Origin of the sequence: Caballeronia sp. GAWG2-1 (genome assembly GCF_023631405.1) — a bacterium.
In the GTDB taxonomy this organism is placed as follows: domain Bacteria; phylum Pseudomonadota; class Gammaproteobacteria; order Burkholderiales; family Burkholderiaceae; genus Caballeronia.
On record NZ_JALQDD010000013.1, the window covers coordinates 1 to 350,160 of the forward strand.

Below are 350,160 nucleotides of genomic sequence, written 5' to 3' on the forward strand. Positions count from 1 at the left end.
AACCTTCCTCTAATACTGTGTGAGACTTGATAACTTTCGCTAAACGTCCCAACCCCGAAAGGTCAGAACCGCTCGCGCCATCAAGTGCCCACACTTATCGGCTGTTAGTTTTTAAAGAGCACATTCGCCAAGACTTCCCGCCAAGCGCACCGAGCATTTTGCTCAGCACCGCTTCGTCTTGCGTCGCTGCATCTGCAGCAGAGAAACGAGATTATGTACGTCGTTTCAGTTACTGTCAACAAGAATTTGAAGCTTTCTTTTCTTGCCCGCCGCGCTTCGGAGCGAATACCACCTTTGCCCGCCTCGCCTACTGAAACCACCTCCCGCTTCCTTCGCGTTCATCGAATCGCGAAGGAACGGAATTCTAGTTGCGCGGCGTGCAATCCGCAAGTAGCCGAAACGAAAAAATTGACGGGCGAAGATCCACCGCCCAAACGATCCACTTCAAAGCCCGTGTTCAACGTTTCGAACGTCACTCTAGCTACCATTCAGATGAGCAGTAACGGCGCCACCTAAGCGACTACAATTAAAGGTTTTCTGCCCCAACTAACTCGTATCCCTATGCGCTCGCGAATTGCAAAACGTATTCCTCCGGACGCTGACAAGCTCGTCAGTCTCTCGCTCGCGCTGTTCGCGTCGGGCAGCCGCGTCGAAGACCGCTTCTGGGAAGTGCGTCTCGATGCCCTTATCGCCAAACTCGTGCGTAACGGCAATCAAACAACGCTCGACGCTGCCTTAGATCATCTCCAGCAGAATCATCCCGATGCCTACGGTGCGCTTGCCGATATGGCCGAGACGCATAGCGAGTCTTTTGCCATCGACATTGAGGGCGTCGCGCACGAAGCGCTCCTGATTGCCGCGCCGGTGCTCGCCTGGACGCGCTATTCCATCCCGTCGGGTGCGCTCAAGTCCGAGACGATCGACGCCATGCGTACGCAGCTGCAGGCGCACGTGCTTGCGGCGGGTGCGCGCGTCGCATTCGCGCCGTATCTGTACAGCATCGATCAATTGCCGCGTCATCACGTGGACACGGCTCGGCTAGCCCAGCAATTGACGCAGACCGCCTTGGGCGCGGCGGCAGTCCGGCTGAATCTAGCTGATCTGCCGGAGACCTCGCCAATTCTCGCCGACCCGCGCTTCCTGTTGGCCATCGCGATCGTTCCTGCAGGCGCGGCTTTCTTCCGCTGGCAAGAAGACGAAACGGGCGGTCGTACCGAACGCGGTCAGTGCCTGGAGCAATGGATGGCGCAAGGTGGGCCAAACTTCGCTGCCATCCTGCCGGGTTGTGAGATCGAATGCCTGCTTCCAGACGCCTATTACTCAGCCTGCCGCGATGCAGACGAGCAAGTCCGCCCTCACACGGTGCGCACGGCGGTGCGTTATCTGTTCGATACGCTCGGCACCGCGCCGCAGGAATTGCGCGCAGTCATCGCGGGCTTTGGCGAGCGCCGAATCGACGAGTATCGAGTCGGCTTCACGCGTCGCGGCAGTAACGATGTGATCTACGGTGTCGTATGGCCGTTATACGGCCGCGAGAACGGCGAGCTGGACATGGAAGAGGACATCGTCGAACTGGAAGGCGCAAACGGTCCGGTCGAAGAAATCGTCGAGCTATTGAAGAAAGCTGGAGTGTCCGACGTGCGCCGCCACGCAGGCCGCTTCGAACCCGAATTTTGCGACGACTGCGGCGTGCCGCTTTACGCAGATCCGCTCGGTGAGATCGTACATGCCGAGATGCCTGAAGACGCCGAACCTGCGCAACCCCACTTTCATTGACTGGCGTCATAAGACTAAGTGCCTAAGGCAATTAAAAAACCCCGCTTTTGCGGGGTTTTTTGCGCAATTCTGCCTATGCCGTTTGGCTAGGGGGAAAAATCGGCCGAAGTTTGTCAATATGGACCCGTGCCGACGCGCTTGTCGGCAGCAAGTCCCGGCGCGCAGGCGTCGGCGTATTGATTCGAGGTATAAGCATGAAAATTACGATCATGGGTGCTGACGGCGAACGTCGTGCAGGCCTTAAAACATTGCTGCGCCGTATCGCGCGTCACGCGCAGTTCAACGAAGTAATCGACTGGCGACAGGCCGGGGTGGCCTTGAGACAAGCCAGATCCAGCCTGATTGTCGTCGACTGGGAGCCTCATCTGCGAGCGGGCGATCTGCAGACGCTGCTCGAAGAGGCACGAGGCATTCCCACCGCCGTAGTGGTCGACCGACCCACGGTCGCTCAGGTTTATATGCTGATGGGCATCGGCGCGATGGGCGTCATTCCACGCACGCTCGATCCCGTTCTCATCGTCAGGGCGCTCGACATGGTGCTCATCGGCGGTCATTACGTGCCGCCCGATGTGATCGATCCGGCGCTGAGTCAGGAGTCGCTCATCATTCGTACGCCGCTCAGCGCGGCCATTCGGCGGCGGCTGCGTCATCTGCCCGCGCTGTCGCCACGGCAGCAGCAGATCATGCGTTGCGTACACATGGGCAGCACCAACAAGATGATCGCGAAGACGTTGGGTATCAGCGAAGGCACTGTCAAGATCCACCTTGCGAGCATCTTTCAGCAACTGGGCGCCACGAACCGTGCCGCTGCCGTTGCCATCTATAACGGCGTGCAAACCGCGCATCTCGAGATTCTTCGCAGCAGCGAATGCGAAGCGCCGGAGCGCGCAGTGCCGGGACAAGCGAACGTGGTGCCATTGCGCCGAAGACGCGCGCTGTATCCGTCACTCACGGAAAGCGACGCGTCGTCACTGCCAATGGCCGCCCAGCCCGAGGCGACGTTCTAGCAACAAAGGACGCGTTTGGGTTCGTCGTTTGCACGCACGAATCACGCGCAACGAGTAATATGCAAGGCATGGGGTTCTTTTACACACCGCTCCCGCTTTGGCTTACCGTCGGCGGCTGGATAGTCGCCGCGGGATTGCTCGCGCTCGTACTGTTGCAGCGTCCTTTCAGCAGATTGCAGGACGCCACGCTACAGCACGTGTGGCTTGGCATCATCGTCGCGGTGACGGTGTTGTGGGCGTGCAATGCATGGTTCGACGACGGACCCGTCATCCACTTGCTGGGCGCGACCTTGATGGTCACCTTGTTCGACTGGCGGCTGGCGCTCATCGGCACGGCTGCCACCACCGGTCTCGCGGCCGTCGTGCTCGACGCATCCTGGCTCTCGGTCGCGGTCACCTATATGTTGTTCGGCGCGCTGCCTGTTGCGGTATCAACGTTCCTGCAACGGCTATCCAATGCGTGGCTGCCGCGCAATCTGTTTACGTTCATCATCGGGCACGGCTTCGTGAGTTCCGCGGCAGCGGTTGCCGCGGCATGCGGTGCGACGGTGCTCTTCGAGATGGCGCTCACCGGCGGACCGGTCACCGTGCCCGCTGCATTCATGCGCGGCTCGCTATTGCTGGTTGTTGGCGAAGCGCTCTTTACCGGCCTGCTCACCATTTTGATCTCGGTGTATAAGCCAGCCTGGATCACCACTTACGACGTGCGCCGCTATCGCCTTGATCGCGGACCTCGCGTCTGAGGCACCGCAAGCCGAATTGCACGCGAGCAAAAACGCAATCAAAGTGCGATAAGATGGAACTCCTTCCCCGCACGCGGCATCTTACTTGCCCGTGTCTTCTTAGCACCAGACTTGATGGAAAGTAACCACGCACCGCGCCGGCTTTTGCGGCTCGTCGGCCGGTTGGCGGTATGCGCATCGATTGCATGCGCGGCAGTATCCGCCTTAGCCGACTCGCTCGACGAGCGCAACGAATTGATTCACCACTTCGTCACCGACTTCCACGCCAATCCGCTCGTCGCGGATTGCGCGGCACACGGCAACTTCATCGCCAGCACTTCGGCGGCGTTCGATCACGTAGAGTTTCCGCCTGCTGTCTTCGACCAATCGCGCTCGACCATCGAACCGTGGAACGATTCGTTCGACGAGAAGAAGCAGCGTATCAAGGTGGACAACGTCGTGACAGTCGAGGGCGAAGGCGTCTCGAAGAGCGGTGAGAGCGATGTCACGCCGCTCAAGTTTCGTTGTGGCTACGTAGGCAGTCAAATGCTCGCCTTCGGCTGGAACGATCCGGTTCCGCCACTACGCCCCCGCGCCGAACCGTCGTCCGCACGCGGCACGAAGGGCAAGCATGGCGCGAAAACAAAAGGTGCGTCTGCGGGCAAAAGCAAGAGCTCGGGCAAGTCGACGAAGAAGTCGGCCAAGAAGCACTAGCTAGCCAGCCAGGAAGCACGGCAAACAAAAAAGGCGCGGCACCTGAAGGTGTCGCGCCTTTTTGCGTCATCGGAAACGCTCTGGGATAGATCAGGCCGGATACGTCTGCAACTGCCAAAGAATCGCCTGCAACATCGCCGCACCAAGCGCCGAACTCCGCTCGCCACTCCAGCCCACACGCTCATCCGGCAAATTCGCGTTGTCCTTGAACGGCATCTCCAGCGTCAGCGAGAGACACTTGTACTCGTTGCCGATGTACTTCGACGCGAGCTTGAGCGCATCCGTCTGATACTTGCTCGACTCGTAGCCGTGCACGTCCTGAAAGTCCGGGCTTGCCTGCTTGAAGAATTCGATGAACGCCTTCTGCTCTTCCGCCTGCTTGCCGGTGAAGCCCGGCAGCATCTCCGAGCCCGCGACGAACACGTAAGGAATGGCTTCGTCGCCATGGATGTCGAAGAACATGTCGCAGCCGATATCGCGGATGGCATCACGCACCACGAGCACCTCGGGACTGCGCGCGGCATCCGGCTCCATCCATTCGCGGTTCAGGTTCGCGCCGGCCGCGTTGGTGCGCAGATTGCCGAGCACGCTGCCATCCGGATTCATGTTCGGGACGATATGAAACACCGCGCGATCCAGTACCGCGCGCGCGGTCGGGTCACCCGCCCAGTCGCCCCAGCCCGCGAGCCGCTTGACGAGGCCCTCGACGAACCATTCCGCCATCGTTTCGCCCGGATGCTGGCGCGCGATGATCCACACGTTCTTCTTGGGCTTGGCACTCGTGCCATCGGCGAGACCGAGCGAAAGCAAGGACATTGGTCGGCCTTGCACCGTGCTGCCAAGTTCGGTCAACGTGGCGTGCGGCATCTGCTGCACGGCGCCAAGGAATTCCGCGTGACGCTCGTCGCTATACGGCTCGAAATACGCGTAATGGATGCGATCGAAATCGGGGGTATGGTCGATCTTCAACACGCCGCCCACGTACTCCGTCTCCACGCGAAACCAGTTCACGCGATCGTAGCTCGCCACCGCCTGATAGTCGCGCCAGCCTTCCGGAAACGCGCATTGCGCCGCATTCTCGAAGCTCATCACGAGACGCTCGCCACGCGCACCCGAGACGCGGAAATAAAACCACTGCGCGAAATCGGCGTGAGAATCCGGACGCACGCGCAAACGAATATCGGACGGGTTGGTCGCGTCGACGACTTCGATTGCGCCCGCATCGAAATGACTTGAAATTGAAATGCTCATGATGAATTCCTTGATGCAGACACTTTAATCCGCGACGCGGCGGCGAAAAACATAAGTCGTATCGTTCGATGCCTTCGCGTCGAACGCATACCCGTCACTGTCGAAGTCCTTGAGCCCTTCCGGCTCGTCGATGCGGTTCTTCACCGCATAGCGCGCCATCAAACCGCGCGCGCGTTTCGCATGAAAACTGATGATCTTGTAGCGTCCGCCCTTCCAGTCCTCGAACACGGGCGCGACCACCGGCACGTCGAGAAGCCGCGGCTTCACCGACTTGAAGTATTCCCCCGACGCACAATTCACGAGCACGCGCGCGCCGCGCTGCTTCCTGAATTGCTCGTTGAGCGCGGCCGTGATGCGCTCGCCCCAGAACGCGTAAAGATCCTTGCCGCGTGCGTTCGGAAACTTGGTGCCCATCTCAAGGCGATACGGCTGCAATAGGTCGAGTGGTCGCAAGAGCCCATAAAGCCCGGACAAAACACGCACATGATTCTGCGCGTAGTCGAGATCGGCCGAAGACAGCGTCTTCGCGGCGAAGCCTTCGTAGACATCGCCATTGAAGGCGAGCACGGCCTGCTTCGAATTGGTCTCGTCGAAACGCCTCGACCATTCGGCATAACGCTGGAAGTTGAGCGACGCGAGCTGGTCCGAGATGCCCATCATTCCGCCGATCTGTTGCGGCGAAAGATGACGCAGACCCTTGATGAGCTCGGCGGCGTCATCGACGAACTCGGGCAGCGTGTGCTTGCGGATATGCGGCGGCGTCTCGTAGTCGAGCGATTTGGCAGGCGATAGAACGATTATCATGGAGGCTCGCCGTCAAACGAGCGGCGATCATAGGCATAAACCCCCAATTGTATCGAATGGAAAATTCCGCCGCGCTGCCCGTGCAAGCGCCCACGCCCGCCTCCGCCTTACGCGTGGTGCTCGATTCCAACGTGTGGATCGACATCCTCGTATTCGACGATCCCGCCACGCGCCCGATTCGCGCCGCGCTCGAAGCAGGCACGCTCGAAGCGCTGATCGATCCGCGGTGTCTCACCGAACTCACGCGTGTGCTCGACTATCCGCAGTTCGTGCGCTTGAACGTCGACAAGGAAGCGGCGCTTGCCATCGTCGCGCGGCTTTCGACCTTGATCGCGCCGCGCACGCAGGAAGGCGAACGGCCGCTGCCCAAGTGCCGCGACCGCGACGACCAGAAGTTCCTCGAACTCGCTCAGGCTTCTCGCGCGGACTGGCTCGTCTCGAAGGATCGCGCGGTGCTGAAGCTCGCGAAGCGCGTCGCGCGGGATTTTGCGTTTCGTATCGGCGAACCCAAACCTTTCGTCACCGCATTCGAGGCACGATTCGAGGCACCGCAGGCCACGTCCGCGCACATTGCAAGCGCTGTTTAGAAGAGCAACCCTACCCGTCAGCACACGTCCACGCCATGAACGCCACGCACGAACTGCCACAGACCCCGCCCGAGCTGTCCTTTCCGTCGCGTCTGCCCAATGTCGGCACGACCATCTTCACGGTGATGAGCGCGCTCGCCGCACAGAAGGGCGCGGTGAATCTCGGTCAGGGTTTCCCCGATTTCAACTGCGACCCGCGCGTCGTGGATGCCGTCGCCAACGCCATGCGCGACGGCCACAACCAATATCCGCCGATGGCGGGCGCCGCGCCCTTGCGTCAGGCCATCGCGCGCAAGATCGACGCGCTCTACGGCCGCGCCTACGACGCCGACCGCGAGATCACCGTGACCGCCGGCGCGACGCAGGCCCTGCTCACGGCGGTGCTGTGCTGCGTGCATCCGGGCGATGAAGTCATCGTCATCGAGCCGACGTACGACAGCTACGTGCCGTCCATCGAGCTCGCGGGCGGCAAGCCCGTGTTCGTCGCGCTCGAAGCGCCCGACTACGCGCTGCCCTTCGACAAGATCGCCGCCGCGATCACGCCGAAGACGCGCCTTCTGATGATCAACACGCCGCACAATCCGACCGGGCGCGTCTGGCGCGCGGCGGACATGAAGAAGCTCGAAGAGATCGTGCGCGATACCAACGTGCTGATCCTCTCCGACGAAGTCTACGAACACATGGTCTACGACGGCGCGCCGCACGAAAGCGTCTCGCGCTACCCGGAACTGGCCAAGCGCAGCTTCGTCGTGTCGAGCTTCGGCAAGACCTTCCATGTGACAGGCTGGAAAGTGGGCTACGTCGCCGCGCCCGCCGCGCTGACCGCCGAATTCCGCAAGGTGCATCAGTTCAACGTGTTCACGGTGAACACACCCATGCAGGTCGGCCTCGCGCATTATCTCGAAGACCCGAAGCCGTATCTCGAACTGCCCGCGTTCTATCAGAAGAAGCGCGACTTTTTCCGCGCGGGTCTCGCCGATTCCCGCTTCAAGCTCCTGCCTTGCGACGGCACCTATTTTCAGTGCGTCGATTATTCGGCGATCAGCGACATGCCCGAAGCCGACTTCTCGCAATGGCTCACGAGCGAGATCGGCGTCGCGGCCATTCCGGTGTCGGCGTTTTATCACGAGAGTCACGAATCCGGCGTCGTGCGGTTCTGCTTCGCCAAGAAGGAAGAAACGCTGGCGCTCGCCTTGCAAAGGCTCTCGAAACTCTGAGCGGGGCGCGGCGAATTCAATCACGTAGAGGAGACATCCGCATCATGAGTTCGCAGGAATACGCAATCGGAACGCTTGGAATCGTCGGCAGCGGCGCGATGGGTCGCGGTATCGCGCAGATCGCGGCGCTCGCCGGACTCACCGTGCGTCTCTTCGATGCCAATCCCGTCGCGCTTGCCGCCGCGCGCGAGTATCTGTCCGAAACGCTATCGAAGCTCGCCGCCAAGGGCAAGATCAGAGAAGCCGATGCGCACGCCGCGCTCGCCAACGTGCACGACGCACAGGACGCGAGCGAACTCGCGGATTGCGACGTCATCGTGGAAGCGATCGTCGAAAATCTCGACATCAAGCGCGAACTGTTCCGTGAACTCGAAGCCGTGGTGAGCGCGCGCTGCATTCTCGCGTCGAACACTTCGTCACTGTCGATCACCGCAATCGCGGCGGGCTGCTCGAAACCGGAACGCGTCGCGGGCTTCCACTTTTTCAATCCCGTGCCGTTGATGCGCGTGGTCGAAGTCATCGACGGGCTACGTGGCGATCCGCGCGCGGGCGATTCACTCATGGAACTCGCGCGCCGCATGGGTCACACGCCGGTGCGCGCGAAGGACATGCCGGGCTTCATCGTGAATCACGCGGGACGCGGCATGAACACCGAAGGCCTGCGCGTGGCGAGCGAAGGCGTGGCGAGTTTCGCGGACATCGACCGCATCATGCGCGAGCAGGCGGGCTTTCGCCTCGGGCCGTTCGAATTGCTCGATCTCACCGCGCTGGATGTCTCGCATCCGGTGATGGAGTCGATCTATCACCAGTTCTATGAAGAGCCGCGCTTCAGGCCTTCGCCGATCACGGGCACGCGGCTCGCGGGCGGGCTGATCGGGCGCAAGACGGGCGAAGGTTTCTATCGATATGCCGATGGCAAACAAATCGCGCCGTCCGAAGCCGAAGCGCCTACCCGCTTGCCCAAGCGCGTGTGGGTCAGTCGGGCGTCGCAAAGCGCTTATGAAGCGGTGCGCGCGTTGCTTCCCGCATCGGTCGAACTCGATACCGACGCAACGCCCGCTTCGGATTCCTTGATCGTGGTCACGCCGCTCGGCTTCGATGCGACCACCGCCGCCGTCGCTGAAAAGCTTGACGCCACGCGCGTCGTCGCCATCGACACACTCTTTCCCTTCGATACCGCCGCGCGCCGCACCATCATGACGACGCCCGCGACCACGCCCGCCATGCGCGACGCGGCGCACGCGCTCTTCGCCGCCGATGGCGTGCCCGTCAGCGTCATCCGCGACTCGACCGGTTTTGTCGCGCAACGCGTGGTGGCAACCATCGTGAACATTGGCTGCGATATCGCGCAGCAAGGCATTGCGACGCCGACCGACATCGATCTCGCCGTGATGCTCGGCCTCGGCTATCCGCGCGGACCGCTCGCACTCGGCGACGCGCTCGGCGCCGCGACCATCCTCACGATCTTGCAGAACATCCACGGCGTGCTCGGCGACCCACGCTACCGGCCTTCGCCCTGGCTCGCACGCCGCGCGAGGCTCGGACTTTCGCTTACCCATATCGAGGAGCTCAGATGAGCGCCGAACTGCTGACCTACCGCCCTGCCGGGAGCGACACCACGCTCGTGCTCAAGCTGTCGAATCCGGGCGCGCGCAACGCCCTGCATCCGGATATGTATGCGGCCGGCATCGAGGCGCTCAGCACGGCCGAGCGCGACACGTCGGTGCGCACCATCGTGCTGACGGGCGCGGACAACTTCTTCTGCTCGGGCGGCAACCTGAACAGGCTGCTCGAAAATCGCGCGAAGGATGAGTCGGTGCAGGCCGAGAGCATCGACTTGCTGGGCGAATGGATCAGCGCGTTGCGGGCATCGACCAAGCCGATCATCGCGGCCGTGGAGGGTGCCGCGGCCGGCGCGGGATTTTCGCTTGCGCTCGCGTGCGATCTGATCGTCTCCGCCGACGACGCGCGCTTCGTCATGTCGTATGCGCGCGTCGGCCTCACGCCCGATGGCGGCGCTTCGTGGTTCCTCGCGCGCGCCTTGCCGCGCACGCTCGCCAGCGAAGTCCTGCTCGAAGCGAAGCCGATCGGCGCGGCGCGTCTGTATGAAGTGGGCGTGGTCAACCGGCTGACGAAGAAAGGCATCGCGCTCGATGCCGCCATCGCCTGGGCCGACGATCTCGGCAGCGTGTCGCCGAAAGCACTCGCACGCATCAAGTCGCTCATCAACGCGGCGGACGTGCAGCCGCTCGCCGCGCATCTCGACATGGAACGCGACAGCTTCGTCGACGCCCTGCATCACGGTGACGCGCTCGAAGGCATTACCGCGTTCCTCGAAAAGCGTCAGCCGACTTACCGCTGAGATGGCTCAATACCAGTTGCCCAAACGCCGCCGCATCTATCTGATGCGCCATGGCGACGTCACGTATTTCGACGACAGCGGCCGCGCAATCGACCCGGAAAGCGTGCCGCTCAACGAACGCGGCCGCGAGGAAGCAAGCGCGGCTGGACGCGTGTTTGCCGCGCAGAACATTCGCTTTGACCGCGTGATCGTGAGCGGCTTGCCGCGCACGCGCGAAACGGCGCAGCGCGTGCTCGCCGAAACGCATCAGCCAATCGAGCCGGAAGTTTGGCCGGAGTGGCAGGAGATACGCGGCGGGCGGCTCGCGAGTCTCACGACGCAGGATATCGAGCGCGCTTTTCTTTCCGTGTTCGATGGCGTGGTGCCCGAAGAGACGCGCTTTCTGGGCGGCGAAAGCATTGGCGAGCTGCTCGATCGCGCGCTGCCCGCCATGACGAAGCTGCGCGGCGATGCCTCATGGGACACGGTGCTGCTCGTGCTGCACGGCGGCGTGAATCGCGCGTTGCTGTCGCATGCGATCACGGCCGGCGGGCGCGCGTTCTTCGGACATCTGTCGCAGGCGACGGGCTGCATCAACGCGCTCGATGTCGGCGACAAACCCGGCGACTGGGTCGTGCATGCAATCAATCATTCGCCGCCCTCGCCGCTTCATGCCGACGTGCGTCACACGACGATGGAACTGCTGTACGCGCAGTTTCTGCGCTTCAAGGCCGACGAGATGGACTGAAGCGCGACGTCCTGGCGCACCACAAAAATATGGGAGGAGACGATGCCAGACAACGAAACCGATTTCGCAGCGTTCGAAGGAACGCGTCCGGTGCACGAGAGCCAGCGCTTCGATAGCGACGCGCTCGCCGCGTGGCTTGCCGCGCACGTCGAAGGATTCAGCGGCCCGCTCAAGCTGGAGCAGTTCGCGGGCGGCCAGTCGAACCCGACCTTCAAACTCGTCACGCCCACGCGCGCTTATGTCATGCGCTCGAAGCCCGGGCCGGCCGCGAAGCTCTTGCCATCGGCGCATGCAATCGAGCGTGAATATCGCGTGATGCACGCACTCGCCGCCACGGATGTCCCCGTCGCGCGCATGCTCGCGCTGTGCGAGGACGAGAGCGTGATCGGCCGCGCGTTCTATGTCATGGATTTTGTGGAAGGCCGCGTCTTGTGGGACCCGTCGCTGCCCGGCATGTCGGCCGACGAACGCGCCGCGATTTATGGCGAAACCAATCGCGTGATCGCCGCGCTTCATACCGTCGATGTAGCAGCGGTCGGACTCGCCACCTACGGCAAGCCTGGCAACTACTTCGAGCGGCAAATCGGACGCTGGAGCAAGCAGTACGTCGCGTCGCAAACCGAATCCATCGACGCAATGGACCGCCTGATCGAATGGTTGCCGCGGCATATCCCGCAAGTCGAGGCACGCGTGAGCATCGTGCATGGCGACTTCCGGCTCGACAACCTGATCTTTCATCCGAACGAGCCGCGCGTGCTTGCCGTGCTCGACTGGGAACTCTCCACGCTCGGCAATCCGCTCGCCGACTTCGCGTATCACTGCATGGCTTGGCATGTCGATCCATCGCAGTTTCGCGGTATCGCGGGACTCGACTGGACCGCGCTCGGCATTCCCGACGAAGCCGCCTACGTCGCACGCTATTGCGAACGCACGGGCTTTGCGATCGAAGGCGACTGGAACTTTTACCTTGCCTACAACATGTTCCGCATCGCCGCGATTCTGCAAGGCATCATGAAGCGTGTGGTCGATGGCACCGCCGCGAGCGCGCAAGCCGCCGATGCGGGCCGGCGCGCGCGGCCGATGGCCGAACTTGCCTGGCACTACGCCCAGAAAGTCGGCCACTGAAGACGGAAAAGAGGAGACGAGCGATGAATTTCGACTACACAGAGAAGGTGCACGCGCTGCGCGAGAAGCTGCTCGCCTTCTTCGACGCGCATATCTATCCGAACGAACACGCCTTCGCCGAGGAGATCGCAGCCAATCGCGCGGCGGGCAACGCATGGGTGCCGACGCGGCTGATCGAAAACCTCAAGGACCACGCACGTCGCGAAGGACTGTGGAATCTGTTTCTGCCGGCATCGGCGCGTGGCGCGGGTCTCACGAATCTCGAATACGCGCCGCTCTGCGAAATCATGGGTCGCGTACCGTGGGCGCCCGAAGTCTTCAACTGCAATGCGCCCGATACCGGCAACATGGAGACCATCGAACGCTATGGCACCGACGCGCAAAAGGCGCAGTGGCTCGAACCGCTTCTGCGCGGCGAGATTCGTTCGGCGTTTCTGATGACCGAGCCGGAAGTGGCGTCGTCGGATGCGACGAACATCCGTTGCAGCATCACGCGCGATGGCGACGATTACGTCGTCGATGGCCACAAGTGGTGGTCATCCGGTGCGGGCGATCCGCGCTGCAAGGTGTATATCGTGATGGGCAAGACCGATCCTGATGCGCCACGCCACGCGCAACAATCGATGATCCTCGTGCCTGCCGATGCAGCGGGCATCACGGTGCGTCGGCCGCTCAATGTTTTCGGCTACGACGACGCGCCGCACGGCCACATGGAGATTACGCTCGAGCAAGTGCGCGTGCCGGCCGCCAACTTATTGCTCGGCGCCGGACGCGGCTTCGAGATCGCGCAAGGGCGGCTCGGGCCGGGGCGCATTCATCATTGCATGCGGCTCATCGGTCTCGCCGAACGCGCGCTCGAACTGATGACGAAGCGCACGCTGTCGCGCGTGGCGTTCGGCAAGCCGATTGCGCGACAAGGCGTGACGCAAGAGCGCATCGCCGAGGCGCGCATCATGATCGAACAGGCGCGTCTGCTCACGCTCAAAGCTGCCTACATGATGGACACCGTCGGCAATAAGGGCGCGCGCGGCGAGATCGCGATGATCAAGGTCGTGGCGCCGAACATCGCGTGTCAGGTCATCGACTGGGCGATACAGGCGCACGGCGCGGCCGGCATCTGCGACGACTTTCCGCTCGCTTATGCGTATGCTTCGGCGCGCACGCTGCGGCTCGCGGATGGGCCGGACGAAGTGCATCGCAATGCCATCGCGAAGCTCGAGTTCGAGCGGTATTCGGAAGCGCGCGATTGAGCGAGGAAGACGGCCTAGCCGCGCCCTTTAGCTCGCTTGCGAACCCGCGTTGCGCAACCCGAACAGCGCCGCCGAATCCACCGTCAGCACCAGTTCGCCATCCTGGTTATGCGCTTCCCAGCGCGTGGCGACGATACCGCGATCCGGCTTGCTCTTCGACACGCGCTTGTCCAGCACGCGCACCGTAAGCCGCACCGAATCGTCGACGCGCACCGGCTTGATCCAGCGGATATTGTCGAGACCGGGCGAACCCATCGAGGTCGAATCGGCGAGCATGTCGCGCACGAGAATGCCCATCATCGCGGAACAGGTGTTCCAGCCGCTCGCAACGAGACCGCCGAAATGCGACGCCTTGCCCGCTTCCTCCGACAGATGGAACGGCTGCGGATCGTAACGCTTCGCGAACTCGATGATCTCATCGCGCGTGAACGTGTGGGCGGAGAGCGTCACCGCATCACCGACTTCGAAATCTTCATAGGCGTAGGTCATTCAAGCTCCTTCCAGGTCATGAAACGCGGGCTGCGACGCAAAACGCGCGAGGTGGTAGTCCACGTCGCCGAGCGTCGTCTCGATGATCGACAGCCGTTTGAACCAGTGCGCGGCGGGCATCTCGTTGGTCACGCCCATGCCGCCGTGCAACTGCACCGCCTGTTGCCCGACAAAGCGCGCCGCCTGACCGACACGCGCCTTCGCAGCGGAAATGGCCTGCGTGCGCGTGGCCGCGTCGTCGCTGGCGTAACGCGCAGCGGCAAGATACGTGATGGAGCGTGCCTGCTCGGTGTGAATCAGCATGTCCACCATGCGATGCTGCAGCACTTGAAACCGCGCGATGGGCGCACCGAACTGCTTGCGCTCCTTCGTGTAGTCGACGGTCGCGCGATCGAGCGCATCGAGCGCGCCGAGGGCTTCGGCGCAAAGCAAAAGCGTGGCGTAATCGGCGATCTTCGCGAACGTGGCCGCACCACCGTTCAAACGCGTGGCTTGCGTGTTCCTGAAGACGAGCGTCGCGGCGCGCTGACCGTCGATCGTGCGGTAGTCGGTGACATCGACGTTGGCGGCATCGCGCGGCACCAGAAAGAGCGCAACTTCATCGCCGAGACGCGCGGGCACGATCCAGTAATCGGCCTGCGCGCCGTGCTGCACGACCGACTTCCTGCCGTCGAGCGTATGGCGTTCGCCTTGCTTGCTCGCCGTAGTGCGAAGATCGAAGAGATCGTAGCGCGCGTGCGGCTCGTTGAACGCCACCGCCATCCTGAGTTCGCCACGTCCGGCGCGCTCGAGCAATTCGCCCTGTTCCGCCGATGCCGCGAGCCGCAACGCTTCGATGCCGACCGCCGTCGCCCAATAAGGCTCGACGACGAGCGCGCGCCCGAGCTCTTGCATCACGACGAGCATATCGACGGGCCCACCATCGAAACCGCCTTGCGCTTCGGGAACGGGCAGCGCCAGCAAGCCGAGTTCGCCGAACGCGTTCCAGTGCCGTGCATCGACACCCGCTTGCGACATGACGATCTTCTGCCGCGCGTCGAACGAATATTCGCGGTCGAGATAGCGGCGCAGTGCATCGCGAAACTGCTGCTGTTCATCGGTGAAATCGAAGTCCATGCGCGCTCCTCAAAGGCCCAGAATCATCTGCGCGATGATGTTCTTTTGAATCTCGTTCGAGCCGCCATAGATCGACGTCTTGCGAAAGTTGAAGTAGTACGCGGCAAGCGGCGCGGCATCGTCGTCGCCGGTCTGGCTCGCGTCGCGCTCGCCTTCGAGGTACGCGGGATCGAAGCCGGCCGCTTGCGGTCCGGCCGCTTCGAACATGAGTTCGGTCAGCGCCTGCTGCACTTCCGTGCCTTTGATCTTCAGCATCGATGCTTCGGGCCCCGGACCTTTTGCATCCGACTCGCTTGCGATCACGCGCTGCACCGTCGCTTCGAGGGCCATCAGTTCTATCTCGAGCGCGGCGACTTTCGCGGCGAACAAGGGATCGTGCAAAAGCGGCTGGCCGCGGCTCGTGCGTTCGAGTGCAAGCCGCTTGAGAAAGCGCAGTTCACGCTTCGATTGCCCCACGCGCGCAATGCCCGTTCGCTCGTGCCCCAGCAAATACTTCGCATACGTCCAGCCGCGATTCTCCTCGCCGACGAGATTGGCGGCCGGCACCTTCACGTCGTCGAAAAAGACTTCGTTGACTTCGTGATCTTCGTCGAGCGTGATGATCGGCCGCACGGTGATGCCCGGCGTTTTCATATCGATCAGAAGGAACGAAATGCCCTCCTGTTTCTTGGCCTCGGGATCGGTACGCACGAGGCAGAACATCATGTCGGCATGTTGCGCGAGCGTGGTCCACGTTTTCTGACCATTGACGATGTAGTGATCGCCCTGTCGCTCGGCGCGCGTGCGCAACGAAGCGAGATCGGAACCGGAGCCGGGCTCGGAATAGCCCTGACACCACCAGTCGGAGCCATCGAGAATGCGCGGCAGATAGCGAGCCTTTTGCGCGTCGCTGCCATATTTCATGAGTACGGGCGCGACCATCGATACGCCGAATGGCAGGACCATCGGTGCGCCCGCGCGCGCGGATTCTTCGTCCCAGATATGACGCTGCGTGGCGTTCCAGCCGGGACCGCCATACTGCTTCGGCCACGCGACCGCCGACCAGCCGCGCTCGCCGAGCAGCTTGTGCCAGTTCGCGAAGTCTTCGCGAGTCAGACGCTTGTGATTGAGAACCTTGTCGCGCAGTGCGCGCGGCAGGCTGGCTTCGAGCCAGTTACGGATGTCGGCGCGAAAGGCTTCGTCCGCAGGGGAATGATCGAGATTCATGCGCTGTGTCTCCTGTGTAGCCGACCACATGAGACACCGCTGACTTACTGCAGCGGCTCTTTCAGTGCGGCCGGAACGGGCAACGGCAATACGTCGATCCCTTCTTCCAGCAAGGCATGCGTTTCTTCGGGCGTCGTCACGCCGCGGATATTGCGCGCGGGCGCTTCATCGTAATGAATGCGCCGTGCTTCCTCGGCAAAACGATCGCCCACGTTCTCGGTCTTCTCGATCAACTCGCGCATGAACTGAAGCGCGCGCGCCTGAACGCCCGCCGCATCCGGCGATGGTTCCGTCGGTACCGCGCGGTCGTTGCGCGTCGTCGAAAGATTCAGACGCGGCGCCGATGGCATGCGGCTCACATCCGTCTCCGAACAGACCGGACACGCAACCAGCTTGCGCAACAGTTGCGATTCGAACTCTTCGGCAGAAGCGAACCAGCCTTCAAACCGATGTTCATGCGAGCACTTTAAATCGAGGACCTTCATGCTGATGGGGACTTCCGGGAAGTTTATCTCAAAACTATCGATTGTGAACGGTCGTTCGTAAAGACTGATCTTTTGATTGCTCGACCGGTGATCGATTCTAGCGGTTCGAGGGTACGGGCGCTTGGCTCACCCATAACGCGAAATGTGGCAGTCTGGCACTGCGCCGAAAACGAACAAGCCCCAAGATCGAATGATCTTGGGGCAAGCGATACGTCTTCAGCGGTTCAACGGATGACGACTACGCCTTCGATTCTCCCAACGCCCACTCTCCCGAGCGCACCTTCTCCAGCCAGAACGCGCCGATGATCGTCTTAACATCGCTGATCGTGCCGTCCTTCACCCACTGCATGAGTTGCGCCGGCTCCGCGATAAACGTCTCGAGAAATTCGCCTTCATCGAGCCGGGCATCGCCAGCGGTGAGACCGCGCGCGAGATAGAGATCGATGAACTCGGTCGAATAGGAGATCACGGGGTGGATACGCGTCAGAAAAATCCACTCGCTCGCGGTATAGCCCGTCTCTTCCAGCAGTTCACGCTTCGCGCATGTCAGCTCGTCTTCGTTGGGATCGAGCTTGCCGGCGGGAAATTCGAGCAGCACCTTTCCCACCGGATACCGATACTGCCGTTCCAGCAAGACGCGACCATCGTCGAATTCCGGCAGGATCATCATCGCGCCCGGATGCTCGACGAATTCGCGCGTGGCGTGCTTGCCGTCGGGCAATTCCACGGTATCGCGCTTGAGCGTCAAAAATTTGCCTTCGTGAAGCGTGACGCTTTCGACCTTCTTCTCGATTAGGCCGTCGTCGTTACCGAAGTTCGCGGTGGAAGAAGCGTTATGATCTGCCATCTTGAGCCCTATGCCAAATCGCCAAAAGCCGCCGACAGCAACCAGCCGTCAGCGGCGTTTGACAAGATACTGATACGTGAAGCCCGGAAACGCGAACACCACGAAGAGACTGAAGGTAATGGCATAAAACTGCCATTCCTGATCGAAGCGGTTGCCGGCGCGCGCTTCGAGCATGAAGCCGAGCGCGCCAACCGCGAAGTAAAGAACGAGCAACTCGCCGATTCGAATCCAAACGCCCTTCTTCGCCGTCTTGCTCCCATCCGCATGAAGCTTGAGCGGCACGACGGCAAAAAGGCGCTGATTCAGGAACGGCAAGTTGGCGCCGACGAGCGCCAACAGCACGATAAACCATCCCGCTGCCGACATTACAGCGGCAGCGTATGCGTGATCGCTTGCAGGCAAGCCGTCATCAGCGGGCCGGGCACGAGACCGAGCACCAACACGGCCAGACCGTTGAACGCCAGCAAGGAGCGATTGAGGCTGCCGGCAACGATCGGCGACGCATCTTGCGGCGCGTCGAAGTACATCAGCTTCACGATACGCAGGTAGTAGAACGCACCGACCAGCGATGTCAGGACGGCCAGCACGGCGAGCCACGTCAGACCGGCGTTCATCGTCGCTTCGAGCACGGCGAGCTTCGCGTAGAAACCGACCGTCGGCGGAATGCCGGCAAGCGAGAACATCATGATCATCATGACGAACGCGAACACCGGGCTGCGCTGATTCAAACCCTTGAAGTCGTCGATCATCTCGGCTTCGAAGTCGCGGCGCGCAAGCAGCATGACCACGCCGAAGGTGCCAAGCGTCGTGACGAGGTAGATGATGCTATAGAACATTGCCGAGCTGTAGGCGCCCGCCGCGCCCGTTACCTTGCCGTCCACCACGCCAGCCAGCAGGCCGAGAAGCACGAAGCCCATGTTGGAGATGGCCGAGTACGCGAGCATCCGCTTGATGTTCTTCTGCACGATACCCGTGACGTTGCCAACGATCAGCGACAGCGCGGCGAGAATCACGAGCATCTCTTGCCAGTCGACCGCGAAAGGCAGCAGACCCATCACCAAGAAGCGCAAGCCCCACGCGAAGGCCGCGACCTTCGGGCCGCCGCCGGTGAGCAAGGTCATTGCGGTCGGTGCGCCTTGATAGACGTCCGGCACCCACATATGGAACGGCACCGCGCCCATCTTGAACGCCACGCCCGCCACGACGAAGATGATGCCGAACAACAGCACCGCATCGTTGATGCGGCCCGAAGCCACCGCCTTGAAGACTTCACCCAGTTCCAGCGAGCCGGTCGCGCCATAAAGCATGGAAATGCCGTAGAGCAGGAAGCCGGAAGCGAGCGCGCCGAGGACGTAATACTTCATCGCCGATTCGTTCGCCTGCGGCGAATCCTTGCGCAGCGCGATGACCGCATACAGCGACAGCGACATCAGTTCGAGGCCGAGGTACAGCGTGAGGAAGTTGTTGCCCGAAATCATCACGCACTGGCCGAGCAGCGAAAAGAGGCCAAGCAGGAAGAAGTCGCCGCGAAACAGACCGCGGTCTTCCAGATAGCGCCGCGAATAGATGACCGACACCGCGTAGCCCAGACACACCACCGCTTTCATGGCGCTCGCGAACGGATCGACGACATACATGCGCGTGAAGAAGTAATGCGGCGTCGGGTCGAGTGCTGTGAACGCGAACCACACGCCGACCACGAGGGTCGACACGAGCGCGATCAGATACGTGACACGACGGCTTGGCACGCCGAAGATCGTGTCGTTCAACCAGGCGATGACGACTGCGGCCATCAGGACCGCGTCGGGCAACAGCACACTCATAGGGGCGTTTTGCATGATCTTTTAATTCCTCCGCACGGCGTTACTGATCCAGCGGCAGCTTGGACTGCGCGACGTGGGAGAGCAGGTTTGCCACCGATTCGTGCATCACGTCGGTGAAGGGCTTCGGATGCAGGCCCATGTACAGCGTGAACGCTGCGAGCACCACCAGCATGAACATTTCGCGCTTGTTGATGTCCTTCAGCTTCGCGACATGATCGTTCGCCACGGCGCCGAAGTACACGCGCTTGTACATCCACAGCGTATAGGCCGCGCCGAGAATCAGCGTGAACGTGGCCAGGAAACCGATCCAGAAGTTGAACTTCACGGCGGCCAGAATCACCATGAACTCGCCGACGAAACCCGAGGTGCCCGGCAGGCCGCAGTTGGCCATGGCGAACAACATGGAGAACGCCGCGAACTTCGGCATGGTATTGACGACACCGCCGTAATCCGCGATCTGGCGCGAGTGGACGCGGTCGTACAGCACGCCGATGGAAAGGAACATCGCGCCCGAGACGAAGCCGTGCGAGATCATCTGGATGATCGCGCCTTCCACGCCAAGCTGGCTGAAGATGAAGAAGCCAAGCGTGACGAAGCCCATGTGCGCAATCGACGAATACGCCACCAGCTTCTTCATGTCCGCCTGAACGAGCGCGACGAGACCGATGTAGATCACCGCGATCAGCGACAGCGTGATGACCACGGGCGCGAGAAAGTGGCTTGCGTCCGGCGCGATGGGCAGCGAAAAGCGCAGGAAACCGTACGCGCCGAGCTTCAGCATGATCGCGGCAAGCACGACCGAGCCGCCCGTCGGTGCTTCCACGTGAGCGTCGGGCAGCCAGGTGTGGACGGGCCACATCGGCACCTTGACGGCGAACGCGAGGAAGAACGCTATGAACAGCAGCACCTGCGGCGTCATGCCGATCTTCGCGGCTTGCCACGTGGCGAGGTCGAACGTGTGCGTCTGCGTGTACAGGTACAGCAGCGCGATCAGCATCAGAAGCGAGCCGGCCAGCGTGTACAGGAAGAACTTGAACGCCGCATACACACGGTTCGGACCGCCCCACACGCCGATGATGATGTACATCGGGATGAGCGTGGCTTCGAAGAACACGTAGAACAACAGGCCGTCGGCGGTCGAGAACACGCCGATCATGATGCCCGAGAGAATCAGGAACGCGGCCAGGTACTGCGAGACGCGCTCGGTGATCACTTCCCATGCGGCGATCACCACGATCACCGTGATGAGCGCGGTCAGCACGACAAACCACATCGAGATGCCGTCCACGCCCAGGTGATACGTGATGTTGAAGCGTTCGATCCAGTTCGCCTGCTCGACGAACTGCAACGCGGCCGTCGACGTATCGAAGCCGGTGATGAGAGGGATCGTCACGATCAGCCCGAGCACCGAGCCGATCAATGCGACCCAGCGCGCGGGCGCCGGGTTGTGGTCGTTACCTATAGCCAGGACCAGGACGCCGAATACGATCGGCAGCCAAATCGCGACACTGAGAATCGGAAAAGAGTGCATAGGGTCCCTCGCCTTATTTGCCGCCGAGCGTTACAAACAGGGTCAAGAGCCCCAACATGCCGATAATCATGGCGAACGCGTAGTGATAGATGTAACCGGATTGAAGGAAGCGGATCACACCGGCGAACCAGCCGACGAACCGCGCACTGCCGTTGACGATGCCGTCGATGACGACCACATCGCCCTCTTTCCACAGCCCCCGGCCAATGGCGACCGCGCCCTTGGCGAAGACCACTTCGTTGATCTTGTCGAAGTAGTACTTGTTGTCGAGGAGCGTATAGATCGGGCCGGACGCCTTCTTGATGACAGCGGGCAGATCCGGACGCTTGATATACAGGAACCACGCGACGATCACGCCGAAAGCCGCGATCCACACCGGTCCCGGCGTGATGATGCCGTGCAGCGCCATGGCCATCCAGCCGTGGAACTCCGTGGCCATTTCCTTCAGGCCTTCGTGGTTTTCGGCGATGTAGATCACCTTGTCGAAGATCACGCCGTGCGAGAAGAAGTCGCCGTAGACCATCGGACCGATACCGATCGCGCCGATGATGATCGACGGAATAGCCAGCAGCACGAGCGGCAGCCACACCACCCACGGGGTTTCGTGCGGCACGTGCGCGTGGCCGTGGTCATCATGGCCGTGCCCGTGGTCGTCGTGACCATGGCCGTGCGAATCGTGACCGTGGCCATGTGCTTCAGCTTGACCCATCGGCGAATCGGGATGCTTCGGACCGCGGAAACGCTCCGGACCGTGGAACACCATGAAGTACATGCGGAACGAGTACAGCGACGTGACGAACACGCTTGCGACCACCGCGAAGTACGCAAAGCCGGAGCCCGCCAAGTGCGAGGCCTTGGCCGCTTCGATGATCGAATCTTTCGAGTAGAAGCCGGAGAAGAACGGCGTGCCGATCAGCGCGAGCGAACCGATCAGCGACGTGATCCAGGTGATCGGCATGTACTTGCGCAGACCGCCCATGTTGCGCATGTCCTGGTCGTGGTGCATGCCGATGATTACCGAACCCGCGCCGAGGAACAGCAACGCCTTGAAGAACGCGTGCGTGGCAAGGTGGAACACGGCGACCGGATAAGCCGACACGCCGAGCGCGACCGTCATGTAACCGAGCTGCGATAGCGTGGAGTAAGCCACCACGCGCTTGATGTCGTTCTGCACGACGCCGAGAAAGCCCATGAACAACGCGGTGATCGCACCGATGACCGTGACGAACGACAGCGCCGCATCCGAATGCTCGAAGAGCGGCGACATGCGCGTCACCATGAAGATACCGGCCGTTACCATGGTTGCCGCGTGGATCAGCGCGGAGATCGGCGTCGGGCCTTCCATCGAGTCGGGCAGCCACACATGCAGCGGAAACTGCGCGGACTTACCCATCGCGCCGATGAAGAGGCAAATGCACGATACCGTCAGCAAGCCCCATTGCGTGCCGGGAAAGGTCATGGTCGCGAGCTTGTCGCTTTGCGCGAACACGTCGCCGTAGTTCAGCGAGCCGCCGAACGCCAGCAACAGGCCGATGCCCAGCAGAAAACCGAAGTCGCCCACGCGGTTCACGATAAACGCCTTCATGTTGGCGTAGATAGCGGTTTCACGCGTGAAGTAGAAGCCGATCAGCAAGTACGACACGAGACCCACGGCTTCCCAGCCGAAGAACAGCTGCAGGAAGTTGTTCGCCATGACGAGCATCAGCATGGAAAACGTGAAGAGCGAGATGTATGAGAAGAACCGCTCGTAACCGACTTCTTCATCCGCCATGTAGCCGATGGTGTAGATGTGCACCATCAGCGAGACGAAGGTCACGATGACCATCATCATCGCGGTGAGCGAGTCGACCAGGAAGCCGACTTCCATCTTGAGCGAACCGACCGTCATCCATTCGTAGACGGTGGCGTTGTAGCTCGCGCCGTTCAGCACGTCGAAGAAGACCATCGCGGACAGCACGAAGGAGATCGCGACGCCGAGAATCGTCACGCTGTGCGCGCCCTTGCGCCCTATCGTCTTTCCCAGCAGCCCCGCGATCAGCGAACCGGCAAGCGGCGCCAGCGGAACCGCAAGCAGGACGTTTTCATTGAGTGTCATGGACATAACAGCCTAGCCTGAAATTAACCTTTGAGCTGATCGAGGTCCTCGACGTTGATCGTGTCGAGGCTGCGGAACAGGGTCACGAGAATCGCGAGACCGATTGCCGCTTCAGCAGCAGCCACGGTCAGCACGAAGAACACGAAGATCTGGCCGTGTATGTCGCCCAGATAATGCGAGAACGCGACGAAATTGGTGTTCACCGCGAGCAGCATCAGCTCGATGGCCATCAAGATGATGATGACGTTGCGGCGGTTCAGGAAGATGCCGACGATGCTGATCGCAAAGAGGATCGCACCGAGCACGAGGTAATGGGCAAGACTCAACATTTCGATATTCTCCTTCGCGCTCAGCCCTTGTTGTCGACCGTTCCCGCACCGATGTTGCCGGTCACGGGCGGTTCCGTCGCGGCGTCGGGCGCCTCTGTCTCGGACTTCATCTTGACGATACGCACGCGGTCCTGGGCGCGCACCTTGACCTGCTGGCTGACGGTCTGCGTCTTCTTGTCCTTCTTGTCGCGAATCGTGAGCGAGATCGCCGCGATGATGGCGACCAGCAGCACGAGACCGGCGATTTCGAACGCGAAGATGTAGTCCGTGTAGATGATCTTGCCGATGAGCTGCGTGTTCGGCATCACCGCCGCGCCGCTGACAGCCGCGCCGACGACCGGCGTGGTCGTCGCGCCGAAACCGTGCCACAGGATCAGCGCCGTTTCCACCACGATGATCGCGCCCACGATGCTCGCGAGCGGCACGAAGCGTCTGAAGTCGCGTCGCAGTACGTCGATGTTGATGTCGAGCATCATCACGACGAAGAGGAACAACACCATCACGGCGCCCACGTAGACGAGAACCAGCAGGATCGCGAGGAATTCGGCCTGCAGCAGCATCCAGATCGCGGCGGCGTTGAAGAACGCGAGCACGAGAAAGAGCGCGGATGACACCGGGTTGCGCGAAGTGATCACCTTCAGCGCCGACACGGTCAGGAGCAGCGCGAAGATATAGAACAGTACGGTTGTGAATTCCATGATTACCGGTTCATCGTTAGGCCATCAAGAGGCATGGTGTATCGGCGCTTCGGCTCGCTCTCTCCGTGCGACGGACAAAGCGCGGCCGGGGAAGATCAGCCACGAAGCACGGTCACTAAGCGCGCCGCATTGTGCCAGACAGCAACAACAAAAACGCAACGACATGTCGAGGACCGGAGCGCGCGAACGTGGTTTCTGTTTCTCTCGCGCGGCGCTCCAGGCTCGGCTTCGCATCAACGATAAGGCGCGTCTGCCGCCTTCGATGCGGCGATTTCCGTCTCGTAACGATCGCCCACCGCAAGCAGCATGTCCTTCGTGAAGTACAGGTCGCCGCGCTTCTCGCCGTGATATTCGAGGATGTGCGTCTCGACGATCGAGTCGACCGGGCAGCTTTCTTCGCAGAAGCCGCAGAAGATGCACTTGGTCAGGTCGATGTCGTAACGCGTCGTGCGGCGCGTATTGTCAGCACGCGTTTCCGATTCGATCGTAATGGCGAGCGCCGGGCATACTGCCTCGCACAGCTTGCAGGCAATGCAGCGCTCTTCACCGTTTTCATAGCGGCGCAGTGCATGCAGGCCACGAAAACGCGGAGAAATAGGCGTCTTCTCTTCCGGGAACTGCACCGTGATCTTGCGCTGGAACGTGTAGCGTCCCGTCAGCGCCAGACCCTTGAGCAGCTCGGTCAGGAAGAAGGTCTTAAAAAAGCTCTGTATTGCGTTCATGATATTTGTCCGCTCTTGTCTCTTTGCGCGCCGTTACTTCCAGATGTTGAGCGGCGACATGATCCAGAAGCCGACCACGACGACCCACACCACCGACACCGGCAGGAACACTTTCCAGCCAAGACGCATGATCTGGTCGTAGCGGTAACGCGGGAAAGTCGCGCGCGCCCAGATGAAGACCGACAGCAGGAGGAAGACCTTGAAAACGAACCAGAACACGCCCGGGATGAACGACAGGAAGCCGAACGGTGCGTCCCAGCCGCCGAGGAACAGCGTCGTGGCGATCGCCGAGATCACGATCATGTTGATGTACTCGGCGAGGAAGAACAGCGCGAACGCCATGCCGGAGTAATCGATCATGTGACCGGCGACGATTTCCGATTCGCCTTCCACCACGTCGAACGGATGGCGGTTCGTTTCGGCGATGCCCGAGATGAAATACACGACGAACATTGGCAGAAGCGGCAGCCAGTTCCACGACAGGAAGTTGACGCCGAAGCCCGCGAAAATGCCGCGCTGCTGCGAGGTGACGATATCCGACATGTTCAGCGTGCCCGCGACCATCAGGACGACGACCAGCGCGAAGCCCATCGAGATTTCGTAGGACACCATCTGCGCCGCCGCGCGCATGGCGCCGAGGAACGCGTACTTCGAGTTCGACGCCCAGCCCGCGAGAATCACGCCGTACACGCCGATGGACGAGATCGCCATGACATACAGCAGACCGGCGTTGATGTCGCCGAGCACGGCCTTGGCCTGGAACGGAATGACCGCCCACACGGCGAACGCCGGGACCACCGTCATGATCGGCGCGATCACGTAGATCCACTTGCTTGCTTGCGTCGGCTGAATGACTTCCTTGAGCAACAGCTTCAGCACGTCCGCAATTGGCTGCAAGAGACCTGCCGGGCCGACGCGGTTCGGGCCGAGACGCACGTGCATCCAGCCGATGAGCTTGCGTTCCCAGAGAATCAGGTACGCGACGCACAGCAGGATCACTACCGCGACCACGACAATGCGCACCAGCGCCCACACCGTTGGCCATGCGACGCCCAGAATTTGCGTGCCGCCCGCGTTGATCGTATCGAACAAGCCCATTTACGCCTTCTCCACTACCAGTTCGCCGAACAGGCCGCCAAGCGCGGCGCCGGCTGACGTGCCCGCCGATACGCGGACCACCGATTCCGCCAGATTCGCATCGCGAACCGCGGGCAGCACCACCGACAGATTGCCTTGCTTGACGCGCACTGCTTCGCCGTCTTTCAGGCCGAGCTGGTCGAAAAGCGCGGTCGGCAGACCCGCCATGTTCGCGTCGCGGGCCGCGGCCGTCAGATGCAGCGACGGGGCGCGGCGCACCAGTGCGTCGGCGTGATAGATCGGCACGTCGGCAAGACGCTGGAAGCCGCCGTTCGCCGTGACATTCGACGCCGCGCGCTTGGCCGCGACCGTCGTCTCGTTCGACAAACGCGCGCTCAACTCACCCGTGCCGAGTGCGGCGATACGCACTTCTTCGGCCGTGTCGTAATCGAAGCCCGACAGACCGAGCAACGTGCCGAGCACCCGCAGAACCTTCCAGCCCGGACGCGTGTCGCCCAGCGCGCGCACGACGCCGTTGAACGACTGAGCCGTGCCTTCCGCGTTGACGAAGGTGCCCGACGTTTCCGTGAACGGCGCGATGGGCAGCAACACGTCCGCGTAGTCGAGGCCGTGCTTGAACGACGACATCACCACGACCATTTCCGCCTGCTTCAATGCGGCGATGGCTTGTGCGGGGTTGGCCGTATCGAATTCCGGTTCTGCATTGAGCAGCACGTAGCCCTTGCGCGGCTGTTCGAACACTTCGCGCGCGTTGAGACCGCCTTCGCCCGGCAGGACGTCGACCAGATGCGCGCCCACTGAATTCGCGCCTTCGGTCAGGAAGCCAAGCGTGGCGCCCGTGCTGTTCGCGATCCATTGCGCCGCCGCGTGAATCTGCGCGAAATCGGGATGCTGAACCGCGAGGTTGCCGAGCAGCACGACGCGCTTGTCGCCCGCCGAGAGCGATGCCGCGACATCTTTCGCCGCCGCCGATACTTCGCGTCCGGCAAACGCTTCAGGCAGTTCCGAGCCACGCGCTTCGGCCACCGCGGCTGCGATGCCCGCGAGCTGGTCGAGCCAAGCCGACGGCGCCGCCACCAGGCGATGCGCGGTCGGGATCAGCGAGTCGTCGTTGCTTGCGTTGAGAAGCGTGAGCATGGCGCCATTCTTCGCCGCCTGACGCAGACGCGCGGCCAGCAACGGGTGATCGCGACGCAGGAACGAACCGATGACGAACGCGGTATCGACATTCGACAGATCCGCGATAGGCACGCCGAGCCAGGGTGCGCCGACGCCCAGGGGCGCCGAGAAGTCGTTCTGACGCAGACGGAAATCGACGTTGGGCGTACCCACGCCTTCCGCGAATTGCTTCAGCAGGAAAAGTTCTTCGACCGTTGCATGCGGCGTGGCCAGCGCAGCGATGGCGTTCGCGCCGTGGTCCGCCTTGATACCCTTGATGCCCTTCGCCACGTATTCGAGCGCGGTTTGCCAGTCGGTTTCGATCCAGTTGCCGCCTTGCTTGAGCATTGGCGTGCTCAGGCGCTCGTCGCCGTTCAGACCTTCGTAGGAGAAGCGATCCTTGTCTGAAATCCAGCATTCGTTGATGGCTTCGTTTTCCATCGGTAGAACGCGCATGACGCGATTGTTCTTCACCTGGACGACGAGGTTCGCGCCAACGGAATCGTGCGGGCTCACCGACTTGCGGCGCGACAGTTCCCACGTACGCGCGCTATAGCGGAACGGCTTGCTCGTGAGCGCGCCGACCGGGCACAGATCGATCATGTTGCCGGACAGTTCGGAGTCGACCGTCTTGCCGACGAACGAGGTGATTTCCGAATGCTCGCCACGGCCCAGCATGCCAAGCTCCATCACACCGGCCACTTCCTGGCCAAAGCGCACGCAACGCGTACAGTGGATGCAGCGCGTCATCTCTTCCATGGAGATGAGCGGGCCGACGTTCTTGTGGAACACCACGCGCTTTTCTTCGCTATAGCGCGATTGCGACTTGCCGTAACCGACGGCCAGATCCTGCAACTGGCACTCGCCGCCCTGATCGCAAATAGGGCAATCCAGCGGGTGGTTGATCAGCAGGAACTCCATCACCGACTGCTGCGCCTTCACGGCCTTGTCGGAGGTGGTACGCACGATCATGCCGTTGGATACGGGCGTGGCGCACGCGGGAACGGCCTTCGGCATCTTTTCGACTTCGACGAGGCACATCCGGCAGTTCGCCGCGATCGACAGCTTCTTGTGATAGCAGAAGTGAGGAATGTACGTATCGACCTTATGCGCAGCCTGGATCACCATGCTGCCTTCAGGAACCTCGACCGTCTTGCCGTCAATTTCTAGTTCAACCATGATGGATAAAGATCCTCAACCTCTGTCGCGCATCTGATTGCGCGTCTGATTACGCGGTAAGCGCTTCGGACGCCGCATGATGCGCGTGCCCGCCGACGAGACAATGCTTGTGCTCGACGTGATATTCGAATTCGTTCCAGAAGTGCTTGAGCATGCCGCGCACGGGCATGGCCGCCGCATCGCCGAGCGCGCAAATCGTGCGGCCCATGATGTTTTCGGCAACCGAGTTCAAGAGATCCAGATCTTCCTTGCGGCCAAGTCCGTGCTCGATACGATGCACCACGCGATACAGCCAGCCCGTGCCTTCGCGGCAAGGCGTGCACTGACCGCACGACTCTTCGTAGTAGAAGTACGACAGACGCAGCAGCGAACGCACCATGCAGCGCGTTTCGTTCATGACGATGACCGCGCCCGAGCCGAGCATGGAGCCCGCCTTGGCGATGGAATCGTAGTCCATGTCCGTTGCGAGCATCATCTCGCCCGGCACGACCGGCGCCGACGAACCGCCTGGAATGACCGCCTTGATCGACTCGCCGCGTACACCGCCGGCCAGTTCCATCAGCGTGGCGAACGGCGTGCCGAGCGGCACTTCATAGTTGCCAGGACGATTCACGTCACCCGACACCGAGAAGATCTTCGTGCCGCCGTTATTCGGCTTGCCGATCTCGAGGTAATTCTGCGGGCCGATTTCCAACAGGAACGGCACGGCCGCGAACGTCTCGGTGTTGTTGATGGTGGTCGGCTTGCCGTACACGCCGAAGCTCGCCGGGAACGGCGGCTTGAAGCGCGGCTGGCCTTTCTTGCCTTCCAGCGATTCCAGCAGCGCGGTTTCTTCACCGCAGATATACGCGCCATAGCCATGATGCGCGTACAACTCGAACGAAAAGCCCGTGCCCAGGATGTTCGCGCCGAGATAACCGGCCGCGCGCGCCTCTTCGAGCGCCGCTTCGAACACGCGATAAACCTCGAAGATCTCGCCGTGAATGTAGTTGTAGCCCACGGTGATGCCCATTGCGTACGCGCCGATGGCCATGCCCTCGATCAGCGAATGCGGGTTCCAGCGCAGGATGTCGCGATCCTTGAACGTGCCCGGTTCGCCTTCGTCCGAATTGCAGACGAGATACTTCTGCCCCGGGAACTGACGCGGCATGAAGCTCCACTTGAGGCCGGTCGGAAAACCCGCGCCGCCGCGGCCGCGCAGACCCGACGCCTTGACGTCGGCGATCACTTGCTCGGGCGGAATCTTTTCTTCGAGAATGCGCCGCAACTGCTTGTAACCGCCGCGCGCAACGTAATCTTCGAGATGCCAGTTCTCGCCGTTGAGGCCAGCGAGGATCAGCGGCTTGATGTGACGATCGTGGAGTGACGTCATTTCGAAAGTTCCTCGATCAACTGGTCGATCTTCTCGTGGCTCAGGAAGCTGCACATGCGGTGATTGTTCACCAGCACGACGGGTGCGTCGCCGCACGCGCCAAAGCATTCGCCTTCTTTCAGCGTGAACTTGCCGTCCGGCGTGGTTTCGCCGAAGTCGATGCCAAGCTTCTGCTTGAGATACTGAGCAGCACTATCCGAGCCACCGTCCGGGCCAAGCTGGCAAGGCAGGTTCGTGCAAAGCGTGATCTTGTGCTTGCCGACCGGCGCGAGGTTATACATGGTGTAGAACGTCGCGACTTCCTGCACGGCGACCGGCGGCATGCTGAGATAGCTCGCCACGAACTGCATGAGTTCCGGCGAGAGCCACCCGTGCTCTTCCTGAGCGACAGCCAGCGCTGCCATCACCGCGGATTGCTTTTGCTCCGCGGGATATTTCGCGACCGCGCGATCGATTTCTTTCAGGCCTTCAGCTGAGATCATTTTCAGACACGACTCTTTCAATTCCTACCGAACGAAAACCTGCCGCGCCCTTCTTGTTGCGGCAGACCTGGCGTCCTGCGGTTTGCTGTTATTGCTGCTGCGCTGTTCGCTTGGGCGTCGAGCGAGAACCAATACGAACGGCTATCAGCGATCGATTTCGCCGAACACGATGTCTTGCGTGCCGATGATCGTCACGGCATCCGCGATCATGTGGCCGCGCGCCATTTCGTCGAGCGACGCGAGATGCGCGTAGCCCGGAGCGCGAATCTTGAGGCGATAAGGCTTGTTCGCGCCGTCCGAAATCAGATAGATGCCGAACTCGCCCTTCGGATGCTCGACGGCGGCATAAGTCTCGCCTTCGGGCACGTGGAAGCCTTCGGTGAAGAGCTTGAAGTGGTGAATCAGCTCTTCCATGTTGCTCTTCATGCCGACGCGCGAAGGCGGCGCAACCTTGTGATTATCGACCATCACCGGGCCCGGATTCTTGCGCAGCCAGGCAATGCACTGTTTGGCGATACGCACGGACTGACGCATTTCCTCGACGCGCACCAGATAGCGGTCGTAGCAGTCGCCGTTCACGCCAACCGGGATGTCGAAGTCGAGTTGGTCATACACCTCGTACGGCTGCTTCTTGCGCAGATCCCATTCGATGCCCGAGCCACGCAGCATTGCACCGGAAAGACCCATCTGCAACGCGCGCTCAGGACTCACCACGCCGATGCCGACAAGCCGCTGCTTCCAGATACGGTTGTCGGTGAGCAGCGTTTCGTACTCGTCGACACAGTGCGGGAAGCGATTGAAGAAGTCTTCGATGAAGTCGAGCAGCGAACCTTGACGGTTCTCGTTCATCCGGTCGAGCGCCTTCGCATTGCGAATTTTGGACGCCTTGTATTGCGGCATTGCGTCAGGCAGATCGCGATAAACGCCACCCGGACGATAGTAAGCCGCGTGCATGCGCGCGCCCGACACCGCCTCGTAGACGTCCATCAGATCTTCGCGCTCGCGAAACGCATAGAGGAACACCGCCATGGCGCCGACGTCGAGCGCGTGCGATCCGATCCACATCAGGTGGTTCAGCACGCGCGTGATTTCGTCGAACAGCACGCGGATGTACTTCGCGCGGATCGGCACGTCGATACCGAGCAGCTTTTCGATGGCGAGCACATAGCCGTGCTCGTTGACCATCATCGACACGTAGTCCAGGCGGTCCATGTACGGAACCGACTGAATGAAGGTCTTGGTTTCCGCCAACTTTTCGGTCGCGCGATGCAAGAGGCCGATGTGTGGATCGGCGCGCTGGATGACTTCGCCGTCGAGTTCCAGCACGAGACGCAGCACACCGTGCGCTGCAGGGTGTTGCGGGCCGAAGTTCAGCGTGTAGTTCTTGATCTCTGCCATGGCGTTCTCTTAATGTTTCAGACCGCCGTAGCGATCTTCGCGAATCACGCGCGGCGTGATCTCGCGCGGTTCGATCGTCACTGGCTGATACACGACGCGCTTCTCTTCCGGGTCGTAGCGCATTTCCACGTAGCCGGAGATCGGGAAGTCCTTGCGGAACGGATGGCCGATGAAGCCATAATCCGTGAGAATGCGGCGCAGGTCGGGATGGCCTTCGAACACGATGCCGTACAGGTCGAACGCTTCGCGCTCGTACCAATTTGTCGACGACCAGATGTCGACCACCGACGGCACGATGGGCACTTCGTCGTCCGGTGCGAACACGCGCACGCGCACGCGCCAGTTGTTCGCGATGGACAGAAGATGCAGCACAGCGGCAAAACGCGGGCCGTCGTAGACGCCGTCGCCGAAGGTCGAATAGTCGACGCCGCACAGGTCCATGCACTGCTCGAAGCCGAGCGAGCGATCGTCACGCAGCCGGGTCGCGACTTCGATGTAGTCGGCCGCTTTCACGACCACCGTTACCTGACCCAGCGACTCGGTGACTTGGAGACGGTCGCCAAACGCCGCCTCGAGGTTCGCTTTGAGGGTCTCGAGTTTGCTTGCCATAATTGGGGAGGCTCAGGCCTTTATTGACGCGCGATGGTGTTGGTCCGGCGAATCTTCGCCTGCAACTGGATCACGCCGTAGACCAGCGCTTCGGCGGTCGGAGGACAGCCGGGCACGTAGACGTCGACCGGAACGATACGGTCGCAGCCGCGCACGACGGAATACGAATAGTGATAGTACCCGCCGCCGTTCGCGCACGAACCCATGGAGATGACCCAGCGCGGCTCGGCCATCTGGTCGTACACCTTACGAAGCGCGGGCGCCATCTTATTGCACAGCGTGCCTGCCACGATCATGACGTCGGACTGACGCGGGCTCGGGCGAAACACCACGCCGAAGCGATCCAGGTCGTAGCGCGCCGCGCCCGCATGCATCATCTCGACCGCACAGCAGGCGAGACCGAACGTCATCGGCCAAAGAGAGCCGGTGCGCGTCCAGTTGATCAGCTTGTCAGCCGTGGTGGTGACAAAGCCTTCCTTCAAGACCCCTTCGATACTCATTTGTTTTCCACTCCAGATGAGCTGCCAGCCATAGCCGCCCATGAATCCGGTGATCTAACTTTCATTCCCAGTCGAGTCCGCCCTTTCTCCAGATGTAGGCGAAGCCGAGCAAAAATTCGAGCAGAAAAATCATCATGGCCATGAAGCCCGGCCACCCGATATCGCGCAGGGCAACACCCCACGGAAACAGGAACGCCGTCTCAAGGTCGAAGATGATGAAAAGAATCGCGACGAGATAGTAACGCACATCGAACTTCATACGCGCGTCTTCGAAGGCTTCGAAGCCGCATTCGTACGGTGCGTTCTTTTCGGTGTCGGGTCTGTTGGGACCGAGAACTTTGCCGATGCTGACCAACGCTATACCCAGACCGAGGCCGACTACGATAAACAAGAAGACGGGGTAATAGGGTGCGAGGTTCAAGGCTATCCTCAGATCGGTAGATGTGGTCTGTGACTGTCTGGGTGCTGCTGCCGGCGCAAATGCACGGCGGAGAATTCACTTCGGACCGCTTGGTAACTCTTCGGCACCATGCTTATCACAACGATAAGTCAATGTGAAACCGTAAGGGTACTCCAGAAGTGACAATGCCAGCCGAAGCGATGCATGCGGCTGGCATTTGGATAACTTTTTGGTGCCGACGGCGAGACTCGAACTCGCACAGCTTTCGCCACTACCCCCTCAAGATAGCGTGTCTACCAATTTCACCACGTCGGCACTGTACTGCAATCCGGGAAAACAACTTCTTAATTGCCGCGAATCGCTACAAGACTTGAATTATAACTAGGTCTCACGAATTGTTCAACGCACAAAACACGAATAACGCGAAAATTTGTTCTGGGCGTTTCTTGAACAACCCGGCCGAGGAAGTCCGAGATTTACTTCGGCACGTCGGAACCCGGCGCGCTCGACGCAGGCGCGGCGGATGCTGGCGCAGTCGCGGCGGCAGGCGCCGAACCCGACTTTGCCGCAGCAGGCGCGGAAGCCGTGGGCGCAGACATTGCACCGCCAAGAACGCCTGCGGAAACCTGCGGCTTGTAGCTGCCAATGTAGGTCAGCGCAAGCGTCGTCACGAAGAAGACTGCGGCAAGCACGGCGGTCGTGCGTGATAGGAAGTTAGCGGAACCGGTCGCGCCAAACAGACTGCCCGATGCCCCACTTCCGAACGCCGCACCCATGTCCGCACCCTTGCCATGCTGCAACAGCACAAGCCCGATTACGCCAAGCGCCGACAACAACTGGACGACGATAATCAAAGTCTTCAAATACAGCATTTCAACTCACCTGGATCTTGATGTTTCCGTGACACTCATGTGCCGCGATTTGCTTCTTCGTCTGCCTGACGCTTCGGCCGTTTACTGAATCTCGGCCAACGCCGCCTGGCAAATCGCAAGAAAATCTTCCGACTTCAAGGACGCGCCGCCAATCAGCCCGCCGTCGATGTCCTGTTGCCCGAACAATTCCTGCGCGTTCTCGGGCTTCACGCTGCCGCCATACAACAGCGGCACGTTCGCCACCGACGCACCCTTCTCCGCCAGCTTCGCACGCACGAACGCGTGAACATCCTGCGCTTGCTGCGCCGTGGCGCTCTTGCCCGTGCCGATGGCCCACACCGGCTCGTACGCCACCACGATGCTCGCTGCCTGTTCCTCGGTCAACGCGAGCAACACGGCTTCGAGCTGCGTGCCGACGACTTCTTCCGTCGAGCCTGCTTCGCGCTGTTCGAGCGTCTCGCCGACGCACACAATGGGCGTCAGGCCTGCGTCGATTGCACGCAGCGCCTTGGCCGCCACGAGTTCCGGGCTTTCGCGATGATACGCGCGCCGCTCGGAATGCCCGACGATTGCATATGTCACACCGAAATCGGCGGCCATTTCCGCCGCGACTTCTCCGGTGAACGCGCCCTTCTCATGCGCGGACACATCCTGAACGCCCCAGCGCACGACCGAGCCGCTCAAAAGCGCCTGCGATTGCGCGAGGTACGGACATGGAACGCATACGCCCACACCCACGCTCTTCTGCAAGGCCGACGCCCCAACGGCGACCTCGCTCAGCAAAGCCGCGTTCTCTTTGATGCGGCCATGCATCTTCCAGTTGCCCACCACCAGTTTCGCTCGTTGTCTGGACATTGTCTCGTCACTCGACGGCGGTGGAATGACACCGCCATGCGTGGCGGCCTTTGAAGATCACCGGGGCGAACCCGATCGTTCATCAATCGTTCACCCGGAGGTTCAAAGACCACTCTGTTATAGGAATGTTTGAACCCTCTGCGCGTATTTCGAAAAAGCGAACTGCCAACTGCTTGCAAAACAGGCGATTTTACTGTGATACGGCGAAACCGGTCAAACCGCCAGAACCGCAACGCGCAACAATCAAGGGCAATCAGGCGTCCTCGCGCCAGTCGAGCATGATTTTGCCGACGTGCGTGCTGCTTTCCATCAACGTGTGTGCGGCTGCGGCTTCGCTTGCCGGGAACACCTGATGAATCACCGGCTTGATACGCCCCGCCTCGATCTCCGGCCAGACTTGCTCTTTCAACTTAGCGGCAATCTTCGCCTTGAACGCCACCGGACGCGGCCGCAGGGTCGATCCGGTGATGACCAGCCGACGCCGCAGCACGTCATTGAGATTGATCTCCGCTTTTGCGCCGCCAAGCAGCGCGATCACGCAGATACGCCCGCCATCCGCAAGCGACTTCAGTTCGCGCGGGAGATAATCGCCCGCGACCATGTCGAGAATGACGTCGACTCCACGATCGTTCGTGAGCGAACGCACCACTTCGACGAAATCTTCCGTCTTGTAGTTGATCGCGCGCTCCGCGCCGAGTGCTTCGCAGGCGCGGCACTTTTCGTCGCTGCCGGCCGTGGCGAACACGCGAAAGCCGAGCGCCTTCGCAATCTGTATGGCCGTCACGCCGATACCGCTCGATCCGCCCTGCACGAGCAGCGTCTCCTCGTCGCCGTTTTCGCCCGAACCGAGATGCGCGCGCTCGAAGACATTGCTCCACACGGTGAAGAACGTTTCCGGCAGCGAAGCCGCTTCGATGTCCGTCAATCCAGCCGGAACCGGCAAACATTGTTCGAGCGGCGCAACCGCGTATTCCGCGTAACCGCCGCCCGCGAGCAGCGCGCAGACGCGATCGCCCTTCTTGAGGCCGAACGGATTATGTTTAGGATCGAAGTCGCCATCGACGATCTCGCCCGCCACTTCGAGCCCCGGCAAATCCGACGCGCCCGGCGGCGGCGCATACGCGCCCTTGCGCTGAAATACATCGGGCCGGTTGACGCCGGAAGCGCTCACCTTGATGAGCACTTCGCACTTGCCCGGCTCGGGCTTCGGGCGCTCGCCCAGCTTCAGCACTTCGGGTGCACCAAACTCAGTGATTTCGATGGCCTTCATTGCTTCTCCCAGACAGTCAGTCGTGTGGCAAGCGCGTTGACTTGGCGAACCAGATGGCACTGTGCCGCGCGGGCAACACGCGCTCCACAGTGCCATCGGGTCCGGCGATGCATCGGACAAAGCGTCGCCCGCTGCACCTCATACAAGAAAACGGCCGGCTCGCAGATGCGGCCGGCCGTCGACACATTACCGCATTACTGCTGCGGCTGCGTCGGTTCGGCTTGTTGCGCGGCTTCGTTCAGAAGCGCCTTGGCCGACAGACGCACGCGACCCTTCTCGTCCGTCTGGATGACCTTGACCTTCACGATCTGGCCTTCCTTCAGGTAGTCGTTGATGTCCTTCACACGCTCGTTGACGATTTCCGAGATGTGCAGGAGACCATCCTTGCCCGGCAGGATATTCACGATCGCGCCGAAGTCCAACAGCTTGAGCACCGGACCTTCGTACACTTGGCCCACTTCCACTTCGGCCGTGATGTTCTCGATACGCTTCTTCGCCTCGGCCATGCCTTCCGAGCTCGTGCTCGCAATGGTCACGACGCCGTCGTCGGAAATGTCGATGGTCGTGCCGGTCTCTTCCGTCAGCGCGCGGATCACCGAACCGCCCTTGCCGATCACGTCGCGAATCTTCTCCGGATTGATCTTGATGGTGATCATGCGCGGCGCGTAGTCCGACAGCTCCGTGTTTGTGGTCGGCACCGCGGCGGTCATCTTGCCGAGGATATGCATGCGGCCTTCCTTCGCCTGCGCGAGCGCGACCTGCATGATTTCCTTGGTGATGCCCTGAATCTTGATGTCCATTTGCAGCGCCGTCACGCCTTGCGCGGTGCCGGCCACCTTGAAGTCCATGTCGCCGAGGTGATCTTCGTCGCCGAGGATGTCGGTCAGAACCGCGAACTTGTTGTCTTCGAGGATCAGGCCCATGGCAATGCCGGCCACGTGCGCCTTCATCGGCACGCCGGCGTCCATCAGCGCGAGGCAACCGCCGCAGACCGAAGCCATCGACGAAGAGCCGTTCGATTCCGTGATTTCCGACACGACGCGGATGGAATAGCCGAATTCGTCGGCGTTCGGCAGGCACGCGACCAGCGCGCGCTTGGCGAGACGGCCGTGACCGATTTCACGGCGCTTCGGCGAACCGACGCGGCCCGTTTCGCCCGTCGCGAACGGCGGCATGTTGTAGTGAAGCATGAAGCGCTCGCGGTATTCGCCTTCGAGCGCGTCGATGTTCTGCTCGTCGCCCTTCGTGCCGAGCGTGGCGACGACCAGCGCCTGCGTCTCGCCGCGCGTGAAGAGCGCCGAGCCATGGGTGCGCGGCAGAACGCCGGTGCGGATTTCGATCGGACGCACGGTGCGCGTGTCGCGACCGTCGATACGCGGTTCGCCGTTCAAAATCTGCGAACGGACGATCTTCGCTTCGATGTCGAACAACACGTTGCCGATGGTCGCCGCATCCGCCGCTGCCGTGCCCGAAGCAGCCGCGTCCGCTGCGAGCTTCGCCGAGGTCGCCGCGAAAACTTCCTTCAGCTTGGCCGAACGCGCTTGCTTGTTGCGCAGTTGATAAGCCGCTTCCAGTTCCGGCTTGGCGATTTCCGTGACGCGCGAGATGAGCGCTTCGTTCTTCGGGGCCGGCTGCCAGTCCCATTCCGGCTTGCCGCCGTCGCGCACCAGTTCATGGATTGCGTCGATGGCGATTTGCATCTGCTCGTGGCCGAACACGACCGCGCCGAGCATGACTTCCTCGGACAACTGCTGCGCTTCCGATTCCACCATCAGCACCGCGCGTTCCGTACCGGCGACCACGAGGTCGAGCGCCGATTCCTTCATTTGCGGACGCGTCGGGTTCAGCACATATTCGTTGTTTATGTAGGCGACGCGCGCGGCGCCGACCGGGCCGTTGAACGGCAGACCGGACACGGCGAGCGCTGCCGACGCGCCGATCAGCGCGGGAATGTCGGCGGGAACGTCCGGGTTCAGCGACAGGACGTGGATCACGACCTGCACTTCGTTATAGAAGCCTTCCGGAAAGAGCGGGCGCAGCGGACGGTCGATCAGGCGCGAGATGAGCGTCTCGCCTTCGGACGGACGGCCTTCGCGGCGGAAGAAGCCACCCGGGATCTTGCCGGCGGCGTAGGTCTTTTCGAGGTAATCGACGGTCAGCGGGAAGAAATCCTGACCCGGCTTGGCGGTCTTTGCGCCGACGACAGTGGCGAGCACGACGGTATCTTCGACATCGACGATCACCGCGCCGCTTGCCTGACGAGCGATTTCACCCGTTTCCAGGCGGACGTTATGCTGTCCCCACTTGAATTCCTTGACGATCTTATTGAACATTGCGACTCCTTCTACGTTGCGCCACGCCGGATCGGTGGACGTTTGCCCACCGGACGGCGCTGGCTAGGCGGTACCGAGCCGCGCTTGAGAGGTGTGTTATGCCATTCCAGCGCGACGCGCGCATTGAGTGTTCGTACCGCGCTGGAATGACACAAAGCTCCGCCGCGAGGCTGCACCGAGTGTCTGTCCGGATGAAGCATCCGGGGTAAAGCATGTGAACTACTTGCCGATTATCAGCATTCGACGAACCCAATGATGAGAAATCGACCGAGCGCTGACCGGGCAAATGATCAGGCGAGCGGATCGCGCAAAAACAAAATGCCTGTATCAGCGAACTGACACAGGCACTTCGTTAGAACGCTGGCCGCAAAGCCACGTTTGGGCGCAATTACTTACGCAGACCCAGTTTTTCGATCAGCGAGCGGTAACGGTCCGCGTCCTTGCCCTTCAGGTAGTCGAGCAGCTTGCGGCGACGGCTCACCATGCGCAGCAAACCGCGGCGGCTGTGGTGGTCCTTCGTGTGGGCCTTGAAGTGGACGGTCAGTTCGTTGATGCGGCTCGTGAGCAGAGCGACTTGCACTTCGGGGGAGCCAGTGTCGTTGGCGCCGCGCGCGTATTCGGCGACGACGTCGGACTTCTTGATTTCTGCTGCGGACATTTGCTTTTCCTTTAAAACAGACAGGCGGTCACGGAAGAAAGGCCGTGCCGTGGTTTGTTCACGATAGTTTCGCTTCTTCTAGACTCTTGGTTGTCAGACTGTTTTCGACAGCCGGATCGAGTCAAAAAAGCGAAGCGCAGAGTATAGCATAGGGCGAAGTCCGAAAGACGGGCAACTAGCGCGCCGGACGCGCCATCTGGCACGTCGACGGCTGGACGGTCTTTTCCGCCGGCACCGCGAGCAGCGTCCGAAAGCCATAGCCCGAGCCTTCGTTATCGAACCGGATGCCCGCCGTGCTCGCCTTGTCCATCTCCATGACATACAGGGGCTGGATCAATTGATGATCTTCCGCGCGCATGGTCGATGCGTGGAATCCTTCGCCATCGAACTTCATGCCTTCGAGCGCGCGGGCCACGGCGTAAGGGTCCGCGCTGCCGGCGCGCGTCATCGCGGCGGCGAGCATCTCGATCATCAGCGGCATGCGCAGCACGAGGTAATCGTCCGATGCCGCCGGATAGCGCGCGCGGAAATCGCGGTAATACGCGTCCGATAACGCGCCGCCCGCATTCGGATGCCAGTCGGCGACCGCGATCACGCGCTTTACGCCGGCGTCACCCAGCGCGGCCGGTGCGCCGAGACTGTTGCCGTAGAACGTATAGAACTTCGTGTCGAGCCCCTGCTCGCGCGCCGCCTTGACGAGCAGCGTGAGATCGTTGCCCCAATTTCCGGTGATGACCGCGTCGGCCCCGCTCGCGCGAATCTTCGCGATATACGGCGCGAAATCCTTCACGCGGCCGATCGGATGAAACTCGTCGCCCGCAATCGCGATATCCGGCCTGCGTTCTTTGAGCGCACGCTGCGCTTCGCGGCTGACGTCATGGCCGAAGCTGTAATCCTGATTCAGCAGATAGACCTTTTTGACCGCGCGATCGTTCTTCAGCGCGTCCGCGAGCGCGTCCATGCGCATGCCGGCGTGGGCATCGAAGCGAAAATGCCAGAAACTACACGCGGCGTTGGTCAGGGCGGGATCGTCGGCGGAGTAGTTGAGGAACACCACGCGATGCTCGGGCTCGCGCCCGTTCTGCTTGTCGATGGCCGTCACCAGCGCGGCCGCCACCGCCGAACTGTTGCCCTGCATGACGAAGCCGATCCTGTCGTCGATCGCCGCGCGCAACTGTACGAGGCTCGCCTCGCTGCTGCCTTTGCCATCGAGCACGACGAGTCGCAGCGGGTGCATGCCGTCGGCGAGCTTCACGCCGCCCTTCGCATTCACGCGCTCCACGCCGAAGCGCAAGTTGCGCTCGACCGCCGCGCCTGCGTTGGCGAAAGGTCCGGACATGCCCTCGATCATCGCGAGCTCGATGGGCGGCAAGTCAGCGGCGCTTACGTGCGCCATGAAAGACGACATCGCGCAGGCCAGCGCGGCCCGTTGCAGCCATCGCGCGGCTCGTTTGCTTGCGGATTCGCTCACCGTCAGCCCTTCCAGTCGAAGAAAGGGCGGATCATAGGACGGCTATGGCTCGCGGTGCAAGTGCGGCGATTACGCGAGCGCCCTCTTCGCGTCGATGAGAGGCATCGCGCTTTTGTCCCGATGGCATGTCAAAATCGAACGCGAACGATCCAGGCTTTGGCGACGATCGTCGAAACGATGAATGCGACAACGCGCGGCGCGCTGGAATCCTCGAGGCGCCAAGAACGTTAACACTGTCGCGACACAGAATGTGTGGAGGCCTTCATGCTGAACTCTTTCAACCGGCTGCGCGGCACGCTCGCTTGCGTGGGTGCCGCGCTCATGCTCACGGCTTGCGCGCAGCCCTGGCAAAACTTTCAGACGGGCGCGGATTCATCCACGCTCACCGCGCGCTTGGGCCCGCCACGCGAAGTCTACGATTTGCCCAACGGCGGCAAGCGCCTGATGTGGCCGACTCAACCGCTCGGTGAAGTCACGACCGCCGCCGATGTCGATGCTTCCGGCAAGATCGTCAGCGTGCGGCAAGTGCTCGACGAGAACGAGTTCTACAAGGCGCAGATCGGCACATGGACCAAGACGGACGTGCTCGTGAATTTCGGCCGTCCGGTGGAGACGTCGTACTTCCCGCTGATGAAGCGCGAAGTCTGGACGTATCGCTACATGGAGGCGAACGTCTGGTACATGATGTACAACTTCTATTTCGATGAACAGGGCATCGTGCGTCTCACGCAAAAAACGCCAGATCCGCTGCACGATCCCGACCGCCGCAACGCCTTTTGAAGTACTCAAAATGACGAAGGCCTCGCTAATCGCGAGGTCTTTCGTTTCGAGCTACATCAAGCCGCGATCAAAGCTGCGGGTTGAGCTTTTCGACCTTCGAATGCAGCTTGTTCAACGCGGCGATATAAGCCTTCGCCGACGCCGCGATGATGTCCGGGTCCGTGCCCACGCCATTCACGATCCGCCCGCTCTTCGAAAGACGCACCGTGACTTCGCCCTGTGCCTGCGTGCCGGTCGTGATTGCATTGACCGAATACAGCACCAGTTCCGCGCCGCTATCCACCTTCGATTCGATCGCGTGCAACGTCGCATCGACCGGACCGTTGCCGCGCGCTTCGCCCGTCACTTCCGCGCCTTCGACCGCGAACACCACTTGTGCTTGCGGTTGCTCGCCGGTCTCCGAATGCTGCTTCATCGACACGAAGCGGAAGTGTTCCTTCGCCTGCGCTTCCGCCGATTCCTCCGAAACGATCTGCATGATGTCTTCGTCGAAAATTTCGGCCTTGCGGTCGGCGAGTTCCTTGAAGCGCGCGAACGCGGCGTTCACGTCGGCCTCGGATTCGAGTTGCACGCCGAGTTCTTCCAGACGCTGCTTGAACGCGTTACGGCCTGACAACTTGCCGAGCACGATCTTGTTCGCCGCCCAGCCCACGTCTTCCGCGCGCATGATTTCGTACGTGTCGCGCGCCTTCAGGACGCCGTCCTGGTGGATGCCCGACGCGTGTGCAAACGCGTTTGCGCCGACCACTGCCTTGTTCGGCTGCACGACGAAGCCGGTGATCTGCGAAACGAGCTTCGACGTGGGCACGATCTGCGTCGTATCGATACCGACATCGAGCCCGAAGTAGTCCTTGCGCGTCTTGATCGCCATCACGATTTCTTCGAGCGACGTATTGCCCGCGCGTTCGCCGAGTCCGTTCATCGTGCACTCGACCTGACGCGCGCCGCCGATCTGCACGCCCGCCAGCGAATTGGCGACGGCCATGCCGAGGTCATCGTGACAATGCACGGAGAAGACCGCCTTGTCCGAATTCGGGATGCGCTCGCGCAGCGTCTTCACGAGATTGCCGTACAACTCGGGCACGCCGTAACCGACCGTATCCGCGATATTGATGGTGCGCGCGCCTTCGTCGATCACCGCTTCGAGCACGCGGCAAAGAAAGTCGATGTCCGAACGGCTGCCGTCTTCCGGCGAGAACTCGACGTCGTCCGTGAACTTGCGCGCGAAACGCACCGCAAGACGCGACTGCTCGTACACCTGTTCCGGCGTCATGCGCAGCTTCTTTTCCATATGCAGCGCGGACGTTGCGATGAACGTATGGATGCGAAACTGGCTCGCGGGTTTCAAGGCGTCGGCGGCGCGCTGGATGTCCTTGTCGTTCGCGCGGGCGAGCGAGCAGACCGTGCTGTCCTTGATCATCGAGGCGATCGTGTGGATGGCGTCGAAGTCTCCGTTCGAGCTGGCCGCGAAGCCCGCTTCGATCACATCGACCTTCATGCGCTCCAGTTGCCGCGCGATACGGATTTTTTCTTCCTTCGTCATGGACGCGCCGGGGGACTGCTCGCCATCGCGCAAGGTCGTATCGAAGATGATCAACTTGTCTGCTGCCATATTGGACTCCAGTGGGGAGAATTATCGACTGTTGGAATTATCGCGTTGAAGCGAAAGACAAAAGGGAATTCGGGTGTTCGCGCCACCGCTGGCGTCGAAAACCTTGAACGAGCAGACGGGAGGCGAGAAGAATCAGCGCGGTAGGCGCGCTAGTAGCGATAGTGCGCGTAGCGACGCACCAGCCGAATAAAGCGAGGGGGAGAACGAGAAAAAGTTCATTCGAAAACTATAACGGCTTTTAGGAACGCGTGCAATCGGGCTTTCCGATCGAACCGATTGACTTTTACCTGCCGCTAGTCATGCAAAACAGCGCGTAGGAAAACAAAAAGCCTGCATTCCGTTGGGAAGCAGGCTTTCGTAGATTCAGACGGCGTACAACTACGGCTTAGTAACCGCCGATACTCGCGCTCACGCGCTGACGCAATTCGCTACCGTCGGTGAACTGCACGTTGTCGATGCGGCGCGCGCCCTGGAAGCGCTGCTCCCAGTAACCGCTTTCCATGTCGTCAACGCGGATCGTGCTGCCGGTGGACGGCGAATGCACGAACTTGTTGTCGCCAATATAGATGCCGACATGCGAAAACGAACGGCGCATGGTGTTGAAGAACACGAGATCGCCTGGCTTGAGATCCGACACGCGGACCTTCTCGCCGACACGGCTCATTTCCTCGGCGCGGCGCGGCAAGGTCATGCCGAGCGTGTCCTGGAAGACGTATCGCACGAAGCCGCTGCAATCGAGGCCGGAATCCGGTGTATTGCCACCCCAGCGATAACGCACGCCAATCATATTGAGTGCGCCGACGACCACGTCGCCCGCCTTGCTGGCAACGCCAGAAAGAAACGAGCGTGCGCCGCCAGGAGCGCTGGCGGTGTCTGCCGTGGCGGCGACTGGGCTGATCTGAGAGGAATTCGAAGCGTTGCCGTTGCTGGCAACTTGGCTACTTTGGCTATTACTGCTGACTTCGTCGGCGAACGCGCCGGAAGTTGTTGTCATCAGAAGGCCGATCAACATGCCTGCGGCTGCCCGCGCGCATGTCTGAGTCAATGTCAATGGCTGCATCGGTCGGTAGGTTTTACAATTAAAGACTGAAAAATCAGGGAGATACGAGAAAGTTTGGAAGGATACTAGCCACAAATTATTTAACTGTCAAAAGAAATAGGAAAATACAATTGAGACGAGCACCCAATTGATGAAAAAGAAAGATTTTTAGGATTCCAGCGCTGCCCTCAGTAGCTTTCGTGTGTATTCCTCTGAAGGGTTCGAAAAAATCTTCTCTACTTCTCCCGCTTCCACGACAATTCCGTTTCTCATCACGGCCACGCGATGCGCCATTGCGCCGATCACTTCAAGGTCGTGGCTAATGAAAACATAACCGAGATTGTGCTTCTTCTGAATCTCGGCGAGCAGCGTCAGAACTTGCTGCTGGATAGAAACGTCTAGTGCACTCGTCGGTTCGTCGAGAATCAGAATGCTGGGTTCGAGCACCAATGCCCGCGCAATTGCGATGCGTTGCCGTTGTCCGCCGGAAAACTCGTGCGGATAACGCGTAAGCGCCGTCCGATCCATCCCCACCTCACGCAGCACGGCAATGACCTTGTCGCGCCGCGCCGGCGCCTTCAGTTCCGGCCGATGCAACGCAAGCCCCTCCCCGACGATTCGTTCCACCGTTTGACGAGGCGAAAGCGAGCTGAACGGGTCCTGAAACACCACTTGCAGATTCGACCGCAGCACGGTTTTTTCGCGTCCGCGAAAATCGCCGAGCGCGCGCCCCTGGAACTGCACCGCGCCGTTCGAGACGCGCTGCAAGCCGAGCAACGCCATGGCCAGCGTGGATTTGCCCGATCCCGATTCCCCGACGATGCCAAGCGTCTCGCCTTGCCGCACGGAAACGCTCACGTCGTCGACGGCTTTGAAGCGGCCGCGCCTGAACCAGCCGTTGATGCCTGGCAGTTTCGTCGCATAGTCGACCGACAGGTTTTTCGCGTCGAGCAAGACCGGCGCGATGGGCAGCACGGGCAGGACGTGGCGCTTCGGTTTGCTTTCGAGCAATCGCTGCGTGTACGGGTGCTGCGGCGAGGTGAAAATCTGCTCCACCGGCCCGCTTTCCACCAGAAGACCCTTCTCCATCACCGCGACGCGCTCCGCGAAGCGCCGCACGAGATTCAGATCGTGGGTGATCAGCAGCACGGCCATGCCGCGCTTCTCGGCTTCGTCACGCTGCAGTTCCAGCAGGAGATCGACGATCTGCGCGCGGATGGTCACGTCGAGCGCGGTGGTCGGCTCATCCGCGAGCAGAAGGCGCGGCCGGCACGCGAGCGCCATCGCGATCATCACGCGCTGACGCTGCCCGCCCGACAACTGATGCGGATAGCTGTCCACACGCCGTTCGGGCTCGGTGATGCCGGTACGCGCCAGCAACGCGATGGCACGCTGACGCCCCTCGCGCGGCGTCGCGCCGTCGTGCAACTGAATGGTCTCGCCGATCTGGTCGCCGACCGTGTAGAGCGGATTGAGCGCGGTCATCGGCTCCTGAAAGATCATCGCGATGTCGGAGCCGCGCAGGCCGCGCATCGCGTGCTCGCTCTTCGACAGCAACTCCTCGCCGTTGAAGCGAATGGAGCCGCTGAGTTCGGCATCGCGCACGAGGCGCAGGATCGCCAGTGCGGTCACGCTCTTGCCCGATCCCGATTCGCCGACGAGCGCCACGCGTTCGCCCGCGCGAATGTCAAGGCTCACGCCGTCGACCGCGACGGTATCGCCGAAACGCACGCGCAGGTCGTCGATCGCCAATAACGGTTCGCTCATGCTCGCGCTCACTTCGCGCCTCCGGCCTTCACCGCATCCGCAATCCGCGTGTCGAGCGCGTTGCGCAAGGCGTCGCCCATGAAAGTCAGAAGCAACAGGGTCGCTACCAGCACGCCGAAGGTGGACAGCGAAATCCACCACGCGTCGAGATTGGCCTTGCCTTGCGCGAGCAATTCACCAAGCGACGGCGTCGGCGACGGCACGCCCAAGCCGAGAAAATCGAGACTCGTGAGCGCGAGAATCGCTCCGCTCATGCGAAATGGCAGAAATGTGATGACGGGCGTCAGGCTATTGGGCAGCACATGCCGCCAGATGATCTGCCAGTTGGACAAACCCATCGCGCGCGCGGCGCGTACGTAGTCTTGCGTGCGGTTGCGCAGAAACTCCGCGCGCACGTAGTCCGAGAGCCCGATCCAGCCGAACAGCGACAGCAGGATGACCAGCAAGACGAGGCTCGGCTCGAAGATCGACGCGAAGATGATCAGCAGATAAAGCTCCGGCAACGCACTCCAGATTTCGATCAGCCGTTGCCCGGCGATGTCTGTCCGGCCGCCGAAGTAGCCCTGCACCGCGCCCGCCACCACGCCGAGCACCGTGCCGATGGCCGTCAGCACGAGCGCGAACAGCACCGATACGCGAAAGCCGTAGACGAGCCGTGCGAACACATCGCGCCCGCGGTCGTCGGTGCCGAGCCAGTTCTCGCGCGACGGCGGCGCGGGATTCGAGCCCTTCGAGAAGTAATTGAGCGTGTCGTAGTAATAGTGATTCGGCGGATAAACCGCGAAATTGCCCGGCGCGCTGAAGCGGTCGCGCACGAACGGGTCGAGATAATCGGCGGGCGTCGGATAGTCGCCGCCGAACGTCGTTTCCGCGTAGGTCTGCACGATCGGAAAATACAAGTGTCCCTGGTAGCGCACGACGAGCGGCTTGTCGTTCGACCAAAGCGGGCCGGCCAGGCTGATCGCGAACGCCACGACAAACACGATCAGACTCCAGTAGCCGAGCTTGTGCTGCCTGAAACGCATCCACACCCGCCGCGAAGGCGATGGCGAAACCGGCTCGCGCAAGGGCTGCGCATCGGCGGCGCCGCGTGAGGATCGTGAAGAAGCGGCTCGGTTCATCAGCGCTCCAGTTGCTCGAATTGAATGCGCGGATCGACCCAGACGTAGCAGAGGTCGGAGATGAGCTTGGTCGCAAGCCCGATCAGCGTGAAGAGATAGAGCGTGCCTAGCACGACGGGATAGTCGCGCCGCACCACGGATTCGTACGAGAGCAGCCCGAGTCCGTCGAGCGAGAACAGCGTTTCGATCAGCAGACTGCCCGTGAAGAATGCGCCGATAAACGCTGCGGGAAAGCCGACGATCAGCGGCAAGAGCGCATTGCGGAACACGTGCTTCCAAAGCACGCGTCTTTCGGAAAGGCCCTTCGCGCGCGCGGTGAGCACGTATTGCTTGCGGATTTCGTCGAGAAACGCGTTCTTGGTCAGCATGGTGACGATGGCGAAGCTGCCGACCACCGACGCCACCACCGGCAAGGTGATGTGCCAAAGATAATCGACGATCTTGCCGCCGAGCGAGAGCGTGGCCCAGTTATCCGAAGTGAGATTGCGCAACGGGAAAAGCTGCCAGAACGAGCCGCCGCCGAACAGCACGAGCAGCAGCACGCCGAGCACGAAGCCGGGAATCGCGAAACCGATCAGCACGATGAGACTCGTCGCCACGTCGAAGCGCGAGCCGTTTCTCACCGCCTTCGCTATCCCGAGCGGCACCGATATCAGATAAGTGATGAAAAACGTCCATACGCCGATGCTGATCGACACCGGCAGTTTCGACACGATCAGCGACCAGACGCTCTGATGCCGGAAGTAACTGTCGCCGAGATCGAAGCGCGCGAACTTGCCGAGCATCAGCCAGTAACGCTGCAAAGGCGGCTTGTCGAAGCCGTAGAGCGCCTTGAGTTGCGCGACCTGCTGGGCATCCACGCCAGTATGCGTGCGCAGCCCGAAGCCGCCGCCTTCCGCGTTGCCGCGCCGCAGATCGTGCACCGCCTGCTCGACAGGCCCGCCCGGCACGAACTGAATCACGACGAAGGTCAGCGTGAGCACGCCGATGAGCGTCGGGATCATCAACAGAATGCGTTTGAGTATGTAGCTCCACATGGCGCGCGGTCCTGTTATTTCGACGCGGCGGCTTTCGCCCACCACGCCGACACTACCCACTCTTCCGCCGTGTAGTAGAGCGGCAAGGTCGCGGGGTACTGAAGCGTATTGCGATACGCCACCCGATGCGTCGCCGAATACCAATGCGGCACCACGTAATAGCCATTCATCAGCACGCGATCGAGCGCGTGAGTGGCATCGACGAGTTGTTCGCGCGTCTGTGCGCCCACCACTTTTTGCAGAATCGCGTCGACCGCCTTCGACTTCACGCCGGCGAGATTGTCGGAGCCTTGCTCGTCGGCGGACTTGCTGCCGAAGCGCGAGACTTGCTCCGTGCCGGGAATCTGCACGTCGGGCATGCGCACGCTCGTGACGTCGAAATCGAACGCGTCGAGCCGTTTTTGGATCAGCGCGTAGTCGACAGTGCGAAAGTTCATCGTGATGCCGAGCTTTTGCAAATTGCGCCCGAACGCGGCGGCGACCGGTTCCATGGAGGCGCCGCCGCCCGTATCGTCGAGAATCTCGAACACGAAGGGCTCGCCCTTCGCATTGCGCAGCGCGCCATCGCGATACGTCCAGCCCGCCTCGGCGAGCAATCCGCGCGCCTTGATGAGGTTGGCGCGCAGCGATCCGGGCGGGTCGGTGTCGGGCTGACGCGGCATCTCGCCGAACACGGACGCATCGAGGTCCTTTTTGAGCGGATCGAGAATGGCGAGTTCGCCGTCGCTCGGCTTGCCCTTCGCCTGCAAGTCCGTATTGACGAAGAAGCTGTCGATGCGCCTGTACTGATTAAAGAACAGTTGCCGGTTGAGCCACTCGAAGTCGAGCGCGAGATCGAGCGCCTGACGCACGCGCACGTCCTTGAAGAGCGGCCGGCGCGTGTTCATGAAAAAGCCCTGCATGCCGGTGCCGTTATGCTGCGGGAATTCGCGCTTGATGAGTTCGCCGCTGTCGAAGCGCTTGCCGATATCGCGCCGCACCCAGCTTCGCGCAACGTATTCGACGAGCACGTCGTACTCGCCCGCCTTGAAGGCTTCGAGCCGCGCGACCGGGTCCGAATACAGCTTGTAGTGAATCTGCGCGAAATTGAACAAGCCCACGCGCACCGGCAACGCCGCGCCCCAGTAGTTCGGGTTGCGCTTGTACGAGATGGTGCGGCCGTTGTCGTATTGGTCGATCAAATACGCGCCGCTGCCGATCGGCTTCTGAAACGCGAGTTGATCGAACGGAATACGCGTGCCGTCGGGCTTCACTCCCCATTTGCGCGAAAACACGGGGATGCCGCCCGCGAGCAACGGCATCTCGCGCGTCGCGGTCTTGAATTCGAAGCGAATGGTCGATGCATCCACCACGACCGCGCGCGCGATCTGCCCGAAGTACACGGAGAACTGCGGCGCGGCGAGCGGGCTTTTCAGCGTCTCGAACGAGAACTTGACGTCCTCGGCGGTAACGGGATCGCCATTCGAGAAATGCGCTTTCGGGTTGATGTGGAACGTGGTGGACAGGCCATCGGGTGCGACGGCGATGTCGTCGGCAAGCAAGCCATAACCGGTCGATACTTCATCGAGACTGCCGGTGGTCAGGCTTTCGAACATCAGCGAGAGCCCCGGCGCGGGATTACCGCGCAAGGTGAACGGATTGAATTTGTCGAAGCTCGTCAGGCGGTTCGGATTGGCGAGTACGAGCGTGCCGTCGCGCGGCGCGTCGGGATTGACGTAATCGAAGTGACTGAAGCCGGCCGGATATTTCGGCTCGCCGTACTGTGCGTAGGCGTGCGCCGCCTCGGCCTGGTTCGCGCCCGAGACGATCGATCCGGCCAGCGCGAGCGCAATGGCCATGCGCCATGCGCGGGTTGGGCGGATCGTCGTGCGAGTCGTCATAAGCTCCTTGGGCGCCGGGTATCGCGCAATCGACGTTCGGGTCGGGCAGGCCATTGCGATGTGAGAGAATTCTACCCAAATCAAAAGCCGTGCGACCGTGGGTCAATTGCGCCGCACGCGCTTGAGGCTCACGCGGCGCGGGCAGATGCGGCTCGTTCGCCACCGTGCGCGACATTGACTTCAAAGGAGCATTCATGGGCTTTCTCGCTGGAAAACGAATTCTGCTGACGGGCTTGCTGTCGAACCGTTCGATTGCCTACGGCATCGCACAGGCCTGCAAGCGCGAAGGCGCGGAGCTGGCGTTCACCTATGTCGGCGAGCGTTTCAAGGATCGCATCACCGAATTCGCAACCGAATTCGAAAGCGATCTGATCTTTCCGTGCGATGTCGCGAACGACGCCGACATCGACGCACTCTTCGCGTCGCTCAAGGAACGCTGGGATTCGCTCGACGGTCTCGTGCATTCCATCGGCTTCGCGCCGCGTGAAGCGATCGCGGGCGACTTCCTCGACGGCATGACGCGCGAAAACTTCCGTATCGCGCACGACATTTCGGCGTACAGCTTTCCGGCGCTCGCCAAGGCGGCCAAGTCGATGCTGTCGGACAGTTCGTCGCTGCTCACGTTGAGCTACCTCGGCGCCGAGCGCGCGATTCCCAACTACAACACGATGGGTCTTGCCAAGGCATCGCTCGAAGCAAGCGTGCGCTATCTCGCGGCTTCGATGGGCAACAACGGCGTGCGCGTGAACGGCATCTCGGCCGGCCCCATCAAGACGCTCGCGGCCAGCGGCATCAAAGGCTTCGGCAAGATTCTCGATTTCGTCGAAAACAACGCGCCGCTCAAGCGCAACGTGACGATCGAACAAGTGGGTAACGTGGCGGCGTTCCTGCTGTCGGATCTCGCGGCCGGCGTGAGCGCGGAAATCGTGCACGTCGATGCGGGATTCAATGCGGTGGTCGGCGGTATGGCGGGCGTGACGGAATAACGCCTGCGGCGCTCGATCATGTGCAAAGGGCTGCTCTCTTGCTAGAGCGGCCCTTTTGTTTTGTGCGTCTGGGTTTTTGCGAATGGCGGCGTCGTGACAGCCGCTTATACAGCGCCATGCATGCGGGCGTGATCTTCGTGAACCTCGCCTCCGGGGACGTTGGCTTTGTGAAGAACGCCTTTGACAGCGTCGTCTAAAGACCCGCTATATCTGCCGACTCGGCAGCCAGACTGGACCAGCGCGTTCAATGCCTGCCATGCGGACCACCATGTCCGTTGCCATGACCATTGCCGTGTCCGTACCCGTTACCGTGTCCGTGTTGCGGCCCGCGATTGTAGCCATGCCCGTAACCGTGGCCGTGATAACGGTTCCAGTCGTTCCGGTTCCAGTAACGGCGCCCATCCCAATACCGGTTTCCATACCAGCCGATGACCACGGGCGGACGCGCATAAACCGGAGCCGGCTGGTAAATCACAGGCGGCGGAGGCGGCGCGTACACAGGCGCGGGTGCAACGTACACCGGCGCGGGGATGCCGACGTTCACGCCTACGTGTACATCGGCGTGCGCGGTGCCACTTATCGCTGACGCGGTCACGATCAACATGCCGCCCAGCACTCGCCCCATGACATTCACTTTCATCGCGTGGTCCTCGTTTTGTTTTGATTGGCTTGCGACAAAATATAACGGACGCCTTTCAGCGCAATATTTCAGCTTTGTAAGTTCTTCCCATGACGTGGCTCTCGTCAGGAGAAACCTTACCTTTTGTTACACGCTGCCGCGCGGCGACAAATAAAAAGCCACCCTTCGACCGGGTGGCTTTCTCTTAGCGCGACGTTCGCTCAATGGTCGTGATGACCGTGATCGTGATGATCGTAGTCGCGGCCGCCGTATCCGTGACCGCCGTGACCGTGGTTCCACTCGTCGCGGTTCCAATAGCGATGGCCATCCCAGTACTGGTCGCCATGCCATCCGATCACGATAGCCGGTTGCGCATAAACCGGCGGAGGCGGCGGCGCATAGACCACGGGCGGAGGCGGAGGCGCATAGACCGGCGCCGGCGCAACATATACGGGCGCGGGCACGCCGAGATTGATGCCGACGGAAACGCCCGCCATTGCCGCGCCGGACAGCGTCATACCACCGATGACGAACGCTCCTGCGAGCGCGGATGTCCTCAATACCTTGTTCATGTGAAGCCCACCTCGATGGGATGTTTGTTGTGTTGAGTGGACTATATCGAACGAACGCCTTTGCTTGTGTGCCACTTGGTAACGTCCCATTACCAATGCCTACCAGGCAAATGATTACGGAGAGTAAGGATCATGCACGCCGCGCGCCAATGAGAAACGGCGGCTCGTGAAAGCCGCCGTCAGGGACCGTGCAACGGGCACTAATTGGGCAGTTCCTGTCCGCGCGTTTCAGGCGCGAGCGGAATCACCGCGAGGCCGATGAGAAACGCGATACCCGTGAGCGCGATCGGCACGCCGAGCGTCTTCATATGCAGCACCATCGCGCCGATGCCGAAGTTCACAATCGCGCCGAAGAAGCGTCCCACCGACGTGCAGAATGCGAACGCCGTCGCCCGGACGCGCGTTTCGAACTGTTCCGGCAGCCACAGGCTGAAGAGCGCGAAGTTGCCGCCGAAGAAGCCGAGCACGACGAGCAGCGCAATGAACGGCACGAGCCCGTTCGGCAGATAGAACGCCCAGCCGAACGACAGGGCAATGGAAGCCGCCATGCCAACGAAATACACCGCGAGCGTCTTGCGCCGGCCGATGCGCTCTGCCATCGGCGGCAAGGCGAGACAGCCGATGATCGTGCCGATGGACAGCAAGCCCGTCGCGATCGACGCCATGCGCGCGGCTTCGGGCTTGCTCATGCCGGCCTTCGTCGCAAGCTGAATGACTGCCGACGGTTCATACACCGCGCCGGCCCACAGACCGATGATCGCCACGGTCAGCAGCACCGCCGCGACGATCGTGCGCTTGCGATACTGCGGCGAGAAGATCGTGCGCAACGAACCGTGCTGCTTGACGGCAGGCGCGCTCGTCGCTTCGGCACGCTGCCACTTGTCGGTTTCCTTCACGCGCAAGAGCACGAGAATCGATACGACGACCGGGAACAGTCCAACTAGAAACATCGCGCGCCAGCCGAATGCCGCGCCGATCGTGTAGTTGAGCGCGGCCGCCAGAAAGAAGCCCGCGTAATAGCCGGTTTGCAGATAACCCGCGCCCATCTTGCGACGATCTTCCGGCCATGCCTCGGCGACGTAGGTTCCGGCAAGCGCCCACTCCCCGCCTATGCCGACGCCCGCAAAGAAGCGATAAATGCCCAACTCCCAAACCGAATGCGATGTCGCGGCCAGCCCCGTGAAAATCGCGAACGTGAAAATGGTCGCGGCGAGCACCTTGGTGCGCCCGAAGCGATCGGCGAGCGGTCCCCAGATGAACGACAGTCCCCATCCGACCAGAAAGAGCGCGAAGAGTATGGAGCCTGCAAGACCGACGTTCGCGGGCGTGGCCGCGTAGCCTGAACGCGGCAGCAGTTCGGTGAGCGCGGGCGCAAGCACGAGCGCGTAGATGAACGAATCCATTCCATCGAGCGTCCAGCCGGCCCACGCACCCCAGAAGCCGGTGATCTGCGAGCGGTTGAGCGGGGTTTTGATCGGGCGCGAGGCGCGTAACTCTCGGTCCACCGTGGTTGGCATGGCCATGTCTCCGGAAAAGAATGATCGATACACGCGCGCTCTCGATTCTTGTCAGCCGCTCCCAGCTTAGGGAAAGCACCTTCTGTGAAGTCGCGCATCGTTTTATATATAATATTTGAACATTGACACGCGGCAAGTCCGCACTTACACCTAGCCATGCCGACAGATCTCTCCACTTCCGATGCAGCGCAGCCACTTGCATCGTTTCGTCACGCACAGTTCGAACCGCGCCAGAGCACGTCGCGCTTCATCGCGGATGCGTTGCGCACGGCTATCGTCGAGGGTGCGTTGCTGCCGGGCGAACCGCTGCGCCAGGACGCCATCGCACGGCAGTTTTCGGTGAGCGCGATTCCGGTGCGCGAAGCGTTCCGGCAGCTCGAAAGCGAAGGCTGGGTGACCATCGAGCCGAATCGTGGCGCGGCCGTCAGCCTGCAATCGGCCGACGAGGCGCGCGAGATCTACGAGATACGCGCGTCGCTCGAAAGCTTGGCGATCGGCATCGCGCTCGAACATCACACGGCGCAAACGCTCGCCGAATCGCAACGTCTGCTCGAAGCGGCGGAAAGCGAGCCGGACCCGGCGCTCTACGTCGTGCGCAACGAGCAGTTCCATATGAGCCTTTACGCGCCCGCGGACCGGCCGCGTCTGATGGAGCTGATCGGCCAGATGCATCGGCGCGGCGAACGTTATTTGCGGCTGAAGCTCGGCTTGCCGATTCACAAGGATTCGTCGGATGCGGAGCATCGCGCGATTCTTGCCGCGCTCGTCGCCCGCGATATCGAACAGGCGCAAACGCTCGTCGCGCGTCATCTGCTTGCGACAGGCGATTTGATCCACCGCTTTCTCGCCGATGCGCAAGCGCTTGCCGCGGCGAGCCATGTCAAGAAGAAGCGCCGCCCGCGCGCCGCGCCCGCAACGGCTTCTGCAACCTCTTTGAAGGAGGATCGATGAACTCGTCCCCGACGCCTGCCACGTCGCCCGCGCGCGACACGAGCCCGCAAACCCGGCAGTGGAACACGCGCGCGCAGGAAAAAGCGCGCCGCCTCAAGCTGATCGAACCGTGGCTCGACGGCTCGGTGCTCGCGACCGACCGTATCGTCGATGCCTTGCACGCGCTGATCGTCACGGGCGACCGCGTGGCGCTCGAAGGCAACAACCAGAAACAGGCCGACTTCCTCTCGCGCGCCTTCGCCAGACTCGATCCCGAACGCGTGCACGACGTTCATCTGCTGATTTCGAGCATCAGCCGCCCGGACCATCTCGCGCTGTTCGAACAGGGCATCGCGCGCAAGGTCGATTTCGCGTTCGCCGGTCCGCAAAGTCTGCGCGTCGCGCAACTGCTCGAAGACGGACAACTCGAGATCGGCGCGATCTATACGTATATCGAACTGTATGCGCGCATGTTCATCGACCTCACGCCGCAGGTGGCGCTCGTGTGCGCGGTGCAGGCAGACCGGCACGGCAATCTCTACACGGGCGCGAACACCGAAGACACGCCTACCATCGTCGAGGCCACCGCGTTCAGACATGGCATCGTGATCGCGCAGGTCAACGAGATCGTCGATGAACTGCCGCGCGTCGATATCCCCGGTTCGTGGATCGATGTCGTCGTGAAGGCAGACCGCCCGTTCGCCGTCGAGCCGCTCTTCACGCGCGATCCGCGGCATATCGGCGAGTTGCAGATTCTCATGGCGATGATGACCATTCGCGGCATCTACGACCGCTACGGCGTGACGTCGCTGAATCACGGCATCGGTTTCGATACGGCGGCCATCGAACTTCTGCTGCCGACATATGGCGAATCGCTCGGGCTGAAGGGAAAGATCTGCACGCACTGGGCGCTCAATCCGCATCCGACCTTGATCCCCGCGATCGAAAGCGGCTGGGTGCAGAGCGTGCACTGCTTCGGCAGCGAGGTCGGCATGGAGGACTACATCACGGCGCGGCCGGACGTGTTCTTCACCGGCCGCGATGGCAGCCTGCGTTCTAACCGCGTGTTCTGCCAGTTGGCAGGGCAATACGGCGTCGATCTCTTCATCGGTTCGACCCTGCAGATGGACGCCGACGCCAACTCGTCCACCGTCACGCTCGGGCGGCTGGCGGGTTTCGGCGGCGCGCCCAACATGGGCCACGATCCACGCGGCCGCCGTCATTCGAGCGAGGCGTGGCTCAAGCTGCTGAAAAACGACGGCCCGAACCCGGCCATCGCGCGCGGTCACAAGCTCGTCGTGCAGACCGCCGAGACGTACAAGAAAGGCGGCGAGCCGACCATCGTCGATGCATTGGATGCCATCGCCGTCGGTGAAAAAAGCAACATGCCGATCGCGCCTGTCATGATCTACGGCGACGATGTCACGCACGTCGTGACGGAAGAAGGCATCGCGTATCTGCATGCGGCCGAAGGCGTCGATGAGCGCCGCGCCGCGCTTGCCGCCGTGGCGGGCGTCACGCCCATCGGCGTGCGCGCGGATGCGAAGAAGACGGCGGAGTTGAGAAGGCGCGGCATCGTCGCATTGCCGGAAGACCTCGGCGTGCGGCGCGGCGAAGCGAAGCGTTCGCTGCTCGCGGCACGCAGTATCGACGACCTGGTGGCGTGGTCGGGCGGTCTGTATGCGCCGCCTGCGCGCTTCAGAAGCTGGTGAGCGCGATGAATTCGTGTATGTCTGACCGTGAAGACAAAGCGTCGAGCCTTTGCGTGGTTGCCGACATTCCCGCTGGCGTGTGTTCGTGGAACGCAGAGGCGCGGCTCGATGACGCCACGCATGCGAACCCGTCGAATTCGCGTGCCGTCGCAGCGCACGCCAATACCGGAGCCGCTGCCCGCCCGAGCATGGGCCATGCGATGCAAACGGCGCTAGCGTCGCGCGAAGCCACTCGGTTCGCCCACTTGCAGCCGATCGCGCCCGATGCCATCGCGACCCGCGCCGTGGCCGCGCTCATCGACGAAGCGTGTCTCACACCGAAACCCGCATTGGTAGACCGGCGCGGCAGCGGCGCGCATCGCGATTTGTCGCTCGACATCATGTTGCGCTCGGCAAAAGCGTTGCACCCCACGTTTGTCGCCATCGCTCGCGCGTCGGCCGATCTCGACCCGTCGCAGACGTTACGCGAACAGCTTGCACGCATTGGCCGCGAAGGCGAGATTGCGATGATGCGCGCGACCGCCGGCAGCAACGCGCATCGCGGTGCGATCTGGATCGTCGGCTTGCTGTGCGCCGGCGCGACAATGCATGCGCCCGACGACAGCGCGGCGATCTGCGCAAGCGCGGCACGCATCGCGCGCTTCAAGGATCGTTACGCGCCCGCGTCGGCACAAACGAGTCACGGCGCGCGCGTGTCGACGCGATACCGTGTGGCGGGCGCGCGCGGCGAAGCGTGCGATGGCTTTCCGCATGCGCTCGAAATCGGGCTGCCCGCGCTCGATGCAGCCCGTCGCCGCAATCTCGATGAAAACGACGCGCGCCTCGAAGCGCTCGTCGCGATCATGGCGTCGCTCGACGATACCTGTCTCCTGCATCGCGGCGGCATGACGGCGCTGCGGGTCGCGCAACACGGCGCGCGTCGTGTGCTCGACGCAGGCGGCGTTGCATCGGCGAGCGGCAAGACAGCGCTTCACGAACTCGACCGCGAACTGCTCGCGCTCGATGCATCGCCTGGCGGCGCCGCCGACTTGCTTGCGGCGACGCTCTTTCTCGACAGTCTCAGGCGCTTGCATTGATTCGCAACGCGCGCATCGAAGAGGAACGATGATGGAAAACATCCGATACGAATACCCCGCCACCCGCCCCGTGCCGCGTCGCGCGCACGTCGGCGTGGTCGGCTCGGGCGATCTCGAAGTGCTGCTCTCGCCATCGGCGACAGCGAATGCGGAAGTGGTGATCCGCACGAGCGTCGACGGCTACGAGCATGTCTGGAAGAGTGTGCTCGACCGTTTTTTTCAGCGATACGACGGCGCCGCGAAACTCGAACTCAACGACTTCGGCGCGACGCCCGGCGTGGTCATGCTGCGCCTGAATGAAGCCGTCGAAGCCAGCGAGGGCACGCCATGAACGCTCACGACACCTTTCTCGCGCGTCACAGCTTCATCGAGATGACCGCGCGCGAACGCGCCCGCGCCCTGCTCGATGCCGGCACCTTTCGCGAACTGCTCGGCCCCTTCGACCGGCTCGAATCGCCGTGGCTTGCCATGCAGAACGTCGTCTGCCAGTCCGACGACGGCGCGGTGATCGCGCGCGGCATGCTCGATGGCGAACCCGCCGTGATCGCGGCGATCGAACCCGCGTTTCAGGGCGGCAGCATCGGCGAAGTCTCGGGCGCGAAGATCGCGGCCGCGCTCGAAATGGCGCTCGGCGAATTCGAAGCGGGCCGCGCGATCCGTCCCGTCGTACTGTTCGAAACGGGCGGCGTGCGTCTGCAGGAGGCGAACCTCGGGCTTGCGGCCATCGCCGAGATTCAGGCGGCGATCGTCGCGTTGCGGCGGCACGTGCCGGTGGTCGGCGTGATCGGCGGCATGGTCGGCTGCTTCGGCGGCATGTCGCTCGCGGCGGCGCTCTGCACCGAACTCGTGATGACGCGGCAGGCGCGCCTTGGCATGAACGGGCCGGAAGTGATCGAACAGGAAGCGGGCATCGAGGAGCTCGATTCGAACGACCGGCGCCTCATCTGGTCGATGATTGGCGGAGAAGAACGCGCGGCGGTCGGCCTCGTCGATGCGCTCGTCGAAGACGATACCGCGCAAGTACGCGACGCGGTGCTGGCGGCGTTCGCGCGCGGCGTGCCGACGCGTCATCGCACCGAGGATGTGGACGGTTTCATCGAGCGTCTGGCGCGCGTGAACCCGGACGCCATCGATCCCGAAACGCTGCGCACGCTCTGGAGTGCATCACGATGAACACGACAACTCTCTCGCGCGGCGAACGCTGGATCGACGCGCTGACTTCGCCTGCGTCCGGCGCGCAAGCCGGTCCGATTCGCGCGCGTGGCGGGCTTTTGAACGGCGAGCACGCGCATTTTCTCGCCGTCGTGCCCGATCCGGACAACCGCTTTCCACGCGCCCGCGACAACGTCGTCGGCCTCGAACAGGGATGGCTGTTGGCGCGCGCGGTGCGCGAGGTTATCGACGCGGATCGCGAGCGTGACGTGAAGCGTCCGATTGTCGCCGTCGTCGATGTCAAAAGTCAGGCTTATGGCCGGCGCGAGGAACTGCTCGGCGTGCATCTTGCCTGCGCCGCTGCCGTCGATGCTTATGCGAGCGCGCGTCTTGCGGGTCATCCGGTGATTGCGTTGATCGTCGGGCCGGCCATGTCGGGCGCGTATTTGGCGCACGGTTATCAGGCGAACCGGATCGTCGCGCTCGATTCACCCGGCACCGCCGTGCATGCAATGGGTCGCGAAGCAGCCGCGCGCGTCACGCGGCGCAGCGTGGAAAGTCTGGATGCGCTCGGCGACACCGTCTTGCCGATGTCGTACAAGATGAGCGCTTATGCAAAGCTCGGATTGCTGCATGAACTGATCGAAGGCGTCGATGCGGATGCGCCCTCGGCGGCCGAGATCGAGCGCGTGAAGGCATCGCTTGCGGCGGCCGTGAACGATGCGCGCGGTGCTTTGCGTGATCTGTCGAGCCGGCTTGGTTCTGCCGATGCGAAGCGCACGCGGGCTGCGTCGGTCGAGGTGCGCAAGCGGATGCGTGAGCAGTGGGATGAAGCTTGAGTCGGGGCGGTGCCCCATGCGGCTTGGCGCATCGAGAATGGCTTGTCACGCACCGATGAAGCAGCTGTCACCGACGATAAGCTCCGCTTCGACGCAACATGCAAGAGGCCTTTGTGCGGCCCGTTTGCCGCGCATCGTTCAATACGGTCGCGCGATTCGTGACTGCGCGTACCCAGCGAGCGTCACCGATGAGAACAATGATGAACGCCAGGCAGCATGAGATGCGGCCACATGACCTGCTGAAGATCGACACGCTGTCGTCATCGGCCGGAGGCGGCGCGGATGTCGCGGCCTCGCTTCTCTTCGCGCCCAACGTGCCGTCCTGGGTCGCCACCTCGCTCGCGCACTCACCCTTCGTCGTCGTCCGCCGTGCGCCGCGCCTGGGCGACGCAATTCCCATCGGCGTACGCGGTTCGACGCGCGGCGAGCGCTTCGGCGCGTGGATCGATCCACGATCGATCGCGTCTGCGTTGTCTCCCGAAGCCTTGCTCGAACGCACGCCCGATTCGCACCGCGCACACTTGCCCGCGTTCGCGCTTCTGCGGGCAATCTCGTCTTCGATCCAGGCAACGGGACTCGCCTGGGGCCCCGCCGGCAGCACAGGCTTCGAACTCGCGAGCGGTACACCCACGGTCACACCGGAAAGCGATCTCGACATCGTGATTCGCGTGCCCTCGCCGCTTTCGCGCGATGCAGCCGCCGCGCTTCTCGACACACTGTCGCGAACCGCGCGGGAGATCGGCACGCGCATCGACGTGCAGATCGAAACGCCGGAAGCCGCCTTCTCGCTCGCGGAATTCGCGCGCGCGAATCTACGCGTGATGCTGCGTCACGCCGACGGGCCGCGACTCGTCGCCGATCCGTGGGCAGCCGCATGATCGCGTATCTCTTTCCGGGACAGGGTGCGCAGACGCCAGGCTTTTTGCATCGGCTGGGCGGCGAGCAACCGCATCCGGTCATCGGGCAGACGCTCGCCGAAGCATCCGACATCCTCGGCGAAAACATCCTGCAACTCGATGACGCCACCGCGCTTGAGTCGACCGTCGCGGTGCAAGTCACGTTACTGGCGGCAGGCGTGGCGGCGGCGCGCGCGCTCGCGGCCGAAGGTATCGAGCCGGAAGCCGTCGCGGGTTTGTCGGTCGGCGCGTATGGCGCGGCGGTGGCGAGCGGCGCCGTTGCGTTCGACGATGCCCTGCGCCTCGTTCGCCTGCGCGCGACGCTCATGCAGAACGCGTATCCGCACGGCTACGGCATGCTGGCGGTGCTCGGCCTGAACGAACGAGAGATTGCACGCGTGATCGCCGACGGTCACGCCGATGCCTATGTCGGTAATCTGAACGCGCCGCGTCAAATCGTCGTATCCGGCAGCGATGATGCGCTCGAAGCCGTGAGCCGCCTCGCGCTCGAACGCGGTGCGCGCAAGGCCGAACGGTTAGCGGTGAGCGTGCCTTCGCATTGCGTGCTGCTCGAAGACGCGGCCACGCAATTGATCGAAGCTGCCGCGAAAGTCCGCTTCGATGCGCCACGCGTTCCATATGTCGGCAATCGCGGCGCACGCGTGCTGCGTCGCGCCGATGCCGTGCGCGACGACCTCGCGACCAACTTGCGCTATCCGGTGCGGTGGCACGAATCGACCATCGCGCTGTTCGAACTCGGCGCAAATGTCTTCGTCGAAATGCCGCCCGGCCACACGCTGACGCAACTCGCAAGCGACGCCCTGCCCGATGCGCAGGCGCTATCCATGGACGCCGCGTCCACTCATCCGACCGCCGCTCGCGTACGCGCGGCAAACCAGCGCGCCGCAGATTGATCCGCTTTTTTCGCACTTTTCCGACAGCGAATTGTCAACGACCGTAAGCAAAATCAGAATGTTCCGCTAGCTTTTTGTTCGACGGACATCGACGATGCCGCTCCGTGCGCGAAGCATCGCGTCACGGACGCCCCAAAAACAATTCTAGGAAGACCGAAACATGAAATTCATCCGCTTGGCGCTCGCGGCGCCCGCTCTGTGCGCGCTCATCTCCTGCAGCAGCATGAACGCACTCAATCCCGACACGCTGTTGCAGTCTGGCCAGCTCGCATCGCAAGCCTTCACGCTGAGTGACGCCGATGTGCGCACGCTCTCCGACAAATCGTGCGCGGACCTGGACAAGGAAAACAAGATTGCGCCGGCGTCGAGTCAATACACGCAGCGTCTGAACCGCATCTCGAAGCAACTGGGCGACAACATCAATGGCGTGCCGGTCAACTACAAGGTCTACGTCACGAAGGATGTCAACGCCTGGGCGATGGCCAACGGTTGCGTGCGCGTGTACAGCGGCCTCATGGACGCAATGAACGACGACGAAGTGCGCGGCGTGGTGGGCCACGAAATGGGTCACGTGGCGCTCGGCCACACCAAGAAGGCGATGCAGCTCGCTTATGCGACCTCGGCCGTGCGCTCGGCGGCGGCATCGACGGGCGGCGCGGTGGCGAATCTGTCGGCATCGCAACTGGGCGACTTGTCCGAGAAGTTCGTCCAGGCGCAATTCTCGCAATCGCAAGAAAGCGCCGCCGACGATTACTCGTTCGACATGCAGAAAAAGAAGGGATACAGCCCGGCCGGCCTCGTGACGGCGTTCCAGAAGCTCGCGACGATCGACGGCGGCAAGTCGAGCATGATGGATTCGCACCCGTCGTCGCCTTCGCGCGCGAAGCACATTCAGGATCGGATTGCGTCGGGCAAGTAAGGACGGGGCAAAAAAAAGCGCGAGCAGCGGTTGCTCGCGCTTTCCATTCCGATTCGTGACGATCAGAAGTAGTAATGCACGCCGACGGTCAGACTGTCGTTACGACGATGGCCGCCGTCGCAGTGCGCCGTGTCGGCCGTGTATTCGCCAGCGACACTCCATTGCTTCGCGAACTTATACTCGACGCCCGCGCCATAGTGCAAGCGCGTGTCCGGCCAGGTGCCAGTGAAGCCCACGCGCGCGTAGGGCATGATGTTGCCGTCGATAGGCATGCCGACTTTTACGTCGATGCCGCCGTCCTTCTTGGTCGTCGAACCGGCGTGAAGATCAGCGAATCCTTCGACGCCGACTACGAACTGGTTGACATCGACGTTATAACCTGCCGTCAGGCCCGGAAAGAACGTCGTGTGCGTCGATTCCTCGAAATCGTGTCCGGTTGCATCGGAGAAATTCAAGCCGAGCTTCGCGCCGACGAAGGGGCCGGCAAATTCGCTAGCGTGCGCGCTAGCGATACCGAGCAGCGAGACGAAAATCGGCGCCGCTACCTTTTTGATACTTACCATGAGTGAGCCAACCGTGAGAAAGGCGTCGCCAGAACACGCAAATCGAATTCAGGCAAGAAAATAATCGAGACAGCGCAGGCTGTCTTGCAATTGACTGCTTCCAAACAATCAACGCGCAAGATTAGTTTCCGATTGTTAACTCGGATAGCGGACTTGTCTTAAAGGTTGGGCTCGGCGGCGTAGGGTGTGACATGCGTCATGTGTTGCCTGGCCGATGACGCCGATGAGACCGGCACGCCTCATGGGAAAGTGGCGGCGATTGATGGTAGTACCGGCGGATGAGTGAACTTGCCGCCTACTTCCCGCGCAGAATGTCCCAAATTGCGATACTTCCCAAAAGCAAAACGACGATCAGCGCCGCCGTTCCAAGCACGTTAAAAATCACATTCACGATCAACTTCGTCGCCTCCAGACACTGCCTGTTTTTTTGAATGGTTCGAGTAAGTATTCGCTATTTTTGCACGCCAGCCGTTTGAACCATCGAAGATGGGAGCCGACTCTCGTACATGATCGTGCGTCGCTCGTTCTTTATTGCGTGTGGAAGACCTCGACCGGGCAGAGAGTTTCTCCTGAACCATCCTGATATTGCAATCTGCCATTCGGTCGGTGTGTGACGCGTGGCACGTCCGAGACATGGCTGGCGTGCTCCGCAAAGTTTCTAAGCTCGGACCCTGAGCACGCCATCTCCACAAAGTTGCATTCCAAAAGACATCGATAGACTCGCTCCGATGATAAGATCGTTAGTCTTCTTTAGCTTTCGAACGCGTCGTTTTCGTCAGAGCCGATTTTCTTCAACTTGGCTCGCTCGTGTCGTTCATCGTGCGAAACCATCCGCCATTACGCGAACGCGATTACATAGCCCACAAGCGTGACTTCAGACTGCATACCTATGCGATCGTCTTGATGTCCCGTGGTCAAACTCGCAGCGTCCTTAAAGACTCGTCACTTCTCTGATCGTCAACAGTGCGACATCCCCTCGTTAGCTCATCCAATTGGAGCATCACTTAAATGAAAATCACGCTATTGGTGAGTTCCATGGGAAGCGGCGGCGCGGAAAGGGTCGCGGCCACGCTCGTGAATGCCTGGAGTGAGCGCGGTGACGATGTCACGCTGATCGCTACATATAGCGGTAAGGGTGATTGCTTTTACAAGATCTCCGAGAACGTTCGCTTCATCTATCTGACTGACCGTGCAGGGAGTCAAGGCGGCAAGTTATCGAGCTTCGTTCAGCGGCAGCGGGCTTTGCGCTCGCTCATCCGGGAGAACCGTCCCGACGTCGTGATTTCCTTTTTAACCAATGTCAACGTAGCCGCAATTCTTGCAACATTAGGCTTGGGCATTCCGGTTATCGCTTGTGAGCATAACGATCCATCTCGCGACGGACGATCCGCGTTATGGAAACTGCTTACTCGTCTGACTTACCCGCATGCCAGCGCGATAACGGTGCTCACCGAAAATGTCGTCGCGCCGTTCAAGACAATGGTGCCCGGCATGCGACATATTGCTGTCGTCCCAAATCCGCTGCCTGACGAATTATTCCAGCAGTCGGCGCCGTCTATCGAAACCGGCGCGCACATGCGCCTCGTTTCGCTCGGACGATTGCATCCGCAAAAGAACTATCGCCTTTTGATCGACGCATTCTCGTCCATTGCGAATGCGTGCCCAGAATGGGATCTGTGGATATGGGGTGAAGGCGCCGAACGCGCATCGCTCGAAGCGGAGATCGAAAGGCAAGGTATGACCCAGCGCATCTTTCTTCCGGGTGTCACCGAAAATCCATGGACGGAGATTCTGCGCTCGCAGGCATTCGTCATGTCATCCCGCTTCGAAGGATTCGGCCTCGCGCTCGCCGAGAGTATGGCTTTAGGCGTTCCCGCCGTAGCTGTCGATTGTCTCAGTGGTCCGCGCTACATCACGCGCGACGGGCAGGACGCGCTGCTTGTGCCAGTCGCCAATCCGCAAGCGTTAGCCGCTGCAATTCAAAGGATGCTCACCGATGACACGCTGCGTGCCGAACTGAGTCGCAAAGGTGCAAAGTCCGTTCGCGAGCGATATTCAACGAATACGATTCTTCGCGTGTGGGACGAGTTGTTCACGCGCGTTGGCGTGGACACCGACGATGCCGCGGCGCGCCGACCCATCCATGAAAACGACATGACAGATTACGACTCACACGAATCGCAAGGCGCCTACGACTCGACGCGCCGTTGATATCGCCTAATGAAGAAAATAGCTGTAGACATCAGCCTGATAATTCTTGAGGGCATCTGCCGACAGGGCTAGAAGAATCAGCGCAGTCCACCATATCACGAACGCGTTCCTGAATCGAATTTGCGAAATCACGTACGGCAGCAGTAACGCTATGCAATACCACACGCGTCCCTTCCCGAACGGAAACAGCACATACGCAAAGACCAAATAAGCCATGAGCGCAACGTGCATCGTGCATAGCTCCGTCCATACCTTGTCCTTCGCTGTGCCCTTCTCTTTCCATTGCGTATAAAGCACAATGACAGAAGCCGTTGCATAGACGATCAACAGGATGAGCAGCCGGATAGTGAAATCGTCCTGGTAGTCCGCATATTCCTCGACTCGCCTGCCGCCGAAATTATTGAAAAGATAGCCCGCCGCGGCGGCGAGTACGAACGCCGTCAAACTCGAAACGATCAACGCTCGCCATTTTCGATCTCCGCACGCTCGAATGGAGAGCAATAGCAACGCGGGTATCGCGAAGGTCGTATGAACGAAGCTCGCGAGCACCCATCCGAGGACGGGCCGCTGATAGCGCAGCGTGATAAGCATCGCTATGCCGAATGCCAAACCTTGACGGATTTGAAACAGTCCGACCGTAGCCAAGGCTACCGGAACGACCGCCCAAAGAAGCAGCCCTAGTAGCGGTCGCCGGACTTCTAAAAGCGCCGCAATGACAAGTGCGTTCGCCAATACGACGGTCACTCTTACACCAATATCGGGTGTTACGCCGAACGCATTCAATACGATCAACCAGGTACGCCAGCCGAATTCCTCCGTCACCGTGCTGATGACAAAACTGAGCGTTGAAGTGCGTGTCTGATAAAGATTGACGAACCAGTCCCACGTTGTCTGGCTGAAGTACTCCAGGTAATTGTCCTGATCGAGCAGCATCGTACGATCACCTACCGCAACCACCACCAGCAACAGAATCGCTATCAGGATGAATAGCCAGCCGCCAGGAGTATTCAGGTAGGCTCGCGCCTGAGTTTTGCGACGGGGAACTGCTGGACTCGGCGCTTGAGTCATTCTGGCTTTCATCGAAATTCTTTTAGGTCGGATAATGCGCTCGGCGCCGGCTTGCTGCCTTGCGAGGTTGTCGTCGGCGAAGTGCGCCGATTATCGAATAGTCTTCAAGTCCGTTACTACGATCTGCGGTCCGCGCTTGTCGTAATCGTGGCTTTCGACGGAAAGAAGCTTTGGCTTGATCCAGGTCGCCGATCGATTGACGATTCGTCCTTTCACAATTGAACCTTTGGTATCGAGACCTGAAACGCTAAAGGCGGCGATCTTCGCGGATTCATCGCGCTGACCGCTGATATCGATCTGCACGTCCTTGGACTCGACACCGGCAATCTTCAAGAGATAGACGAGGATGCCGATCTTGCAGTTTCGCGTGACAGGATTGACGATCCTGATGTTCTCCAGCACGTCACGATTCGAATTGGGCTCGATATCCAGACCCGCCGACGGCGCCGTTCCACCGATGTTCTCCCACAGACCGCCTTCAATGAAAACGTTCCTTCCGCTAATGATGGATATTCCCTGTCGACGACAGTTATTCGCGTGATGGTCGATCACGTGAATATCCTGAGGCGGCATGCTGGTCGGCTGATAACTGTTCGCCAGGTATATGCCGTCGCCCCAGCAACCCACCGTAGTTGCCGATTTGATTGTGATTTTTGAACTACCTGCTATCGAAATGCCCATGCCGTAGCCTTCCGAATGCGTTTTGGGCTGCGCCGAATTCAACTCACGACTGCCGTCCAGTGTCGCGTTATCCAGCACAACGTCGATCACGTCCCACATGCGCAACATTTGATACGAAGGCGTGTCATGCGCAAGCAACTTGATCGAGGCGCCCGGTTCGAAGCGAACGCGCGAGCCGCTCCGCAGACTCAGTCCTTGCGTGTCGATGCGGCACTGTCCGCCAATGAGTAACGTCTTGCCAACTGAGCGATCGATCGCATCTTGAAGACGCGACGTGTCATTGCTCACGCCATCGCTCACGACGCCGAAGACACTCGCATGCACGACGTCGTCTTCATTCGATATCTTAGCCGCCGCCGACCGACACGCAAGCCCATGCGCCAGAGGCATCGACGCTATGACTTTGAGCGCAACTCTTCTGCTTATCATGATCGTTCTCAAGCGTTCTGCGTTGTTCCATACACCGCAACGGTCCGCTCGATCACGATCCTTTCGTCGAACTCTGCGAGCGCGCGAACGCGCGCATTGGCACCGATCGTTTCGCGCAACACCGGGTCGTCATGCAGACGCGCGATTGCATCTGTCAGCGCGACGCCGTCCTTCACCAGAACGCGCAAGCCATCGACGCCATCTTGACTCACGACCTCGCGACAACCCGGCGCGTCCGTCGTCACCAGCGCGATGCCGCATGCTGCGGCTTCGATCATCGCCTTTGGCAATCCTTCTCTATAACTGGGCAACACCATGATGTCGATGTCGCGTAGCAACGCCGGCATGTCACCGACATGACCGAGCCAAGTCAGCGTGCCCTCCTCGACCCAGGCCTCAACCGTTTTTGTCGGCACCGAAGCAGGATTGCCCTCGTCGGGATCGCCGGCGAGCAGGAATTCGAACGAGCGCTGGCTGTTTCGCAGCGCGCGCGCCGCTTCCACGTATTCCGCGATGCCTTTGTCCCACAGCAGGCGCGCAGCCAGCAAAACGCGAATCGGTCGTGGCGTGCCGCTCGTGTCCTTCGCGCGTTGGGCGAACTTCTGTACGTTCACGCCCGATCCGGGAATGAGGTGGATGCAAGACTTGTCGACGATCCCGGCGTTGATGAACATCGCGACATCGTCCGGATTCTGGAGAATCAGCGATGCGCCGCGGCCATTCAACGTCGCGCGCATCAATGTTCTGACTAACGGCCGCAAGACGCGCGCCTTCAGCGAATCGTTCGTAAACACGAAGCCGAGACCCGCCACAGCGTTGACGCGCTGCCTGACGCGCGCGAGACGCGCCGCAAGCGAACCGTACACCGCGCATTTAATGGTGAAGCCATGCACGACATCCGGCCGCTCTTTGCGGAACAGGCGGCATAGATGCAAGACCAGCAAGAGTTCCCGCAAGGGGTTCAGACTGCGTCGTTGCATCGGCACGGGAAGCCAGCGGAACCCGGCGTCCTCTAACTCCGCGACATAAGGCCCCGGCGGCGACATGAGCAACACCGACCAGCCATTGTCCCGAAGATACTTCGCGAGCGACAAACGAAAATTGAAAAGGTACCAATCCGTATTGGCAAAGAGAACGACTTTTTTCATGACCTACCGACCTAACTCACGTCGAAACTTGAACCGCCAGTACAAATAAAGCGCTGATCCGAATGGCAGATTCAACAGCACCTGCAAGCGATGCCCGGACGCCATCGCGATCTGGTACACGGAACGTCGCGCCAAAAACTCGTAAGCAATGAGCCGCCACGTCATCACGATCCGCGTGCGCATGTTGACCGGCGGCGCGATTGCCCAGCGAATGCCGTGTGCGGACCCGACCGGGCACAGGACCGTCAGCGCCGCGCCGCCTCGCGTCAGACCATCGGACAGATACTCGCAAACATAGAAGCCGATGTTCACGTGCAGCATCCGATACCGCCGCCCGATCATTCCCCATACGGCGGACTCCATCATGAAGCGCTCGCCTTCGACTTCCGGAAAGGGAAACTGCTTCAAGATGTCTGCGCGCCAGACTTCGGCCTTGTCGCCACGCACGCCGCGATTGATGCGCATATCGATGTATGTCGCCAACTCGCGGTCCGGCTCGAAACGGTCACCGATCACGCGTCCATCCGCGCGCAGTCTCAGAAAGCTCATGCCGCATACGTCGGGAATGGTTCGACACGACGACCAGTTTTCGCGAATCGTCGCGATGGCATCGAGCGTGAGCGTGTCATCGCTATCGACCGTGATGATCAATTCGCCCTTCGCAAGTGCGAAGCCCCGATTCAGCGCGGTATGCTTCCCGCCGTTCGGTTTCTGAATGTAGCGCAGCGGCCAATCGACCTGGTCAGCCCAGCGCTCGCAAAGCGCGCGCGTGTTGTCGACGCTGCCATCATCGACGACTATCCATTCGAAATCTCTGTCGCTTTGCTTTTCGAGGCTGGCGAACAAGCTTGGCAACTGAGCCGCACGGTTATAGCTGGCGGTAATAACAGAGATGAACGTCATCGAGAAAACTTGACACTGCGTGGCATGCGGGTGAGGCGATTCCAAGTCGGCGATCGCGTCAGACAAGGCATCGGCGAGAAATCAGGCTCCATGCTCTTGCTCCATGTCCTCTTCCTCGTTCTCGTGGATGGAGAAAAGATAGAGAACGAACACGACGCCGGCCATGACAGCAGTGCCTACAGGAAGCGCGGCCAAACCGAGCATTGGTGTGAAGGCGAAGTTGGCCGCGACCTTGGCGACGAAGCCTGCGCATGTGATGAACGCGATCGACCGATAGCGCCCTTCGCTGGCTGCCATCTGCATCAACACTAATGTGGCAAATGCTGGCGCTAATTGCAGCGTGAACCAGCGAAGCAAGACCGCGACATGTTCAGTATCGACCGCCGTGAAGGCGCCTCGTTGAAACAGCACACGCACGATCAAAGGCGCGGCGAACGAAGCGACACATGCCGCCACGGCGCCGATTCCGAACATGACGTAGGCCCATTTGATCGCCATGGATCGAGCGCGCTCGCGTTCGCCATTACGGATAGTCTGCGTCAACACGGGCAACGTCGCCCTTCCGATTGCCGATGCACCGAGACCCATCAGCAACGCAATCAGCCGATTGGCATAACCAAGCGTGGCGACCGCTCCAGCGCCTTCACGGGTCGCCATGTATTGATCGATAGGCACGATACAAGCAAGGATGGCCTGACTGATGAGCATGACGCCGATCGAATGCGCCATGGCCCGCCACTGCGGCGAACTGAATCCGAAGCGAATGGGAGCGCGGACCTTATCCGCACGCCTTGCGAACATCGACAACAAATAGACTTGCAGCGCGAGTCCGAGCGTAACCGCCATGTAAAGCGGCTTGATCGACGAACCGGTACTGAGGATCACCACCAAAAAGAGCACTGCAGCCGGCACGGCTTCGAGCAACGTGTTGATATGCCGCTCGCGTGCCTGCAAGCGCGCGGCATCGATACACATGAGCAAGGTAAGCGGCACGAGCGGCGACATGCCGACGATAAATTGCATCGCGAGCGATCTCGTATGCTCCGGCAGCGGTCCACCCACATAGGCGATCACCACGGGCGATGCGAAAACGAGCACGTTGGCGATGGCAAGACCGACGAGCCACGCCAAGCCACGCAATTCGCCGATGAAGTTGGCGAGCGTGTCGGTGTCGTCGTTGCGCATGCGCACGAGCACGGGAATCAGCACGGTACTGAGCACCGTGACGAGCATGGAAGGTATCCATGTGGCGAGCGTGAAGGACAACTGGTAGGCATCGACGATACCGCTCACGCCATAGCGATACGCGATCGCCATTTCCTTGAAGGCGCCGGCACTCTTGCCCATCAGCACGAAGAGTGACACCCATGCGGCGCCCTTCGCTATCCTGCGATGATCCGGATGCGCGTTCGCAAGCTTGGCCCGAAGCTTGGATGCCAGTCCGAAGCTCATGTCCGCTTCTCTCTGCGATGCCGCGGAACGACCTTGCCCGCGCGCGCGGCGACTTCGCGCCAGGTCGACTCATACGCTTGCTGCATCCGCTCGAGACCGAAGTTACTCACAATGCGAGTGCGCGCGCGTTCCCTGCGCGCTTTACCTTCAGTCGTGCGGTTCATTGCAATTGCTGCACCAAGCGCCTTTGAAAGCGCGACCGAATGACCAGGCGGGACGACCCATCCTTCGCTACCGACTATCGTGGCAACGTCGCCTACATCGGTATTCACGCTCAACGTGCCGCAAGCCATCGCCTCGGCGACCACGTTCGGGAACGCTTCGCCAGCGCTCGGCAGCACGTGGATATCGAGCGCGTTCATGACGCCTGGGATATCGTCCGACGGTCCCGCCAGAAGCACGCGTTCGCGCAAACCGACAGCATCGAGCGATGCGAGAAGATCGGCGTTCGCGGATGTCATGTCGGCGCCGACGAGCACCAGCTTGAAAGCGACGCCATTATCGGCGAGCATCGCTGCGGCGCGAAACAGGTTCGGATGGTCTTTCTGAGGATTCCAACGCGCGACGCATCCGATAAGCGGTATATCGTCCGAGACTTGCCAGAGCTGTCGTTGCGCGGCCCTCACATGAGGATCCGGCGAGAAGCGTTCGATGTCGTAGCCGTTCGGGATCCACGAGAACTTGCTGCCGTCATAGCCGATCTGTTGATGCGCGGCCTGGCCTCGTTTCGAGCAGCACACGATGCGGTCCGGCACGAAGCGCGAGAGCAATCCGCACATCTTCGCGATCCGGACCGTCATGCGTGTGTTTTTGTCGGAGTCGAGATTCGCGTGGTGAACCGCCCAGCAAATCGGCTTGAAGCGCGTCAGATAGGCAAGCACGCCGCCGATGAGATCAGCGTGATACATCCAGGTCTGCACGACGTCCGGGCCGAACGCGCACATGACCGACCAGAGACGAAGCAACGCGCGCGGCGTGATTCGGCCTCTCGAACAATTCAGCGCTTCGACTTCGATGCCTTGTTCGAGCAACTTCGCCGTGTAGTACCCTTCTCCGCGCATACAGACCACGCGATGCTCGATGCCGCTCGTGCGCCCGTGCGACACAACCTGGAACAACACCGCCTCGGCACCACCGCGATCGAGGCTGCTGATGATATGCAGAACCTTCATCGCGATGTATTACCGTTGCTCGCATCGGAAGATTGGACGTGGTCTCGCTGCGTCTTCGTCGACGCGATATACCACGGCACGGCGGTCCGAATGCCTTCGTCGAGCCGCACGCCGTCGGCATATCCAAGCATCGACTTCGCCTTCTCTATACTGGCCTGCGAATGACGTACGTCCCCTGCGCGAAACGCGCGGTATGTCGGCGGCCGATCGTATCGAATGCCGTATTCTCCAAGCGTGTCACGCAGCAAGCCGAACAACTCGTTCAACGTCGTGCGGTCTCCGAGTGCGACGTTGAAGACCTGTCCGCGCACATCATCGCTCGCCGTTGCTGCGAGCAGATTGACCTGTACCGCGTTATCGACGAAGCAGAAGTCGCGGCTCGTCTCGCCGTCGCCATTGATCTGCACGTCTTCGCCGCTCATCATCGTGGCGATCCAGCGCGGAATGACCGCCGCATACGCGCCGTTCGGGTCCTGGCGTTTGCCAAAGACGTTGAAGTAGCGCAAGCCCGTCGCCTTGAAGCCGTAGCAGCGCGCGAAGACTTCTGCATAGAGCTCATTCACATACTTCGTGACGGCGTAAGGCGAAAGCGGACGTCCGATATTCGCTTCCTCTTTGGGAAGCACCGGATGATCGCCGTATGTCGAACTGGACGCCGCGTAGGTGAAGCTGGATACGCCTGCATCGCGCGCGGCGACCAGCATGTTGAGGAAGCCACCGATGTTCACCTGATCGGTCGCGACCGGATCGTTCAGCGAACGCGGCACCGATCCCAAGGCGGCCTGATGCAGCACATGCTTCACGCCAGCGACAGCGGTCTCGCAATCTCGCGCATTGCGGATATCGCCTTCTATCAGCGTGAAGCGTGACCATTGCTCCGGCAACACCGAGGTCGCCACTTCGTCGAGATTGCGCCGATGACCGGTCGCGAAGTTATCGAGCCCGACGACTTCCTGATTCAGCCTGAGCAGCGTCTCGACGAGATTCGAACCGATGAATCCCGCCGCGCCCGTGACCAGCCATCGCACTGGATTCGCTCGCAACGCTTCGCAGATAACCTGATAGCGATTCATCGTGAGTATCCTTACAGGCGCAGATCCGAACCATCGGCCGGCAAGACATATTTGAGGTCATAAAGAAGGTGCTCCTTCTTGCCGAAATCGCGCATGCCCTTTCCGAGCGTGACGAACTGCTCGTGAGCGACCGCGATAACGATCGCGTCATAAGCACCCGCCTCAGGCGACTCGACGAGATCGATGCCGTATTCGTCCTTGACCTCGTGCACAAGCGCCCACGGATCGCAGACATCGACATGCGCCTGATACTCTGCAAGCTCGCTGACGATGTCGATGACACGCGTGTTGCGAATATCCGGGCAGTTTTCCTTGAACGTGAGACCGAGAATGAGCACGCGCGCATCGGCGATAGCAATGCGCTTCTGCGCCAGCGCCTTGACGAGTTGCGCGACGACATACTGCCCCATGTTGTCGTTGAGGCGACGACCCGCGAGAATGATCTCCGGGTGATATCCGATCTCTTCGGCCTTATGCGTCAGATAGTAAGGATCGACGCCGATGCAGTGACCACCGACCAGACCCGGCTTGAACGGCAGGAAGTTCCACTTCGTACCCGCCGCGCGCAGCACGGACTCGGTATCGATATTCATGCGATTGAAGATGATCGCGAGTTCGTTGATCAACGCGATATTCACGTCACGCTGCGTGTTTTCGATGACCTTCGCGGCTTCGGCCACGCGGATGCTCTCCGCCATGTGCGTTCCCGCCGTGATGATCTCGCGATAAACGGCATCGACCTTGCGCGCGGTTTGCGGCGTCGAACCGGACGTCACCTTGCGAATGTCCACTACGCGATGCGTCTTGTCGCCGGGATTGATGCGCTCGGGACTGTAGCCGACGAAGAAGTCGACGTTCATCTTGAGACCAGAGACGCGCTCGAGCACGGGCACGCAGACTTCTTCGGTGGCGCCCGGATAGACCGTCGATTCGAACACGACGATGTCGTTTTTCTTCAGCACCTTGCCGACGGTCTGGCTTGCCGAAATGAGCGCGCCGAGGTCGGGCCGGTTGTACGCGTCGATTGGCGTCGGCACCGTGACGATGAAGAAGTTGCACTTGGCAAGATCCGCCGCATCGGCGCTGAAACTAAGCTGACTTGCGCGGGCGAGTTCCTCGGTACTTACTTCGAGCGTCGAATCGATACCCTGCTTCAGCGCATCGATACGCGTCGTGTTGATATCGAAGCCGACTACGGGACGCCCGCGACCAAACTCGACGGCAAGAGGCAAACCTACATAGCCCAGACCGATGATTGCAATACGGAGATTTTCTAACATTTCGTTTAACCAACCTTCAGTGTTTCTCGATGCTTTGCTTGAAACATCGACGCCGAATTCGTCACGGCGTGCTTTTAGCGAGTGCTGCGATCAGGAGCGGTCCTGGTAGTAACCGTCTCCGGTATAGCGATAGCTTTGGTATCGGCCGCCGTAGCCATAGATTCTTCCGCGCGGCTTGATTGCGTTGAACAGCAAGCCGGTGACTTGCGTGCCGGTCTGCGTCAGACGCTTGATGGATTCGCTGACCTCTCCGCCGCGGGTCACGCCAGAGCGCGTGACGAGGAAGACGCTGCCCGCCGAGCCAACGATGGTTTCCGCGTCGGAAACGACGAGTACTGGCGGCGCGTCGACGATGACGACGTCATAGGCACGGGATGCTGCCGAAATGAAATCGCCCCAGTTTTTATGCGAGAGCACTTCCGCAGGGTTCTGCGGATAATTGCCCGACGAGACGAAATCGAGATTGGGAAGAACGTCCCGATGCACGACAGAATCGACCGACCTGGCTTCGGATATCGCGTCGGACAGCCCGGCATCGCGCCCCAGACCGAAGTACCGGTTGAGATAACCCTTGCGCATGTCCGCATCGATGAGCAACACGCGGGCGCCGCTCGACGCCAGCACCGTCGCGAAGTTGACGGACACGAACGACTTGCCGATTCCCGGTGTCGGACCCGCGATCAACACGACGTTATTTTTTCCACCCGATGCGACGAACTTGAACGCGGTCCGAAGACTGCGCAGGCTCTCCACGGCTGGATCGTTCGGATACAGATTCGCGAGCACCAGCGGGCGCGAACCGTCGCTTCGCAGGTTACGGATGAGTTCGGCCTGCTTGTCGCTAACGGGAATCGTGGCGTAGACGCTGAGACCGGTGTGCTCTTCCAGCGAGATCGGATCGGTGACGCCCGTGAACAAGCGGTCCTTCATGAGAGCGAGTAAGGTTCCGAGGAACAGACCGGCGATCGCCGCTGCGGCCATGACGATCAGCTTGCGCGGCTTGACCGGGCGCTCGGGAATATCGGCGGTATCGACGATCCGCACATTGCCGATCTTGCCCGCCTTCACCAGACGCAACTGCTCGACGTTGCTGCGCATGGCGACATACAGGTCCGTCGAAACACGCACATCCCGCTGAAGCTTGAGCATGTCCTGCTCGGTCAGCGGCATCTGGCGAATCTGCGCGGCGATGCTATCGATCTGCTTCTGGTTCGTCGCAATTTGTTCGTCGATAGCCAGCAACGACGGATGCATCGGACCGAAACGCGTCGCCAAGTCCTGGCGCTTTTGCTTCATCGCGATGAGGCGTGTTTCCGCGTCGGCCGATTGCTGCAAGCTGACCTTGCCGGCCTCGGACAAGTCCACGATCGTGTGACTGTTTTGATATTCGCTCAACTTCGCTTCAGCGTCTTCGAGTTGCTGCTTCATGACGGGAAGCTGAGCGTCGAGGAACGAGATGGAATGTTCCGCTTGAGCCGCTTTGCGGTCGGCATTCTGCTTGACGTATTGGCGGCCGAGTTCATTCAGCGTGTCGCTCAGAAGCACGGGGTCCGTGCTTTCGAGCGTCGCGGAAATCACGCCCGAGTGCTTGCCCTGCTCGATGATTTGCAGCGACTTGATGAGGTCATCGGTCGTGAGTTGGCTCGAACGAGATTTCAGGACGAAGCTGGCGCCCGGTCTTCCGGACAGCTTGGTGACCTTCAGGGTGAGCGCGCCGAAGCTCGAGTTGAACTTCTCTTCGGTGCCGATAGAACCCGTCACTGGAGATTCCAGTCCGTAACCGCTCAGGCTGTACCGGCTGTCCTTTAGCACTGTCAGGTCGTAGCTACGTCCCTGAAGCTTGCGGGGAACCTCGAAGGCGGCAAGCTCGATCGATTCGCTGCCCCAATCGAAACCGCCCCAACCGAATACCCCAGGATTCGACAGTCCGTCGTTGTGAGATGCCATCCATTTACCGAACACGGGAAAATAGCGTGGCTTCGCTTCGACATTAAGTTTCAGCGCGTCGACCGTTCCGGACGCGACGAGCCGCGAACCGAGAATCTGGATTTCGCCATCCGCTGACGATTTGACATCGAACATGGCGGAAACATCGCTAAGTAGGTTCTTAGCGCTGGCCGCATCGGAAGAATCTTCGACGGCTACCAGAATGCGTGAGCTATAAACCGGCGTCGCGAGAAACGCATACATTGCGCCGACGATCACGAATAGCGCAGCGACAATGGCAATCAGCTTTCTGTGATCCAACAGGGCGTCCAGCAACTCGACGATACTTAGTTGATCGCTGCTCTCGCCATGCAACATAACCGGTAGATTCTCTTGTCTCATAACTTCCAACGCGTTGATTCAATTCGCCCGACCCAGTCCGAAAGTCCTCTTTCGATCAAGTCAAAACAGTCTTCGAAAACATTCCGTTCTTTTCGGTATGGGTCCGGTACTTCAAAGTCACTGAATTGACCTAGCCTGAAGACGCGACCTTTTACAAACGGATATCGCTTTTCCAGATAGCGCTTTTGCTGCTCCTGCATTACGAGGATCAACTCGGCGCGCTTGCAGTCGAAGCCGCTCAACTGCGCGCCACGATGAGACGAGATGTCGATGCCGTGATCCTTCATCACGCCTTGTGCGTATGGATCAGCCGGCTGTCCGGCAAGCGCGCTGATTCCGGCGGACCAGACTTCCAGCGACGGCACTTTCGACTGCAACCAACCCGCTGCCATCGGACTGCGGCAGATATTTCCCTCGCACACGAGGAGAACGGAGTCGATCATCCCGAGACTCCTGTGCGATCGTTCATGCGAGTCGTGCGTGAGGACATGATCAATAGCCCGCGACCTGGCGCCCGATGTTCGCGCCTTGCGCGCTCGGCAAGAGCAGATTGACAATGCGGTTCCAGCGAGCAAGACCAGTGGCGTCCACATAGACGACATCCTTTGGCTGCAGCTCGAAGTGCTCCGCGAGCGCCAGTGCCACCGGCGACGTGCTGTCGAGATGAAAGACCTGCGGCGCGGCCGGGTCTTCGGTCGGACGTACGACGTAAACTCCTGCCGCTTCGGCCGTCGAAGGATTCACGCCGGCAGCCGAGGCCAGTGCGTCATTCAAGGTAAGCCGACCGTCGTGCATCGACAGCGTCATCGGGCGCATTACTTCGCCGGTGACGAACACCTGGTTATAGGTCTGCGGCAAGACACGGACGACATCGCGGTCTTTCAGGAAGATCATCGATGCATCGAGTTTCTGTTCCGCGAGTTGCGGCAAGCTAATCTGGAAGGTCCGGCCGTTACGCAAGATCTGAATCCGGCTCGTGTCGCCCACGCCGGCGGTGACGCCATTGGCCTCGCTGAGCGCTTCCGACAGGGACATCGGGACATTCGTGATCGGCTTGATGCCAGGCTGATTGACTTGGCCCTCCACGAACACGCGCTGACTGCGATAGGCGACTACGCTTACCGTCAGTTGCGGATTTCTCAGATAAGGCGTGAGAAGGCGCTTCAACGTCGCTTGTAATTGAGCGACGGTTCCGCCAGAAGCCTTCACTTTTCCAACATATGGAAACTGAATGTCGCCGTTATCCCCGACGACGAAGCCGGGGACCGTCTGTGTGCTGAGACCCGGCCCATTGGGCAGCGTGCCGGCTGTATCGCCGATGCTGTAGGTCAGATTTGGAACGACCAGTTCGGGGTGATCCCAAACGATGATGGAAAGCACATCGGCCGGCCCGATGACGTAATGATTGGGATAGCCGATGAGCTGGCGATAATCGCCTTGGGACGTGGCATCGCGCTCAGCCTTTTGCTGCCTGACCAGTTGCGGCGTGATGGTCGCGATGTCGGGTGTTGAGGCTGGGTCGGAAGAGTCGACTGGTGCTTTGGGATCGAGTCGCATGCCGGGGGCAAGCGCGCATGCGCCAAGCAGGGCGGGCAGCATTGCGATAGCGAGAGCCAACTTGAGACGGCCGGAAAATTTCAAATCAACCATTGCTTGCGGGTGTTCAATTCAATTCGGTTCAAACACTGGCTTGACGCTGAATCGGCGTCGGCCTTAGTCCGTGTTCTCAATCAAAATTTCAGGGTTAAAACAGAGACGGTTTTATTGTTCAGCGTGCACGACAATAGGTTGCTCCTTGACAGGCGCTGGCCGAAGCCAAGCCGGCACGTGAAATCTCACGATTGCGGCATACAACCAGACATAGGTGGCAATAAAGAGGAGTGCCGACGCGCCGAGAAGAACTGGAGATTCTGAAAACAAGGTTGCCGGAACGACCGCGCAAAGCGTCAGCGTCCACAGATAAGGAGATGTCCGGGAATTTCTGAGACTTAAGGCGCGTGAATCGCATCGATTCAATTCTCCGCCAAGCACGCGACGATAAACCAGTGTATGCAAATGAACCGCATCAGGCGCACCGGCAGGCAAACCGCGCACGAGTTTTCTTCGGTAGATCGAGAAGACGGTTTCGAAGACTGGGTAGATCGTTACCAGTATTGCGTAAAGCGGCGAAATGCTGGGATTGCGCATCGTGAGCAAGATCAGCAACTCGGCGATTAGAAAACCGATGAAGTACGCGCCGCCGTCTCCGAGAAAGACTCGAGAGATCGGAAAATTCCAGGCAAGAAAACCGGTAATCGCACCAATCAGCGTCAACGAGACAATAACAATTGTCGAGTCGCCCACATGAAACGCCACTAGGCCGATCGACGCCAAAATGATGATCGCAACAACGGATGCAAGCCCATTCAAACCATCGATGATGTTAATCGCATGCACCACGCCAGATACTGAAAATACTGTCAGAGCAATCGCGATGGGCGAGAAAACAAGCACTGCATCGACATAAGAAAAGTTCACCCGTGTAACCACCGCCCGCAGCGCGAAGCAAGCAAGCAGTGCCGCAATCATGGACGCGATCAAACGCGTTCTCGGGCTGATTTTTTTGGTCAGATCCTCCGCGAAACCTGACAGGAACGCAGGCAAGGAACAGCCAAGCAAAATTAGAGCTTCGCTACTGTTACGCGAAGGATTCAGAAAGGCATTCAAGAGTAACGAAGCAGCGACTGCGACGATGACGCCCGCGCCACCGATTCGTGGCACCGCAACCGCATGGACTTTTTGAATCCCATTCAGATCGCGGTCCATTGAGAAGGAACCATGCCAGCGCTCGAAGCGAACAATGAACAGTACCGAAACAAAGGAGACCAGAAGCGCGATCAACACAACCAACATCGAAATCACCACCAAGTCCTCAACCTAAAAATCGAAAGCCTTTCTGCGCAAGATCAAAATAAGCGTGAATATTGGCTTCTTCTTTCCTGCTAAACATGCGAGACAGTCCGCTTGTTAATGTTTTCATTATCACCGCTTTCAGGCCCTAATGACCTATCAACTTCTAAAGCACTTTGTTTCACGCTGACCTTTCAAGGCGCTCCGCCATTTCCAGTAACGGCCTTTGAATTTATATCAACGGACGAGCCGCAAGCGTTATTGGGAAATGTCTTAAGAGGATGAATCATAGGGTGGCGGCTGCCAAATCGCCGTTACTAAAATTCACGGGCTTTGATGTAAATGCTAACAACGAGCAAGTGTACTAGCAGTTGTAAAAAGTCTGGCAGCGATCAGGACATAAACTGTGCAATTTCATCGCATTCTTAGGCTTAATCGACGTACGCGTAAGCTCTTTTACAGACATGTCTTAGTCTTCCAAGAAATTCCGAGACAAAATGTGTAAACCGTTAGGATAATTCCGTTTGTATCGAGGGATAACCATCGATTTTCGGAGAGACGTGCGAAAGAAAGCGAGATGGCTCGATCCGGATGAGAGTTCCGGCTTCACGCGTTTTAGAGGTTGGAGTTCTGCGCGGCGAACGTTTCGCGCGCTTACTGTTCGTGCGCGGCGGCTAAGGATTCCGATAGCGCCGCCGGAACATACTGCGATCAACGTGCGGATCGACTGGTGCGTGTGCGCGTTTTCGATGTTTGGCATCGCGATCCCCTCATGCCAGACGCGCGATTGCTCGAATTCAAGACGCAGGCAACGCCGCGCCTGAAAAAGAGGGAGACAGTTCCGCGCGAGCACTGCTCTGGCAAGCGACACAGCGAATCGCCATGCATGGCTGCTAGAACTTATCCACGCAAGCCAAGTTGAATCTCACGCGACCGGGCCCGATCACCGCCCAAAAACAAAAAGCCCCGCAAGTTTTTAACCTTGCGGGGCTTTTCTACTACTACTGGCGGAGACGGAGGGATTCGAACCCTCGATCCAGTTTTTAGCCAGATGCTCCCTTAGCAGGGGAGTGCCTTCGACCACTCGGCCACGTCTCCCAAACTGTTCGTCGCACCGGGAGTGCAGTGCAACGAGATCGAGATAATAGCGTGTTCGCTCGCGCCGGTCAAATTCGCATAACGATTTTTTCCAATCGATTACGCATCGGCTCATGGCTTACGCGAACCGCAACAGTGCATGAGCCCTCGAACCCGTCGCAACGCTCAACGCCACACTCAAACAAGACTCAAGCAACACTCAAGCGCGATCGAGCTCGAACGCCTTATGCAGCGCGCGCACCGCGAGTTCGGTGTACTTCTCGTCGATCAGCACGGAGATCTTGATTTCGGAAGTCGAGATCATCTGGATGTTGATGCCCTCTTCCGACAACGTGCGGAACATGGTGCTCGCGATACCCACGTGCGAACGCATGCCGACACCCACCACCGACACTTTCGACACCTTCGGGTCGCCCAGCACGGTCTCGGCCTGCACGTGGCCCTTCACTTGGCCATTCAGGATCTCGAGCGCGCGCTGATAGTCGCCGCGGCCCACCGTGAACGTGAAGTCAGTCTTGCCGTTCACGCTCTGGTTCTGAATGATCATGTCGATGTCGATGTTCGCATCGGCGACCGGTCCGAGAATTTGATACGCGACGCCCGGCTTGTCCGGCACGCCCATCACGGCGATGCGCGCTTCGTCGCGCTGAAACGCGATGCCAGAAATCACTGCTTTTTCCATGTTCTCGTCTTCTTCAAAAGTAATCAGGGTGCCCGAGTGCATTTCCTTTTCGAGCGGCATAAGCGGGTCGGTCAGGCTCGAAAGCACACGCGTCTTCACCTGATACTTGCCGGCAAATTCCACCGAACGGATCTGCAGCACCTTCGAGCCCAGGCTCGCCATCTCCAGCATCTCTTCGAAAGTCACGCGGTCGAGCCGGCGCGCTTCTTCGACGACGCGCGGATCGGTCGTATAGACGCCGTCGACATCGGTATAGATCAGGCACTCGTCGGCCTTGAGCGCCGCGGCGATCGCGACCGCCGAGGTGTCCGAGCCGCCGCGCCCGAGCGTGGCAATGTGACCTTCCGGATCGACGCCCTGGAAGCCCGTGATCACCACGACCTTGCCCGCATCGAGATCCTTGAGCACGCGCTCGCCGTCGATTTCGCTGATGCGCGCCTTGGTGAACGCGCTGTCCGTCTTGATCGGCACTTGCCAGCCGGCGTAGCTCACGGCTTCGAGGCCTTCGGCGTGCAGCGCGATGGCGAGCAAGCCCACGCTGACCTGTTCGCCGGTGGAGGCGATCATGTCGAGTTCGCGCGGGTCCGGATTGGGCGTGATGTCTTTCGCAAGGCCGAGCAGGCGGTTGGTTTCGCCGGACATCGCCGAGGGCACGACGACCAGCTTGTGGCCTGCCTTGTGCCATTTGGCGACGCGCTTGGCGACGTTCTTGATGCGCTCGACCGAGCCCATCGAAGTACCGCCGTATTTGTGTACGATGAGTGCCATTGTCGTTTTGAACTGGAAGGAAAACCGCGCTTCATGCGCTCGTTGCAATGCGCTTTAAGCGTTGTGGCCGATCACTTCGGGGATGATTTGAAGCTGGCGACGCGACGCGTTGGCGCATATGCCGCCGCGTGCTTGGGGTACCGGATTGCAATACCAGGCAGCAGTTGCGTTAGCCAATCGCGCATGAAAGTCGCGCGGTTGGTACGCAGCGATTCGCGCGATGGCTGGCGATTTAACGTTGAATATCACGTCTTTTGGACGGAGATGACGAGCAAAACGCCAAGCGGACAAACGAGCTACGGTACCGGATCGAAGCCGAAATTACAAGATGAAGCGGCTGGGCGTCTATTTTAACGGGTTTGCGGCGGACCATCCCGAAAAGAGGCATGCGCAAGTTGCTGCCCTCCTGTACTGGAAACTCGTTGCCAGCCGGACACCGCAGCCCTCAGGCGATCAACAAATCCGGCCGCCAGACCAACCGCCGCCACGGCCCCTTCGCGTTTTCGACTTCGCGATTCACGCCGACGAGCGGCACGAACATCAGCAACGCGCCGATGAAGATGAGCGGCACATCGCGCTTCCACGCTGGCACGCCGCGCTCCTGGAAGAGATTCTTGAGCGTGCGGCTAGGTGCATCGGATGCAACGCGCAAACGCTCGCCGCCCGCGCGTGAACGCGCGCTCAACGGCGCGGCGCGCAACACGCTTTCGGCGATGACGTCATCGCCCGGTTCGGCGGCAGGCTCGAACACCAGCGACCCGCGCCACTGCGGCAAGCGCCAGACTTCCTCGCCCTGCCAGCGCAGTTCGACCAACGCTCTCGCTTGACTCGGACCGTCGTCGAGATCGGGTGCATCGGCGCTGTCGGCCTTCTCCCAGAACAACGCATTGCGATAAACCCGCAGCGCGTGTCCCACATGATCGATACGAAGCGCGTGCCCGTCGCGCGCGTCGGCGGCTGCGTGCAGTTGACGCAGAATGTCCGCGACACGCGCGGTGGATGCCGCCTGCAAGCCGCGATCTCGCATCCAATAACGCAGCAGATTGGTCGCGCGTTCGTCGTCGAGTGCGAGCAGCGCATCGAGCGCGAGCGCGCCTTCTTCCGCGTGCCGCGCCTTTTTCATGTCGATGCCCGCCAGCTCGTCGAGCAAGCGTTGCGCCGAAGCGGCATGCGACGCCGTGCGCGCGAGCGCATCGCGAAAGCCGGGGAAATGCACGGCGAGCACCGGCAGCACGTCATGCCGCAGCGCGTTGCGCGCATAACGCGTGTCGGCGTTGGATTCGTCCTCGATCCAGCTCAGGTCGCGCTCATGCGCGTATTGCTCGAGTTGCGCGCGCAGCAGCCGCAACAACGGACGCAGACGCAGCACCTCGCTTGCGTGAAGACGCTGCGGCGCCATCGCCGCGAGGCCCGCGACGCCCGCGCCGCGCAGCAATTGCAGCAGCACGGTTTCGGCCTGATCGTCGGCGTGATGCGCGATCAGAAGCGCCGCCGCGCCTTGCTCGTCGCAGAGATCGTCGAGCGCGCGATAACGCGCATCGCGCGCGGCGGCTTCGAGACTCTCGCCGCCCATGCGGACGACATCGACATGACGCGACGCATAACGTACATCGAGCGAGGCAGCCAGCGCCTCGCAATGCGATACCCACGCATCCGCGTTAGGACTCAGGCCGTGATGGATATGCAACGCGATCACGCGCGATGCGCCGAAGCAGCGCACGGCGGCATCGAGAAGAACCGTGGAGTCGAGACCGCCGCTGAGCGCGACGGCCAGCAGCGAGTCGGCGGGCAGCGCCGCCTCCGACAAAGCGCCGCGCAACGCCTCGATAACGAGGCGGCCGGCCGGGGTTTCAGTGTCGAAGTTCGCCATGAGGAACGCGGATCACGCGCCCGGCAGCGTTTCCTTGAACTTGCCGTACGCCATCAGCTTGTCGAAGCGGCGCTCGCGCAGATCCTGCACGCTCATGCCCTGGAACTGGCGCAGGGAATCGGCAAGTGCGCGACGCAAAAGCGCCGCCATGCCCTTGGGGTCGCGATGCGCGCCGCCGAGCGGTTCGTTCACGATCTTGTCGATGAGACCCAGCGCCTTCAACCGATGCGCCGTGAGCCCGAGCGCTTCCGCGGCTTCCGGCGCCTTGGCCGCGCTCTTCCATAAGATCGACGCGCAGCCTTCCGGCGAGATGACCGAGTACGTGGAGAATTGCAGCATCATGACGGTGTCGGCCACGGCGATGGCAAGCGCGCCGCCCGAACCGCCCTCGCCGATGATCGTCGTGATGATCGGCGTCTTCAACTCCGCCATGACGTAGAGATTGCGCCCGATGGCTTCCGACTGCCCGCGTTCCTCCGCGCCAATGCCGGGATACGCGCCGGGTGTATCGACGAAAGTGAAGATGGGCAGATTGAACTTCTCGGCGAGACGCATGAGGCGCTCGGCCTTGCGATACCCTTCCGGGCGCGGCATGCCGAAGTTGCGCAACGCGCGCTCCTTGGTGTCGCGACCCTTCTGATGGCCGATCACCATGCACGGCTGGCCATTGAAACGCGCAAAACCGCCGACGATGGCGAGATCGTCCGCATAGGAACGATCGCCATGCAATTCATGGAAGTCCGTGAACAGCTCGTTCACGTAGTCGAGCGTGTACGGACGCTGCGGGTGCCGCGCGATTTGCGATACCTGCCACGGCGACAGATTCGCGTACAGATCTTTGGTGAGCTGCTGGCTCTTTTTCGACAGCCGCTCGATTTCTTCCGAAATATCGACAGCGGAATCGTCCTGAACGAAGCGGAGTTCTTCGATCTTCGCTTCGAGTTCAGCGATCGGCTGCTCGAAATCCAGAAACGTGGTCTTCATGTGTTCGAGTCCTAGAACATCGGGCAGGGCGTATTTTAACCGCGTCCGTCCCTGATAAATGCGCGCGGGAACTATCGATTATAAATCAACGATAGTTCGCCAATCTTTTAGTCGGTTCTTAATGGTCCGCGGGAATCGGATTGAGACTGCGCCACATGTACCACGTTGCAACCGTGCGCCACGGCTCCCAGTTAGCAGCTACTTCGCGCGCTTCACTGCGCGTGACAGGTTCGCCGCTGAAGTAGTTGACGCTGATCGCCTGAATCAGACCGAGGTCGTCGAGCGGCAAAACGTCCGGGCGCGCCAGGTTGAAGATGAGGAACATCTCCGCCGTCCACCGGCCGATACCGCGAATCTGCGTGAGTTCGGCGATCACGGCTTCGTCGTCCATCGACGCCCAGGTATCCACGTGCAACGCGCCCGATACGAAGTGCTGCGCGAGATCGAGAATGTACTCCGTCTTGCGTTTGGACAAGCCGCACGCCTGAAGCTTCTCCGGGCCGAGCTTGATGAAACGCGCCGGCACGACATCCGGACAAGCGCCCTTCACGCGCTCCCAAATGGCTTGCGCGGCCTTCACCGAAATCTGCTGGCCAGCAACCGAACGCGCGAGCGTCGAGAAGGGATCGCCCAGATTCACGAGATGCATCTGGCCGAACTTCGGAATGAGTTTCTTGAGGATGCGGTCGCGCTTCATCAGGTCGGCGCACGCTTTGTCCCAGTAATCGGGACGCACGACTTCGCGCGTGAGTCCGCCGATCTGCACGGGCACCTCGGCATCCGCCGTGACGACGCGCGACTTGCGCACGACTTCACCGCGCTCCTTGTCGGCGACGAGCGCTTGCGCGTTCGTGGCATCGCCGGCATGCGCGCGTCCGTTCGCCTTGACGGGCGACGCTTCCGCTTCCTCGCTGCGCGTTTTCGTCACGCGCGCGGCTGCGCGGATCGCTTTCGTGTCCGTCTTTGCATCCGCTTTTACGTCCTCACGGCTTACGCCGTTCAGACGCGTGCCGTCGCTACGTTTGAGTGCCGCGCGCTTGACTGCCTTCTGAGCCGAAGCTCGTGCACCATCACTCTTGAGCGTGCTTGTCGTCGCTTGCTCGCCGCGCGTTCGCTTCGTCGCGGGCGATGCATTCCTGACAGACGCGGGTCGCTTGACCGGCGTCTTCCTGGCCGTTGCCATCGTGCCTCCTGCCTGGTGAGTCGATCAGAGGGTATGAAGGGCTGCGTTCACACGCGGCGCCATTCGGTCGACCCACCCGGTTTGTCTTCAAGCGCAATACCGGCTTCGAGCAATTCGGCCCGAATACGGTCTGCTTCGGCATAGTTCCTTGCCTGCTTCGCGGCAACGCGTTCGGCGATCTTCGCTTCGATCTCTTGCGGCGCGAGGCCTTCGGTCGAAGCCGCGCCGCCTGCTTGCTGCAGGAAAGCGCGCGGCTCACGGCCGAGCAGACCCAGCACGCCGGCGAGACCCTTGAGCTGGCGCGCGAGAGAAGTGTCGCGTGTGCGGTTCACTTCGCTCGCGAGATCGAACAGCACCGAAACCGCCACGGGCGTGTTGAAGTCGTCGTTCATCGCAGACTGGAAACGCTGCGCGTTCGCCTCGTTCCAGTCAAGTTGCCGATTGTCCGGCTCGACATCTTTCAACGCCGTATAGAGGCGAGTCAATGCGTTCTTGGCATCGTCGATATGCACGTCGCTGTAGTTCAGCGGCGACCGATAGTGTGCCCGTGCAATAAAGAAACGCACCACTTCGGCATCAAATTTTTCAAGGACTTCGCGAATGGTGAAGAAGTTGCCAAGCGACTTCGACATCTTCTCGTTGTCGATCTGCACATAGCCGTTGTGCATCCAGTAGTTCACGAACGTCTGCCCGGTCGCGCCTTCGCTCTGCGCGATCTCGTTCTCGTGGTGCGGGAACTGCAAGTCCTGGCCGCCGCCATGAATGTCGAACCGGTCGCCAAGCAAGCTGCAGCCCATGGCCGAACACTCGATGTGCCAGCCTGGACGCCCGCGTCCCCACTTCGAGTCCCAGCCCGAGTCCTGTGGCTCGCCGGCCTTTGCCTGCTTCCACAACACGAAGTCGAGCGGATCTTCCTTCGCGTCGTTGGTGGCGACGCGCTCGCCCGCGCGCAAGTCTTCGATGGACTTGCCCGACAGCTTGCCGTAGTCAGCGAACTTGCGCACGGCGTAGTTCACGTCGCCGTCTTTCGCGTGATAGGCATAGCCGTTCGCCTGCAATGCATCGATCATGCCGAGCATCTGCGCAATGAAGTCGGTTGCGCGCGGCTCGAGGTCCGGACGCGCGACGCCGAGCGCATCGGCATCTTCGTGCATGGCCGCGATGAAGCGCGTGGTGAGCGCCTTGATGGGCTCGCCGTTGTCCACCGCGCGACGAATGATCTTGTCGTCGATGTCCGTGATGTTGCGCACGTACGTGACTTTATAGCCGAGCGTGCGCAGCCAGCGCTGCACGATGTCGAACACCACCATCACGCGCGCATGGCCGATGTGACAATAGTCATACACCGTCATTCCGCAGACGTACATGCGTACCTCGCCAGCGCGAAGCGGCGTGAAGGATTGCTTGTCACGCGCGAGCGTGTTGTAGATGCGCAGCGAATTCATAAAGAGACAGTGCGTGAACCCGGAACATTCGTGCATGGCATTGCATGCGGCGTGTCGATGCGGGCTTTACGGCCAAGGCGCACTCGCGAAAGCGACACGACGGTCATGCGACCAGAACGAAGACGGCCACGAGTGGCTGAAAAGGAAAGTCCAACAAGAAAGTCCAACGAGTCCGATGCCTCGCAACGCTGCTTCGATACACCGGGCAACACATGCACTTGCAAAGGATAGCTGCAAGCAGCCGGCGCGTGCGCGAAACGTACGGACCTTTTGTTAGAATGGGTCGGAGTATAACACCGGGGCCTGTGCCCATGAAGTGCCCGGCGTGCCGCGCGACGGACTTCGCGCGTGACGCTCGAGCCATGCCCGAGGCCTTTTGCGGCGGGCTTGTCGGCCAAGTTGCCGCATGCTTCGCTGACTTGCTTCGACACCTGGTTGTCCGCTTGCCGGCCGCTTGCCGGCCGCTCATCCATCAAGCCCGGTTATGATCCCTTCGCTGCCTCATTCCTTGAATCGATTCCAAGTGACTCACGCTCGCGCGCGCATGCCTTCGCACCTCTTCTCTCTTTCCCGCAACATCGCGAGGAACACGCTCATGCGTGCCGGCGCGATCGCGGTCATCGGCATGGCGGCTTCGGTCGGCATCTCGACCACGGCGTTCGCGCAGCTCGCGAAATCCACCACCGACGGCACGCCGCAGATCGACTCGACCATCGCCGGACAAGACTGGAACGCCGCGCTCAAGCAACTCGATGCGCGCATCGCCACCAATCCGACCGACGTACAGGCGAAGTTCAAGCGCGGCACCGTGCTTGCGCGCCTGAATCGCGACGACGACGCCATCGTGGCCTTCACCGAACTCACGCAGGCGTATCCCGAACTGCCCGAGCCGTATAACAACCTCGCCGCGCTCTACGCCAAGAAAGGCCGCTACGAAGAAGCGCGCGCCGCGCTCGAAACGGCGGTCAAGGCGAACCCGGGCTACGCGCTCGCATACGACAATCTCGGCGATCTTTATCTGCGGCTCGCGAGCGAATCGTACAAACGCGCGCAATCGCTCGGCTCGACGAGTCCGCTCACGCGTCAGCGCGTGACGGCCATTCAGAACATCATCACGCCGCCGCCGGTTCGTCGCGGCGTTGCGGCGAATGGAGCCTCGGGCACGCGCGCCACTGCGGCGCCGCAATCGCCATCGGGTGAATGGGCGCCCGCGCAAGGCTCGGGCAGCACCGACAGCGGCACCGGCCTGTCGACCATGCCCTCACCCGATTCGTACTCGCCGTACGGCGGCGCAACCGGGCCGTTCCCGACCGCGCCTTACGTCGCGCCGCAGACGCAGCCTTGAGACACGCGACCACGGCGCGGCGTCGGACAAGGCTAATTGGCGCACTCGCGCGTGCAGGCGGTAAGCTGTCGGTCGGCCGCGATTGCGGCTGCTTATCTGCATTCGTTTGCATCATCACCCGAGGACCGATCCTTCATGAAATTGCTGATGTTGGGGCTTACCAGCGCTGCCCTGATCGCTACCGCGCCCGCCTACGCACAGGCGGCGCAATCCGCAACGGGCGCGCATCCGACCGTGCTGTTCCATACCTCGCAAGGTGACTTCAAGGTCGAGCTGTATCCGGAGAAGGCGCCGAAGACGGTCGCGAACTTCCTGGACTATGTGAAGTCCGGTCAATACTCGGGCACGATCTTTCATCGCGTGATTCCGGGTTTCATGATCCAGGGCGGCGGCTATAGCACGAGTTTCGCCGAGAAGCCCACGCGCGCGCCCATCGCGCTCGAAAGCAAGAACGGCCTGAAGAACACGACGGGCACGCTCGCCATGGCGCGCACCAGCGACCCGAATTCCGCCACGGCGCAGTTCTTCATCAATACGGTCGATAATGCAGGACTCGACTTCCCGAATCCCGACGGCAACGGTTATGCCGTGTTCGGCAAGATCGTCTCGGGCATGGATGTCGTGAAGAAGATCGAAGCGAGCCCGACCACCACGCGTGGCCCGATGCAAGACGTGCCGCAAAAGCCGACCGTGATCGAGTCGGCTACCGTGGTCTCGCAATAAACGCACAACCCGGCAGCGTTCGTTCGGTGAACGCCGCCCATCGTCAATCATCAACATACCGGAGAAATCATCATGGTCGAACTGCATACGAACCACGGCGTCATCAAGATCGAACTGGACGCTGAAAAGGCGCCGAAGTCGGTTGAGAACTTCCTCAACTACGTGAAGAAGGGTCATTACGACAACACCGTGTTCCACCGTGTAATCGACGGCTTCATGATTCAGGGCGGCGGCTTCGAGCCGGGCATGAAGCAAAAGCCGACCGATGCCCCCATCGACAACGAAGCCAACAACGGCCTCACGAACGACAACGGCACGGTTGCCATGGCGCGCACGAACGACCCGCATTCGGCAACCGCGCAGTTCTTCATCAACGTGAAGGACAACGACTTCCTGAACCATTCGTCGCCGACGCCGCAGGGCTGGGGCTACACCGTGTTCGGCCGCGTGGTCGAAGGTCTCGACGTGGTGGAGAAGATCAAGAAGGTCAAGACCGGCTCGAAGGGCTTTCATCAGGACGTGCCGGTGGACGACGTCGTGATCGAAAAGGCCGTGGTGGTCTGAACACGGCACGCATGATCGACACGAAGTCTTTCAGGCAAGAGGTCGCGCAAAAAGCAGCGGGCGCAGCGCACGACGCGCGCCCGCTGTTTTTCATTTCCGACCTGCACTTGAGCGAGGCGATTCCGAAGACGGTCGCCGCGTTCGAGCATTTCATCGAAGTCACGGCGAGCGGCGCGGACTCGGTTTTCATCCTCGGCGACTTGTTCGAATTTTGGGTCGGCGACGATATCCTGGATGAGGCCGTCGCCGACGAGCGCGCCCGCTTCGCGCGCCGCATGACGAAGCTTTTGCATACGCTCACCGAGCGCGGCATCGCGTTATATGTCATGCATGGCAATCGCGATTTTCTGCTCGGCAAGCGCTTCATGAAGGAAGCCGGCGCACTTCCGTTGCCCGATCCGTTCACCATGACCGCGTTCGGCACGCGCATCGTCCTCGCGCATGGCGACGCGCTCTGCACCGCCGATCCCGGTTATCAGCGCTTTCGGCGCTTTGCGCGCAATCCGTTCGCACAGCGCGCGTTTCTCGCGTTGCCGCTGAAGACGCGGCTCGGCATCGGGCAGCGCATGCGCACGAACAGCGAGGGCGCGCGCATGCAGGGCGAATCGCCGAAATACGACGTGACGCGCAAGGCGGTGTCGGAGCTTTTCATCCGCAGCCGCACGCATACGATGATCCACGGACATACGCATCGTCCGGCGATGCATCGGGAAGTGGAAGGCGCGCGCTGGGTGTTGCCGGATTGGGAACTGGATATGGATGAACCGCGCGGCGGGTATCTGCGGATCGACGAGGAAGGGATTCGCGCGCTGCCGTTGTAGTTCTGGTGCATGACTCTTGGGTTCGCCACGCAGCCGTTGCCGTGCGAGCGCGAAATTCGAACTGCACTCACGCTTTCACGCGCCGCAACGGCACAAAAAATTACCGCTGCGCGAGTTCGCTTTCCACCTTCCCTTCCATCGACGCGCACAAGCGCTTCAAGTCCACGAGCCCCGCTCCGCCGGCACCATTGAGCGCTTCCACGCGCGCGCCCAGACGTTCGAGCGCGGCGACGATTTCATCGACACGCTGCGTTTGCGTCGATGCGTGATCGATCAAACCGTGAATGGCCAGCGACACCGGATCGTCCGCGTTCGGCGTGATGCCGTAAGCGCAAAAGCCTTCACGCGCGGTTTCCTTTGGCCGCTGCACCGCCGGCATCACGATGCGCGCCGGATTGCCCACCGCCGTGCCGCCCGCCGGAACCGGCTTCACGACGACCGCGTTCGAACCGATCTTCGCCCCCGCGCCGACCGTAAAGCCGCCGAGCACCTTCGCGCCCGCGCCGACGATCACGCCGCGCCCCAGCGTGGGATGCCGTTTCGCGCCGCGCGTGAGCGACGTGCCGCCAAGCGTCACGCCCTGATAGATCGTGCAGTCGTCGCCAATCTCGGCCGTCTCGCCGATCACCACGCCCATGCCGTGATCGATGAACACGCGCCTGCCGAGCGTCGCGCCCGGATGAATCTCGATGCCGGTGAGAAAGCGCGCCATCTGCGAGACGAAACGCGCGAGCCAGCGCCACTGCGCGCGCCAGCAAGCATGCGCGAAACGATGCAGCACGATGGCATGCAGGCCGGGATAGCACGTCACGACTTCAACGGCGCTGCGAGCGGCGGGATCGCGCTCACGGATGGCGGCGATATCTTCGCGAAGTCGTTGGAACATGTCGTGATCTCGATGGGGTCAGGCGCGAAGCCCAAATGACCGCGCGCGCAAAGCTTATATTTTTGGCGATTGTAGAGTCACTCGGACGAACTCTGCACGATTGTCCCCGCTGCAAGCACGGTTGCTTGCAGCCACATCGCGTTCAGGGTTTTTTGACGCGCGCGAGAATATGTTTGGCGATGCCGCGCAGGATATTCACTTCCTCGTGTTCGAGTCCCGAGCGCGCGAAGAGCCGCCGCACCCGCGACATCAGCTTCTTCGGATTGGCGGGATCCAGAAAGTCGAGCGCGACGAGCGCTTCTTCGAAATGCGCGTACATGCCTTCGATCTCATCGCTCGATGCACCCGCGACGTGCGCGGCCGGCTCGACGAGCGTGAGTTCGGACGCGGGCTCCTGAAACGCGACGCGCAATTCGTAGGCGAGGACCTGCACCGCCTGCGCCAGATTGAGCGAGCTATACGCCGGATTCGCCGGGATATGGGCAAGCGCGCTGCAACGCTCGACATCCGCGTTGGACAAGCCCGTGCGCTCGTTGCCGAACACGAGCGCGATGTCGCCATGCCGCACGAGTTCGTGCGCGCGTTCGGCGAGTGCGCGTGGCGGCATCTGCGGCGGACCGTACTCGCGCATGCGCGCCGTGAGCGCGACGGACCAGCGCACGCCGACGAGCGCATCGGCGAGCGTATCGACGACATGGGCGCTCGCGAGCACGTCGTCGGCGCCGCTTGCCATCGCGATGGCTTCGGGTTCGTTCTTGACGTCGGCCACTCGCGGCGCGACCAGCACGAGGCGCGCGAAGCCCATGGTCTTGAGCGCGCGCGCCGCCGCGCCGACATTGCCAGGATGACTCGGCTCGACGAGGATGAAACGGGTCGACGTGAAGCCGCCCGCGGGCGCGATGAATTGGTTGGTGTCCAAGGATGAATGGTGCTTTGCGTGTTGCTGAATGGTTCGTGCGCGTCGGTATTGCGTCTCGTCGCGCATCAATGGCGTACGGGTACACACAGTCCGCTATGTTAGCGATTGTCGGCGATGTTGGCGGCTTTTTGGTTCGCGCGCGCGGCCAAAAGGCGCGTTTCGGGTAAAATAGCGCGCTTGCGTTTCGCCTCTTCAACTTTGCCTGGCGCCGCGCCCCGCTCTTATCCAATTCGTCTTTCGTCGACAAAGTCGTTGTCGCTCATTTAATTCGCCTGCTCGCGGTTCTTGCCCGTGCACGGCGGTCAAAGGATTTCGCTCATGCATCCGATGCTCAATATCGCTGTCAAGGCCGCGCGCCGCGCCGGACAGATCATCAACCGCGCATCGCTGGACCTGGACCGTATCCAGATCAGCAAGAAGCAGCACAACGACTTCGTGACGGAAGTCGACAAGGCGTCCGAAGCCGCCATCATCGAGACGCTGCACACCGCTTATCCCGATCACTCCATTCTTGCCGAAGAATCCGGCAAGGACGATCGCGACTCCGAGTTCCAGTGGATCATCGACCCGCTCGACGGCACCACGAACTTTATCCACGGTTTCCAGTATTACTGCGTGTCGATCGCGCTCGTGCACAAGGGCATCGTGACGCAGTCCGTAATCTACGACCCGACGCGTAACGACCTCTTCACGGCATCGCGCGGCCGTGGCGCGTATCTGAACGAGCGTCGCATTCGCGTGGGCAAGCTGGATCGTCTTTCGGATGCGCTCATCGGCACGGGCTTTCCGTTCCGTGACGGCCAGGGCCTGAACGGCTATATGCGCCTTTTCAGCGAAATGACCTTGTCGTGCGCGGGCCTGCGTCGTCCGGGCGCGGCGGCGCTCGATCTCGCCAATGTCGCGGCGGGCCGTCTCGACGGCTTCTTCGAGCAAGGCATTCATCCGTGGGACGTGGCTGCGGGCAGTCTGCTCGTCACGGAGGCGGGCGGTCTCGTCGGCAACTACACGGGCGAATCGGATTTCCTGTTCCAGAACGAGATCGTCGCGGCCAATCCGAAGGTGTACGCGCAGATGATCAAGGTGCTCGATCCGCATTCGCGCACGCGGTTGACGGGAGAGTAAGGGGCGTTTGGGTCGGCGGGCACGCGCGAGCGGCCCGCCTAGCGTTTTCCTCGTTCTTCGATCGCCACGCTGCATCACTTCCTGCATCGAATCCGCCGCTCCGATACAGTGCAATCTTTCGCACACGCGGCAAGGTTCAAGCGCCACAGCACGCTCCTTGGCTGTCCGTTTCCCCCGAACACACCCCGGCGCGCGCCGCACGACGCGCGCCAACTCTCGTTTTGCCATGAAAAAAGGCTTCTACACGATCATTGCCGCGCAGTTCGTCTCGTCGCTGGCGGACAACGCGCTTTTGATCGCCGCGATCGCCATGCTTGCCGTCGTGCAATCGGCGCCGTGGGTCACGCCGTTGCTTCAGATCTTCTTCACGGTGTCGTATGTGGTGCTCGCGCCTTTCGTCGGTGCATTCGCCGATGCCCTGCAAAAGCGCCACGTGATGTTCATCTCCAATGCGCTCAAAGCCGCGGGCTGCGCGCTGATGATCGCGGGCGTGCATCCGATGATTGCATACGGCGTGGTCGGCCTCGGCGCGGCCGCTTATTCGCCCGCGAAGTACGGCATCCTGACCGAACTGCTGCCGCCGCAAAAGCTCATCGCGGCGAACGCGTGGCTCGAATCGGCGACGGTCGGATCGACCATCCTCGGCACGGTGATCGGCGGCGCGCTCGTGAGCCAAGTCGTGGCGCGCTGGGTCGAGAACGCGCACGTGCCGTTGATGCACACTGCCGCGCACGCCGCGATGTTCACGGTCATGCTGATCTACGCGTCGGCGGCCGCGATCAACGCGTTCATTCCCGATACCGGCGCGCGCTACCCGAATTTGCTGAACCAGCCGACGCGTCTCGTCGGCGACTTCTCGCACAGTTTCAAGGTGCTCTGGACCGACAAGCTCGCGCAGATCGCGCTCTGGGTCACGACGCTCCTGTGGGGCGCGGCCGTTACGCTGCAACTGCTCGTGCTCAAGTGGGCCGACGCCAATCTCGGCCTCTCGCTTTCCAAAGCGGCCGTGTTGCAGGGCGTGACGGGCGTGGGCATTGCACTAGGCGCGGCGGCGGCATCGGCATGGATCGTCTTGCGGCAGTCGCTCAAGGTTCTGCCGGTGGGCGTGCTGATCGGCGCGGTATCGGTGGCCATGGCCTTCTACAACAAGGACATGTTCCCCGCCAATGCAGGTGTGCATATCGGGCCGCTCTTCGCGCCCGCTTATATTCTGATGGCGTATCCGCTGATGATCGCGCTCGGCGGCCTCGCGGGCTTTTTCATCGTGCCGATGAACGCGATTCTTCAGCACCGGGGCGCCACGCTTTTGTCCGCCGGCGCGTCCATCGCCGTGCAGAACTTCAATCAGAACATCGCCGTGCTAGCCATGCTCGGCTCCTACGCGCTGCTCCTCACGATCAAGGTTCCGGTGCAATGGATCATCGTGATATTCGGCGTGTTCGTCGGCGTGATGATGGCGCTCGCCATGCGCCGCCATTCGCAAAACGAACGCGATGTGGATCTCGGCGCGCTCGTCGAGGAATGAGGCTTGCTACCGAGTGTATCCTGGGTTCGTACCAGGCCGCGAAGCCCAGTGGCCTGTGCAATCGGTCGCGGGCAACCGCGAAAAATCTGGTAGACAGAGCATCAGACGCGGCACGCTGCAATACATGCGGGTTTGCGTCGTGCGACTCTTTTCGGCACGTCAATAAGGAGCAAGGAAATGGGATTGTTCACACGTTCGACGCTCGACAGCAAAATCAATGGCGCAGCCAACGTGGGCCAGCGCGCCGTGCGCGGTGCGAGCGATGCGGTCGATTCGGCCAGCAGCCAGTTGCGCAGTTTGCTCGATGACCTCGAAAGCTCGATCCAGAGCGGCAAGGATATCGACGGCGACAAGTTGCGCCGTGACTTGCAATCGAAGCTCAAGACCGCTCGTTCGCAAATCGACGGCGCGAGTACGGCACTGACAGGCAAGCTCGGCGATGCCGCAGGCTACGCCGACGAATTCGTGCACGACAAGCCGTGGCATACGCTGGGCGCGGTGGCGGGTCTCGCGCTGCTGGTCGGATTTCTGGCCGGACGCGCATGAGGATCAGCGCTTTTAGCGTTGCGTGGTTCTGACGAAGGCGCCGGCGAGTCCGGCGCCTTCGTTCTTTCATCGGCTACTGGAGCACGTACTCGACCCTAGCCCGTTCGGCCGACTCCTCTCGCACGTGCCCGACAGGTTAAACTCATGCCCTATCAGTTGGCGCGCGGCTGAACGCACGCTGCGCCCGGCGTCTTTGCACTTACCGCACGCAAGATGGGCAATCAAACGGCAACTCCCGAACCTTTCTCCAATGCAGCGGCCGCGCTTCCGGCGGATATCGCGCAGCACACTCCCATGATGCAGCAGTACTTGCGCATCAAGTCGGAGCACCCCGGCACGCTCGTCTTTTATCGTATGGGCGACTTCTACGAGCTCTTTTTCGACGATGCCGAGAAAGCCGCGCGCCTGCTCGACCTCACGCTCACGCAACGCGGCACGTCGAACGGCAATCCAATCCGCATGGCGGGCGTGCCGCATCACGCATGCGAGCAATATCTCGCCAAGCTGGTGAAGCTCGGCGAATCGGTGGCGATCTGCGAGCAAATCGGCGACCCGGCGACATCGAAAGGTCCGGTCGAACGCAAGGTCATGCGCGTGGTCACGCCCGGCACGCTGACCGACGCGGCGCTCCTCGCCGATAAAAGCGACGTCTATCTGCTTGCGCTCTGCCCCATGCATAACCGGCGCGGCGTGGTGACGAGCGTCGGCCTCGCGTGGCTCAATCTCGCGAGCGGCGCGCTGCGGCTCGCGGAAGTCGCGCCCGAGCAAGTGAGCACGGCGCTCGAACGCATCCGTCCGGCGGAAACGCTTATCGCGGATACCGTCACCGACACGCGCGCTTCCTTCGGCGTGACGAATCTCACGGCGACCACGCGCGTGCCCGCATGGCATTTCGACGTTAGCTCCGGCACCAAGCGTCTCGGCGAACAACTGGATGTAGCGAGCCTCGACGGCTTCGGCGCGCAGACCCTCACCTGCGCGTGCGGCGCGGCGGGTGCGCTGCTCATCTACGCGGCCGCCACGCAAGGCCAGCAGTTGCGCCACGTGCGCAGCCTGAAGGTGGAATACGAGTCGGAGTACATCGGGCTCGATCCTTCCACGCGCCGCAATCTCGAACTCACCGAGACGTTGCGCGGCACGGAATCGCCCACACTGTTCTCGCTTCTCGATACCTGCTGCACGACCATGGGCAGCCGTCTGTTGCGTCATTGGCTGCATCATCCGCCGCGCGATACGTCGATTGCGCAGGCGCGTCAGCATGCCATCGGCGCATTGCTCGATGCGCCCGCCGCGAGCGGTCTCGACGCGCTGCGAAGCACGTTGCGCAAGATCTCGGACATCGAACGCATCACGGGGCGTCTTGCGCTGTTGTCGGCGCGTCCGCGCGATCTGTCGAGCCTGCGCGATACCTTCGCCGCCCTGCCCGATCTGCGCGCCTTGGTGGCAGCCGTGCCCGCGCAGACGGCGGCGCTCGTGCGCATTGGCGGAGCGCTCGAACCGCCGCGCGAGTGTCTCGATTTGCTCACGGCCGCGATCGCGCCCGAGCCTGCCGCGCTGATCCGGGACGGCGGCGTGATCGCGCGCGGCTACGACACGGACCTCGACGAGTTGCGCGACATTTCGGAGAACTGCGATCAGTTCCTGATCGATCTCGAAACCCGCGAACGCGCGCGTACGGGCATCACCAATTTGCGCGTCGAGTTCAACAAGGTGCATGGCTTCTATATTGAAGTCACGCGCGGACAGACTGACAAGGTGCCCGACGACTACCGGCGCCGGCAGACGCTCAAGAACGCCGAGCGCTACATCACGCCCGAACTCAAGACTTTCGAGGACAAAGCGCTTTCGGCGCAAGAGCGGGCGCTCGCGCGTGAACGCTTGCTTTACGACGCGCTCTTGCAAAATCTGCTGCCATTCATTGCAGATTGTCAGCGCGTCGCGGCAGCGCTCGCCGAACTGGATCTGCTCGGCGCTTTCGCCGAACGCGCGCATGCGCTCGACTGGGTCGCGCCCGAGTTCGCCGCAGGTGCGGGCATCGATATCGAACAAGGGCGGCATCCCGTGGTCGAGGCGCAGGTCGAGCAATTCATCGCCAACGACTGTTGCCTGTCGCAAGAGCGCAAGCTCTTGCTCATCACCGGTCCGAACATGGGCGGCAAGTCCACCTTCATGCGGCAAACGGCGTTGATCGCGCTCATGGCTCACGTCGGCAGCTACGTGCCGGCGAAGCGAGCACGCTTCGGCGCGCTGGACCGCATCTTCACGCGAATCGGTGCGGCGGACGATCTCGCGGGCGGGCGCTCGACGTTCATGGTGGAGATGACCGAAGCGGCCGCCATTCTCAACGACGCGAGCGCATCCAGCCTCGTGCTGATGGATGAAATCGGGCGCGGCACGTCCACGTTCGATGGCCTCGCGCTGGCATGGGCCATCGCGCGCCATCTGCTCACGCATAACGGCTGCTACACGCTCTTCGCCACGCACTACTTCGAGCTCACGCAACTGCCCACGGAGTTTACGCAGGCGGCCAACGTGCATCTTTCGGCCGTCGAGCACGATCATGGCATCGTGTTCCTGCATTCGGTCAATGAAGGTCCGGCCAATCAGAGTTATGGTCTGCAAGTCGCGCAACTGGCTGGCGTGCCGTCCGCGGTGATCCGCGTGGCGCGCAAGCATCTCGCGCATCTGGAGCAGCAGTCCATCGGCCAGCCGACGCCGCAATACGATCTCTTCGCGAGCCCGGCTTACCGCTATGAAGACGAGCCGGAAGCATCGCCGGTTCACGCGCCGCCCGAGCATCCCGCACTCGACAAGCTGCGTTCACTCGATCCGAACGAGTTGCGTCCGCGCGATGCGCTCGAACTGCTGTTCGAATTGCACGACATGGCGAAGTCCGCGGCGGATGACGCGCGTTGAGCGCCTCTCGGCGGGCAATCTAATGCGCGCGTTCTGCGCGGCGGCACTGCTTGGTGCCGCGCTCACGCACGCCCACGCTCAAGGCGAAGACAACGGGCCGCTGACCTTCGCCGTCATTGCCGATTCTCTTTCGCGTCCCGCCGACGAAGCGCCCGTGCGGCAAATGCTCGATGCCATCGGCCGCGATCGGAATCTGGCGTTCATCGTCTATGACGGAAATCTGAAGGGACCGGCCGAAGCATGCCGCGACAGCGTGTATCAGTCGCGTCACGATCTTCTCGATGCATCGCGCACGCCGCTCATCATGCTGCTCGGCGAACACGACTGGGCCGATTGCGGCTCGGCGCGCTCAGGCTCATACGATCCGGTCGAACGGCTCGATTTCGTGCGTCAGCAATTTTTTGGCGATGCAGGCTCACTCGGACAGAACCCGCTCACGCTCGCACGCGAAAGCGATGTCGCGCGCTTTCGCTCATTCCGCGAGATCGTGCGTTGGCAAGCGAATGGCGTCGCGTTCATCGGACTCAATGCGCCGAGCCCGAACAATCACTACCTGACGGCCGGCGGGCGCAACGGCGAGTTCGAGGATCGCGCGGTGGCGACCACGTTCTGGCTCGAACATGCGGCGGAATCGGCGCGACGTTCGGGCATGCGCGCGCTCGTCGTGCTCATGCAGGGCGATCCGGATTTCGCGCGCTATGAAAAGCGCGATCGTTTCGCATGGCTGCGCTTTTCGCGCACGAACCCGGTACGCGACGGCTTTCTCGAACTGAAGCGCAGCCTCGTGAAAGCGGCGGAGACGTTTCGCGGACCGGTGATCGTCATTCATGGCGGCGACGCCAGCGAGCCGAGCGGCTTTCATATCGATCAGCCCTTGCACAACGACAAGGGATTGGTGGTGACGAATCTCACGCGGGTTGCCATTGCGTTGAAGAAACCGCAGACGCAGTGGCTCGAAGTTCAGAGCGATGCTTCTTGGCATCCGCCATTCCGGCTGCGCGTGCGCAACGTGAGCGATGTCCGTAAGCGCGACAGCAGCGATCAGCAAAACGAAGCACCTGCGCAATCGAGCGGTTCGTCTGCACCACTGGGTGCGTCTTCTTATGCGGCGCCCATCGTGCCGCCAACCACGCCGCCCGCCTTGCCGCGCGATGACCTCCCCGCTCCGTTGCCCGCGCCACCTTCCTTACCGCAGCCGCCTGCATCGGACCTGCCACCGGTCTTTACGCCGCAATCCATGCCGCCATTGTTTCCATTGCCGGCATCGGGCGTACAGAACGGTGCAGCGCCTCAAGGCTCGAACGAAAGCAATCGATATTAAAAAAAAAGCGCAGCAAGCGCTGCGCTTTTCGGACTGCATCAAACAAGATGATCAGTGCAGCGTGGGGCCCGCGTCTTTCGGCGGCTCTTCGTCATCGTCTTCGTCGTCGGCCACTTGAAGGCCGTCCGCGCCATGCGCGTGCTGATGCACGATTTCGTCTTCCGTGGCCGTGCGCACTTCCTGCACCGACAATGCGAAGCGCAACGCCATGCCTGCGAGCGGATGATTGCCGTCGAGCACGACCTTGTCTTCGGCAACGTCGGTCACCGTATAAATGAGCGAGTCGAGTTCGTCGTCGGCGTCTTCGGGCGTGCCTTCGAACTGCATGCCCACTTCGAGCGGTTCGGGGAAACGGCTGCGTTCCTCGATCTTCACGAGTTCAGGGTCATACTCGCCGAATGCATCTTGCGGCTCCAGTTGAATGGACGTTTCATAGCCGGGTTCGCGACCATCGAGCGCTTCCTCGATCTTGGGGAACGTGCCATCATAGCCGCCGTGCAGATAGACCATCGGCTCGTCGCTTTCCTCGATCAGATTGCCTTGTGCATCCGATAGCTTGTAAGCGACCAGAACGACAGTGTCTTTCGCAATTTTCATTGGATCCTCCAAGATACAAGCCTCGATTATACGATGCCCAAGCGGCCACCTGAAGCAACACCCATCCCCGATTCCAGCCTGCGTCCCAACATGCACAAGCCTGGCGCACCGTTACCCGACGAGCCTACGCCTCTGTTGGGCAACCGCACGCCGCGACAGTTCATGCGGCGTTACTGGCAGAAGAAGCCGCTCCTGATTCGCCAGGCGTTCCCCGGCATGAAGGCACCGCTGTCGCGCGACGAACTCTTCGAACTCGCCGATCTCGACGACGTCGAATCGCGCCTCATCACGCATTTTCGCAATACGTGGAACATGGAGCACGGACCGTTCGCATCCGACGAACTGCCGGCCATCAAGAAGCGCGAATGGACGCTGCTCGTGCAAGGCGTGAACCTGCATGACGATCGCGCCGCCGCGTTGATGAACTGCTTTCGCTTCATCCCCGATGCGCGTCTGGACGATCTCATGATCTCCTATGCGACGGATGGCGGCGGCGTTGGCCCGCACTTCGACTCTTACGATGTGTTCCTGCTTCAAGTGCATGGCAAGCGCCGCTGGCGCTTCGGCGCACAGCGCGATCTCTCGCTAAAACCCGACATGCCGTTGAAAGTTTTACAGCACTTCGAGCCTGAGGAAGAATGGGTGCTGGAGCCGGGAGACATGCTGTATCTGCCGCCTCATATCGCGCATGACGGGATCGCCGAGGGCGAGTGCATGACTTGCTCTATCGGCTTTCGCGCGCCTTCCACGCGAGAACTCACGGCGCAGTTCCTCTATCACCTAGCCGAACGCATGGGCGATACACCAGCGAACGCAAAAGCGCAGGCGCGCTATCGCGATCCGCAACAGGAGCCGGTTACGAAACCCGCGCTTTTGCCGCAGCTTCTGCTCGACCGGGTTGGCTCGATCCTTGCGGATATCAAATGGACCGAAAAGGATATCGCGGCGTTTTTAGGCAGTTATTTGAGTGAGCCGAAAGCGAATGTCGTTTTTGATCCGCCGGAGCGTGCGCTTAATCAGCAAAAGTTTGTAGAGCGCGCGAAGAAGGCAGGTTTAACGCTCGACCGTAAGACTATTCTGCTCTATGACAAGACGTCTTATTTTGTTAATGGCGAGGCCGAAGCGTTAACTGCAAGGGCTAAAAAGTGGCTTCCCGAACTGGCCGATGCACGTTGCCTTGAAGGGAAACGCTTTGTAACACTTACAGATGATTCTTCAATGACATCGATGCTGCACGAATGGTATTGTGCGGGCTGGATTAAGTTGGACTCTTTGATCTGAATTGCTTGACAGCCAATGTGCCGCCAAGTATTTGCGGAACTAATTGTTTTGCTGTCCCGCAATATGAAAATTTGTATGAGAAAGACAACGTATCGGCCCCCGATTTATCGACGGTCGCGTCGAAAGTGCCTATAATTTCCGGCCAAGCCGTAGGATGTCTCACAACAAAAAAATATTGTGGGGCTCCACAGCGGCCCAGGTCGGTGTTGGAGCACACATTACCGGTACTTTGCGCTGTTGCTTACCTTTAACCATAAAAGGACGTGATCATGAAGAAATCCCTCCTCGTAGCATCCCTGTTGGCTGCTGTTGCTCTTGCTGCATGCAACAAGTCTAGCGATTCGGCTGCTCCGAGCGCTGCAAGCGATACGTCGGCTGCTTCGGCACCGGCGGCTGCTGCTTCGGACGCAAACGCTGCAGCATCGAGCGCTTCGGCCGCTGCAAGCGACGCAGCTTCGGCTGCTGGCGCAGCATCGGACGCTGCCGCTTCGTCGGCTGCCCCGGCTTCGGGCGCAAGCCAGTAAGGTTGAGTCCTTACTTAGTGCGGGCTGCTTCATCGCAGCTTGCATGCAAAAAAACCGGCTTTTGGGCCGGTTTTTTTGTGTCTGCGTTTTCTGTGCGAGTTGCTTAGATGATCAAAGCGCGAGCCAATCGAACCCTTCGGTCTGCGTTGCAACGACGACATCCACCGCCGACGCACCCACTACGCTAGCGAGCGCAGCCTGCGCCAGATGCGGCAGATTGTTTTGCTGACTGAGATGCGCGGCAACCAGATGACGCAACTTCGAACGGTCGAGCGCCGCGAGAATCGCAGCAGCGGCGTCATTATTCAGGTGTCCGTGCGTTCCGCCGATGCGCGCCTTCAACGAAGCCGGATAGCGGCTTCCCGCGAGCATGTCGATATCGTGATTGGACTCGAGCACAAGCGCATCGCACCCGCTCAACACGTTCAGAATGTGCGGCGTCGACACACCCACGTCGGTTAGCACGCCGAGACGGCTTGCGCCGTCCGAAAACACGTACTGCAAGGGCTCTCGTGCGTCGTGCGGCACCGTGTAAGGCAAGAGGCTGATATCGCCGATGGCGACGCTCTCATCGCCCCACAACACGTTGAGCTGTACGTTCGCTTCGTCGGCGCCGCATGCGCGCGCCGTGCCCCAACTCATATGCAATGGAATGGACCACTTGCGCGCAAGCGTCAGCGCGCTGCCGATATGATCCGTGTGTTCATGCGTGATGACGATGGCATCGAGCTCGTCCGCGCGGCAGCCGAGCCGCGCGAGCCGGCGCTCGGCTTCCTTCGCGGAGAACCCGCAGTCGAGCAGCACGCGCGTGGTGGTCGTGCCGCTCGTCGCCTCGACGAGCAATGCATTGCCTTCGCTACCGCTGCCGAGGCTCGCAAATCTCACAATGTGTCCATGTCGATACGCGAATATTCAGTTCAACTGCGCGTGCAGCAAGGACACGATACGCTGCGCATCAGATGAATTGTCCGGCTGGCCGTTGGCGTCGACCACGGCGATCTGGGTAAGCGTATCCGCCTTCGGCTTCACGTTGACGAAGAACTGACGTGTAGGCATGGGCGTGTTGCTCGAAAACAGCTTGCCGAAGAAACCTTCCTTCTTCAGCTCCGCCATGGAGTCCGAATAATGCACGTAGTAGAGACCCTTCGCGCGGTCGCGATTGTCCACCGTGAAGTTGGTGCGATCGAGCGCGAGGCCCACGCGCAGCCACGCGCGATCGAACGGTTCCGCCAGATCGAGTGTCGAGCCGCCCGCGGCTGAATCGACCGCGACTTTCGCGCCCGCCGGACGCGCCTGCGTCACGAGCTTCTTGCCCTGGTCTTCGGTCAGGCCGAACTTCTGCATGATCTTCACGAGAATCGCGGCTTCGAGCGCCGGATTGCGCGGACGCGTTTCCCAGCGCGACGAAGTCTTGTCCTGACCCGTCAGCACTTCTTCCATCGCGCTATGCGTGACGTTGATGTCGGTCGAGCCGTCCGCCGCGCGATCCACTTGCGTGCGGAACATGTCGCGCGTACCCGACGAATATGCGAAGTCGATCAGCTTGCCGACGCTCTTTCTGAACCAGTCGTCCGGAATGTTCGCGCGATTCTCGGCCCAGTCGGTCGCCATGATGCCGGTCTGCGGCGAGTCGGTCTTGAGCGTAAAGCCGTTCTCCGTCCAGAACTCCTGCAGTTGCGGCCAGACTTGGTCGGGCACACGGCCGTCGACGACGAGCCAGCGGCGGTCGCCATCGCTTTCCACGTGCATGCCGTACGGATCTTGCGCTGTCGGCACGCCGAGCGTGGTGTTGCCGGCCGGCGTGACCGAACGCGCGGCGGTGCCGCCGAGCGTGTTTTCCTTGGGCGGCGCGGCGTAACGCTGGCTGATGTCGGCGGTGGAAAGATCGGACGGCACGGCCAACGCGGGCGCGGTCTCAGCAGCCTTGTAGTTGACGCGGTCCGGCGCGAGCCAGTCGTTGAGCGTATCGCAGCCGGCAAGCGCGAAGACGGCGCTGACGCCGAGTGACAACACGCTCAGGCGTTTGGCTTGAGTAAGAAGAGCGGAACGGTTCATGAGGTCCTTCTTTGCTGCTGATGACGCATTGCCTCGCGTCGTTCCCGCGTTATTCGTGCGGGCCGACGGGGCCAATGAACGGCGGTTGATGACTGATGAAGTGGCTCATTTCGATCACTTGTGGCGGTGCTGGCGTCTCGATGATTTCGATAAGGTCGCCCGCCGCGCCCGATCAGGCGAGCAGCCCGGTTTCGCGCAACGCGTCGCGCACCACGTCGTGGTAGCGCTCGTCGAGCGGCGTGAGCGGCAGACGAATGCCGCCTTCCATGCGGCCGAGCGCTTGCAGCGCCCACTTGGCCGGAATCGGATTCGCTTCGCAGAAGAGTTGCTTGTGCAGCGACAGCAAGCCGAGATGGATACGGCGTGCGGTGATGGCGTCGCCTTCGAGCGCGGCGCGGCACAACTGGCTCATGGCCTTCGGCGCGACGTTGGCCGTCACCGAGATGTTGCCGTGGCCGCCGAGCAGCATCAGCGCGATGGCGGTGGGATCGTCGCCGCTATAGATCGAGAAATGCGCCGGCGCGTGCTTGATGAGATGCGCCGCACGATCGATATTGCCGGTGGCTTCCTTCACGCCGATGATGCCCGGCACTTCGGCAAGACGCAGGATGGTCTCGTTGCTCATGTCGGCCACGGTGCGGCCCGGCACGTTGTAGAGAATCACCGGCAGGTCGACGGCTTCCGCAATCGCGCGGAAGTGGCGGTACATGCCCTCTTGCGTCGGCTTGTTGTAATACGGAACGACTTGTAGCGTGGCATCGGCGCCGACCTTTCTGGCCTGCTTCGACAGCTCGATGGCCTCTGCCGTCGAATTGCCGCCCGCGCCCGCGATGATCGGGAAGCGCTTGGCCGTATGCTCGACGGCCGTCTGCACCATCAGCACGTGTTCTTCCACCGACAAGGTGGCGGACTCGCCGCTCGTTCCGACTACGACCAGTCCATTCGAGCCTTCCGCGACGTGCCAGTCGATCAGCTTTCGAAACGCCGGCAAATCGAGACTACCGTCCTCGTGCATCGGTGTGACGATGGCAGGAATGCTGCCGCGGATCTGGATGCCGCCAAGTGTTCCGTTTGTCATGAAACTCTATGAATTTAATCGAAAATTTAGTCGCAAAAAGCGCGATACCGCGATTGTAGCGGATTAGCCGGTCAATTCGTAACGTGGCCAACCCGAGGGTGTGTTACCGGTTGTGTCCTCAATCGCGCCGGCTTTTGCGGGCTCTGGAACGAGTACAGCGCAGATTCGTTGCACGAAGGCAGGATGCGGAGCATCGACGAAACCGTCTTCATACGCGATCACGCGCAGACGGCCGCGCACGGCTTCGAGCAACTCGCCAGGTTCGAGCAGAAACGCAGGATTGGACGGTTTACCGACGGTTTGGTTGCCGGCCGCGAAGGTTTCGTAGATAAGCGCGCCGCCCGGCGCGAGCGCATGAATCAGATGCGTGAAAAGCGGACGATGCAGGTAGCGCGTAACGACGACCGCCCCGAACGTCCGGCCGCCAGCCAGCGGCCACGGCGCGCCTTCGAGATCGGCGCACAACGTCGCGATGTCGGGAAGCGCGGACATGGAGGCGAGTGCATCGGCGTCACGGTCGACGGCCAGTACCGCGTGCCCGCGCGCCGCGAGCCAGCGCGCGTGGCGGCCGCTTCCGGATGCGACATCGAGTACCGAAGCGCCGGGCGCAATGAGATGCGCCCAGCGCGTGACCCAACCGCTCGGCGTGCCAGCGTCCATCAGTTGTAGGACAGGCCCATTGCCTCGCGTACGTCGCGCATGGTTTCGACGGCGAACTTGCGTGCCTTGTCGCAACCGTCCGCGACGATGGCGCGCAACAGCGAAGGATCGTCCATGTACTTCTGCGCGCGTTCGAGCATGGGCTGCTGCTCGCGCAAGATGCCTTCGATCACCGGTTGCTTGCAGTCGAGGCAACCGATTCCCGCGCTGCGGCAGCCCTTTTGCACCCACTCGTGCGTGGCTTCGTCGGTATAGACCTGATGCAGTTGCCAGACCGGGCACTTGTCCGGATCGCCCGGATCGGTGCGTCGCACGCGAGCCGGATCGGTCGGCATGGTGCGCACTTTCTTCGCGATGGTCTCGGCGTCCTCACGCAAGCCGATGGTGTTGCCATACGACTTCGACATCTTCTGGCCGTCGAGACCCGGCATGCGCGACGCTTCCGTCAACATCACTTGCGGCTCGACGAGAATCAGCTTGCGCGCGCCTTCCAGATAGCCGAACAGGCGCTCGCGATCGCTCATCGACAGGCTCTGCGATTCCTGCAGCATCGCGCGGGCTTGTTCGAGCGCTTCGTCATCGCCTTCCTGTTGATACGCCACGCGCAATTCGTGATACAGCTTCGCGCGCTTGCCGCCCAACTTCTTCGCGGCTTCGAGCGCCTTCTCCTCGAAATCCGGTTCCTTGCCGTACAGGTAGTTGAAGCGACGCGCGATCTCGCGCGTCATCTCCACGTGCGGCACCTGATCTTCGCCGACCGGCACGAGCGAGGCGCGATACAGCAGAATGTCCGCCGCCATCAGCACCGGATAGCCGAGAAAGCCGTAAGTGGAGAGATCTTTCTCGCGCAGCTTTTCGATCTGTTCCTTGTAGGTCGGCACGCGTTCCAGCCAGCCGAGCGGCGTGCCCATGCCGAGCAGAAGCGACAGTTCCGCATGCTCCGGCACGCGGCTCTGAATGAAGAGCGTGGCCTGCGCCGGGTCGATACCCGACGCGAGCCAGTCGATCAGCACTTCCCAGACGTTTTTCTCGATGACCTCGGGCGTCTCGTAGTGCGTCGTGAGCGCGTGCCAGTCGACCACGGCGAAGAAGCACGGGTATTCGGACTGTAGCCGCACCCAGTTTTTCAGCACGCCGTGATAGTGGCCGAGATGCAGCGAGCCGGTCGGCCGCATGCCGGAGAAGATACGGTCAGGGAACATGGTTTTATGGGAATAGTGAAGCGAAGGGATTCAGTATGGCCGATACCGCCGCATAACCGACGCCGACGAGCGGACTCAGCCAGTAGCGTGTGAGCACGCCCGTCACGACCAGCGCCATCACGATGAAGAAACCGTAAGGTTCGAGCTTCGAAAACGCGATCGACGCGCGTACCGGCAATAGCGCCATGAGCACGCGGCCGCCATCGAGCGGCGGCAGCGGAAAGAGATTGAGCACGCCGAGCACGAGATTCACGCCGACGCCAGCGGCCGCCATGCGCGTGAAGAACGGTTCGTCGACATTGAAAGCCGCAAGCAGCACCGCGATCACGCCCCACAGGAGCGCCTGCACGAAGTTGCTGCCGGGACCCGCCGCTGCGACCCAGAGGCTGCCCCAGCGCGGATTGCGCAGATTGCCGAAGGCCACCGGCACCGGTTTCGCGTAGCCGAACATGAACGCGCCGCTCGTCACGAAATACAGCACGATGGGAATCACGATAGTGCCGATGGGATCGATATGCCGCATCGGGTTCATCGAGACACGGCCGAGCACGTAGGCCGTGTTGTCGCCGAGCAGACGCGCGGCGTAGCCATGCGCGGCCTCGTGCAGGGTGATCGCGAAGATCACCGGGAGCGCGTAGACCGCGATGGTTTGTATCAGGGAAGCATCCATAGGGCGGTATTGTATCAAGCAGGCAGGCGAGAGCAGACGAAGGCGGCGCGATGCCAAGCGCCGCGCCGGCGGTTTGTGCAGGATTTAAGCGCGTGGACGAAAAACTTACGCGGCGAGACCGAACGGTTCCAGACTACCGCGTCCCGCGCGCACGAGCACGGGTTCGCCGCCGGAAAGATCGATGACCGTCGAGGGTTCGGCCGGGCAAGCGCCTGCATCGATCACGAGTTCGATCTGCTTTTCGAGCCGTTCGCGGATCTCCTCCGCGTCGTTGAGCGGTTCCGTGTCGGGCGGCAGGATCAGCGTGGAGCCGAGTAACGGCTGCCCCAACGCTTCGAGCAGCGCCAGCGTGATGGCGTGATCCGGCACGCGCAGCCCGATTGTCTTGCGCGACGGATGCGACAACCTGCGCGGCACTTCCTTGGTCGCCTGCAGCACGAACACATAAGGGCCCGGCGTCACGGACTTGATGAGCCGGTACTGCGTGTTGTCGACCATTGCGAAATTCGACAGCTCCGAGAGATCGCGCACGAGCAGCGACAGCAACTGCTTGTCGTCGATCCCACGAATCCGGCGCAGACGCTCGACCGCCGTCTTGTCGTCGAGATGGCAGGCAAGCGCATAGCTCGAATCGGTCGGCAGCGCGACGATCCCGCCATCGCGAATGATCTGCACGGCCTGATTGATGAGCCGCGGCTGCGGATTGTCGGGGTGAATCCGAAAAAATTGAGACATGACGATGCCTTCTTGTTCGCTCGTGCCCGCAACGCCACGCGAGCGCCCAGGCGTGCCGCGCGTACGGAAAATTCGGATGACGCAGGGAGCACGAGCCGTGCGGACGCCTTACAGCCAACGCTCCCAAACCGGCGTGAGATCGTCCGGCAACGGCGGCAACTGACCGAGATCGACGCGCCCTTCCCCCGCGCCGTGGAAGTCGGAACCGCGCGAGGCTTCGAAGCCGTAACGACGCGCGACATCCGCATATTCGCGATACTGATCCGGCGTGTGGCTGCCGGTGACGACCTCGATGGCGCGGCCGCCGAGCTGGATGAATTCGTCGAAGAGCGCGGCGAATTCGAGCGGGCTGTAATCGTAACGCCCCGGATGCGCGATGATCGGCTCGCCGCCCGCGTTGCGAATCCATTTCACCGTGTCGGCGAGTTTCGCCCAGCAGTGGCCGACATAACCCGGCTTGCCCTCGCCGAGATAGCGCGCGAACACGTCGGACGTGGTCTTGGCGTAGCCTTCTTCCACCAGGAAGCGCGCGAAATGTACGCGCGAAATCATGTCGGGGTCCTCGGCATGGCGCAGCGCGCCTTCGTGCGCGTTCGGAATACCGACTGCCGCCAACGCTTCGCCGATAGCCACGCCGCGTGCCGCGCGGCCGTTACGCGTGGCTTCGAGCCCGCGCTGCAGTTCCGCGTTGTCCGGATCGACATTCATGCCGACGATGTGAACCGTGCGCCCCGCCCACGTCACCGAAATCTCGACGCCCGGCAAATAGCCCATGCCGAGCGCCTCGGCCGTCTCGCGCGCTTCGCGCTGGCCGCCAAGCTGATCGTGATCGGTGAGCGACCATAATCCGACGCCGCCGGCATGCGCGCGCGCCGCGACCTGCGCAGGCGCGTACTGGCCGTCGGAGACGGTGGAATGGCAGTGCAAATCGGCGTTGATCGTCGGCTTCATGATTTTTAACATTTTACTGTAACGGCATGACGTGCTGGTGATGCCGTTGCGCCTGGCCGCGCGTTAGCGTGCACATTCACGCGCAGAACGCTTCGATGAGCGCGGCGACTCGCTCGGGCTGATCGTGATGAACCATATGCCCCGCTTCATCGATGATTTCCTCGCGCCAGTCGGCAAACGCCTCGAAGCGCGTCTTGAACTCGGCAATCGGCATTTTTCCGGCGAACCCCGCGAGCGTGGGCGAATCCTTCGCCTCGACGTGCAGCACGGGCGCCTGGACCCGCTTCCAGACCGCCGACACCTCATCGAGCCGATACAACGTAGGACCACGCAGCTTGTGTGCCGGGTCGGCGAGCAAATGAAATTGCCCGTCGGCTTCCTGCCGTGACCAGTGCTGCGCGAGAAAGCGCGCGCGTGCAGGCGCCAAGCGCGGATTGGTGCGGATCAGCCGATCGGCGACTTCATCGAGCGTCGCATAGCTGCGCAGTTGTGGCGGCGCGCGCAGGTCGTCGAGCCATGTAGCGATACGTCCGGGCGCCTGCGCCGGATGCGCCGCGGGCAGCCCAAAGCCTTCGAGATCGACGACGCGGCGTACCCGCTCCGGCCGCACGCCCGCATAGAGCAGCGCGAAGTTCGCGCCCATGCTGTGGCCGATCAGGTTCACTTTGCCGACGGGATCGAAATGGTCGATGAGCGCTTCGAGGTCCGCGAGATAGTCCGGAAAATAGTAATGGCCGCCGCCCTTCTCGGCCACCGGCCAGTCCGACAGCCCGAAACCGCGTGCGTCGGGCGCGAGCACTTGCCAGTCGCCCTTTAGCGCATCGACGACGAACTGGAACGATGCCGCGACGTCCATCCAGCCGTGCAGCATGAAAAGCATGGGCGCGTCGGGCGAGCCCCAGCGGCGCACGTGCAGACGCACGCCGCGCGCATCGACGAATTCGGAGCGCGATTCTTTCATGGTCGGTGTCGCATTCGAAAAAGATGATCGTTCGATTATAGCGACGGGTTCTCGTCCAGCCCGGCGAGCGCGCGCAGCTCGGCCTCGTCGAAGCCCGCGTCGCGACGCGCCTCGAAGTTGAACGGGCCACGCAATTTCGGCGCGTGATACTGCTTCGCAAGACGCTCGTAAGTGGGATGCGGTTCGAGACTCGCCGCGTCGCAGAGAAAACGGAACCAGTGGTTGCCAATCAGCACATGACCGATTTCATCGCGCAGGATTACATCGAGAATCGCTGCCGACGCTTCGTCGCCCGCCTGCGCGAGACGCTTGCGAATGGGCGGCGAGGCATCGAGACCGCGCGCTTCGAGTGTGCGCGGCACGAGCGCCATGCGCGCCAGCACGTCGGCGCGGGTGCGCTCGGCCATTTCCCACAAGCCGTCGTGAGCGGGAAAATCGCCGTAGACGTGGCCGAATTGCGCAAGACGCGCGGTTAGCAGCGAGAAGTGATGCGCCTCCTCCGCCGCGACCTTCAGCCAGTCGATGTAGAACGCCGTGGGCATCGAAGGAAAGCGCCACACGGCATCGAGCGCCAGATTGATCGCGTTGAATTCGATGTGCGCAAGCGCGTGCAGCAGCACCGCGCGCCCCGCGTCGGATTGCATGCTGCGGCGCTTGAGCGATGACGGCTCGACGAGTTCCGGCGCCTCGGGACGGCCGGGCAAGTCGTCCGGTTCGTCGAGCGCGACCTCCGGGTCGATGCGCGCCGCACCGCTCAGCGCGCGCTCGTACAGCGTGCGGGCGTCGCGCGCTTTCGTCACCGGATCGCGCTCGCGGAGAATGGCGAGCGCCGCGCGGCGCATGCAGGCATCGTCGGTGAAGGAAGTCGGAACGTTTTGCATGATGCTCGGTTAAGCGAAAGACGCCAGGAAGCGAATGCGGCCGGCGCGAAGGACGTTTCAGCGCAACCGGCTAAAATGGTAATCCCGGCGCACGCACGACACGCCGAAAGCAATAATCCGCGCGGTCAACCAATTGGACAAGGCGCGAAACGACATACGACAAAGGCGCGCATTGTAGCCCTCGCGCAACCCGACGCGGCAACGAGCGCATCCCACCCTTCGAAGACAACGCCCAGGAGACACAGTGGCCATCTACAAACTCGGCGACGACGCCCCCACCATCCACGAAAGCGTCTTTCTCGCGGATACCGCGACGATCATCGGTCAGGTGACGCTCGAGGAAAATGCCAGCGTGTGGTTCGGCGCGACGCTGCGCGGCGACAACGAACCGATCGTCGTCGGTCACGGCAGCAACGTGCAGGAAGGCGCGGTGCTGCACGCGGACCCGGGCTTTCCTCTGACGATCGAAAACCACGTGACCGTCGGACATCAGGCCATGCTGCACGGTTGCACCGTAAAGGAAGGCTCGCTGATCGGAATTCAGGCGGTGGTCTTGAATGGTGCGGTAATCGGCCGCAACTGTCTGATTGGCGCGGGCGCCATCGTCACCGAAGGCAAGGTTTTTCCGGATAACACGCTGATTCTCGGCGCACCCGCCAAAGCGGTGCGGGAGATCGGCGAAGCGGATATAGCCCGCATGCGCGGAGCCACGGCGAGCTACGCGGACCGGCGCGAATTCTACAAGGCGCAGCTCGTGCGCATCGGTTGAGCGGCTCATCCGCTTATCGAAGACGGCGCGTCTCGCCTCATCACCCAAGGAAGAGTTGTGAACGACCAGTTGCAAAAATTCATGTTCAATGCGGCGCCCGTGCGCGGCGAGATCGTCTCGCTGCGCAATACGTGGCAAGAAGTGCTCGCGCGCCGTTCTTATCCGCAAGCCGTGCGCAATGTGCTCGGCGAGATGATGGCCGCGTGCGCGCTTCTGTCGGCGAACCTCAAGTTCGACGGCACGCTCATCATGCAGATATATGGCGACGGCCCCGTGAAAATGCTGGTCGTGCAGTGCAATTCGAATCTGTCGCTGCGCGCCACGGCCAAACTTTCCGATGACGCGAACGAACAGCAGCTCGACGGCGACATGTTGCTTGCCGATTTGCTCAACCGCAATGGCCAGGGGCGCTGCGTCATCACGCTTGACCCGAACGACAAGAGGCCAGGACAGCAGCCGTATCAGGGCATCGTGCCGTTGTCGGGCGAGCACGGGCCGCTCACGTCGATGTCGGAAGTGCTCGAACACTACATGCATCACTCCGAGCAGCTGGACACGCGCATCTGGCTCGCGGCCAACACCGACCGCGCCGTCGGCGTGCTGCTGCAGAAGCTGCCGGGCGATGGCGGAATCGTGCCGCATCCGGGCGAACACGACGCCGATACTTGGCAGCGCGTGTGTCATCTCGGCAGCACGCTTTCCGCCGAGGAATTGCTGAAGGAAGAGCCCGAGACGGTGTTCCGGCGACTTTTCTGGCAAGAGAACGTGCAGCACTTCGAGCCTGCGCCCGCGCGCTTCCAGTGCAGCTGCTCGCGCGAAAAGGTCGGCGGCATGCTGAAGATGCTCGGCCGCGAAGAGGTGGACAGCGTTATTAAGGAGCGCGGCAGCGTCGAGGTTCACTGCGAGTTCTGCAATCAACGCTACGAGTTCGACCCGGTGGACGTTGCGCAACTTTTTGTCGCAAAAGAGCTCTCACAAGGGGTGAGCCCGGCGCCCGGTCAGCGGCACTGAGCCTTGCGGCGCCTGGGTTTGCGCGGGATTGGCGAGGGCATCTGCCGATCCGGCGCGGCTTTTGCATCGGTTGATGCATCAAGCTTGCCGCACGGTATGATTTTCACCCCGCAGAACTCAGTACCGGCCCGCTGGAGGTCGCAAATGAAAACCGCAACGCTCAACTGGAAACTTTCGTCGTGCCTCTTGGGCTTGGCGCTCGTCGCTGGCTGCACGATGGACCCGCCCGGCCCTTCGCCAATCTACAGCCGCTTGCCCAACACGCCGCTGCCCCCGCAAGAGACGCTCACGCCCGAGCAGCAGATGGCGCGCTATAACGCCATCGACAAACAGGCGCTGAACGAATCGCAGAAGGCTGCGAGCATAGGCAACGACGCCAAGATGATGTCCAATTACTACACGCCCCCCGTCACGGTCTACGGCGGCTATTCCAGCGGCGGCTGGGGTGGCGGTCCTTACTGGGGCTCGGGAATAGGCATCGGCACCGGCTATTCCTGGTAACGGCGAATCCCGCGCAAACCAGGCGCACATGAAAAATGGCGCGGTCGAAATATCGACTGCGCCATTTTTTTGTCCTGCCGGGAAAAACGAAAAGCCGCTCAGTTAGCCGCGCCCTGCTTCTTCTTCGCCTCGGCGGCCTTTTCCTTCTGCATTTTCTTGTCCGCGTCGCGCATTTCCTGCTTCGAGCGCGAAACCGGATTCGGCACCACGCGCAACGGCGCCGCCGAGACTTGCCCGCGCGTCGAACCGTTCATGCCGGGCACGTTCGCCGAGTTGACAGGCGCGTTGGAGTTCGGCGCGACGAATTGCACGAACACCTCGCTGTCCTTCACCATGCCCATCTCATAGCGCGCGCGCTCTTCGACAGCCGCGGTGCCGCTTTGCAGATCCTGCACTTCACCCTGAACGCGCTCGTTGCGCAGCTTCAGATTCGTGTTCTTGTCGCTTTGCTGCGCGAGCTGCTGCTGCAATTCATGCACGCGAAGCCAGCCGCCGTGTCCCCACCACAACGGGTATTGGATCAGCGCCAGTAACAGGACCAGAACGACAGTTACGAGCCGCATTCGAGTAGCCGAAATAAGCGCCGCCCGGCAACCTCTATTGACGTCGAGGCCGTGGGCGGCGGGCTGAAAATAAGACTAACGTTCTTATCGACTAAAGCGGCAAAAGCTTTAGCGGAGGTTATAGAACGCCGACTTGCCGGGGTAGCTTGCGATATCGCCGAGGTCTTCCTCGATACGCAGCAACTGGTTGTACTTCGAGATGCGATCGCTGCGCGACAGCGAGCCGGTCTTGATCTGGCCGGCGTTCAGACCGACGGCGATATCCGCGATGGTCGAATCTTCCGTCTCGCCCGAACGGTGCGAGATGACCGCCGTGTACGACGCGCGCTTCGCCATTTCGATCGCCGCGAAGGTTTCGGTGAGCGTGCCGATCTGGTTGATCTTGATGAGGATCGAGTTGGCGATACCCTTGTCGATGCCTTCCTTCAGGATGCGCGTGTTGGTGACGAAGAGGTCGTCGCCGACGAGCTGAATCTTCTTGCCGAGGCGATCGGTCAGCGTCTTCCAGCCGTCCCAGTCGCTTTCGTGCATGCCGTCTTCAATGGAGACGATCGGGAACTTGTCGGCGAGCGTTGCCAGATAGTCCGAAAATTCGCCGGACGACAGTTGCAGACCTTCGCCGGCCAACTGGTATTTGCCGTCGTGGTAGAACTCACTTGCCGCGCAGTCGAGCGCGAGCAGCACGTCTTCACCGGCGCGATACCCCGCTTTTTCGATAGCCTGCAGGACGGTCGAGAGACACTCGTCGTTGCTGCCGAAGTTCGGCGCAAAGCCGCCTTCGTCGCCCACTGCCGTGCTCATGCCGCGATCGGCCAGAATCTTCTTCAACGCGTGGAACACTTCGGCGCCGCAACGCAGGGCTTCGCGAAAGGTCGGCTGGCTTACCGGCACGATCATGAATTCCTGGATGTCCAGGCTGTTGTTCGCGTGCGCGCCGCCGTTGACGATGTTCATCATCGGCACCGGCAGTTGCATGGCGCCCGAGCCGCCGAAGTAGCGATACAGCGGCAGTCCCGCTTCCTCGGCTGCGGCCTTCGCAACCGCCATGGAAACGGCGAGCATTGCGTTCGCGCCGAGTCGCGACTTGTTTTCGGTGCCGTCGAGTTCGAGCAGCGTCTTGTCGAGGAATGCCTGCTCCGAGGCGTCGAGACCCATGATGGCTTCGGAGATCTCGGTGTTGATGTGTTCGACTGCCTTCAGGACGCCCTTGCCGCCATAGCGGCCGGCTTCGCCGTCGCGTAGTTCGATGGCTTCGCGCGAGCCCGTCGATGCACCCGACGGCACCGCTGCGCGGCCCATCGTGCCCGACTCGAGCAATACGTCGCATTCGACGGTCGGATTGCCTCGCGAATCGAGAATCTCGCGGCCGATGATATCTACGATAGCACTCATGGTTTCCTCAAATTGACGATGAATTCTGTCAGTCACAGCGATGCTTCGCGCGTCCAGGTTCGCGCGCGACGGCTTCGCTTGAGACACCTTCCACGGCCATCAGGTTCATTCCGTGGCGCTTGCCCGCGTGTTGCCACGCGAGCCTGGCGCCAGCGACGATCGAACCGTCTGGCACTGTCGAAATCGATGGTCCGCACATGAAACCGGCTGCATGCGTTTTGCTGCGGCCGCGGCGCGTTTGACAAGCCCTCGTGCCGCCAGGCCTTGCACGCCCATCTCCTCTTATGTTGTCACTCCGCGTGACTATTTTTAAGACACGGACGCCGTGAAGGCGACGCCCGCTTTCCTGCCTGAAGCGATTTGACGATCAGCTGAAGTCGTTTTCGAGAAACGGACCGCTCTTGACCGCGCGATCCAGCGCGACGAGCGTTTCGAGCAACGCTTCCATGCGATGCAGCGGCACCGCGTTTGGGCCGTCCGACTTTGCGCACGCGGGATCGGGATGCGTCTCCATGAAAAGCCCGGACACGCCCACGGCCACCGCCGCGCGCGCCAACACCGGCACGAACTCACGCTGGCCGCCCGAACTCGTGCCTTGCCCGCCCGGCAACTGCACCGAATGAGTTGCGTCGAACACGATAGGCGCGTTGGTCTCGCGCATGATGGCGAGCGAGCGCATATCGGACACGAGGTTGTTATAGCCGAACGACACGCCGCGCTCGCACGCCATGAAGCGGTCTTCCGAAAGACCGGCTTCACGCGCCGCGTCGCGCGCCTTGTCGATCACGTTCTTCATGTCGTGCGGCGCGAGGAACTGGCCTTTCTTGATGTTGACCGGTTTGCCCGAACGCGCGCACGCATGGATGAAGTCGGTCTGACGGCACAGGAACGCAGGCGTCTGCAGCACGTCCACGACCGATGCCACCGCTTCGATCTCGTGCTCGGCGTGCACGTCCGTCAGGACCGGCAAGCCGAGTTGCTTCTTCACTTCGCCAAGAATACGCAAGCCTTCATCCATGCCAAGGCCGCGAAACGACTTGCCCGAGCTGCGGTTCGCCTTGTCGTAGGACGACTTGTAGATGAACGGCACGCCAAGCTTGTCGGTGATTTCCTTGAGACGCCCGGCGACGTCGATAGTCATCTGCTCCGACTCCACCACGCAGGTTCCTGCGATAAGGAAGAACGGCTTGTCGAGTCCCGCTTCGAAGTGACACAGCTTCATGCTTGCGCTCCTGCCGTGGCCGCGGTCTGCGTGGTGCTCGCGCCGCCAGCCGTGAGACTATGCGCGCGCGCCGCTTCGACGAATGCCTTGAAGAGCGGATGCCCGTCGCGCGGCGTGGACGTGAATTCCGGGTGGAACTGGACGCCGACGAACCACGGATGCTGTGCCTGCGGCAACTCCATCATTTCGGGCAGATCCTCGCTCGGCGTACGGGCGCTGATGATAAGCCCGCCGGCTTCGAGCTGGGGCACGAAACGGTTATTGACCTCATAACGGTGACGATGACGCTCGTTCACATCCGTGCCGTAAATACGCTCGGCCATCGTACCGGGCTTGATCGGGCACTTTTGTGAACCAAGACGCATGGTGCCGCCGAGATCCGATTCCTCGCTGCGCTTTTCGACGCGGCCCGCACGGTCGTACCACTCGGTGATGAGCGCGACGACAGGATTGGTCGTGTCGGCATTGAACTCGGTGCTGTTGGCATCGGCGAGACCGGCGACGTCGCGCGCGAACTCGATGACCGCGAGCTGCATGCCGAGACAGATGCCGAGATACGGCGTCTTCGACTCGCGCGCATAGCGGATTGCCTTGATCTTGCCTTCCGTGCCGCGACGCCCGAAACCGCCCGGCACCAGCACGGCGTCGAGATGCTTGAGACCGTCCGCGCCTTCGGCTTCGATCTGCTCGGAGTCGATATATTCGATGTTGACCTTGGTCGACGTATGAATGGCGGCGTGACGCAGCGCTTCGATCAGCGACTTGTACGACTCCGTCAGTTCGACGTACTTGCCCACCATGCCGATGGTCACTTCGTTCTTCGGATGCTCGAGTTTTTCGACGAGATCCGACCACATTTTCAGGTTGGCCGGCGGCGGCGAGAGCTTCAACTCGTTGCAGACGATTTCGTCGAGGCCCTGATCGTTCAGCATCTGCGGAATCTTGTAGATGCTGTCGACGTCCCACACCGAGATGACCGCTTCCTCATGCACGTTCGAGAAGAGCGAGATCTTCTGGCGCTCGTCGTCCGGGATCGGGCGGTCGGCGCGGCAAAGAAGCACGTTCGGATAGATACCGATTTCACGCAGCTTCTGCACGCTGTGCTGCGTGGGCTTGGTCTTCAGCTCGCCCGCGGTGGCGATGAACGGAACCAGCGTGAGGTGGATGAAGCACGCGCTGTTGCGGCCCATGCGCAGGCTCATCTGACGCGCGGCTTCGAGGAACGGCAGCGATTCGATGTCGCCCACCGTGCCGCCCACTTCGACGATTGCCACGTCAGGCTGCCCGCATGTCGCCGCGGCGGCACCGCGTTCGACGAAAGCCTGAATCTCGTTGGTGATGTGCGGAATGACCTGCACCGTCTTGCCGAGATACTCGCCGCGACGTTCCTTGCGGATCACCGATTCGTAGATCTGGCCCGTGGTGAAGTTGTTGGCCTTGCGCATCTTCGTGCTGATGAAGCGCTCGTAATGGCCGAGGTCGAGATCGGTCTCGGCGCCGTCTTCGGTCACGAACACTTCCCCGTGCTGGAACGGGCTCATCGTGCCGGGGTCGACGTTGATGTAGGGATCGAGCTTGAGGAGGGTGACTTTCAGACCGCGCGATTCGAGGATCGCGGCGAGGGAGGCGGCGGCAATACCCTTGCCAAGGGAAGAAACTACGCCGCCGGTGACGAATACATATTTGGTCATCGCTAGATGCTCGCGGGAAAAACGGATTATACCGTAAAGGCACGCGCCCACCCAGAGGATCGGCGGCGCAAATGCCCTGCATCGGTGCGCGCCTCGGCGATGTTCGCGATGTCTGTCGCGGGCGGTGCGAACGCCCGTTTCAGGACAAACATACGACATGCGCCGCACCGCGCGATACGTGCATGCGCGCGGACGATGTCCTGAGAACGGCGCCTCGTTCAGCGATTCATCCAGTAGCGCAAGTGAGTCTGCCGGAAGCGTTCGAGCACGATCTCTTGCCCGAAGTCGATCCGCGCCGCGCCGTCTTCATCGCTTCGCGACAGCGCGATCTCGCGCAACTGATAGCGCGCATAAACGGTCGGGTTCGGATGATGAAAACGGTTGAGATAACCCATCTGAAATATCGCGGCGAGCGGCTTCACGGAGTCGAGAAACGGTTCGGTCGATGACGTGCGGCTGCCGTGATGCGGCGCGATCAGCACGTCCGCGTGCAACGCCGCGCGATCTCGCGCGATGAGCGTGCGTTCGTCGCCTGCCTCGATATCGGCGGTGAAAAGCGCGCTGCGGCCTTCCGCGTTCGTCACCTTCATCACGCAACCTTGATGATTCGGCTTGCCGGTAAGCGGCCCGGCATCCGGCCAGAGCATGCTGAAGTCCACGCCGTCCCACGTCCAGTGCTGACCTGCCGCGCAGCGCAGCCTCTCGGCCCCGCGCGCGCGTGCAAGCGACCAGAGCAGGTCGCTTGCGGGCAGCGACGCGAGCAGTTGCTCGACCGCGATGCCTTGCAGCACCGCGGGCGCGCCGCCTGCGTGGTCCGAATCGGAGTGACTGATGACGAGCGTATCGAGCGAGCGGATGCCCGCCGCGAGCAGATACGGCGCGACGATACGTTCGCCAGCGTGCGTCGATTCGGGGCCGGGACCGGCATCGAAAACGAGCGTATGACGACGGGTTTCGACGACGAGCGACGAGCCTTGCCCGATGTCGAGCGCGGTCACGCGAAACTCGCCATGCGGCGTCACGTGATTCGCGGATGCAAGAAGCGGCAGCCACGTGAGCGGCGCGGCAAAGCGCAACGGCCAGCCGCGCGGCGCGAGCGCCCACGCGACGCCCACGCAAGCGGCGGCGAGCGCAAACGTGCCGGGTTGCGGCAAGTGCCAGAGCGGTGAATTCGTCGTGGCCGCGAGGCGGGCGAGCGCATCGATCATCATGCTCAACGATGCGTGCGCGAAATGGAGCGCGGGGGCGTCGAACGGCGCGGGAAGGATCAGTCCCGCGAGCGTCGCGGGCGTCACGAGCACGCTGACCCAGGGAATCGCGAACAAGTTGGCCAACGGGCCGATGAGCGGTATCTGCGAGAACCAGTAGATGGTCAGAGGCGCGAGCGCGAGTGTCACGGCGTATTGCACGCGCAAGCTCGACAAGGCGTGACAACGTCCATTCGATGCGGCACGGCGGCAAGCTCCGGTGAGCTTTTGGAAAGCACCGGGGCTTGGGCTGATCACGCGCCGTGCCTCTTCGAGCGGCGTGGTATGTGCCGGGAACGCGATCGGCACGCGAGCGCTGTCGTTACTCTCGTCACGCACGAGCGCGGCGGGCTGGCCGCGCGCCGCTTTCGAGCTCGTCCTTAAATTCGCTCGCTGCCGGCCAGCGTCGGGATCCGGCGGCTCCCGCGCCTCCATCTCCCGCGCGATCGCCTCTGCATCTTCCACCACCCTCACCGCTTGCCGCCCCACCGACGCGATGCCATGCAGAATCGCCGCGACCGCGCCGAACGAAAGCCAAAATCCGGGTGACGTCACGGCCCACGGATCGGCAAGCAGCACGAACGCGAGCGCCCAGCAGAACACCAGCGAAGAAGCCGGCCTTCGCCCGCCGATAAATCCGATGCCGAACACGACCAGCATCCACAGCACGCGTTGCGCGGGCACGTTGAAACCGGCGAGCGCCGCATAGCAGGAAGCGAAGATTGCCGCGCCCAAGGCCGCGATTTTCGGCGCGGATACCCACAGCGGCGCCGCCATGCCACGCAGCCGCATGCGCTTCCATGCGAAGCCGCACAACCACGCCGCGAGCCCCGCCACGAAGCCGATATGCAGCCCCGAAATCGCAACGAGATGGCTCGTGCCGGTCGCGCGCATGATGGCCCAGTCGCTATCGCTTACCGATGACTGCGCGCCCACCGCCAACGCCACGATGATCCCCCGATGGGGCGCATCGGCGAGCACGGTCTCGATGCGCCCGCGCAAACGCGCACGCATGCGCTCTATCGCGAGCAGCGGCCCGCGCGCATCGACACGCAAACGCCGTGGCGCCCGCACGTTCGACACCGCGCCCGTTGCGCGAATATTGCGTTCGAGCAAAGCGACTTCGCTGTCGCGCAGCCCGAAGTTCGCGTTGCCGTGCGCACGCTTCAAACGCGCGTAAAGCGTCCAGCGCTGACCCGGCACGAGCGTCGGCGGCGCGTTGGCGTGGCCTCGCTCGGCGGGTATCCACAGCAATCTGACGATGCGCGGAAAGTCTCGCAACCCCGCGCCATTCGATTCGACTTCGAACAGAAACCGCACGCCGTCCGTCTGAGCCTCGGGCAGACCGCGCACGAAGCCGGTCAACGCGATATCGCGTTGTTCGTAAGCAACCGGCAGATGCGCCCGTAGTCGCACGTCGGCACGCAACGCGGCATAGGCGAAACCGAATGCGAACGCGGCCAGGACGAATGCCAAACGCCGCCGGGGCCCACGCGCGCCGATGCCGCAAAGGCACAGCGAAGCGCAGAACCACGCCAACCACGACGGCAATTGCGCCTGCTGTTGTAACCACCAGACGCCCGCCGCGAAACCGAGCAATATCGCGCGCACCTATCCTCACCCACACGTTCGATCGAAGCGAACGCATCCGCATCGGAAAACCGAGTCATCCGAAGCAATGCGAAACATGCGAACGATTATGCAGAGGCAAGCGCGAGCCGGGGCAATGCGCGATGCGCGTTAGCCGTTGTGCCGATGGCAAGCGCGTTTTCATCGATGCCGCGCAACTCGGCCAGCACCTTCGCGATACCCGGAACCTGGTCCGGCGAATTGCGCCCCTTGTAGCGCCAGGAAGGCGCGATATCGGGCGAATCGGTTTCGAGAACGATGGCTTCGAGCGGCAAGTCGCTGGCCAGACGGCGGATCTGTCGCGCGCGCTCGAACGTCAGATTGCCGCCGAAACCGAGATGCATGCCTTGCGCGATGAACGCCTCGGCTTGCTGAAAACTGCCGTTGAACGCATGCGCGATTCCGCATCGGATGGCATGCACGCGCAAGCCCTTCAGCACCTTGTCCTGCGACTTGCGTACATGGCAGATCACCGCGAGATCGAACTCGCGCGCGAGCTTGAGTTGCTCGTTGTAGAAAAACTGCTGGCGCGCGTCGTCGAGCGTGGGCACGAAGTAATCCAGCCCGATTTCGCCGATGCCGACGAACAACGGATCGTCGAGACTCGCCTCGATCTTCTCGCGCATAACGCGCAGATCGTCCTCCCGCGCGCCCGGCGTGAAAAGCGGATGGATGCCGAGCGCGTACGCCCCGCCCGCGATGCCATGCGCCAGATCGCGCACGGTGTCGAAGTTGCCGCGATCCACGCCCGGAATCACGATGCGCGACACGCCCGCGCCGAGCGCGGCATCCGCGACGGCGGCGCGGTCCGCGTCGAACTCCGAGGCATCGAGATGGCAGTGCGTATCGATCCACATGGCGTCCTCCGCGGCGCGCGTGATTACACCGGCACAGACGGCTCTTCGTGCAGCACGCCGTCGCGCAGGCGCATGATGCGGTCGCATCGCGCCGCCAGATCGGGGTCGTGCGTGACGATCACGAAGCTCGTCGAAAGCGTCTGCGACAGTTCCAGCATCAGATTGAAGACCGTGTCGGCGGTGCCGCCGTCGAGATTGCCGGTCGGTTCATCGGCGAGCACGCACGCCGGATGCGTGACGAGCGCCCGCGCAATGGCCACGCGCTGGCGCTCGCCGCCCGACAGTTCGCCCGGCCGATGCTTCGCGCGATGCCCGATGCCCACGCGCTCCAGCATGACCATCGCTTCGCGGCGCGCCTCGTCTTCCGGCATGCGGCGAATGCGCAGCGGCATCGCCACGTTATCGAGCGCGGTGAATTCCGGCAGCAGATGATGGAACTGATACACGAAGCCAAGCGCGCGATTGCGCAACTCGTTGCGCTCCTTTTCCTTCAACTGCGTGAACGGCTTGCCGAGCAGCGAGACCTTGCCCGCGCTCGGTTCGTCGAGGCCGCCGAGCACATGCAGCAAGGTGCTCTTGCCCGATCCCGACGCGCCCACGATGGCGAGCTTCTCGCCGCGCCGCACTTCCAGTTGCGCGTTGTCGAGCACCTGCACGTTGAAGCCGCCCTGCACGAAAGTCTTCGAGATGGAAGACGCGTGCAACACGATATCGTTCTGGTTCAAGTCACTCATAGCGCAGCGCCTCCGCCGGACGAACCTTGGAACCGCGCCAGCTCGGATACAGCGTAGCCAGCGACGACAACAGGAACGCGATGACGCCGATCTTCATGACATCGCCCGGGACGAGTTCGGACGGCAGTTCGCTGATGAAATAAACCGAAGGCGGCAGAAACTGCACGTTGAAGAGATGCTCGATCATCGGCACGAGCCACGGAATGCTCCATGCGACGAGACATCCGAACGTCACGCCGAGCGCCGTACCGATGAAGCCGATCGTCACGCCCTGCACCACGAAGATCTTCATGATGGATCCTGGCTGCGCGCCGAGCGTGCGCAGGATGGCGATATCAGCTTGCTTGTCGGTGACGGTCATCACGAGCGACGAGACAAGATTGAACGCCGCCACCGCGATGATCAGCGTGAGAATGATGAACATCATCCGCTTTTCGATCTGCACGGCGGAGAACCACGTCTTGTTCTGCTGCGTCCAGTCGCGAATATACAAGTCGCCCGAGAGCGTGTGCGCGAGTTGCCGCGCGACTTCGGGCGCGCGCTGCATGTCCTTCAGCCGCAGCCGCACGCCGGTTGGCGCAGGCAGGCGGAATAGCGCCTCGGCATCGCGAATGGAGATGAGCGCGAGCGTCGAATCGTATTCGTAGTGGCCCGACTCGAAGATGCCGACCACCGTGAATTGCTTGAGTCGAGGCATCATGCCGGCAGGCGTGATCGTGCCTTCGGGCGCGACGAGTGTGATCTTGTCGCCGGTCATCACGCCGAGATTGGTCGCGAGATCGCGTCCGAGCACGATGCCGAATTCGCCCGGCCTCAAGTCCGCGAGCGCGCCCGAGCGCATTTCCTTGCCGATGTCCGACACTTCCGGTTCCAGCGACGGCTCCACGCCACGCAACGCCACGCCGCTCACCGCGCCTTGACGCGTGAGCAGCGCCTGGGCTTCGACATAGGGCGCCGCGCCGAGCACTTCCGGATTGCGGCGCGCTTCCTGCGCGGTCACTTGCCAGTTGGGCATGGAACCGGTCGGCGAGAAGATCTCCACGTGCGCGAGCACGGAGAGCATGCGGTCGCGCACCTCTTTCTGGAAGCCGTTCATGACCGAGAGCACGACGATCAGCGCGGCGACACCGAGCGCGATGCCCGCCATCGACACGAGCGCGATGAAGGAGATGAAGCCGTTGCCTGTGGTGCGTTTGCTGGCGCGCGTGTAGCGCCAGCCTATCTGCCATTCATACGGGAGTTTCAAGCGAATCCTTTCTTCTACGGTTGCTGCGTTGCCGTCGTTTTGCTTGCGGCTTCGGTTTTGCGCTTCTCTCTTGATTACGCACATGCGCGACTAGCGGATGCAGCGCGACGCGAGCGCGAAATTGGCGAAAGTTTGCCATATTAGGACAATTCAAAGGCGCGGCGCAGGTCCGATCGATGTCCGGCGACGAAGAAATCGCTTCTTCCAGGCCGATGGCGAGCACCGATGCCGCGTGCGCCTTTGCCCTACAATGCCGACCATCATGCCCGTTTCCGACCTCCATCTTCTGCTCCCCTTCGCGCTGCCTGCCGCAGCAGACGCCGCCACCGCGCTACACGGGCTGCAAAGCGCGGCGCTCGACAAACTCCTCGCGCGCGCGACGCTGGAAGAACGGGTGATCGGCGAAGACTTTCAGCGCACGCTGCCGCACGAGCGCTGGATTGCGCAACGTTTCGATGCCGCCGCGCCAAACTCCGACGAAGCGCCGCTCGCACCCTACATGCTCCTCGCCGATGGCGGCACACCCGGCGATGCGCTCTGGGCGTGTATCGAGCCGGTTCACGTGCGCATCGCGCACGACCATCTCGTGCTCATCGATCCGGCCACGCTCGGCGTGCGCACGGAAGAAGCCCGCACGCTCTTCGATACGGCGCGGCCCGTGATCGAAGACCTCGGCATCACGCTGCAAGCGCCCACGCCGTTGCGCTGGTATGTGTCGGGCGGCGCGCTGGGCGCGCTCGCGGGCGCGTCGCCGTTGCGCGCGACGGGACGCAACATCGAAATCTGGTTGCCGCACGAAGCCCGCACGGGCGAACGTTCGCGCGCTTGGATGAAGTTGCAGAACGAAATCCAGATGGCGTGGTTCGAACATCCGGTCAACGAAGAACGCGAGTCGCGCGGCCTGCCTGCGATCAACTCCATCTGGCTGCACGGACAAGGCACGCTGCGTCCGGTCAAGAGCCCGTTCGCCCGCATCATGTCCGACGCCGCCGCCACACGCGGTCTCGCGCTCGCCTCGAACATCGCGCCCGAAGCGCCAGCCGACTCTTTCGCCGCGCTCGCCAACGGGCGAGAAGCGCAAGAAGGCACGACGCTCGTCGAACTCGATCCGTTCTCGGCGCCGTTCATCGAACAGGACTGGGCGCGCTGGAACGACTCGTTGCAGGCGCTCGAAACCGCGTGGTTCGCGCCCGCGCTCGACGCGCTCGCGAACGGCACGCTCAAGAAACTCGGTATCACGCTCTGCGGCGATACAGGCTCGGTGACGCTCGGCGTCACGCGCTCGGACTTGCGCAAGTTCTGGCGACGCCGGCCGATCGCGGCGCTTTTCATCGAATAGGTCACTGACAGCATGACGCGTATCGTTACCCGCGCCGCCTCCCCCGCCGATGCCGAAGCCCTCGCGCGCCACGGTCTGCACCCGGTCATCGCGAGGCTGTATGCGTCGCGCGGCGTCACGTCGCCCGACGAAATCGAAACCGAGTTCAAGCGCCTGCACGCGCCCGTCGGCCTGAAGGGTTGCGATGCCGCCGCCGTCGTTCTCGCCGATGCGCTCGCAGCGAACAAGCGCATGCTCGTCGTCGCCGATTACGACTGCGACGGCGCGACCGCCTGCGCCGTCGCCGTGCGCGGGCTGCGCATGTTCGGCGCGGACATCGATTATCTGGTTCCGAACCGCTTCGAATATGGCTACGGGCTCACGCCGGAGATCGTCGAACTGGCGGCGCGTTCGCCACGCGGCGTACCCGATCTTCTGATCACGGTCGATAACGGCATTGCCAGCGTGGATGGCGTCGCGGCCGCCAATGCGCTCGGCATGGAAGTCGTCGTCACCGACCATCACTTGCCCGGCGACGAGTTGCCCGCCGCGCGCGCGATCGTCAATCCGAATCAGCCGGGCTGCGCGTTTCCGAGCAAATGCATCGCGGGCGTGGGCGTGATGTTCTACGTGCTGCTCGCGCTGCGCGCCGAACTGCGGCGTCGCGACACCTATGGCGATGGCCGCCCCGAACCGCGTCTCGACGGCCTGCTCGATCTGGTCGCGCTCGGCACCGTCGCGGATGTCGTGAAGCTCGACGCCAACAATCGCATTCTCGTCGCGCAGGGTTTGAAGCGGATTCGCTCGGGCCGCATGCAGCCGGGCATCGCCGCGCTTTTCCGGGCCGCGAGCCGCGATGCGCGCACCGCTTCCGGCTTCGATCTGGGCTTCGCGCTCGGACCGCGTCTGAACGCGGCGGGACGGCTGTCGGACATGTCGCTCGGCATCGAATGCCTGACGACCGACGATATCGGCCGCGCGTGGGAACTCGCGCAACAACTCGACGGCATGAACCGCGAGCGCCGCGAGATCGAAGCGGGCATGCAGCAGCAGGCGCTCGCCGAATTGCAGACGCTCGACCCCGGCGAGCGCGCCACGCTCACGCTCTACGACGCGAGCTGGCATCAGGGCGTGATCGGCATCGTCGCGGGGCGGCTGAAGGAGCGGTTTCATCGGCCGTCGTTCACCTTCGCGCACGCCGACGACAGCGGCGTGCTCTGCAAAGGCTCCGGCCGCTCGATTCCGGGCTTTCATCTGCGCGACGCCGTCGATCTCATTTCGAAGCGCGAACCCGGTCTCATCCACAAATTCGGCGGTCACGCGATGGCGGCGGGCCTCACGCTCGCCACCGCAGACATTCCGCGCTTCACGGCCGCGTTCGAGGCCATCGGACGCGAATGGCTGACGGCCGACGCGCTTTCACGCACCATCGAAACCGATGGCGAACTGGAGGACGCGTATTTCACGCCGCAATTCGTCGAATTGATCGATGCAGCCGTGTGGGGACAAGGCTTTCCGGCGCCCACGTTCTCCGGCGAGTTCGAGGTCGCGTCGCAGGCGCTCGTCAAGGACAAGCATCTGAAGCTACAACTTCTGCGCGGGCGCCAGCGCTTCAACGCGATCTGGTTCAACCATGTCGACCCGCTCCCGGCGCGCGCGACGGTCGCTTACCGGCTCGTCAGCGATTCGTGGAACGGCGTGGCGCGCGTGCAGCTGATCGTCGAACACGCGGGCTGAAAACCCGCCGGAACGGCCCGCTCGAAGCGGGAAAACCCGGTCGATCGGCTATAATTGCACCTTTTTACGAAGCCGAAGATCGACAATGGAAGCGGAACGTCTCAACGCGATCGAAAGCCTTCTGGCCGACCTGCGCCGTCGCGCGGGCGAGCTACGGGGGTATCTTTGACTACGACGCCAAGTCAGCGCGTCTAGCCGAAGTCAACAAAGAACTCGAAGACCCGAACGTCTGGAACGACTCGAAGAACGCGCAAGCGCTCGGTCGTGAGAAGAAGCTGCTGGACGGCGTGGTGTCGAAACTCACCGCGCTCGACAACGACCTGCGCGACGCCAGCGATCTCTTCGAGATGGCGCACGAGGAAGGCGACGAAGAAACGCTCGTCGCCTGCGAAACCGACGCGGAAGCACTGCGAGTGCGCGTCGAGGACACGGAATTTCGCCGGATGTTCTCGAACCCGGCCGACCCGAACAATTGCTTCATCGACATCCAGGCGGGCGCGGGCGGCACCGAGGCGTGCGACTGGGCGTCCATGCTGCTGCGCCAGTATCTTCGCTATTGCGAACGCAAGGGCTTCAAGACCGAAGTGCTCGAGGAATCCGAAGGCGACGTCGCCGGCATCAAGAGCGCGACCATCAAGGTAGAAGGCGAATACGCCTACGGCTATCTGCGTACCGAGACGGGCATTCACCGCCTCGTGCGCAAATCGCCGTTCGACTCGTCGGGCGGGCGGCATACGTCGTTCTCGTCCGTGTTCGTGTATCCGGAAATCGACGATTCGATCGAGATCGAAATCAATCCCGCCGATATCCGCACGGACACGTATCGCGCTTCGGGCGCGGGTGGCCAGCACATCAACAAGACCGACTCCGCGGTGCGTCTCACGCACGCGCCGACCGGCATCGTCGTGCAGTGCCAGAACGACCGCTCGCAGCACCGCAACCGCGCGGAAGCCATGCAGATGCTGAAGGCGCGTCTCTACGAATTCGAGATGCGCAAGCGCCAGGCCGAACAGGACAAGCTCGAATCGAGCAAGACCGATGTGGGCTGGGGCCATCAGATCCGCTCCTACGTGCTCGACCAGAGCCGCGTGAAGGACCTGCGCACCAGCGTGGAAATGAGCAACACGCGCGCCGTGCTCGACGGCGACCTCGACGACTTCATCAGCGCGAGCCTGAAACAGGGCGTTTGAGTTTCGCGGCGCGGATCCCGGCTTTCGGTATCCGCGCTTTCGTTTGGCCCTCGCCGCGCCGCATCCCACCGTATCGAAAGCTACACATCATGACCGAACCGACTCAAGCGGGCGCCGCGCCCGAACTGGAAGAAAACCAGATCATCGGCGAGCGTCGCGACAAATTGCGCGCGCTGCGCGAGCAAGGCGTCGCTTATCCGAACGACTTCCGTCCGACGCATCAGGCCGCCGCGCTGCAAGGCGAATTCGCCAATACCGACAAGGAAGCACTCGAAGCCAATCCCCTGCCCGTAGCGCTTGCCGGCCGCATGATGCTCAAGCGCGTGATGGGCAAGGCCAGCTTCGCGACGGTCCAGGACGGCAGCGGCCAGATCCAGTTCTTTATCACGCCCGCCGACGTCGGCGCCGAGACTTACGACGCCTTCAAGAAGTGGGACCTGGGCGATATCGTCGCCGCGCGCGGCGTCCTGTTTCGCACGAACAAGGGCGAACTGTCGGTGCGCTGCACGGAACTGCGCCTGCTTTCGAAGGCGCTGCGTCCGCTGCCCGACAAGTTTCACGGTCTCGCCGATCAGGAAATGCGCTATCGCCAGCGTTATGTCGATCTGATCGTCACGCCGGAGTCGCGCAAGACCTTCATGGCGCGGACCAAGGCGGTCACGTCCATTCGCAATTTCATGGCGCAGGCGAGCTTCATGGAAGTCGAAACGCCAATGCTGCATCCCATTCCGGGCGGCGCGGCGGCCAAGCCTTTCGTTACGCATCACAACGCGCTCGACATGCAGATGTTCCTGCGCATCGCGCCGGAACTGTATCTGAAGCGTCTGATCGTCGGCGGCTTCGAGCGTGTGTTCGAGATCAATCGTAATTTCCGGAACGAAGGCGTGTCGCCGCGACACAACCCGGAATTTACGATGATGGAGTTCTACGCCGCATACACGGATTATCACTGGCTCATGGACTTCGTCGAGCAACTGATCCGCCAGGCGGCAATCGACTCGCTCGGCACCGCGAGCATCACGTATCAGGGCCGCGAACTCGATTTTTCGAAGCCGTTTCATCGGCTGACGATCAATCAGGCTATTCAAAAATACGCGCCGCAATACACCGACGCGCAACTCGGCGACGCCGCGTTCCTGCGCACGGAATTGAAAAAGTTCGGCGTTGATACGACGCAACCGGCGTTTTTGAATGCGGGCATTGGCGCATTGCAATTGGCGCTTTTCGAAGAGACGGCCGAATCGCAACTGTGGGAGCCGACATATATCGTCGATTATCCAATCGAAGTGTCGCCGCTCGCGCGTGAGTCGGACAGCGTGGCGGGCATTACGGAGCGCTTCGAGTTGTTCATCACGGGCCGCGAGATCGCCAACGGCTTCTCCGAATTGAACGATCCGGAAGATCAGGCCGCGCGCTTTCAAAAGCAAGTCGATCAGAAAGACGCGGGCGACGAAGAAGCCATGTTTTTCGATGCCGACTATATTCGCGCGCTCGAATACGGCATGCCGCCGACAGGCGGCTGCGGAATCGGCATCGACCGGCTGGTGATGTTGCTGACCGACAGCCCGAGCATCCGCGACGTAATTTTGTTCCCGCATCTGCGTCGCGAGGACTGAGCTGAGTGGCGCTGACAGTGATGTCAGCGCTGTCTTGCAGCGCTTCTGATCAATGCCCCATCAACACGGCGGCAATCTGCGCGAACAGAATTTTCAGAATGGTCATCGACGGGAAAATCATGGCATAGCCGATATCCGGTTTATCGGTTGGCGTCACGCGATTGGCAAACGCGAGAATGGCGGGATTTCCCGTAGCGCCGCTGAGAACGCCAATGGTGGTATCGAACGGCAGCTTGAAAATAACCAAGCAGAAAAACGCCGTCACGAGCACTAACGCAATTAGAATCACCGCGCCGTAAAGCAGGAGCGAAACACCCGTCGCCCCTACTTCGGCAAAGAATTTCGGTCCGGAAGCAATCCCGACCTGCGCCAGAAAAATGGTCAACCCGAAGTTCCGCAGAACCAGATTCGCCGACAATGGCACGCTCCAGATAAATGGCCCCGAGCGACGAATCTTCCCGAGATAAAGCGCGGTCAGCAGCAGCGCCGCAAGCCCGAGCGTCAGTTTTCCCACGCCGGGCACGGGAATCGGAATCATGCCGATGAGCAAGCCAATCGCGGCGCCAACGCCAATCGAGATGAAGCTGAGTTCGGCCGTCCCTTTGATCGAGTCGCCGAACAGTTTGCGAACCGCTTTGGCATGCGTCCGATTCACCAGCAACCCGACCCTGTCTCCGGATTCCAGAATCAGATCGACGTGAGGCAACATGTCGGCGTCGCCTCTGCGCACATGAGCAATCGAGCAGACGACGCCATCGGGAAATCGAATGTCCCCAATGCGCTGCCCGGTCATGACCCGGCTCGATACGAACACGCGCAGGTAATCCAGATCTTCCCGATGCCGCGTGATTCTGCCCGGCTGAACCTCGCCGATGAGTGTGGCCGCCTCCTCCAGCGCGGCCGGCTCCAATGCCGTTGCCAGCAGGACATCGCCGGTTTGCAGAACGAAATCCGCGGTCGGCAGCCGGTTGCGATGCGCGCGGCGAACAGCGGCAATGGTCACGCCGTCCGGCAACTCCGCATGAAGTTCGACTGCGCTGAGACCGACGAGCGCGGGATTTTGCAGGGCGATCTCCGCCGTCTCGATGTTGCTTTCGGGCGGCGCCTCGATCTTCACTTTGAGCAACGCGCCGAGGGCGTAGATCATCAGTATCGGACCGGCGACGCCGAATGGATAAGTCACGCTGTAGCCCACGGCGGCGCCATCGCTATGCAAGGTTGAGATCACGGCTTGCAACGTCGCCGTACTGGTTCCCGAGCCCGCGAACAAGCCGAGCGTTTCGTCGAGCCTGAGACCGAACGCCGGCACCAGCGCGAGCGACACGAAGCCCGCCGCGACGACGCCAAGCGCCGCTGCCGCGTTGGCCCGCAATCCGTCCGCACTCGTCAGTCCCTTGAAGAAATGCGCGCCGTACTGAATGCCGATGCCGTACAGAAACAGCAACAAGCCGAGCGTGCCGAGCAGCGCGGGCGGCAAGGCTTTCGGCGCGAATCCGCCGATTGCCAAGCCGACGAAAAGCACGGCCCCCGATCCGAGCGAGACGCCTTTGAGGCTAATCTCGCCGATCACATAGCCGAGCGCGATCGTGAGGAACAACGTGAAGAGCGGCTGAGCTTCGAGCAGCGTCCTGATTGCGTTCATAACGTCCTCTTGTCGATGTCAGCCGCGCCACGCATCGTCTTTCCGCTGGCAATGCGCCCGCCGACGTTCAGCTTCCCAGCAGCCTTAACGCGTGACGGGCAATCATCAATTCTTCGTTCGTCGGGATGACACAGACATCGACTGCGCTCGTCGAATCGTCGATGCGCCGTTCGTGGCGTGCATTGGCCGCGTCGTCGAGCGATACGCCGAGCCATGCCGCCGCGCGCCCCACGCGCTCGCGCACGGGCGCCGCACGTTCGCCGATGCCGCCGGTGAACACGAGCGCATCGAGCCCGCCGAGCGCGGCCGCAAGCGAGCCGAGTTCGCGCGAGATTCGATAGCAAAACAGATCGACCGCTTCGGCGGCAGCGGGGGCATCGCTCGCGAGCAGCGTGCGCATATCGCTGGAAATACCCGACACGCCGAGCAGACCGGAGCGCTTGTAGAGCAGCGTCTCGATGGCATGGGCGTCCATGCGCGCTTCCTGCATCATCCATAGCAGCACGCCGGGATCGATGCTCCCGCAGCGCGTGCCCATGACGAGCCCTTCGACGGCCGTGAAGCCCATCGTATTGGCGACGCTCTTGCCTCGATCGAGCGCCGTCATGCTCGCGCCGTTGCCAAGATGAAGCACCACGCTCTTGCCATTGGCGGCCTTTGCGCTGTATTGCGGCAGAACGCTCGCGATGTACTCGTACGACAGCCCGTGAAACCCGTAGCGCCGCACGCCGCGTTGCGTGATCTCGGGCGGCAGCGCGAAGCGCGTTGCCGCTGCGGGCTGCGTATGGTGGAAGGCCGTATCGAAACATGCGATTTGTGGCACCTGCGGATTGCGCGCTCGTATCGCGCGGATCGCTGCGAGGTTATGCGGCTGATGAAGCGGTGCGAGCGGAACGAGCGCTTCCAGTTGCGCGAGCACGTCCGTATCGACGCGCACCGGCGCTGCAAATCGTTCACCGCCATGCACCACACGATGACCCACGGCAAGCAGTTTCGCGCCGGAAGAGCGTTCACGCAGCCAGTTCAGCAAGAACGTGATCGCATTGTCGTGCCCGAGTTGTTCGCCTTCGGGCCAATGCTTTTCGTCGATGAGTTCGCCGTTCGGCCGCCTGGCCTCGAAGTACGGCTTGCCGTAGATCTCTTCGAGCTTGCCGCCGGCGACAGGATCGAGGCTGCCTTCCATCTTGACGTATGCATGAAACTTGATGCTGGACGACCCCGCGTTGATGACTAGAACGACGTCCATACATCCCTCTAGACGATCGCGGCCGAAGGATTCTCGCGCCGCGCGAGCGCCACGAGCGAGGCCACCGCGCATGATGCGAGCCGCGTCATGATCGAATCCGCACGGCTCGTCAGGATGATCGGCACCTTCGCGCCCAGCACGATGCCCGCTGCATCCGCGCCAGCGAGAAACGACAGGCTTTTTGCCAGCAGGTTTCCGGATTCGAGGTCCGGCACGACGAGCACGTTCGCGCGCCCCGCCACCGGTGATTCGATCCCCTTGATCCTTGCGGCTTCCTCGCTGATTGCGTTGTCGAGCGCGAGCGGGCCGTCGAGAATGCCGCCCGTGATCTGCTGGCGATCGGCCATCTTGCAGAGCGCGGCGGCATCTAGCGTCGAGGGCACCTTCGAATTCACGGTTTCCATCGCGGAAAGAATCGCTACCCGCGTCTCGGCAATGCGCAACGCGTGAGCGAGATCGATGGCGTTCTGCACGATGTCGCGCTTCTGGTCGAGCGTCGGTGAGATGTTGACGGCGGCATCGGTGATGATCAGGGCATTTTCGCGGCCGGGAACATCCATCACGAAACAGTGGCTCACGCGCCGCCCGGTGCGCAAGCCGTTACGCGTGACCACCGCGCCCATCAGTTCGTCGGTGTGCAGCGAGCCTTTCATCAGCGCTTCCGCGCGCCCTTCATGCACGAGTTGCACCGCGACTTCCGCCGCCGCGTGGCTGTGCGGAACGTCGATGATGGGTAGATCGCCGAGATCGAGATTGCACTCGCTGGCGACCGCTTCGAGTTTGCTGCGCGAGGCCACGAGAATCGGCGCGACGAGCCCGAGCCGCGCCGCTTCGATGATGGAAGACAGAGAGTCGTGGTCGCATGGGTGAGCGACCGCGGTCGGCAGCGGCGGCAAAGTGCTGGCGAAAGCGAGCAGCCGCTCGTATTTTTCGCGTTTGAATTCCATTTCATGCCCTCGATTGGCGTGAACTGCTGGCGCTTGGCGATGCACGATGAGTCGAGCACCGGCATCGATGCGCGTCGTGTGACTGCTTCGCGCCGCTGCCACGTTCGATCGCGCTGCCGCTTCTCGCCGTGCCGGATCGTGGCCACGGAGCGTCTCTCTGTGCGGGTCTCGTAATCAACGGGAGGCATCGATCCTCGCGTCTGCCTTCGCGCGGCTGGGTCAGCATACGCTGCGCGAATTCGCCGGAACACACTCGGTTAGAGAACGGCCGACGCGCATCTCTGAAACGATCAGCATGGCGAATAAACGCGAAACGGCATCGACGATTGGTTATGTCGATGGGGCTTCTTGCGTCGTTGTGTTGCAAGCGATTTAGCGTTTTGCCGGGCGGTTACGGCAATGGCATTCCACGCGTTACGCGAAGACTTTCTCTTTGTGTGAGGCGCAACGCGGGAACAAGAGACCGTTCAAGAAGTGGCGGCGCCTACGCGCGAGGAGCGCCCCGCTGACGATCAGCTAATTTCCAGCCGTTTTTGCCCGAGGCATCATCTTTTTGTAACTACTGGTAAAGGTTGAGCGGGTGTTCATAGCGTCAAATCGCCTTCGGACAGGGCGGATCACGTTTGGCATTATTTGTGCTTTACACTTTGTGCCTAGCGGCCGAGCATTTGTTACAACCGCTTAAGCACGAAATCCGGGTTTCCCCGAGAATCGTATTGCACAGACGGCATCGGCAGTATGCCGCTTATAGTCAGCGCATCTGCGCTTCCAAAGCCTCGGTACGGAGGTCCAAAAATGGATAACGGGAACAGTAAATTTACGCCGGCCACTTCGCCCTCGACAGGCAATGGTCAACCGCCACAACGGCGTCTGCATCCGCTCATCGCCACGGCGGCGGGCGCGGTGATCGTCGCGAGTCTCGTGGCCACGGCTGCGATGACGGGAATCTTCCCGCGCGCATCGAGCAATTCGGCGGATACAGCGCAGACACAGGCGGCAGCCGTCGCGCAGCAGCAACCCAGCGCTGCGCAACAAGCCGCACAGCAGCAAGCGGCGCAACAAGCACAACAGCAGGCAGCGCAGCAACAAGCCGCTCAACAGCAAGCCGCGGAACAAGCCGCGCAGCAACGGGCGGCCCAGCAGCAAGCTCAGCAACAGCCGCCTGTTCAGCAACCGTCGTATGCACAACAGCCTCCCGCGCATCCGGCTTATTGCTCGACCTGCGGGACGGTTGAAGCGATCTCCGCCGTTCGTCAGGAAGGACACGGTACCGGCATCGGTGCGGTGGGCGGCGCGGTGGCGGGTGGCGTCGTCGGCAACCAGTTCGGCCGTGGTGGCGGACGTACCGCAATGACGCTCCTGGGCGCGCTTGGCGGCGGTCTGGCAGGAAATTCGGTCGAGAAACACGTTCGCAGCGAGACGGACTATTCGGTGCGCGTGCGGATGGAAAACGGCAAGACGCGCTACTTCACGTATAAGCAGCAACCGCCGTTCGGCGAAGGTCAACGCGTACGGGTGCAGAACGGCACGTTAGTGGCGGGTTGAGCCGTCCGCGAACACCTGCACTAGTCGCGTCGACTCGCGACAATATCCGCGCGCGCTGTTTGTCCTTGGACACTGTCGGCAAGCAAAAAGGCGGCGATCTTTCAAATCGCCGCCTTTTCTTTTTCTCACGATGACAGTGATGCCCCTCAACCATCCCGCTGCGAGCTACGCGCCGGGTTCGGCCGCCCGCGTATCGCCATATAGCCCCACCAGACGTAGCCCGAAAAGCCGTACAGAACGAAGAGGCAAAACAGCATGACCGGCGGATCGGACGACACCAACACGAACGCCACCACGACGAGCAACACGCCCGCGAATGGCACGCGATACCGCACATCCAGCGCCTTGCCGCTGTAGAACGGCGCGTTCGATACCATCGTCACGCCCGCATAGACAGTAAGTGCAAAGGCCACCCACGGCAGCCACACGAGCTTGAGCGGCACGCGGTTATCGGTCGCGAGCCACACGAAGCCCGCGATCAACGCAGCCGCGGCCGGACTCGGCAAGCCCTGGAAATAGCGCTTGTCGACCACGCCCACGTTCGTGTTAAAGCGCGCAAGCCGCAACGCCGCGCCGGAGCAATACACGAACGCCGCGAGCCAGCCCCAGCGGCCGAGATCCTTCAAAACCCATTCATACATGACAAGCGCCGGCGCGACCCCGAACGACACCATGTCCGAGAGACTGTCGAACTGCTCGCCGAACGCGCTCTGCGTGTGCGTCATGCGCGCGACGCGTCCGTCCATGCCATCGAGCACCATCGCGACGAAAATGGCGATGGCCGCGATCTCGAAGCGAACGTTCATCGCCTGGACGACAGCGAAGAAGCCGCAAAAGAGCGCCGCCGTGGTGAACGCGTTAGGCAGGAGATAAATGCCGCGTTTGCGCAAGAACTGCTGCCGTTTGGCGCGCCGCGTTTCCACGGCGCCGACGTCCTGCGCGGCCTTGTTGCGCCGGAAGGCGCGCGGAGTCGCGCCGTTCATACGGTTACGGCGCGGTTTGAATGCCGCCATCGAAACCCCCCGGCGTTATTCCGCGAACTCGGCGAGGATCGTCGACGATGCGGACACTTTCTCGCCAATCGAGACACGCGGACGGCTACCAATCGGCAGATACACGTCGACGCGCGAACCGAAACGAATGAAGCCATAGCGCTGACCGCGCGTGAGCGGCTCGCCCACATGCACATAGCAGAGAATACGTCGCGCGATGAGGCCCGCGATCTGCACCGACGTCACGGTATGACCGCTCGCCGTCTGCAGGACGATGGCATTGCGCTCGTTCTCCGTCGATGCCTTCTCGACCGCCGCATTCAGATAAGCGCCCGGGAAGTACTGAACCTTGCTGATGGCGCCATCGACCGGCGAACGCTGCGAATGCACGTTGAAAACGTTCATGAACACGCTGATCTTGAGCGCCTCACGGCCCGCATACGGATCATGCGCGGTTTCGACCGCGACGATGCGCCCGTCGGCCGGACACAGCACGGCGTTGGCCTGCGCGGGAATGGGACGCGGCGGGTCGCGAAAAAACTGGACGACGAAGATCACGATCAGCCAGAAAATCCAGGCGAAGCCGAAGCCGCCGAGCGCCTGCACGAGAATCGCAACGACGGCCGCGATGGCGATGAACGGCCAGCCTTCGCGGGCAATGATCGGATGAGGATAGTTCATGAACTAGTTCGATGTTTTATTAAAACCGTAGGATAGCAAAAGCCGCCCGGAGCACAGGGCATCCGGACGGCTTTAGTTTCAGCAAGAAACGTGCTGCAAACATCGATCTCCACGCATGCGGAGAAAATGGCGCAAGCAGCAGGCCCCTCGGAAACGCGGTCTATCTCCGCGCAAACGGAGAAGGGGCAAGTTACGAACCCCTCGAAGCAAGACTTAGTTCTTCGACTGATCGACCAGCTTGTTCTTCGCGATCCACGGCATCATGGCGCGCAGCTTCTCGCCGACCTGCTCGATCTGATGCTCGGCCGTCAGACGGCGACGCGATTGCAGCGTCGGCGCGCCAGCGCGGTTTTCGATGATGAAGCTCTTCGCGTATTCGCCGGTCTGGATGTCTTTCAGCACGGCCTTCATCGCCTTCTTCGTCTCTTCCGTGACGATGCGCGGACCCGTTACGTACTCGCCATACTCGGCGTTGTTCGAGATCGAGTAGTTCATGTTGGCGATACCGCCTTCATAGATCAGGTCGACGATCAGCTTCAGCTCGTGCAGGCACTCGAAGTACGCCATTTCCGGCGCGTAGCCCGCTTCCACCAGCGTTTCGAAGCCAGCCTTGATCAGGTCCACCGTGCCGCCGCACAGCACGGCCTGCTCGCCGAACAGGTCGGTTTCGGTTTCTTCGCGGAAGTTCGTTTCGATGATGCCGGCACGTCCGCCGCCGTTGGCCGCCGCATACGACAGCGCCACGTCGCGGGCCGAACCCGACTTGTCTTGTGCCACCGCGATCAGGTGCGGCACACCGCCGCCTTGCTGATACGTATTGCGCACGGTGTGGCCCGGCGCCTTCGGCGCGATCATGATGACGTCCAGATCCGCGCGCGGGATCACCTGGCCGTAATGCACGTTGAAGCCGTGCGCGAACGCCAGCGCCGCGCCTTCCTTGGCATTGGCGTGGACTTCGTTCTTGTAGACTTCGGCGATTTGCTCGTCGGGCAGCAGCATCATGACGACATCCGCGCCCTTCACGGCTTCGGCCACTTCCTTGACCTTCAGGCCCGCGTTCTCGGCCTTGCTCCACGAAGCACCGCCTTTACGCAGGCCGACCGTCACGTTCACGCCGCTTTCCTTCAGGTTCAGCGCGTGCGCATGGCCTTGCGAGCCATAACCGATGATGGTGACTTGCTTGCCCTTGATGAGGGAGAGGTCGGCGTCTTTGTCGTAGAAAACTTTCATGGTGGTTCCTTGAGGTCTGTCTCCGCGCAGGCAGAGAAAACTAGTCGAAATGAGTGTAGGTTTAAACCTTCAGAATGCGCTCGCCCCGGCCGATGCCGGAACTGCCCGTGCGAACCGTTTCCAGAATGGCCGTGGCGTCGAGCCCCTGAATGAACGCGTCGAGTTTGTCGGATGCGCCTGTCAGTTCCATCGTGTAGGTCTTTTCGGTCACGTCGATGATGCGGCCGCGGAAGATATCCGCCATGCGCTTCATCTCTTCGCGTTCCTTGCCGACAGCTCTTACCTTGATGAGCATCAGCTCGCGCTCGATGTGGGCGCCCTCTGTCAGGTCGACCACTTTCACCACCTCGATCAGGCGGTTCAGGTGCTTCGTGATCTGTTCGATCACGTCGTCCGAGCCAATCGAGACGATGGTCAGCCGCGACAGCGAACTGTCTTCGGTCGGCGCCACCGTCAGCGTTTCAATGTTGTAGCCGCGCGCGGAAAAGAGCCCGACGACACGCGATAACGCGCCCGGTTCGTTTTCCAGCAGTACGGAGATGATGTGTTTCATGTCTTTTCCCGAGGTTTATCCAGTTGGCGTCTGCTTCGAAAAACCCGTGCGCGGCGCTCGTCCTTTGTGAAGACGGGTGCGCCCGGGCCTCGCGAGTCAAAGCCGCGTTATAGATCTTCCGAGCCGAGCAGCATTTCCGTGATGCCCTTGCCTGCTTGCACCATGGGAAATACGTTTTCGGTGGGATCGGTCTGGAAGTCGAGAAATACGGTGCGATCTTTCAGGCGCAGCGCTTCCTTCAGCGCCGGCTCGACGTCCGCGGTCTTTTCGACGCGAATGCCGACATGCCCATACGCTTCGGCGAGCTTCACGAAATCAGGCAGCGCGTCCATGTAGGAACTGGAATAGCGCTTCTTGTATTCGATCTGCTGCCACTGGCGCACCATGCCGAGATAGCGGTTGTTGAGCGAGATGATCTTGACGGGCGTGTTGTACTGCTTGCACGTCGAGAGCTCCTGAATGCACATCTGGATGGAGCCTTCGCCCGTGATGCAGACCACTTCCTCGTCGGGAAAGGCCATCTTCACGCCCATGGCTGCCGGCAAGCCGAAGCCCATGGTGCCGAGACCGCCTGAGTTGATCCAGCGGCGCGGCTTGTTGAACGGATAGAACTGCGCGGCCCACATCTGATGCTGGCCGACATCCGAACAGACGAAGGCGTTGCCGTCGGTCAGTTCATGCAGCTTCTGGACAACATATTGCGGCTTGATGATCTCGCTTTTGCGGTCGTAAGCGAGGCAGTCTTTCGAGCGCCAGCCTTCGATCTGGTCCCACCACGACTTGAGCGCCTGCGTGTCAGGGCCGTGTTCCGCCGTCTGCAACTGCTCGATCAACTCCTTCAGCACTTCCTTCACGTCGCCGACGATGGGAATGTCCACCTTCACGCGCTTGGAAATGGACGAAGGATCGATGTCGATGTGGATGATCTTGCGCGGCGACGATGCGAAGTGCGCCGGGTCGCCGATCACGCGGTCGTCGAAGCGCGCGCCAATGGCGATCAGCACGTCGCAGTTCTGCATGGCCATGTTGGCTTCGTACGTGCCATGCATGCCGAGCATGCCGAGGAATTTCTTGTCGCTCGCGCGGTAACCGCCCAGACCCATCAGCGTGTTGGTGACCGGATAGTCCAGCAAATCGGCGAATTGGTTCAGTTCGCGCGATGCATCCGCGAGAATGATGCCGCCGCCGGTATAGATATACGGGCGCTTGGCCGAAAGCAGCAGTTGCACCGCCTTGCGGATCTGGCCGGAGTGGCCCTTCGTCACCGGGTTATACGAACGCAGCGACACGCTCTTCAGCGGTTCGTACTTGCACGGCGCCTTCGACACGTCCTTCGGAATGTCGATCAGCACCGGACCGGGGCGACCCGTGCGAGCAATGTAGAACGCTTTCTTGACGGTGGCGGCGAGATCGCGCACGTCCTTCACGAGGAAGTTGTGCTTGACGCAGGGCCGCGTGATGCCGACGGTGTCGCACTCCTGGAACGCGTCGAGGCCGATGGCCGCGGTCGGAACCTGCCCGCTGATGATGACGAGCGGAATGGAATCCATATAGGCCGTGGCAATTCCCGTCACCGCATTGGTGACGCCGGGGCCGGAAGTCACGAGGCACACGCCCACGTTGCCGGTCGAGCGCGCATAGGCGTCGGCGGCGTGTACGGCGGCCTGTTCGTGGCGCACGAGAATGTGCTGGATCTGGTCCTGCTTGTACAGCTCGTCGTAGATGTAGAGTACCGAGCCGCCGGGATAGCCCCAAATGAACTCGACCTTCTCGTCAGCGAGCGCGCGCATGAGCACGGTGCCGCCGATGGAGTCAGCTTCGTGAGGGGGAGTCGTATCCGACGTGGAGAATTCCGCGCTGGGCATGTTCATTCATCACCTTTCGAATTTTCGGCAAAAAATTGATCGGGTGCTCTCTGCCGGGCTTGTGGCTCGGGTTCAAGCGGCGCGTCTTGAATTGACTGGCGTGCTTCTTGGGCTCGCCTCAAAGCAGACATTTCACTTTATGATGCGAGTCGGAAAATGTAGCCCGGCGCGCGCAACGGGTCAAGAAAAAAGTTTCGGAAATCTCCGATCCGACGCTTTTCGGAAAAAGCTCAGATTTAGCACAACGTTTGACGCTTGGAGCAGCGAGTACGTAAATCGGGCAACAAATCGTCCCAAATCCTCCCGGCGTGGCGAAAATTTGCTAGCATCCGCAGGTTTTCCTAGAACCCACGATCCCTTTCGACGCAAATTCGTTGCGCCGGGCTCCCAACGGATGGCATCAGACAAGGAACTTGCCGATTTCCTGGCGGGCGTCGAACGACGCGCGTTCAAACAGACCGTGTACACCGTCCGCGACGACGACGCGGCGCTGGACATCGTGCAGGACGCCATGATCAAACTGGCGGAAAAATACGGTGACAAGCCGCCTTCCGAGCTTCCGCTGCTTTTCCAGCGTATCCTCCAGAATGCGACGCACGACTATTTCCGTCGCCAGAAGGTGCGGAACACGTGGGTCAGCCTCTTTTCGTCCTTCGGAAACGCGGACGACGACGAGTTCGACCCGCTCGAATCCTTCGAATCACAAGACGGCGCACTTGGCAGCGAGAGCAGCGAGAACAAACTGGAACGCGAACAGGTACTCAACCTGATCGACGCGGAAATCCAGAAATTGCCGGCACGTCAACGAGAAGCCTTTCTCATGCGTTACTGGGAAGATATGGATGTCGCAGAGACGGCCGCCGCCATGGGCTGCTCCGAGGGCAGCGTCAAAACGCATTGTTCACGCGCCACGCACGCCCTCGCGCACGCCCTGAAAGCCAAAGGGATCACGCTATGAGTTCCGTTCTTGATTCAAAGGAAAACGAGTTCGCGCTGAAGGTAGTTCGCGCGCTGGACGAAAGTACATCGACTATTCCGGCCGCCGCGGTCGACCGGCTCGCCGAGGCGCGCCGGGCTGCCATCGCGCGCAAGAAGCCGGAGAAGGTCGCCCTGACCGCGCCCGCGTTCACGCCGGCTTTGGCCGGAGCAGGCGCGAGCCTCTCGGCGGGCGGCGCGGGTCACGACGGCTCCGAGACGCAAGGGCCGAAGGGCCTGTTCGCGCGGCTCGGCGGCTTCGGCCTCGTGTGGCCGGTGTGCGCGCTGGCTATCGGTCTGGCTGGCATCGCTTACTGGGAAGATCAGGAGCGCCGTGCCGAACTCGCCGACATCGACGCGGCCATGCTCTCCGACAGCTTGCCGCTCGACGCCTATCTCGACCACGGCTTCAACGCATATTTGACGCGTAATCACTAACGCGTATTGTCGAATCTTTCAACTGACATCAAACCTGGCGGGGAGTTTTCGGGTGAGTTACAAGCGCGGTCTCGCGATTGTCTTTAGTTGCGCGATTGCGAGTCTGGTCGCATTCGCCGCGACTTATCCGCGCTTTTACCCGGCCACCGCCGCCTTGCTCTCGACCGCCACCGCGCCCAACGGCGCAAGTTCGGGCGCCGATTCCGGCCTTTCGCTTTCGCCGCTCTCTTCCGGCAGTCCGCTCTCGTGGAATCGTCTCACCGAAGCGCAGCACGTCGCGCTCGCGCCGTTCTCCACGCAATGGGATTCCTTCAGCGAAGAGCGCAAGCAAAAGTGGCTGAAGATCGCATCGCGCTATCACCGCATGTCGCCTGAGGCGCAAAAGCGTCTGCATCAGCGCATGGAGGAATGGACGCGCATGACGCCGGACCAGCGCAAAGTCGCGCGCGAGAACTATCAGGTTTCAAAGTCCGTCGCGCCGGAGAATCGCGAAAAGGCGTGGGATGCTTACCAGAAGCTTTCCGAAGAGCAGAAGAAAAAGCTCGCCGCCACCGAGCGCACGCGCCGTCCCACGGTCGTCAGCGCGCCGCCGACCGGCAAGAGCGAAGTGAAGGACATCAACCGGCTCGTGGCCGCACGCGAGCAAGGCCACGGCGCGGGACATGCCGAAGGCGGCTCCGGTGCGCCGGCTGCATCGCCTTCTTCCACCTCAACCGCCACGCCCGCGATTCCCAACGCCGCGAGCGTCGTGCCGGCAACGCCGATTCCCGTCTCCCCGCAGCAAGCGCCTTCCATGTACAACGGCTCATGAGCGCGTCCGCTTCCACCACCACGCCTCTCTCGCCGCTTTACGCGCCCACGCTGCGCCGCCGGCTCGCGACGATGGTCTACGAAGGCGTCATCCTGTTCGGCGTGGTGTTCATCTCCGGATATTTGTTCAGCACGCTCACTCAGCAGAAAAACGGCCTTACGCATCACAACTGGCTGATGACGTGGATCGGTCTCGTGCTCGCCGCGTATTTCGTGTGGTTCTGGACGCACGGCGGCCAGACGCTGCCAATGAAAACCTGGCGCCTCAAATTGGTCGATGCCCACGGTGAGCCCGTCACGCCTGGCCGGGCGCTCGCGCGCTACGCGCTCGCGTGGCTGTGGTTCCTGCCGCCGCTCGCGCTGCATCCGCTGCTCGGGCTCGCCGTGCCGCAGACGCTCGCCGTGTTCGCGGCCTGGATCGCGCTGTGGGCGGCCGCCGTCCGGCTCGATCCGGCGCGGCAGTTTCTACATGATCGCCTGGCTGGCACGCGCATCATCACGGCGCCGACTCCCTACAAGTAATAAGAACTTCTCGTGACTGTCACGGCTCGGTCACGGCCGCATGGCGCAATGCGCATATCGAAACCCGATACGCGAGCCCATGACCTTCCACTCGACCGTCACGCAGGCAATCGAAGCGTCTTCCGCTTATCGTTTTCGGAGCGCCGATCTGCGCGGCGCGACGCATGAAGCCGCCCTGCCGCTGCCGGCGAACCCGGGCGTCGACGACGACAGCGAATCCTCCAGTGCGCGTCAACGCTATCGCGCGATCTGGCTGTCGGACATCCATTTGGGCTCCGGCGGCTGCCAGGCGCCCTATCTGCTCGATTTTCTGCGCCACAACGAGTCGGAGTATCTGTATCTCGTCGGCGACATCATCGATGGCTGGCAACTGAAGAAAGGCTGGTTCTGGCCGCAGGCGCACAACGACGTCATTCAGAAAATCTTGCGCAAGGCGCGCAAGGGCACGCAAGTCGTCTATATCCCCGGCAATCACGACGAAGCCGCGCGCCAGTACTGCGATCTCGCGTTCGGCGACATCCACGTGCGCGGCGAAGCCTTCCATACGACGCTCGCGGGCAAGCGTCTTTGGATCGTGCACGGCGATCTCTTCGACGGCGTGATCCAGCACGCGAAATGGCTCGCCTATCTCGGCGACACCGCCTACACGATGATCCTGCTGCTCAACCGCTGGTTCAATCGCGTGCGCACGAAGCTCGGCTTCGACTACTGGTCGCTCTCGCAGTATCTCAAGCATCAGGTCAAAAACGCGGTCAACTTCATTTCGCAGTTCGAACGGGTCATGACCGACGAAGCCCGCCGCCGCGGCTGCGATGGCGTAGTGTGCGGGCATATCCACAAGGCCGAGATACGCGATATCGACGGCATTCTCTATTGCAACGACGGCGACTGGGTGGAGAGCCTCTCCGCGCTCGTCGAGACCCAAGACGGCGAACTGAAGATCGTCTACTGGACCGTCATGCACTCCCCGGAAGCGCAACCGAACCGCGTGCGCGCCACCGTCTGAACCGCATCCTCACCCGAGCCGAAATCCGATGAAAATCATGATCGTCACCGATGCATGGGAGCCGCAGGTCAATGGCGTCGTGCGCACGCTTACGCAGACGAGCCGCGAACTCACGAGCCTCGGGCATCGCGTGGAATTGCTCACGCCGCTCGAGTTCAAAACCATTCCGTGTCCGACTTATCCCGAGATTCGCCTATCATTAATGCCGGGCCGGCACGTGGCGAAGCGTATCGACGAATTCGCGCCGGACGCGCTGCATATCGCGACCGAAGGCCCGCTCGGCATGTCGGCGCGTGCCTATGCGCTGCGTCACAAACTGCCGTTCACGACCGCTTATCACACGCGTTTTCCCGAGTACGTGAAAGCGCGCTTCGGTATTCCGCTCGCCATGACTTATCGGTTTCTGCACTGGTTTCATCGGCATTCGCAGGCGGTGATGGCGCCTACTCCGGTCGTCAAGCATGACCTGGAACAGTACGGCTTCACCAACGTCGTGCTGTGGACGCGTGGCGTCGATCTGGACATCTTTCATCCGATGGACTCTAAGGTGCTCAACACCGCGCGGCCCATCTTTCTGTATGTCGGGCGCGTGGCCGTGGAAAAGAACGTGGAAGCGTTTCTGAAGCTCGATCTGCCCGGCTCGAAGTGGGTCGCGGGCGAAGGACCGGCGCTCGCGGAACTGAAGTCGCGCTATACGAACGTCAACTATCTCGGCGTGCTCTCGCAGACGGAACTGGCGAAGGTCTACGCCGCCGCCGATGTCTTCGTGTTCCCGAGCCGCACCGATACCTTCGGCCTCGTGCTGCTCGAAGCGATGGCCTGCGGCACGCCGGTCGCCGCGTATCCGGTCACGGGTCCCATCGACGTGCTAGGTGAACACGGTCCCGGCGCGCTCCATGAAGATCTGCACGAAGCCTGTCTGCAAGCGCTCAAGATCGAACGCGCCGATGCCCGCGCGTGGGCCGAGCGCTTCTCGTGGCGCGCGGCCTCCGAACAGTTCGCCTCGCATTTGCGCCAGGTCGAACCACGCGCGCCGAGCACCGACCGGGCGGCCGCATGACGCGAAAGAGGCTCGCCGAGCAACGCGCCGAAGCTCACGCCCGTGCGGCGCCTCGTCCGCTCGAGTCCAAGCGCGATGGCGACGTCGAAGCCAATGAGGAAAACGAACCGCTAGGTCCCGACGATCCGCTCGCGCCGCTGCCCTTCAACCCGTATAAGGGGAATCGCGGCTTCACGCGCGTCTGGCACGCGATGAAGAACTCGCTCAACGGTTTTCGCGTCGCCATTCGCGAGGAAAGCGCGTTTCGTCAGGAACTCACGCTCGCCGCGATTCTTCTGCCGTGCAGTCTTTTCGTGCCGGTGGCGCCCGTCGAGCGCGCGGCGCTGATCGCATCCGTGCTGCTCGTGCTGATCGTCGAATTGCTCAATTCGAGCGTGGAAGCGGCTATCGACCGCATCTCGCTCGAACGTCACGAACTCTCGAAGCGCGCGAAGGATTTCGGCAGCGCGGCCGTGATGGTCGCGCTCGGCGTTTGCCTCATTACGTGGGCGTTGATTCTCTGGCCGGTCGTGTCGAATTGGCTCGCTCGTATCCCATAAAAGATGAATGTCACCTGAAACGCAGCACTGTCGCGCCGAACGACCGGTTTATAATCGTCCGACATTCTCAAAAATAGCAACGGAAACCGGTCGCGCGAACGTTTTGGAGTTTCGAGCGCCGCCACCGGAAGCCAAGGTCGGACGACATGGAAGCCAAACCTCCCCGCCGTACCCGCGAACGGATTCTCGAGCTGTCGCTGAAGTTGTTCAACGATATCGGCGAGCCGAACGTCACCACCACGACGATCGCCGAGGAAATGGAAATTAGTCCAGGTAATCTGTACTACCATTTCCGGAACAAAGACGACATCATCAACAGCATCTTCGCGCAGTTCGAGCAGCAGATTCAGAAGCGCCTGAAGTTCCCGGACGATCATCGTCCGACCATAGATGAAATGTGGTCGTACTTACAGTACATGGCCGATTTCCTGTGGGCGTATCGCTTTCTCTATCGCGATCTGAACGATCTGCTCGCGCGCAATCGCACGCTCGAAACGCACTTCAAGCAGATCATCACGCACAAGGTGCGCTTTGCCAGCCAGCTATGCGAAGCGCTCGTCGCCGATCAAGAAATGGTCGCGACGCCTGCGGAGATCGAAGTCATCGCGACCAACATGGGCGTGATCTCGACCTACTGGCTTTCGTACCAGTACGTCATGAACCCGCGCAAGTACAACGATCAGGAAGCGATCCGCACGGAGTTGCATCAGGCGAGTCTGCATATCATTTCGATCATGGCGCCGTATCTTCGCGGACGATCGCGCCAGCTCTTCGACGACCTCGTGTCCGGTAAACTGCCGAAGCGCCAGTACGCCGACTTCCTGCCGCCGCGCGAGGAAGCGCCGTCGGGCGCGCCGAAGAACGTAACACCGAAGGATTCCCGATAATGAAGGCTGTTTGTGTCTATTGCGGCTCCGCCAGCGGAGCCCGCCCTGTGTATGCCGAGGCGGCCAAGGCGTTCGGCCGCGCGCTCGTCGAGGCCGACCTCTCGCTCGTGTATGGCGGCGGCCGCGTCGGTTTGATGGGCCTGATCGCCGATGAAGTGCTCGCCGCCGGCGGACGCGCAATCGGCGTCATTCCAGAGTTGCTGCTTGCGAAGGAAGTGGGCCATACGGACCTCACGGAACTGATCGTCGTGCCCGACATGCACGAGCGCAAGAAGCGCATGGCCGATCTCGCGGACGCGTTCGTCGCGATGCCCGGTGGCGTCGGCACTTTCGAGGAATTTTTCGAAGTGTTCACGTGGGCGCAGCTTGGTTATCATCAGAAGCCTGTTGGCCTGCTGGACGTGAACGGCTATTACGACCCGCTCATGGCCATGTTGCGCCATACCGTCGACGAAGGCTTCATGCGCGAGCAGTATCTAGAGCTCATACAGATTGCGCGCGAGCCCGGCGAGATGATCACGAAGCTGCAGCACTACACGCCGCGCACGCTCGACAAGTGGAACGAAAAGCGCGACGCGGTTTGATCCATCCCTAACGGTCGACACGATGTCCAAAGTCATCCTGATTACGGGCGCGAGCCGCGGCATCGGCCGCTCGGCAGCGCTGCTCGCGGGCGCGCGCGGCTGGTCGGTCGGCGTGAACTATGCGAATAACGCCAGTGCCGCCGATGAAACCGTCGCCGCGGTGCAAGCCGCTGGCGGCAAGGCGATCGCCATTCAGGGCGACGTGTGCGAAGAGGCGGCGATCGTCGCGATGTTCGATGCCACCGAGAAGGCGTTCGGCAAGCTCGATGGCGTGGTGAATAACGCGGGCATCGTCGCGCCCGGCTCCATGCTCGCGGACATGGATATCGAGCGCATGAAACGTATTTTCGATACCAATGTGCTCGGCGCGTTTCTTTGCGCTCGTGAAGCGGCGCGGCGGCTTTCCACTTCGCGTGGTGGCAAGGGCGGGTCGCTCGTGAATGTTTCTTCGGCGGCCGCCAGATTAGGCGGCCCGGGGGAGTATGTCGATTATGCGGCTTCCAAAGGGGCTATCGATACACTCACCATCGGGCTTTCCAAAGAGCTCGGGCGCGAAGGGGTGAGGGTCAATGCCATTCGGCCAGGTCTCATCGAGACCGAGATTCACGCTAGTGGTGGTAAGCCCGATCGGGCTCAGGTGCTGGGTGGGCAGACGCCTATCGGGCGCGCCGGGTCCGCCGATGAAGTCGGTGAGGCTATCGTCTGGCTGCTCTCCGATGCCGCTTCTTATGTCACCGGGGCTTTGATCGATGTCGCCGGTGGGCGGTGAGTGCTTTCTTTTTTTCTTTTGCTGCGTTTTGTTCAGTAGCCGCCTCCCCGGCGGAGGGGTAACTTTCTTTGCTGCTGCAAAGAAAGTCACCAAAGAAAGCAGCTTAGGAACCGGCTTCTGAAGCACAACTGGTTCCCCGCTATTTACCACAAACCCTTTGAGCACTTCCCCTTTCTCACGCTCGTAGTCGTTCGCAGCTCATGATTCTCTTCGAGCGCTTGCCCCGCAATGGGCCGTTGTCTGCGAATTCTTTTGTCACCTCTCCGCAGTTGATGACCTTCTTTGCGGCCCGCTGATCGAAGCCTTGTCTTTGCGCGGTTCTACTCGAGCACTCACATTGACTACCGGTCTTAATGCTCTTCGGACCTCCTAGCCACGCCTTTCTGACTCGCTGCGCGCAATCATCGGGTTCGCCTCCCTCTAAAAGCCGCCGCGTGTCATCAGCCACGTTTCTTCGTCCTTCGTCGTCGGCCTGCCCAAAATTCGGTTGCGATGCGGAAAGCGCCCGAATCGTTCGATGACTTCCGCATGCTTCATCGCCGATTCATGGAAGCTCGTCACGCCCTCTTCTTGCTCTAATTTCCCAAACAATTCAACCGCGCGAAGCTGGCTCTCCATCCTCTCGTCATGCTCGAATGGCATATACGCAAACGCACGATGGTATGCATCGGCCAAGCGCAAATCATCGCCGGAATCGACCAGCGCTTTCGCCAACGCCAACGCACGCTCGTCGCCCGCAAACGCGCGCGGCGTATGCCGATAACAATTGCGCGAAAACTGGTCGAGCAGCACGATCAGCGCAAGCGCACCCGAAGGCGTGCGCTCCCATTCACGCAAACCGCCCGACAGCGCTTCTTCGAGCACCGCGCCGAAGCGCTCGCTGATCTGCGCATCGAAGGCAGGCTTCTTTTTCCACCACAGCTTGCGTTCCGTCCCGGCCTCAGGCGAGCCGACCGCGCCGAACCAGAATTCGAGTATCGCGCTCGCGCGCGAATCGAGTGCTTCCGCTCGCGCGTTCAAACCAGCTCCAGCACCAGTCGCCGCGTGCGCGCGCTCTTCTTCTCCAGCTTTGCAATCCGCAAGCCGCCGATCTCGCCCGTATTACGCACATGCGTGCCGCCGCATGGCTGCAAATCCACGTTTTCGATGCGCAACAGGCGCACGCGGCCAAGGCCCATCGGCGGCTTTACGCTCATCGTGCGGACGAGTTCAGGGCGCGCGGTCATCTCGTCGTCGGTGATCCATTCGGTATTCACGTCGTGCGCGCCGCCGATCAGTTCCGCCAGACGCGCTTCCACGCGCTCACGTTCGATAGGCTCGACCGTCGCGAAGTCGAGGCGCGCATAGTCTCTCGTGATGCTGCATCCATCCACCGGATACGGCAGTACCGCGCACATCAAATGACTCGCCGTATGCAGCCGCATATGCCGATACCGCCGCTCCCAGTCGATCTCCGCGCTCACTCTGTCGCCAACCTTCAAAAGCGAAAGCGCTTCTTCCTGGCCGGGCGCGGGCACATGCACGGCGTCGTCGGGCGTGGCGCCTTCGAACTTCGCCTTGCGCGTGTCGGCGATGACGATCTTCGTGCCGTCGGCAAGCGTCAGCGTGCCCGCATCGCCGGCCTGGCCGCCGCCGAGCGGATAAAACACGGTTTGATCGAGGTGGATGCCCATTTCGTCGATAGCCGTGACGCTCGCCTCGCACTGCGTGCGATAAGCGTCCTCGCGAAAGAGTGCACGTGTGCTCATGTCTTGTCCTTGCAATGTTTCGTGGGGCGGCTAAAAGCCGTTCCGCAGATCATGCCGCACGCGCCGCTGCCTTGGACCGATACAAAAGCGCGCGAATCAGCCGGGCCGGTTGCGCATCCAGTCGGCGGTATCGAAGAAAGAGGTGAGTAGGCGCTCGCGCAAAGGCTCGTCGAGGCCGATGTCCTGCATCGCCCACGCCATGCAGCGCAACCATTGATCGCGCTCGGCCGTTGCAATGGCGAACGGCATATGCCGCGCCCGCAAACGCGGATGGCCGAAGCGGCTGATGTAGTGATCCGGTCCGCCCATCCAGCCGCACAGGAACCAGAAGGTCTTGTCGCGGGAGTTGTCGAGTGTCGGCGGATGCAGCGCGCGCAAGCCCGCGAATTCAGGTTCGAGGTCCATCAGATCGTAAAAGCGATCGACCATCGCGCGCAGACGTTCCTCGCCGCCGATCAGTTCGAACGGCGTGGGCTTTTGGACTTCATCGTCGGAAGGTTGGGAATTGACTTCGCTCATTGCTTTTGGACAACAGAAAACTCAGGCGTCGCGCAGCGATTGCAAGGCCGGACGCGCCAGCACGCGCCGCAGACTCATCCAGCCGCCGAGCGCCGCGCAAGCAACGCCCGCGACGATGCCAACCGGCACGAGCCACGGGTTGAACTCGATATGAAACTCGAACACGCGCGATGCAAGCACGTAACCGATGCCCTGCGCACCGAGCGCCGCCATCAGGCCGGACAACGCGCCGACCGCGACAAACTCGGCGACCTGCACCGAACGAATCTGCCGATGCGATGCGCCCAAAGCCCGCAATAGCGCCGACTCGCGCATGCGTTCGTCGCGCGTGCCGGCAAGCGCCGCATAAAGCACCAGCACGCCGGCCGCGAGCGTGAAGATGAACAGGAACTGCACCGCGCCGATCACCTGGTCGAGCGTGCGCTGAATCTGCGCGAGGATCGGCGCGGTATCGATGGCGGTCACGTTCGGATAGGCGGCGACGAGGCCGTCGATGGTGCGCGCCTGTTCCGGCGGCAGATGAAAACTCGTGATGAACGTCGCGGGAAGGTCGGCCAGCGTCTCGGGCGGCATCAGCACGAAAAAGTTGACCTTGAACGAATTCCAGTCGACCTTGCGCACGCTCGTCACCGGTGCCTCGACCGGCATGCCGGCGACATCGAAACGCAGCGTGTCGCCCATCTTCACGCGAATAGTTTTCGCGATGCCCTCTTCTATCGACACCGCCGGCTGCGCGTTCTTGCCGAACCACGTGCCCTGCGTCACGCGGTTATCGCCCGGCAATTCGGTGGTGTAGGAGAGATTGAATTCGCGATCGACGAGCCGTTTTGCATCCGGCTTGTCGTAGCTGTCCGGATTCACCGCCTTGCCATTGATGGCGACGAGACGCGCGCGCACCATCGGCGAGAGCGCGGCATCGGGTTGGCCATGCCCATGCAGATACGCGAGCACGCCTTCGCGCTGATCCGGCTGGATGTCGATGAGAAACTCGTTGGGCGCATCCGGCGGCGTGGCGGCGCGCCAGCCCTTGATGAGGTCGTCGCGCGTCATCGCTATCAGCAACAAACACATGAGGCCGATGCCGAGCGCCGTGATCTGCAACGCGCTGGCGCCGCTGCGCCGTTCGAGCGACGCCAGCGCATAACGCCAGCCCACGCCCGCGCGGCTCTTTTCCCGCCGCACGAAGCGCGCCGCCGCCCACAACGCCGCGCGCGCGATCACGCCGAAGATCAGGAGGCCGGCCGCGAATCCGCCCGCGACGATGCCGCCGAGCTTCAACTCGCCCGCCGCGACGATGAGCAACGCCGCGAACAGCACGACGCCGACGCCGTAGGCCGCATAAGCGACGCGGTTTGCATCGCCGAGTTCACGGCGGATCACATGCACAGGCGGCACGCGCGTTAGTGGCAAAAGCGGCGGCAGGGCAAAGCCGAGCAGCAGCACGAGGCCCATCGCGATGCCTTGCAGCGCGGGCCAGACGGAGGGCTGCGGCAAATCGACATCGACGAGCGAGCCCAGCCAGTTCAGCAGCACGAGATGGCCGCCGAAACCGAGCACGACGCCAAGCGCGCTGCCGATCACGCCGATCGCCAGGAATTCGTTCAGAAACAACGCGCGCAGCGTGCGCTGACTGACGCCCAGGCAACGCATGGTGGCGCAGCCGTCGAGATGCCGCCGCGCAAAACGATGCGCGGCCATGGCGATGGCTACCGCCGCGAGCATCGCCGTCAGCAGCGAAACGAGCGTGAGAAAGTGGCTCGCGCGATCGATGGTCTGCCGCACTTGCGGCTGCCCGTCCGACAGCGATTCGAGTCCGACGCCGCGCAATTTGCCGCCGTCGGTCTTATCGCGGGCGAATTGCGCGAAGCGCTCGATCTGCGCATCCGGTCCCGCGACCAGCAAGCGGTAAGTCACGCGGCTGCCGTAGCCGAGCAATCCCGTGGCGGCGATTTCATCGGCGCGCATCATGAGGCGCGGCGAGAAGTTGACGAAGGAAAAGCCGCGATCCATCTCGCGCGTGATGATGCCCGCCACCTTGAACGTGCGCGTGCCGACCTTCACCGTGCCGCCGGGCTGCGTTTTCAGCGCATCGAGCAGGGACGCATCGACCCAGACGGTGCCGGGCGCGGGAATGCCGTTGACGGGCGCGTCGGGCTTGCCGGGCGCGGACGCGATACGCAGCGCGCCACGCAGCGGATAACCTTGCGTCACGCCCTTGATCGCCGCGAGCCGCGAGGCGGGCTGCGCCGCGGTCGAGCTGATCATGCTCGGGAAGATCGTGGTCCCGGCGGTTTCGAGGCCGAGCGACCTGGCTTGGTCGGTGAACATCGCATCGACGGGATGATCCGAGCGCACGACGAAGTCCGCCGCGATCATCTGACGGCCGTCGCGCACGAGCCCTTGACGCATGCGGTCGGAGAGAAAACCGACGCTCGACAGCGCCGCCACCGCCAGCACCAGCGCGAGCAGCAGCATGGTGAGCTCGCCCGCGCGCCAGTCGCGCGCGGTCATGCGCCACGCCTGACGCGCGGTCTGCAGAAAATCGAGCCGGACAGGAGGATGCGTGCGGTCGGCTTTGAGCGTGGCCTTGGAGGGAGTGGAGTCGTTGCGCGCCGCGGTGCTCAATCGTGCTTGCTCCGCAGGCTCGTGATCGACGTTTGCGGCGCGCCGCTGCCGGGCAGCATGTGCTTGGCCATGCGCGATATGCCGCCGTGCACGCCGCGCACGAGGCGCGGCAGCGCCCAACCGGCGATGACCAGGAACGCAATCAGCATGACGAGGAACAGCACCGGCACGAAGAGCGCGAGCGTGATGCCGAGCAGCACGCCGATGTCTTCCGTCGCGGATGCCGCCCAGTTCGACACCGGTTCGGGCGAGAGATTGATCAGCGCGCGCGTGCCCGCCTTGGCGAAATGCGAGGCGCCGGCAAGCGTTCCGCCCGCCAGCGCCGCGATGGTGAGCATGGCCGGATCGGCATGACCGAGCGTGCCGGCGGCAAGCACGGCGCCCGCCGGAATGCGGATGAACGTGTGAATGGCGTCCCACAGCGAATCGAGCGCGGGAATCTTGTCAGCGAGAAATTCGACGACGGCGAGCACCGCCGCCACGCCGATCACCCACGGCGAACCGAGCACCGCGAGCGAATCAGGGAGATGGATGAGACCGATGCGTTCAAACAGACCCGCGATGAAGACCGTGAGATACAGGCGCAACCCGCTCGCCCATGACAGGCCCGCAGCGAGCGAAAGTGACTCAAGCATTGCCGCCTCCTTGGTGCGCCAGCAACCCGGCCAACCGTGTGCGCCGGTCTGAACGTCGCTTCTTTCCGGCCCGGATGCCGGAAGAAGCCGCCCATATCAACGAGGATATCGAAAAAAGCCTCGTGACGCAGGCGGAAAGATAAAACGGTGCGGCTCGCCGAGTGATGTTATCTGCAATCGGAGATTGCTGAAAATCGGAAATGCCTTCAGACCATTATATCCATGCAAAAGGAAGCGGTGCAGCAATGCATCCGGCGAATGCCGCCCGAAGTGCGCTGCCGCTCGCACCGGCGACCATTGCGGCGGCGCCGGTGCAACAGCGCGTCATTGCCCGGACGAGAGCTTGAGTCCGATGAGCCCCGCGACGATCAGCGCCGCGCTGCCGATACGCGCCGCCGTCAACGCCTCGCCCAGAAACACGATGCCGAAAATAAACGCGCCGACCGCGCCGATTCCCGTCCAAACAGCGTAAGCGGTGCCGAGCGGCAACTGGCGCATGGCCATGGCAAGCAAGACGAAGCTGCCGATGGCCGTCACCAGCGTGAACACCGACGGCCAAAGCCGCGTAAAGCCTTCCGATGACTTGAGCCCGGCGGCCCATGCCACTTCGAGCAAACCGGCGATAAAAAGAAGAATCCAGGACATGAGGTGACTTCCTCGAAGGAACGGGGCCGTCCCCGGTAACAAGAAGCGCGCGCGGTCGTCCACGCGGCGAAAGCAGACCGTAATTATACCGATTTGGTGCAGCAAGGCTTTTCGCTCCTCGTGCCGAGCGATGTAAAACCGTGTATTAATGGAGCGCGCGCCACCAGTGTGCGACCGTGCACCCTTCGCCCCGCCCTTTACAGAAACACAAAAGGAGCGCTCATGGATGTCGATTCGGTCCTGCTTTCACGTTTCCAGTTCGCCTGGGTCGTCGCGTTCCACATACTGCTGCCCGCGTTCACGGTCGGCCTGTCGTGCTTCATCGCGACGCTCGAATTCAACTGGTGGATCACCAAGCGCGATGTCTACCGGCGCCTGTCCGCGTTCTGGCTGAAAATTTTCGCGGTGTCGTTCGGCATGGGCGTGGTGTCGGGCATCGTCATGCCGTTTCAGTTCGGCACCAACTGGAGCCGTTTCTCTGACGCCACCGCCAATGTCGTCGGCCCGCTGATGGGCTACGAAGTGCTGACGGCGTTCTTCCTCGAATCGGCGTTTCTCGGCGTACTCCTGTTCGGACGCAAGCTTGTGCCGCAATGGGCGCACGTCATGTCCGCGATTTTCGTCGCGGCGGGCACGGTCATCTCGTCGTTCTGGATTCTCGCCGTCAATAGCTGGATGCAGACGCCGCAAGGGCATCGCATGTTGCCGGACGGCCGCTTCGAAGTGGTGAGCTTCTTCGACGTGATCTTCACGCCGTCGTTTCCGTACCGGCTTGGGCATACGGTGAGCGCGTTCCTCGTCACGACGGGCTTCGTCATTCTCGGCGTCGGCGCCATGTATCTGCGGCAAAAACGCGCTGTCGAGGAAAGTCGCGTGATGCTCAAGATGTCGCTGATCTTTCTTATCATCATGGTGCCGATCCAGATGGTGATCGGCGATTCGCACGGTCTGAACACGCTCAAATATCAGCCCGCCAAGCTCGCGGCGATGGAAGGTCTGTGGGAAACCGGCTCGCGCGTGCCCGCGAATCTCTTCTCCATTCCCGACGAAAAGGAAGAGCGCAACCGCTTCGAGATTTCGATTCCCGTGCTCGGCAGCCTTTACCTCACGCACGATCCGAACGGAGTCGTGCGCGGGCTGAAGGACTTTCCGCGCGAAGACCGCCCGCCTGTCGCCGTGGTGTTTTTCGCCTTTCACATCATGGTCGGGATCGCGCTTCTGATGTTCGCGCTCGTGCTGTCGGGCATCGTGCTGTTCGCGCGCGGCAAGCTGGAGCAAAGCACGCGCTGGCTGCGTTGCGCGACGTTCGCCATGCCGCTCGGCTTCATCGCGGTGATCGCGGGCTGGACCACCACCGAAGCGGGCCGTCAGCCGTGGACCGTGTATGGCATCCTGCGCACGCGCGATTCCGTCACGCCCTCGCTCACCACCGCCGACGTCGGCCTGTCCTGGGCGCTCTACATGCTGGCTTATCTCGTGATCTTCGGCGCGGGCTTCGTGCTGTTGCGGCGGCTCGTGCGCATCGGCCCGACCGACGCGTCGCGTGACCATGAGAACGAATCGCTCGATACGAAGACGCGCGCGGCGCGGCCGCTGTCGGCCGTATCGGCGGTCACGGCAGGCGGCGACGGCGGCGCGCGCACGGCGAATCGCGACGACGTCGTCCCGCCGCATCGCCCATAACAAGTCAACAGGAGACCGCGATGCTCGATCTCGTGCCTTTGTGGGCCGCCATCCTCGCGCTGGCCGTGTTCATGTACGTGCTGCTCGACGGCTTCGATCTGGGCGTCGGCATGCTGTTCCTGCTGCGCCGCGATCCCGACGAACGCAACTTGATGATCCACTCCGTCGCGCCGGTGTGGGACTTCAACGAAACCTGGCTGATCCTCGGCGGCGGCGGCTTGTTCGCGGTGTTCCCGCTGGCCTTCGCGATCATCGTGCCGGCGGTCTACTTTCCGATTCTCTTCATGCTGCTCGGGCTGATCTTTCGCGGCGTCGCGTTCGAATTCCGCGAGGTCGAGGGCGCGCGCCGATGGCTGTGGGATGGCGCGTTCGGCTACGGCTCGCTCGTCGCGACCTTCGCGCAAGGCACGGTGCTCGGCATGTTCATCCAGGGCTTTCCGATCCACGGCCGGCAGTACGCCGGGACGAGCTGGAACTGGGTGGCGCCGTTTCCGCTGCTCGTCGGCGTCGGGCTGATCTTCGGCTATGCGTTGCAGGGCTCGACCTGGCTGGTGCTCAAGACCGAAGGCGAGTTGCAGGCGTGGGGTCGCAAGATGGCGCGTCATGCGCTGCTCGGCGTGATCGCGTTCATCTTGCTGATCAGCCTGTGGACACCGCTGAAAGATGCGCGCATCGCGGCGCGCTGGTTCGGCTTTCCGCAGAGCTTCGCGTTCACGCCCGTGCCGGTGTTGACCGCGCTCCTTGCGTGGACGTTGTGGTCGAGCTTGCAAAAAGGCCGCGAAGTGCTGCCCTTTCTGTGCTCCGTGGGCCTCTTCTTCCTCGCGTTCACCGGGCTCGTGATCAGCTTGTGGCCGTTCATTGCGCCGCCTTCGGTGACGCTGTGGGACGCATCGGCCGCACCGTTATCGCATCAGTTTCTGCTGATCGGCACGATGTTCTTGCTGCCTGTCATCATCATCTACGTGATCTGGTCTTACTGGGTGTTTCGCGGCAAGGTGCGCGGCGATCTCGGCTATCACACGCAATAGCCGCTTGGTCATGACTAAAGCTTCTGGCGCGTGGCGAGCGTGAGGATGCGCGTCCACTTGCGAGCATTGGCTGTATCGTTGATGGGCAGACGCCATTCGGGATGTTTCGAATCCGCGACGGTGAGGACGACCGCGTTGCCCTGCTCCTCGCGCGCGCCGCGCAGATCGGCAAAGATATAGCTGCCCGTCGCTTCGCCCACGCGCACTTCCAGGAGCCGCTTGCCCGCGGCGAGCCGCAAGCCGCCCCAGTCGCGTTTGAGTTCGTGAGTCCAGTCGCCGCCAGCCGAGCGCGGAATGTTCGCCGCGACTTCACGGCGCCGCGCGAGCCAGTAAGCGACGCCCGCCGCGATTGCCGCGGCCGCCACCACCGCCACGCCGACTGCGACAGCAAGCCCGAAGTGCGCGTGCAGCGCGTTGAACGACCAGACCGCGCCATAGATGAGCGCGACGAGAACCGCGAGTGCGACAACGATCGGCATCTGACTTCACACCTTGTTCTTTGAACGACGAATACGGAAATGACAAGCTCATTGCGCCTTGTGTTTTGCGTTCCAGTCACGCAAGGCCTGCAAGGTATTCGCGACATGCTGATCCGGCGAAAGGCTCGTGTATTCGTAGATCACCTTGCCGTCCGGCGCGATCACGTAGGACACGCGATTGGCCATCGAACTCTTCATGGGCAGCGAAGCGTCATAGGAGCGGATGATCTTCGAGTCTTCATCCGCCGCGACCGGGAACTTGCTGCGGCACTCGCTCACGGAAAACTTCTTGAGCGTGTCGATGTTGTCGTGCGACACGCCGATCACGGTGGCGCCCTGCGCCTTGTATTGATCGACCGCCTCGGCGAATTCGTGCGCTTCGATCGTGCAGCCCTTGGTGAACGCCGCCGGATAGAAGTACAGGACGACGGGGCCTTTCTTGAGCGCGTCGGCAAGCGAGTACTGATACACATCGCCGCCAAGCGATGCCTGGGCGACGAACGACGGCGCGGCGTCGCCCGGTTTGAGCGTGGCGCTCGCGGCAGTCGAATACACCACGGCCACGCAAGCCGCGGTTGCGGCGGCCAGGCCGGCGACGGTCGCCAGAATCTTTTTCTTCATATGCACTCCGCTTGAGGGCAGCAAAAATGTCGCGAGACGAGCGGCAAGCGCCTCAGCCTTGCGCCTCATCCTGATCCAGCCGGCTCTCGGTGAACCACGCCGCCGCTTCGACCTGCATTTGCGAGAGCGTGGCGGGCGTGAGTTCCGCGAGCGCGGGATCGGCCAGCCGGCTTGCATCGATCGCGGCGGCATCGCCCTGTTCGGCCGCTTTCGCGATGGCCAGCAGCGCACCGAGCGCGCCCTCGCCTTCGAGGATCGCCGAGCGGATCTCCGCCGTGAGGTGAAGCTTATCGACAATTTCTTCCGGCTGCATGCCGAGCACGACATGCACGAGCGAAAAGATGCCCGTCATGAAGGCGGCATCGGCAAAAGGCTCGTCATCCGGGCGCAGCACGCCGGCCGCGAGTTCCATGAAGCGCGCGCGCGTGCCGACGAGTTGGAGGAGCGGGTCCGAGCGCCACGGCAGACCGCTGCCGTCCGCGTAGAGCAGCAGTTGGGTCCAGCGCATCAACTGACGTGTGCCTGTCGACGCGATGGCCTCGCGCAACGACGACACGCGCCGTCCGCGCGCATGCGCGCTGGAATTGGCCAGACGCAGCAGTTGCACGACGATGTCCGGATTGCGCTTGAGTTCGGTCTCGAGCTCGCGCAAGGCCGGGTCGCCGCCAAGCACGGCGAGCAACCGCAGCAGCGCACCGCGCGCCGGACTCGCGCGCCTTGCCGAGAGCACTTGCGGCCGTGCGAAGAAATAGCCCTGAAAGAAGTCGAAACCCAGGCGCTTGGCTTCCTTGAAGTCGTCGAGCGTCTCGACCTTCTCGGCGACCAGCAACTTGCCGCGCGTCTTGAGCGTCGTGGCGAGCTTCGGCAAGTGCGCGCGGTCGGTGGACAGAAGATCGATCTTGACGATATCCACGGATGGCAGCGCGGCAAGGAGCGCGTCGTCCAGACGGATGACATCGTCGAGAGCCAGGCGAAAGCCTGCGTTACGCAACTGGCCGCAGCGCCGGAAGATGGACTCGTCGAACTCGATGCTCTCCAGCAATTCGAGCACGAAGCGCTCGGGCTGCATGATGTGGACGATGTCGTCGAAGAGCAATTCGCGGCTCATGTTGACGTAACCGGGATGATCGCCCAGCACGGCCGACACGCCGATCTCGCCGACCGTGCGCGCCACCACGTGCGCGGTGGCCTGCACGTCGTCCGCTATGCGGGCGCGATTGTCGGGGCTGTCGCGAAACAGCAATTCGTAGGCAGCCAGCGCGCCGTCGCCGTCGAGAATGGGTTGACGGCCGACATAGACACTGTGTTCGCGCCGGGAGGGCGCAGGCTTTAGCGGGGAATCGGCCATGACGGGAAGCTCGGAAGTGCCCAGCACGCTGCCTCGCAAACGAGGCGAGCCGGCAATCTATGGTGGGTCATGGGATTGAACAACTCAAGCGAATTTTCCGGTCGACGGTCAACGGTCTTGCAAGCGGACATCGCCGCCGGCACTGCAGGTGCCATCGAAGGTGCCATCGAAGGTGCGATTGAAGGTGGCATGATACGCAAGTTTTGTACGACAAATAACCTCGACGCGTCTGGCCATACAGCGCGGCACCGTCGCTCCAGCTAAAGAAACCGTCCCATGGGCCGATAACTCGCCTGATAGAACGTGTCGCGCGTGTGCCGGCACGTACCCGACGAGAGCGTCCGCAAGACGTTTTCGAGCGCCGCAGTGTCCCCTCGCCGTTGCTTATTCGGCCGCGGAACACCGGCGCCACGCACCACTCGACCACAACATGCAAGCGAATCGGATCACCGCCTCCCGCCGCGCACCGTGGCGCATCGTTCGCGATGCGCTCGGCCGCGCATGGCGAAGCGCCGTGGCGAGCCGCCGCGAAGCCGTGAGCGCCGCGCCCGGCGTCGCCGCCGTGCAAGCGCAGGCACAAGAGCCGGTACAGCCGGAAGCACAAGCGCAAGCACGCGCGCCCGCTTCTTCGAGCGCAGTCGCGGCGCACGGCTTCGACAAGGATCAGTCGGTGCTCATGCTGGCGCTCGGCGCGGTCGATTTCCTCGCGCAACTCGACGATGCCCTGCGCTTCCGGCAGGTGTCGGACGCGAGCATCGAGTTCATCGGGTATCACCGCGACTATCTGAGCATGCTGACGCTGCACGATCTCGTGCCGTCCGAGGAAGCCGACGAACTGCACGCGCTCATTGCTCGCGCGCGAGCGAGCGGCAAGCTCGAATCGGCGACGCTCAACGTGGTGAAGTCGTTGACCATTCCGATCTGCGTCGAGTTGCGGCTCATGTCCACCGCCGCGCTCGGCACGCCGGGCTTCGCGCTCGCCGCGTTCGATGTATCGCACTGGCGCGAGCGTGAGAATTCGCTGCAACACGCGCTGCATCACGATGCGCTCACCGGACTCGACAACGCCGCCGCGCTCGATACCGCCATGAGCGCGGCGCAAGCCGAAGCCGAACTCACGCGCACGCAGGCGGCGCTGCTCGTGCTCGATATCGACGATTATCAGCGGATCAACCGCGCGCTCGGTTACGACACCGGCGACGACATGCTGCGCGAGACGGCGCGGCGCATTCAGCACACCGTCGCGCCGGGCGAGCGCGTGGCGCGCATTGCGAGCGACGAGTTCGCCGTGCTGCTGCCCGCCGGCACCACGCTCGAAGCCGCCGAAAGCCACGGCAAGCGTCTGCTCAACGCGATTGCGCAGCCGTATCGGCATCGCGGGCAGCATACGCATTTGTCGGCGAGCGTGGGTATTGCGATGTACCCGGATCACGCCGCGCTCGCGGACAAGCCCGTCGAGCGCAACGGCAAGCACGGCGTTCAGGCGAGCCTGTTGCGCATGGCCGATCACGCGCTCGCGCAGGCGAAGGCCGCGGGCGGCAACACGCTCGTGTTCCACGCACCCGACGACGACCCCGCCGACGCCGAACGCCTCAAGCTGGAAGCCGAGCTATACGAAGCGGTGCGCAACGGCGAATTCTCGCTGTACTTCCAGCCGATCACGAAGATCCGCACGGGCGCGGTGGTCGGCGTGGAAGCGCTGATGCGCTGGAATCATCCGCTGCACGGGCTCGTGCCGCCGACGGTGTTCATTCCGCTCGCGGAGTCTATCGGTCTCATCAACTATCTGGGCAACTGGGTGTTGAAGGCGGCGTGCATGCAGCTCGCGCAGTGGGACGCCATCGGCATCCGGCTGGATTACGTGGCGATCAACGTGTCGCCGCAGCAGTTCCGGGACAAGCGTTTTGCCTCGGCGGTCAAGGAAGCGCTGGCGCTGACGGGCATCGACGCGCGCCGCATCGTGCTCGAAATCACCGAGAGCGTGCTGATGCGCGATCCCGAGGAAGCGACTTGCCTGCTCGAAGCGCTGACTTCGGTGGGCATTCGCTTCGCCGTCGACGACTTCGGCACCGGCTATTCGAGCCTCGCCTATCTGCAGCGGTTTCCCTTGTCGAAGCTCAAGATCGACCGGAGCTTTGTCGAGAACCTGATTACGTCGCGCAACAATCGTGCGATCGTGAGCGCCGTGGTTGGGCTCGCACAATCGCTCGGGCTGGAACTCGTCGCCGAGGGCGTCGAAACCGAGGAGCAGCGCGACCTGCTCGCCGAGATGGGCTGCGACCATATTCAAGGCTGGCTGATCAGCCGCGCGCTGCCGTCCGACGAGCTGGCGTCGTCGTTCCAGTCGCATTCGCTGGTGCTGCACGAGACATTATGAGAGAAGGCGTGTTCGTGTTCTAATCGAACGACACGTCATGAGAAAGAAGGCTGCGAGGGCCGATTGGAATCGATCCTCGCGCAACGAAGGGTTCTTATCACGGATGGCAGTCAAGGCCGAAATTATGGACAAGCTGTGGGCGCGCATGAGCGAGCGCGGGGATTTCCCCATGCTGTCTCAGGCGCTGCGCACGACCGTGTCCGCGATGAGCGATAACGACCTCGACTTCACGTCCCTCGTGCAAGTGGTGCTGTCGGACTTCGGCCTCACGCAGAAGGTGCTGCGTCTCGCCAATTCCGCGATGTACGTGGCCTTCGGCGGCAACATCACCACCGTCACGCGCGCGCTGATGGTGCTCGGCATGGACGCCGTCGGGCATCTCGTGGTCGGGCTCAAACTCGTCGATCACTTTCATCACAGCGCGCCACGCCGTATCGACGCCAAGCTGGAACTCAACCGCACCTTGCTCTCCGGCGCGGTCGCGCGGCAGATCACCGAGCGCACGGATCTGCGTTCGGCGGAAGAAGCCGTGGTCTGCACGCTGATGCGGCAGATCGGCAAGCTGCTCGTCGCGTTCTATCTCGAACACGAGTGGGATCAGTTGCGGCGCAAGGCGGCGGCGGACAACATCAGCGACAGTCACGCGTGCGCCGCGCTGCTCGGCGTGACCTTCGACGAAATCGGCATGGAAGCGGCCGACCGCTGGCGCCTGCCCGAGACGATCCGCGCCGGCATGCAGGCGAGCGACCCTGAAGCGCCGCCCGACGAAAACGTGCCGAAGCACGTGCGCTGGCTGCAGGCCGTCACCAACTATTCGACCGAAGTCGCCGACGCGCTCACCGCGCAGCATGTCGAAGCGAGCGGCCGCGAGTCCTTGCTCGTCGATATCGCCAATCGCTATAGCGACGCGCTCAGCACCGACGCCGCGACGCTCGCCTCGATGAGCCTCGCGCTTGCCAGCGAAGAAGGCAGCGACTCGGTCATGCGGGAGATCAGCGAACTGCAGGCCAATGCGGATGCCATCGCGCGGGCGGGAATATCCGCGGAAGCGCGCATAGGTGCGAGCCTCGAAGACTTGCGCTCGTTGCCATCGAAGAATGCACTCGCGCCCGTGCTTGCGCTTGCCTCCGAAGCCGTGCTCGCGGGGCTCGGCTTGTCGCGCGCGGTGGTATTCGTGCGCCAGGCCGACAACGAATTCCAAGCGCGGCTGGGACTTGGCGCCGGCGTCGAAGCGATGCTGCCCGAGCTGCACTTTTCCGCCGACTTCAAGCCCGACGTGTTCCATCTGGCGATCACGAACCCGGTGGGCATCTTTATCGAGAACGCGCACGATCCGCGTATCGACGCACGCTTGCCGCGCTGGTACAAGGAGACGCTCGGCGAGGCGCAGGCGTTCGTGCTGCTGCCGGTGAAGTCGGATGCATCGACGGTCGCGCTCGTCTACGGCGACTGGACGCATCCGCAACACGTGCGCAAGATCGCGCCATCGGAAATGAGCGCGCTGAACGAACTCACGCGCGAACTCAGCCGCTTCTTTTCCAGCGCGAACTGGAAAGAAGTCGAGCTGATCTGATTCCTCCTTCCTATTCGCGCTTCAGAATAGCCACGACCTGCTCGCCATATGGGACGAGATAGCCGCCGTTGGCGCGCTGCCAGGCGAGCGCGTCGGCTTCGTTGGCGAACCAGTTGCGCTCATAGTCGTTGAACGCGCCGGCATCGAGCCGGTATCGGTCGATGCGCGCGGCGGGTTCTGTGTCGATATCGTTCTTGCAGGCGTCCCAGCTTGAATAACCGAGTTCTTTGGCGAGCATGGCGAGCACGTGCTTGAGTTGCAGCGCGTCGCGCTTCGCGTGGAAATCGGTGAGACGCGAGGCGCGCGTGATGTCGGCGGATTGCAGCCGTCGCAACACGGGCAGCGCGGCGCTCGAATCGCCATCGCGCGCCTGACGCAAGAGCCGCCGCGCGTGTTCGCGCAGATAGTCGCTATTCGAAGCGGGAGGGGAAATTGGGCAGGATGTGGACCACATGACGTTGTTCCTTTGTTTGCGCCGTTCTCGCGTGCGGCTGAAAAGGTTCGACGTTGCGGTTCGTGACTTGGGCGCGTTGACTGCGCTTTGGACTGCAAGGCGTGGCAGGTGTGGATGACTTTCGCGAGAATGGGCGCCCTGCCGGCGCCCGAGTTCGCGGATTTTAGCTTGAGGTTGCGACTTTGAGCAAGCGCGAAGAGTACGCGTACTCAACGATTGCGCTTGCCGTGCAAACCAGGTCGAGGGGCTTCTTCACCGTCACCCGACGCCACGCGAATCAGGCAAGTTGGAACTTCCCGACCAGCGCATTCAACCCCTTCGCCTGATCGTCGAGCGATTGCGCCGCCGCGGCCGCCTCTTCCACCAGCGCCGCGTTCTGCTGCGTGCCCGCATCCATCTGCGCGACGGCGTGGCTGATCAGTTCGATGCCCGTCTTCTGTTCCGCCGATGCCGCCGAAATCTCGCCCATGATGTCGGTCACGCGCCGCACCGCGCGCACGACCTCTTCCATCGTCGCGCCCGCTTCCTGCGCGAACGACGAGCCGTCCGACACGCGCGCCACCGATGTATCGATCAGGCTCTTGATCTCCTTCGCCGCCGCCGACGAACGTTGTGCAAGACTGCGCACCTCGCCCGCCACGACCGCGAAACCGCGCCCTTCCTCGCCCGCGCGCGCCGCTTCGACCGCTGCGTTCAACGCCAGAATGTTGGTCTGAAACGCGATGCCCTCGATCACGCCGATGATGTCGCCAATACTTTTCGCGCTCGCATCGATGCGCTGCATGGTTTCGACCACGCGGCTCACTACCGCGCCGCCCTTCTCCGCGATCGCCGACGCGTTGTTGGCAAGCGTGCTCGCCTGCATCGCGTTATCGGCGTTCTGGCGCACGGTCGACGTGAGTTGCTCCATGCTCGAAGCGGTCTTCTCGAGCGCCACCGCCTGTTCCTCGGTGCGGCGCGACAAGTCGACATTGCCCGTCGAAATCTCGCTCGATGCCGACGCGATAGCCTGCGCGCTCACCGCGATCTCGCCGACCGTCGACGACAGGCCCGCCTGCATCTCCGACAAAGCCGCCAGCATGCTCGCGTCATCGCGACGCGCAAGCGCGATGCGATTGGCCAGATCGCCCGAGGCGATGCGCCGCGCGATATCCATCGCGTAAGCCGGCTCGCCGCCGAGTTGCTTCGCGAGCCGCCGCACGACCCATTCGCTCACGGCGATAGCCAGCCCGAGCAGCGCGAGCGTCAGCACGGAAACCATCACGAACGAGGAATGAAAGATGAACGCGGCGGCATCGATGGTCGCCTTTGCGGCCGCGCCGCGCCGCGCGACGAGTTCATCGACCATCTTTTCGAGCTTGCCGGTCTCGACCAGCAGCGAAATGTCCTGCGTGCCGACTTGCCAGTTCATCTGCGAAAGATCGAGCGGCTGCTCCTTCACGAGCTTCACGAAGCCGCGCACGTTGCCACTCCACGTGGCGAGCGCCGTGTCGAAACGCTTTTGCTGGGCGAGTGCGTCCTGGTCCGCGTGATCGACGTATTGCGCGAGTTGTCCCTGTTCCTTGCCGATGGCCGCGAGCGCCTCTTCGATCTGCGCGCCGAGATCGTCGCGCTCTTTGGCGGTCGTCGCGGTGAGCAGCATCTTTTGGGAACGGCTCGCGCGCAGCAGATAGCCACGCGTTTCTTCCGCCGCGCGGCTCGCGACGACGCCCTGCGTGTAAATGGATTCGGTCGCGCCGTTCAGACGGCTGATCTGCATCAGCGATATCGCGCCGATGGCAAGCGTTCCTGCAAGCACGAGTCCGAAGGCAAGACGCAGCGTCGCCTTGACGCTCAACCCTCGCCTGGCGGAATCGGCCGCGCGTGGATGGTTGCTGGCGACGTCCGGCAGGAAGGCCGCGTCGCTCGTTGCGCGTACGCCGCGTAGCGAGAACAGTTTCATGGTTGATCCCCGAAGTGTTTGCTGGACGGCCGCGTCTATCGCGCGGCACGTCTGTATCGCTGGTCTACGGCAAACATTTGGCTTTCTTTAATCCGATTGTGTACGGGCGTTCGTCTCTCGCGTGGCCGCCGAGATCAAGCCGACGATGTCCGATTCGCGACAAACCTTGGCAGGACAACGACTCGCGGACAGCCTACACTTGTCAGAAATTCAGCTTGCGCATAAATGTCGCAGGCGAATACAAGAATTGGGACAACCGTTTTTTCCACGCGTTTTACGCCATCCACCATGCAAACAAGTATCGATAAAGGCGCGTTTCCGCCTTCGGGCAGCGCGTCGGTCGCCAGTACCGCGACTGCGGGCGCGTCACCGGCCACCACGCCTGCCGTTCAGCGCACCGTGTATTCGGTGCTGGGCGCGGTCAGCTTCGCGCATCTGCTGAACGACATGATCCAGTCGCTGATCCTGGCGATCTATCCCATGTTCAAGAGCGAGTTCTCGCTCTCGTTCGGGCAGATCGGCCTGATTACGCTGACTTATCAGATCACCGCATCGCTTCTGCAGCCGCTCGTCGGGCTCTACACCGACAAGCATCCGAAGCCGTGGTCGTTGCCGGTCGGCATGGGTTTCACGCTGTCTGGTCTCTTGCTGATGTCGGTGGCGGGCAACTTCGGCACTTTGCTGATCGCGGCGGCGCTGGTTGGCTGCGGATCGTCGGTGTTTCATCCGGAATCGTCACGCGTTGCGCGCATGGCGTCGGGCGGCAGGCACGGCCTTGCGCAATCGCTCTTTCAGGTGGGCGGCAATGCGGGTTCGTCGCTCGGGCCGTTGCTTGCGGCGCTGATCGTGATTCCGCACGGACAACGCAGCATTGCGTGGTTTTCGGTCGCGGCGCTCGTTGCCATGTTCGTGCTGGCGAATATCGGCCGCTGGTACAAGCGTCATCCCGCGACGAAGAAGGGTCGCGGACAGGCTGCGCATCATTCCTTGCCGCGTCAAAAAGTCATGATGGCGATGAGCGTGCTCGTCCTGCTCGTGTTCTCGAAGTACTTTTACCTGGCGAGCATCACGAGTTACTTCACGTTTTATCTGATCAGCAAGTTCGGCGTGTCGGTGCAGAGCGCGCAAATTCACCTGTTCGTGTTTCTGGCGGCGGTGGCGGCGGGGACGATCATCGGCGGTCCGGTTGGCGACAAGGTCGGACGCAAGGCGGTGATCTGGGTATCGATTCTCGGTGTCGCGCCGTTTACGCTGCTCATGCCTTACGTGAATCTGTTCTGGACGGGCGTGTTGTCGGTGATCATCGGGCTCGTGCTGGCATCCGCGTTTTCGGCCATCCTGGTCTATGCACAAGAGTTGATTCCCGGAAAGGTCGGGATGGTGGCGGGCCTCTTCTTCGGCTTTGCGTTCGGCATGGGCGGCGTAGGCGCGGCAGTGCTCGGCCATCTCGCGGATGTGACGAGCATCGACTTCGTTTATAAGCTCTGCGCGTTCTTGCCGTTGATCGGCGTGCTGACGGTGATGTTGCCTAAGATGAGCGAGGAGCGGGTAAAGGCTTGAGGTTTAACAGGCCGTAATTCCCTTTAACGGGCGCGTCGATGCTTCGAGAGATCACGCGCCCGGTGTGCTTTAAGTGGCGATGCAGCTTGGTTCGTTCCGGTGAAGGTGCAAGCGCCCTTGCGTATTCAAAGCCCGCTGCTCGCGCTCACGATTCCAACGCCGCCTTCACCAACCCCAACGCACTCGGGTCCTCGATAGTCGGCAATTCCCCCGGATCGCGCCCTTCGGCCAGCGCCGCGATCGCTCGGCGCAAGAGCTTGCCCGAACGCGTCTTCGGCAGCATCGACACGAAAAGCACGCGCGCCGGACGCGCAATCGCGCCCAGTTGCGCATCCACCGCGTGACACAGCTCCGCCTCCAGCCCGGCGCGCGCACCGGGCGCATCGAGACGGCTTGCATCGCGCAGCACGACGAACGCAGCGGCGGCCTGGCCCTTCACGGCATCCGTCACGCCGACGACCGCGACTTCCGCCACCGCCGGATGCGCGGACAACGCCTCCTCGATCTCGCGCGTGCCCAGCCGATGCCCCGCCACGTTGATCACGTCATCGGTGCGGCCGAGAATCGACACGTAGCCGTCCTCGTCCTGCACGCCCCAGTCGAAAGTCGAATAGACCAACTGGTTCGGCACGCTAGTCCAATAGGTGTCGATGAACCGCTGATCGTCGCCCCACACGGTCTGCATGCAGCCCGGCGGCAACGGATAACCCAACACGACCACGCCCTTCTCGCCCGGCGCGCAAATCTCGCCGGTCGCCTCGTTGCGCAAGGTGAGGTTGAAGCCCATCGACGGCACGCCCGGCGAGCCGAGCTTCGAGGGCAACGCCTCGATGCCGCGTGGAATCGCGATCATCGGCCAGCCGGTTTCCGTCTGCCAGTAATTGTCGATGACGGGCTTTTTCAGCGCGCTCTGAATCCATTGCGCGGTCGGTTCGTCGAGCGGCTCGCCCGCCAGAAACAACGTGCGCAGGCTGGACAGATCGGCGTCTTGCATCAGCGCCGGGTCCTGCTTCTTGAGCACGCGGATCGCGGTGGGCGCGGTGAACATCAGGTTGATGCGATGCTGCTCCACGAGCCGCCACCAGATGCCGCCGTCCGGACGGACCGGGGTGCCTTCGTACATCACCGTGGTCAGGCCCGCGATCAGCGGCGCATAGATGATGTAGCTGTGCCCAACGACCCAGCCGATGTCGGACGCGGTGAACATGGTGTCGCCCGGCGCGCCCTGAAAGATATGCTCCATCGATGCCGCGAGCGCGACCGCATAACCGCCGACATCGCGCTGCACGCCCTTCGGCCTGCCGGTCGTGCCGGACGTGTACAGCACGTACGAAGGCTCGTTCGATTCGAGCCATTCGCACGGCACGTGAGCATCGAAAAATTTTTCGCGCAAGGGTTCGTAGGAGACGAGATAGCCCGCCTGCAGCCGCTCGGGCGCCAGTTGCCGGTCGATCAAAAGCACTTGCGGCACCTTGAATTCAGCGCGCGAAAGCGCCTCGTCGACGAGCGGCGTGTAGTCGATCACCTTGCCCGCGCGCGCGCCGGCATCGGCGGTGACGATGAGCGCGGGCTCCGCATCGTCGATGCGCGCCGCCAGATTAGGCGCCGCGAAGCCGCCGAACACCACCGAATGCACCGCGCCGAGACGCGCGCACGCGAGCATCGCGAAGAGCGCTTCGGGGATCATCGGCATATAGATGAGCACGCGGTCGCCCTTCTTCACGTGCAGCGAGCGCATGACGGCGGCCATGCGGTTCACTTCCGCGTGCAGTTCGGCGTAGGTATAACGGCGCTCGATGCCCGTTTCCGTCGATACATACACGAGCGCGTTTTGCTGCGCGCGCGAGGCGAGATGGCGATCGACCGCGTTATGACAGAGATTGGTCTTGCCGCCGACGAACCAGCGCGCGAACGGCGGGTTGCTCGCATCGAGCACCTGCGTGAAAGGCGTATGCCAATGGATGCGGCGCGCCTCATCGGCCCAGAACGCCTCGGGTTCCTCGATCGACCGGCGATACGCTTCTCGGTAAGTCGGCATGCGCGTCCTCTTTGAGCGAAGTGCGTGGCTGTGCTTGTCTCTGTGCGTCCGCCAACGCCGCATGCGCCCACGTCGGGCGGCCGCGTTGACATCTCTTCATCACGAAGACAGAGCATAGAGCAGCCCGCAAACCCTTGCTAGACAGGGCGCGCCCTGATCGGTGTCATCGATTCAGGCGCGCTTCGCCTTCTCCGAACGCTTCGTACGTTTCAGACCGCGCGACTCTTCGACACCGGCGTTGCCGCTTCGCCCGAATGCTTGAGCAACACGGGCGCGAGTTCGCTGGCCACGCGCATGCTCGATACCACGACCGTGCGCACGCCGCTGCCCTCGGTCGAATGACGCAGCGCTTCACGCGTGGTCGCGCGCGCCTCGATACGCGGCTCGATCACGACGATGCCCCGGCAATACGCCGCGAGTTGCACGCGCTGATTGCGCAGCCACGCGGTGCGCAGGCGAATGTCGTCGGCGGTTTCATCGGCGTCGTGCTCGGCGACGATCACGAAGGGCGTGTTGAGCGCAAGCAGGCGGCGCATCTGCGCGCACCATGCAAACGCGTAGCCCGGTTTGACGGCGCGTCGGCGCAGGCGCACGAGCGGAAAGCGGCTGGCGTCGAACATGCGGGCATCGAGACCGAGATCGGGAAGCGGGACGGACGATGAAAGCGACTCGCGCGTTGAATGGAGATTGGCGGCATTCACAGCGGTTTCGGACTCCAGTAATTCAGCGCGGCAACCAGGCTCGGCCAGCGCGACTGTCGCGGCACGGCCCGCTTTTTCGGTTTCGTGGCGCGCGGCAACCGGCGCGCGGCTTCTTTCGGTGCTTCCGATGCCTGGCTCCACGCGTGACGCGTGGTTTCGAGCACTTTTGCGGCGTTGGCCGCGACCGCGCATTCGTTGCGCGCCTCGTGAATTTCGCCTGCCTCGGATACGCCGCCCTTCTCGCGCGTCAAGCCGATGGCAGTGGGAATGGAATCGTTGGTCATGTATGTTCGGGCCTCGTTGGTCGGACGAAGGCGGCGTTTTCGCGCCGGCTTCGGCTCCGATGCAAAGCTACGGATAAGCGCTGACGGCAGCGCTGTGTCTCGGATCAGGCCGGGATGGTGATCGTCGAAGCAGCGGTTCGCGCTTCTTTGCGGCATGCCGATATCCGCGCTTGGGATGCATTGTATTGAGAATCATTCTCAATTACAAGCGGCAAATGGTCTGGCGGCAGAAGGGAAAACCCGAGAGTTGGAGCTAATGCACAGACCGAAGAAACCGCACCAGAATCCCCGACGAATACGCACCCGCGATCGCCACGAGAAACTCCGCGAACGATTCAGGCGCGGCGGCATCGGCGGTATCCGAGATGGTGCGCACGACGGCGCACGGCACCGCGTGTTCGAAACAAACCTGCGCGAGCGCCGCGCTTTCCATTTCGACCGCGAGCGCATCGGGCAAAGCGTCGCGCAGCGCCAGCACGCCTTCGTTGCTCGCGACGAAGCGATCGCCACTCACGATCAACCCGCGATGCACACGTGGCGCATGCACCGCGAAGCGCTCGGCAAGCGCGCGGCCCTCATCGACGATGAAACTCGCGGCGGCCAGCGCGAGCGCATCGGAAAAGCTGGGATCGGCGGCGAAATGAGAGCGGGCCAGAAGCGGCACTTCATAGCGCGGAAAAAGCGGCGAGGCATCGAGATCGTGCTGCAGGAGCGTGTCGCCGATGACGATGTCGCCCACCCGGACATTTGCATGCACGCCGCCCGCGACGCCCGTGAAAACGATCGCATCGACCTTGAACACGTGAATGAGCGCGCTCGCCGTCGCCGCCGCCGCGACCTTGCCGATGCGCGCGAGCGTCGCCACCACGCGCACGCCATGCGCGTGGCCGACGTGATAGTCGCGCTGACCGAGCGTCACCGTCTCGACTTCGCCCGCCGCATGCATTTGCGCGACGAGATCGCCCAGTTCCTGCGGCAGCGCCGCCATGATGCCGAGCATCGTCATTCGACCGCTTGCAGTTTCGCCACCGCGAGCGCGAGCCATTTCTCGCCGTGCCGCTTGAAGCGAACCTGCGCGCGCGCATCGCCGCCGGAGCCTTCGAGCCCGATCACCGTGCCCTCGCCGAACTTCGTGTGGAACACCGCTTGTCCAACCTTGAAGCCGCTTTCCGCCGCGCGCTGCTCGTTGGCGAACGACGGCAACGCCGGTGCGGACGCGGCGGAACCGCCGTAAGCCGAACTGCCGCGCTCCTGGCCTGGGCGCGCGAACCAGTCGCGGCCCCAGCCGGCGTTATCCGCGCGCCCGCCCCAACGCGCGCCCGGCTCGATCTTCGGCGTGAGCCACTTGAGCGAGCCTTCGGGCAATTCGTCGAAAAAGCGCGAGCGAATGTTGTAGCGCGTCTGTCCATGCAGCATCCGGCTCTGCGCGAACGACAGATAAAGCCGCTCTTTCGCCCGCGTGATCGCCACATAAGCGAGCCGCCGCTCTTCTTCGAGGCCGTCGGTTTCCTGCGCGCTGTTCTCGTGCGGAAAGAGCCCTTCTTCCAGTCCGGTGATGAACACCGCCGTGAATTCCAGCCCTTTCGCCGCGTGAACGGTCATGAGTTGCACGGCATCCTGGCCGGCCTGCGCCTGGTTGTCGCCCGCTTCGAGCGATGCATGCGAGAGAAACCCCGCAAGCGGCGTCATGGTGTCGGGGTTCTGCGCGGGATCGGCAATGCCGGGCGCGTCCAGCACTTCGATCTCGCCGTCCTCGCTCACGATTTCCGGTGCCGCCGTCGCGCCAGGGCGCAGCGGCACGGACCGCGCGGGGGTATCGAGCCCGTAGCCTTCCTCGCTCACGAACGCCGCCGCCGCGTTGACCACTTCCTGCAAGTTCTCCAGACGGTCCTGGCCTTCGCGCTCGGTCTCGTAGAACGCGGCGAGACCGCTCGCGCGCACGACGTATTCGACCGTTTCCGGCAGACTCATCTGCTGCGTTTCGGCGCGCATCTTCGCGACGAGCGTGGCGAAAGCGCCGAGGCTCGAACCTGCCTTTCCCGTGACGTAGGGCACGGCGGCGGCCATCGAACAGTTGTAGAGACGCGCGGCGTCGGCGAGTTGCTCGATGGAGCGCGCACCGATGCCGCGCGTCGGGAAATTGACCACGCGCGCAAACGCCGTGTCGTCATTCGGGTTGTCGATCAGACGCAGATACGCGAGCGCATGCTTCACTTCCTGACGCTCGAAGAAGCGCAAGCCGCCATACACGCGATACGCAATGCCCGCGTTCACGAGCGTGTGCTCGATGGTCCGCGACTGCGCATTGCTCCGGTACAGCACCGCGATCTCCCCGCGCGCGAGCCCCGTATTGATGAGCGCCTTGATCTCCTCGACGATCCAGCCCGCTTCCTGCGAATCCGTCGCGGCTTCGTAGACGCGCACCGGTTCGCCGTGCCCCGCATCCGTGCGCAGGTTCTTGCCGAGCCGCCGCGAGTTGTTGGCGATCAGGAAGTTCGCGGTATCGAGAATATGGCCGTGCGAGCGATAGTTCTGCTCCAGCTTGATGAGATTGCGCACGCGGAACTCGCGCTCGAAGTCGTGCATGTTGCCGACGTTCGCGCCGCGAAACGCGTAGATGGACTGGTCGTCGTCACCGACCGCGAAGATGGCGTTGCTCTCGCCCGCGAGCTGCTTGAGCCACGCGTACTGCAGCTTGTTGGTGTCCTGAAACTCGTCGACGAGGATATTGCGAAAGCGTGCCTGATAATGCGCGCGCAGCGGCGCATTGAACGCGAGCAGTTCGTGGCAGCGCAACAGCAGTTCGGGGAAATCCACGACGCCTTCGCGCTGGCATTGCTGATCGTAGGCTTCGTACAGTTCGACGAACTTGCGGTTGAAGGCGTCCGTGGCGTCCACGTCTTTGGGACGCAAGCCCTGCTCTTTCGCGTTGTTGATGAAGTACTGAAGGTTCTTCGCCGGATATTTTTCGTCGTCGACATTGAGCCCTTTCATCAGCCGCTTGATGGCGGAGAGCTGATCGGCGGTGTCGAGAATTTGGAAAGTCTGCGGCAGCCCCGCGTCGCGATAATGCGCGCGCAGCATGCGGTTGCACAGGCCGTGGAAGGTGCCGATCCACATGCCGCGCGTGTCGATGGGCAAGAGCGCCGAGAGCCGCGACATCATTTCGCGCGCGGCCTTGTTCGTGAAGGTCACGGCGAGAATGGTCGGCGGCGACGCGTAGCCCTGCTGGATCAGCCACGCAATTCGCGTGATGAGCACGCGCGTCTTGCCGCTGCCCGCGCCGGCGAGAATCAGCGCGGGCTCGTTGGGCAGCGTCACGGCGGCGAGTTGTTCGGGGTTGAGGTTCGCGAGCAGGTCGGGCATGGGAGCAGGTGGACGGCGAAAAGCGGGCCAAAGTCTCTGGCGGCGGGCCGACCATTATAAGACCGCGCCGATGGCGTCGCCGGCGCCTGGCATCCGCGCCTGGCCGCAAGCCACCCCGAATTCGTCCGATTGACTCGCTCGAACCTTATAATCAGGGATTACCCCGCACTTTTCACGCATTTTTCGGCAGATTTCACGATGAGCGACAACACGCTTGCGAAGAGCTTCGAGCCTCAGAACATCGAGTCCCAATGGGGCCCGGAATGGGAAAAACGCGGCTACTCCGCCCCGACCTTCCAGGAAGGCGCGAAGAATTTCTCCATTCAACTGCCGCCGCCGAATGTCACCGGCACGCTGCACATGGGCCACGCGTTCAACCAGACCATCATGGACGGCCTGACGCGCTATCACCGCATGCTCGGCGAAAACACGCTGTGGGTGCCGGGCACGGACCACGCGGGCATTGCCACGCAGATCGTCGTCGAACGCCAGCTCGACGCCAAAAAAATCTCCCGCCATGACCTCGGCCGCGAGGAATTCCTGAAGCGCGTCTGGGCGTGGAAGCAGGAATCCGGCTCGACCATCACGAATCAGGTACGGCGTCTGGGCGCTTCCATCGACTGGTCGCGCGAATACTTCACGATGGACGACAAGATGTCCGCCGCCGTGCGCGACGTCTTCGTGACCTTGTACAAGCAAGGGCTCATCTATCGCGGCAAGCGGCTCGTGAACTGGGACCCGGTGCTGGGCACGGCCGTGTCCGACCTCGAAGTCGTCAGCGAGGAAGAAAACGGCAGCCTTTGGCATATCAAGTACCCGCTGCCCGACGGCTCGGGCCATCTGACGGTCGCGACCACGCGGCCCGAAACCATGCTCGGCGACGTTGCGGTGATGGTGCATCCGGAAGACGAGCGGTATCGGCATCTGATCGGCAAGACGGTCGTGCTGCCGCTTGGCGACCGCGAGATTCCGGTTATCGCGGACGACTACGTGGACCGCGAGTTCGGCACGGGCGTCGTGAAGGTCACGCCCGCGCACGACTTCAACGACTACGCGGTCGGCCAGCGCCACAAGCTGCCGCAGATCGAAATCCTCACGCTCGACGCGAAGATCAACGACAACGCGCCCGCGAAATATCGCGGCATGGATCGCTTCGACGCGCGCAAGGAAGTGGTGAAAGATCTCGAAGCGCTCGGCCTGCTCGAGTCCGTGAAGCCGCACAAGCTCATGGTGCCGCGCGGCGACCGCACCAACGTGGTCATCGAGCCGATGCTGACCGACCAGTGGTTCGTCGCAATGACCAAGGCCGCTCCGGAAGGCACGTTCAATCCGGGCAAGTCGATCACGGAAACGTCGCTGGACGTGGTTCGCGGCGGGCAGATCAAGTTCGTGCCCGAGAACTGGACCACAACTTACTACCAATGGCTCGAAAACATCCAGGACTGGTGCATCTCGCGCCAGTTGTGGTGGGGCCATCAGATTCCCGCGTGGTATGGCGAAAACGGCGAGATCTTCGTCGCGAAGACGGAAGACGAAGCTCGCGCCGAAGCCGACGCCAAGGGCTACAAAGGTGCGCTGCGCCGCGACGAAGACGTGCTCGATACGTGGTTCTCCTCCGCGCTCGTGCCCTTCTCGTCGCTCGGCTGGCCGGACGAAACCAGGGAACTGAACGCATTCCTGCCGTCCACCGTGCTCGTGACGGGCTTCGACATCATTTTCTTCTGGGTTGCCCGGATGGTGATGATGACCACGCACTTCACCGGCAAGGTGCCGTTCCACACGGTCTACGTGCACGGCCTCGTGCGCGACGCGGAAGGCCAGAAGATGTCGAAGAGCAAGGGCAATACGCTCGATCCCATCGATATCGTGGATGGCATCGAGCTCGAACCGCTCGTCGCCAAGCGCACCGCCGGCCTCATGAATCCGAAGGCCGCCGCGCAGATCGAAAAGAAAACGCGTAAGGAATTTCCGGAAGGCATTCCGGCCTTCGGCACCGACGCGCTGCGCTTCACGATGGCTTCCATGGCCACGCTGGGTCGCAATGTGAATTTTGATCTGGCACGCTGTGAGGGTTATCGCAATTTCTGCAACAAGCTCTGGAACGCCACGCGTTTCGTGTTGATGAATTGCGAAGGCCACGATTGCGGCTTTGCGAACCCCGGCGACTGCAAGCCGGGCGATTGCGGCCCCGGCGGCTACACGGATTATTCGCAGGCGGACCGCTGGATCGTGTCGCTCCTGCAGCGCGTCGAAGCGGAAGTCGAAAAGGGTTTCGCGGACTATCGCTTCGACAACGTTGCGAGCGCAATTTACAAGTTCGTCTGGGACGAATACTGCGACTGGTATCTCGAACTCGCGAAGGTGCAAATTCAGGCCGGTACGCCCGAGCAGCAGCGCGCCACGCGCCGCACGCTGTTGCGCGTGCTGGAAACGGTGCTGCGGCTCGCGCATCCGATCATCCCGTTCATCACGGAAGCGCTGTGGCAGAAGGTGGCGCCGCTGACCGACGTTTTGCCCGAAGGCACGAAGGAAGGCGAGTTGTCGATCATGACGCAGGCCTATCCGCGCGCCGAGACGAAGAAGATCGACGAAACGGCGGAACAGTGGGCGTCCGAACTCAAGGCTGTCATCGACGCATGCCGTAATCTGCGCGGCGAAATGAACTTGTCGCCCGCGGTGAAGGTGCCGCTGCTCGCACATGGCGACGCCGCGCGTCTCCATACGTTTGCGCCGTACGTCGCCGCACTGTCGCGTCTTGCCGAAGTGAAGATCATCGACGACGAAGCCGCGCTCGATGCCGAAGCGGAAGGTGCGCCGGTGGCGATCGTCGGCGCGAACAAACTCGTGCTGAAGGTGGAGATCGATGTCGCCGCCGAACGCGAGCGTCTCACGAAGGAAGTAGACCGCCTGACTGTCGAAGCAGGCAAATGTAACGCGAAGCTCGGAAATGAAAGCTTTGTTTCAAAAGCGCCGCCCGCCGTCGTTGAACAGGAGCGAAAAAGGCTGGCAGAATACGAAACCACTATCGAGAAGCTTCGGGCGCAAATTTTGCGGCTGCCTGTTTGATTGGGCTGTCGTGAAGTAGCATCGCCGCGTGATCGGGGATGTTCGTCCGTTCGCCCAACTGCTCGACGTTCCAAATGATTAAGAGGATCAGGGTTATCACATGCTAAAAGTTACCAAAGCGGTTTTCCCCGTCGCGGGTCTCGGCACTCGGTTCCTCCCCGCGACCAAGGCGAGCCCGAAAGAAATGCTGCCCGTCGTCGACAAGCCGCTGATTCAATATGCGGTGGAAGAGGCAATGGCCGCCGGCATCACCGAAATGATCTTCGTGACCGGGCGCAGCAAGCGCGCGATCGAAGACCACTTCGACAAGTCTTATGAGATCGAAGCCGAACTGGAAGCGCGCGGCAAGGACAAGCTGCTCGAACTCGTGCGCAGCATCAAGCCGAGCCATGTCGATTGCTTCTACGTGCGTCAGGCCGAAGCGCTCGGTCTCGGCCACGCGGTGTTGTGTGCCGAAAAGCTCGTCGGCGACAACCCGTTCGCCGTGATCCTCGCGGATGACTTGCTGTACGGCAAGCCGCCCGTGATGTCGCAGATGATCGAAGTCTTCGACCACTATCACAGCTCGGTGATCGGCGTCGAGGAAATCCCGGCGGAAGATTCGAAGTCCTACGGCATCATCGACGGCAAGGAGTGGGAAGACAACATCTTCAAACTCTCGGGTATCGTCGAAAAGCCGGAACCGGCCGTTGCGCCGTCGAACCTCGGCGTGGTCGGCCGTTATGTGCTGAAGCCCCGCATTTTCGATCACATCCGCTCGATCAAGCCCGGCGCGGGCGGCGAACTGCAACTGACGGACGCCATCATGTCGCTCCTGTCGGACGAACAAGTGCTCGCGTACAAGTACCACGGCACGCGCTTCGACTGCGGCAGCAAGCTCGGCTATCTGAAGGCGACGGTGGAATTCGCGCTGCGCCATCCGGAAGTGTCGAAAGACTTCGACGAGTATTTGCGCACGCGCTCGCCGAACCTGGCCAGCTGAGTCGAAGTAAGTCGAATTCGCCCGCGTCGGCAGGCGAAAAAAAAGCCCATCGCGTCATGTGATGGGCTTTTTCCTTTTCAGCGGCGTCGCATTAGAAAGGTGAACACTTTGTCCTGCGTGGTTACTTCGACGATCTCGTTGCCGGTCTGCCTTGCAAACGCCGCGAAATCGCGCTGCGATCCGGGGTCGGTGGCGAGCACCTTCAGAATCTGGCCGCTCGTCATGTCGGCGAGTGCTTTCTTTGCCCGCAGGATCGGCAACGGGCAGTTGAGCCCGCGCGCGTCGACTTCCTTGTGAACTTCCATCGCGATTTGAATTCCGTTAAGCCTTGCGTGTTGCGAAACATCGAAGGCCCGATTCTAACGCAGCGTTCACAAGTCCACCGGGCGGCCGGTCTCGTACGCCTGCCGCATGGCGATGCCGATCCTCGTCGCCTCGCGCGCATCGTCGAGCGTGAGGCCGGTCGGCGTGCCATCTCGCACGAGCGCGACGAAGGCTTGCGCTTCGCGTAAAAACGCATCTTCGAAGCGCTCGAAGAAAGTCGGCGTGCAAACGTTTCGCATGCCGTGTGCATCGGCGATCTCGACGCGGTTCGCACGCGGATTGCGCCCAATGGCAAGCGCGCCCGCCGTGCCGATGACTTCTGTTTGCGTGTCGTGGCCATGAGCCATCGTGCGGGAAGCGTAGAGCACGGCAAGCCGGCCGTCGTCGAATTCGATCGTGCCCACGCCATTGTCGATATCGCCACATTCGCGCAAGCCTTCGTGGATTGCTATCGTGCCGCTCGCGAACACGCGCTTGGGCTTCGGATTACCGAGCATCCAGCGCGCGAGGTCGATGTCGTGCACGCTGCAATCGAGAAAGAGTCCGCCCGATGTCGGCGCGAAACGCACGAAAAAACCATCCGGATCATTCTTGTCGCAGGTCTGCGAGCGCACCATGAACGGCCGGCCGATCGCGCCTTCGCCAATGCGCTCGAAGGCATCTCGATAACTCGCATCGAAACGGCGCACGAAGCCGATCATTACATGCAGATGCGCATGCCGCGCGTGTTCCTCGATCACGCTGTCGCATTCGGCGAGATCGAGCGACAGCGGCTTCTCGCAGAACACATGTTTGCCCGCGCGCAACGCGGCGATGATCTGCCGCGCGTGCAGCGAAGTCGGCGTGACGAGCCACACGGCGTCGATGGACGGATCGGTCAGCAAGTCGGCGTGATCGGCATGGAGTGCGATTTCCGGCAGGTTGTCGCGAGCCCATTCGCGCTCTTGCTCAACCGGGCTGCACGCCGCGACCAGCCGCGCGCCCGGCACATGCCACGCGAGGTTTTCCGCGTGTCTGCGGCCGAGCCGCCCCAGCCCGACAATGCCCACCCGCACCGCGCTCATGCCTCGTTCTCCCCGAGCTTCACGATGCGCTTTTCGCGCCACGAAAGCGTCGCGGCCTCGGCGAGTTCGAGCGCCTCGAGGCCGTCGGCAACAGTGGTGCGCACGGGCTTGCCATGGGTCACGGCATCGAAGAAATGCGCGATTTCCGCGGCATACGCCGCGCGATACCGTTCGAGAAAGAACGCCTCGGGCACGTCGCTCGACACGCCCTTGGTCGAATATGCCGTCACTTCGGTCGGACGCACGTTGCCCGCTTGCAGCATGCCGAGACTGCCGAGCACCTCGAAGCGCTGATCGTAGCTGTAGCCCGAGCGCCGCGCCGTGTTGATCTGGCACAGGCGTCCGCGTTTCGTGCGGATGGTGACGGCTGTCGAATCGATATCGCCGGCTTCCGCGATGGCGGGATCGGACAAACAACTGCCCGTGGCATGCAGCGTGTCGGCTTCGTCGTCGAGCATCCAGCGGAAGATGTCGAAGTCGTGGATCAGCATGTCCTTGAAGATGCCGCCCGAATGCTTGATGTATTCCACGGGCGGCGCGCCCGGATCGCGGCTCGTCACGATCAGCATTTCCGGTTCGCCGATCTCGCCCGCTTCCACGCGCGCCTTCAATGCCGAGAAAGTTGGGTCGAAGCGCCGCTGAAGGCCGATCATGCAGACCACGCCCGCTTTCTGCACGGCATCGGCGCAGGCGCGCGCGCGTTCGAGCGTGAGGTCCACGGGCTTCTCGCAGAACACGTGCTTCATTTGCGCCGCCGACGCGAGGATCAGGTCCGCATGCGTGTCCGTGCTCGAACAGACGACCGTCGCGCCCACCGAGGCGTCGCCCATGGCGGCATCGACATCGGCGACTTGCGCGCCGTATTGCGCAGCGAGCGCCGAAGCGGCCTCGCGGTTCACATCGACGACATACTTGAGGCGCACGCCAGGCTGCCGCGCGAGATTGGCCGCGTGAATCTTGCCAATGCGCCCTGCTCCGAATACCGCCACGTCAATCGTCATAGCCGCCTGTCTCCTTGGATTCTTCTACGTTGAGTTCGAGCCGGTACGCGAGCGCGATGAACAGCGCCTGGCACAAGCAAATGGTGCTCGTGAGCGAGCGGAACGCGAACGCGCTGCCCTCCTTCACGAGCAGACTCGCGCTCGCGTGACGCGCGAGCGGCGAAAGCTGGCTGTCGGTGATCACGAGCGTCTTCGCGCCGTGATGCTGCGCGGCGCGCACGCAATACTGCGTTTCCTTGCCATAAGGCGCGAAGCTGATGGCCACGACCACGTCGCCCTTTCTCACGCTCTTGACCTGTTCGCGGAACATGCCGCCGATGCCGGAGATCAGATGCACGCGCTTCCTCGTGTGCTGCAGCGCGTAGACGATATAGCTCGCCACCGCGAACGAGCGCCGCACGCCGATCACATAGATGTTCTCCGCGTGTTCGAGCATTTCCACGGCGGCGTCGAACTGTTCGTCGTCGAGACCGGCTTCGAGTTCGTCGAGTCCCGTGCGGCTCGCCGCGATGAATTCGCGCGCCACGGAGACACCGGAGGCATCGCCCGCCTTTTCGTCGATGAGTTTGCGAATGCGCTGCTGATAACTCTGCTGCGAGCCATTGCCGCCCGCGAACGCCTGCCTGAACACGGCCTGCAAGTCCGAGAAGCCCGAAAAACCGAAGCGCTGCGCAAAGCGCACCACGGCCGACGGATGCACGCCGCACGCGGTGGCGATATCGCTCGTACGATCCATCATCACGCTCGACCGATGCTGCTCGATATACGTCGCGACGTTCTTCAACTGACGCGGCAACGTGTCGTAAGCGTCGGTGATGCGCTGCATCAGATCGTCGACGCTCTGCACGTCGGTGCTGGTCTCATCCTGCATGGATAGCTCATGTCGATGGCGCCGCGAAGGCAGACGCCGTGGAAGCGATTATAGGAAGGCTGCAAGGAAAATGGAACGTATTTTCCATTTATGGCATCGGTGCAATTCCTATTGCAGACCGGGAAAACTTGGCCTACTCTTGGTGCTGAGTTCGAAGCGGCCCCAAGCAACGGCCGCATCGGCTCGCGGAAAAGTCAGATCAAACAACAAACCGAGATAGGTGGAGACAATGACCATTCGCAATGGCCGAGCCGCGTTGCGCGCGCTCGCGGCAGCCGCAATCCTGAGCAGCACAGCCTTGTTGACGGCGTCCCCCGCTCACGCGGCGCCCGACGCCAAGTTCGTCCTCATCAGCCACGCGCCCGACTCGGACTCGTGGTGGAACGTCATCAAGAATTCGATCAAGCAGGCGGACGAGGACTTCAACGTCCAGACCGACTATCGCAATCCGCCCAACGGCGACATTGCCGATATGTCGCGTCTCATCGAACAGGCCGCCGCGCGTAATTACGACGGCGTGATCACCACCATCGCGGACTTCGACGTATTGAAGAGCGCGCTCAACAAGGTGACGGCGAAGAAGATTCCGCTCGTCACGATCAACTCGGGCACCGAAGAGCAAAGCGAGCAACTCAAGGCGATCATGCATATCGGCCAGCCGGAATACGTGGCGGGCAAGGCCGCAGGCGAAAAGGCGAAGGCCGCGGGCGTCAAGTCGTTCCTGTGCGTGAACCATATCGCGACCAACACGGTGTCATTCGACCGCTGCCGCGGCTTCGCGGAAGCCATCGGCGTCGACTACAAGGCGTCCACCATCGACTCCGGTCAGGACCCGACGGAGATTCAGTCGAAGGTGTCGGCTTACCTGCGCAATCATCCCGATACGCAGGCTGTACTCACGCTCGGACCCACGCCCGCCTCGGCGACGCTCAAGGCCGTCACGCAAATGGGCCTGCAAAACAAGCTCTATTTCGTGACCTTCGACTTTTCCGATGACATCGCGAAGGGCATCAAGGACGGCACGATCAAGTTCGCAATCGATCAGCAACCGTACTTGCAGGGCTATATCCCCGTTGCCGTGCTCGCTATCGTCAAGAAGGATCACACCACGGACCCGGTGAAGATTCGCCAGATTCTCGAAGCGAATCCGAAGTTCAAGGCGCGTCTCGAAACGTATGGCCTCGCGCCGTCGTATGGACCGAAGAACATTCGTTCGGGTCCGGGTTTCATCACCAAAGAGAATCTCGACAAGGTCGTGAAATACGCCGGTCAATATCGTTGACCGTTCAGGGCGGCCGTCTTTTCAGCGCCGCCCGCTCACTGCATTTGCGCGGAACGTCGTGCGTCTGCTGCGTCTATTCCCGACGCGGCAGGAGCGCGCGCATCGGTATCAGTCAAGGAGCCATCATGGGCGTAGCCGGCAAGCATTACCCTCCACATGCGAATCCACAGCCAGAGTCGGCCGAGACGCAGGAGGCAGCAAAGCCCTCGGACGAACGCGTGCGCCGGCAATCGTGGTTCGGCCATCTGCTGAACCGGCCGGAGTTCGCCGCGATCTCGGGCACCGTGCTCGTGTTCATCGTGTTCGGCTTCGCGGCGGGTTCGTCGGGCATGTTCAACCTCGACGGCGTGATGAACTGGTCGCAGGTCGCGGCCTACCTCGGCTTGCTCGCGGTCGGCGCGTGTCTTCTCATGATCGCGGGCGAGTTCGATCTGTCCATCGGCTCGATGATCGGCTTCGCGGGCATGATGGTCGCGCTGCCCTCGGTTTATCTGCACTGGCCGTTCTCGCTGTCGATTCTCTTCGCGTTCGTCGCTTCCATGCTGCTCGGCGCGTTGAACGGCTACCTCGTGATGAAGACGCGGCTGCCTTCGTTCATCGTCACGCTCGCGTTTCTGTTCATCCTGCGCGGCCTCACGCTCGCGCTCTCGATCATGTTCGCGGATCGCACCATCATTTCCGGCGTCGGCGATCTCGCTCAACAAGACTGGCTCGCCGACACGCTCTTTCGCGGCGTCGCGCTGCACGGCCTCTTCGCGTGGCTCGCGCACATGGGGATCGGTCAGTTGCTCGATAACGGCCAGCCGCTCGTGCCGGGCATTCCGAAGGTCATCATCTGGTGGCTCGCGCTCGCCGCCGTCTGCGCCTTCGTGCTCGCCAAGACGCGCTACGGCAACTGGATTCTCGCGGTCGGCGGCGACGCCAACGCGGCCAAGAACGTCGGCGTGCCGGTACGGCGCGTGAAGATTTCGCTGTTCGTGCTCACCGCCTTCTGCTCGTGTCTCTTCGCCGTGCTGCAGGTGTGCGATATCGGCTCGGCAGCGGCCGATCGCGGCTTGCAGAAGGAATTCGAGGCGATCATCGCGGCGGTCATCGGCGGGACGCTTTTGACGGGCGGTTATGGCTCGGTCGTCGGCGCGTGCTTCGGCGCGCTCATCTTCGGCGTCGTGCAGATCGGCATCACTTATACGAACGTGAGTTCCGACTGGTTCCGCGTCTTTCTCGGCGTGATGCTGCTGCTCGCCGTGCTGTTCAATCACTACGTGCGCCGTCGCGTATCGCAAGCTCAGTGAGGCCAACGCCATGAACGACGACAACATTCTCGCGCTGGAAAACGTCAGCAAGTTTTTCGGCAAGGTCATCGCATTGAACGGCGTGACCTTGCGCCTGCGACGCGGCGAAGTGCATTGCCTGCTGGGCGATAACGGCGCGGGCAAGTCCACGCTCATCAAGACGCTGGCGGGCGTGCATACGCCGTCCACCGGCGACTATCTCGTCGATGGCAAGCCAGTGCGCTTCGAGTCGCCGAAGGAAGCGCTGGATTTGGGCATCGCCACGGTTTATCAGGATCTCGCGCTCGTGCCGCTCTTGTCCGTTGCGCGCAATTTCTTCATGGGCCGCGAGCCGCAGAAGAAACGCTTCGGTCTCTTCAGCGTGATGGATCTCGATCTTGCCGCGGAGACTTCGCAGGCAAAGCTCGCGGAAATGGGCATCAACGTGCGCGATCCGCATCAGCCTATCGGCACCATGTCCGGTGGCGAGAAGCAATGTCTCGCGATTGCGCGCGCCATTCACTTCGGCGCACGCGTGCTGATTCTCGACGAACCGACCGCCGCGCTCGGCGTGAAGCAGAGCTTCAACGTGCTGAAGCTGATTCACAAGGCGCGCGAAAAAGGCATTTCCGTGATCTTCATCACGCACAACGTGCACCACGCTTATCCGATCGGCGACTCCTTCACGCTGCTCAATCGCGGCCGCTCGATGGGCACCTACACCAAGGACACCATCTCGAAGAACGAAGTGCTCGACATGATGGCGGGCGGCGCCGAGATGCAGACGATGATCAACGAACTCGAAGGCGCGACGATCTGAGGATCGAGGACAACAAGCCATGCCAGAACAACACACCTCACGTTTTGCAGCGGACCGCGCGCACGATATCGTGTGCCTCGGCCGCCTCGCGGTCGATCTCTACGCGCAACAGGTCGGCGCGCGGCTCGAAGATGTCGCGACGTTTGCGAAGTATCTCGGCGGGTCGTCGGCGAATATCGCGTTCGGTTGCGCGCGGTTGGGGCTCAAGTCGTCGATGCTCGCGCGCGTCGGCAACGATCACATGGGACGCTTTCTCGTCGAAACACTCGCGGGCGAAGGCTGCGACGTGAGCCACGTGCGCACGGACTTCGAGCGTCTCACCGCGCTCGTGCTGCTCGGCATAAAAGATCGCGATACCTTTCCGCTCGTGTTCTATCGCGAGAATTGCGCCGACATGGCCGTGGACGAAAACGATTTCGACGAAGCGTATATCGCCTCGTCGAAGGCATTGCTCATCACGGGCACGCACTTCTCCACGGAACAGGTGAATCGCACGAGCCGCCGCGCGCTCGAATACGCGCGCCGAAACAACGTGCGCACGATTCTCGACATCGATTATCGGCCGGTGCTGTGGGGTCTGACAGGCAAAGCCGACGGCGAAACGCGCTTCGTCGCCGATGAAAGCGTCACCGCGCATTTGCTGCATATCCTGCCGCTGATCGATCTCGCGATCGGCACGGAAGAAGAGTTCCGGATTGCGGGCGGCAAGGACGATCTGATCGATGCGCTCGCCACGGTTCGTACCGTTACTCATGCCACGCTCGTCGTGAAGCGCGGGCCGCTCGGCTGCTCGATCATCGAAGGCGCGGTGCCCGCTTCCATCGACGATGCGCCCATTCATGGCGGCGTCGAAGTCGAAGTGCTTAACGTCCTCGGCGCGGGCGATGCGTTCGCGTCCGGCTTCCTCTCGGGCTGGCTGCGCGACGAATCGCTCGAAGCGTGTGCGCGCGCGGCAAATGCGTGCGGCGCGCTCGTCGTTTCGCGTCACGGCTGCGCGCCCGCCATGCCCACGCCCGAGGAACTCGTGTACTTCCTCGCGGCCGCAAAAGAAGACCCGGCACGCATGCGCCGTCCGGATCGCGATGCAAGCCTCGCGCGTCTGCATCGCGTGAGCCCCAAGCGCAAGCAATGCGACGAAGTGCTCGGCTTCGCGTTCGATCATCGCAACCAGTTTTTCGAGCTTGCGCAGCAGACCGGCGCAAACGAAACGCGCATTGCGAAGCTGAAGGGTCTTTTCGTCGATGCCGTCGCGAAGACGGAAGAAGAACGCGGACTGGCCGGCCGTATCGGCGTATTGATCGACGACCGCTACGGACAGGATGCGCTCAATGCCGCGACTGGCCGCGGCTGGTGGATCGGCCGTCCGGTCGAGTTGCCGGGCTCGATGCCGCTCGTGTTCGATCACGGCCGCGACGTCGGCACGACGCTCGTCGAATGGCCGCGCGAGCATATCGCGAAGTGTCTCGTGCACTATCACCCCGATCATCCGCATGACGTGCGCCTCGAACAGGAAGCGCAACTGCGCGCGCTCTACGATGCGACACAGGCGAGCGGCAATGAACTGCTGCTCGAAGTGATCGTGCCGAAGAACGGACCGCCCGTGGAGGACGACACGGCGTATCGCGCATTGAAGCGCCTCTACAACCTCGGCATCTATCCCGAATGGTGGAAGCTCGAACCGATGAGCGCACAGCAATGGCAGGCCGTCGATGCGCTAATTGCCGAGCGGGATCCGTATTGCCGCGGCGTCGTGCTGCTCGGGCTCTCGGCGGCGGTCGATCAGTTGCGCGATGGCTTCAAGGCGGCGGCATCGTCCAAAACGTGCAAGGGCTTCACGGTCGGACGCACCATCTTTCACGAGCCGAGCCGCGCATGGCTCGCGGGCGAAATCGGCGACGACGAGTTGATCGCGCGCGTTCGCCACACGTTCGAAACGCTGATTTCCGCATGGCGCGAGGCGCGCGCGTCGCTGAATGCCGTGCAGCCAAGACAGGAGCAAGCAGCATGAATGAGCACGCTACCATCCGGCTGACCACCGCGCAGGCGCTCGTGCGCTATCTCGCCGCGCTGCGCACGGAAAGCGGCGAGGCGCTCTTCGGCGGCGTCTTCGCAATTTTCGGGCACGGCAATGTCGCGGGCATCGGCGAGGCGTTGTATCGGCATCGCGAGCAATTGCCGACGTATCGCGCGCACAACGAGCAAGCCATGGCGCATAGCGCGATCGCGTTTGCAAAGGCGCATATGCGGCGCCGCATGATGGCTGTCACGACGTCCATCGGGCCGGGCGCCACCAATCTCGTGACGGCGGCCGCGCTCGCGCATGTGAACCGGCTGCCGGTGCTGCTTCTGCCGGGCGACATCTTCGTGTCGCGCGCGCCCGATCCGGTTCTGCAACAAGTCGAGGACGCACACGACGGCGGCGTTTCCGCGAACGATGCCTTGAAGGCCGTATCGCGTTATTTCGATCGCATCGTGCATCCGGCGCAGTTGTTGAGCGCGTTGCCGCGCGCGATCCGCGTGCTTACCGATGCCGCGCTCTGCGGTCCCGTCACGCTCGCGCTGCCGCAGGACGTGCAGGCGATGGCCTACGACTATCCCGCTTCGTTCTTCGAGCCGCGTGTGGTCGAGTTCCATGCGAGCGCGCCGTCACCGCATGAAATCGCGCGCGCCGCAGCGGCCTTGCGCGAGTCGCGCGAACCGCTGATCGTCTCGGGCGGCGGCGTGCTGTACGGCCTCGCCACCGACGCGTTGCGCGCCTTCGCGCACAAGCATGGCGTGCCCGTCGCGGAAACGCAGGCAGGCAAAGGCGCGCTCGCTTGGGACGACGCCCTAAACGCGGGCGCAATCGGCGTGACGGGCGCGGCATCGGCGAATGAACTCGCGCAATCGAGCGATTGCGTGCTCGCGGTCGGCACGCGCTTGCAGGACTTCACCACGGGATCGAACACGCTCTTTGCGCATGCGCAACTCGTTTCGATCAACGCCAATCCTTTCGATGCCCTGAAGCAAGACGCGCTGAGCGTCGAAGCCGATGCACGCCTCGCACTCGATGCGCTTTCCGAAGCGCTCGGCGACTGGCGCGCGTCGCCGCAATGGACCACGCGCGCCAAACGTCTCGCCGACGACTGGCGCGAGACTGTCGCGCACGTGACGAACACGCCCGTCGCCGACAACGCCTTGCCGCGCGAAGCGGATGTCATCGGCGCGGTGCAGCGCTCGAAAGCCGATTCGCCGGCTGACGATATCGTCGTGTGCGCGGCGGGCACCTTGCCGGCCGATCTGCAGAAGCTGTGGCGCACGAGCGCGCCGGGCGGCTATCACGTCGAATACGGTTATTCGTGCATGGGCTACGAGATCGCGGGCGGTCTGGGCGCGAAGCTCGCGCGGCCGGAGCGCGAGGTGATCGTGATCGTCGGCGACGGCAGCTATCTCATGATGAACAGCGAGTTGGCGACCTCCGTCATGCTCGGCGCGAAGCTGATCGTCGTGTTGCTCGACAATCGCGGCTATGGCTGCATCAACCGTTTGCAACAGGCATGCGGCGGTGCGCCCTTCAACAACCTGATCGACGACTGCAAGCAAGGCCCGCTCGGCGCACCGACCATCGATTTCGCGATGCACGCGCGTGCGCTCGGCGCGTTGTCGGAGCATGTGGCGAGCATCGACGACTTGCAGGCCGCGATGCGACGCGCGCGCGCCGCCGAGCGCAGCTACCTCATCTCCATCGACACCGACCCCGCGCGCACGACCGACGAAGGCGGATGGTGGTGGGAAGTGGCGGTGCCCGAGGTATCGGATCGCGATGCGGTCTTGTCGGCGCGCGAGCGTTACGAGCGCGCGTTGAAAGCACGCAGCAAAGGCAACTCTATCTAGGACCGCGCACATGTCTCTGCACGTACGGATCGGAATCAATCCCTTGTCGTGGATGAACGACGATTTGCCATCGCTCGGCGGCGAGACGCCCTTGTCCGTCGCGCTGACCGAAGGCCGGCGGATCGGTTACGAAGGCTTCGAACTCGGCAACAAGTTTCCGCGCGAGCCGCAGGCGCTCAAGACGCTGCTGGCGCAATACGACCTCGCGCTGGTGTCGGGCTGGTACTCGGGCAGACTCGCCGAGCGCAGCGCGGAAGAAGAGATCGAAGCCGTGGGTGCCCATCTCGACTTGCTCGCGCAAAACGGCGCGAAGGTGATGGTCTATGGCGAAGTGGCGAATTCCATTCAAGGCGCGCCGCGCCCGCTCTATCAGCGCCCGCGTTTCTTTGCGGATGCGCAGTGGCAACAGTATGCCGAGCGGCTGAATCGTTTCGCGGAATACACGCTGTCACGAGGCGTTCGGGTCGCCTATCATCATCACATGGGCGCGTATGTGGAGACGCCCGCGGACGTCGACCGTCTGATGGCGGAGACCAACGACGCGGTGGGCCTTCTCTTCGATGCGGGTCACATCACCTTCGCGGGCGGCGACGCATTGACCACGCTGCGCAAGCATATTGCGCGCGTGTGCCATGTGCATTGCAAGGACGTGCGCCCGGAGATCGTGAAGCTGGCGCGCAATCGCAACTGGAGTTTTCTCGATGCGGTCATCAACGGCGCCTTCACCGTGCCGGGCGATGGCGCGGTGGATTATCCCGGCATCGTCGCGTGTCTGGCCGAGCATGATTACGACGGCTGGCTCGTCGTGGAAGCGGAGCAGGACCCGGTGATCGCGCGGAGTTACCAGTATGCCGACAAGGGTTATCGCACGTTGCGCACACTTGTCGATGCCACATTCAAGGAGACGGCATGAGCCTGTTAGTGAAGGCATCGCGCGAAGGCCAGACGATCGCGCGTGTGACACCGGAATCCGCTGGCTGGAAGCATGTCGGCTTCGCGGCGTACCGGCTGGAAGAAGGTGAAGTGCTGCATGTCTACGACGCCGGGCGCGAAAGCTGCATCGTCGTGCTGACGGGCACGGTGAGCGTCGAGGCGGGCGACGAGCACTGGCAGTCCATCGGCTCGCGCGACAGTGTGTTCGAAGACGCCGCGCCCTATGCCGTCTACGTACCGCCGAAGCTCGCCGCAATCGTGCGGGCGGAGCGCGAAACGGAACTCGGTGTGGCGAGCGCGCCGGCGACGGGCGTGTATCCGCCGCGACTCATCGAGCCCTCGCAAATGAAGCGTTCGACGCGCGGCAAGAACGCGAATACGCGACACGTGTGCGATATTCTTCCGCAGACCGAGGCCGCCGAGTCGTTACTCGTGGTCGAAGTGCGTACGCCGAGCGGCCATGCGTCGAGCTATCCGCCGCACAAGCACGATCAGGACAACGTGCCTGTCGAAAGTTCGCTGGAGGAGACTTATTACCATCGGCTGAATCCGCCGCAGGGCTTTGCGTTTCAGCGTGTTTATACCGACGAGCGCGATCTCGACGAAACCCTGGCGGTGGAGAACCGCGACGTGGTGATGGTGCCGCGTGGGTATCATCCGGTCGTCGTGCCTTATGGCTACGATAATTATTATCTCAACGTGATGGCGGGCGATAAGCGCACGTGGTACTTTAAAAACGATCCGAAGCATGAATGGATCGTGGAGCGGGATAGCAAGGAGTGAGTTAACCCACCGACAGCCATTCTCGCTGCACATCGGCGCGTGTTTCCAGCTCCCCCAACGCCCCGTCGAACTGAACCGCGCCGTGCCCCATCACCGCGACGCGCGCATCGAGCATGCGCGCGATCGTCAGGCGCTCTTCGATCAGCAGTATGGCCACGCCGCGTTCGCGCAGACCCGCGAGGCACGCCGCCACTTGCGTCAGCACTTGCGGCGCGAGCCCTTCGCCGGGTTCGTCGATGACCACCAACGACGGATCGCCCGCCAGCGTTCTTGCCAGCGCCAGCATTTGCTGTTCGCCGCCCGACAACGCGCCGGCCTTCACTCGCGCGCGCTCCCGTAACACGGGGAAGAGGCGATAAGCATCGTCCACACTGAAGCGCGTGCCCGGACGCTCGCCCAGCACGAGATTCTCGCGCACGCTCAAGCCCGGAAACACATCGCGCGTTTCAGGCACGTAGCCAATTCCCATGCGCGCGATGCGAAACGGCCGCAGCCCGACGAGCGATGCATCGCGAAACCGCATCTCGCCCTCGCAGCGCACAAGGCCCATGATGGACTTCGCGAGCGTCGAGCGCCCCGAACCATTGCGGCCCACGAGCGCGACGATCTCGCCTTCGGCTATCGACAGGTTCACGCCGTGCAGTACCTGTGCCGCGCCATGCCACGCGCGCAGATCGTGGATACGCAATAAGGCGCTCATCGCGATCCCCCCAGATACGCCTCGCGCACCGCGCGATCATCGCGAATCGCCGCGGGCGTGCCGGTGGCGATCACGCGCCCTTGAACCAGCACGGAGATGCGATCCGCGAGGCCGAACACCGCGTCCATGTCGTGCTCGATGACGACGAGCGTGCGCCCTTGCGTCGTCGCCCGAATCAGCGCCAGCGCGCGGGATGCCTCCGCGCGGTTCATCCCCGCCGTGGGTTCGTCGAGGAGAATGAGCGGCGCATCGGTGGCGAGCGCGATGCCTAGATCGAGCGCGCGCTGTTCGGCATACGTGAGCCGTGCGGCGGGTACGTCGGCGTGAGCGGCCAGGCCGATGGCATCGAGCATGGCGCGGGCGCGGTCTTCGAGCGCGCGCGACGGCAGCCAGCGATCGATCCTGCGCGACGAAGCCGAGCCCAACGCCGCACAACGCAAATTGTCGAGCACGCTCAAGCCGGTGAAGACGCTCGTCGTCTGGAAGCTGCGCGCAAGCACCCGGCTAATGCGTTGCGGCGCGCGACCGGTGATGTCGATACCGATCGCCACGATGCGCCCTTCGTCGGGTTTGGTGCGCCCGGAAATAGTGTCGAAGAGCGTGGACTTGCCTGCGCCGTTCGGGCCGATGAGCGCATGACGTTCGCCGCTTTGCACTTGCAGATCGATACCGCGCAGAACGCGCGTCGGCCCGAACCGTTTCGCGATGCCGCGCAATTCGAGGGCGATGGTCATGGCGTGTACCCTTTGCGACCGGCGGCAAAGATCGCCCTGAAGCGCTCGCCGAACTTACGCGGTTCAAGACCCATGTTCATCGCACGCCCCGCGCCCGTCGATCGATCCACGCGAGCCCAACGCCGAGCGCCAAGCAAGGCAACGCGATCCACCAAACGCCGTGCGGCAACGCGCTTGCATCCGCTTGTCGCGCATAGAGCGTCTCCACCGCGACGACCACAGCCGCACCGAACGCCAGCGTGCTCGACATGGCATACATGGTTGAACGAAGCGGGCGCGTGCGCATGCGCGTGAAGAAGCCAGCGACGCCATCGGGCGCCGCGACGATCACCCACACGAAGCACAGTCCGAGATACATCGGCCAGGCAGCGGACACGCTCGCCACCGCCACGCTGAAAAACGTGAGCAGCACCGCCCCGGCAATCGGCCCAAAGAAGCTTCCGGTCCCGCCGATGACCGTCGCCACCAGCACACTCGTCGATCTCGCAAGCCCGACGCTTTCCGCCGATGCCAGTTCGACATTCACGAGCGACAACACGCCTGCAATGCCCGCGAAGAACGCGGATACGACGAGCATCGTGAAGCGCACGCGCCGTGGCGACGCGCCTATCGCCGCCGCGCGCACGGGATTGTCGCGCACGGCGTTGGCGAGGCGACAAAGCGGCGTGCGAGAGAACGCGAACATCGCGCAAGCCGACACGACACACCAGCACGCGATCAACGCATACGCCTGCCGCAACGGGCCGAATGTCCATCCGAAGAGCGCAGCGCCGCTCGCGCGATCGATCGCCACGCCACCCTCGCCGCCGAACCAGCCCGGCACGAGCCAGACGCTTGCCGCAACCAATTCGCCGATGCCTAGCGTGATCATCGCGAAAGCCGTGCCGCCGCGTTGCGTCGAGATCGCGCCGAAGACGATGGCCGCGAGCACCGCAAAGCATCCGCCGATCAATGGCAGCAATGGCAACGGCACGCCAAAGCGATTGAACACGTGCGCGGCGGCGAAAGCGCCGAACCCCGCATAAACCGCGTGACCGAAGGAAAGCAAGCCCGTCTGCCCGAGCAGCAAGTTGTAGGAGAGCGCGAAGACGATGAGCGTCGCCGTCTGCGCGAGATACGCAAGCAGCCAGGATCGATCGAAGCAAAGCGGCGGTAGCGCAAGCGCCGCGACGAGTGCGAGCCACGGCGCGAGGGACTTAAGCATCGCCCGTCTCTTCACCGAAAAGTCCGCGTGGACGCGCCGCCAGCATCGCGACGAGCAACAGGTACGGCAGCACGGGCGCGAGTTGCGCGACGCTGAGCGCGGCCCAAGCGTCCGGCAAACGCACGCCGAACCAGGCAGCAATGCTCCCCGCCGATGCCGTCGTGCCCACGGCGAATGTCTGCACGCAGCCGATCAAGAGCGACGCGACGAGCGCCCCCGAAAGCGAGCCCAGCCCGCCGATGACCACGACGACGAACACGATGGGACCGACGGCATCGGCCATCGACGGTTCGAGCACGGCAAGCGGCGCGCCGATCACACCCGCGAGCGCCGCCAGCGCCGTGCCGGCGGCGAACACCGTCGTGAAGACGCGCGGGACATCGTGGCCGAGCGTTTCGACGGTCGCGGAATGCGTGAGCGCCGCGCGCACCACGAGCCCCGTCTTCGATACGCGCAACACGACATGCAACGCGCCGAGCATGAGGATGGCAAGCAGCATCATGAACACGCGGTAGCGTGGAAACGCGGCGCCGTACCAGGTGAAGAGCGGCCCTTCGAGCACGGAGGGAATCGTCGCGGGCAACGGTCCGAGCCCCCATACGAGCTTCACGCCCTCGCCTATCACGATGGCCGCGCCGAACGTGAGCAGCAACTCGGCGAGCGCGCCGCGCGCATGCACGCGCTTGAGCAGAAAGCGCTCGAACAACGCCCCCGCGCAGCCGACGATCAAAGGCGCCACGACGAGTGCCAGCCAGAATCCGCCATACCAAGCCAGCGCCTGACCGACATACGCGCCGAGCATATAAAAGCTCGCGTGCGCGAAGTTGAGCACGCCGAGCATCGAGAAGATGAGCGTGAGGCCCGCACAGAGCATGAAGAGCAGCAGCCCGACGCTCACGCCGTTGAGCAGGCTCACGCTGAACCACTGAAGCACGGAACAATCCTCAAGCGTTGACGAGCGGCTTCAAGGCATCGACGAGACGCTCGGGCAAAGGCACCGGCCGGCGCGTCACGCGGTTCACATAGACATGCACGAAATGGCCCTGCGCCGCCGCGCTCTTTGCGCCTTGCGTGAAGATGCCGACCTCGTAGCGCACGCTCGTCGTGCCGAGCTTTTCCACGCGCAAGCCTGCATCGATCAGATCGGGAAACGAAACCGACTCGAAAAAATTGCAGCGCGTGTCCACGACGAGCCCGATCGTCTCGCCGCCCGCGAAGTCGAGCACGCCCGAGCGCAGCAGATACTCGTTCACGACGGTATCGAAGTAGCTGTAGTAGACGACGTTGTTGATATGACCATAGACATCGTTGTCGGACCAGCGCGTGCTGATGGTGAGGAAGTGCGGATAGTCCGCGCGGCGCGTGGGTTGCGGTTTGCTCATCGTCGGCGGCGGCTGCATCAGCGGTTGATCGCTGCGAGTGCGCGGACTTCGTCGGCGAAGCGCTCGACGGTGTCCTCGCGCGTGTCCCATGCGCACATCAGGCGGCAGCCGCCCGACCCGATGAACTGATAGAACTTCCAGCCTTTCGCGCGCAAGGCGGTGGCGACGTGCGGCGGCAATTCCGCGAACACCGCGTTCGACTCCGGCTTGAAGAGCACCTGTACGCCAGGAATATTCGCGAGACGCTCGGCCATCAATTGCGCCATTGAGTTGGCGTGACGCGCGTTGCGCAGCCAGACATCGTTATCGAGCAAGCCGAGCCACGGCGCGGAGATGAAGCGCATTTTCGATGCAAGCTGCCCCGCCTGTTTCAGCCGATAAGCAAAATCCACGGCAAGCGCCTTGTCGAAAAACACGACCGCTTCGCCGACCGGCAAGCCGTTCTTGGTGCCGCCGAAGCACAGCACGTCGACGCCCGCGCGCCAAGTAATCTCCGACGGATGCACGCCGAGCGTGGCGACCGCGTTGGCGAAACGCGCGCCATCCATATGCACGGTCAGATGCCGCCGCTTGGCGATGGCCGCAATCGCGCGCACTTCCTCGACGGTATAGACCGTGCCCACTTCCGTCGATTGCGTGAGCGAGACGACTTTCGGCTTCGGATAATGGATATCGGCGCGTCGGGTGACGAGTTCCTCGATCGCATCGGGCGTGAGCTTGCCGTTCTCGCCCTTGGCGGTCAGAAGCTTGGAGCCGCCGGAGAAGAATTCGGGGCCGCCGCACTCGTCGGTTTCGATATGCGCGAGCTCGTGGCAAATGACCGAGTGATACGACTGGCACAGCGACGCCAGCGCAAGCGAATTGGCCGCCGTGCCATTGAAGACGAAGAAGACTTCGCAGTCGGTCTGGAACAGATCGCGGATGCGGTCGCACACGCGCGCGGTCCAGGAATCGTCGCCGTAAGCCGGTTCGTGGCCGCTAGTGTTGGCCTTGACGAGCGCATCGAGCGCTTCGGGGCAGATACCCGCGTAATTGTCGGAGGCGAAGTGCTGGATGGATTCGTTCGGCGCGGTCATGGAATTCGCTGGAAGACTGGTAGAAGGCGCTGCACGAGCTTCGTGACCCGGGACGAGTGAAGATCGCGTGGTCGCCATCGTTGCGTGCCGTGCAAGCAGTCCGCTCATTTTATCCGCATCGCGCCGTGCAAGATTCGAATGCGATTGAGCGATAGATCGTGTGCCGCGCCCGTTCTAACCTCGCGACACTTAGGATACCGACGGGCAGCGTCGAACGATTGCGCTATCGGTGTTGAATTGCGCTTTGCCGACTCGTCTATCGACGACGTGGTGCCGTCAGCGCGCCGCTCCAATTCAACATGTCATCTGACGAAAAAGCGCGCCACCGAAGCCGGCGGCGCGCTTTATGGCGTAAACAATAACTTGGGTCGAGGCTGCGCTTACTTCGCTGTCGTGCCGCTGGCGGCGTTGGCTTGCTGCGCGGCCTTGTCCTTCTTGTTCGCTTCGTGATGGCCGATCGCGCAGCCACCCGCCGCGCCCACCACGCCGTGCTTGCCCGCGACGTGCCCCGCCACGCCGCCGACTGCCGCGCCTTCGAGACATCCCTTGGCCTGTGCTGCGCCCGTGGCGGCGATCATTGCGCCAGCCAGTACGATCGATGCAATCTTGTGGTTCATGTTTGTTCTCCCCTTTTGGTTGAAAGTACCGGAGAAGATGCACGAGATGTGCCTGACAGGCTGTAATAAAAACGGCCCGGTGACTTTCGCCGACCGGACCGTTTCAAGCACTTCCACCGCGCTTTAAAGCTGCTGCTGCACCCAGCCTGTTACGCCTGCGAGTGCGGCCGGCAGCTTGGCCGGTTCCGTGCCGCCCGCCTGCGCCATGTCGGGACGGCCGCCGCCCTTGCCGCCCACTTGCTGCGCGACGAAGTTGACGAGCTCGCCCGCCTTGACCTTCTTCGATGCATCCGCCGTCACGCCCGCGATGAGACTGACCTTGCCGCCTTCGACGGAAGCCAGCACGATAGCCGCGCTCTTGAGCTTGTCCTTCAGCTTGTCGACGGTTTCGCGCAGCGTCTTCACGTCCGCGCCTTCGAGTTGCGCGGCGAGCACTTGAACGCCCGCGACATCGACGGCTTGCGAAACGAGTTCATCGCCCTGGCTCGATGCGAGCTTCGACTTGAGCGCGCCCAGTTCCCTCTCCAGCGACTTCACGTGCTCTTGAACCTGCGCGATACGCTGCGTGAGTTCGGACGGTTGTGCCTTGAGGGCGCCCGCCGCCGCGTTGATACGCTGATCCAGCTCCTGCACATAGCGCACGGCATTGTCGCCCGTGATGGCTTCGACACGGCGAATGCCCGCCGCCACGCCGCCTTCCATCACGATCTTGAAGAGGCCGATGTCGCCCGTGCGCTGCACGTGTGTGCCGCCGCAGAGTTCGCGCGAAAAGCCCAGGTCCAGCACGCGCACCGTGTCGCCGTACTTCTCGCCGAAGAGCGCCATGGCGCCGCCCTTCACCGCTTCGTCGTAAGACATGACGCGCACGACGCCCGGCGCGTTCGCAAGCACTTCCTGATTGACGATCTGCTCGACGCGGCGGATCTCGTCGTCCGTCATCGGCGCGTTGTGTGCGAAGTCGAAGCGCGTCTTGTCGGCGTCGACGAGCGAGCCTTTCTGCTGCACATGACCGCCGAGCACTTCGCGCAACGCCTTGTGCATCAAGTGCGTGGACGAGTGATTGCGTGCGGTGCGCGCGCGGCGGATGGCGTCGATCCGCGCCTTCACCACGTCGCCGACCTTGAGCGTGCCCTGCTCCACCGTGCCGTGGTGGCCGACGACATCGGCCTGAACCTTGAGCGTGTCTGCCACCGCGAAGCGCGCGGAGGCATTCGCGAGCACGCCCTGATCGCCCACCTGACCGCCGGATTCCGCATAGAACGGCGTGTGATCGAGCACGACGACCGCTTGCTGGCCCGCTTGCGCCTCGTTCACCGACGCGCCCTCCACATAAAGCGCGATGATTTTCGCGTCGTCGAAGATTTCCTTCTCGTAGCCGTGGAACGTGGTCTTGGCGCCCGAGTATTCGAGGCCGGCCGCGAGCTTGAACTTGCCCGCCGCGCGCGCCTGATCGCGCTGACGCGCCATGGCGTCGTCGAAGGCGGGCTCGTCCACCGTCACGCCGCGTTCGCGGCATACGTCGGCCGTGAGATCGAGCGGGAAGCCGTAGGTATCGTGCAGCTTGAACGCGAGTTCGCCGTCCAGTTGCTTCACGCCCTTCTTGTCGAGTTCGGCCAGTTCGCCTTCGAGAATCGACATGCCGTGCTCGATGGTCTCGAAGAAGCGCTCTTCTTCCTGGCGCAGCACATCGGTGACGCGCTGTTGAGCATCGACAAGTTCGGGGTAAGCCGCGCCCATTTCCGCGACGAGGTCCGGCACGAGCTTGTGGAAGAACGAGCCGCGCCGGCCGAGTTTGTAGCCATGACGAATGGCGCGGCGCACGATACGGCGCAGCACGTAACCGCGGCCTTCGTTGCCGGGAATCACGCCATCGACGATCAGGAACGAGCACGCGCGGATATGGTCGGCAATGACCTTCAGCGAGTTGTTTTCCAGATCGGCCGTATGGGTCTCGCGGCCCGCGGCCTTGATGAGCGTCTGGAAGAGGTCGATCTCGTAGTTGCTGTGCACGTGCTGCAGCACGGCGGCGAGACGTTCGAGGCCCATGCCGGTATCGACGCACTGCTTGGGCAGCGGCGTCATGTTGCCTTGCGCGTCGCGGTTGAACTGCATGAACACGAGATTCCAGATCTCGATGAAGCGGTCGCCGTCTTCCTCCGGCGACCCCGGCGGGCCGCCCCAGATTTCCGGACCGTGGTCGTAGAACACTTCGGAGCACGGACCGCACGGGCCGGTGTCGGCCATTTGCCAGAAGTTGTCGGATGCGTAGCGCGCGCCCTTGTTGTCGCCGATGCGGATGATGCGTTCCGCCGGCACGCCGATTTCCTTTTCCCAGATGGCGTACGCTTCGTCGTCTTCCTGATAGACCGTGACGGTGAGCTTTTCCGGCGGCAGCATGTAGACCTTCGTCAACAGCTCCCAGCAGTAGTGGATGGCGTCGCGCTTGAAGTAGTCGCCGAACGAGAAGTTGCCGAGCATCTCGAAGAACGTGTGATGCCGCGCCGTATAGCCGACGTTCTCCAGATCGTTATGCTTGCCGCCCGCGCGCACGCTGCGCTGCGCGGTGGTTGCGCGCGAGTACGGCCGCGCTTCGGCACCGAGGAACACGTCCTTGAACTGGACCATGCCCGAGTTGGTGAAGAGCAGCGTCGGGTCGTTGCCCGGCACGAGGCTCGACGAACGGACGATCGTATGTCCCTTCGATTCGAAAAACTTCAGGAATTTCTCGCGTATTTCGGCGGCTTTCATGGCGTACGGGGCGTTTTGCGTGTTCTGCTGGTTTTCTGACGAAGCCTTGGTAAAGCCCGTTTGAAGCCCTTCTGATGCGGGTTTCGGCAAGACTTAAGGCTATTCCGAGTAATTTTTGATTATACGGGATTCGCGGTGCCGAACCGGGGCGCGGCAGGCGTCTGCAACGGATAAAGCGCCCTCGCGCGCCCGTCCGTTCTATGCGACAGTCGCGTGGTCAGAAACCAAATCCGAGACGAGAGACACGACGCATGGGAGCACTCAGCCATATCCGCGTACTCGACCTGACCCGCGTGCTCGCGGGACCGTGGTGCGCGCAGACGCTCGCCGACCTGGGCGCGGAGGTCATCAAGATCGAGCGGCCCGAAGCCGGCGACGACACCCGTCACTGGGGGCCGCCCTATCTCAAGAAGCCCGATGGCGAAGACACGCGCGAGGCCGCCTACTATCTCGCGGCAAACCGCAACAAGCGCTCGGTGACGGTCGATATCGCAAGTAAAGAAGGTCAGCGGATCGTGCGCGCGCTGGCCGCTCGAAGCGATGTCGTGCTGGAGAACTACAAGGTCGGTCAGTTGAAGAAGTACGGGCTCGACTATGAATCGCTGAAAGAAGTGAAGCCGGATATCGTCTATTGCTCGGTAACAGGCTTCGGGCAGACCGGGCCATATGCGGAGCGCGCGGGCTACGATTTCATCATTCAGGGCATCGGCGGCTTCATGAGTATCACCGGCGAGCGCGACGGACAACCCGGCGGCGGTCCGCAAAAGGCAGGCGTCGCCATCGCCGACCTCATGACCGGCATGTACGCGACAGTGGGTGTGCTGGCGGCGCTCTCGCACCGGGATCGCACGGGCGAAGGGCAATATATCGACATGGCGCTGCTCGACGTGCAGGTCGCCATGCTCGCCAACATGAACACCAACTATCTGGCGAGCGGCAAGCCGCCGGTGCGCTGGGGCAACGCGCATCCGAACATCGTGCCGTACCAGACGTTTCAGACGAGCGATGGCTGGATCATCGTCGCGGTCGGCAACGACGGGCAGTTTCGCAAATTCGTCGAGGCAGGCGCATGCGCGCATCTCGCCGACGATCCGCGCTTCGCGAAGAACCCGTCACGCGTGCGCAATCGCGACGTGCTCGTGCCGCTTCTCGCCGACATGGTCGCCACGCGCGGCAAGCACGAATGGCTCGCCGCGCTGGAAGCGGCGGGCGTGCCGTGCGGCCCGATCAACGATCTCGGCGAAGTGTTCGACGACCCGCAAGTGCTGGCGCGCAGGATGCGTATCGATCTGCCGCATCCGGAAGGCGGCGACGTGAAGCTCGTGGCAAGCCCCATCAAGATGAGCGCGACGCCGCCCGAAGCACGCACGCATCCGCCGATGCTCGGCGAACACACCACGAGCGTGCTCAAGGACGTGCTCGGTTACGACGATGCGCGCATTACGCAGTTGCGAAAGGGCAAGGTGATTTGAGCGCGATACGCCGGTATCAACGCGTTCCCGCGCCGATCAGCCCGCCCGCCGCCGCCCCGGCAATGGTCCCGAGCGGCCCGCCCGTGAGCACGTAGCCGAGCGCCCCGCCCGCGCCCGCGCCGATGGCCGCGTGAGCCTGCTGACGCGACACGCCCGCGCAGGCTGTGAGGCTCGTCACGAGCGCGGCCACCGCCGCGAGCTTGATGATCTTGTTCATGGTCGAATTCCCTGTGTTTTCGTTGTGTTGTCGTTGTGATGTCTTGTAGTCGCACCGCTTGCCGGCTTGCAACCCGACCGGCGAGCCGATCATAAAAGCCCGCGCGCCCCGCCCACAACGCGATTTACCTTCCGTTACCCTCGTTACGGTGACCGAATAAGTGCTTCACAGGTGTAACGCGGGAGCCGGAATATGCAGGCCGATCCGCGGCGCATGGAAACGCGGCATCGGCGAAACCCGCGAGCGCCTGCCCGCGCGGGTTGCGTAAGGTAGAATCATCCCGATATACCTAGCATTCGAACGCGTTCCGAGCCGCGAGGAACGTTTCCCGAACCGATCACACGCGAGCGCATCCGTTGGCACTTCTTTTCGCATGAACACCGATCGCAACGACGCCCCGGCGCCATCCAATTTCATTCGCAACATCATCGAAGACGACAACCGTTCAGGTAAGTGGTCGCAGCGTGTCGAGACCCGCTTCCCACCCGAGCCGAACGGTTATCTGCATATCGGTCACGCGAAAAGCATCTGCGTGAACTTCGGGCTGGCCGCGGATTACGGCGGTGTCTGCCATCTGCGTTTCGACGACACGAACCCCGAGAAGGAAAGCGTCGAGTACGTGGATTCGATCATCGACGCGGTCAAGTGGCTCGGCTTCGAGTGGAACAAGGACGGCCGCGAACACAAGTATTTCGCGAGCGACTACTACGACAAGCTGTACGAATGCGCCGAGCTGCTCATCAAGAAAGGCCAGGCCTACGTCGATAGCCAGACCGCCGAGGAAATGCGCGCCACGCGCGGCTCGGCAACCGAAGCGGGCATCAACTCGCCGTATCGCCACCGCACGCCCGATGAAAACCTCGACCTCTTCCGCCGCATGAAGGCGGGCGAGTTCAAGGAAGGCGAGCACGTGCTGCGCGCGAAGATCGACATGGCGGCGCCGAACTTCAACATGCGCGATCCGGTCATCTACCGCATCCGCTTCGCGCACCACTACCGCACGGGCGACAAGTGGTGCATCTATCCGATGTACGACTACGCGCATTGCGTATCGGACGCGCTCGAAAACATCACGCACTCGCTGTGCACGCTGGAGTTCGAGGATCACCGGCCGCTCTACGACTGGTTCCTGGCGCAACTCGCCGACGATGGCGTGTTCGCGCGTCCCCTGCCGCAGCAGATCGAATTCTCGCGCCTGAATCTGACGTACGCCATCACGAGCAAGCGCAAGCTCCTGCAACTCGTGCAGGAGAATCACGTGGACGGCTGGGACGACCCGCGCATGCCGACCATCGTGGGCGTGCGCCGCCGTGGCTTCACGCCGGAAAGCATCCGCTTGATGGTGGAGCGCGTGGGCGTGACCAAGGTCGATTCGTGGATCGACATGAGCGTGCTCGAAGGCGCGCTGCGCGACGATCTCGACGAGAAAGCCCCGCGCGCAATCGCGGTGCTCGATCCGCTCAAGCTCATCATCGACAATTATCCGGAAGGACAAAGCGAGGAATGCAGCGCGCCCGTGCATCCGCATCATGCTGACCGCGGCACGCGCAAATTTCCCTTCTCGCGCGAATTGTGGATAGAACGCGAAGACTTTCAGGAAACGCCGCAGAAGGGCTACTTCCGCCTTTTCCCCGGCAACAAGGTGCGGCTCAAGTACGGCTTCGTGGTGGAGTGCACGGGCGCGGACAAGGACGAGAACGGCAAGGTGATCGCCGTGCATTGCAACTACTTCCCGGACAGCAAGTCGGGCACGGACGGCGCGAACGCGTACAAGGTCAAGGGCACGATCCACTGGGTCAGCGCCGCGACGGCCTACGCGGCCGAAGTGCGGATCTACGACCGCCTGTTCAAGGAGCCGCAACCGGGCGCGGGTGGCGCGGAATTTCTGGATGCGTTGAATCCGGATTCGAAGCGCATCGTCAATGCGTTTTTGGAACCCAGCGCGCGCGAAGCCAACGCCGAAGACCGCTTCCAGTTCGAGCGCCACGGCTATTTCGTCGCGGACCGTCTGGATTCGCAACCGGGCAAGCCGGTGTTCAACCGTATCGTCAGCTTGCGCGATAGCTGGGGCAAGCCTGCCTGAGCGTCGCCATTCTAGTTGCAGAGTAACGGGCGCCGCACGCAAGAGGCGGCGTCCGGTCCCGCATCCGCGGTGCGAACAAGACAAACAGAGGGCCAGCAACACGCGCTTCCAGCGAGGACATCCATGAAGCAGTACTCAAGCGCGCCGCGAGCGGGCGCGTTCCGGGTCATTGTCGGAAACGTTTGCATCGCGACGTCCGCCGCGCTGTCTTTCTGCTCTCCGGCATGGGCCGCCACGGCGAAAGAGCTCGCTTCCGCGCAGGCCGCCGTCGATCAGCTTCCGCCTTCGGCCACGCTGCGCAAGATCGCCGAGAACGGCGCGATCGTCCTGGGCGCGCGTGAATCGTCGGTGCCGTTTTCTTATCTGAACAAGCAGCAGCCGGTCGGCTACTCCTACGACATTGCGCTCAAAGTCGTCGATGAAGTGAAGCGCCGGCTCAACATGCCGAATCTCACGGTGAAGAACGTGGTCGTGACCTCGTCGAACCGCATTTCCTACGTGGTGAACAATCAGGTCGATCTGGAATGCGGCAGCACCGCGCATCTGGCCGAGCGCGATCCACTGGTCGCGTTTTCCAACAGCTTCTTTCTGTACGGCATTCGCATGGTCGTGAAGCGCAAATCGGGCATTCGCGATTACGACGATCTCGCGGGCAAGACCGTCTCCACCACGGCGGGCACGTCGGACGAACGGCTGCTGCGGGAGATGAGCATCGAGCGCAAGCTGAATCTGCGTATCATCAGTGCGCGCGATCATGCCGAGGCATTTCAGGCGCTCAAGAGCGACCGCGCAGTCGCCTTCGTGATGGACGACCCGCTGCTCTACGGCAAGATCGCGCAGGAAGGCGCGGCGCGCCGCGACTACTTGGTGACGGGCGAATCGCTTTCCAATGAATCTTACGGCTGCATGATGCGCAAGGGCGATCCCGAGTTCAAACGCATCGTCGACGATGTGATCGCCGGCATGCAGCGCTCGGGCGAAGCGAAGAAGCTCTACGACACCTGGTTCATGCAGCCCATTCCGCCGGACGGCATCAATCTGCAGTTTCCGTTATCGGCGGACATGAAAGCGCTGTTCGCCAATCCGACCGACCATCTTGCCGAATGATTTCAGAGCGTGTCGTGCAGTTCGGCCAATGACAGCGTGGTTTGAAAGAGCTTCGCGAGGCTGCGGCTCGCGAAGCTGTCCACGTCGGCGGGACTGACCCAGCGATAGCCGTCCATCTCGGGAATCATGGTGCCGTCGCTGTAGCGCGGAAAATACGACTCGCACACGCAGTCTTCGAGCTTCACTTCGTCGTTGCTCACGCGCACGGCGAAGAGATGCAAGTCCTTGTCGCGACGATACACAAAGCGTCCGAGGTCTTTGAGACGCGCGGCCGGCAGCACGATGCCCGTTTCCTCGCGCAACTCGCGCAAGGCCGCGTCGATAGGCGCCTCGCCGGGATCGCCCTGTCCTTTCGGCACGTCCCAATGCGTGGTTTCGGTCGCGTGGCACAGGAGCACGTCGCCCCGCGGGTTCAGGATCACCACGCCGCACGATACGGTACGGGCGGTCATCGCGCGACGGCTCCGTTCAACATGCAAACCCGCACGTCATTGCTTCTTGAGTTGCCACTTGCCGCTCGCCTGCTTGCAGGCAGACGGCGTCCAGGTCTGCGTCTGCCCCTTCGCAATGGCCACGATCTCGACCTTGCGGCACTTGAGACCGGCGTCTTCGAAGGTCTCGCGCGGCGTGATGGTGCCGTGGACCGGCACGGTATTGCCCGCGTCCTTGTTGTCCCAGTCTAGCGATTCGCCGTCTTTCTTGGTTTCGAGCGCGGTCTGCGCGGCGCGGTTGAGCGCCTGCAAGTCGCGCTGCTTCATGTAGGTGATGGGCGTGTTGTTCAGAAAACCGAGATTGGCCGCAAACGCCGAAGCGCTCGCGGCGACGAGCACGGTGGCCGTCAATGTCCGGATGCAGGCGCGCGCCAGCGGTCGATATTCGATCGGCATAGATTCTCCTCGTTGCAATGCGTTCGATACGGCGCCGTAGACAAGGCGCGTATGACGAGCGGCGGCGAAACCGCGCGCTCGGGCCTTTGAGGGCCGCAACGAGGATAGCATGACACAAGGCGAACGGCCGCCTTGCAGGCTATATCGCGGGCTTTAGTTCGATGCCGCCTTCATGTCCTGGTTCGCCGTGCCCTTTTGCGAATTCTTGTCGGTGGCGGGATCGTAGCCGTCGGTGAGCGTGCCGAGGAACGCGACCACGTCCTTGATCTCGGCTTCGTCGAGTGCGGGCTTGTCGCCGCGCTTGCGATCGAACGGCGCCTCGGTATTCACGTTCTCCCAGTACTTGCGCGGCAGATCGTCGAACTTTTGCACCGCGCCCTTCTTCGAGACCGGATAGAACTTCTCCGGGTTCGTATCGCGCTCGACATAGAAGCGCACGACTTCATCGAGCGAATGATAGATGCCGTTGTGGAAGAAGGTCTTGCGCGTCGCCACGTTGCGCAGCGACGGCGTGCGAAAGAGTCCGCAGAACTCGTCGCGGCCCTTCAGATCGGTCCGCTCGGGTCCGCATGCGCCCAGATCGTGAAAGTTCGGATTCTTGTTGATCGGCAATGCGCGATTGCGCGGCACGCCGATGGCGATCAGGCCGAAGTCGCTGAACTGCGGCGGTGTGCCGTCCTTCGCGCGCTGGCTGATATGACACGCCGCGCAATTGCCCTTGCTCTCGTCGTTGAAGAGCTGCAGGCCGTGCATCTCAGCGTCGTTGAGCTTTGCGCGGCCGGCAAGGAACGCGTCGAACTTGCTCGTGTAGGGGAAGAACTTCTGCGGCGTCTGCTCGAACGCTTCCAGCGAACTCAGCACGGAGGCGAACAGACGGTCGTCGCTATCGAATACGCTCGCACCGAACGCGCGGCGGACATCGTCCGCATAAGGCGCCGCCCGGACCGCCGCCGCGACCTTGGCGGGCGTGCTGCCCATCTCGAACGACGACAGCAGCGGAATGCGCGCCTGGTCCGCGCCATGGTCCACGCGGCCATCCCACGTCAGCCCGCCGGTCGGGCCGGCATCGACACTTTCGTCGCCTTCGTCGTCGGAATCGTGGAAGTGCTCGGCGAATTGCGGCACGGACTGCAAGTACTTGAGCGACGGCACCGCCCGAAAGCCAGGCCGATGCATATCGCTGCCGCCCAGCTGCACGGAGAACGCGTTAGGCGGACCGAAAGCATGACTCGGACTATGACAGGACGCACACGCGAGCTTGCCGGAGCCTGACAGCGACGGGTCCATGAAGAGCTTCTCGCCGACCGTCTGCATTGCCTTCACTTGCGCGAAAACCTCCGCGCGCGACTGCCCTTTCGATGGCGCGGCTTGTGCCGGAGCCGTTGCCAGATCGGCTGCGTGGGAATCGCATCCGCTCAACGCGACGGATGAGGCGGCCAGCAACAGGGAACATAAAACGAACGGCAGACGCATCGAAGGCATGGATTGCGGACGCATGAAATTGAAAGATGCCGCAGGGTATGACGCTCATGTGTCTCTCATGTGACAAGCGCCGACGCCGTCATATGGAGGGCAACGCATGATGGTTATTTCACCAACCTTACGCATTCGAAAGCGTTATTACATGTTCGCGTAATTGATCGTGGTCACACTTCGCACGCCGGCACTAAAAGGCACTTGAAGGCGTTTGCCAAAGTCGCCTGCATTCGGCGCCGGCTCCCCAACACAAGAGAGACCTCGATGAACAAGAAACTCGTTTGCGCAGTGCCGCTCGCATCGGCGCTGGCAATCGGCTTATACGCATGCGGCGGCGACGACCACCACGACAACGACATCTCGTCGGTGAAAAACGTCGTGGTCATCTACGCGGAAAACCGCAGCTTCGATAACCTCTACGGCAGCTTCCCCGGCGCGAACGGCTTGCAGAGCGTGACGGCGGCAAGCGCGCAGCAGCTCGACCGCGACGGCAGCGTGCTGCCGACCCTGCCGAAGATCTGGACGGGTCTGACGGCAACGGGCGTGACGCCTGCCGTCACCGAGGCGATGACGGCGAATCTGCCGAACGCGCCTTTCGCCATCGACGATCCGGCGGGCTTCAACACGCCGCTCTCGCTCACGACGCGCGACCTGTATCACCGCTTCTATGAAAACCAGATGCAGATCGACGGCGGCAAGAACGACAAGTTCGCCGCATGGGCGGATTCGGGCGGCATGGTGATGGGTCACTACAGCACGCCGCCGCAAAAGCTGCCGCTGTGGAAAGTCGCGCAGCAATACACGCTCGCCGACAACTTCTTCATGGGCGCGTTCGGCGGTTCGTTCCTGAATCACCAGTGGCTGGTTTGCGCGTGTACGCCGGTTTATCCGAACGCCGACAAGAGCGTGGCGAAGGCGTCGATCTCGGCGGTGAACGCGGATGGCGTGTCGCTCACGCTGGCGTCGAACTCGCCGGCTTCGGCGCTCACGGGCATTCCGAAGTTCGTCAACTCGGGCAACCTGACGCCCGACTTCTACGCGATCAACACAATGCAGCCGCCGTATCAGCCGAGCGGCAACACGCCGCCGACGGGTGGCGATCCGACGCTTGCCGACCCGAACGCCGCGACGACGCTGCCGCCGCAGACGCAGCAGCATATCGGCGACCTGCTGAACAACGCGGGCATCAGCTGGGCATGGTATGGCGGTTCGTGGGGCGCGGCGCTGGCGAGCCGTTCGGTGATCGGCGGCTCGGTGAATTCGGTGCCGAACTTCCAGACGCACCATCAGCCGTTCAACTACTTCGCCGATCTCGCGCCGGGTTCGACCAACCGCGCGCAGCATTTGCTCGACGGCGGCACGAACGGAACGGAGTTCATCAAGGCGATCGACGCGGGCACCTTGCCGCAAGTCTCGTTCTACAAGCCGCAGGGCAACCTGAACGAGCACGCGGGTTATACGGACGTGGCCTCGGGCGATCAACACATCGCCGACCTGATCACGCATCTGCAGAACAGTCCGCAGTGGAAGAACATGGTCGTGGTCGTGACGTACGACGAAAACGGCGGCTTCTGGGATCACGTCGCGCCGCCGAAGGGTGACCGCTGGGGTCCGGGCACGCGCATTCCGGCGCTCATCGTCTCGCCGTATGCGAAGAAGGGTTTCGTCGATCACACGCAGTACGACACGACGTCGATCCTGCGCTTCATCACGAAGCGTTTCTCGCTGCCGACGTTGCCGGGTCTGGCTTCGCGCGATGCCGCGTTGAAGGCGAACGGCGCGCCCGCAATGGGCGACCTGACGAACGCGATGAACTTCTCGCAGTGATAAGTCTCCGAGCTTGACCGACGGGCCGCCTCTTGCGGCCCGTTTTTTCATGCGCCCGCGAAAAGCGACGCCAGATCGCTGCTACGCTGGCCGCCCGCCTCGGTCAGCACGCGCGCCTCGAGTTCATCGATATGCTCGCGCATGACGGCAAGCGCGGTGTGCAGATCGCCGGCTTCGAGCGCATCGACGAGACGCCCGTGTTCGTCGGATGCGCAATTCGACACCTTCGACGGATCGAACAACGCTTTATACAGCTCCGTCCTGGCGACGAGCCGCGCGAGAAACGCCTCGACTTCCGGCGTGCCCGCAAGCTGCGCAAGCAGCAGATGGAACTGTCCCGCGAGCCGCACGCATTCTTCCACGACGCCGGTTTTGAGCGCACGCTGCTCGCTCTTCACATGCGCGCGCAACGCACGCTTTTGCGGCGTCTTGAGCGCGCCGCACAGGCTCGCCACGATGCCCGCCTCCACCACTTGCCGCGCGCGATAGACCTCGCGAATATCATCGACGGAAGGTGACGGCACGAACGCGCCGCGATTGACTTCGAGCGTGAGCTTGCCTTCCGCGCCAAGCCGCGCGAGCGCCTTGCGAACGGCGCCGCGCGTGCAGTCGAACGCCGCCGCGAGTTCGCGCTCGACGAGTTGCGCGCCCGGCGCGAGCTTGCCCTGCAAGAGCGCGGAAGCGACCGCGCCGTAGACGCGCTCTTCCGGTGAAATGTCCTTTTGCGATGCCATGAATGCGTGCGGTGCTTGTTGTTGATCCGCATTGTAGCGAGTGCCCGGCAAATACGGGTTATCAGCGATGCCGCGATTTTGGTTGACCAATATTTGCTAAGATGGCCAACCAAACAGGAGACTATCGGGTATGGAACCGGCAATCTGGATTATCGGCGCACGGGCGTTCGGCGGCGATTCCGTAGACGTCTGCGTGCGCGCACGCACCATCGACTCCATCGCGCCGCATGGCGAGAAGACGCCTGCCGCGAGCGATACGGTCGTCGACGGCGCGGGCATGTTGCTGCTGCCTGGCTTCGTCGAAGGCCACACGCATCTCGACAAGACCACGTGGGGCATGCCGTGGTATCGCAATGCGGTGGGGCCGCGTCTTGTCGATCGCATCGAGAACGAGCGGCGCTGGCGCGCCGAAAGCGGTCACGATGCGGCCGAAGCGTCGCGCGCGCTCGCGCTGGCATTTCTGCGTCAGGGCACGACGCGCATTCGCACCCACGTCGATATCGATACCGACGCCGGCCTGCGTCATCTGGAAGGCGTCGCCGCCACGCGCGCCGCGCTCGCCGATGTGCTCGACATGCAGATCGTCGCGTTCCCGCAATCCGGTGTGACGACGCGCGCGGGCACGCGCGAGCTGCTCGATACCGCATTGCGAAGCGGCGCGGACGTGCTCGGCGCGCTCGACCCGGCAGCCATCGACGGCGATCCCGCTCTCTCGCTCGACATCACCTTCGCGCTCGCCACGAAGCACGACAAGCCGATCGACATTCACCTGCACGAACCCGGCGATCTCGGCGCCTTCACCTTCGATCTGCTGCTCGATCGCGTAAAAGCGCTCGGCTTCGAGGGACGCGTCGTCGTGAGTCACGCGTTTTGTCTGGGCCAGTTGCCCGATGCGCGGCGCCACGCGTTGCTCGAACGCATCGCGCGCCTGAATGTGGCGCTGCTCACCACAGCGCCCGCATCCGTGGCCGTTCCGCCGTTTCGCGAGGCGCGCGCGGCGGGCGTGACGCTCTTCGGCGGCAACGACGGAATCCGCGATACATGGACGCCCTTCGGCTTGCCCGACATGCTCGAACGCGCGATGCTGATCGCGATGCGTTTCGACCTGCGCCGCGACGACGATCTCGCCGCGGCCTTCGCATGCGTATCGAGCGAAGCGGCACGCGGTTGCGGCTTCGCGGATTATGGCCTTGCCGCGGGCATGCGCGCGGACCTCGTGCTCGTCGATGCCGAAACGGTCGCGCAGGCCGTCGCCATGCGCCCCGCTCGCCGCTTCGTGATGTCGAACGGCACGATCATTCCCGCGAACTTCACGCGATGAAAGCACGCGCATCGAATCTTGTATGGCTGGCCGTGATCGTCGCAATCGGTTTGAATCTGCGGCCGCTGCTCACGTCGATCAGTCCGCTGATGAACGTGATCCTGCCCGCCACCGGCTTGTCGTTTCGTGGCGCGTCGCTGCTCACCGGCCTGCCCGTGGTCGCCATGGGCGTCTGCGCATTCGGGGCGAGCGCGCTGACCCGGGCTATCGGCAATGCGCGTGGCGTGGCTATCGGGCTCATGGCGATTGTCGCGGCGTGCGCGGCGCGTGTTTTCGCGGGCGAAGCGGCGGCGTTGATCGCAAGCGCGGCGGTCGCGGGCACGGGCGTCGCGGTCATTCAGGCGCTTCTGCCCGGTGTCATGAAAACGCGCTTTGCCGCGCGCCTGCCCTTTGCGATGGGCCTCTACTCCGCATCGATCATGGCGGGCGGCGGACTGGGCGCGAGCATCACGCCCAACGTGGCCGCGCTCGCAAGCTGGCAAACAGGTCTCGCTGTCTGGGCGATACCCGCGCTCATCGCGCTCGCGTTGTGGCTGCTTCTGATGCGCGCGGATGCCTTGCCTCGTCCCGCCGTCACACGCGATACGACTTCTAAGCCTTCGCTCTTTTCGAATCGTCGCGCGTGGGCGCTCGGCGTGTTTTTCGGGCTCGTCAACGGCGGCTATACGAGTCTTGTCGCGTGGTTGCCCGCATACTATCAACAACTCGGTCAAGGCGTCCGCGAAAGCGGCACGCTGCTCGCGTTGCTCACGGTGTTTCAGGCGTCGTCCGCGCTGCTCTTGCCGATGGCGGCCGCTCGCTTCGGACGCGCTCGCGACCGGCGCGCGTGGATCGCAGCCGGCCTTGCCGCTCAACTCGCGGGATTCGGCTTGCTGCTGTACGCGCCGCTCGCGTTGCCCGTTCTGGTCGTGGCGTTGCTCGGCGCGGGACTCGGCGGCGTGTTTTCGCTCACGCTCGTATTGACGCTCGATCACGCCGACGACCCCGAACTCGCCGCGCGTCTCGTCGCGTTCGTGCAGGGCGTGGGTTTCGTGATCGCGGCGGCAGCGCCGGTGATTGCCGGCATCGTGCGCGACGCAAGCGGCGGCTTCGCGATGTCGTGGGCCATGCTCGCGGCGAGCCTCATCGCGATGATCGCGCTCAATGCCGTGTTCGGCCCGCGGAGCTATGCGCGCGCGATGCAGCGTCAGCGTGCGGACTTCAACGCACCGCGTGGCACGCGAAGTATTCGTCGAGCAGATCCGTCATCTGCCACACGGGGCACGGGCGGCGGCAATGCCCGTCGTAGCCCGCTTCCTTGAGACGCCCGAGCGGCTCTTCGGGAAGAAAGCTGCTCATCGCGATGATCAGGCGGCCCGCGTCATCGTCCTGACGGCGCACTTCGCGCACGAGTGCATAGTTGGCGCAGCCGCCGATGCGCGTATCCAAGAAGACCAAATGCGGCCGCCACTCCTCGACGATGCCCTTGAGCGACGTCGCATCGATGGCAAGCTGCGTCGGAAATCCCTTCAGCTCGAACAACGACACGAGCGATATGCCGAGCGCCCGCTCCGCGTACGCGACGAGCACGCGCCGCGCATCCGGCCGCACCCGCAGCTTCTTGCGATTCCAAAGCGAGCACTGAGCTGGACTGGTTTCGTATGCTCGATTATTCACGTCATCCTCTGGCGACACAGGTTTGCCAGCCGCACACGCGGTGCATCCAATGCGCCATGTTGGGGCGCAAATGCACCCTGGGTGTGCAGCGCAAGTGTTGTACGAACCGGTTAATCCAGCCAAGGCCAGCCAATTTCAGCCGGAGCCTTGGCCGTGGGGCGTTCGTCGGCGCGGTGAAGCAACGTGAGAAAACATAGGGCAGGAAGCGGGCCAGAACGAATGCCGACCCCGCGCGCAAAACCGCTGAAATGTCTGACTAATTCGCGCTAATCGGACGAAAAAGCACATATCGTTTTTTCTTGACGTGCTCTCGAAACCAGCCTATAACCCTCCATATGGATGGTCAACGGATGGAAGAAACGAACTCATGGCGAGGCAAATCTTGGATGCCGCACGTTCCAAAGGCGGCGAAACGGAAAAAATCACGATCAATCTTGGCCCGGTGGATCTCGGCCAAATCGATCTGCTCGTGGAAGAAGGTTTCTATTCGAACCGCACGGATCTGATCCGTACGGCTATCCGCAATCAGCTCTCGGTGCATGCCGTGGTCGTCAAGGAAACGGCGACGCGGCGCGCCCTCGTGCTGGGACTTCAATACTTCTCGAAGCAGGATCTGGAAGCGGTGCGCGCGGCCAATGAAAGGCTCAAGATTCAGGTACTGGGTCTTGCCAGCATTGCCGCCGACGTCTCCCCGGAACTTGCCCTTGCCACCATCGAATCGATACTGGTTCGCGGTGCGCTGCACGCATCGCCGGCTGTGAAAGCGGCGCTTGCAGATCGAATCCGCTGACCTGCCGATGCAGGCCGGAAACGACTACGGAAACCATGATGAAACTGAACGAAGGATTTCTCGACTCCATGAAAGAGGCGTTCGAACGCTTTCGCAATAGCGACAGCAGCGGCGCCGTCGAAGTCGTCAAGCGCGCGATGCGCGGCGCCACGCACGCAACGCACGCGTCTGACGCATCGGATGCTTTCGTCAAGGCACCGCCGCAACCAGCGCCCGCCTCTGCACCGGACGCCGAAGATCGCGGACACTTCAGCACGCGGCGCTTCACGGGCGCGGCCGGTCAGCGCGACTACAAACTCTATGTGCCGGCCGGTTATCGCGATGAGCCGTTGCCGCTCATCGTCATGCTGCACGGCTGTACGCAAAACGCCGACGACTTCGCGGCCGGCACGCAAATGAACGCGCTTGCCGACGCGCACGACTGCATCGTCGTCTATCCAGTTCAGCCGCAAAGCGCGAATCCGTCGAAGTGCTGGAACTGGTTCAAGTCGTCGGATCAGCAACGCGACGGCGGCGAACCGTCGATCATCGCGGGAATCACGCGTGAAGTCATGGCGAGTCATCGCGTGGACCCGAAACGCGTCTACGTCGCGGGCTTGTCCGCCGGCGGCGCAATGGCGGCGATCATGGCGCAGCGCTATCCGGATCTCTATGCAGCGGCGGGCGTGCACTCCGGCCTTCCCGTGGGTGCCGCGCACGATCTGCCGTCCGCGCTCGCAGCAATGCGCGGCGGTCAGGGCAACGCCGCGAACCAGCGCGCGGGAGGCGGAGCGCAGTGCTCGTTGATCGTCTTTCACGGCGATGCCGACGCCACGGTGAATTACGCCAACGCCCGCAAGCTCGTCGACGACTTCACCGCAAGCGGTTCCGACCGCGAGCTGCACGACGGCATGGCCGGCGCACGCAAATACACGGTCCAGCGCTTGAAGTCGGCCAACGGGAAAATCGCGGAGTTATGGACCATTCACGGCGCGCCGCACGCATGGTCAGGCGGCAGCACGCGCGGAACCTACACCGATCCGGCCGGACCTGACGCTAGCGCCGAGATGCTGCGTTTCTTCCTCGCGCATCCGAGGAGTTGATCGCCGCGCAACGGTTCGGGCGGCGCAGTCCGCGCGGTTCGGATTCGGGCCTTTGCCGCGACGAGAGTCACGACGTCGCTGGCGGGGCTTGAACCAATCGCTTTGCCTCGACACATGTCCCTGACGTTTCAGAGGTCGAGAAACGAGCGCAGCTTGTCGGCGCGGCGGGGATGCATCAGCTTACGTATGGCCTGGCTTTCTATCTGGCGAACGCGCTCGCGCGATACGCCCAGATGCGAGCCCAGTTCGCCCAGCGTGAACTCGGATACCGTGTCTATTCCAAAGCGCATGCGCAGCACGCGCGCCTCGCGTGGCGAAAGCGCGTTGAGCGCGTCGTCGATGGCGGCGCGCATGTCCGCGTGCACGGCGGCATCGAGCGGCGATTGCGCGTTCGTGTCCTCAATCATGTCGCCGAGCGTGGCGTCGGCGTCATCGCTTGCAGGCGTTTCCAGCGAGATGAGATGCAGCGCGATCTTCTGAATACCGCTGATTCTCTCCTTCGGCAACTCCATGCGTTCGGCGAGCACCGCAGGCTGCGCGGGCCGGCCGGTCTGCTGCATGATCTCGCGTGAAATGCGATTGAGCCTGTTGATGGTTTCGACCATGTGCACCGGAATGCGAATGGTGCGCGCCTGATCCGCGAGCGCGCGCGTGACCGACTGCCGAACCCACCACGTCGCATAAGTCGAAAACTTCCAGCCACGCCGATATTCGAACTTGTCGACGGCTTTCATCAGACCGATATTGCCTTCCTGAATCAAGTCCAGAAAGTGCACGCCCCGGTTCACGTATTTCTTGGCAATCGAAATGACGAGGCGCAGATTGGCCTCGATCATCTCGGCCTTCGCGCGTCTCATGCGCGACTCGGCCGCGAGCATCTGACGGCTGGTTTGCTTGAGCCTTTGCAACGGCATCGCGGCGCTCGCTTCAAGCTCGATCAGCTTGTACTGCTCGGTCTGGATGGCCGGAAGACTGCGGTAGAGCGACGCGCCGTACTCATGCGAGTTCGCTGCCGCAGCCGTACTAGCGGTCCACTCGAGATCGGTTTCATGACCGGGAAACGACGCCACGAATTGCTCGCGCGGCATGCCGCAATAATCGATCGCAATGGACGATATGCGCCGCTCGACCATGCGAACTTGCGCGACTCGCTGCTGCATGTCGGCACAAAGACGATCCACGGTCCGGTTGGTAAAGCGAATGCGCGCGAGTTCGGTGCGGATGCTCGTATCTGCAAGCGGGCGTTGGATTGCATCGACAGCCATGCGGTCGAAGGATTTTTCGACACGCGCAAAGATGGCCAGGCTGTCGTTCGTGAGCCGACTCAGCCTTTCCTGCTCGGCGCGGTCGGAGTCTTCGAGACTGGTTTCTTCGTCGGCATCGCTCGGTGCGTTGGACTCATTGGACTCATTGGACGCATTGGACGCATTGGACGCATTGGACGCATTGGACGCATTGGACGCATTGGACGCATTGGACGCATTGGACGCATTGGGCGCCTGCGCGAACGGCATTGCGTCCGCATCGTCCTTGTCGTCGATGCCATCGACGAATTCATCGATCGACAGCGTGCCCGCCTCGACCTGCGCCGCGCTGGCAAGGATCAGCGAGATGGTCGCGGGGCACGCTGCAATTGCCTGGATCATCTCGTGAAGACTGTCTTCGATACGCCGCGCAATCTCGATCTCCGCCGCGCGCGTCAGCAATTGCTTCGCGCCCATCTCGCGCATATACATGCGCACGGGATCGGTCGTGCGGCCGAACTCGGAATCCACCGTCGACAAGGCGACTTCGACATCCTCGTCGGAGTGGTCCTCGAGCATGGCGACGGCGGTCGCGTCGTTCAGAAGCAGGGTTTCGGTGTCGGGCGCCTGTTCAAAAACCGCGACGCCCATGTCGTTGAAGGTTCGAGCAATGGCTTCGCGCGCGGCTTTCTGCGCGAAGTCGCCGGGAAGATGGTCGTTGATCTGCGCATGCGTGACGAAGCCCTGATCCTTGCCCATCTGGATGAGCGCGCGTATTTCACGCTGCCGCGCGTCGTCTTGTGCGGTTTCGGCGTAGGCATCCGCCGAAACGACGGCAAGCGCCGGCTTGCCCTTGCGCACGCGTGAGGCGCGCGCTTTCTGCATCGTCCTGATGGGATTTTCAGGCAGGTCTTTCGTCGCGTCTTCCTGATTGAAACTGGCCATTCTTTCTCCGCTGCAAGCATGCTTGGCGATGTGAGACGTTAGCCAGAGGCACGAAGGCCTGCGCAGACGGAATCACGGGGTTTCGATAGACCCGATGCGGACACTAGCCGAAGCGAGCGTCGAGCCAGTCTTGTGCCCACTTTTTAGCGAAGGCGACTGCATCGTCACGCGAGTCGAAGCCGGCGAGATCGCCGCTCGACAGGACATCGGATTCGCTGCCGTCCGCGTTGGTGGTGATGATTCGCGCATGCGCCATATATTCTCCGTCGGCCCTGCGCGGTGTCGGGTCGATGCGAAAGCGGGCTCGCGTAATCTCCATGGCGTCTCCTGGTTGATTGCCGTGAGGCGCCCTGGCATCACAGCTCTTAGCTAAAGCAAATTCAGGCTTGCGGAAAAATCATGCAGGCGCGACGTCTCCCGATCTGCTCGATCGATCATTCAGTCGAAGAACGTTCTGTCTTGCGGACATTGATCGATCATCTGTTCCGCATAAGCAGTCGATGCGCGGCGCGCGTCACCCGCGCTTTGAAAAGGCTCGTCCATGCTAAGCCTGAAAACACGACTGCGCGCCACGCCAGTCTCGACTTGCGGTTCCTGGATGCGCACGGCGGCGTCGAATCCCTCGTCGTAGTTATGACCATGACCGGAATCTGCGGGCCTATGCGAGAAGACGAGCGGATAAATTTCAAGGCCGCGATATAGGCGGAATTCAACTGTCATGGGATGACCTCGCGCCGCCGTGGGCGGCATATCAATGATGGAGCGTGGAGCAATATCGGCGCTGTTCGCGATGTCGGCGACGTCTATGCAACTGACCGCAACGACTGACCGCATTGCACGGTCTCCGATAATAGGCCGATCCCGTCAGGGCCCACCGTGAGAGCAACGTATGCGGTTTTCACACAAAGTCGCGACTCAATCGGCCAAGCCAATCCTACGCGCTTTAGTGATTTTGTACAGCGAAAGTTTCAGTACCGGCGTTCAATGATCTTATCTGTCTATCATCGCGCGACCTGCATCGCGCACCCCGCCAAAAAGCGCGCGAACTCACCCGACCGAAAGCGCGTCATGTTCCGCATCTTCCGGTGTCGCGGCTTCGAAATATATATGGCGCTGACGTTCGTTTGCGAAAGACTTGTATGACGTGAGTTTGCGGATCAAGCACAGCGGCAACTCGAGTGTGCCCGGGCAGTGCGGCAGCGATCACGCGCGGCTCGTCCTGTCTCATCGCCGAAAGCGCGGGACAAGCCGCTATCGACTTTTTGCCCCGGCCAATAGCCGCGAAGCAGCCGCCCGAAATGTCTTGACCCTGCCGAATTGACTGCGTATCGTCGGCTGGACACGCTTCGAAGTTATCTTTTGCCCGCGCGCCTTTGCAGCTTTCTGCCCTCCCCTTGAATGCGCTTCTCTTTCTCGGCTTGAACGGTCGACACGATAATCGGGGAGTACTGATGATATCGACGCGGTATTTCGACTTGTCCCGAGTTCACATCGCTGATACGTGGCGCCGATGTTTTCTTCACGCTTGCTTGCGAACGCGCGGCAAGAAACGCAAAGCGCCATTCGATCACATCACGCCGTCCCGACTCTGATGAATACCGACTCCATCGAACTCTATGTAAGCCCGAACGGCGATAAATGGCTGTTGCATACCGGCGCGGACAAAATGCCCGTGGTTCGACATGTGCCGAATGCCGCATCGGGAGGACGCGTATCCGAGTTATCGCTGGATGCGTTTTTGTCTTCGGGTGAAGCCGCGCCGCAGCGTGACGCTTTGCTTGAACTCGTCGGGAGAATGATTCCGCGCGAGCAACCCGATACGGCCGCCACGTTCAAGCCCGCGGCCGAAGCGCTGCTCCTTACTGCGGCCCGGGTCCGCACGTTCGTGCAAGAGCGTCATCTAACGAATGCGAGTGGCTTTTTCTTTGCTCGCGATCAGCGCCTGTTTCTCGTCACAAGCCGTCACGTCGTCACCGATAAACCGAGCCAGCATTTTCCCGATCGTATCGAGATCGAATTGCACACAGACCGCGACAACCTCGGTGCATCGACGTGGTTCAACCTGCCGTTGTATGCACAGAGCGTGAGTCTCTGGCGCGATGGGTCGGACGACGGCGGCGCGATCGACGTCGCCGTGCTGGAGATTCGTCGCGACCGGTTGCCCGTAACGGCGGTGTTCGAGGCGTTCGGGCCGGAGCATCTTCCCTCGCCCGAAGATGTCATGCCAACGGGCGCGTCCGTGCTGATCGTCGGCTTCCCGCTTGGTTTTCACGACTCGCTGCATCATTTGCCGGTGGTGCGCCAAGGCATTATCGCGTCGGCATTCGGCCTGCGCTTTCAGGGCAAGGGATGCTTCATCACGGATGCACGCACGCATCGCGGAACGAGCGGCGCGCCTGTGGTCATGAGCAATCCGTCGATGGCGAACACGAGCACGGGCGCGAGCTTGCCGTGGGTGTTGCTCGGCATTCATTCATCGACCATCGACATGGGAACAAGAGACGTCCACGCCGATGAAAGCCTCGGTCTCAACAGCGCGTGGTACTCGGACATTCTGATGACACTGACGAGCGATCATCCGCGCGTGGCGAAGGAACCAGCCGAAAAGACATGACTCGATTCGGATCGCCAAGTAATCATTCCGCTCGCAGCGGATGACGAAGTTCACGCTTGGCGAGTGCGACGAACACAGCGAATGGTCGTCGAAAATACGGCGGAACGATTTGCAAAAAGATGCGCCTGAACGCGCTTCGGAACAACCGCTGATTCTGGCCCGCCCTACACGACTCGAACGTGTGACCTACGGCTTAGAAGGCCGTTGCTCTATCCAGCTGAGCTAAGGGCGGTTACGAGGAACCACTTGAGACATGGGCGCGTGGCAGGCCAAGCGAGACCGGCCGCACCCAAGAGAGCGAGGATTTTACCTCAATCCGCAAGCGGCGCGGCCAGACATCATTACAACGGCTGCGGATGCATCATGAACCATGCGAAGAAGAAGATGCCGGCGATCACGCAATACACGCCGAACGATGCCAGCTTGCCGTGACCTTCGAAATAACGCATCAGGAAACGCACGCTCAGATAAGCCGCGATACCCGTCAGCACGCCGCCGAGCAACGCATCGAAAAGCTGACCGGGCGCGTGAAAGAGCTTCGGCAATTCGAGCACGCCGGCCGCGAAGATGATCGGCGTGCCAAGCAGAAACGAAAACTCCGCCGCCGCTTCAGCCGTCAGGCCGGCGCCGACACCCGCGATGATCGTGAGACCGCTGCGCGAGAAGCCGGGAATCAGCGCGCCGATCTGCGCAAGACCCACCAGAAACGCCTGCTTGAACGTGAGCTTTTCAGGCGCGCGTGCTGCACGGGCGCGTTGCAGCTTGTCGCCGAACCACAGCAACACGCCATTGACGATCAACGCGGCCGCCACGATACGCAGATCGTGAAACAGCGCTTCGAGCCGCTTTTCGAGCAACAGCCCGACGATGCCCGTCGGAATGGTGCCGATGATGAGCGCCCACATCATGTGACCGTCGTCGTTGCGGCGACCGCCGAGCGAAGCGAACCAGCCGCCGATCAGCGCGACCCAGCGCTTGCGGAAGTACCACAGCAGCGCGAGCGCGGTGCCGAGATGCAAGGCGACGAGAAACGGCAGCAGTTGCGGCGCGTGCTTGTCGATATGCATGCCGATCAAGCCGGGAACGAGCAGCGTATGTCCAAGGCTACTGACCGGAAAGAGTTCGGTCACGCCCTGCAGCACGCTCAGAAAAATAAGAAACCAGAGAGTCACGCGTCGGTCCTTTTCATGAAAGAGGAAGGAAGACGCGCCGCGGAGTGCTTTCCTCGCTCCAAAGCGCAAGGCCGAAGGCGGCGAGACGAAGATCGAAGGGGATGAGGAAATGGTGCGGCGCGCAAGTCGGGACCGATTATGCACAGCCGTAGTTGGACCGCCAAGCGGAAAACGTACAAACGCGTGCGACAGGCGTCACCGATCTATAAACGTCAGCGAAACCGAATCAATCAGTAATTTATAAGAAAGCGATATCGAGTCAAGCCGAAAGAACCTCGGCGAGCAGGCGGCGCGCTGCTCAGCCCTTCAGCTTATAAAGAAAGATTGCCGTGCTCGCGCCGAAGAGGCCGAACATCGCGACGCCCATTGCCATCGCCAGATCCATGGTGACTCCCTGTCCGTCTGATTTCCAACATTCGGTTGCTATAACAACACATCGTCAGATGAGACGGCAGTCGCAATTTCCCGCAAAGGGTTTCTCCGTAGGACAAAGCAAGGCAGAATCGTCGGGGTTTCAAGGCCCGTTTTCAGCGCGATCATCATTTCACCGGAGCGTCTTCGCACCATGTCATCTCAACCAGACGTGATTCATATCGAGCGCGATGGCGCCGAAATCCTGCTCGCGCCGAGCGCCGGCGGCCGCCTCATGACGTGGCGAGTGAACGGCGAGCCCGTCATCCACTGGCCCGATGCGCCCGACTGGAGCAATCCGCCCAAGATTCGCGGCGGCAATCCGCTGCTGTTTCCGTTTCTCGGCCGGCATTTCGTCGACGGCGAGATCAACAAGTGGCGCGATCAGGACGGCGTCGTCCACACGCTCTCGACACACGGCTTCGCGCGCGACCTGCCGTTCTCCTGTACGCGCGATGCCGACGGTCACGGCCTGCGCATGACGCTCGTCGACAGCGACGACACGCGCGCAGGCTATCCGTTCGCATTCCGCTTTGAGGCAGCGTACCGGCTCGTCGATGCCACGACTCTCGAAGTCGAACTCACGACATCGAATCCCGGCGAAGTGGCGCTGCCCTATTACGCCGGACATCACTTCTATTTCCATCTGCCGCACGATCAACGGGCACAAAGCAGCGTGGAGCTGCCGCGCACCGAGCGCCGGCATCAGTTGGCCGGCGGCGCGATCAGCGAGGCGACGCCTGGCTCGCCGCGCTACTCGTTGGGCGACGCGAGCATCATCGACAACTTTCATTGCTTCACGGGTCCTTCCGATCAGCCTGTGCGCCTGAACATGCCGGGCCTGAAGCGCACCGTGAGTTTCGAGCTGCATCAGCCCGATTCGGTGCCGTGGTTTGCCGTCACGACCTGGACCGAGGCGGATACATCGGACTTCTATTGCGTCGAGCCGTGGATCGGCTTGCCCGATGCCATCCATAACGGTCTTGGCCTGCGCTGGCTCGCGCCGGGCAAAACGGAGACCGCGCTGCTCAGGCTCGTCGTCACGCGCGCCGACTAAACGTTGCAAACGGCTTTCTGTCAGGGGAAACCCGAAACGGTAAAATCCTGCCTTCGATCCGCCGCGCAAAATTTCAAACGCCCGTCGCGCGGCGGCGCCTTACGAGGTCAGGTTTGCATAAAAGAATCCGCCAGTTCGTTTTTACATCGCTCGTCGCGGCGGTCGTGACGCTTTCCGCTTGCGGCTCCGGTCCGGTTGCGCCCGGTTACTATCGCGTCGAGCGCGGCGATACGGTCACGAAGATCGCGCGCGCCAATCGCACCACCGTCGCCAATCTCAAGCGCTGGAACAGCTTGTCGAATCCCGATGCAATCGAAGTCGGACAAGTGCTGCGCGTGGTGCCGCCGGAAGGCTCGGCGACGGCTTCATCGAACGTGGCGAGCACGAGCACACCGAAGAGCGCGGACACCGCACTGGCGACGAAGCCGGGACCGGGCATCACGCTCGTCTGGCCCGCACAAGGCGACGTCATCCGCAACTTCAACGGCAGCAACTCGAAGGGCATCGACATCGCCAATTCAGCGGGAACGCCGATCGTGGCCGCGGCGACGGGCAGCGTCGTCTATGCGGGCAACGGCTTGCGCGGCTACGGCAACATGTTGATCGTCAAGCATAACGAGGACTACCTCACCGCCTACGCACACAACAGGACGCTCTTCGTGAAGGAAGGCCAGACCGTGCAGCAGGGCCAGAAAATCGCCGAGATGGGCGATACCGACAGCGACCGCACCATGCTGCATTTCGAGGTGCGTTACATGGGCCGCTCGACGGACCCGGCGCGTTACTTGCCGTCGCGTTGAACGCAGACGGACCATAAGAGGAAGATCGATGATTTCGATGAAGAGAATCCACCCGGGCGCAGTCGTTGCCGCTCTCGCGCTTACCGGCGCGCTCGGCGGATGCGCCCACGGCCCGACCATGACCTACTTGCCATCCGGCGACACGGGCTTCGCCATCAACTGCAGCGGCGGCGATGCGAGCACGAGCTGGGCGGCCTGCTACAAGCAAGCGGGCGAAGTGTGCGGTGCATATGGATACGACGTGGTGTCGAAGGACAATGACAACGGCGCGACTTCCGGTGGCACGGTCGCGGGTATCTTCGGCGCGAACATCAAGAATCGTTCGATGGTGATCCGCTGCAAGCAGTGACGCTTGCATGCGTGCCTGCGTGAGCGCTCAAGGGAACATCACGCGCTCGCGGGCTTGGTCCGATCGCGCTTCGGCGCTTTCTTTCGCCAGCGGCCGGACAATGGATCGATACGCGCGGCAAACGCAAAGAGGAATGCAAGCGCGAGCGGAGCAACGATAGCGAAAACCGACAGCAGATTCATGGCGAAACCAGAATGCACTAAGTCGTCGGATATTAACCTTGCGGCAAATGTTTCGCTTAAATGTCAGTTAGAAGTTAAGGTCAGTATGGATGACCGACGCGTTGTTCCTACCGCGCAAAGGTGTGGCGCCGGCGTATTGAAACTTGCACGCCGTTACGCTCGGAAACAAGCGCACACAGTTGCCGAGGCCAAGCCTCCATAAAATGTCTGCAGCCCGCGCTTCTCTCTGCGCGAACAGTCCGCGCGGGTTAGAAGCGCCGGCGCTCATGCGTCGGCGCTTCGCCTTCTTTCACTTTGGATCGGCCGACGTCGGCGCGATGAGCATCGACGGCGGGGTGTCGTCGGTCGGTACGCCCTTATAGTCGGGCGGGTCTTGCGGCGGATGCTTTTGATTGGCGGGTTCGGTGCATGCAGCCAGCATGAGTGCAAGCGTGGCGGCACCTAGAACGGACACGAAGTTACGCAGCATGAGGTCCCCAAGAAGACGTCAAACCCGACGTCATAAAGACAAAGGGGTTACAAGCCGTGACTTGTAACCCCTTCGTGTATGGTGGTCGGAGCGAAAGGATTCGAACCTTCGACCCTCTGATCCCAAATCAGATGCGCTACCAGGCTGCGCTACGCTCCGACAAGCCGCAGATTATAGCTTGCTTGCCGCGGCGCCGCAAACACTTCCGGCAGAGGGAACGAATGTTGCCACTTTAGCGAGTGACGGCCGCTGCCCGGTCATGCAAGCTCTTGCCATTTCGAATTTGCGGAGACAACGATGAACCTCATCCTTTGGCGTCACGCCGAAGCCGAAGATCAGGCCGCAAGCGATCTCGCGCGTCAACTCACCTCGCGCGGACGCAAGCAGGCGCAAGGCACCGCAAAGTGGCTGAAGGCGCGTATCGACAACGATGCGGTCTTCATCGCAAGCCCGGCCACGCGCACCATTCAGACCGTCGAAGCCTTCGGCGATCAGTATCGCGTGATCGATCAACTTGCGCCCGGCCGACATGCACAGGACGTGCTCGATGCCGCCGGCTGGCCCGATGGCATCGCGGAAACGGTGGTCGTCGTGGGCCATCAGCCTACGCTCGGACACGTTGCCGCGTGGCTCATGACCGGCGACGAAGCGGACTGGTCGATCAAGAAATCAGGCGTCTGGTGGTTCCAGTCGCGCTCGCGTCACGGCGACGGCCAGGTCGTTCTGCGCGCGGTGACGAACCCCGATCTGCTCTAGCCGAAAGGCCGTGTAATCGCAGGTTCAACAGAATGTCGTTTCATCGAAACGTCACTGCGATGCCATGCGAGCGTCATTGCGCGTTACTACATTGGCGAGGACCGAAACCCTCAAGCTTTCGTCCTGCCGAGGAACGCCAATGCTCGATATGCCGACGCCCTTCCTGCCAACCAGAGCGTCATCGTCGCTCTCGCTCGATTCGCGCCGCCAGCTTCCGCGTACCGCGGAAACCATCACCGGCCAGCATCGGCTGCAAGTGTCGTGGGCGCGTTCCGGCGACGCCGTGCGTGAAGCCCAGCGGCTGCGTTACCGCGTGTTCTCCGAGGAGATGGGCGCGCACCTCTCGGGGCCTGCGGGCCTCGACGTCGATGTCTTCGACGCCTACTGCGATCATCTGCTCGTGCGCGATCTCGATACGTTGAAAGTGGTCGGCACGTATCGCGTGCTGCCGCCGCATGAGGCCGCGCGGATTGGGCGGCTGTATGCGGAAGGCGAGTTCGATGTGTCGCGGCTTGCGCATCTGCGGCCGAAGCTCGTCGAGGTGGGCCGCTCGTGCGTGCATCCCGACTACCGCAACGGCGCGGTGATCATGTCGCTATGGGGCGGGCTCGCGGCCTACATGAAGCACAACGGCTACGAAACGATGCTTGGCTGCGCGAGCGTCGGCATGGTCGACGGCGGGCACTACGCGGCGAACCTTTACACGTCGCTCGCCGCCGATGCCCTCGCCGCCCCCGAATATCACGCGTTCCCGCATACGCCGCTGCCGGTGGAGGAATTGCGCACAGGCGTGGAAGTGAGCCCGCCGCCACTCGTGAAGGGTTATCTGCGTCTAGGCGCGAAGATATGCGGCGCGCCTGCGTGGGACCCGGATTTCAACACGGCGGACTTTCTTACCCTCTTCCGCCTGTCGGATATCAACGCGCGTTATGCGCGGCACTTCATCGGTTGATTCAAGGCGCGGCGTTCGTCAATCGCCGGTATAGACCACGCGATACGGGCGCCCGATCTTTTCCCACTCCATGGCTTCCTGAACGAGGCTGTAGTCCGTGAGCGGATTGCTCGCGACCCACTCGTTGGACAGCCGCACTTCGAAGCCTCCCGCCGCGCTCTTCACCTCGATGCCGGGCAGCCCCACATCCGCGCGCCGGCGCGACAGCAACACGGCAAGACGCAGGCAAAACAGCAATGTCCAGTCGACATCGCGCGCTTGCGCGAGCTTGCCGAGCTTGCCCGCGTGACCCAGCACAAGCGTCGCGAGCCGCGCCTGGTCCGTGCGCGAAAAGCCCGGCATGTCCGCGTTGCTCGCGATATACGCCGAATGCTTGTGATACGCGCTATGCGCAATCGACAAGCCGATCTCGTGAAGCGACGAAGCCCATGCGAGGAACATGCGTTCTTCCTCGCGACGTTCCGCATCGGGTTCGCCGAGCTGATCGTAGAAGCTGATCGCGAGCGAGCCGATGCGTTCGGCCTGCGCGGCATCGACGCCATAACGGCGCTTGAAGCCTTCCACGGTGACGGTGCGCATGTCCTGATGCTGCGAACGCCCGAGCAGGTCGTAGAGCACGCCGAGACGCAAGGCGCCGTCGGTGGTATCCACATAATCGATACCCAGTTCCTCGAACACGCCGAGCATGATCGAAAGGCCGCCCGCGAGCACTGGAATGCGGTCCGGCTTGAGCGCGACGAGCTTCAGCCGATTGACGTTCTCCGCCTTGATGACCGCGCGCTTCAGACGCTCCAGCCCGCCGCGCGAAATGCCGTGCGTGATGCCAGGGTCGTTGAAATCGTTCGCTTCGACGAGTTCCGCGAGCGCGCGCGCCGTGCCTGAAGAACCAATGGCCTGATCCCAGCCGGTCTGCTTGTATTCGCGCGAGATGATCTGGATTTCGCGCTTGGCCGCGAGTTCGGCCTGGCGCATGGTGTATTCGTCGACATTGCCGGCCGGAAAGAACGTGCGGCTGTGGCTCACGCAGCCGATATACAGACTCTCCATATGAATCGGCGTGTAATGCGAGCCGATGATGAACTCCGTCGAGCCGCCGCCGATATCCACCACGAGGCGCTTGCCCGCGCTCGCCGGCACCGAATGCGCGGCGCCCGCATAGATGAGCCGTGCTTCTTCCCTACCGGCGATCACTTCGATCGGAAAACCCAGCGCGCTTTCCGCCTCGCCGATGAATTCGTGCGCGTTCTTCGCCACCCTGAGCGTGTTGGTGGCCACCGCGCGCACCTGATCCGGATGAAAGTCGCGCAGACGTTCGCCGAAGCGCTTCAACGCTTCGAGCCCGCGCAACTGTGACGCACGGTCGAGCATTTTGTCCTTCGATAGACCCGCGCCAAGGCGCACGGCCTCGCGCAAGGCATCGACTTGATAAATCTGGCTGCCTGCGGGCGTTTCTTCCACCCGCCCCACGATCAGCCGGAAACTGTTCGATCCGAGGTCGACCGCGGCAAGAAGATGAGGATGAGTGACCATCGGATGTCCAGGGATCGTGGGAGGAGGCGCGCTTTGCTGCAGCGCAGGATTCTATTCTACGTCGACTACTTATGCGCCGATGTCAATTGGTGAATCACGCTCGACCGCGGTATCACGCGCCCTGCGCTAGCGACGCTAACCACAATGTGAGTAGAATTTGTGACAATCGTTCTGTCACAATAAAGCCATCTTACTGTGAGACTATCCGAACGTTCCCTTGCCCTTCCGATCGAGACACCATTCTCCCAGCCGATGTCCATACGCTATCCGCTCTTCAACCGCGAACTGGGCATTCTAGGTTTCAACGAGCGAGTTCTGGCGCAGGCCGCCGATATCTCGGTTCCCTTGTTGGAACGCCTGCGCTTCATCTGCATCACGAGCAGCAATCTCGACGAATTCTTCGAAGTCCGCATGGCCGGGCTTCAGGAGCAGATGCGCGACAACCCCGGCTCGCTCTCGCCGGACGGCATGTCGCTGCAGCATGTCTACGATCTCGTCTCCGAACGCGCGCAGCGCCTCGTGCATCAGCAATACGTGATGCTGCATGAAATCGTCTTGCCCGCGCTCGAGATGGAAGGCATCTATTTTCATGGCGCGGAAAGCTGGAGCGAGCAGCAAAACGCCTGGGCGCGCGAATATTTCCTGAACGAACTGCTGCCGGTGCTGACGCCGATCGGCCTCGACCCGGCGCATCCGTTTCCACGCGTGCTGAACAAGAGCCTGAACTTCGTTGTCGAACTGGAAGGCACGGATGCTTTCGGCCGTCAGGCCATGATGGGCATCGTGCAGGCGCCGCGCGCGCTGCCGCGGCTCGTGCGCATGCCCGAGGCGCTGTCGGGTTATCCGCATGGCTTCGTGCTGCTGAGCACGTTCATGCAGCACTTCGTGAGCGAGCTGTTTCCGCATCTCATCGTGCGCAATTGCAACCAGTTTCGCATCACGCGCAATAGCGAACTTTTCGTCGATGAAGACGAGATCACGAATCTGCGCGTCGCCTTGCAGGGTGAGTTGCCCGCGCGGCATCTGGGCAATGCGGTGCGGCTCGAAGTATCGGCGGAGACGCCACCGCATCTCGTGCGGCGTCTGCTCGACGAAAGCCAGTTGAGCGAGCGCGATTGTTATCGCGTGAACGGGCCGGTGAATCTCGTGCGGCTCATGCAACTGCCTGAAATGGTGGACAGGCCGGACCTCAAGTTCGTGCCGCACATTCCTTCGGTGCCGAAGTCGATCGCCAACACGACCAATCTTTTCGATGCGATCGATCAGGGCGATATCCTGCTGCATCATCCTTACGAGAGTTTTCAGCCGGTGCTCGAACTGCTGTTGCAGGCGGCGAAAGATCCGCAAGTGATGGCGATCAAGCAGACCATCTACCGGACCGGCACCGATTCGCCCTTGATGGATGCGCTCATGCAGGCCGCGCGCAATGGCAAGGAAGTGACGGTAGTGGTCGAGTTGCTGGCGCGTTTCGATGAAGAGACGAACATCAACTGGGCGTCGCAACTCGAAGCGGTGGGCGCGCATGTGGTGTATGGCGTGGTTGGCCACAAGTGTCACGCGAAGATGATGTTGATCGTGCGGCGCGTGTCGCAGGGCGGCAAGATGGTGCTCAAGCGTTACGCGCATCTAGGCACGGGAAATTATCATCCGCGCACGGCGCGTCTATATACCGACTTCGGTCTCATGACCGCTGATCAGCAGATGTGCGAGGACGTGCATCATGTCTTTCAGCAGCTGACTGGAATTGGCGGAGAGATTCCGCTGCATCTTTTGTGGCAATCGCCTTTTACCTTGCACGCGAAATTGATCGATGCGATTCGCACCGAGGCGGAGCATGCGCGTGCGGGCCGGCGGGCGCGGATCGTCGCGAAGATGAATGCGTTGCTCGAGCCTACCGTGATTGCTGCCTTGTACGAGGCATCGCATGCGGGCGTGAAGATCGATTTGATCGTGCGTGGGGTTTGTTCGCTCAAGCCTGGTGTGGAGGACCTTTCGGAGAATATTACCGTTCGGTCTATTGTCGGGCGCTTCCTCGAACATCATCGCATCTTCTATTTTTATGCGAACGGGCAAGAGGATGTGTATCTGTCGTCGGCGGACTGGATGGATCGGAACTTCTTTCGACGCGTCGAGGTGGCGTTTCCGATTCGCGATCGGCGGCTTAAGCGTCGGGTGATTGCTGAAGGGTTATCCGTCTGTCTTGGGGATAATCAGTCTGCCTGGGTCATGCAGAGCGATGGGCATTATCGTAAGCGGCGGTCGGGGAAGGCTATTCGCAATGCGCAGTTGGGGTTGTTGGCTAAGTTTTGTTCTTAGGGCGTTGGTTTTGTGGTCGGTTTTTTCCTGGGAACTTGAGCCGTTGTCGCGCGGTTTGTTTCAGTAGCCGCCTCCCCGGCGGAGGGGTAACTTTCTTTGCGGCTGCAAAGAAAGTCACCAAAGAAAGCAGCTTTAGAACCGGCTTCTGAAGCACAACTGGTTCCTCGCTATTTACCACAAGCCCTTTGGGCACTTCTCATTGCTCATGCTCGTGGTGAATGCTTTATCTAGCACCGGCGCCTTCTGGGAACTTGAGCCGTTGTCTCGCGGTTTGTTTCAGTAGCCGCCTCCCCGGCGGAGGGGTAACTTTCTTTGCGGCTGCAAAGAAAGTCACCAAAGAAAGCAGCTTTGGAACCGGCTTCTGAAGCACAACTGGTTCCTCGCTATTCACCACAAGCCCTTTGGGCACTTCTCATTGCTCATGCTTGTGGTGAATGCTTTATCTAGCACCGGCGCCTTCTGGGAATTTGAGCCGTTGTCTCGCGGTTTGTTTCAGTAGCCGCCTGCCCGGCGGAGGGGTAACTTTCTTTGCTGCTGCAAAGAAAGTCACCAAAGAAAGCAGCTGTAGAACCGCCTTCTGAAGCACAACTGGTTCCCCGCTATTTACCACAAACCCCTTGAGCACACCCCCTCGCTAATGCCGGCGGTAAATCTACGTTAAGCACAGACTTGTCACTAGACAGCGTTAAGGAAGACCTTTGTCTCGTTGTTCTTTTCTTAGGGTGTAGGTGCAAAGTTAACCATTAGGGCGTCGTAATTTATTTTGCGTTTTGGTCGGCCACCGTATGTGTGTTCTACTCCTGGCACATGTAGAACACGCATGCGCTTTTTCGTTAGGCGGCGTGATGGCTCTATTCGCTTGCGCGTGCTAACGATTTACCACGAGCGTGAGCGACGGGGAGTGCCCAAAGGGCTTGTGGTAAATAGCGAGGAACCAGTTGTGCTTCAAAAGCCGGTTCCTAAGCTGCTTTCTTTGGTGACTTTCTTTGCAGCAGCAAAGAAAGTTACCCCTCCGCCGGGCAGGCGGCTACTGAAACGAAACGCGAGACAACGGTACAACTTCCTAGCAAGCGCTAAACAAAGATCTCTAAGCGGCCAAAGGCTTCCTCGAAGCAGCCTAAAAGAGAAGCGTGCGCCTGGAAATTGACCTACGACGAACGTTAGCAATGGGAAGTGCCCAAAGGGCTTGTGGTAAATAGCGAGAAACCAGTTGTGCTCCAGAAGCCGGTTCCTAAGCTGCTTTCTTTGGTGACTTTCTTTGCAGCAGGAAAGAAAGTCACCCCTCCGCCGGGAAGGCGGCTACTGAAACAAACCGCGAGACAACGGCTCAACTTCCCAGGAAGCTAAACAAAAACCCCTAAGCCGCCAAAGACTTCCTCAAAGCAGTCCTTGAAGAAGGAAACCGAACAACAAACGTACTTCCCTTCCCGACTTCACTTTTGACATCGAGCTCCGCATGATGCCGCTGCAGCACATGCTTGACGATAGCAAGCCCGAGCCCGGTGCCACCCGTATCCCGCGACCGACTCCGATCCACGCGATAAAACCGCTCGGTAAGCCGCGGAATATGCTCTGCGGGAATCCCATACCCGCTATCACGCACCGTGAAAACCGCCCGATCCGCCACACGTTGCCAAGAGACTTCAATCGCCCCGCCATCCGGCGTATAACGCACCGCATTGGTAACGAGATTCCCCAGAGCACTGACGACCTCGGTCTCCGCGCCTGCGATAGTCAACGAATCATCGATATGAAAGGCAATCCGATGACGCCCGCCAGAAAGATTCACCGCGTCGTCTTCGAGATGCCGCATCACCGCGCGCATATCCAGCAACTCGTCGCCAGGCGGACGCACATCGCCTTCCAGATTCGCAAGCACCAAAAGATCACGCACGATGTTCTGCATGCGCGAAGCCTGCTGTTCCATCATGTCCAGATAACGCATGCGGTCCGCCTCGCTGAGCGGCAACTCACGCATGGTCTCAAGAAAGCCCGATAACACCGTCAGCGGCGTCTTCAATTCATGCGAGACATTGGCGACGAAATCGCGTCGCATCGAATCGGTACGCTCGAGTTCGGTAATGTCCTGCGTGAGTATCAGCTTGCGATGATCGCCATAAGGAAATACCTGCACCGATACCGTGTGCTGCCGGTTCACGCCCATGCCGCGCATCACGAGCATTTCCTCGTAATGATGCGAGTTGAGATAGCGAATGAAGTCCGGGTGCCGCACGAGATGCGTGATGTGCTGGCGCAAATCGCGTTTGGCATCGAGCCCGAAATGCTTCTCGGCGATAGCGTTGCACCACTCGATCTGATCGTGATCGTCGAGCATCGCCACGCCATTGGGCGAAGCCTGGATCGCCTGAATGAAGCGCGAATGCTGTTGCTCGACCTGCCGCACTTGCGCATGCCAGCGTTTCGCCAGCTTGTGCAAGCGGTAATAGATTTCGCCCCAAATGCCGAGCGCGCTAGGCACTTCGCCATACACGGGCGCTTCGAGCAGACGCCAGAGACGCTGTGTGTGATAGGTGGCGAAAAAGCCCTGCAGGACCAGCATGACGACGGCGACAGCCAGCGCCACGCGCACGCCGGCAAACGCGCCGATCGCCGCACAGAGCGCGGCGAGCAGTACGAGGGACACGACTGACCGCGTCCAGATGATATTCATGTTGTCGGCGAGTCCAAGCGACGAACGCGCGGTTCGTCATAAACATGCGGCAGAGACTAGAGCACGCTTATCAGGCGCTCTTCGCGAGCCGATATCCGCTGCCGCGCACCGTTTCGATCATAGCATCGCAGCCCGCGGGCTTGAGCGCGGCGCGCAGGCGCTTGATGTGAACATCGACCGTGCGCTCTTCGACGAATACGTGATCGCCCCACACCTGATCCAGCAACTGCGTGCGGCTATGCACGCGCTCCGGATGCGTCATGAAAAAATGCAGCAAGCGGAATTCGGTCGGGCCGAGATCGAGCTTGATGTCGTTGCCGGAATGGCTCGCCGCCACGCGATGCGTCGCCGGATCGAGCCGCAAACCATTGATGGCAACCACATCTTCCGTCAGCTGCGGGGCACGCCGGCGCAACACCGCCTTGATGCGCGCCATCAATTCTTTCGGCGAAAACGGCTTGGTGACGTAGTCGTCCGCGCCGATCTCGAGCCCGAGCACCTTGTCCTGCTCGTCGCCGCGCGCGGTCAGCATGATGATCGGAATATGCTTCGTGCGCTCGTTGTTGCGCAAGTCGCGCGCGAACGCAATGCCGGACTTGCCGGGCAGCATCCAGTCGAGCAGCACGAGATCGGGCAGCACGTCGCTGATCAGGTTTTGCGCCTGCTCAGCGTTATACGCGCGAATCGGGCAATGTCCCGCGTGTTGCAGATTCACCGAGATCAGTTCGGAGATCGCGGGTTCGTCTTCGATGACGAGGATACTGCTGGGCATCGGCACCTCTTGACCTTTTGCTTTGAGAGAAGATTAACTGAGCGCTTCGCGTTCGAGCTGGTCGCGCGAGATATGCCGCACGTCCGTACCCTTCACGATGTAGATGATGAACTCGGCGATGTTCTTAGCGTGATCGCCGATACGCTCCACCGCCTTCGCAATGAACAGATAGTCGAGGCCGGCGGAAATGGTGCGCGGGTCTTCCATCATGTAGGTGACGAGCTTGCGCACGAAGGCGCGGAATTCGTCGTCGATGGCTTTGTCGTCGCGCACGATCTGCGCGGCGGCCACGGTGTCCAGACGCGCGAACGCGTCGAGCGCGCGGCGCAGAATCGACACGGCCATCTCGCCCGAGAGCTTGATCTCCGCGATATTCACCGCGCGGCCCGCGCCGTCTTCGTTGATGCGTTTCACGCGCTTCGCGATCTTTTCAGCTTCGTCGCCGGCGCGTTCGAGGTTCGTGATGGTCTTCGAGATCGCCATGAGCAGACGCAGGTCGCGCGCGGCCGGCTGGCGTCGCGCGATGATGTTGCTGCACTCTTCGTCGATCTCGACTTCCATCGTGTTCAAACGCACTTCGGCGGCAATCACCTGATCGGCGATCGCCATGTCGAATTCGTTGAGTGCCTGCATGGCCGCGATGATCTGCGACTCCACGAGACCGCCCATTTGCAGCACTTTCGACGACACCGCGTTGAGATCGGCGTCGAACTGGCTCGACAGATGTTTATCGGACATATGTGCTCCTTAAGTCCTTTTATGTTTCAGTTCGCCTGATCTGGCCGGATCAGCCGAAACGGCCCGTGATGTAGTCTTCCGTTTCCTTGCGCGTGGGCTTGATGAAGATCTTCTCCGTATCGCCGAATTCGATCAGCTCGCCAAGGTACATGTATGCAGTGTAGTCCGAGCAACGGGCTGCCTGCTGCATGTTGTGCGTGACGATCACAACCGTATAGTCACTTTTCAGTTCCGCGATAAGTTCCTCGATACGGCCCGTGGAAATCGGGTCGAGCGCCGAGCAGGGCTCGTCGAGCAACAGCACTTCCGGACGAATGGCGATGCCGCGCGCAATGCAAAGGCGCTGCTGCTGGCCGCCCGACAATCCGTAGCCGCTTTGCTGCAGCTTGTCCTTCACTTCGTTCCAGAGCGCGGCCTTGGTAAGCGCCCATTCGACGCGGTCGTCCATCTCCGAGCGCGACAGTTGTTCGAACATCTTCACGCCGAACGCGATGTTGTCGTAGATCGACATGGGAAACGGCGTAGGCTTCTGGAACACCATGCCCACGCGCGCGCGTAAAAGCGAGATGTCGCGCGTCGTGTCGAGCAGGTTGACGCCGTCCATCAGAATCTCACCTTCGCCGCGCTGCTCGGGATAAAGCGCGTACATTTTGTTGAAGGTGCGCAGGAGCGTGGACTTGCCGCAGCCCGAAGGTCCGATGAACGCCGTCACCTTCTTCTCGGGAATGCGCAGGTTGATGTTCTTCAGCGCGTGATACTTGTTGTAGAAGAAATTGAGGTTCTTCACTTCGATCTTCGGCTTGATCGAATCGGCGGCTTGCGAGCCGTGCTTCGGACGCACGCTGCCAGGAATGGGACCACGCTCGACGGGCGCCGCATCCGCTTTCGAATCAAGGTGGTTGACACCACTTTCGACCATGTTCATGGAATCACTCCGCCTTTATTTCTTCGAGATAATCGTGCGCGCGAGGATATTCAAACCCAGCACGCCGAGCGTAATAAGGAACACACCGGCCCACGCGAGCGTCTGCCATTGCGGGAACGGGCTCATCGCGAACTTGTAGATCGTGACCGGAAGGTTCGCCACCGGCTGATTCATGTCCCACGAGAAAAACTGATTCGACAGCGACGTGAAGAGCAGCGGCGCGGTTTCGCCGGCAATCCGCGCGACCGCCAGCAACACGCCCGTGACGATGCCGCCGATCGACGCCTTCAGCGTGATCGACATCACCATCTTCCACTTGGGCGTGCCGAGCGCGAAAGCCGCTTCGCGCAGCGCGTTCGGCACGAGCTTCAGCATGTTTTCAGTGGTGCGGATGACGATCGGAATCTGCAGCAAGGCGAGCGCGATCACGCCGGCCCATCCCGAGAAGCGACCCATCTTCGCGACGACGAGCGCATACACGAACAAGCCCACGACGATGGAAGGCGCCGACAACAGAATGTCGTTGATGAAGCGCGTGACGCTCGCGAGCCAACGCTTCTGGCCATATTCCGCGAGATAGACGCCCGCCAGAATGCCGAGCGGCGTGCCGATGAACGTGGCGATGATGACGAGCATCAGACTGCCGACGATAGCGTTGGCAAGACCGCCGCCATCGGTGTTCGGCGGCGGCGTCGACTGCGTGAAGAGTTCGAGCGACAGGCCAGCGACGCCGAGCTTAAGCGTCGTGAAGAGAATCCACACGAGCCACAGAAGGCCGAAAGCCATCGCGGCCAGCGAGAGCGTCAGCGCGATCGCATTGGTGCCGCGTCGACGGCTCTGCAGCTTCTTGCGCGTGGCGTCCACGCGGTCGGGGTCCTGATTGAAGGTGGCGGGACGGCTCACTTGACTCCCTCCCCGCGTTCCATGCGCAGCAGCATCAGCTTGGACAACGCGAGCACGACGAACGTGATCACGAACAGGATGAGCCCGAGTTCCATCAGCGCCGACGTATGCAGGCCGGGGCTTGCTTCGGCGAATTCGTTGGCGAGCGCCGAGGTGATGCTGTTGCCCGGCGAAAACAGCGACACGTTGTCGAGCAGATTGGTGTTGCCGATCACGAACGTCACCGCCATGGTCTCGCCGAGCGCGCGGCCGAGGCCGAGCATCACGCCGCCGATCACACCGGCGCGCGTGTACGGCAACACGATCTTCCACATCACTTCCCAGGTCGTGCAGCCGATGCCGTATGCCGATTCCTTGAGAAGCACGGGCGTGACTTCAAAGACGTCGCGCATCACCGAGGCAATGTACGGAATGATCATGATGGCGAGGATCACGCCCGCGCACAGGATGCCGATACCGATAGGCGCGCCCTTGAAGAACATGCCGATGACTGGCACGTCGCCGAGCAGATGGCCGAGCGGCTTTTCGAAGTATTCCGCGAAGATCGGCGCGAACACGAGCAGACCCCACATGCCGTAGACGATCGAGGGAATCGCCGCGAGCAATTCGATGGCGACACCGAGCGGCCGGCGCAGCCACGCGGGCGAGAGTTCCGTGAGGAAGAGCGCGATGCCGAAGCTCACCGGCACGGCGATGATGAGCGCGATGATCGACGTGGCAATGGTGCCGTAGATCGGCACGAGCGCGCCGAAGCTATCTGTCTGGGGGTCCCACTCCGCGCGCCAGAGAAAGCTGAGTCCGAACTTTTCGATGGTCGGCATCGACGCAATGACGAGCGAAACGATGATGCCGCCAAGCAGAAGCAACGTCACCACGGCCGCGAGCCGCGTGATGCCGCCGAATATGATGTCGCCGAAACGGCTCGGCGCGCGCTGCGTATGCGCGGCCGGCGGTGCCGACGCTAAGTTGATGTCCGACATGGGAGCCTTGGTTGTGCTGCTTGTCAGAGCGCGCGGCACGTCATTCGACGTGCCGCGCGGCATTGCCTGCACTGCATTTCCGTCCTGACTTCAAGAGCTTAGGACAGTTTCAGACCATGGTACCGCTTACTGCGCAACCGCCTTGCCCGACGCGTCCTTGACCTTCGCCTTCCATTGCGTGCGGATTTCGGCGACTACTGAATCCGGCAGCGAGATGTAGTCGAGATCGTTCGCGGCTTGGTTGCCGTTCTTGAACGCCCAGTCGAAGAACTTCAGCGTTTCCGTGCCTTGCGGCGCCTTGTCCTGCGTGGCGTGCAGCAGAACGAACGTTGCACCGACGATCGGCCATGCGTTCTGGCCCGACTCGTTCGTGAGGATCTGGTAGAACGACTTCGACCAGTCCGCACCGGCAGCCGCCGCCTTGAAGGTCTCTGTCTTCGGCTCGACGACCGTGCCAGCCGCGTTCTTGAGACCCACGTAGGTCATCTTGTTCTGCTTGGCATACGCCCACTCCACGTAGCCGATCGCGCCCGGCAGACGCTGCACGAACGCCGCAACGCCGTCGTTGCCCTTGCCGCCCGTGCCCGTCGGCCAGTTGACCGTCGAACCTTCGCCGACCTTCGACTTCCACTCGGGATTCACTTTCGACAGATAGTTCGTCCAGATGAAGCTCGTGCCCGATCCGTCGGCGCGGCGCACCACGGCGATGTCGGTATCCGGCAGCTTGACCTTCGGGTTCAGCGCGGCGATAGCCGGGTCGTTCCACTTCTTGATCTTGCCCAGGTAGATGTCGCCGAGCACTTCGCCCGACAGCGTCACTTCACCGGCCTTCACGCCCGGCACGTTGATGACCGGCACCACGCCGCCGACGACCGTCGGGAACTGGAACAGGCCTTCCTTCGTGAGTTCTTCATCTTTCAGCGGTGCGTCCGAGCCCGCGAAATCCACCGTCTTCGCGATGATCTGTTTGACGCCGCCCGACGAGCCGATGCCTTGATAGTTCACCTTGCCGCCGCCCGTTTTTTGGTAGGCGTCAGCCCACTTGGTGTAGATGGGAGCTGCGAAGGTGCTGCCCGCGCCGGTGATATCCGTGGCGAATGCGGAGACGGCGAACATTGCGCCGATGACGCCGGCCAGCGCGGATTGCATCAATTTCATGAGACCTCCAGAGTGTGTGAGCGTGTAGCGAGAGAACCGACACGGCGAAATATAGGCACTCTTCGTGACAGTACCGTGACTTTTGATGAACACCGCGTGTCATTGCGCTTACGCACTGAAAGTCGAACGTGCGTTGGCTTGTAACCAAAGAAAAAGCGGACCGTAGTCCGCTTTTGGTGAGACGTGACGCGCTTAAGGGATCGTCTACGAAGTCGCGTCCTTCACGACCTGAGCAATCGTTTCCGCGTGTTTAACCGCATCCTGATGCGCAGCCGCTTCCACCATGACGCGCAGTACCGGTTCGGTTCCCGAGGCGCGAATCAGTACCCGCCCGTGCGATTCGAGGGCCCGCTCGGCATCTTCGATCGCGCGGCGAATGGCCGCATTATTTTTCCAGTCCGCGTTCGGACTCATGCGCACGTTGATCAGTTTCTGCGGAAACAGGCTGACGCCGTCGAGCATGTCCGCGAGGGATTTGCCACCGCGCTTGATGGCGGCGAGCACAAGCAGCGCGGACACGATGCCGTCGCCCGTGGAATGCCGGTCGAGCGAAAGAATGTGGCCCGAGCCTTCCGCACCGAGTTGCCAGCCGTTCTCGCGCAGCTTTTCGAGCACGTAACGGTCGCCGACGGCCGCGCGCACGAACTTCACGCCCGCCTCTTTCAACGCCACTTCCACGGCCATGTTGGTCATCAGCGTGCCGACCGCGCCATCCACCTTGCCGTCCGTCGCGATGCGGTCCTTGACCAGCACGTAGAGCAGTTCGTCGCCGTTGAAAAGCCGGCCGGTGGAATCGACGACTTGCAGGCGGTCAGCGTCGCCATCGAGCGCGATGCCGATATCCGCCTTGTGTTCGAGCACCGTGCGCACGAGCGCATCGGGCGCGGTGGCGCCGACATTATCGTTGATATTGAAGCCGTTCGGCGACACGCCAATAGGCACGACTTCCGCGCCCAGTTCGTGGAACACGTGCGGCGCGACGTCATAGGCGGCGCCGTGCGCGCAATCGAGCACGATCTTGAGGCCGCGCAGATCGAAGCTCGCCGGGAAAGTGCTCTTGCAGAACTCGATATAGCGCCCGCCCGCGTCGTCCAGACGCTTCGCCTTGCCGAGACGCTCGGAGGGCGCACAAGCCATCGGCTGGTCGAGCTGCGCTTCGATTTGCAGTTCGACTTCGTCCGGCAGCTTGTTGCCGTCGGCGGAGAAGAATTTGATGCCGTTGTCGTCGTACGGATTGTGCGATGCGCTGATCACCACGCCCGCCGAAAGCCGCAGCGCGCGCGTGAGATACGCGACGCCGGGCGTGGGCATCGGGCCGGCGAGCATCACGTCGACGCCCGCGGCGGAAAAGCCCGACTCCAGCGCGGCTTCGAGCATGTAGCCGGAAACCCGCGTGTCCTTGCCGATAAGCACCGTCGGACGGTTGCCCTTTTGCGGCGAACGGTCCGCTCCCGCGAGCACCTTGCCGGCCGCATACCCCAGCCTGAGAACAAAATCCGGTGTGATCGGCGCCTCGCCGACGCGCCCGCGAATTCCATCAGTTCCAAAATATCGACGTGCCATTGTTACTGACCCTCCTCGCGGACATATGGCGCCTGTTCTTGGCCCGCGACATGTGTTGATCGATTCGGCGCGTGCGCCTTCGCCGAAGTTCTTTCAATGCTTCTCGTGATGCGTGGCGTCTTTCGTGGCTCGCCAGACTTTCAGCGCATCCACGGTTTCCGCGACGTCGTGCACGCGGATGATCGCCGCACCGCGCTCCGCCGCGCAAACCGCCCCGCTCACGCTCGCCGCAAGCCGTTCGTTCGCCGCGCGCCCGGTGACTGCGCCGAGCATCGACTTGCGCGACATTCCCCCGAGCAGCGGATACCGCTTGCCTACCGGCAGCGTCGCGGCGAGGTTCGCCAGCAGCGCGTAATTATGCTCGACGGTCTTGCCGAAGCCGAAGCCCGGATCGAGACTTACGCGCTCCAGCGCGATCCCCGCCTGCGCCAGCGCCGCGATTCGTTCGGCGAAAAACGCACGGACGTCCGCGATGACGTCGGCGTACACCGGCTCGTGAAGTTGCATCGTGCGCGGTTCGCCGAGCATATGCATCACGCACAAGCCGCAGTTACTGTCTTTAACGGCATCGAGCGCGGTTTCCTGACGTAAACCCCAAATGTCGTTGATCATGTCCGCGCCTGCATCGAGCGCGGCGCGCATCACGGCGGGCTTGTAGGTATCGACCGAAAGCGGAACGTTCATGTCCTGCAACGCTTCGACGATCGGCACCACGCGTTCGAGTTCCTCGGCCAGCGGAACCGGCGGCGCGCCCGGACGAGTCGATTCGCCGCCAATATCGATGATGTCCGCGCCGTCGGCAAGCATGCGCTCGGCGCGCGCCAGAGCGGCATCGCGCGGAAGGAAGCGGCCGCCATCGGAGAACGAGTCAGGCGTGACGTTGAGAATGCCCATCACGAGCGGACGTTCGAATGTCAGCGTGAACCGACCGCATTGCAGCGGCTGCGCTGAAAACTGGGAGGGAGATGGAGTGATCAAGCGTGTCGGAAAAAAGCTGGATTGCTGCAAGGAGCGTAACGCACGCGCGAAGTGTGATCCGATGTGTGCGCCGTCGTGAGCCATAAAGCAAAAATGGGCCGGAGTGCGATGCACACCGGCCCATGATCGGACTAGAAGAGCTTAGGCCGGCGCGGTTGCGCTGCCCGGCTTGACTTCCGTGCCGCTGTTGCCGCCCGGAGGCGTATCACCCGAAGGCGGCGGCAGGTTCTTCGGCGGACGCGGCGGACGATCCTCCATGATGTCCGTGATCTGGTCTGCGTCTATGGTTTCCCATTCGAGCAGCGCCTTCGTCATGGCTTCCACGCGCGCGCGGTTGTCTTCCAGCAGCTTGCGGGCGAGCTGATACTGCTCGTCCAGGATGCGGCGGATTTCCGAATCGACCTTTTGCAGCGTGGCTTCCGAAACCGTCTTCGCGCCCAGCTTGCCGAACATGCCTTCGGGTTCGGTGTCGACGTAGACCATCGTGCCAAGCGTGTCCGACATACCGTAGCGCGTCACCATGTCGCGAGCCATCTTGGTCGCGCGCTCGAAGTCGTTGGACGCGCCGGTGGACATGGAATTCAGGAACACTTCTTCCGCTGCACGGCCGCCAAACAGAATCGCGATTTCTTCCAGCATTTTGTCGCGATACAAATTCACGCGGTCGTGTTCAGGCAATTGCCAGGTGACACCCAATGCCCATCCGCGCGGCATGATCGTAACCTTGTGCACCGGATCGGCATGCGGCAACAACTTCGCCACCACGGCGTGACCCGACTCGTGGAAAGCCGTGTTGCGACGTTCTTCCTCGCGCATGACAGCCGACTTGCGCTCCGGACCCATGAAAATCTTGTCCTTCGCGTCTTCGAAGTCCTGCATCTCGACGATCCGCTTGCCGCGACGCGCCGCAAAAAGCGCAGCTTCATTGACGAGGTTTGCGAGATCGGCACCCGAGAAGCCCGGCGTACCCCGCGCGATGACCGAAGCGTCGACGTCGTTCGCAATCGGCACCTTGCGCAGATGCACCTTCATGATGTGTTCGCGACCGCGAATGTCCGGCAGACCGACATACACCTGACGGTCGAAACGACCCGGACGCAGGAGCGCCTTGTCGAGCACGTCGGAACGGTTCGTCGCAGCGATCACGATAACGCCGGAATTCGCTTCGAAGCCGTCCATTTCCACGAGCATCTGATTGAGAGTCTGCTCGCGTTCGTCGTTACCGCCGCCCATGCCGGCGCCGCGATGACGACCGACCGCGTCGATTTCGTCGATGAACACGATGCAAGGCGCGTGCTTCTTTGCTTGCTCGAACATGTCGCGAACGCGAGCCGCGCCCACGCCGACGAACATTTCCACGAAGTCGGAACCCGAGATGCTGAAGAACGGCACCTTCGCTTCACCCGCGATAGCGCGAGCCAGCAGCGTCTTACCCGTGCCAGGAGGTCCGACCAGCAACACTCCTCGTGGAATGCGGCCGCCCAGCTTCTGGAATTTCTGCGGGTCGCGCAGGAAGTCGACGAGCTCGGACACTTCTTCTTTCGCTTCGTCGCAACCCGCGACATCGGTGAAATTGATAGCGTTATTGTTTTCATCGATCAGCCGCGCTCGCGACTTGCCGAACGAGAAGGCCCCGCCTTTGCCGCCCCCCTGCATCTGCCGCATCATGTAGAACCAGAAACCGATGATGAGAATGGTCGGTCCAAGGTAGTACAGCGCGGAAACCAGCGCGTTGGGTTCATCGTCAGCCTTGCCGCTAACCTGAACGCCGTATTTCATCAGATCGCCGACCATCCAAATGTCGCCAGGCGACACGATTTGGTATTTCTGGCCGTCTGCCGGAGTGACCGTCAGATTCCGCCCTTGAACGGTGACATTCTTCACCTTGCCGTTCTTCGCGTCGTCCATGAACTGCGAATAGGACACACCTTCCTGGACGCGGGGCTTATCGAACTGCTTGAACACCGTAAACAGCACCAGTGCGATCACGAGCCACACTGCCGCTTTAGAGAACATATTGTTGTTCAAAGCACCACTCCTCACTCATAGACGGGCGCCTACATAAACCTTGCGGCGCCACCAAAGCATTCTAATCCAGACCGCAAACCCCTGCCATAAGGTTTATCTACCGCGCAAATAGCGGAAGACAGGGGTTTTTCGACATATTCGGCGAAAATATCGCTATTTTTCGCCGAAACGATTTACTCGTGTTCCACAGTCGGATGTTTGAGCCGCCGCCCGAGTACAAAAGTCTCCGACGATTTGTCGCGAGACGCCTTGGGCTTGCGCGGCGCCACCACTTTGAACTGGTGCTTGAACTTCTCGACGATTTGGCTGTAACCGCTGCCGTGAAAACATTTGACCAGCAACGCACCGTCCGGTTTCAGATGGTTCTGCGAGAACTCCAGCGCCAAATCGCAAAGATGTTCGATACGCGCTGCATCCGCGCTCGCCACGCCAGACAGGTTTGGGGCCATGTCGGAAATAACAAGGTCTACCTGACGCTCGCCAACAATTTCCGCGAGTTGCGCAAGCACGGCGTCTTCGCGGAAGTCGCCCTGAATGAAGGTGACATCGGCAATGGGGTCCATCGGCAGAAGGTCGAGCGCGATGATCGTGCCGTCTATACCGCCTTCGCGCTGCGCATCGCGCTTCGCACCCTGAGCGAGTTTGTTACGCGCGTATTGACTCCACGAGCCGGGCGTCGAGCCGAGGTCGACAATCACCTGCCCTGGCTTGATGAGCTTGTCCTGCTCGTCGATCTCCTTGAGTTTGTACGCCGCGCGCGCGCGATAGCCCTCGCGCTGCGCCATCTTCACGTAAGGGTCGTTGATGTGGTCATGCAACCACGAATGATTAAACCGGTTCTTTGCCATTCAAACTGAGCCTATGCTGCGCGCCGGGGACTAACCTCTTGCGCGCGTGCTTATTCTTGCTGTATCGCGCAATGCTTTTAGCGGATAATACGCGTCTTGTCGGCCGGACCGGTTCCCGTGCGCTGCAAAGCGCTCGAAATTTGCGTTTCCGGCCTATTTGTTTATTCGGGCGGCTTGCCCAGCACTTCAGGTGCTTTTCATCTGATCGGTCCATGACGGCGCCGCGTGTCCATACCGCCAGCGCTTCGTGCGTCCGACAGCGCTGCAACGCCCAGCCGACGCCAAACCCGCCGCCCACATTTTAGTCGAGTCCCTTATTCCACATGCCAGCTCTTAAACTTTCCCCGGCCCAGCGCGCCGATCTGCGCTCCCAGGCTCACGCCCTCAATCCGGTCGTGCTCGTCGGCGCCGAAGGTCTGACCGAGGCCGTGCTGAAAGAAATCGGCGTGCACCTCGAAGCGCATCAGCTCATCAAGATTCGCGTGTTCGGCGACGAGCGTGAAGCACGCGTTGGCATCTACGACGAAATCTGCGATCGCCTGGATGCCGCGCCTGTTCAGCATATCGGCAAGCTGCTCGTGATCTGGAGACCGGAAGGCGCCGCGCCCGCCAAGACCCGCACCGCCCGCACCCGCAGCACCATGCCGCCGAGCGCGGGTGAAATTGCCGAGGAGCGTTCGACCAAGGGTCGCGCGCCGCGCATCGTCAAGGCCGTCAAGATCACGCGCGACGCACCCGCCGTCAAGAAGCCCCGCAAACAAACGCTCAAAGTGCTAGGTAACGAACGCGTCACCGCGGGCGGCAACGTCAAGCGCGCGAAGAAGCGTCAGGCTGGCTCGAAGCGTCAACATCAGGCCGTCAAATGATGAAACGGCGCGGACGATGATTCAAAACGTCCGCGCCGTCTCTCGCAGCATACTCTTCAGCTACGCGCGCGCTTGGCCGCGACCTTCGCGGACTTGCCCTTCGGCACGATCTTGACAGGCGCCGCACCGGGCAAACGCCACACGAGCGCAATACCGCACAGGCATTCGATCAAATAAATCGCGCTCGAAATGCCATGCAGAACGCCGAACTCCTTCGCATAAGGCGAATTCGCGAGTTCCATCCCTGCTTCCTGCGCCGAGATGCGCAGCGAATTCATGAACGGCTGCAATGCGAAGTATCCGACGAGCACGCACACCAGCATGACCGCGACGAGCCACCGCACGCGCTTGTAGTCGACGATGCCGCTCTTCACGAAGCGATTGCCGATCAAGATCAGAATCAGCGCGCTGACCACGCCGATATACGCTTCGATGCGAAAGAGCTGCGCCGCCACCGATCCCGCCGACGTACGGTCGAGCACCGAAACGAGCACGGGCGCGGCGACGAGACCGAGGGTCAGCAAGCTGCCGACCCAAATCATCGTCACCGTGCGAAAGAGTCGATGCTCCATCAGACGTATCGAACAGCGATGATTTCGTACTCACGCGCGCCGCTCGGGGCCTGCACCGAGGCGACGTCGCCCTCCGTCTTGCCGATCAGCGCGCGCGCAATGGGCGAGCTGACGGAGATGAGACCGTGGTCGATGTCGGCTTCGTCGTCGCCGACGATCTGATACGTCACCTTATGACTCGACTCGAGATCTTCCAGTTCGACCGTCGCGCCGAACACCACGCGGCCTTCCGCTTCGACCGTTTTCGGGTCGATCACTTGCGCGGCGGCAAGCTTCGATTCGAGATCCGCAATGCGGCCCTCGATAAAGCCCTGCTTTTCTTTCGCGGCATCGTACTCCGCGTTTTCCGACAGATCGCCCTGCGCGCGTGCTTCCGCGATCGAGTTGATGACCGCGGGACGCTCGACAGCCTTCAGGCGTTGCAATTCGTCGCGCAGCAACTCCGCGCCGCGCTTCGTCAAGGGAATCGTGCTCATAGACAATCCACAAACAAAAACAGCCGTAAAAAAATTACCGCGGTTAAGCGCATCTCCCCAGAACGAGAAGACGCCGCTTAACCGCGGCTCGTGATACTTGGACCGGTAATCGAAGCCTTAGTTTAGGCGAGCGTGGAGGCCTTGTAAATCATAGACTTCCAAATCGCGCAGATAACGCAGACCTTCGACCGCCGCGCGCGCGCCGGACATCGTCGTGTAGTACGTGACCTTGTTGGCCTGCGCGCTCATACGGATGGAACGCGAATCAGCGATGGCCGCGCGCGTTTCATCGACGGTGGTGAAGACCAGCGCGATTTCGCCGTTCTTGATCATGTCGACGATATGCGGACGCCCGTCCTTCACCTTGTTCACGACCTTCACGGGCACACCCGCCGCCGCGATGGCCGCAGCCGTCCCCTTGGTCGCGACGATCGGGTAGCCGAGTTCATGCAGCATGCGCGCGACTTCGACGGCCTTCGGCTTGTCGGCATCCATCACGGTCAGAAGCACCGTGCCGGATTCCGGCAGACGCGAACCCGCCGCGAGTTGCGACTTGAAAAGCGCTTCGCCGAAGGTGCGGCCCACGCCCATCACCTCGCCCGTCGAACGCATCTCGGGCCCGAGCACGGGATCGACCGCCGGGAACTTGACGAACGGGAACACCGCTTCCTTCACGCTGAAGTACGGCGGAATCACTTCCTTCGTCACTCCTTGCTGCTTGAGCTTCTGCCCGACCATTGCACGCGCCGCGATTTTCGCGAGCGGCAGGCCCGTCGCCTTCGACACATACGGCACCGTGCGCGATGCACGCGGGTTCACTTCCAGCACGTAGATGACATCCTTCTTCGAGCCATCTTCTTGCGGAACTTGCTGGATGGCGAACTGCACGTTCATCAGGCCAACCACGTTCAGCGCCTTCGCCATGGCGGCGGTTTGCCGCTTCAGTTCGTCGATGGTGTCTTGCGCCAGCGAATAAGGCGGCAGCGAGCAAGCCGAGTCGCCGGAATGCACGCCCGCCTGTTCGATATGCTCCATCACGCCGCCAATGAAAACGTCGTCGCCATCGGAGATACAGTCCACATCGCATTCGATCGCGTCGTTCAGGAAGCGGTCGAGCAACACCGGCGAGTCGTTCGATACCTTCACGGCCTCGCGCATGTAGCGTTCGAGATCGCGCGGCTCGTGGACGATTTCCATTGCGCGGCCACCCAGCACATAAGACGGACGCACGACCAGCGGGTAACCGATTTCTTCCGCGAGCCTGAGTGCTTCGTCTTCGGCGCGCGCGGTGCGATTCGGCGGCTGGCGCAGATTCAGATCTTTCAGCAATTGCTGGAACCGCTCGCGATCCTCGGCGGCATCGATCATGTCCGGCGACGTACCGATGATCGGCACGCCGTTCGCTTCGAGGTCGAGCGCGAGTTTGAGCGGCGTCTGGCCGCCATATTGCACGATCACGCCGACCGGCTTTTCCAGCTCGACGATTTCGAGCACGTCTTCAAGCGTCAGCGATTCGAAGTACAGACGATCCGACGTGTCGTAGTCGGTCGAAACCGTTTCAGGATTGCAGTTGACCATGATGGTTTCGTAACCATCTTCGCGCATGGCGAGCGCGGCGTGCACGCAGCAATAGTCGAATTCGATGCCCTGCCCGATCCGGTTCGGGCCGCCGCCGAGAACCATGATCTTCTTCTTGTCGGTCGGATTCGCTTCGCACTCGTCCTCGTAGGTCGAATACATGTACGCCGTCTTGGTCGCGAACTCGGCCGCGCAAGTATCGACGCGCTTATAAACCGGCCGCACCTTCAACTCGTGACGACGGCGGCGCACGTCTTCCTGCTTCGAACCGGTGAGCTTCGCGAGACGCCGGTCGGAAAAACCGCTCTTCTTCAGATACAGCAATTCGTCCTTGCTGAGGCTTTCGATCGTGCGGCCTTCGAGCGCCTTCTCCTTCAAGATGATCTGCTCGATCTGCGCGAGGAACCACGGGTCGATCGACGTTTCCTCGAAGATTTCCCGAGCCGTCAGACCAAGGCGGAACGCGTCGCCGAGATACCAGATACGGTCCGGTCCCGGCTCGCCGATTTCGCGGATGGCTTCGTCGCGGCTCGTGGTCTTTTCGTCCAGACCGTCGACGCCCACTTCGAGACCGCGCAGCGCCTTCTGGAACGATTCCTGAAACGTGCGGCCCATTGCCATGACTTCGCCGACGGACTTCATCTGCGTGGTCAGGCGCGAGTCGGCTTCGCGGAATTTCTCGAACGCGAAACGCGGCACCTTCGTCACGACATAGTCGATGGTCGGCTCGAACGACGCCGGCGTCTGACCGCCTGTGATCTCGTTCTTCAACTCGTCGAGCGTATAGCCGCACGCGAGTTTGGCCGCGACCTTGGCGATAGGAAAGCCCGTTGCCTTCGATGCCAGCGCGGACGAGCGCGACACGCGCGGGTTCATCTCGATCACGACCATGCGGCCGTCGTCGGGGTTGATCGCGAACTGCACGTTCGAGCCGCCTGTGTCGACGCCGATTTCGCGCAACACGGCAAGCGACGCGTTACGCAGAACCTGATACTCCTTGTCGGTCAGCGTCTGCGCGGGCGCGACGGTGATCGAGTCGCCGGTATGCACGCCCATGGGATCGAGGTTTTCGATCGAACACACGATGATGCAGTTGTCCTTCTTGTCGCGGACAACTTCCATCTCGTACTCTTTCCAGCCGAGAAGCGATTCTTCTATCAGCAGTTCGCGCGTCGGCGAAAGATCGAGACCGCGCCGGCAAATTTCCTCGAACTCTTCCTTGTTATACGCGATGCCGCCGCCCGAACCGCCCAGCGTGAACGACGGGCGAATCACGGTCGGATAGCCGCCGCTGCCGGTGGCCTCGGCGATTTGCGCCTGCACGGTCAGCGCTTCTTCCATGGAATGCGCAATTCCAGACTTGGCTGAACCGAGACCGATCTTGGTCATCGCGTCCTTGAACTTCTGGCGGTCTTCGGCCTTGTCGATGGCTTCCGGCGATGCGCCGATCAGCTCGACGTCGTACTTTTCCAGCACGCCGTGATGGAACAGATCGAGCGCGCAATTGAGCGCGGTCTGTCCGCCCATGGTCGGCAAGATCGCGTCCGGCCGCTCCTTCGCGATGATGCGCTCGACCACTTCCCACGAGATCGGCTCGATGTAAGTGACGTCGGCCGTGTTCGGGTCGGTCATGATCGTCGCGGGATTGCTGTTGACGAGGATGACCTTGTAGCCTTCCTCACGCAACGCCTTGCAAGCCTGCGCGCCCGAATAATCGAACTCGCACGCCTGGCCGATGATGATCGGACCCGCGCCGATGATGAGGATGCTCTTGATGTCTGTGCGCTTCGGCATAACTGCTCTCGATGTTTTGTGTTGCGGTGTTCCGTTCTGTGCTCTCGACTGTCAGGCAGTGACCTTCTGCGTCTCCATCAGCTTGATGAAGCGGTCGAACAGATATGCAATGTCGTGCGGGCCGGGCGACGCTTCTGGATGACCCTGGAAGCAGAACGCGGGCTTGTCGGTGAGCGCGAAGCCCTGCAGCGTGCCGTCGAAAAGCGATACGTGCGTGACCTTTGCGTTGGCGGGCAGCGTGTCGGCATCGACCGCGAAACCGTGGTTCTGCGACGTGATGACCACGCGGCCGTCTTCCAGGTCTTTCACCGGATGATTCGCGCCGTGGTGGCCGGTCTTCATCTTCATGGTTTTCGCGCCGACCGCGAGGCCCATGATCTGGTGTCCTAGACAGATGCCGAAGGTCGGAATGCCGCGCGCGATGAATTCACGCGTGGCCGCGATGGCGTAGTCGCACGGTTCCGGGTCGCCGGGGCCGTTCGAGAGGAAGACGCCATCCGGATTGAGCGCGAGTGCGTCAGCCGCGCTCGCTTGGGCCGGCAGCACGGTGACCTGGCAACCGCGCTCGGCGAGCATGCGCAGAATGTTGTACTTCACGCCGTAATCGAACGCGACGACGCGAAACTTCGGGGCTTCCTGCGTGCCGTAGCCGCTGCCGAGTCGCCATTCGGTCTGCGTCCAGTCATAGGACTTGTCGGTCGACACGACTTTTGCCAGATCCATGCCCGCGAGGCCGGGAAACGAGCGCGCGAGTTCGAGCGCCTTTGCTTCGTCGTCGCTGCCCGCGAGAATGCAGCCGTTCTGCGCACCTTTGTCGCGCAGAATTCGCGTGAGCTTGCGCGTGTCGATGTCTGAAATCGCGACGACGCCTTGGGCCTTCAAATAGTCGGAAAGCGACTGCTCGGAACGGAAGTTGGATGCGAGCACCGGCAGGTCGCGAATGATGAGACCGGCGGCATGGACTTTCGTGGCTTCGACATCTTCGGCGTTCACGCCGACGTTGCCGATGTGCGGATAGGTCAGCGTGACGATCTGGCGGGCGTAGCTCGGATCGGTCAGGATTTCCTGATAACCGGTGATGGCGGTGTTGAATACGACTTCGCCGATCGTCGAACCGGTTGCACCGATCGATTGACCACGAAAGACCGTGCCGTCGGCAAGTGCGAGTAGTGCTGGGGAGAATGACGGCAACACGGAAGGCTCCTTGGGGGACACCCTGTTACCGACCTGTCTGTCCGAAATTCAGGCTTGGTTCCCGGCGTTCATTGCGATGAACGGGGATATCCTTTGCGCTTTTGTCAGCGGCGGCTCGTCAGGCGCGCGTCGCGGCTTGGATCAACGCGCTGGGTGGACCCAACGGGATAACGAAGCAGGCGATCGGCGGCGTGCGGCGCGCACTGCAAGGCGCAGCGAACGACGGTGAATGGGGGTAGGCGCTAGGGTGCGGGTTGATATGCTCAAACCTTCGAATTATAGCTTGAATGCGGTCTTTTAGCCAAATTTGGGAATGGTCTGCTTGTTCCACGCGCCTTTCGCACGACGCGGCGCGCCCGACTTCAGTGCACGGCCTGCTTGCCCTTATCGAGCGTGGCGCTCGGCCACACATACCAGACGGCGCTTGCCACCTGCAGCGCGATGAGCGAAATCCATACGGTGAGATGCGCCGACACGGGATAACGCCCGCCCACGGACGGCCAAAACGACAGCGCGGCGCCGACCCCGACCTGAAAACCAAAGATGAGCAAGAAAATGACGAGCGTGAGAGTCGTATTGGTGCGGCCAATTATGTGCGACGGGAAGTATTCCGCCATGATCGCGTAACTCAGAATGCCCGTGCCGCCGAAAATGCCATACGCCGCGAGCAGCACCGCCGGCGGCAACGGCGCGCGCAGCACCATGAGAATTTGCGTGATGACGAACAGCACCATGCCGCCGCCGCAGAACGCATAGACCGATATGCCGCGCCGCTCGATACCGCGCGCCGCCGCGCCGAAGCCGACGCTGCCGAACATCATCGCGAGGCCGAGCACCGAGACGAGCGCGGAGGCGTGGGCAGGCGTGAGGTCCATCACGTCGAGGAGATAGGGCTTGATCCACAGGGATTGCATCGCGTAAAACACGCCCTGCGTGACGACGGAAAACGACGCGATCTTCCAGAACGCGCCGCTCTTCAAGATGTGCCAGGTGCCTTTGAACTGTGTGACGATGTCGGCCTGATGGCGCGCGTCGCTCTTGCGCGGTGCAAACAGCAGAATGGCTGCGGACACGATCAGCGTGAACACGCCGAGTCCGACGCAAACTTGCCGCCAGTTGGCAACCTGCAGAAGCGATGCGAGCGGCGAGCCGACCGCGACGCCGCCGAGACCGCCAATGGCCATCGTGAAGCCATTGACGAGCGGCAGTCGCGCGACAGGGAAATGCTGCGCCGACGCCTTGAACGCTGCGCTCAGACAGACCGAAACACCGACGCCGATCAAAAGCCGCCCCACCATCAGCCCGGCCAATCCTTGCGACGCCCCGAAAACCCAGATTCCAACCGCCGCGAAAACCAGCATGCCGGCCGTCACCGTGCGCGGCCCGAAGTGATCGAGCAGCACGCCGACCGGAATCTGCGCGAGCGCAAAGCCTATGAAGTAAAGCGAAGTCAGCAGACCCAGGTCTGCCGCCGACAAACCGAGGTCGTGCGTGATCAGCGGCGCGAAGCCGAGATTCACGCCCCGGAACAAGTACGAGACGAAATAGCCGGCGGCGAACAGGAAAAAGACGCGAAGACGAACTGAGGACGACATGCGATACGAGCGCTTCATTGTTTTTTTGAAATGCCAGTTTAACTGGCGCACCAAAAGAAAACGCCGTCACCTTGGTGACGGCGTGGAATAAACCGAGAAGCGCGATGTTTAGTGTTTCGTGGTCTTCTTCGTGGTAGCCCGTTTGGCGGGTGTGGCTGTTTTGGCGACGGCCGGCTTCGCTGCGTAGGACTTGCTGGAACTCGAAACCTTCGTGTATTTCGTCGCCGAATGCGTCGTGGCCTTCGCCGATGCGCTCTTGGCAACCGGAGCGCGCGTACCGATCTTCGTCACGCCGCCCGACGAACGGCTCGACGCCGAAACGGTTTCCAGACGAACCGGACCCGGCTCGGCCGGCACTGCCTTGCCATACGGCACATGCAGAACAACGACTTGCCCCGGCATGAAGACTTCGCGATGCGTGCGGTTCCAGGCCCTGATCTGCCCGACCGACACGTTGTAGCGATCCGCCAGCGTCTCGATGGACTGTTTGCGGCGCACGCGGATGGCCATCTTGCGCGTGTCGGGCACGTCGCGTTCGACGGCCAGCATGGCGTTCGAGGCGACATCGGCGCTGATGTCCTCGTCGTCGTCGTCATTACGCGGCACGACGATGGTCGAGCCCGGCTTCAGACGCATGCCAGCCGGAATATGGTTCACCGACATGAGCGTGTCCGCATCCACGCCGATCTTCTCGGCAATAGCGGCCGGACGCGCACGCTCGGACACCGTGTAGGTCGTCCAGGACGACAGCGCGCCCGTGTACGAACTCAGATTGCGCTGGAACGTCGCTGCGTTGTCGAACGGCAGCAAGATCTGCGGATTGGTCGCGCCGAGAATGACCGGCTTCGAGAACGACGGATTCAGCGAGCGGAATTCCTCGACACTCATGCTGGCCAACTTCGCGGCCATGGTCACGTCGATGTCGCGCGCGGTCGTGACCGTCACGAAATACGGGTGATTCGGAATGTCGGGCAGCGCAAGGCCATATTGCTGCGGGTTGCTGACGATATTCTTGACCGCCTGCAGCTTCGGCACGTAATTGCGCGTCTCGTTGGGCATGCGCAGGCTTTCGTAGTCCGTCGGTAAACCTGCGGCTTCGTTGCGCGCGATGGCGCGCTGCACATTGCCCTCACCCCAGTTGTATGCGGCGAGCGCGAGATGCCAGTCGCCGAACATGTCATGCAGACGCGAGAGATAGTCGAGCGCGGCGCTGGTCGATGCCAGCACGTCACGGCGCTCGTCCTGCCACATGTTTTGCTTGAGGTTGTAGTCGCGGCCAGTGCCCGGCACGAACTGCCACATGCCAGCGGCCTTCGCGACCGACAGCGCCTGCGGGTTATACGCCGACTCGATGAACGGCAGAAGCGCCAGTTCCGTCGGCATATGACGTGCTTCGAGTTCTTCGACGATGTGATACAGGTACTTCTGCGAGCGCGCAGTCATGCGCTCCACATACTCTGGGCGCTGCGCGTACCAGTTGACCTGCATGTCGACCAGGTCGGTTTGGAGATCCGGAATCTGGAAGCCCGCGCGAATGCGGTTCCACAGGTCCGACGACCCGACGAGCGAAGTGACAGGCGTCTTGTCGACGTCAATGGTTTCCTTGGCTGCGGCAGTGCGGCGAATGGTGTCCGCGACCTTTTGCTGCGAGGCTTCGGTGGGTGTTGCTGTGGTATTGGAGGTGAGCGCTGTCGGACCTTGACTGGCACACGCGGCCAGTGTCAGGACGGATAGCGCACTAAGTGTTAGTCGCATGAACGTTCCGGCTTCCAAAGAAGACGCTTGGAAATTTGAAGCCGATGGTACGGAACCGCACTTGCAACGTCAATAAGAATGCACGTAATTCCCCTGCAAAATCCTGCATCTATCGGCGTTTCCAAAGTTTCGGATTAAGTTCGCCCTAATTATGAGACGTCAGCGGAACTTATCCTTCCAGCCGCGCATCACGCGAAACGCGTCGAGGCGGTCGGAAATCGGCTGTCCGAACTGAGTGGAAAGTGTTGCCTGAATGGCCTTGTCGTCCACGCGCAGAAAGGGGTTGACGCACTTCTCGTGGCCGATAGTCGTCGGCAGCGTGGGCTTGCCGGCCGCTCGCAACGCGATGGCGTCGTCGTTCCAGCGGGCAAGCGCCGCGTTATCCGGTTCGCATGCGCGCGCAAAGCGGATGTTCGAAAGCGTGTATTCGTGGGCGCAGTGCACTAGCGTATCGTCAGGCAGCGAGGCGAGCGAATCGAGCGAGGCGAGCATCTGCTGTGGCGTGCCCTCGAAAAGCCGGCCACAGCCGCTTGCAAAAAGCGTGTCGCCGCAAAAGAGATGCGGTGTGCCACGCGGGTCATGTGCCTGAAAGTACGCGATGTGACCGGCCGTATGGCCAGGTACATCGAGGACGCGAAACTCCAGGGCAGGCTGGTCCACGCGCACGATATCGCCTTCGGATAGGCGCGCAGTCAAATGCTCGATGCGCTCGCCGGCCGGTCCGTAGACCGGCACGCCACCCTCTGCCGTTCGGCTATCGAGCAGTGCTTTGACGCCGCCGACGTGGTCTTGATGATGGTGCGTGAGTAAAATAGCGGTCAGCCGCCAACCGCGTTCGGCGAGATACGCCTCGACGGGCGCGGCGTCGCCCGGATCGATCACGACCGCGTCGCGCGAGTCCGACACGAGCCAGATGTAGTTGTCCTCGAACGCCGGAACCGGAACGTATTCGAGCGAACCCTTAGCATGCGAATCCATAGCGATCATCTAGCGGCAACCCGAACATGTCAGACCGAGTGATTATAGACTGGCCCGCCTGGACAAGCTCCGCACCCGGACGCTATGTGCTCGAGTGGGAACAAGCGCAGCTCGATCGCGTGGTATCCGACATCTTCGGCTATCACGCGCTTCAGCTTGGCATGCCGCAACTCGACGCGCTGCGCGAAAATCGCATGACCGGCCGCGGGCTCGTGCTCGACGCGGAAAGCGGCGCGAGCGCGCCCTACACGATGCCGCAAGCGGCCTCGCGCAGCGTGAGTCCGTTGCCTGCCGCGAGCGCGCCAGAAGGCCGCGCCACGGTCTGGTGCGATTTGCTCGACTTGCCTTTCGAAGCGCAGAGCGTCGATTTGCTCGTGCTGCCGCATACGCTCGAATTTTCGCGCGATCCGCACAGGCTTCTGCGTGAAGCCGAGCGCGTGCTCGTGCCTGAAGGCCAGCTCATCATCCTTGGCTTCAACTCCTTGAGTCTGTGGGGCGCGCGCCAGTCGTTCGGCAAGGTCACGAGACGGCCGTTCGTGCCGGCGGCGCACGAGATGATCGCGTTCACGCGCATCAAGGACTGGATCAAATTGCTTGGATTCGACCTTGAACGCGGACGCTTCGGCTGCTATCGTCCCCCGCTCGTCACGGACAAGTGGCTGCAACGCTATCAATTCATGGAACCCGCCGGCGACCGCTGGTGGCCCATCTTCGGCGCGGCGTACATGATCACGGCGGTGAAGCGCGTGCGCGGCATGCGGCTCATCGGCCCGCGCAAATTGAAGAAACCCGCGCTCGCGCCTGGCCTTGCACCAGTCGCCGCACCGCACACTCGCAACGAGCATTGATGACTGACGAATCCGCATCGACGAACGCATCGAACAAAATCATCGACATTTACACGGACGGCGCGTGCAAGGGCAATCCGGGCCCCGGCGGCTGGGGCGCCCTGCTCCGCTTCGGCTCGCTCGAAAAGGAACTGTTCGGCGGCGAAGCCGCGACCACCAACAACCGCATGGAACTGATGGCGGTGATCGCCGCGCTCGAAGCCTTGAAGCGGCCCTGTCAGGCCGTGATCCATACCGACTCGCAATACGTGCAGAAAGGCATCAGCGAATGGATTCACGGCTGGAAGAAGAAGAACTGGATGACGGCGGCGAAGACGCCCGTCAAGAACGCCGATTTGTGGAAGCGGCTGGATGCCCTCGTCGCGCAACATCAGATTGAATGGCGCTGGGTCAAGGGGCACGCCGGGCATCCCGAAAACGAACGCGCCGATGCGCTCGCCAATCGCGGCGTGAGCTCGCTCGCCGATAGCTGAAACATGCACGAACCAACGACACACATCTCATGCGCCAACTGATACTGGACACCGAAACCACCGGCCTGAACGCTCGCACGGGCGACCGGATCATCGAAATCGGCTGCGTCGAACTGGTCAATCGCAGGCTTACCGGTAACAACCTGCATTTGTACGTGAACCCCGAACGTGACAGCGACCCGGGCGCGCTCGCGGTGCACGGCCTGACGACGGAGTTCCTGCGCGACAAACCGAAGTTCACTGAGATTGCCGCGCAGTTGCGCGACTTCATCAGCGGCGCGGAGTTGATCATTCATAACGCGCCGTTCGACGTCGGCTTTCTCGACATGGAGTTCGCGCTACTCGGCTTGCCAAAAGTGTCGACGATGTGCGCCGGCGTGATCGACTCGCTCGCGCAAGCCAAGCAGATGTTCCCCGGCAAACGGAACTCGCTCGATGCGCTCTGCGACCGCTTCGGCATCAGCAACGCGCACCGCACGCTGCATGGCGCATTGCTCGACTCCGAGCTGCTCGCCGAAGTCTATTTGGCGATGACGCGCGGTCAGGAAAGCCTCGTCATCGACATGCTCGGCGATCAGCCCGCGCAAGGCACGACAGGCACGCCGCGTATCGCGCTCGACGACCTCGATCTCACGGTCATCGCGGCAAGCGCGGACGAGCTCGCGGCGCATGAAGCCGTGCTCTCCGACCTCGACCGAGCGATCAAAGGCACGAGCGTGTGGCGCACGGAACCCGCGCCCGCGGAAAGCGATACGCTCGCCGCCTGATTTTTTCGAATTTGTTCAAAGAAGAGCTTTACGAATCGAGAACGTCCTGACATAATCTCAATCTCTTCGGGTGGTTAGCTCAGCGGTAGAGCACTGCCTTCACACGGCAGGGGTCACTGGTTCGATCCCAGTACTACCCACCACGACAGAGGCAAGCAGTTGAAGTCTGAACTGAATGCCATAAAAAACGGCGCCTTCGGGCGCCGTTTTTTTTCGTCCACGCGCTTCGCCAGCCGAAGCTAAGACGCCCACACGCCGCGCGCCATTCCGCTTGCGGCAATCACCATCACGATCACCAGCGCCGCTTCCAGATCGCTCATCCACGCAAAGCGCCGGGCGCGCGTGAGATCGATCGGTCCGCCCTGCGCGAGCGTCACGCGCCAGCGTATCAACGCGAGCATCGGTGAAACTTCGATCAGCAAGATCAGCACGAGCGCGGTCATCTTCAGATGAAAAAGCGGCTCGTGCAAATAGTACGAGCCGCCTTTCTCGAAGCCGCCAAACGCGCGCATCAGCCCGGTGACGATCAGCACGATTGCAGTGATGCCCCACACGGAATCGGAGCGGAACACATCGCGCAGACGCACATCGTTCGCCTGCACCGACTGCGCGACATCGAGCCGCCGCAAGGCGCGCGCACGCGCGAGCACGGCGCCCAAGGCGAAACCGAAACCAAGCAAGTGAAGCGCAGCGAGCAACCAGCGTATCAGCATCCTTTCCTCCATCGAAAACGAGAAGCAAATTCTGCGTTGCCGGCGACCTCGTCAGACTTGCCGCAAGGTCGTGTCGAGTGCGCGCGCCGCGTTGCGGTCGCCGACGCTCGCCAACGGCGCGCGAAATACCGTCTTGCGATTGTGCCCTGCCGCTGCCGGCGAATCCCACAACAGCTCGACCTTCGGACGGCGCGCGAACCAACTCTTCCTGAGTGTGCCATTGCGATGGATCGTCGATGCCGGCGCGGCCGGTTCCGTCGATGGCGCAAGAATCGAGATTTGCGCGGCTTCGTCGGCGACGGGCGCGGGCCACTTCACCGACAACTCCCGCGCATCGTACTGACCGAGCTTGCGGCTTTCCGCCCAGACCATCGCGGTGCGCGTGACGGGATCGAGCGAGATTGCAAAGCGGCCGATGGCAAAGCGCCGCGCCGCGATATTGGTACGCCAGAGCGCACGCGGACGGCATATCCACATCACGACTGCGTAGAGCGCCGGGCCGACCGCTAGCCAGCCGTTGGTCTCGGCGAGCGTGTGTACGAAACGGCGCCAGCCCGAAGCCCAGACGAACGCGCCCACGGAGAACATCGCGAAGGCAAACGCGAGGAGCGCAAGGAAGCGCAGCGCCTGCCGCAGCCATTGTGGCAACGGATGCAGCGGCCGCTCGATGCGCGCCTTCGCACCCGGCACCGCGATCAGCAAAAAGATCAGCACGAGATTCAGACACGCCCACGGCGACGATGTCATGGCGCGCAGCGAGGACAGATAGCCCATTTGCGACATCGACAACGCCCAGCGCGCCGCGAGTATGAGTCCGATGGCCCGCAGCGCGAATACCGTGCCGGCGCCGGGCGCCGGGCTCGCGCTGATTTGCTTGGGTATCGCCAAAAGTTGCGCTCCTGTCTTTCATTCGATGCACGCCGTCGCGCACTATCCACGCTAACGGCAATTTCGCTTCGCACTTGACGAAGCCCGGACATTATAGGGAGATTACGATTTTCCTCAGAGGTTTCGCGGACGAAAGCGGCTTAGCGCTCAGATGCGCCATTCAAGTGTGCCATTGCGACAACGCCCCGCGAGCCTTGCGGCGCGCGGGGCGTTGTTCGATACGAAAACAGCGTGCGAAAACTTAGCCTGCGTTCACTTCGCGCAGCACCGTGCGACGCTTTTGACGCAGCAGTTCCTCGTAGTTTTCGACATAGCGCGCGGCCATGACCTTCGACGAGAAGCGCGTTTCGAACGCCTCACGCACCTTCGCGCGCGACAGCGTGTCGAGACGCTTCACTGCGGCGATCGCCGAGAGTTCGTCTTCGACAACGAAGCCCGACACACCGTTCTCGATCACTTCCGGCACCGAGCCGCGGTTGAACGCGATCACCGGCGTGCCACACGCCATGGCCTCGATCATGACGAGACCGAAGGGCTCCGGCCAGTCGATCGGGAACAGCAGCGCGTGCGCGTTGCCGAGGAACTCGGTCTTTTCCGCTTCGCTGATTTCACCGATGTATTCGACATGCGGCAGCGCGAAGAGCGGCTTGATCTCTTCCTCGTAGTATGCGCGGTCGGCCTTGTCCAGCTTCGCGGCGATCTTGATCTTCATGCCGGCGGCCTGTGCGATACGGATTGCACGGTCCACACGCTTTTCCGGCGAGATGCGGCCAAGAAACGCCAGGTAGCCGGGCTTGACGTTCGGGATCGGCGTGAGCAGATTTTCCGGCAGGCCGTGATACACCGTCGACAGCCAGTTTGCTTGCGGCAGCGGCTGACGCTGATTGTCGGAAATGGAGACAACCGGCACGTCGTTGAACGTCGAGAAGATCGGCTGCAGTTCCGGCAGATCGAGACGACCGTGCATGGTCGTCACGAACGGCACCGGCTGACGTGCGAACAGCGAGAACGGGTAATAATCGATATGGAAATGCAGCACGTCGAATTCGTCAGCGCGGCGGCGGACTTCTTCGAGCAGCAGCATGTGCGGCGCCATCGTGTCGCGAATGGTCGGGTCCAGACGCAGCGCTTGCGGCCAGAACGCTTCGAGCTTCGCGGACGTTTGCGAATCACCGCTCGCGAAGAGCGTGACGTCGTGTCCGGCCTCGACGAGAGCCTCGGTCAGATAAGACACCACGCGTTCCGTGCCACCGTAGAGCTTCGGCGGAACAGCCTCGTGGAGGGGCGCGATTTGAGCGATTCGCATGTCGGAAACTCCAAATAAAAAATCAGGCTAAGTACTTCAGTCGTGGACAAGGGGCGAATCGCTCGGCTCGGGCGGGAGCTGCTGCGGTGGATTCACCGCGTTGCAAAGCTGATGCACGAGAAAGAAAAGCGTGGTCGCCGGTCACTTGGGTTTTGCGCGAGACCTTCGAACGGATCGCATCAAAGCAAAAGCGATTCCATGTCTCAAAATAATCCGCACACCAGCAATAAACGCGTAACGGCTTTCGAGGTTGACGACATCCTACAAAAAGCTGTCAAAAAAACTTAGTGAAAACCCGGAGCGAATTATGGAGCTTTTTACAGAGCACGCAGGCAGGCATTTCAACTTATTTACCTTGTTACACGGGGGAAACATTTTGCAAACCCCTGTTTATTAAGGCTGTTCTACATTGGACCCACGCGCTTGAACGATGCACGGGCGACGCCACGCTCTCGATGCTGCGAAGTCTATTTCGACCACCCATCAACCTACGCTGGCGCGACACGTGCTTTGGCTTGGCGGTACTACCGGTCTGAAATCGAGCCCGTATAGCGTGGCTGCGGCAGGCGAGCTTAATTTGAGCGCTTGCTCCATCGCAAAAAGTTTCGCAAAGTGCTTACAATGCGCGCCGATGCCGCAAGGCGCTCGAATCGCGGTGGCGCTCGGCCTAGGGTTCGGTCCACTGCGGACGATGTCGAGGCGGCAAAACTGCCGCCCAGCATTAAACGCCCGATTGACGCCTGAGGCTTGAGCGATAGTGGCTACAATTCAGGCAATGGAGACGGCGCCGCGTCGCCGAAACGCTTTTCGCCCGGAAATCCGAAAGCGCAACACACGCTCAACCGCTCTACGACGAAAAAAGACCATTGGACCAACTTACCGTCTCTCAACGTAACGCACACAACGCCAAGCTCGCGAGCTATGCACATCGCCCGCTGGCGTTCCTTCTGCGTTACATACGCCGGCATCCGGTAGCGCATGCCATCGTCCTCTTCAGCGTGTTTGCCGCAGTTGGCTGCGCGCTCGCTTCCCAGTACGCGATCAAACATCTGATCGATGTGCTCGGTCAGGGCCGGGGTCATCCCGGTCCGCTCTGGGGCGCGTTCATGATCCTGGTGGGACTGATCGCCGCCGACAACCTGCTTTGGCGGGTCGGCGGCTGGGTCGGCGCGCACGTGTTCGTGATCGTGACGGGCGACCTGCGCAAGGACTTGTTCTCGTACTTGAGCGGCCATTCGCCGACTTACTTCTCCGAGAAACAGCCCGGCATGCTCGCGAGCCGGATCACGGCGACCTCGAACGCGATCTACACCTCCGAAAACGTGATGGCCTGGAACGTCCTGCCGCCGTGCATCGCGGTGCTGGGCGCGATCATCATGATCGTCGCGGTGAATCCGTTGATGGCGTGCTGCCTCATGGGCGCGTCGCTGATCCTCGCGTTCATTTTGTATCGGCTGGCCAAGCGCGGTTCGGCGCGGCATCACAGCTTCGCGTCGAAGGCCGCTTCGGTGGATGGCGAACTGGTCGACGTGATCGGCAACATGGCGCTCGTGCGCGCGTTCGGCATGACCTTCAACGAGCAAAAGCGTTTCGGCTCGACGGTGAAGGCCGAGATGGTCGCGCGTCAGCAAAGCCTCTTGTACTTGGAAAAGCTGCGCCTCTTCCACGCGGTCGTGACGGCGATTCTCTCCGCCGGGCTGCTCGGCTGGGCACTATGGCTTTGGTCGAAAGGCCAGGCGACCTCGGGCGATATCGTGCTCGTCAGCTCACTCGGTTTCACGATCCTGCACGGCACGCGCGACCTCGCCGTGGCGCTCGTGGATGTCACGCAGCACGTCGCGCGTCTGGCCGAAGCCGTGCAGACGCTGCTCGAACCGCATGGCATGCCCGACCGTTCCGACGCCACCGAACTCGTGCCACAGGGCGGCCGCGTCGATTTCGATGGCGTCACGTTCGCGTATCCGCGCCGTCGTCCGATTCTCGACAACTTCCATCTGCATATCGAACCGGGCCAGCGAGTCGGTCTGATCGGCAAGTCGGGCGCGGGCAAGTCAACCGTACTCGCGCTTCTGCAGCGCTTCTACGAGACGCAGAAGGGCAGCATCAAGGTCGATGGCCAGGATATCAACGGCATCACGCAGGACAGCCTGCGACATTCGATTGCGCTCGTGCCGCAGGATATTTCGCTGTTCCATCGAACGGTGTTCGAGAACATTGCGTATGGCCGGCCCGAAGCGACGCGTGAGGAAGTCATGGCGGCCGCACGCGAAGCCCGCTGCACGGACTTCATCGAAGCGATGCCAGAAGGCTTCGATACCATCGTCGGCGATCGCGGCGTGAAGCTGTCGGGCGGTCAGCGTCAACGCATCGCGATCGCGCGCGCGATCCTTAAAAACGCGCCAATTCTCTTGCTCGATGAGGCGACGTCCGCGCTCGACAGTTCATCGGAAGAAGCCATTCAGCAGGCGCTCGACCGGTTGATGGTCGGCCGCACGGTGGTTGCCATTGCGCACCGTTTGTCGACGTTGCAGAACTTCGACCGCATCATCGTGATGAGCGCCGGCAAGGTGATCGACGATGGCTCGCCGCAAGAACTGCGCGACCGGCCGGGGTTGTATCGCGAGTTGCTGTCGAAGCAGCACGGCAAGCTGCCATCCATCGTTGCCACGCCGCATAAGCAGCCGGCCTAAGTTTCGACGACGACGTTAAAAAGTCGCGCTTCCCGGAAGAGAACGCGGCTTTTTACATCTGCGTTGGTTTGGCGTGATCGTTCGCCGCTCTACCCCGCCTTCAAGTCCCGCAAAAAGTTATCCCGCCACACCGAAACGTTGTTGTCGCGCAGTTGCGCCATCATCTCCGTATAACGCGCCCGGCGCTCGTCGAGCGGCATTGCAAGCGCGGTGGCGAGTGAATCGGCCATATCGTCGATATCGAGCGGATTCACGATGAGCGCGGCAGTCAGCTCACGCGCACCGCCAGCGAATTGCGACAACACAAGCACGCCGGGATCGTCCGGGTCTTGCGCCGACACATATTCCTTTGCCACCAGATTCATGCCGTCGCGCAATGGCGTGACGAGGCCGACATGCGCCTCGCGGAACAGCGCCGCGAGCACCGGCCGTTCGTATTGCCGATGGATATAGCGAATGGGCGTCCAGTCCAGCTCGGCGTAACGCCCGTTGATGCGCCCCGACTCCGCTTCGAGTTGCAGGCGAATGTCGCGATAAGCATCGACGTCCGAGCGCGTCGGCGGCGCGATCTGCAAAAACGAAACGTTGTTTCGCTGCTGCGGCCGATGCTCGATCAGGCGCTCGAACGCCCGAAATCGCTCGACCAGACCCTTCGAATAATCCAGCCGATCCACGCTCATCACGAGCTTGCGCTGATGCAGCGTCGCTTTGACGATCTGCACGTCGCGGCCGCTCTCGCCGTCTTTCGCGAGCGCCGCGACTTCGTCGGGATAGACGCCAATCGGATAAGCCGCCGCGCGCGCCGTCTTGCCAAACGCGCTGACCACGACCGGCTTCGCGCCATCTTTCGCGAGCGTGCCGCCCGCCTCGGTTTCGATGTAATCGCAAAACGCGCGCAGATCGGGCTCAGTTTGGAAACCCAGCAGATCGAAGTCGCACAACGCTTCCACCAGGTTCCGATGACGCGGCACGCTCAACAGAATCTGCGACGCTGGAAACGGTATATGCAGAAAGAACCCGATGCGATTTCGAACGCCCTGCCCCCGCAACGCCTGCGCAAACGGAATGAGGTGATAGTCGTGCACCCAGATCACGTCGTCGGGCTTGAGCAGCGGCGCGAGTTGCGTGGCCAGCCAGCGATTGACGCGGCAATAGCCTTCGTATTCGTTGCGGTCGAACTCGATCAGATCCGGCCGATAGTGAAACGCCGGCCACAACGTCGCGTTGGAAAACCCGCGATAGTACTGATCGTAGTCTTGCCGCGAAAGTCCGATGGTCGCGAACGTCACCGGCCCGTGCTCTTCCAGCTTGATGCTTTCGGGCGGCGCGTTCAGCACGTCGCCGCTCCAGCCGAACCACATGCCGCCGGTTTCCTTGAGTGCGTCGTAGACGCCGACCGCAAGGCCACCCGCGGCCGGGCCGCCTTCGGAGATCGGCGCCACCCGGTTCGAAACGATGATCAGCCGGCTCACGCGTGCTTCCCCGCCGTGCCCGCGATCACTTGCAGCCAGTCGAGCAGCAGTTCGACGGATTCGATTCGCGCGCGCGCCACGGTGTCGCCGGGACCGACTTTGATCGACAGACCGTCGAATTCGTTGACGACCGCGAAGCCTTTCTCGTCCGTAAGATCGTCGCCGATGAAGACGGGCTTGCGTCCCGTGAACGGCGGCTCGCTCATGTACGCGCGCACCGCGCGGCCCTTGTCGACGTCCTTCGGCTTGATCTCGTAGACCATCTTGCCGGGCTGAAGCACGTAGGCATCGGCGTATTGTGCGACGAGCCGCTCGGTGGCCGCACGCGCGGCCAATTCGCGATCCGGCGCATTGCGATAATGCAGCGCGAGCGCGGCGCCCTTGATTTCGAGCAGCATGCCGGGATTCGCGCTGACGACGCCTTCGAGCGCGTGCTCCATGCGCAAAAGCCGCTCGTCGTTGAAACCAATGCGCTGCACGTCGCCATTCGAATCGCGCCGCTCGGCGCCGTGCATGCCGGCGACGGGCAGATCGGGCATCTGCAAGAAGGAATCGATGTTGTCGATACCGCGCCCCGACACAACCGCGACCGCGTTATTGGTGGCGCGTCGCAAGGCGGCGAGAATGTCGGGCACCGAACGCGGCACGAAAATGCCATCCGGCGTGGAGGCGAGTTCGACCAGCGTGCCGTCGAAGTCGAAGAAGAAAGCGGTCTCGGCAAGAGACAGGGAATCGGGAAGAATTTGCATCGATCGTTGACCTGTGGTTTGCCTGTGATGGGCGCGTGCGTATCGCATGTTACTGCCGCAGGCTTTCCGTCTGGAAAGGAGCGGATTGACGATCGCATGGCGTCTTGCTTACGGAAGAGCAGGCGCGCGCGGCAAATTGTCTCAAAAATGTGCTTAAAGCTAAATCATGCGCCTCACGCCGATGAAAAGGCGTGTATTTTGCGGGCTTGATACAGCCGTTACAGTCCAAAGCAACCTTTCGATGCCCGTACCCTTCCGCCGCCTGCTTGTATCTGTTCTGCTCACCGCGCTCGCTGCCTGTTCACGTCCTGCCGAGCCGTGGCATCTGACCGATGTTTCCGGCCATCTGCCCGATCTCGATTTTTCACTCGTCGATGACAGCGGCGCGCATGTGTCGGGCCAATCGTTGAAAGGCCGCGCGACGCTCGTCTATTTCGGCTATACGCATTGTCCGGATGTGTGCCCGGAAACCATGGCGCGTCTCATGCAGGTTCTGGCGCGCGTGGGGCCTGACGCGGACCAGACGCGCATCGTATTCGTTTCGGTTGATCCCGCGCGCGACACGCCCGCGTTGCTGCGGACTTACGTGCGCGCTTTCGACGGCAAACACGCCGTGGGCATGACGGGCTCGGATCGGCAAATCGAAGCCATCGCGCAGCGGTACCGCGTGGCGTATCAGATGGAGAAGCGCGATCCGAGCGGCGCTTACGAGGTCACGCACAGCTCGGCCGTGTACATCTTCGATCGCGATGGTCACGCGCGCCTGCTCGCCACCGACCGCGATTCCATCGACGCCATTGCAGCCGATCTCGAACGCGTGATCCACGGGAAGAGTACGTAGGAACGCGCCCGCAGGCGTTATGCGCCGAAGCCGGGTCGGCGCATCCACACGTGCGGAATGCCGTCTTCGTCATGTACGCCCGACGACGCGACGAAACCGAACGCGCCATAAAACTTCTGCAGGTGGGCTTGCGCGTGCAGACTGATCGGCTGATCCGGCCATTGCGCGATGATGTGATCGAGCGCGCGTTCGAGCATCGCGTTACCGAGTTTGAAGCCGCGAAATTTGACGGTCGTCAGCACGCGGCCAATGCGGACATCGGTTTCGCTTTCTTTCGGGAACCCTGGCAGCAACACACGTAGATAGCCTGCGAGTTGCTCGTCTTCGCCGTAGGCGAGCAAATGCCAGGCATCGACATCGTAGCCGTCAATATCGCCATAAACGCAGTTTTGCTCGACGACGAAGACCGCGCTGCGTGCCGCGAGCATGTCGTAGACCTCGGTCGTCGTGAGATCGTCGAAGCGCTTCCAGCGCCACTGAATGTCGGAGAGTCTGTCGGTCATGGATTTGGCATGCGGCGCGGCGGATGCTGCGCCAATGGAAAGTGCCGCAATTATGCCGCGCCGGCGCCACGCGGCGTATCGGGAGCTTCCTTGCAGCAATCGAGAATCGGCAGAAGCGCCGAAGATCCGACGTTGTAAAAAGAAAAAGCCCTGACGAATCAGGGCTTTTTTTTGGAGGCGCGAACCGGAGTCGAACCGGTCTAAACGGCTTTGCAGGCCGCTGCATAACCGCTTTGCTATCGCGCCATAAGCGGTGTGGTGGTCCCGGCCGAAACGCCGGCAAGTCCACCAAACAAAAAGGGAAGCGTTGCTTCCCCTTTGATTGGAGCGGGAGACGAGGCTCGAACTCGCGACCTCAACCTTGGCAAGGTTGCGCTCTACCAACTGAGCTACTCCCGCATTGATCTTTTCCGTGCTGCGTTACTGCTTACACTTGCTTGCTGCTGCTTTCGTTGCCGCTTCGCTTGATACCGCTGCGCTGCATGCCTCGAAAACTTGAATCTGGAGCGGGAGACGAGGCTCGAACTCGCGACCTCAACCTTGGCAAGGTTGCGCTCTACCAACTGAGCTACTCCCGCGTTGCTGATGCTTTCTGCCGTCTTCGCGGTGCCTTTAGCTCTTTACTTCCTTGCTGCTGGCGCTGCGTGTTCGACAGAAACGAGATTATGTAGAAGCGAAGAAAAGGTGTCAACTGTTTTTGCGCGCCCTTTTCGTGTTTCGACGCAATTTTTAGCAAACTGAGGAACGGCTCCAAGGACGGCTCAACTCACAGCATGCCGCCCCGCTCACGAATCTGCGGCCACGCGAGTTTCATGTAGTACAGCATCGACCAAACGGTGAGGAACGCGGCGACATCGATGAGCCACAAGCCCCACACGCGCGTATCGATCACCCATTGCACGCCGGGGATGCGCAACTGCCCATAGAACAGCAGCATAGGAATGGCGACCATCTGACATACGGTCTTGAACTTCCCCAGCGAATTCACCGCGACGCTCTTCGATGCGCCGATCTGCGCCATCCATTCGCGCAGCGCCGAGATCGTGATCTCCCGCCCGACGATCACGAGCGCGATCACCGCGTTCAAGCGCATGAGCTGCACGAGCACGAGCAAAGCGGCCGTCACCATGAGTTTGTCCGCGACCGGGTCGAGAAACGCGCCGAACGCGGACGTCTGATTAAGCTTGCGCGCAAGAAAGCCGTCGAACCAGTCGGTGAGCGCGGCCAGAACGAAGATGACCATGGCGAGCAGATTGCGATGCTCGAGGCTCAACATCATGTCCGGCAAATAGAACACGCCCACGACGAGCGGAATCAGCACGATTCGCAGCCACGTCAGGAAAATCGGTAAGTTGAACGGCATGGACGAGAGCGAGAGCCACATGAAAGGGAGGTGCCATTGTGCCGCGTCGACCCGTCGCTCACAAGGCGGCGGGCCACGCGGCGCGGCCATTGCGAGCCGCGCCGCGCCATGCGTCCGGCTCAATGCAACTGTCGATAAATCTGCTGCGCGAGTGCCAGCGAAATGCCTTCGACGCTCGCCAGATCTTCCACGCTCGCCGCCTGCACGCCGCGCAAACCGCCGAAACGCGACAAGAGCCGCTGACGCCGTTTCGCGCCGACGCCTTCGAGTTCTTCCAGGCGCGACGTTTGCCGCGTCTTGGCGCGCTTGGCGCGCATGCCGGTGATCGCGAAGCGATGCGCTTCGTCGCGAATCTGCGCGACGAGCATCAGCGCGGCGCTTTCCTTGCCGAGTTCGAGCGCGGAACGGCCATCGGCGAAGATCAGCGTTTCGAGCCCGACCTTGCGCCCTTCGCCCTTCGCGACACCCACCAGCATGCCATGATCGAGCCCGAGCTCCGAAAACACCTGGCGCGCGATCTCGACTTGTCCCTTGCCGCCATCGATCAGCACGATATTCGGCAGCGTCCCGCCAGCGGATACGGGCGATGCGGCATCCGGCGTGACGTTGGGATCGGCGGCGTCTTCGGTTTGCAACGTCGCGGCTTCGTCGCTGGCGTTGGCGGCGGCAAGCGCGACCATTTTCTCGTAGCGGCGCGTGAGCACTTGACGCATGGCGGCGTAATCGTCGCCGGGCGTGATGCCGGTGATGTTGTAGCGCCGATACTCGCCCGACTGCATCTTGTGATGGTGATACACCACGCACGATGCCTGCGTCGCCTCGCCCATGGTGTGACTGATGTCGAAGCACTCGATGCGCAGTTGCGCCAGGTCTTCCATGTCGAGGCTGAGCGTCTCGGCGAGCGAGCGCGTGCGCGCTTGCTGCGAGCCTTGTTCCGATAGCAGACGCGCGAGCGCGAGCTTCGCGTTTTGCTCGGCCATGGAGAGCCACACGCGTTTCTGGCCTTGCGGCTGACGCAGTAGCGTGACTTTGTGTCCCGCCTGTTCGTTGAGCAGATCGATGAGCTCGCGGCTCGCGGGCGCGTGGCTCACGACCAGCACCGGCGGGATGCGATTGCCGATGTAGTGCTGTGCCATGAACGCTTCGAGCACTTCGGCTTCGAGGGCGCCTTCGCGGGATGTTGCGGTGGCTTCGATGGCGTCTTCCGAGTCGAGCTCTTCGTTGGCATCGATTGCGTCGTTGGCTTGCGTTTCGTCGTTGGCCTGGGTTGCATCGGCGGCGGGCGTCATGTTGTCGGCTGTGCGCGCGTCGTTGGCTTCGAGCGCACCGCCGCCGTCCATTGCATCGTCCGCTCCGGCGACACCCGCAAGCACCGCGACACTCGCACGAGCGGCACCCGATTCGCTCAATGCTTCCGTCGCTCCGACCGCGTCCGGCGCCTGCTCTTCCAGGTCATCCCCAAGCGCATCCTCATCGCCCAGCGCGATCGCGCTTTCGACATGCGCCGGAAAATACGCCTTGTCGCCGAGATGCCGGCCGCCGCGCACCATCGCCAGATTCACGCACACCTTCCCGCCGAGCGCCACGACCGCGAGGATATCGACGTCGCTCTCGCCACCGACTTCGATCGCCTGCTGATGCAGCACCGTCGACAGCGAACTCATCTGATTGCGCACGGCCGCCGCCTGCTCGAAGCGCAGATCGGCGGCGAAGGCGTGCATCTTCTGCTCGAGTTCCTTCATCACTTCGCCCTGCCGGCCGAGCAAAAAACGCGACGCGTTCGATACATCGCGCGCGTAGTCCTCTTCGTTGATGAGTCCCGTGCACGGTGCCGTGCAGCGCCCGATCTGATGCAACAGGCACGGCCGCGTGCGATTGCTGAACACCGAGTCTTCGCACGTGCGCAGCTGGAAGACGCGCTGCAGAATCTGGATACTCTCGCGCACGGCCCAAGCGCTCGGGAACGGCCCGAAGTACTGGTTCTTCTTGTCAACCGAGCCGCGGTAGTACGCCATGCGCGGAAACTTGTGCCCGGTCAGCTTGAGGAACGGATAGGACTTGTCGTCGCGAAAGAGAATGTTGTAGCGCGGCGCCAGCGCCTTGATCAGATTGTTTTCGAGCAGCAACGCTTCCGCTTCCGAGCGCGTCACGGTCGTCTCGATCTTGCGGATGCGCGTCACCATCATCGCGATGCGCGGCGAGTGCAGCGTCTTCGTGAAGTAGCTCGACACGCGCTTCTTCAGATTGCGCGCCTTGCCGACGTAGAGCACCTTGCCGTCGCCATCGTAATAGCGGTAGACGCCCGGCAGATTCGGCAATTGCCTGAGCGTTTTCTTCGGGTCGAAATCCGGTGCGGGAGCGTCGTTGTCAGTCATGCAGCGAGTAAGCGTGGAGCGCGAGGAAGGCATTGGCACGGCGCGAGGACGCTTTACGTCCGGGCGCGACCGGTATCTTAGAATCGCCAGTTTAGAACATTACGCCGCCGTCCCGCCGGCCGCCTTCGACGCCCATGTCAACGACACATCATCGGCAGCAAGCCGGCCACGAGCCCCACAGCCAGCTCGCTTGCGACATCTTCTGCGCGGTCGTCGACAATTTCGGCGACGTCGGCGTGTGCTGGCGGCTCGCGCGCCAGTTGCGCCGCGAGCACGGCTGGCGTGTGCGGCTGCTGGTCGATGATCTCAAGGTTTTCCACGCACTGTGCCCGGAAATCGATGTCGCGCTCGCGCGGCAGGAGGCGGCGGGCGTCGTCGTCGAACACTGGCGCGATCCGGCGCACGCGGGCGATACGCTTCAGATCGCCGATGTCGTGATCGAGGCATTCGCCTGCGAAATCCCGCACGCGTATATCGCCGCGATGGCGCGTCGCGCGCGCAAACCCGTGTGGATCAACCTCGAATACCTGAGCGGCGAAGACTGGGTCGCGGACTTTCATATGCGGCCGTCGCCTCATCCGCGCTATCCGCTCGACAAGAGCTTCTTCTTTCCCGGACTCGGCGCGGGAACCGGCGGCGTCATCAAGGAACGCGATCTGGACCAAGCGCGCCAGCGTTTCGACGCGTCCGCCTGGTGGCGCGAGCGCGTGGGCATCGAAAAGCCCGCGCCCGATCGGACGGTCGTCTCGCTCTTCGCCTACGAAAATCCCGCCGTCGATACCCTCCTCGCTCAATGGCGCGACGGCGACGCGCCCGTCACCTTGCTCGTGCCCGAGGGCCGCATCTCCGGCGCGCTTGCGCGTTTTTTTGGACTGACGGGCTTTGCGGCGGGCGCATCGGCGCGGGCGGGCGCGCTCGAAGCACACGCGCTCGGCTTCGTCGAACAACCGCGCTTCGACGAGCTTTTATGGGCCGCCGACATCAACTTCGTGCGCGGCGAAGACTCGTTCGTGCGCGCGCAATGGGCGCAAAAGCCGTTCGTATGGCACATCTATCCGCAATCCGACGACGCCCATCTGCCCAAACTCGACGCGGCGCTCGGCCATTACATGCAGCAGCTTTGCGCCGACGCGCGCGGCGCGGCGCAAAGCTTCTGGCATGCGTGGAACGGCGTTGGCACGGTGGACTGGGCGGACTTCTGGGCGCATCGGCGCGAATTCGAGGCGCGCGCGCGGCAATGGGCCGCCGAACTCGCTCAAGTCGGCGATCTCGCCAGCAATCTCGTCGCGCACGCCACTGAGCGGATGGCGAAATAACGTCTACCGAAGGCGTCGCGCTGCCTCCAATCCAGTGGCCAAATCGGCAAAAACTCAGTTAAAATAAGCGGTTATCCGAGGGACGGCATTGTTCAGCCAAAAGATTTCGCACCCTACGCCTTACGCTTGGGTTCGGAAACCGAAGCCCTGAACGCCGATCAGAAAAAAAGCCGGAACCTCGTAGCACAGAATTCTCGCGCGGTGGCCCGCGTTCGGACCTTACGGTCGAACACGCGACGCAACACAAAGACACCGCTGCCGATTTATTCATTCCGCAGCAATTCAAGCCAAACATTCGTACAGGACTAGTTTTTATGAAGACCGCACAAGAACTCCGCGTCGGCAACGTCGTCATGATCGGCAGCGATGCCATGGTCGTTCAACGCGCCGAGTACAACAAATCGGGCCGTAACTCCGCGGTCGTCAAGATGAAGTTCAAGAACCTGCTGACGGCCGCAGGCATGGAAACCGTCTACAAGGCGGACGACAAGTTCGACGTCGTCGTGCTGGATCGCAAGGAAGTGACGTACTCGTACTTCGCTGATCCCATGTACGTTTTCATGGACGCCGACTACAACCAGTTCGAAGTCGAAGCCGAAATGATGGGCGACGCGCTCAACTATCTCGAAGACGGCATGACTTGCGAAGTCGTGTTCTACAACGAGAAGGCCATCTCGGTTGAACTGCCGACCACGCTGGTTCGTGAAATCATCTACACGGAACCGGCCGTCAAGGGCGACACGTCGTCGGGCAAGGTGCTCAAGACCGCCAAGCTCAACACTGGATTCGAACTGCAAGTGCCGCTCTTCTGCAATATCGGCGACAAGATCGAAATCGACACCCGCACCAACGAATACCGCAGCCGCGCGTAAGCCACGCCCGGAACTGCTCGCGGCAATGACGTTTTAAGCGTCGTTTTACACCGCACAAGAAAGCGCCCCTTCGCGGGCGCTTTTTCTTTTGCGTGAAGTTTTTGACAAATTCAGGCAAACTTTACCGGTCGCGACCTAATTAAGCGATTAGCGACCGGCCGCAGAGGGCTCATCGGCGCTTGATTCGTAAGGATGTAGTCCAAAACTTACGTGGTGGCACGCTTTCTGCTCCGTCCGCTTAATACGGACTTAACAATAACGACATGCGTAAAAAGCCCATCATCGGCAGTCATCTGCTGCTCGCCGCGATGCTCGCGCTGCCCGTTTTCGCACTCACGGCGGGTTGCCAGTCGACACCGTCGCGCGAAGCGGCAGGCGACTATGCATCCGACGCTTCGGTGACGGCTCGCGTGAAGGCCGCATTGATCGCGGAGCCGGGGTTCAGATCGCTCGTGGTAAGCGTGGCGACGTATCGCGGCGTCGTGCTGTTGTCCGGGTATGTCAATTCGGAGGATCAGATCCAGAAGGCAATCTCGATCACCCGCAGCGTGTCGGGCGTGCAATCCGTCAATAACGATCTGCGCGTCAAGACGCAACAGTCGCAATAGCCGCAACAGTCGCAATAACGAGAACCAAGAAGAAAGCGCAGGACGAACAAACGCAGCGGGACCTGTACGCAGCACGCCGGAAAAGGGCGCGCATATCCCGCCCATGACGTGCCGGAGCCCTCGCATCGCTTCGAAGGCCATGCTTGCGGCGACGGCGAATCACAGTCCATTTAATACGTTGTGTCCGCCATGCCACACGCACTGATTGTCGAAGACGATCCCAATAGCTTGTCCGGCCTGTCCGCGATCCTGACGGCCGACGACTTCACCGTCGACACCGCGACGACGCTTGCAGAAGCGCGCGCTGCCTTGTCGCGTTCCATTCCCGATGTCGTGCTCATCGACTTGAATCTGCCGGACGGAAGCGGTCTCGACCTGCTGCCGAGCCTGCCTTCTCATGCGCCCGACGGCGCGCTGCCCGTGATAGTGATGACCGGCAACGCAACCGTCGAAAGCGCGATCGAAGGCCTGCGCCACGGCATCTGGGACTATCTGCTCAAGCCGGTCAACATTCCACGCTTGCGCAGCCTTCTCGCGCGCATTCCGCGTCCATACGAGCTGACCGAGGAAGTGCAGGCCCTGCGTTCGACACTGCGCGAACTCGGCCACTTCGGCGAGATGCTCGGGCGCAGCGCGGCCATGCAGCATGTCTACGATCTCATCGAACATACCGCGCCAACCGAAGCCGCCGTGCTGATTTGCGGCGAAGCGGGCACGGGCAAGAAAATCGCGGCGCGCACGATTCACGAACTGAGCCGCCGTCGCAAGGGGCCGTTCGTCACGTTCGATTGCTCGGCGGCGCGCGATGGCGCGCATCGTTCGATGGAAAGCGTGCTGTTCGGCCACGAGCGCAACGCGTTCGCGGGCGCGGAGAATCGCGAGCCGGGGCTGCTCGAGCAATCGGGCGGCGGCACGCTGTTCCTCGATCAGATCGATTCCCTTCCCGCCGCCCAACAAGAGGCGCTGTTACGCGCGCTCGACTCGCAGACCTTCATGCGCGTGGGCGGCAGCAACCGCATCATGACGGACTTCCGCTTGATCGCGGCGTCGCGCACGCCGATCCGCGATGCCGTTGCAAACGGCGCGTTGCGCGAAGATCTGTTCCAGCGTCTTGCGGGTTCGTCGATCAATCTGCCGCCGCTGCGCGAACGCGACGACGACATCGCGCTGGTCGCCGAGCAATTCGTCGATGAGCTGAATCGCGAGAACCATATCGCGGGCATCACGAGCGGGTCGCCTAAACGCATCAGCCCTGCGTTCCTGCGGGAATGTATCGCGAACGAATGGCCGGGCAACGTGCGCGAGTTGCGCGAACGCGTGCGCCGGGCATATCACGCGTCGGGCGAAACGATCGAAACCTTGCGCGCCGATGAACAAGGCGGCAGCGGTCGCGGTCTGAACGGCAGCAGCGTGCAGGTCACGGTTGGCACCGCGCTCGCCGATGTCGAAGATATGCTGATTCGCGCGACGCTCGAAGCGGTTGGTGGCACGCGGCATCGGGCAGCGACGCTGCTTGGCATCAGCCCGAAGACGCTTTACAACAAGTTGCAAAGGATGAAACTGGAATCGTCCTAATGGTCGGCGCCGCCGGGCCGCTCCAATCACACAAGCAAAAGGCCACGGTATGTGCCGTGGCCTTTTGCTTGGCGCTCCGCCGTGGCGGACGTTCATCTTGCTTTTGCCGATCACCTCAACCCAACGCGCTCTTCACCAACTCCCGAGCCGCCAGATATTCCGCCTGCCCCTGCAACTTGCTCCAGCGCGGCGCCTTGCCACGCGGACGCATCTGCTTGAGACGCTGCTCGGATGCCTTCGTAGGCGTATAGCGCAACTGGTTCAGCACCTTGCCCGCCTCTTTTGGCTGATTGCAGATGAGCACCATGTCGCAGCCCGCGGTGAGCGCGGCGCTCGCCGCTTCGGTGAGCGTGCCGCCGGCGCGCGCGGCTTCCATCGAAAGATCGTCGCTGAAGATCGCGCCATTGAAGCCCAGCTTGCCGCGCAAAATGTCCTGCAGCCAGATACGCGAGAAGCCCGCGGGTTTGTCGTCGACTTGCGTGTAGATCACGTGCGCCGGAATGACAGACGCCAGCGACAAGCCGAGCCAGTCGTAAGGACGGATATCGGCGGCAAGGATCTCTTCGAGCGAGCGATCGTCCGTGGGCAACGCGACGTGAGAATCCGCCGAGGCGAACCCGTGTCCCGGAAAGTGCTTGCCGCAATTGGCCATGCCGGCAAGCGCGAGCCCATGATTCAGGCTCTTGGCAAGCAGCGTCACCACACGCGGATCGCCATGCAACGCACGGTCGCCAATGACCTGCGACTGACCGTAGTTCAGGTCGAGCACCGGCGTAAAACTCATGTCGATGCCGCACGCGCGCAATTCCGAAGCGAGCACGTAACCGAACGCCGTCGCCACCTTGGTGGCCGCGAGCACGTCCTTGTCCCACAGCGCGCCGAGCTTTCCAGGCGCGGGCAGCACCGTGAAGCCATCGGTGCGAAAGCGCTGCACGCGTCCGCCTTCGTGATCGACTGCGATAAGAATGTCTTCGCGTACCGCGCGAATCGCATCGGTCAATGCGACGAGTTGCGCGCGATCCTTGAAGTGCCGCGCGAAGAGAATGATGCCGCCCGTCATCGGATTCGAGATGCGCTCGATATCCGCGTCGTTGAGCGTCGTGCCCTCGACATCGAGCATGACTGGGCCGGGAGTGCGTTTCATCGAATTCAATTGGATCGTTACCGTCGTTGTTGGAGTGATGCCCTGCCCTGAAGCGCGCATGTCGCCGCGCTATCACGCATCCGGCGTTTCGGCGATGACGAACGACACCGCGTAATCGCGCTCGTCGCTGACCGTCACCTGCGCCGTGATATTGCGCTCGGCAAGCCATGTGGCCAGTTCGCCCGATGCCTTGACGACCGGCTTGCCGCTCGCCTCGTTGAGCGTCTGAAGCGCGCGCCAGGTCATCGGCCAGCGCATGCCGAGGCCGATCGCCTTCGAGAATGCTTCCTTGGCGGAAAAGCGCGTCGCGAGAAACGCGAGGCCGCGCACTTCGGACCGCGCGCGCCGCGCATGATAGATGCGCAACTCGTCCGGTCCGAGCACTTTTTCGGCGAAGCGCCCCTTGGTGCGCTCCATCACCGCCGCCACGCGGCTCACCTGCACGATGTCCGTGCCGATTCCGTAGATCGCCATGATGTGCTCAGCGCTTCGTCTGCGCGGCGAGGCGCGATGCGACCATGATCGCTTTCATCTCGCGCACCGCGTTGTCCCAGCCCGCGAAGATCGCGTGCGCGACGATCGCGTGGCCAATGTTCAATTCGACGATGCCATCGAGCGCGGCGATTGGCTGGACGTTGGTGTAATGCAGTCCGTGGCCCGCGTTCACCTTGAGCCCGAGCGAGTTGCCGAAATCGACGCTCGTCGCGACGCGCTCGAATTCGCGGCGCTGTGCGGCTTCATCGTGCGCTTCGGCATAGCTGCCCGTATGCAGTTCGATGACTGGCGCGAGCGCTTCCTTGGCCGCGCGAATCTGTGTCTCGTCAGGATCGATGAATAGCGATACGCGGATGCCCGCATCGGCCAACTGCCTGCACGCGGCCTTCACGGCTTCGAACTGGCCGGCGACATCGAGACCGCCTTCGGTCGTCAGTTCCGAGCGCTTTTCTGGCACGAGGCAAACGTCTTGCGGCTTGATCTCGCACGCGATGTCGAGCATCTCGCGCGTCACGGCGCATTCGAGATTCATGCGCGTGCCGAGCAGCGGTCGAAGCGTGCGCACGTCGGCATCGACGATATGACGGCGATCTTCGCGCAGATGCAGCGTAATGCCGTCCGCGCCCGCTTCTTCGGCGGCGAGCGCGGCGCGGATAGGATCGGGATAGGTCGTGCCGCGCGCCTGGCGCAGCGTGGCCACGTGATCGATGTTCACGCCGAGGTCGATCACACTGGCAGGCGATGAGAGAAAGAAGCTCATAGATTTTGCAGGTCTAACAGGATCTGACGAGTGGCGAGCGGCGTGCCGCCCAGATAGACGTTGAGCAAAAAGCGCATCAGCGTCTTGCTTTGCGCGGCGGTTTGCGCGCTGGTGTAATCGTCGCGCTCCATGTCGATGAGTGTCTGACCGAAGATGACCGGCCATTGCGCGGGCAAGTCGTCGGAGGCTTCGCGTACGCCACGCTCGGGATCGAACATATAGCGGCCTTCGGGCACGACGCTCTGACGCGTCACGGTGCGCGTGAGCGCCATGGCGTAGCCGGTTTCCTTGAGCAAGACGCGCTCGAAGGAACGCAGCACCTGCACGGCGGGTTCGTCGTGCGCGAGGCGCGAAAGCGTGAGCACGTAATGATTGAAAAGCGCCGGATGCGCGTCTTCACGCGCGCAAAATCTGACCAGCAACTCGTTGACGTAGAAGCCGCAGAGAAGCGCGTCGCCGGTCAGGGGCAGCATGCCGCCGACCCATTCCGCCGTGGTCAGCGTGCGGACTTCGCCCTTGCCCGTCCATGAAAGACCAAGCGGCTGGAAGGTTTGCAGCACACCGCGCAGCGCGGAATGCGGACGCTTTGCGCCCTTCGCGACCAGCGCGATACGGCCATGATCGCGCGAGAAGACATCGATGATGAGACTGGTTTCGCGATACGGATAGCTATGCAGCACGAAGCCCGGCTGCTCGCTGACGCGAAAGTCGGAACGCGGACGCGGCGACGGCTTGTCGTGCGAGGAGTTAGACGAAGAAGAAGTGGGCGCGCGTTTGCGTTTGGGCGCGGCGCGCGTCGGGCGTTCGGTTGCGTCGAAATCATCCTCGCTTGCCGGACGGCTGCTTGCTTCGGATTGGCTGGCGCGCGCGGGACGCTCGCTCGCCTCGAACTCGTCCCTGGCGGGATCATCGGCGGGCGCGGATATCCGGGCGTCGTTCGTGCCGTCGTCCATGGATCATTCGCAAAAGGTCATTCGTAGCCGTAAGCGCGCAGGCCCGCTTCGTTGTCGGCCCAGCCGCTCTTGACCTTGACGAAGGTTTCCAGATACACGGGTCCGTCGAAGAGCTTTTCCATGTCAAGCCGCGCCTCGGTGCTGATCGTTTTGAGCTTCGCGCCCTTCTGGCCGATGATCATTGCCTTGTGGCCGTCGCGATCGACGAGAATGGTCGCGAAGATACGGCGCAGGCGCCCTTCCGTCTCGAACTTGTCGATCAGCACCGTGCTCGTGTAGGGCAACTCGTCGCCGGTCCAGCGGAACACTTTCTCGCGCAGAATTTCGGCCGCAAGAAACCGCTCGCTGCGATCCGTTAGATCGTCTTCGCCGTAGATAGGCTCGCCTTCAGGCAGATACGGCTTGATGACCGCCATGAGTCGCGTGATGTCGTCGGTATTCTTCGCCGACAACGGCACGATCTCGCGGAAGTCGCGCAACGCGGACATCTGCTGCATGAACGGGAACAACGACGCCTTGTCGCCCACGCGGTCGAGCTTGTTCGCAATCAGAATGGTGGGCGTGCCGGTCGGAATCAGGTCAAGCACGCGCTGGTCGTCCGGGCCGAAGCGGCCTGCCTCGATCACGAAGAGAATGGCATCGACCGAGGAAAGCGTGGACGTCACCGCGCGATTCAGCGAGCGGTTAAGCGCGCCGCTATGGCGCGTCTGGAAGCCGGGGGTATCGACGAAAATATACTGCGCGTCGTCGAGCGTGTGAATGCCGGTGATTCGGTGCCGCGTCGTCTGCGCCTTGCGCGAGGTGATGCTCACCTTCTGGCCGACGAGCGCGTTCATCAGCGTGGACTTGCCGACGTTGGGGCGGCCGACGATTGCGACCATGCCGCAGCGGAAACCGGAAGATGTGGGAGCGTTCATAGGATGTGTTCGTTATGCGCAGATGCGCGTGGCGCCTGGTGATGCGCTTTAATGACCGGCGTCGGCGGCGCGCACGACGCGGGGCGCGGGCGCTTCCGGACTCGCGCTGCTACGGCTTTCGTTGCTGCTTTTGTCCGCGGGCGAATCTGCCTCGCTCGTGACCGCGTGACTGCCCTCGGCAACCGGCGGCGCTTCGCTCTTGCTCGAACGTTCCGGCCGATGGATCACCACGCGCTCCGGCTTGTCCGACGCCGCGAACGACGCCGCCGATGGCTCGACATGCGTTGCGCGGATCACGGCGAGTGGCGCGGTGGACGGCTTGTCTTCAGCGTGTGCATGCGAGCCGTGATGTACTCGGTCGCGATCCCGCTCGCGCCGGTCCGGCGAGCGCAGATCGAGCGCAGCCTGCACGCCTGTCACGCCCGGAACGACTTCGGCTTCCGCCAGCTTCGCGGCCCGCGCGCCCTTGCGTTTAGGCTTGACGGCGAGCGTCGGAGCGGCGGCCATGACGTCGTCGAGCGCTTTCTTCGCCGCAGCCTGCTCCGCCGCACGACGGCTCGCGCCCGAACCGGACACTTTCACGTCCAGTTTCGGCACCGAGCATTCCACTTCGAATTGCTGATTGTGGGCCGCGCCGTGCGTGGCGACGACGGTGTAAGTCGGCAGCGCGATCTTGTGGCCCTGAAGATATTCCTGCAGCAGCGTTTTTGCGTCCTTGCCGATGGTGCGCGGATCGATGTGATCCAGCACCGCCGTATAAAGCCGCTTGATGACGGTGTACGCGGCGTCGAAACCGCCGTCGAGGAAGATCGCCCCGAAGATGGCTTCGAGCGTATCCGCGAGAATCGACGGCCGGCGAAAACCGCCGCTGCGCAATTCGCCTTCGCCGAGACGAAGACATTCGGACACGTTCAGCGCCTGCGCGATTTCATACAACGACTGCTGTTTGACAAGATTCGCTCGCACGCGCGAAAGATCGCCTTCGTCGAGCTTGCCGAATCGCTGGAACAAAAGCGCGGCCACCACGCAATTTAGAACGGAATCGCCGAGAAATTCGAGCCGTTCATTGTGCGTGGCGCTGTGACTACGGTGTGTCATCGCCTGGCGCAGCAATTCCGCATTGCGAAATTCGTACCGCAACCGGCTTTCCAACGGAGAAGAGGGCATGGACAGAGTATAACGCGCCCGCGCGGACGGTCGATTCCGCCCGGCGGGCCAGGAAAACACGTGGCGAGACGGTGTTAGCCGCGCTTCTTCACGCCGTTTCGAAGCATTGTCGGGGCGCGTTACGCGCGAACTCGCGCCCGATCAATCGAACGAACCGATACGCTTCAGATTGCTGAAGTTCATCCAGATGAAAAACGCGCGACCGACGATATTCGCGTCCGGCACGAAGCCCCAGTAGCGGCTGTCGGCACTGTTGTCGCGGTTGTCGCCCATCATGAAGTAATGGCCCGGCGGCACCTTGCACGTCACGCCTTGCGCGTTGTAGTTGCAGTTGTCGCGAAACGGGTAGTCGTCTGCGCCCATGACGAACGGCGGCACTTGCGGATTGTTCAGGATGGCGTTCTTGCGGCCGTCGAGGTCTTCGACGAACTGCTTCGCGTAACCAACCCGCTCTTCGTCGAAGTAATCGGGCAGCGGCGTTTCGGGCACCGGTTTGCCGTTGATCGTGAGCTTCTTGTTTTCATACGCGATGGTGTCGCCCGGCAGGCCGATCACGCGCTTGATGTAGTCGACCGACTCGTCCTTCGGATAGCGGAACACGACCACATCGCCGCGCGACAGCGGCTTGCCGCTGGTCAGCTTGGTATTGCTGATCGGCAGACGCAGGCCGTATTCGTACTTGTTCACGAGGATGAAGTCGCCGACGAGCAAGGTTGGCACCATGGAGCCCGACGGAATCTTGAACGGCTCGACGACGAACGAGCGCACCACGAACACCGCGAGGATCACGGGGAAAAAGCTCGCCGTGTATTCGAGCCACCACGGCTGACGCAGCTTGTCGTCATGCAGACGGGCGCGCGTCTGCGCGGCATTTTCATCGGCGAAACGCTCGCCCACGCGTTCCTGTTGACGGTCGAACTCGGCGACCGCGGCATCCGCCGAACGGCGGCGCTGCGGCTGGAACACCAGCTTGTCCAGCACCCATGCAATGCCCGTCAACACGACGAGAATCAGGAGAATCAGTGCGAAATTCATTCAATCGCTTCCGGTTGTTATCTTCAGTTCTTGTTATTGGCGTTCAAGCGCACTAGGCGGGACTTAGTCGTCCACACGCAGGATCGCGAGGAAAGCCTCCTGCGGGATCTCGACCGAGCCGACCTGCTTCATGCGCTTCTTGCCCGCCTTCTGCTTTTCAAGCAGCTTCTTCTTACGTGAAATGTCGCCGCCGTAACACTTGGCGAGCACGTTCTTGCGCAAGGCCTTGATGTTCTCGCGCGCGATGATATTCGAGCCGATGGTCGCTTGAATTGCCACGTCGTACATCTGGCGCGGGATGAGTTCGCGCATCTTTGACGCCACTTCGCGCCCGCGATGCTGGCTTTGCGAACGATGCACGATGACCGAGAGCGCATCGACCTTGTCGCCGTTGATGAGCATGTCGACCTTCACGACATCCGCCGCGCGATATTCCTTGAACTCGTAATCCATCGACGCATAGCCGCGCGAAGTGGACTTCAGCCGGTCGAAAAAGTCGAGCACGATTTCGGCCATGGGAATTTCATAGGTGAGCTGCACCTGCCGGCCGTGATACTGCATGTTGGTTTGCTGGCCGCGCTTGTTCGTACAGAGCGTGATGACCGAGCCGACATATTCCTGCGGCATATAGAGGTTCACGGTGACGATAGGCTCGCGCACTTCCTCGATCTTCGGCGGCTCAGGCATCTTCGCCGGATTCTCGACCGAGATGGTGGTGCCGTCGCGTTGCAGGACCTGATAGATCACCGTGGGCGCGGTGGTGATGAGGTCCATGTCGAATTCGCGCTCGAGCCGCTCCTGCACGATTTCCATGTGCAGAAGGCCGAGAAAGCCGCAACGAAAACCGAAGCCCAGCGCTTGCGAGACTTCCGGCTCGTACTGCAACGACGCGTCGTTCAGCTTCAACTTTTCGAGCGATTCGCGCAGCGCGTCGTACTGGTTCGCTTCGACCGGATAGAGACCCGCGAACACCTGCGGCTTCACTTCCTTGAAGCCCGGCAGCGGCTCGGCGGCGGGACGGTTCGTGAGCGTGACGGTATCGCCCACTTTTGCCGCCGTCAGTTCCTTGATGCCCGCGATGACGAAGCCCACCTGCCCCGCCGACAACTGCGAGAGGTTGGTCGACTTCGGCGCGAACACGCCGAGATGCTCGACCGGATACTGCGCGCCGGTCGCCATCATCTTGATCTTGTCTCGCGGACGCAGCGTGCCGTTGACGATACGCACCAGCATGACCACGCCGACGTAATTGTCGAACCACGAGTCGATGATGAGCGCCTGCAACGGTGCTTCCGTGTCGCCCTTCGGCGGCGGCACTTTGAGAATGAGCGATTCGAGCACGTCTTCCACGCCCAGACCGGTCTTCGCGCTGCAATGCACGGCGTCCGTCGCGTCGATACCGATCACGTCTTCGATCTCGGTGATTGCGTTCTCGGGGTTGGCGGCCGGCAAGTCGATCTTGTTCAGCACCGGCACGACTTCGACGCCGAGCTCGATGGCGGTGTAGCAGTTCGCGACTGTCTGCGCCTCGACGCCCTGGCTGGCATCGACGACGAGGAGCGCGCCTTCGCATGCGGAAAGCGAGCGGCTGACTTCATAGGAGAAGTCGACGTGTCCGGGGGTATCGATCAGATTGAGGTTGTAGACCTTACCGTCGCGCGCCTTGTAGGTCAGCGCGGCCGTCTGCGCCTTGATGGTAATGCCACGCTCGCGTTCCAGGTCCATTGAATCGAGCACCTGCGCTTCCATCTCCCGGTCGGACAGACCGCCGCACAACTGGATGATGCGGTCCGCGAGCGTGGACTTGCCGTGATCGATGTGCGCAATGATCGAAAAGTTACGAATATGATTCATTCAGTGCCGATCAAGCGAAAAAGGCGCGCCCTCGAATAACGCGGAGCACGCCTTGAAAATTTGGGGAAAACTTCAGCATTTTAGCCGAAATAGGGATGGGCCGGCGCTTTTCGCCTTTAGCCCTGATCGAGCGCCGCCCTGACCGCGTTTGCGTCGAGCCGATACTGGCATAGTTCGACGCCTGCCAGCATCAGCACCGGCACGCGCTCGTCGTAACGCGCTTCGAGCGCCGGATCTTCGTCGATATCGATCCAAAGAATTGCTCGGCCAAACTGCTCTGCGATGGGTTCGAGCTCGGCGCGCATGTCCTCGCAGAGATGACACCAGGCGCGACCATACAGGATAAATGGCGCGCCCGGTGACTGGCTCATGTCGATTACTTTTGCGCCGGCACGCGCGGGCGCAACGGCACGAACTGTGTGTTGTCGCCGCGCCGCACGAGCACCGCGATCATCTTGCTGGCGTCGAGATTTTGCGCCACGGCCTCGAACTGCTTGGAGCTCGTGATGTCGGTATCGCCGACGCGCAGGATGATGTCGCCCTTCTGAAAGCCCGCGCGCGCGGCCGGACCTTCCACTGCATCGACCTGCACGCCGTTCGTCAGCTTGAGCGACTTCTTCTGATCAGCCGTGAGGTCGCTGACCGCGAGCCCGAGGGAATTGCTGGCGCGTTCCTTCGGCTGCGTCGGCTTCTTCTGCTCGGTCTTCGCGACCTTGTCCGGCTGCATCTCGGCAATCGTAATAGGCAGATCGCGCGACTGGCCCTTGCGCCAGACCGTGATGGTGGCCTTGGCGCCCGGCTTCGTGTCGCCGACCATGCGCGGCAAGTCGGTGGCCGTCTCCACGTTCACGCCATTGAACTTGAGAATGATGTCGCCCGGCTGCACGCCCGCCTTGTCGGCGGGACCGCCCGATTCCACGCTCGACACGAGCGCACCCTGCGCTTTCGGCAGACCGAGCGAGTCGGCGACGTCCTTCGTCACTTCGCCGATCGCCACCGCGATACGTCCGCGCGTGACCTTGCCCGTCGTCTTCAACTGGTCCGCGACGCGGATGGCTTCGTCGATCGGAATGGCGAACGAGATGCCCATGAAGCCGCCGGTGCGGCTGTAGATCTGCGAATTGATGCCGATCACCTCGCCCGCCATGTTGATGAGCGGACCGCCCGAGTTGCCCGGATTGACCGCCACATCGGTCTGGATGAACGGCAGATAGTCGCCGGTGTCGCGGCCCTTCGCGCTGACGATGCCCGCCGTCACCGTGTTGTCGAGGCCGAACGGCGAGCCGATGGCGAGTACCCATTCGCCTACGCGCACCTTGTTCGAGTCGCCGATGGTGATCGCCGGCAGATTCGCCGCGCTGATCTTCACGACGGCCACATCCGTGCGCTCGTCCACGCCCACGAGACGCGCCTTGAACTCGCGCTTGTCGGTGAGCGTGACGTAGATGGTGTCCGCGTCGTCCACGACGTGGGCATTGGTCATCACATAGCCGTCCGTGGACAGGATGAAGCCCGAGCCTACGCCGCTGCTTTGTTCCGAGTTGTCCTGGCTGTCGTCGGGCGTGCGGCTGCCGCCCTTGCCCTGATCGCCGCCGCTGCCGCCCCCGCCTTGTCCGCCGCCGCCACCCTGGCCGCCGCCGCCGCCGTTTCCGCGCGGCGAGCCGGGCTGACCGGGCATCGGAATACCGAAAAAGCGCCGGAAGAATTCGGACATGTCGCCTTCATCGAGGCCAGGCGGCAAACCGCGCAGGTCGCTGCTCGACCCGACACGCGACGTCGTGCGGATATTGACGACCGAAGGCCCCACCTTGTCGACCAGCGTGGTGAAGTCGGGCAGATTCACCGTTGGCACTGCCGCTGCTGTCTGCGAGAGGAACGGCAGGCACACGGCGAGCGCCGCGGCCGCGAAGAACTTGCGCAGCGAGTAGTTGCTCATATGTCTAAGGCCGAGGGATTACTTGGAAGGCTTGTATTCTATGGCAGAAGCAAATTGCTGCAACGTGGATTGCGGCACCTCACCCAGCAAGGTAATCCAGAAATCGCCGCGGCGCTTGACGAGTACATGAGTCGCGCCGCTATTACCGGCGCCTTCCTTGCGCGCGCTTTTCTCCACCGGTTCGATAAAAACCGAGATGGCGGCGAGGCCGTCGGAGAACACGGCCTGATCGACCGGGATGGCCGGCTGGCCTTGCTGGCTCGACGCCATCGGACGGCGCAACTCGCGAATCTTGCGAAAGCCCGCGATATTCGGCGTGAGTTGCCAGCCTTGCGCTTCGATATCCACCGGCTGCACGGGAGGCCGCACCGTGGTCCAGCCCGCCGTGCTGCGCATGCCGTTTGCAATCGACGCCTTGTCGATCGCCCCGCCTATACGCACCTGAGAGAACGAAAGCTGTTCCAGCACCTGGCCGTCCGGATCGAGCGTCTGGGCGCGCAATAGCAAGCCAGTCTTGGCATCTGCCCAAAGCTTGTACGCGAACCGGTAAGAATCTTTTGGATCGAGCTCGAGCACTTGGCTTTCGAGCCCCGCCACACGGTCGGTGCCCAAGAGCTTCGGTTCGTAGACGGACAGAACCTGATCGCCGCTCGTCGATAACAAAGCGGGAAAAGAATCCTTGCTCTGCCGATGTTCGACCACGAGCAGATGGCGCTCCGGGACGAACGTGTACATGTCGTCGTCGTGACGAAGCATGCGGCGCGGGGCGCCGTCGAGACTTTCGAGCGATTCGTATTCGCCGTCGCCGCGCGTGGCGACATGCGTGATGCGCGAGGACTGCACCGTCGCACCGCGCTGATAAACGAAAGTACCCTCGTAATTCTGCTGCTGGGCCGCTTCGTGAATGCGGTTGAGCAGAGTGGCGGCTGTCTTGCGCTGGGCGGCGGGGTTGTCCCCCTGAGCGAAACTGCTCGATGCCGCCGCGAACAACGCGGCTGCGCAAAGCATCAACGCCGGCAGCCGCCCCCAATATCTAGTTTTATTCAACCGCACACTCGCCATCAGGTTATTGGCCCTGCGTCGTCACCGCCGCGCGAATCAAAGGCATGGAGCCGGGCATGGCCGGCTGCTGAGAGAACTGTTGATGCGCTTCGAGGTATTGATCGAGGCTCGCGTCGCGGATGATGTTCGCCTCCACCACCGGCGCGCGCGTGCTGACGGCCGGCACGGACGCCATGGCGACGCGCTGAACCGAGTCGCCCTGCGTGCTTGCCACTGGCGCGCCCAGACGGCTGTCGACGCCCTGCAACTGCGGCACGACGATCCACGTGAGCGTGGCAGCCGCCGCGGCAACGGCGAAAGCCGGCACGACACGACGGCGCAACATGCCGCCACGCGCCTTCTGTGTCTGTGCCACCGCAGCTGGCGCCAGCACATGCGCCTCGGCCTCGAAACGCGCTGCAAACGCTGTCATGAACGCGCTGCTCTTCGCCGGGCTTTCTGCCAGATCGTCGGAACGCAGCGCGTCGCCGATCAGGTGATAGTCCGACCATGACGCGCGGTCACGGTTATTCAGTTCAGCAAGAAATTGGCTGATATTTCCGAGTTCGTCGAGCGACTCGCCATCCACGAACGCGGAAAGGCGCTCACCGCGCGAACTGTTATTCGATTGCACCGGAACCGACCCCATGATGCTCCCCATCTCTGACACCACCCCGTAGTGACACCAACTAACCCAGATATTGCGTCCCTGCCCCGGGGCGACGCGCTGCCTACCAGCGCTTGCCTTCAGGAGTGTCCAACAACGGACGCAATTTTGCCGCAATGGCTTCGCGAGCACGGAAAATTCTTGATCTGACGGTGCCGATAGGGCATGCCATCATTTCGGCGATTTCTTCGTAACTTAAACCCTCGATTTCCCGGAGCGTGATGGCGGTGCGTAATTCCTCGGGCAGCAGCGCCATCGCAGCATTGACCGTCTGGGCAATCTGCTTGCTCATCAACATCGACTCGGGCGTGTTGATATCCCTTAGTTGGTCTGCATCGGAGAAAGTTTCCGCTTCTTCTGCATCGGCTTCGGTAGAAGTTGGAGCGCGGCGTCCTTGAGTGGCAAGGTAATTCTTTGCCGTGTTGACCGCAATCCGGTAGAGCCAGGTGTAGAAGGCCGATTCGCCGCGAAACTGCGGCAGCGCGCGATAAGCCTTGATAAAGGCGTCCTGGGCGACGTCCTCGACCTCGGCGGGGTCGCGCACGAGGCGCGAGATCAGTCGAATGATCTTGCGGTGGTATTTGGCGACCAGCAGTTCAAACGCGGCCTTGTCACCTTTTTGGACACGCTCGACCAGCAATTGGTCGATTTCTTTTTCGCTCACCTGGGAAATCCGTTTCACTTTGGGGAGTTGCGCGGACGGCTATTGTAGCCTCCCGGCCTTCGCGTTATCCCGGATGCTCATCGACCGTTACAGTCTTTACAGGAAAGAGCTGGCCGCGCGGCGGGCGCTGACTGAAAGCTGGCGGAAAGTATCGGCGTCGAGGGAATCGGCGGCGATGAGCAGTGCTTCGCGGCGTTTTTCTTCCGTCGATACGTCGAGCGCCAGCAAGCGCCCGCTCCACTGCGCGCAGCCGATGATGCGCCAGTAGCGCGCGTTCCCGGCACGGTCCCAGACGGTCAAGCCATCTGCCTGCAGACCGATGGCCGCCGGTTGCCGACATGCCCAGCGCCGCGCAGCCAAACCGAGCGTAGCGACGCATGTTGCAGAGGCGGCGAAGGCATTGAACGCGCCGGCGTGCCCGTATACGCACTGGAACACCGCGAAACCGGCGGCGACGATGAACCCGAGCAGCGCGGCCTGCAGAAAACGCGACGGCCGCAGCGCGATGCGCGGCGTGCCGGCATCCCGTTGCGGCCGATCGACAGACGCGCTCGTCATACCGTTCCCGTCCCGACGAGCGCGCGTGCTCAGTGACGCTTGAAGACGAGCGAACCGTTCGTTCCGCCGAAGCCGAACGAATTCTTCACCGCGACGTCGATCTTCATTTCCCGCGCGGTGTTCGCGCAGTAATCCAGGTCGCACTGCGGGTCCTGGTTGAAGATGTTGATGGTCGGCGGCGAAATCTGGTTATGGATCGCGAGCACGGTGAAGACCGACTCCAGCCCGCCCGCGCCGCCCAGCAAGTGGCCAGTCATCGACTTGGTGGAATTGACGACGACGCTCTTCGCGTGATCGCCGAGCGCGCGCTTAATGCCCGTGGTTTCCGCGATATCGCCGAGCGGCGTGGACGTGCCGTGCGCGTTCACGTAGTTCACTTCGTCGACATTGACCTTCGCGTTCTTCAACGCGTTGACCATGGCGCGGCGGCCGCCGTCGCCGTCTTCGGGCGGTGCGGTCATGTGATAGGCGTCGCCGCTCATGCCGTAGCCGAGCACTTCCGCATAGATCTTCGCGCCGCGCGCCTTCGCGTGTTCGTACTCTTCGAGCACCATCACGCCCGCGCCTTCGCCAAGCACGAAGCCGTCGCGGTCGGTGTCCCACGGACGGCTGGCCGTGGCGGGGTCGTCGTTACGCTGCGAGAGCGCGCGCGCCGCCGCAAAGCCGCCGATACCGAGCGGAGAAACCGTGGCTTCCGCGCCGCCCGCGATCATCACGTCCGCGTCGCCGTATTCGATCAAACGCGATGCTTCGCCGATGCAGTGCAAACCGGTCGTGCAAGCCGTGACGATGGCCAGATTCGGACCCTTGAGACCGAAGCGGATGGACAGATGACCGGAGATCATGTTGATGATCGACGCCGGCACGAAGAACGGCGAAATACGGCGCGGACCGCGATTGAGCAGCTCGGTCTGGGTGACTTCGATCATCGGCAAGCCGCCGATGCCCGAACCCACCACCACGCCCACGCGCTCCGCGTTTTCCTCGGTGATTTCGAGGCCGCTGTCCTGCATGGCCTGCACGCCGGCCGCAAAGCCGTAATGGATGAAGGTATCCATGTGGCGCGCTTCTTTGGCGGGCATGTAGTCTTCGATGTTGAAGCCCTTCACTTCGCCCGCGAAACGCGTGGAGAAGTTCGTGGCATCGAACTTGGTGATGTTGGCGATGCCCGACTTGCCCGCGACCAGATTCGCCCAGCCGTCGGCAACGGTATTGCCGACAGGCGAAACGAGCCCAAGGCCTGTAACAACAACTCGACGACGGCTCACGATAACCCCTTATCCATAGAATGACGAAAAACAAAAGCCACAGCGGCCACAGGAAACCGCCCTGTGTGCCCTGTGGCTGTTAAATCGGTCTGAGCAGCGACAAAACATCTGGCTCGATGAGCGATGAGTCGCTGGCGCGTCCGGCCTTAAGCCTTGACGTTGGCGCGAGCGTAGTCGATTGCTTGCTGAACCGTGGTGATCTTTTCTGCCTCTTCATCGGGAATTTCCATGCCGAACTCGTCTTCCAGTGCCATCACCAGTTCGACGGTATCGAGCGAGTCAGCGCCGAGATCGTTGACGAACGAAGCTTCGTTCTTGATTTCAGCTTCGGCCACGCCAAGTTGTTCGGCGACGATCTTCTTCACGCGCTGTTCGATGTTGTCCATGCAGCCCTCCGAGGGATAAAAAGTTCAAAAATACGAGTGCGCGCATTTTATCAGGTTTGGACCCGCAAAATACGGCGCGTCAGTTCCATGCTGCGCTGCCCGACGCGCTCCTACAAGAGGGCTTGCCGGGCTTCACAGCGATTTTTTCTGCCACCGAGTCCGGCGGTGCGCGCCATGCCTTGAGCATTTTGCGCGCCCGTCTCGGCGCGGATATTAAGCGAAAAACGGCGAAATGCCTATTGCGCCCTTTCCTCGCCTTTACAGCTTTACATGTACATGCCGCCGTTCACGTGCAAGGTCGTGCCGGTGATGTATCCAGCGAACGGCGACGCCAGGAACGACACAGCATGCGCGATATCTTCCGGGCTGCCCAGTCGGCCAAGTGGTATCTGCGCGGTGAGCGCGGTGCGCTGCTCTTCGGGCAAAACCTTGGTCATGTCGGTATCGATGAAACCCGGCGCGATGCAGTTCACCGTAATGCCGCGGCTGCCGATCTCGCGTGCGAGCGCCCGCGTCATGCCCGCCACGCCCGCCTTCGCCGCCGCATAGTTGGCCTGGCCGGGATTGCCCGACGAGCCCACCACCGACGTGATGTTGATGATGCGCCCGCCACGCGCCTTCATCATGGGGCGCAGGACGGCGCGTGATAGACGAAACACGGCGCGCAGATTGGTGTCGATGACGGCGTCGAATTCGTCATCTTTCATGCGCATGGCGAGCTGATCTTTGGTGATGCCCGCGTTGTTCACGAGAATGTTCAGGCCACCGAACTCCTTGACCGTGGACTCGATGAACGAGTCCGCGGCGGCTGCGTCGTTGACGTCGAGCACCGCGCCGCGACCCTTGCCGCCCGCTTGCTGCAACGCTTCGCCGATGCCGGCCGCGCCGCTTTCGCTCGTCGCCGTGCCGATGACCGTCGCGCCCTGCCGAGCGAGTTCCAGCGCGATTGCCCGGCCGATGCCGCGCGACGCGCCCGTGACGATAGCTACCTGATTGTCCAGATTCATTGTTCCACTCCGACTATGCAGCGATCAGTTTGCGCGTTTCTTCGAGCGATGCCGGATCGAAAATCGATCCGCCGACGAGGTTGCCGTCGATCCGCTTCGTGAGACCCCCGAGCACCTTGCCCGGACCGCATTCAATCACGTGCGTGACGCCTTCGCGCGCAATCGCCTGCACGCATTCGACCCAACGCACCGGGCCTGCTGCCTGACGCACGAGCGCGTCCTTGATAGCGGCGGGATCGGAGACGTTTGCCACGTCGATGTTATTGATCAGCGGAATCCGCGGCGCCTCGATGTCGACCCTCGCGAGGTAATCGCGCAACTGGTCCGAAGCGGGCTTGAGCAGCGACGAATGAAACGGCGCGGAAACCGGCAGCGGCAGCGCGCGCTTCGCGCCCTTCGCCTTCGCGACTTCGCATGCCTTTTCGACGGCCGCCTTGGAGCCCGCGATCACGACTTGCGCCGGCGCGTTGAAGTTGACGGCTTCGACCACGCCCGCCGACGACGCTTCGGCACAGACGGCGCGCACGGTGTCGTCGTCGAGACCCAGGATCGCGGCCATGCCGCCGACGCCCACCGGAACCGCGCTCTGCATTGCTTGCGCGCGGAATCGCACGAGCGGCACGGCATCCGCGAAAGCCAGCGCGCCGGCCGCGACGAGCGCGGTGTATTCGCCGAGGCTATGGCCTGCAACGATCGCCGGCTTCAGACCGGTTTGTGCTTCCCACACGCGGTAAATGGCATAAGCCGCCGTCAGCATGACGGGCTGTGTGTTGGTCGTGAGATTCAGCTCTTCGGCCGGACCTTCGGCGATCAGCTTGCCTAGATCCTGGCCGAGCGCATCGGATGCCTGCTGCACGGTGTCGCGCACGACGGCGTGATCGGCGAATGCGTTGAGCATGCCGATCGACTGCGAACCCTGGCCGGGGAAAACGAACGCAAATTTCATATCGTCCTCGTTGGATTGGAACGATCCGCCTCTCTGCGCCGGCCGGCAAATGGCCGACGCCGGCTGTGCTTGCGCCGCGCGCGCATGGTGCGGTCGCGGTGGCCTTTTTAGCGGATCGAATTCAGATTGATGGGGATCGAGAAGATTGAGGAAGAAAGCGAGTGGCTTGAGCGATCAATAGCGGAAGACCGACGCGCCCCACGTGAAGCCGCCGCCCACGCCTTCGATCAGCACGTTCTGGCCACGCTTGATACGCCCGTCGCGCACGGCGACATCGAGCGCGAGCGGAATCGACGCCGCCGACGTATTGCCATGCTCGCCCACCGTCACGACCATGCGCTCCTGCGGCAGATGCAGCTTGCGGCAAGTGCTCTGCATGATGCGGATGTTGGCTTGATGGGGGATCAGCCAGTCGATGTCGTTCGGCGTGAGCTTCGCTTTCTCCAGCGCTTCGATAGCCACTTTTTCGAGCACGTTGACGGCGAGCTTGAACACCGCCTGGCCATCCATGTGCAGGAACGCGCTGCCTGAAATCACACCGCCGTTCACGTTGCCCGGCGTGCAGAGAATGTCGGAATAGCTGCCGTCCGCATGCAGCGCGCTCGACAGCACGCCCGCTTCCTCGGACGCCTGCAGCACGACCGCGCCCGCGCCGTCGCCGAACAGCACGCAGGTCGTACGGTCCTTGAAGTCGAGAATGCGCGAGAACGTTTCCGCGCCGACGACGAGCGCCGTGCGATTCAGACCGCTGCGAATGAAACTGTCCGCCGTCGCGACGCCATAAGCGAAACCGGAACAGACGGCCTGCACGTCGAACGCCGCGCCGTTGTTCTTGATGCCGAGCTTGTTCTGCAAGAGACACGCCGTGCTCGGAAACACGAAGTCCGGCGTGGAGGTTGCCACGATAATGAGATCGATGGATTGCGGGTCGATGCCCGCCGCCTCGATGGCTCGTTGCGATGCGACCAGCGCGAGATCGCTCGTGGTTTGATCGGGAGCCGCAAAGTGCCGTGCGTGAATGCCGGTTCGCGCGACGATCCATTCGTCGCTCGTCTCGACGCCTTCTTTAGCGAGACGGTCCGCCAATGCCTGATTCGTAACGCGCTCGGCCGGCAGATAGCTGCCTGTGCCGAGCACTCGAGCGTAAAGATTGGATTGAGCCATTATGCCTTCGAGTGTAGCGCAGTCCCCGAGGCGTCCGGCGGATTCGGACGCGAGTTCGGCTGCGGGTTCAGTTCCGTCGCGACGCCGCTTGCGGCATCGGTGGCGGAAGTGCTCGCGGCGCCTTCGCGCGCGGCAGGCGCATTCTCCTCCATTGCGCGCACGAGACGTTCGAGCACACCATTTTTGACGGCATCATACCCGCGTTTGATGGCCCACTCAAACCCGAAGGCTTCGGCCGATCCGTGGCTCTTGATCACGAGGCCGCGCAATCCCAGCAAGGCGGCGCCGTTATATTGCGCGGGATCGACGCGCTTCTTGAAACGCTTGAGAACGGGCAGCGCCACGAGCGCCATCAGCTTGCTCGGCAGGTTGCGGCTGAACTCTTCCTTGATGATGTCGGCGAGCATTTTCGCGAGACCTTCGGAAGTCTTCAACGCGACATTGCCGACGAAGCCGTCGCAGACCACGACATCGGTCGTGCCTTTATAGATGTCGTTGCCTTCCACGTTGCCGTAGAAGTTGAGCGTGCTCGCACGCAGCAGTTCGCCCGCGCGCTTGATCGTTTCGTTGCCCTTGATGACTTCTTCGCCGATATTGAGCAAGCCGATGGTCGGCCGCTCGCGCCCTTCGATCGCCGAAACGAGCGCGTGGCCCATTTCCGCGAACTGCAGCAGATGCTCGGGTTCGCAGTCGACATTGGCGCCGAGATCGAGCACGGTGGTGTAGCCCTTCTGGCTCGGCATGGCGAACGCGATGGCCGGCCGCTCGATACCGGCGAGCGTTTTCAACACATAGCGGGAGACCGCCATGAGCGCGCCGGTGTTGCCGGCGGAGATGCAGGTTTGCGCCTCGCCCTCTTTGACGAGGTTGAGCGCGACGCGCATCGAAGAATCTTTCTTCTTGCGCAGCGCGACTTCGACGGGGTCGTCCATGGCGACGACTTCGGTCGCGGGAACGACGGTCAGGCGTGGTTCGTCCAGCGCCTTCAATTTTTTCAATTGCGCGCGAATGGACTGCTCGATGCCGACGAGCATCAGATGCGCGTCGGGATGCGCGCGCACGAAATTGACGGCAGCGGGAACGGTCACGGCCGGACCGTGATCGCCTCCCATGCAGTCAATGGTTATCTTTACGGTCATGGGAAGCGACGAATTTCAGGCACAAAAAAGCGGCAGTGAAATGCCGCCTTCTTGTCGTACCGGGAAAGTGTCAAAAGCGTAGCAGGCGCGAGCGTCCGCTGTGCGGTGACGCATCAGGCCAAGCGCGAAACGCTTAGTCGTTCTTCGTCTTGACGACTTTCTTGCCACGATAGTAGCCATTCGGGCTCACGTGGTGACGCAGATGCACTTCACCCGTGCTCGGCTCAACTGCCAGCGGCGCTGCGTTGAGGAAGTCGTGGGAACGGTGCATGCCGCGCTTCGACGGCGACTTCTTGTTTTGCTGAACTGCCATGATTACTCCAGAAAAATTTTGCGAATTCTAACACAGCCCGAACCGCCGACAGCCCTCGACCTGCAGGCCATCGGGTTGATCGTGAGCGCTTCGCGCCACCAGTTTGTTGCGTGCTGCCGATCCTGCTAGAGCTTTGCCCCGGCTCATTGCCAACATTGCCAAGGCTCGAGCTTCGAGTCCGTTCAATGCTTCTTGTCGTCCTTGAGCTTCTGCAGAACGGCAAACGGATTGGGCTTGTCCGATTTTCCAGAAGCGCCCGATTCGCCGTCCGCTTCGCCTGCTTCGTCACCGTCTTCGCCCTGGAGCAGACTTTCATGCACCTTCGGGCAGACGTTGTGCTTCGGCACGAGCGGCAACGCCAACAACAACTCTTCTTCGATCAAGTCGATCAGATCGAACTGATGCGAGCCTACGATCACATCGACTTCATCGTCATCGAGCGGATACTCGTCCGCTTCTTCTTCCGTCGCCACGATCCGATCAGTCGCATCGACATCGAGATGCTGCGAATACGGCAAAAGACAGCGCTGGCACATCAGATAAACCGAGCCGTGCACCGCGAGGCGCAAATAAGGCTGCGGCGCTTCCGTGCCGTTGTCCTGCAATTCCGGCTGGGTCGATCCCTCGGCCTGCCAGGTGAACACCGTGTCGCGGTCTGGCGCATCTGCCGGCACTTCGGCTAACATGCGCGGCAGTTGCGAAACGCGGACCGCGCCCGCTGCCTGCCTGCCGCTCTTGGCAAAATCGTAAAGATCGAGCGCGCGCGGATTGGCGGGGCTCGCAGGTTTGCCAGGATTCTGAGTCATGTGCGCTCCTGCAATGTGCCGTGCGTTGTTCGTACGTGTTTCGTTCGGGTGCGGTCGGCGCTTCGGTTAGCGCTTGAGTCTGCACTTGGCTACGCGCCCGCTGCTACAGTCCGGTACTGCTACGAATCAGTATGCACCGCCCGGTGCCAAAAGGCAGGCGTGGCTTGCCCGGATTTGCAGCACGACGTCAAACGTGCTTTGTTTGCGTCACCTTCGTGCGCCGCCTTCGTTGATTCCGCGGTACTACGATACTAGTTATCCCTTACCGACTCACCGGCTAGGACGCCCAAGCACCGTACCGATGAAAAGCCCAAAACTATAACGGCTTTGTTCTTTCGAGTCAAACACTTAAGGACTCGTTCGCAACCCGTCGTTTTTCACCCATTTTTGCTGATTTCCGTTTATGTCCGACGTTTTTGCTTCGTCTTCGCCCACGCGGCGCCTGGTTCTGGCGTCGGGTTCGCCATATCGGCGCGAGTTATTGGCGCGTTTGCGCATACCTTTCGATGTCATCGTGTCCGATGTCGATGAAACGCCGCTTGCCGGCGAATCGCCCGAGGCAACGGCCGTGCGTCTTTCCATCGCCAAGGCGCGCGCGGCGGCCGTCGAGGCGCCGGGCGCGCTCGTGATCGGCTCCGATCAGGTCGCGACCTTCGACGGACGTCAGATCGGCAAGCCCGGCACGCACGACAACGCCGTCGCGCAACTGCGCGCGATGCGCGGCCGCGGCGTCGACTTCCACAGCGCGCTGTGCGTGTTCGACAGCGCCACGGAAAGCGTGCAATCGGCCGACATCGTCACCCGCGTGCAGTTTCGCGATTACACGGACGCCGAAATCGAAGCCTACCTTCGCGCCGAAACGCCCTACGACTGCGCGGGCAGCGCCAAGTCCGAAGGGCTCGGCATCGTGTTGCTCGATGCGATCGACTCCGACGATCCCACCGCGCTCATCGGCCTGCCGCTCATCGCGCTGAGCAAGATGTTGCGCGCGGCCGGTTTCCCCCTTCTCGGAGCGGCAGCATGAGCGGCGTCCTTTATCTGATCCCCAACACGCTTGGCGAAGGCGATGCCGAAGCGCTCGCGCAGGTTCTGCCCGAGCCGGTGCGCGCGCAGGCAGCCGCGCTGGGCTATTACATCGGCGAGAACGCCAAGACGACGCGCGCGTTCCTCAAGAAAGTAGGCACGACGCGGCCGATTCAGGAAATCGAGGTTCGGGAACTGAACGTCAATACGCCGCCCGGCGAAATCGACAAACTGCTCGCGCCGATTCTCGCCGGCGCCGACGCGGGACTCGTCTCGGAAGCCGGCTGTCCTGCCGTCGCCGATCCGGGCGCGCTGCTCGTGCGGCGCGCGCATCAGCGAGGCGTGAAGGTCGTGCCGTTCGTCGGACCGAGTTCAATTCTGCTCGCGCTCATGGCGTCGGGCATGAACGGCCAGAGCTTCGCGTTCAACGGCTATCTTCCCGTGGATGCCGCCGAGCGCGGCAAGCGCCTGCGCGAGCTGGAACAACTTTCGCGCAAGGCGAACCAGACGCAGATTTTCATTGAGACACCGTATCGCAATCGGGCGATGCTGGACACGCTCATCGCGACCTGCGCGCCATCGACGCTGATCTGCGTCGCGGTGGATTTGACGCTGCCGGGCGAAACCATCGTGACGCGCACGGCAGCGGACTGGAAGAAGCAAGCCGCGCCGGAATTGCACAAACGGCCGGCGATTTTTCTGTTGCTGGGGGCTTGAGGTCGGTGCGGTCAGGCGAGGGTTTGTGCGCCGTTCGCCCTCACGCCCTCACCGCACCTGCACCTTCCCGCCAAGCGTCAACGCCCGCACCGCCGCATCGCCGACAGAAGCGCCAAAGCGCTTCACCACCTTCTCGCCGATGCTTTCCTTCTGCGTGTAATCGACGATATCCGGCTGCTTGATGATCTCGCGCGCGACGTAGCTGGCGTCGCCGAAACCATCCGCGAGTCCAAGCTGGACGCTCTTCTCGCCTGTCCAGAACTCTCCCGAAAACAAGTCAGGATCGTCCTTCAGACGCGTGCCGCGCCCCTGTTTCACCGCGTCGATGAACTGCGCGTGGATCTGATCGAGCATGTCCTGGGCGTGCGCGGTCATCTGCGGCGTCTCGGGCGAAAACGGATCGAACGAACCCTTGTTCGCGCCCGCCGTATGCATGCGGCGCTGGATGCCGAGCTTGTCCATCAGCCCGGTGAAGCCGAAACCGTCCATCAGCACGCCAATCGAGCCGACGATGCTCGCCTTGTCCACATAGATCTTGTCCGCCGCCGCCGCGACGTAATAGCCGCCCGACGCGCACATGTCATCGACGACGACGTATAGCGGCGTCTTCGGATACTTCGCCCGCAAACGCTTGATTTCGCGATAAATAATGCCCGCCTGCACCGGCGAGCCGCCCGGACTGTTGATGCGCAAAATCACGCCCGCCGTGCCGTCGTCCTCGAACGCGCTTTCGAGCGCGCCGCCGATGTTGTCGGCGCTGGCATCGCCATTACTCGAAATCTCGCCCTGCAAGTCGATGAGCGCGGTATGGCGCGTACTCTTGGCGACGTGGTCGCCGGTCAGATCGAACACGCGCCAGGCGATCACGGCAATCACCGCGAGAAATACGAAGCGAAAGAAGATGCGCCAGCGTCGCGCCGCACGCTGCTCGCGAACGGATGCCAGCGCGATGCGTTCGAGCGCCTCGCGCTCCCAATTGTCATTGCCGCGATCGTTACCGCGCGGGTTTTGAGGAAAGTTGTCGGACATGCGTTTGCCTTCTGGTCGTCAAACCAGCTCAAGGAAAAATGGGGATTCAGGCCGGGCGCAGCGTGTCGTCGGGCAGCCAGAAGACCGCGCGGCCTTCGGGCGTGTCGCGTTCCTCGACGGCGAGTGCGCGCAGACGCGCGCCGCGGCACGGACCGCCGACGCACTTGCCCGTGTCGGGCTCGTAGATCGCGCCGTGCGTCGCGCACATCAAGTATAGGCCCGAGCTTTCGAAGAACTGGCCTTCGACCCAGTCCAGTTCCATCGGGACATGCGCGCAGCGGTTGAGGTAGCCGAAAGGTTTGCCGTCGTAGCGCACGAAGAACACCACCGCTTCGCCGCTCGCATCCGCCGCGTTCAGGCGCCGGCCCGCGCCGCCGGCGCCGAGTTCATCGGCGGCGCACACGCGCACGGCGATCGCGGCTTGCGTCGGCTCGCTCATGCGTGCTCCCGCAGCCAGCCCGCCAGAGACGCGATGCTATCCGCGCAGAACTTCGGTTCCAGCTTCGTCAGCGAATCTGCCGGATGCGCGCCGTAGCCCACGCCGATGCCCGCCGCGCCCGCGTTGATCGCCATCTGCAGGTCGTGCGTGGTGTCGCCGATCATCACCGTGCGCGACAAATCCTGGCCGAGTTCGCGCGTGAGTTCGTGGAGCATGGCCGGATGCGGCTTCGAAAAGGTTTCGTCGGCGCAGCGCGTGGCGTCGAAATGGCTCGTGAGGCGCGACTCGTCGAGCGCGCGGTTCAGTCCGACACGGCTCTTGCCCGTCGCCACCGCGAGAAAATAGCCCTCTTCGCGCAGTTCCCGAAGCAACTCGCGCACGCCAGTGAAAAGTTCGGTCGTCTGGCCGGTCGTCAAAAAGTGATAGCGATAACGCTCGGCCAGACGCGGATAGTCGGAAGGATCGAGCGTGGGCGCGCAAATCTGCAGCGCGTCCCTGAGGCCGAGGCCGATCACGTAGCTCGCGGATTCATCGGCCGGAACTGGCAGCCCCAGATCGCGGCATGCCGCCTGAATGCTGCGCGTGATGTGCGCGGTCGAATCCATCAAGGTGCCGTCCCAGTCGAAGACGATCAAATCGAATTGCTGCCGCGCCATGTAACGTGTCTCACTGTTGATCTTGGTTTAAGAGCTTGAGCTGGTCGATGCAGCGCCGGCATTCCGCCGGCAGCGGCGCTTCGAGCTGCAGCGGCTCGCCGGTCGCCGGATGCGTGATTTTCAGTCGATAAGCGTGCAAGAACATGCGTTTGAGCGACGGTTTCGCGTTCGGACGCGCGAGCTCCTTGTTGAGCGCGAAATCGCCGTACTTGGCATCGCCCGCAATAGGCAGGCCGAGACTCGCCATATGTACGCGAATCTGGTGCGTGCGGCCGGTTTTAAGTTCGGCCTCGACCCAGGCGTAGTCGTCCCAGCGCTCGATCAGATTGAAAACCGTATGTGATGGCAGACCGTTCTCCTGAATCCGCACGCGCCGCTCGCCGTCCGCCGCCACGTACTTGTGCAGCGGCTCCTTGACGATACGCCGCCGTCCCCAGTCGCTTGGCCAGTCGCCATGTCCGAGCGCGTAGTAACGTTTGTCGACGCGATTCTCACGAATCTGCTCGTGCAGATTGACGAGCGCCGCACGCTTTTTGGCAAGCATGAGCACGCCGGACGTCTCGCGATCCAGCCGATGCACGAGTTCGAGAAATTTCGCGTGCGGGCGCGCGTTGCGCAATTGTTCGATGACGCCGAACGCCACGCCGCTGCCGCCGTGGACCGCGACGCTCGACGGTTTGTCGATGACGATCAAATGGTCGTCCTCGAAAATGATGGGGAATTCAGCGGCCGGCGCGTTCGACGACAGCGGTTTTTCATCTGGCTGCGCGACACGAATGGGCGGCACGCGCACGAGATCGCCGATTTCGAGCCGGTACGCGGAATCGATTCGGCCTTTGTTCACGCGCACTTCGCCACTGCGCAGAATTCGGTAAATATGGCTTTTGGGCACGCCCTTGCAGACGCGCAATAGAAAATTGTCGATGCGCTGACCGGCAGCGGTTTCGTCGATTTCGATCATCGACACCTGCTCGCTTGCGACCTGTTTATGGGATGTTTTGCCTAACTCATTCATTCTGAATATAATTTGCGAGCAGTCTGAAAAACAGCGTGACACGAAAACCGTGGCTGCGAACTATCAGACTGTACAGGTGCAAGCAATAAACCATCATTTTACTTGCGCCCAGGGCCGGTTGCTCGCCCGGAAAATCGAGCAACAAGTTGCACGCACGGCGATATCACCGGCAGGGACGGGGCCCACAGGCGCGTTCGGTCGAGTGATCGTCGATCGGTAACGGATTTTTGGTCAAAAAGAATTTTTATCGGCGAGAAGCGATGGCGCCCGGTCGTTGAAGCCGGTCGCCCGCCCAGATTTTCCCCTGCCATCGAGCAACGGGACGAACGGCAAATCGAAGCTCGCCGATTGCGAACAACTCGCGACGACATCGCGGCTGCGCTGATTCCGGCGAAGCGCGATAGCAGTTAAAAAACGTCGCAGTGAGGCGAGACATGCGGCACGCCAGCGGAGCTTTCGGGTCTGCGGCCGTGCCAGCGCGGTCAGGCAAGGGTCGAGGTCGGCGAAGAAGCATCGCGCGAAATTACGCGAGGCCGCCCTCCTGCATTGCCGCCGTCGGAGGAGAAGGCTCTGTTCGAAGAGCGCAGCGGGTTTGGCGCGTCTAATTTGAGACGCGAAACCCCCGGCGCCGCCGTTTTTCCTCGACGCGTTTTACCGCGCAGCGCACCGTATCGGCGCGCCTCCCAGTTGTCGCAAGGTGCCCCACGGCCCGGCCCGCTCATGCGCCCGTGCCCGCTTTCGGCAATTCTCCCGCCAGAAGTCCCGCTCCAGCGTGCTTTGTGACAACACACAAAAAGCGCGGCACGCTCGCCCTCCCGCTTCGCCCGCCGATGTTCGACCACGGGTTCGAACTCCGCGCCGATTCGCAAGATGAGGGACGGCAGAGCCGCTCTGGAGCCGTTCAATGAAACGCATGCTGTTTAATGCGACGCAGCAGGAAGAACTCCGCGTCGCCATCGTCGATGGGCAGAAGCTCATCGATATCGACATCGAAACCGCCGGGCGCGAACAGCGCAAAGGCAACATCTACAAGGGAGTCGTCACCCGCATCGAGCCGTCGCTCGAAGCCTGTTTCGTCAACTACGGCGAGGACCGCCACGGTTTTCTGCCGTTCAAGGAAGTCGCCCGCCAATATTTTCGCGACGGCATCGAGATGCGCTCCGCGCGCATTCAGGACGCGCTGCGCGAAGGCCAGGAACTGATCGTTCAGGTCGAAAAGGAAGAGCGCGGCAACAAGGGCGCGGCGCTGACCACGTTCATTTCGCTCGCCGGACGCTATCTCGTCCTGATGCCGAACAACCCGCGCGGCGGCGGCGTGTCGCGCCGGATCGAAGGCGACGAGCGGCAGGAACTGCGCGAAACCATGGCGCAGCTCGAACTGCCGGAAGGCATGAGCATCATCGCGCGCACGGCGGGAATCGGACGCTCGGCCGAAGAACTCCAGTGGGACCTGAATTACCTGATGCAACTGTGGCGCGCGATCGAAGCCGCGTCGCAGAGCGGCGTCGCCGGCCAGCCCATGCTGATTTATCTCGAATCGAGCCTCGTCATTCGCGCGATTCGCGACTATTTCCAGCCGGATATCGGCGAAATTCTCATCGACACGACCGAAATCCATGATCAGGCGCGCGCCTTCATGGACATCGTGATGCCCGACAACCTGCAAAAGGTGAAGCGCTATCACGACGACGTGCCGCTGTTCTCGCGTTTCCAGATCGAGCATCAGATTGAAACCGCGTACTCGCGCACGGTGCCGCTGCCTTCGGGCGGCGCGATCGTGATCGATCACACCGAGGCGCTCGTCGCCATCGACGTGAACTCGGCGCGCGCGACCAAGGGCGCCGACATCGAGGAAACCGCCACGCGCACCAATCTGGAAGCCGCCGACGAAGTCGCGCGCCAGTTGCGTCTGCGCGATCTGGGCGGGCTGATCGTGATCGACTTCATCGACATGGAGTCGGCAAAGAGCCAGCGCGAGGTCGAACAGCGCCTGAAAGACGCGCTCAAGCACGACCGTGCGCGCGTACAAATGGGCAAGATTTCTCGCTTCGGGTTGATGGAACTGTCGCGTCAGCGGCTGCGTCCGGCACTCTCCGAAGGCAGCCACGTCACCTGCCCGCGTTGTAACGGCACGGGCCATATCCGCGATACCGAGTCGTCCGCGCTGCAAGTGCTGCGGATCATTCAGGAAGAAGCGATGAAGGAAAACACCGCGGCGATTCATTGCCAGGTGCCGGTCGAAGTGACCGCCTTCCTATTGAACGAAAAGCGCTCGGAAATCAACAAGATCGAGTCGCGCTTCAAGGTCAACGTCGTTCTGATTCCGAACAAGCATCTGGAGACGCCGCATTACAAGCTGGAGCGTCTGCGTCACGACGATGCCCGTCTCGACGAACCGCGCGCCTCGTGGAAGATGGCAGTGGAAGCGGCAACCGAGATGGAATCGGAAACCGGCTACAGCAAACGCACCGAGGAAGTAAAGCCGAAGCAGGAAGCGGCGGTCAAGGGCATCACGCCTGAAAAGCCCGCGCCGAGCGCGCCGGTCAAACCGGCGCCGGTCGAGGCCGCGCCCGTTGCAGCGACACCGGAGCCGGCGAGCGGCGGGTTCATCGCGTGGATCAAGAACCTGTTCGGCATTCAGCCTGAAGTCAAACCGGCGCCCGCGCCGGTCGAAGCGCAACCCGCCACGCGCGCGCCACGCGAGCGACCGGAGCGCGGCGAACGCACGGGCGGCGGCGATCGCAACCGTAATCGCCGGGGCGGTGCGAATCGCGATGGCGCGGCCGTAGGCGCCGCTGCCGGCGCAAACGGCGTGAATGGCGCGGTTGGCGGCGGCAATGGCACGGGCCGTCAAGGCGCACGCCGTGAAGACCGCGAGGCGCGTCCGGGTCGCGAAGGCCGTGAATTGCGCGAAGTTCGTGAGCCGCGTGAAGCACGCGAAGGACGTGAAGGACGCGAACCCCGCGAGGCGCGCGAGCCGCGTGAGGCACGTGAGCCGCGCGAACGCAATCAGGACCGAAACGCCGAACGCGCACCGCGCGCCGAGGCTGCGGAGCGTCCGGAACGACGCGAGCGTGCGGATCGCGGCGAGCGTGGTGAACGTGGCGATCGTGCGGAACGCACCGAGCGTCCGGAACGTGGCGAGCGTCGCAAGCCGCAAGCCGAAACCGCCGTCGAAGCACTGACGCCAAGCGAAGCGGTGCCGTCGGAGATCGTCGAAACGGCGCAAACCGACGACGACTTCGCGCAGCAAAACGGTCTCGACGCGATGTCGGCGGAACAAGCCGCGCGTGATGGCGAAGAGCGTCGTCGCCGCCGTCGCGGTCGTCGTGGCGGTCGTCGCGAACGTGAAGATGACGGCACGACGGTGAATCACGCCGCCGATGTCGCCGAAGCGGAAGGCGCAGCCGAAAGCATGTCGGCGCAAGCTGGCGTATTCGATGCCGAAGCCGCGCAAGAAGCCGCCGCGCGTCGCGAACCGCGTCCGGCCGTCGCCGCGCCGCAGCCTGTCGCCGAACGCAGCGTGGAGAAGGCGCCCGAGCAAGCCGTCGCTGCACCGGTGCAAGCGCCTGTGCGCGTCGAGCAGCCGTCGCAGACCGAGGCTATCGAAGCGAACGCGCAGTTGAAGGCGACGACGCCCGAACCGGCGCCGGAGTTTTTCGCGAAGCCGGATGCGTCGCTCGCGGTCGATAACCCGTTCGGCCCGACGCCGAAACTCGCGGAAACTAAGCCCGCCGATCCTTTCGCGCCTGCCACGTCTGCTGCTCCCGCAGCCGTGGAAGAAGCGAAGCCTGTCGAAGTGGCCGCGCCTGTCGAAACCGCGAAGCCAGTGGAAACGGCCAAGCCGTTCGAAGCTCCGGCTGAGGCAATCGCGGAAACGCCGTCCGCCGAAGCCGCGCCGGTACGGGCCGAACCCGCCGAACCCGTCAAGGTCGCCGCGGTTGCAGCGACGCCTGAGGCGACTTCGGTTCCGCCCGTGCAGGTCCAGGCCGTGGAAACGGTGACGACTGAAAGCGTGATTGAAACGGCAGTGGCTTCGCAGCCCGTCGCAGTGGAAGCGGAGCCGGTGAAAGCCGCCGCGCCCGCAGCTGCACCGGCCGCGACGCCGGTATCGACGGAAGCGTTGCAGCCGATGCTCGAATCCGCCGGCCTCGTCTGGGTCAACACGGACGCCAGCAAGCTGCGCGACGCCAACGCCGCAGCCGAGCGCGAAGCCGCGCCGGCACGCGTGCCGCGCGAGCGCAAGCCGCTGCCGCCTGTGAGCGCCGCGCCGATGCAGCAAGTGGAAACCGGCAAAGACGCGCAGTAAGCGTAGTGCCGCCGCCGGGCGTTCCACGGAACGCCCGGTTGCGCAGGAAAAACGCCATCGGCTAACGTCGATGGCGTTTTTTTTTGACGCCTAGGTATGGAAAGCCTGTACCAAAGGGTAAGACGACTGGTTCGCCGCGTTCCGCTAAAATGACTGCGTGCTTCTACTATTCGAACAAGCCTCCGAGCCGAGCAAGACCGCCGCCATGTCCCGACGCATCATCCCCTTAGCCGATGTCAGCGCCATTCCGGATTTTTCCGGCGCGGTGGCATTGCCATCCGGGTTGCTGACGGACACGCTCGCGCGTCCGCTGCGCGATCTGCGCATCTCGGTCACGGATCGCTGCAACTTCCGCTGCGTCTACTGCATGCCGCGCGACGTGTTCGACAAGGACTACCCGTTTCTGCCGCATTCCGCCCTGCTCTCGTTCGAGGAAATCGAGCGGCTGGCGCGCGTCTTCGTGGCCCACGGCGTCGAAAAAATCCGTTTGACGGGCGGTGAGCCGCTACTGCGCAAGAACATCGAATTTCTGATCGAACGACTCGCGCTTCTGCGCACGCCCGAAGGCCGTCCGCTCGATCTCACGCTGACCACCAACGGATCGCTGCTCGCGCGCAAGGCACGTTCGCTCAAGGATGCGGGGCTGTCGCGCGTCACGGTCAGTCTGGATGCGCTCGACGACACGCTTTTTCGCCGCATGAACGACGCCGATTTCGCCGTGGCCGACGTGCTCGACGGCATCGAAGCCGCGCAGTCGGCGGGCCTTTTGCCGATCAAGGTCAACATGGTCGTCAAGCGCGGCACGAACGATCAGGAAGTCGTGCCGATGGCGCGTCACTTCAAGGGCAGCGGCGTGGTGTTGCGCTTCATCGAATACATGGATGTCGGTGCGTCGAACGGCTGGAACATGAGCGAGGTGTTGCCGTCCGCGCAAGTCGTCGAGCGGATCGCCGAGCACTTCGCGCTCGCGCCGCTCGAAGCGCATACGGCCGCCGAAACCGCGCAACGCTGGGGCTATCTCGACGGCAGCGGAGAGATCGGCGTGATTTCGAGCGTCACGCGCGCGTTCTGCGGCACTTGCACGCGCGCGCGGCTCTCGACCGAAGGCAAGCTGTACCTCTGCCTTTTCGCCACGTCCGGCCACGATCTGCGCGCGCTCATTCGCGGCGGCGCGAGCGATGCCGACGTCGCCAACGCCGTTGCGCACATCTGGCACGCGCGCGGCGATCGCTACTCGCAATTGCGCGGCAGCGCGGCGGGAAACGCGCGCCGTGAAGCGCCGCGCGTCGAGATGTCGTACATCGGCGGTTGATGCCCGTGGCTCCGGAAAATCAGACTACCGGACTCGTGCTCGCGGGCGGACGCGGCTCGCGCATGGGCGGCGTCGACAAGGGACTACAGCTCCTGCGCGACGAACCGCTCGCGTTGCATGTGCTGCGCCGCCTCGCGCCGCAGACGGACGCCATGCTCATCAGCGCGAATCGTTCGGGCGACGACTACGCTCGGCTCGCTATGCGTTTCGATGCACGCGTCATCGCCGATTCGCTCGCCGATTATCCCGGCCCGCTTGCCGGCATCGCCACTGCATTGCGCGCGGCGCACACCGAGTTCGTGCTGACCGCGCCTTGCGACGCGCCTTTCGTCGATCCGCAACTCGGCACCACGTTGCGACGCGCGCTCGACGAACATGGCGCGGACATCGCTTATGCCGCGACCGTCGATACGGACGAAACGCGCATCGCGCATCCGGTATTCGCGCTGATTCGAACCTCGCTCGCCGACGATCTCGACGCCTGGCTCGCCGCCGGCGAACGCAAGGTCCGTGCGTGGTACGCGCGCCACAAGGCGGTGCAAGTGCCATTTCACGATGATCGCGCGTTTTACAATATCAATGATTTGTATCAGCTAGCTGAACTGGCGCGTCGTTAGCCACGCGCATTCGTTCAGGTTCAGCCGGTTCCAGCATCGCTGTCCTTCCCGACTTCGGTCGCGACCATTCCGATTCATGACCACGTCCAGGCCCTTCTCCGCTTGCGTCACTTACTACGATCCGAACGCGCTGCCGGTTGCGGCCGCGCAGGAAATCGTTCGTCAGTGGGCCATGCCGCGTGGAAATGCCGGGCGTGTCGGACGCGTAAGTCTTTATGAGGCGCTCGGCCGCGTGCTCGCCGAAGACGTGATCTCGCCCATCGATGTCCCGGCATTCGACAACTCCGCAATGGACGGCTACGCGTTCAAAAGCGCCGCGCTCAATGCCGCGCGCGATGCCGTCGAACTGAACGTCGCGGGTATCGCGCTCGCCGGACGTCCTTTCAGCGCCGAACCCAACTCGGCTCAATGCGTGCGCATCATGACGGGCGCGCTGATTCCGCCGGGCTGCGACACCGTCGTGCCGCAAGAACTCGTCACGCGCGATGACGACGTCATTCGCTTCCCATCAACCGTCGTGAGCGAAGGCCAGAACCGGCGGCTCGCTGGCGAAGACTTGGCTCGCGGCAAGGCCGCTTTGCAAGCAGGCCGTATCGTGCGGGCGTCCGACCTCGGTTTGCTCGCGTCGCTCGGAATCGCCGAAGTCGCGGTGCGGAAGCGTCTCGTCGTCGCGTTCTTTTCCACGGGCGACGAGTTGCGCTCCGTCGGTGAACCGCTTGCGCCCGGCAGCCTTTACGACAGCAACCGCTACACCCTTTTCGCGATGCTGCGCCGCCTCGACGTCGAGACGGTCGATCTGGGCATCGTGCGCGACGACCAGGCATCGCTGGAGAAGGCGTTGCGCGAAGCGGCGCAAGCAGCGGATGTCGTCATCAGCTCGGGGGGCGTCTCGGTTGGCGACGCCGACTTCACGCGCGAACTGATGAACTCGCTCGGCGACGTCGCATTCTGGAAGATCGCCATGCGTCCCGGCCGCCCGCTCGCATTCGGCCGCTTGTGGTCGGGACCGCGCGCGGGCACGGGCGAATCGGCGCTCTTTTTCGGCTTGCCGGGGAACCCCGTTGCCGTGATGGCCACGTTCTACTTCATCGTCCGTGAAGCCTTGCTGGCCATGTCGGGCGCCGCACGCCAGCCGCTCATCGAGATTCGCGCGACCTGCGCCGAGCCGATCAAAAAGCGCGCGGGCCGCACGGAATTTCAGCGCGGCATTGCAAGCCGCCGCGCCGACGGTCAATGGAGCGTCGTGACCACCGGGCCGCAAGGTTCAGGCGTGCTGAGTTCCATGAGCCGGGCCAATTGCTTCATCGTGCTCGAACACGATCGCGGCAATGTCGAAACGGGCGATTCCGTGGATATCGTGCCGTTCGACGGCCTCGTTTGAGCGCGCCAAAAAGTACGGCGACGCGATCACCACCATTTTTTATCGATAGACGGGTTTTTAGTCCATGAAAAAGCAGATCTCATCCATTGCACCCGGACAGACGGCCAAGGCCCTGATCCTCGTGTATCTGACTTTCAGCGTGCCGATCGTGCTGCTCGGCGTGGTAGTCGCGTTCGTGCGATACGGCTCGGTGGAAGTGAGCACGGTCACGAGCGCGCTGCTGCTCAACGCAATCCTTGGCTTCGTGCTGTTGTGGATTGCGTGCCATGCTTATAACTGGGTGGCGTCGCGTTTCGGCGGCATAGAAATCGTGTTGTCCGACGCACCGGAGGAAGCGTGAGCGGCGCGTCGATTCGCCCCGCCACGCCCGCCGATATCGGCGCGATCTACGCGCTGATGTACGAACTCGCGGAATTCGAGAAGCTCACGCATCTGTTTATCGCGACCGAAGATGGCGTGCGTGATGCGCTCTTCGGCGCGCGTCCGTCAGCCGAAGCGCTGGTCGCGGAACAGGCAGGCGAAGTGGTCGGCTATGCGCTCTTCTTCCATAACTTCTCCACGTTTCTCGGCAAGCGCGGGCTGTATCTGGAAGATCTCTACGTGCGCCCGACGTTGCGCGGCAGCGGCCTCGGCACGCAGATGCTCAAGCGGCTTGCGGCACTTGCGGTCGAGCGTCAGTGCGGCCGCTTCGAATGGTCGGTGCTGGACTGGAATCAGAACGCTATCGACTTCTATGAAAAGATGGGCGCAACCGTATTGCCGGACTGGCGCATCGTGCGTATCACGGGTGAGTCGCTTGAGCGGTTGGCTTCGTAGACGCGGTTGCATCGCTGACGCGCAGGCCGCTTATCCATCTGAAGCTCGTCAAAGCTCGTCGTCCCCGTCCCGCGGCAGCGCGGCCTCGTCATCCCCGAGCAGACCACGCGCTTCCTCACCCGGAAGCGCTTCCACATCGCGCAGGCGCTTGCCCATTTGACGCGTGCGCGTCTGCGCCGCTTCAATCGAGCGCGTGACGGTTTCGAGCTGCGACTTCGTTTTCGCGAGTACATCGCCGAACTTGTTGAACTCGGTTTTCACCGCGCCGAGCACCTGCCACACCTCGCTCGACCGCTTTTCGATAGCGAGCGTCCTGAAGCCCATTTGCAGACTGTTGAGCAGTGCCGTGAGTGTGGTCGGACCGGCCACGCTCACGCGATGCTCGCGCTGTAGATAGTCGGTCAGACCCGGACGCCGCAGCACTTCGGCATACAAACCCTCGGTCGGCAGAAACAGCAACGCGAAGTCGGTCGTATGCGGCGGCGACACGTACTTCTGCGCGATGGAACGCGCCTCCGCGCGCAAGCGTCCTTCGAGCGCACGCGCGGCCTCTTCCACACCGACGGGATCTGCGCGATCTTGCGCATCGACGAGACGCTCGTAATCCTCGCGCGGAAACTTGGCGTCGATAGGCAGCCACACCGGCGTCGCGGCATCGCCCGGCGCGCCCGGCGTGTCGTGACGGCCCGGCAACTTGACTGCAAACTCCACGCGTTCGTTGCTCTTGGGCACGGTCGCGACGTTCTTCGCGTATTGATCCGGCGTGAGCAACTGTTCAAGCAACGACTCCAGTTGCACTTCGCCCCAAATGCCGCGCGTCTTGACGTTGGTCAGCACCTTCTTCAGATCGCCGACGCCCGCCGCGAGCGTCTGCATCTCACCCAAGCCCCGATGCACTTGTTCGAGCCGGTCCGACACCAGCTTGAACGATTCGCCGAGCCGCTGCTCCAGCGTGGAATGCAGCTTTTCATCGACGGTGCGGCGCATTTCATCGAGTTTCGCCGAGTTGTTCGCCTCGATGTCCTTGAGGCGCGCTTCGAGCGTCGCGCGCACTTCGCCGAGCCGCCGTTCGTTCGCTTCCGATAGCTGGCCGAGATGCAAAGTCATGGAGTCGGCGAAGCGCTTGAGCGCGTTGCCCTGATCGTCGCGCGCCTGCTGACTCTGCTGCGCGAGTTGCTGCGCAAGCGCGTCGAACTGCGCGTTCTGCACGCTCGACGTGCTCGCCAACTGCGTCGCGAGCGTCTGATGAAACTGCGTGAAGCCGCTTTGCGATTCCATGCGCGAGACGCGCGCGCTCTCCGCGATATCGCCACGCAAGCCGCGTTCGAGCCGCTCCTGCGCGCGCGTCTGCGCCTCGCCCATGTCGTTCACGCGGTCGGTGAGCGCGACGAATTCCTCTTCGATATCGACACGGGACGTGCGCCGCATCGTCGCAAACAGGACGACGAGCGCAACCAGAAGCGCAAACGCCAGGAGCGCGATCGCGCCGTACAACAGTTCGATCATTTTTTCAGCACGTCCGGGTTGATCGGATTCGGCGGATTGCCGGCGCGCGGTCCTTCACCCAAACCGGCGATGAGATTGTCCGCGGCGAGATTGGCCATCGCGCGGCGCGTCGACTCGGTGGCGCTCGCGATATGCGGCGTCAACGCGACGTTGTCGAGCAACAGGAAATCGGGATTGAAGTCGGGTTCGCCTTCGAACACGTCGATCCCCGCGGCCGCGATACGCTTCTCGCGCAGCGCGGCGATCAACGCCGAATCGTCGACGATTCCGCCGCGCGCGATGTTGGTAAGCGTGGCCGTCGGCTTCATCAACGCGAGCTCGGCCGCGCCGATGGTGTGATGGTTCTCTTTGGTGTAGGGCAGCACGAGCACGACGTGATCCGCGCGCTTCAACAAGTCTTCCTTCGACGCGTACTCCGCGTTGAGTTGCGACTCGATCTCCGGCGCGACGCGCGAACGGTTGTGATAGATCACGCGCATGTCGAAGCCCACCGCGCGGCGCGCCAGCGCTTGCCCGATCCGGCCCATGCCGATCACGCCGAGCGTCGAGCCGTACACGTCGGTGCCGAGGAACGAATCGAAATTCCACTTCTGCCATTTGCCCGCGCGCAGAAAGTGCTCGGATTCGGTCACGCGCCGGGCCGCAGCCATCATGAGCGCCCAGCCGAAGTCGGCGGTGGTTTCGTTCAGCACGTTGGGCGTGTTGGTGCCGAGCACCTTGTGCGCGTCGAATGCGTGCATGTCGAAGTTGTTGTAGCCGACCGCCATGTTCGCGACGACTTTCAGGTTCGGCGAGCCCGCCAGTTCCGTTTCGCCGACCATCTCACCGGCAGTGAACGCGCCGTCCTTGTCGGCCAGACGCGCGCGAAACTCCTCCTGGCCAAGCACGTCGCCCGGATTCAGATCGACTTCGAAATACTGTTTCAGACGTTCGACCACATCGGGAAAAGTGGGACGCGCAACAAGCACCTTCTTCATCGAATTGCTCCTAGAAAAATAGCCAGCCCAAGACGGCGAATAACGGCAACAGGACGATGCCAGACCATCCCATATAACCGAAGAAGCCCGGCATGCGAATGCCGCGCGATTCGGCGATTGCCTTCACCATGAAATTCGGCGCATTGCCGATATACGTGTTCGCGCCCATGAAGACCGCGCCCGCCGAGATTGCCGCGAGTGTGGACGCGCCCGTGGTCATGAGCGTGGGAGCGTCGCCGCCCGCGAGATTGAAGAACACGAGATACGTCGGCGCGTTATCGAGGAACGAAGACAGGATGCCCGTGGCCCAGAAATAGGCGAGATCGTGCGGCTTGCCTTGGTCGGACACCGCGTGCACGATGCCCGCGAACGCGCCCGACTCGCCCGCGCGCAGAATCGTGATGACCGGCGCGATGGTGATGAAAATGGCCGCGAAAAGCTTCGCCACTTCTTCGATAGGCGCCCAGCCGAACGCGTTGCCCTCGCGCGCGCTTTTCGGCGTGAGCACGAGCGATGCGAGCAGCACGATCACCAAAGCCGCGTCGCGCACGACGTTCTGCAAATGCAGATGCGTGCCGTACACATCGAACACGACGCCCGGCTTCCAGATGCCGCTCATCAGCACCAATGCGACGACCGCCGCGAGCAGCAAAAAGTTGATCCTGCCGTCGATGTGAACTGCAATCGTCCCGACCAAGCCGGGCTGCGTTTTTTCTTCCTTGCGCCAGAAATAAGTATCCAGCGCGTAGAAGAGCGCGAGGAGAACGACGGAGACGAGGAGCATCGGCAGAAAGAGATGCGTGGTCGTCCAGAAGAACCCGACGCCGTTCAGAAAGCCGAGGAACAAAGGTGGATCGCCGAGCGGCGACAACGAGCCGCCCACGTTTGCCACGAGAAAGATGAAGAACACGACCACATGCACGACATGCCTGCGGTTTTCGTTGGCGCGCAAGAGCGGGCGGATCAGCAGCATGGCCGCGCCGGTCGTGCCCATGAGGCTTGCCAGCACGGTTCCCAGTGCGAGCAACGAGGCATTCAGACGCGGCGAGCCGCGAAGATCGCCGTGCACGCAAATGCCGCCCGCGACCGTGTACAAGGAAGCCAGCAAAACGATGAACGGTATGTACTCTTCGAGCATCGCGTGAACGAATACGCCGAGCGCCGTGCCGCCGCCGAACGCAGCCGCGAAGGGTACGAGAAACGCGAGCGCCCAGAGCAACGCGATCTTGCCGAAGTGGTGATGCCAGAGCTTCGCCGCGACGAGCGGAAACACCGCGATGGAAAGCAGCATGCCGAAGAACGGAACGCCCCACGCCGCCGACAAGCTCGCGCCATCGACCGTGGCCGCCGACGCGTTCGACATCGCGCCGAGCAATGCCATGCAGCCGAGGAGAAGAGACCGCACTGCGCTCACGCTTCGGTCACGACGACTACATGCACGCGATACGGCCCATGCGCGCCCAGCACGATGGTCTGCTCGATATCGCCGGTGCGCGACGGCCCGGAAACGAAGTTCACCGCACGCGGCAGTTCGCCCCGTTCGGCGCGAATCAGTGCGAAGGCGTCTTCATGCGCCGCGACGATGCGCGAAGCCGGCACGACCGCGATATGCGTCTGCGGCAAGAGCGCGCCGGACGCGGGCGTATCCGGGCCGGACAGCAACACGAGCGACCCGGTTTCCGCCGTCGCGCAAAAGCAGCCCGTGATGCCGACGAGATCCGCGTCTTCCGGCTTGCGTAACGACGCTTGAATGCCCGCCTGGGTCCACGGCAACTCAGCCAACGCAGGCCATGCGACGGCATCGGTGGCAAGATTCAACGAGCGGAGGTAGCGCGCGGCTTCGGCGGGAGCATCGCCGAGCGCGGCGACTTCGGCGACGGTGGTCGAGAGCCGTTCGGCTTCGAGCCGGAACCGCGCGATGAGCGCGTCGCGGGTGTCGGGCAACGGCGGGCGCGGACCTTCGGGATGACGCGTCAGATAGTCGTTCGCGGTGGCACGCTCGGCTTCGGTCGGCTCATCGCGTCTGCCCTGCGCGCTGCGTATGCGCGCGAGAATATTGCGGCGCGCCGCCGATGTGTCCATGGTGCCGTCCTTACGAGTGCGAGAGTGTTCCGGATGCGTGCGCGCCACGAGTCCTGGCGGCACTATGGAATTATATCGAGCGGTCTTGAGCGCGCGAACCTCGGCCGAAAGGCATAGGCCGCGCGCGGGAACAAAGCACGAACCAAGCGTCAGTCGGTCTCGCCCGCTTGCTTCTCGATGCCGAACACTTGCCTCAGATAAGCAAGATATGCCTTGTCGTCGCACATGTTCTTGCCGGGGGAATCGGAGAGTTTCGCCACCGGCTGACCATTGCAGCGAACCATCTTGATGACGATCTGCAATGGCTGATAGCCCAGGTCATTCGTGAGATTCGTGCCGACGCCGAACGCGAGCTGACAGCGCCCGCGGAAACGCTCATACAGTTGCAGCACCTTCGGAATATCCAGCGCGTCCGAGAACACGAGCACCTTGGTGCGCGGATCACAGCGGTTTTCCTCGTAATGCCGGATGAGGCGTTCGCCCCAGTCGAAGGGATCGCCGGAATCGTGACGCGCGCCGTCGAAGAGCTTGCAGAAGTACATGTCGAAGTCGCGCAGGAACGCCTTCATGCCGTAGACATCCGACAGCGCGATACCCAGGTCGCCGCGATATTCCTTCGCCCACATTTCGAAGCCGAAGATCTGCGAGTCGCGCAGACGCGGGCCGAGTGCCTGACACGCTTGCAGGTATTCATGCGCCATGGTGCCGAGCGGACGCAAACCATGCTTCATCGCGTAGAACACGTTGCTCGTGCCCGCGAACTGTTCGCCGAGCCGCTCCTTGAGCGTTAGCACGACTTCCTCGTGCCATTGGCCCGAAAAGCGGCGGCGCGTGCCGTAATCGGCAATCTTGCAGTCCGAATATTCGGGCGGTGTGGCGAGCAGTTTGATCTTGTCGCGCAGACGTTCGCGCCCGGTTTCGTATTCGGGCTTTTTCTGCGTATTGCGGAAATACACTTCGTTGACAATGGCCAGCACCGGAATCTCGAAGAGAATGGTGTGCAGCCAAGGCCCTTCTATTTCGATGTCGATCTCGCCGTTGCCCTTCTTCGACGGCGCGATGCGAATGGACTTCTCGTTCAGATGAAAGAGCGCGAGAAAGTCGATGAAGTCGCTCTTGATGAAGCGCATTCGCCGCAGATAGTCGAGCTCTTCTTCCTTGAAGCGCAGGTTGCAGAGTTGACGCACCTCGTCCCGAATCTCGTCGATGAACGGCACCAGATCCACTTCCGGCGTGCGGCAGCGAAAGCGATACTCGACGTGCGCCGCCGGGAAATGATGCAGGACCACCTGCATCATGGTGAATTTGTAGAGATCGGTATCGAGCAGCGAATTGATGATCATGGTTCTGGCTTGTACATCGATGCAAGGATGCCCGCGCGCTGTATAGGCCGCTACCGACCGCTATTGACAAGACGCGCCGCGCGCTGTCCGTTCATGTTACCCGAATGCGTGCACGGCATCCTGCCGCCCCGGCCCTTTTAGGAAAGCCGCATACATTAATCACGAATCGATATAAGGCGCATGGCGCGGCGCTCGCGTCGCCTTTTACCGTTACGCTACAATATGCGTTTTGGCGAGCGAGCCGCGCACGGCCCTGTGCCGCTGCCCATATGGTCATCTAAAAACGCCGCCCTCCCCCGAATTGCGCATGCAGGAGCCTGAATGACTCACGTTGTGACCGAAAGCTGCATCAAGTGCCGCTACACCGATTGTGTGGACGTGTGCCCGGTGGATTGCTTCCGCGAAGGTCCCAACTTTCTCGCGATCGATCCGGACGAATGCATCGACTGCGCCGTGTGCGTGGCCGAATGCCCGGTGAATGCAATCTATGCCGAAGAAGACGTTCCCGGCGACCAGCAACACTTCACCGAACTGAACGCGGAACTCGCGCGCAACTGGCCGAGCATCACGAAGACCAAGGCGCCGCTGCCGGAAGCCGACGAATTCAAGGACGTGAAGGAAAAGCTGGATCTGCTGGAGCGCTAAGCGGCTGTATTTGCCGCCGTGTCATTTGTCGGACGCGCAGGATCAATCAATTTCGTTGCAAAAAACCGTTATTGAATGAAGATTGAGCGTTGACAGCGCAGAAAGCGCTCCCTATAATTTCGTTTCTCTGCAGTAGATGTTCCCCGATAGCTCAGTTGGTAGAGCGCCGGACTGTTAATCCGTAGGTCCCTGGTTCGAGCCCAGGTCGGGGAGCCACTCAGTATCGAGCAGGTTCCAGACAGAATCAAAGGAAAACCCAGCCGAGTTGTGAGCTGGGTTTTTTGTCTCATCAGAGACTCGTTTCAAGCGTAGTAGCTGTTCCCCGATAGCTCAGTCGGTAGAGCGCCGGACTGTTAATCCGTAGGTCCCTGGTTCGAGCCCAGGTCGGGGAGCCACCCAGTTTCATACAAAAAGCCCAGTCATTCGACTGGGCTTTTTTGTTTGCGCAAATAGCAGTAGCGCTCTTCTAAGCATCTAAGCAGCAAGCCAGACAACCGTCAGCGATCGCACGCCCTGTGCGCCGCGAATCAGCACGCCCTCGATATCCGCCGTGGCCGAAGGCCCCGTTACCAGCACCGCATAACGGGCCGACTGAAAATCGGGTCGTCGATAAACCTGCTGCAAGCCTTCGACGAGTTGCGAAGGATCGAGCAGCACGACGAGATGCTGCACGATATAACCGATTGAATTGACGACGTACTCCTTTTCGCTGAACCACACGGAGCCAGTCTCCGCCACGCCGAAGCGCCCTCTCACGACGCCCACATCGACATCCTGAAGCGACGACGGAACGGTATCGACCGTAATCGGCCGCGTGCCTTCGATTCCCGCCACCGCCGACGCCACCGCTGCGCCATCGCCGAAACGTTGCGCGATCATCGCGCCGACTTCGTCCAGGCTCTGCGCTTCCACGCATGTTCCACCCATGGCGATGAGCGCGGTTTCGAAGCGCGTGCGCAGATCGCCCTCGGGCGTCGCGAAAACGGGCACATCGGGAAGCGGGCGCGAAGCGGGCTGCGCCGCGCGGATCTTCGACAGAAAAGCTTCGCGAGTCGTCATTTGGCGATCTTCCGGTTTTTCTTGTACCACTCGTGAAAGGTCTCGGCGGGCGCTTCGGGCAAGTCACGCTGCCGGCCCCAGATGTTGAGCGGGTTGTACAGCACGAAGTTCGGCAGCCGCTTGAGCGCGCCGCCAAGCGATGCCACCGTCGCGCGATAAAGCGTCGGACTCGCGAGCAGCCGTCCCGCCATCTTCAGCACTTCCTGTTTCACGAACGGCACTTCGTGGCGTTCGGCGATCACCTCGCGCCACTTGTAAATCTGTTCATGAATATTCACCTTTACCGGGCAGACGTTGGTGCAACTGCCGTTCATCGTCGAGGCAAACGGCAGGCTGCTGTAGCGCTTGAGATCGTGCGTCGGATTGATGATCGCGCCGATCGGCCCCGAATACGTGCCGCCGTACGATAGCCCGCCGCTTCGCCGATACACCGGACACGTATTCATGCACGCGCCGCAGCGAATGCACTTGAGCGAGAACCAGAAGTCGTCGAGCGCGAGGCGTTCGGAACGGCCGTTATCGACGAGGATGTAATGCATCTCCGTGCCCGGCCGAGGCGCGCGAAAGTGCGACGTGTACTGCGTGATCGGCGAGCCGAGCGCGCTGCGCGAAAGCATGCGCACGAACACGCCGAGATCGGCAATACGCGGAATGATCTTCTCGATGCCGATGGACGCGATATGCAGCGGCGGCACGTTCGCCGAGAGATCCGCGTTGCCTTCGTTCGTGCAGACGACAACCGTGCCCGTTTCCGCCACCGCGAAATTGCAGCCCGTCATGCCGGCCGTCTTCTCGCGCACGAAGTACGGCCGCGTGTCCATGCGCTGGCTTTCGGCGAGATAGTGGATGTCGCTGTTGTCCGGATCGGTGCCGATCGTGCGTCCAAAAAGCTCCGCCACATCCGCGCGCAGCTTGTGCACGGCTGGCACGACCATATGGCTCGGGTCCTGGTGATCCAACTGCTGAATGCGTTCGCCAAGATCGGTTTCCATCACCGTGATGCCACGCGGTTCGAGATAGTCGCGCATGTAGCATTCGTCGGTGAGCATGGATTTGCTCTTGACGAGCGTGGTCATGCCGCGTTCGCTCATCAGCTTGTGGACGAGCGCGTTGTGCTCTTCCGCGTTGGCCGCGAAGTGCACCACGACGCCGTTCTTCTCCGCCTGATCCGCGAACTGCGCGAGGTATTCGGAGAGATTGGACAGCGTATGTTCCTTGATGCCCGACGCGAGATTGCGCATCTCCTCCCATTCGGGAATACCGTGCGCCTGCGCGTCGCGCTTGCTGCGCAAGTCCCACAGCCGCTTGTCGTGGAACGCGACGTGATCCGGCTTCTGCAGAAACGCGCCCGCCGCCTTCGCGTGATCGATTCTCACCGACTTGCCCGAGGTCTTGCTCATGCGCGCGCTCCGTTGAGAACCTGCGCGATATGGATGAAACGCGCATCGAGTTTGAGACGCTCGGCGCATCCCTGCTGATGCATGAGACACGACATGTCGCCCGACACGATGTACTGCGCGCCCGCGCCGACGTGATCGCGCACTTTGTCCTGACCCATGCGCACGGACACGGCTTCCTCGGTCACGGAGAACGTGCCGCCGAAGCCGCAGCATTCGTCGGGTCGCGCGGGCGCGACGAATTCGATGCCCTTCACGCCTTCGAGCAGCGCGCGCGGCTTGGAAAACGGCGCCGCCGCCACTTCCGAATTCGAGGTTTCGCGCAAGTGCCGCACCGCGCTGCAACTGTTGTGCAGCCCGACGCGATGCGGGAATTCGGCCCACGGAAACTCGCGCACCTGCAAGACGTCGTGCAGGAATTCGACGAGCTCGTAGGTGTTTTTTCTGACCTTCGATACCGCGCTCGTCTGTTCGATGGCCGTGAAGTGCTCGCGCACGTGATGCACGCAACTCGCCGACGGTCCGACGACGTAGTCGTAATCCGCGAAGTTGCGCGTAAACACGCGCTCGGCGCCTGCGGCTTCCTTGTGAGCGCCGCTATTGGCCATCGGCTGGCCGCAGCAGGTTTGATCCTGCGGGTAATCGACATCGAGTCCGAGGCGTTCGAGCAGTTCCAGCGTGGCGACGCCGATCTGCGGATAGAAGGCGTCGATGAAACAGGGCACAAACAGGGCGACTTTCATGGGTTCCGAAACGGCGACTTGAGGATTGGGGGCCGGATTTTGGTAAGCTTGGTCTGACCAAGACTTTAAAGAGATGGCCCTTTCGTGTCAAACTCCGAAAGTCCCGATTTATCTCCACTGCTCGAACGATGCCTTTTCAGCCCGTCCACTCGCATTCCTACGCCCGCGTGCGCTTGTCGGACGTGGTGTCGGGGCAGATACGCGAGTTGATCTCGAACGGCACGCTCCTGCCTGGCCAGCGCCTCCCAGCCGAGCGCGATCTGGCGGAACAACTCAACGTTTCGCGGCCGTCGCTGCGCGAGGCGCTTATTCGGCTGGAGTCGGACGGCTTCATCCGCGCGGTGGCGCGCGGCGGATTCGTCGTGTCGGATGTGACGGCGCCGCTCGTGTCGCATCCACTCGCCGCACTCCTCGAACAGCAACCCAACGCCAGCGCCGATGTCCTCGAATTGCGTCATGGCCTCGAAACGCTGTCCGCTGCCTACGCCGCCGAGCGCGCCTCCGAGGCGGATCTGACGCGCATCGCCGATGCATTCCAGGCGCTCGAAGCCGCGGTGGCCGACAAGAGCACGCGCATTGCCGAAAAAGACGCCGCGTTTCATCTGGCTATCGCCGACGCCACGCACAACGTCGCGCTGGCGCACGTCATGCACGGTCTCAACGAATTGGTGCGCGAGTCCATGCTGACATCGCACCGTCTGGTCGATTACGACGATGAAGTCGAAGCGAACTTGCTCGCCCAGCATCGCGCCATGTTCGATGCCATCGCCGCCCGCGACCCCGCCCGCGCCCGCGAATGCGCCGGAGCGCATCTCGATTACGTGCGCACGCTGTATCGGGATCAGCCAGCGCGCAGGATTCGCGTGATGGAATGACCAATCGTAACGTGCCGGTAAGAGAGCATAGGACTGCGCCTACACGTATTTAGGACACACACGGCTAACGCCGCGCGCGCTTCCTCGCGATACTGGAATCGTCAAAAACAACACGCGAAGGAGGACGACATGCCTTACCTACTCGGATGGCTGCTCGGTGTGCCCGTCGTGGTTCTGGTGATCCTGTATCTGATCTTCCATTGAATCGCCGATTGGCCGAATGCTTGCGGGAAAACAGCAAGGGCGTCGATACAATACGACGCCCTTTCTCTTTTTCCGAAGGATCACGATGAACCGCACTCTCCTCACCGCTACCGCTGCGGCGCTCGTTACCTTGTTCGGCGCGGCAATAGCGCAGGCCGAGGAAATCGCGAGCGTCAACACCAATTTCCGTTTCACCGGTTCCGACCGCGTGACCGTCGAAGCCTATGACGATCCGCTCGTCGCGGGCGTCACCTGCTACGTGTCGCGGGCGCGCACGGGCGGCGTGAAAGGCACGCTCGGCATCGCGGAAGATCCGACGGAATCGTCTATCGCCTGCCGTCAGGTCGGGCCGATCAAATTCACTCAGCCGCTCAAGCAGAAGACCGATGTCTTCTCCGACCGCATGTCGTTCATCTTCAAGACGCTGCACGTGGTGCGCGTGGTCGACGCCAAACGCAATACGCTCGTCTACTTGACCTACAGCGACCGCATTGCGACCGGCAGCCCGAAGAACAGCGTGACGGCGGTGCCGGTTCCCGAAGGCACGACCATTCCCGTGAAGTGAAGGAAGTGAAGCGACGCGCGCGCCCCGCCGCGCCCACAATGAAGTTGTAAACTGTACGACTTGCCGGCAGGCTGGTTGAAACCGTCACGCGAGCCACGAGCGCCGCACGATCGTACAAGCCCGATGCTTACTGCATGCCTTATCCTCCCGGCGACCGATATGAATGCCCAAGCGCTCGTATTGGCTTATAACGGAGGCACGATTTGAAAGCAGTATCCAGCCCCGCGCTGCGAGAATTCGCCGCCGGCGCGCGCGACACCATTCCAATGATGGTCGGCGCCGCGCCCTTCGGCGTCATCTTCGGCACGCTCGTCACGGCGAGCCCGCTCACGCTCTGGCACGGCCAGCTGATGTCGCTCGCGGTGTTCGCGGGCTCGGCGCAGTTCATCGCCATCGGCATGATCGCGGGACACGCGAGCTTCATCGTGATCTGGGCGACGACCTTCGTCATCAACTTGCGGCACGTCCTTTATTCGGCGACGCTCGCGCCTTATGTCGCGCATCTGCCCGCGCGCTGGCGCTGGACGCTGTCGGGTCTGCTCACCGACGAAGTGTTCGCCGTCGCTTACGCGCATTACCAGAAGCGCGCGCCGGGCGAAATCGGCCCGCACTACTTCTTCGGCTCCGGCCTCTCGATGTATCTGAACTGGCAACTGTGGACGCTCGTCGGCTTGCTCTTCGGCGCCGCATTCCCAGGGCTCAAGTCGCTCGGGCTGGACTTCGCGATGGTCGCGACGTTCATCGCCATCATCGTGCCGCAACTGGTGGCCGTGCGCTTTGTCGCGGCGGCGATGGCATCGGGCGTGCTGTCGTTCGCGTGGCAGGACTGGCCGTACAAGCTCGGCCTGCTTGCGGCGGTGCTGGTGGGAATCGGAGTCGGCATGGCGATCACGCTGATGGAACGACGCGAGCGTGAATCGAACGGCGATAACCGCAAGGAGCGCGCACGATGACCACATCGAACTATGTGCTGCTGATTCTCGGCATGGCGCTCGTCACGTATCTGATCCGCGCGGCCGTCTTCGTGCTGGGCGAGCGGTTGCCGTTTCCGCCCATCGTGCGCACGGCGCTCGGCTTCGTGCCGGTGACGGTGCTGACCGCGATCATCGTGCCGATGACCGTCTCGCCGCATGGCAACGGCGCGGAAATCACGTGGCGCAACCCGCAACTCGTGGCCGCCGTGGTTGCGGTGGCCGTGTGCGCGTGGACCAGGCGGCCCTTACTTACCATCGGGGTGTCGCTCGCGGTTTTCTTCGTTTGGCAGTTCGTCGTCTTGCGTTAAAGGCTTCTTCGCGCAACGGCTTTCAGAACACCCTCAAGTTCCCGGCTGTAACGCCGTTATCAGAAACGAATGGACTCCGCCGTCGAAGCGGACGCCAAAGGCATTTCCCGCCATCGGGCCATCCGAGCGCGGAACCGGGAACCAACATGCGTCAAATAACCCTATCGTTTCGCGACGAGACCATCGCTTCATTGCATCGCGACTATGAGGCGTTCATGCGCCTGTCGCTCAAGCTCGACCCGCAGTTCGTCACGCCGACGTTCGAGGACTTTCTGCGCGCCAAGCTGCTCGACAATCCGACGCCGCTGACCGAGCAGGCGGTGCAGCGCATGCTGTCGCAAGGCCAGTACGCGTGGGCCAAGCGCGCGCTCGACAAGGAATTTCCGGATGTCGTCGAGATTTTGATCCGACAGGCGGCCGAACACGGTTTCGCGTTCGCGATCCGCTCGGACTGGAACGCCGAGGATCTCGTGAAGGCATCGCGCGAATGGGCGACGGCCATCGTCACCGAGGCGAAGGGCGATGCTTCGCAAGTCGATGTGCTCGCCTCGCAGATCAAGTCGGCCGCGATGGATATCCGCGAAGTCGAGGAGAAGATGCAGACGCCCGCATGGCGCCTCGCCGATTCGCTGCGTCAGCGCACCTATGAGACGAAGATCGCGGTGGAAAACAGCGTTGGCTCGAATGCGCGCGAGAAGCTCGGTGAATTGCGCTGTCTGCTGCGGCTCGGCATTTTTTATGGGTCGATTCAGAAGCAGGAAGCGCAGCAGGTACTCGAATACATTCGCTCGCTGCGGCCGGAGTTGTTTGTCGATGAACCTTATGATGGGTTCACGCGGTTTGCCGCATGGCTACGGAGCATCTTTGCGCCGGCGCCGCGCGTGCCGAAGACTTCGCGGGCGCAGCGTTAGGCGTGGACCGGGCGCCGCTTACCGCTAATCCCACATCCCCTTCAAGCGCGCCGCGATATCGATCTTCGCCTTAGCCGCGGCCGCGAGTCCCGCCGCCGTCGGCGCGGCGGCGACCGGAACCGGCGGCCACGCGGTGGCTTCGAAGTTCTGCATCAGATGCTGCGGAATGAAGCGCGTGCGTTGCGCCCACACGTGCCGGTCGCCCAGATGCGTCTGGTTGTGCACGTAAAAGCGCTGCGGCGTGACGATATGCAGATCTTCCTTCGCGCGCGTCATCGCTACATAAAGCAGCCGCCGCTCTTCGTCGATTTCCTCGTCGCTACCCGTGCCCAGATCGGATGGAATGCAGCCGTCCACGCCGTTCAGCACGAAAACATTGCGCCATTCCTGCCCCTTCGCCGAATGGATTGTCGAGAGAATCAAATAATCTTCGTCGATGAGAGGCACGCCGGACTCGTCGCTGGTCGCATCGGGCGGATCGAGCGTGAGTTCGGTGAGAAAGCGCTCGCGCGTGGGATAGGTCGACGCGATGCTCTCCATCTGCAATACGTCGCCAATACGGATGGCCGCGTCTTCGTGATTGCGTTCGAGATGCGGCTCGTACCACCGGCGGATCATTTCGAACTCCGCCGGCCAGCCGCTCTCGCGGCCGCAGAGTTTCGCCATCAGGCCGACGAAACGCGGCCAGTCTTCGCTGGCGCGGGCGGGCGCATGGAACGCGGCAATCGCATTCGATGAACGTTCGGCTTGGGCCACGCTGTCCAGCAGCCGCCCGGCGATGGCCGGCCCGACGCCCGGCAGCAATTGCGCCACGCGAAAGCCGGCGACACGATCGCGCGGATTTTCCGCCCAGCGCAATACGGCGAGTACGTCCTTGACGTGCACGGAGTCGAGAAACTTGAGCCCGCCGAATTTCACGAACGGAATGTTCTTGCGCGTGAGTTCGATTTCGAGCGTCGCGCTGTGATGCGCCGCGCGAAACAGCACGGCCTGCGACTTGAGCTTCATGCCACCCTCGCGCGCCTCCAGCACTTGCTCGACGATATAGCGCGCCTGATCGGCTTCATCGGCGACACTCACCACGCGCGGTTTTTGCGCCGATGCCTTGTCGGTCCAGAGGTTCTTCGTATAGCGCTCGGTGGCCATGCCGATCACCGCGTTGGACGCTTCGAGAATGGGCTGCGTCGAACGATAGTTGCGATCGAGCGTGACGGTCGCGGCGGGCGGGTCGAAGTGCCGCGGAAAATCGAGGATATTGCGCACCGTCGCGCCGCGAAACGAGTAGATGGACTGCGCATCGTCGCCGACGACGGTGAGGCCGCGGCCGTCCGGTTTCATCGCCAGAAGAATGGTGGCCTGAAGGCGGTTGGTGTCCTGATATTCGTCGACGAGCACGTGATCGAAGCGGCTCGACAGATCGGCGGCGATAGTCGGCTCGGCCGCGAGATGCGACCAGTAAAGCAAGAGGTCGTCGTAATCGAGCACGCTTTGCGTCTGTTTGGCCGCGACGTAGGCGGCGAAGAGACGCTTCAAGTCCGCCTCCCACTCGCGGCACCACGGATACGACTGATCCAGCACGGCGGCAAGCGAGGCGCCCGTGTTGACCACCCGCGAATAAATGCTGAAGCACGTGGACTTGGCGGGAAAGCGCTTCTCTTTCGACGATAACCCGAGCTCGTGGCGCACGAGGTTCATGAGATCGGCGGAGTCTTCGCGGTCGTTGATGGTGAACGACGGCGCGAGCCCGACGAGATCGGCGTAATCGCGCAGCAAACGCGCGCCAACGCTATGGAACGTGCCTGACCACGTGAGACCTTGCGCGATGGCGGCCTTGGTGCCCAGCGCGTTCATGGCGATGCGCGTGACGCGACGCGTCATCTCGACGGCGGCGCGGCGCGAGAAAGTAAGCAAAAGGATGCGATGCGGGTCGGCGCCTTTCACCAGCAGATGCGCGACGCGGTGCGCCAGCGTGTTGGTCTTGCCAGACCCCGCGCCCGCGATGACGAGAAGCGGCCCGCCGCAGCGGTTGGGTTCATCGACGCCGAACTCGACGGCGTGGCGCTGCGCCTCGTTGAGCTTGGCGAGATAGGCGGCAACCTGGGCTTCGGCTGCGTCGGCGGTGGCGGTTTCTTCAGGGAGCGTCAGCACGGGAAGAGGCGCAAAAAAGTGTGACGTGTACTGTATATCCATACAGACTGGAGACGCAAGGGTTTGCGCTCACCGGTTGGTTGGGCAAAAAAAACGGCCCAGCGGGTTGCACCCGACTGGACCATTCGCACTACCCGAACAACCGTCCTGCTAATCCGCCTTCTTCGCGTTCTTGAGCTTCGCATCCGCAGCCGCTTCGTTCGCTTCCGACTGCGCTTCGGTTTTCTTCTTGTCGGCCTTGGCCTGAGCGACGGCCGCGTCCTTATTGGCCTCGGCCTGCTTTTTCGATGCCTTCTTGTCCGCGCTGCTCGGCTGCTGATCGCTCGTCGTCTGCGCGAAGGAAACCACTGAGACGCTCGCAAGCGTCCCGGCAATCACGGCGGCCAACACTGCATTCTTCGATCGAGTCATGGTGTGTCCTCCCTTTCTCAAGCCTCATGAAGCGCGCGCCACGGCACTGCGGCGCGCGTCCAACGCATCGAAATCAATGCTGCAAGCCCGTGTCCTTCGGCGTGTTGGATTCCGTCGCGTTCAACTCATCCTTGGCGGCGTCCTTATCCGCCTTGCGATTGATCTTCGCGTTACGCACCTGCTCCTTGTACTGCGCCTTCGCCTGCTTGTTCGCGGCCTTCAGGTCGGCTTGCGAAGCCTTCTTCGATGCCTTGTACTCAGCGTTCGCCTCGGCGTTCGCGTTGCGGCGCTGGACCAGCGGATCGGTCGGCGCGGGCGCGACGAGATTTTGCGGCGCAGGTGTCGCCGGTTGTGCCGGCACGGCGTCCGTGGTTTGGGCGAAAGCGCCCGAAGCGACGGTCAGGGCGGCGAATGCGGTGCCGATCATCAGATTTCGAGTCTTAATCATGAGCGAGGTCCTCTCTTGGTTTAAGCGTCGGCGGCCATGAACTGCGATGACGCACGACTTTTGTCGATTGGAAAGATGACCGAAGCTGTATCGATCAAACTATCGGACTCGGCGATGCGCGTCCAAGTTCGACGAACCGAGTCGTTGTTACCGACCGTTTCATCTGGCTACAATTGCCATCGCGCCTGCTTTCAATACGATGACAGCGCGCGCCGAAGTCCGTCATGCACCAGCACGGCGCGTGCCCAGCTATTCGAGGGCGGCCACTGGTTTATCATTGACGCCTTCGCCCCGAATTCATCTCGAATCCACCTCGAATCAACCCGAGTAATCTCCGCGCCCGCCATGCCACCGCTTCAATTCACCCTTACGGGCGACTACGTCGAACTTCATAACCTGCTTAAGCTGATGGGGCTCGCCGACAGCGGCGGCTCCGCGAAAGCGCGCGTTGCCATGGGCGATGTCCGCGTCGACGGCAAAGTCGAGATGCGCAAGACCTGCAAGATTCGCGCGGGTCAGGTCGTCGCGCTCGATGGTCAGAAGATCCAAGTCCGCGCGCCGGAATAAACCGTCGCCACGAATGGCCGCTCAAGACATGCAATCCCATTTCACGCGCGCGGCGGCGCATCCGCCGAGTTTTTCGCGCCATGCCGTCGATACGGCGCGGCTCGCGGCGCCGCTCGCCATCGCGCAACTCTCGCAAATGGCGATGGGCGTCACCGACACCATCCTGCTCGGCTCGTTAGGCCCCGATGCGCTCGCCGCCGGCGGCCTGGGCGCGAACGTGTTCTTCGTGATCGTGACGCTGCTGCAGGGCGTGCTTACGTCCGTCAGCGTATCGGTGGCGCATGCGCGTGGCGCGAACGCCGAACATCAGGTGCCGGGCATCTACTGGACGGGGCTCGTGTTGTCGGTGCTGCTTGCGGTGCCCGCGTTCGTGCTCCTGAGCTACGCCGAGCCGATTCTCCTCGCGTTCCATGAACCGGCTACGCTCGCCCGGAATGTCGGTGAGTATTGCGCCGTGCTGCGCTGGGGCACGCCGGGCAGCCTCATCGGCATTGGATTGATGCGCGCGTTTCTGCCGGCTATCGGCGCGGCACGCAGGCTTTTGTGGGTGTCGATCGGCGGTGTGTTCGTCAACGGTTTCCTCAACTACGGGCTGATTCACGGCGCCTGGGGCCTGCCGCGCGAAGGGTTTCTCGGCTCGGCTGCGGCGACCACGATCACCATTTGGGGCATTGCGCTCGCGCTCGTCGCGCTGTTGCATCTGCGGCCGCGCTATCGTCATTTCGTCGTCGCGGCGCGTCCGCGCATGCCGCTCATGGGCGAACTCTTCGGCATCGGCTGGCCGGTCGCCATCACGTATGGCGTCGAATCCACGCTGTTTCTCGCCACCGGCCTCATGGTCGGCTTGCTTGGCGAAGCGCCGCTCGCCGCGCACCAAATCGCGATCAACGTGGCGTCGGTGGCCTTCATGGTGCCGCTTGCCATCGGACAGGCGGCGAACGTGCGCGTGAGCTATTGGGTCGGCGCGGGCGTGCCGCTCGCGGCGCGTCATGCGGGCTTCGTCGCGCTCGCGCTCGGCGTCGGCTTCATGGTGCTGTCGGGACTCGTGCTGATTACCGTGCCGCGCGCGATCGTCGGGCTGTATCTGCATCTCGGCGATCCGAAAAACGCGCAGACGGTTGCGCTCGCGGCCTCGCTGCTGGGTGTCGCCGCCGTGTTCCAGATCGTCGATGGCATGCAGACGGTCGGTTCCGGCTGCCTACGCGGCCTCAAGGACACTCGCGTGCCGATGCTCGCCGCCGCGTTCGGTTACTGGGGCGTCGGTTTTCCGACGGGTTATGTGCTCGCGTTCCACTTCGAACTGGGCGCGAAGGGCTTGTGGTGGGGCCTCGCGGCGGGGCTTGCGAGCGTCGCCATGCTGATGACGCTGCGTTTTCATCGAATCAGCCGGCGGATGGTCGAGACGGGAAGCGTGAAGGTTGCGGATGGCGCGACCGCGCCGGTTCACGGCCCGATGTGAGCGCGTAGTTCGAGCAAATAAGCATCACAACCGCTTTCCCACATACAAAGCACGAATCCTTGGTTGGCCAGACCAGCAGGCATTGTTAGGATGAACCCGTCTCCTCCTTGAGACTCCAGTGACAGGGGTTCAAGCCCGCTCCACCCGAGCGGGCTTTTTTTCTTCCGCGCTCCGGCGCCGATACGCGGGTCGCGTACTGCCTTTCCGGGCGAATCGTCCAATTTCCCATAGAATATTTCGACCAGCACCGGCGAGAACGGGAATTGCTAAGTCGCGAAACCGAGCATCGGCATCGTCATGAATGCCGGGCCGTATCGAGACCACGAAAAAGAGGAATGACAGTGTCGCGAAACCGGGGAATGGATGAAGCTGCCATCGGTGCAAGTGCAAGTGCAAGTGCGAGTGCAAATGCAAGAACGAGCAGCATGAGGAAGATTTCGAGTCGCACCGCGCGCCTCTTCGCAACGCTTGCACTAACGGCACTTTGCGCCGCTTGCGCGACACGCCCGCCCGCCACGGCGTTCGATCGCCCGGTGAGCCAGGCATTGCCGGCCAGCGAAAGCACGCCGCTCGGCGACGCGCTCGCGCCGCTCGAACGCAAGCACCCGGACCAGTCCGCCGTGCGTCTCCTGCCAAGCGGCACGGAAGCGCTGCAGGCGCGCATTGCGCTCGCGCGCGCGGCGACGAAAACGCTCGACATGCAGTACTACATCGCCGAGGAAGACAACACCGGCAAGCTGCTGCTCGCCGCCGCGCTCTACGTGGCGGACCACGGCGTGCGCGTGCGCATGCTCGTCGACGACCTGAACTTCAAGGACATCGACCGCATCATGGCGGCGCTGAACACGCATCAGAACATCGAGATTCGCGTGTTCAACCCATACGGCAGCGCGCGCGAGAGCTTCACCGAACGCACGCAGAACTTCTTCTCCAATGTCGATGGCTTCACGCGCCGCATGCATAACAAGGCGATGATCGCGGATAACCAGATCGCCATCGTCGGCGGCCGCAATCTCGGCGACGAATACTTCAGCGCGAGTCCGACGCTGCAGTTCCGCGATCTCGATGTCTTCACCGCCGGACCCATCGCGCAAAAAGTCTCCGCGAGTTTCGACGACTACTGGAACAGCGCGCTGTCGTATCCGCTGCGCGTGTTGAACAAGCAGAAATTCGACGCGTCCGAGCTAGACAAGACGCGCGACGATCTGCGCGCACACTGGCGCGCGCAAGCCGAACCGCTCAATGCCAAGCCGCTGAACGCGACGCCGCTCGCGCAGCAGATCGCGCAGGAAGATCTGGAACTCGTGTGGGCAGAGACCGAGTTCTGGGCCGATTCGCCGTCGAAGATCGAGAACCCGAGCGAGGACTACAAGAGTCCGCCGATGGCGCGTCTCGCCGACCTGCTGAAGAGCGCGCAAAGCGAATTCCTGATTCTGTCGCCCTACTTCGTGCCGCACGATGCAGGCGTGAAGGCGCTCGCCGATGTCACGCGGCGCCACGTGCGCGTCGCCGTGCTGACCAACTCCCTCGCCGCCACCGATGCCGTCGCGGTCCAGGCGGGCTACGCGCCGTATCGCATTCCTCTGCTGCAAAACGGCGTGGAACTGTACGAATTCAAGCCGATTCAGATCCAGGGCGAAGGCCGTCCGCGCGCCGGGCTGTTCGGCTCGCAATCGCGCGCGAGCCTGCATGCAAAGGCGTATGTCATCGATCGGAGTATCCTCGTGATCGGCTCGATGAATCTCGATCCGCGCTCGGCGCTGCTCAACACCGAACTCGCGCTCGTGATCCACAGCCAGCCTATCGCCGATCAGACCGCGAAGCTGTTCGATCGAGGCATCTCGCCCGAGGTGAGCTATCGCGTGGAACTGGCGAGCGCGGCGGTGATGGCGAGTCTGCAGCGCACCGGTTCGCCGCAATCCGGCCTCGTCTGGACGACGAAGGGCAAGGACGGCATGGTCACCTATAACTTCGATCCCGAAGCGGGCTTGTATCGAAACGTGATGACGGGCCTCTTCATGCTGCTGCCAGTCGACAAGCAGTTATGAAGCGGGCGGCTCGCATCGGCACCGAATCTGACTCTCGTAAGGAGCTTCAAGCAATGACACAGAACGCAAAGGGCGATGTACGCATGGAGAAGGACACGTTCGGCGAGATTGCCGTGCCGAACGACAAGCTTTGGGGCGCGCAAACGCAGCGCTCCTTGCAGAACTTCAAGATATCGACTGAAAAGCAGTCGCCCGAGCTGATCACGGCGCTCGCTATCGTCAAGCACGCAGCCGCCGACGTGAACGAAGAGCTGAAGGTGCTCGACGCCAAGAAAGCCAAGGCGATCAAGGAAGCCGCGCAGGAGATCATCGACGGCAAGCATCCGGACGAGTTTCCGCTCGCCGTGTGGCAGACGGGCTCCGGCACGCAGACCAACATGAATCTCAACGAGGTGATCGCGAATCGCGCAAGCGAGCTGCTCGGCGGTGAGCGCGGCGAAGAGCGCCTCGTGCATCCGAACGACGACGTGAATCGCGGACAGTCGTCCAACGACGTATTTCCGACGGCCATGCATGTCGCCGCCGCATTTGCCATCGTCAAGCATCTCGTGCCGGCGCTCAAGACGCTGCGGGACACGCTCGACAAAAAATCGAAGGCCTTCGCGGATATCGTGAAAATTGGCCGCACGCACTTGCAGGACGCAACGCCGCTCACGCTCGGCCAGGAATTCTCAGGCTATGTCGCGCAACTCGATCAGGGCATTCGTCACGTCGAGGCAACCCTGCCGCATCTGTATCAGCTCGCGCAAGGCGGCACGGCCGTCGGCACGGGGCTCAATGCGCATCCGCAGTTCGCGGTGAAAGTCGCGGCGGCCATCGGCAAGCTGACCGGCCTGCCGTTCGAAACCGCGCCCAACAAATTCGAAGTGATGGCCGCCGCCGACGCGCTCGTCGCCGCGCACGGCGCGTTGAAGACGGTCGCCGCCGGGCTCATGAAGATTGCCAACGACATCCGCTGGCTCGCGAGCGGTCCGCGCTGCGGCCTGGGCGAACTTTCGATTCCGGAAAACGAGCCGGGTAGCTCGATCATGCCGGGCAAGGTCAATCCCACGCAGTCCGAAGCCGTGACCATGCTCTGTTGTCAGGTTTTCGGCAACGACGTGGCGGTGAACTTCGGCGGCGCGAGCGGCAACTTCGAACTGAACGTGTTCCGGCCGATGATCGCGCATAACGTGCTGCAATCCGTGCGTCTGCTCGCGGATGGCGCGCTCAGTTTCAACGACAACTGCGCGGTCGGTATCGAGCCGAACGAGAAGCGTATCGAGAGTCTCCTGAACGAATCGCTGATGCTCGTGACGGCGCTCAATCCGCATATCGGCTACGACAAAGCCGCGCAGATCGCAAAGAAGGCGCACAAGGAAGGCACGACGCTGAAGGAATCGGCGTTGGCGCTCGGACACGTGACCGAGCAGCAGTTCGATGAATGGGTCAAGCCGCAGGACATGGTCGGCAACAAGTAGCTTGTCGATCGATCACGAAGCCCGCGTGCGCATGCGCGGGCTTCACCGGTCAATGCGCTTCAAACCTTCCCCGCCGCGACCTCTTCCGGCTTCAGTTCGACGATAGCGTCGAGCGCATCTTTCACGTCCATCGCGTAGCGCGCGAGACGCTTCTCTTCGTCCGATTCCGGCACGAACGCGGGCACGGGCGTTGGTTGACCTTTTTCATCGACGGCGACGAAGACCATCAGGCAATCGGTGGTCTGTTCGAGCTCGCCGACTTTCGGATCGCCCGCGTGCACGGAGATGTGGATATGCATGCTGGTGCGCCCGGTCGCCACCACGCGCGCGCGTAGTTCCACGAGATTGCCGACGAGAATCGGCCTGCGAAAGCGGATATTGCCGACGCTCACCGTCACGGCATACCGCCCGGACCACATCGCCGCGCATGCGTACGCGGTTTCGTCGATCCACTTCATCAACGCGCCGCCGTGCACCTTGCCGCCGAAGTTCACCGAAGTCGGTTCGGCGAGAAAACGAAACGTGGTTTCGGCGCGGCCCGCGCGAAGGGCGCCGGGTTCGGCGGGAGCGAAAGTGGAAATGGGCGTATTCATGGGCGTTCCGTTTTATCGAAGTTGCACGCGCTCTTCAAGGCGCATACGCCCAATTAATAGGGTCGGCAAAAAGCTCGGCTAATTGTGCACGGTCACGCCTTCGTCGATGGTGCCGTACATCGTGATGCTGCCGCCGCCCGCGCCCGCCGAAGAAGGCCCGCCCGCGCATCCGGCGACAAGCGCGATCAACCCGGCGACGACGGTGACTGTGATGAATCTGATCATGCGAACTCCTTGCTGCCGCGAATACCGATACGAAGGGCCATTCTAGCGCCGGCTGCGGATGCATCGACGTTTCACCGGGCAGTGAAACATCGCGTGCGATTGCGCGCTAGAGTATCTGAAACGGTTCCGGAGAAGCGCCATGAACTCAAGCCCCGAAGACTCTCGTTCCCGCCACTTTCCCGGCCTTTCGCGCATTGGGGCGTTGCTCGCCGATCCGGGCCGCGCGGCCATGCTTTGGTCGCTGATGGACGGCACCGCGCGCCCCGCCGGCGAACTCACGATGATCGCGGGACTCTCGCCTTCGGCGGCGAGCGGACATCTCGCGCGTCTGACCGAAGGCGGGTTGCTGGCGCTGGAAGTGAGCGGGCGGCATCGCTATTACCGGATCGCGACCGCCGATATCGCCGCCGCGATCGAAGCGCTCGCCAATCTCGCGCGCGCGAGCGCGCCGGAGCGCGAGCCGCAGCGGCCGCCGAGCGCGGTGCCACTCGACATGCGCTACGCGCGCACGTGCTACGACCATCTGGCGGGCGAACTGGCGGTGCGTGTCTTCGATACGATGATCGCTCGCGACTGGCTCGCCGCAGACGGCGCCACCGAACTCGAAGCCACGAAAGACGGCGCGCAGGCCTTCGCGCAACTGGGTATCGACCTGACGGCACAGCGGGCGCGCCGCAGACGTTTTGCGTGTACGTGCATCGACTGGAGCGAGCGGCGGCCGCACTTAGGCGGCGCGCTTGGCGCGGCGTTTCTCGACGCTTGCGAAGCGCATGGCTGGATCGAACCGACATCGAAGCGCCGTGTGCTGCGCGTAACGCCCTCAGGACAGCAACACTTCCGGCAATTTCTGTCGATGCGCTGAGCCAAACAAAAACGCACGGTTTTGAGCCGTGCGTCTTTGCGTCCTGCATGAGAAAGCGATAATCAAACCGCCATCGGCGCCTTCAAAGCTTCATGGTGTTTATAACCTTCGAGCGCAAAGTCTTTCGGCTCGATTTGTTCCAGCCATTCCGGTTCATAGCGTTTCGTGACAGCGTAATCCGGCACGCGATCCGAAATGATGAGCTGCGGACTCGGAAAAGGCTCGCGCTTCAATTGCTCGTTCAGCATATCGAGTTGATTCTCGTAAATATGCGCGTCACCGATAAAATACGTGAACCAGCGCGGCTTGAAACCGGTCAGCCGTCCGACGAGATGCAGCAGCGCCGCGCCTTCGGTCAGATTGAACGGCGTGCCGAGCCCGACATCGTTACTGCGGATATAAAGACACAGCGAAATCTCGCGCGTCGTTACGTTCGGGATGAATTGATACAGCAGATGACACGCGGGCAAAGCAATCTCGTCGAGCTTGGCCGGATTCCACGCATGAAAAAGAATGCGCCGGTCGGTGGGACGCTCGATGATCGTATCGAGACATTGCCTCAACTGGTCGATCGCCTTATACAGCAGCACCTGCTCGCGGCCGTTTTCGACGAAGCTCGTCACCAGTTGGTAGCCGCGATTGGTGGCGTCGGCGATTTGGTCGCCCGCGCAGGCATCCACGAGCTTGTAGGCGGGCCATTTACGCCATTGCACGCCATACACGTCGCCGAGATCGTCCTCGCCCTGGCGATACGGATTCTCGAGCCACTGCGGATTTTCATTGGCGTTCGCGTCCCAGACCTTGCAACCGAGCGCGCGGAAGTCAGCGGCGCTCTTCGAGGCGCGCAGAAAGCCGACCATTTCGCCGATCGCCGACTTGAACGCGAGCTTCTTCGTCGTAACGGCAGGAAAGCCTTGTTGCAAGTCGAAGCGCAACATCGCGCCCGGAATGCCGATGGTGCGGATGCCCGTGCGGTTTTCCTGCCACGTGCCGGTATCGAGAATCGTCTGGACGAGCTCGAGATACTGTTTCATTCGATGATCCTTGGAGGCGCGACGCGCCTGAGCGAATGCCGGCGCAAAGAAGCAATTTTACCAAGCGCAGCGCGCGGACGCTCTTCGTGACACAAAAGAAACGGGCGCTTGAAGCGCCCGTTCGAATGTCCTGCCAAGCCTGAGCCTTAGCCGCGCGTGGCGTGCTCCGGCGGCGCATCCACCTCGATATGGCGCATGCCATGCGCACTCAGCAACCGATACAGCGTGACGCGCGAGATGCCGAGTTCGTGCGCGGCATCGCCAAGACGCCCGCGATGACGCAGCAATGCGAGTTCGATGGCCTGACGCTCCGCCGCCTCGCGCGCTTGCGCAAGCGACACCGGCGCCACTTCGACGTATTCGCCCAATTCGAGATCGCGCGCGGTGATCTGCCGCCCTTCCGACATGACGATGGCACGCCGCACGCGGTTGATGAGTTCGCGCACGTTGCCCGGCCAGCCGTAGTTGTGGATCGCGGCGATGGCGCACGGCGAAAAGCCGCGCAGACGCCGGCTTGCGTCCTTCTTGAAGCGATCGAGCATGTGCTTCGCGAGCAATTCGATGTCTTTACCGCGCGCACGCAGCGGCGGCTCGTCGATCTGCAACACGCACAGGCGGTGATACAAGTCGGCGCGAAAACGCCCTTCGATCATCGCGGTTTGCATATCGACGTGAGTCGCCGAGATGATGCGGACATCGACGGGCGTTGAACCGTGACCGCCCAGACGCTCCACCTTGCGCTCCTGCAGGAAGCGCAATAGGCTGGCCTGGCTTTCGAGCGGCAGATCGCCGATTTCATCGAGGAACAGCGTGCCGCCGTTGGCCGCTTCAACGCGCCCGATCTTGCGCTGATTTGCGCCCGTGAATGCACCGCGCTCGTAGCCGAACAGCTCCGATTGCAGGAGATGCGCCGGAATCGCGCCGCAGTTGATGGCCACAAACGGTTGATCGCGACGCGCGGAGCGCTCGTGAATGGCAACCGCCGTCAGTTCCTTGCCTGTGCCCGATTCGCCCGAGATGAAAACGGGCGCGTCCGTCATGGCGACTTTGCGAATGGAGCGAAACAGCGCCAGCATGGCGTCGCACGATCCGACCATTTCGCCTTCGGCGCGGCCTTCGCTGCGCGAATCGTTCGATGCCGCGTCATGCAGCGCGACCATGCCGTAGGCGTGTCCCACGGAATCGACGATGCGATCGTTCGAAGTCGGCATCGTGACGTAGTCGAAACAATAGTCGCGAATCAGCCGGCGCACGGCGGCGTCTTCCAGTTGTCCGGAAACGGTGGCGGCGACCCAGCCGACGTTCGTCATGGTCAACGACGACTCGAACGCCGCCAATTCGTGAGACTCGAAGTGACTCGACAAGTCCAGCAGACCACCGATTGCCATATCGCTACGCAGGGCTTTCTTCGTGTCGCGCGCGCTCGCCACGATTTCGATCTGCCAGCCGCGTTCTTCGAAGCGCGCGCATAGCATCTCGCTGGGATCGCGAGTCACATAGATAAGTTGCCGCCGAGCGACGTCCATTATTCAGATCCTTTCTTCAACATTCGTTGAAAAGGTCGCGTAGTTCAGGCTCTCGCTGCATGCAGAAATCAATGTCCTCGCGCTGTGTGGCGAGCGGACTCGCGTTTCGATTCGTTGCCTCCGGGAACGACGCATCTGGCGCCGTGAACCCTTCCACGAATCCCTATTGACCGATTCTGCGCCATTTTCGAGAGACTACTATAACCCATAAACCCCGCAAACAAATATCGTCAAGGCCCATTGGACTGGTCACAAAACCCTGACAGGACGGGGCTGGCAAGAATTTCTCAATGAATTATTAAAAGCAAATGAGACGTTTTAATAAGACAAAATCTTATACCTGATTCACAGGAAATTCATGTTTTTCTCCCTTCGCGTTTCACGTGTGAAACGTTTTCGTCCCTTCGGCCACGATGATTTTCTGCCGTTTTCATCATGATCTTTGCACGGTAACGGATTGCGACTGTTGGCATGTATCTGGCTATATTCGACGCATGCGGACAGGTAAGAAATGCAAGCCGCATTTCGTTTCGTCAGCAGATTTTTAGCCTGGTCGCATCTCAACTCGATATACCAGCCGCCTGACTGTTTTATTCCCGAAACACTTCCGGGAATACTTACTCGGATATGTCGCCACGATGGCTTTCGATCATTCTTTACCGGATTGCGCGCCGACTTCCCGTTCGTCGGACGTCGAGGAGCGACGCGCCTTGTCGTGGACAAATGCGCGGGACGCAGCGAACACGAGCGACGCCGAATCGCACCAAGGGCAGTCTTCGAACTACGGCGTGAGCGTCACGCTATGGGACGAGTTCACTCCCGAGCGTCCGGGCTTCGATCGGACCAAAGGCTGAGTCGAGGCAAGACAGCGGCGGGCGTCGGTTAAAATCGCGGCACGGTCGCGCCTCCTGCGCGCCTCACTCCTGCACGACTTTCCGACTACATGACGACGCTGACCCTGATCGTCGCCCGCGCGCGCAATGGCGTGATCGGACGCGACAACGACCTGCCCTGGCGCCTCCCCGAGGATCTCGCTTTCTTCAAGCGCACGACGATGGGCGCGCCGATCATCATGGGACGCAAGACGCATGAATCGATCGGCCGGCCGCTGCCCGGGCGGCGGAATATCGTCGTGTCGCGCGACGCCACCCGTCGCTATACCGGCTGCGATACCGTCACGAGCTTGGCCGATGCGCTCTCGCTCGCCGCCGCCGATCACGCAAGCGAGGCCTTCGTGATCGGCGGCGCGCAGTTGTACGGCGACGCCATCGCGCAGGCGGACAAGTTGATCGTCACCGAGATCGATGCCGATTTCGAAGGCAACACGCATTTTCCGGCGCCGGACGCCGCGCACTGGCAGGAAGTCGCGCGCGATCCGCGGCGCGCCGCGCCGCCGAACGCGTTCGACTTCGCGTTCGTCACGTATCGACGCCGGGCGGACGCATGAACGAAGGCCCCGGATAGCTCGCGCCATCCGGGGCCTTTTTCTTGAACCACCTCTAAGTTTTACTGCCCCGCGATGGTCATCCGTTCGATCAGCACCGAGCCGATTTCCTTCGTGCCGCGCACGACCGTATCCGCGCCGATCGCCTCGATGTGGCGGAACATTTCCTGAAGCGTGCTCGCGACCGTGATTTCCTCGACCGCGTGCTGAATCTTGCCGTTCTCCACCCAAAAGCCCGACGCACCGCGCGAATAGTCGCCCGTCACGTAGTTCACGCCCTGCCCCATCAGTTCGGTAAGCAAAAGGCCGGTGTCGAGCTTCTTCAGCATGGCCTCGAAGTCGTCTTCCGGCTTCGTATTCGAGCTTGTCATCGTCAGATTATGCGAGCCGCCCGCGTTGCCGGTGGTCTTCATGCCGAGCTTGCGCGCCGAATACGTGGACAGGAAATAGCCCTGCACGACGCCGTCATCCACCACATTACGACGTTCGGTGCGCACGCCTTCCTCGTCGAACGGCGCGCTGCCCATGCCGCCCTTAACATGCGGATCTTCGACGATCTGAACGTGCGGCGCGAACACCGGCTTGCCGAGGCTGTCGACGAGAAACGTCGTCTTGCGGTACAACGCCCCACCGCTCACCGCTTGCACGAACGAGCCGAGGATGCCCGCAGCCAGCGGCGCTTCGAACAACACGCGGCACTTGCGCGTGTCGAGGCTCTTCGCGTTCAGACGCGCGAGCGCGCGTTCGGCGGCGTAGCGTCCGACGGCTTCCGGCGCGGCGAGTTCGGTGGCATTGCGGCGCGACGTGTACCAGTCGTCGCGCTGCATGTCGCGTCCGCTCGCGGCAATGGGCGCGCACGCGATGTAATGCCGCGAGTACGGATAGCCCGCGAGGAAGCCGCGCGAGGTCGCGAGCACGAACTGCGAATGCTGCGCCGATACGCTCGCGCCTTCCGAATTGGTCACGCGCTTATCCACCGCGAACGCGGCGGCTTCGGCGCGGCGTGCGAGCTCGGCGGCCTCTTCGGCGTCGATGACCCACGGATGATAAAGATCGAGGTCCTGAGGCGACTTCTCCAGCAAGTCTTCTTCCGCGAGCCCGGCGGCGCTGTCTTCCGCCGTGAAACGCGCGATGTTGTAGGCGGCCGCAACCGTATCGCGCAGTGCTTCGCGCGTGAAGTCCGCGGTGCTCGCATTGCCGCGCTTCTTGCCGATGAAGACGGTCACGCCCACCATCTTGTCCCGGTTGTGCTCGATGGTCTCGACTTCGCCGCGCCGCACGCTTACCGAGAGGCCATCGCCTTCGGAGATTTCGGTGGCGGCATCGGTCGCGCCGAGTTCCTTCGCGTGACGCAGGATGTCGGAGGCAATCTCCTTGAGTTCGTCTTGCGTATGCGGGAAAAAGCGTTGCTTGACGTCCATGTCTGCTGCCATTTTGTGTGTGCCTTAGGAGGTCGGGGGCGCCGCGCGCCCGCGCGTGTCGTTGCAAGAGGATTCCCGCTTTCGTCCGGCCTTTCGATGAAGCAGACGGCGGGGTCGATTCGATCGACGCATGCTGCGATCATAGCAAGGACCGCGCACCCGCACCGCATGCACGATGCATCGAGCTTGGCGTGCGCGAGCCGAGCGCTGCGACGCGCAAGCTACAATATCGCCATGAACCGTAAAACCCGCATTCAACCGATCGAAGCCGAGCCGGAAGTCGACGAAAACGGCTACGATCGCCCGAGCAAATCCCAGCTCAAGCGCGACATGCACGCGCTGCAGGAACTGGGCGAGGCGCTGATCGCGCTGCCGAAAGACGCGCTCAAGCGCATGCCCATGCCTGAGAAGCTGAACGACGCCGTGCGCGAAGCGCGTCGTATCACCGATCACGAAGGCAAGCGCCGTCAGGTGCAATACGTCGGGCGCGTCATGCGCACGCTGCTCGAAGACGAAGTCGCCGCGCTGCGCACCGCGCTCGACACGCATCGTGGCGTGAACAAGGCGGAGACCGCGCGCCTGCACTGGATCGAACGCTCGCGCGAAAAGCTGCTCGCAAATGACGCCGCGCTGACCGATTTCATCCGCGAGCATCCGGGCGTGGACGCGCAGGAAGGCCGCACGCTGATCCGCAATACGCGCAAGGAGCGCGAGCTGCAAAAGCCGCCGCGCTATTACCGCGAATTGTTCCAGTGGATCAAGAACGCAGCGGGCGTGGAGCAGGAAGACGAGAGCGACAGCGACGAGGACAACCGTGACGACGACGAAGCGTAATCATCCGGACGAGTTGCTCGTCGGACTCGTTTCGATCAGCGATCGCGCCTCGCAAGGTGTGTACGAGGACAAAGGCGTGCCGTCGCTCGAAGCGTGGCTCGGAGAAGCGCTGAGTTCACCCTGGCGCGCGCAAACGCGGCTGATTCACGACGATGCCGCCACCATCTCGGCCACGCTCATCGATCTGGTCGACACACACGGTTGCGATCTCGTGCTGACCACGGGCGGCACCGGTCCCTCGCGCCGCGACGTGACGCCGGAAGCGACGCTCGCCGTCGCCACCAAGCCGATGCCAGGCTTTGGCGAACAGATGCGCCAAATTAGCCTGAACTTCGTGCCGACCGCCATTCTCTCGCGTCAGGTTGCCGTGATTCGTGAAACGGAGGATCACGCCGCGCTCATCATCAATTTGCCGGGACAGCCGAAGTCGATCAGGGAAACGCTCGAAGGCCTGAAGGACGCCGACGGCAAGACGCGCGTGCCGGGCATCTTCGCGGCAGTGCCGTATTGCATCGATCTGATCGGCGGGCCTTACATCGAAACGAAGCCGGAAGCGGTTGCCGCGTTCCGGCCTAAGAGCGCCATTCGAAAGTCAGGCGCTTCCAAACCTCAAGCCTGAGCCGACGATGCCGACGCCGCGGGAATCAGGAAGTGCTCGCGGTAGTACTTGAGTTCGTCGATGGACTCGTGGATATCGGCAAGCGCCGTGTGCATCGCGCGCTTCTGAAAGCCCTTGTAGATGGCTGGCTGCCAGCGGCGGCACAGTTCCTTGAGCGTGCTCACGTCCAGATTGCGATAGTGAAAGAACGTCTCCAGTTCCGGCATCCAGCGCGCCATGAAGCGGCGGTCCTGGCAAATGGAATTGCCGCACATCGGCGACTTGCCGGGCGGCACGTACTGACCGAGGAATTCACGAATCTGACGCGTGGCTTCCGCTTCATCCACCGTCGATGCCTTCACGCGTTCCGTCAGCCCCGAGCGGCCATGCGTATTGCGATTCCACTCGTCCATGCGGCCAAGTGCTTCTTCCGACTGATGGATCGCAAACACCGGCCCTTCCACCAGCTTGTCGAGCGTCGAATTCGTCACGACCACCGCGATCTCGATGATGCGATCATTGTCGGGATCGAGCCCGGTCATCTCCATGTCGAGCCACACGAGATTCATGTCGCTGCGCGCGAGGACGGGTTCGGGTTGGTCGAGAGAATCGGTCATGGAAAGTACCTGGAAGAGGTTCGAGTAACGCTGATGTTAGTGTCTTGAGGCGCATGAAGCCCAGTCGCCGCGCGGGCTTTTCGGCAACCACGCGTTGTGGCAACGCGAGCACGGCCTAGAACCTATAATTCTCGCATAGTTCAATCGGAAGCCCTGCATGGCCAACCTCACACTCGCTTTTTCGACGATCTTCGTCGTCGCCCTCGTTGCGATGGTTTCAACGAAGCTCTGGCTGGCCTCGCGCCAGATTCGCTACGTCGCGGCGCATCGCAACGGCGTGCCGCCGCAGTTCACCGGCACGATCCCGTTGACGGCGCACCAGCGCGCGGCGGACTACACCGTTGAGCGCACGCGCCTCACGATGATCGAAGTCGTCACCAGCGCCATCGTGCTGGTCGCGCTGACCTTGCTCGGTGGCTTGCAGGCACTCGATATCGCCATTACGGAGTCGCTCGGGCGCGGCTATCTCGGACAGATCGCGCTGGTCGCGGCGGTCATCGCAATTACGAGTCTCATCGACCTGCCGTTCGACTATATCCGCCATTTCGTGATCGAGGAAAAGTTCGGCTTCAATCGTATGTCGAAGAAGCTGTTTTTTCTCGATCTCGTGAAGGGCACGGTGCTGGGCGCGATCATCGGTGCGCCGCTTCTGCTGCTCGTGCTCTGGATGATGGATCGCGCCGGCACCTACTGGTGGCTCTACACGTGGATCGTCTGGGTCGCGTTCCAGTTGCTCGCGATGATCATCTATCCCACTTTCATCGCGCCGCTTTTCAACAAGTTCGAGCCGCTCAAGGATGAAGCGCTGCGGGCTCGTATCGAAAATCTGATGTCGCGCACCGGCTTTGCGGCAAAGGGCTTGTTCGTCATGGACGGCAGCCGCCGTTCCGCGCACGGCAACGCGTATTTCACGGGCTTCGGCGCGGCGAAGCGCATCGTCTTCTTCGATACCCTGCTTGCGCGCCTTTCCGGCAGCGAGATCGAAGCCGTGCTCGCGCACGAACTCGGCCACTTCAAGCGCCGTCACGTGCTCAAGCTCTTGGTCGTGATGTTCGCCATCAGCCTCGCCATGCTCGCGCTCCTCGGCTGGCTCGTGCAGACCGTGTGGTTCTACGAAGGCCTCGGCGTGCATCCGTCGCTCGTCGGCGGCAACAACGGACTTGCGCTCGTCCTGTTCATGCTCGTGCTGCCGGTGTTCATGTTCTTCATCACGCCGCTCGGCAGCCTGAGCTCGCGCAAACACGAATTCGAAGCCGATGCCTTCGCGGCCAGCCAGACCGATCCGAAGGATCTCGTCAACGCGCTCGTCAAACTGTACGAAGACAACGCGTCCACGCTCACGCCCGATCCGCTCTACACCGCGTTTTATTACTCGCATCCGCCCGCTTCGCAGCGCATCGACCGCTTGATGCAACACGCCGCATGACGGCGCGTGGCGTGTCATCGGGCCGCGGCGCGCGTCAGGGCGGCGCGGCTTCCGCGGAGGCCCGACTGGAAGGCACCGTGATCGCCGCGCACGGCCGGCACTATCTCGTCGCGCCGCACGACGGCGGCGCGAAGCTGCAATGCTTCCCGCGCGGCAAAAAGAGCGAAGTCGCCGTCGGCGATCGCGTGATCTACGAGCAGTCTTCGGCGGATCAGGGCGTGATCGTCGAAATCGGCGAGCGGCGCAACCTGCTTTACCGGTCCGATCAGTTCAAGTCGAAGCTCTTCGCGGCGAACCTCGATCAACTGCTGATCGTGCTCGCCACCGAGCCGCATTTCAGCGAAGACCTGCTCGGGCGCGCGCTGATCGCCGCCGAGGCGCACGGGCTCGAAGCGCTCATCGTGCTCAACAAGATCGACGTGGAAAGCGCGTTGCCCCTGGCGCGCGAGCGACTTGCGCCCTATCGCGCGCTGGGCTACACGGTGATCGAACTGTCCGCGAAGATGGCGCCCGGCGAAGTGCATCTGCAACTGGATGAGCGCCTGAAAGATCGCTCGACGATCTTGCTCGGCCAGTCGGGCATGGGCAAATCGACGCTCGTGAATCTGCTCATCCCCGACGCCGACGCCGCCACGCGCGAGATTTCGTCGGCGCTCAACAGCGGCAGGCATACCACCACCTTCACGCGTCTGTACGAATTGCCAGGCGGCGGCTCGCTCATCGATTCGCCTGGCTTTCAGGAGTTCGGCCTGCATCACTTGTCCGAAGGTCAACTGGAACGCGCCTTCGCTGACTTCCGGCCGTATCTAGGGCATTGCCGCTTCTACAACTGCCATCATCTGCAGGAGCCGGGCTGCGCTGTACTCGAAGCGGTCGAAGCCGGCAAAATTCGGCCGGCGCGGCATGCGCTTTATGCGCAGCTCGTCCACGAAGCAAGCCAGATCGTTCGATGAAACGGCTCACGCGCGCACCGAACCTCATCACGGCGCAACACTGGATGAACGTGCTCGCGACCGCAGGTGTGCCTTGCGAGTTACACAATCGGTATTTGAACGGCGCGCTGGGTGACATTCCGGCGGATCAATGCGCGCCGGAAATCTGGATCGTCGATGAACGCGACGAAGCGCTGGCCACTCGCCTTCTGGAGCGTGCGAAGCGCGGACCGGAAGCGAATGCCCGGCCCTGGCGATGCCGTCAGTGCGGCGAATGGCTCGAAGCGCAGTTCACCGTGTGCTGGCAGTGCCAGACGGACCGCGACCCGCTGGACGATTGACGCCTTGCTATGCCAGCCAGACGGCAATGGTCAGCATGAGCAGGATCAACATCCACAAGATCACCGCGCGCCACACCAAGCCAACCGCCGATTGGAGCGTGCGTGGCGTGCAGTCGTCACCGACGGGCAGCGGGCTTGCATCGCCCACGGCGAGCGCCTCGACGCTCAGCGGTTCGGCGAGCGGTCCTGCGAGACGCGCGCCCAACGCGCCGCTGCCGGCCGCGAGCAATACGCCTTCGTTCGGGTCCGGCCACTGACGCGCGTGATTGCGCCACGCGTAGATCGCATCCTCGAAATTGCCGACGATTGCGAAGCCGAGCGCGGTGAGCCGCGTAGGAATCCAGTCGATCACGAAAAACGCACGCTGCGCGAACGATGAGAACGCTGCGGTCCGTTCGGGATTCGGCTCCGTCCACGCACGCGCCAGATACTCAGCGATCCGATAAAACACCGCGCCAGCCGGCCCGATGGGAATCAGAAACCAGAAGAACACGCCGAACACATGCCGATGCGACGCGATTACCGCGTGCACGAGCGTGTGGCGCACGATCTCGCTTACCGGCATGTCGACGGTATCGAGACCGGTCCACTCCGTGAGCACCTCGCGGGCGCGCGGCACGTCGTCGTTATTGAGCGCGAGATGGATATCGGTGAAATAGTGGCTGAACTGACGAAAGCCGAGCGTGAAGTACACGATCACCACGTTCCAGAAAAACGCCAGAACGAAGTTGATCCGATACAACACGTAATAGATGAGCCCGACCACGAGCGTCCACGGCAACACAACCACCAGCCACGCGACGATGCCGTGCTTTTCCTTGCCCGCGTCGAAACCATGGGCGGTGCTTTCCGCATGATACTGAAGCAACGCCGAGATCGGATTGTGCGGCGATAACGCACGCACCTGCTCGAGGATAAGAGCCAGCAATACAGAGAAAAAAGTCATGCGGTGCGCCGAAACGGTCGGAGTAGTTCGAGTTTCGCGTAACGATAGCACAGCGTTCGATGCGTTCAGACGCGCTGACCAATCGCAAGGTCGCGTAACGTCGCACGTCGACGCGTCAGGCGGCGAGGAAGCGGTAGAAATTGCGCAACATGCCAGCCGTTGCACCCCAGATGAAATACGGAGCCGTCTTTTCATCGGGTTTGTAAGGCATGGCAAAAAAACGACGCTCGCCACCTTCCCATTGGAAAACGCGCACTTCGTGGTTTGCCGAGTCCATCAGAAACGCGAGCGGCACTTCGAAGATATCGGCAACTTCGCTCGTATCGGCTTTGAGCGCGAACGGCGGATAGACCAAGGCAACGACAGGCGTCACGCGAAATCCGGTGCCTGTCAGATAGTCCGGCAGCGCGCCGACCACTTCGCAATGCTCCGCGCCCAAGCCGACTTCCTCGCGTGCTTCGCGTAGCGCGGTGGCGGCGGCATCGGCGTCCTCGGGTTCCTGACGGCCGCCGGGAAAGCTGATTTGTCCCGCGTGGTCGGAAAGATGGTCGGCCCGCTGAGTCAGGAGCACGGTCAGACCGCCTTCACGCACGACGAGCGGCACGAGAACAGAAGCCACCCGCGGATCGCCGCCGATGGCCTTGATGCGCTGTTCGGGCGCTTCCTGCGTCCATTCGAGCGTCTGTGCGAAACGCGCTCGCAGTCCTTCGGGCGTAAGGCGCGCGGGTGGTATGGCGGGAAGCGCGGCGCCCGTCGAGAGGACGGGCATTCGTTCAGGTTCGAGAATGCGGGGAGTCGAAGTCTTGCCGGTGGACACGGGTCGAAAGCCAGGATGTCGAAGATTCAATTTGAACACACCAAAGAAAAAAGCACCCGCGAGGGTGCTTTTTCAGTACGGCGCCTGGACGCTGAGTCTTTACTCTGCAGCGGCTGCGGCGGTACGGTCCTTCGTGAACAGCTTTTCCTTGATACGTGCCGACTTGCCCGAGCGCTCGCGCAGGTAGTACAGCTTCGCACGACGGACGTCGCCGCGACGCTTCACGACGATGCTCGCCAGCAGCGGCGAGTAGGTCTGGAACGTACGCTCAACGCCTTCGCCCGAGGAAATCTTGCGGACGATGAAGTTCGAGTTCAGGCCACGATTACGCTTGGCGATCACGACGCCTTCGTAAGCCTGCACGCGCTTGCGCGTACCTTCGACGACGTTCACGTTGACGATGACCGTGTCGCCCGGACCGAAGTCGGGGATCGATTTCTCGCCCAAAACGCGCGCGATCTCTTCCTTCTCGAGTTGCTCAATCAGATTCATTACTGACTCCTTGTGCCATCTTGCCGGAGTTGTGTGCCTAGATTTCGCTTGCGCGATTTCGTTGATCAGGCCCCGGTAGAGGATGGGTTCACTTCTGGCGCCGAGGTTGAATTCAGCGCCCCCATTTGCCCCGCTCGTCGGCTCGAAGTCTATTCGGACTTCGACGCCGTCTTCGCGAGATCTGCGAGCCATGCCTCGTCGGCACGGCTCAACATCTTGCTTTTGCGCGCCCGGTGAATCAGATCGGGCCGCTTCGTGAATGTGTTGCGTAATGCTTCGCGCCTGCGCCAGGCGTCGATTTCCTTGTGATGGCCGCCGAGCAGCACATCGGGAACGCGCGCGCCTTCGTATTCTTCCGGACGCGTGTAATGCGGACAATCCAGAAGTACGTCGACGAAACTGTCTTGCACCGCCGATTGCGCGTCGTTCAGCACGCCGGGCAACTGGCGCACGACAGCGTCCATCAACGCCATGGCGGGCAATTCGCCGCCTGACAGCACGAAGTCGCCGAGGCTTATTTCTTCGTCTACTTCACGATCGATCAGACGCTGGTCGATTGCTTCGTAACGACCGCACAACAGTACGAGGCCCGGCTCGGCGGCCATGCGCATCACGCGTTCGTGATCGAGCTTGGCGCCTTGCGGCGACATCATCACGACGCGCGTCGTCGCGATGCCTTGCTCGCGCTGCGCGGCTTTCGCGGCCGCGATCGCGTCTTCTAGCGGACGTGCCAGCATGACCATGCCGGGGCCGCCGCCGTACGGGCGATCGTCGACGGTGCGGTAATTGTCCGTGGTGAAGTCGCGCGGATTCCACGTACGCAAACCGAACCGCTCCTGCTTCACTGCCCGGCTGGTAATGCCCCAGTCGGTCAGCGCGCGGAACATTTCGGGAAAGAGCGTCACGACATCGAACTGCATCGCTCTCTCCGTAACTTGCCGATGACGAGCACCGGGTTAATAGTCGGCGTCCCAGTCGACGATGATGCGTTTCGCCGCCCGATCCACCGTCTTCACATACACACCGACGAACGGAATGAGCCGCTCTTCGGTGACGGGCTTGCCATCCTTGTCGGTACTCGGATACTCGATCCGCAGAATGGAATGCGCGCCGTTGTCGATCATGTCGGCGACACGGCCAAGCGCCACGCCCGCTTCGTTTTCGACATCGAGGCCGATCAGATCGACCCAGTAGAACTCGTCTTCGTCGTCGAGCTTCGGGAAGTCGCTGCGAGCGATGTAGACCGCGTGACCCTTCAGCAACAATGCGGCGTCGCGATCGTCACAGCCTGACAGGCGCGCGACGATGGTATCCGCGTGCACTTTCGACTGAACACAACGCGCGGACTTGAACTCGCGGCCTTTGACGAGCCACCAGTTCTTCGCACCGAGGAGCGCGTCGCCGCCCAGCTTGCCGTTGGCGTGCGGAACGATCTTGATCCAGCCCTTCAGACCGTAGGCATCGGCGATAAAACCGATTTCCACCGCGTCTTCCGGGAGACCATCTACCGACTCGACCGCCGCCGATGCTTCCTGCGACCTGCCTTCGCCTAAAGCGTCCGCCGTCACGCGACGCGCGCCGGGTTTCCGGACGAACGCGCCAAACGTGCTGGCATTTTCTTCTTGCTTCGGCTTCGGCCGACTGACATTGCCAGCGACGTTGCCGGATTCAGAATCACGCGCGGGCATCAGCAGACCTTGAAGCGGAATACCTTGAACGACTGAACTTCAGTCGACAAACTAACCAGCACTTAAGCAGCCGGTTGAGCTTGCTGAGCTTGCTTGACCAGACGCTCGACGGTCGGCGACAGTTGCGCGCCAACGCCTTGCCAGTAGGTCAGACGATCTTGAGCGATACGCAGCGATTCGCCCTTGGTCGCGACCGGGTTGTAGAAACCAACGCGCTCGATGAAGCGGCCGTCACGGCGGCTACGCGAATCGGTTGCGACGATGTTGTAAAACGGGCGCTTCTTCGAGCCGCCACGAGCCAAGCGGATGATGACCATGCTGAAATCCTTGAAAACCGGGGTTCGGAACTACCAGAACACGCGATTATAGCGGAAACCGACGCTCCAACAAACACTTAACGTGATTATTGCGCGCAGTTCGGGTTTGGAACGCTTCAAACGGCGCGCCGCAAGGACAAAAGCCCCGCAGCGGCCAGTGCGGCATTGTGCCAGTGTGTGACCGCCGAAGCGAGCAGCGTAAGATGTCGGATTCTCGCCTGGCGCAATCAGAGCAATCCGCGATAAGACGGCGCGCGCGCCACTATTTTCACCACCGACACAACCGCTTTCGCTGATGACTTCTTCGTCCGTCGCTACCGAGACCGGCCCGAAACCGGCCGGCAACCAGAACTGCCCGTACTTCCGCTCGAAGACGCTCACGGCGGCACTCGCGTTTTTTTTCGGCAGTATCGGACTGCACCGTTTCTATCTGTATGGAATGCGCGACAAATGGGGCTGGGCGCATATCGTCGGCATCGTGTTGGGCGCGGTGGGTTATCTGTTGCTCGCGGCGACGGAGCGGACTTCGATTCTGGGCTGGGTGCTGGCGTTTCCCGGCGCGGTGTCGCTGCTAGCGGCGTTTCTTTCCGCGATCGTCTACGGTCTTCGACCCGACGCCAAGTGGGACGCGCAATTCAACGCGCATACCAACCGGCAAAGCAATTCGGGCTGGACGGTCATCTTCATCGTCATTTTTTCATTGCTGTTCGGCGCGTTCTTGCTGATGACCGGCCTCGCGCTGACGTTCCAGACTTATTTCGAAAGCCAGGTGGAAGCTGCGAAGACACTGTCGCAGTAGGCGATAGGCGACGATCGCAAGCGTTAGAACAAGTCGAGCTGGCCTTTGTCTGGCACCGGTTTGACGAACGCCGGCGGCTTGAAGTCCGACATGTCGAGAATGCCGCGCTGCCGGGCGTTCAATCCCAGACGCTTGGTTGCTTGTTGAAAGCGCTGCTTCAGCATGTCCGCCCATAATCCTTCGCCCTTCATGCGTTTGGCAAAGTCCGCGTCGTAGTCCTTGCCGCCGCGCATGTCGCGTACGCGGCTCATCACGCGGTCAGCGCGATCGGGAAAATGCGCCGCGAGCCAATCCTTGAAAAGCGGCGCCACTTCCCATGGCAGGCGCAACACAATGTAGCTGGCGGTCTTCGCGCCCGCTTCCGCACACGCTTCGAGCACCCGCTCCATATCCGGCTCCGTGACGAACGGAATAACCGGCGCGATACTCACACCCACCGGAATGCCCGCCTCGGCGAGCGTGCGGATCGTGCGCAGACGCCGCGCGGGGGTGGCCGCGCGCGGTTCGAGCGTGCGGGCGATGTCTGCATCGAGCGTAGTCACGGTGATGGCCGCCATGACCTGCCCGCGCTCCGCCATGGGCGCCAGCAAATCGATATCGCGTTCGATCAGCGATGACTTCGTGATCGCTGCGAACGGATGACCGCAATCGTGCAGCACCTGGATGACGCTGCGCGTGATCTTGAGATCGCGCTCGACGGGCTGATAGGCGTCCGTATTCACGCCGAGCGCAATGGATTCCGGCTCGTACTTCGGCTTGCCGATCTCGCGCCTGAGAAGTTCGGCGGCGTTGATCTTGGCGTAAATGCGGCTTTCGAAATCGAGTCCCGGCGACAGGCCAAGGTAACTATGCGTCGGACGTGCGAAGCAATAGATACAGCCGTGCTCGCACCCGCGATACGGATTGAGCGACACGCTAAACGGTATGTCGGGCGAATTGTTGTGCGTCAGAATGCTCTTTGCGCGTTCTTCGAACACTTGTGTGCGAAGCGGCGGCGCGCCCTCGTCGTCACCGTCCGTTTCGTGTAGCCAGCCGTCGTCCACGCGTTCGCGTGCGTCTTTCTCGTAGCGTCCCTGCATGTTCGTCACCGCGCCGCGCCCTTTCAGCGGCGCGGGCGGCGCGACAGGAAATTCACGGTCGGGTGTCGGCATTACGATGAGCGCAGCAGAAAATGTACTGTACAAATATACAGTATCGACACGTCATCGCAAGCAAAAAATCACACGTCCACCGGGATCATCAGCGTTTCCTTGATCTCCTCCATTACCACATAACTTTTCGACTGCACCGCGCCCGGCAGTTGTAGAAGGATGTCGCCAAGAAGCTTGCGGTAGTCGGCCATTTCGCCGATCCGCGCCTTGATCAGATAGTCGAAATCGCCGGAAACGAGGTGGCATTCGAGCACTTCCGGAATGCGCTGCACCTCGCGGCGAAACTGCTCGAACATATTGCCGCTCTTGTGATCCAGCGTGATCTCGACGAACACCAGCAGCGCCGCACCGAGCTGAGTCGGATTAACACGCGCGTAATAGCCCGTGATCACGGCGTCCCGTTCCATGCGCTTCACCCTTTCGATACAAGGCGTGACGGACAGCCCGACACGCTCCGCAAGGTCCTTCATCGCGATGCGGCCATCCGCTTGAAGAATATTCAGGATCTTGTGATCGAGCTTATCGAGCGCACGCACCGGATTTCGCTGTGTTCTCATGCGTTTTTCCTGAAAATCCGCCAAATACATTAACTAAAACTATATCGACATCAATAGTATAGGCGATAACACTACACAAACTTCCGTCCGCGGCTCAGTTCCACTTCTTGCGCGCAAACGGGCAGTTTCATCGAATCCTGATGGAGAACTCATGCGTATCGTTATTCTCGGAAGCGGCGTCGTCGGCGTGACCAGTGCTTACTATCTGTCGCGGGCGGGTCACGAAGTCACGGTCATCGACCGCGAAGCCGGCCCCGCGCTCGAAACGAGTTTCGCCAACGCCGGGCAAATTTCGCCGGGCTACGCGTCGCCGTGGGCCGCGCCGGGCGTGCCGCTCAAGGCCGTCAAATGGATGTTCGAAAAACACGCGCCGCTTGCCATCCGTCTCGACGGCACGATGACTCAGCTTCAATGGATGTGGCAAATGCTGCGTAACTGCACGCAAGATCGCTACATGGTCAACAAGGGCCGCATGGTGCGCCTCGCCGAATACAGCCGCGATTGCCTGCAAGCCTTGCGCGCGGATACAGGCATTCACTACGAAGGCCGCACCGGCGGCACGCTGCAACTCTTCCGCACGCAGGCGCAACTGGACGGCGCGGCGAAAGACATCGCGGTGTTGAGAGACGCGAACGTTCCGTTCGAATTGCTCTCGTCGGCCGAGCTTGCGAATGCAGAACCGGCGCTCGCAGCGGTATCGCACAAACTGACGGGCGGCTTGCGCCTGCCGAACGACGAAACCGGCGATTGCCAGATGTTCACCACGCGCCTCGCCGCCATGGCCGAAGCGTTGGGCGTCAAGTTCCGCTACAACACGCCAATCGACGCACTTGCCATGAGCCAGGGCCGGATTGCCGGCGTGCAATGCGGCAAGGAACTCGTGACAGGTGACTCCTACGTCGTCGCGCTCGGTTCATATTCGCCGAAGTTGCTCGGCGATCTCGTCAAGATTCCGGTTTATCCGCTCAAGGGTTATTCGCTCACCGCGCCTATCGTCGATGCGGCCCGCGCGCCCGTTTCGACCGTGCTCGACGAGACGTACAAGATCGCGATCACGCGTTTCGACGACCGCATTCGCGTGGGCGGCATGGCGGAGATCGTCGGCTACGACAAGTCGTTGAAGCAGGCGCGCCGCGAGACGCTGGAAATGTGCGTGAACGACCTGTTCCCCGGCGGTGGCGACACGGCCAGCGCCAAGTTCTGGACTGGCCTGCGCCCGATGACGCCGGACGGCACGCCGATCGTTGGCCGCACGCCGGTGCCGAATTTGTATCTGAATACCGGACACGGCACGCTCGGCTGGACGATGTCGTGCGGCTCCGGCCAGTTGCTCGCCGATCTGATGTCCGGCAAGCAACCCGCGATTCGGGCGGACGATTTGTCGGTGCATCGTTATATGGGCGAAGTCGGTGTGAAGACGCGTCCCGCTTATGCTTGAGAAGGCGCCCGCGCACGAAGAAAACCCCACGTTGCGAACGACGTGGGGTTTTTTCATGCGCGGGCGTCGGCTCGCGTTCGATGAGCTTCGTCGCTCACATCAAAACTGATCCTCGCTCAACGCGAGCACGCCTTCGCTCCCATTCGCGCTGACAATCGATGCCTCGATGCCCGGCGCCTGCGACAGAATGTGTTCCGCGAAAAACTGAGCCGTCGCGATTTTCGCCGCATAAAAGCGCTCGTCCTCGCCGCGCTTTTTTTGCGCGGTAAGCATTGCGCGCGCCATCTGCCAGCCGCACAGCACGATTCCCGCGAGCCGCAAATACGGCACGCTGCCCGCGAAAACCGCGTTCGGATCGCTTCTGAACTTCGCGACGATAAACTCGACCGAGCGCGCGAGCGACAAGCTCCCCGCGCTCAAGTGCCGATGCATCGACATGAACGCCTGGCCCTCCGTATCCGCAAGAGCAGCGATGGTCTGATCGATCTGCGCGAGCAACGCCTGCGCCGTCGCGCCTCCGTCGCGCACCGTCTTGCGGCCGATCAGGTCGTTGGCCTGAATGGCGGTCGTGCCTTCGTAAATCGGCAGAATGCGTGCATCGCGATAATGCTGCGCGGCGCCCGTTTCCTCGATGAACCCCATGCCGCCATGCACCTGCACGCCGAGGCTCGCCACGTCCACCGACATCTCCGTGCTGAATCCCTTGATGATCGGCACGAGATATTCGTAGATCGACTGATGGCTCTTGCGCGTTTTTTCATCGGGATGACCATGCGCGAGATCGCTGTGCGACGCGGCGACATACGCCAGCGCGCGGGCGCCTTCGGTATAAGCGCGCATGGTGAAGAGCATGCGGCGCACGTCGGGATGATGAATGATGGTCACTGGCTCTTTCGATGAGCCATCGACCGGACGGCTTTGCACGCGGTCCTTCGCATACGCGACCGCCTGCTGATACGCCCGCTCCGCAACCGCGATGCCCTGCATGCCAACGGCAAAACGCGCGGCGTTCATCATGATGAACATGTATTCGAGCCCGCGATTCTCTTCGCCGATCAGATGCCCGACCGCGCCGCCGTGATCGCCGAATTGCAGCACGGCCGTGGGACTCGCCTTGATGCCGAGCTTGTGCTCGATCGACACGCAATGCACGTCGTTGCGCGCGCCGGTCGAGCCGTCCTCGTTGACGAGGAACTTCGGCACGATGAATAGCGAGATGCCCTTCACGCCTTCGGGCGCGTCAGGCGTGCGCGCCAACACGAGATGGACGATGTTCTTCGCCATGTCGTGCTCGCCGTAGGTGATGAAAATCTTCGTGCCGAACAGCTTGAAGGAACCGTCGCCCTGCGACTCGGCGCGCGTGCGTACCAGCGCGAGATCGGAGCCGGCTTGCGGCTCGGTGAGGTTCATCGTGCCGGTCCATTCTCCGGAAATGAACTTTGGCAGATAGCGGGCTTTTTGTGCGTCGTTGCCTGCGGTGAGCAGCGCTTCGATTGCGCCATCGGTCAGCAAGGGACACAGCGCGAACGAAAGGCTTGCGGAGTTGAGCATCTCGATGCACGGCGTGGCGATGAGCTTCGGCAGGTTCTGTCCGCCGAACTCCTCGGGATGCACGACGCCTTGCCAGCCGCCCTCGCCGAATTGACGGAACGCTTCCTTGAAACCGGGCGTGGTCGTGACTTCGCCATTTGCCCACGCGCTCGGATTGCGGTCGCCTTCGACGTTGAGCGGCGCGACGACCTCGCCGCAAAAGCGCGCGGCTTCATCGACGACGGCTTGCGCGGTATCGAAGCTGCCGTCTTCGTGGCCTGGCAAAGCGGCGATGCCGTCGATACCGGCCAGTTCCTTGATGACGAACAGCATGTCCTTGACGGGGGCGTGATAGCTCATCGTTCTTGTCTCCTCATTCATCCGATACAAAAAGGGCGCAACAATTGTCGCGCCCTTTCGGTTCTAAGTCGGCGAGCGACGCGTGCTCAGCCGATTTCCTTCACCAGTTCCGGCACGAGCGAAAACAGGTCGCCGACGACGCCGTAATCCGCGACGCTGAAAATAGGCGCTTCCGGATCTTTGTTGATGGCGACGATGACCTTGCTGTCCTTCATCCCGGCCAGATGCTGAATGGCGCCCGAAATACCAACGGCCACGTACAACTGCGGCGCGACGATCTTGCCCGTCTGACCCACTTGATAGTCGTTCGGCACGTAACCGGCATCCACCGCCGCGCGTGATGCGCCCATTGCCGCGCCAAGCTTGTCGGCCAACGGTTCGAGCACCTTCGTGTAGTTCTCGCCGCTGCCGAGACCACGTCCACCCGACACGATGATCGAAGCCGAAGTCAGTTCCGGCCGATCCAGCTTCGTGACTTCGCGGCTGACGAATGACGAGATGCCAGCGTCGGCTGCCGCTTCGATCTTCTCGATCGATGCACTGCCGCCTTCCGCCGCCACCGGATCGAAGCCCGTTGCACG

324 protein-coding genes and 10 tRNA genes are annotated in these 350,160 nt (G+C 62.0%); 123 read left to right on the plus strand and 211 right to left on the minus strand.

All coding sequences use genetic code 11. The annotated features are described in order from the left end of the window. Nucleotides 1-561 precede the first annotated feature (561 nt). From NCR98_RS08335 to NCR98_RS08350, 4 genes are all read left to right on the plus strand, one after another. Complete coding sequence (locus NCR98_RS08335) at nucleotides 562-1,776, plus strand: DUF2863 family protein (RefSeq protein WP_250525956.1); 1,215 nt, start codon at nucleotides 562-564, stop codon at nucleotides 1,774-1,776. A 194-nt stretch (nucleotides 1,777-1,970) separates the two neighbouring features. Next, complete coding sequence (locus tag NCR98_RS08340; protein WP_250492514.1) at nucleotides 1,971-2,783, plus strand: LuxR family transcriptional regulator; 813 nt, start codon at nucleotides 1,971-1,973, stop codon at nucleotides 2,781-2,783. Between the two features lie 68 nt (nucleotides 2,784-2,851). Next, a complete protein-coding gene (locus NCR98_RS08345) occupies nucleotides 2,852-3,526 on the plus strand; it encodes an energy-coupling factor ABC transporter permease (protein ID WP_244825446.1) in 675 nt (224 codons plus the stop codon). A 114-nt stretch (nucleotides 3,527-3,640) separates the two neighbouring features. After that, nucleotides 3,641-4,219 (plus strand): BspC domain-containing protein, encoded by a 579-nt coding sequence (locus tag NCR98_RS08350; protein WP_250525957.1) that lies wholly within the window; start codon nucleotides 3,641-3,643, stop codon nucleotides 4,217-4,219. A gap of 90 nt (nucleotides 4,220-4,309) precedes the next feature. Here NCR98_RS08350 and NCR98_RS08355 read toward each other — a convergent pair whose 3' ends face one another. Both NCR98_RS08355 and yaaA read right to left on the minus strand, forming a co-directional pair. Then, nucleotides 4,310-5,470, minus strand: a complete 1,161-nt coding sequence (locus tag NCR98_RS08355) for a M14 family metallopeptidase (protein ID WP_250525958.1) — start codon at nucleotides 5,468-5,470, stop codon at nucleotides 4,310-4,312. A gap of 24 nt (nucleotides 5,471-5,494) precedes the next feature. Then, complete coding sequence (gene yaaA / locus NCR98_RS08360) at nucleotides 5,495-6,274, minus strand: peroxide stress protein YaaA (protein WP_250525959.1); 780 nt, start codon at nucleotides 6,272-6,274, stop codon at nucleotides 5,495-5,497. A gap of 56 nt (nucleotides 6,275-6,330) precedes the next feature. Between yaaA and NCR98_RS08365 the strand changes: the two genes are divergently transcribed. The 7 genes from NCR98_RS08365 to NCR98_RS08395 are packed head-to-tail and all read left to right on the plus strand — an operon-like array spanning nucleotide 6,331 to nucleotide 13,542. Continuing rightward, nucleotides 6,331-6,861, plus strand: coding sequence for a putative toxin-antitoxin system toxin component, PIN family (locus NCR98_RS08365; RefSeq protein WP_250525960.1), 531 nt, complete (start codon nucleotides 6,331-6,333; stop codon nucleotides 6,859-6,861). Between the two features lie 35 nt (nucleotides 6,862-6,896). Then, nucleotides 6,897-8,078: a pyridoxal phosphate-dependent aminotransferase gene (locus NCR98_RS08370; protein ID WP_250525961.1), complete on the plus strand. Its 1,182-nt coding sequence runs from the start codon at nucleotides 6,897-6,899 to the stop codon at nucleotides 8,076-8,078. 44 nt (nucleotides 8,079-8,122) lie between these two features. Continuing rightward, nucleotides 8,123-9,655 carry a 3-hydroxyacyl-CoA dehydrogenase gene (locus NCR98_RS08375; protein WP_250525962.1) on the plus strand — a complete coding sequence of 511 codons (1,533 nt, stop codon included), beginning with the start codon at nucleotides 8,123-8,125 and terminating at the stop codon, nucleotides 9,653-9,655. After that, a complete protein-coding gene (locus tag NCR98_RS08380; protein ID WP_244825456.1) occupies nucleotides 9,652-10,440 on the plus strand; it encodes an oxepin-CoA hydrolase, alternative type in 789 nt (262 codons plus the stop codon). The genes NCR98_RS08375 and NCR98_RS08380 overlap by 4 nt, the downstream gene beginning before the upstream one ends. Before the next feature lies 1 nt (nucleotide 10,441). Beyond that, entirely contained in the window at nucleotides 10,442-11,167 is a 726-nt protein-coding gene (locus tag NCR98_RS08385) for a histidine phosphatase family protein (RefSeq protein WP_250525963.1), read from the plus strand. 42 nt (nucleotides 11,168-11,209) lie between these two features. Further along, complete coding sequence (locus NCR98_RS08390; protein ID WP_250525964.1) at nucleotides 11,210-12,292, plus strand: phosphotransferase; 1,083 nt, start codon at nucleotides 11,210-11,212, stop codon at nucleotides 12,290-12,292. Nucleotides 12,293-12,315: 23 nt separating this feature from the next. Next, nucleotides 12,316-13,542 carry an acyl-CoA dehydrogenase family protein gene (locus NCR98_RS08395; RefSeq protein ID WP_250465124.1) on the plus strand — a complete coding sequence of 409 codons (1,227 nt, stop codon included), beginning with the start codon at nucleotides 12,316-12,318 and terminating at the stop codon, nucleotides 13,540-13,542. A 27-nt stretch (nucleotides 13,543-13,569) separates the two neighbouring features. Here NCR98_RS08395 and NCR98_RS08400 read toward each other — a convergent pair whose 3' ends face one another. The 27 genes from NCR98_RS08400 to NCR98_RS08530 all read right to left on the minus strand — a co-directional run bounded on the left by NCR98_RS08400 (nucleotide 13,570) and on the right by NCR98_RS08530 (nucleotide 40,475). Next, nucleotides 13,570-14,031: a MaoC family dehydratase gene (locus NCR98_RS08400; protein WP_250465126.1), complete on the minus strand. Its 462-nt coding sequence runs from the start codon at nucleotides 14,029-14,031 to the stop codon at nucleotides 13,570-13,572. After that, the gene (locus NCR98_RS08405) at nucleotides 14,032-15,147 is read right to left on the minus strand and encodes an acyl-CoA dehydrogenase family protein (protein ID WP_250525965.1); all 1,116 of its coding nucleotides are present in this window, start codon (nucleotides 15,145-15,147) and stop codon (nucleotides 14,032-14,034) included. A 9-nt stretch (nucleotides 15,148-15,156) separates the two neighbouring features. Beyond that, nucleotides 15,157-16,353, minus strand: coding sequence for an acyl-CoA dehydrogenase family protein (locus NCR98_RS08410; protein ID WP_250525966.1), 1,197 nt, complete (start codon nucleotides 16,351-16,353; stop codon nucleotides 15,157-15,159). A 44-nt stretch (nucleotides 16,354-16,397) separates the two neighbouring features. Further along, entirely contained in the window at nucleotides 16,398-16,838 is a 441-nt protein-coding gene (locus NCR98_RS08415) for a DUF1178 family protein (protein ID WP_250525967.1), read from the minus strand. A gap of 238 nt (nucleotides 16,839-17,076) precedes the next feature. After that, complete coding sequence (locus tag NCR98_RS08420; RefSeq protein ID WP_250525968.1) at nucleotides 17,077-17,685, minus strand: NUDIX domain-containing protein; 609 nt, start codon at nucleotides 17,683-17,685, stop codon at nucleotides 17,077-17,079. A gap of 48 nt (nucleotides 17,686-17,733) precedes the next feature. Next, nucleotides 17,734-18,051: a DUF2818 family protein gene (locus tag NCR98_RS08425; RefSeq protein ID WP_250525969.1), complete on the minus strand. Its 318-nt coding sequence runs from the start codon at nucleotides 18,049-18,051 to the stop codon at nucleotides 17,734-17,736. Next, nucleotides 18,051-19,523 carry an NADH-quinone oxidoreductase subunit NuoN gene (gene nuoN / locus NCR98_RS08430; protein WP_244825471.1) on the minus strand — a complete coding sequence of 491 codons (1,473 nt, stop codon included), beginning with the start codon at nucleotides 19,521-19,523 and terminating at the stop codon, nucleotides 18,051-18,053. Before nuoN ends, NCR98_RS08425 begins: the two co-directional genes overlap by 1 nt. Nucleotides 19,524-19,548: 25 nt before the next feature. Continuing rightward, complete coding sequence (locus tag NCR98_RS08435) at nucleotides 19,549-21,039, minus strand: NADH-quinone oxidoreductase subunit M (protein WP_250465132.1); 1,491 nt, start codon at nucleotides 21,037-21,039, stop codon at nucleotides 19,549-19,551. Nucleotides 21,040-21,052: 13 nt separating this feature from the next. Continuing rightward, on the minus strand, nucleotides 21,053-23,140 hold the full coding sequence (nuoL, locus tag NCR98_RS08440) for an NADH-quinone oxidoreductase subunit L (RefSeq protein ID WP_244825474.1): 2,088 nt from the start codon (nucleotides 23,138-23,140) through the stop codon (nucleotides 21,053-21,055). Between the two features lie 17 nt (nucleotides 23,141-23,157). Then, complete coding sequence (gene nuoK / locus NCR98_RS08445; protein ID WP_031360677.1) at nucleotides 23,158-23,463, minus strand: NADH-quinone oxidoreductase subunit NuoK; 306 nt, start codon at nucleotides 23,461-23,463, stop codon at nucleotides 23,158-23,160. 20 nt (nucleotides 23,464-23,483) lie between these two features. After that, complete coding sequence (locus tag NCR98_RS08450; RefSeq protein ID WP_244825476.1) at nucleotides 23,484-24,161, minus strand: NADH-quinone oxidoreductase subunit J; 678 nt, start codon at nucleotides 24,159-24,161, stop codon at nucleotides 23,484-23,486. Nucleotides 24,162-24,394: 233 nt separating this feature from the next. Then, on the minus strand, nucleotides 24,395-24,883 hold the full coding sequence (nuoI, locus tag NCR98_RS08455; protein WP_244825478.1) for an NADH-quinone oxidoreductase subunit NuoI: 489 nt from the start codon (nucleotides 24,881-24,883) through the stop codon (nucleotides 24,395-24,397). Between the two features lie 33 nt (nucleotides 24,884-24,916). Further along, nucleotides 24,917-25,981 carry an NADH-quinone oxidoreductase subunit NuoH gene (nuoH, locus tag NCR98_RS08460; protein ID WP_244825480.1) on the minus strand — a complete coding sequence of 355 codons (1,065 nt, stop codon included), beginning with the start codon at nucleotides 25,979-25,981 and terminating at the stop codon, nucleotides 24,917-24,919. Continuing rightward, a complete protein-coding gene (gene nuoG, locus NCR98_RS08465) occupies nucleotides 25,982-28,318 on the minus strand; it encodes an NADH-quinone oxidoreductase subunit NuoG (protein WP_250525970.1) in 2,337 nt (778 codons plus the stop codon). Between the two features lie 49 nt (nucleotides 28,319-28,367). Further along, nucleotides 28,368-29,690 (minus strand): NADH-quinone oxidoreductase subunit NuoF, encoded by a 1,323-nt coding sequence (gene nuoF / locus NCR98_RS08470; RefSeq protein WP_244825483.1) that lies wholly within the window; start codon nucleotides 29,688-29,690, stop codon nucleotides 28,368-28,370. Continuing rightward, on the minus strand, nucleotides 29,687-30,172 hold the full coding sequence (gene nuoE, locus NCR98_RS08475) for an NADH-quinone oxidoreductase subunit NuoE (RefSeq protein ID WP_244825485.1): 486 nt from the start codon (nucleotides 30,170-30,172) through the stop codon (nucleotides 29,687-29,689). Before nuoE ends, nuoF begins: the two co-directional genes overlap by 4 nt. Before the next feature lie 144 nt (nucleotides 30,173-30,316). Continuing rightward, the gene (locus tag NCR98_RS08480) at nucleotides 30,317-31,570 is read right to left on the minus strand and encodes an NADH-quinone oxidoreductase subunit D (RefSeq protein WP_250465136.1); all 1,254 of its coding nucleotides are present in this window, start codon (nucleotides 31,568-31,570) and stop codon (nucleotides 30,317-30,319) included. A 9-nt stretch (nucleotides 31,571-31,579) separates the two neighbouring features. Beyond that, on the minus strand, nucleotides 31,580-32,179 hold the full coding sequence (locus tag NCR98_RS08485) for an NADH-quinone oxidoreductase subunit C (protein ID WP_244825489.1): 600 nt from the start codon (nucleotides 32,177-32,179) through the stop codon (nucleotides 31,580-31,582). A gap of 20 nt (nucleotides 32,180-32,199) precedes the next feature. Then, the gene (locus NCR98_RS08490; RefSeq protein WP_006052903.1) at nucleotides 32,200-32,679 is read right to left on the minus strand and encodes a NuoB/complex I 20 kDa subunit family protein; all 480 of its coding nucleotides are present in this window, start codon (nucleotides 32,677-32,679) and stop codon (nucleotides 32,200-32,202) included. A gap of 61 nt (nucleotides 32,680-32,740) precedes the next feature. Beyond that, nucleotides 32,741-33,100 carry an NADH-quinone oxidoreductase subunit A gene (locus NCR98_RS08495; protein WP_244825491.1) on the minus strand — a complete coding sequence of 120 codons (360 nt, stop codon included), beginning with the start codon at nucleotides 33,098-33,100 and terminating at the stop codon, nucleotides 32,741-32,743. Nucleotides 33,101-33,309: 209 nt separating this feature from the next. After that, nucleotides 33,310-33,394, minus strand: a tRNA-Leu gene (locus NCR98_RS08500). 161 nt (nucleotides 33,395-33,555) lie between these two features. Next, nucleotides 33,556-33,951 (minus strand): preprotein translocase subunit SecG, encoded by a 396-nt coding sequence (secG, locus tag NCR98_RS08505; RefSeq protein ID WP_250525971.1) that lies wholly within the window; start codon nucleotides 33,949-33,951, stop codon nucleotides 33,556-33,558. An 81-nt stretch (nucleotides 33,952-34,032) separates the two neighbouring features. Then, entirely contained in the window at nucleotides 34,033-34,806 is a 774-nt protein-coding gene (gene tpiA / locus NCR98_RS08510; protein WP_250509197.1) for a triose-phosphate isomerase, read from the minus strand. A 253-nt stretch (nucleotides 34,807-35,059) separates the two neighbouring features. Further along, a complete protein-coding gene (locus NCR98_RS08515; protein WP_244825496.1) occupies nucleotides 35,060-36,076 on the minus strand; it encodes an NAD(P)H-quinone oxidoreductase in 1,017 nt (338 codons plus the stop codon). 194 nt (nucleotides 36,077-36,270) lie between these two features. Next, entirely contained in the window at nucleotides 36,271-38,409 is a 2,139-nt protein-coding gene (gene pnp, locus NCR98_RS08520; protein WP_244825498.1) for a polyribonucleotide nucleotidyltransferase, read from the minus strand. A gap of 388 nt (nucleotides 38,410-38,797) precedes the next feature. After that, the gene (gene rpsO, locus NCR98_RS08525; protein WP_244825500.1) at nucleotides 38,798-39,067 is read right to left on the minus strand and encodes a 30S ribosomal protein S15; all 270 of its coding nucleotides are present in this window, start codon (nucleotides 39,065-39,067) and stop codon (nucleotides 38,798-38,800) included. A 175-nt stretch (nucleotides 39,068-39,242) separates the two neighbouring features. Further along, nucleotides 39,243-40,475 (minus strand): branched-chain amino acid ABC transporter substrate-binding protein, encoded by a 1,233-nt coding sequence (locus NCR98_RS08530; RefSeq protein WP_250526095.1) that lies wholly within the window; start codon nucleotides 40,473-40,475, stop codon nucleotides 39,243-39,245. Between the two features lie 327 nt (nucleotides 40,476-40,802). Between NCR98_RS08530 and NCR98_RS08535 the strand changes: the two genes are divergently transcribed. Further along, entirely contained in the window at nucleotides 40,803-41,318 is a 516-nt protein-coding gene (locus NCR98_RS08535) for a hypothetical protein (RefSeq protein WP_244825501.1), read from the plus strand. Nucleotides 41,319-41,385: 67 nt separating this feature from the next. Here NCR98_RS08535 and NCR98_RS08540 read toward each other — a convergent pair whose 3' ends face one another. From NCR98_RS08540 to NCR98_RS08565, 6 genes are all read right to left on the minus strand, one after another. Further along, nucleotides 41,386-42,930 carry a 2-isopropylmalate synthase gene (locus tag NCR98_RS08540; RefSeq protein ID WP_244825503.1) on the minus strand — a complete coding sequence of 515 codons (1,545 nt, stop codon included), beginning with the start codon at nucleotides 42,928-42,930 and terminating at the stop codon, nucleotides 41,386-41,388. 385 nt (nucleotides 42,931-43,315) lie between these two features. Beyond that, nucleotides 43,316-43,990, minus strand: a complete 675-nt coding sequence (locus NCR98_RS08545; RefSeq protein WP_250509200.1) for a C40 family peptidase — start codon at nucleotides 43,988-43,990, stop codon at nucleotides 43,316-43,318. A 147-nt stretch (nucleotides 43,991-44,137) separates the two neighbouring features. Continuing rightward, nucleotides 44,138-45,736, minus strand: a complete 1,599-nt coding sequence (locus NCR98_RS08550; protein WP_250525972.1) for an ABC transporter ATP-binding protein — start codon at nucleotides 45,734-45,736, stop codon at nucleotides 44,138-44,140. An 8-nt stretch (nucleotides 45,737-45,744) separates the two neighbouring features. After that, nucleotides 45,745-46,857: an ABC transporter permease gene (locus NCR98_RS08555; protein ID WP_250465141.1), complete on the minus strand. Its 1,113-nt coding sequence runs from the start codon at nucleotides 46,855-46,857 to the stop codon at nucleotides 45,745-45,747. Beyond that, nucleotides 46,857-47,894: a microcin C ABC transporter permease YejB gene (locus NCR98_RS08560; protein WP_244825509.1), complete on the minus strand. Its 1,038-nt coding sequence runs from the start codon at nucleotides 47,892-47,894 to the stop codon at nucleotides 46,857-46,859. Before NCR98_RS08560 ends, NCR98_RS08555 begins: the two co-directional genes overlap by 1 nt. Nucleotides 47,895-47,908: 14 nt before the next feature. Next, a complete protein-coding gene (locus tag NCR98_RS08565) occupies nucleotides 47,909-49,732 on the minus strand; it encodes an extracellular solute-binding protein (protein ID WP_250465300.1) in 1,824 nt (607 codons plus the stop codon). 236 nt (nucleotides 49,733-49,968) lie between these two features. Between NCR98_RS08565 and fabI the strand changes: the two genes are divergently transcribed. Beyond that, nucleotides 49,969-50,760 carry an enoyl-ACP reductase FabI gene (gene fabI / locus NCR98_RS08570; RefSeq protein WP_244825511.1) on the plus strand — a complete coding sequence of 264 codons (792 nt, stop codon included), beginning with the start codon at nucleotides 49,969-49,971 and terminating at the stop codon, nucleotides 50,758-50,760. A 244-nt stretch (nucleotides 50,761-51,004) separates the two neighbouring features. On the opposite strand, the gene NCR98_RS08575 is transcribed toward fabI, so the two are convergent. The 3 genes from NCR98_RS08575 to NCR98_RS08585 form a co-directional block, all read right to left on the minus strand. Beyond that, entirely contained in the window at nucleotides 51,005-51,400 is a 396-nt protein-coding gene (locus NCR98_RS08575; protein WP_244825513.1) for a hypothetical protein, read from the minus strand. A gap of 200 nt (nucleotides 51,401-51,600) precedes the next feature. Next, nucleotides 51,601-51,951: a hypothetical protein gene (locus NCR98_RS08580; RefSeq protein ID WP_370652022.1), complete on the minus strand. Its 351-nt coding sequence runs from the start codon at nucleotides 51,949-51,951 to the stop codon at nucleotides 51,601-51,603. A gap of 200 nt (nucleotides 51,952-52,151) precedes the next feature. After that, nucleotides 52,152-53,468, minus strand: a complete 1,317-nt coding sequence (locus NCR98_RS08585; RefSeq protein WP_244825515.1) for an MFS transporter — start codon at nucleotides 53,466-53,468, stop codon at nucleotides 52,152-52,154. 156 nt (nucleotides 53,469-53,624) lie between these two features. On the opposite strand from NCR98_RS08585, the gene NCR98_RS08590 reads away from it, so the two are divergent. From NCR98_RS08590 to loiP, 9 genes are all read left to right on the plus strand, one after another. After that, entirely contained in the window at nucleotides 53,625-54,419 is a 795-nt protein-coding gene (locus tag NCR98_RS08590; protein WP_244825517.1) for a GntR family transcriptional regulator, read from the plus strand. After that, nucleotides 54,416-56,110, plus strand: coding sequence for a malonate decarboxylase subunit alpha (gene mdcA / locus NCR98_RS08595; protein WP_250492536.1), 1,695 nt, complete (start codon nucleotides 54,416-54,418; stop codon nucleotides 56,108-56,110). The genes NCR98_RS08590 and mdcA overlap by 4 nt, the downstream gene beginning before the upstream one ends. Nucleotides 56,111-56,310: 200 nt before the next feature. Further along, nucleotides 56,311-57,186, plus strand: coding sequence for a triphosphoribosyl-dephospho-CoA synthase (locus NCR98_RS08600; protein WP_250526096.1), 876 nt, complete (start codon nucleotides 56,311-56,313; stop codon nucleotides 57,184-57,186). Nucleotides 57,187-57,217: 31 nt separating this feature from the next. Beyond that, complete coding sequence (locus tag NCR98_RS08605) at nucleotides 57,218-57,517, plus strand: malonate decarboxylase subunit delta (RefSeq protein WP_244828068.1); 300 nt, start codon at nucleotides 57,218-57,220, stop codon at nucleotides 57,515-57,517. After that, nucleotides 57,514-58,359 carry a biotin-independent malonate decarboxylase subunit beta gene (locus NCR98_RS08610; protein ID WP_250525973.1) on the plus strand — a complete coding sequence of 282 codons (846 nt, stop codon included), beginning with the start codon at nucleotides 57,514-57,516 and terminating at the stop codon, nucleotides 58,357-58,359. The genes NCR98_RS08605 and NCR98_RS08610 overlap by 4 nt, the downstream gene beginning before the upstream one ends. Next, the gene (gene mdcE / locus NCR98_RS08615; protein ID WP_250465148.1) at nucleotides 58,356-59,177 is read left to right on the plus strand and encodes a biotin-independent malonate decarboxylase subunit gamma; all 822 of its coding nucleotides are present in this window, start codon (nucleotides 58,356-58,358) and stop codon (nucleotides 59,175-59,177) included. Before NCR98_RS08610 ends, mdcE begins: the two co-directional genes overlap by 4 nt. Nucleotides 59,178-59,374: 197 nt before the next feature. Then, nucleotides 59,375-60,055, plus strand: a complete 681-nt coding sequence (locus NCR98_RS08620; RefSeq protein ID WP_250525974.1) for a malonate decarboxylase holo-ACP synthase — start codon at nucleotides 59,375-59,377, stop codon at nucleotides 60,053-60,055. Then, nucleotides 60,052-60,987 carry a malonate decarboxylase subunit epsilon gene (gene mdcH, locus NCR98_RS08625; protein ID WP_250525975.1) on the plus strand — a complete coding sequence of 312 codons (936 nt, stop codon included), beginning with the start codon at nucleotides 60,052-60,054 and terminating at the stop codon, nucleotides 60,985-60,987. The genes NCR98_RS08620 and mdcH overlap by 4 nt, the downstream gene beginning before the upstream one ends. Before the next feature lie 160 nt (nucleotides 60,988-61,147). After that, nucleotides 61,148-61,906, plus strand: coding sequence for a metalloprotease LoiP (gene loiP, locus NCR98_RS08630; RefSeq protein WP_244825525.1), 759 nt, complete (start codon nucleotides 61,148-61,150; stop codon nucleotides 61,904-61,906). 62 nt (nucleotides 61,907-61,968) lie between these two features. On the opposite strand, the gene NCR98_RS08635 is transcribed toward loiP, so the two are convergent. Continuing rightward, nucleotides 61,969-62,469: a porin family protein gene (locus NCR98_RS08635; RefSeq protein WP_250525976.1), complete on the minus strand. Its 501-nt coding sequence runs from the start codon at nucleotides 62,467-62,469 to the stop codon at nucleotides 61,969-61,971. A 1,008-nt stretch (nucleotides 62,470-63,477) separates the two neighbouring features. Here NCR98_RS08635 and NCR98_RS08640 point away from each other — a divergent pair. Continuing rightward, nucleotides 63,478-64,680 (plus strand): glycosyltransferase family 4 protein, encoded by a 1,203-nt coding sequence (locus tag NCR98_RS08640; protein ID WP_250525977.1) that lies wholly within the window; start codon nucleotides 63,478-63,480, stop codon nucleotides 64,678-64,680. Nucleotides 64,681-64,686: 6 nt separating this feature from the next. Here NCR98_RS08640 and NCR98_RS08645 read toward each other — a convergent pair whose 3' ends face one another. From NCR98_RS08645 to cysS, 18 genes are all read right to left on the minus strand, one after another. Next, nucleotides 64,687-65,760 (minus strand): EpsG family protein, encoded by a 1,074-nt coding sequence (locus NCR98_RS08645; RefSeq protein ID WP_250525978.1) that lies wholly within the window; start codon nucleotides 65,758-65,760, stop codon nucleotides 64,687-64,689. 78 nt (nucleotides 65,761-65,838) lie between these two features. After that, nucleotides 65,839-66,870, minus strand: coding sequence for a right-handed parallel beta-helix repeat-containing protein (locus NCR98_RS08650; protein WP_250525979.1), 1,032 nt, complete (start codon nucleotides 66,868-66,870; stop codon nucleotides 65,839-65,841). Next, entirely contained in the window at nucleotides 66,867-68,006 is a 1,140-nt protein-coding gene (locus NCR98_RS08655) for a glycosyltransferase family 4 protein (RefSeq protein ID WP_250525980.1), read from the minus strand. Before NCR98_RS08655 ends, NCR98_RS08650 begins: the two co-directional genes overlap by 4 nt. Nucleotides 68,007-68,009: 3 nt before the next feature. Beyond that, nucleotides 68,010-68,909, minus strand: a complete 900-nt coding sequence (locus NCR98_RS08660; protein ID WP_250525981.1) for a glycosyltransferase family 2 protein — start codon at nucleotides 68,907-68,909, stop codon at nucleotides 68,010-68,012. Nucleotides 68,910-68,990: 81 nt separating this feature from the next. After that, nucleotides 68,991-70,361 (minus strand): murein biosynthesis integral membrane protein MurJ, encoded by a 1,371-nt coding sequence (murJ, locus tag NCR98_RS08665; protein WP_250509213.1) that lies wholly within the window; start codon nucleotides 70,359-70,361, stop codon nucleotides 68,991-68,993. Beyond that, nucleotides 70,358-71,533, minus strand: coding sequence for a glycosyltransferase (locus NCR98_RS08670; protein WP_250525982.1), 1,176 nt, complete (start codon nucleotides 71,531-71,533; stop codon nucleotides 70,358-70,360). Before NCR98_RS08670 ends, murJ begins: the two co-directional genes overlap by 4 nt. Then, entirely contained in the window at nucleotides 71,530-72,606 is a 1,077-nt protein-coding gene (locus tag NCR98_RS08675) for an SDR family oxidoreductase (protein ID WP_250525983.1), read from the minus strand. The genes NCR98_RS08670 and NCR98_RS08675 overlap by 4 nt, the downstream gene beginning before the upstream one ends. An 11-nt stretch (nucleotides 72,607-72,617) precedes the next feature. After that, a complete protein-coding gene (gene tviB / locus NCR98_RS08680; protein ID WP_250509216.1) occupies nucleotides 72,618-73,886 on the minus strand; it encodes a Vi polysaccharide biosynthesis UDP-N-acetylglucosamine C-6 dehydrogenase TviB in 1,269 nt (422 codons plus the stop codon). Between the two features lie 90 nt (nucleotides 73,887-73,976). Next, nucleotides 73,977-76,214, minus strand: coding sequence for a polysaccharide biosynthesis tyrosine autokinase (locus NCR98_RS08685; RefSeq protein ID WP_250525984.1), 2,238 nt, complete (start codon nucleotides 76,212-76,214; stop codon nucleotides 73,977-73,979). Next, nucleotides 76,211-76,657, minus strand: coding sequence for a low molecular weight protein-tyrosine-phosphatase (locus NCR98_RS08690; protein WP_244825540.1), 447 nt, complete (start codon nucleotides 76,655-76,657; stop codon nucleotides 76,211-76,213). The genes NCR98_RS08685 and NCR98_RS08690 overlap by 4 nt, the downstream gene beginning before the upstream one ends. A gap of 49 nt (nucleotides 76,658-76,706) precedes the next feature. Then, the gene (locus NCR98_RS08695) at nucleotides 76,707-77,864 is read right to left on the minus strand and encodes a polysaccharide biosynthesis/export family protein (RefSeq protein ID WP_250465163.1); all 1,158 of its coding nucleotides are present in this window, start codon (nucleotides 77,862-77,864) and stop codon (nucleotides 76,707-76,709) included. Nucleotides 77,865-77,975: 111 nt separating this feature from the next. Further along, entirely contained in the window at nucleotides 77,976-79,118 is a 1,143-nt protein-coding gene (locus NCR98_RS08700) for an MraY family glycosyltransferase (protein ID WP_250526097.1), read from the minus strand. Between the two features lie 990 nt (nucleotides 79,119-80,108). Next, nucleotides 80,109-80,201 (minus strand) — tRNA-Ser (locus tag NCR98_RS08705). Nucleotides 80,202-80,400: 199 nt separating this feature from the next. Continuing rightward, nucleotides 80,401-81,651, minus strand: a complete 1,251-nt coding sequence (locus tag NCR98_RS08710; RefSeq protein ID WP_244825543.1) for an aspartate kinase — start codon at nucleotides 81,649-81,651, stop codon at nucleotides 80,401-80,403. Nucleotides 81,652-82,096: 445 nt separating this feature from the next. Continuing rightward, on the minus strand, nucleotides 82,097-83,521 hold the full coding sequence (gene tilS / locus NCR98_RS08715) for a tRNA lysidine(34) synthetase TilS (protein WP_250525985.1): 1,425 nt from the start codon (nucleotides 83,519-83,521) through the stop codon (nucleotides 82,097-82,099). Nucleotides 83,522-83,533: 12 nt separating this feature from the next. Next, nucleotides 83,534-84,505 (minus strand): acetyl-CoA carboxylase carboxyltransferase subunit alpha, encoded by a 972-nt coding sequence (locus NCR98_RS08720; protein WP_244825547.1) that lies wholly within the window; start codon nucleotides 84,503-84,505, stop codon nucleotides 83,534-83,536. A gap of 118 nt (nucleotides 84,506-84,623) precedes the next feature. Beyond that, complete coding sequence (locus NCR98_RS08725) at nucleotides 84,624-85,688, minus strand: DNA-3-methyladenine glycosylase family protein (protein ID WP_250525986.1); 1,065 nt, start codon at nucleotides 85,686-85,688, stop codon at nucleotides 84,624-84,626. 47 nt (nucleotides 85,689-85,735) lie between these two features. Further along, nucleotides 85,736-87,133 carry a cysteine--tRNA ligase gene (gene cysS, locus NCR98_RS08730; protein ID WP_250465166.1) on the minus strand — a complete coding sequence of 466 codons (1,398 nt, stop codon included), beginning with the start codon at nucleotides 87,131-87,133 and terminating at the stop codon, nucleotides 85,736-85,738. Nucleotides 87,134-87,677: 544 nt separating this feature from the next. Here cysS and NCR98_RS08735 point away from each other — a divergent pair. From NCR98_RS08735 to NCR98_RS08750, 4 genes are all read left to right on the plus strand, one after another. Continuing rightward, entirely contained in the window at nucleotides 87,678-88,478 is an 801-nt protein-coding gene (locus NCR98_RS08735; RefSeq protein ID WP_502799735.1) for a tetratricopeptide repeat protein, read from the plus strand. Between the two features lie 135 nt (nucleotides 88,479-88,613). Next, entirely contained in the window at nucleotides 88,614-89,201 is a 588-nt protein-coding gene (locus tag NCR98_RS08740) for a peptidylprolyl isomerase (protein WP_244825554.1), read from the plus strand. Nucleotides 89,202-89,273: 72 nt separating this feature from the next. Next, nucleotides 89,274-89,765: a peptidylprolyl isomerase gene (locus tag NCR98_RS08745; RefSeq protein ID WP_244825556.1), complete on the plus strand. Its 492-nt coding sequence runs from the start codon at nucleotides 89,274-89,276 to the stop codon at nucleotides 89,763-89,765. Nucleotides 89,766-89,776: 11 nt separating this feature from the next. Continuing rightward, on the plus strand, nucleotides 89,777-90,586 hold the full coding sequence (locus NCR98_RS08750; RefSeq protein ID WP_250525987.1) for a UDP-2,3-diacylglucosamine diphosphatase: 810 nt from the start codon (nucleotides 89,777-89,779) through the stop codon (nucleotides 90,584-90,586). 100 nt (nucleotides 90,587-90,686) lie between these two features. On the opposite strand, the gene cysE is transcribed toward NCR98_RS08750, so the two are convergent. Next, the gene (gene cysE / locus NCR98_RS08755) at nucleotides 90,687-91,472 is read right to left on the minus strand and encodes a serine O-acetyltransferase (RefSeq protein WP_250525988.1); all 786 of its coding nucleotides are present in this window, start codon (nucleotides 91,470-91,472) and stop codon (nucleotides 90,687-90,689) included. 142 nt (nucleotides 91,473-91,614) lie between these two features. Then, nucleotides 91,615-92,391, minus strand: coding sequence for an RNA methyltransferase (locus NCR98_RS08760; protein ID WP_284503802.1), 777 nt, complete (start codon nucleotides 92,389-92,391; stop codon nucleotides 91,615-91,617). Nucleotides 92,392-92,709: 318 nt separating this feature from the next. Here NCR98_RS08760 and NCR98_RS08765 point away from each other — a divergent pair, with 318 nt between their 5' ends. The 5 genes from NCR98_RS08765 (at nucleotide 92,710) to NCR98_RS08785 (ending at nucleotide 99,821) form a co-directional block, all read left to right on the plus strand. Continuing rightward, on the plus strand, nucleotides 92,710-93,513 hold the full coding sequence (locus NCR98_RS08765) for an inositol monophosphatase family protein (protein WP_244825561.1): 804 nt from the start codon (nucleotides 92,710-92,712) through the stop codon (nucleotides 93,511-93,513). 226 nt (nucleotides 93,514-93,739) lie between these two features. Next, nucleotides 93,740-95,038, plus strand: coding sequence for a lysophospholipid transporter LplT (gene lplT, locus NCR98_RS08770; protein WP_250509225.1), 1,299 nt, complete (start codon nucleotides 93,740-93,742; stop codon nucleotides 95,036-95,038). A gap of 177 nt (nucleotides 95,039-95,215) precedes the next feature. Next, a complete protein-coding gene (locus NCR98_RS08775) occupies nucleotides 95,216-95,584 on the plus strand; it encodes an ElaB/YgaM/YqjD family protein (RefSeq protein ID WP_244825565.1) in 369 nt (122 codons plus the stop codon). Nucleotides 95,585-95,797: 213 nt separating this feature from the next. Next, the gene (gene mutS, locus NCR98_RS08780) at nucleotides 95,798-98,500 is read left to right on the plus strand and encodes a DNA mismatch repair protein MutS (RefSeq protein ID WP_250525989.1); all 2,703 of its coding nucleotides are present in this window, start codon (nucleotides 95,798-95,800) and stop codon (nucleotides 98,498-98,500) included. Next, the gene (locus NCR98_RS08785) at nucleotides 98,487-99,821 is read left to right on the plus strand and encodes a hypothetical protein (protein ID WP_250525990.1); all 1,335 of its coding nucleotides are present in this window, start codon (nucleotides 98,487-98,489) and stop codon (nucleotides 99,819-99,821) included. The genes mutS and NCR98_RS08785 overlap by 14 nt, the downstream gene beginning before the upstream one ends. Before the next feature lie 51 nt (nucleotides 99,822-99,872). Here the strand turns inward: NCR98_RS08785 and NCR98_RS08790 are convergent, their stop codons facing one another. Beyond that, nucleotides 99,873-100,418, minus strand: coding sequence for an FKBP-type peptidyl-prolyl cis-trans isomerase (locus NCR98_RS08790; protein ID WP_244825571.1), 546 nt, complete (start codon nucleotides 100,416-100,418; stop codon nucleotides 99,873-99,875). A 33-nt stretch (nucleotides 100,419-100,451) separates the two neighbouring features. Between NCR98_RS08790 and NCR98_RS08795 the strand changes: the two genes are divergently transcribed. After that, nucleotides 100,452-101,699 (plus strand): cupin domain-containing protein, encoded by a 1,248-nt coding sequence (locus tag NCR98_RS08795; protein WP_250525991.1) that lies wholly within the window; start codon nucleotides 100,452-100,454, stop codon nucleotides 101,697-101,699. A 269-nt stretch (nucleotides 101,700-101,968) separates the two neighbouring features. Continuing rightward, entirely contained in the window at nucleotides 101,969-102,223 is a 255-nt protein-coding gene (locus NCR98_RS08800) for a hypothetical protein (RefSeq protein ID WP_244825575.1), read from the plus strand. A gap of 111 nt (nucleotides 102,224-102,334) precedes the next feature. Here the strand turns inward: NCR98_RS08800 and NCR98_RS08805 are convergent, their stop codons facing one another. From NCR98_RS08805 to NCR98_RS08850, 10 genes are all read right to left on the minus strand, one after another. Then, entirely contained in the window at nucleotides 102,335-103,108 is a 774-nt protein-coding gene (locus NCR98_RS08805) for an MBL fold metallo-hydrolase (protein ID WP_250525992.1), read from the minus strand. 27 nt (nucleotides 103,109-103,135) lie between these two features. Next, a complete protein-coding gene (gene bamC, locus NCR98_RS08810) occupies nucleotides 103,136-104,278 on the minus strand; it encodes an NlpB/DapX family lipoprotein (protein WP_250525993.1) in 1,143 nt (380 codons plus the stop codon). 172 nt (nucleotides 104,279-104,450) lie between these two features. Further along, complete coding sequence (gene dapA, locus NCR98_RS08815; RefSeq protein WP_250509232.1) at nucleotides 104,451-105,356, minus strand: 4-hydroxy-tetrahydrodipicolinate synthase; 906 nt, start codon at nucleotides 105,354-105,356, stop codon at nucleotides 104,451-104,453. A 63-nt stretch (nucleotides 105,357-105,419) separates the two neighbouring features. Next, entirely contained in the window at nucleotides 105,420-106,016 is a 597-nt protein-coding gene (locus NCR98_RS08820; protein ID WP_250465176.1) for a class I SAM-dependent methyltransferase, read from the minus strand. Further along, the gene (locus tag NCR98_RS08825) at nucleotides 106,016-107,218 is read right to left on the minus strand and encodes a tryptophan--tRNA ligase (protein WP_244825581.1); all 1,203 of its coding nucleotides are present in this window, start codon (nucleotides 107,216-107,218) and stop codon (nucleotides 106,016-106,018) included. The genes NCR98_RS08820 and NCR98_RS08825 overlap by 1 nt, the downstream gene beginning before the upstream one ends. 4 nt (nucleotides 107,219-107,222) lie before the next feature. Beyond that, nucleotides 107,223-107,888 (minus strand): site-2 protease family protein, encoded by a 666-nt coding sequence (locus NCR98_RS08830; RefSeq protein ID WP_244825582.1) that lies wholly within the window; start codon nucleotides 107,886-107,888, stop codon nucleotides 107,223-107,225. 105 nt (nucleotides 107,889-107,993) lie between these two features. Further along, a complete protein-coding gene (locus tag NCR98_RS08835; protein WP_244825584.1) occupies nucleotides 107,994-108,623 on the minus strand; it encodes an L-threonylcarbamoyladenylate synthase in 630 nt (209 codons plus the stop codon). A gap of 108 nt (nucleotides 108,624-108,731) precedes the next feature. Beyond that, nucleotides 108,732-109,574, minus strand: coding sequence for a 3',5'-nucleoside bisphosphate phosphatase (locus tag NCR98_RS08840; RefSeq protein ID WP_250465179.1), 843 nt, complete (start codon nucleotides 109,572-109,574; stop codon nucleotides 108,732-108,734). Nucleotides 109,575-109,650: 76 nt separating this feature from the next. After that, nucleotides 109,651-110,535 carry an alpha/beta fold hydrolase gene (locus NCR98_RS08845; RefSeq protein WP_244825588.1) on the minus strand — a complete coding sequence of 295 codons (885 nt, stop codon included), beginning with the start codon at nucleotides 110,533-110,535 and terminating at the stop codon, nucleotides 109,651-109,653. Between the two features lie 35 nt (nucleotides 110,536-110,570). Continuing rightward, nucleotides 110,571-111,416, minus strand: coding sequence for a ferritin-like domain-containing protein (locus NCR98_RS08850; protein ID WP_250525994.1), 846 nt, complete (start codon nucleotides 111,414-111,416; stop codon nucleotides 110,571-110,573). A 244-nt stretch (nucleotides 111,417-111,660) separates the two neighbouring features. Here NCR98_RS08850 and NCR98_RS08855 point away from each other — a divergent pair, with 244 nt between their 5' ends. From NCR98_RS08855 to NCR98_RS08865, 3 genes are all read left to right on the plus strand, one after another. Further along, a complete protein-coding gene (locus NCR98_RS08855; RefSeq protein WP_250525995.1) occupies nucleotides 111,661-112,185 on the plus strand; it encodes a gamma carbonic anhydrase family protein in 525 nt (174 codons plus the stop codon). 57 nt (nucleotides 112,186-112,242) lie between these two features. Continuing rightward, the gene (gene hslO, locus NCR98_RS08860) at nucleotides 112,243-113,196 is read left to right on the plus strand and encodes an Hsp33 family molecular chaperone HslO (protein ID WP_250525996.1); all 954 of its coding nucleotides are present in this window, start codon (nucleotides 112,243-112,245) and stop codon (nucleotides 113,194-113,196) included. Nucleotides 113,197-113,340: 144 nt separating this feature from the next. After that, nucleotides 113,341-113,697 carry a hypothetical protein gene (locus NCR98_RS08865; protein ID WP_244825596.1) on the plus strand — a complete coding sequence of 119 codons (357 nt, stop codon included), beginning with the start codon at nucleotides 113,341-113,343 and terminating at the stop codon, nucleotides 113,695-113,697. A 98-nt stretch (nucleotides 113,698-113,795) separates the two neighbouring features. On the opposite strand, the gene ftsB is transcribed toward NCR98_RS08865, so the two are convergent. The 8 genes from ftsB to NCR98_RS08905 form a co-directional block, all read right to left on the minus strand. After that, nucleotides 113,796-114,260 (minus strand): cell division protein FtsB, encoded by a 465-nt coding sequence (ftsB, locus tag NCR98_RS08870; protein WP_244825598.1) that lies wholly within the window; start codon nucleotides 114,258-114,260, stop codon nucleotides 113,796-113,798. 108 nt (nucleotides 114,261-114,368) lie between these two features. Continuing rightward, nucleotides 114,369-115,652 (minus strand): phosphopyruvate hydratase, encoded by a 1,284-nt coding sequence (gene eno, locus NCR98_RS08875; protein WP_244825600.1) that lies wholly within the window; start codon nucleotides 115,650-115,652, stop codon nucleotides 114,369-114,371. 367 nt (nucleotides 115,653-116,019) lie between these two features. After that, the gene (kdsA, locus tag NCR98_RS08880; RefSeq protein WP_244825602.1) at nucleotides 116,020-116,874 is read right to left on the minus strand and encodes a 3-deoxy-8-phosphooctulonate synthase; all 855 of its coding nucleotides are present in this window, start codon (nucleotides 116,872-116,874) and stop codon (nucleotides 116,020-116,022) included. Next, nucleotides 116,871-118,565, minus strand: a complete 1,695-nt coding sequence (gene pyrG, locus NCR98_RS08885; RefSeq protein WP_250525997.1) for a CTP synthase — start codon at nucleotides 118,563-118,565, stop codon at nucleotides 116,871-116,873. Before pyrG ends, kdsA begins: the two co-directional genes overlap by 4 nt. Nucleotides 118,566-118,783: 218 nt before the next feature. Then, a complete protein-coding gene (locus NCR98_RS08890; RefSeq protein WP_250525998.1) occupies nucleotides 118,784-121,423 on the minus strand; it encodes a ComEC/Rec2 family competence protein in 2,640 nt (879 codons plus the stop codon). Nucleotides 121,424-121,509: 86 nt separating this feature from the next. Next, the gene (locus NCR98_RS08895) at nucleotides 121,510-122,298 is read right to left on the minus strand and encodes a TatD family hydrolase (RefSeq protein WP_250525999.1); all 789 of its coding nucleotides are present in this window, start codon (nucleotides 122,296-122,298) and stop codon (nucleotides 121,510-121,512) included. Between the two features lie 23 nt (nucleotides 122,299-122,321). Continuing rightward, the gene (gene lolD / locus NCR98_RS08900) at nucleotides 122,322-123,032 is read right to left on the minus strand and encodes a lipoprotein-releasing ABC transporter ATP-binding protein LolD (protein WP_244825608.1); all 711 of its coding nucleotides are present in this window, start codon (nucleotides 123,030-123,032) and stop codon (nucleotides 122,322-122,324) included. After that, nucleotides 123,025-124,278 carry a lipoprotein-releasing ABC transporter permease subunit gene (locus tag NCR98_RS08905; protein ID WP_244825609.1) on the minus strand — a complete coding sequence of 418 codons (1,254 nt, stop codon included), beginning with the start codon at nucleotides 124,276-124,278 and terminating at the stop codon, nucleotides 123,025-123,027. Before NCR98_RS08905 ends, lolD begins: the two co-directional genes overlap by 8 nt. A 250-nt stretch (nucleotides 124,279-124,528) precedes the next feature. On the opposite strand from NCR98_RS08905, the gene NCR98_RS08910 reads away from it, so the two are divergent. The 4 genes from NCR98_RS08910 (at nucleotide 124,529) to lysS (ending at nucleotide 130,139) form a co-directional block, all read left to right on the plus strand. Continuing rightward, on the plus strand, nucleotides 124,529-125,617 hold the full coding sequence (locus NCR98_RS08910) for a regulator (RefSeq protein WP_244825610.1): 1,089 nt from the start codon (nucleotides 124,529-124,531) through the stop codon (nucleotides 125,615-125,617). Nucleotides 125,618-125,629: 12 nt separating this feature from the next. Beyond that, nucleotides 125,630-127,333, plus strand: coding sequence for a single-stranded-DNA-specific exonuclease RecJ (gene recJ, locus NCR98_RS08915; protein ID WP_244825611.1), 1,704 nt, complete (start codon nucleotides 125,630-125,632; stop codon nucleotides 127,331-127,333). Between the two features lie 85 nt (nucleotides 127,334-127,418). Next, a protein-coding gene (gene prfB, locus NCR98_RS08920) for a peptide chain release factor 2 (protein ID WP_244825612.1) occupies nucleotides 127,419-128,523 on the plus strand; the annotation gives its coding sequence in 2 pieces (ribosomal slippage) (nucleotides 127,419-127,499 and nucleotides 127,501-128,523; 1,104 coding nt in all). Nucleotides 128,524-128,612: 89 nt separating this feature from the next. Then, nucleotides 128,613-130,139, plus strand: coding sequence for a lysine--tRNA ligase (lysS, locus tag NCR98_RS08925; protein ID WP_244825614.1), 1,527 nt, complete (start codon nucleotides 128,613-128,615; stop codon nucleotides 130,137-130,139). Nucleotides 130,140-130,188: 49 nt separating this feature from the next. On the opposite strand, the gene NCR98_RS08930 is transcribed toward lysS, so the two are convergent. The 3 genes from NCR98_RS08930 to NCR98_RS08940 form a co-directional block, all read right to left on the minus strand. Next, complete coding sequence (locus tag NCR98_RS08930; protein WP_250526000.1) at nucleotides 130,189-131,781, minus strand: aspartate:alanine exchanger family transporter; 1,593 nt, start codon at nucleotides 131,779-131,781, stop codon at nucleotides 130,189-130,191. Between the two features lie 67 nt (nucleotides 131,782-131,848). Then, nucleotides 131,849-133,027: an acetate/propionate family kinase gene (locus NCR98_RS08935; protein WP_250526001.1), complete on the minus strand. Its 1,179-nt coding sequence runs from the start codon at nucleotides 133,025-133,027 to the stop codon at nucleotides 131,849-131,851. 8 nt (nucleotides 133,028-133,035) lie between these two features. Further along, a complete protein-coding gene (locus tag NCR98_RS08940; RefSeq protein ID WP_250465192.1) occupies nucleotides 133,036-133,974 on the minus strand; it encodes a phosphate acetyltransferase in 939 nt (312 codons plus the stop codon). Between the two features lie 795 nt (nucleotides 133,975-134,769). Here NCR98_RS08940 and NCR98_RS08945 point away from each other — a divergent pair. After that, the gene (locus NCR98_RS08945; protein WP_244825622.1) at nucleotides 134,770-135,519 is read left to right on the plus strand and encodes a glycine zipper 2TM domain-containing protein; all 750 of its coding nucleotides are present in this window, start codon (nucleotides 134,770-134,772) and stop codon (nucleotides 135,517-135,519) included. A gap of 146 nt (nucleotides 135,520-135,665) precedes the next feature. Here NCR98_RS08945 and pssA read toward each other — a convergent pair whose 3' ends face one another. The 5 genes from pssA to NCR98_RS08970 form a co-directional block, all read right to left on the minus strand. Then, nucleotides 135,666-136,532 (minus strand): CDP-diacylglycerol--serine O-phosphatidyltransferase, encoded by an 867-nt coding sequence (pssA, locus tag NCR98_RS08950; RefSeq protein WP_244825623.1) that lies wholly within the window; start codon nucleotides 136,530-136,532, stop codon nucleotides 135,666-135,668. 15 nt (nucleotides 136,533-136,547) lie between these two features. Further along, nucleotides 136,548-137,192, minus strand: a complete 645-nt coding sequence (locus NCR98_RS08955; RefSeq protein WP_244825625.1) for a phosphatidylserine decarboxylase — start codon at nucleotides 137,190-137,192, stop codon at nucleotides 136,548-136,550. Between the two features lie 213 nt (nucleotides 137,193-137,405). Continuing rightward, nucleotides 137,406-138,422, minus strand: a complete 1,017-nt coding sequence (gene ilvC, locus NCR98_RS08960) for a ketol-acid reductoisomerase (RefSeq protein WP_244825627.1) — start codon at nucleotides 138,420-138,422, stop codon at nucleotides 137,406-137,408. A 61-nt stretch (nucleotides 138,423-138,483) separates the two neighbouring features. Further along, complete coding sequence (gene ilvN, locus NCR98_RS08965) at nucleotides 138,484-138,975, minus strand: acetolactate synthase small subunit (protein WP_035939651.1); 492 nt, start codon at nucleotides 138,973-138,975, stop codon at nucleotides 138,484-138,486. A gap of 107 nt (nucleotides 138,976-139,082) precedes the next feature. After that, complete coding sequence (locus tag NCR98_RS08970; RefSeq protein WP_250526002.1) at nucleotides 139,083-140,846, minus strand: acetolactate synthase 3 catalytic subunit; 1,764 nt, start codon at nucleotides 140,844-140,846, stop codon at nucleotides 139,083-139,085. 388 nt (nucleotides 140,847-141,234) lie between these two features. Here NCR98_RS08970 and NCR98_RS08975 point away from each other — a divergent pair, with 388 nt between their 5' ends. The 10 genes from NCR98_RS08975 to NCR98_RS09020 all read left to right on the plus strand — a co-directional run bounded on the left by NCR98_RS08975 (nucleotide 141,235) and on the right by NCR98_RS09020 (nucleotide 148,430). Then, nucleotides 141,235-141,798 (plus strand): RNA polymerase sigma factor, encoded by a 564-nt coding sequence (locus NCR98_RS08975; protein ID WP_244825631.1) that lies wholly within the window; start codon nucleotides 141,235-141,237, stop codon nucleotides 141,796-141,798. Next, a complete protein-coding gene (locus NCR98_RS08980; protein WP_250526003.1) occupies nucleotides 141,795-142,253 on the plus strand; it encodes a DUF3619 family protein in 459 nt (152 codons plus the stop codon). Before NCR98_RS08975 ends, NCR98_RS08980 begins: the two co-directional genes overlap by 4 nt. Nucleotides 142,254-142,305: 52 nt before the next feature. Next, on the plus strand, nucleotides 142,306-143,064 hold the full coding sequence (locus NCR98_RS08985; RefSeq protein ID WP_250526004.1) for a DUF3106 domain-containing protein: 759 nt from the start codon (nucleotides 142,306-142,308) through the stop codon (nucleotides 143,062-143,064). Beyond that, on the plus strand, nucleotides 143,061-143,585 hold the full coding sequence (locus NCR98_RS08990; RefSeq protein ID WP_250465195.1) for an RDD family protein: 525 nt from the start codon (nucleotides 143,061-143,063) through the stop codon (nucleotides 143,583-143,585). Before NCR98_RS08985 ends, NCR98_RS08990 begins: the two co-directional genes overlap by 4 nt. Nucleotides 143,586-143,664: 79 nt before the next feature. After that, a complete protein-coding gene (locus NCR98_RS08995) occupies nucleotides 143,665-144,591 on the plus strand; it encodes a UDP-2,3-diacylglucosamine diphosphatase (protein ID WP_250526005.1) in 927 nt (308 codons plus the stop codon). Nucleotides 144,592-144,619: 28 nt separating this feature from the next. Next, entirely contained in the window at nucleotides 144,620-145,651 is a 1,032-nt protein-coding gene (locus tag NCR98_RS09000; RefSeq protein ID WP_250526006.1) for a glycosyltransferase family 4 protein, read from the plus strand. Then, entirely contained in the window at nucleotides 145,648-146,190 is a 543-nt protein-coding gene (locus NCR98_RS09005) for a diacylglycerol kinase (RefSeq protein ID WP_250526007.1), read from the plus strand. Before NCR98_RS09000 ends, NCR98_RS09005 begins: the two co-directional genes overlap by 4 nt. 146 nt (nucleotides 146,191-146,336) lie before the next feature. After that, nucleotides 146,337-147,077: a TetR/AcrR family transcriptional regulator gene (locus NCR98_RS09010; protein ID WP_250465198.1), complete on the plus strand. Its 741-nt coding sequence runs from the start codon at nucleotides 146,337-146,339 to the stop codon at nucleotides 147,075-147,077. Beyond that, nucleotides 147,077-147,661 (plus strand): LOG family protein, encoded by a 585-nt coding sequence (locus NCR98_RS09015; protein WP_250465199.1) that lies wholly within the window; start codon nucleotides 147,077-147,079, stop codon nucleotides 147,659-147,661. Before NCR98_RS09010 ends, NCR98_RS09015 begins: the two co-directional genes overlap by 1 nt. A gap of 22 nt (nucleotides 147,662-147,683) precedes the next feature. Further along, on the plus strand, nucleotides 147,684-148,430 hold the full coding sequence (locus NCR98_RS09020) for an SDR family oxidoreductase (RefSeq protein ID WP_250492581.1): 747 nt from the start codon (nucleotides 147,684-147,686) through the stop codon (nucleotides 148,428-148,430). 420 nt (nucleotides 148,431-148,850) lie between these two features. On the opposite strand, the gene NCR98_RS09025 is transcribed toward NCR98_RS09020, so the two are convergent. The 5 genes from NCR98_RS09025 to NCR98_RS09045 form a co-directional block, all read right to left on the minus strand. Next, nucleotides 148,851-149,450, minus strand: coding sequence for a DUF924 family protein (locus tag NCR98_RS09025; RefSeq protein ID WP_250526008.1), 600 nt, complete (start codon nucleotides 149,448-149,450; stop codon nucleotides 148,851-148,853). Beyond that, nucleotides 149,447-150,178 carry an alanyl-tRNA editing protein gene (locus NCR98_RS09030; protein WP_244825647.1) on the minus strand — a complete coding sequence of 244 codons (732 nt, stop codon included), beginning with the start codon at nucleotides 150,176-150,178 and terminating at the stop codon, nucleotides 149,447-149,449. Before NCR98_RS09030 ends, NCR98_RS09025 begins: the two co-directional genes overlap by 4 nt. A gap of 96 nt (nucleotides 150,179-150,274) precedes the next feature. After that, nucleotides 150,275-150,697 (minus strand): group II truncated hemoglobin, encoded by a 423-nt coding sequence (locus NCR98_RS09035; RefSeq protein ID WP_244825648.1) that lies wholly within the window; start codon nucleotides 150,695-150,697, stop codon nucleotides 150,275-150,277. A gap of 21 nt (nucleotides 150,698-150,718) precedes the next feature. After that, complete coding sequence (locus tag NCR98_RS09040; RefSeq protein WP_250526099.1) at nucleotides 150,719-153,208, minus strand: ABC transporter permease; 2,490 nt, start codon at nucleotides 153,206-153,208, stop codon at nucleotides 150,719-150,721. A 110-nt stretch (nucleotides 153,209-153,318) separates the two neighbouring features. Continuing rightward, complete coding sequence (locus tag NCR98_RS09045; protein ID WP_244825650.1) at nucleotides 153,319-153,957, minus strand: DUF4126 domain-containing protein; 639 nt, start codon at nucleotides 153,955-153,957, stop codon at nucleotides 153,319-153,321. Between NCR98_RS09045 and NCR98_RS09050 the strand changes: the two genes are divergently transcribed. Continuing rightward, nucleotides 153,945-154,100, plus strand: a complete 156-nt coding sequence (locus NCR98_RS09050; protein WP_250526009.1) for a hypothetical protein — start codon at nucleotides 153,945-153,947, stop codon at nucleotides 154,098-154,100. The genes NCR98_RS09045 and NCR98_RS09050 overlap by 13 nt on opposite strands. A gap of 181 nt (nucleotides 154,101-154,281) precedes the next feature. Here NCR98_RS09050 and sugE read toward each other — a convergent pair whose 3' ends face one another. Continuing rightward, a complete protein-coding gene (sugE, locus tag NCR98_RS09055) occupies nucleotides 154,282-154,602 on the minus strand; it encodes a quaternary ammonium compound efflux SMR transporter SugE (protein WP_250526010.1) in 321 nt (106 codons plus the stop codon). Nucleotides 154,603-154,824: 222 nt separating this feature from the next. On the opposite strand from sugE, the gene NCR98_RS09060 reads away from it, so the two are divergent. Both NCR98_RS09060 and cydB read left to right on the plus strand, forming a co-directional pair. Beyond that, on the plus strand, nucleotides 154,825-156,285 hold the full coding sequence (locus NCR98_RS09060; RefSeq protein WP_250465204.1) for a cytochrome ubiquinol oxidase subunit I: 1,461 nt from the start codon (nucleotides 154,825-154,827) through the stop codon (nucleotides 156,283-156,285). A 20-nt stretch (nucleotides 156,286-156,305) separates the two neighbouring features. Further along, nucleotides 156,306-157,313 (plus strand): cytochrome d ubiquinol oxidase subunit II, encoded by a 1,008-nt coding sequence (gene cydB, locus NCR98_RS09065; RefSeq protein ID WP_250465205.1) that lies wholly within the window; start codon nucleotides 156,306-156,308, stop codon nucleotides 157,311-157,313. 14 nt (nucleotides 157,314-157,327) lie between these two features. Here the strand turns inward: cydB and NCR98_RS09070 are convergent, their stop codons facing one another. Genes NCR98_RS09070 through NCR98_RS09080 form a run of 3 tightly spaced genes read right to left on the minus strand, consistent with a single transcriptional unit; the run spans nucleotide 157,328 to nucleotide 159,761 of the window. After that, nucleotides 157,328-157,792, minus strand: coding sequence for a hypothetical protein (locus tag NCR98_RS09070; RefSeq protein WP_250509253.1), 465 nt, complete (start codon nucleotides 157,790-157,792; stop codon nucleotides 157,328-157,330). 48 nt (nucleotides 157,793-157,840) lie between these two features. Continuing rightward, nucleotides 157,841-158,413, minus strand: coding sequence for a peroxiredoxin (locus tag NCR98_RS09075; RefSeq protein WP_250465207.1), 573 nt, complete (start codon nucleotides 158,411-158,413; stop codon nucleotides 157,841-157,843). A 52-nt stretch (nucleotides 158,414-158,465) separates the two neighbouring features. Beyond that, nucleotides 158,466-159,761, minus strand: a complete 1,296-nt coding sequence (locus NCR98_RS09080) for an EAL and HDOD domain-containing protein (protein WP_244825657.1) — start codon at nucleotides 159,759-159,761, stop codon at nucleotides 158,466-158,468. Nucleotides 159,762-160,191: 430 nt separating this feature from the next. On the opposite strand from NCR98_RS09080, the gene NCR98_RS09085 reads away from it, so the two are divergent. Beyond that, nucleotides 160,192-162,138: a putative bifunctional diguanylate cyclase/phosphodiesterase gene (locus tag NCR98_RS09085; protein WP_284503803.1), complete on the plus strand. Its 1,947-nt coding sequence runs from the start codon at nucleotides 160,192-160,194 to the stop codon at nucleotides 162,136-162,138. 103 nt (nucleotides 162,139-162,241) lie between these two features. Beyond that, on the plus strand, nucleotides 162,242-163,711 hold the full coding sequence (locus NCR98_RS09090; protein ID WP_250526011.1) for an HDOD domain-containing protein: 1,470 nt from the start codon (nucleotides 162,242-162,244) through the stop codon (nucleotides 163,709-163,711). Nucleotides 163,712-163,721: 10 nt separating this feature from the next. Here the strand turns inward: NCR98_RS09090 and NCR98_RS09095 are convergent, their stop codons facing one another. After that, entirely contained in the window at nucleotides 163,722-164,165 is a 444-nt protein-coding gene (locus NCR98_RS09095) for a hypothetical protein (RefSeq protein ID WP_250526012.1), read from the minus strand. A gap of 277 nt (nucleotides 164,166-164,442) precedes the next feature. Then, the gene (locus tag NCR98_RS09100) at nucleotides 164,443-166,107 is read right to left on the minus strand and encodes a methyl-accepting chemotaxis protein (RefSeq protein ID WP_250526013.1); all 1,665 of its coding nucleotides are present in this window, start codon (nucleotides 166,105-166,107) and stop codon (nucleotides 164,443-164,445) included. A 288-nt stretch (nucleotides 166,108-166,395) separates the two neighbouring features. Between NCR98_RS09100 and NCR98_RS09105 the strand changes: the two genes are divergently transcribed. Further along, entirely contained in the window at nucleotides 166,396-167,667 is a 1,272-nt protein-coding gene (locus tag NCR98_RS09105; protein ID WP_250492589.1) for an MFS transporter, read from the plus strand. Between the two features lie 145 nt (nucleotides 167,668-167,812). Here the strand turns inward: NCR98_RS09105 and NCR98_RS09110 are convergent, their stop codons facing one another. The 5 genes from NCR98_RS09110 to NCR98_RS09130 form a co-directional block, all read right to left on the minus strand. Then, nucleotides 167,813-169,768 carry a propionate--CoA ligase gene (locus NCR98_RS09110; protein WP_284503804.1) on the minus strand — a complete coding sequence of 652 codons (1,956 nt, stop codon included), beginning with the start codon at nucleotides 169,766-169,768 and terminating at the stop codon, nucleotides 167,813-167,815. Nucleotides 169,769-169,914: 146 nt separating this feature from the next. Then, the gene (locus tag NCR98_RS09115) at nucleotides 169,915-170,406 is read right to left on the minus strand and encodes a hypothetical protein (RefSeq protein WP_250526015.1); all 492 of its coding nucleotides are present in this window, start codon (nucleotides 170,404-170,406) and stop codon (nucleotides 169,915-169,917) included. Further along, a complete protein-coding gene (locus NCR98_RS09120; protein WP_250526016.1) occupies nucleotides 170,403-170,690 on the minus strand; it encodes a hypothetical protein in 288 nt (95 codons plus the stop codon). The genes NCR98_RS09115 and NCR98_RS09120 overlap by 4 nt, the downstream gene beginning before the upstream one ends. A gap of 253 nt (nucleotides 170,691-170,943) precedes the next feature. Then, on the minus strand, nucleotides 170,944-171,696 hold the full coding sequence (locus NCR98_RS09125) for a 5'-methylthioadenosine/adenosylhomocysteine nucleosidase (protein ID WP_250526017.1): 753 nt from the start codon (nucleotides 171,694-171,696) through the stop codon (nucleotides 170,944-170,946). Continuing rightward, nucleotides 171,693-174,056: a UvrD-helicase domain-containing protein gene (locus NCR98_RS09130; RefSeq protein ID WP_250465215.1), complete on the minus strand. Its 2,364-nt coding sequence runs from the start codon at nucleotides 174,054-174,056 to the stop codon at nucleotides 171,693-171,695. Before NCR98_RS09130 ends, NCR98_RS09125 begins: the two co-directional genes overlap by 4 nt. 198 nt (nucleotides 174,057-174,254) lie before the next feature. On the opposite strand from NCR98_RS09130, the gene NCR98_RS09135 reads away from it, so the two are divergent. Then, nucleotides 174,255-177,122 carry a valine--tRNA ligase gene (locus NCR98_RS09135; RefSeq protein WP_250526018.1) on the plus strand — a complete coding sequence of 956 codons (2,868 nt, stop codon included), beginning with the start codon at nucleotides 174,255-174,257 and terminating at the stop codon, nucleotides 177,120-177,122. Nucleotides 177,123-177,222: 100 nt separating this feature from the next. Continuing rightward, entirely contained in the window at nucleotides 177,223-178,104 is an 882-nt protein-coding gene (galU, locus tag NCR98_RS09140) for a UTP--glucose-1-phosphate uridylyltransferase GalU (RefSeq protein WP_244825674.1), read from the plus strand. Nucleotides 178,105-178,181: 77 nt separating this feature from the next. Here the strand turns inward: galU and NCR98_RS09145 are convergent, their stop codons facing one another. The 4 genes from NCR98_RS09145 to NCR98_RS09160 form a co-directional block, all read right to left on the minus strand. Further along, entirely contained in the window at nucleotides 178,182-178,409 is a 228-nt protein-coding gene (locus NCR98_RS09145; protein ID WP_062601442.1) for a sulfurtransferase TusA family protein, read from the minus strand. 66 nt (nucleotides 178,410-178,475) lie between these two features. After that, complete coding sequence (locus NCR98_RS09150; protein ID WP_250526019.1) at nucleotides 178,476-179,492, minus strand: Gfo/Idh/MocA family oxidoreductase; 1,017 nt, start codon at nucleotides 179,490-179,492, stop codon at nucleotides 178,476-178,478. After that, nucleotides 179,489-180,493 carry an inositol 2-dehydrogenase gene (iolG, locus tag NCR98_RS09155; RefSeq protein ID WP_250526020.1) on the minus strand — a complete coding sequence of 335 codons (1,005 nt, stop codon included), beginning with the start codon at nucleotides 180,491-180,493 and terminating at the stop codon, nucleotides 179,489-179,491. The genes NCR98_RS09150 and iolG overlap by 4 nt, the downstream gene beginning before the upstream one ends. Further along, nucleotides 180,483-181,364, minus strand: coding sequence for a MurR/RpiR family transcriptional regulator (locus tag NCR98_RS09160; RefSeq protein WP_244825677.1), 882 nt, complete (start codon nucleotides 181,362-181,364; stop codon nucleotides 180,483-180,485). Before NCR98_RS09160 ends, iolG begins: the two co-directional genes overlap by 11 nt. Before the next feature lie 229 nt (nucleotides 181,365-181,593). Between NCR98_RS09160 and NCR98_RS09165 the strand changes: the two genes are divergently transcribed. From NCR98_RS09165 to iolB, 7 genes are all read left to right on the plus strand, one after another. After that, nucleotides 181,594-182,646 (plus strand): sugar ABC transporter substrate-binding protein, encoded by a 1,053-nt coding sequence (locus NCR98_RS09165; protein WP_244825678.1) that lies wholly within the window; start codon nucleotides 181,594-181,596, stop codon nucleotides 182,644-182,646. A gap of 125 nt (nucleotides 182,647-182,771) precedes the next feature. Beyond that, nucleotides 182,772-183,938 carry an ABC transporter permease gene (locus tag NCR98_RS09170; RefSeq protein WP_244825679.1) on the plus strand — a complete coding sequence of 389 codons (1,167 nt, stop codon included), beginning with the start codon at nucleotides 182,772-182,774 and terminating at the stop codon, nucleotides 183,936-183,938. 10 nt (nucleotides 183,939-183,948) lie between these two features. Next, entirely contained in the window at nucleotides 183,949-184,737 is a 789-nt protein-coding gene (locus NCR98_RS09175) for an ATP-binding cassette domain-containing protein (RefSeq protein ID WP_250526021.1), read from the plus strand. Between the two features lie 19 nt (nucleotides 184,738-184,756). After that, a complete protein-coding gene (locus NCR98_RS09180; protein ID WP_250526022.1) occupies nucleotides 184,757-186,745 on the plus strand; it encodes a bifunctional 5-dehydro-2-deoxygluconokinase/5-dehydro-2-deoxyphosphogluconate aldolase in 1,989 nt (662 codons plus the stop codon). Then, on the plus strand, nucleotides 186,742-188,610 hold the full coding sequence (gene iolD, locus NCR98_RS09185) for a 3D-(3,5/4)-trihydroxycyclohexane-1,2-dione acylhydrolase (decyclizing) (RefSeq protein WP_250526023.1): 1,869 nt from the start codon (nucleotides 186,742-186,744) through the stop codon (nucleotides 188,608-188,610). The genes NCR98_RS09180 and iolD overlap by 4 nt, the downstream gene beginning before the upstream one ends. Nucleotides 188,611-188,620: 10 nt before the next feature. Next, complete coding sequence (iolE, locus tag NCR98_RS09190; protein WP_250526024.1) at nucleotides 188,621-189,523, plus strand: myo-inosose-2 dehydratase; 903 nt, start codon at nucleotides 188,621-188,623, stop codon at nucleotides 189,521-189,523. Further along, the gene (iolB, locus tag NCR98_RS09195; protein WP_250526025.1) at nucleotides 189,520-190,326 is read left to right on the plus strand and encodes a 5-deoxy-glucuronate isomerase; all 807 of its coding nucleotides are present in this window, start codon (nucleotides 189,520-189,522) and stop codon (nucleotides 190,324-190,326) included. The genes iolE and iolB overlap by 4 nt, the downstream gene beginning before the upstream one ends. Before the next feature lies 1 nt (nucleotide 190,327). Here the strand turns inward: iolB and NCR98_RS09200 are convergent, their stop codons facing one another. From NCR98_RS09200 to alaS, 8 genes are all read right to left on the minus strand, one after another. Next, nucleotides 190,328-191,026: an ABC transporter ATP-binding protein gene (locus NCR98_RS09200; RefSeq protein ID WP_250526026.1), complete on the minus strand. Its 699-nt coding sequence runs from the start codon at nucleotides 191,024-191,026 to the stop codon at nucleotides 190,328-190,330. After that, on the minus strand, nucleotides 191,023-191,760 hold the full coding sequence (locus NCR98_RS09205) for an ABC transporter ATP-binding protein (RefSeq protein WP_250526027.1): 738 nt from the start codon (nucleotides 191,758-191,760) through the stop codon (nucleotides 191,023-191,025). The genes NCR98_RS09200 and NCR98_RS09205 overlap by 4 nt, the downstream gene beginning before the upstream one ends. 76 nt (nucleotides 191,761-191,836) lie before the next feature. Beyond that, the gene (locus NCR98_RS09210) at nucleotides 191,837-192,964 is read right to left on the minus strand and encodes a branched-chain amino acid ABC transporter permease (RefSeq protein WP_250526028.1); all 1,128 of its coding nucleotides are present in this window, start codon (nucleotides 192,962-192,964) and stop codon (nucleotides 191,837-191,839) included. After that, on the minus strand, nucleotides 192,957-193,838 hold the full coding sequence (locus NCR98_RS09215) for a branched-chain amino acid ABC transporter permease (protein ID WP_250526101.1): 882 nt from the start codon (nucleotides 193,836-193,838) through the stop codon (nucleotides 192,957-192,959). The genes NCR98_RS09210 and NCR98_RS09215 overlap by 8 nt, the downstream gene beginning before the upstream one ends. 70 nt (nucleotides 193,839-193,908) lie before the next feature. Next, complete coding sequence (locus NCR98_RS09220; RefSeq protein WP_250526029.1) at nucleotides 193,909-194,346, minus strand: acyl-CoA thioesterase; 438 nt, start codon at nucleotides 194,344-194,346, stop codon at nucleotides 193,909-193,911. A 17-nt stretch (nucleotides 194,347-194,363) separates the two neighbouring features. Next, a complete protein-coding gene (locus tag NCR98_RS09225; RefSeq protein WP_244828077.1) occupies nucleotides 194,364-195,401 on the minus strand; it encodes a threonine aldolase family protein in 1,038 nt (345 codons plus the stop codon). Between the two features lie 401 nt (nucleotides 195,402-195,802). After that, nucleotides 195,803-196,039, minus strand: coding sequence for a hypothetical protein (locus NCR98_RS09230; RefSeq protein ID WP_244825693.1), 237 nt, complete (start codon nucleotides 196,037-196,039; stop codon nucleotides 195,803-195,805). Between the two features lie 123 nt (nucleotides 196,040-196,162). After that, the gene (gene alaS / locus NCR98_RS09235) at nucleotides 196,163-198,787 is read right to left on the minus strand and encodes an alanine--tRNA ligase (protein ID WP_250526030.1); all 2,625 of its coding nucleotides are present in this window, start codon (nucleotides 198,785-198,787) and stop codon (nucleotides 196,163-196,165) included. A 251-nt stretch (nucleotides 198,788-199,038) separates the two neighbouring features. Between alaS and NCR98_RS09240 the strand changes: the two genes are divergently transcribed. After that, a complete protein-coding gene (locus tag NCR98_RS09240; protein WP_250526031.1) occupies nucleotides 199,039-200,259 on the plus strand; it encodes a CaiB/BaiF CoA transferase family protein in 1,221 nt (406 codons plus the stop codon). Nucleotides 200,260-200,275: 16 nt separating this feature from the next. On the opposite strand, the gene NCR98_RS09245 is transcribed toward NCR98_RS09240, so the two are convergent. After that, nucleotides 200,276-200,476 (minus strand): ornithine carbamoyltransferase, encoded by a 201-nt coding sequence (locus NCR98_RS09245; RefSeq protein WP_244825697.1) that lies wholly within the window; start codon nucleotides 200,474-200,476, stop codon nucleotides 200,276-200,278. 373 nt (nucleotides 200,477-200,849) lie between these two features. Here NCR98_RS09245 and NCR98_RS09250 point away from each other — a divergent pair, with 373 nt between their 5' ends. Next, on the plus strand, nucleotides 200,850-202,559 hold the full coding sequence (locus NCR98_RS09250) for a glutamine--tRNA ligase/YqeY domain fusion protein (protein WP_250526032.1): 1,710 nt from the start codon (nucleotides 200,850-200,852) through the stop codon (nucleotides 202,557-202,559). Between the two features lie 123 nt (nucleotides 202,560-202,682). Beyond that, nucleotides 202,683-203,666 (plus strand): transporter substrate-binding domain-containing protein, encoded by a 984-nt coding sequence (locus NCR98_RS09255; RefSeq protein ID WP_250526033.1) that lies wholly within the window; start codon nucleotides 202,683-202,685, stop codon nucleotides 203,664-203,666. 2 nt (nucleotides 203,667-203,668) lie between these two features. Here NCR98_RS09255 and NCR98_RS09260 read toward each other — a convergent pair whose 3' ends face one another. From NCR98_RS09260 to NCR98_RS09270, 3 genes are all read right to left on the minus strand, one after another. After that, a complete protein-coding gene (locus NCR98_RS09260; protein WP_250526034.1) occupies nucleotides 203,669-204,118 on the minus strand; it encodes an NUDIX hydrolase in 450 nt (149 codons plus the stop codon). 36 nt (nucleotides 204,119-204,154) lie between these two features. Then, entirely contained in the window at nucleotides 204,155-204,553 is a 399-nt protein-coding gene (locus NCR98_RS09265) for an RT0821/Lpp0805 family surface protein (RefSeq protein WP_244825701.1), read from the minus strand. A gap of 153 nt (nucleotides 204,554-204,706) precedes the next feature. Then, the gene (locus NCR98_RS09270) at nucleotides 204,707-206,050 is read right to left on the minus strand and encodes a cytochrome-c peroxidase (protein ID WP_250526035.1); all 1,344 of its coding nucleotides are present in this window, start codon (nucleotides 206,048-206,050) and stop codon (nucleotides 204,707-204,709) included. A gap of 243 nt (nucleotides 206,051-206,293) precedes the next feature. Here NCR98_RS09270 and NCR98_RS09275 point away from each other — a divergent pair, with 243 nt between their 5' ends. After that, entirely contained in the window at nucleotides 206,294-207,856 is a 1,563-nt protein-coding gene (locus NCR98_RS09275; protein WP_244825704.1) for an acid phosphatase, read from the plus strand. Nucleotides 207,857-207,903: 47 nt separating this feature from the next. On the opposite strand, the gene NCR98_RS09280 is transcribed toward NCR98_RS09275, so the two are convergent. Next, complete coding sequence (locus NCR98_RS09280) at nucleotides 207,904-208,590, minus strand: GntR family transcriptional regulator (protein ID WP_250492607.1); 687 nt, start codon at nucleotides 208,588-208,590, stop codon at nucleotides 207,904-207,906. 130 nt (nucleotides 208,591-208,720) lie between these two features. On the opposite strand from NCR98_RS09280, the gene NCR98_RS09285 reads away from it, so the two are divergent. Beyond that, complete coding sequence (locus NCR98_RS09285) at nucleotides 208,721-209,911, plus strand: amidohydrolase family protein (RefSeq protein WP_250526036.1); 1,191 nt, start codon at nucleotides 208,721-208,723, stop codon at nucleotides 209,909-209,911. Beyond that, a complete protein-coding gene (locus tag NCR98_RS09290; protein WP_250526037.1) occupies nucleotides 209,908-211,212 on the plus strand; it encodes a cyanate transporter in 1,305 nt (434 codons plus the stop codon). The genes NCR98_RS09285 and NCR98_RS09290 overlap by 4 nt, the downstream gene beginning before the upstream one ends. Here NCR98_RS09290 and NCR98_RS09295 read toward each other — a convergent pair. Then, a complete protein-coding gene (locus tag NCR98_RS09295) occupies nucleotides 211,112-211,567 on the minus strand; it encodes a response regulator (RefSeq protein WP_244825711.1) in 456 nt (151 codons plus the stop codon). The genes NCR98_RS09290 and NCR98_RS09295 overlap by 101 nt on opposite strands. Before the next feature lie 367 nt (nucleotides 211,568-211,934). Between NCR98_RS09295 and NCR98_RS09300 the strand changes: the two genes are divergently transcribed. Next, nucleotides 211,935-212,357: a ribbon-helix-helix domain-containing protein gene (locus NCR98_RS09300; RefSeq protein ID WP_244828079.1), complete on the plus strand. Its 423-nt coding sequence runs from the start codon at nucleotides 211,935-211,937 to the stop codon at nucleotides 212,355-212,357. Nucleotides 212,358-212,395: 38 nt separating this feature from the next. Continuing rightward, the gene (locus tag NCR98_RS09305) at nucleotides 212,396-213,439 is read left to right on the plus strand and encodes an extracellular catalytic domain type 1 short-chain-length polyhydroxyalkanoate depolymerase (protein WP_250526102.1); all 1,044 of its coding nucleotides are present in this window, start codon (nucleotides 212,396-212,398) and stop codon (nucleotides 213,437-213,439) included. A gap of 128 nt (nucleotides 213,440-213,567) precedes the next feature. Here NCR98_RS09305 and rpoD read toward each other — a convergent pair whose 3' ends face one another. The 3 genes from rpoD to NCR98_RS09320 form a co-directional block, all read right to left on the minus strand. After that, on the minus strand, nucleotides 213,568-215,628 hold the full coding sequence (rpoD, locus tag NCR98_RS09310; RefSeq protein ID WP_250526038.1) for an RNA polymerase sigma factor RpoD: 2,061 nt from the start codon (nucleotides 215,626-215,628) through the stop codon (nucleotides 213,568-213,570). Nucleotides 215,629-215,731: 103 nt separating this feature from the next. Further along, nucleotides 215,732-215,947 carry a hypothetical protein gene (locus tag NCR98_RS09315; protein WP_244825715.1) on the minus strand — a complete coding sequence of 72 codons (216 nt, stop codon included), beginning with the start codon at nucleotides 215,945-215,947 and terminating at the stop codon, nucleotides 215,732-215,734. A gap of 119 nt (nucleotides 215,948-216,066) precedes the next feature. After that, nucleotides 216,067-216,348, minus strand: a complete 282-nt coding sequence (locus NCR98_RS09320) for a hypothetical protein (protein WP_244825717.1) — start codon at nucleotides 216,346-216,348, stop codon at nucleotides 216,067-216,069. A gap of 871 nt (nucleotides 216,349-217,219) precedes the next feature. On the opposite strand from NCR98_RS09320, the gene NCR98_RS09325 reads away from it, so the two are divergent. Further along, nucleotides 217,220-218,242: a S1 family peptidase gene (locus NCR98_RS09325; RefSeq protein WP_250526039.1), complete on the plus strand. Its 1,023-nt coding sequence runs from the start codon at nucleotides 217,220-217,222 to the stop codon at nucleotides 218,240-218,242. A gap of 155 nt (nucleotides 218,243-218,397) precedes the next feature. On the opposite strand, the gene NCR98_RS09330 is transcribed toward NCR98_RS09325, so the two are convergent. Next, nucleotides 218,398-218,474: transfer RNA gene (locus NCR98_RS09330), tRNA-Arg, on the minus strand. Between the two features lie 109 nt (nucleotides 218,475-218,583). Beyond that, on the minus strand, nucleotides 218,584-219,414 hold the full coding sequence (locus NCR98_RS09335) for an undecaprenyl-diphosphate phosphatase (protein WP_250526040.1): 831 nt from the start codon (nucleotides 219,412-219,414) through the stop codon (nucleotides 218,584-218,586). Between the two features lie 565 nt (nucleotides 219,415-219,979). Between NCR98_RS09335 and NCR98_RS09340 the strand changes: the two genes are divergently transcribed. The 3 genes from NCR98_RS09340 (at nucleotide 219,980) to NCR98_RS09350 (ending at nucleotide 222,031) form a co-directional block, all read left to right on the plus strand. Next, nucleotides 219,980-220,882, plus strand: a complete 903-nt coding sequence (locus tag NCR98_RS09340) for an aldose epimerase family protein (RefSeq protein ID WP_250526041.1) — start codon at nucleotides 219,980-219,982, stop codon at nucleotides 220,880-220,882. A gap of 113 nt (nucleotides 220,883-220,995) precedes the next feature. Next, nucleotides 220,996-221,682: a peptidoglycan DD-metalloendopeptidase family protein gene (locus NCR98_RS09345; RefSeq protein WP_250526042.1), complete on the plus strand. Its 687-nt coding sequence runs from the start codon at nucleotides 220,996-220,998 to the stop codon at nucleotides 221,680-221,682. A 28-nt stretch (nucleotides 221,683-221,710) separates the two neighbouring features. Then, nucleotides 221,711-222,031 carry a hypothetical protein gene (locus tag NCR98_RS09350; RefSeq protein ID WP_370652024.1) on the plus strand — a complete coding sequence of 107 codons (321 nt, stop codon included), beginning with the start codon at nucleotides 221,711-221,713 and terminating at the stop codon, nucleotides 222,029-222,031. Nucleotides 222,032-222,069: 38 nt separating this feature from the next. Here the strand turns inward: NCR98_RS09350 and NCR98_RS09355 are convergent, their stop codons facing one another. The 3 genes from NCR98_RS09355 to NCR98_RS09365 form a co-directional block, all read right to left on the minus strand. Further along, the gene (locus tag NCR98_RS09355; protein WP_250509279.1) at nucleotides 222,070-222,213 is read right to left on the minus strand and encodes a hypothetical protein; all 144 of its coding nucleotides are present in this window, start codon (nucleotides 222,211-222,213) and stop codon (nucleotides 222,070-222,072) included. Between the two features lie 289 nt (nucleotides 222,214-222,502). Next, nucleotides 222,503-222,682 carry a hypothetical protein gene (locus NCR98_RS09360; protein ID WP_250492611.1) on the minus strand — a complete coding sequence of 60 codons (180 nt, stop codon included), beginning with the start codon at nucleotides 222,680-222,682 and terminating at the stop codon, nucleotides 222,503-222,505. 82 nt (nucleotides 222,683-222,764) lie between these two features. After that, a tRNA-Pro gene (locus NCR98_RS09365) sits at nucleotides 222,765-222,841 on the minus strand. Nucleotides 222,842-222,979: 138 nt separating this feature from the next. On the opposite strand from NCR98_RS09365, the gene NCR98_RS09370 reads away from it, so the two are divergent. Together NCR98_RS09370 and NCR98_RS09375 are read left to right on the plus strand one after the other, a co-directional pair. Next, nucleotides 222,980-223,438: a SixA phosphatase family protein gene (locus tag NCR98_RS09370; protein WP_250526043.1), complete on the plus strand. Its 459-nt coding sequence runs from the start codon at nucleotides 222,980-222,982 to the stop codon at nucleotides 223,436-223,438. Nucleotides 223,439-223,577: 139 nt separating this feature from the next. Continuing rightward, entirely contained in the window at nucleotides 223,578-224,390 is an 813-nt protein-coding gene (locus NCR98_RS09375; protein WP_250526044.1) for a GNAT family N-acetyltransferase, read from the plus strand. Nucleotides 224,391-224,408: 18 nt separating this feature from the next. On the opposite strand, the gene ppx is transcribed toward NCR98_RS09375, so the two are convergent. After that, complete coding sequence (ppx, locus tag NCR98_RS09380) at nucleotides 224,409-225,920, minus strand: exopolyphosphatase (RefSeq protein ID WP_244825732.1); 1,512 nt, start codon at nucleotides 225,918-225,920, stop codon at nucleotides 224,409-224,411. Nucleotides 225,921-226,172: 252 nt separating this feature from the next. Between ppx and ppk1 the strand changes: the two genes are divergently transcribed. Further along, on the plus strand, nucleotides 226,173-228,236 hold the full coding sequence (gene ppk1 / locus NCR98_RS09385; RefSeq protein ID WP_250526045.1) for a polyphosphate kinase 1: 2,064 nt from the start codon (nucleotides 226,173-226,175) through the stop codon (nucleotides 228,234-228,236). 1,357 nt (nucleotides 228,237-229,593) lie between these two features. Here ppk1 and phoR read toward each other — a convergent pair. The 11 genes from phoR to NCR98_RS09440 form a co-directional block, all read right to left on the minus strand. After that, the gene (gene phoR, locus NCR98_RS09390; RefSeq protein WP_244825736.1) at nucleotides 229,594-230,907 is read right to left on the minus strand and encodes a phosphate regulon sensor histidine kinase PhoR; all 1,314 of its coding nucleotides are present in this window, start codon (nucleotides 230,905-230,907) and stop codon (nucleotides 229,594-229,596) included. A gap of 70 nt (nucleotides 230,908-230,977) precedes the next feature. Continuing rightward, entirely contained in the window at nucleotides 230,978-231,679 is a 702-nt protein-coding gene (phoB, locus tag NCR98_RS09395; protein ID WP_244825738.1) for a phosphate regulon transcriptional regulator PhoB, read from the minus strand. 33 nt (nucleotides 231,680-231,712) lie between these two features. Beyond that, a complete protein-coding gene (gene phoU / locus NCR98_RS09400; protein ID WP_244825740.1) occupies nucleotides 231,713-232,417 on the minus strand; it encodes a phosphate signaling complex protein PhoU in 705 nt (234 codons plus the stop codon). 49 nt (nucleotides 232,418-232,466) lie between these two features. Next, a complete protein-coding gene (pstB, locus tag NCR98_RS09405) occupies nucleotides 232,467-233,342 on the minus strand; it encodes a phosphate ABC transporter ATP-binding protein PstB (protein WP_409015218.1) in 876 nt (291 codons plus the stop codon). 15 nt (nucleotides 233,343-233,357) lie between these two features. Beyond that, a complete protein-coding gene (pstA, locus tag NCR98_RS09410) occupies nucleotides 233,358-234,245 on the minus strand; it encodes a phosphate ABC transporter permease PstA (RefSeq protein WP_244825742.1) in 888 nt (295 codons plus the stop codon). After that, nucleotides 234,242-235,225, minus strand: coding sequence for a phosphate ABC transporter permease PstC (pstC, locus tag NCR98_RS09415; RefSeq protein WP_244825744.1), 984 nt, complete (start codon nucleotides 235,223-235,225; stop codon nucleotides 234,242-234,244). Before pstC ends, pstA begins: the two co-directional genes overlap by 4 nt. A 126-nt stretch (nucleotides 235,226-235,351) precedes the next feature. Then, on the minus strand, nucleotides 235,352-236,383 hold the full coding sequence (gene pstS, locus NCR98_RS09420; protein WP_244825745.1) for a phosphate ABC transporter substrate-binding protein PstS: 1,032 nt from the start codon (nucleotides 236,381-236,383) through the stop codon (nucleotides 235,352-235,354). Nucleotides 236,384-236,587: 204 nt separating this feature from the next. Beyond that, nucleotides 236,588-237,946, minus strand: a complete 1,359-nt coding sequence (glmM, locus tag NCR98_RS09425; protein WP_250526046.1) for a phosphoglucosamine mutase — start codon at nucleotides 237,944-237,946, stop codon at nucleotides 236,588-236,590. A gap of 93 nt (nucleotides 237,947-238,039) precedes the next feature. Beyond that, a complete protein-coding gene (gene folP, locus NCR98_RS09430; RefSeq protein WP_250526104.1) occupies nucleotides 238,040-238,840 on the minus strand; it encodes a dihydropteroate synthase in 801 nt (266 codons plus the stop codon). Between the two features lie 225 nt (nucleotides 238,841-239,065). Next, nucleotides 239,066-240,952, minus strand: coding sequence for an ATP-dependent zinc metalloprotease FtsH (ftsH, locus tag NCR98_RS09435; RefSeq protein ID WP_244825747.1), 1,887 nt, complete (start codon nucleotides 240,950-240,952; stop codon nucleotides 239,066-239,068). A 173-nt stretch (nucleotides 240,953-241,125) separates the two neighbouring features. Beyond that, complete coding sequence (locus NCR98_RS09440) at nucleotides 241,126-241,800, minus strand: RlmE family RNA methyltransferase (protein ID WP_244825748.1); 675 nt, start codon at nucleotides 241,798-241,800, stop codon at nucleotides 241,126-241,128. Between the two features lie 323 nt (nucleotides 241,801-242,123). On the opposite strand from NCR98_RS09440, the gene NCR98_RS09445 reads away from it, so the two are divergent. Continuing rightward, complete coding sequence (locus NCR98_RS09445; protein WP_244825750.1) at nucleotides 242,124-242,666, plus strand: YhbY family RNA-binding protein; 543 nt, start codon at nucleotides 242,124-242,126, stop codon at nucleotides 242,664-242,666. Nucleotides 242,667-242,722: 56 nt separating this feature from the next. On the opposite strand, the gene NCR98_RS09450 is transcribed toward NCR98_RS09445, so the two are convergent. The 7 genes from NCR98_RS09450 to gloB all read right to left on the minus strand — a co-directional run bounded on the left by NCR98_RS09450 (nucleotide 242,723) and on the right by gloB (nucleotide 252,617). Next, nucleotides 242,723-243,238 carry a DUF4149 domain-containing protein gene (locus NCR98_RS09450; protein ID WP_250526047.1) on the minus strand — a complete coding sequence of 172 codons (516 nt, stop codon included), beginning with the start codon at nucleotides 243,236-243,238 and terminating at the stop codon, nucleotides 242,723-242,725. Continuing rightward, nucleotides 243,238-243,714 carry a transcription elongation factor GreA gene (gene greA / locus NCR98_RS09455; RefSeq protein WP_244825754.1) on the minus strand — a complete coding sequence of 159 codons (477 nt, stop codon included), beginning with the start codon at nucleotides 243,712-243,714 and terminating at the stop codon, nucleotides 243,238-243,240. Before greA ends, NCR98_RS09450 begins: the two co-directional genes overlap by 1 nt. Nucleotides 243,715-243,831: 117 nt before the next feature. Next, complete coding sequence (carB, locus tag NCR98_RS09460; RefSeq protein WP_250526048.1) at nucleotides 243,832-247,086, minus strand: carbamoyl-phosphate synthase large subunit; 3,255 nt, start codon at nucleotides 247,084-247,086, stop codon at nucleotides 243,832-243,834. 51 nt (nucleotides 247,087-247,137) lie between these two features. Continuing rightward, a complete protein-coding gene (carA, locus tag NCR98_RS09465) occupies nucleotides 247,138-248,280 on the minus strand; it encodes a glutamine-hydrolyzing carbamoyl-phosphate synthase small subunit (RefSeq protein ID WP_244825757.1) in 1,143 nt (380 codons plus the stop codon). Between the two features lie 362 nt (nucleotides 248,281-248,642). After that, nucleotides 248,643-249,875 carry an MFS transporter gene (locus NCR98_RS09470; RefSeq protein WP_250526049.1) on the minus strand — a complete coding sequence of 411 codons (1,233 nt, stop codon included), beginning with the start codon at nucleotides 249,873-249,875 and terminating at the stop codon, nucleotides 248,643-248,645. A gap of 108 nt (nucleotides 249,876-249,983) precedes the next feature. Beyond that, complete coding sequence (locus NCR98_RS09475) at nucleotides 249,984-251,630, minus strand: transglycosylase SLT domain-containing protein (RefSeq protein WP_250526050.1); 1,647 nt, start codon at nucleotides 251,628-251,630, stop codon at nucleotides 249,984-249,986. A 159-nt stretch (nucleotides 251,631-251,789) separates the two neighbouring features. Next, on the minus strand, nucleotides 251,790-252,617 hold the full coding sequence (gene gloB, locus NCR98_RS09480) for a hydroxyacylglutathione hydrolase (RefSeq protein WP_250526051.1): 828 nt from the start codon (nucleotides 252,615-252,617) through the stop codon (nucleotides 251,790-251,792). A 17-nt stretch (nucleotides 252,618-252,634) separates the two neighbouring features. Here gloB and NCR98_RS09485 point away from each other — a divergent pair, with 17 nt between their 5' ends. The 4 genes from NCR98_RS09485 to NCR98_RS09500 all read left to right on the plus strand — a co-directional run bounded on the left by NCR98_RS09485 (nucleotide 252,635) and on the right by NCR98_RS09500 (nucleotide 254,839). Beyond that, nucleotides 252,635-253,456, plus strand: a complete 822-nt coding sequence (locus NCR98_RS09485) for a class I SAM-dependent methyltransferase (RefSeq protein ID WP_250526052.1) — start codon at nucleotides 252,635-252,637, stop codon at nucleotides 253,454-253,456. Further along, a complete protein-coding gene (rnhA, locus tag NCR98_RS09490) occupies nucleotides 253,456-253,929 on the plus strand; it encodes a ribonuclease HI (protein ID WP_244825767.1) in 474 nt (157 codons plus the stop codon). The genes NCR98_RS09485 and rnhA overlap by 1 nt, the downstream gene beginning before the upstream one ends. Before the next feature lie 29 nt (nucleotides 253,930-253,958). Beyond that, nucleotides 253,959-254,696: a DNA polymerase III subunit epsilon gene (gene dnaQ, locus NCR98_RS09495; RefSeq protein ID WP_250526053.1), complete on the plus strand. Its 738-nt coding sequence runs from the start codon at nucleotides 253,959-253,961 to the stop codon at nucleotides 254,694-254,696. A gap of 68 nt (nucleotides 254,697-254,764) precedes the next feature. Beyond that, nucleotides 254,765-254,839 (plus strand) — tRNA-Val (locus NCR98_RS09500). Nucleotides 254,840-254,935: 96 nt separating this feature from the next. On the opposite strand, the gene NCR98_RS09505 is transcribed toward NCR98_RS09500, so the two are convergent. The 3 genes from NCR98_RS09505 to NCR98_RS09515 form a co-directional block, all read right to left on the minus strand. Then, nucleotides 254,936-255,409: a DUF2214 family protein gene (locus NCR98_RS09505; RefSeq protein WP_244825771.1), complete on the minus strand. Its 474-nt coding sequence runs from the start codon at nucleotides 255,407-255,409 to the stop codon at nucleotides 254,936-254,938. Between the two features lie 51 nt (nucleotides 255,410-255,460). Continuing rightward, nucleotides 255,461-256,297, minus strand: coding sequence for a hypothetical protein (locus NCR98_RS09510; protein ID WP_250526054.1), 837 nt, complete (start codon nucleotides 256,295-256,297; stop codon nucleotides 255,461-255,463). A gap of 241 nt (nucleotides 256,298-256,538) precedes the next feature. Beyond that, complete coding sequence (locus NCR98_RS09515) at nucleotides 256,539-257,603, minus strand: glycosyltransferase family 4 protein (RefSeq protein ID WP_244825773.1); 1,065 nt, start codon at nucleotides 257,601-257,603, stop codon at nucleotides 256,539-256,541. A gap of 866 nt (nucleotides 257,604-258,469) precedes the next feature. Here NCR98_RS09515 and NCR98_RS09520 point away from each other — a divergent pair. Next, complete coding sequence (locus tag NCR98_RS09520) at nucleotides 258,470-260,293, plus strand: ABC transporter ATP-binding protein (RefSeq protein ID WP_244825774.1); 1,824 nt, start codon at nucleotides 258,470-258,472, stop codon at nucleotides 260,291-260,293. A gap of 89 nt (nucleotides 260,294-260,382) precedes the next feature. Here NCR98_RS09520 and otsA read toward each other — a convergent pair whose 3' ends face one another. Further along, nucleotides 260,383-261,765 carry an alpha,alpha-trehalose-phosphate synthase (UDP-forming) gene (otsA, locus tag NCR98_RS09525; protein ID WP_250526055.1) on the minus strand — a complete coding sequence of 461 codons (1,383 nt, stop codon included), beginning with the start codon at nucleotides 261,763-261,765 and terminating at the stop codon, nucleotides 260,383-260,385. Further along, complete coding sequence (gene otsB, locus NCR98_RS09530; protein ID WP_250526056.1) at nucleotides 261,762-262,514, minus strand: trehalose-phosphatase; 753 nt, start codon at nucleotides 262,512-262,514, stop codon at nucleotides 261,762-261,764. Before otsB ends, otsA begins: the two co-directional genes overlap by 4 nt. Nucleotides 262,515-262,755: 241 nt before the next feature. On the opposite strand from otsB, the gene NCR98_RS09535 reads away from it, so the two are divergent. Continuing rightward, nucleotides 262,756-263,355 carry an SCO family protein gene (locus NCR98_RS09535; protein WP_250526057.1) on the plus strand — a complete coding sequence of 200 codons (600 nt, stop codon included), beginning with the start codon at nucleotides 262,756-262,758 and terminating at the stop codon, nucleotides 263,353-263,355. Between the two features lie 17 nt (nucleotides 263,356-263,372). Here NCR98_RS09535 and NCR98_RS09540 read toward each other — a convergent pair whose 3' ends face one another. From NCR98_RS09540 to uvrC, 6 genes are all read right to left on the minus strand, one after another. Beyond that, entirely contained in the window at nucleotides 263,373-263,858 is a 486-nt protein-coding gene (locus tag NCR98_RS09540) for a GNAT family N-acetyltransferase (RefSeq protein WP_244825782.1), read from the minus strand. A gap of 172 nt (nucleotides 263,859-264,030) precedes the next feature. After that, nucleotides 264,031-264,104: transfer RNA gene (locus NCR98_RS09545), tRNA-Cys, on the minus strand. Nucleotides 264,105-264,181: 77 nt separating this feature from the next. Further along, a tRNA-Gly gene (locus NCR98_RS09550) sits at nucleotides 264,182-264,257 on the minus strand. Between the two features lie 103 nt (nucleotides 264,258-264,360). Further along, a tRNA-Gly gene (locus tag NCR98_RS09555) sits at nucleotides 264,361-264,436 on the minus strand. Between the two features lie 188 nt (nucleotides 264,437-264,624). Next, entirely contained in the window at nucleotides 264,625-265,221 is a 597-nt protein-coding gene (pgsA, locus tag NCR98_RS09560; RefSeq protein ID WP_244828086.1) for a CDP-diacylglycerol--glycerol-3-phosphate 3-phosphatidyltransferase, read from the minus strand. Between the two features lie 119 nt (nucleotides 265,222-265,340). After that, nucleotides 265,341-267,596 carry an excinuclease ABC subunit UvrC gene (gene uvrC / locus NCR98_RS09565; protein WP_250526058.1) on the minus strand — a complete coding sequence of 752 codons (2,256 nt, stop codon included), beginning with the start codon at nucleotides 267,594-267,596 and terminating at the stop codon, nucleotides 265,341-265,343. Between the two features lie 134 nt (nucleotides 267,597-267,730). Here uvrC and earP point away from each other — a divergent pair, with 134 nt between their 5' ends. The 4 genes from earP (at nucleotide 267,731) to NCR98_RS09585 (ending at nucleotide 271,967) form a co-directional block, all read left to right on the plus strand. Further along, the gene (gene earP, locus NCR98_RS09570) at nucleotides 267,731-268,912 is read left to right on the plus strand and encodes an elongation factor P maturation arginine rhamnosyltransferase EarP (RefSeq protein ID WP_250526059.1); all 1,182 of its coding nucleotides are present in this window, start codon (nucleotides 267,731-267,733) and stop codon (nucleotides 268,910-268,912) included. Nucleotides 268,913-269,226: 314 nt separating this feature from the next. Further along, nucleotides 269,227-269,784 (plus strand): elongation factor P, encoded by a 558-nt coding sequence (gene efp, locus NCR98_RS09575; protein WP_086966248.1) that lies wholly within the window; start codon nucleotides 269,227-269,229, stop codon nucleotides 269,782-269,784. 263 nt (nucleotides 269,785-270,047) lie between these two features. Continuing rightward, complete coding sequence (locus tag NCR98_RS09580; protein ID WP_250465256.1) at nucleotides 270,048-270,392, plus strand: BON domain-containing protein; 345 nt, start codon at nucleotides 270,048-270,050, stop codon at nucleotides 270,390-270,392. A 189-nt stretch (nucleotides 270,393-270,581) separates the two neighbouring features. Further along, nucleotides 270,582-271,967, plus strand: coding sequence for a sigma-54-dependent transcriptional regulator (locus NCR98_RS09585; protein ID WP_244825790.1), 1,386 nt, complete (start codon nucleotides 270,582-270,584; stop codon nucleotides 271,965-271,967). Nucleotides 271,968-272,082: 115 nt separating this feature from the next. Here the strand turns inward: NCR98_RS09585 and nagZ are convergent, their stop codons facing one another. The 22 genes from nagZ to NCR98_RS09695 all read right to left on the minus strand — a co-directional run bounded on the left by nagZ (nucleotide 272,083) and on the right by NCR98_RS09695 (nucleotide 292,187). Further along, a complete protein-coding gene (nagZ, locus tag NCR98_RS09590) occupies nucleotides 272,083-273,111 on the minus strand; it encodes a beta-N-acetylhexosaminidase (protein WP_250526060.1) in 1,029 nt (342 codons plus the stop codon). Between the two features lie 72 nt (nucleotides 273,112-273,183). After that, nucleotides 273,184-273,585: a holo-ACP synthase gene (gene acpS, locus NCR98_RS09595; protein ID WP_250465258.1), complete on the minus strand. Its 402-nt coding sequence runs from the start codon at nucleotides 273,583-273,585 to the stop codon at nucleotides 273,184-273,186. Nucleotides 273,586-273,592: 7 nt separating this feature from the next. After that, nucleotides 273,593-274,366, minus strand: coding sequence for a pyridoxine 5'-phosphate synthase (gene pdxJ / locus NCR98_RS09600; protein WP_244825796.1), 774 nt, complete (start codon nucleotides 274,364-274,366; stop codon nucleotides 273,593-273,595). Further along, complete coding sequence (gene recO / locus NCR98_RS09605; RefSeq protein WP_250526061.1) at nucleotides 274,363-275,319, minus strand: DNA repair protein RecO; 957 nt, start codon at nucleotides 275,317-275,319, stop codon at nucleotides 274,363-274,365. Before recO ends, pdxJ begins: the two co-directional genes overlap by 4 nt. Before the next feature lie 17 nt (nucleotides 275,320-275,336). Further along, nucleotides 275,337-276,236, minus strand: coding sequence for a GTPase Era (gene era, locus NCR98_RS09610; protein WP_244825801.1), 900 nt, complete (start codon nucleotides 276,234-276,236; stop codon nucleotides 275,337-275,339). A gap of 48 nt (nucleotides 276,237-276,284) precedes the next feature. Further along, nucleotides 276,285-277,403 (minus strand): ribonuclease III, encoded by a 1,119-nt coding sequence (gene rnc, locus NCR98_RS09615; RefSeq protein WP_250465261.1) that lies wholly within the window; start codon nucleotides 277,401-277,403, stop codon nucleotides 276,285-276,287. 141 nt (nucleotides 277,404-277,544) lie between these two features. Next, complete coding sequence (gene lepB / locus NCR98_RS09620; RefSeq protein WP_250526062.1) at nucleotides 277,545-278,438, minus strand: signal peptidase I; 894 nt, start codon at nucleotides 278,436-278,438, stop codon at nucleotides 277,545-277,547. A gap of 63 nt (nucleotides 278,439-278,501) precedes the next feature. Next, entirely contained in the window at nucleotides 278,502-280,292 is a 1,791-nt protein-coding gene (gene lepA, locus NCR98_RS09625) for a translation elongation factor 4 (protein WP_244825804.1), read from the minus strand. A 116-nt stretch (nucleotides 280,293-280,408) separates the two neighbouring features. After that, entirely contained in the window at nucleotides 280,409-280,663 is a 255-nt protein-coding gene (locus NCR98_RS09630; RefSeq protein ID WP_250465262.1) for a glutaredoxin family protein, read from the minus strand. A gap of 5 nt (nucleotides 280,664-280,668) precedes the next feature. Continuing rightward, the gene (locus NCR98_RS09635) at nucleotides 280,669-282,228 is read right to left on the minus strand and encodes a DegQ family serine endoprotease (RefSeq protein ID WP_250526063.1); all 1,560 of its coding nucleotides are present in this window, start codon (nucleotides 282,226-282,228) and stop codon (nucleotides 280,669-280,671) included. A gap of 18 nt (nucleotides 282,229-282,246) precedes the next feature. Then, nucleotides 282,247-283,290 carry a MucB/RseB C-terminal domain-containing protein gene (locus tag NCR98_RS09640; RefSeq protein ID WP_250526064.1) on the minus strand — a complete coding sequence of 348 codons (1,044 nt, stop codon included), beginning with the start codon at nucleotides 283,288-283,290 and terminating at the stop codon, nucleotides 282,247-282,249. Nucleotides 283,291-283,294: 4 nt separating this feature from the next. Further along, nucleotides 283,295-283,918 (minus strand): sigma-E factor negative regulatory protein, encoded by a 624-nt coding sequence (locus tag NCR98_RS09645; RefSeq protein ID WP_250492615.1) that lies wholly within the window; start codon nucleotides 283,916-283,918, stop codon nucleotides 283,295-283,297. An 82-nt stretch (nucleotides 283,919-284,000) separates the two neighbouring features. Next, nucleotides 284,001-284,600, minus strand: a complete 600-nt coding sequence (gene rpoE, locus NCR98_RS09650; protein WP_244825810.1) for an RNA polymerase sigma factor RpoE — start codon at nucleotides 284,598-284,600, stop codon at nucleotides 284,001-284,003. A gap of 96 nt (nucleotides 284,601-284,696) precedes the next feature. Beyond that, nucleotides 284,697-285,158: a protein YgfX gene (locus tag NCR98_RS09655; protein ID WP_250526065.1), complete on the minus strand. Its 462-nt coding sequence runs from the start codon at nucleotides 285,156-285,158 to the stop codon at nucleotides 284,697-284,699. Between the two features lie 29 nt (nucleotides 285,159-285,187). After that, the gene (gene fabF, locus NCR98_RS09660; RefSeq protein WP_250526066.1) at nucleotides 285,188-286,426 is read right to left on the minus strand and encodes a beta-ketoacyl-ACP synthase II; all 1,239 of its coding nucleotides are present in this window, start codon (nucleotides 286,424-286,426) and stop codon (nucleotides 285,188-285,190) included. Nucleotides 286,427-286,572: 146 nt separating this feature from the next. After that, entirely contained in the window at nucleotides 286,573-286,812 is a 240-nt protein-coding gene (gene acpP / locus NCR98_RS09665) for an acyl carrier protein (RefSeq protein WP_004197638.1), read from the minus strand. 266 nt (nucleotides 286,813-287,078) lie between these two features. Next, the gene (fabG, locus tag NCR98_RS09670; RefSeq protein ID WP_244825814.1) at nucleotides 287,079-287,819 is read right to left on the minus strand and encodes a 3-oxoacyl-ACP reductase FabG; all 741 of its coding nucleotides are present in this window, start codon (nucleotides 287,817-287,819) and stop codon (nucleotides 287,079-287,081) included. Between the two features lie 13 nt (nucleotides 287,820-287,832). Beyond that, complete coding sequence (gene fabD, locus NCR98_RS09675; RefSeq protein WP_250526067.1) at nucleotides 287,833-288,765, minus strand: ACP S-malonyltransferase; 933 nt, start codon at nucleotides 288,763-288,765, stop codon at nucleotides 287,833-287,835. 174 nt (nucleotides 288,766-288,939) lie between these two features. Then, the gene (locus tag NCR98_RS09680; protein ID WP_244825818.1) at nucleotides 288,940-289,929 is read right to left on the minus strand and encodes a beta-ketoacyl-ACP synthase III; all 990 of its coding nucleotides are present in this window, start codon (nucleotides 289,927-289,929) and stop codon (nucleotides 288,940-288,942) included. Continuing rightward, a complete protein-coding gene (plsX, locus tag NCR98_RS09685) occupies nucleotides 289,929-291,068 on the minus strand; it encodes a phosphate acyltransferase PlsX (RefSeq protein ID WP_244825820.1) in 1,140 nt (379 codons plus the stop codon). The genes NCR98_RS09680 and plsX overlap by 1 nt, the downstream gene beginning before the upstream one ends. A gap of 133 nt (nucleotides 291,069-291,201) precedes the next feature. Then, complete coding sequence (gene rpmF, locus NCR98_RS09690) at nucleotides 291,202-291,381, minus strand: 50S ribosomal protein L32 (RefSeq protein WP_007741736.1); 180 nt, start codon at nucleotides 291,379-291,381, stop codon at nucleotides 291,202-291,204. 182 nt (nucleotides 291,382-291,563) lie between these two features. After that, nucleotides 291,564-292,187 (minus strand): YceD family protein, encoded by a 624-nt coding sequence (locus NCR98_RS09695; RefSeq protein ID WP_250526068.1) that lies wholly within the window; start codon nucleotides 292,185-292,187, stop codon nucleotides 291,564-291,566. Between the two features lie 403 nt (nucleotides 292,188-292,590). Here NCR98_RS09695 and NCR98_RS09700 point away from each other — a divergent pair, with 403 nt between their 5' ends. After that, the gene (locus tag NCR98_RS09700; RefSeq protein WP_250526069.1) at nucleotides 292,591-293,211 is read left to right on the plus strand and encodes a Maf-like protein; all 621 of its coding nucleotides are present in this window, start codon (nucleotides 292,591-292,593) and stop codon (nucleotides 293,209-293,211) included. After that, the gene (locus NCR98_RS09705; RefSeq protein ID WP_250509308.1) at nucleotides 293,208-293,927 is read left to right on the plus strand and encodes an SAM-dependent methyltransferase; all 720 of its coding nucleotides are present in this window, start codon (nucleotides 293,208-293,210) and stop codon (nucleotides 293,925-293,927) included. Before NCR98_RS09700 ends, NCR98_RS09705 begins: the two co-directional genes overlap by 4 nt. Nucleotides 293,928-293,975: 48 nt before the next feature. Here NCR98_RS09705 and NCR98_RS09710 read toward each other — a convergent pair whose 3' ends face one another. The 4 genes from NCR98_RS09710 to NCR98_RS09725 are packed head-to-tail and all read right to left on the minus strand — an operon-like array spanning nucleotide 293,976 to nucleotide 297,066. Next, complete coding sequence (locus NCR98_RS09710; protein WP_244825826.1) at nucleotides 293,976-294,956, minus strand: S49 family peptidase; 981 nt, start codon at nucleotides 294,954-294,956, stop codon at nucleotides 293,976-293,978. Between the two features lie 46 nt (nucleotides 294,957-295,002). Next, nucleotides 295,003-295,395 (minus strand): Rieske (2Fe-2S) protein, encoded by a 393-nt coding sequence (locus NCR98_RS09715; protein WP_250526070.1) that lies wholly within the window; start codon nucleotides 295,393-295,395, stop codon nucleotides 295,003-295,005. Beyond that, entirely contained in the window at nucleotides 295,392-296,051 is a 660-nt protein-coding gene (locus NCR98_RS09720) for an HAD-IA family hydrolase (protein ID WP_250465272.1), read from the minus strand. Before NCR98_RS09720 ends, NCR98_RS09715 begins: the two co-directional genes overlap by 4 nt. A gap of 10 nt (nucleotides 296,052-296,061) precedes the next feature. Then, nucleotides 296,062-297,066 carry an RluA family pseudouridine synthase gene (locus NCR98_RS09725; protein WP_250526105.1) on the minus strand — a complete coding sequence of 335 codons (1,005 nt, stop codon included), beginning with the start codon at nucleotides 297,064-297,066 and terminating at the stop codon, nucleotides 296,062-296,064. A 904-nt stretch (nucleotides 297,067-297,970) separates the two neighbouring features. On the opposite strand from NCR98_RS09725, the gene NCR98_RS09730 reads away from it, so the two are divergent. The 6 genes from NCR98_RS09730 to NCR98_RS09755 all read left to right on the plus strand — a co-directional run bounded on the left by NCR98_RS09730 (nucleotide 297,971) and on the right by NCR98_RS09755 (nucleotide 305,501). After that, entirely contained in the window at nucleotides 297,971-301,375 is a 3,405-nt protein-coding gene (locus NCR98_RS09730; RefSeq protein ID WP_250526071.1) for an Rne/Rng family ribonuclease, read from the plus strand. Between the two features lie 205 nt (nucleotides 301,376-301,580). Next, entirely contained in the window at nucleotides 301,581-302,687 is a 1,107-nt protein-coding gene (gene moaA, locus NCR98_RS09735; protein WP_250465275.1) for a GTP 3',8-cyclase MoaA, read from the plus strand. After that, complete coding sequence (gene mobA, locus NCR98_RS09740) at nucleotides 302,687-303,304, plus strand: molybdenum cofactor guanylyltransferase MobA (RefSeq protein WP_250526072.1); 618 nt, start codon at nucleotides 302,687-302,689, stop codon at nucleotides 303,302-303,304. Before moaA ends, mobA begins: the two co-directional genes overlap by 1 nt. Before the next feature lie 76 nt (nucleotides 303,305-303,380). Beyond that, nucleotides 303,381-304,685, plus strand: a complete 1,305-nt coding sequence (gene moeA / locus NCR98_RS09745) for a molybdopterin molybdotransferase MoeA (protein WP_250526073.1) — start codon at nucleotides 303,381-303,383, stop codon at nucleotides 304,683-304,685. A gap of 64 nt (nucleotides 304,686-304,749) precedes the next feature. Further along, nucleotides 304,750-305,025, plus strand: coding sequence for a hypothetical protein (locus NCR98_RS09750; protein ID WP_049655276.1), 276 nt, complete (start codon nucleotides 304,750-304,752; stop codon nucleotides 305,023-305,025). Continuing rightward, nucleotides 305,022-305,501, plus strand: coding sequence for a GNAT family N-acetyltransferase (locus NCR98_RS09755; RefSeq protein WP_305038162.1), 480 nt, complete (start codon nucleotides 305,022-305,024; stop codon nucleotides 305,499-305,501). Before NCR98_RS09750 ends, NCR98_RS09755 begins: the two co-directional genes overlap by 4 nt. Nucleotides 305,502-305,549: 48 nt before the next feature. Here NCR98_RS09755 and NCR98_RS09760 read toward each other — a convergent pair whose 3' ends face one another. The 5 genes from NCR98_RS09760 to pncB form a co-directional block, all read right to left on the minus strand. Further along, nucleotides 305,550-307,007, minus strand: coding sequence for a DNA recombination protein RmuC (locus NCR98_RS09760; RefSeq protein ID WP_250526074.1), 1,458 nt, complete (start codon nucleotides 307,005-307,007; stop codon nucleotides 305,550-305,552). Then, nucleotides 307,004-307,984, minus strand: a complete 981-nt coding sequence (locus NCR98_RS09765) for a 2-hydroxyacid dehydrogenase (protein ID WP_250526075.1) — start codon at nucleotides 307,982-307,984, stop codon at nucleotides 307,004-307,006. The genes NCR98_RS09760 and NCR98_RS09765 overlap by 4 nt, the downstream gene beginning before the upstream one ends. 10 nt (nucleotides 307,985-307,994) lie before the next feature. After that, the gene (locus NCR98_RS09770; protein WP_250526106.1) at nucleotides 307,995-309,365 is read right to left on the minus strand and encodes a sodium:proton antiporter; all 1,371 of its coding nucleotides are present in this window, start codon (nucleotides 309,363-309,365) and stop codon (nucleotides 307,995-307,997) included. Nucleotides 309,366-309,394: 29 nt separating this feature from the next. Then, a complete protein-coding gene (locus NCR98_RS09775; protein WP_250526076.1) occupies nucleotides 309,395-310,066 on the minus strand; it encodes a LutC/YkgG family protein in 672 nt (223 codons plus the stop codon). A 149-nt stretch (nucleotides 310,067-310,215) separates the two neighbouring features. Beyond that, entirely contained in the window at nucleotides 310,216-311,409 is a 1,194-nt protein-coding gene (pncB, locus tag NCR98_RS09780) for a nicotinate phosphoribosyltransferase (protein ID WP_250509316.1), read from the minus strand. Between the two features lie 321 nt (nucleotides 311,410-311,730). Here pncB and fdxA point away from each other — a divergent pair, with 321 nt between their 5' ends. The 3 genes from fdxA to NCR98_RS09795 all read left to right on the plus strand — a co-directional run bounded on the left by fdxA (nucleotide 311,731) and on the right by NCR98_RS09795 (nucleotide 312,449). Further along, nucleotides 311,731-312,054 (plus strand): ferredoxin FdxA, encoded by a 324-nt coding sequence (gene fdxA / locus NCR98_RS09785; RefSeq protein ID WP_062633607.1) that lies wholly within the window; start codon nucleotides 311,731-311,733, stop codon nucleotides 312,052-312,054. 140 nt (nucleotides 312,055-312,194) lie between these two features. Next, nucleotides 312,195-312,270, plus strand: a tRNA-Asn gene (locus NCR98_RS09790). Between the two features lie 103 nt (nucleotides 312,271-312,373). Beyond that, nucleotides 312,374-312,449, plus strand: a tRNA-Asn gene (locus tag NCR98_RS09795). A 79-nt stretch (nucleotides 312,450-312,528) separates the two neighbouring features. Here NCR98_RS09795 and NCR98_RS09800 read toward each other — a convergent pair. Genes NCR98_RS09800 through NCR98_RS09810 form a run of 3 tightly spaced genes read right to left on the minus strand, consistent with a single transcriptional unit; the run spans nucleotide 312,529 to nucleotide 315,253 of the window. After that, entirely contained in the window at nucleotides 312,529-313,113 is a 585-nt protein-coding gene (locus NCR98_RS09800; protein ID WP_244825844.1) for a LutC/YkgG family protein, read from the minus strand. Beyond that, entirely contained in the window at nucleotides 313,110-314,513 is a 1,404-nt protein-coding gene (locus NCR98_RS09805) for a lactate utilization protein B (RefSeq protein ID WP_244825845.1), read from the minus strand. The genes NCR98_RS09800 and NCR98_RS09805 overlap by 4 nt, the downstream gene beginning before the upstream one ends. After that, the gene (locus tag NCR98_RS09810) at nucleotides 314,510-315,253 is read right to left on the minus strand and encodes a (Fe-S)-binding protein (protein WP_250526077.1); all 744 of its coding nucleotides are present in this window, start codon (nucleotides 315,251-315,253) and stop codon (nucleotides 314,510-314,512) included. The genes NCR98_RS09805 and NCR98_RS09810 overlap by 4 nt, the downstream gene beginning before the upstream one ends. A 128-nt stretch (nucleotides 315,254-315,381) precedes the next feature. Between NCR98_RS09810 and NCR98_RS09815 the strand changes: the two genes are divergently transcribed. The 5 genes from NCR98_RS09815 (at nucleotide 315,382) to NCR98_RS09835 (ending at nucleotide 319,090) form a co-directional block, all read left to right on the plus strand. Then, a complete protein-coding gene (locus tag NCR98_RS09815; RefSeq protein ID WP_244825847.1) occupies nucleotides 315,382-316,128 on the plus strand; it encodes a FadR/GntR family transcriptional regulator in 747 nt (248 codons plus the stop codon). Between the two features lie 289 nt (nucleotides 316,129-316,417). After that, on the plus strand, nucleotides 316,418-316,897 hold the full coding sequence (locus tag NCR98_RS09820; protein ID WP_250526078.1) for a CreA family protein: 480 nt from the start codon (nucleotides 316,418-316,420) through the stop codon (nucleotides 316,895-316,897). A gap of 266 nt (nucleotides 316,898-317,163) precedes the next feature. Continuing rightward, a complete protein-coding gene (locus NCR98_RS09825) occupies nucleotides 317,164-317,850 on the plus strand; it encodes an AzlC family ABC transporter permease (RefSeq protein ID WP_250509347.1) in 687 nt (228 codons plus the stop codon). Beyond that, nucleotides 317,847-318,179, plus strand: coding sequence for an AzlD domain-containing protein (locus NCR98_RS09830; protein WP_250465282.1), 333 nt, complete (start codon nucleotides 317,847-317,849; stop codon nucleotides 318,177-318,179). Before NCR98_RS09825 ends, NCR98_RS09830 begins: the two co-directional genes overlap by 4 nt. A gap of 146 nt (nucleotides 318,180-318,325) precedes the next feature. After that, nucleotides 318,326-319,090 (plus strand): DUF4088 family protein, encoded by a 765-nt coding sequence (locus NCR98_RS09835; protein WP_244825852.1) that lies wholly within the window; start codon nucleotides 318,326-318,328, stop codon nucleotides 319,088-319,090. A 24-nt stretch (nucleotides 319,091-319,114) separates the two neighbouring features. Here NCR98_RS09835 and NCR98_RS09840 read toward each other — a convergent pair whose 3' ends face one another. The 3 genes from NCR98_RS09840 to NCR98_RS09850 form a co-directional block, all read right to left on the minus strand. Continuing rightward, nucleotides 319,115-321,280 carry an ATP-dependent helicase gene (locus NCR98_RS09840; protein WP_284503805.1) on the minus strand — a complete coding sequence of 722 codons (2,166 nt, stop codon included), beginning with the start codon at nucleotides 321,278-321,280 and terminating at the stop codon, nucleotides 319,115-319,117. A gap of 108 nt (nucleotides 321,281-321,388) precedes the next feature. Continuing rightward, nucleotides 321,389-321,649 carry a hypothetical protein gene (locus NCR98_RS09845; protein ID WP_244825855.1) on the minus strand — a complete coding sequence of 87 codons (261 nt, stop codon included), beginning with the start codon at nucleotides 321,647-321,649 and terminating at the stop codon, nucleotides 321,389-321,391. A gap of 73 nt (nucleotides 321,650-321,722) precedes the next feature. Beyond that, nucleotides 321,723-322,097 (minus strand): hypothetical protein, encoded by a 375-nt coding sequence (locus tag NCR98_RS09850; protein WP_250526079.1) that lies wholly within the window; start codon nucleotides 322,095-322,097, stop codon nucleotides 321,723-321,725. A gap of 345 nt (nucleotides 322,098-322,442) precedes the next feature. Between NCR98_RS09850 and NCR98_RS09855 the strand changes: the two genes are divergently transcribed. The 4 genes from NCR98_RS09855 (at nucleotide 322,443) to fumC (ending at nucleotide 327,631) form a co-directional block, all read left to right on the plus strand. Then, complete coding sequence (locus tag NCR98_RS09855; RefSeq protein WP_244825859.1) at nucleotides 322,443-322,664, plus strand: RNA-binding S4 domain-containing protein; 222 nt, start codon at nucleotides 322,443-322,445, stop codon at nucleotides 322,662-322,664. Between the two features lie 28 nt (nucleotides 322,665-322,692). Next, a complete protein-coding gene (locus tag NCR98_RS09860; protein WP_250526080.1) occupies nucleotides 322,693-324,123 on the plus strand; it encodes an MATE family efflux transporter in 1,431 nt (476 codons plus the stop codon). Between the two features lie 425 nt (nucleotides 324,124-324,548). Then, on the plus strand, nucleotides 324,549-326,171 hold the full coding sequence (locus NCR98_RS09865; protein WP_250526081.1) for a phospholipase D family protein: 1,623 nt from the start codon (nucleotides 324,549-324,551) through the stop codon (nucleotides 326,169-326,171). A 53-nt stretch (nucleotides 326,172-326,224) separates the two neighbouring features. Continuing rightward, entirely contained in the window at nucleotides 326,225-327,631 is a 1,407-nt protein-coding gene (fumC, locus tag NCR98_RS09870; RefSeq protein ID WP_250492618.1) for a class II fumarate hydratase, read from the plus strand. Nucleotides 327,632-327,690: 59 nt separating this feature from the next. Here fumC and NCR98_RS09875 read toward each other — a convergent pair whose 3' ends face one another. Together NCR98_RS09875 and NCR98_RS09880 are read right to left on the minus strand one after the other, a co-directional pair. Beyond that, nucleotides 327,691-328,224, minus strand: coding sequence for an acyl-CoA thioesterase (locus NCR98_RS09875; protein ID WP_250465286.1), 534 nt, complete (start codon nucleotides 328,222-328,224; stop codon nucleotides 327,691-327,693). A 78-nt stretch (nucleotides 328,225-328,302) separates the two neighbouring features. Further along, entirely contained in the window at nucleotides 328,303-328,449 is a 147-nt protein-coding gene (locus NCR98_RS09880; RefSeq protein WP_244825866.1) for a hypothetical protein, read from the minus strand. Nucleotides 328,450-328,588: 139 nt separating this feature from the next. Between NCR98_RS09880 and NCR98_RS09885 the strand changes: the two genes are divergently transcribed. Continuing rightward, nucleotides 328,589-329,311 (plus strand): ArsR/SmtB family transcription factor, encoded by a 723-nt coding sequence (locus NCR98_RS09885; RefSeq protein WP_250526082.1) that lies wholly within the window; start codon nucleotides 328,589-328,591, stop codon nucleotides 329,309-329,311. Between the two features lie 62 nt (nucleotides 329,312-329,373). On the opposite strand, the gene NCR98_RS09890 is transcribed toward NCR98_RS09885, so the two are convergent. Further along, on the minus strand, nucleotides 329,374-330,345 hold the full coding sequence (locus NCR98_RS09890) for a thymidylate synthase (RefSeq protein ID WP_244825868.1): 972 nt from the start codon (nucleotides 330,343-330,345) through the stop codon (nucleotides 329,374-329,376). Between the two features lie 146 nt (nucleotides 330,346-330,491). Next, complete coding sequence (locus NCR98_RS09895) at nucleotides 330,492-331,871, minus strand: sigma-54 dependent transcriptional regulator (protein ID WP_244825869.1); 1,380 nt, start codon at nucleotides 331,869-331,871, stop codon at nucleotides 330,492-330,494. Nucleotides 331,872-332,581: 710 nt separating this feature from the next. Here NCR98_RS09895 and NCR98_RS09900 point away from each other — a divergent pair. Next, complete coding sequence (locus NCR98_RS09900; RefSeq protein ID WP_250509324.1) at nucleotides 332,582-332,725, plus strand: hypothetical protein; 144 nt, start codon at nucleotides 332,582-332,584, stop codon at nucleotides 332,723-332,725. 89 nt (nucleotides 332,726-332,814) lie between these two features. Continuing rightward, the gene (locus tag NCR98_RS09905; protein WP_250509325.1) at nucleotides 332,815-333,318 is read left to right on the plus strand and encodes a dihydrofolate reductase; all 504 of its coding nucleotides are present in this window, start codon (nucleotides 332,815-332,817) and stop codon (nucleotides 333,316-333,318) included. Between the two features lie 59 nt (nucleotides 333,319-333,377). On the opposite strand, the gene pmbA is transcribed toward NCR98_RS09905, so the two are convergent. Next, nucleotides 333,378-334,748, minus strand: coding sequence for a metalloprotease PmbA (gene pmbA, locus NCR98_RS09910; protein WP_250465288.1), 1,371 nt, complete (start codon nucleotides 334,746-334,748; stop codon nucleotides 333,378-333,380). Between the two features lie 222 nt (nucleotides 334,749-334,970). Here pmbA and yjgA point away from each other — a divergent pair, with 222 nt between their 5' ends. Beyond that, nucleotides 334,971-335,570, plus strand: coding sequence for a ribosome biogenesis factor YjgA (gene yjgA / locus NCR98_RS09915; protein WP_250526083.1), 600 nt, complete (start codon nucleotides 334,971-334,973; stop codon nucleotides 335,568-335,570). Beyond that, nucleotides 335,551-336,189 (plus strand): molybdopterin adenylyltransferase, encoded by a 639-nt coding sequence (gene mog, locus NCR98_RS09920; RefSeq protein WP_250526084.1) that lies wholly within the window; start codon nucleotides 335,551-335,553, stop codon nucleotides 336,187-336,189. Before yjgA ends, mog begins: the two co-directional genes overlap by 20 nt. Here the strand turns inward: mog and orn are convergent. Next, entirely contained in the window at nucleotides 336,180-336,785 is a 606-nt protein-coding gene (orn, locus tag NCR98_RS09925) for an oligoribonuclease (RefSeq protein WP_250465290.1), read from the minus strand. The two genes, mog and orn, sit on opposite strands and share 10 nt — an antisense overlap. A 157-nt stretch (nucleotides 336,786-336,942) precedes the next feature. On the opposite strand from orn, the gene NCR98_RS09930 reads away from it, so the two are divergent. Genes NCR98_RS09930 through NCR98_RS09940 form a run of 3 tightly spaced genes read left to right on the plus strand, consistent with a single transcriptional unit; the run spans nucleotide 336,943 to nucleotide 339,484 of the window. Then, entirely contained in the window at nucleotides 336,943-338,211 is a 1,269-nt protein-coding gene (locus NCR98_RS09930) for a M48 family metallopeptidase (protein ID WP_250526085.1), read from the plus strand. Continuing rightward, nucleotides 338,208-339,164 carry a ribosome small subunit-dependent GTPase A gene (rsgA, locus tag NCR98_RS09935; RefSeq protein ID WP_404989345.1) on the plus strand — a complete coding sequence of 319 codons (957 nt, stop codon included), beginning with the start codon at nucleotides 338,208-338,210 and terminating at the stop codon, nucleotides 339,162-339,164. The genes NCR98_RS09930 and rsgA overlap by 4 nt, the downstream gene beginning before the upstream one ends. Continuing rightward, nucleotides 339,161-339,484, plus strand: a complete 324-nt coding sequence (locus NCR98_RS09940) for a putative signal transducing protein (RefSeq protein ID WP_244825881.1) — start codon at nucleotides 339,161-339,163, stop codon at nucleotides 339,482-339,484. Before rsgA ends, NCR98_RS09940 begins: the two co-directional genes overlap by 4 nt. Before the next feature lie 7 nt (nucleotides 339,485-339,491). Here the strand turns inward: NCR98_RS09940 and NCR98_RS09945 are convergent, their stop codons facing one another. The 6 genes from NCR98_RS09945 to rpsP form a co-directional block, all read right to left on the minus strand. Further along, nucleotides 339,492-340,430 carry a CobD/CbiB family protein gene (locus NCR98_RS09945; protein WP_244825882.1) on the minus strand — a complete coding sequence of 313 codons (939 nt, stop codon included), beginning with the start codon at nucleotides 340,428-340,430 and terminating at the stop codon, nucleotides 339,492-339,494. Nucleotides 340,431-340,545: 115 nt separating this feature from the next. Further along, a complete protein-coding gene (locus NCR98_RS09950) occupies nucleotides 340,546-341,199 on the minus strand; it encodes a CoA pyrophosphatase (RefSeq protein WP_244825884.1) in 654 nt (217 codons plus the stop codon). Nucleotides 341,200-341,346: 147 nt separating this feature from the next. Further along, a complete protein-coding gene (gene rplS / locus NCR98_RS09955; RefSeq protein WP_250465293.1) occupies nucleotides 341,347-341,739 on the minus strand; it encodes a 50S ribosomal protein L19 in 393 nt (130 codons plus the stop codon). Nucleotides 341,740-341,888: 149 nt separating this feature from the next. After that, nucleotides 341,889-342,659, minus strand: a complete 771-nt coding sequence (gene trmD / locus NCR98_RS09960) for a tRNA (guanosine(37)-N1)-methyltransferase TrmD (protein ID WP_250526087.1) — start codon at nucleotides 342,657-342,659, stop codon at nucleotides 341,889-341,891. A gap of 36 nt (nucleotides 342,660-342,695) precedes the next feature. After that, nucleotides 342,696-343,427 (minus strand): ribosome maturation factor RimM, encoded by a 732-nt coding sequence (gene rimM / locus NCR98_RS09965; protein WP_250526088.1) that lies wholly within the window; start codon nucleotides 343,425-343,427, stop codon nucleotides 342,696-342,698. Nucleotides 343,428-343,489: 62 nt separating this feature from the next. Further along, the gene (gene rpsP, locus NCR98_RS09970) at nucleotides 343,490-343,744 is read right to left on the minus strand and encodes a 30S ribosomal protein S16 (protein WP_008342343.1); all 255 of its coding nucleotides are present in this window, start codon (nucleotides 343,742-343,744) and stop codon (nucleotides 343,490-343,492) included. Nucleotides 343,745-344,039: 295 nt separating this feature from the next. On the opposite strand from rpsP, the gene NCR98_RS09975 reads away from it, so the two are divergent. After that, nucleotides 344,040-344,543: an NINE protein gene (locus tag NCR98_RS09975; RefSeq protein ID WP_250526089.1), complete on the plus strand. Its 504-nt coding sequence runs from the start codon at nucleotides 344,040-344,042 to the stop codon at nucleotides 344,541-344,543. A 23-nt stretch (nucleotides 344,544-344,566) separates the two neighbouring features. On the opposite strand, the gene NCR98_RS09980 is transcribed toward NCR98_RS09975, so the two are convergent. Then, complete coding sequence (locus tag NCR98_RS09980; protein ID WP_250526090.1) at nucleotides 344,567-345,694, minus strand: PA0069 family radical SAM protein; 1,128 nt, start codon at nucleotides 345,692-345,694, stop codon at nucleotides 344,567-344,569. Between the two features lie 68 nt (nucleotides 345,695-345,762). Then, on the minus strand, nucleotides 345,763-346,251 hold the full coding sequence (locus tag NCR98_RS09985) for an Lrp/AsnC ligand binding domain-containing protein (RefSeq protein ID WP_250526091.1): 489 nt from the start codon (nucleotides 346,249-346,251) through the stop codon (nucleotides 345,763-345,765). 151 nt (nucleotides 346,252-346,402) lie between these two features. Between NCR98_RS09985 and NCR98_RS09990 the strand changes: the two genes are divergently transcribed. Continuing rightward, on the plus strand, nucleotides 346,403-347,689 hold the full coding sequence (locus NCR98_RS09990; RefSeq protein WP_250526092.1) for a D-amino acid dehydrogenase: 1,287 nt from the start codon (nucleotides 346,403-346,405) through the stop codon (nucleotides 347,687-347,689). A 99-nt stretch (nucleotides 347,690-347,788) separates the two neighbouring features. Here NCR98_RS09990 and NCR98_RS09995 read toward each other — a convergent pair whose 3' ends face one another. Both NCR98_RS09995 and NCR98_RS10000 read right to left on the minus strand, forming a co-directional pair. After that, nucleotides 347,789-349,579: an acyl-CoA dehydrogenase gene (locus tag NCR98_RS09995; protein WP_250526093.1), complete on the minus strand. Its 1,791-nt coding sequence runs from the start codon at nucleotides 349,577-349,579 to the stop codon at nucleotides 347,789-347,791. A gap of 86 nt (nucleotides 349,580-349,665) precedes the next feature. Beyond that, nucleotides 349,666-350,160 (minus strand): electron transfer flavoprotein subunit alpha/FixB family protein (locus NCR98_RS10000; RefSeq protein ID WP_250526094.1); only part of this gene is annotated, 495 nt, incomplete at its 5' end.

What these genes read in the sequence shown, in the direction of transcription:
- dapA (WP_250509232.1), bottom strand. Translation starts at nt 105,356, where the DNA reads ATGACAAACGGAACACTTGGCGGCATCCAGATCCGCGGCAGCATTCCT.
- NCR98_RS08450 (WP_244825476.1), bottom strand. Translation starts at nt 24,161, where the DNA reads ATGGAATTCACAACCGTACTGTTCTATATCTTCGCGCTGCTCCTGACC.
- NCR98_RS09030 (WP_244825647.1), bottom strand. Translation starts at nt 150,178, where the DNA reads ATGAGCACACGTGCACTCTTTCGCGAGGACGCTTATCGCACGCAGTGC.
- NCR98_RS09320 (WP_244825717.1), bottom strand. Translation starts at nt 216,348, where the DNA reads ATGACAGTTGAATTCCGCCTATATCGCGGCCTTGAAATTTATCCGCTC.
- NCR98_RS08635 (WP_250525976.1), bottom strand. Translation starts at nt 62,469, where the DNA reads ATGGTAAGTATCAAAAAGGTAGCGGCGCCGATTTTCGTCTCGCTGCTC.
- NCR98_RS09175 (WP_250526021.1), top strand. Translation starts at nt 183,949, where the DNA reads ATGAACGACGACAACATTCTCGCGCTGGAAAACGTCAGCAAGTTTTTC.
- NCR98_RS08545 (WP_250509200.1), bottom strand. Translation starts at nt 43,990, where the DNA reads ATGCAGCCATTGACATTGACTCAGACATGCGCGCGGGCAGCCGCAGGC.
- NCR98_RS08790 (WP_244825571.1), bottom strand. Translation starts at nt 100,418, where the DNA reads ATGAAAATTGCGAAAGACACTGTCGTTCTGGTCGCTTACAAGCTATCG.
- pncB (WP_250509316.1), bottom strand. Translation starts at nt 311,409, where the DNA reads ATGATCATCAATTCGCTGCTCGATACCGATCTCTACAAATTCACCATG.
- NCR98_RS08675 (WP_250525983.1), bottom strand. Translation starts at nt 72,606, where the DNA reads ATGAATCGCTATCAGGTTATCTGCGAAGCGTTGCGAGCGAATCCAGTG.
- NCR98_RS08850 (WP_250525994.1), bottom strand. Translation starts at nt 111,416, where the DNA reads ATGCAAAACGTTCCGACTTCCTTCACCGACGATGCCTGCATGCGCCGC.
- lolD (WP_244825608.1), bottom strand. Translation starts at nt 123,032, where the DNA reads ATGAGTGACTTGAACCAGAACGATATCGTGTTGCACGCGTCTTCCATC.
- NCR98_RS08600 (WP_250526096.1), top strand. Translation starts at nt 56,311, where the DNA reads ATGCAAACGGCGCTAGCGTCGCGCGAAGCCACTCGGTTCGCCCACTTG.
- plsX (WP_244825820.1), bottom strand. Translation starts at nt 291,068, where the DNA reads ATGACCGTAAAGATAACCATTGACTGCATGGGAGGCGATCACGGTCCG.
- NCR98_RS08830 (WP_244825582.1), bottom strand. Translation starts at nt 107,888, where the DNA reads ATGGATGCTTCCCTGATACAAACCATCGCGGTCTACGCGCTCCCGGTG.
- alaS (WP_250526030.1), bottom strand. Translation starts at nt 198,787, where the DNA reads ATGAAAGCCGCCGAAATACGCGAGAAATTCCTGAAGTTTTTCGAATCG.
- nuoH (WP_244825480.1), bottom strand. Translation starts at nt 25,981, where the DNA reads ATGGGCTTGTTCGATACGATCAACGCGGGCGGCACGCAAATTCTGGGC.
- nuoF (WP_244825483.1), bottom strand. Translation starts at nt 29,690, where the DNA reads ATGACGTCACTCCACGATCGTCACATCAAGCCGCTGATCCTCGCTGGC.
- NCR98_RS09200 (WP_250526026.1), bottom strand. Translation starts at nt 191,026, where the DNA reads ATGAGCGCCTTATTGCGTATCCACGATCTGCGCGCGTGGCATGGCGCG.
- NCR98_RS09940 (WP_244825881.1), top strand. Translation starts at nt 339,161, where the DNA reads ATGAAACGGCTCACGCGCGCACCGAACCTCATCACGGCGCAACACTGG.
- NCR98_RS09005 (WP_250526007.1), top strand. Translation starts at nt 145,648, where the DNA reads ATGACGCGAAAGAGGCTCGCCGAGCAACGCGCCGAAGCTCACGCCCGT.
- NCR98_RS08955 (WP_244825625.1), bottom strand. Translation starts at nt 137,192, where the DNA reads ATGAACTATCCTCATCCGATCATTGCCCGCGAAGGCTGGCCGTTCATC.
- fabI (WP_244825511.1), top strand. Translation starts at nt 49,969, where the DNA reads ATGGGCTTTCTCGCTGGAAAACGAATTCTGCTGACGGGCTTGCTGTCG.
- NCR98_RS08910 (WP_244825610.1), top strand. Translation starts at nt 124,529, where the DNA reads ATGCCGACCATCATGCCCGTTTCCGACCTCCATCTTCTGCTCCCCTTC.
- NCR98_RS09990 (WP_250526092.1), top strand. Translation starts at nt 346,403, where the DNA reads ATGCGTATCGTTATTCTCGGAAGCGGCGTCGTCGGCGTGACCAGTGCT.
- NCR98_RS08530 (WP_250526095.1), bottom strand. Translation starts at nt 40,475, where the DNA reads ATGTCGTCTTTCATGGCGCACGTAAGCGCCGCTGACTTGCCGCCCATC.
- NCR98_RS09020 (WP_250492581.1), top strand. Translation starts at nt 147,684, where the DNA reads ATGTCCAAAGTCATCCTGATTACGGGCGCGAGCCGCGGCATCGGCCGC.
- NCR98_RS09220 (WP_250526029.1), bottom strand. Translation starts at nt 194,346, where the DNA reads ATGAGCAAACCGCAACCCACGCGCCGCGCGGACTATCCGCACTTCCTC.
- NCR98_RS08970 (WP_250526002.1), bottom strand. Translation starts at nt 140,846, where the DNA reads ATGAACATGCCCAGCGCGGAATTCTCCACGTCGGATACGACTCCCCCT.
- iolB (WP_250526025.1), top strand. Translation starts at nt 189,520, where the DNA reads ATGAGCCTGTTAGTGAAGGCATCGCGCGAAGGCCAGACGATCGCGCGT.
- murJ (WP_250509213.1), bottom strand. Translation starts at nt 70,361, where the DNA reads ATGAGCTTCGGACTGGCATCCAAGCTTCGGGCCAAGCTTGCGAACGCG.
- NCR98_RS09160 (WP_244825677.1), bottom strand. Translation starts at nt 181,364, where the DNA reads ATGCAGGATGAGACCAGCACCGACGTGCAGAGCGTCGACGATCTGATG.
- recJ (WP_244825611.1), top strand. Translation starts at nt 125,630, where the DNA reads ATGACGCGTATCGTTACCCGCGCCGCCTCCCCCGCCGATGCCGAAGCC.
- otsB (WP_250526056.1), bottom strand. Translation starts at nt 262,514, where the DNA reads ATGCAAATTCTTCCCGATTCCCTGTCTCTTGCCGAGACCGCTTTCTTC.
- NCR98_RS08425 (WP_250525969.1), bottom strand. Translation starts at nt 18,051, where the DNA reads ATGTCGGCAGCGGGATGGTTTATCGTGCTGTTGGCGCTCGTCGGCGCC.
- NCR98_RS09640 (WP_250526064.1), bottom strand. Translation starts at nt 283,290, where the DNA reads ATGGCGAGTGTGCGGTTGAATAAAACTAGATATTGGGGGCGGCTGCCG.
- NCR98_RS09770 (WP_250526106.1), bottom strand. Translation starts at nt 309,365, where the DNA reads ATGGCATTGCTCGGCGCGATGTCGAACGCGTCGGCGGCCACGGTCGAT.
- rimM (WP_250526088.1), bottom strand. Translation starts at nt 343,427, where the DNA reads ATGCCCGCGCGTGATTCTGAATCCGGCAACGTCGCTGGCAATGTCAGT.
- fabD (WP_250526067.1), bottom strand. Translation starts at nt 288,765, where the DNA reads ATGAAATTTGCGTTCGTTTTCCCCGGCCAGGGTTCGCAGTCGATCGGC.
- NCR98_RS08555 (WP_250465141.1), bottom strand. Translation starts at nt 46,857, where the DNA reads ATGAACCGAGCCGCTTCTTCACGATCCTCACGCGGCGCCGCCGATGCG.
- ilvN (WP_035939651.1), bottom strand. Translation starts at nt 138,975, where the DNA reads ATGAAACACATCATCTCCGTACTGCTGGAAAACGAACCGGGCGCGTTA.
- NCR98_RS09305 (WP_250526102.1), top strand. Translation starts at nt 212,396, where the DNA reads ATGAAACTGAACGAAGGATTTCTCGACTCCATGAAAGAGGCGTTCGAA.
- nuoN (WP_244825471.1), bottom strand. Translation starts at nt 19,523, where the DNA reads ATGCAAAACGCCCCTATGAGTGTGCTGTTGCCCGACGCGGTCCTGATG.
- nuoG (WP_250525970.1), bottom strand. Translation starts at nt 28,318, where the DNA reads ATGGTTGAACTAGAAATTGACGGCAAGACGGTCGAGGTTCCTGAAGGC.
- mutS (WP_250525989.1), top strand. Translation starts at nt 95,798, where the DNA reads ATGGGCAATCAAACGGCAACTCCCGAACCTTTCTCCAATGCAGCGGCC.
- NCR98_RS09215 (WP_250526101.1), bottom strand. Translation starts at nt 193,838, where the DNA reads ATGCTCTGTGCGGGCCTCACGCTCATCTTCTCGATGCTCGGCGTGCTC.
- NCR98_RS09150 (WP_250526019.1), bottom strand. Translation starts at nt 179,492, where the DNA reads ATGAGCGCGGTGCGGGTGGGCATTGTCGGGCTGGGGCGGCTCGGCCGC.
- NCR98_RS09905 (WP_250509325.1), top strand. Translation starts at nt 332,815, where the DNA reads ATGACGACGCTGACCCTGATCGTCGCCCGCGCGCGCAATGGCGTGATC.
- NCR98_RS09325 (WP_250526039.1), top strand. Translation starts at nt 217,220, where the DNA reads ATGAATACCGACTCCATCGAACTCTATGTAAGCCCGAACGGCGATAAA.
- NCR98_RS08690 (WP_244825540.1), bottom strand. Translation starts at nt 76,657, where the DNA reads ATGATCGACTCCGTTCTCCTCGTGTGCGAGGGAAATATCTGCCGCAGT.
- NCR98_RS08720 (WP_244825547.1), bottom strand. Translation starts at nt 84,505, where the DNA reads ATGAAGACCACGTTTCTGGATTTCGAGCAGCCGATCGCTGAACTCGAA.
- NCR98_RS08335 (WP_250525956.1), top strand. Translation starts at nt 562, where the DNA reads ATGCGCTCGCGAATTGCAAAACGTATTCCTCCGGACGCTGACAAGCTC.
- NCR98_RS09580 (WP_250465256.1), top strand. Translation starts at nt 270,048, where the DNA reads ATGCGTAAAAAGCCCATCATCGGCAGTCATCTGCTGCTCGCCGCGATG.
- pstC (WP_244825744.1), bottom strand. Translation starts at nt 235,225, where the DNA reads ATGTCGGACATCAACTTAGCGTCGGCACCGCCGGCCGCGCATACGCAG.
- NCR98_RS09505 (WP_244825771.1), bottom strand. Translation starts at nt 255,409, where the DNA reads ATGCTGATACGCTGGTTGCTCGCTGCGCTTCACTTGCTTGGTTTCGGT.
- pgsA (WP_244828086.1), bottom strand. Translation starts at nt 265,221, where the DNA reads ATGCCGTTCAACTTACCGATTTTCCTGACGTGGCTGCGAATCGTGCTG.
- nuoK (WP_031360677.1), bottom strand. Translation starts at nt 23,463, where the DNA reads ATGTTGAGTCTTGCCCATTACCTCGTGCTCGGTGCGATCCTCTTTGCG.
- nuoL (WP_244825474.1), bottom strand. Translation starts at nt 23,140, where the DNA reads ATGTCCATGACACTCAATGAAAACGTCCTGCTTGCGGTTCCGCTGGCG.
- rplS (WP_250465293.1), bottom strand. Translation starts at nt 341,739, where the DNA reads ATGAATCTGATTGAGCAACTCGAGAAGGAAGAGATCGCGCGCGTTTTG.
- NCR98_RS08795 (WP_250525991.1), top strand. Translation starts at nt 100,452, where the DNA reads ATGCCCAAGCGGCCACCTGAAGCAACACCCATCCCCGATTCCAGCCTG.
- era (WP_244825801.1), bottom strand. Translation starts at nt 276,236, where the DNA reads ATGAACGCTCCCACATCTTCCGGTTTCCGCTGCGGCATGGTCGCAATC.
- tpiA (WP_250509197.1), bottom strand. Translation starts at nt 34,806, where the DNA reads ATGTCCAGACAACGAGCGAAACTGGTGGTGGGCAACTGGAAGATGCAT.
- NCR98_RS09260 (WP_250526034.1), bottom strand. Translation starts at nt 204,118, where the DNA reads ATGACCGCCCGTACCGTATCGTGCGGCGTGGTGATCCTGAACCCGCGG.
- lepB (WP_250526062.1), bottom strand. Translation starts at nt 278,438, where the DNA reads ATGAATTTCGCACTGATTCTCCTGATTCTCGTCGTGTTGACGGGCATT.
- fumC (WP_250492618.1), top strand. Translation starts at nt 326,225, where the DNA reads ATGACACAGAACGCAAAGGGCGATGTACGCATGGAGAAGGACACGTTC.
- NCR98_RS08375 (WP_250525962.1), top strand. Translation starts at nt 8,123, where the DNA reads ATGAGTTCGCAGGAATACGCAATCGGAACGCTTGGAATCGTCGGCAGC.
- NCR98_RS08945 (WP_244825622.1), top strand. Translation starts at nt 134,770, where the DNA reads ATGGATAACGGGAACAGTAAATTTACGCCGGCCACTTCGCCCTCGACA.
- NCR98_RS08645 (WP_250525978.1), bottom strand. Translation starts at nt 65,760, where the DNA reads ATGAAAGCCAGAATGACTCAAGCGCCGAGTCCAGCAGTTCCCCGTCGC.
- acpP (WP_004197638.1), bottom strand. Translation starts at nt 286,812, where the DNA reads ATGGACAACATCGAACAGCGCGTGAAGAAGATCGTCGCCGAACAACTT.
- NCR98_RS09270 (WP_250526035.1), bottom strand. Translation starts at nt 206,050, where the DNA reads ATGCGTCCGCAATCCATGCCTTCGATGCGTCTGCCGTTCGTTTTATGT.
- mdcH (WP_250525975.1), top strand. Translation starts at nt 60,052, where the DNA reads ATGATCGCGTATCTCTTTCCGGGACAGGGTGCGCAGACGCCAGGCTTT.
- NCR98_RS08695 (WP_250465163.1), bottom strand. Translation starts at nt 77,864, where the DNA reads ATGGTTGATTTGAAATTTTCCGGCCGTCTCAAGTTGGCTCTCGCTATC.
- NCR98_RS09645 (WP_250492615.1), bottom strand. Translation starts at nt 283,918, where the DNA reads ATGGGGTCGGTTCCGGTGCAATCGAATAACAGTTCGCGCGGTGAGCGC.
- NCR98_RS08490 (WP_006052903.1), bottom strand. Translation starts at nt 32,679, where the DNA reads ATGAGTATCGAAGGGGTCTTGAAGGAAGGCTTTGTCACCACCACGGCT.
- NCR98_RS08765 (WP_244825561.1), top strand. Translation starts at nt 92,710, where the DNA reads ATGCATCCGATGCTCAATATCGCTGTCAAGGCCGCGCGCCGCGCCGGA.
- ppx (WP_244825732.1), bottom strand. Translation starts at nt 225,920, where the DNA reads ATGGTCACTCATCCTCATCTTCTTGCCGCGGTCGACCTCGGATCGAAC.
- loiP (WP_244825525.1), top strand. Translation starts at nt 61,148, where the DNA reads ATGAAATTCATCCGCTTGGCGCTCGCGGCGCCCGCTCTGTGCGCGCTC.
- dnaQ (WP_250526053.1), top strand. Translation starts at nt 253,959, where the DNA reads ATGCGCCAACTGATACTGGACACCGAAACCACCGGCCTGAACGCTCGC.
- NCR98_RS08480 (WP_250465136.1), bottom strand. Translation starts at nt 31,570, where the DNA reads ATGGCAGAGATCAAGAACTACACGCTGAACTTCGGCCCGCAACACCCT.
- NCR98_RS09880 (WP_244825866.1), bottom strand. Translation starts at nt 328,449, where the DNA reads ATGATCAGATTCATCACAGTCACCGTCGTCGCCGGGTTGATCGCGCTT.
- NCR98_RS09830 (WP_250465282.1), top strand. Translation starts at nt 317,847, where the DNA reads ATGACCACATCGAACTATGTGCTGCTGATTCTCGGCATGGCGCTCGTC.
- NCR98_RS09440 (WP_244825748.1), bottom strand. Translation starts at nt 241,800, where the DNA reads ATGGCAAAGAACCGGTTTAATCATTCGTGGTTGCATGACCACATCAAC.
- NCR98_RS09630 (WP_250465262.1), bottom strand. Translation starts at nt 280,663, where the DNA reads ATGAGCCAGTCACCGGGCGCGCCATTTATCCTGTATGGTCGCGCCTGG.
- NCR98_RS08940 (WP_250465192.1), bottom strand. Translation starts at nt 133,974, where the DNA reads ATGGAATTCAAACGCGAAAAATACGAGCGGCTGCTCGCTTTCGCCAGC.
- secG (WP_250525971.1), bottom strand. Translation starts at nt 33,951, where the DNA reads ATGCTGTATTTGAAGACTTTGATTATCGTCGTCCAGTTGTTGTCGGCG.
- NCR98_RS08975 (WP_244825631.1), top strand. Translation starts at nt 141,235, where the DNA reads ATGGCATCAGACAAGGAACTTGCCGATTTCCTGGCGGGCGTCGAACGA.
- yaaA (WP_250525959.1), bottom strand. Translation starts at nt 6,274, where the DNA reads ATGATAATCGTTCTATCGCCTGCCAAATCGCTCGACTACGAGACGCCG.
- NCR98_RS08995 (WP_250526005.1), top strand. Translation starts at nt 143,665, where the DNA reads ATGACCTTCCACTCGACCGTCACGCAGGCAATCGAAGCGTCTTCCGCT.
- NCR98_RS09820 (WP_250526078.1), top strand. Translation starts at nt 316,418, where the DNA reads ATGAACCGCACTCTCCTCACCGCTACCGCTGCGGCGCTCGTTACCTTG.
- pmbA (WP_250465288.1), bottom strand. Translation starts at nt 334,748, where the DNA reads ATGGCAGCAGACATGGACGTCAAGCAACGCTTTTTCCCGCATACGCAA.
- NCR98_RS09765 (WP_250526075.1), bottom strand. Translation starts at nt 307,984, where the DNA reads ATGAAGAAGGTGCTTGTTGCGCGTCCCACTTTTCCCGATGTGGTCGAA.
- NCR98_RS09635 (WP_250526063.1), bottom strand. Translation starts at nt 282,228, where the DNA reads ATGAGCAACTACTCGCTGCGCAAGTTCTTCGCGGCCGCGGCGCTCGCC.
- NCR98_RS09060 (WP_250465204.1), top strand. Translation starts at nt 154,825, where the DNA reads ATGGATGTCGATTCGGTCCTGCTTTCACGTTTCCAGTTCGCCTGGGTC.
- greA (WP_244825754.1), bottom strand. Translation starts at nt 243,714, where the DNA reads ATGAGCACGATTCCCTTGACGAAGCGCGGCGCGGAGTTGCTGCGCGAC.
- NCR98_RS09850 (WP_250526079.1), bottom strand. Translation starts at nt 322,097, where the DNA reads ATGATTAAGACTCGAAATCTGATGATCGGCACCGCATTCGCCGCCCTG.
- rpmF (WP_007741736.1), bottom strand. Translation starts at nt 291,381, where the DNA reads ATGGCAGTTCAGCAAAACAAGAAGTCGCCGTCGAAGCGCGGCATGCAC.
- trmD (WP_250526087.1), bottom strand. Translation starts at nt 342,659, where the DNA reads ATGCAGTTCGATGTCGTGACGCTCTTTCCCGAAATGTTCCGCGCGCTG.
- NCR98_RS09000 (WP_250526006.1), top strand. Translation starts at nt 144,620, where the DNA reads ATGAAAATCATGATCGTCACCGATGCATGGGAGCCGCAGGTCAATGGC.
- NCR98_RS09315 (WP_244825715.1), bottom strand. Translation starts at nt 215,947, where the DNA reads ATGGAGATTACGCGAGCCCGCTTTCGCATCGACCCGACACCGCGCAGG.
- NCR98_RS08825 (WP_244825581.1), bottom strand. Translation starts at nt 107,218, where the DNA reads ATGTTCCCTGACCGTATCTTCTCCGGCATGCGGCCGACCGGCTCGCTG.
- NCR98_RS08640 (WP_250525977.1), top strand. Translation starts at nt 63,478, where the DNA reads ATGAAAATCACGCTATTGGTGAGTTCCATGGGAAGCGGCGGCGCGGAA.
- NCR98_RS08560 (WP_244825509.1), bottom strand. Translation starts at nt 47,894, where the DNA reads ATGTGGAGCTACATACTCAAACGCATTCTGTTGATGATCCCGACGCTC.
- NCR98_RS08840 (WP_250465179.1), bottom strand. Translation starts at nt 109,574, where the DNA reads ATGAAGCCGACGATCAACGCCGATTTGCACTGCCATTCCACCGTCTCC.
- NCR98_RS09075 (WP_250465207.1), bottom strand. Translation starts at nt 158,413, where the DNA reads ATGAAGAAAAAGATTCTGGCGACCGTCGCCGGCCTGGCCGCCGCAACC.
- NCR98_RS09255 (WP_250526033.1), top strand. Translation starts at nt 202,683, where the DNA reads ATGAAGCAGTACTCAAGCGCGCCGCGAGCGGGCGCGTTCCGGGTCATT.
- pnp (WP_244825498.1), bottom strand. Translation starts at nt 38,409, where the DNA reads ATGTTCAATAAGATCGTCAAGGAATTCAAGTGGGGACAGCATAACGTC.
- NCR98_RS09285 (WP_250526036.1), top strand. Translation starts at nt 208,721, where the DNA reads ATGGAACCGGCAATCTGGATTATCGGCGCACGGGCGTTCGGCGGCGAT.
- moeA (WP_250526073.1), top strand. Translation starts at nt 303,381, where the DNA reads ATGACCACGTCCAGGCCCTTCTCCGCTTGCGTCACTTACTACGATCCG.
- pstS (WP_244825745.1), bottom strand. Translation starts at nt 236,383, where the DNA reads ATGAAATTGATGCAATCCGCGCTGGCCGGCGTCATCGGCGCAATGTTC.
- NCR98_RS09375 (WP_250526044.1), top strand. Translation starts at nt 223,578, where the DNA reads ATGCTCGATATGCCGACGCCCTTCCTGCCAACCAGAGCGTCATCGTCG.
- NCR98_RS09975 (WP_250526089.1), top strand. Translation starts at nt 344,040, where the DNA reads ATGACTTCTTCGTCCGTCGCTACCGAGACCGGCCCGAAACCGGCCGGC.
- NCR98_RS09300 (WP_244828079.1), top strand. Translation starts at nt 211,935, where the DNA reads ATGGCGAGGCAAATCTTGGATGCCGCACGTTCCAAAGGCGGCGAAACG.
- nuoI (WP_244825478.1), bottom strand. Translation starts at nt 24,883, where the DNA reads ATGAACGCAATACAGAGCTTTTTTAAGACCTTCTTCCTGACCGAGCTG.
- NCR98_RS09035 (WP_244825648.1), bottom strand. Translation starts at nt 150,697, where the DNA reads ATGAGCGAAGTCAATTCCCAACCTTCCGACGATGAAGTCCAAAAGCCC.
- rpsO (WP_244825500.1), bottom strand. Translation starts at nt 39,067, where the DNA reads ATGTCCGCAGCAGAAATCAAGAAGTCCGACGTCGTCGCCGAATACGCG.
- NCR98_RS08740 (WP_244825554.1), top strand. Translation starts at nt 88,614, where the DNA reads ATGAAATTGCTGATGTTGGGGCTTACCAGCGCTGCCCTGATCGCTACC.
- NCR98_RS08345 (WP_244825446.1), top strand. Translation starts at nt 2,852, where the DNA reads ATGGGGTTCTTTTACACACCGCTCCCGCTTTGGCTTACCGTCGGCGGC.
- NCR98_RS08565 (WP_250465300.1), bottom strand. Translation starts at nt 49,732, where the DNA reads ATGGCCATTGCGCTCGCGCTGGCCGGATCGATCGTCTCGGGCGCGAAC.
- NCR98_RS08390 (WP_250525964.1), top strand. Translation starts at nt 11,210, where the DNA reads ATGCCAGACAACGAAACCGATTTCGCAGCGTTCGAAGGAACGCGTCCG.
- NCR98_RS09095 (WP_250526012.1), bottom strand. Translation starts at nt 164,165, where the DNA reads ATGTGGTCCACATCCTGCCCAATTTCCCCTCCCGCTTCGAATAGCGAC.
- NCR98_RS09125 (WP_250526017.1), bottom strand. Translation starts at nt 171,696, where the DNA reads ATGACGATGCTCGGCATCATGGCGGCGCTGCCGCAGGAACTGGGCGAT.
- NCR98_RS09015 (WP_250465199.1), top strand. Translation starts at nt 147,077, where the DNA reads ATGAAGGCTGTTTGTGTCTATTGCGGCTCCGCCAGCGGAGCCCGCCCT.
- phoB (WP_244825738.1), bottom strand. Translation starts at nt 231,679, where the DNA reads ATGCCCAGCAGTATCCTCGTCATCGAAGACGAACCCGCGATCTCCGAA.
- NCR98_RS08685 (WP_250525984.1), bottom strand. Translation starts at nt 76,214, where the DNA reads ATGAGACAAGAGAATCTACCGGTTATGTTGCATGGCGAGAGCAGCGAT.
- NCR98_RS09810 (WP_250526077.1), bottom strand. Translation starts at nt 315,253, where the DNA reads ATGAAAGTCGCCCTGTTTGTGCCCTGTTTCATCGACGCCTTCTATCCG.
- NCR98_RS09930 (WP_250526085.1), top strand. Translation starts at nt 336,943, where the DNA reads ATGGCCAACCTCACACTCGCTTTTTCGACGATCTTCGTCGTCGCCCTC.
- NCR98_RS09085 (WP_284503803.1), top strand. Translation starts at nt 160,192, where the DNA reads ATGCAAGCGAATCGGATCACCGCCTCCCGCCGCGCACCGTGGCGCATC.
- NCR98_RS08895 (WP_250525999.1), bottom strand. Translation starts at nt 122,298, where the DNA reads ATGTGGATCGATACGCACTGCCATCTCGATGCCTCGGAGTTCGACGCG.
- uvrC (WP_250526058.1), bottom strand. Translation starts at nt 267,596, where the DNA reads ATGACTGACAACGACGCTCCCGCACCGGATTTCGACCCGAAGAAAACG.
- NCR98_RS08725 (WP_250525986.1), bottom strand. Translation starts at nt 85,688, where the DNA reads ATGGCAACGGCCAGGAAGACGCCGGTCAAGCGACCCGCGTCTGTCAGG.
- NCR98_RS08400 (WP_250465126.1), bottom strand. Translation starts at nt 14,031, where the DNA reads ATGACCTACGCCTATGAAGATTTCGAAGTCGGTGATGCGGTGACGCTC.
- iolG (WP_250526020.1), bottom strand. Translation starts at nt 180,493, where the DNA reads ATGACGATTGACGTGGCGGTATTCGGAGCAGGGCGCATTGGCAAGATT.
- NCR98_RS09165 (WP_244825678.1), top strand. Translation starts at nt 181,594, where the DNA reads ATGACCATTCGCAATGGCCGAGCCGCGTTGCGCGCGCTCGCGGCAGCC.
- NCR98_RS09815 (WP_244825847.1), top strand. Translation starts at nt 315,382, where the DNA reads ATGCCTTTTCAGCCCGTCCACTCGCATTCCTACGCCCGCGTGCGCTTG.
- NCR98_RS08610 (WP_250525973.1), top strand. Translation starts at nt 57,514, where the DNA reads ATGAACGCTCACGACACCTTTCTCGCGCGTCACAGCTTCATCGAGATG.
- NCR98_RS09245 (WP_244825697.1), bottom strand. Translation starts at nt 200,476, where the DNA reads ATGAACAAGATCATCAAGCTCGCGGCGGTGGCCGCGCTCGTGACGAGC.
- NCR98_RS08380 (WP_244825456.1), top strand. Translation starts at nt 9,652, where the DNA reads ATGAGCGCCGAACTGCTGACCTACCGCCCTGCCGGGAGCGACACCACG.
- NCR98_RS08370 (WP_250525961.1), top strand. Translation starts at nt 6,897, where the DNA reads ATGAACGCCACGCACGAACTGCCACAGACCCCGCCCGAGCTGTCCTTT.
- pyrG (WP_250525997.1), bottom strand. Translation starts at nt 118,565, where the DNA reads ATGACCAAATATGTATTCGTCACCGGCGGCGTAGTTTCTTCCCTTGGC.
- NCR98_RS09250 (WP_250526032.1), top strand. Translation starts at nt 200,850, where the DNA reads ATGAACACCGATCGCAACGACGCCCCGGCGCCATCCAATTTCATTCGC.
- NCR98_RS08745 (WP_244825556.1), top strand. Translation starts at nt 89,274, where the DNA reads ATGGTCGAACTGCATACGAACCACGGCGTCATCAAGATCGAACTGGAC.
- galU (WP_244825674.1), top strand. Translation starts at nt 177,223, where the DNA reads ATGCTAAAAGTTACCAAAGCGGTTTTCCCCGTCGCGGGTCTCGGCACT.
- earP (WP_250526059.1), top strand. Translation starts at nt 267,731, where the DNA reads ATGTCAACGACACATCATCGGCAGCAAGCCGGCCACGAGCCCCACAGC.
- NCR98_RS09135 (WP_250526018.1), top strand. Translation starts at nt 174,255, where the DNA reads ATGAGCGACAACACGCTTGCGAAGAGCTTCGAGCCTCAGAACATCGAG.
- NCR98_RS09100 (WP_250526013.1), bottom strand. Translation starts at nt 166,107, where the DNA reads ATGAAACTGTTCTCGCTACGCGGCGTACGCGCAACGAGCGACGCGGCC.
- NCR98_RS09895 (WP_244825869.1), bottom strand. Translation starts at nt 331,871, where the DNA reads ATGGACGTCGCTCGGCGGCAACTTATCTATGTGACTCGCGATCCCAGC.
- NCR98_RS09700 (WP_250526069.1), top strand. Translation starts at nt 292,591, where the DNA reads ATGTCCGACGTTTTTGCTTCGTCTTCGCCCACGCGGCGCCTGGTTCTG.
- NCR98_RS09470 (WP_250526049.1), bottom strand. Translation starts at nt 249,875, where the DNA reads ATGTCGTCCTCAGTTCGTCTTCGCGTCTTTTTCCTGTTCGCCGCCGGC.
- lysS (WP_244825614.1), top strand. Translation starts at nt 128,613, where the DNA reads ATGACCGAACCGACTCAAGCGGGCGCCGCGCCCGAACTGGAAGAAAAC.
- iolD (WP_250526023.1), top strand. Translation starts at nt 186,742, where the DNA reads ATGAATGAGCACGCTACCATCCGGCTGACCACCGCGCAGGCGCTCGTG.
- NCR98_RS09840 (WP_284503805.1), bottom strand. Translation starts at nt 321,280, where the DNA reads ATGGATATACAGTACACGTCACACTTTTTTGCGCCTCTTCCCGTGCTG.
- NCR98_RS09355 (WP_250509279.1), bottom strand. Translation starts at nt 222,213, where the DNA reads ATGAATCTGCTGTCGGTTTTCGCTATCGTTGCTCCGCTCGCGCTTGCA.
- NCR98_RS09040 (WP_250526099.1), bottom strand. Translation starts at nt 153,208, where the DNA reads ATGACCGCGCGCGACTGGCGCGCGGGCGAGCTCACCATGCTGCTGCTC.
- NCR98_RS08350 (WP_250525957.1), top strand. Translation starts at nt 3,641, where the DNA reads ATGGAAAGTAACCACGCACCGCGCCGGCTTTTGCGGCTCGTCGGCCGG.
- NCR98_RS09205 (WP_250526027.1), bottom strand. Translation starts at nt 191,760, where the DNA reads ATGACCATCGCCCTCGAATTGCGCGGCATCGCGAAACGGTTCGGGCCG.
- NCR98_RS09110 (WP_284503804.1), bottom strand. Translation starts at nt 169,768, where the DNA reads ATGCGGCGTTGGCGGACGCACAGAGACAAGCACAGCCACGCACTTCGC.
- efp (WP_086966248.1), top strand. Translation starts at nt 269,227, where the DNA reads ATGAAGACCGCACAAGAACTCCGCGTCGGCAACGTCGTCATGATCGGC.
- yjgA (WP_250526083.1), top strand. Translation starts at nt 334,971, where the DNA reads ATGAACCGTAAAACCCGCATTCAACCGATCGAAGCCGAGCCGGAAGTC.
- carB (WP_250526048.1), bottom strand. Translation starts at nt 247,086, where the DNA reads ATGCCGAAGCGCACAGACATCAAGAGCATCCTCATCATCGGCGCGGGT.
- kdsA (WP_244825602.1), bottom strand. Translation starts at nt 116,874, where the DNA reads ATGAAGCTGTGTCACTTCGAAGCGGGACTCGACAAGCCGTTCTTCCTT.
- NCR98_RS08590 (WP_244825517.1), top strand. Translation starts at nt 53,625, where the DNA reads ATGCCGACAGATCTCTCCACTTCCGATGCAGCGCAGCCACTTGCATCG.
- NCR98_RS09540 (WP_244825782.1), bottom strand. Translation starts at nt 263,858, where the DNA reads ATGACCGACAGACTCTCCGACATTCAGTGGCGCTGGAAGCGCTTCGAC.
- NCR98_RS09210 (WP_250526028.1), bottom strand. Translation starts at nt 192,964, where the DNA reads ATGCTTAAGTCCCTCGCGCCGTGGCTCGCACTCGTCGCGGCGCTTGCG.
- NCR98_RS09090 (WP_250526011.1), top strand. Translation starts at nt 162,242, where the DNA reads ATGGCAGTCAAGGCCGAAATTATGGACAAGCTGTGGGCGCGCATGAGC.
- NCR98_RS08835 (WP_244825584.1), bottom strand. Translation starts at nt 108,623, where the DNA reads ATGTCTCAATTTTTTCGGATTCACCCCGACAATCCGCAGCCGCGGCTC.
- NCR98_RS08935 (WP_250526001.1), bottom strand. Translation starts at nt 133,027, where the DNA reads ATGGACGTCGTTCTAGTCATCAACGCGGGGTCGTCCAGCATCAAGTTT.
- NCR98_RS09145 (WP_062601442.1), bottom strand. Translation starts at nt 178,409, where the DNA reads ATGGAAGTTCACAAGGAAGTCGACGCGCGCGGGCTCAACTGCCCGTTG.
- NCR98_RS08415 (WP_250525967.1), bottom strand. Translation starts at nt 16,838, where the DNA reads ATGAAGGTCCTCGATTTAAAGTGCTCGCATGAACATCGGTTTGAAGGC.
- NCR98_RS09585 (WP_244825790.1), top strand. Translation starts at nt 270,582, where the DNA reads ATGCCACACGCACTGATTGTCGAAGACGATCCCAATAGCTTGTCCGGC.
- NCR98_RS08990 (WP_250465195.1), top strand. Translation starts at nt 143,061, where the DNA reads ATGAGCGCGTCCGCTTCCACCACCACGCCTCTCTCGCCGCTTTACGCG.
- phoU (WP_244825740.1), bottom strand. Translation starts at nt 232,417, where the DNA reads ATGTCCGATAAACATCTGTCGAGCCAGTTCGACGCCGATCTCAACGCG.
- NCR98_RS09835 (WP_244825852.1), top strand. Translation starts at nt 318,326, where the DNA reads ATGCGTCAAATAACCCTATCGTTTCGCGACGAGACCATCGCTTCATTG.
- moaA (WP_250465275.1), top strand. Translation starts at nt 301,581, where the DNA reads ATGTCCCGACGCATCATCCCCTTAGCCGATGTCAGCGCCATTCCGGAT.
- NCR98_RS09535 (WP_250526057.1), top strand. Translation starts at nt 262,756, where the DNA reads ATGCCCGTACCCTTCCGCCGCCTGCTTGTATCTGTTCTGCTCACCGCG.
- NCR98_RS09290 (WP_250526037.1), top strand. Translation starts at nt 209,908, where the DNA reads ATGAAAGCACGCGCATCGAATCTTGTATGGCTGGCCGTGATCGTCGCA.
- NCR98_RS08785 (WP_250525990.1), top strand. Translation starts at nt 98,487, where the DNA reads ATGACGCGCGTTGAGCGCCTCTCGGCGGGCAATCTAATGCGCGCGTTC.
- recO (WP_250526061.1), bottom strand. Translation starts at nt 275,319, where the DNA reads ATGGACGACGGCACGAACGACGCCCGGATATCCGCGCCCGCCGATGAT.
- NCR98_RS09170 (WP_244825679.1), top strand. Translation starts at nt 182,772, where the DNA reads ATGGGCGTAGCCGGCAAGCATTACCCTCCACATGCGAATCCACAGCCA.
- NCR98_RS08800 (WP_244825575.1), top strand. Translation starts at nt 101,969, where the DNA reads ATGAAGAAATCCCTCCTCGTAGCATCCCTGTTGGCTGCTGTTGCTCTT.
- NCR98_RS09240 (WP_250526031.1), top strand. Translation starts at nt 199,039, where the DNA reads ATGGGAGCACTCAGCCATATCCGCGTACTCGACCTGACCCGCGTGCTC.
- NCR98_RS09515 (WP_244825773.1), bottom strand. Translation starts at nt 257,603, where the DNA reads ATGCGAATCGCTCAAATCGCGCCCCTCCACGAGGCTGTTCCGCCGAAG.
- NCR98_RS08410 (WP_250525966.1), bottom strand. Translation starts at nt 16,353, where the DNA reads ATGAATCTCGATCATTCCCCTGCGGACGAAGCCTTTCGCGCCGACATC.
- mobA (WP_250526072.1), top strand. Translation starts at nt 302,687, where the DNA reads ATGCCCGTGGCTCCGGAAAATCAGACTACCGGACTCGTGCTCGCGGGC.
- mdcA (WP_250492536.1), top strand. Translation starts at nt 54,416, where the DNA reads ATGAACTCGTCCCCGACGCCTGCCACGTCGCCCGCGCGCGACACGAGC.
- NCR98_RS09475 (WP_250526050.1), bottom strand. Translation starts at nt 251,630, where the DNA reads ATGCGACTAACACTTAGTGCGCTATCCGTCCTGACACTGGCCGCGTGT.
- NCR98_RS08710 (WP_244825543.1), bottom strand. Translation starts at nt 81,651, where the DNA reads ATGGCACTCATCGTACACAAATACGGCGGTACTTCGATGGGCTCGGTC.
- pstB (WP_409015218.1), bottom strand. Translation starts at nt 233,342, where the DNA reads ATGAACATGGTCGAAAGTGGTGTCAACCACCTTGATTCGAAAGCGGAT.
- ppk1 (WP_250526045.1), top strand. Translation starts at nt 226,173, where the DNA reads ATGTCCATACGCTATCCGCTCTTCAACCGCGAACTGGGCATTCTAGGT.
- NCR98_RS09010 (WP_250465198.1), top strand. Translation starts at nt 146,337, where the DNA reads ATGGAAGCCAAACCTCCCCGCCGTACCCGCGAACGGATTCTCGAGCTG.
- NCR98_RS09450 (WP_250526047.1), bottom strand. Translation starts at nt 243,238, where the DNA reads ATGGAGCATCGACTCTTTCGCACGGTGACGATGATTTGGGTCGGCAGC.
- NCR98_RS09890 (WP_244825868.1), bottom strand. Translation starts at nt 330,345, where the DNA reads ATGAAACAGTATCTCGAGCTCGTCCAGACGATTCTCGATACCGGCACG.
- ilvC (WP_244825627.1), bottom strand. Translation starts at nt 138,422, where the DNA reads ATGAAAGTTTTCTACGACAAAGACGCCGACCTCTCCCTCATCAAGGGC.
- lepA (WP_244825804.1), bottom strand. Translation starts at nt 280,292, where the DNA reads ATGAATCATATTCGTAACTTTTCGATCATTGCGCACATCGATCACGGC.
- NCR98_RS09180 (WP_250526022.1), top strand. Translation starts at nt 184,757, where the DNA reads ATGCCAGAACAACACACCTCACGTTTTGCAGCGGACCGCGCGCACGAT.
- NCR98_RS09865 (WP_250526081.1), top strand. Translation starts at nt 324,549, where the DNA reads ATGAGGAAGATTTCGAGTCGCACCGCGCGCCTCTTCGCAACGCTTGCA.
- NCR98_RS08575 (WP_244825513.1), bottom strand. Translation starts at nt 51,400, where the DNA reads ATGAAAGTGAATGTCATGGGGCGAGTGCTGGGCGGCATGTTGATCGTG.
- NCR98_RS08395 (WP_250465124.1), top strand. Translation starts at nt 12,316, where the DNA reads ATGAATTTCGACTACACAGAGAAGGTGCACGCGCTGCGCGAGAAGCTG.
- NCR98_RS09750 (WP_049655276.1), top strand. Translation starts at nt 304,750, where the DNA reads ATGAAAAAGCAGATCTCATCCATTGCACCCGGACAGACGGCCAAGGCC.
- NCR98_RS08535 (WP_244825501.1), top strand. Translation starts at nt 40,803, where the DNA reads ATGCTGAACTCTTTCAACCGGCTGCGCGGCACGCTCGCTTGCGTGGGT.
- NCR98_RS09805 (WP_244825845.1), bottom strand. Translation starts at nt 314,513, where the DNA reads ATGAGCAAGACCTCGGGCAAGTCGGTGAGAATCGATCACGCGAAGGCG.
- NCR98_RS09695 (WP_250526068.1), bottom strand. Translation starts at nt 292,187, where the DNA reads ATGACTCAGAATCCTGGCAAACCTGCGAGCCCCGCCAATCCGCGCGCG.
- NCR98_RS09705 (WP_250509308.1), top strand. Translation starts at nt 293,208, where the DNA reads ATGAGCGGCGTCCTTTATCTGATCCCCAACACGCTTGGCGAAGGCGAT.
- NCR98_RS09760 (WP_250526074.1), bottom strand. Translation starts at nt 307,007, where the DNA reads ATGATCGAACTGTTGTACGGCGCGATCGCGCTCCTGGCGTTTGCGCTT.
- NCR98_RS09980 (WP_250526090.1), bottom strand. Translation starts at nt 345,694, where the DNA reads ATGCCGACACCCGACCGTGAATTTCCTGTCGCGCCGCCCGCGCCGCTG.
- fdxA (WP_062633607.1), top strand. Translation starts at nt 311,731, where the DNA reads ATGACTCACGTTGTGACCGAAAGCTGCATCAAGTGCCGCTACACCGAT.
- NCR98_RS09860 (WP_250526080.1), top strand. Translation starts at nt 322,693, where the DNA reads ATGCAATCCCATTTCACGCGCGCGGCGGCGCATCCGCCGAGTTTTTCG.
- rnc (WP_250465261.1), bottom strand. Translation starts at nt 277,403, where the DNA reads ATGCCCTCTTCTCCGTTGGAAAGCCGGTTGCGGTACGAATTTCGCAAT.
- NCR98_RS08930 (WP_250526000.1), bottom strand. Translation starts at nt 131,781, where the DNA reads ATGAACGCAATCAGGACGCTGCTCGAAGCTCAGCCGCTCTTCACGTTG.
- NCR98_RS08540 (WP_244825503.1), bottom strand. Translation starts at nt 42,930, where the DNA reads ATGGCAGCAGACAAGTTGATCATCTTCGATACGACCTTGCGCGATGGC.
- phoR (WP_244825736.1), bottom strand. Translation starts at nt 230,907, where the DNA reads ATGAATATCATCTGGACGCGGTCAGTCGTGTCCCTCGTACTGCTCGCC.
- NCR98_RS09730 (WP_250526071.1), top strand. Translation starts at nt 297,971, where the DNA reads ATGAAACGCATGCTGTTTAATGCGACGCAGCAGGAAGAACTCCGCGTC.
- NCR98_RS08820 (WP_250465176.1), bottom strand. Translation starts at nt 106,016, where the DNA reads ATGGACGCTGGCACGCCGAGCGGTTGGGTCACGCGCTGGGCGCATCTC.
- nuoE (WP_244825485.1), bottom strand. Translation starts at nt 30,172, where the DNA reads ATGATCTCAGCTGAAGGCCTGAAAGAAATCGATCGCGCGGTCGCGAAA.
- NCR98_RS08435 (WP_250465132.1), bottom strand. Translation starts at nt 21,039, where the DNA reads ATGCACTCTTTTCCGATTCTCAGTGTCGCGATTTGGCTGCCGATCGTA.
- ftsB (WP_244825598.1), bottom strand. Translation starts at nt 114,260, where the DNA reads ATGCGGCTCGTAACTGTCGTTCTGGTCCTGTTACTGGCGCTGATCCAA.
- gloB (WP_250526051.1), bottom strand. Translation starts at nt 252,617, where the DNA reads ATGATCGCTATGGATTCGCATGCTAAGGGTTCGCTCGAATACGTTCCG.
- NCR98_RS08355 (WP_250525958.1), bottom strand. Translation starts at nt 5,470, where the DNA reads ATGAGCATTTCAATTTCAAGTCATTTCGATGCGGGCGCAATCGAAGTC.
- cysE (WP_250525988.1), bottom strand. Translation starts at nt 91,472, where the DNA reads ATGTTCCAACGACTTCGCGAAGATATCGCCGCCATCCGTGAGCGCGAT.
- NCR98_RS09080 (WP_244825657.1), bottom strand. Translation starts at nt 159,761, where the DNA reads ATGGCCGATTCCCCGCTAAAGCCTGCGCCCTCCCGGCGCGAACACAGT.
- glmM (WP_250526046.1), bottom strand. Translation starts at nt 237,946, where the DNA reads ATGGCACGTCGATATTTTGGAACTGATGGAATTCGCGGGCGCGTCGGC.
- iolE (WP_250526024.1), top strand. Translation starts at nt 188,621, where the DNA reads ATGTCTCTGCACGTACGGATCGGAATCAATCCCTTGTCGTGGATGAAC.
- NCR98_RS09340 (WP_250526041.1), top strand. Translation starts at nt 219,980, where the DNA reads ATGTCATCTCAACCAGACGTGATTCATATCGAGCGCGATGGCGCCGAA.
- NCR98_RS08655 (WP_250525980.1), bottom strand. Translation starts at nt 68,006, where the DNA reads ATGAAAAAAGTCGTTCTCTTTGCCAATACGGATTGGTACCTTTTCAAT.
- NCR98_RS08420 (WP_250525968.1), bottom strand. Translation starts at nt 17,685, where the DNA reads ATGGCAGATCATAACGCTTCTTCCACCGCGAACTTCGGTAACGACGAC.
- NCR98_RS09945 (WP_244825882.1), bottom strand. Translation starts at nt 340,430, where the DNA reads ATGACTTTTTTCTCTGTATTGCTGGCTCTTATCCTCGAGCAGGTGCGT.
- fabG (WP_244825814.1), bottom strand. Translation starts at nt 287,819, where the DNA reads ATGAATCTGGACAATCAGGTAGCTATCGTCACGGGCGCGTCGCGCGGC.
- NCR98_RS09275 (WP_244825704.1), top strand. Translation starts at nt 206,294, where the DNA reads ATGAACAAGAAACTCGTTTGCGCAGTGCCGCTCGCATCGGCGCTGGCA.
- NCR98_RS08580 (WP_370652022.1), bottom strand. Translation starts at nt 51,951, where the DNA reads ATGAACAAGGTATTGAGGACATCCGCGCTCGCAGGAGCGTTCGTCATC.
- NCR98_RS08340 (WP_250492514.1), top strand. Translation starts at nt 1,971, where the DNA reads ATGAAAATTACGATCATGGGTGCTGACGGCGAACGTCGTGCAGGCCTT.
- NCR98_RS08550 (WP_250525972.1), bottom strand. Translation starts at nt 45,736, where the DNA reads ATGAGCGAACCGTTATTGGCGATCGACGACCTGCGCGTGCGTTTCGGC.
- NCR98_RS09855 (WP_244825859.1), top strand. Translation starts at nt 322,443, where the DNA reads ATGCCACCGCTTCAATTCACCCTTACGGGCGACTACGTCGAACTTCAT.
- tviB (WP_250509216.1), bottom strand. Translation starts at nt 73,886, where the DNA reads ATGTTAGAAAATCTCCGTATTGCAATCATCGGTCTGGGCTATGTAGGT.
- NCR98_RS08605 (WP_244828068.1), top strand. Translation starts at nt 57,218, where the DNA reads ATGGAAAACATCCGATACGAATACCCCGCCACCCGCCCCGTGCCGCGT.
- cydB (WP_250465205.1), top strand. Translation starts at nt 156,306, where the DNA reads ATGCTCGATCTCGTGCCTTTGTGGGCCGCCATCCTCGCGCTGGCCGTG.
- NCR98_RS08620 (WP_250525974.1), top strand. Translation starts at nt 59,375, where the DNA reads ATGATGAACGCCAGGCAGCATGAGATGCGGCCACATGACCTGCTGAAG.
- NCR98_RS09680 (WP_244825818.1), bottom strand. Translation starts at nt 289,929, where the DNA reads ATGGCTCAATCCAATCTTTACGCTCGAGTGCTCGGCACAGGCAGCTAT.
- pdxJ (WP_244825796.1), bottom strand. Translation starts at nt 274,366, where the DNA reads ATGAGCTTCTTTCTCTCATCGCCTGCCAGTGTGATCGACCTCGGCGTG.
- NCR98_RS09130 (WP_250465215.1), bottom strand. Translation starts at nt 174,056, where the DNA reads ATGCCCGACCTGCTCGCGAACCTCAACCCCGAACAACTCGCCGCCGTG.
- NCR98_RS09825 (WP_250509347.1), top strand. Translation starts at nt 317,164, where the DNA reads ATGATGGTCGGCGCCGCGCCCTTCGGCGTCATCTTCGGCACGCTCGTC.
- NCR98_RS08660 (WP_250525981.1), bottom strand. Translation starts at nt 68,909, where the DNA reads ATGACGTTCATCTCTGTTATTACCGCCAGCTATAACCGTGCGGCTCAG.
- pssA (WP_244825623.1), bottom strand. Translation starts at nt 136,532, where the DNA reads ATGGCGGCATTCAAACCGCGCCGTAACCGTATGAACGGCGCGACTCCG.
- rsgA (WP_404989345.1), top strand. Translation starts at nt 338,208, where the DNA reads ATGACGGCGCGTGGCGTGTCATCGGGCCGCGGCGCGCGTCAGGGCGGC.
- NCR98_RS08515 (WP_244825496.1), bottom strand. Translation starts at nt 36,076, where the DNA reads ATGAAGGCCATCGAAATCACTGAGTTTGGTGCACCCGAAGTGCTGAAG.
- rnhA (WP_244825767.1), top strand. Translation starts at nt 253,456, where the DNA reads ATGACTGACGAATCCGCATCGACGAACGCATCGAACAAAATCATCGAC.
- tilS (WP_250525985.1), bottom strand. Translation starts at nt 83,521, where the DNA reads ATGGCGAACTTCGACACTGAAACCCCGGCCGGCCGCCTCGTTATCGAG.
- NCR98_RS09350 (WP_370652024.1), top strand. Translation starts at nt 221,711, where the DNA reads ATGATTTCGATGAAGAGAATCCACCCGGGCGCAGTCGTTGCCGCTCTC.
- NCR98_RS09370 (WP_250526043.1), top strand. Translation starts at nt 222,980, where the DNA reads ATGAACCTCATCCTTTGGCGTCACGCCGAAGCCGAAGATCAGGCCGCA.
- eno (WP_244825600.1), bottom strand. Translation starts at nt 115,652, where the DNA reads ATGAGTGCTATCGTAGATATCATCGGCCGCGAGATTCTCGATTCGCGA.
- orn (WP_250465290.1), bottom strand. Translation starts at nt 336,785, where the DNA reads ATGACCGATTCTCTCGACCAACCCGAACCCGTCCTCGCGCGCAGCGAC.
- NCR98_RS08775 (WP_244825565.1), top strand. Translation starts at nt 95,216, where the DNA reads ATGGGATTGTTCACACGTTCGACGCTCGACAGCAAAATCAATGGCGCA.
- mdcE (WP_250465148.1), top strand. Translation starts at nt 58,356, where the DNA reads ATGAACACGACAACTCTCTCGCGCGGCGAACGCTGGATCGACGCGCTG.
- NCR98_RS09105 (WP_250492589.1), top strand. Translation starts at nt 166,396, where the DNA reads ATGCAAACAAGTATCGATAAAGGCGCGTTTCCGCCTTCGGGCAGCGCG.
- NCR98_RS08980 (WP_250526003.1), top strand. Translation starts at nt 141,795, where the DNA reads ATGAGTTCCGTTCTTGATTCAAAGGAAAACGAGTTCGCGCTGAAGGTA.
- NCR98_RS09655 (WP_250526065.1), bottom strand. Translation starts at nt 285,158, where the DNA reads ATGACGAGCGCGTCTGTCGATCGGCCGCAACGGGATGCCGGCACGCCG.
- NCR98_RS09950 (WP_244825884.1), bottom strand. Translation starts at nt 341,199, where the DNA reads ATGCCCGTCCTCTCGACGGGCGCCGCGCTTCCCGCCATACCACCCGCG.
- rpoD (WP_250526038.1), bottom strand. Translation starts at nt 215,628, where the DNA reads ATGGCCAGTTTCAATCAGGAAGACGCGACGAAAGACCTGCCTGAAAAT.
- NCR98_RS09715 (WP_250526070.1), bottom strand. Translation starts at nt 295,395, where the DNA reads ATGAGCGAGCCGACGCAAGCCGCGATCGCCGTGCGCGTGTGCGCCGCC.
- NCR98_RS08750 (WP_250525987.1), top strand. Translation starts at nt 89,777, where the DNA reads ATGATCGACACGAAGTCTTTCAGGCAAGAGGTCGCGCAAAAAGCAGCG.
- NCR98_RS08845 (WP_244825588.1), bottom strand. Translation starts at nt 110,535, where the DNA reads ATGAAAGAATCGCGCTCCGAATTCGTCGATGCGCGCGGCGTGCGTCTG.
- NCR98_RS08405 (WP_250525965.1), bottom strand. Translation starts at nt 15,147, where the DNA reads ATGGACTTCGATTTCACCGATGAACAGCAGCAGTTTCGCGATGCACTG.
- NCR98_RS09265 (WP_244825701.1), bottom strand. Translation starts at nt 204,553, where the DNA reads ATGCCGATCGAATATCGACCGCTGGCGCGCGCCTGCATCCGGACATTG.
- nagZ (WP_250526060.1), bottom strand. Translation starts at nt 273,111, where the DNA reads ATGAAACGCACTCCCGGCCCAGTCATGCTCGATGTCGAGGGCACGACG.
- NCR98_RS09230 (WP_244825693.1), bottom strand. Translation starts at nt 196,039, where the DNA reads ATGAACCACAAGATTGCATCGATCGTACTGGCTGGCGCAATGATCGCC.
- NCR98_RS08735 (WP_502799735.1), top strand. Translation starts at nt 87,678, where the DNA reads ATGCCTTCGCACCTCTTCTCTCTTTCCCGCAACATCGCGAGGAACACG.
- rpsP (WP_008342343.1), bottom strand. Translation starts at nt 343,744, where the DNA reads ATGGTCATCATCCGCTTGGCTCGTGGCGGCTCGAAGAAGCGCCCGTTT.
- bamC (WP_250525993.1), bottom strand. Translation starts at nt 104,278, where the DNA reads ATGAACCGTTCCGCTCTTCTTACTCAAGCCAAACGCCTGAGCGTGTTG.
- NCR98_RS09845 (WP_244825855.1), bottom strand. Translation starts at nt 321,649, where the DNA reads ATGACTCGATCGAAGAATGCAGTGTTGGCCGCCGTGATTGCCGGGACG.
- NCR98_RS09120 (WP_250526016.1), bottom strand. Translation starts at nt 170,690, where the DNA reads ATGACCAACGATTCCATTCCCACTGCCATCGGCTTGACGCGCGAGAAG.
- folP (WP_250526104.1), bottom strand. Translation starts at nt 238,840, where the DNA reads ATGGGCATTCTCAACGTCACGCCTGACTCGTTCTCCGATGGCGGCCGC.
- NCR98_RS09720 (WP_250465272.1), bottom strand. Translation starts at nt 296,051, where the DNA reads ATGGCGCGGCAGCAATTCGATTTGATCGTCTTCGACTGGGACGGCACC.
- NCR98_RS09985 (WP_250526091.1), bottom strand. Translation starts at nt 346,251, where the DNA reads ATGAGAACACAGCGAAATCCGGTGCGTGCGCTCGATAAGCTCGATCAC.
- NCR98_RS09360 (WP_250492611.1), bottom strand. Translation starts at nt 222,682, where the DNA reads ATGCTGCGTAACTTCGTGTCCGTTCTAGGTGCCGCCACGCTTGCACTC.
- NCR98_RS08485 (WP_244825489.1), bottom strand. Translation starts at nt 32,179, where the DNA reads ATGGCAAGCAAACTCGAGACCCTCAAAGCGAACCTCGAGGCGGCGTTT.
- NCR98_RS09775 (WP_250526076.1), bottom strand. Translation starts at nt 310,066, where the DNA reads ATGGACACATCGGCGGCGCGCCGCAATATTCTCGCGCGCATACGCAGC.
- NCR98_RS09800 (WP_244825844.1), bottom strand. Translation starts at nt 313,113, where the DNA reads ATGACGACTCGCGAAGCTTTTCTGTCGAAGATCCGCGCGGCGCAGCCC.
- NCR98_RS09445 (WP_244825750.1), top strand. Translation starts at nt 242,124, where the DNA reads ATGCCAGCTCTTAAACTTTCCCCGGCCCAGCGCGCCGATCTGCGCTCC.
- NCR98_RS09995 (WP_250526093.1), bottom strand. Translation starts at nt 349,579, where the DNA reads ATGAGCTATCACGCCCCCGTCAAGGACATGCTGTTCGTCATCAAGGAA.
- NCR98_RS09045 (WP_244825650.1), bottom strand. Translation starts at nt 153,957, where the DNA reads ATGCTTGAGTCACTTTCGCTCGCTGCGGGCCTGTCATGGGCGAGCGGG.
- NCR98_RS09725 (WP_250526105.1), bottom strand. Translation starts at nt 297,066, where the DNA reads ATGAATGAGTTAGGCAAAACATCCCATAAACAGGTCGCAAGCGAGCAG.
- NCR98_RS09070 (WP_250509253.1), bottom strand. Translation starts at nt 157,792, where the DNA reads ATGCCGATCGTTGTCGCACTCGCGGTTCTCGTCGCGCTCATCTATGGC.
- NCR98_RS08670 (WP_250525982.1), bottom strand. Translation starts at nt 71,533, where the DNA reads ATGAAGGTTCTGCATATCATCAGCAGCCTCGATCGCGGTGGTGCCGAG.
- NCR98_RS09710 (WP_244825826.1), bottom strand. Translation starts at nt 294,956, where the DNA reads ATGTCCGACAACTTTCCTCAAAACCCGCGCGGTAACGATCGCGGCAAT.
- NCR98_RS08865 (WP_244825596.1), top strand. Translation starts at nt 113,341, where the DNA reads ATGAAAACCGCAACGCTCAACTGGAAACTTTCGTCGTGCCTCTTGGGC.
- lplT (WP_250509225.1), top strand. Translation starts at nt 93,740, where the DNA reads ATGAAAAAAGGCTTCTACACGATCATTGCCGCGCAGTTCGTCTCGTCG.
- NCR98_RS09280 (WP_250492607.1), bottom strand. Translation starts at nt 208,590, where the DNA reads ATGGCATCGCAAAAGGACATTTCACCGGAAGAGCGCGTCTACGGCGCG.
- NCR98_RS09885 (WP_250526082.1), top strand. Translation starts at nt 328,589, where the DNA reads ATGAACTCAAGCCCCGAAGACTCTCGTTCCCGCCACTTTCCCGGCCTT.
- acpS (WP_250465258.1), bottom strand. Translation starts at nt 273,585, where the DNA reads ATGGCGATCTACGGAATCGGCACGGACATCGTGCAGGTGAGCCGCGTG.
- NCR98_RS08365 (WP_250525960.1), top strand. Translation starts at nt 6,331, where the DNA reads ATGGAAAATTCCGCCGCGCTGCCCGTGCAAGCGCCCACGCCCGCCTCC.
- NCR98_RS09875 (WP_250465286.1), bottom strand. Translation starts at nt 328,224, where the DNA reads ATGAATACGCCCATTTCCACTTTCGCTCCCGCCGAACCCGGCGCCCTT.
- sugE (WP_250526010.1), bottom strand. Translation starts at nt 154,602, where the DNA reads ATGTCCTGGATTCTTCTTTTTATCGCCGGTTTGCTCGAAGTGGCATGG.
- NCR98_RS09485 (WP_250526052.1), top strand. Translation starts at nt 252,635, where the DNA reads ATGTCAGACCGAGTGATTATAGACTGGCCCGCCTGGACAAGCTCCGCA.
- NCR98_RS08585 (WP_244825515.1), bottom strand. Translation starts at nt 53,468, where the DNA reads ATGCCAACCACGGTGGACCGAGAGTTACGCGCCTCGCGCCCGATCAAA.
- cysS (WP_250465166.1), bottom strand. Translation starts at nt 87,133, where the DNA reads ATGAATTCGCTGCGCATCTACAACACGCTCGCGCGTGACAAGCAATCC.
- NCR98_RS08385 (WP_250525963.1), top strand. Translation starts at nt 10,442, where the DNA reads ATGGCTCAATACCAGTTGCCCAAACGCCGCCGCATCTATCTGATGCGC.